Annotated in this window: 438 protein-coding genes, 7 tRNA genes, 1 pseudogene and 1 riboswitch (2 of these 447 cut by a window edge); of the genes and pseudogenes, 268 read left to right on the forward strand and 178 right to left on the reverse strand. The window is 64.4% G+C overall.

What is annotated here, in order from left to right:
* The 4 genes from glp to RX330_RS18510 form a co-directional block, all read right to left on the reverse strand.
* Positions 1-620 carry the 5' portion of a gephyrin-like molybdotransferase Glp gene (glp, locus tag RX330_RS18495; protein WP_317239354.1) on the reverse strand. 592 nt of this gene lie to the left of the window's left edge, so 620 of the gene's 1,212 nt are visible here — the first part of the coding sequence; it begins with the start codon at positions 618-620; the stop codon falls past the left edge of the window.
* 217 nt (positions 621-837) lie between these two features.
* Positions 838-1,044 carry a hypothetical protein gene (locus tag RX330_RS18500; protein WP_212090147.1) on the reverse strand — a complete coding sequence of 69 codons (207 nt, stop codon included), beginning with the start codon at positions 1,042-1,044 and terminating at the stop codon, positions 838-840.
* 160 nt (positions 1,045-1,204) lie between these two features.
* Complete coding sequence (locus RX330_RS18505; RefSeq protein ID WP_317239355.1) at positions 1,205-1,828, reverse strand: HAD family hydrolase; 624 nt, start codon at positions 1,826-1,828, stop codon at positions 1,205-1,207.
* 61 nt (positions 1,829-1,889) lie between these two features.
* Complete coding sequence (locus RX330_RS18510; RefSeq protein ID WP_317239356.1) at positions 1,890-3,023, reverse strand: alpha-hydroxy acid oxidase; 1,134 nt, start codon at positions 3,021-3,023, stop codon at positions 1,890-1,892.
* Between the two features lie 290 nt (positions 3,024-3,313).
* On the opposite strand from RX330_RS18510, the gene RX330_RS18515 reads away from it, so the two are divergent.
* On the forward strand, positions 3,314-4,651 hold the full coding sequence (locus tag RX330_RS18515) for a S41 family peptidase (RefSeq protein WP_212090156.1): 1,338 nt from the start codon (positions 3,314-3,316) through the stop codon (positions 4,649-4,651).
* A gap of 118 nt (positions 4,652-4,769) precedes the next feature.
* Here the strand turns inward: RX330_RS18515 and RX330_RS18520 are convergent, their stop codons facing one another.
* The gene (locus tag RX330_RS18520; protein WP_317239357.1) at positions 4,770-5,171 is read right to left on the reverse strand and encodes a hypothetical protein; all 402 of its coding nucleotides are present in this window, start codon (positions 5,169-5,171) and stop codon (positions 4,770-4,772) included.
* A gap of 325 nt (positions 5,172-5,496) precedes the next feature.
* Between RX330_RS18520 and opgC the strand changes: the two genes are divergently transcribed.
* The 3 genes from opgC to RX330_RS18535 all read left to right on the forward strand — a co-directional run bounded on the left by opgC (position 5,497) and on the right by RX330_RS18535 (position 7,598).
* Positions 5,497-6,048: an OpgC domain-containing protein gene (gene opgC, locus RX330_RS35785; protein ID WP_410706919.1), complete on the forward strand. Its 552-nt coding sequence runs from the start codon at positions 5,497-5,499 to the stop codon at positions 6,046-6,048.
* A gap of 235 nt (positions 6,049-6,283) precedes the next feature.
* Positions 6,284-6,673 carry a hypothetical protein gene (locus RX330_RS18530; RefSeq protein ID WP_317239358.1) on the forward strand — a complete coding sequence of 130 codons (390 nt, stop codon included), beginning with the start codon at positions 6,284-6,286 and terminating at the stop codon, positions 6,671-6,673.
* A 313-nt stretch (positions 6,674-6,986) separates the two neighbouring features.
* A complete protein-coding gene (locus tag RX330_RS18535; protein WP_212090174.1) occupies positions 6,987-7,598 on the forward strand; it encodes an RNA polymerase sigma factor in 612 nt (203 codons plus the stop codon).
* Here RX330_RS18535 and RX330_RS18540 read toward each other — a convergent pair.
* Entirely contained in the window at positions 7,595-10,327 is a 2,733-nt protein-coding gene (locus tag RX330_RS18540) for an EAL domain-containing protein (protein ID WP_212090178.1), read from the reverse strand. The genes RX330_RS18535 and RX330_RS18540 overlap by 4 nt on opposite strands.
* A 313-nt stretch (positions 10,328-10,640) precedes the next feature.
* Here RX330_RS18540 and RX330_RS18545 point away from each other — a divergent pair, with 313 nt between their 5' ends.
* Positions 10,641-10,805, forward strand: a complete 165-nt coding sequence (locus tag RX330_RS18545; RefSeq protein WP_212090181.1) for a Flp family type IVb pilin — start codon at positions 10,641-10,643, stop codon at positions 10,803-10,805.
* A gap of 3 nt (positions 10,806-10,808) precedes the next feature.
* Here the strand turns inward: RX330_RS18545 and moaC are convergent, their stop codons facing one another.
* The 4 genes from moaC to RX330_RS18565 are packed head-to-tail and all read right to left on the reverse strand — an operon-like array spanning position 10,809 to position 15,079.
* Positions 10,809-11,321 (reverse strand): cyclic pyranopterin monophosphate synthase MoaC, encoded by a 513-nt coding sequence (gene moaC / locus RX330_RS18550; RefSeq protein WP_212090185.1) that lies wholly within the window; start codon positions 11,319-11,321, stop codon positions 10,809-10,811.
* A 1-nt stretch (position 11,322) separates the two neighbouring features.
* A complete protein-coding gene (gene trpC, locus RX330_RS18555) occupies positions 11,323-12,144 on the reverse strand; it encodes an indole-3-glycerol phosphate synthase TrpC (RefSeq protein ID WP_212090188.1) in 822 nt (273 codons plus the stop codon).
* Positions 12,145-12,152: 8 nt separating this feature from the next.
* Positions 12,153-13,166, reverse strand: coding sequence for an anthranilate phosphoribosyltransferase (gene trpD / locus RX330_RS18560; protein WP_317239359.1), 1,014 nt, complete (start codon positions 13,164-13,166; stop codon positions 12,153-12,155).
* 14 nt (positions 13,167-13,180) lie between these two features.
* The gene (locus RX330_RS18565; protein ID WP_212090206.1) at positions 13,181-15,079 is read right to left on the reverse strand and encodes a SurA N-terminal domain-containing protein; all 1,899 of its coding nucleotides are present in this window, start codon (positions 15,077-15,079) and stop codon (positions 13,181-13,183) included.
* A gap of 224 nt (positions 15,080-15,303) precedes the next feature.
* On the opposite strand from RX330_RS18565, the gene tpiA reads away from it, so the two are divergent.
* The 3 genes from tpiA to RX330_RS18580 all read left to right on the forward strand — a co-directional run bounded on the left by tpiA (position 15,304) and on the right by RX330_RS18580 (position 18,383).
* A complete protein-coding gene (gene tpiA, locus RX330_RS18570; protein WP_317239360.1) occupies positions 15,304-16,059 on the forward strand; it encodes a triose-phosphate isomerase in 756 nt (251 codons plus the stop codon).
* A gap of 138 nt (positions 16,060-16,197) precedes the next feature.
* Positions 16,198-16,584 (forward strand): preprotein translocase subunit SecG, encoded by a 387-nt coding sequence (gene secG / locus RX330_RS18575; RefSeq protein ID WP_212090212.1) that lies wholly within the window; start codon positions 16,198-16,200, stop codon positions 16,582-16,584.
* 167 nt (positions 16,585-16,751) lie between these two features.
* Positions 16,752-18,383, forward strand: coding sequence for a CTP synthase (locus RX330_RS18580; protein ID WP_212090215.1), 1,632 nt, complete (start codon positions 16,752-16,754; stop codon positions 18,381-18,383).
* Between the two features lie 42 nt (positions 18,384-18,425).
* Here RX330_RS18580 and RX330_RS18585 read toward each other — a convergent pair whose 3' ends face one another.
* Positions 18,426-20,084, reverse strand: a complete 1,659-nt coding sequence (locus RX330_RS18585; protein WP_317239361.1) for a hypothetical protein — start codon at positions 20,082-20,084, stop codon at positions 18,426-18,428.
* Positions 20,085-20,297: 213 nt separating this feature from the next.
* Here RX330_RS18585 and RX330_RS18590 point away from each other — a divergent pair, with 213 nt between their 5' ends.
* The 4 genes from RX330_RS18590 (at position 20,298) to glsA (ending at position 24,788) form a co-directional block, all read left to right on the forward strand.
* Positions 20,298-20,624: an NIPSNAP family protein gene (locus RX330_RS18590; RefSeq protein WP_212090219.1), complete on the forward strand. Its 327-nt coding sequence runs from the start codon at positions 20,298-20,300 to the stop codon at positions 20,622-20,624.
* Between the two features lie 128 nt (positions 20,625-20,752).
* Entirely contained in the window at positions 20,753-21,601 is an 849-nt protein-coding gene (gene kdsA, locus RX330_RS18595; RefSeq protein WP_317239362.1) for a 3-deoxy-8-phosphooctulonate synthase, read from the forward strand.
* Positions 21,601-22,824: an MFS transporter gene (locus tag RX330_RS18600; RefSeq protein WP_317239363.1), complete on the forward strand. Its 1,224-nt coding sequence runs from the start codon at positions 21,601-21,603 to the stop codon at positions 22,822-22,824. The genes kdsA and RX330_RS18600 overlap by 1 nt, the downstream gene beginning before the upstream one ends.
* Positions 22,825-22,913: 89 nt before the next feature.
* The gene (glsA, locus tag RX330_RS18605; protein ID WP_317239364.1) at positions 22,914-24,788 is read left to right on the forward strand and encodes a glutaminase A; all 1,875 of its coding nucleotides are present in this window, start codon (positions 22,914-22,916) and stop codon (positions 24,786-24,788) included.
* Positions 24,789-24,853: 65 nt separating this feature from the next.
* Here glsA and queF read toward each other — a convergent pair whose 3' ends face one another.
* Positions 24,854-25,306: a preQ(1) synthase gene (queF, locus tag RX330_RS18610; RefSeq protein WP_212090232.1), complete on the reverse strand. Its 453-nt coding sequence runs from the start codon at positions 25,304-25,306 to the stop codon at positions 24,854-24,856.
* A gap of 50 nt (positions 25,307-25,356) precedes the next feature.
* Complete coding sequence (locus tag RX330_RS18615; RefSeq protein WP_317239365.1) at positions 25,357-26,334, reverse strand: lyase; 978 nt, start codon at positions 26,332-26,334, stop codon at positions 25,357-25,359.
* A gap of 176 nt (positions 26,335-26,510) precedes the next feature.
* Here RX330_RS18615 and eno point away from each other — a divergent pair, with 176 nt between their 5' ends.
* The 16 genes from eno to RX330_RS18695 all read left to right on the forward strand — a co-directional run bounded on the left by eno (position 26,511) and on the right by RX330_RS18695 (position 43,317).
* Positions 26,511-27,794: a phosphopyruvate hydratase gene (gene eno, locus RX330_RS18620; RefSeq protein ID WP_317239366.1), complete on the forward strand. Its 1,284-nt coding sequence runs from the start codon at positions 26,511-26,513 to the stop codon at positions 27,792-27,794.
* Positions 27,795-27,831: 37 nt separating this feature from the next.
* Positions 27,832-28,965 carry a zinc-binding dehydrogenase gene (locus tag RX330_RS18625; protein ID WP_212090241.1) on the forward strand — a complete coding sequence of 378 codons (1,134 nt, stop codon included), beginning with the start codon at positions 27,832-27,834 and terminating at the stop codon, positions 28,963-28,965.
* Positions 28,966-29,083: 118 nt separating this feature from the next.
* Entirely contained in the window at positions 29,084-30,082 is a 999-nt protein-coding gene (locus RX330_RS18630) for an MBL fold metallo-hydrolase (RefSeq protein ID WP_212090244.1), read from the forward strand.
* Between the two features lie 178 nt (positions 30,083-30,260).
* Positions 30,261-30,812 (forward strand): NADPH-dependent FMN reductase, encoded by a 552-nt coding sequence (locus tag RX330_RS18635; RefSeq protein WP_212090247.1) that lies wholly within the window; start codon positions 30,261-30,263, stop codon positions 30,810-30,812.
* 155 nt (positions 30,813-30,967) lie between these two features.
* Positions 30,968-31,285: an FtsB family cell division protein gene (locus tag RX330_RS18640; RefSeq protein ID WP_212090456.1), complete on the forward strand. Its 318-nt coding sequence runs from the start codon at positions 30,968-30,970 to the stop codon at positions 31,283-31,285.
* Between the two features lie 217 nt (positions 31,286-31,502).
* Positions 31,503-32,462, forward strand: a complete 960-nt coding sequence (locus tag RX330_RS18645; protein ID WP_317239367.1) for a helix-turn-helix domain-containing protein — start codon at positions 31,503-31,505, stop codon at positions 32,460-32,462.
* A 316-nt stretch (positions 32,463-32,778) separates the two neighbouring features.
* Entirely contained in the window at positions 32,779-34,296 is a 1,518-nt protein-coding gene (gene adh, locus RX330_RS18650) for an aldehyde dehydrogenase (RefSeq protein WP_317239368.1), read from the forward strand.
* 269 nt (positions 34,297-34,565) lie between these two features.
* Complete coding sequence (gene pdhA / locus RX330_RS18655) at positions 34,566-35,588, forward strand: pyruvate dehydrogenase (acetyl-transferring) E1 component subunit alpha (protein ID WP_317239369.1); 1,023 nt, start codon at positions 34,566-34,568, stop codon at positions 35,586-35,588.
* A gap of 29 nt (positions 35,589-35,617) precedes the next feature.
* Positions 35,618-37,006, forward strand: coding sequence for a pyruvate dehydrogenase complex E1 component subunit beta (locus RX330_RS18660; RefSeq protein ID WP_212090260.1), 1,389 nt, complete (start codon positions 35,618-35,620; stop codon positions 37,004-37,006).
* A 3-nt stretch (positions 37,007-37,009) separates the two neighbouring features.
* Positions 37,010-37,312, forward strand: a complete 303-nt coding sequence (locus RX330_RS18665; protein ID WP_212090262.1) for a DUF5076 domain-containing protein — start codon at positions 37,010-37,012, stop codon at positions 37,310-37,312.
* Positions 37,313-37,314: 2 nt separating this feature from the next.
* Positions 37,315-37,767, forward strand: a complete 453-nt coding sequence (locus RX330_RS18670) for a nucleoside deaminase (protein ID WP_212090264.1) — start codon at positions 37,315-37,317, stop codon at positions 37,765-37,767.
* Positions 37,768-37,829: 62 nt separating this feature from the next.
* Positions 37,830-39,194 carry a pyruvate dehydrogenase complex dihydrolipoamide acetyltransferase gene (locus tag RX330_RS18675; RefSeq protein WP_317239370.1) on the forward strand — a complete coding sequence of 455 codons (1,365 nt, stop codon included), beginning with the start codon at positions 37,830-37,832 and terminating at the stop codon, positions 39,192-39,194.
* Between the two features lie 49 nt (positions 39,195-39,243).
* The gene (locus tag RX330_RS18680) at positions 39,244-39,450 is read left to right on the forward strand and encodes a hypothetical protein (protein WP_212090269.1); all 207 of its coding nucleotides are present in this window, start codon (positions 39,244-39,246) and stop codon (positions 39,448-39,450) included.
* 17 nt (positions 39,451-39,467) lie between these two features.
* Positions 39,468-40,889 carry a dihydrolipoyl dehydrogenase gene (gene lpdA, locus RX330_RS18685; RefSeq protein ID WP_317239371.1) on the forward strand — a complete coding sequence of 474 codons (1,422 nt, stop codon included), beginning with the start codon at positions 39,468-39,470 and terminating at the stop codon, positions 40,887-40,889.
* Positions 40,890-41,021: 132 nt separating this feature from the next.
* The gene (locus tag RX330_RS18690) at positions 41,022-42,263 is read left to right on the forward strand and encodes a threonine synthase (RefSeq protein WP_317239372.1); all 1,242 of its coding nucleotides are present in this window, start codon (positions 41,022-41,024) and stop codon (positions 42,261-42,263) included.
* Positions 42,264-42,345: 82 nt separating this feature from the next.
* A complete protein-coding gene (locus RX330_RS18695; RefSeq protein ID WP_317239373.1) occupies positions 42,346-43,317 on the forward strand; it encodes a tripartite tricarboxylate transporter substrate binding protein BugD in 972 nt (323 codons plus the stop codon).
* 152 nt (positions 43,318-43,469) lie between these two features.
* Here RX330_RS18695 and RX330_RS18700 read toward each other — a convergent pair whose 3' ends face one another.
* The 3 genes from RX330_RS18700 to RX330_RS18710 form a co-directional block, all read right to left on the reverse strand.
* Positions 43,470-43,856 (reverse strand): response regulator transcription factor, encoded by a 387-nt coding sequence (locus RX330_RS18700; protein ID WP_212090302.1) that lies wholly within the window; start codon positions 43,854-43,856, stop codon positions 43,470-43,472.
* A 95-nt stretch (positions 43,857-43,951) separates the two neighbouring features.
* The gene (locus RX330_RS18705) at positions 43,952-44,620 is read right to left on the reverse strand and encodes a response regulator transcription factor (RefSeq protein ID WP_212090304.1); all 669 of its coding nucleotides are present in this window, start codon (positions 44,618-44,620) and stop codon (positions 43,952-43,954) included.
* Positions 44,617-46,599, reverse strand: coding sequence for a PAS domain S-box protein (locus RX330_RS18710; protein WP_317243927.1), 1,983 nt, complete (start codon positions 46,597-46,599; stop codon positions 44,617-44,619). The genes RX330_RS18705 and RX330_RS18710 overlap by 4 nt, the downstream gene beginning before the upstream one ends.
* Positions 46,600-47,792: 1,193 nt before the next feature.
* Between RX330_RS18710 and RX330_RS18715 the strand changes: the two genes are divergently transcribed.
* Both RX330_RS18715 and RX330_RS18720 read left to right on the forward strand, forming a co-directional pair.
* A complete protein-coding gene (locus RX330_RS18715) occupies positions 47,793-47,981 on the forward strand; it encodes a hypothetical protein (RefSeq protein ID WP_212090308.1) in 189 nt (62 codons plus the stop codon).
* Positions 47,978-48,340 (forward strand): hypothetical protein, encoded by a 363-nt coding sequence (locus RX330_RS18720; protein WP_317239374.1) that lies wholly within the window; start codon positions 47,978-47,980, stop codon positions 48,338-48,340. Before RX330_RS18715 ends, RX330_RS18720 begins: the two co-directional genes overlap by 4 nt.
* 76 nt (positions 48,341-48,416) lie before the next feature.
* On the opposite strand, the gene RX330_RS18725 is transcribed toward RX330_RS18720, so the two are convergent.
* On the reverse strand, positions 48,417-50,603 hold the full coding sequence (locus RX330_RS18725) for a lytic transglycosylase domain-containing protein (protein WP_212090312.1): 2,187 nt from the start codon (positions 50,601-50,603) through the stop codon (positions 48,417-48,419).
* A gap of 322 nt (positions 50,604-50,925) precedes the next feature.
* Here RX330_RS18725 and RX330_RS18730 point away from each other — a divergent pair, with 322 nt between their 5' ends.
* The 7 genes from RX330_RS18730 (at position 50,926) to RX330_RS18760 (ending at position 60,105) form a co-directional block, all read left to right on the forward strand.
* Positions 50,926-52,662: an adenylate/guanylate cyclase domain-containing protein gene (locus tag RX330_RS18730; protein WP_212090314.1), complete on the forward strand. Its 1,737-nt coding sequence runs from the start codon at positions 50,926-50,928 to the stop codon at positions 52,660-52,662.
* A 104-nt stretch (positions 52,663-52,766) separates the two neighbouring features.
* Positions 52,767-52,943, forward strand: a complete 177-nt coding sequence (locus tag RX330_RS18735; RefSeq protein WP_212090316.1) for a hypothetical protein — start codon at positions 52,767-52,769, stop codon at positions 52,941-52,943.
* A gap of 138 nt (positions 52,944-53,081) precedes the next feature.
* A complete protein-coding gene (locus tag RX330_RS18740; RefSeq protein WP_212090318.1) occupies positions 53,082-53,294 on the forward strand; it encodes a hypothetical protein in 213 nt (70 codons plus the stop codon).
* A gap of 82 nt (positions 53,295-53,376) precedes the next feature.
* A complete protein-coding gene (locus RX330_RS18745) occupies positions 53,377-53,634 on the forward strand; it encodes a hypothetical protein (protein WP_212090321.1) in 258 nt (85 codons plus the stop codon).
* 48 nt (positions 53,635-53,682) lie between these two features.
* A riboswitch (cobalamin riboswitch) is annotated at positions 53,683-53,894 on the forward strand.
* Between the two features lie 114 nt (positions 53,895-54,008).
* Positions 54,009-56,234 (forward strand): TonB-dependent receptor, encoded by a 2,226-nt coding sequence (locus tag RX330_RS18750; RefSeq protein WP_212090325.1) that lies wholly within the window; start codon positions 54,009-54,011, stop codon positions 56,232-56,234.
* Between the two features lie 1,335 nt (positions 56,235-57,569).
* On the forward strand, positions 57,570-59,291 hold the full coding sequence (ilvD, locus tag RX330_RS18755) for a dihydroxy-acid dehydratase (protein WP_212084640.1): 1,722 nt from the start codon (positions 57,570-57,572) through the stop codon (positions 59,289-59,291).
* On the forward strand, positions 59,278-60,105 hold the full coding sequence (locus RX330_RS18760) for a tetratricopeptide repeat protein (RefSeq protein ID WP_212084642.1): 828 nt from the start codon (positions 59,278-59,280) through the stop codon (positions 60,103-60,105). The genes ilvD (RX330_RS18755) and RX330_RS18760 overlap by 14 nt, the downstream gene beginning before the upstream one ends.
* Before the next feature lie 14 nt (positions 60,106-60,119).
* Here the strand turns inward: RX330_RS18760 and xth are convergent, their stop codons facing one another.
* On the reverse strand, positions 60,120-60,917 hold the full coding sequence (xth, locus tag RX330_RS18765; protein ID WP_317239375.1) for an exodeoxyribonuclease III: 798 nt from the start codon (positions 60,915-60,917) through the stop codon (positions 60,120-60,122).
* A 133-nt stretch (positions 60,918-61,050) separates the two neighbouring features.
* On the opposite strand from xth, the gene RX330_RS18770 reads away from it, so the two are divergent.
* Positions 61,051-63,381, forward strand: coding sequence for an ATP-binding protein (locus RX330_RS18770; RefSeq protein ID WP_317239376.1), 2,331 nt, complete (start codon positions 61,051-61,053; stop codon positions 63,379-63,381).
* A gap of 4 nt (positions 63,382-63,385) precedes the next feature.
* Here the strand turns inward: RX330_RS18770 and erpA are convergent, their stop codons facing one another.
* A complete protein-coding gene (erpA, locus tag RX330_RS18775; protein ID WP_212084647.1) occupies positions 63,386-63,715 on the reverse strand; it encodes an iron-sulfur cluster insertion protein ErpA in 330 nt (109 codons plus the stop codon).
* A gap of 117 nt (positions 63,716-63,832) precedes the next feature.
* On the opposite strand from erpA, the gene RX330_RS18780 reads away from it, so the two are divergent.
* The 12 genes from RX330_RS18780 to surE all read left to right on the forward strand — a co-directional run bounded on the left by RX330_RS18780 (position 63,833) and on the right by surE (position 75,877).
* Positions 63,833-65,041 carry a deoxyguanosinetriphosphate triphosphohydrolase gene (locus RX330_RS18780; protein WP_317239377.1) on the forward strand — a complete coding sequence of 403 codons (1,209 nt, stop codon included), beginning with the start codon at positions 63,833-63,835 and terminating at the stop codon, positions 65,039-65,041.
* 9 nt (positions 65,042-65,050) lie between these two features.
* Positions 65,051-66,841 (forward strand): arginine--tRNA ligase, encoded by a 1,791-nt coding sequence (gene argS / locus RX330_RS18785; RefSeq protein WP_317239378.1) that lies wholly within the window; start codon positions 65,051-65,053, stop codon positions 66,839-66,841.
* A gap of 140 nt (positions 66,842-66,981) precedes the next feature.
* Positions 66,982-68,547 carry an SPOR domain-containing protein gene (locus RX330_RS18790; protein WP_317243928.1) on the forward strand — a complete coding sequence of 522 codons (1,566 nt, stop codon included), beginning with the start codon at positions 66,982-66,984 and terminating at the stop codon, positions 68,545-68,547.
* Between the two features lie 46 nt (positions 68,548-68,593).
* Entirely contained in the window at positions 68,594-69,622 is a 1,029-nt protein-coding gene (gene nagZ, locus RX330_RS18795; protein WP_317239379.1) for a beta-N-acetylhexosaminidase, read from the forward strand.
* Positions 69,619-70,458: a segregation and condensation protein A gene (locus RX330_RS18800; RefSeq protein WP_317239380.1), complete on the forward strand. Its 840-nt coding sequence runs from the start codon at positions 69,619-69,621 to the stop codon at positions 70,456-70,458. The genes nagZ and RX330_RS18800 overlap by 4 nt, the downstream gene beginning before the upstream one ends.
* A gap of 21 nt (positions 70,459-70,479) precedes the next feature.
* Positions 70,480-71,244, forward strand: coding sequence for an SMC-Scp complex subunit ScpB (scpB, locus tag RX330_RS18805; RefSeq protein ID WP_317239381.1), 765 nt, complete (start codon positions 70,480-70,482; stop codon positions 71,242-71,244).
* Positions 71,245-71,411: 167 nt separating this feature from the next.
* Positions 71,412-71,648: a twin-arginine translocase TatA/TatE family subunit gene (locus RX330_RS18810; RefSeq protein WP_212084662.1), complete on the forward strand. Its 237-nt coding sequence runs from the start codon at positions 71,412-71,414 to the stop codon at positions 71,646-71,648.
* An 88-nt stretch (positions 71,649-71,736) separates the two neighbouring features.
* Entirely contained in the window at positions 71,737-72,231 is a 495-nt protein-coding gene (gene tatB / locus RX330_RS18815) for a Sec-independent protein translocase protein TatB (protein WP_317239382.1), read from the forward strand.
* Entirely contained in the window at positions 72,228-73,043 is an 816-nt protein-coding gene (gene tatC, locus RX330_RS18820; RefSeq protein ID WP_212084666.1) for a twin-arginine translocase subunit TatC, read from the forward strand. The genes tatB and tatC overlap by 4 nt, the downstream gene beginning before the upstream one ends.
* Before the next feature lie 192 nt (positions 73,044-73,235).
* Entirely contained in the window at positions 73,236-74,567 is a 1,332-nt protein-coding gene (gene serS / locus RX330_RS18825; RefSeq protein ID WP_317239383.1) for a serine--tRNA ligase, read from the forward strand.
* 73 nt (positions 74,568-74,640) lie between these two features.
* Positions 74,641-75,003, forward strand: coding sequence for a hypothetical protein (locus tag RX330_RS18830; RefSeq protein WP_212084670.1), 363 nt, complete (start codon positions 74,641-74,643; stop codon positions 75,001-75,003).
* A 106-nt stretch (positions 75,004-75,109) separates the two neighbouring features.
* On the forward strand, positions 75,110-75,877 hold the full coding sequence (surE, locus tag RX330_RS18835; RefSeq protein WP_317239384.1) for a 5'/3'-nucleotidase SurE: 768 nt from the start codon (positions 75,110-75,112) through the stop codon (positions 75,875-75,877).
* A gap of 21 nt (positions 75,878-75,898) precedes the next feature.
* Here surE and RX330_RS18840 read toward each other — a convergent pair whose 3' ends face one another.
* Positions 75,899-76,270: a response regulator gene (locus RX330_RS18840; protein WP_008547195.1), complete on the reverse strand. Its 372-nt coding sequence runs from the start codon at positions 76,268-76,270 to the stop codon at positions 75,899-75,901.
* 227 nt (positions 76,271-76,497) lie between these two features.
* Between RX330_RS18840 and RX330_RS18845 the strand changes: the two genes are divergently transcribed.
* Entirely contained in the window at positions 76,498-77,148 is a 651-nt protein-coding gene (locus RX330_RS18845; RefSeq protein WP_212084674.1) for a protein-L-isoaspartate(D-aspartate) O-methyltransferase, read from the forward strand.
* A 109-nt stretch (positions 77,149-77,257) separates the two neighbouring features.
* Positions 77,258-78,628 (forward strand): LysM peptidoglycan-binding domain-containing M23 family metallopeptidase, encoded by a 1,371-nt coding sequence (locus RX330_RS18850; protein ID WP_212084676.1) that lies wholly within the window; start codon positions 77,258-77,260, stop codon positions 78,626-78,628.
* A 154-nt stretch (positions 78,629-78,782) separates the two neighbouring features.
* Here the strand turns inward: RX330_RS18850 and RX330_RS18855 are convergent, their stop codons facing one another.
* Positions 78,783-79,775, reverse strand: coding sequence for an ATP-binding protein (locus RX330_RS18855; protein WP_317239385.1), 993 nt, complete (start codon positions 79,773-79,775; stop codon positions 78,783-78,785).
* Positions 79,776-79,956: 181 nt separating this feature from the next.
* On the opposite strand from RX330_RS18855, the gene yajC reads away from it, so the two are divergent.
* From yajC to RX330_RS18885, 6 genes are read left to right on the forward strand one after another with little or no spacing between them, the layout of a single operon-like run.
* Positions 79,957-80,334 carry a preprotein translocase subunit YajC gene (gene yajC, locus RX330_RS18860; protein ID WP_317239386.1) on the forward strand — a complete coding sequence of 126 codons (378 nt, stop codon included), beginning with the start codon at positions 79,957-79,959 and terminating at the stop codon, positions 80,332-80,334.
* A 47-nt stretch (positions 80,335-80,381) separates the two neighbouring features.
* On the forward strand, positions 80,382-81,986 hold the full coding sequence (gene secD, locus RX330_RS18865; RefSeq protein WP_212084689.1) for a protein translocase subunit SecD: 1,605 nt from the start codon (positions 80,382-80,384) through the stop codon (positions 81,984-81,986).
* A gap of 10 nt (positions 81,987-81,996) precedes the next feature.
* Positions 81,997-83,016, forward strand: a complete 1,020-nt coding sequence (gene secF, locus RX330_RS18870) for a protein translocase subunit SecF (protein WP_317239387.1) — start codon at positions 81,997-81,999, stop codon at positions 83,014-83,016.
* A gap of 60 nt (positions 83,017-83,076) precedes the next feature.
* Positions 83,077-83,460, forward strand: coding sequence for an Mth938-like domain-containing protein (locus tag RX330_RS18875; RefSeq protein WP_212084693.1), 384 nt, complete (start codon positions 83,077-83,079; stop codon positions 83,458-83,460).
* Between the two features lie 7 nt (positions 83,461-83,467).
* On the forward strand, positions 83,468-84,331 hold the full coding sequence (locus RX330_RS18880; protein ID WP_317239388.1) for a phytoene/squalene synthase family protein: 864 nt from the start codon (positions 83,468-83,470) through the stop codon (positions 84,329-84,331).
* A gap of 45 nt (positions 84,332-84,376) precedes the next feature.
* A complete protein-coding gene (locus RX330_RS18885) occupies positions 84,377-85,621 on the forward strand; it encodes a threonine ammonia-lyase (protein WP_317239389.1) in 1,245 nt (414 codons plus the stop codon).
* A gap of 9 nt (positions 85,622-85,630) precedes the next feature.
* Here RX330_RS18885 and RX330_RS18890 read toward each other — a convergent pair whose 3' ends face one another.
* Positions 85,631-86,809: an aminotransferase class V-fold PLP-dependent enzyme gene (locus tag RX330_RS18890; RefSeq protein WP_317239390.1), complete on the reverse strand. Its 1,179-nt coding sequence runs from the start codon at positions 86,807-86,809 to the stop codon at positions 85,631-85,633.
* A gap of 144 nt (positions 86,810-86,953) precedes the next feature.
* Here RX330_RS18890 and RX330_RS18895 point away from each other — a divergent pair, with 144 nt between their 5' ends.
* On the forward strand, positions 86,954-87,427 hold the full coding sequence (locus RX330_RS18895) for a VOC family protein (protein WP_317239391.1): 474 nt from the start codon (positions 86,954-86,956) through the stop codon (positions 87,425-87,427).
* Between the two features lie 12 nt (positions 87,428-87,439).
* On the opposite strand, the gene RX330_RS18900 is transcribed toward RX330_RS18895, so the two are convergent.
* From RX330_RS18900 to RX330_RS18915, 4 genes are all read right to left on the reverse strand, one after another.
* The gene (locus tag RX330_RS18900) at positions 87,440-87,994 is read right to left on the reverse strand and encodes a CAP domain-containing protein (RefSeq protein WP_317239392.1); all 555 of its coding nucleotides are present in this window, start codon (positions 87,992-87,994) and stop codon (positions 87,440-87,442) included.
* Between the two features lie 95 nt (positions 87,995-88,089).
* A complete protein-coding gene (locus RX330_RS18905) occupies positions 88,090-89,184 on the reverse strand; it encodes a serine/threonine protein kinase (RefSeq protein ID WP_317239393.1) in 1,095 nt (364 codons plus the stop codon).
* A gap of 7 nt (positions 89,185-89,191) precedes the next feature.
* Positions 89,192-90,619 carry a methylenetetrahydrofolate--tRNA-(uracil(54)-C(5))-methyltransferase (FADH(2)-oxidizing) TrmFO gene (gene trmFO / locus RX330_RS18910; RefSeq protein ID WP_317239394.1) on the reverse strand — a complete coding sequence of 476 codons (1,428 nt, stop codon included), beginning with the start codon at positions 90,617-90,619 and terminating at the stop codon, positions 89,192-89,194.
* 126 nt (positions 90,620-90,745) lie between these two features.
* Positions 90,746-90,898, reverse strand: a complete 153-nt coding sequence (locus tag RX330_RS18915) for a DUF1127 domain-containing protein (protein ID WP_007590701.1) — start codon at positions 90,896-90,898, stop codon at positions 90,746-90,748.
* A 617-nt stretch (positions 90,899-91,515) separates the two neighbouring features.
* Here RX330_RS18915 and RX330_RS18920 point away from each other — a divergent pair.
* A complete protein-coding gene (locus RX330_RS18920; protein WP_317239395.1) occupies positions 91,516-91,782 on the forward strand; it encodes a hypothetical protein in 267 nt (88 codons plus the stop codon).
* 159 nt (positions 91,783-91,941) lie between these two features.
* Here RX330_RS18920 and RX330_RS18925 read toward each other — a convergent pair whose 3' ends face one another.
* Entirely contained in the window at positions 91,942-92,766 is an 825-nt protein-coding gene (locus RX330_RS18925) for a lytic murein transglycosylase (protein ID WP_317239396.1), read from the reverse strand.
* A 130-nt stretch (positions 92,767-92,896) separates the two neighbouring features.
* Positions 92,897-93,805 (reverse strand): DUF2189 domain-containing protein, encoded by a 909-nt coding sequence (locus RX330_RS18930; protein ID WP_212084730.1) that lies wholly within the window; start codon positions 93,803-93,805, stop codon positions 92,897-92,899.
* A gap of 334 nt (positions 93,806-94,139) precedes the next feature.
* Here RX330_RS18930 and RX330_RS18935 point away from each other — a divergent pair, with 334 nt between their 5' ends.
* Entirely contained in the window at positions 94,140-94,535 is a 396-nt protein-coding gene (locus RX330_RS18935) for a DUF3597 domain-containing protein (RefSeq protein ID WP_212084732.1), read from the forward strand.
* Between the two features lie 52 nt (positions 94,536-94,587).
* Here the strand turns inward: RX330_RS18935 and RX330_RS18940 are convergent, their stop codons facing one another.
* Positions 94,588-94,863 (reverse strand): GNAT family N-acetyltransferase, encoded by a 276-nt coding sequence (locus RX330_RS18940; RefSeq protein WP_212084734.1) that lies wholly within the window; start codon positions 94,861-94,863, stop codon positions 94,588-94,590.
* Positions 94,864-95,179: 316 nt separating this feature from the next.
* Between RX330_RS18940 and RX330_RS18945 the strand changes: the two genes are divergently transcribed.
* Complete coding sequence (locus tag RX330_RS18945) at positions 95,180-95,575, forward strand: SPW repeat protein (RefSeq protein ID WP_212084736.1); 396 nt, start codon at positions 95,180-95,182, stop codon at positions 95,573-95,575.
* A 49-nt stretch (positions 95,576-95,624) separates the two neighbouring features.
* Here RX330_RS18945 and RX330_RS18950 read toward each other — a convergent pair whose 3' ends face one another.
* Both RX330_RS18950 and RX330_RS18955 read right to left on the reverse strand, forming a co-directional pair.
* Positions 95,625-95,882, reverse strand: a complete 258-nt coding sequence (locus RX330_RS18950) for a GNAT family N-acetyltransferase (RefSeq protein ID WP_317243929.1) — start codon at positions 95,880-95,882, stop codon at positions 95,625-95,627.
* 87 nt (positions 95,883-95,969) lie between these two features.
* Entirely contained in the window at positions 95,970-96,329 is a 360-nt protein-coding gene (locus tag RX330_RS18955) for a hypothetical protein (protein ID WP_317239397.1), read from the reverse strand.
* Between the two features lie 94 nt (positions 96,330-96,423).
* Here RX330_RS18955 and RX330_RS18960 point away from each other — a divergent pair, with 94 nt between their 5' ends.
* The 7 genes from RX330_RS18960 to RX330_RS18990 all read left to right on the forward strand — a co-directional run bounded on the left by RX330_RS18960 (position 96,424) and on the right by RX330_RS18990 (position 104,136).
* Complete coding sequence (locus tag RX330_RS18960) at positions 96,424-96,921, forward strand: hypothetical protein (protein WP_317239398.1); 498 nt, start codon at positions 96,424-96,426, stop codon at positions 96,919-96,921.
* Positions 96,922-97,026: 105 nt separating this feature from the next.
* Positions 97,027-98,634: an acyl-CoA synthetase gene (locus RX330_RS18965; RefSeq protein ID WP_317239399.1), complete on the forward strand. Its 1,608-nt coding sequence runs from the start codon at positions 97,027-97,029 to the stop codon at positions 98,632-98,634.
* A gap of 9 nt (positions 98,635-98,643) precedes the next feature.
* A complete protein-coding gene (locus tag RX330_RS18970) occupies positions 98,644-99,504 on the forward strand; it encodes a PCC domain-containing protein (RefSeq protein WP_317239400.1) in 861 nt (286 codons plus the stop codon).
* A gap of 105 nt (positions 99,505-99,609) precedes the next feature.
* The gene (locus RX330_RS18975; protein ID WP_317239401.1) at positions 99,610-100,377 is read left to right on the forward strand and encodes an AAA family ATPase; all 768 of its coding nucleotides are present in this window, start codon (positions 99,610-99,612) and stop codon (positions 100,375-100,377) included.
* A gap of 614 nt (positions 100,378-100,991) precedes the next feature.
* Positions 100,992-101,954 carry a transposase gene (locus RX330_RS18980; RefSeq protein WP_317239402.1) on the forward strand — a complete coding sequence of 321 codons (963 nt, stop codon included), beginning with the start codon at positions 100,992-100,994 and terminating at the stop codon, positions 101,952-101,954.
* A gap of 674 nt (positions 101,955-102,628) precedes the next feature.
* Positions 102,629-103,195 carry an SRPBCC family protein gene (locus RX330_RS18985; RefSeq protein ID WP_317239403.1) on the forward strand — a complete coding sequence of 189 codons (567 nt, stop codon included), beginning with the start codon at positions 102,629-102,631 and terminating at the stop codon, positions 103,193-103,195.
* Between the two features lie 2 nt (positions 103,196-103,197).
* Positions 103,198-104,136, forward strand: a complete 939-nt coding sequence (locus RX330_RS18990; RefSeq protein WP_317239404.1) for a YncE family protein — start codon at positions 103,198-103,200, stop codon at positions 104,134-104,136.
* A 158-nt stretch (positions 104,137-104,294) separates the two neighbouring features.
* Here the strand turns inward: RX330_RS18990 and RX330_RS18995 are convergent, their stop codons facing one another.
* A complete protein-coding gene (locus RX330_RS18995) occupies positions 104,295-105,323 on the reverse strand; it encodes an alpha/beta hydrolase family protein (RefSeq protein WP_317239405.1) in 1,029 nt (342 codons plus the stop codon).
* Between the two features lie 333 nt (positions 105,324-105,656).
* On the opposite strand from RX330_RS18995, the gene RX330_RS19000 reads away from it, so the two are divergent.
* Positions 105,657-105,881, forward strand: coding sequence for a hypothetical protein (locus RX330_RS19000; protein WP_317239406.1), 225 nt, complete (start codon positions 105,657-105,659; stop codon positions 105,879-105,881).
* On the opposite strand, the gene RX330_RS19005 is transcribed toward RX330_RS19000, so the two are convergent.
* From RX330_RS19005 to RX330_RS19035, 7 genes are all read right to left on the reverse strand, one after another.
* A complete protein-coding gene (locus tag RX330_RS19005) occupies positions 105,878-106,537 on the reverse strand; it encodes an HAD family hydrolase (RefSeq protein WP_317239407.1) in 660 nt (219 codons plus the stop codon). The genes RX330_RS19000 and RX330_RS19005 overlap by 4 nt on opposite strands.
* Positions 106,538-106,555: 18 nt before the next feature.
* A complete protein-coding gene (locus RX330_RS19010; RefSeq protein ID WP_317239408.1) occupies positions 106,556-107,119 on the reverse strand; it encodes a DinB family protein in 564 nt (187 codons plus the stop codon).
* A 48-nt stretch (positions 107,120-107,167) separates the two neighbouring features.
* Positions 107,168-107,554, reverse strand: a complete 387-nt coding sequence (locus RX330_RS19015) for a barstar family protein (RefSeq protein WP_317239409.1) — start codon at positions 107,552-107,554, stop codon at positions 107,168-107,170.
* 7 nt (positions 107,555-107,561) lie between these two features.
* Complete coding sequence (uvrA, locus tag RX330_RS19020) at positions 107,562-110,546, reverse strand: excinuclease ABC subunit UvrA (protein ID WP_317239410.1); 2,985 nt, start codon at positions 110,544-110,546, stop codon at positions 107,562-107,564.
* A 271-nt stretch (positions 110,547-110,817) separates the two neighbouring features.
* Positions 110,818-111,570, reverse strand: coding sequence for an outer membrane protein (locus RX330_RS19025; protein WP_317243930.1), 753 nt, complete (start codon positions 111,568-111,570; stop codon positions 110,818-110,820).
* 221 nt (positions 111,571-111,791) lie between these two features.
* The gene (locus RX330_RS19030; protein ID WP_212084799.1) at positions 111,792-112,484 is read right to left on the reverse strand and encodes an outer membrane protein; all 693 of its coding nucleotides are present in this window, start codon (positions 112,482-112,484) and stop codon (positions 111,792-111,794) included.
* 227 nt (positions 112,485-112,711) lie between these two features.
* On the reverse strand, positions 112,712-113,461 hold the full coding sequence (locus RX330_RS19035; RefSeq protein WP_212084801.1) for an outer membrane protein: 750 nt from the start codon (positions 113,459-113,461) through the stop codon (positions 112,712-112,714).
* A 448-nt stretch (positions 113,462-113,909) separates the two neighbouring features.
* Between RX330_RS19035 and RX330_RS19040 the strand changes: the two genes are divergently transcribed.
* Together RX330_RS19040 and gyrA are read left to right on the forward strand one after the other, a co-directional pair.
* On the forward strand, positions 113,910-114,404 hold the full coding sequence (locus tag RX330_RS19040) for a single-stranded DNA-binding protein (RefSeq protein ID WP_212084803.1): 495 nt from the start codon (positions 113,910-113,912) through the stop codon (positions 114,402-114,404).
* A gap of 356 nt (positions 114,405-114,760) precedes the next feature.
* The gene (gene gyrA, locus RX330_RS19045; RefSeq protein ID WP_212084805.1) at positions 114,761-117,493 is read left to right on the forward strand and encodes a DNA gyrase subunit A; all 2,733 of its coding nucleotides are present in this window, start codon (positions 114,761-114,763) and stop codon (positions 117,491-117,493) included.
* 76 nt (positions 117,494-117,569) lie between these two features.
* Here gyrA and RX330_RS19050 read toward each other — a convergent pair whose 3' ends face one another.
* Positions 117,570-117,827: a hypothetical protein gene (locus RX330_RS19050; RefSeq protein WP_317239411.1), complete on the reverse strand. Its 258-nt coding sequence runs from the start codon at positions 117,825-117,827 to the stop codon at positions 117,570-117,572.
* 257 nt (positions 117,828-118,084) lie between these two features.
* On the opposite strand from RX330_RS19050, the gene coaD reads away from it, so the two are divergent.
* From coaD to queA, 5 genes are all read left to right on the forward strand, one after another.
* Positions 118,085-118,582: a pantetheine-phosphate adenylyltransferase gene (coaD, locus tag RX330_RS19055; RefSeq protein ID WP_212084814.1), complete on the forward strand. Its 498-nt coding sequence runs from the start codon at positions 118,085-118,087 to the stop codon at positions 118,580-118,582.
* A gap of 35 nt (positions 118,583-118,617) precedes the next feature.
* On the forward strand, positions 118,618-119,181 hold the full coding sequence (locus tag RX330_RS19060) for a peptidylprolyl isomerase (protein ID WP_317239412.1): 564 nt from the start codon (positions 118,618-118,620) through the stop codon (positions 119,179-119,181).
* An 11-nt stretch (positions 119,182-119,192) separates the two neighbouring features.
* Complete coding sequence (locus tag RX330_RS19065; RefSeq protein ID WP_317239413.1) at positions 119,193-119,618, forward strand: hypothetical protein; 426 nt, start codon at positions 119,193-119,195, stop codon at positions 119,616-119,618.
* Entirely contained in the window at positions 119,615-120,079 is a 465-nt protein-coding gene (locus RX330_RS19070) for a peptidylprolyl isomerase (RefSeq protein WP_212084822.1), read from the forward strand. Before RX330_RS19065 ends, RX330_RS19070 begins: the two co-directional genes overlap by 4 nt.
* Positions 120,080-120,221: 142 nt before the next feature.
* Positions 120,222-121,295 carry a tRNA preQ1(34) S-adenosylmethionine ribosyltransferase-isomerase QueA gene (gene queA, locus RX330_RS19075; protein WP_317239414.1) on the forward strand — a complete coding sequence of 358 codons (1,074 nt, stop codon included), beginning with the start codon at positions 120,222-120,224 and terminating at the stop codon, positions 121,293-121,295.
* Between the two features lie 93 nt (positions 121,296-121,388).
* Here queA and RX330_RS19080 read toward each other — a convergent pair whose 3' ends face one another.
* From RX330_RS19080 to RX330_RS19095, 4 genes are all read right to left on the reverse strand, one after another.
* Entirely contained in the window at positions 121,389-122,426 is a 1,038-nt protein-coding gene (locus RX330_RS19080; protein ID WP_317239415.1) for an aspartate-semialdehyde dehydrogenase, read from the reverse strand.
* Between the two features lie 244 nt (positions 122,427-122,670).
* The gene (locus RX330_RS19085) at positions 122,671-123,270 is read right to left on the reverse strand and encodes a PepSY domain-containing protein (RefSeq protein WP_212084834.1); all 600 of its coding nucleotides are present in this window, start codon (positions 123,268-123,270) and stop codon (positions 122,671-122,673) included.
* 252 nt (positions 123,271-123,522) lie between these two features.
* Complete coding sequence (locus RX330_RS19090; protein WP_317239416.1) at positions 123,523-124,266, reverse strand: TetR/AcrR family transcriptional regulator; 744 nt, start codon at positions 124,264-124,266, stop codon at positions 123,523-123,525.
* A 136-nt stretch (positions 124,267-124,402) separates the two neighbouring features.
* Positions 124,403-125,587, reverse strand: coding sequence for a patatin-like phospholipase family protein (locus tag RX330_RS19095; RefSeq protein ID WP_317239417.1), 1,185 nt, complete (start codon positions 125,585-125,587; stop codon positions 124,403-124,405).
* 210 nt (positions 125,588-125,797) lie between these two features.
* Here RX330_RS19095 and tgt point away from each other — a divergent pair, with 210 nt between their 5' ends.
* Positions 125,798-126,943, forward strand: coding sequence for a tRNA guanosine(34) transglycosylase Tgt (gene tgt / locus RX330_RS19100; RefSeq protein ID WP_317239418.1), 1,146 nt, complete (start codon positions 125,798-125,800; stop codon positions 126,941-126,943).
* 1 nt (position 126,944) lies between these two features.
* On the opposite strand, the gene RX330_RS19105 is transcribed toward tgt, so the two are convergent.
* Positions 126,945-127,163, reverse strand: a complete 219-nt coding sequence (locus tag RX330_RS19105) for a hypothetical protein (RefSeq protein WP_247527218.1) — start codon at positions 127,161-127,163, stop codon at positions 126,945-126,947.
* Positions 127,164-127,366: 203 nt separating this feature from the next.
* The gene (locus RX330_RS19110) at positions 127,367-128,473 is read right to left on the reverse strand and encodes an acyltransferase family protein (RefSeq protein ID WP_317239419.1); all 1,107 of its coding nucleotides are present in this window, start codon (positions 128,471-128,473) and stop codon (positions 127,367-127,369) included.
* Between the two features lie 323 nt (positions 128,474-128,796).
* Between RX330_RS19110 and cysK the strand changes: the two genes are divergently transcribed.
* Entirely contained in the window at positions 128,797-129,774 is a 978-nt protein-coding gene (gene cysK / locus RX330_RS19115) for a cysteine synthase A (RefSeq protein WP_317239420.1), read from the forward strand.
* A gap of 3 nt (positions 129,775-129,777) precedes the next feature.
* A complete protein-coding gene (locus RX330_RS19120) occupies positions 129,778-130,020 on the forward strand; it encodes a BrnA antitoxin family protein (RefSeq protein ID WP_212084846.1) in 243 nt (80 codons plus the stop codon).
* 83 nt (positions 130,021-130,103) lie between these two features.
* Here RX330_RS19120 and RX330_RS19125 read toward each other — a convergent pair whose 3' ends face one another.
* Both RX330_RS19125 and RX330_RS19130 read right to left on the reverse strand, forming a co-directional pair.
* Positions 130,104-131,531, reverse strand: a complete 1,428-nt coding sequence (locus RX330_RS19125) for a caspase family protein (protein WP_317239421.1) — start codon at positions 131,529-131,531, stop codon at positions 130,104-130,106.
* Between the two features lie 208 nt (positions 131,532-131,739).
* Positions 131,740-132,612 (reverse strand): DMT family transporter, encoded by an 873-nt coding sequence (locus RX330_RS19130; RefSeq protein ID WP_317239422.1) that lies wholly within the window; start codon positions 132,610-132,612, stop codon positions 131,740-131,742.
* A 149-nt stretch (positions 132,613-132,761) separates the two neighbouring features.
* On the opposite strand from RX330_RS19130, the gene RX330_RS19135 reads away from it, so the two are divergent.
* Complete coding sequence (locus RX330_RS19135) at positions 132,762-133,160, forward strand: RidA family protein (RefSeq protein WP_212084853.1); 399 nt, start codon at positions 132,762-132,764, stop codon at positions 133,158-133,160.
* 50 nt (positions 133,161-133,210) lie between these two features.
* On the opposite strand, the gene RX330_RS19140 is transcribed toward RX330_RS19135, so the two are convergent.
* The 3 genes from RX330_RS19140 to RX330_RS19150 form a co-directional block, all read right to left on the reverse strand.
* Positions 133,211-133,756, reverse strand: coding sequence for a hypothetical protein (locus RX330_RS19140; RefSeq protein WP_212084855.1), 546 nt, complete (start codon positions 133,754-133,756; stop codon positions 133,211-133,213).
* Positions 133,701-134,051: a hypothetical protein gene (locus RX330_RS19145; RefSeq protein ID WP_249153255.1), complete on the reverse strand. Its 351-nt coding sequence runs from the start codon at positions 134,049-134,051 to the stop codon at positions 133,701-133,703. The genes RX330_RS19140 and RX330_RS19145 overlap by 56 nt, the downstream gene beginning before the upstream one ends.
* A gap of 184 nt (positions 134,052-134,235) precedes the next feature.
* On the reverse strand, positions 134,236-134,823 hold the full coding sequence (locus RX330_RS19150; protein WP_212084857.1) for a formyltransferase family protein: 588 nt from the start codon (positions 134,821-134,823) through the stop codon (positions 134,236-134,238).
* A 195-nt stretch (positions 134,824-135,018) separates the two neighbouring features.
* On the opposite strand from RX330_RS19150, the gene RX330_RS19155 reads away from it, so the two are divergent.
* From RX330_RS19155 to RX330_RS19165, 3 genes are all read left to right on the forward strand, one after another.
* Complete coding sequence (locus RX330_RS19155) at positions 135,019-135,303, forward strand: hypothetical protein (RefSeq protein ID WP_317239423.1); 285 nt, start codon at positions 135,019-135,021, stop codon at positions 135,301-135,303.
* A gap of 333 nt (positions 135,304-135,636) precedes the next feature.
* A complete protein-coding gene (locus tag RX330_RS19160; RefSeq protein WP_212084861.1) occupies positions 135,637-135,855 on the forward strand; it encodes a hypothetical protein in 219 nt (72 codons plus the stop codon).
* A gap of 143 nt (positions 135,856-135,998) precedes the next feature.
* The gene (locus tag RX330_RS19165; protein WP_212084863.1) at positions 135,999-136,418 is read left to right on the forward strand and encodes a hypothetical protein; all 420 of its coding nucleotides are present in this window, start codon (positions 135,999-136,001) and stop codon (positions 136,416-136,418) included.
* 27 nt (positions 136,419-136,445) lie between these two features.
* Here RX330_RS19165 and RX330_RS19170 read toward each other — a convergent pair whose 3' ends face one another.
* Together RX330_RS19170 and RX330_RS19175 are read right to left on the reverse strand one after the other, a co-directional pair.
* Complete coding sequence (locus RX330_RS19170; RefSeq protein WP_018317940.1) at positions 136,446-136,748, reverse strand: hypothetical protein; 303 nt, start codon at positions 136,746-136,748, stop codon at positions 136,446-136,448.
* A 129-nt stretch (positions 136,749-136,877) separates the two neighbouring features.
* A complete protein-coding gene (locus tag RX330_RS19175; RefSeq protein ID WP_212084865.1) occupies positions 136,878-137,105 on the reverse strand; it encodes a hypothetical protein in 228 nt (75 codons plus the stop codon).
* Positions 137,106-137,365: 260 nt separating this feature from the next.
* Between RX330_RS19175 and RX330_RS19180 the strand changes: the two genes are divergently transcribed.
* On the forward strand, positions 137,366-138,451 hold the full coding sequence (locus tag RX330_RS19180) for an AI-2E family transporter (protein ID WP_212084878.1): 1,086 nt from the start codon (positions 137,366-137,368) through the stop codon (positions 138,449-138,451).
* Between the two features lie 143 nt (positions 138,452-138,594).
* Positions 138,595-138,987, forward strand: coding sequence for an NUDIX hydrolase (locus RX330_RS19185; RefSeq protein ID WP_063203337.1), 393 nt, complete (start codon positions 138,595-138,597; stop codon positions 138,985-138,987).
* 436 nt (positions 138,988-139,423) lie between these two features.
* Here the strand turns inward: RX330_RS19185 and RX330_RS19190 are convergent, their stop codons facing one another.
* Positions 139,424-139,666 carry a hypothetical protein gene (locus RX330_RS19190; protein WP_317239424.1) on the reverse strand — a complete coding sequence of 81 codons (243 nt, stop codon included), beginning with the start codon at positions 139,664-139,666 and terminating at the stop codon, positions 139,424-139,426.
* 776 nt (positions 139,667-140,442) lie between these two features.
* Between RX330_RS19190 and RX330_RS19195 the strand changes: the two genes are divergently transcribed.
* On the forward strand, positions 140,443-143,547 hold the full coding sequence (locus RX330_RS19195) for a DEAD/DEAH box helicase (RefSeq protein WP_317243931.1): 3,105 nt from the start codon (positions 140,443-140,445) through the stop codon (positions 143,545-143,547).
* 434 nt (positions 143,548-143,981) lie between these two features.
* Positions 143,982-144,668 (forward strand): hypothetical protein, encoded by a 687-nt coding sequence (locus tag RX330_RS19200; RefSeq protein WP_317239425.1) that lies wholly within the window; start codon positions 143,982-143,984, stop codon positions 144,666-144,668.
* A 62-nt stretch (positions 144,669-144,730) separates the two neighbouring features.
* On the opposite strand, the gene RX330_RS19205 is transcribed toward RX330_RS19200, so the two are convergent.
* From RX330_RS19205 to RX330_RS19230, 6 genes are all read right to left on the reverse strand, one after another.
* Positions 144,731-144,973, reverse strand: a complete 243-nt coding sequence (locus tag RX330_RS19205; protein ID WP_212084884.1) for a hypothetical protein — start codon at positions 144,971-144,973, stop codon at positions 144,731-144,733.
* A gap of 359 nt (positions 144,974-145,332) precedes the next feature.
* Complete coding sequence (locus RX330_RS19210) at positions 145,333-145,503, reverse strand: hypothetical protein (protein WP_212084886.1); 171 nt, start codon at positions 145,501-145,503, stop codon at positions 145,333-145,335.
* 635 nt (positions 145,504-146,138) lie between these two features.
* Positions 146,139-146,663: a hypothetical protein gene (locus RX330_RS19215; protein ID WP_212084888.1), complete on the reverse strand. Its 525-nt coding sequence runs from the start codon at positions 146,661-146,663 to the stop codon at positions 146,139-146,141.
* Positions 146,664-147,072: 409 nt separating this feature from the next.
* Positions 147,073-147,148: transfer RNA gene (locus RX330_RS19220), tRNA-Lys, on the reverse strand.
* Positions 147,149-147,576: 428 nt separating this feature from the next.
* Positions 147,577-150,237: a glycosyltransferase gene (locus tag RX330_RS19225; RefSeq protein WP_317239426.1), complete on the reverse strand. Its 2,661-nt coding sequence runs from the start codon at positions 150,235-150,237 to the stop codon at positions 147,577-147,579.
* A 217-nt stretch (positions 150,238-150,454) separates the two neighbouring features.
* On the reverse strand, positions 150,455-151,039 hold the full coding sequence (locus RX330_RS19230) for a beta-1-3, beta-1-6-glucan biosynthesis protein (RefSeq protein ID WP_317239427.1): 585 nt from the start codon (positions 151,037-151,039) through the stop codon (positions 150,455-150,457).
* Between the two features lie 354 nt (positions 151,040-151,393).
* On the opposite strand from RX330_RS19230, the gene RX330_RS19235 reads away from it, so the two are divergent.
* Positions 151,394-152,953: a beta-(1-6) glucans synthase gene (locus tag RX330_RS19235; RefSeq protein ID WP_317239428.1), complete on the forward strand. Its 1,560-nt coding sequence runs from the start codon at positions 151,394-151,396 to the stop codon at positions 152,951-152,953.
* Here the strand turns inward: RX330_RS19235 and RX330_RS19240 are convergent.
* The 4 genes from RX330_RS19240 to RX330_RS19255 form a co-directional block, all read right to left on the reverse strand.
* Positions 152,913-153,293, reverse strand: a complete 381-nt coding sequence (locus RX330_RS19240; protein WP_212084900.1) for a hypothetical protein — start codon at positions 153,291-153,293, stop codon at positions 152,913-152,915. The two genes, RX330_RS19235 and RX330_RS19240, sit on opposite strands and share 41 nt — an antisense overlap.
* 183 nt (positions 153,294-153,476) lie before the next feature.
* Positions 153,477-153,635, reverse strand: coding sequence for a hypothetical protein (locus RX330_RS19245; RefSeq protein ID WP_317239429.1), 159 nt, complete (start codon positions 153,633-153,635; stop codon positions 153,477-153,479).
* Positions 153,636-153,751: 116 nt separating this feature from the next.
* Positions 153,752-154,192: an MgtC/SapB family protein gene (locus tag RX330_RS19250; protein WP_212084903.1), complete on the reverse strand. Its 441-nt coding sequence runs from the start codon at positions 154,190-154,192 to the stop codon at positions 153,752-153,754.
* Positions 154,193-154,328: 136 nt separating this feature from the next.
* The gene (locus tag RX330_RS19255; protein WP_317239430.1) at positions 154,329-155,666 is read right to left on the reverse strand and encodes a hypothetical protein; all 1,338 of its coding nucleotides are present in this window, start codon (positions 155,664-155,666) and stop codon (positions 154,329-154,331) included.
* 171 nt (positions 155,667-155,837) lie between these two features.
* Here RX330_RS19255 and glmU point away from each other — a divergent pair, with 171 nt between their 5' ends.
* The gene (gene glmU / locus RX330_RS19260) at positions 155,838-157,193 is read left to right on the forward strand and encodes a bifunctional UDP-N-acetylglucosamine diphosphorylase/glucosamine-1-phosphate N-acetyltransferase GlmU (protein ID WP_317239431.1); all 1,356 of its coding nucleotides are present in this window, start codon (positions 155,838-155,840) and stop codon (positions 157,191-157,193) included.
* A gap of 71 nt (positions 157,194-157,264) precedes the next feature.
* Here the strand turns inward: glmU and RX330_RS19265 are convergent, their stop codons facing one another.
* Positions 157,265-157,498 (reverse strand): hypothetical protein, encoded by a 234-nt coding sequence (locus RX330_RS19265; protein ID WP_212084909.1) that lies wholly within the window; start codon positions 157,496-157,498, stop codon positions 157,265-157,267.
* Positions 157,499-157,717: 219 nt separating this feature from the next.
* Between RX330_RS19265 and glmS the strand changes: the two genes are divergently transcribed.
* From glmS to panE, 4 genes are all read left to right on the forward strand, one after another.
* Positions 157,718-159,544 carry a glutamine--fructose-6-phosphate transaminase (isomerizing) gene (glmS, locus tag RX330_RS19270; RefSeq protein ID WP_317239432.1) on the forward strand — a complete coding sequence of 609 codons (1,827 nt, stop codon included), beginning with the start codon at positions 157,718-157,720 and terminating at the stop codon, positions 159,542-159,544.
* 84 nt (positions 159,545-159,628) lie between these two features.
* Positions 159,629-160,399 carry a DUF502 domain-containing protein gene (locus RX330_RS19275; RefSeq protein ID WP_317239433.1) on the forward strand — a complete coding sequence of 257 codons (771 nt, stop codon included), beginning with the start codon at positions 159,629-159,631 and terminating at the stop codon, positions 160,397-160,399.
* A gap of 104 nt (positions 160,400-160,503) precedes the next feature.
* Positions 160,504-161,361, forward strand: a complete 858-nt coding sequence (locus RX330_RS19280) for an NAD(P)-dependent oxidoreductase (protein WP_317239434.1) — start codon at positions 160,504-160,506, stop codon at positions 161,359-161,361.
* Positions 161,362-161,520: 159 nt separating this feature from the next.
* The gene (gene panE / locus RX330_RS19285) at positions 161,521-162,450 is read left to right on the forward strand and encodes a 2-dehydropantoate 2-reductase (RefSeq protein WP_317239435.1); all 930 of its coding nucleotides are present in this window, start codon (positions 161,521-161,523) and stop codon (positions 162,448-162,450) included.
* Here panE and recG read toward each other — a convergent pair.
* Entirely contained in the window at positions 162,447-164,555 is a 2,109-nt protein-coding gene (gene recG, locus RX330_RS19290) for an ATP-dependent DNA helicase RecG (RefSeq protein ID WP_317239436.1), read from the reverse strand. The genes panE and recG overlap by 4 nt on opposite strands.
* A 183-nt stretch (positions 164,556-164,738) precedes the next feature.
* Here recG and RX330_RS19295 point away from each other — a divergent pair, with 183 nt between their 5' ends.
* Positions 164,739-165,029: a succinate dehydrogenase assembly factor 2 gene (locus tag RX330_RS19295; protein WP_212084933.1), complete on the forward strand. Its 291-nt coding sequence runs from the start codon at positions 164,739-164,741 to the stop codon at positions 165,027-165,029.
* Positions 165,026-168,544 (forward strand): transcription-repair coupling factor, encoded by a 3,519-nt coding sequence (gene mfd / locus RX330_RS19300; protein WP_317239437.1) that lies wholly within the window; start codon positions 165,026-165,028, stop codon positions 168,542-168,544. Before RX330_RS19295 ends, mfd begins: the two co-directional genes overlap by 4 nt.
* 7 nt (positions 168,545-168,551) lie before the next feature.
* On the opposite strand, the gene RX330_RS19305 is transcribed toward mfd, so the two are convergent.
* From RX330_RS19305 to RX330_RS19315, 3 genes are all read right to left on the reverse strand, one after another.
* Complete coding sequence (locus RX330_RS19305) at positions 168,552-169,775, reverse strand: GGDEF domain-containing protein (RefSeq protein WP_317239438.1); 1,224 nt, start codon at positions 169,773-169,775, stop codon at positions 168,552-168,554.
* An 86-nt stretch (positions 169,776-169,861) separates the two neighbouring features.
* Complete coding sequence (locus RX330_RS19310) at positions 169,862-171,364, reverse strand: class I adenylate-forming enzyme family protein (protein WP_317239439.1); 1,503 nt, start codon at positions 171,362-171,364, stop codon at positions 169,862-169,864.
* Between the two features lie 4 nt (positions 171,365-171,368).
* The gene (locus RX330_RS19315; RefSeq protein WP_317239440.1) at positions 171,369-173,225 is read right to left on the reverse strand and encodes an extracellular solute-binding protein; all 1,857 of its coding nucleotides are present in this window, start codon (positions 173,223-173,225) and stop codon (positions 171,369-171,371) included.
* A gap of 261 nt (positions 173,226-173,486) precedes the next feature.
* On the opposite strand from RX330_RS19315, the gene RX330_RS19320 reads away from it, so the two are divergent.
* Entirely contained in the window at positions 173,487-174,305 is an 819-nt protein-coding gene (locus RX330_RS19320; protein WP_212084944.1) for an invasion associated locus B family protein, read from the forward strand.
* 74 nt (positions 174,306-174,379) lie between these two features.
* Here RX330_RS19320 and hspQ read toward each other — a convergent pair whose 3' ends face one another.
* Positions 174,380-174,712 carry a heat shock protein HspQ gene (gene hspQ, locus RX330_RS19325; RefSeq protein ID WP_212084946.1) on the reverse strand — a complete coding sequence of 111 codons (333 nt, stop codon included), beginning with the start codon at positions 174,710-174,712 and terminating at the stop codon, positions 174,380-174,382.
* A gap of 106 nt (positions 174,713-174,818) precedes the next feature.
* Here hspQ and RX330_RS19330 point away from each other — a divergent pair, with 106 nt between their 5' ends.
* Positions 174,819-175,772, forward strand: a complete 954-nt coding sequence (locus RX330_RS19330) for an AEC family transporter (RefSeq protein WP_317239441.1) — start codon at positions 174,819-174,821, stop codon at positions 175,770-175,772.
* Positions 175,773-175,778: 6 nt separating this feature from the next.
* On the opposite strand, the gene RX330_RS19335 is transcribed toward RX330_RS19330, so the two are convergent.
* Positions 175,779-176,963, reverse strand: coding sequence for a UbiH/UbiF family hydroxylase (locus tag RX330_RS19335; RefSeq protein ID WP_317239442.1), 1,185 nt, complete (start codon positions 176,961-176,963; stop codon positions 175,779-175,781).
* 86 nt (positions 176,964-177,049) lie between these two features.
* Between RX330_RS19335 and pcsA the strand changes: the two genes are divergently transcribed.
* The 3 genes from pcsA to RX330_RS19350 all read left to right on the forward strand — a co-directional run bounded on the left by pcsA (position 177,050) and on the right by RX330_RS19350 (position 179,603).
* Entirely contained in the window at positions 177,050-177,817 is a 768-nt protein-coding gene (pcsA, locus tag RX330_RS19340) for a phosphatidylcholine synthase (RefSeq protein ID WP_212084958.1), read from the forward strand.
* A complete protein-coding gene (locus RX330_RS19345) occupies positions 177,814-178,536 on the forward strand; it encodes a TerC family protein (RefSeq protein WP_317239443.1) in 723 nt (240 codons plus the stop codon). Before pcsA ends, RX330_RS19345 begins: the two co-directional genes overlap by 4 nt.
* 92 nt (positions 178,537-178,628) lie before the next feature.
* Entirely contained in the window at positions 178,629-179,603 is a 975-nt protein-coding gene (locus tag RX330_RS19350; protein ID WP_038970372.1) for a quinone oxidoreductase family protein, read from the forward strand.
* Positions 179,604-179,751: 148 nt separating this feature from the next.
* Here RX330_RS19350 and RX330_RS19355 read toward each other — a convergent pair whose 3' ends face one another.
* Positions 179,752-180,948 (reverse strand): acetylornithine transaminase, encoded by a 1,197-nt coding sequence (locus tag RX330_RS19355; protein WP_317239444.1) that lies wholly within the window; start codon positions 180,946-180,948, stop codon positions 179,752-179,754.
* 442 nt (positions 180,949-181,390) lie between these two features.
* Here RX330_RS19355 and RX330_RS19360 point away from each other — a divergent pair, with 442 nt between their 5' ends.
* Positions 181,391-182,332 carry a hypothetical protein gene (locus tag RX330_RS19360; protein WP_317239445.1) on the forward strand — a complete coding sequence of 314 codons (942 nt, stop codon included), beginning with the start codon at positions 181,391-181,393 and terminating at the stop codon, positions 182,330-182,332.
* A 93-nt stretch (positions 182,333-182,425) separates the two neighbouring features.
* Here the strand turns inward: RX330_RS19360 and rimO are convergent, their stop codons facing one another.
* On the reverse strand, positions 182,426-183,745 hold the full coding sequence (rimO, locus tag RX330_RS19365; protein WP_212084967.1) for a 30S ribosomal protein S12 methylthiotransferase RimO: 1,320 nt from the start codon (positions 183,743-183,745) through the stop codon (positions 182,426-182,428).
* 368 nt (positions 183,746-184,113) lie between these two features.
* On the opposite strand from rimO, the gene RX330_RS19370 reads away from it, so the two are divergent.
* The 6 genes from RX330_RS19370 (at position 184,114) to RX330_RS19395 (ending at position 190,833) form a co-directional block, all read left to right on the forward strand.
* Positions 184,114-184,677 carry a hypothetical protein gene (locus RX330_RS19370; RefSeq protein ID WP_317239446.1) on the forward strand — a complete coding sequence of 188 codons (564 nt, stop codon included), beginning with the start codon at positions 184,114-184,116 and terminating at the stop codon, positions 184,675-184,677.
* Positions 184,678-185,003: 326 nt separating this feature from the next.
* Positions 185,004-185,594, forward strand: a complete 591-nt coding sequence (locus RX330_RS19375; protein ID WP_317239447.1) for an ANTAR domain-containing response regulator — start codon at positions 185,004-185,006, stop codon at positions 185,592-185,594.
* On the forward strand, positions 185,591-186,754 hold the full coding sequence (locus RX330_RS19380) for a CmpA/NrtA family ABC transporter substrate-binding protein (RefSeq protein ID WP_317239448.1): 1,164 nt from the start codon (positions 185,591-185,593) through the stop codon (positions 186,752-186,754). The genes RX330_RS19375 and RX330_RS19380 overlap by 4 nt, the downstream gene beginning before the upstream one ends.
* A 334-nt stretch (positions 186,755-187,088) precedes the next feature.
* Entirely contained in the window at positions 187,089-188,870 is a 1,782-nt protein-coding gene (locus tag RX330_RS19385) for a NirA family protein (RefSeq protein ID WP_317239449.1), read from the forward strand.
* Entirely contained in the window at positions 188,867-190,477 is a 1,611-nt protein-coding gene (locus tag RX330_RS19390; RefSeq protein WP_212084976.1) for a sulfite reductase subunit alpha, read from the forward strand. Before RX330_RS19385 ends, RX330_RS19390 begins: the two co-directional genes overlap by 4 nt.
* A 203-nt stretch (positions 190,478-190,680) precedes the next feature.
* Positions 190,681-190,833, forward strand: coding sequence for a hypothetical protein (locus tag RX330_RS19395; RefSeq protein ID WP_035677849.1), 153 nt, complete (start codon positions 190,681-190,683; stop codon positions 190,831-190,833).
* Positions 190,834-190,944: 111 nt separating this feature from the next.
* Here RX330_RS19395 and RX330_RS19400 read toward each other — a convergent pair whose 3' ends face one another.
* Genes RX330_RS19400 through pxpB form a run of 3 tightly spaced genes read right to left on the reverse strand, consistent with a single transcriptional unit; the run spans position 190,945 to position 193,514 of the window.
* A complete protein-coding gene (locus RX330_RS19400; protein WP_317239450.1) occupies positions 190,945-191,715 on the reverse strand; it encodes a LamB/YcsF family protein in 771 nt (256 codons plus the stop codon).
* Between the two features lie 33 nt (positions 191,716-191,748).
* On the reverse strand, positions 191,749-192,786 hold the full coding sequence (locus tag RX330_RS19405; protein WP_212084981.1) for a biotin-dependent carboxyltransferase family protein: 1,038 nt from the start codon (positions 192,784-192,786) through the stop codon (positions 191,749-191,751).
* The gene (pxpB, locus tag RX330_RS19410; protein ID WP_317239451.1) at positions 192,783-193,514 is read right to left on the reverse strand and encodes a 5-oxoprolinase subunit PxpB; all 732 of its coding nucleotides are present in this window, start codon (positions 193,512-193,514) and stop codon (positions 192,783-192,785) included. Before pxpB ends, RX330_RS19405 begins: the two co-directional genes overlap by 4 nt.
* 258 nt (positions 193,515-193,772) lie before the next feature.
* Between pxpB and RX330_RS19415 the strand changes: the two genes are divergently transcribed.
* Both RX330_RS19415 and RX330_RS19420 read left to right on the forward strand, forming a co-directional pair.
* Positions 193,773-194,471, forward strand: coding sequence for a ribonuclease activity regulator RraA (locus RX330_RS19415; protein ID WP_011087336.1), 699 nt, complete (start codon positions 193,773-193,775; stop codon positions 194,469-194,471).
* 16 nt (positions 194,472-194,487) lie between these two features.
* The gene (locus RX330_RS19420; RefSeq protein WP_317239452.1) at positions 194,488-194,892 is read left to right on the forward strand and encodes a cupin domain-containing protein; all 405 of its coding nucleotides are present in this window, start codon (positions 194,488-194,490) and stop codon (positions 194,890-194,892) included.
* A 74-nt stretch (positions 194,893-194,966) separates the two neighbouring features.
* Here RX330_RS19420 and RX330_RS19425 read toward each other — a convergent pair whose 3' ends face one another.
* The 4 genes from RX330_RS19425 to RX330_RS19440 all read right to left on the reverse strand — a co-directional run bounded on the left by RX330_RS19425 (position 194,967) and on the right by RX330_RS19440 (position 197,836).
* Entirely contained in the window at positions 194,967-195,323 is a 357-nt protein-coding gene (locus RX330_RS19425) for a hypothetical protein (RefSeq protein ID WP_317239453.1), read from the reverse strand.
* A 178-nt stretch (positions 195,324-195,501) separates the two neighbouring features.
* Positions 195,502-196,359: a DUF2147 domain-containing protein gene (locus RX330_RS19430; RefSeq protein WP_317239454.1), complete on the reverse strand. Its 858-nt coding sequence runs from the start codon at positions 196,357-196,359 to the stop codon at positions 195,502-195,504.
* A 195-nt stretch (positions 196,360-196,554) separates the two neighbouring features.
* Entirely contained in the window at positions 196,555-197,055 is a 501-nt protein-coding gene (locus RX330_RS19435) for a hypothetical protein (RefSeq protein ID WP_317239455.1), read from the reverse strand.
* Between the two features lies 1 nt (position 197,056).
* Complete coding sequence (locus RX330_RS19440) at positions 197,057-197,836, reverse strand: transporter substrate-binding domain-containing protein (protein WP_317239456.1); 780 nt, start codon at positions 197,834-197,836, stop codon at positions 197,057-197,059.
* Positions 197,837-197,948: 112 nt separating this feature from the next.
* Between RX330_RS19440 and RX330_RS19445 the strand changes: the two genes are divergently transcribed.
* A complete protein-coding gene (locus RX330_RS19445) occupies positions 197,949-198,452 on the forward strand; it encodes a DUF1993 family protein (RefSeq protein ID WP_317243932.1) in 504 nt (167 codons plus the stop codon).
* Between the two features lie 89 nt (positions 198,453-198,541).
* Here RX330_RS19445 and RX330_RS19450 read toward each other — a convergent pair whose 3' ends face one another.
* From RX330_RS19450 to RX330_RS19475, 6 genes are all read right to left on the reverse strand, one after another.
* The gene (locus tag RX330_RS19450; protein ID WP_317239457.1) at positions 198,542-199,069 is read right to left on the reverse strand and encodes a hypothetical protein; all 528 of its coding nucleotides are present in this window, start codon (positions 199,067-199,069) and stop codon (positions 198,542-198,544) included.
* A 168-nt stretch (positions 199,070-199,237) separates the two neighbouring features.
* Positions 199,238-200,227 carry a hydroxyacid dehydrogenase gene (locus RX330_RS19455; protein ID WP_212085012.1) on the reverse strand — a complete coding sequence of 330 codons (990 nt, stop codon included), beginning with the start codon at positions 200,225-200,227 and terminating at the stop codon, positions 199,238-199,240.
* A 34-nt stretch (positions 200,228-200,261) separates the two neighbouring features.
* Positions 200,262-201,362 (reverse strand): ABC transporter ATP-binding protein, encoded by a 1,101-nt coding sequence (locus RX330_RS19460; protein ID WP_317239458.1) that lies wholly within the window; start codon positions 201,360-201,362, stop codon positions 200,262-200,264.
* A gap of 6 nt (positions 201,363-201,368) precedes the next feature.
* Positions 201,369-202,280 (reverse strand): carbohydrate ABC transporter permease, encoded by a 912-nt coding sequence (locus RX330_RS19465; protein WP_212085015.1) that lies wholly within the window; start codon positions 202,278-202,280, stop codon positions 201,369-201,371.
* The gene (locus RX330_RS19470; protein ID WP_212085017.1) at positions 202,280-203,218 is read right to left on the reverse strand and encodes a carbohydrate ABC transporter permease; all 939 of its coding nucleotides are present in this window, start codon (positions 203,216-203,218) and stop codon (positions 202,280-202,282) included. Before RX330_RS19470 ends, RX330_RS19465 begins: the two co-directional genes overlap by 1 nt.
* Positions 203,219-203,350: 132 nt before the next feature.
* Positions 203,351-204,691 carry an ABC transporter substrate-binding protein gene (locus tag RX330_RS19475; RefSeq protein WP_212085019.1) on the reverse strand — a complete coding sequence of 447 codons (1,341 nt, stop codon included), beginning with the start codon at positions 204,689-204,691 and terminating at the stop codon, positions 203,351-203,353.
* A gap of 454 nt (positions 204,692-205,145) precedes the next feature.
* Between RX330_RS19475 and RX330_RS19480 the strand changes: the two genes are divergently transcribed.
* Together RX330_RS19480 and RX330_RS19485 are read left to right on the forward strand one after the other, a co-directional pair.
* A complete protein-coding gene (locus tag RX330_RS19480; RefSeq protein WP_212085021.1) occupies positions 205,146-205,931 on the forward strand; it encodes a Spy/CpxP family protein refolding chaperone in 786 nt (261 codons plus the stop codon).
* 112 nt (positions 205,932-206,043) lie between these two features.
* Positions 206,044-206,421, forward strand: a complete 378-nt coding sequence (locus RX330_RS19485; RefSeq protein WP_212085023.1) for a response regulator — start codon at positions 206,044-206,046, stop codon at positions 206,419-206,421.
* A gap of 79 nt (positions 206,422-206,500) precedes the next feature.
* Here the strand turns inward: RX330_RS19485 and RX330_RS19490 are convergent, their stop codons facing one another.
* The gene (locus tag RX330_RS19490; RefSeq protein WP_212085025.1) at positions 206,501-206,704 is read right to left on the reverse strand and encodes a hypothetical protein; all 204 of its coding nucleotides are present in this window, start codon (positions 206,702-206,704) and stop codon (positions 206,501-206,503) included.
* A 137-nt stretch (positions 206,705-206,841) separates the two neighbouring features.
* A complete protein-coding gene (glk, locus tag RX330_RS19495) occupies positions 206,842-207,834 on the reverse strand; it encodes a glucokinase (protein WP_317243933.1) in 993 nt (330 codons plus the stop codon).
* A gap of 268 nt (positions 207,835-208,102) precedes the next feature.
* Between glk and pncA the strand changes: the two genes are divergently transcribed.
* From pncA to RX330_RS19530, 7 genes are all read left to right on the forward strand, one after another.
* Complete coding sequence (pncA, locus tag RX330_RS19500) at positions 208,103-208,729, forward strand: bifunctional nicotinamidase/pyrazinamidase (protein ID WP_317239459.1); 627 nt, start codon at positions 208,103-208,105, stop codon at positions 208,727-208,729.
* 17 nt (positions 208,730-208,746) lie between these two features.
* Positions 208,747-209,862, forward strand: a complete 1,116-nt coding sequence (locus RX330_RS19505; RefSeq protein ID WP_317239460.1) for an alpha/beta fold hydrolase — start codon at positions 208,747-208,749, stop codon at positions 209,860-209,862.
* 137 nt (positions 209,863-209,999) lie between these two features.
* Positions 210,000-212,033, forward strand: coding sequence for an NAD(+) synthase (locus tag RX330_RS19510; RefSeq protein ID WP_317239461.1), 2,034 nt, complete (start codon positions 210,000-210,002; stop codon positions 212,031-212,033).
* Between the two features lie 33 nt (positions 212,034-212,066).
* Positions 212,067-212,450, forward strand: coding sequence for a GrlR family regulatory protein (locus RX330_RS19515; protein ID WP_317239462.1), 384 nt, complete (start codon positions 212,067-212,069; stop codon positions 212,448-212,450).
* 92 nt (positions 212,451-212,542) lie between these two features.
* Entirely contained in the window at positions 212,543-213,805 is a 1,263-nt protein-coding gene (locus RX330_RS19520; RefSeq protein WP_317239463.1) for a DUF1236 domain-containing protein, read from the forward strand.
* 313 nt (positions 213,806-214,118) lie between these two features.
* On the forward strand, positions 214,119-214,271 hold the full coding sequence (locus RX330_RS19525) for a hypothetical protein (RefSeq protein ID WP_212085038.1): 153 nt from the start codon (positions 214,119-214,121) through the stop codon (positions 214,269-214,271).
* A gap of 12 nt (positions 214,272-214,283) precedes the next feature.
* Entirely contained in the window at positions 214,284-214,664 is a 381-nt protein-coding gene (locus tag RX330_RS19530) for a hypothetical protein (protein WP_317239464.1), read from the forward strand.
* 65 nt (positions 214,665-214,729) lie between these two features.
* Here the strand turns inward: RX330_RS19530 and RX330_RS19535 are convergent, their stop codons facing one another.
* Positions 214,730-215,032: a hypothetical protein gene (locus RX330_RS19535; RefSeq protein WP_212085042.1), complete on the reverse strand. Its 303-nt coding sequence runs from the start codon at positions 215,030-215,032 to the stop codon at positions 214,730-214,732.
* A gap of 112 nt (positions 215,033-215,144) precedes the next feature.
* Complete coding sequence (locus RX330_RS19540; protein ID WP_317239465.1) at positions 215,145-215,633, reverse strand: hypothetical protein; 489 nt, start codon at positions 215,631-215,633, stop codon at positions 215,145-215,147.
* Between the two features lie 351 nt (positions 215,634-215,984).
* On the opposite strand from RX330_RS19540, the gene RX330_RS19545 reads away from it, so the two are divergent.
* The 3 genes from RX330_RS19545 to RX330_RS19555 all read left to right on the forward strand — a co-directional run bounded on the left by RX330_RS19545 (position 215,985) and on the right by RX330_RS19555 (position 217,549).
* Positions 215,985-216,281, forward strand: coding sequence for an HU family DNA-binding protein (locus RX330_RS19545; protein WP_018323108.1), 297 nt, complete (start codon positions 215,985-215,987; stop codon positions 216,279-216,281).
* A gap of 327 nt (positions 216,282-216,608) precedes the next feature.
* A complete protein-coding gene (locus RX330_RS19550; protein WP_212085046.1) occupies positions 216,609-216,746 on the forward strand; it encodes a hypothetical protein in 138 nt (45 codons plus the stop codon).
* A 605-nt stretch (positions 216,747-217,351) separates the two neighbouring features.
* A complete protein-coding gene (locus RX330_RS19555; protein ID WP_317239466.1) occupies positions 217,352-217,549 on the forward strand; it encodes a hypothetical protein in 198 nt (65 codons plus the stop codon).
* Positions 217,550-217,561: 12 nt separating this feature from the next.
* Here RX330_RS19555 and RX330_RS19560 read toward each other — a convergent pair whose 3' ends face one another.
* Both RX330_RS19560 and RX330_RS19565 read right to left on the reverse strand, forming a co-directional pair.
* Complete coding sequence (locus RX330_RS19560; RefSeq protein WP_317239467.1) at positions 217,562-217,687, reverse strand: hypothetical protein; 126 nt, start codon at positions 217,685-217,687, stop codon at positions 217,562-217,564.
* A gap of 77 nt (positions 217,688-217,764) precedes the next feature.
* On the reverse strand, positions 217,765-218,013 hold the full coding sequence (locus tag RX330_RS19565) for a hypothetical protein (protein ID WP_249153257.1): 249 nt from the start codon (positions 218,011-218,013) through the stop codon (positions 217,765-217,767).
* A 264-nt stretch (positions 218,014-218,277) separates the two neighbouring features.
* On the opposite strand from RX330_RS19565, the gene RX330_RS19570 reads away from it, so the two are divergent.
* Positions 218,278-218,571: a hypothetical protein gene (locus RX330_RS19570; protein ID WP_317239468.1), complete on the forward strand. Its 294-nt coding sequence runs from the start codon at positions 218,278-218,280 to the stop codon at positions 218,569-218,571.
* A 67-nt stretch (positions 218,572-218,638) separates the two neighbouring features.
* Here the strand turns inward: RX330_RS19570 and RX330_RS19575 are convergent, their stop codons facing one another.
* On the reverse strand, positions 218,639-218,803 hold the full coding sequence (locus RX330_RS19575) for a hypothetical protein (RefSeq protein WP_162832225.1): 165 nt from the start codon (positions 218,801-218,803) through the stop codon (positions 218,639-218,641).
* Between the two features lie 242 nt (positions 218,804-219,045).
* Here RX330_RS19575 and RX330_RS19580 point away from each other — a divergent pair, with 242 nt between their 5' ends.
* The 5 genes from RX330_RS19580 to RX330_RS19600 all read left to right on the forward strand — a co-directional run bounded on the left by RX330_RS19580 (position 219,046) and on the right by RX330_RS19600 (position 222,387).
* On the forward strand, positions 219,046-219,807 hold the full coding sequence (locus tag RX330_RS19580; RefSeq protein WP_317239469.1) for a Sir2 family NAD-dependent protein deacetylase: 762 nt from the start codon (positions 219,046-219,048) through the stop codon (positions 219,805-219,807).
* Between the two features lie 198 nt (positions 219,808-220,005).
* Entirely contained in the window at positions 220,006-220,668 is a 663-nt protein-coding gene (locus RX330_RS19585) for a cold-shock protein (protein WP_246922528.1), read from the forward strand.
* A 133-nt stretch (positions 220,669-220,801) separates the two neighbouring features.
* Positions 220,802-221,287 carry a DUF192 domain-containing protein gene (locus RX330_RS19590; RefSeq protein ID WP_212085059.1) on the forward strand — a complete coding sequence of 162 codons (486 nt, stop codon included), beginning with the start codon at positions 220,802-220,804 and terminating at the stop codon, positions 221,285-221,287.
* Positions 221,288-221,383: 96 nt separating this feature from the next.
* Positions 221,384-221,460, forward strand: a tRNA-Pro gene (locus RX330_RS19595).
* A gap of 732 nt (positions 221,461-222,192) precedes the next feature.
* Positions 222,193-222,387 carry a hypothetical protein gene (locus RX330_RS19600; RefSeq protein WP_317239470.1) on the forward strand — a complete coding sequence of 65 codons (195 nt, stop codon included), beginning with the start codon at positions 222,193-222,195 and terminating at the stop codon, positions 222,385-222,387.
* A 79-nt stretch (positions 222,388-222,466) separates the two neighbouring features.
* On the opposite strand, the gene RX330_RS19605 is transcribed toward RX330_RS19600, so the two are convergent.
* Both RX330_RS19605 and RX330_RS19610 read right to left on the reverse strand, forming a co-directional pair.
* Positions 222,467-222,775: a translational machinery protein gene (locus RX330_RS19605; RefSeq protein WP_249153258.1), complete on the reverse strand. Its 309-nt coding sequence runs from the start codon at positions 222,773-222,775 to the stop codon at positions 222,467-222,469.
* A 272-nt stretch (positions 222,776-223,047) separates the two neighbouring features.
* Entirely contained in the window at positions 223,048-224,214 is a 1,167-nt protein-coding gene (locus RX330_RS19610) for an OpgC domain-containing protein (protein WP_212085069.1), read from the reverse strand.
* A 254-nt stretch (positions 224,215-224,468) separates the two neighbouring features.
* Here RX330_RS19610 and RX330_RS19615 point away from each other — a divergent pair, with 254 nt between their 5' ends.
* Both RX330_RS19615 and RX330_RS19620 read left to right on the forward strand, forming a co-directional pair.
* Positions 224,469-224,774: an ETC complex I subunit gene (locus tag RX330_RS19615; protein ID WP_212085072.1), complete on the forward strand. Its 306-nt coding sequence runs from the start codon at positions 224,469-224,471 to the stop codon at positions 224,772-224,774.
* Positions 224,775-225,104: 330 nt separating this feature from the next.
* Positions 225,105-225,599 (forward strand): Lrp/AsnC family transcriptional regulator, encoded by a 495-nt coding sequence (locus RX330_RS19620; protein ID WP_317239471.1) that lies wholly within the window; start codon positions 225,105-225,107, stop codon positions 225,597-225,599.
* A 42-nt stretch (positions 225,600-225,641) separates the two neighbouring features.
* Here RX330_RS19620 and RX330_RS19625 read toward each other — a convergent pair whose 3' ends face one another.
* The gene (locus RX330_RS19625) at positions 225,642-226,670 is read right to left on the reverse strand and encodes an AraC family transcriptional regulator (protein ID WP_317239472.1); all 1,029 of its coding nucleotides are present in this window, start codon (positions 226,668-226,670) and stop codon (positions 225,642-225,644) included.
* A 111-nt stretch (positions 226,671-226,781) separates the two neighbouring features.
* Here RX330_RS19625 and RX330_RS19630 point away from each other — a divergent pair, with 111 nt between their 5' ends.
* From RX330_RS19630 to RX330_RS19645, 4 genes are read left to right on the forward strand one after another with little or no spacing between them, the layout of a single operon-like run.
* Positions 226,782-227,954: an isovaleryl-CoA dehydrogenase gene (locus tag RX330_RS19630; RefSeq protein WP_375847778.1), complete on the forward strand. Its 1,173-nt coding sequence runs from the start codon at positions 226,782-226,784 to the stop codon at positions 227,952-227,954.
* 24 nt (positions 227,955-227,978) lie between these two features.
* Complete coding sequence (locus tag RX330_RS19635) at positions 227,979-229,583, forward strand: carboxyl transferase domain-containing protein (protein ID WP_317239473.1); 1,605 nt, start codon at positions 227,979-227,981, stop codon at positions 229,581-229,583.
* Between the two features lie 4 nt (positions 229,584-229,587).
* Positions 229,588-231,591: an acetyl/propionyl/methylcrotonyl-CoA carboxylase subunit alpha gene (locus tag RX330_RS19640; RefSeq protein WP_317239474.1), complete on the forward strand. Its 2,004-nt coding sequence runs from the start codon at positions 229,588-229,590 to the stop codon at positions 231,589-231,591.
* Between the two features lies 1 nt (position 231,592).
* Entirely contained in the window at positions 231,593-232,504 is a 912-nt protein-coding gene (locus RX330_RS19645) for a hydroxymethylglutaryl-CoA lyase (protein WP_317239475.1), read from the forward strand.
* 122 nt (positions 232,505-232,626) lie between these two features.
* Here the strand turns inward: RX330_RS19645 and RX330_RS19650 are convergent, their stop codons facing one another.
* The 4 genes from RX330_RS19650 to RX330_RS19665 form a co-directional block, all read right to left on the reverse strand.
* Positions 232,627-233,553, reverse strand: a complete 927-nt coding sequence (locus RX330_RS19650; protein WP_317239476.1) for a dihydrodipicolinate synthase family protein — start codon at positions 233,551-233,553, stop codon at positions 232,627-232,629.
* Between the two features lie 73 nt (positions 233,554-233,626).
* The gene (locus RX330_RS19655; RefSeq protein WP_212085089.1) at positions 233,627-234,610 is read right to left on the reverse strand and encodes a TRAP transporter substrate-binding protein; all 984 of its coding nucleotides are present in this window, start codon (positions 234,608-234,610) and stop codon (positions 233,627-233,629) included.
* Positions 234,611-234,634: 24 nt separating this feature from the next.
* The gene (locus RX330_RS19660) at positions 234,635-235,900 is read right to left on the reverse strand and encodes a TRAP transporter large permease (RefSeq protein WP_317239477.1); all 1,266 of its coding nucleotides are present in this window, start codon (positions 235,898-235,900) and stop codon (positions 234,635-234,637) included.
* Entirely contained in the window at positions 235,900-236,508 is a 609-nt protein-coding gene (locus RX330_RS19665; protein WP_317243935.1) for a TRAP transporter small permease, read from the reverse strand. Before RX330_RS19665 ends, RX330_RS19660 begins: the two co-directional genes overlap by 1 nt.
* A 228-nt stretch (positions 236,509-236,736) precedes the next feature.
* Here RX330_RS19665 and RX330_RS19670 point away from each other — a divergent pair, with 228 nt between their 5' ends.
* Positions 236,737-237,420 (forward strand): GntR family transcriptional regulator, encoded by a 684-nt coding sequence (locus RX330_RS19670; RefSeq protein ID WP_317239478.1) that lies wholly within the window; start codon positions 236,737-236,739, stop codon positions 237,418-237,420.
* 118 nt (positions 237,421-237,538) lie between these two features.
* Here the strand turns inward: RX330_RS19670 and RX330_RS19675 are convergent, their stop codons facing one another.
* Genes RX330_RS19675 through dctP form a run of 3 tightly spaced genes read right to left on the reverse strand, consistent with a single transcriptional unit; the run spans position 237,539 to position 240,467 of the window.
* A complete protein-coding gene (locus RX330_RS19675) occupies positions 237,539-238,897 on the reverse strand; it encodes a TRAP transporter large permease (RefSeq protein WP_317239479.1) in 1,359 nt (452 codons plus the stop codon).
* Positions 238,894-239,448 carry a TRAP transporter small permease gene (locus tag RX330_RS19680; RefSeq protein ID WP_212085106.1) on the reverse strand — a complete coding sequence of 185 codons (555 nt, stop codon included), beginning with the start codon at positions 239,446-239,448 and terminating at the stop codon, positions 238,894-238,896. The genes RX330_RS19675 and RX330_RS19680 overlap by 4 nt, the downstream gene beginning before the upstream one ends.
* Complete coding sequence (dctP, locus tag RX330_RS19685) at positions 239,445-240,467, reverse strand: TRAP transporter substrate-binding protein DctP (protein ID WP_212085114.1); 1,023 nt, start codon at positions 240,465-240,467, stop codon at positions 239,445-239,447. The genes RX330_RS19680 and dctP overlap by 4 nt, the downstream gene beginning before the upstream one ends.
* A 344-nt stretch (positions 240,468-240,811) precedes the next feature.
* On the opposite strand from dctP, the gene RX330_RS19690 reads away from it, so the two are divergent.
* A complete protein-coding gene (locus RX330_RS19690; RefSeq protein WP_028176436.1) occupies positions 240,812-241,057 on the forward strand; it encodes a pentapeptide MXKDX repeat protein in 246 nt (81 codons plus the stop codon).
* A gap of 116 nt (positions 241,058-241,173) precedes the next feature.
* Here the strand turns inward: RX330_RS19690 and RX330_RS19695 are convergent, their stop codons facing one another.
* On the reverse strand, positions 241,174-241,521 hold the full coding sequence (locus tag RX330_RS19695) for a DUF6481 family protein (RefSeq protein WP_317239480.1): 348 nt from the start codon (positions 241,519-241,521) through the stop codon (positions 241,174-241,176).
* Between the two features lie 267 nt (positions 241,522-241,788).
* Between RX330_RS19695 and RX330_RS19700 the strand changes: the two genes are divergently transcribed.
* The 3 genes from RX330_RS19700 (at position 241,789) to RX330_RS19710 (ending at position 243,303) form a co-directional block, all read left to right on the forward strand.
* On the forward strand, positions 241,789-242,025 hold the full coding sequence (locus RX330_RS19700; protein ID WP_212085120.1) for a hypothetical protein: 237 nt from the start codon (positions 241,789-241,791) through the stop codon (positions 242,023-242,025).
* 90 nt (positions 242,026-242,115) lie between these two features.
* Positions 242,116-242,334, forward strand: a complete 219-nt coding sequence (locus RX330_RS19705; protein ID WP_212085122.1) for a hypothetical protein — start codon at positions 242,116-242,118, stop codon at positions 242,332-242,334.
* A 174-nt stretch (positions 242,335-242,508) separates the two neighbouring features.
* Entirely contained in the window at positions 242,509-243,303 is a 795-nt protein-coding gene (locus RX330_RS19710) for a hypothetical protein (RefSeq protein WP_317239481.1), read from the forward strand.
* Between the two features lie 292 nt (positions 243,304-243,595).
* Here RX330_RS19710 and RX330_RS19715 read toward each other — a convergent pair whose 3' ends face one another.
* Entirely contained in the window at positions 243,596-243,754 is a 159-nt protein-coding gene (locus RX330_RS19715; protein WP_317239482.1) for a hypothetical protein, read from the reverse strand.
* A 787-nt stretch (positions 243,755-244,541) separates the two neighbouring features.
* On the opposite strand from RX330_RS19715, the gene RX330_RS19720 reads away from it, so the two are divergent.
* Both RX330_RS19720 and RX330_RS19725 read left to right on the forward strand, forming a co-directional pair.
* Positions 244,542-246,221, forward strand: a complete 1,680-nt coding sequence (locus RX330_RS19720; protein WP_317239483.1) for an autotransporter outer membrane beta-barrel domain-containing protein — start codon at positions 244,542-244,544, stop codon at positions 246,219-246,221.
* Between the two features lie 117 nt (positions 246,222-246,338).
* Positions 246,339-247,184: a tetratricopeptide repeat protein gene (locus RX330_RS19725; RefSeq protein WP_212085131.1), complete on the forward strand. Its 846-nt coding sequence runs from the start codon at positions 246,339-246,341 to the stop codon at positions 247,182-247,184.
* Between the two features lie 8 nt (positions 247,185-247,192).
* Here RX330_RS19725 and RX330_RS19730 read toward each other — a convergent pair whose 3' ends face one another.
* Positions 247,193-247,906 carry a hypothetical protein gene (locus RX330_RS19730; protein ID WP_317239484.1) on the reverse strand — a complete coding sequence of 238 codons (714 nt, stop codon included), beginning with the start codon at positions 247,904-247,906 and terminating at the stop codon, positions 247,193-247,195.
* 199 nt (positions 247,907-248,105) lie between these two features.
* Between RX330_RS19730 and RX330_RS19735 the strand changes: the two genes are divergently transcribed.
* The gene (locus tag RX330_RS19735) at positions 248,106-248,408 is read left to right on the forward strand and encodes a hypothetical protein (protein WP_375847773.1); all 303 of its coding nucleotides are present in this window, start codon (positions 248,106-248,108) and stop codon (positions 248,406-248,408) included.
* Between the two features lie 127 nt (positions 248,409-248,535).
* On the opposite strand, the gene RX330_RS19740 is transcribed toward RX330_RS19735, so the two are convergent.
* The gene (locus RX330_RS19740; protein WP_212085133.1) at positions 248,536-248,763 is read right to left on the reverse strand and encodes a DUF2171 domain-containing protein; all 228 of its coding nucleotides are present in this window, start codon (positions 248,761-248,763) and stop codon (positions 248,536-248,538) included.
* 118 nt (positions 248,764-248,881) lie between these two features.
* Between RX330_RS19740 and RX330_RS19745 the strand changes: the two genes are divergently transcribed.
* A complete protein-coding gene (locus RX330_RS19745) occupies positions 248,882-250,168 on the forward strand; it encodes a hypothetical protein (RefSeq protein ID WP_317239485.1) in 1,287 nt (428 codons plus the stop codon).
* Positions 250,169-250,203: 35 nt separating this feature from the next.
* Here the strand turns inward: RX330_RS19745 and RX330_RS19750 are convergent, their stop codons facing one another.
* The gene (locus tag RX330_RS19750; RefSeq protein ID WP_249153260.1) at positions 250,204-250,431 is read right to left on the reverse strand and encodes a hypothetical protein; all 228 of its coding nucleotides are present in this window, start codon (positions 250,429-250,431) and stop codon (positions 250,204-250,206) included.
* Positions 250,432-250,571: 140 nt separating this feature from the next.
* A tRNA-Arg gene (locus tag RX330_RS19755) sits at positions 250,572-250,648 on the reverse strand.
* Positions 250,649-250,810: 162 nt separating this feature from the next.
* Between RX330_RS19755 and RX330_RS19760 the strand changes: the two genes are divergently transcribed.
* The 9 genes from RX330_RS19760 to RX330_RS19800 all read left to right on the forward strand — a co-directional run bounded on the left by RX330_RS19760 (position 250,811) and on the right by RX330_RS19800 (position 263,897).
* A complete protein-coding gene (locus tag RX330_RS19760; protein WP_212085141.1) occupies positions 250,811-251,056 on the forward strand; it encodes a hypothetical protein in 246 nt (81 codons plus the stop codon).
* Positions 251,053-256,257 (forward strand): alpha-2-macroglobulin family protein, encoded by a 5,205-nt coding sequence (locus tag RX330_RS19765; protein ID WP_317239486.1) that lies wholly within the window; start codon positions 251,053-251,055, stop codon positions 256,255-256,257. The genes RX330_RS19760 and RX330_RS19765 overlap by 4 nt, the downstream gene beginning before the upstream one ends.
* A 76-nt stretch (positions 256,258-256,333) precedes the next feature.
* Positions 256,334-258,484: a penicillin-binding protein 1C gene (pbpC, locus tag RX330_RS19770; RefSeq protein ID WP_375847803.1), complete on the forward strand. Its 2,151-nt coding sequence runs from the start codon at positions 256,334-256,336 to the stop codon at positions 258,482-258,484.
* 50 nt (positions 258,485-258,534) lie between these two features.
* Complete coding sequence (locus RX330_RS19775) at positions 258,535-260,277, forward strand: ArnT family glycosyltransferase (protein WP_317239488.1); 1,743 nt, start codon at positions 258,535-258,537, stop codon at positions 260,275-260,277.
* A 1-nt stretch (position 260,278) separates the two neighbouring features.
* Positions 260,279-261,124, forward strand: a complete 846-nt coding sequence (locus RX330_RS19780) for a phosphatase PAP2 family protein (protein ID WP_317239489.1) — start codon at positions 260,279-260,281, stop codon at positions 261,122-261,124.
* A gap of 62 nt (positions 261,125-261,186) precedes the next feature.
* Positions 261,187-261,924 (forward strand): glycosyltransferase family 2 protein, encoded by a 738-nt coding sequence (locus tag RX330_RS19785; RefSeq protein WP_317239490.1) that lies wholly within the window; start codon positions 261,187-261,189, stop codon positions 261,922-261,924.
* Entirely contained in the window at positions 261,921-262,250 is a 330-nt protein-coding gene (locus RX330_RS19790) for a lipid-A-disaccharide synthase N-terminal domain-containing protein (RefSeq protein WP_212085157.1), read from the forward strand. Before RX330_RS19785 ends, RX330_RS19790 begins: the two co-directional genes overlap by 4 nt.
* Before the next feature lie 179 nt (positions 262,251-262,429).
* Complete coding sequence (locus RX330_RS19795) at positions 262,430-262,966, forward strand: TetR/AcrR family transcriptional regulator (protein ID WP_317239491.1); 537 nt, start codon at positions 262,430-262,432, stop codon at positions 262,964-262,966.
* Positions 262,967-263,036: 70 nt separating this feature from the next.
* Positions 263,037-263,897, forward strand: a complete 861-nt coding sequence (locus RX330_RS19800; RefSeq protein ID WP_212085167.1) for a DMT family transporter — start codon at positions 263,037-263,039, stop codon at positions 263,895-263,897.
* Between the two features lie 45 nt (positions 263,898-263,942).
* On the opposite strand, the gene RX330_RS19805 is transcribed toward RX330_RS19800, so the two are convergent.
* Both RX330_RS19805 and metC read right to left on the reverse strand, forming a co-directional pair.
* A complete protein-coding gene (locus tag RX330_RS19805; RefSeq protein ID WP_212085169.1) occupies positions 263,943-265,634 on the reverse strand; it encodes a Na/Pi cotransporter family protein in 1,692 nt (563 codons plus the stop codon).
* A gap of 154 nt (positions 265,635-265,788) precedes the next feature.
* A complete protein-coding gene (metC, locus tag RX330_RS19810; RefSeq protein ID WP_212085171.1) occupies positions 265,789-266,973 on the reverse strand; it encodes a cystathionine beta-lyase in 1,185 nt (394 codons plus the stop codon).
* A gap of 397 nt (positions 266,974-267,370) precedes the next feature.
* On the opposite strand from metC, the gene RX330_RS19815 reads away from it, so the two are divergent.
* The 7 genes from RX330_RS19815 (at position 267,371) to RX330_RS19845 (ending at position 278,965) form a co-directional block, all read left to right on the forward strand.
* Positions 267,371-268,387 (forward strand): amino acid ABC transporter substrate-binding protein, encoded by a 1,017-nt coding sequence (locus RX330_RS19815; RefSeq protein ID WP_317239492.1) that lies wholly within the window; start codon positions 267,371-267,373, stop codon positions 268,385-268,387.
* A gap of 25 nt (positions 268,388-268,412) precedes the next feature.
* Entirely contained in the window at positions 268,413-269,618 is a 1,206-nt protein-coding gene (locus RX330_RS19820) for an amino acid ABC transporter permease (protein WP_317239493.1), read from the forward strand.
* Entirely contained in the window at positions 269,615-271,135 is a 1,521-nt protein-coding gene (locus RX330_RS19825) for an amino acid ABC transporter permease (RefSeq protein ID WP_212085178.1), read from the forward strand. The genes RX330_RS19820 and RX330_RS19825 overlap by 4 nt, the downstream gene beginning before the upstream one ends.
* A gap of 11 nt (positions 271,136-271,146) precedes the next feature.
* Entirely contained in the window at positions 271,147-271,884 is a 738-nt protein-coding gene (locus RX330_RS19830; protein ID WP_249153263.1) for an amino acid ABC transporter ATP-binding protein, read from the forward strand.
* A 102-nt stretch (positions 271,885-271,986) separates the two neighbouring features.
* A complete protein-coding gene (locus tag RX330_RS19835; RefSeq protein WP_317239494.1) occupies positions 271,987-274,224 on the forward strand; it encodes a tetratricopeptide repeat protein in 2,238 nt (745 codons plus the stop codon).
* Positions 274,225-274,334: 110 nt separating this feature from the next.
* Positions 274,335-276,578 carry a tetratricopeptide repeat protein gene (locus RX330_RS19840; RefSeq protein ID WP_317239495.1) on the forward strand — a complete coding sequence of 748 codons (2,244 nt, stop codon included), beginning with the start codon at positions 274,335-274,337 and terminating at the stop codon, positions 276,576-276,578.
* Between the two features lie 146 nt (positions 276,579-276,724).
* Complete coding sequence (locus RX330_RS19845) at positions 276,725-278,965, forward strand: tetratricopeptide repeat protein (RefSeq protein WP_317239496.1); 2,241 nt, start codon at positions 276,725-276,727, stop codon at positions 278,963-278,965.
* Positions 278,966-279,026: 61 nt separating this feature from the next.
* On the opposite strand, the gene RX330_RS19850 is transcribed toward RX330_RS19845, so the two are convergent.
* Complete coding sequence (locus tag RX330_RS19850; protein ID WP_317239497.1) at positions 279,027-280,061, reverse strand: cysteine synthase A; 1,035 nt, start codon at positions 280,059-280,061, stop codon at positions 279,027-279,029.
* Positions 280,062-280,747: 686 nt separating this feature from the next.
* On the opposite strand from RX330_RS19850, the gene RX330_RS19855 reads away from it, so the two are divergent.
* From RX330_RS19855 to RX330_RS19895, 9 genes are all read left to right on the forward strand, one after another.
* A complete protein-coding gene (locus RX330_RS19855; protein WP_317239498.1) occupies positions 280,748-282,199 on the forward strand; it encodes an efflux transporter outer membrane subunit in 1,452 nt (483 codons plus the stop codon).
* Positions 282,189-283,616: an efflux RND transporter periplasmic adaptor subunit gene (locus RX330_RS19860; RefSeq protein WP_317239499.1), complete on the forward strand. Its 1,428-nt coding sequence runs from the start codon at positions 282,189-282,191 to the stop codon at positions 283,614-283,616. Before RX330_RS19855 ends, RX330_RS19860 begins: the two co-directional genes overlap by 11 nt.
* A 37-nt stretch (positions 283,617-283,653) precedes the next feature.
* Positions 283,654-286,803, forward strand: coding sequence for an efflux RND transporter permease subunit (locus RX330_RS19865; protein WP_317239500.1), 3,150 nt, complete (start codon positions 283,654-283,656; stop codon positions 286,801-286,803).
* Positions 286,803-289,907 (forward strand): efflux RND transporter permease subunit, encoded by a 3,105-nt coding sequence (locus tag RX330_RS19870; protein ID WP_317239501.1) that lies wholly within the window; start codon positions 286,803-286,805, stop codon positions 289,905-289,907. The genes RX330_RS19865 and RX330_RS19870 overlap by 1 nt, the downstream gene beginning before the upstream one ends.
* Positions 289,908-289,944: 37 nt before the next feature.
* Positions 289,945-290,676 carry a tRNA-uridine aminocarboxypropyltransferase gene (locus RX330_RS19875; RefSeq protein WP_317239502.1) on the forward strand — a complete coding sequence of 244 codons (732 nt, stop codon included), beginning with the start codon at positions 289,945-289,947 and terminating at the stop codon, positions 290,674-290,676.
* Positions 290,677-290,875: 199 nt separating this feature from the next.
* Positions 290,876-291,592, forward strand: a complete 717-nt coding sequence (locus tag RX330_RS19880) for an ABC transporter permease (RefSeq protein ID WP_249153265.1) — start codon at positions 290,876-290,878, stop codon at positions 291,590-291,592.
* 7 nt (positions 291,593-291,599) lie between these two features.
* On the forward strand, positions 291,600-292,352 hold the full coding sequence (locus RX330_RS19885; protein ID WP_317239503.1) for an ABC transporter ATP-binding protein: 753 nt from the start codon (positions 291,600-291,602) through the stop codon (positions 292,350-292,352).
* A 98-nt stretch (positions 292,353-292,450) separates the two neighbouring features.
* Positions 292,451-292,524, forward strand: a tRNA-Cys gene (locus RX330_RS19890).
* Between the two features lie 201 nt (positions 292,525-292,725).
* On the forward strand, positions 292,726-292,872 hold the full coding sequence (locus tag RX330_RS19895) for a hypothetical protein (protein ID WP_317239504.1): 147 nt from the start codon (positions 292,726-292,728) through the stop codon (positions 292,870-292,872).
* 80 nt (positions 292,873-292,952) lie between these two features.
* Here RX330_RS19895 and RX330_RS19900 read toward each other — a convergent pair whose 3' ends face one another.
* Complete coding sequence (locus RX330_RS19900) at positions 292,953-293,150, reverse strand: hypothetical protein (RefSeq protein ID WP_317239505.1); 198 nt, start codon at positions 293,148-293,150, stop codon at positions 292,953-292,955.
* 253 nt (positions 293,151-293,403) lie between these two features.
* Between RX330_RS19900 and RX330_RS19905 the strand changes: the two genes are divergently transcribed.
* The 16 genes and pseudogenes from RX330_RS19905 to RX330_RS19980 all read left to right on the forward strand — a co-directional run bounded on the left by RX330_RS19905 (position 293,404) and on the right by RX330_RS19980 (position 312,746).
* Complete coding sequence (locus RX330_RS19905) at positions 293,404-293,664, forward strand: hypothetical protein (protein WP_317239506.1); 261 nt, start codon at positions 293,404-293,406, stop codon at positions 293,662-293,664.
* A 273-nt stretch (positions 293,665-293,937) separates the two neighbouring features.
* Positions 293,938-294,856, forward strand: a pseudogene (locus RX330_RS19910) (ABC transporter substrate-binding protein).
* A complete protein-coding gene (locus tag RX330_RS19915) occupies positions 294,856-296,478 on the forward strand; it encodes an amino acid ABC transporter permease/ATP-binding protein (protein WP_317239507.1) in 1,623 nt (540 codons plus the stop codon). The pseudogene RX330_RS19910 and the gene RX330_RS19915 overlap by 1 nt, the downstream one beginning before the upstream one ends.
* A gap of 43 nt (positions 296,479-296,521) precedes the next feature.
* Positions 296,522-297,763 carry an acetamidase/formamidase family protein gene (locus RX330_RS19920; protein ID WP_317239508.1) on the forward strand — a complete coding sequence of 414 codons (1,242 nt, stop codon included), beginning with the start codon at positions 296,522-296,524 and terminating at the stop codon, positions 297,761-297,763.
* 134 nt (positions 297,764-297,897) lie between these two features.
* Positions 297,898-300,228: an acetamidase/formamidase family protein gene (locus RX330_RS19925; protein WP_317239509.1), complete on the forward strand. Its 2,331-nt coding sequence runs from the start codon at positions 297,898-297,900 to the stop codon at positions 300,226-300,228.
* A gap of 13 nt (positions 300,229-300,241) precedes the next feature.
* Positions 300,242-300,625: a RidA family protein gene (locus RX330_RS19930; protein WP_212085214.1), complete on the forward strand. Its 384-nt coding sequence runs from the start codon at positions 300,242-300,244 to the stop codon at positions 300,623-300,625.
* 930 nt (positions 300,626-301,555) lie between these two features.
* Positions 301,556-302,719, forward strand: coding sequence for a PspA/IM30 family protein (locus RX330_RS19935; RefSeq protein ID WP_317239510.1), 1,164 nt, complete (start codon positions 301,556-301,558; stop codon positions 302,717-302,719).
* 10 nt (positions 302,720-302,729) lie between these two features.
* Positions 302,730-303,392 carry an OB-fold-containig protein gene (locus RX330_RS19940; protein WP_317239511.1) on the forward strand — a complete coding sequence of 221 codons (663 nt, stop codon included), beginning with the start codon at positions 302,730-302,732 and terminating at the stop codon, positions 303,390-303,392.
* 20 nt (positions 303,393-303,412) lie between these two features.
* A complete protein-coding gene (locus RX330_RS19945; protein ID WP_212085226.1) occupies positions 303,413-305,107 on the forward strand; it encodes a flotillin family protein in 1,695 nt (564 codons plus the stop codon).
* Positions 305,108-305,315: 208 nt separating this feature from the next.
* Positions 305,316-305,684: a hypothetical protein gene (locus RX330_RS19950; protein ID WP_317239512.1), complete on the forward strand. Its 369-nt coding sequence runs from the start codon at positions 305,316-305,318 to the stop codon at positions 305,682-305,684.
* Between the two features lie 123 nt (positions 305,685-305,807).
* Positions 305,808-305,882: transfer RNA gene (locus tag RX330_RS19955), tRNA-Asn, on the forward strand.
* A 122-nt stretch (positions 305,883-306,004) separates the two neighbouring features.
* Complete coding sequence (locus RX330_RS19960) at positions 306,005-306,268, forward strand: hypothetical protein (protein ID WP_317239513.1); 264 nt, start codon at positions 306,005-306,007, stop codon at positions 306,266-306,268.
* Positions 306,269-306,407: 139 nt separating this feature from the next.
* Entirely contained in the window at positions 306,408-307,070 is a 663-nt protein-coding gene (locus RX330_RS19965) for a protein-L-isoaspartate O-methyltransferase family protein (RefSeq protein WP_212085230.1), read from the forward strand.
* Between the two features lie 204 nt (positions 307,071-307,274).
* Positions 307,275-308,660: a TolC family outer membrane protein gene (locus tag RX330_RS19970; protein ID WP_212087241.1), complete on the forward strand. Its 1,386-nt coding sequence runs from the start codon at positions 307,275-307,277 to the stop codon at positions 308,658-308,660.
* A 305-nt stretch (positions 308,661-308,965) separates the two neighbouring features.
* A complete protein-coding gene (locus RX330_RS19975; protein ID WP_317239514.1) occupies positions 308,966-309,742 on the forward strand; it encodes a PopZ family protein in 777 nt (258 codons plus the stop codon).
* 127 nt (positions 309,743-309,869) lie between these two features.
* The gene (locus RX330_RS19980; protein WP_317239515.1) at positions 309,870-312,746 is read left to right on the forward strand and encodes a valine--tRNA ligase; all 2,877 of its coding nucleotides are present in this window, start codon (positions 309,870-309,872) and stop codon (positions 312,744-312,746) included.
* 34 nt (positions 312,747-312,780) lie between these two features.
* Here RX330_RS19980 and RX330_RS19985 read toward each other — a convergent pair whose 3' ends face one another.
* A complete protein-coding gene (locus RX330_RS19985) occupies positions 312,781-313,383 on the reverse strand; it encodes a DNA-3-methyladenine glycosylase (protein ID WP_317239516.1) in 603 nt (200 codons plus the stop codon).
* A gap of 130 nt (positions 313,384-313,513) precedes the next feature.
* On the opposite strand from RX330_RS19985, the gene lipA reads away from it, so the two are divergent.
* The 3 genes from lipA (at position 313,514) to RX330_RS20000 (ending at position 315,841) form a co-directional block, all read left to right on the forward strand.
* A complete protein-coding gene (gene lipA / locus RX330_RS19990; protein ID WP_317239517.1) occupies positions 313,514-314,470 on the forward strand; it encodes a lipoyl synthase in 957 nt (318 codons plus the stop codon).
* Between the two features lie 6 nt (positions 314,471-314,476).
* Positions 314,477-314,959, forward strand: coding sequence for a type II toxin-antitoxin system RatA family toxin (locus RX330_RS19995; protein ID WP_212085255.1), 483 nt, complete (start codon positions 314,477-314,479; stop codon positions 314,957-314,959).
* Between the two features lie 102 nt (positions 314,960-315,061).
* Positions 315,062-315,841, forward strand: a complete 780-nt coding sequence (locus RX330_RS20000) for a mechanosensitive ion channel family protein (protein WP_317239518.1) — start codon at positions 315,062-315,064, stop codon at positions 315,839-315,841.
* A gap of 6 nt (positions 315,842-315,847) precedes the next feature.
* Here the strand turns inward: RX330_RS20000 and RX330_RS20005 are convergent, their stop codons facing one another.
* A complete protein-coding gene (locus RX330_RS20005; protein WP_317239519.1) occupies positions 315,848-316,453 on the reverse strand; it encodes a CinA family protein in 606 nt (201 codons plus the stop codon).
* 4 nt (positions 316,454-316,457) lie between these two features.
* Positions 316,458-317,639: a bifunctional 2-C-methyl-D-erythritol 4-phosphate cytidylyltransferase/2-C-methyl-D-erythritol 2,4-cyclodiphosphate synthase gene (locus tag RX330_RS20010; protein WP_317239520.1), complete on the reverse strand. Its 1,182-nt coding sequence runs from the start codon at positions 317,637-317,639 to the stop codon at positions 316,458-316,460.
* 280 nt (positions 317,640-317,919) lie between these two features.
* Here RX330_RS20010 and dusB point away from each other — a divergent pair, with 280 nt between their 5' ends.
* The 7 genes from dusB to hflX all read left to right on the forward strand — a co-directional run bounded on the left by dusB (position 317,920) and on the right by hflX (position 327,758).
* Positions 317,920-318,921: a tRNA dihydrouridine synthase DusB gene (gene dusB / locus RX330_RS20015; protein WP_317243936.1), complete on the forward strand. Its 1,002-nt coding sequence runs from the start codon at positions 317,920-317,922 to the stop codon at positions 318,919-318,921.
* A complete protein-coding gene (locus RX330_RS20020) occupies positions 318,918-320,087 on the forward strand; it encodes a two-component system sensor histidine kinase NtrB (RefSeq protein WP_212085270.1) in 1,170 nt (389 codons plus the stop codon). Before dusB ends, RX330_RS20020 begins: the two co-directional genes overlap by 4 nt.
* A 9-nt stretch (positions 320,088-320,096) precedes the next feature.
* Entirely contained in the window at positions 320,097-321,539 is a 1,443-nt protein-coding gene (gene ntrC / locus RX330_RS20025) for a nitrogen regulation protein NR(I) (protein WP_212085272.1), read from the forward strand.
* A gap of 508 nt (positions 321,540-322,047) precedes the next feature.
* Positions 322,048-324,417 (forward strand): sensor histidine kinase, encoded by a 2,370-nt coding sequence (locus tag RX330_RS20030; RefSeq protein ID WP_317239521.1) that lies wholly within the window; start codon positions 322,048-322,050, stop codon positions 324,415-324,417.
* A gap of 17 nt (positions 324,418-324,434) precedes the next feature.
* Positions 324,435-325,805 (forward strand): sigma-54-dependent transcriptional regulator, encoded by a 1,371-nt coding sequence (locus RX330_RS20035; protein ID WP_212085276.1) that lies wholly within the window; start codon positions 324,435-324,437, stop codon positions 325,803-325,805.
* 310 nt (positions 325,806-326,115) lie between these two features.
* Positions 326,116-326,364 (forward strand): RNA chaperone Hfq, encoded by a 249-nt coding sequence (hfq, locus tag RX330_RS20040; protein WP_007591126.1) that lies wholly within the window; start codon positions 326,116-326,118, stop codon positions 326,362-326,364.
* A gap of 11 nt (positions 326,365-326,375) precedes the next feature.
* Entirely contained in the window at positions 326,376-327,758 is a 1,383-nt protein-coding gene (gene hflX / locus RX330_RS20045; RefSeq protein ID WP_317239522.1) for a GTPase HflX, read from the forward strand.
* A 120-nt stretch (positions 327,759-327,878) separates the two neighbouring features.
* Here hflX and mazG read toward each other — a convergent pair whose 3' ends face one another.
* Positions 327,879-328,733 (reverse strand): nucleoside triphosphate pyrophosphohydrolase, encoded by an 855-nt coding sequence (mazG, locus tag RX330_RS20050; RefSeq protein WP_317239523.1) that lies wholly within the window; start codon positions 328,731-328,733, stop codon positions 327,879-327,881.
* Positions 328,734-328,859: 126 nt separating this feature from the next.
* On the opposite strand from mazG, the gene queC reads away from it, so the two are divergent.
* Positions 328,860-329,573 (forward strand): 7-cyano-7-deazaguanine synthase QueC, encoded by a 714-nt coding sequence (gene queC / locus RX330_RS20055; protein ID WP_317239524.1) that lies wholly within the window; start codon positions 328,860-328,862, stop codon positions 329,571-329,573.
* Between the two features lie 167 nt (positions 329,574-329,740).
* On the opposite strand, the gene RX330_RS20060 is transcribed toward queC, so the two are convergent.
* From RX330_RS20060 to nthA, 3 genes are read right to left on the reverse strand one after another with little or no spacing between them, the layout of a single operon-like run.
* The gene (locus tag RX330_RS20060; protein WP_317239525.1) at positions 329,741-330,118 is read right to left on the reverse strand and encodes a nitrile hydratase accessory protein; all 378 of its coding nucleotides are present in this window, start codon (positions 330,116-330,118) and stop codon (positions 329,741-329,743) included.
* Positions 330,118-330,777, reverse strand: a complete 660-nt coding sequence (gene nthB, locus RX330_RS20065; RefSeq protein WP_317239526.1) for a nitrile hydratase subunit beta — start codon at positions 330,775-330,777, stop codon at positions 330,118-330,120. The genes RX330_RS20060 and nthB overlap by 1 nt, the downstream gene beginning before the upstream one ends.
* Positions 330,774-331,397 (reverse strand): nitrile hydratase subunit alpha, encoded by a 624-nt coding sequence (gene nthA / locus RX330_RS20070; protein WP_212085305.1) that lies wholly within the window; start codon positions 331,395-331,397, stop codon positions 330,774-330,776. The genes nthB and nthA overlap by 4 nt, the downstream gene beginning before the upstream one ends.
* Before the next feature lie 124 nt (positions 331,398-331,521).
* Between nthA and RX330_RS20075 the strand changes: the two genes are divergently transcribed.
* The 3 genes from RX330_RS20075 to RX330_RS20085 all read left to right on the forward strand — a co-directional run bounded on the left by RX330_RS20075 (position 331,522) and on the right by RX330_RS20085 (position 334,347).
* Positions 331,522-332,328: an enoyl-CoA hydratase/isomerase family protein gene (locus RX330_RS20075; RefSeq protein ID WP_317239527.1), complete on the forward strand. Its 807-nt coding sequence runs from the start codon at positions 331,522-331,524 to the stop codon at positions 332,326-332,328.
* 212 nt (positions 332,329-332,540) lie between these two features.
* The gene (locus RX330_RS20080) at positions 332,541-333,692 is read left to right on the forward strand and encodes a methionine ABC transporter ATP-binding protein (RefSeq protein WP_317239528.1); all 1,152 of its coding nucleotides are present in this window, start codon (positions 332,541-332,543) and stop codon (positions 333,690-333,692) included.
* Complete coding sequence (locus tag RX330_RS20085) at positions 333,682-334,347, forward strand: methionine ABC transporter permease (RefSeq protein ID WP_317239529.1); 666 nt, start codon at positions 333,682-333,684, stop codon at positions 334,345-334,347. Before RX330_RS20080 ends, RX330_RS20085 begins: the two co-directional genes overlap by 11 nt.
* Before the next feature lie 6 nt (positions 334,348-334,353).
* On the opposite strand, the gene RX330_RS20090 is transcribed toward RX330_RS20085, so the two are convergent.
* On the reverse strand, positions 334,354-335,343 hold the full coding sequence (locus tag RX330_RS20090) for a helix-turn-helix domain-containing protein (protein WP_317239530.1): 990 nt from the start codon (positions 335,341-335,343) through the stop codon (positions 334,354-334,356).
* A gap of 178 nt (positions 335,344-335,521) precedes the next feature.
* Between RX330_RS20090 and RX330_RS20095 the strand changes: the two genes are divergently transcribed.
* From RX330_RS20095 to fsrB, 4 genes are all read left to right on the forward strand, one after another.
* Positions 335,522-336,718: a serine hydrolase domain-containing protein gene (locus tag RX330_RS20095; protein WP_317239531.1), complete on the forward strand. Its 1,197-nt coding sequence runs from the start codon at positions 335,522-335,524 to the stop codon at positions 336,716-336,718.
* 15 nt (positions 336,719-336,733) lie between these two features.
* Positions 336,734-338,734, forward strand: coding sequence for a primary-amine oxidase (locus RX330_RS20100; protein WP_317239532.1), 2,001 nt, complete (start codon positions 336,734-336,736; stop codon positions 338,732-338,734).
* A 196-nt stretch (positions 338,735-338,930) separates the two neighbouring features.
* Entirely contained in the window at positions 338,931-341,228 is a 2,298-nt protein-coding gene (locus RX330_RS20105; protein WP_317239533.1) for a TonB-dependent siderophore receptor, read from the forward strand.
* A gap of 57 nt (positions 341,229-341,285) precedes the next feature.
* A complete protein-coding gene (fsrB, locus tag RX330_RS20110; RefSeq protein WP_317239534.1) occupies positions 341,286-342,578 on the forward strand; it encodes a siderophore utilization protein FsrB in 1,293 nt (430 codons plus the stop codon).
* Between the two features lie 2 nt (positions 342,579-342,580).
* Here the strand turns inward: fsrB and RX330_RS20115 are convergent, their stop codons facing one another.
* Both RX330_RS20115 and RX330_RS20120 read right to left on the reverse strand, forming a co-directional pair.
* On the reverse strand, positions 342,581-343,471 hold the full coding sequence (locus RX330_RS20115) for an SMP-30/gluconolactonase/LRE family protein (RefSeq protein WP_317239535.1): 891 nt from the start codon (positions 343,469-343,471) through the stop codon (positions 342,581-342,583).
* Between the two features lie 51 nt (positions 343,472-343,522).
* On the reverse strand, positions 343,523-344,182 hold the full coding sequence (locus RX330_RS20120) for a GntR family transcriptional regulator (RefSeq protein WP_212085326.1): 660 nt from the start codon (positions 344,180-344,182) through the stop codon (positions 343,523-343,525).
* A gap of 230 nt (positions 344,183-344,412) precedes the next feature.
* Here RX330_RS20120 and RX330_RS20125 point away from each other — a divergent pair, with 230 nt between their 5' ends.
* The 6 genes from RX330_RS20125 (at position 344,413) to RX330_RS20150 (ending at position 349,643) form a co-directional block, all read left to right on the forward strand.
* Positions 344,413-345,432 carry a TRAP transporter substrate-binding protein gene (locus tag RX330_RS20125; RefSeq protein ID WP_212085328.1) on the forward strand — a complete coding sequence of 340 codons (1,020 nt, stop codon included), beginning with the start codon at positions 344,413-344,415 and terminating at the stop codon, positions 345,430-345,432.
* Between the two features lie 75 nt (positions 345,433-345,507).
* Positions 345,508-346,017, forward strand: coding sequence for a TRAP transporter small permease (locus RX330_RS20130; protein WP_212085331.1), 510 nt, complete (start codon positions 345,508-345,510; stop codon positions 346,015-346,017).
* A gap of 61 nt (positions 346,018-346,078) precedes the next feature.
* Complete coding sequence (locus tag RX330_RS20135; protein WP_317239536.1) at positions 346,079-347,359, forward strand: TRAP transporter large permease; 1,281 nt, start codon at positions 346,079-346,081, stop codon at positions 347,357-347,359.
* A 119-nt stretch (positions 347,360-347,478) separates the two neighbouring features.
* Entirely contained in the window at positions 347,479-347,973 is a 495-nt protein-coding gene (gene aroQ, locus RX330_RS20140) for a type II 3-dehydroquinate dehydratase (RefSeq protein ID WP_317239537.1), read from the forward strand.
* 13 nt (positions 347,974-347,986) lie between these two features.
* On the forward strand, positions 347,987-348,643 hold the full coding sequence (locus RX330_RS20145) for a hypothetical protein (protein WP_317239538.1): 657 nt from the start codon (positions 347,987-347,989) through the stop codon (positions 348,641-348,643).
* A gap of 184 nt (positions 348,644-348,827) precedes the next feature.
* Positions 348,828-349,643, forward strand: coding sequence for a hypothetical protein (locus RX330_RS20150; RefSeq protein ID WP_317239539.1), 816 nt, complete (start codon positions 348,828-348,830; stop codon positions 349,641-349,643).
* A gap of 12 nt (positions 349,644-349,655) precedes the next feature.
* Here RX330_RS20150 and RX330_RS20155 read toward each other — a convergent pair whose 3' ends face one another.
* From RX330_RS20155 to RX330_RS20175, 5 genes are all read right to left on the reverse strand, one after another.
* Entirely contained in the window at positions 349,656-351,107 is a 1,452-nt protein-coding gene (locus tag RX330_RS20155; protein ID WP_317239540.1) for an aldehyde dehydrogenase, read from the reverse strand.
* 27 nt (positions 351,108-351,134) lie between these two features.
* On the reverse strand, positions 351,135-351,866 hold the full coding sequence (locus RX330_RS20160) for an ABC transporter ATP-binding protein (protein WP_317239541.1): 732 nt from the start codon (positions 351,864-351,866) through the stop codon (positions 351,135-351,137).
* Positions 351,859-353,529: a branched-chain amino acid ABC transporter ATP-binding protein/permease gene (locus tag RX330_RS20165; RefSeq protein ID WP_317239542.1), complete on the reverse strand. Its 1,671-nt coding sequence runs from the start codon at positions 353,527-353,529 to the stop codon at positions 351,859-351,861. Before RX330_RS20165 ends, RX330_RS20160 begins: the two co-directional genes overlap by 8 nt.
* Positions 353,526-354,401, reverse strand: a complete 876-nt coding sequence (locus RX330_RS20170; RefSeq protein ID WP_317239543.1) for a branched-chain amino acid ABC transporter permease — start codon at positions 354,399-354,401, stop codon at positions 353,526-353,528. Before RX330_RS20170 ends, RX330_RS20165 begins: the two co-directional genes overlap by 4 nt.
* Before the next feature lie 64 nt (positions 354,402-354,465).
* Positions 354,466-355,680 (reverse strand): amino acid ABC transporter substrate-binding protein, encoded by a 1,215-nt coding sequence (locus RX330_RS20175; RefSeq protein WP_317239544.1) that lies wholly within the window; start codon positions 355,678-355,680, stop codon positions 354,466-354,468.
* Here RX330_RS20175 and RX330_RS20180 point away from each other — a divergent pair.
* The 4 genes from RX330_RS20180 to RX330_RS20195 all read left to right on the forward strand — a co-directional run bounded on the left by RX330_RS20180 (position 355,679) and on the right by RX330_RS20195 (position 361,913).
* Positions 355,679-356,800 carry a helix-turn-helix domain-containing protein gene (locus tag RX330_RS20180; protein WP_317239545.1) on the forward strand — a complete coding sequence of 374 codons (1,122 nt, stop codon included), beginning with the start codon at positions 355,679-355,681 and terminating at the stop codon, positions 356,798-356,800. The two genes, RX330_RS20175 and RX330_RS20180, sit on opposite strands and share 2 nt — an antisense overlap.
* A gap of 503 nt (positions 356,801-357,303) precedes the next feature.
* Positions 357,304-358,335, forward strand: a complete 1,032-nt coding sequence (locus RX330_RS20185) for a TRAP transporter substrate-binding protein (protein WP_212085349.1) — start codon at positions 357,304-357,306, stop codon at positions 358,333-358,335.
* A gap of 15 nt (positions 358,336-358,350) precedes the next feature.
* Entirely contained in the window at positions 358,351-360,240 is a 1,890-nt protein-coding gene (locus RX330_RS20190; protein ID WP_317239546.1) for a TRAP transporter large permease subunit, read from the forward strand.
* 23 nt (positions 360,241-360,263) lie between these two features.
* Positions 360,264-361,913 carry an acyl-CoA synthetase gene (locus RX330_RS20195; protein WP_317239547.1) on the forward strand — a complete coding sequence of 550 codons (1,650 nt, stop codon included), beginning with the start codon at positions 360,264-360,266 and terminating at the stop codon, positions 361,911-361,913.
* Between the two features lie 60 nt (positions 361,914-361,973).
* Here RX330_RS20195 and RX330_RS20200 read toward each other — a convergent pair whose 3' ends face one another.
* The 9 genes from RX330_RS20200 to RX330_RS20240 all read right to left on the reverse strand — a co-directional run bounded on the left by RX330_RS20200 (position 361,974) and on the right by RX330_RS20240 (position 371,728).
* The gene (locus RX330_RS20200) at positions 361,974-362,951 is read right to left on the reverse strand and encodes a TRAP transporter substrate-binding protein (protein ID WP_212085355.1); all 978 of its coding nucleotides are present in this window, start codon (positions 362,949-362,951) and stop codon (positions 361,974-361,976) included.
* A gap of 38 nt (positions 362,952-362,989) precedes the next feature.
* Positions 362,990-364,303 carry a TRAP transporter large permease gene (locus RX330_RS20205; protein ID WP_317239548.1) on the reverse strand — a complete coding sequence of 438 codons (1,314 nt, stop codon included), beginning with the start codon at positions 364,301-364,303 and terminating at the stop codon, positions 362,990-362,992.
* A gap of 2 nt (positions 364,304-364,305) precedes the next feature.
* Positions 364,306-364,854, reverse strand: coding sequence for a TRAP transporter small permease (locus tag RX330_RS20210; RefSeq protein ID WP_212085360.1), 549 nt, complete (start codon positions 364,852-364,854; stop codon positions 364,306-364,308).
* 208 nt (positions 364,855-365,062) lie between these two features.
* Entirely contained in the window at positions 365,063-365,860 is a 798-nt protein-coding gene (locus RX330_RS20215; protein WP_317239549.1) for an MBL fold metallo-hydrolase, read from the reverse strand.
* Positions 365,861-365,873: 13 nt separating this feature from the next.
* Positions 365,874-366,650, reverse strand: coding sequence for a TatD family hydrolase (locus RX330_RS20220; RefSeq protein WP_317239550.1), 777 nt, complete (start codon positions 366,648-366,650; stop codon positions 365,874-365,876).
* 13 nt (positions 366,651-366,663) lie between these two features.
* Entirely contained in the window at positions 366,664-368,625 is a 1,962-nt protein-coding gene (gene metG / locus RX330_RS20225; protein ID WP_317239551.1) for a methionine--tRNA ligase, read from the reverse strand.
* A 108-nt stretch (positions 368,626-368,733) separates the two neighbouring features.
* Complete coding sequence (locus tag RX330_RS20230; RefSeq protein WP_317239552.1) at positions 368,734-369,780, reverse strand: DNA polymerase III subunit delta'; 1,047 nt, start codon at positions 369,778-369,780, stop codon at positions 368,734-368,736.
* Complete coding sequence (gene tmk, locus RX330_RS20235) at positions 369,777-370,463, reverse strand: dTMP kinase (protein ID WP_317239553.1); 687 nt, start codon at positions 370,461-370,463, stop codon at positions 369,777-369,779. The genes RX330_RS20230 and tmk overlap by 4 nt, the downstream gene beginning before the upstream one ends.
* 2 nt (positions 370,464-370,465) lie before the next feature.
* Positions 370,466-371,728, reverse strand: coding sequence for a D-alanyl-D-alanine carboxypeptidase family protein (locus tag RX330_RS20240; RefSeq protein WP_317239554.1), 1,263 nt, complete (start codon positions 371,726-371,728; stop codon positions 370,466-370,468).
* A 152-nt stretch (positions 371,729-371,880) separates the two neighbouring features.
* Here RX330_RS20240 and RX330_RS20245 point away from each other — a divergent pair, with 152 nt between their 5' ends.
* Entirely contained in the window at positions 371,881-372,834 is a 954-nt protein-coding gene (locus RX330_RS20245) for an alpha/beta fold hydrolase (protein ID WP_317239555.1), read from the forward strand.
* Here the strand turns inward: RX330_RS20245 and RX330_RS20250 are convergent.
* Positions 372,831-373,757, reverse strand: a complete 927-nt coding sequence (locus RX330_RS20250) for a septal ring lytic transglycosylase RlpA family protein (protein WP_317239556.1) — start codon at positions 373,755-373,757, stop codon at positions 372,831-372,833. The two genes, RX330_RS20245 and RX330_RS20250, sit on opposite strands and share 4 nt — an antisense overlap.
* Before the next feature lie 959 nt (positions 373,758-374,716).
* A complete protein-coding gene (locus tag RX330_RS20255) occupies positions 374,717-375,007 on the reverse strand; it encodes a hypothetical protein (RefSeq protein WP_317239557.1) in 291 nt (96 codons plus the stop codon).
* Positions 375,008-375,201: 194 nt separating this feature from the next.
* Here RX330_RS20255 and RX330_RS20260 point away from each other — a divergent pair, with 194 nt between their 5' ends.
* A complete protein-coding gene (locus tag RX330_RS20260) occupies positions 375,202-375,426 on the forward strand; it encodes a hypothetical protein (protein WP_212085393.1) in 225 nt (74 codons plus the stop codon).
* A 46-nt stretch (positions 375,427-375,472) separates the two neighbouring features.
* Here RX330_RS20260 and RX330_RS20265 read toward each other — a convergent pair whose 3' ends face one another.
* Positions 375,473-375,664, reverse strand: coding sequence for a hypothetical protein (locus tag RX330_RS20265; RefSeq protein WP_317239558.1), 192 nt, complete (start codon positions 375,662-375,664; stop codon positions 375,473-375,475).
* A 592-nt stretch (positions 375,665-376,256) separates the two neighbouring features.
* On the opposite strand from RX330_RS20265, the gene RX330_RS20270 reads away from it, so the two are divergent.
* Complete coding sequence (locus tag RX330_RS20270; protein WP_317239559.1) at positions 376,257-377,420, forward strand: sensor histidine kinase; 1,164 nt, start codon at positions 376,257-376,259, stop codon at positions 377,418-377,420.
* A 279-nt stretch (positions 377,421-377,699) separates the two neighbouring features.
* Here the strand turns inward: RX330_RS20270 and RX330_RS20275 are convergent, their stop codons facing one another.
* From RX330_RS20275 to RX330_RS20285, 3 genes are all read right to left on the reverse strand, one after another.
* Positions 377,700-378,374 (reverse strand): endonuclease/exonuclease/phosphatase family protein, encoded by a 675-nt coding sequence (locus tag RX330_RS20275; RefSeq protein WP_212085405.1) that lies wholly within the window; start codon positions 378,372-378,374, stop codon positions 377,700-377,702.
* Positions 378,374-380,530, reverse strand: coding sequence for a VTT domain-containing protein (locus tag RX330_RS20280; RefSeq protein WP_317239560.1), 2,157 nt, complete (start codon positions 380,528-380,530; stop codon positions 378,374-378,376). The genes RX330_RS20275 and RX330_RS20280 overlap by 1 nt, the downstream gene beginning before the upstream one ends.
* Before the next feature lie 68 nt (positions 380,531-380,598).
* Positions 380,599-380,895, reverse strand: a complete 297-nt coding sequence (locus RX330_RS20285; RefSeq protein ID WP_317239561.1) for a hypothetical protein — start codon at positions 380,893-380,895, stop codon at positions 380,599-380,601.
* Between the two features lie 265 nt (positions 380,896-381,160).
* On the opposite strand from RX330_RS20285, the gene RX330_RS20290 reads away from it, so the two are divergent.
* On the forward strand, positions 381,161-381,769 hold the full coding sequence (locus RX330_RS20290; RefSeq protein WP_317239562.1) for a hypothetical protein: 609 nt from the start codon (positions 381,161-381,163) through the stop codon (positions 381,767-381,769).
* A gap of 98 nt (positions 381,770-381,867) precedes the next feature.
* On the opposite strand, the gene RX330_RS20295 is transcribed toward RX330_RS20290, so the two are convergent.
* A complete protein-coding gene (locus tag RX330_RS20295) occupies positions 381,868-382,605 on the reverse strand; it encodes a DUF2786 domain-containing protein (protein ID WP_317239563.1) in 738 nt (245 codons plus the stop codon).
* A gap of 722 nt (positions 382,606-383,327) precedes the next feature.
* Between RX330_RS20295 and RX330_RS20300 the strand changes: the two genes are divergently transcribed.
* Complete coding sequence (locus RX330_RS20300) at positions 383,328-383,519, forward strand: hypothetical protein (protein ID WP_317239564.1); 192 nt, start codon at positions 383,328-383,330, stop codon at positions 383,517-383,519.
* Positions 383,520-383,806: 287 nt separating this feature from the next.
* Here the strand turns inward: RX330_RS20300 and RX330_RS20305 are convergent, their stop codons facing one another.
* Positions 383,807-384,079 carry a hypothetical protein gene (locus RX330_RS20305; RefSeq protein WP_317239565.1) on the reverse strand — a complete coding sequence of 91 codons (273 nt, stop codon included), beginning with the start codon at positions 384,077-384,079 and terminating at the stop codon, positions 383,807-383,809.
* 1,053 nt (positions 384,080-385,132) lie between these two features.
* Positions 385,133-385,642, reverse strand: coding sequence for a hypothetical protein (locus tag RX330_RS20310; RefSeq protein WP_317239566.1), 510 nt, complete (start codon positions 385,640-385,642; stop codon positions 385,133-385,135).
* A gap of 405 nt (positions 385,643-386,047) precedes the next feature.
* On the opposite strand from RX330_RS20310, the gene RX330_RS20315 reads away from it, so the two are divergent.
* The 15 genes from RX330_RS20315 to RX330_RS20385 all read left to right on the forward strand — a co-directional run bounded on the left by RX330_RS20315 (position 386,048) and on the right by RX330_RS20385 (position 396,110).
* Positions 386,048-387,340, forward strand: coding sequence for a tyrosine-type recombinase/integrase (locus RX330_RS20315; protein ID WP_317239567.1), 1,293 nt, complete (start codon positions 386,048-386,050; stop codon positions 387,338-387,340).
* Positions 387,337-387,906, forward strand: a complete 570-nt coding sequence (locus RX330_RS20320; RefSeq protein ID WP_317239568.1) for a hypothetical protein — start codon at positions 387,337-387,339, stop codon at positions 387,904-387,906. Before RX330_RS20315 ends, RX330_RS20320 begins: the two co-directional genes overlap by 4 nt.
* 94 nt (positions 387,907-388,000) lie before the next feature.
* Positions 388,001-388,201, forward strand: coding sequence for a helix-turn-helix transcriptional regulator (locus tag RX330_RS20325; protein ID WP_317239569.1), 201 nt, complete (start codon positions 388,001-388,003; stop codon positions 388,199-388,201).
* Positions 388,202-388,397: 196 nt separating this feature from the next.
* Positions 388,398-388,610: a hypothetical protein gene (locus RX330_RS20330; protein WP_317239570.1), complete on the forward strand. Its 213-nt coding sequence runs from the start codon at positions 388,398-388,400 to the stop codon at positions 388,608-388,610.
* Positions 388,607-389,464: a bifunctional DNA primase/polymerase gene (locus tag RX330_RS20335; protein ID WP_317239571.1), complete on the forward strand. Its 858-nt coding sequence runs from the start codon at positions 388,607-388,609 to the stop codon at positions 389,462-389,464. Before RX330_RS20330 ends, RX330_RS20335 begins: the two co-directional genes overlap by 4 nt.
* The gene (locus tag RX330_RS20340) at positions 389,461-390,546 is read left to right on the forward strand and encodes an AAA family ATPase (protein WP_317239572.1); all 1,086 of its coding nucleotides are present in this window, start codon (positions 389,461-389,463) and stop codon (positions 390,544-390,546) included. The genes RX330_RS20335 and RX330_RS20340 overlap by 4 nt, the downstream gene beginning before the upstream one ends.
* Before the next feature lie 532 nt (positions 390,547-391,078).
* Positions 391,079-391,255, forward strand: a complete 177-nt coding sequence (locus RX330_RS20345; protein ID WP_317239573.1) for a hypothetical protein — start codon at positions 391,079-391,081, stop codon at positions 391,253-391,255.
* Positions 391,252-391,800, forward strand: coding sequence for a terminase small subunit (locus tag RX330_RS20350; protein ID WP_317239574.1), 549 nt, complete (start codon positions 391,252-391,254; stop codon positions 391,798-391,800). The genes RX330_RS20345 and RX330_RS20350 overlap by 4 nt, the downstream gene beginning before the upstream one ends.
* Positions 391,790-392,089: a hypothetical protein gene (locus RX330_RS20355; protein ID WP_317239575.1), complete on the forward strand. Its 300-nt coding sequence runs from the start codon at positions 391,790-391,792 to the stop codon at positions 392,087-392,089. Before RX330_RS20350 ends, RX330_RS20355 begins: the two co-directional genes overlap by 11 nt.
* Complete coding sequence (locus RX330_RS20360) at positions 392,086-392,727, forward strand: hypothetical protein (protein WP_317239576.1); 642 nt, start codon at positions 392,086-392,088, stop codon at positions 392,725-392,727. Before RX330_RS20355 ends, RX330_RS20360 begins: the two co-directional genes overlap by 4 nt.
* Positions 392,724-392,906 (forward strand): hypothetical protein, encoded by a 183-nt coding sequence (locus tag RX330_RS20365; protein ID WP_317239577.1) that lies wholly within the window; start codon positions 392,724-392,726, stop codon positions 392,904-392,906. The genes RX330_RS20360 and RX330_RS20365 overlap by 4 nt, the downstream gene beginning before the upstream one ends.
* A 2-nt stretch (positions 392,907-392,908) precedes the next feature.
* Positions 392,909-393,460, forward strand: coding sequence for a hypothetical protein (locus RX330_RS20370; RefSeq protein ID WP_317239578.1), 552 nt, complete (start codon positions 392,909-392,911; stop codon positions 393,458-393,460).
* 113 nt (positions 393,461-393,573) lie between these two features.
* The gene (locus RX330_RS20375; protein ID WP_317239579.1) at positions 393,574-394,548 is read left to right on the forward strand and encodes a hypothetical protein; all 975 of its coding nucleotides are present in this window, start codon (positions 393,574-393,576) and stop codon (positions 394,546-394,548) included.
* A gap of 172 nt (positions 394,549-394,720) precedes the next feature.
* Positions 394,721-395,188 (forward strand): hypothetical protein, encoded by a 468-nt coding sequence (locus tag RX330_RS20380; RefSeq protein WP_317239580.1) that lies wholly within the window; start codon positions 394,721-394,723, stop codon positions 395,186-395,188.
* Positions 395,189-395,240: 52 nt separating this feature from the next.
* Positions 395,241-396,110 (forward strand): hypothetical protein, encoded by an 870-nt coding sequence (locus RX330_RS20385; protein WP_317239581.1) that lies wholly within the window; start codon positions 395,241-395,243, stop codon positions 396,108-396,110.
* Between the two features lie 130 nt (positions 396,111-396,240).
* Here the strand turns inward: RX330_RS20385 and RX330_RS20390 are convergent, their stop codons facing one another.
* Positions 396,241-396,444: a hypothetical protein gene (locus RX330_RS20390; protein ID WP_317239582.1), complete on the reverse strand. Its 204-nt coding sequence runs from the start codon at positions 396,442-396,444 to the stop codon at positions 396,241-396,243.
* Positions 396,445-396,961: 517 nt separating this feature from the next.
* Between RX330_RS20390 and RX330_RS20395 the strand changes: the two genes are divergently transcribed.
* Complete coding sequence (locus RX330_RS20395) at positions 396,962-397,687, forward strand: hypothetical protein (RefSeq protein WP_317239583.1); 726 nt, start codon at positions 396,962-396,964, stop codon at positions 397,685-397,687.
* A gap of 20 nt (positions 397,688-397,707) precedes the next feature.
* Here RX330_RS20395 and RX330_RS20400 read toward each other — a convergent pair whose 3' ends face one another.
* The 4 genes from RX330_RS20400 to RX330_RS20415 form a co-directional block, all read right to left on the reverse strand.
* Positions 397,708-397,986: a hypothetical protein gene (locus RX330_RS20400; protein WP_317239584.1), complete on the reverse strand. Its 279-nt coding sequence runs from the start codon at positions 397,984-397,986 to the stop codon at positions 397,708-397,710.
* A 209-nt stretch (positions 397,987-398,195) separates the two neighbouring features.
* Positions 398,196-398,285: transfer RNA gene (locus tag RX330_RS20405), tRNA-Ser, on the reverse strand.
* A gap of 73 nt (positions 398,286-398,358) precedes the next feature.
* Entirely contained in the window at positions 398,359-399,489 is a 1,131-nt protein-coding gene (locus tag RX330_RS20410; RefSeq protein ID WP_317239585.1) for a site-specific integrase, read from the reverse strand.
* Positions 399,486-400,064, reverse strand: a complete 579-nt coding sequence (locus RX330_RS20415) for a hypothetical protein (protein WP_317239587.1) — start codon at positions 400,062-400,064, stop codon at positions 399,486-399,488. The genes RX330_RS20410 and RX330_RS20415 overlap by 4 nt, the downstream gene beginning before the upstream one ends.
* Before the next feature lie 211 nt (positions 400,065-400,275).
* On the opposite strand from RX330_RS20415, the gene RX330_RS20420 reads away from it, so the two are divergent.
* The 9 genes from RX330_RS20420 (at position 400,276) to RX330_RS20460 (ending at position 409,614) form a co-directional block, all read left to right on the forward strand.
* Positions 400,276-400,473: a DNA-binding protein gene (locus RX330_RS20420; RefSeq protein ID WP_317239588.1), complete on the forward strand. Its 198-nt coding sequence runs from the start codon at positions 400,276-400,278 to the stop codon at positions 400,471-400,473.
* A gap of 185 nt (positions 400,474-400,658) precedes the next feature.
* Positions 400,659-400,937, forward strand: coding sequence for a hypothetical protein (locus RX330_RS20425; RefSeq protein ID WP_317239589.1), 279 nt, complete (start codon positions 400,659-400,661; stop codon positions 400,935-400,937).
* Entirely contained in the window at positions 400,934-402,298 is a 1,365-nt protein-coding gene (locus RX330_RS20430; RefSeq protein ID WP_317239590.1) for an AAA family ATPase, read from the forward strand. Before RX330_RS20425 ends, RX330_RS20430 begins: the two co-directional genes overlap by 4 nt.
* A 290-nt stretch (positions 402,299-402,588) precedes the next feature.
* The gene (locus tag RX330_RS20435; RefSeq protein ID WP_317239591.1) at positions 402,589-402,933 is read left to right on the forward strand and encodes a hypothetical protein; all 345 of its coding nucleotides are present in this window, start codon (positions 402,589-402,591) and stop codon (positions 402,931-402,933) included.
* A gap of 47 nt (positions 402,934-402,980) precedes the next feature.
* Complete coding sequence (locus RX330_RS20440; RefSeq protein WP_317239592.1) at positions 402,981-404,291, forward strand: hypothetical protein; 1,311 nt, start codon at positions 402,981-402,983, stop codon at positions 404,289-404,291.
* Between the two features lie 257 nt (positions 404,292-404,548).
* Positions 404,549-404,959 (forward strand): hypothetical protein, encoded by a 411-nt coding sequence (locus RX330_RS20445; protein WP_317239593.1) that lies wholly within the window; start codon positions 404,549-404,551, stop codon positions 404,957-404,959.
* A gap of 5 nt (positions 404,960-404,964) precedes the next feature.
* Positions 404,965-407,610 carry a hypothetical protein gene (locus RX330_RS20450; protein ID WP_317239594.1) on the forward strand — a complete coding sequence of 882 codons (2,646 nt, stop codon included), beginning with the start codon at positions 404,965-404,967 and terminating at the stop codon, positions 407,608-407,610.
* Positions 407,607-407,975: a hypothetical protein gene (locus tag RX330_RS20455; protein ID WP_317239595.1), complete on the forward strand. Its 369-nt coding sequence runs from the start codon at positions 407,607-407,609 to the stop codon at positions 407,973-407,975. Before RX330_RS20450 ends, RX330_RS20455 begins: the two co-directional genes overlap by 4 nt.
* 130 nt (positions 407,976-408,105) lie before the next feature.
* Positions 408,106-409,614 (forward strand): P-loop ATPase, Sll1717 family, encoded by a 1,509-nt coding sequence (locus RX330_RS20460; protein WP_317239596.1) that lies wholly within the window; start codon positions 408,106-408,108, stop codon positions 409,612-409,614.
* Positions 409,615-409,665: 51 nt separating this feature from the next.
* Here RX330_RS20460 and RX330_RS20465 read toward each other — a convergent pair whose 3' ends face one another.
* A complete protein-coding gene (locus RX330_RS20465; protein ID WP_317239597.1) occupies positions 409,666-410,145 on the reverse strand; it encodes a thermonuclease family protein in 480 nt (159 codons plus the stop codon).
* Between the two features lie 79 nt (positions 410,146-410,224).
* The gene (locus RX330_RS20470) at positions 410,225-410,794 is read right to left on the reverse strand and encodes a pilus assembly protein N-terminal domain-containing protein (protein WP_317239598.1); all 570 of its coding nucleotides are present in this window, start codon (positions 410,792-410,794) and stop codon (positions 410,225-410,227) included.
* 595 nt (positions 410,795-411,389) lie between these two features.
* On the opposite strand from RX330_RS20470, the gene RX330_RS20475 reads away from it, so the two are divergent.
* Entirely contained in the window at positions 411,390-411,776 is a 387-nt protein-coding gene (locus RX330_RS20475) for a hypothetical protein (RefSeq protein WP_317239599.1), read from the forward strand.
* Positions 411,777-412,168: 392 nt separating this feature from the next.
* Here the strand turns inward: RX330_RS20475 and RX330_RS20480 are convergent, their stop codons facing one another.
* The 10 genes from RX330_RS20480 to RX330_RS20525 form a co-directional block, all read right to left on the reverse strand.
* Positions 412,169-412,513: a hypothetical protein gene (locus tag RX330_RS20480; RefSeq protein ID WP_317239600.1), complete on the reverse strand. Its 345-nt coding sequence runs from the start codon at positions 412,511-412,513 to the stop codon at positions 412,169-412,171.
* Positions 412,514-412,624: 111 nt separating this feature from the next.
* Complete coding sequence (locus tag RX330_RS20485; protein ID WP_212087263.1) at positions 412,625-412,948, reverse strand: hypothetical protein; 324 nt, start codon at positions 412,946-412,948, stop codon at positions 412,625-412,627.
* 218 nt (positions 412,949-413,166) lie between these two features.
* Entirely contained in the window at positions 413,167-415,017 is a 1,851-nt protein-coding gene (gene ilvD / locus RX330_RS20490; RefSeq protein ID WP_317239601.1) for a dihydroxy-acid dehydratase, read from the reverse strand.
* A 280-nt stretch (positions 415,018-415,297) separates the two neighbouring features.
* Positions 415,298-416,158 (reverse strand): ABC transporter permease, encoded by an 861-nt coding sequence (locus RX330_RS20495; protein ID WP_317239602.1) that lies wholly within the window; start codon positions 416,156-416,158, stop codon positions 415,298-415,300.
* Positions 416,155-417,084: an ABC transporter permease gene (locus RX330_RS20500; RefSeq protein WP_317239603.1), complete on the reverse strand. Its 930-nt coding sequence runs from the start codon at positions 417,082-417,084 to the stop codon at positions 416,155-416,157. The genes RX330_RS20495 and RX330_RS20500 overlap by 4 nt, the downstream gene beginning before the upstream one ends.
* Positions 417,084-418,070 carry an ABC transporter ATP-binding protein gene (locus RX330_RS20505; RefSeq protein ID WP_317239604.1) on the reverse strand — a complete coding sequence of 329 codons (987 nt, stop codon included), beginning with the start codon at positions 418,068-418,070 and terminating at the stop codon, positions 417,084-417,086. Before RX330_RS20505 ends, RX330_RS20500 begins: the two co-directional genes overlap by 1 nt.
* The gene (locus tag RX330_RS20510) at positions 418,067-419,050 is read right to left on the reverse strand and encodes an ABC transporter ATP-binding protein (RefSeq protein WP_317239605.1); all 984 of its coding nucleotides are present in this window, start codon (positions 419,048-419,050) and stop codon (positions 418,067-418,069) included. Before RX330_RS20510 ends, RX330_RS20505 begins: the two co-directional genes overlap by 4 nt.
* Before the next feature lie 3 nt (positions 419,051-419,053).
* Positions 419,054-420,691 carry an ABC transporter substrate-binding protein gene (locus RX330_RS20515; protein WP_212085415.1) on the reverse strand — a complete coding sequence of 546 codons (1,638 nt, stop codon included), beginning with the start codon at positions 420,689-420,691 and terminating at the stop codon, positions 419,054-419,056.
* Between the two features lie 30 nt (positions 420,692-420,721).
* The gene (locus tag RX330_RS20520) at positions 420,722-421,537 is read right to left on the reverse strand and encodes a sugar phosphate isomerase/epimerase family protein (protein ID WP_317239606.1); all 816 of its coding nucleotides are present in this window, start codon (positions 421,535-421,537) and stop codon (positions 420,722-420,724) included.
* A 478-nt stretch (positions 421,538-422,015) separates the two neighbouring features.
* On the reverse strand, positions 422,016-422,210 hold the full coding sequence (locus tag RX330_RS20525) for a hypothetical protein (RefSeq protein ID WP_317239607.1): 195 nt from the start codon (positions 422,208-422,210) through the stop codon (positions 422,016-422,018).
* 135 nt (positions 422,211-422,345) lie between these two features.
* Here RX330_RS20525 and RX330_RS20530 point away from each other — a divergent pair, with 135 nt between their 5' ends.
* Entirely contained in the window at positions 422,346-422,537 is a 192-nt protein-coding gene (locus RX330_RS20530; protein ID WP_317239608.1) for a DUF3072 domain-containing protein, read from the forward strand.
* Positions 422,538-422,595: 58 nt separating this feature from the next.
* Positions 422,596-422,748 (forward strand): hypothetical protein, encoded by a 153-nt coding sequence (locus tag RX330_RS20535; RefSeq protein ID WP_212085421.1) that lies wholly within the window; start codon positions 422,596-422,598, stop codon positions 422,746-422,748.
* A gap of 4 nt (positions 422,749-422,752) precedes the next feature.
* Here the strand turns inward: RX330_RS20535 and RX330_RS20540 are convergent, their stop codons facing one another.
* Entirely contained in the window at positions 422,753-423,016 is a 264-nt protein-coding gene (locus tag RX330_RS20540; RefSeq protein ID WP_317239609.1) for a hypothetical protein, read from the reverse strand.
* Positions 423,016-423,216, reverse strand: coding sequence for a hypothetical protein (locus tag RX330_RS20545; RefSeq protein ID WP_212085423.1), 201 nt, complete (start codon positions 423,214-423,216; stop codon positions 423,016-423,018). The genes RX330_RS20540 and RX330_RS20545 overlap by 1 nt, the downstream gene beginning before the upstream one ends.
* A 378-nt stretch (positions 423,217-423,594) precedes the next feature.
* On the opposite strand from RX330_RS20545, the gene RX330_RS20550 reads away from it, so the two are divergent.
* From RX330_RS20550 to RX330_RS20575, 6 genes are all read left to right on the forward strand, one after another.
* Positions 423,595-425,037, forward strand: a complete 1,443-nt coding sequence (locus tag RX330_RS20550; protein WP_410707554.1) for a tannase/feruloyl esterase family alpha/beta hydrolase — start codon at positions 423,595-423,597, stop codon at positions 425,035-425,037.
* A 171-nt stretch (positions 425,038-425,208) separates the two neighbouring features.
* Positions 425,209-425,868, forward strand: coding sequence for an oxidoreductase (locus RX330_RS20555; protein WP_317239611.1), 660 nt, complete (start codon positions 425,209-425,211; stop codon positions 425,866-425,868).
* Positions 425,865-426,473 carry a hypothetical protein gene (locus tag RX330_RS20560; RefSeq protein WP_317239612.1) on the forward strand — a complete coding sequence of 203 codons (609 nt, stop codon included), beginning with the start codon at positions 425,865-425,867 and terminating at the stop codon, positions 426,471-426,473. The genes RX330_RS20555 and RX330_RS20560 overlap by 4 nt, the downstream gene beginning before the upstream one ends.
* A 702-nt stretch (positions 426,474-427,175) precedes the next feature.
* Positions 427,176-427,628, forward strand: a complete 453-nt coding sequence (locus RX330_RS20565; protein WP_317239613.1) for a VOC family protein — start codon at positions 427,176-427,178, stop codon at positions 427,626-427,628.
* A gap of 23 nt (positions 427,629-427,651) precedes the next feature.
* Positions 427,652-427,777: a hypothetical protein gene (locus RX330_RS20570; protein WP_317239614.1), complete on the forward strand. Its 126-nt coding sequence runs from the start codon at positions 427,652-427,654 to the stop codon at positions 427,775-427,777.
* Between the two features lie 139 nt (positions 427,778-427,916).
* On the forward strand, positions 427,917-428,555 hold the full coding sequence (locus tag RX330_RS20575; protein ID WP_317239616.1) for a glutathione S-transferase family protein: 639 nt from the start codon (positions 427,917-427,919) through the stop codon (positions 428,553-428,555).
* Positions 428,556-428,681: 126 nt separating this feature from the next.
* Here the strand turns inward: RX330_RS20575 and RX330_RS20580 are convergent, their stop codons facing one another.
* The 3 genes from RX330_RS20580 to RX330_RS20590 are packed head-to-tail and all read right to left on the reverse strand — an operon-like array spanning position 428,682 to position 429,409.
* On the reverse strand, positions 428,682-428,849 hold the full coding sequence (locus RX330_RS20580; protein WP_097662679.1) for a hypothetical protein: 168 nt from the start codon (positions 428,847-428,849) through the stop codon (positions 428,682-428,684).
* A 5-nt stretch (positions 428,850-428,854) separates the two neighbouring features.
* Positions 428,855-429,097, reverse strand: a complete 243-nt coding sequence (locus RX330_RS20585; RefSeq protein WP_317239617.1) for a hypothetical protein — start codon at positions 429,095-429,097, stop codon at positions 428,855-428,857.
* Positions 429,098-429,154: 57 nt separating this feature from the next.
* Positions 429,155-429,409, reverse strand: a complete 255-nt coding sequence (locus tag RX330_RS20590) for a PilZ domain-containing protein (RefSeq protein ID WP_212085434.1) — start codon at positions 429,407-429,409, stop codon at positions 429,155-429,157.
* A 222-nt stretch (positions 429,410-429,631) separates the two neighbouring features.
* Between RX330_RS20590 and RX330_RS20595 the strand changes: the two genes are divergently transcribed.
* The 8 genes from RX330_RS20595 (at position 429,632) to RX330_RS20630 (ending at position 436,424) form a co-directional block, all read left to right on the forward strand.
* Positions 429,632-429,706 (forward strand) — tRNA-Glu (locus RX330_RS20595).
* Between the two features lie 281 nt (positions 429,707-429,987).
* Positions 429,988-430,236: a hypothetical protein gene (locus RX330_RS20600; protein WP_212085442.1), complete on the forward strand. Its 249-nt coding sequence runs from the start codon at positions 429,988-429,990 to the stop codon at positions 430,234-430,236.
* 907 nt (positions 430,237-431,143) lie between these two features.
* Complete coding sequence (locus RX330_RS20605; RefSeq protein WP_317239618.1) at positions 431,144-431,818, forward strand: hypothetical protein; 675 nt, start codon at positions 431,144-431,146, stop codon at positions 431,816-431,818.
* 215 nt (positions 431,819-432,033) lie between these two features.
* Positions 432,034-432,660: a PilZ domain-containing protein gene (locus RX330_RS20610; protein ID WP_317239619.1), complete on the forward strand. Its 627-nt coding sequence runs from the start codon at positions 432,034-432,036 to the stop codon at positions 432,658-432,660.
* A 202-nt stretch (positions 432,661-432,862) separates the two neighbouring features.
* The gene (locus RX330_RS20615; RefSeq protein WP_212085448.1) at positions 432,863-433,120 is read left to right on the forward strand and encodes a hypothetical protein; all 258 of its coding nucleotides are present in this window, start codon (positions 432,863-432,865) and stop codon (positions 433,118-433,120) included.
* A gap of 292 nt (positions 433,121-433,412) precedes the next feature.
* Positions 433,413-434,453: a PrsW family intramembrane metalloprotease gene (locus RX330_RS20620; protein WP_212085450.1), complete on the forward strand. Its 1,041-nt coding sequence runs from the start codon at positions 433,413-433,415 to the stop codon at positions 434,451-434,453.
* 73 nt (positions 434,454-434,526) lie between these two features.
* Positions 434,527-435,105 carry an HdeD family acid-resistance protein gene (locus RX330_RS20625; protein ID WP_317239620.1) on the forward strand — a complete coding sequence of 193 codons (579 nt, stop codon included), beginning with the start codon at positions 434,527-434,529 and terminating at the stop codon, positions 435,103-435,105.
* A gap of 233 nt (positions 435,106-435,338) precedes the next feature.
* A complete protein-coding gene (locus RX330_RS20630; RefSeq protein WP_317239621.1) occupies positions 435,339-436,424 on the forward strand; it encodes a 3-deoxy-7-phosphoheptulonate synthase in 1,086 nt (361 codons plus the stop codon).
* Between the two features lie 59 nt (positions 436,425-436,483).
* Here RX330_RS20630 and RX330_RS20635 read toward each other — a convergent pair whose 3' ends face one another.
* The 3 genes from RX330_RS20635 to epmA are packed head-to-tail and all read right to left on the reverse strand — an operon-like array spanning position 436,484 to position 438,936.
* Positions 436,484-436,738, reverse strand: coding sequence for a hypothetical protein (locus RX330_RS20635; protein WP_212085456.1), 255 nt, complete (start codon positions 436,736-436,738; stop codon positions 436,484-436,486).
* Between the two features lie 42 nt (positions 436,739-436,780).
* A complete protein-coding gene (locus RX330_RS20640; protein ID WP_317239622.1) occupies positions 436,781-437,875 on the reverse strand; it encodes a lysine-2,3-aminomutase-like protein in 1,095 nt (364 codons plus the stop codon).
* A 5-nt stretch (positions 437,876-437,880) separates the two neighbouring features.
* On the reverse strand, positions 437,881-438,936 hold the full coding sequence (gene epmA, locus RX330_RS20645; protein WP_317243937.1) for an EF-P lysine aminoacylase EpmA: 1,056 nt from the start codon (positions 438,934-438,936) through the stop codon (positions 437,881-437,883).
* A 162-nt stretch (positions 438,937-439,098) separates the two neighbouring features.
* Here epmA and efp point away from each other — a divergent pair, with 162 nt between their 5' ends.
* From efp to RX330_RS20660, 3 genes are all read left to right on the forward strand, one after another.
* Complete coding sequence (efp, locus tag RX330_RS20650; RefSeq protein WP_212085466.1) at positions 439,099-439,665, forward strand: elongation factor P; 567 nt, start codon at positions 439,099-439,101, stop codon at positions 439,663-439,665.
* 24 nt (positions 439,666-439,689) lie between these two features.
* Positions 439,690-441,309, forward strand: coding sequence for a M23 family peptidase (locus RX330_RS20655; RefSeq protein WP_317243938.1), 1,620 nt, complete (start codon positions 439,690-439,692; stop codon positions 441,307-441,309).
* Positions 441,310-441,391: 82 nt separating this feature from the next.
* On the forward strand, positions 441,392-442,378 hold the full coding sequence (locus RX330_RS20660; RefSeq protein ID WP_212085468.1) for a DUF808 domain-containing protein: 987 nt from the start codon (positions 441,392-441,394) through the stop codon (positions 442,376-442,378).
* Positions 442,379-442,410: 32 nt separating this feature from the next.
* Here RX330_RS20660 and RX330_RS20665 read toward each other — a convergent pair whose 3' ends face one another.
* The gene (locus RX330_RS20665; protein ID WP_212085470.1) at positions 442,411-442,911 is read right to left on the reverse strand and encodes a cupin domain-containing protein; all 501 of its coding nucleotides are present in this window, start codon (positions 442,909-442,911) and stop codon (positions 442,411-442,413) included.
* A gap of 21 nt (positions 442,912-442,932) precedes the next feature.
* On the reverse strand, positions 442,933-443,412 hold the full coding sequence (locus RX330_RS20670; protein WP_212085477.1) for a carboxymuconolactone decarboxylase family protein: 480 nt from the start codon (positions 443,410-443,412) through the stop codon (positions 442,933-442,935).
* A 54-nt stretch (positions 443,413-443,466) separates the two neighbouring features.
* Between RX330_RS20670 and RX330_RS20675 the strand changes: the two genes are divergently transcribed.
* Positions 443,467-444,000, forward strand: coding sequence for a MarR family winged helix-turn-helix transcriptional regulator (locus RX330_RS20675; RefSeq protein ID WP_317239623.1), 534 nt, complete (start codon positions 443,467-443,469; stop codon positions 443,998-444,000).
* A 20-nt stretch (positions 444,001-444,020) separates the two neighbouring features.
* Here the strand turns inward: RX330_RS20675 and RX330_RS20680 are convergent, their stop codons facing one another.
* Complete coding sequence (locus RX330_RS20680; RefSeq protein WP_317239624.1) at positions 444,021-444,272, reverse strand: hypothetical protein; 252 nt, start codon at positions 444,270-444,272, stop codon at positions 444,021-444,023.
* A 72-nt stretch (positions 444,273-444,344) separates the two neighbouring features.
* Positions 444,345-444,605: a hypothetical protein gene (locus RX330_RS20685; RefSeq protein WP_212085483.1), complete on the reverse strand. Its 261-nt coding sequence runs from the start codon at positions 444,603-444,605 to the stop codon at positions 444,345-444,347.
* 144 nt (positions 444,606-444,749) lie between these two features.
* On the opposite strand from RX330_RS20685, the gene RX330_RS20690 reads away from it, so the two are divergent.
* A complete protein-coding gene (locus RX330_RS20690; RefSeq protein ID WP_317239625.1) occupies positions 444,750-445,979 on the forward strand; it encodes a lytic murein transglycosylase in 1,230 nt (409 codons plus the stop codon).
* Positions 445,980-445,985: 6 nt separating this feature from the next.
* Here the strand turns inward: RX330_RS20690 and RX330_RS20695 are convergent, their stop codons facing one another.
* From RX330_RS20695 to recJ, 3 genes are all read right to left on the reverse strand, one after another.
* Positions 445,986-446,783 carry an aldolase gene (locus RX330_RS20695; RefSeq protein WP_317239626.1) on the reverse strand — a complete coding sequence of 266 codons (798 nt, stop codon included), beginning with the start codon at positions 446,781-446,783 and terminating at the stop codon, positions 445,986-445,988.
* Between the two features lie 97 nt (positions 446,784-446,880).
* On the reverse strand, positions 446,881-447,690 hold the full coding sequence (locus RX330_RS20700; RefSeq protein ID WP_317239627.1) for an SDR family NAD(P)-dependent oxidoreductase: 810 nt from the start codon (positions 447,688-447,690) through the stop codon (positions 446,881-446,883).
* 35 nt (positions 447,691-447,725) lie between these two features.
* Complete coding sequence (gene recJ, locus RX330_RS20705; RefSeq protein WP_317239628.1) at positions 447,726-449,567, reverse strand: single-stranded-DNA-specific exonuclease RecJ; 1,842 nt, start codon at positions 449,565-449,567, stop codon at positions 447,726-447,728.
* Between the two features lie 282 nt (positions 449,568-449,849).
* On the opposite strand from recJ, the gene RX330_RS20710 reads away from it, so the two are divergent.
* From RX330_RS20710 to RX330_RS20720, 3 genes are all read left to right on the forward strand, one after another.
* On the forward strand, positions 449,850-450,926 hold the full coding sequence (locus RX330_RS20710; RefSeq protein ID WP_212085493.1) for a methyl-accepting chemotaxis protein: 1,077 nt from the start codon (positions 449,850-449,852) through the stop codon (positions 450,924-450,926).
* Positions 450,927-451,272: 346 nt separating this feature from the next.
* Positions 451,273-451,710 (forward strand): hypothetical protein, encoded by a 438-nt coding sequence (locus tag RX330_RS20715; protein ID WP_249153272.1) that lies wholly within the window; start codon positions 451,273-451,275, stop codon positions 451,708-451,710.
* On the forward strand, positions 451,703-452,671 hold the 5' portion of the coding sequence (locus RX330_RS20720) for an HlyD family secretion protein (protein WP_212085495.1). The gene runs 264 nt beyond the window's last position; the window shows 969 of its 1,233 coding nt (coding positions 1-969); the start codon lies at positions 451,703-451,705; its stop codon lies off the right edge, out of view. Before RX330_RS20715 ends, RX330_RS20720 begins: the two co-directional genes overlap by 8 nt.

Genomic DNA, 452,671 nt, shown 5'->3' on the forward strand with positions numbered 1-452,671 from the left:
GCGTGCAGGGCGTAGCCATTGGAATAGACGATCTGGCCGTGCCCGGGCGTTGAGCCCGGCATCACCAGTTCGTCGCCGGTGGCGAGGATCGCGACCTTCGGACGGCGGCAGACGGCGAGGTGGGGGTAGTTCATGGCGGCGGCGAGCGCGAGATCGCGCTCCGTCAGCCGGGTTCCCTTGCGCAAGAGGACGTCGCCTTCACGGAAGTCGACGCCTACCGGGCGGATGTGCCGTCCGGCGATCGCGGCTTGCTTGATCGTGACGCAGCTGTCGTCCGCGACGGTGTCCTCCTGGATCACGACGGCGTCGGCGCCGTCGGGAATGACGCCGCCGGTGAAGATCCGTACGGCTTCGCCGGCGCCGACCGTTCTTGCGAAAGGACGGCCCGCCGCGACCTCGCCGATGACCGTCAGCCGGGAATCGATCGTTGCCGCATCGGCGGCGCGGACGGCATAGCCGTCCATCGCCGACATCGCCTGCGGCGGCTGCGTGCGCCGCGCCGCGACGTCGCGCGCGAGCACGCGATGGTAGGCATCGTCGAGCGGAGCCATCTGTTCAGCCAGCGGCTCCGCACCCGCCAGTACCGCGGCAAGCGCGTCAGAAACGGGCATCAAAGCCAAGGGCTAAACTCCTGCTGAGCACATCGATAAATGGCCGGCGAGAGTTCTATCCGAGTGCGGGCGCGAGGCAAAGCAGCACGCAGGGTGATTTAGCCTGCGTGGCCCCAGCGGAGGACGCAGCTCACGTCCGTCGCGGCATGATCCGGAAGGCGAGACAGACCGGGATGAGGATGGCCATGGCGAGCACGAGAAGGACGAGCACCACGGCCAGCATCGGTCAACTCCCGCTCGGTCGGTCCGAGCCGTCGTCCAGTGCGACGTCGGGAGCTTTGGGACCTTGATCCTTGTCCGGTAGCGGATCGGCCAAGGATTTCAGGTCGGCGGCCTTGCTGATCAGCTTGGCGGAAAGGTCAGAATCCGAGGTGGTTCTTGCGAATTCAAGCAGGAGAGAGGCTTGCTTGGTGAGATAGGTTTTGCCCAGCACGTCGATAAGTCCGATGTAGAAGTCCCAACGGACTCATGAGTCCTAAGGGCGGTATTCCGTTCCCGGAACTCTGTACAAAAATGCACAAAGGGAACTGGTTCCCCATTCTGTGCAAATTTTGCCTTCGGGAGGCCGGTTCCGCGGCGACGGCCGGCTGGCCTCAGATGCCCAGTGCCTTCAATGCGTTCCCGACATCGCGCGGCGAGGTGACATGCACGGCGGTCAGGCCGCGTGCCCGGGCTCCCTCGATGTTCTCGGCGAGATCGTCGAAAAACAGGATGCGCTCCGCCGGGACGCCGATCGCCGCGACGACATGGTCGAAAGCCGCCGCATCCGGTTTGCGCAGGCCGATGCTGGACGACAGATACAGCTCGCGGAAATGGCCGAGCAGGCCGGCATATTCCTTCGAGAAATAATCGACATGCGGCCGATTGGTGTTGGAGAATGCGTAGAGCGGCATCCGCTTTGCCGCACGCGGCAACAGCTCGGCGATATCAGGCATCTCGCCGGCGAAGATCGCGTTCCAGCCCTCGAGGAACTGCGCGTCCGAAATGCCGATTCCGAGCGAGCTGCGCAGCGAGGCGAAATAATCCTCGTCGCTGATCCTGCCGACCTCGTGCAGCCGGTAGGCCTCGTCACGCACATAGCGCGCGACGATCGCCTCGGGCCGGCAGCCGGCATGTCCCGCCCAGCAGGCGATCGCCTTGGAGAAGTCGATGTCGAGCACAACGCGCCCGAGATCGAACAGAAGCGCATCCGCGCTGCCGGGAGAGAGCGATGTCATTGCGTCCTTTTCAGTTCAGCATCGGTGGGCAAGTCACCTTCGACGGGTCGCTTTCGACAAGTCAGTATCGATAAGGCTCGTGGTCGAACAGCGGGAACGCGCTGAACACGCTCGGTGCGTTGGTGGCGGTGGCCGGACGCAGGCAGGATCTGTCGACTTCGGCAAACGAGGTGGCGCCCAACAGGCCGAGGCAGCGCAGCACCTCGTCCTCCAACAGCTCCAGCATCCGCGTGATGCCGGCTTCGCCGGCCGCCGCCAGCGCCCAGCATTGCAGCCGGCCGATGCCGACGAGGTCTGCGCCTGCCGCGATCGCCTTGACGATGTCGGTGCCGCGACAGACCCCGCCATCGACCATGATTTTGGCACGCCCCTTCACGGCCTCGACGATCTCGGGCAGCACATGCATGGCGCCGAGGCCATGGTCGAGTTGGCGTCCGCCATGATTGGAGACGTAGATCCATTCGACGCCGTGATCGACCGCGATCAGGGCGTCCTCGGCGGTGGCGATGCCCTTCAGGATTAGCGGGATCTTGAACTTGTCCTTGACCATTTTCACCGTCCGCCACTCCAGGCCCTTCTGGAAATCGCCGCCGGTGGCACGCAGGCGGCTCTCGCGAACGTAGCGCTTGGCGATGTCACGTTCGCGACGGCTGTAATGGGCGGTGTCGACGGTCAGGCAGAAGGCGGCATAGGCCTTCTTCTCGGCGCGGCTGACGACATCGGCGACGAAAGCGTCGTCGCCGCGGACATAGAGCTGATAGAGCCGGAGCGCATCGGGGGCTGCCTCGGCGGTCTTCTCCAGTCCCGGCTCGGAGACCGAGCTCAGCATGTGCGATGCGCCGAAGGCGCCGGCACCGCGCGCGACGCTCGCCGCGCCGTCCGGGTCGAAGATCTCGAGCGCGCCGACGGGGGCGAGCACCACCGGCAGACGCATCTTGCGGCCGAACTGCTGAACCGAGCCGTCCACCTTGCGGACGTCGCGCAGCACGCGCGGGCGAAAGGCGATCTCGTCCAGCGCCATGCGGTTGCGGCGCATCGTGGTTTCGGTCTCGGCGGCACCGATGATGTAGTCCCAGGCGTTCTGGTTGAGATTGGCCCGCGCTTTCCGGACGAATTCGTGCAGGTTCTGGAACGGCTCGTTGCTGGCGCCGAGCTCGACGTTCCGTTCCGCCCGGATGCGGGGTGCTTCGTTCATTGTTATCCTCCCGAGAATTTGAAGCCTTATGTCATCGCCTAACCCGTCCAGCCCTCCAAAACTATCCTAAAATCGCATAGCTGCGAGGCGTGACCGGCCGACCGATTTCCCTTGCGGGCGGACCAGTCCTGCAACGTTGCCAAAAGTTTAGGTCCGGACGAAGCAATTTCTGCGGCGGTCCCGTTGGCGCGGCGTCCCGGCCTTGAAGAAACCAGAATGGTATTGTGAGAAGCGGACTGGATCGCCAATTGCATGGCGCTCCAAAGCCCCAAGCGAGAAGGTCAGACTACATGCGGAAATCCCTGCTGTTCCCTCTGGGCGCGCTCACCGGAGCGTGTCTGACCCTTCTGGTAGCCAGCCCGCACGGCGGCGTATGGGCGGCACGGGCGGCAGTGGGCGCGAATGATGCCTATTCCCAGCTCAACCTGTTCGGCGAAGTGTTCGAGCGCGTGAAGGCGAGCTATGTCGAAAAACCCGACAATGCCAAGCTGGTCGAGGGCGCGATCACGGGCATGGTGACCTCGCTCGATCCGCATTCGCGCTACATGAATGCGAAGGCCTGGACGGAGATGCAGGAGACCACCTCCGGCGAGTTCGGCGGCCTCGGCATCGAAGTCACGATGGAAGACGGCCTCGTCAAGGTCGTCTCGCCGATCGACGATACCCCCGCCTCGAAGGCCGGCCTCATGTCCGGCGACCTCATCAGCAAGATCGACGGCGAGGCCGTGCAGGGCATGACGCTCGAGCAGGCCGTCAACAAGATGAAGGGCCCGGTCGATACGCAGACCAAGCTCACCATCCTGCGCAAGGGCGCCGACGCCCCGCTCGATGTCGCGATCAAGCGCGAGATCATTCATGTGCGTCCGGTCCGCTTCCATGTCGAGAACGGCGACATCGGCTATATCCGCATCACATCGTTCAACGAGCAGACCACCGACGGCCTGAAGAAGGCGATCGCCTCGATCTCCAGGGACGTCCCGCAGGACAAGCTCGTCGGCTATGTCGTGGATCTGCGCAACAATCCGGGCGGACTTCTCGACCAGGCCGTGTCGGTGTCGAGCGCGTTCCTGCAACGCGGCGAGGTCGTTTCGACCCGCGGCCGTACTGCCGAAGAGACCCAGCGCTTCACCGCGCATGGCGGCGACCTCACCAAGGGCAAGCCGCTGGTGGTCCTGGTCAATGGCGGCTCGGCCTCGGCCTCGGAGATCGTGGCCGGCGCACTGCATGACCACAAGCGTGCCACGATCATCGGCACGCGCTCTTTCGGCAAGGGCTCGGTGCAGACCATCATTCCGCTCGGCGCCGCCAACGGTGCGCTGGCGCTGACCACGGCGCGCTATTACACGCCGTCAGGACGCTCGATCCAGGCTCAGGGCATCGCCCCCGACATCGAGATCCTGCAGGACGTGCCGCCCGAGCTGAAGGGCCGGATGGACACCATGGCGGAGTCGCAGATGCGCGGGCATCTGTCGGCCGGTGAGGGCGGCGAGCAGACCGGATCGCAGTCCTACGTGCCGCCGAAGGCGGAGGACGACAAGGCCCTGCACGCGGCCTATGACTTCCTGCACGGCGTCACCGCGAATGCGGTTGCATCGAAGCGCGCGTCGAAGGCTGCGGTGCCGAACTAGACTCTTCGCGACGTCCAGACAATCGCCCGGCAGCGGATGACCGCTGCCGGGCGATTTCGTTTGGTCGTGTCTCAGTTCGGTGTGATGGCTCGCGGCGAGCCGCGGATCACTGCAATCGTCATTGCTGCTTTTTGGGACCCGTGTGGTGCGGGACTTCGGACTTCGGTCCGCCGCCGTAATGATGGCTGCCGCCCGAACCGCTGGTTGACCCGCCATCGTTTTCTTTCTTGCCCATGTGATGCGGGACCTCGGTTTTCGGTCCACCCGTGTAGTGGTGGCCGTTCTTCTCGTCGGAGGCGCGCGTCTGCGCCATGGCAGGCAGCGTGACAAAGGACATGATCGCGGCAACCACGATCAGCTTGCGGTGACTCATTTGGGATTCTCCTGTTCGATCTTTCAAGTTGGTGCCAATCAAGTCCCGGTGGCTTGATCGAGCCGCCAGCAAACCCGGAGCGTGATCATCCGGGTTGAGCAAGATCAACATGGTGATGTGCGTGCCTTCGCCGATCGATGCGAACATCGTCGAATTGCTGCAGGCGACGGGAAGCGGCGCGCTTCTTACAGAAAAAAATAGAACGAACCGCCGAAAATAATGAGGCGCGTGCAATGCCCTCGATCGTGCTGCTGGGCGGCCCAGCGCTGTCGTCGGCAAGTGCCCTCCGCTTGAGGACGAGATGCGTCTCGATTCATTACGCGAGTGAATCACAAAAAGATTTGGCTGGCGCGTCGACCGAGTTTGAGGTCGATCAAACTTGGGCCAGTGGCGCAACCTAGCGTGTCGGCGCGAATGAGCAGCGACGAGGTTGCGATCCCAAAGGCCGATCGTAAAGATGGAGAGCGCGCCGTTGACTGACGAAGCTATTCACGATCCTGGTCGGCCCCTGCAAATCGTACTTCAGTTGCGTCGTCGGCTCTGGGAGACGATCACGATCAGATCGATGCTGGTCGAGCCGCGGCGCGATGTCCGCCTGGATCTGTTTCGCGGGCTGGCGAACTGGCTGATTTTTCTCGGACACATTCCGGAGTCCGCGCTCGTCTGGTTTACGACGCGCAATTACGGCTTTAGCGAAAAGTCCGAGCGGACGGAAAGGGCTGCACTCGATTGCGCCGGCTGCCACAGCAACCGGGAGCCGCACAGCGGATTGTTTGGCCGGGAATGTGCAGCCTGCCACGCGCTCGCGTCCTGGAAAGTCGTGGGGTTCCTGCATCCCTCGCCAACCTCGAAGGACTGCGCCCAGTGCCATCAGGCGCCGCCGAGCCACTATATGGGCCACTTCATCATGATGGATCGCGTCATCGCGGGGCAGGAGCACGCATCGGTCGATCAGTGCTTTCTGTGCCACATGACGGATTCGTTCAACAACATCAAAAGCGTCGGCTGGATGAAGCATCATTGACCGGTGCGACGCAGATGGGTCTCGTAAATTACAGAGTCAGCGAAGAATATTTTGCGAGGTGTTCGCGCCGCACCGCCAGAGCTCGACGGCCTCGCGAGCTCCAGAATTCCGCCGGCCTAACGTGGCGTAAGGCGTGTCCTGGATTGTCGGGTTGGCATGCGCCGTTTTCTGTTGGCCGTCAGTACAACCAGGGTTATATGTTGCAGGACGGATCGCAGGTGCTGGAATGATTGGCTTGATGAAGCCAAGGCGAAGGTGGTGGGGATGGCTTGTCGCCACCGCCTATCTGCTTGCGTCGATGACGCCGTCTCTCGCGATCTCGATCTCTCCTGCCACGGCGAACCCGTGCGAGCATCAGTCCACGCATGGGCACGATCATGCCGATGCCGGATCGGCGCCGCATTCGCATGACGGTGCGATGGCCGGAGATTGTGACGGCGACCACGACCAGTCCGGCGATCGGCATGCAGCCTGCTGCGGCTCGGTGCTGTGCTTCACCGCAGTGTCGCCCCAAGCTCCCGCGATCGCGGGGTTCGTGGCGCCGCACGCGCGCTGCGAAGCGCGGCCGGACGTGATCTGCGACGAAGGCGCATCCCGCCGCCACTACCGGCCCCCCATCGCCTGAAATAGCTCCCGAAGATCGAACTGTGCCGCTCCTGGTCCGAGCGCGGATCGACACGTCTGTGACGGGTGCAACACCCGGCGGATGATGGCGGTGCGCCAGGTCTCGCGCGCGCGGCGCGTCGAGTGGAAGAACGTCGACGTGGCGATCATTGGCCTGCGGAAGGCGAGATCGGCCGCGCAGGCACCACCGTAGCGACGATCTCTCGCGAATATCGTTCGGGAGCTACTGCATCCGCGGATCGCAGCCGCGTGCGATCCGACCAATTTCGCTCCGATGAAGCGATCGGCCGAATGGCATGCAAGGACGATGAGTCATGAAATCGCCGAACAAGAGTCCATCGGTGCAGACACCAGCTTTCCTGGAATCGCAGGAAGCGGTCGTGCGTTCCGCCCTTGTCGGCAGCTACGATCGCCTGCGCGGTTATCTGCAGCGACGCTTTGGCGGTACGGCGGAAGCGGAGGAGGTGCTCCAGGCGTTCATGTTACGCGCACTGGAGCGGTCCGGCGACGTTCGCGATGCGGACTCGGTTCGAGGCTGGCTGAGCAGGGTTCTGGCGACGACCATCGCGGACTTCCACCGCCAGGCATCAAGGAGCAGGACGCGGGAGATGCCGTTCCCGCATGAACTCAACGATCGTCTTGCCGTCGACCAGGATGCCGCGGCCAATGCCGTAGTCTGCGAGTGTCTTCATATCCATCTGTCTCTGCTCAAGCCGGAGCATGCCGAGGTCATTAGAAGGGTCGATCTCGCCGGCGAGCCGCGGGAACTGGTTGCCGCCGATCTGGGCGTGACCGTGAACAACCTGACCGTTCGGCTTCATCGCGCACGACAAGCGTTGAAGGAGCGCCTCGAGCAGACCTGCGTTGTCTGTCTCGAGGAAAGCTTCTGGGAGTGCCGTTGCGCCGACAACCGAGGTCGGAGCTAACCGGCCTCGCGCCGGCGGCTCTTGCCGCCGTCGCGCTGTGCGAGCCGGCTGCGATGCAGCGCGAACAGCTCCAGCACCTTGTCGGCGGGCTTCGCGGCGCTGAAAAGATAGCCCTGCATCTCGGAACAGCCGAGCGCGCGGAGCAGGCGCTGCTGCTCCTCGGTCTCGACGCCCTCGGCCGTGGTGGTCATGCGGCGCGCGGCCGCCAGATTGACCACGGCCTGGACGATGCTGGCGGAGCCGTCGGGACCGGCGATGTCGTCAACGAAACAGCGATCAATCTTGATCTTGTCGAACGGGAAACGGTGCAGATAGCTCAGCGACGAGTAGCCGGTCCCGAAATCGTCGAGCGCGATGCGCACGCCGATGGCCCGGAGCTGGTGCAGGATTGCAAGCGCGGCATCGTCGTCGCGGATCAGCACCGCCTCGGTGATTTCGAGCTCCAGTCGGCTCGCCGGCAGATTCGAAGCGGCGAGCGCCGCCATGATCTTCAGCGCCAGCGTGCCGCTCTTGAATTGCACCGGCGAGACGTTGACGGCGAGGCGGATGTCGTCGGGCCAGCTTGCCGCGTCCCGGCAGGCGGTCGCCAGCACCCATTCGCCGATTTCGTTGATCAGGCCCGTATCTTCTGCGATCGGGATAAACTCCGCGGGCGAGACCATGCCGCGCTCGGGATGGCGCCAGCGCACCAGTGCCTCGCAGCCGGTGATGCGATCATCCTTCAGGCCGAGACAGGGCTGGTAGTGGACCTCGAGGCCGCCTTCGAGACCCCCTTGGGCGATGGCGTGGCGCAGATCGCTCTCGAGCTGCCGGCGTTCGCGGGCCTTGGCGTCCATCTCCGGCTCGAAGAAGCGATAGGTGCGGCGTCCGGCGGACTTGGCGGCGTACATCGCCATGTCCGCGTTCTTGAGGATCTGGTCGAGCGCGGTACCGTGTTCAGGCGCGAGCGCGATGCCGATGCTGGCGTCGGTGTTGAGATGATGGCCCAGGCAGTCGAACGGCGCGCGGATGGCCGCGAAGACCCGCGCGACGAGCTCGTTGACCTGGTCCCGCGACGTCACCGCGCTCTGGACGATGGCGAACTCGTCGCCGCCGAGCCGCGCCACGAAATTCTCTGGGCCCGCACAGTGGCGCAGGCTTGCGGCAACCGATTTCAACAGCTCGTCGCCGACAAGATGGCCGAGCGCGTCGTTGACGCCCTTGAACTCGTCGATGTCGATGTAGTGCACCGCGATCTCTTCGCCACGGCCGACAGCGGCGAGCTCTTCGCGCAGATGCTCGTGGAACATGGTGCGGTTGGGTAGATCGGTCAGCGCGTCGTAATGAGCGAGGTGAGTGATGCGCTCCTCGGTTCGCCGGCGCTCGGTGATGTCCTCGTGGGTTGCCACCCAGCCGCCGTCCGCGAGCGGTTCGTTGAGGATTTGGATCGAGCGGCCGTCGGAGGTCTCAACCACCATCGAGTTGCGCGCATGAACGTCGTTCAGCACGCGCGCGACATAATCGTCGACGTTGCCCGTGAACGAGCCGGTTACCTTGCGATGGGCGATGATGTCGCGGAAGCTGCATCCGGGCATCACGATCTCGGCCGACAATCCGTACATTTCGATGTAGCGCTGGTTGCAGACCACCAGCCGCCGCTCGGCGTCGAACAGCAGGAGGCCCTGCGTCATGTTGTTTACGGCGCGATCGAGCCGCTGCTTTTCCAGCGTCAACCGTTCCCGCGAGAGGCGGTGCTGCTCCAGCAGCTTGCGCACGACCGCAATCAGCACGCCTGCGATGGCGAGCGCGGACGAGGCGGCGACCGAGATCAGAATGCCGATCTGCTCGCGCCAGTCCCTCAGTGCAGCCGCACGCGTCGTGGTGGCCATCATCAGGATCGGGAAGTGGGGCAGGGCGCGCGATGAGATCAGCCGGTCTTCACCGTCGACCGGGCTCACGAAACGGCCGGCGAAGTGATCGAGGCCGAAAACCCGCTGCTGCTCGAATGCACCGTTCTTGAAGTTCCGACCCATCAATTCGCTGGAATGCGGATACCGGGCGAGCAGCGTACCATCGCGGTGCAGCATCGAGATCGTCGCGTCTTCGCCGAGCGCGAGGGAGGCGAAGAACTTCTCGAAATTGGCGGGCTCGATGCCGCGTCCGACGACACCCAGGAACTCGCCGTTCGGCCCGACGATCTTTCGGGCCACGAGGATGGTCCATGCTCCGGTGATGCGACTGTGCAAGGGTTCGATCAGGACGTCAGGCGAATAGGGATCGTATTTGAAGGTGCGAAAATAGCCGCGATCGGCAACGTTCACTTTCGGAGCCGGCCATGCCGTCGATGAATTGATCAGATCCCCGTCGGCATCGATGATGTTGACGCCGCCGATGTAGGGCAGCGCCTCGATCTTCGAGCGCAACATCCGGTGGACGTCCTGGCCCGAAAGGCGCCTGCGATAGTCCTCGGCATTGTTGATTCCGGTCGTGCGGACCTGGTCGACGAAATCCTTCTGGATGACCGCGAAGTCCTGCAGTTGCTGATCGAAATGGTGGGCGACCAGCAGCACCGTGTTCTCCAGCTCGCGGCCGGAGTTGCGCAGCGCCCGCTCGCGGAAATTCTGCGCCATCAGGACCGAACCTATGGCAATTGCTGCGATCAGCAACGTGCCGCCCACCACCAGCCAGCGGATTGGTCCGCCGCGCACGAAGGCCTGGTCAAAGAGGCGATTGCCGAAGCTCGTCATCATGCTGGATCATTGCCGTACACACGCCAGGATCAATTCTTGGCCTCGCAAACATCCGTCGGTTTACGGAAACGGTATGGAGGTGAAGTTAGGAAGCGCGGTTAATGCCAGGTGAACGATCGCGCAAGAAACCGATCGATGTGCGGGCGCAACACCGTGCAGGAATTGCCGCGGGGCTCCCGCGATGCCGGTCAATTCCTGCCGCCCGTGGCGTGATCAACTAGGGCTTAACCATCTAACATGTTGGCGTTCCTCGAAGGCGCATTGGCACGCGATTTGCGAATTCATCTGCCAACCACACCGCGAGGACATGATCATGACGAGCATTCTGAAGAGCTTCATCGACGACGAGAGTGGCGCGACCGCGATCGAATACGGCCTGATCGCCGCCGGCATCGCGCTTGCGATCATCACCGTCGTGAACGGCATGGGCACCAGGCTCAGCACGAAATTCGCGTCGATCAGCACGTCGCTGAAGTAACGATCACGCGCGATAGTGCCCTGACTTGCCGCCGAGCTTCTCGACCAGATGGATGCCTTCGATGCGCACGCCGCGCTCGACCGCCTTGATCATGTCGTAGATGGTGAGACAGGCGACCGACACCGCGGTGAGGGCCTCCATCTCGACACCGGTCGGGCCCGTCACCTTCACGCTGGCGCGAACCAGGCAGCCCGGCAGTTTCGCGTCGGGCTCGATGTCGAGCGTCACCTTCGACAGCGCGAGCGGATGGCAGAGCGGGATCAGCTCCGCGGTGCGCTTGGCGGCCATGATGCCGGCGATGCGGGCTGTGCCGAGCACGTCGCCCTTCTTGGCGTTGCCTGATACGATCAGGTCGAGCGTCGCCCTGGTCATGACGACGCGGCCCTCCGCGACGGCAAGCCGCTCGGTGGCCGGCTTGTCGGACACGTCGACCATTCGCGCCTCGCCGGAGGCGCCGATATGGGTGAGGGCGGGGCCGGCCTTGGGCGGTTTGGTCTTCGCGGGCTTGCGCGCCATGTCAGGTCGTGCCCGTCGCGCGCGCCGTTGTCTCGCGCGCGAGCAGAATGCGCGTCGCCGCGGTGACGTCGGCCTGTCGCATCAGGCTCTCGCCGACCAGGAAGGTCGACATGCCGACGCGCTCGAGCCGGGCGAGATCGGCCGGCGTGAAGATGCCGCTCTCGCCGACCATCAGCCGGTCCTGAGGAATCAGCGGCGCCAGCGTTTCGCTGGTCGCGAGCGTGGTTTCGAAGGTGCGAAGATTACGGTTGTTGACGCCGATCATCGGCGAACGGAGTTTCAGCGCCCGGTCGAGCTCGGCGCGGTCGTGGATCTCGATCAGCACGTCCATGCCGAAGGCAGTCGCGGCGTCCTCGAGATCCCGGGCGGCGGCATCGTCGAGTGCCGCCATGATGATCAGGATGCAATCTGCGCCGTGCGCACGGGCCTCGACCACCTGATAGGTGTCGAACATGAAATCCTTGCGCAGCACCGGCAGGGACGTCGCCGCCCGCGCCGTCACCATGAAGTCGAGATGGCCCTGGAACGAGGGCGTGTCGGTCAGCACCGACAGACAGGCCGCGCCGCCGGCTTCATAGGCCTTGGCAAGCTCCGGCGGGTCGAAATCGGCGCGGATCAGTCCCTTCGAAGGCGAGGCTTTCTTCACTTCCGCGATCAACGCGTAGTCGCCAGCGGCGTGCTTGGCCCTGATTGCGCGCAGGAAGCCGCGCGGCGCGGCTTGCGCGTTGGCCTTCGCCTCGACCGCCGAGAGCGGCTGCGCGCGCTTGGCCGCGGCGATCTCCTCGCGCTTGTAGGTTTCGATCTTGGCCAGGATATCCGACATGGGGGCGCTCAGCCGTTCGAGACCGTGATCAAGTGCTTCAGCTTCGCGTTCGCCGCGCCGCTGTCGATCGACTTGGTGCCGATTGCAACGCCCTCCTTGAGGTCCTTGGCGCGGCCGGCCACAACCAGCGCGGCAGCGGCATTCATTAGTGCCACGTCGCGGTAGGGGCTCGGCTTGCCGCTGAGCACGCTCTGCAAGGCGATTGCGTTGGCGTCGGCGTCGGCGCCCTTGAGTGCGCCGGCCTCGCAGCGCGGCAGGCCGGCCTCCTCGGGCGTCACCTCGAAATTGCGGATCTCGCCATTGTGGAGCGCGGAGACGAAGGTGGGGCCGGTGAGGGTGATCTCGTCGAGGCCATCGGAGCCGTGCACCACCCAGGCGGACTGGGAGCCGAGGTTCTTCAGCACCAGCGCCAACGGCTGCACCCATTGCCGCGAGAATACGCCGACCATCTGGCGCTTGACGCCGGCGGGGTTCGACAGGGGGCCGAGCAGGTTGAAGATCGTGCGCGTCGCGAGCTCGACCCGGGTCGGACCGACGTTCTTCATGGCGGGATGATGGGCGGGGGCGAACATGAAGCCGATGCCGCATTCGCGCACGCAGCGGCCGACCTGCTCGGGCTTGAGGTCGATCTTCACCCCGAGCGCGGCCAGCACGTCGGCCGCGCCCGAGCGCGACGACAGCGCGCGGTTGCCGTGCTTGGCCACCGGCACGCCGGCGCCCGCAACAATGAAGGAGGCGCAGGTCGAGACATTCACCGAGCCGGAGCCGTCGCCGCCGGTGCCGACGATATCGACGGCGTCAGCCGGCGCCGTCACGGTCAGCATCTTCGAGCGCATCGCCGCAACGGCGCCGGTGATTTCGTCCACGGTCTCGCCGCGCACCCTGAGCGCCATCAACAGGCCACCCATCTGCGAGGGCGTGGCCTCGCCGGACATCATGGCGTCGAAGGCGGCAGCGGCTTCGTCACGCGACAGGCTGGCGCCGGTCGCCACTTTTCCAATGATCGATTTCAGGTCGTCCATCGCGTGCTTTCAACTCACTGGTTCGCGCCGGTCACCTGCGCGAAGGCGGCCTGATTAATGGTGGTCCCGATGTCGGTTTCAAGCTTGTTGACGTAGGAAGCGACCTGCTCCTCGGTCTGGGCGCGGTCGAGGCTCTCCTTCAGCTTCTTGACCGCGTCGGAAGCGGCGTCGATCGCCGGCTCGACGATGTCCGTGACGCGGAAGACGACCACTTCGCTGCCGCCGCTGACGGCCGTCTGTCCGACGCCGTCCTTGGCGGTGCGGAAGGCGGCTGACACCACGGCTGCGGGCACGCCGGCGGGAGAATCGTCGCGCTTGAAGCCGGACGCGGTCTCGACCTTGGCGCCGATCGCCGCTGCTTCATCGGCGAGCTTGCCGCCCGCTTCGAGCTTCTGCACCATCTCGCTCGCCCTGGTCTTGAGCTTGGCCGCGATCTGGTCCTGGCGCCAGCGCGCCTCGACCTGGTCACGGACCTCGTCGAGATTGCGGTCGCGCGAGGGCGTGACGGCGAGCACGTCGTACCAGACATAGCCGCCCTTGAACGAGATCGAGTCGTTGTCGATGCCGACATCGGTGTTGAAGGCCTGTGACACCACGTCGAGCCCTTGCGGAATGTTGGCGACCGGCTGGCCGTTCGGGGCGCGGCCGGAGCGGTCGACGGCCTCGATGGTCACGGCGGTGAGGCCGAGCTTCTGCGCCGCGTCGATCACGCTGGAGCCGCCGCCACGCTCGTCTTCCATCTTGTCGCGGAGATCGGCGACCTTGACGCGCGCGCGCTCGGTGGCGATCTCTCGCTTGATGTCGCCGGCAAGACTGGCGTAGTCCGCCTCTTTGCCGGGCTCGATCTTGTCGACCCTGACGATCGCGACGCCAAGCCCACCCTGGATCGGCTGGCTGATCTCGCCGACGGGAAGCGCGAAGGCGGCATCGCCGACTGCGGCTGCGAGCGAAGACTTGGTCACGAGCCCGAGATCGACGTCGGAGGCGCTCAGTCCGCGCTCCTTGCCGAGGTCCTCGAACGATAGTCCGCCGACGAGGCGCTCGCGCGCGGCCTGCGCGTCGGCGACGTTCGGAAACACGATCTGCTGGATCTGGCGCTTCTCCGGCGTACCTAGCCGATCCTTGCGCTGGTCGAACATTTTCCTGGCGTCATCGTCCGACACCTCGGTCCACTTGCCGATTTCCTCGGGCGAGACCGCGACGAAGGCGATCTTGCGATATTCGGGTGCGCGGAACTGGACCTTGTGATCCTCGAAATAGGCGGCGAGCGTCTCGGGCGAGGGCGCGTCGATAGTACCCGCCTGGGCGGCGTCGAGCTTGACGAACTCGATGGAGCGCTGCTCGTTCTGGAAGCGCGTCAGCACGTCGAGCATGGTCTTTGGCGGCTCGACGCCTGCGCCGATCGTGCCGGTGATCTGCCGGCGCAGCGACACCTTCCGCTGTTCGGCGACGTAGCGCTGCTCGGTATAGCCGAAATTGCGGATCAGGGCCTGGAAACGGTTCGCATCGAAATTGCCGCCGATGCCCTTGAAGTTGGGATCGTTCATGATGACCTGGCGGATCTGCTCGTCGGACTGACCGAGGCCGAGACGGCGCGCCTCCTCGTCGAGGGCGGCTTCTGCGATTGCCTGCTGCAGCACCTGGCGGTCGAGGCCGAAGGCACGCGCCTGGTCGGGCGTCAGCGGACGGCCGAACTGGCGACTGATCTGTTGCAGGCGGTCGGTGTAGATCTGGCGGAACTCGTTGAGCGATATTTCGGTGCTGCCGATCTTGGCCACCGTGGACTGCCCGAAACCTTTGAAGATGTCGGCAATGCCCCAAACGCCGAAACTGATGATCAACACGCCCATCACCACGGCCATAATGATCTTGCCGAGCCAGTTTGATGAGGCCTTGCGCATTCCTCGAAGCATTTGGTCCAACTTGTTTGAGCAGGAGGGGAACGGGAGCGCGTCTTAATGCAAATTCAGCAAAAGCGCCTCACCAAATTGATCAATCATCATAAAGTGGTGGCTTTCCCCCCGCAACCTCAGGTCAATCGACGGCTCGAGGCTGCGGTTAAAAGCCTCTGGTGTCTGGAACTGCCGCGGGAGCTCTGCTAGCGCATGCACAAACCCTCAATCTGCTGGAAATTGACATGACCGACGCCATCCGCCCCCTGATCGCCGGCAATTGGAAAATGAACGGCCTGAAGGCCCAGGCTGCCGAGTTCGACGCCATGCTCAACGGCGCGGCAGACGTGGCTGGCAAGGCCGACCTGCTGGTCTGTCCGCCCGCGACCCTGATCGCCGCCTTCACCGAAAAGGCGCGCGGCAAGAAGGTCGCAGTAGGGGCCCAGGACTGCCACCCCAAGGCCTCCGGCGCGCATACCGGCGATATTGCCGCCGAAATGCTGGTGGACGCGGGGGCGACGGCCATCATCGTCGGCCATTCCGAGCGTCGCGCCGATCACGGCGAGGGCGATGCCCTGATCCGCCAGAAGGCTGAAGCCGCCTGGCGCGCCGGGGCGACGGCGATCGTCTGTGTCGGTGAGACGCAAGGTCAGCGCGACGCCGGCCAGACCCTGGACATCCTGCGCGGGCAGCTCGGCGGCTCTCTGCCTGACGGCTCGACCGCCGCGAATCTCATCGTGGCCTATGAGCCGGTCTGGGCGATCGGCACCGGGCTGACCCCCACGGCCCAGGATGTCGAGCAGATTCATGGGTTTATCCGGGAACTCCTGACCGTCAGGTTCAAGGCTGATGGTGCCAGGATGCGCATCCTCTATGGCGGCTCCGTCAAGCCCTCGAACGCCGCCGAGCTGATGGCGTTGAAGAACGTCAATGGCGCACTGGTCGGCGGCGCCAGCCTGAAGGCGGCCGATTTCCTTGCGATTGCGAAGGGCTGCCCCTAACTCATTCAAACCGTTGGTCCGGACCCGATCGGGGGTGGCAATACCCCCTCCGATCGTGTAACACCGCGCAACTTCAGGAAACCCGCGAAGCGCGATCGGCCGCCGTCAGGCGCCGCCCGCTTGTGACGGAAGGGCATTATGCAGACCGTTGTCATCGTCATCCACCTCATGATCGTCGCCGTCATGATCGGCGCCGTCCTGCTCCAGAAGTCGGAAGGCGGCGGCCTCGGCATGGGCGGGGGCGCGGGCTTCATGTCGAGCCGCGGTACCGCGAACCTCCTGACGCGAACCACCGCCATTTTGGCTGCGGGCTTCTTCCTCACGAGCATGTTCCTGTCCTGGCACGCGGGCTACAACCGTGCGCCGTCGTCGATCATCGGCGCGCCGGCGTCACAGACCCAGCCGGCCGGCGGATCGCCGATCGCGCCGCCGACCTCGGGCGGCATCCTGGATTCGCTGAAGAAGGCCGACGAGCAGCAGCAGGCCCCGGCCCCGAGCGGCCCGCAGGTGCCGCGCTCGCAATAAAGCAGGGGGGCCATGCAGGGCGGATCCTAGCGCCCTGCATCAACAATCCCCATCAAGGCACGGTCACCACTCTTCGTTTTGGTTCACCCACAGGCCCACAGAATCTTCGGGGGCGGAATACGAATCGCTTTGGCGAATCGAATTTTGGGGATTAGAGGTTAAGTCCCATGGCGCGGTACATATTCATCACCGGCGGCGTGGTTTCTTCGCTCGGCAAGGGTCTGGCTTCAGCGGCACTCGGTGCGCTGTTGCAGGCCCGGGGCTACAAGGTCCGCCTCCGCAAGCTCGACCCCTATCTCAATCTCGATCCCGGAACGATGTCGCCGTACCAGCATGGCGAAGTGTTCGTGACCGATGACGGCGCGGAGACCGATCTCGATCTCGGTCACTACGAGCGCTTCACCGGCCGGCCTGCGACCAAGCAGGACAACATCACCACGGGGCGGATCTACCAGGACATCATCTCCAAGGAGCGCCGCGGCGATTATCTCGGCGCGACCATCCAGGTGGTTCCGCACGTCACCAATGCGATCAAGGAATTCGTCCTCTCCGGCAACGACGATTACGATTTCGTGCTGGTGGAGATCGGCGGCACCGTCGGCGACATCGAAGGCCTGCCGTTCTTCGAGGCGATCCGCCAGCTCAAGAACGAGCTGCCGCGCGATCATGCCGTCTACATTCATCTCACGCTGCTGCCCTTTATTCCGAGCGCCGGCGAATTGAAGACCAAGCCGACGCAGCACTCGGTGAAGGAGCTGCGGTCGATCGGCATTCAGCCGGACATCCTGCTCTGCCGGACGGATCGCGAGATTCCGAAGGAGGAACGGCGCAAGCTCGGCCTGTTCTGCAACGTGCGCGAAAGCGCCGTGATCGAGGCACGCGACGTCGACAACATTTACGCGGTGCCCGAAGCCTATCACAACGCGGGCCTCGACGACGAAGTGCTGGCCGCTTTCGGCATCGGTTCGCGGATTCCGCCGGAGCTGCGAAGCTGGCAACAGATCAACGAGCGCGTGCGCAATCCCGAAGGCAACGTCACCATCGCCATCGTCGGCAAGTACACCGGCATGAAGGATGCGTACAAGTCGCTGATCGAGGCGCTCTCGCATGGCGGCATCGCCAACAAGGTGAAGGTCAATCTCGACTGGATCGAGAGCGAGATTTTCGAGAAGGAGGATCCCGCGCCGTTCCTCGAGCACGTCAACGGCATCCTGGTGCCGGGCGGATTCGGCCAGCGCGGCGCGGAAGGCAAGATCCGTGCGGCGCAGTTCGCGCGTGAACGCGACGTGCCGTATTTCGGCATCTGCTTCGGCATGCAGATGGCGGTGATCGAGGCGGCGCGAAACCTCGTCGGCATCGAGGACGCCAACTCCACCGAGTTCGGACCCACCAAGGAGCCGCTGGTCGGCCTGATGACGGAGTGGCTGCGCGGCAACGAACTCGAGAAACGTTCGCAGGCCGGCGATCTCGGCGGCACGATGCGGCTTGGCGCTTATCCCGCTGCGCTCAATCGTGGCAGCCGCGTCTCGCAGGTCTATGGCGGCGCCACCGAGATCTCCGAGCGCCACCGCCACCGCTACGAGGTCAACACCGCCTACAAGGACCGCCTCGAGCAGCATGGTTTGAAATTCTCGGGCCTGTCGCCGGACGGCGTGCTGCCTGAAATCGTCGAGTACGAGGATCATCCCTGGTTCATCGGCGTCCAGTTCCACCCCGAGCTGAAATCGCGGCCGTTCGAACCGCACCCGCTGTTCGCCTCGTTCATCCAGGCGGCGATGGTGCAGAGCCGGCTGGTGTAGCCGGCTCGGTCTTCCCTGACGAAGTCTTGCTCGCACGTCCGGCTACGCCGCCGCGATGTCCATCCTGCGGCAGAAGCAAGATGCCTTGATCGGCACCTCCGCCCGCGACTGGGCGAGGTCAAGTCGCTGTTTGATCAGCGGCCTCTCGGCCTTGTCGTCACGCCGCATGAGACATTCGTGCAAGCCGTGAAGCGACCACAGATTATCGGGATGCTGGCAGGCCCGGCTCAGCTTTCCATCGAGGCCGAGATCGGAACGGTACGCCGCCTCGGCTTCCTCGATCCGTCCCTGCTCCAGCAGCAGCGCGCCGAGTGCGTGACGCGGTGGCTGCATCCATCCCCACGGCTCGTCATAGGGCAGGGCGTCGCTGAGCGCGACGGATCTGCGCAGCTCAGCGAACGCAAGGTCGTAGTTGGCTTTGCGATATTCCAGTTCGCCATTCAGCATGGCTTCGGCCACGCCGAGCAGGGCTACGACCTTGTTGTTGTGCACGAGCCGGCTCTCCGGCACGCGCGTCTTCGCCTGTGCGAACAACGCTTTCTCAGTTTCGGCCTCAGTGACATGGCCAAGCGCCGAATGAGCCACCGCCTTGGCGTAGTGGATCATCGCCGTCACCGAGCAGTATAGCTCGCGATCCTCCGGCAGCTGTTGGGCAATGATGTCTTGCCATTTGCCGAAACGCACGAGAACGTGCTGCTTCATCGTCAAGTAGCCTTCCAGGAAGTCCGCCATGGGGGGCGATTGAATGCGCAGCACTGGCTCGGGCACGGTGGCAATGAGTTCCTCGGCCGCTGCGATGGCGGGGGTGTATTGACCCAGGAACATCGCGCCGTAGATGGCGAAGTGGAAGTTGTGGATGACATAGACCAAGTAGACCCCCGGATCGTCCGAATAAGCGAGGAACCGGCGGTCGGTCGTCAGCGCCTTCTGATTGTAGAGCAGGACGTCGTTGTACTGCCCGCAGAGCACGTCGAGATGCGTCGGCATGTGGATCAGATGGCCGCTATCGGGAACGATCGCGCGTAGTCGGTCGCCAGCCCGCATCGCCCGTTGCGGGAAGGGCGACATCTCCATGAGGTGGACGTAGAGATGAAGCAGTCCCGGATGATTCCACGCTGCCGGCCATCGATCGAAAGCTTGTTCGAGCACGGCCCTGCATTCCTCGGTGCCGGCGCCCTTGGTTGGTTCTCCAGACTCAAGGTCCCACATCAGCCACGGCGTCTCGTTCATGATCGATTCGGCAAAGATGGCTCTGACCTCGAGATCGTCGGTATATGTGGCTAAGACCTTTCGCATCTCTCGTGTGAAGGCCTTGTCCCACGGCGCCATGTCCTCGATCGCTTCACGCTGCGGATAGCGCGCAGATAAGGCGCGGATCAGGGCTCGCTCAACCGGGCTCGCCTTATCCGCTTGCGCGAGCGCGTCCTGCGTCGCATCGTATGATGCCGCGAGCGCCATTTGACGGCCTTGTGTGTCATAGCGGACCCAGGGCAGGTTGTAGTTGGGACCCGCGGCGTAGCCGATGCCCCAGTGCGCCATGGCGCAGCTGTTATCGAACTCGAGCGCCTTGCGAAAACATTTGATCGCCTCGCCGTGGTTGAATCCGAACACCCAGTTGAGCCCTCGGTCAAACCAGAGCTGCGCATCAGGCGAAGTCGTTGTGATTTTGCGGCTGTAGGATCCGAGATCAAAATAGGTCATTGCCTCTGCCTCCTCTGATCGCTTCGGTCGTTTCGCCGATTGCTCTCGGTTTGTCGGCGGCTGATACGCCGCACCGAGCCTGCACATTATCAAGAGCGCCGGCCCCCCGCTATCGAGCTATGCACGAAACGCCATGAGGGGCGCCCGGGCGAGGCTCAAGACAGAGTTGTAGCCAGCGGGTATAACCGCCGCTCCTGTCAGGGAGGACCATGAATGATCTACGAAATGCGCCAGTATCGTTGCCTGCCCGGCCGCCTGCCGGCACTGCTGAAGCGGTTCGAGACCGCCACGCTGAAGATCTGGGAAAAGCACGGCATCAAGCAGGCCGGGTTCTTCACCACCGTGATCGGCGAATCCAACCAGGAGCTGACCTATTTCCTGGCCTGGGACTCGCTTGCCGAGCGCGAGAAGAAGTGGGGCGCGTTCATGACGGATCCGGACTGGATGAAGGCGCGTGCCGAGAGCGAAGCCGACGGCCAGATCGTTGCCAACATCGTCAGCCAGATTCTGGCGCCGACCGCTTTCTCGGCGGTGAAGTGAGCGCCGGCCGGCGCTGCGCGGCCTCATTGGGGCCCCTGGCGCAACCCTGATATTCGAACGGCCCGGGCCGAATGGGGTTGATCCGACCCCCATGGCGGCTATGGTCGCGGCGAAACGAGGGATTTGCCTTGAGCTCTTCGCATTCAGCGGCACCGGTCGTTACCATTGGCACGGTCAAGTTCGGCAACGATCTGCCGATTGCGATCATTGCGGGACCCTGCCAGCTCGAAAGCCGCCAGCATGCGTTGGAGGTCGCCTCCGCGCTCAAGGAGATCGCCGCGCGGCTGAACATCGGCCTCGTCTACAAGACCTCCTTCGACAAGGCCAATCGCACCAGCGCATCCGCTGCGCGGGGGCTGGGCCTTTCGCAGTCGCTGCCGATCTTCGCGGAGATCCGATCCTCGCTCGGCCTGCCTGTCCTGACCGACGTGCACGATGCCACGCAATGCGCCGAGGTGGCGCAAGCCGTGGACATCCTGCAGATCCCGGCCTTCCTGTGCCGGCAGACTGATCTCCTGCTCGCTGCCGCTGCGACCGGCAGGGTTGTCAACGTCAAGAAGGGGCAGTTCCTGGCGCCATGGGACATGGCGAATGTCGTCACGAAGATCACCAGTGCCAACAATCCGAATGTACTCGTCACCGAGCGCGGGGCGTCCTTCGGCTACAACACGCTGGTCTCCGACATGCGCGCGCTGCCGATCCTGGCGCGCACCACCGGCGCGCCTGTCATCTTCGATGCCACCCATTCGGTGCAGCAGCCGGGCGGGAAGGGGACGTCCTCGGGCGGCGAGCGCGAATTCGTGCCGGTGCTGGCGCGCGCGGCCGTTGCGGTCGGCGTCGCCGGCGTCTTCATCGAGACCCATCCCGATCCTGATCGTGCGCCCTCCGATGGCCCCAACATGGTGCCGCTGCGTGAGTTCGAGGGCCTGATCGCCAGGCTGATGGCGTTCGACGCGCTGGCAAAGAACCCGCGCTGATGCAGCAAGGCGAGGCACGGCCGCAAGATCACGGCTTGCCGACAGCGCTTTACGTCATATCAGGCGCGAGCTTTGCCGCAGCGCTGTCGGCGCGCGCGCTCGATCCGGTGCTGCCGCATGTCGCCGAGGATTTTGGCGTCAGCATCGCGACCGCCGCGGGCTTTGCCGCGGTGTTCGCCTTCACCTTCTCGATCATCCAACCCATCGTCGGCGCCGCCGCCGATCTGTTCGGCAAGACGCGGCTGATGATCGGCTGTCTCGCGCTGCTCGGCCTTGCCAACATCCTCGGCGCCCTCTCGTCCTCGTTCTCGGTTCTGTTCGCGACCCGCATCCTTGCCGGCATCGGCTCGGGCGGCGTGTTTCCGGTGGCGCTGAGCCTGACCAGCGATCTCGTCGGGCCGGAGAAACGCCAGGTCGCGATCAGCCGTACGCTCGCCGGCGCCATGACCGGCAATCTGCTCGGCGCCTCGGCCTCCGGGCTGATCGGCGATTTCCTGGGCTGGCGCGGCGTGCTGGCGGTGCTGGGCGCGCTCGTCATCGTGGCGTCGATCGCGGTCGCGGCCGGCTTTCACGGCGCCAAGGTCCAGCATCCGCCGAAGACCAGCCTGTCGGCGCTCAAGGCCGGCTATCGCACCATCTTCACCAATCCGAACGCCTATGTCTGCTACTCGGCGGTGTTCATCGAAGGCTGCTGCGTGCTCGGCCTGTTTCCCTACATCGCCTCGTTCCTGTTCGAGCTCGGGCAGACCTCGCTGTCGATCGCCGGCATCGTCATCGCGGGCTTTGCGGTCGGCGGCCTGTTCTACACGCTGACCGTGTCGCGCCTGCTGCCCTGGCTGGGCGTGAAGGGCATGATGATCTCCGGCATGACGCTGGTGGCCTCGCAGCTCATTGCCGTCGCCTTTGGGCCACGCTGGGAAGTGCAGGCCCTGAATCTCGTCGTGATGGGGTGGGGCTTTTACATCGCCCATGGTTGTCTGCAGGTCTTCGCCAGCGAGCTTTCGGTCGAGGCGCGTGCGACTGCGCTGTCACTGCATTCGTTCTTCTTTTTCATGGGGCAGACGGTGGGGCCGCTCGCCTATGGCTTCGGGCTCCAGCACGCCGGCAAGATGCCGACGCTGTTCGCGAGCGCAGGGATCATGGTGGTGCTGGGCGTCGTCTGTGCCCGGCTGCTCAAGCAGCGCGCGCCGGCGGACGCGCGCGAAGGTCCAGGCAGCCCTTGAACGGGGCGTCGCCCCCACCAGGACACCGTCGATCGCGTATGCATGGCACACGAATTGCTTTTAATCTGGGCAAATCGAGGTGTGAGACCGTGGATGCGCAGCCCGACCGTTTGCCAAGCTCAGCAGGCACGCCTGGACCGACCGGGTATCCCACCAGGCCCCCGCTTAGCCGTTTCCTGACCAATTGCCACGAGGAGTTCAGGCTCGATCATTCCGGCCTGCTCGCCGACTATATCCCCGAGCTGACGCGCGCCAACCCCGATCATTTCGGCATCGCGCTCGTCACCATCGACGGCCATGTCTACGAGGTTGGCGACAGCGCGGTACCGTTCACGATCCAGTCGGTGTCGAAGGCGTTCGTCTTCGCTCTGGCGTTGGAGATGGTCGGCGAAGAGCGTGTCGCGGCCACCATCGGCGTCGAACCGAGCGGCGAAGCGTTCAATTCGATCCGGCTCACCAACGACAACCGGCCCTTCAACCCGATGGTCAATGCAGGCGCCATCGCCTGCTCGGGCCTCATCTACGGGATGGACGGGAAGGGCGCCTTCGAGCGCGTTCACGCCAAGCTCAGCGAGTTCGCTGGCCGCCAGCTCGGCGTCGATGATGCCGTTCATGCCTCGGAAACGGCGACCGGTAATCGCAACCGTGCCATTGCCTGGCTGCTCCGGAACTACGCGGTGCTGCCTGACGACGTCGACGCCGTGCTCGACGTCTATTTCCGCCAATGCGCCATTCTCGTCACCGCGCGCGATCTGGCGGTGATGGCGGCAACGCTCGCCAACCGCGGCATCAATCCGGTGACGGGCGTGCGGGTGATCACGCCGCACATTGTCGCGCGCACGCTGTCGGTGATGACGAGCTCGGGCATGTACGATTATGCCGGCGAGTGGACCTATCGCGTGGGCATTCCCGCCAAGAGCGGCGTCGGCGGCGGCATCGTCGCGGCGCTGCCCTCGCAGCTCGGGCTCGGCACCTTCTCGCCGCTGCTCGACGATCATTTCAACAGCGTGCGCGGCCTGAAGGTCTGCGAAGCGTTGTCGGCGCGCTACGATCTGCACATGCTGAACCGCAACGCCGACGTTCGTACCAGCATCATGGCGGACTACGACATCTACGGGATCTCCTCGCGCCGCAGCCGCCAGCCGCACGAGCAGCAGATTCTCGACGACCGCCACAGCGACGTGCGTGTGCTCGAACTGGTCGGCGCGATGAATTTCGCCACCATCGATTATGTGACGCGAAAGCTCAACAGCGATCCGCCGGACGCGCCGTTTCTGATCATCGATTTCCGCCGCGTGCCCGACATCACTGCGGCGGGTGCCGAACTGCTGGGCGAGACGCTGACCGCACTCGGTCATGGCGGCGTCTTTACGATTCTGTCGGGTCTGGAGGAGACCTCCGCGGTCTGGCGCGCGATCTCCGCCCGCGCCGCGGATTCGCGCCGGCTGCGGCACTTCACGCTGCTCGACGATGCCATCGAATGGGCCGAGGACCAGGTGATCTATCGCTTTGGCGGCTTCACCGACGTGAAGGAGAGTACGCATCTTCACGAGCAGGCGCTGCTCGCTGAGCTCGACGCCGACGAGATCGCCGCCATCGTCAAGCTCTCGACCGCGCGGCGTTACGCGGCTGGCCAGCGCATCATCGCGGCCGGGGAGCCCGCAAAGTCGCTGTTCTTCCTCGAGAGCGGCATGGTCAGCGTGAAACTGCCGAGCGGTGTGAGGCTCGCTTCCCTCGGCCCCGGCATGGAGTTCGGCGAGATGGCGATTCTGGAGGGACGCCGCAGCGCCGATGTCGTCGCCGATACGCCCGTCGCCTGCCTCGAACTGCCGCTGGACAGCTTTGCCGATTACCGCCGCCTGCACCCGGAGACGGCCTTGAAGATCATGCGCAATCTCGCCGCGATCCTGGCACGCAGGCTGGTGTTGGCGAATGCGAAGGTGGATTTGCTGAGCGCCTATTGATTGGCCATCGATGCTGATGCCTGTTCCCCGGATGCAGCGCCGCACCGTCGGGACACGAGAGAGGCTTAGCCGCGTCCGCGATAGGGCGCGACGCCTTGCTCGGGCACCCACAGGCCCTTCGGCACGCGGCCGGTCTGCCAGAATACGTCGATCGGAATGCCGCCGCGCGGATACCAGTAGCCGCCGATGCGCAGCCATTTCGGCTTGATCTCGGAAGCGATGCGCTTGCCGATCATCACGGTGCAGTCCTCGTGGAAGGCGCCGTGGTTGCGGAAGCTCGCGATGTAGAGTTTCAGCGATTTCGACTCCAGCAGCCACGGGCCCGGCGCGTAGTCGATCATCAGATGCGCGAAATCGGGCTGCCCCGTGACCGGACAGAGCGAGGTGAATTCCGGCACGGTGAAGCGCACCAGATAGTCGGTGCCCTTCTGCGGATTGGGCACGCGGTCGAGTTGGGCCTTCTCCGGTGTATCCGGCCACTCGACCGCGCGGCCGAGCTGGAGGGAGTTTTTCGCCATCGTCGTCACATCCTGTTTCAATGCCGGGATGGACGCAAATGCCGCTGTCGTCAACCGGCGGCGATGGTCTGGATCATGACGATCCGGTCGTTACCGGACTCGCAGCCCCAGAGCTCGCCCGGCCTGCCGTCGAGCTGGCGGACGGCGGCATTGGCCTTGTCGCTGGCGAACACGTCGAATTTCTCCGTGGCAGGATCAAAGCGAAGAATCGCGTTGGCGGAGAAGTCGGTCAGCCAGACCTTGTCCTTGTCGTCGACAAAGACGGCGTAGGCGCGGGGGCGTTCGCCCGGCAGCTTCCAGGTGTTCCACGAGCCATCGGCGGGATCGTGCACGGAGACGTGGCCGCTGTTCCATTCGCTGACCCAGATCCGGCTTTTCGAGTCCGACCACACCCGCCGCGCGCCCTGGTTGGACGTCGGCGGCTCGACCATTGCGACATCACCCGTCGCGCGATCGATCTTCGCGATGTAGCTGCCGGCGAGCGAGGCGTACCAGACATCGCCCTTGGGCGTCACGGTGATGCCGTAGGGGCCGACGCCCTTGGGCGCCCTGAACACAATCATTTCGCCGGACTTCGGCGCGAGGCGGCCGTAATAGCCGGACTGGCCGGTGAACCAATAGATGCCTTCCTTGTCGAACACGCCGGTATTGAGGTTGGCGTAGGCAAACTTCTCCGGCAGGCGGAACAGGGTGACCTTGAGATCGCCGGGATCGACACGCGCAATCGCGTTCTGGCCGCCCTCGGTGATCCAGGGCGCGCCGTCGGGGCCGATGGTCACGCCATGGGGAACTGCGCCCGGACCGAGGCCGACCGTCTTGAAACGGCCATCCCGGGGATCGAGCCTGCCGAGCAGGCCCTTGCCCTGCGCCGTGAACCAGACCGAACCGTCAGGGGCGGGCGCGAGATCGTGCAGGCCGATGCCGGCACTGATCGGGTAATATTTTGTCCGGAACGGGCCGTCCTGAGCAAAACCTGGGCGGGCCACCAACAGGGCGGTACTCGAAGCGAGAAACTGGCGGCGATTCATGGCGTTACCCCGGCAGGTTCAGATTGAGGTTGGACGCGCAAATCAGTCGCTTTCAAGCTTAGCCCCGGCCGCTTCACGCGTCAGTCGAAGCCCACCGTCCAAGCGTTCACATTTGCTTACGGCCCGTGTAAGACCCGCGGCGAACCGATCAAACCTAACGAACGGAAGTGCACATCATGACCGCCATCATCGACATCATCGGCCGCGAAATCCTCGATAGCCGGGGCAATCCCACCGTCGAGGTCGATGTCGTGCTGGAGGATGGCGCGCTCGGCCGCGCCGCCGTACCGTCGGGCGCATCGACGGGCGCCCATGAGGCGGTGGAACTGCGCGACGGCGACAAGGCCCGCTATCTCGGCAAGGGTGTCACCAAGGCGGTCGGTGCCGTCAACGGCGAGATCTTCGAGGCCCTGAGCGGCCTCGACGTCGAGCAGCAGGCCCAGGTCGACCAGATCATGATCGACCTCGACGGCACGCCGAACAAGAGCCGGCTGGGCGCCAACGCCATCCTCGGCGTCTCGCTCGCCTGCGCCAAGGCCGCGGCGAACTCGCTCGACATGCCGCTCTACCGTTACGTCGGCGGCACCTCGGCGCGCCTGTTGCCGGTGCCGATGATGAACATCATCAACGGCGGCGTTCATGCCGACAACCCGATCGACTTCCAGGAATTCATGATCCTGCCCGTCGGCGCGTCGTCCTTTGCCGAGGGTCTGCGCTACGGCGCTGAGGTCTTCCACACGCTGAAGTCCGAGCTGAAGAAGGCCGGCCATAACACCAATGTCGGCGACGAGGGCGGTTTCGCCCCGAACCTGCCATCGGCCGATGCCGCGCTGGAATTCGTCATGAACGCGATCGGCAAGGCCGGCTTCAAGGCGGGAAGCGACATCGTGCTCGGCCTCGACTGCGCCTCGACCGAGTTCTTCAAGGACGGAAAATATGTCTACGAAGGCGAGGGCAAGACCCGTTCGATCTCCGAGCAGGCCAAGTATCTTGCCGACCTGGTTGCGCGCTATCCGATCGTCACCATCGAGGACGGCATGTCGGAAGACGACATGGACGGCTGGAAGGAGCTCACCGACCTCGTCGGCAAGAAGTGCCAGCTCGTCGGCGACGATCTCTTCGTCACCAACGTCAAGCGCCTCGCCGAAGGCATCAAGGCGGGCCGGGCCAACTCGATCCTGATCAAGGTCAACCAGATCGGCACGCTGACCGAGACGCTCGCCGCCGTCGAGATGGCGCACAAGGCCGGCTACACCTCGGTGATGTCGCACCGCTCGGGCGAGACCGAGGATTCCACCATCGCCGACCTCGCGGTCGCCACCAATTGCGGCCAGATCAAGACCGGCTCCCTTGCGCGTTCCGATCGCACCGCCAAATACAACCAGCTCCTGCGCATCGAGCAGCAGCTCGGCAAGCAGGCGCTCTACGGCGGCAAGGCGGCACTGAAGGCGCTGGCATAAGCCGGCGCCGCGCAAAGACGGACAGGGGAGGATCGACATGAGCGACGGCAAGACCGGACTGCAATTGCGTTCGCTGTTGAAGAAGAGCGGCGAGCTGGAATTGTCCCTCGTGAATGTCCCGACACCCGAGCCCGCCGACGACGAGGTCGTGGTTCGCGTCGAGGCGACCCCGATCAACCCGTCCGACCTGGGCCTCCTGATCGGGCCCGCCGACATGTCGGCTGCCAAGGCCTCGGGCACGAAGGAGATGCCGGTCATCACCGCGACCATGCCTGAGGCCGCGATGCGGATGATGGGAGCCCGGCTCGATCAGTCGCTGCCGGTCGGCAACGAGGGCGCCGGCACGGTGATCGGGGCCGGATCCTCGGATGCGGCCAAAGCCCTGATGGGCAAGACGGTGTCGATGATCGGCGGCGCGATGTACACGCAGTACCGCGTGCTGAAGGTCCGCGACGTCATGGAGCTGCCGGCCGGCACCACGGCCGCCGACGGCGCATCCTGGTTCGTCAATCCGCTGACTGCGCTCGGCATGACCGAGACGATGCGGCGCGAGAACCACAAGGCGCTCGTGCACACCGCCGCTGCGTCCAATCTCGGCCAGATGCTCAACAAGATCTGCATCAAGGACGGCATCGGCCTCGTCAACATCGTCAGGAGCAAGGAGCAGGCCGAGATCCTGCACAAGATCGGCGCCAGGCACGTCGTGGATTCCAGCGCGCCAGGCTTCATGGACGATCTCACCAATGCGCTGGTCGAGACCGGCGCCACCATCGCCTTCGATGCCATCGGCGGCGGCAAGCTGGCGAGCCAGATTCTGACCGCCATGGAAGTCGCGGCCAACAAGACCGCGAAGGAATACAGCCGCTACGGCTCCAACGTGTACAAGCAGGTCTATATCTACGGTAGCCTCGACACGCGCCCGACCGAGCTGAACCGCTCGTTCGGCCTGAGCTGGGGCGTCGGTGGCTGGCTGCTCACCCCGTTCCTCCAGAAGATCGGCCCGGCCGAGATCGGTCGTCTGCGTCAGCGCGTCGCGTCCGAGCTCAAGACCACCTTCGCCAGCCATTACACCAAGGTGGTGTCGCTGCCCGAGGTGCTCGATCCCGCCAACATCGCGGTGTACGCCAAGCGCGCCACGGGCGAAAAATTCCTCATCAACCCGAATAAATAATCGTGATCTGCGACCGCAGGTCACCGAAGGAAGGTCTTGCCTTCTGAGCGAGGCGGGAGATTATTCCGCCGCCATTTGAACGCGGAAAAGCCGCGGGGCGCTCAGAAGGGACCTCTTCATGACTGATTTGAATCGCCGCCACCTGCTTGCAGGCGCCGCCGCGACGGGCGCGGCTGCCTTGACCGGGCTTGGGCCCATCACCGCCAGGGCCGCAGCGCCGCAAGCGGGGACGCAGGCGCCGGGCTTCTATCGCTACAAGGTCGGCAGCTACGAGTGCACCTCGATCAATGACGGTGCGCGCACCTTCCCGATGCCGGACAAGTTCGTCGTCAATCTGTCGAAGGACGAAGCGCTGGCCGCAGGCGAGGCGGCCTACATGCCGAAGGGCATGGTCACGATCCCGTTCAACCCACAGCTCATCAATACCGGCTCCAAGCTGGTGCTGATCGATACCGGCAACGGCATTGCCAATTTCGAGGCGAGCAAGGGCGCCGTCGGCCGCACATTGCAGAACCTCCAGGCTGCCGGCGTCGACCCCAAGAGCGTCGACGTCGTGCTGCTGTCGCATATGCACGGCGACCACATCAACGGCATCCGCCTGGCCGACGGCGCCCTGGCCTTTCCGAACGCGGAGGTCATGGTGCCCGGCAAGGAGTGGGAGTTCTGGACCAGTGAGGACAACGCCGCCAAAGCCGAGTCCAATCAGGGGCTGAAGAGCAATTTCGCCAACGTGAAGAAAACCTTCGCCGGTCTCGAGTCCAAGGTGACGAAGTACGAGTGGGGCAAGGAGGTCGCGCCGGGCATCACCTCCATCGCAACGCCGGGCCACACGCCCGGCCACACCTCGTTTGCGGTTGCATCGGGCAATTCCAAGGTGCTGATCCAGTCCGACGTCACCAACATCCCGGAATTCTTCCTGCGCAATCCGGACTGGCACGTCGCGTTCGACATGGATGCTGCGATGGCGCAGGAGACGCGTCACAAATTCTACGACATGGCGGCTGCGGAGAAGGCGACCGTGGTCGGCTTCCACTTCTCGTTCCCGTCGGTCGGCCATGTCGAGAAGGACGGCGCCAAGTATCGCCTGATCCGGGCGGCGTGGAATCCGACGCTCTGAGCGGGGTCAGTATCCGTGCGCAAGGATCGGGCCGCCCCTTGGCGGCCCGAATTGTCTGAACCATCTGCTTTCGCGAAACGCTACGTTTCTAAATCGGACCGGTACATGCACTTGCATCCATCGGTCCGGATCGCTTAAGTGCCATCGCGCATTTCCCTCAAGGTTTCAAGGACACCTCATGGCCTACAACGTCGTCACGATCGCCGGCAGCCTGCGCAAGGAGAGCTTTTCGCTGAAGATCGCCAACGCGCTCGCCAAGCTTGCGCCAAGCTCGCTCAAGCTCGAGGTCATCACACCTGCGGGCATCTCGTTCTTCAACCAGGACCTCGAAGGCGCGCCGCCCGCGGACTGGCTGGCCTTCCGCGACAAGCTCCAGAAATCGAACGGCGTCCTGTTCGTCACCCCCGAATATAATCGCTCGATCCCGGGCGTCCTCAAGAACGCCATCGACGTCGCCTCGCGCCCCTATGGCAAGAGCTCGCTCCTCGGGAAGCCGGTCGGCATCGTCTCGAACTCGCCGGGCCCGCTCGGCGGCGTCAGCGCTGCCAAGCATCTGCAGAACATCCTGCCGGGTATTTCCGGCTCGCTGCTCCAGCAGCCGGAAATCTATCTCAACGCCGTCGGCGATGCGTTCGACGCGAACGGAGAACTGACCAAGGACTCCCTGAAGACGGTGCTGCAGCAATACATCGACGCCTTCGCCGCGCACGTGGCGAAACATCAGGGCTGAGCCCGTACTCTCTCCGTCATGGCCGGGCTTGTCCCGGCCATCTACGTCTTTGCCCACGCACCGAAGAACGTGGATGCCCGGGACAAGCCCGGGCATGACGACGGGAGTGGCCTGGAATTAGCACTCCCTTAACCAACTTGTCCCATCTTCCCTAGATGGTCTCCCGCGCGCGTCTGAAATCGATTCTGACCGGCCTTGCCCTCTACGCGATGGCGATCGCCATCGTCGGCTATTTCGGCGTCAACGCCTATACCGGCAAATACGGCCTCAACGCCCGCCAGGAACTCGACCAGGAGATCATCGCGCTGACGAGCGAACTGGCCCAGCTCAAGCGCGAGCGCGCCAGGAGCGAGCAGCGGGTATCGCTGCTGCGCACGTCGAGGATTGATCCGGACATGCTGGACGAGCGGGCGCGCTATCAGCTCGACTATGTCAATCCGCATGACCTCGTTCGGATGATCCCGGCGAAGTAGCGTTTTCCGAAGCTTTCGAAAACTGAGACGAAAGCTGCTGCCGAAATCCGCCCCGCCGTGCCGTCTCGCTCCTGCGAAGGTCGTAGGTCCCCGAACCGGAGTCCGCCTTGACGGCAGCGCCGCAGCGGGCCCATGGCTACTGTCGCGGTCGCCAAGTTGACGCAGATCAATCAGGCCGCTCCCGCACGTTCTAGTCTGTCACCCGGAGGAGACTGTGATGAATGGGACAATGCCCCGGCATCACGCGGCCCGTGTCGAGGCCGCCATCGCGTCAGGCCAGGCGGCACGATCCGCGCTCGTGGCCTCGTGGCGCCGTTCCTCCCGATTGCATCATCTCGATCCCGGCGGCCGCAGCTCACCGATGCGGCTGACCGAGGCCGAGCTGCATCAGGCGCGCGAGCGTGACGCGCCGCTGTTGGCCGCCGCGCAAGGCGTGATGGACCGGCTCTATCAGGCCGTCGGTGCGAGCGGCTGCTGCGTGCTGCTCGCCGACGGGGAGGGCGTGCCGGTCGATCGCCGCGGCACGGCGGCGGACGACGCGACGTTTCAGTCCTGGGGCCTGTGGACCGGCGCGCTCTGGAGCGAGGAGTACGAGGGCACCAACGGCATCGGCACCTGCCTCGTCGAGCAGCGTCCGCTGACGATCGACCGTGATCAGCATTTCTTCACCCGCAACACGCTTCTGAGTTGCAGCGCCGTTCCGATCTACGACCATGAGGCGGCGCTCGCGGGCGTGCTCGACGTGTCCTCCTGCCGCGCTGACCGGACCGATGCATTCTCCAGCCTGATCGCGCTGGCGGCAGGCGAGGCGGCCAAGCGCATCGAGGCCGATCTGTTCCGCAGGGCCTTCGCCCATGCCCGCATCGTGCTGACGCAAGCTGCGGACGGCCAATGCGCAGGCCTCATCGCGGTCGATGCGGACGATCTCGTGATCGGCGCGACCCGCTCCGCCCGGGTGGCGCTCGGCATTGCCCCCGGCCGGGCGTTGCAGCCGGTGCCCGCGGCCGATCTGCTCGGCGGCGATACCGCGCGCGATCATCTGGCCGGCGGCCAACGCGCCGTGGTGCAGCGGGCGCTGCTCCGCGCCGGCGGCAATGTCTCGGCGGCCGCCAAGGCCCTCGGCGTCAGCCGTGCAACCCTGCACAGGAAGCTGAAGCGGTTCGAACTGAACCACTGAGCCCTGCTGCTTTCCTCGAACTCTGATCTCGTGCCCCGGACGCAGCGCAGCGCGTCGCCCTTGCGACGTGGTGCGCTGCTGAGCCGGGGCCCACGTCTCTGCATCCTCAGGCCTCGCCTTCTGGGTCCCGGCTCTGCGCGGCAACGCGAAAAGCGTTGCAGCGCGTCCGGGACACGATCACCTGTCGCAGAATTGCGACAGGTCGGCCTCGCCATCGTTCCCGCCAGGGCTGACAGAAAACGCCTCCCGCAGCATCGTCCGCGCAAGTCGCGACCACGCGACGAATTGCGCAAACAGCAAACATCGGGAGTGATCAATGAACAAGGTGGAATTCCTCAGCGTCACCAAAGTTCCCTTCGCCGAACGCTACGACAATTTCATCGGCGGCAAGTTCGTCGCGCCGATATCAGGCAAATATTTCGACAACGCCTCGCCCGTGAACGGCCAGATCGTCTGCAAGATCGCGCGGTCCGACGCGCAGGACGTCGAGGCCGCCCTCGACGCGGCGCATGCCGCCAAGGCCGCCTGGGGCCGCACCAGCGTCGCCGAGCGCGCCGCTGTCCTGAACCGGATCGCAGATCGCATGGAAGACAATCTCGAGCGTCTCGCCATCGCCGAGACCTGGGACAACGGCAAGCCGATCCGTGAGACCCGCGCCGCCGACATTCCGCTCGCCATCGATCACTTCCGCTACTTCGCCGGCGTCGTGCGCGCCCAGGAAGGCTCGATCGGCGAGATCGACCACGACACCATCGCCTATCATTTCCACGAACCTCTCGGCGTCGTCGGCCAGATCATCCCCTGGAACTTCCCGCTGCTGATGGCCTGCTGGAAGCTCGCGCCCGCGCTCGCCGCCGGCAATTGCGTCGTGCTCAAGCCCGCCGAGCAGACCCCGGCCTCGATCATGGTCTGGGCCGAACTCATTGCCGACATCCTGCCACCAGGCGTGCTCAACATCGTCAACGGCTTTGGCCTCGAGGCCGGCAAGCCGCTGGCCTCCAGCCCACGCATCGCCAAGATCGCCTTCACCGGCGAGACATCGACGGGCCGGCTGATCATGCAGTACGCCAGCCAGAACCTCATTCCCGTCACGCTGGAGCTGGGCGGCAAGTCGCCCAACATCTTCTTCAACGACGTCACCGCCGAGGACGACGATTTCTTCGACAAGGCAATCGAAGGCTTCGTCATGTTCGCGCTGAACCAGGGCGAGGTCTGCACCTGTCCGAGCCGGGCGCTGGTTCATGCCGACATCTATGACCGCTTCATGGAGCGGGCGCTGAAGCGCGTCGCGGCGATCAAGCAGGGCGACCCGCGTGCGGCCGATACAATGATCGGCGCCCAGGCATCCAGCGAGCAGCTGGCGAAGATCCTCTCCTACATCGACATCGGCAGGCAGGAGGGCGCCAAGGTGCTCGCTGGCGGCGGACGCGCCGAACTCGGCGGCGATCTCTCGGGTGGCTTCTACGTCCAGCCGACGGTGTTCGAGGGCCACAACAAGATGCGGATCTTCCAGGAGGAGATCTTTGGGCCCGTGGTTTCGGTCACGACCTTCAAGACCGACGAGGAAGCGCTCGAAATCGCCAACGACACGCTCTATGGCCTCGGGGCCGGCGTCTGGAGCCGCGACGCCAACCGCTGCTACCGCTTCGGCCGGGCAATTCAGGCCGGCCGCGTCTGGACCAACTGCTACCATGCCTATCCCGCGCATGCGGCGTTCGGCGGTTACAAGCAGTCTGGCGTCGGTCGCGAGACCCACAAAATGATGCTCGACCATTATCAGCAGACCAAGAACCTCCTGGTCAGCTACAGCCCGAAGAAGCTCGGCTTCTTCTGATCGGACGGTGCGGCGAGGGCGGCGCCATTTTGGCGCCGTCCGCTCTGAAGGCCGGGATTGGCGTGGCCCATCGTTCTTGATCCGATCACGAATCTGCGCACGTGCGTGAAGCGCATGGATTTGTTGCCCGATCGGCGCCAAAGATTTTGCAATATTTCGACAACGTTGCACTGCGGCATAATGAAAGTCGTGCCATGTCGCCGCGGTGCTTTCCAAGGGCGTTTGACTTGGGTTAGAGAGGGCGAAGTTTTCTCTGACCCGGAATTCCTATGGCCGCACCCAAGAAAGCCGCCGCAAGCACTCCACAGGACAAGCCCGACGGCGGTTCGCCCCCGGAATTCACCAGGGAGCAGGAGCTCAAGGCGCTCCGCGACATGCTCCTGATCCGGCGGTTCGAGGAAAAGGCCGGCCAGCTCTACGGCATGGGCGCGATCGGCGGCTTCTGCCATCTCTATATCGGCCAGGAGGCCGTGGTGGTCGGCATGCAGATGGCCCTGAAGCAGGGCGACCAGGTCATCACCGGCTATCGCGATCACGGTCACATGCTCGCCACCGGCATGGACGCCAACGGCGTCATGGCCGAGCTCACGGGTCGCCGCGGCGGCTATTCCAAGGGCAAGGGCGGCTCCATGCACATGTTCAGCAAGGAGAAGCACTTTTACGGCGGCCACGGCATCGTTGGCGCCCAGGTCTCCCTCGGCACCGGGCTCGCCTTCGCCAACAGCTATCGCGGCAACGACAATGTCAGCGTCACCTATTTCGGCGACGGTGCGGCGAACCAGGGCCAGGTCTACGAGAGCTTCAACATGGCGGAGCTCTGGAAGCTGCCGGTGGTCTACGTCATCGAGAACAACCGCTACGCCATGGGCACCTCGGTCTCGCGCGCCTCGGCGCAGCAGGATTTTTCCAAGCGCGGCGCGTCCTTCAACATCCCCGGCAAGCAGGTCGACGGCATGGACGTCCGCGCCGTGAAGGCTGCCGGCGAAGAGGCGGTGGCCTGGTGCCGCGCCGGCAAGGGCCCCTACATCCTCGAAATGCAGACCTACCGCTACCGCGGTCACTCGATGTCCGACCCTGCCAAATATCGCACACGCGAGGAGGTCGAGAAAGTCCGCCACGACCAGGATCCGATCGAGCAGGTGCGTAACCGCCTGCTCGCGGCAAAGGTCAGCGAGCAGGATCTGAAGGCGATCGACGCCGAGGTGCGTGACATCGTCAACGCCTCCGCCGATTTCGCCCAGCATGATCCCGAGCCGGATGCAGCCGAGCTCTGGACCGACATTTACCGCTGAACGCGCGCAAGCTTTCCCTTGGAGTCGATATGCCAATTCAAGTGCTGATGCCCGCGTTGTCGCCCACGATGGAGAAGGGCAACCTCGCCAAATGGCTGAAGAAAGAGGGCGAGACGATCAAATCAGGCGACGTCATCGCCGAGATCGAGACCGATAAGGCGACCATGGAGGTCGAGGCGACCGACGAGGGGACGCTCGGCAAGATCCTGATCCCCGAGGGCACCGCCGACGTCGCGGTGAACACGCCGATCGCGACCATCCTCGCCGACGGCGAGAGCGCCGCCGATCTTGCCAAGGCGTCCACGCCGGCGAAGCAGGAGAAGGCCGCGGAGTCCGCAGCCCCTGCCGCTGCAAAGGCCGAAGCGCCGGCACCGAAGGCTGCGCCCGCGCCGCAGGCCGTCGCCGAGCCCGATCCGGAAGTGCCTGAAGGCACCGAGATGGTGACGCAGACCATCCGCGAAGCCTTGCGCGATGCCATGGCCGAGGAAATGCGTCGCGATCCCGATGTCTTCGTGATGGGTGAGGAGGTCGCCGAATATCAGGGCGCCTACAAGGTGACGCAGGGGTTGCTCCAGGAGTTCGGCGCCAAGCGGGTCATCGATACCCCGATCACCGAACACGGCTTTGCCGGCGTCGGCGTCGGCGCTGCGATGACCGGCCTCAAGCCGATCGTCGAGTTCATGACCTTCAACTTCGCCATGCAGGCGATCGACCAGATCATCAACTCCGCGGCCAAGACGCTCTATATGTCCGGCGGCCAGATGGGCTGCTCGATCGTGTTCCGCGGGCCCAATGGCGCCGCCGCCCGCGTCGCCGCCCAGCACAGCCAGGACTATTCGGCCTGGTATTCGAACGTCCCGGGCCTCAAGGTCGTCGCGCCGTTCTCGGCAGCGGATTACAAGGGCCTGCTCAAGGCCGCGATCCGCGATCCCAATCCGGTGATCTTCCTCGAGAACGAGGTGCTCTACGGTCACACCGGCGAAGTGCCCAAGCTCGACGATTTCATCATCCCGATCGGCAAGGCTCGAATCGTGCGTTCGGGCAGCCACGTCACCATCATCTCCTGGTCGAACGGCATGACCTATGCCCTGAAGGCGGCCGACGAACTCGCCAAGGATGGCATCGAGGCCGAGGTAATCGACCTGCGCACGCTGCGCCCGATGGACACGGAGACCATCATCAACTCGGTCAAGAAGACCGGCCGCGCCGTCACGGTGGAAGAGGGCTGGGCCCAGAGCGGCGTCGGCGCCGAGATCGCCGCGCGCATCATGGAGAACGCCTTCGATTATCTGGACGCGCCGGTTGCGCGCGTCTCAGGCAAGGACGTGCCGATGCCCTATGCCGCCAATCTGGAGAAGCTCGCGCTGCCCTCGGCGGCGGAAGTCGTCGAGGCCGCCAAAGCCGTCTGCTACAGGTAGATCATGGCGGGCCCGAAGGAGCAGCCACTGCCGCCGGACGTCATGGCCCGCGACGACGCGGTCGAGATCCTGCGCGTGTTCGTGCTGGATGGCGGACTGTCGATGGCGTTCCAGCGCGCCTTCGAGGAGCCCGACATGTGGGGCTTGCTGCTCGTCGATCTCGCCCGCCACGCCGCGCGCGCCTATGCGCGCGAGAGCGATTATACCGAAGAGGACGCCCTGAACCGGATCCTGGAGATGTTCCAGGCCGAGATCGAGCGTCCGACCGACACCGGCACCACGACGCCGCGCGGCAAGGGACACTGACCATGGCAATCGAACCCCATCACTTCGATTTCATGCTGGAGGCGATCCGCGAGGCGGAGGCTTCGATCGCGCAGGGCGGCCTGCCGATCGGCGCCGTGCTGACGCGTGACAACAAGATCATCGCCCGCGGTCACAACAACCGCGTGCAGGAGAACAATCCGATTTTGCACGGCGAGATGAGCTGCCTGCGCGAGGCTGGTGCGATCTCGTTCCACGACACCGTCATGTACACGACGTTGTCGCCATGCTCGATGTGCGCGGGCGCGCTCGGGTTGTTCAAGGTGAAGCTGGTGGTGATCGGAGAGTCCGTCACCTTCGAGGGATCCAAGGACATCCTCGACAAGTTCGGCATCCCCTGGATCGACCTTGCCGACGACCGCTCCATCACCATGATGAAGAATTGGCGTTCCAATCCCGCCAATGAGCGCCTGTGGCAGGGCGACATCGGCAACTAAACCTGGTCTGTTCGTCTTCGCTTTTGGAGACGAGTTTTTGCAAAGTTCTTCTTGAGGTCAGCATGCCCATCAACATCCTGATGCCCGCTCTCTCGCCGACCATGGAGAAGGGCAACCTCGCCAAGTGGCTGAAGAAGGAAGGCGACAAGGTCAAATCCGGCGACGTCATCGCCGAGATCGAGACCGACAAGGCGACCATGGAGGTCGAGGCCATCGACGAGGGCACGATCGCCAAGATCCTGGTGCCCGAGGGCACGCAGGACGTCCCGGTCAACGATGTGATCGCGGTGCTGGCCGGCGAGGGCGAGGATGTGAAGGCGGCCGGCGCCGCCAAGCCCAGCGCTTCGGCCGCACCTCCGAAAGTTGCCGAAGCGCCGGCGCCTGCGCCTGCTGCGCCCAAATCTGCACCGCCCCAGTCTGCACCGCCCAAGTCTGCACCGGCCCCCGCCGCTGCACCGGCGCCGCAGGCCGCGCCGGCCGCGCAGGGCAACGGCCATGGCGGCCGCGTGTTCTCGTCGCCTTTGGCGCGGCGTCTCGCCAAGGAAGCCGGCATCGATGTCGGCATGGTCACCGGCACCGGTCCGCACGGCCGTGTGGTCGCGCGCGACGTGGAGCAGGCGAAGTCAGGCAAGGGCCTCAAGGCGCCTGCCGCGGCACCGTCCGGTGCGCCCTCGATCGCACCGACCATGTCGGACAAGCAGATCCTGTCGCTGTTCGAGCCGGGCTCTTACGACATCGTCCCGCATGACGGCATGCGCCGCACCATCGCGCAGCGCCTGACGGCGTCGATCCAGAACGTCCCGCACTTCTACCTCACCATCGACTGCGACATCGGCAAGCTGCTCGCCGCCCGCGAGGAGATCAACGCAGCCGCGCCGAAGGACAAGGAGAAGAAGCCGCTCTACAAGATCTCGGTCAACGACTTCGTCATCAAGGCGATGGCGGTCGCGCTGCAGAAGATCCCGAACTGCAATGTGAGCTGGACCGAAAGCGGCATGGTCAAGCACCACCATTCCGACGTCGGCGTTGCCGTGGCAATGCCCGGCGGCCTGATCACGCCGATCATCCGCAAGGCCGAGACCAAGACGCTCTCCACCATCTCCAACGAGATGAAGGATTTTGCCGCGCGCGCACGGTCCCGCAAATTGAAGCCGGAGGAATACCAGGGCGGCACCACCGCCGTGTCCAACCTCGGCATGTACGGCATCAGCCACTTCACCGCCGTGATCAACCCACCGCATGCGACCATCCTCGCGGTCGGCACCAGTGAGGAGCGTCCCGTCGTGCGCAGCGGCAAGATCGAGATCGCAAACATGATGAGCGTGACCTTGTCTTGCGATCACCGTGCCATCGACGGCGCGCTCGGCGCCGAGCTGATCGGCGCCTTCAAGCAGCTGATCGAAAATCCCGTGATGATGATGGTCTGACGCGGCGGCAGAGGGGGCAACCTTGCATGTCCGGACCCGCTGGCCATGGATGTCGCTGCTGCTCGCCGCCGCCGTCGCGCTCAACCCGATTGGGCTCGATTTTCTTCACTCTGCGTTCTTTGCCGGTGAGCAACTGGCACGGAACATCGCTCAGCCTATCGTGCTTACCGCGCTGGCCGTCATAGCCCTGGTGGTGGTGCTCGAATGGCTGGTGAGGTCTTTTCTGGTCAAGCGCCGCGCTCGCGGCGCCTCTTGAGTTGAACGGGAGCCGCCATGGCCGATACATCCTTCGACGTCATCATCATCGGCTCCGGCCCCGGCGGGTACGTCACCGCCATCCGCGCCGCCCAACTCGGCTTCAAGGTCGCGATCGTCGAAAAATCCTATCTCGGCGGCATCTGCCTGAACTGGGGCTGCATCCCGACCAAGGCGCTGCTGCGCTCGGCCGAGATCTATCACTACATGCAGCACGCAAAGGACTACGGCCTGTCGGCGGAGAAGGTCTCGTTCGATCCGAAGGCCGTCGTGCAGCGCTCGCGCGGTGTCTCCAAGCGCCTGAACGACGGCGTCGGCTTCCTGATGAAGAAGAACAAGGTCAGCGTGATCTGGGGCGCCGCCGCGATCGAGGCTCCGGGCAAAGTTGTCGTGAAGAAGTCCGACGTCGAGGGCCCGAAGGGCGCGCTCGGCGAGGGGACCTATCAGGCGAAACACATCATCGTCGCCACCGGCGCACGGCCGCGCGTGCTGCCGGGGCTCGAGCCCGACAAGAAGCTGATCTGGACCTATTTCGAGGCGATGGTGCCGGAGAAGATGCCGAAGTCGCTGCTGGTGGTCGGCTCGGGTGCGATCGGCATCGAGTTCGCCTCGTTCTTCCACACCATGGGCTCCGAGGTCACGGTGGTCGAGGTGTTGCCGCAGATCCTCCCGGTCGAGGACGCCGAAATCGCCGGCCTTGCGCGCAAGCGACTGGAAAAGCAGGGCATCAAGATCATGTCCTCCACCAAGGTGACCAAGCTGGAGAAGAAGGCCGACAGCGTCGTCGCCACCATCGACGATGGCAAGGGGAAGCCGGTCACATCAGAGTTCGAGCGCGTGATCTCGGCGGTCGGCGTCGTCGGCAACATCGAAAATCTCGGCCTGGAAAAGGTCGGCGTGAAGACCGACCGCGGCATCATCGTCGTCGACGGCTACGGCAAGACCAACGTCCCCGGCATCTACGCCATCGGCGACGTTGCGGGCCCGCCCATGCTGGCTCACAAGGCCGAGCATGAGGGTGTGATCTGCGTCGAGGCCATCAAGGGACTGCACCCGCATCCCATGGACAAGAACCTGATCCCGGGCTGCACCTATTGCCAGCCACAAGTGGCCTCCGTCGGCCTGACCGAAGCCAAGGCCAAGGAGAGCGGCCGCGAGATCCGCGTCGGCCGCTTCCCCTTCGTCGGCAACGGCAAGGCCATCGCGCTCGGCGAGGATCAGGGCCTGGTCAAGGTGATCTTCGACAAGAAGACCGGCCAGCTCCTCGGCGCCCACATGGTCGGCGCGGAAGTCACCGAGCTGATCCAGGGCTACGTCGTCGCGATGAACCTGGAGACCACGGAAGAAGAGCTGATGCATACGGTCTTCCCGCATCCGACGCTGTCGGAGATGATGAAGGAAGCCGTGCTGGATGCGTATGGAAGGGTGTTGAATATCTGACGGCCGCCGTCACGAGCGAAGTGAAGCAATCCAGAATGCCTCCGCGGAAAGAGTCTGGATGGCTTAGTCGCGAGAGTTCCTCGCAATGACGAGCAAAAAGAGCAGTTCAATAAGCAAGAAGAAAGAAGCAACATGCACGACAACGACAACCTCACCATCGAACGCCCGACCTTCGTCACCCATCTCGAATGCGCGATGGAGGGCGATCATTACGCCGCCGACCAGGTCCACAACCTCTCCAAGGCCGGCAAGCCGCTTCTCGTCCGCTACGACCTCGCCGGCGTGAAGAAGGCGCTGACCAAGGACGCGCTCGCCCAACGTCCCGGCGACATGTGGCGCTACCGCGAGCTGCTGCCGGTGCGCAAGTGCAAGGACATCGTCTCGCTCGGCGAGGTCACGACGCCGCTGATCCGGTTGCCCAAGCTCGGCAAAAAGCTCGGCGGCGGCGAGGTCATCGTCAAGGATGAGGGCCGTCTGCCGACCGGCTCGTTCAAGGCGCGCGGCCTCGTGATGGCGGTGTCGATGGGCAAGGCGCTCGGCATCAAGCACATGGCGATGCCGACCAACGGCAATGCCGGCGCGGCGCTGGCCGCTTACGCCACGAGTTGCGGCATCAAGACCACGATCTTCTGCCCGGCCGATACGCCGGAGGTGAACGTCAGCGAGATCGAGCTGCAGGGCGCGACCGTCTACCGCGTCAACGGCTATATCGACGATTGCGGCAAGATCGTCGGCGAGGGCAAGGCCAAGGTCGGCTGGTTCGACACCTCGACGCTGAAGGAGCCGTACCGCATCGAGGGCAAGAAGACGATGGGCCTCGAGCTCGCCGAGCAGCTCGGCTGGGACGTGCCCGACGTGATCTTCTATCCGACCGGCGGCGGCACCGGTCTGATCGGCATGTGGAAGGCGTTCGACGAGCTGGAGAAGATCGGCTTCATCGGCTCGAAGCGGCCGCGCATGGTCGCGGTGCAGGCCTCCGGTTGCGCGCCGATGGTGCGCGCCTACGAGGCCGGCACCGAGCACGCCACGCGCTGGGAGGACGCTCACACCATCGCCTCCGGCATCCGCGTGCCGCAGGCGATCGGCGATTTCCTGATCCTGCGCGCGGTGCGCGAGAGCAAGGGCTTTGCCATCGCGGTCGACGACGACAAGATCTCGGCGGCGCTCAGCGAGGTCGCGCGCGAGGAGGGGCTGCTGCTGTGCCCCGAGGGCGCCGCCACTTATGCCGCCTACAAGGAAAGCCTCGCCGACGGCCGCGTCTCGAAAAGCGACCGCGTGATGCTGTTCAACTGCGCGACCGGCCTGAAGTATCCGCTGCCGCCGGTCACCCGCACGCTCGACCGCCATAAGCCGATCGACTATTCGCAGTTCTAGCGCGCATTGCGCGACGAATGATTCCTCTTCCCGTACGCGGGAAGAGCAAAAAAATAACAACGACATCGCCGGGGAGAAGACAATGACGAAGGCCGTCTGGGCTGCGCTGTTTGCTGTTCTCGCTGTGACCGGCGCCGCGCGCGCCGATGACTATCCCTCCCATCCCATCACCATCATCGTGCCCTTCTCGGCCGGCGGACCGTCGGATGCGATGGCGCGTGTGCTGGCCGAGCGGATGCGGGTGTCGCTTGGCCAGGCCGTCGTGGTCGAGAACGTCACCGGCGCGGGCGGCTCGATCGGCGTCGGCCGCGCGGTGCAATCGCCGCCGGACGGCTACACCATCTCCTTCGGCCATCTCGGCACCCACGTCGCCAACGGTGCGGTCTACAAACTCAAATACGACCTCGTCACCGACCTCGAGCCGGTCGTGCTGCTGCCGAGCAATCCGATGATCATCGTCAGCAAGAACGCAGTGCCCGCGACCTCGCTGAAGGAGTTGATCGAGTGGCTGAAGTCGCGGCCCTCACCGCCGACAGCAGGCACCGCCGGCGCCGGCTCCGGCAGCCACATCGCCGGCGTCTATTTCGAAAGCGTCTCCGGCATCAAGCTGCAATACGTTCCGTATCGCGGCACCGCGCCCGCACTGAACGATCTCATCGCCGGTCAGATCGACCTCATCGTCGACCAGACCTCCAACTCCATCGGCCAGGTCCGCGCCAACACCATCCGCGCCTACGCCATCACCGACAGCAAGCGCCTGTCGTCGGCACCGGAGATCCCGACCGCGGAGGAGGCGGGTCTGAAGGGCTTCAACATGACGCTGTGGTCGGGCATGTGGGTGCCGAAGGGCACGCCGAAGGAGATCGTGACGAAGCTCAACGCCGCGGCCGTGGAGGCGCTGAACGATCCCGCTGTGAGGAAGCAGCTCGAAGGCCAGGGCCTGGAGATGACGCCGAAGGATCAGCTCACGCCCGAAGCGCTCGGCACCCGTCAGAAGGCCGAGATCGCCAAATGGTGGCCGATGATCAAGGCGGCGAACATCAAGGTGGATTAAGCCGGGCGGCGCCATGCCCCGCTGCATGTCGTCAGTTTCCGCGCCGCATTCCGAGCGGGCGGCGAACGCGGGGCATCTCGCGGGAGGCCCTCGCGAGATGCGGAATTGATCCTGGTCGCTGTCCACCCTCGCATTTGCTCGTCGCCGGTCGCTCACTGCGTGGTTTCGTGACCTGCTGCCAGCGCACGGTCCAGGCATTGCATCAGATCCGAGGCGGCGAACGGCTTTCCGAGAAAACAGGTTGCCCCGGCGTTGAGCGCACGTACACGTACGCTCTCATCCGGGAAAGCCGTGATGAAGATGAACGGCGTTGCCGAGCCATGCGCGCGCATCTGCGTCAACAGATCGATCCCGGTCATCAGCGGCATCTGCACGTCGGCGATCACGCACGAGGTGTCATTCGAATCGTCCGATCTCAAAAACTCCTCGGCTGAGGCGAATGTGTGAACGATATATCCACGCGATTCCAAGAGATTGTTGATTGCGGCCCGCACGTAAGGGTCGTCGTCAAGCACCGAAATCACCGAAGCCACTGACAAGACGTCCGCTCCTCGCCCGGGATTACGCTTGCCGTCGCCACGGCTATACATAAACGCGCAAGGTGGACCTGCCAGTCGTCATTGGAAACTCATACTTAGGTTTGTGCGCCGGGCTTGTTGGATCCAATCCCGAGCGCCTCGCTCATCCTCACCAGATCGGCCAGCGACTTCGCGCCCATTTTCCGCATGATCTGGCCGCGATAGATTTTGACGGTGATTTCCGCCAATCCGAGCTGGGCTGCCACTTGCTTGTTCATCAGGCCGGACGTCACCAGTGACAATACGTCTCGCTCCCGCGAGGATAGTGACTCGAAGCGTGATTTCACGGTCGAGACCGTCCTGTTGAGGTCGCGGCGCTTGCGGTCTCGTTCGATAGCGGCCTGAACCGCGTCCAGAATGTCCTGGTCGCGAACCGGCTTAGTCAAGAAGTCGATCGCGCCGCTCTTCATGGCCCGAACCGTCATGGGAATGTCACCATGACCGGTAATGAAGATGATTGGCGTGTGGATATTTGCCTTGGCAAGATCGGACTGCAGGTCGAGGCCGCTGGCTCCGGGCAGGCGAATGTCGAGCACCAGGCAACTGGGGACATCCGGCGGCTTCGCGTGGAGAAGTTGCGGTGCCGAGCCGAATGCTTCGACCTTGAGGCCGACCGACTCGAAGAGATTGGTGAGTGCGCGGCGCATCGATGCGTCGTCGTCGACGATGAAGACGATTGGCTGATCGCCGTCCGGCTGCGGCGAAGGCTCCGCGCGCTTGGTCACGATGTTTGCTCTCGATAGAGGGGCAGGGTGATCTGAAAGGTCGCGCCCCGCTCCTGGTTCGGTGCGGCCGAAAGCCGTCCGCCATGGGCCTCGATGATGGAGCGGCAGATCGACAGTCCCATGCCCATGCCTGCGGATTTCGTGGTAAAGAACGGCGTGAACAGGCGATCTATCGCCTCTTCACTAATGCCGACCCCGCAGTCGGAAACGCTCACCAGCATCGCGCCATCGCCACTCGCCCCTGAACGGATGGCCAGCTCGCGTGGGCGATCGTGGACGTCTTCCATGGCCTCGATCCCGTTCATGATCAGGTTGATCAGGACCTGCTGCAACTGGATTCGATCGCCAAAGATATTCGGCAGTGCCGACGACAACTCCATTCGCACCGATACGGCGTGGCTGGCCATCTCGCGCTGAACGAGTGCGACGGCCTCCCGCACGACCACGTTGGCGTCGAGTGGAACCATCTCGATGCCGGACCGCTTGGCGAGCGCCCGAACGTGACGGATCACGTCGCTGGCACGCGTGCCGTCCTCGATGATCCACTCTACGGAGCGGCGGGCCGCCTTGAGATCGGGCGGACTGCGCTGCAGCCAGGCGAGGCAGGCGTCGGCATTTGCGATGACTGCGGCAAGCGGCTGATTGATTTCGTGTGCAATGGAAGCGGTCAGCTCACCCAGTGTTGTGACGCGCGTCACATGTGCGAGCTCGGCCTGGGCCTTGCGCAGCGCGTCTTCGGCCTGATTGGTCCGGATCGCGGCGGTCACATCGGTGCAGACGCCGCGATAGCCGAGAAAAGCGCCGTCGGCGTCGAAGAACGGTTTGCCGCTGGTCCGGACGTAGATCGGCTGCCCGTTGCGGTCTTTGCTGCGATACACCAAGTCGCGGAACGGGACGTGGGCGTCCAGCGCCGCCCGATGTTGTTGCCATTTTTCCGGCTCGAGATCGGCATCCGGCGCGATATCCCAACGCGTAAGTCCGATCAGGCCTACGGGAGCAGAGATGGTATCTGAGTGTTCTGATATCTCGGTCACGCGATGGTCCGGCCCCGTCTCCCAGAACCAGTCGGAGGCGGTTTCGGCATAGTCGCGGAAGCGCTGCTCGCTATCGCGCAGTTTGCGCTCTGCCTCTTTGGTCGCCGTGATGTCAGTCACCGATCCGACGAATTCGACGTGACCGCTCGCATCCCGCATCGCCCGGGCTACCGCTCGGACGTACTTGATCGAGCCGTCGGGCATTATGAGCCGGTATTCATGATCGAAATCTCTTTCCTCGCGTGCCGCCCGACCCGTGGTCCGTTGCACCGCAAGCCGGTCCTCCGGATGGATGCGCTCGAGCATGAGCGGGATCTCGGGCTTCGTCCCCTCCTCGAATTGGAAGATGCGATAGGTCTCCTTGGACCAGGTGATCTCGCCGGTCGCGGCCTTCCAGCCGAAACTGCCGGTGTGGCTCAATTCCTGCGCCTGGGCGAGATAGGCCTCGCTCTGTCGCAGCGCATTCTCCGCTTCCTTGCGCTCGGTGATGTTCTCGCAGGCCACCAGCACGATCGGTCCGCCATTGGCCCGCAGCATGGTCTTGGCGTTCTCGCGCACCCATAGCACCGAGCCGTCCTTGCGAACCTTCCGGATTTCCCAGGTGTGTGATTGATCAATGGTCTTAAGGCACAGCGCGACGCACGTCCGGACGAAGTCACGATCTTCCTCGAAGAAGACATCCAGCACCGATCGGCCGATCAATTCCTTGGCCGTGTAGCCGAGCTGCGCCGCGCCGAACGTGTTCACGTTGATCACGGTTCCGGTCGGATCGACCATGAAGTACATGACCGGGTTGTGCTCGAAGACCTGCTGCCACTGCTTGACCGCCTCGTGCAAACCGGCGTCCGGCTCAGTGTGCGGCCCGGCAGTGACAACCTGCCTGACGCAGCCGACGAGGAATTGTGCGGCTGACTTCCCGAACGTTGCTGCCCGGCCCGGCTTCATCGCAGACGCTCCCGGCGCTCTCTGCGTGAACACGAGTAGAGCACGTTGCCGCGAGAGGAGCAATTCCGGCCAAAGTCGACGGGCGATCATGACGTGCGCCTCTGCATCGAGCGCTGCGCTGTCCATTGCGGCGCCCCGAGGACGCCATGCCGGCGGGATCTTCACGGTGACCGTGCGGCCGGAGCATCGTGCGCCGTCTCGTTGAACATGAGCCGGGGAGCCCCGGGGCGAGTACGGGACAAACCTAGGTATAGGGCCTCCATTCCTAATTATATTGGCCATTTACCTCCGTACAATTGAGCATCTCGTGCCCGGCGAACTAGCCTTATGACCAATCGGGAGTGTCGACCGGTAGATCGCAGCGAGCGCACGAGAACCGGTCTGAAGCTAGCGGCCGAGGTGTCTTACCGACAAACAACGACCAGGGACGAACCGCCGGAATACTGGTGATGCAGCCGCCGCCGCGGCAATTCACGACCCGCGCGAGCTCGAAGGGAATGAACTGGCAAAGCGCAACTAACCAAGCGACAGAGGAAGATAACAATGTGCGATACATCGGTACTTCCTGAGCGTGGCCTATCCCAGTCCGAACCTTGCCCTTCAGTCAATGGCTGTGGGGTGTGCGGCGGCAAGTTCGGTCTGATCCGCTACTATTCCTGGCGCACCGCGCTCTGCTCCAAGAAGTGTGTCGATCGCTTCCGCACCCGCCGCGAACGCGACCGCCGGTGGTTGTTTCGGGTTCAGGTTGCCTGAGGCCGAATTAGAGAACTGACTTCGTTCCGAAGGTCTGACCCGGGAGCCCGTGCGTTGAAGCGCTCATGCAAGCTCTTGTGCTCGCTGGTTCTCCTCGGCTCCGCTGCAGTCCAGGCACAGGAGACTGGACAGGGCACCGCTCATCGCCAGCATCCACTCCAGGACCAGGCGCTGCACGAGAAATTCTATTCGACCTGGCACATGCCGGACAATCCGAGCCTCAGTTGCTGCAACAGCGCTGACTGCTATCCGACCGATATCAAATACATCGACGGCCAGATCTATGCACGACGCCGGGAGGACGGGAGATACATTCTGATCCCACCCCAGAAGGTGGAGCGAAACAGGGATAATCCGGACGGCCGAAACCACCTTTGCGCTCCACCGCCCGCCCTGTCTCCGTTGGACAGCGTTTACTGCTTCGCCCTGGGAGGTGCCACATGAGATTCGCCTTCGTGCTCGTGAACGACCGGACCCCGTTCCGGCACACTTGGTGCATGCAGTGCTGCGAGGCCATCAGCGGCAGCTATCTCCGCGAGATCGCGACCCGTCTGCCTTACTGCGACTATCAGTGCTATGCGCTGTTCTGCGAGGCCCTCGCGACGGATGGCGTGAGGGTGGCGTCATGAAATTCGTGGTGGTCAACCACGAGCCTCCGTTGCGCGCGGCCACGTGCAGCACCTGCTCGCGGTCGCTCTGCTCCGGCTATGTCCGGCATGCGCGCACACAGCGCCGTTACTGTGACTACGATTGCTACCGGCGCGGCGAACTCGTCCCGTTCTTCGTACAATGGCCGATGCCTGGGTGCACAGAACCGGCCGCCGCGAACATCGAGCTCGCCGCTCGCAATATGATCGAGACGATGGCGGCCCTGGGTGCGGTCTGGTGCTGGAGCTGCACGATGCACGCTTGGACCTTCGCAAGAGCTTTGACCGGCGCATCCTTGGAAGGTCGCGATCCGATCACGCTGGAAGGAGGTGACATCTAGCTGCGCGACTGCACTCGCGTGGAAGCCGCAGCGACGTAACCTTGCAGGCGCCGGTGTTCAGCCCCGGCGGCGTCGACTAGGGAGCGGGCGCTGCGGCCGCCACGGGTGCCGTTGCTCCGGCCTCGTGCGTCACCACACGCTCGTTGCTCTTGCCGGCGATCATGCTGCTGCCCTCGAACCGCGCGCGGTACACCAGCACGTTCTCGATTACGCGCTGGACGTAGTTGCGTGTCTCCGACAGCGGGATGCGCTCGACCCAATCGACCGGATCGACCCTGGGATCCCGGGGGTCGCCGCGCGCCTGCACCCATTCGCGCACGCGGCCGCGGCCGGCATTGTAGCCGGCGAAGGTCATGATCTGGTTGCCGCGGTATTCCGAGAAAAGCGCGCTGAGCTCGGCCGCGCCCATCTGCGTGTTGTAGACGGGGTCGGAGACCATCTTGCCCCAGTCGTAAGTCAGTCCGAAACGTCTGGCGGTATCGCGTCCGGCCTCCGGCGTCACCTGCATCAGCCCGACCGCGTTGGCATGCGACTTGTCGCGCTGCTCGAAGGAGCTTTCGGTGCGCGCCACCGAATAGATCACGCTGGTCTCGATCGCGGGCGCGACCTGCTGGTGCTCGGGGATGCCGATGGTGGGGAAGGCGTAATGGTCGAGCGCGAGCCCGCGCGCCAGCGCCGACTTGCCGACCTCCAGCATCACGCGCGCATCGTTGCGCCGGCCGGCGAGCTCGCCGAGCGCTTCGAGCGCCGCGACGTCGGTGCTCTCCTTGGCGAAATCCTGGGCATAGTAGAACACCATGTCGCGCTCGCCGATGTCGTAGAGCATGTCGGCGGCACGCACGCGCTCGTCTGCGGGCGGCGTGTCGGCCGAGGCCAGCACGGGCGAGGGCGCACGCAGCTCGATGCGGTCGAGACCGAGCTTTGCGCGCGCAAGCTGGCCGTAATACGCGGTCGAATAGCGCGATGCCGCCCGATAGCTCATGCGCGCATCTGCGGTCGCGCCCATCGCCTCGGCGGCACGGCCGCGCCAGTAATGGGCACGCGACAGCGCGATCGGATTGGCCGAGCCTTCGTCGATGGCGGCGAAGTGCACCAGCGCCGCCTGGGGATCGTCGAGGAAGCGCAGCGCGATCCAGCCGCACATGAAATGATAGTCGACGCGGTAGACTTCCTTCTCGGGCACCGCGGCGGTGCGAACCACGTCATAGGCCGTCCTGGACTTGCCCTGGTCGAGCAGCTTGCGCGCCAGCATGCGGCGCTCGCGCCACCAGGCATCGGTATCTTGCGCGGCCATGGTGTCGGGCTGGGCGGCGAGGATCACCTCGGCCGCGTCGTCGATGCGGTCGTTCTGGAGATGCCACTGGGCGCGGCACAGCACATAGCCGAGATCGCGTCGCGCCTCGGTCGGGACGTCCTCCAGATAGTCCTTGGCCTTGCTCGACTTGCCGGTGACGGCGGCGCAGGCCTTGGCGATCGCGAGCGCATCCTCGCCGAGCCGTTTTGCGGCGCGCCGCGCGCCCGAATAGTCCTTGGCGCCGAGCCGCTTGTCCATGCGGGCGCGATGATCGTCCGCGGTCAGGAGGTCGCGGAACGCCTCGTAGGAATCCTCCTCGCTGCGCTCCGACAATTCGTCCGCGCGCCAGGCCTCGCGCACGAGTCGCGCGGCCCTGTCGGCGTCGCCTTCGGCAAACAGCACGCGGGCGAGCGCGAACTTGCCCTTGGCGCTGGTCGGCCGGTCCATGGTGAACTTGTGCACGGTGGCGGCGTCGGCCTTCTCCTGCCACAGCCGCGCCTCGGCGCGCCGGCGCAGCAACGCGCGGCTCGGCCAGTCCGGATTGGCCTCGAGGAAGGCGGCGTAACGCTTGAAATTCGCCGTGCTGTCGGAGTGGCGCAGCATGAACCAGTCCGCGAGCTTGCGTCCGGCGGGATCGGTGATGCGCTCGCGCGCTGCGCTCGCGTCATCGGTCTTGCCCTTGCGGGTGAGATCGATGGCGTCCTTCAGCGCGGCGAGGTCGCCGGTCAGCGGCGGTGTTGCGGGCTTGTCAGACGGCGCTTCGTCGGCCTTCTTCGATTTGTGTCTGGCCTCGGCATGCTTGCCGTGGCGCGACTTCACCGCCGTGTGGCGATGCTTGCCGCCCTTCGCCTCATGCGTCTTCTTCGGCGCGGACGATTTGTGGCTGCTCTTGGCCGCCATCTCGGTGGGAAGAAGGGCCATTGCGGCCACGGCAACGACACACGCGAGCGAGCGTAGGCACTGGTTCATTCCATGGTCCCCCTGCGAAACCACTACAAACCAAGGTCCGCGACGACATGCGGCTTGAGAATCAAGGCACCGACACGGTGCATCACTACCGTGTCGCATCCTCACGCTGTCGCAACAATGCGGCAAAATACGGATGTGATGAGGGAACTCCCGCGCTGGGGGAATGAAGGATGGCCTCTTAAGCCTTTGTTAACGAAACCGGACCCGCGCGACGGTTTGGCCGGGTCCAGGGCGTCAGCAGGGACAGATTGCGCGTGTTCCCGAATCCCGATCCGGTGTATGGAATCCCTCGCTTCGTCCTTTGAGCCTTTGCCCCGCGCCTATGCCGATTTTCAACCAGTCGATCCGGCGCAAGATCGTCGGCATCGCCCTCGGATTGATCGTCCTGATGCTGGTCACCTCGATCCTGTCGATGGTGATGTCGAGCCAGGTCGGTGTCCTCCTGGGCGAGCTGACCAACCGCTACATCCCGGCCTACAGCCATCTGGCCCGCGCCAATATCCGTTCGCTGGAGCGCGCCCTGGCGCTGCGGCAAATGGTCATGACCAAGATGGGGGCGTCGTCGGACGAGGAGACGTATGCGGCGCGGCTTCGCGACTTCGAGGCATTGGACCGCAAGTTCGAGGAAGAAGCCGAGGCAGCGCGCAAGCTCATCAACGCGATCATCGATGATCCCAGGACGTATTCCGACAATGCCGCGCTGGCACGGCTCGACGTCCGCATCGAGAGCGCCGTCACCGAGTTGCGGCGCAATCTGGACGAGGGCAATGCGAAACTGCTCAAGCAGATCGAGGCCAAGGACGTGGTCCAGGCCCGCGCCACGCTGGAACAGCTGGACACCCTGCGCGATGCGTTCAACCGGAAGGTCGACGCGATCAGGGCCGACATGCTGACGCAGGTCTTCTTCTCGACGTCGCAAGTGATTGGCCGCCAATACCAGGCCATCATCGTGTCGGGAGCCGTGACCTTGCTCGCGGCGGTGCTCGGATTTGCCTTTGCGCTCCTGGTGTCCAGCGGTATCACGCGCCCGGTGCGGCTGCTGCTCGCCGGCACCCGCGAGGTCGAAGCCGGTCGCTTCGACAAGACCATCACCGTCTCCACCCAGGACGAGATCGGCGAACTCGCCGCGGCGTTCAACCGCATGACCGAGCAGCTCAGGCACAACGAGCGCGTCCGCGAGACCTTTGGCCGCTACATCGATCCCAAGGTGGTGCAGGGGCTGATCGACCGGCCGGAGATCGCGATCGACGGCGAGCGCCGGGTCATGACCATCATGTTCTGCGACATGAGCGGCTTCACCGCGATGAGCGAGGGCATGACCCCGCGCGGGCTCGTGCGAGTGATGAACCATTATTTCACGGTGATGTCCGCCCCCATCAGGGGCAATCGCGGCATCATCGACAAATATATCGGCGATGCCATCATGTCCTATTGGGGCCCGCCCTTCATCGAGGACGACGAGCAGGCGTTGCTCGCGGGCCTCGCCGCCATCGAGATGACCGAGCAGGTGCCGGCGCTCCAGAAGCAGCTGCCCGACCTGCTCGGCATCCGCGCCATGCCGGCGCCGTGCGATTTGCGGGTCGGCATCGCCACCGGCGAGGTCCTGACCGGCAGCATCGGTTCCGAATTGATGATGAGCTTTACGGTGATGGGGGATGCCGTGAACCTCGCTTCCCGGCTGGAGGCCGTCAACAAGGTTTACGGCACCCGCATCCTGATCGCGCAGGCCACCGCTGATGCGGTCGGATCGCGGCTCGAACTGCGCGAGATCGATCGTCTCGCGGTCGCCGGCCAGAGCGCGCCGCAGGCGATCTTCGAAGTGATGGCGAGGGCGGGCGCGCTCACCGGCGCACAGGACAGCCTGCGCATGCACTATGCCGAAGCGCTCGCCGCCTATCGCGCCCGGCGCTTCGAGGAGGCGCGCGCTGCTTTCAACGCGGCGCTCGAAGCCGTCCCCGGCGACGGACCGTCGCGCGCGATGCTCGGCCGCATCGCGCAGTTCGAGGCGAGCCCGCCGGACGCCGGCTGGGACGGCGCCTGGCGGCTGGACAGCAAATAGCTGCCGCCCCGGAAAAATTGTTTCTACTCGATAACGATGTTCGCCGTGACCTATTTCCCGGGCTTAGGTTGGATGTCCTTGAGGCGTTTGACGGGGACACGCCGATGACGGAACTTCAGGACAGGCTGGAACGGTTCGAGACGCTGACCGCCGAATGCGAGCTGATTGCCAAGCTCGCGACCGACAGCACCAAGCGCGAGTTCTATCTGAAGCTTTCGGAGCAGTACCGTCAGTTGGCGACGGACATGCGGCAGGCGATCGCGACCAAGGCCGCGGCCTGAGGCCGGCTGCAATCCGTTCTTAAGGTTTGGCGCGCATCCTTGACGCAGCGAGCGATCGCTCGTGCTGGGAAGGCCGGGGTTCGCTGCAGTGCAGCGTGCCTCGCGAGTGTCATTTGCCATGCTCGACAGGGCAATCACATGCGCCTCGTTGCCGTGATCATATTTGCGCTCATGATGGCGTCCTGCAATCAGGATCAGGACATCACCGGCTCGACATCGGCCTGCCCGATGCGGAACTACAGCTCGTACAATCCCCGCGACATGAACCAGTGTGTCAATGCCTGCAGATCCTGCGATCGCGGCACCACGGTCACGTGCACGACCTCCTGCACCCTCAAGGGCGCGCGCTGAGAGCAACCGGCGGTGCTTGGGCACCGGAACGATTCACCTGGGTTAATCATTGAAGAAGCGGAAGGACGCGGAGTCCGATGAAATGGGTATGCTCGATCCCGGTCGATTTCTGGTGTCCTGCTCGCACTGCGATGCCTGGCCGATGGCGGTCAACGTGAAGCGATCGAGCTGGTGGGCGTCCCCGCATGAGGTCCGCTTTGTCTGCACGCGCTGCCGACGCGAGGAAACCGCGATCGTCTCGGCCTCCGGCGAATTGACTCCGATCAAGCGCGTCGATGTTCCGCCACGCGACGTCGCTGCCGCCTGGGCACAGGCCCAGCGTTTGCGAGGGCGGACCTGAGCGCGGTGACAACGGCCACCGGTCGATTGACTCCCCGGCGGAACGACACGTAAGTTGATCGGTGACGGTTCTCCTCAGGGAGATCAAAAGGGAATGTGGTGCGGGATTGTCCCAACGGGAATTGTCTCAACGCCACGGCTGCCCCCGCAACTGTAAGCGGTGAATCTTTCGTCCTATGCCACTGGGAACTCGGTCCTGGGAAGGCGACGTAAGGTAACGACCCGCGAGCCAGGAGACCTGCCGTCAGCCGTGGTCACACGCGAAGATGTCGGTCGGGGAGTGCAGACATCGGCTTCACCGGAGCAATCCATCGCTCCACCGTGAAACCTCGTTCGCTGTGACGTGCCACTGACGTCATACCGAGGTTTACAATTGTGTCCCGTCTTGTCTCTGCCGCCGGGCGCCTCAGCGCTGGCCTGTTCGCGTCCGTTGCCTTCCATTCGCTCGATCTCTCTCCGGCCTTCGCCCAGCAGGTCCTTGCCGAGCAGCTGCCACCGATTGAAGTGACCAAGCCCGACGACCAGAACCGCACGCGGGCCAGGGCGACCGGTGACGGCGCGACGAGGCCCCGCGCGACGGCCGATGTCGCGCCGTCGGGCAATGGCGCCGGCTCGGCCGTCGAGGCTGTCGCCGGCAACGGCGGTATCGTCGGTGCTGCCACGACCGTCGTCACGGCCGCGGATATCGCGCACGCGCCGTCGCAGACGCTGGCCGAGATCATCGCGACGCAGACGCCGGGGGCCCAGATCACGACGTTCTATGGCGGCCCGATCGGTGCCAAGACCGGCGTGGACCTGCGCGGCTTCGGCGCGTTTGCAACCGCCAACACGCTGGTGCTGGTCAACGGACGGCGGCTGAACGACGTCGACATGGCACAGGTGGACCTTTCCACCATCCCGCTCAATTCCATCGAGCGTATCGAGATCACGCGCGGCAATTCCGGAGCGGTGCTCTATGGCGACAACGCGGTCGGCGGCGTGATCAACATCGTCACCAAAAGCGGCGTCGGCGGACCGCCCGTGACCGCGCGCATCGAGGCCGGCTTCGGCTCGTTCAACACGGGGCTCGGCAACGTCTCGACCTCGCTCAATTCCGGTCCGTGGTCGACCTCGTTCTATGGCAATGCCGTCAGGACCGATGGCTACCGCGACAATAATCGCTATTCCCAGCAGAACGGCGTCGGCAATCTCAATTACGCGACACCGGGCCTGACCGCTTTTCTCACCGTCACGGGCGATCATCAGGAGTTGCGGCTGCCGGGCGGGCGCACCGTCGACCCATCGATCGGCCTCGACGAGGTCGCGACCGACCGGCGAGGGACCAGCACGCCGTTCAACTATGCCAACCAGCAGGGCTTCAGCGCGACCGCGGGCTTCACCAAGACCCTCGTCAACGGAGTCGATCTCATCGTCGACGGCGGCGTGCGCGACAAGAAACAGCAGAGTGCGTTCTTCTCCAGCCCGGTGCCGGTTCCGGGCTTCTTCACGTCGACCTATGCCGATTCCCATCTGACCACGTGGTCGATCACACCGCGGCTCAGCGTGAAGAGCCTGCTGCTCGGAATGCCATCGCAGCTCCTCACCGGCATCGACTATTACGATGCGAGCTTTCAGCAGAACCGCGGCGCCGGGCAGGGGCTCTCCCCCTGGCATAATTACGACCTCAGGCAGCAGACGGTTGCGGGCTATTTTCAGCACACATTGGGCGTGTCGCCTGCGACCGACATTTCCTATGGCGCGCGGGTGCAGACGATCAATCTTGCGGCGCGCGACAATTTCGACCCGGCGGCGCCGTTCAACGCCGACATCGGCGCCCTCCCGCTCCAGAGCGATGAAACCCAATATGCGCTGCATCTCGGGGCCGAGCATCGCCTCAATGAGGTGGTCTCGCTGTTCGGCCGCGCCGCGCGCGCGTTCCGCACGCCCGACGTGGACGAGCGCCTGTCCTCAGGGCCGTCCTTCGATCCCCTGACCTTCGCTGCGATCCCGCAAACGTTTCAACTCAAGACCCAGACCTCGCAGGACATCGAGGGCGGCCTGCGCATCAAGGGCGGCGGACTGCAGCTGCAGAGCAGCCTCTATCTGATGGACCTCACCAACGAGGTCCATTTCAACCCGGTGCTGTTCTACAACACCAACCTCGATCCGACCCGCCGCTACGGCTCGGAGACCAGCCTGTCCTATCGCGTCAACGACGCTCTGCTGCTGCGCTCCGGCATGGCCTATACCCGCGCCGTCTTCCGCGAAGGCATCTGGACCGGCAATGACGTGCCGCTGGTGTCGCGCTACACCGCGAGTGCGGGCGTCACCTGGAACATCTGGCAGAACTATTTGGTGCTCGACGCCACCGCGCGGTTCTGGAGCGAGCGGCGCATGGACAACGATCAGGCGGGCACACAGAAGCCGATTCCCGCCAACGGCACGATCGACCTCAAGCTCAGCGGCCAGGTTGACCGCTACTTCTGGTCGCTCAGCGTCAACAATGTGCTGAATGCGCTCTACTACGATTACGCCATCGCAAGCACCTTCACGGACGGCCGCTTCAGCGCTTATCCGCTGCCCGGCCGCACCTATCTGCTCAAGGCCGGCGCAACTTTCTGATCAGCACGCCAGTCAATGGACCAGAGCGTGATGGGACGATCGCGCCTGTGTCGGCCTCTGTCAACCCAGCGTCGCAAAAATATTCCACTTTACCGAAATTCGGTTTCGGCGTATGTGTCGTGCATCCCGGCTCACTCAAGAGGGGCGATCATGAGGTCGTCATTTTCGCGAGCCGGGTCTGCGGTGGACGCGGCAGCGTCGGCGCGAGAGGTGCGGGCAGGGCGGGTAGTCCCTGTGAGCCCGTAACCGCGTGCGGACGACGGCGCTGCCAGGCTTCGTCTCGCCTGTAAGTTCTCAGCTCCGTCGACAGGGCTGGGAATACTGCGGCGACATGGCGGGCCGTGCGTACGGCAAAACCGTGTGGTCCTGGCCGTCATTGCCACGGTCAAGCTGTCTGCGAAGGTGCGAGCGAGCCCGACCGGGCGGACTGCATCATCCAATTCGCAGGGCGAGGGAGGCCAGAGGAAAGTTCGGCTCCCGGGAGAGCACGGCATAAGCCGTCCGACCATCGCGCAGGGAAGGCCGAGTGATCGGCACCACCTGTATGCTGCTGTGCGGTTCTTTTTGCGCGTGCATTTCGCGCAGCGGACCGCGGGTGCCTGTCGGCACCCGGCCTTCCCTGCGCCCTCTTGGTTTTGAGGGTGGCGTGATCAAGCAAAGCTCGGGCGAATTGCGCCGCGAGGCCGAAGAAGCATGTCAGTCCCGCCACACTCACTGTCGTCGCCCGGCTTGACCGTGCGATCCAGTATTCCAGAGACGCTCGCGATTGAACCGAGAAGCCGCGGCGTACTGGATTCCCGCCTTCGCGGAGAATGACAGTGTCCCTTGGAGAACAGGCTGCCGCCTCACACTCAGTCATCGCGAGGAGATCACGACAATGGGCGTCGTTGGGAGAGCGTGCGCCACTCAGCTCCGGACGCAGCGCAGCGCCGCTTTGGCGGTGCGCTGCTGAGCCGGGGCCCATGTCACGGCCTTGGACCCTGTCGCCGACTCACCTGCGGGCATCTCCGTCATTCAGTGCGATGCTGGCGCGCTCTCCTGACCTTGAAATCAAAGGTTGCGGACTGTCTTGCCTTGTGAGGTATTGGAGTGTGCAAATCCGTGTCTTCCCGGTAACGATTGTGCTGTCTCCGCAACACTCATCTCGGATTTAACCGTCATCACCGGCGGTTCGCATCACCGCCGCTTTTTGGCCACACCCAAACATGAATAAAATCGCTCTAAGTTCTGGAGGTAGCAGGCAGTCCTCGACGTCACGAGAAATCCCAAGGTCGATTAAAATCTTGGCTCTGATTTTTCGGGTCTGAAAGGGTTGACCGGGGAAACTGGTTTGCGATGAGCGCGAAGATTGACAAGCAGAGGCTGCCGAGCCGTCACGTGACGGAAGGCCCTGCGCGCGCGCCCCATCGGTCCTATTTCTACGCCATGGGTCTGACCACCGACCAGATCCACCAGCCCTTCGTCGGCGTCGCCTCCTGCTGGAATGAAGCCGCTCCCTGCAACATCGCGCTGATGCGCCAGGCCCAGGCGGTGAAGAAGGGCGTGGCGTCGGCCGGCGGCACCCCGCGCGAGTTCTGCACCATCACCGTGACCGACGGGATCGCCATGGGGCACGACGGCATGCGCTCCTCGCTGCCGTCGCGCGAATGCATCGCCGATTCGGTCGAGCTGACCGTGCGCGGCCATGCCTATGACGCGCTCGTCGGGCTCGCCGGCTGCGACAAGTCGCTGCCGGGCATGATGATGGCGATGGTCCGTCTCAACGTGCCCTCGATTTTCATCTATGGCGGCTCGATCCTGCCCGGCAATTTCCGCGGCCAGCAGGTCACCGTGCAGGACATGTTCGAGGCCGTCGGCAAGCACTCGGTCGGCGCCATGTCGGACGAGGACCTCGACGAGATCGAGCGCGTGGCCTGCCCCTCGGCGGGCGCCTGCGGCGCGCAGTTCACCGCCAACACCATGGCGACCGTCTCCGAGGCGATTGGCCTTGCGCTGCCTTACTCGGCCGGTGCGCCGGCACCGTATGAAATCCGCGACGCCTTCTGCATGACCGCGGGCGAGAAGGTGATGGACCTGATCGCCCAGAACATCCGGCCGCGCGACATCGTCACCCGCAAGGCGCTGGAGAACGCGGCTGCCGTGGTTGCAGCCTCCGGCGGCTCGACCAATGCTGCGCTGCACCTGCCGGCGATCGCGCATGAGTGCGGCATCAAGTTCGACTTATTCGACGTCGCCGAAATCTTCAAAAAGACACCATATGTCGCGGATTTGAAGCCGGGTGGCCGTTATGTCGCCAAAGACATGTTTGAAGTAGGTGGCATACCGCTTCTGATGAAGACGCTGCTCGACAACGGCTTCCTGCACGGTGATTGCCTTACCGTCACGGGCCGCACGATCGCTGAAAACCTCAAGAGCGTGAAGTGGAATCCGCACCAGGACGTGGTGCACCCGGCAGACAAGCCCATCACCGTCACAGGCGGTGTGGTTGGCCTGAAGGGCAATTTGGCGCCAGAAGGTGCGATCGTGAAAGTCGCGGGAATGTCCAACCTCAGGTTTACCGGTCCGGCCAGGTGCTTCGACCGTGAGGAGGATGCTTTCGAGGCGGTCCAGAAGCGCACCTACCGCGAAGGCGAAGTCATCGTGATCCGCTACGAGGGGCCGAAGGGCGGCCCCGGCATGCGGGAAATGCTCCAGACCACCGCGGCGCTGACCGGCCAGGGTATGGGCGGCAAGATCGCGCTCATCACCGACGGCCGCTTCTCCGGCGCCACCCGCGGCTTCTGCATCGGCCATGTCGGGCCGGAAGCCGCCATTGGCGGCCCGATCGGGCTGCTCGAGGACGGCGACATCATCGAGATCGACGCCGTTGCCGGTACCCTTAACGTAAAATTGAGCGACGCCGAACTCGCCCAGCGCAAAACCAAATGGAGCGCTCGCGCGACTAACCACACGTCGGGTGCGCTCTGGAAATATGCTCAGCAGGTTGGACCAGCGGTCGGGGGGGCAGTGACCCATCCGGGCGGCGCGCACGAGAAACAGTGCTATGCGGACATCTAGGCGTGCCACAGTTGCGTTTGTGTTGGGGGCCATCGCGCTGGCCGCGCCGGCGCTTGCCTTCGACGGCGCTCCGGTCAACCCGAAGGACGCGGCTTTCCCGGTCGTGACCACCTTGCCGGGGACCGCGGCGGCCGTGCGCGGCAAGGTCGCGCCGGCGGCCGTGCCTCAGGAGACCTCGCTCAGTGCGCTGCAATATGCCGCCGAGGGCGGCCACCCCATCGCGCAGTGGAAGCTCGGCCGCATGTACGCCAATGGCGACGGCGTCGCCCAGGACGATCTGCGCGCCTTCGAATATTTCAGCCGGGTTGCCAATGCGCATGCCGAGGACAGCCCCTCGGCGCCGCAGGCGCAGATCGTGGCCAATGCCTTCGTCGCGCTCGGCCGCTACTATCTCAGCGGCATCCCGAACTCGAAGGTCAAGTCGGACCCGGAGCGGGCGCGGGAGATGTTCTCCTATGCGGCCTCCTATTTCGGCAATGCCGATGCGCAATACGATCTCGCCCGCCTGTACCTGAAGACGCCGGACGCCTCGCGTGAGGATTTCCGCTACGGCGCACGCTGGCTCGGCCTCGCCGCCCAGAAGGGCCAGCACCAGGCCCAGGCGCTGCTCGGTCAGATGCTGTTCAACGGCGACCGCCTGCCGCGGCAGGCCGCGCGCGGCCTGATGTGGCTCACCTTGGCGCGTGACAGCGCCGGTGCCGAAGAGAGCTGGATCAAGGAAAGCTACAACCGCGCCTTCGCCAAGGCCTCCGACGACGACCGCGCCATGGCCCTGCAGATGCTGGAGCAGTGGGTGCAGGGTCGTAGGGAATAGTTCTCTGAGGCGGCCTACGCCGCCTCCAGATCGAGATCCGCCCACACCGGCACGTGGTCCGACGGCTTCTCCCAAGCCCGCACATAGCTGTCGATCCCGACATTGGCGAGCCGGTCGCTGGCCTGCGGCGACAGCAGCAGATGGTCGATCCGCAGGCCATGGTTCTTCTGCCAGGCACCGGCCTGGTAATCCCAGAAGGTGTACAGCCCCGGTTCGTCGGTGACGGCGCGCAAGGCGTCGGTGAGGCCGAGGCCGAGCAGGGACTGAAAGCTCTCCCGGGTCTCGGTCTTGAACAGTGCGTCCTCGGTCCAGGCGGCGGGATTGTGCACGTCGCGGGCATGCGGGATGACGTTGAAGTCGCCGGCGAGGATCAGCGGCTCCTCGGTCTTGAGACGCTCCTTCGAATAGTCAAGAAGCCGCGACATCCACTTGAGCTTGTAGGGATATTTCTCGGTCCCGACCGGGTTGCCATTGGGCAGATAGAGGCAGGCGATGCGCAGGACCCCGCGCTTGAGCGTCACCACGCCTTCGAGGAAACGGGCATGCGCATCCTCGTCGTCGCCGGCGAGGCCCGACTTGGTCTCGTCGAAGCGGAGCTTGGAGAGCAGGGCGACGCCGTTGAATGTCTTCTGCCCGTGCGTGACCACGTTGTAGCCGAGCGCCTCGATCTCCAGCCGCGGGAAGGCCTCGTCGACGCATTTGATCTCCTGGAGGCAGACGATGTCCGGCTGGCACTCCTTCAGCCAGGTCAGCAGGAGGTCGATCCTCTGCCGGACCGAGTTCACGTTCCAGGTGGCAACTCTGATGGTCATGTCGGCGTGCTCCGGGCAGGGGCCATGGTTAGAACAAACTGCCAACGTGGCCGTCAAGGACGCGGCAAAATCTCCCACAAAATTAACCCGGCTTAAGCGCGCGCTGGGTCATTGATGCCAAAAAGGTTCTCGGATGGGATGGCCGGACAAATCGACAAAACGAACTGCGCCGCATGACCGCCTGATCGGCGCGTTCCTGTATTGGCTCGGCGGCTTCGAGATCGAGGACGGCCTGACCGCCGGTCTCAGCGAGCGCGAGATCCGCCGCATCCGCGCCAAGCAGGTCGATACGGTGACGCAGCTGATCCCGGTGACGATGGCGGTGACGATGCTGAGCGTCGTCATCGTGCTGATCCTGTTCTGGGGCCGGGGCTGGAACGACTTCCTCGCGATCTGGGGCCTGACGCTCGCCACCACCGCCTCGCTCGCGGTGCGCGCATGGCGCCGGTCGCATCGCAGCCCGCTGCAGGAGGCCTCGCCCCGCGCTGCGCGGCAAATGCTGCGGCAGGCGGTCTTCATCGCCGCGATCTGGGGCACGCTGCCGCTGGCGCTGTTCAGCCGCATCGAGCCGACCAGCCAGCTGCTCCTGGCCTGCCTGATGGTCGGCATGATGTCGGGCGGCGCCTTCACGCTCTCGACATTCCCGCGTGCCGGCCTCGTCTATCTCGCCACGATGACGATCGCCTGCGCCGGCGCGCTGCTGCTCTGCGGCACCGGGCACTATCTGATCACAGCGGTGTTCCTGCTGCTGTTCGCATTTTTCATGGCACGCAACATCGTCTCGCAAGGCAATCTGTTCCTCGGCAATCTCAAGGCCCAGCTCGAGCTCGAGCGCCAGACCGAGATCATCTCGCTGCTGCTGAAGGATTTTCAGGAGAACGCCAGCGACTGGCTGTGGCAGACCGACGCCGAGGGGCATCTGATCGACGTGCCCCAGCGCTTCGCCGACGTCGCCCAAGTGCCGCTGCCGCTGCTCAAGGGATCGCATTTCGCCGACGTGCTCGACATGCTGTGCCCGGAGGACAAGAGCGCGGCCTACAATGTCGTCGGCTTGATGGAGCAGAACGAGCCGCTGCACGAGATGAACCTCAAGGTCGTCGCCGGTGGCGAGGCGCGGCTGTGGTCGCTCACCGCCAAGCCGGCCTATGACCGCGAGGGACAGTTTCTCGGCTATCGCGGCTTTGGGCGCGACGTGACCGAGCGCTGGCGCGCGGAAAAGGCCGAGGCCGAAAGCCGTGCGAAATCCGACTTCCTGGCGGTGATGAGCCACGAGATCCGCACGCCGATGAACGGCGTGCTCGGGCTCGCCAGCATGCTGCTCGAGACCGAGCTCGATCCGGAGCAGCGCGAGGCCGTCACCACGATCCGCGAGTCCGGCGACAATCTCCAGCGCATCCTCAACGACATTCTCGACCTGTCCAAGCTCGAGGCCGGCCGCTTCGCGTTCGAGGCGGTCGACTTTGCCCCGCAGACGCTGGTCGAGACGGTCGCAAACGTCGCGCGCGCGAGTGCCAAGAGCAAGGGGCTGACGGTCAAGGTCGAGCTCGATCCGAACCTGCCGCCGACGCTGCGCGGCGATGTCGCGCGCATCCGCCAGGTGCTGCTCAACCTCGCCTCCAACGCGGTGAAGTTCACCGACGAAGGCGAGGTGACGATCTCCGCCACCTGCCGGGCGCGCCGCGACCTGCTCGCGACCGTCGAATGGACCGTGACCGACAGCGGCATCGGTATCGCCCCGGAAAAACTCGGTCAGCTCTTCAGCGACTTCGCGCAGGCCGATGCCTCGATCAGCCGCCGCTTCGGCGGCACCGGCCTCGGCCTTGCGATCAGCAGGCGCATCATCGAGCAGATGGGCGGCACCATCGGCGTCACCTCGACGCCGGGCGAGGGGTCGACCTTCCATTTCACGCTGGTGCTGCCCTGGAGCCCGACGCAGGCATCCGATCTGGTGCCCGGTCGCGACGAGGTCGATGAACTCAAGGCTCGCATTGCCGGCCTCGACCGGCCGCTGAAGGTGCTGGTCGCGGAGGACGATGCGGTCAACCGCATGGTCGTGAGCAAGATGTTAGGGGCCTTCGACGTCGATCTGCGGGTCGTCACAGATGGCGCCGAGGCCGTCACGGCCGCCGCCGAAGGCAATTACGATGTCGTGCTCATGGACGTGCGCATGCCCGACATGGACGGGCTCGCCGCCACCCGCGCGATCCGCGCGCAAGGCGGGCGCTTTGCGGCCTTGCCGATCGTCGCGCTGACCGCGAACGCTTTCCCCGAGGACGTCAGGATCTGCCGCGAGGCCGGCATGTCCGACTTCCTGGCCAAGCCGCTGCGCAAGCCGGCGCTGGTCGCGACATTGCTGCGTGCGCTGGACGGCCACGTGATATCGGAGGACGCGCCGCTCCAGCCGGAGCTGATGCCGTCGGTGGTGGAGTGGACGGACGAGGAAAGGCAGATCACGGGCGCCTAAGCGCTCAGATCGAAAAACTCGTCCCACAGCCGCAGGACGCCGTGGCGTTGGGATTGTTGACGCGGAACGAGGCGCCGATCAGATCATCGACGAAATCGACCTGGGACCCCTCCAGGAACGGTTGCGAGGCGGAATCGACCAGCACCACCGCATTGTCCTGCTCGATCACGAGATCGTCGTCGGTGCGGGCGCGGTCGATGTCGAACTTGTACTGGAAGCCCGAGCAGCCGCCGCCCTCGACCGAAATGCGCAGCATCGCGCCTGAGCCTTCGCCCTTGAGGATCTCCCCAATCCGGCGTGCGGCCCGGTCGCTGATGGTCACGGCAGTCGTCATTGCTGGTCTCCGATAGTCCCGTCGTCCGGCGTCATACCCATTTCATTTGGTATCCCGCGTTCGGCATAGTTAAGTGCCACCATACGCAGAATCAAATGGATAGGGACTAAATTCGCCGTGTCCGTCGGAATGGCAGCCCCCCGCGCGCCCTATGCCTGCGACCCCGACCGCAGCCGCGGCCGGCTGGTCGCCGAGCCGCCGAGCCGGACCCGCAGCCCGTTCCGGCGGGATTGCGACCGGGTGATCCACTCCACCGCGTTCCGCCGCCTGAAGTACAAGACCCAGGTGTTCGTGTTCCATGAGGGGGATCACTACCGCACCCGCCTGACCCATTCGCTGGAAGTGGCCCAGATCGCCCGCGCGCTGGCCCGGCAGCTCGGGCTCGACGAGGACCTCACCGAGACCCTGGCGCTGGCGCATGATCTCGGTCATCCCCCGTTCGGCCATGCCGGCGAACGGGCGCTGGATGCCTGCCTCAAGGATTTCGGCGGCTTCGATCACAACGCCCAGACGCTCCGCGTCGTCGCCTCGCTGGAGCACCGCTATCCCGAGTTCGACGGGTTGAACCTGACGTGGGAGTCGCTGGAGGGCATCGTCAAGCACAACGGCCCGCTGACCGACCGCAGCGGTGCCCCGGTCGGGCGCTATCGCGAGCACGGCATTCCCGTCGGGATCGCCGACTACATCAAGACCTACCACCTCGAATTGTGGAGCTTCGCCTCACTGGAGGCGCAGGTCGCCGCCATCGCCGACGACATCGCCTATGACGCCCACGATATCGACGACGGCCTGCGCGCCGGCCTGTTCCATCTCGACGATCTCAAGGTGATGCCGCTCACGGCGGAGATCATCGCCGAGACCTCCGCCCATTATCCTGAACTCGAAGACCTCAGGCGCGGCGCCGAACTGGTGCGCGAGCTGATCTCGCACCTGATCGGCGCGGTGTTCGCGCAGGCGCAGAAGAATCTCGCCGCGGTGAAGCCGCAGTCGGCCCAGGACGTGCGCCGGCAGAGCAGGGCCCTGATCGCGTTCCCGGCCGAGGTCGCGGAGGAGGAGGCCGCCATCAAGCGCTTCCTGTACCAGCATATGTACCGTCACAAGCGGGTGATGCGGGTGATGGGGGAGGCGGAGCAGATCCTGTTCGATCTGTTTGCGAAATACCTGCAATCTCCTGGCGAGCTGCCGCCGGAATGGCTGCTGGGGGCAGAGGCGGACAATGAGGGCGACCGGGCCCGCCGGATTGGCAATTTCATCGCCGGAATGACCGACCGTTTCGCCCTGACCGAGCACCAGCGGCTTTTTGACTCGACCCCGGATTTGCGTTAGGCGGCGGCCATGCCCGACACATCCTCATCCCTGCATCTGTTCGCCGATGTGCTCGCACGCGTGCACGGCGCCTGTCGCGCGCTTGCGGCGGACGCCAACTGGCCCGAGGGCATCGATTTCTCGCGCGTGGTGGTCGAGCCGCCGCGCGATGCCTCCCATGGCGACATGGCGACCAACGCCGCCATGGTGCTGGCGAAAGAGGCAAAGGCCAAGCCCCGCGATCTCGCCGAGCGGATTGCCGAGCGGCTGCGCACTGATGCACTGATCGCCAAGGTCGACGTCGCCGGTCCCGGCTTCATCAATCTGACCCTGAAGCCGGCCGCCTGGGCCGAAGCGCTGCGCACCGTGTTGCGCGAGGGGGCCGATTACGGCCGTATCCGCGGTGGTGCGAAGGTCAATGTCGAATACGTCTCGGCCAATCCGACCGGACCGATGCATGTCGGCCATTGCCGCGGCGCCGTGTTCGGCGACGCCCTGTCGAGCCTGCTCCAGTTCGCCGGCCACGACGTCACGCGCGAATATTACATCAATGACGCCGGCGCCCAGGTCGACGTGCTCGCCCGCTCCGCCTTCCTCAGATACCGCGAGGCGCTGGGAGCGGACATCGGTGCGATCCCGGAAGGGCTCTATCCCGGCGACTACCTCAAGCCAGTCGGCGCAGCACTGGCGAAGGAGCATGGCGACAAGCTCCTCGCGATGAGCGAGGCTCATTGGCTGCCCACCGTCCGGGTCAAGGCGATCGCGATGATGATGGACGAGATCAAGGACGATCTCGCGGCCCTCAATATCCGCCACGACGTGTTCTTCTCAGAGCGCTCGCTGATCGAGACCGGCAACAACAAGGTCGCCGAGACCATCGATTTCCTGAAGGCCAAGGGCGACATCTACGAAGGCCGCCTGCCGCCGCCGAAGGGCGCTCCGGTCGAGGATTGGGAAGACCGCGAGCAGCTTCTGTTCAAGGCGACCGCCTATGGCGACGATGTCGATCGTCCGCTGATCAAGTCGGATGGTTCCTACACCTACTTCGCCTCCGACATCGCCTATCACAAGAACAAGTTCGACCGCGGCTTTGCCGAGATGATCGACGTCTGGGGCGCCGACCATGGCGGCTACATCAAGCGGATGCAGGCGGCGGTGAAGGCGACCACGTCGGGCAAGGGATCGCTCGACGTCAAGATCGTCCAGCTCGTGAAGTTGCTGCGCAATGGCGAGCCGGTGAAAATGTCCAAGCGAAGCGGGGACTTCGTCACCTTGCGTGAGGTGGTGGATGAAGTCGGCCAGGACGCCGTCCGCTTCATGATGCTGTACCGCAAGAACGACGCGGTGCTCGACTTCGACCTCGCCAAGGTCATGGAGCAGTCGCGCGACAATCCGGTGTTCTACGTCCAGTACGGCCATGCCCGCGGCCACTCGATCTTCCGCAACGCGCGAGCCGAGGTGTTCCCGGAGCTGCCGGAGGATTCGGCCAAGCGCATCGCCTGGCTCAGTGAGTCGGCGGTGGAACGGTTGTCAGACCCGGTCGAGCTTGAACTTCTCAAGCGCCTCGCAATATATCCTCGCATGCTCGAAGCCGCCGCGGCGGCCCACGAGCCGCACCGAATTGCCTTTTATCTCTATGATTTAGCCAGCGAATTTCATGCACTTTGGACGAAGGGGCGCGATTTGCCCTATTTACGCTTCATTATCAATAATGATGCAGATCTAACGAAGGCGCGGCTGGCCATGGTCCAGGGCGTCGTCTCGGTTCTGGCATCGGGCCTCGCCATCCTCGGCGTCCATGCCCCGAACGAGATGCGGTAGTTTGGGGCGAACTACTTAAGGGAAATTCGGGGGTAACCGGCAGAAGCCGGATCGCTTAGACTTGGTTGAAAGCCTTGTGGGTCGAAAGCCGTGCCTTGGTCGAGGGGCGCGCGGCTTTCCCGAAGGGACGCATCATCACGATGGCCGAACGATATCAGGACAGACCGTTTCCTTCCGATGACTATGGTCGCGGTGGCGATCAGCATGGGAGGGCGGAAAGCGATCCCTTGGCTGAGCTGGCCCGCCTGATCGGACAGACCGATCCTTTCGCCGCGCAGTCGCGGCCGACTGCTCCACCGGCAGCGCCGGCCCTGAACTATCGGGACGACGATTACCGCCAGGATGACGACCAGCAGGACTATGCCGAGCCGGCCTCGCAGACTCCGCCCGGGCCGCCCTCATGGATGCGCCGCGCCAATGTGCAGCCGCAGCCGGCACCCGTGCCGGAGCCTGACTATCCCGTCTCCGTGAATCCGGTCCATCCTCTGCATCGCTATTCAGCCCAGCCCGCTGCGTCCGAGCCTGATCTTCATCAGCCGCATGCCTATCAGGATCACGCCTATCAGGGGCAGGCTTACCAGCCGCAGGATCACGCCCACCAGCAGCAAGCCGATCAGAGCCAATATCAGCAGCCCGATCCGTCGCGCTACGACGATGCGCTCTATGGTCGGCTCGAGGCAGGCGAGCAGGACTACCAGCGTGAGCCGGCCTATCCGGACGATCCCTACGCCTATCAGAGCGACTATCCCGAGCCCGAACTCGAGGAGCCGAAGAAGCAGCGCGGCGGCATGATGACGGTCGCGGCGATCCTGGCGCTTGCCGTCGTCGGCACGGGCGCAGCCTTTGCCTACAAGACCTATGTCGGTTCGCCCCGCAGCGGTGAGCCGCCGATCATCAAGGCCGACAATACCCCGACCAAGATCGTGCCTGCGCCGGCGGATTCGTCGGCCAAGGTGCCGGATCGCATGGCGAGCGGCGATGGCGCCGAGAAGATCGTGCCGCGCGAAGAGGCGCCGGTCGATGTCGCAGCCAAGGCGGGCGGCCCCCGCGTGGTGTTCCCGCCGCTGAACCAGAATGCGAACCCGCCGTCGGTCGCGAGCGTGTCGCCGTCCGCTGCGCCGCCGCCGGGCGCGGGGCTGGCTGCCAGCAATGGCACGCTGCCGAACAATTCGCCGCGCGCGATCAGGACCGTAGCCGTGAAGGGCGATCAGACCGATAGTGCCGCGCCGCAATCCGCCGCGGCCAGGCCCACGCCCACGACGGCTGCACCAAAGCCTGTTGCTGCACCCGTCGCACCGGCCGCGCCGCGCAATCCGCCGACCTCCGCCAATGCCAGCGCCAACCAGCCGATGTCGCTGGCACCGCAATCGGCGCCGGCGACTGAGCCACCGCAGCGCCTGGCTGCGACCGCCCCCACTCAGATCGCGCCCAGCAGCAGCAGCGGTGGTGGCGGCTACATCGTGCAAGTCTCCTCGCAGCAGAGCGAGGATAGCGCCGCCGCCTCGTATCGCGTGCTTCAGAGCAAGTATGGCAGCGTGCTCGGCTCCCGCTCGCCGGTGATCAAGCGCGTCGACCTCACCGACAAGGGCAAGGGGGTCGTCTATCGCGCCTTCGCCGGGCCATATGCTTCGGCTGAGGAGGCGACGCAGGCCTGCAACAGCCTGAAGTCGGCAGGCCTGTCCGCCTGCTTCGTCCAGAGGAATTAACGGCCGTTTCCTTGACCCCCTCGCGGGTCAGGGTTAATCGGCCGTTATGAGCACGCGGGCCTTCATTACCGGCGTATCCGGAACCGAACTGACCGCCGCCGAGCGGGAGTTCATCCGCGACCAGCGCCCATGGGGTTTCATCCTCTTCAAGCGCAATGTCTCTACGCCCGTCCAAGTCGCTGCATTGGTTGCGGAATTGCGGACGGCGGCAGGTCTCGCTGACGCGCCGGTCCTGATCGACCAGGAGGGCGGACGGGTGCAGCGGCTGGGTCCGCCGCACTGGCCGGTCTATCCGCCGGGCGCCGTATTCTCGAATTTGTACGACACTGATTCGGCCCTCGGGCTCACCGCGGCGCGCCTGAGCGCCCGCCTGATCGCAGCTGATCTCGTCGATCTCGGGATTACCGTGGATTGCCTGCCGCTGGCCGACGTGCCGGTGGCCGGCGCCGATGCCGTCATCGGGAACCGGGCCTATGGCACCGAGCCGGGCAAGGTCGCGGCGATCGCGCGTGCCGTCACCGAAGGGCTGGAGCAGGGCGGCGTGCTGCCGGTCCTCAAACACATTCCCGGCCATGGCCGGGCCACCGCGGACACCCATTTCCAGCTGCCGACGGTTGATACGCCGAGAGCCGAGCTGGAACAGACCGACTTCGCGGCGTTCAAACCGCTGGCGGATCTGCCGATGGCCATGACTGCACATGTTGTGTTTAGCGCGGTCGACCCCGCCCATCCGGCGACGACATCTGCGACAATGATTGCTGACGTGATTCGCGGCGCAATCGGGTTCCAGGGTTTGTTAATGAGTGATGACGTGTCGATGAACGCGCTGTCGGGGAATATCGCCGAACGGACCCGCGCCATCTTCGCGGCCGGTTGCGACGTGGCCCTGCATTGCAACGGCAACATCGAGGAGATGCGCGAGGTCGCCGGCCAGACACCTGAACTGTCCGGCAGGGCGCTCGAGCGGGCGAACGCCGCGCTCGCCGCACGCAGGCCGCCGCAGCCGTTCGACCGGGCGGCCGCGCGCACTGAGCTGGACGCATTGATCGCACGGGCAAACACGGCATCCGCATGACCGCAGAAATTCTATCCTTCGAAACCGGGCGGCCCGCAGAGCTTGCCGAGGGTGAGCCGGCGTTGGTGGTCGACGTCGAGGGCTATGAGGGCCCGCTCGACCTGCTGCTCGCGCTGGCGCGGCAGCAGAAGGTCGATCTCGCCAAGATCTCGATCCTGGCGCTCGCCGACCAGTATCTCCACTTCATCGAAGCCGCGCGAAAAATCCGGCTGGAGCTCGCCGCCGACTACCTCGTCATGGCGGCCTGGCTCGCCTTCCTGAAGTCGCGCCTGCTGCTGCCGGAGCCGCCGAGTGCGGAAGGCCCGAGCGCGGAGCAGATGGCGACGGCGCTTGCCAACCGTCTGCGCCGGCTGGAAGCCATTCGCGAGGCCGCCAACCGGCTGATGAACAGGCCGCAACTGCAGCGTGACATCTTCCCGCGCGGCGAGCCCGAGCAGATCGCCGAAATCAGGCACCCGAAATACACGGCGACGCTGTACGATTTGCTCACCGCCTATGCCTCGCAGCGCCAGTCGCGCGTGCTGGCGAGCGTGCATCTGGCCAAGCGCACGGTGTGGTCGCTCGCCGAGGCGCGCGCCACGCTGGAGCGGCTGGTCGGCAGCATCAGCGAGCAGGACGATTGGGGCGTGCTCGACGATTTCCTGGTCCGCCACGTCGCCGACCCGACGCAGCGCGCGACGGTGTTCGCCTCGAGCTTTGCCGCCGCGCTCGAACTCGTGCGCGAAGGTCAGCTGGAACTGAACCAGAAAGAGGCGTTTGCGCCGATCTATTTCCGGAAGGGGCGCCCGAAACCGGTCCCGGACGCAGTTCCTGCGTCTGATGCGCCGGTCGGTTAAGTGCAAGAAGGAGAAGCTACCATGGCAAGCCTGGCTGAAATGCGGGTAGACGAGGCCGAGCCGATGGAGAACGAAACCCAGGCACGTCCCGAGGAACTGCGGCTGCTGGAAGCGCTGCTGTTTGCTTCGAGTGAACCGCTGGATACCGCGACGCTGGCCAAGCGCATGCCCGAGGGTGTCGACGTCAAGGCCGCGCTCGAGCAGCTCCAGGCCGACTATTCCTTGCGCGGAGTGAATCTCGTTCGCGTCGCCAACAAATGGACCTTTCGCACCGCCGGCGATCTCGCCTGGCTGATGACGCGGGAGAGCACCGAGACCCGCCGCCTTTCGCGCGCGGCCATCGAGGTGCTGGCGATCATTGCCTATCACCAGCCGGTGACGCGCGCCGAGATCGAGGAGATCCGCGGCGTCGTCACCTCGAAGGGCACGCTGGACGTGCTGCTGGAGACCGGCTGGATCAAGCCGCGTGGACGGCGCAAGACGCCCGGCCGTCCGCTGACCTTCGGAACCACCGAGGACTTCCTGTCGCAGTTCACCCTGGAACAGCTCGGCGATCTGCCGGGTCTGGAGGAGCTGAAGGGTACGGGCCTGTTGGATTCGCGTCTGCCGACCGGGTTCAGCGTGCCGACGCCTTCTGACGATCCGCAGCTCCGCGAGGACGAGGATCCGCTGGAACCGGGCGACGACCTCGATCTGGCGCTGGCGCCCGCGGTCGAGCCCGAAACCCCGGAAGAGACGCCGGACGGCGGCAAAGAAGGCGGCGGCGAGGGTGGCACCGAGGAGTGAGCACCCGGCTGTTTGCGGGCTCCTGCGACCAGTTAACACTAGCAAGATTACGTAGTGCCGACAGCGAATTGGCACTGCCTTGGTCCTTGTTTTTGAGCCCTGCCAAGCCTACGTTCCGGTGAAGATCGGCCGGGTCCCCTGGCCATGCGCGTTTGGAGGGTTGCAGGATGGGTTCACTCAGCATTTGGCACTGGATCCTGGTGATCGCAGTGGTCCTGCTGCTGTTCGGCCGCGGCAAGATTTCGGATCTGATGGGCGACGTGGCGCAGGGCATCAAGGCATTCAAGAAGGGCATGCAGGACGACGACAAGTCCGGTGACAAGCCCGAGCCGGCCAAGTCCATCGAGCACAACAATGCCGCGCCGACCGCGGCACGGTCCGACGTCGGCAGCAAGGCCGTCTGAGCCGAAAGAAGCACGCGAGACGCGGCCAGCGCCCCGATCCTGCGCGCGAGGGTTGGGCCGGCTGCGGCTGGCGTGAACGGAAGACCTCATGTTCGACATCGGGTGGAGTGAACTGGTCCTCATCGGGGTCGTGGCCCTGATCGCCATCGGCCCGAAAGAGCTGCCGGGCGTGCTGCGCATGGTCGGACAGTGGATGAGCAAAGCGCGCAAGATGGCCGCCGAATTCCAGGGCCAGTTCCAGGAAGCGATGCGCGAGGCCGAAATGGCCGACCTCAAGAAGAGCTTCGACGAGGTCAAGGAAGCCGCGACGGGATTCAATCCGCTGACCTCGCTCCAGAAGGACGTCAGCGACGCGCTCCGCGTCGATGCGCTCGACAAGCCGGCCGAGACGTCCACGACGACTGCCGTTGAACCCCCGACGACTCCCACCACGCCGGAAGCGCCGACGCCGGCGACCTTCATGGAAGCCGAGGCGCATGCGGCCGCGAACGAGCCGCTCGCGATCACCCGCGAGGTCGAGCAAGCGGCCGTCGCGCAGGACACCGCGCCATCCGAAGCGATCAAGGACGCCAAAGCGTCATGACCGACGCCGATATCGAGGCCAGCAAAGCCCCGCTGATGGACCATCTGATCGAGCTGCGTTCGCGGCTGATCAAGGCGTTGCTCGGCTTCGGCCTTGCCTTCATCTTCTGCTTCTTCTTCGCCAAGCAGATCTACAACGTGCTGGTCTGGCCGTTCGTGTGGATCGCTGGCCCCGAGAACTCGAAATTCATCTACACGGCGCTGCTGGAATATTTCATCACCCAGCTCAAGCTCGCGCTGTTCGGCGCCGGCTTCATCTCGTTCCCGGTCATCGCGACGCAGATCTATGGATTTGTGGCGCCCGGACTGTACAAGCACGAGAAGCAGGCCTTCCTGCCATATCTGGTCGCGACTCCCTTCTTCTTCGTGCTGGGGTCCGCACTGGTCTATTTCGTCGTGCTGCCGATGCTGGTGCGGTTCTCGCTCGGCATGCAGCAGGCCGGCGGCGACGAGACCGCGCAGATCCAGCTCCTGCCCAAGGTCGGCGAATATCTGTCGCTGATGATGTCGCTGATCTTCGCCTTCGGCATCGCCTTCCAGCTTCCGGTGATCCTGACTCTGCTCGGCCGCATCGGCATCGTGACCTCGAAGATGCTGCGCGAGAAGCGCCGCTATTTCATCGTCATCGCCTTCGTCATCGCAGCCGTGCTGACCCCGCCCGACGTGCTCAGTCAGTGCTCCCTGGCGTTTCCCCTGATGGCGCTCTACGAGGGCTCGATCATCGCGGTCGGGATCGTGGAGAAGAAGGCGGCGGCAGCCGCGCAGGCGACCAGCGGCACCGATGTCTCGACGCCGGCCAATCCGGCAGAGTAGGGCGGTAAACCCTCCGGCGTCATTCCCCGCGCATGCGGGGAATCCAGTACGCTGCGGCCTATCGTGGAATCACTGCCGTCTCTGGAATACTGGATCATCCGCTTTCGCGGATGATGACAGCTGTGCTAGGGGAGGCGCGCTGGCGTACAACGTTTTCCGGTGTACGTTTACGCGCTTCCCGGGACCACAGCCATGCACGACATCAAATCGATCCGCGACAATCCGCAAGCCTTCGACGCCGGCCTCGCACGGCGGGGTCTGAAGCCGCTGTCGGCCTCGTTGCTCGCGATCGACGAGAAGCGGCGGGCGGCGATCCTGGCCTCCGAGCAGGCGCAGGCGCGGCGCAACGCGGCCTCCAAGGAGATCGGCGACGCCAAGAAGGCCAAGGACGAGGCACGCGCTGCGACGCTGATGGCCGAGGTCGCCGAGCTCAAGACTACGATGCCGGAGCTCGAAGCGGCTGCGAAGGCTGCCGACGACGAGCTGACGAAGGAGCTGTCGGCGATACCGAACATTCCGTTCGACGAGGTGCCCGATGGCGTCGACGAGCACGGCAATTTGCAGCGCCACGTGTACGGCAACAAGCGCAACTACGGTTTCACGCCGAAGCTCCACGACGATCTCGGCACCGCGCTCGGCTACATGGATTTCGAGGCAGCGGCAAAACTCTCCGGCGCGCGCTTCGTTGTGCTGAAGAAGGGGCTGGCGCGGCTCGAACGCGCGATCGGCCAGTTCATGCTGGACCTGCACACGACGGAGCACGGCTACACCGAGATCAATCCGCCGCTCCTGGTGCGCAACGAGGTGATGTTCGGCACCGGACAATTGCCGAAATTCGAGGACGATCAGTTCTGGGCGATCAAGGGCGAGTTGCTCGCTGCGCCTGACCATGAGCGGCTCAAGACTGAGCGCCTTGGCCTCATCCCGACCGCCGAGGTGTCGCTCACCAACCTCGCTCGGGAATCCATCCTGGACGAGAAGCAATTGCCGATGCGGCTCACCGCGCTGACGCCGTGCTTTCGCGCCGAAGCCGGGGCTGCGGGCCGCGACACCCGGGGCATGATCCGCCAGCACCAGTTCACCAAGGTCGAACTGGTGTCGATGACGACGCCGGAGGTGAGCAAGGACGAGCTGGAGCGGATGCTGTCCTGCGCCGAGCAGGTGCTGCAGCGGCTCGGGCTGCATTACCGCGTGATGACGCTCTGCGCAGGCGATATGGGTTTCTCGTCGCAAAAAACCTATGACATCGAGGTCTGGATGCCGGGCCAGGGCGAGGGCGGGGCGTTCCGCGAGATCTCCAGCTGCTCGGTCTGCGGCGACTTCCAGGCTCGGCGCATGGATGCGCGCTCGCGCGGCCCGGACGGCAAACCGCGTTTCGTGCACACCCTGAACGGCTCCGGCACCGCGGTCGGTCGCGCACTGATCGCCGTGATGGAAACCTATCAGCAGGAGGACGGCTCGATCGCGGTCCCCGACGTGCTGCAGCCCTATATGGGCGGTCTGAAGGTGATCGCGCGCGACTAACGCTAAAAACGATTGGTTGCGAAGATCGGACGGGCGGCTATCCTGCCGGCCCGTCCACGCGAACCCACCGTTCATGGCCTTGCACCGCGACATCTTCTGGGTCGGCAGACAATGGGCGGTGACGGCTGCCGGCATCCAGGCCGTGGACCAGCGCCTGCGCGGTGTGCTCGACATCGAGCTCGCGCGGCTGTGGGACGACGATCTCGTGCAGAGCCGGCGGGCCAAGCCCGGTGTGAATATAGCAGACTTCGACAAGGCGCTGACGGTGGCGCGCGAACGCTTTCCGCAGGCGCCCGAGTTGGACCCGTTCGTTGCGCAATTGGAGGCGCTCGGCGTGATCGAGGCTCCCGTGGTGAGCCCGGTCGTACCGGCGATGCAGCTGCGTGCGGAGGGCCGGCTGGCGCGCTTCCTGCCGCAATGGCGCATCCGCCGGTAACGGGCTCAAGCCGGAACCTGCCACCAGGGTCCCTGGCAGCCGGTTTGCCTGATCGGCCGGAGCCGGATAAGACGGCTCAGACCCCCTTCAGGAATCGACCTTTCGCATGCGCATTCTCTGCACCAATGACGACGGCATCCACGCCCCCGGCCTCAAGGTCGTGGAGGAGATCGCGCGCGCGCTGTCCGACGATGTCTGGGTGGTCGCGCCCGAGCTCGACCAGTCCGGCGTGTCGCATTCGCTGTCGCTGAACGATCCCTTGCGCCTGCGCGAGGTCGGGCCACGGCACTTTGCCGTGCGCGGCACGCCGACCGACTGCGTCATCATGGGGGCGCGCCATATCCTCGGGCCGAAACTGCCCGACATCGTGCTGTCCGGGGTCAACAAGGGCCGTAACGTCGCCGAGGACGTGGTCTATTCCGGCACCATCGCCGGCGCCTTGGAGGGCACCATCCTGGGCTTGCCGTCGTTCGCGCTGTCGCAGGAGTTCAGCGTCGAGACCCGCGAGCGCCCGCCCTGGGATACCGCGCGCAAGTTCGGGCCCGACATCCTGCGCAAGGTGATCGCCGCCGGCATCCCGAAGGACACCGTCATCAACGTCAACTTCCCGTCCTGCGCGCCGGAGGATGTGCTGGGCGTCCGCGTCACGCGCCAGGGCAAACGCAATCTCGGTTTCTTGCGGATCGACGAGCGCAAGGACGGCCGGGGCAATCCCTATTTCTGGATCGGCTTCGAGCGCGCCGCGATGATGGACACGCCGGCCGACGGCACTGATCTCGCGGCGCTTCGCGAGCGCTACGTCTCGGTCACGCCGCTCAGGCTCGACCGCACCAACGAGGCGTTCTCCGAAGAGCTCAGCGCGACGTTGAAGTAAGTGCCGGATCGGACATAGCGGCTATCCGCCGCGGAGCGCGGCTTCGATGGTCTTGCCGAGGGCGTCGAGCTGAAACGGCTTCTGCAGCGCCGGCCGGTCGCGGTACTGCTCGGGCAGGCCGGAGGAGCCGTAGCCGGTGGCAAAGATGAACGGGCAGCCCTTGGCCTTGATCACGTCGGCGACCGGCGAGATGACCTTGCCGTTGACGTTGACGTCGAGGATGGCGATGTCGAACTCGGTCGCCTGAGCGAGCCGCATGGCCTCGGTGATGTCGCCGGCCTCGGCAGCGACCTTGTAGCCGAGCTCTTCGAGCATGTCCGCGACCATCATCCTGATCATCACCTCGTCCTCGACGAGGAATACAGAGCGGCCGGAAAGCCCTGTCGCGGTCATGATTGAGTCCTTGCCCATTGCCAAAAACGTTCGCAGATAACACGAATTGACGCAATGCGCGTTTCGACCAAGGGATGGCTGAAAATGGTCATCGCGGCTCGCCTCTGGCAAGCCGGTCGGTGGTCAAATGCGCCATGCGAAGAGTATCATGGGTTCCCAGGCAGGAACACGATTCTGGCGTCCGGGCTTGGCGCCTCGTGGGGCCGGCAAGACAGCGTAATCAGGCAATGACCTCCAATCAGCACCCGCCGGAAAAGATGATGTTTCAGCTCACGCTGAGACGCCGGGGCATCAGCGATCAAGCGGTGCTGCGAACCATGGAGGAGGTGCCGCGCGAGCTTTTCGTCGACGAGGCCGATCGCGACGGCGCCTACCGCGACAGCGCGCTGCCGATCGCCTGTGGACAGACCATCAGCCAGCCCTTCGTCGTGGCCTATATGACCGAACAGCTCCAGCTCCGGAAGCAGCACCGCGTGCTCGAGATCGGCGCCGGCTCCGGCTACCAGGCGGCGGTGCTGTCGCGGCTCGCCGGCCAGGTGCTGACGGTCGAGCGCTATCGCAAGCTTGCGGACACGGCGCGCGCCCGGCTTGAAAAGCTGAATTGTCACAATGTCGAGGTGATGCTCGGCGACGGCCTCAATCTGCCGCCCAATATCGGCCCGTTCGATCGCATCATCGTCACCGCCGCGGTGGAGCGGCTTCCGGACAATCTGGTCGAGCGGCTCGAGGTCGGCGGCATCCTGATCGCGCCGGTCGGCCCGCATCAGGGCGTGCAGACGCTGATCCGCCTGACCCGCGGCGAAGCCGGGATCGAGCGCAAGGAACTCGTCGAGGTCCGCTTCGTGCCGGCGCTGCCCGGGGTGGCGCGGGAGCTGTAGATTTCCGGATCGGCTGTGCCGCCAACATGTTATTGGGAGGGTTAAGCCGTTATTTACTCGGCGCGTGTTTACTTAAAACACCAGTTCTGTTGCGTACGAGTGAGTAACCATGTCAGTTGTCGCCGAGTTGCTTTACTCGCGCCGCGTACCGCAGGTCGCGGTGCTGGCGCTGATTTCCTTCAGCTTCGCAGGGTGCAGCGCCGACATGTCGTCGCGGCTGTCCCAGTCGAACTTCTCCAATCCCTTTGCCTCAGACCAGACCGGTTCGGTGCAGCAGGCGCCGCCGCAGCAGCGTGAGCTGCCGCAATATTCGCGGCCGCAGACGCAGCCCGGTTATTATCAGTCGCAGCCTTTGCCGCCGCCGGCGGTCTCCGCGCCGCAATCCTATCCCGCTGCGTCAGGTGGAGGGGTGTCCGGAGGCGGGCGCGGCGTCAGCTCCTACGCACCTCCGGCGCAGCCGCATCTGGAGACCACGGCCACCGTGCCGCCGCGCTCCGTTGCCGCCGCTCAGCCGGCTGGCGGGACCAAGATCATCGTCGGTACCAGCGACACGCTCGACGTGCTCGCCAAGCGCTACCACGTCACGCCGCAAGCGATCCTCGCCGCCAACGGCTACAAGGGCCCGCGCGCGCTCTCGCCCGGCCAGCAGCTCATCATCCCGCATCCGGCCACGGCCGCTGCGCCCGCACCTGCGCCGGCCCCGGTCGCGGCGGCTCCCGCTGCGAAGCCGGTTGCTGCCATGGCTGCGCCACCGAGCACCCACTTCGTCAATCATGGCGACACGCTCGCCAGCATTGCCCGCAAGAACCGTATTTCGTCGGCCGAGCTTGCTCGTGCCAACGGCCTCGATCCCTCAGCCAAGCTCAAGCTCGGCACCAGGCTGACCGTGCCCGGTGCCAAGACCGCCGCCGTTGCGGCTCCGGTCGCGGCAGCGCCGGTTGCGGGGACGCTGCAGCCGGTGGCCGCAGCTCCTGCGCCGGCCACCAAGATGGCGGCCGTTGCCGCACCGGTGCAGAGCGCGCGCCTGGCCCAGGCCACGACGAACGTCGAAGAGAAGCCCGCCGAGACCCCGGCGAAGGCCGCGGAGACCACCAGCGCGCTGCCGACCTTCCGCTGGCCGGTGCGCGGCAAGGTGGTCACGAGCTACGGCGCCAAGACAAACGGCAAGTCCAATGACGGCATCAATCTCGCGGTGCCCGAGGGGACGCCGGTCAAGGCTGCCGAAGATGGTGTCGTCGCTTATTCCGGCAACGAGCTGAAGGGTTACGGCAATCTGGTCCTGGTTCGGCATTCCAACGGCTACGTCACCGCATATGCCCATGCGAGTGAGCTGCTGGTGAAGCGCGGCGATACCATCAAGCGCGGTCAGGTCATTGCCAAGTCGGGTCAATCCGGGGAAGTGGCGTCGCCGCAGCTCCACTTCGAGATCCGCAAGGGATCGAGCCCGGTTGACCCGCTTCAATTCCTGAACGGGGCGTGAGGCCGAAGTTGCCTCCGTATGAACAGTGTCGTCGCCCGGCTTGACCGGGCGACCCAGTATTCAAGAGACAGTTATTGTTGAGCCGATAAGCCGCGGCGTACTGGATTCCCCGCTTTCGCGGGGAATGACAGTTGGGGTCGCGCGTTCGCTTTGGCTACGTCGCCGTCAGCTTCACGCCCAGCCGGCCCGCCAGCTCTTGCACGAACTGCCAGGCGACACGGCCCGAGCGTGAGCCGCGGGTGGTCGACCATTCCAGCGCCTCGCGCTCTAGCGCCTCGTCGTCGACCTCAATGCCGAAATGGCTGCAATAGCCGCGTACCATGGCGAGATATTCGTCCTGGCTGCAGCGGTGGAAGCCGAGCCAGAGGCCGAAGCGATCCGACAGTGAGACCTTCTCCTCGACCGCTTCGCCGGGATTGATCGCGGTGGAGCGCTCGTTCTCGATCATCTCCCGTGCGAGCAGATGGCGGCGGTTCGAGGTGGCGTAGAGGATGACGTTCTCGGGCCGGCCCTCGATGCCGCCTTCGAGCACCGCCTTCAGCGACTTGTACGAGGCGTCGTTGCCGTCGAATGAGAGATCGTCGCAGAACACGATGAAGCGGAAGGCGGAGGCCCGAAGCTGCTCCATCAGCGCGGGCAGGCTTTCGATGTCCTCGCGATGGATCTCGATCAGCTTCAGCTTGTCGGCCGGCCTTCGCTCCGCGTTGATGCTGGCATGCGCGGCCTTCACCAGCGACGATTTGCCCATCCCGCGTGCGCCCCAGAGCAGCGCGTTGTTGGCGGGTAGGCCGTTGGCGAAGCGCTCGGTGTTCTCCATCAGGATGTCGCGCATCCGGTCGACGCCCTTCAGCAGGAACAACTCGACGCGGCTGACCCGCGGCACGGCCGCAAGGCGGCCGTCGGGATGCCAGACATAGGCATCCGCCTGTTTGAACGACTCCGCGGAGACGGCCGGCTTGCCCTGGGCGGACAGGTGCGCCGCAATGGTCTCCAGCGCGCGGACGATGCGCTCCTGGGAGAGGTCGGGCGCTGCCTCGAGGGCCCCACTGGTCGTCGCCTTGGGGCGATTTGCCGCGACGCGGGCGGGCTTTCTGGCAGGTGTACGGGGGCCTTTGCCGGCCGGGCTTTTGCTGAGGTTTTTGGGCATGTCCGAAGTTCCTGAGAACGCAGCCTTATCGGGCCTGAGGACTCGCCGCAAGGTGGCTAAAAGGGCGGTCTGGCAGCGTTGCAATTGGGGCAATGGCCGCTATAGTCCGCGCGAATTTGACCGAGCCGGTCGCCTTTGAGGGCCTGACCGGCTTTCCCCCGTTCTCACGAGGATCGTCCGAATGTTCATTACTCCTGCGTATGCCCAGGCCGCGGGCGCCGGCGACACCAACAGCATGTTGATGTCGCTGCTGCCGTTCGCCCTGATCTTCGTGATCATGTACTTCCTGATTCTGCGCCCGCAGCAGAAGAAGGTCCGCGACCACGCCGACCTGGTGAAGAACATCCGCCGCGGCGACACCGTCGTGACCTCGGGCGGCCTCGTCGGCAAGGTCACCAAGGTCGTCGATGACGACCAGATCGAGTTCGAGATTTCCGACGGCGTGCGGGTGCGGCAGATGCGCCAGATGATCTCCGGCGTGCGCGCCAAGGGCGAGCCGGCCAAGGAATCCAAGGAAAGCGCGAAGGACGCCGCCAAGGACGACGCTGCGTCGAAGTGAGCGCTTCCGCGAGCATCTCAAGTCTCCTGATCTGACAGGTCTAGTCGATGTTGTATTTCACGCGGTGGAAGGCGCTCGGGATCATCCTGACGGCGCTGATCGTGTGCCTCTGCGCGGTCCCGAACTTCTTTCCCGAGGCCCAGGTCAAGACCTGGCCAGCCTGGGCGCAGCGTCGGCTCGTGCTCGGCCTCGACCTTCAGGGCGGCTCCTATCTGCTGCTCGAGGTTGATTCCAACTACGTGAAGAAGGAGCGGCTCGATCAGGTCCGCGACGACGTTCGCCGGACGCTGCGCGATGCCAAGATCGGCTTCACCGGCGGTGTCACCGTGCGCAACGACGCGGTCGAGGTTCGCATCACCAAGGAATCCGACGTTCAGCCTGCGCTCGCCAAGCTGCGGGAGCTGTCGCAGCCGCTGGGCGGTCTGATGGGATCCAGCGGTCAGCGCGACCTCGAGGTCGCCGATGCCGGCGGCGGGGTGATCCGCCTGAACGTCCCGCAGGCCGCAACGCTCGATCGCCTGCGCAAGACCATCGAGCAGTCGATCCAGATCGTCGAGCGCCGCGTCAACGAGCTCGGCACCGTCGAGCCCGTGATCCAGCGCCAAGGCAACGACCGCATCCTGGTGCAGGTCCCCGGCCTGCAGGATCCGACCCGCCTGAAGGAACTGCTGGGCCGGACCGCGAAGATGGAATTCCGCATGGTCGATGCCTCCGTGCCGCCGGACCAGGCGCAAGCGGGCAGAGTGCCGCCGGAATCCGAACTGCTGATGAGCGCCTCGCCGCCACCGACCCCCTATGTGGTCAAGAAGCAGGTGCTGGTCGCCGGCGGCGACCTGACCGACGCCCAGGCGAGCTTCGACCAGCGTACGGGTGAGCCGGTCGTCAGCTTCAAGTTCAACACCTCGGGCGCGCGCAAGTTCTCGCAGGCGACGCAGGAGAACGTCGGGCTGCCGTTCGCCATCGTTCTGGACAACAAGGTGATCTCGGCGCCCGTCATCCGAGAGCCCATCACCGGCGGCCAGGGGCAGATCTCCGGTAGCTTCACCGTGCAATCTGCCAACGATCTTGCGATCCTCTTGCGCGCCGGCGCGCTGCCGGCGCCGCTGACCGTGGTCGAGGAGCGCACCGTCGGTCCAGGCCTCGGCCAGGACTCGATCGAGAAGGGCGAACTGGCGGCCTATGTCGGCTCGATCCTCGTCATCGTCTTCATGCTGTTGACCTACCGGCTGTTCGGGGTGTTCGCCAACATCGCGGTGGCCATCAACGTCGCCATGATCTTCGGCCTGTTGTCGCTACTCAATGCCACCCTGACGCTGCCCGGGATCGCCGGCATCGTGCTCACCGTCGGCATCGCGGTCGATTCCAACGTGCTGATCTACGAGCGCATCCGCGAGGAGCTGCGCGGCGGCCGCAATGCGATCTCGGCGATCGACGCCGGCTTCAAACGGGCGCTCGCGACCATCCTCGATTCCAACATCACCACCTTCATTGCTGCCGCGGTGCTGTTCTACATCGGCACCGGCCCGGTGCGCGGCTTTGCCGTGACGCTCGGCATCGGCATCATCACCACGGTGTTCACCGCTTTCACCCTGACCCGGCTGATCGTCGCCTGGTGGGTGCGGTGGAAGCGGCCGCAGAGCGTGCCGATCTAGGAGCCTGATCGTGACTCAGACCGTTCTCATCGGGCTCGGCGTCCTCATCGCCATCCTCACCGTGGTCTCGGCGTTCGGCTGGCTGCCGTCGCTGCGCATCGTTCCCGACGATACGCATTTCGACTTCACGCGCTTCCGTCGCATCAGTTTTCCGATCTCGGCCGCGCTGTCGATCGTCGCGATCGTGCTGTTCTTCACCCATGGCCTGAATTTCGGCATCGACTTCCGCGGCGGTACGCTGCTGGAAGTGAAGGCAAAGTCGGGCGCAGCCGACATCGCTGCGATGCGCACGACGCTCGATGCCTTGCGTCTCGGCGAAGTGCAGTTGCAGCAGTTCGGCGGACCCGAGAACGTCCTGATCCGCGTCGCGGAGCAGCCGGGTGGCGACGCCGCCCAGCAGGAGGCCGTGCAGAAGGTCCGCAACGCGCTTGGCGATTCCGTGGAATATCGCCGCGTCGAGGTGGTCGGCCCGCGCGTCTCCGGCGAATTGCTGGCCTTCGGCATGCTCGGCCTGATGCTCGCGATCTTCGGCATCCTGATCTATCTCTGGTTCCGGTTCGAATGGCAGTTCGCGCTGGGCGCCATGATCGCCAACGTCCACGACATCGTGCTGACGATCGGCTTCATGTCGATCAGTCAGGTCGATTTCGACCTGACCAGCATCGCGGCGCTGCTCACCATTCTCGGCTATTCGCTCAACGACACCGTCGTCATCTACGACCGTATCCGCGAGATGCTGCGCCGCTACAAGAAGATGCCGATGCCGCAGCTTCTCAACGAGTCCATCAACTCGACGCTGTCGCGCTCGATCATCACCCACGTCACCGTGACGCTGGCGCTGCTCGCGCTGCTCTTGTTCGGCGGTCACGCGATCCACAGCTTCACCGCGGTGATGATGTTCGGCGTGGTGCTGGTGGGCACCTATACGTCGATCTTCATTGCGGCCCCGATCCTGATCTATCTCGGCGTCGGCGAGCACCGCGAGGATGCGAAAGAAGAGACTCCGCCGGCGAAGAAAAGCAAGGCATGATCCGAACCGCATGCCCTCGCACGAGTTGGCGAGGGCAGTAAGCTCATTCGGACCAAGCTCATGGCCGGCGATCCCAACGCTCCCCATTTCCCGCGCTCGGCGCCGATCGAAGCCTATGGCAAGGGCGGCTTCGCCTTTGCCGGCATGTCGCATCGCGGCTCGCTGCTCTGCCTGCCGGAGGCGATCTGGGCCTGGGACGTAATGGATCCCCAGAAGATCGACCGCTATTCGCTGGATCGGGTCTTCACGGCCGCCAACAGCATCGACACGCTCCTGATCGGCACCGGAACCGGGGTTTGGCTGCCGCCGCCGGAGCTGCGCCAGGCGCTCAAGGCGGTGAGGGTGGTGCTGGACACGATGCAGACCGGTCCTGCCGTGCGCACCTACAACATCATGATCGGCGAACGGCGGCGGGTTGCCGCTGCGCTGATCGCGGTACCATGAACAGCACATGAGCAGCACCGCGCCGCCGCCCGATTCGGCTGCCTTCTGCGCCGATCTCGTGCGCAGCCATGACTTTCCGCGCTATGCTGCGACCCTGTTCGCGCCCGCCGCCGAGCGTCGCGCATTGCTGGCGCTCTACGCCTTCAATGTCGAGATCGTCCGTGTCCGCGACCAGGTGAGCCAACCCTTGCCCGGCGAAATCCGCTTTCAATGGTGGACCGACCTGTTTTCGGGCCTGGTCCACGGCAGTGCCGAGGGCAATCCGGTCGCAGCCGAGCTGCTGCGTGCGATCCGTGATTTCGACCTGCCGGTCGAGCCGCTGTCGCTGCTCGTCGACGAGCACCAGTTCGACCTCTACAACGACCCCATGCCGACGCTGGCGGCGCTGGAGGGCTATCTGGCCGCCACCTGTTCGGCGTTATTTGGTCTGGCGGCTCAGGTCCTGGGGCCGCCATCGGAGGCGGCCCAGCATCTCGCCCGTCATGCGGGACTGGCGCAGGGCATCGTGCAGGTCATCACGAACCTGCCGCGCGATGCATCGCACCGGCAGCTGTTCCTGCCGCAGCAGGTGCTGGCGAGCCACGGCTGCCAGATGGAGGATTTGTTTGCCGGCAAGGACACGCCGAACCTGCGCGCCGTGCTGGAGCAGCTCGCGGGCGAGGCCCAGCAGCATTTGACCACGGCCTTGTCGCTGCTGGCGCAAGTGCCGGTCGCGGTGCGTCCGGCGTTTCTGCCGCTGAGCCAGGTGAGGGCCGATCTCAAGCGCCTGGCGCACCCGGGCCGCAATCCGTTCGCGCCGCAGCCGACGTCGCGGCTGGGCACGCTCTGGACGCTGTGGCGGGCTTCACGTTCCCGGGAATTTACCAAATAGCGGCTGGCATATCGCCTCGCACCGTCGGATGCTCTATGCTGTCCCATGGCTGAGTTCTCCCAAAGCACGTCGCCCGACCTGAGCGGTTTTCAGGTCGCGCCAGGCGACATTCATGCCGCCGCCGACACCATCCGGGGTGCGGTCGTCGAGACGCCCTGCAGCTACAGCCGCACGCTGAGCAGCATCTGCGGCTGCGACATCTGGCTCAAATTCGAGAACCTTCAGTTCACCTCGTCCTTCAAGGAGCGAGGCGCGCTCAACCGCCTCACCGCGCTGTCGCCGGAGGAGCGTGCGCGCGGCGTCATCGCCATGTCGGCCGGAAACCACGCGCAGGGCGTTGCCTATCACGCCAAGCGGCTCGGCATTCCCGCCACCATCGTCATGCCGATCGGTACGCCGATGGTGAAGATCGAGAACACTAGGCATCACGGCGCGGAAGTCGTCGTGACGGGCACGACGCTGGAGGAGGCGGCCGCGTTCGCTCGTCACCACGGCGAAGCCCGCGGCATGATCTTCGTCCACCCTTACGACGATCCGCTCGTGATCGCAGGGCAGGGTACCGTCGGGCTGGAAATGATGAGGGCGGTGCCGGAGCTCGATACGCTGGTCGTCCCGATCGGCGGCGGCGGCTTGATCAGCGGCATCGGCATTGCCGCGAAATCGATCAAGCCGTCACTGCGCGTTCTGGGCGTCGAGGCCTGGCTCTATCCCTCGATGTACAACGCCATCCATGGCGGCAATCTGCCGGCGCGCGGCGATACGCTCGCCGAAGGCATCGCGGTGAAATCGCCCGGTAAGATCACCACCGAAATCGTCCGCCGCCTCGTCGACGACATCGCGCTCGTCAACGAGGCCGAGCTCGAGCGCGCCGTGGCGACCCTGATTTCGATCGAGAAGACGGTGGTCGAGGGCGCCGGCGCCGCCGGCCTCGCCGCGCTGATGTCCGATCCCTCCCGCTTTGCCGGCCAGAAGGTCGGTCTCGTGCTGAGCGGCGGCAACATCGACACGCGGCTGATCGCATCCGTCCTCACGCGTGAGCTGGCGCGCGAGGGGCGGCTGACGCAGCTCTCGCTCGATATTCCTGATCGCCCCGGGCAGCTCGCCGCCGTCGCGGCGCTGCTGGCTGAGGCCGGTGCCAACATCATCGAGGTCTCGCACCAGCGGACGTTCTCCGACCTGCCGGCCAAGGCGACGTTGCTGCAGCTCGTCATCGAGACCCGCGACAGCGCGCATCTCGACGAGGTCATGGCAAGGCTCAGCGCGTCCGGCTTGAGCGCGCGCTGCGCCTGACTCGCCCCACTACCGCCGCGCCAATCCCGCGATATGGTCGACCAGGCGGTCGACCTCGGCCTCCGTGTTGTAATAGTGCGGAGACGCGCGCACGACATGCGGCAACGCGCGAATTTCGGCATCGATGCGCGTGCTCGGCGGATCGGAAGCGCCGATCGTGATGGCGGCGGCAGCGGCACTGGCGACAATGGCGTCCGCCTCGTGCCCGTCCATCGTGAAGCTGACAATGGCACCCGGCGCGCGTCCGAGGTCACGAATGGTGATGCCGGGAAGGGCCGCCAGGCCGCTGCGAAGACGGCCGGCAAGCAGGCGGCAACGTCGTTCGATCGGAGCGATGCCGATCTCGAGGGCATAGTCGACGGCCGCGCCGAGTCCCAGCCGCGCCGCGTAATTGTTCTCCCAGGTCTCGAAACGGCGCGCATCGTCGCGCAGCCGATATTCATTGCGCGAGACCCAGGGCGCGGCGAAGTGATCGATCATCGGCGGCTCGAGCCGCTGCAGCATCGCCCTGCGGACGTAGAGAAAGCCGGTGCCGCGCGGACCGCGGAGGAATTTGCGTCCCGTGGCCGACAGCATGTCGCAGCCGATCGCCTCGACGTCCACCTCCATCTGGCCGACCGCCTGGCAGGCGTCGAGCAGGTAGGGAATGCCCCGCGCCCGGGCGATCTTGCCGATCGCCGCCGCGGGATTGACCAGTCCGCCGTTGGTCGGAACCCAAGTGATGGCGATCAGCTTGACGCGCTCATCGATCATGCGTTCGAGCGCGTGGACGCCGAGCTCGCCGCTGGCATCGCTTGGCACCACATCGATGACCGCGCCGGTGCGTTTGGCGACCTGAAGGAACGCCACGTAGTTGGCGGCGTATTCGGCTTCGGCGGTCAGGATGCGATCGCCTTTGCCAAACGAAAGCGAATAGAACGCCATCTGCCAGGCAACCGTCGCATTCTCCACGAGCGCGATCTCGTCGGGCGCAGCATTCAGCAGGCGCGCCACCGAGCCGTAGACCGCATCGAGCCGCGCTGCCTCCCGGTCTGCCGCGGCATAACCGCCGATCTCGCTTTCCAGATCGATATGCTGCTGCATCGCCGCGACAACCCGGGTCGGCATGAGTGCCGCGCCGGCGTTGTGGAGATATGCCAGCCGGGAGGTGGCAAGCGTGTCGGCGCGAATTCGGTCGATGTCGATCACGAGAGAGCCTCTGCCGTTGGATTCCGGGAATTGGACACCATGACGCACGCGAGCGCGACGGGCAAACGGAAGGTGCTGCTGGGCATTGCTTCCGGTGCCTGGGCTGATAGAGCGTAACGCGCGGGGGAATGGAAAGGACTTGCGATGGCGAAGAACACGATTTGCCTCTGGTTCGACAAGGACGCCGAGGCGGCTGCCCGCTTCTATGCTGAGACGTTCCCCGACAGCGTCGTGAGTGCCGTGCACCGTGCGCCCAGCGATTACCCGTCTGGCAAGGCTGGTGATGTGCTCACCGTCGAATTCACGGTGGCCGGCGTTGCCTGTCTCGGTCTCAACGGCGGTCCCGTCTTCAAGCACAATGAGGCCTTCTCGTTCCAGATCGCCACCGACGATCAGGAGGAGACCGACCGCTACTGGAGCGCAATCGTCGGCAATGGCGGGCAGGAAAGCGCCTGCGGTTGGTGCAAGGACAAATGGGGCATCTCCTGGCAGATCACGCCCCGCGTGCTGACCGAAGCACTGGCGGCCGGCGGGGCCGAGGCCAAGCGCGCCTTCGATGCGATGATGGGGATGACGAAGATCGACGTCGCGGCGATCGAGGCGGCACGGTGCGGCTGATGTTGGCTTGCCTCAGATGCAGAGGCTGAGCAGCTTGATGTGACAGGTGCTGGACTTCGGCTTGCTTGCCGGCGCGGCCTCGCGTTTCACGGCAACGACGGGCTCCTTGTCCTTCTTCTTGCCTTTGCCCTTCGGCTCGTAATCGCCCGCGATCACCATGGCCCAGTAGGTGCGCTTGCCGCTGGCGTTCCTGGCGCTGGCGATGCCGACGCGGGAGGCGTTGCGCAGCAACAGGTTCTTGCGGTGCCCGGACGAGTCGATCCACTGGCCCAGGGTCTTCTCGAAATTATCGTAGCCATAGGCGATGTTCTCGGCGGCGCGGCCGGCGCCGGCCGGTGCGACACGGCGGTTGAACGGGCCGAGCGCGTCGTGGCTGAGATCGTCCTTGGCGGCCATCGCGCGGGCTTGGTCCATGGCGATGCGGTCGAGGGTGGCGTCGCGGACGACGCGGACTTCACCGTGCTTGAGGCGGAAGCTGGAGATCAACTCGGCCGGGGAGTCAGCTCGTGCCGGCGCGACTGTCAGCAGCAGAAGGCCGGCGACCAGACCGCCAACCACACGATGCATCATCGTCCCCCGACCGCCCATGACCCCACCACGTCCGCCTTCGTTCGACCGCTTCTCTATCGCCAATGTGGACGCTTCAAGGCGCCGGCAGCCTGTCAGCTCGTGGGCAGGTCCGCTTCGAAGTTGAAGCGGTCGCGCAGGTTTTTTCTTTGTTCCAGGATGTCCTTGAGGAAGGCGCGATCCTGGTCGCTCTTCATCATGGGCTCGATCAGGTCGAGCTGGTTCATGGCGACCAGTTGCAGGATCTCGGTCCGCGGCTTGCCGCTGCTATCGCGCGGCAGCGCGTGCACGACCTGGATGTGTTCCGGCGGCTTCGGCCCCTTCGCTGCCGTGAGCTCGGTCCGCAACTGGCCTTCGAGCGTGGCTTGATCTGCCTCGACGAAGGCATAGAGCCCGACGCCGGAGCGGCGGTCGGCAAAAGCGACGATAGCGGTGTCGCGAACGGCCGGGTTCTTGCGGATCAACTCGGTCAGCACCGGCGCATCGTTGACCAGCCTGCGGCCGCCGCCCTCGCGGTCGGTGAAGTTGAACAGGCCGCGGGTGATGGCGCGGTAGACCTTCTTGCCGGTGGCGAGCCACAGGCTTGCCGCGAACGACTTCTTCGCGAGGATTTTTCGCTCACGCGGAGTCAACGCCTCGGGCGCGTAGGAGCGCTTGTGCTTGAGCAGGTGCCGAAGGTCTTCATAGGCGAGGATGCGATAGAGCCGGCCGCGCTGCGCAAAGCACGCCGCGAGCTGGAAGTCGGTCACATAGGCGCGGCCGTCGCGGCCGACCAGCCAGTTCTGCTCCTTGGCAAGATCGTTGTGGCAGATGCCGGCGCGGCGCAGCCGGCGCAGCGCCACCTTGGCCGAACGGAAATAGGCGAGGTCACCGTGCGGCTTTGCCAGATGCAACGCGGCGCCGTCGACGAAGCCGCGCACCAGCGCCCGGCGACCGGCCCAGAGCAGCTCGGGACCGACGTTGAGGCCTTTGGCGAGCGCGAGCGCATGCTTCTCGCGGGCGAACAGATGGCGCGCCAGCAGGAACGACCACCACGGCACTTCGTCCAGCCGGCGCAGCACCGCGTCGACCTCGCCGGTCTCGGCACGAAAGCGGCCGCGCTCGACCGTCGAGAACACGTCGCGCTTGAGCAGCACGCCGTCGGTCCAGCGCGCCGAGAGCTGTGCGGCGTCGTCTTTGGGGAGGCTCATTGCGAACTCACGCGGCTGCGGCCATGCGCAGATGATCGGCGATCCAGCGATCGAGGTCGGCGAGCGCGAGTGCGCTCATCGCCTGCTTCTTGGCCACCGTCTTCTCGTTGCCGCGCAGACGCGTGCCGTCGGGCTTCCTGGTCGGTGCGGTCGCAAGTGGCGGAAACAGGCCGAAATTGATGTTCATCGGCTGGAACGACCGTGTCCCCGGCTCGACGGTCTCGATATGGCCGCCGGTGATGTGGCCAAGCAGAGATCCGAGCGCAGTCGTGTTCGGTGGGCTCACCAGGGTTTCGCCGCGCGCGTCGGCCGCCGCATAGAGACCGGCGATCAGACCGACGCTGGCAGACTCCACATAGCCCTCGCAGCCCGTCATCTGGCCGGCAAAGCGCAGCCGTGGCTGCGCGCGCAGGCGCAACTGACTGTCGAGCAGCTTTGGCGAGTTCAGGAAGGTGTTGCGGTGCAGGCCACCGAGGCGGGCGAACTCGGCCTTCTCCAGACCGGGAATGGTGCGGAAGATGCGCTGCTGCTCGCCGTACTTCAATTTCGTCTGGAAGCCGACGATGTTGTAGAGCGTGCCGAGCTTGTTGTCCTGACGTAGCTGCACAATGGCATAGGCCTTCGTGGTGGGATCGTGGGGATTGGTGAGGCCGACCGGCTTCATCGGGCCGTGGCGCAACGTCTCCGGGCCACGCTCCGCCATCACTTCGATCGGCAGGCAGCCGTCGAAATAGGGCGTGTTGGTCTCCCATTCCTTGAACTCGGTCTTCTCACCAGCGATCAGCGCGGCGACGAAGCCGTCATACTGCTCCTTGGTCATCGGGCAGTTGATGTAGTCGGCGCCGGTGCCGCCGGGGCCGACCTTGTCGTAGCGTGACTGGAACCAGGCCACCGACATGTCGATGGATTCGCGGTGCACGATCGGTGCGATCGCGTCGAAGAAGGCGAGGGCGTTCTCGTCGGTCAGCTCTCGGATGGCATCAGCCAGCGGGGCGGAGGTGAGGGGGCCGGTGGCGACGATGACGTTGTTCCACTCGGCCGGTGGCAGGCCTGCGACCTCGCCGCGTGCGATCTCGATCAGGGGGTGGTCGTTCAGCGCCTTGGTGACGGCCGCTGAGAAGCCATCGCGATCGACCGCGAGGGCGCCGCCGGCGGGCACCTGGTTGGCGTCGGCTGCGCGCATGACCAGCGAATCGAGCCGGCGCATCTCCGCATGCAACAGGCCCACGGCGTTGTTGGCGGCATCGTCCGAGCGGAATGAATTGGAGCAGACGAGCTCGGCGAGCCCGTCGGTGCGGTGCGCCTCGGTCATGCGGGTCGGCCGCATCTCGTGCAGCACCACGGGCACGCCGGCTTTCGCGACCTGCCAGGCTGCCTCCGAGCCGGCAAGGCCTGCGCCGATCACGTGCACAATGTTGGATAGGGGTCCTGTCATGGGGCGGACAGGTAGCGCTTTTCGGCGATCAGTGGAATCGCCGAGATCGAGTTTTCTGCCACCAGATGCGACAACGCCCGCACGAGGCGGGCGCTATCGGTTCGTCTGGTGAAGGGCTGAACGATATCAGCCCTGATACTGACCGGCGGCAACGCGCGGGATGTCCGAGCGATCGAGGCCGATATCGGCCAGTTCGCGATCGCTGAGCTGGGACAGCTCGGCAACATTGCGCTGATAGTCCCGGAAGGCCTGGATCATGCGGATGAGCGAGAGCAGCATTGGTAGTCTCCTGTAGTTCGATTCAGCCCTTGCCCGGGCTGCATCGTTGAAATGAATATAGAGGAGAGTAGTGCAGTGCGAAAGTTCCTATGTTGCGATGCAGCTAAGCAATGAGCGCATAGCGACGGTAACGGACGATTAACTCGAAGGCGCTCCCGCCCACGCAACGGGCAAGGTGCGACCAAAGGTGCCATAAATAGACGTAAATCCACGGGGTTATGCAGGAGTGCGACCCCTTGTCTCTTGGGAAGTATGCTTTTCTGACCCGCTGACAAAGGACTCGATCCAGCGTCTAAACCCAAATCACCTATGCGCGAATCGCATGTATCGGAATCTGTTGAATTGAATATTGATTCAGATCATGTCTTTGCAGACAGTAGGATTCCGCCGCCATTTGGGGCGTGATCCGGGTGCAGGGCACACTCGCCAAGCGTGCAGTGTTCATTACCTGCAGGTAATGAAAATCAGAATTTCTGCATGACCCTCTGCGCGGTGCGCAACATCACGCAATTCTCGCGAGGAATTTATTGCGGCAAGTTGCCGCGCCCGGAGGAAGGTGTTGTCGCAGAGTCCGGCAATGTCGCTGGATCTGTCTCAAGAACAAGGAAAGTAACATCATGACGAAGTTACTAGGGGTTATCGCAATTGCCGCCGTCGCGTTCGCCGTTGCGCCGGCCCAGGCCGCCAAGCGCGCAGCGGTGGGCGGCTGCAGCTCGGCCAATCTGGAAAAGACGGAGACCGAGATCGAGAACATGGCTGACGGCGACGGCAAGCTCGTTGCGCAGAAGGAGATCGCGGCGGCGCAGGATTCGCTGCTCAACGGCAAGATGAGTGCGTGCGGCGCGCATCTGAACAAGGCGATGCAGGCCACCATGGTCAAGTAGTCGCGAGCAGAGGGCCGGTCGCCGGGCGATCGGCCCTACGCGTTTGTCTGAAGCGCGATGCGATCAGGATGAAGCGTCATCGCGCTTCAGGTGGTTGTTTGAGCGTGATCGCTTCCGAAAACCGCTGCGCGCGTTTCCGGATCATGCTTTGGCGAGTATTCAGGGCGCGCGCGCAAGCTGGCTGGCGAAATAGGCGACGGTCTTGGAATAGACCTCGCTCTTGTTCCACTGCTTGAGCACCTCGAAATTCGGACTGCCCGGCTGCCAATCCTTGCCCTTCTGCCAGCCATAGCCGACGAGGTAATTGGCGGTGGAGGCCAGCACGTCGGGAACATTGTGCAGGAGGTCGCGCTTGCCGTTGCCATCGAAGTCGATGGCGTATTTCATCCAGGACGACGGCATGAACTGGGTCTGGCCGAGTTCGCCGGCCCAGGCGCCCTTCATGTCGGCAGCCGCGAGATCGCCGCGCTGGACGATGCGCAGCGCGTCCAACAGCTCGGCGCGAAAGTACTCGGAGCGCCGGCAGTCATAGGCCAGCGTCGCCAGCGAGCGGATGGTTGCGAACTTGCCGGTGTTGACGCCGTAATCCGTCTCCAGACCCCAGATCGCGACCAGCACCTCGCCGGGTACGCCGTAGGCCTGCTCGATACGCGACAGCACTGAGCCGTATTGCTTCATCCTGTTGGAGCCGCGCTCCAAGCGGGGCGGCACCATCCGACCCGAAAACTCTTCGAAGGTCTGACTGAAGACCTTTTGCGAGCGGTCGCGGTTGATCACGTTCTGATCCAGCGTCACGCCGGCAAGCCCGGCCGTGATCGCCTGCTGCGAGATGCCCTTGGCGGCCGCATCGGTTTTGAAGTCCGCAAGCCAGGCCTCGAAATTGCCCGAGCCGCAGGCAACCGCGGCGAACGCTGGCTGGGCTGACAGGATTGAGGCGGAGAGAGCGAGGGCTGCGAGAGCGAGACGAGAAATCGTCGAGGTCATTCGAGTCAATGAATTCCGTGAAGCGGTATGACCGGCGGGTGCAATCTCGGTCGGAACAGCGGCCAAAGCAAGGCGTGCGACAGAGCGCGATCCTGCCCGAGCCGGGGCAGGATCGCATGTCACGATATCGTCAGAGCTCCGGCCGGTTACGCCAGGGGAAGAGGTTGGCGGGGAAGTCGGCCGCCGGCTTGCGCGGACGAGGCGGCGGGGGCGGCACCGGACGTGCACCGGGCTCCGAGACGATCACCTTGCGGTAGAGATGCCAGGTGGCATGGCCAAGCAGGGGGATCACCACGGCAAGGCCGAGGAAGGCCGGGATCGTGCCGAGCGCGAGCAGCACCGCCACGATCAGGCCCCAGGCCGCCATCGGCACCGGGTTCCTCGCGACCACGCGCAATGAGGTGCTCATCGCCTCGAATGCGCCGGCATGGCGGTCCAGCATCAAGGGGAACGACACGGCGCTGATGCAGAGCGCGGCGAGTGCGAACAGGAAGCCGGTGCCGCAGCCGACCACGATCAGCCACCAGCCCTGCTGTGTCGTCAGCACGCGCGTCATGAAGTCCGAGATCCCGGTCACGCCCTCATAGCCGAACGCCGCGACATAGATGGCCTGCGCAGTTGCAACCCAGGTCACGAATAGCGCGAGCAGCAATGTGCCGAGACCTAGCATCGCCCCGAACGAGGGCGAGCGCACCACCTCCATGGCATCCCATGCACTGGCTTCTTCATGGCGCTCGCGCCGGCTGGAGAGCTCGTAGAGACCGAGCGCTGCGAAGGGGCCGATCAGCGCGAAGCCGGCGGCGAGGGGAAACAACAATGGCAGCACCGAATAGCCCATCACCACGCGGGCGAGTACGAGGCCGAGCACCGGGTAGATCACGCAGAGAATGATGGCGTGGCTCGGAAAGGCCTTGAAATCATCCCAGCCGCGCCGGAGCGCATCGTGCAGATCGGTCAGCTGGATGGTTCGAATGACAGGTCCAGCCGCATCCGCGCTCTGGGCCATTGTGGGGACATTGCCCTGGTAGAGTGTGGCCATGGTCGCTAGCTCCCTTGCCGAGCGGCCGAATCCGGCGCCGGCAAACGGCGCGAGTAGCCGCCATTCTTGAGGTTCGCGAGTCCGACCAGACGCGAATTCCGGAAGGCATCGCGAGCTGAACGCGAAGCGTACGCCGATTTCCGAGTCCTGTCCCTCACGCTTGGGTGAGATTCGATGCCGCAGCGCAACCCTGACGACGTCATTCGGTCGTCATTTCGCCGCAGATAAGCTGATGCTGCTCGCTGGTTCGCAGAACTTCGCGGGCACAACGCAGTAACTTGGTCTATAAGTGCCACTCAAGGCCCTTCCAACGGATCCTTTTCGGGGAGCAGATATGAGCATTTTCGGGAAAATCATGGGCGCGATCTTCGGGAGCCAGCCGGCTTCCGCCGCGCCTGCCGGTGGCGCAGCTTCGCCCGCTGGAGCGGCGCCGGGAGCATCGTCGACGCCGGCCGGCGCGCCCATGGCCGCGGTCGATGTCGCGGCGATCGTCGACAAGGCGGTGGCCGCGCACAAGGGCGAGAAGCTGGAATGGCGAACCTCAATCGTCGACCTCATGAAGGCGCTCGACATCGATTCCAGCCTCGCTGCGCGCAAGGACCTTGCCAAGGAGCTCGGCTACAGCGGCGACATGAACGATTCCGCCAGCATGAACGTCTGGCTGCACAAGCAGGTGATGTCCAAGCTCGCCGCCAATGGCGGCAAGCTGCCGCCGGAGATCAAGCACTGACCGGCCACAGGTCGTGCCGCAAGGGCCCGCGATCTCGCGGGCCCTTTTGCTTTCAGGCGAGGAGATCCGCGTCCTCCGGATGCCTGTCGAGATAGTCGACGACGAAGCCGCAGCCGGCGATCACCTTTCGGCCGTCGCGCCGGATCAACTCCAGCGCGCCCTTGACCAGCTCGGATGCGATGCCGCGGCCGCGGAGCGCACGAGGCGTCTCGGTATGGGTGATGATGACCGCCGTCGGCGTCAGCCGGTAATTGGCGAAGGCGATATCGCTGCCGACATCGAGTTCGAAGCGGCTCCTGTCCTTGTTGTCTCGTACCGATGCGGCCATGCAAGATCCTTCCGGCGTGCGTCTTCCGCGTTGATCTATGAGCCCGCCTCCGTCCTTGGCAAGGCGCGGTTAAGGGGGCTTGCCGCACGGCAGATATCTGCAAACGCGCATGCCTTTGGCTGCAGTGCGGCATGAAAAACCTTCCTTGTGAACATCACGCCGGCTCGAATAATTGCCGACGCCGCTCTTGCAAGTTCCATGGCGGCTCCCACGTCCTCTCAAGGACATACGCCCGAATGCGGCCGGCAGGGTCGCTAGACATTCGGAGTGTCATGATTGCCAGCCGCAGACGTATGCCTCTTTGTAGGAGGGTACGATGTCGGACTTTGGTTTCTTGAAGACTCATCGAACATGGGAAGACTGGTGCGGGATGCTGCTCGGCGCGGCGATCGTGGCTTCGCCGTGGTTTCCCATCCATGATCCGGGGATTGCCGGACATCAGACGGCGATCCTGAATACGGTCGCAATCGGTCTGGTCGTATTTGGCATCAGCCAGCTCGAATATGTCGCCTTGCAGCGCTGGCAGGAGGTGATGACGATCCTGGTCGGACTGTGGCTCATCGCCTCGCCTTATGCGCTCGGCTATTCCGGTGACGGTTTTCTCCGCATCTATCACACGAGCCTCGGCGCGGTGGTGGTGCTGCTGGGCATACTCCAGCTATGGCAGGACTGGGATCTGAACGATCGTGACATGCTCAAGCACGGACAATAGTCCGTAGATGGCGGCAGGCCTGCTGACTACGGGCGGCGGGCCTGCCCCCTTATCTCGTGACGAGATCCGCATAGTCCGGGTGCTTTTCGATCCATGCTTTCACGAACGGGCATTGCGGGATCAGCTTCAATCCGGACGCACGGACCTGGTCGAGCGCGCCTTGTACCAGCTTCGAGCCGACGCCCTTGCCGCCGAGCTCCTTCGGCACATCGGTGTGCTCGAACGTGATGACGTCGCCGTCGAGCCTGTGGCCTTCCACCGCGAGCTCGAAGCGGCAATGGTCCTTGTTGTCGATGACGTCGCTCATGTTGTCGACCTTCCAGACGCCGGCCTCGTGCACCAATTCATAACGCACGGTCGGGCAGGCTGGTTTCCGATATTAAGGTCGTTCGGTTCAATCGGCCGCTTTGGCGAGCCTGGAGTCTTCGGGCTGCTGCTGCGGGCGCAGGCAACCCTGGCAGATGACCAGGGAGCGGTTGACCCTGGCATCCTGCTCGGCCTCGCTGCCGTCCTGCGCTTGCCACCACTCCTTCGAATAAGGCTGAAGACCGGCTTGCGAGCTGCTTCGCTCGCCTCCGGTCGCCGTCCGCGTTGGTCGTGAAGTAGCATGTGGACGATTGGGATCCTCGCCGGCGCCATCCCAGGCATAACGGGCTGGCTTGAAGGCGGGATCGGACGCCAGATGCGCCTGTGGCGCGACGGCACATCCGGCGAGCGCCAGCGACAACAGGAGGAAGGCAGGCGCTTTGACCATGATGCGGCACTCTGTACGCGAGAACTGAACGAAGGTGCGCCGATCATGTTTAAAATTCCCTGAACGATTGCGGCCGCGCCGGCGACCAACCCGCATGCGTTATCTGATCTTCATGCTCGCTCTGTTCACCTCTGCCGCGCGCGCCGAGGATGCAAAGACGTTCAATCCAGCCGACTATCCGCCCGGCGTGCAGAAGGCGCTGCGCTACGCCAATGAGGAATGCACCAGCCAGGATGGCGGCGAGGTGAGATTCGCGACTGATACGGTACGCAGGATCGACCTCACCGGCGACGGCCGCGACGACTACATCGTCGACTTCGGCGAGACCAAATGCGGGGATCGCGAGACCACCTATTGCGGAACCGGCGGTTGCGTCATGAAGATCCTCGTGACGCTGCCGGACGGCAGCATGCGCGAGGTGTTCGACGGCCATGTCCTTCGCTACAGGATCATAGCCCCGCCCACGAAGCGCGGTGCTGCGCGCAGCATCCGCTTCGATCTGCATGGCAGCTTCTGCGGCGGCTTTGGTCCGCAGGCCTGCGCCAAGCACAGGACCGTCACGACGACGCCGTTCGCATTCAAGCAACCGTAGGGGAGCCGTGCGTCCGGCGGCCTTGCAGGGGCGCTGGCGATGGCGATAAATGGGCTGAAATGAGCGGGCAGCTCGCGTGCCGTCCGCCCTCGAAGAGGAAGCCCGATGCAGCCCCTGCGCATGTCCCGCCGCGTCATGAATCTCGCCTACATGCTGACCCAGAACGCGCGGCGGCATGGGTCTCGTCCGGGCTTCGTCTGGGGGGACAGATCCTGGACCTGGCGCGAGATCGATGCGCAGGTCTCGGCGCTGGCCACGGCGCTCGCCGCGCGCGGCATTGCGAAGGGCGACCGCATCCTGGTCCATTCCAAGAATGGCGACGAGATGTTCTTGTCGATGTTCGCGGCATTCCGGCTCGGCGCGGTCTGGGTGCCCACCAATTTCCGCCTGATGCCGGACGAGGTCACCTATCTCGCGGAGGCCTCCGGGGCCAAGGCATTTCTTTGCCATGTCGATTTTCCTGAACATGCCGCGGCGGTGAAGGGCGGCGCGCTCGAGTTCATCTGGAGCATCGACGGCAAGGCCGGATTCGGCGAGCGCTCGGTCGCTGATGCCATCGCCGCGCAGGCCGGCGCCAGTATCGCGAATGCCGATGTCGAGCACGACGATCCCTGCTGGTTCTTCTTCACCTCCGGCACCACCGGGCGTTCCAAGGCGGCGGTGCTGACCCACGGCCAGATGGGATTTGTCGTCACCAACCATCTCGCCGATCTCACTCCCGGGGTGACCGAGGCGGACGCCTCGCTGGTGGTGGCGCCGCTCTCGCATGGCGCCGGCGTGCACCAGCTGGTGCAGACCGCGCGCGGCGTCTGCACCGTATTGTTGCCGACCGAGAAGTTCGACATCGACGAGGCCTTCCGTCTGATCGAAAAGCATCGGGTCGCCAATCTCTTCACCGTGCCGACGATCCTGAAGATGATGGTCGAGCACCCCGCCGTCGACAAATACGACCACGCCTCGCTGCGTCACGTGATCTATGCGGGCGCGCCGATGTATCGGGAGGATCAGAAGACCGCGCTGAAGAAGCTCGGCAAGGTCATCGTGCAATATTTCGGCCTTGGCGAGGTCACCGGCAACATCACCGTGCTGCCGGCGGCGCTGCACGATCCCGAGGACGGTCCGCACGCCAAGATCGGCACCTGCGGTTTCGAGCGCACCGGCATGCAGGTTTCGATCCAGGACGACGAGGGCCGCGAACTCGCGGCCAACCAGAGCGGCGAGATCTGCGTGATCGGGCCGGCGGTGCTCGCCGGCTATTACGACAACCCTGAAGCCAATGCGAAGGCATTCCGCAACGGCTGGTTCCGGACCGGCGATCTCGGCCATATGGACGAGGAGGGCTTCGTCTACATCACCGGCCGCGCGTCCGACATGTACATCTCCGGCGGCTCCAACATCTATCCGCGCGAGATCGAGGAGAAGATCTTGACGCATCCCGCGGTCGGGGAGGTCGCCGTGCTCGGCGTGCCAGATGCGACCTGGGGCGAGGTCGGCGTCGCCGTTTGCGTTGCGCGGGACGGCCAGAAGCCGGTGAGCGAGGCCGAGATGGCGGCATTCCTGTCGCCAAAGGTGCCGCGCTACAAGATGCCGAAGCGGTTCTTCTTCTGGGAGGCGCTGCCGAAATCCGGCTATGGCAAGATTCCAAAACGCATGGTGCGCGACGAGCTCGAGGCGCGCGGGCTGCTCGATCTCGACAAGACGAAAGCTGGCTGAGCGCAGCCGATGCGAAATATCAAGCAGCCGGGCACGCCCGTCGCCGAACGCATCCAATGGGTGGAGGCGAGGGGACGCGCCTTCTCATTCATGCTTCAAGCGGGCCTGCCGCTGCTGGAAGCCGCACGGCTCGGCTTTGCGGCCGAAGGTTTCACGAACGGCGTGCTCAGCTTCCGGCAGGGCGCGCTCGGGCCGTTCGCCTATGTCATGCCGGCGCTGTCGAAGACCGGTGAGAACGCTGCGTTTTACAGCGACACGTTCCGGCCCGGCGGCGTGACGCGTACGAGGCTCGGCAGCATGACGCTCGGCACGCGGGACGGCGCGCCGTTCTTTCACTGCCATGGGCTCTGGACGGAAGCCGACGGCAGGGACAGTGGTGGCCACATGCTGCCCGACCAGACTGTCGTCGCCGAACCGTTCGAGGTCGAGGCCTTCGGTATCGACGGTGCGACGTTCACCGCCGAGCCCGATCCCGAGACCAATTTCAAGCTGTTCGGGCCGGTGCCCGCGGAGCGTACGGGCGCGCGCACGACGAGCCGCGCGTTCGCGCTCCGGCTGCGCCCGAACCAGGATTTTGCCGGCGCGCTCGAAGCGTTCTGCCGCGCGCGTGGCATCGCGCGTGCGAAGATCCATGGCGGCGTCGGTTCGACCATCGGCGCGCGCTTCATCCATGGCGGCGTGACCGAGCCGTTTGCGACCGAGCTTGCGGTGACGGCCGGGCTGATCGCGCCCGGGCCCTCCGGCGCGCCCGAGGCTGCGCTCGACGTCGCGTTGGTCGACTACACCGGCGGCCTGGCGGAAGGGCGCCTGGTCAACGGCGACAATCCCGTGCTGATGACGATGGAGCTGGTGCTGGAGGCGCTGGATTAGCCGTGCAGTCGCGGCTTTCGCCGGGAATTCATGCCGATTGCCTAACGTCATTGTTCCCGTTATGTTCTTTCTTGGGTCTTTGGCGGAACGGACGGAGAGGCGGTTATGAGCCGGAGGGGTCATCGCACCATCAACTTGCCTGCGCCGTATCTGAAGCGGGTCTGGCTCGACCCGTTGCAGGTTGGGGATCGCGAGGCCTATCCGTTTTGCCTGCCGATCTTCCCGGATGATTTCGAGCTCAACTTCGACGCGGCCATCACCATCATCGTCGGAGAGAACGGCACCGGGAAGTCGACGATCCTCGAAGGCATCGCATCGCTCGCCGGCTACGACGATGCCGGAGGCGGCAAGGGCTACATGCCGGTCGACCACTCCGAGGCGCGCGAGAAGATGGGTGGTCAACTCTCCAGGGCGCTGCGCGCAAGCTGGCTGCCGAAGATCACCAATGGCTGGTTTTTTCGTGCCGAGAGCTTCTTCTCGGTGGCGCGATATCTCGACAAGGCCGCGCGTGACGCCGGCCAGGCCGGTCCCGATTTCCTCTCGCATTCCCACGGCGAGGGCTTCCTGCGCTTCTTCGAGGAGCGCTGTCAGCGCCAGGGCATCTTCATCTTCGACGAGCCGGAATCGGCATTATCGCCGGCACGTCAGCTCGAATTCCTGAAGCTGCTCCGGCGCATGGAGGAGTCCCGGATCTGCCAGGTGATCATGGCGACCCATTCGCCGATGCTGATGGCCTATCCGAACGCCCGGCTGCTGCGGCTCGGGAAATACGGCCTGGAGCCTGTGACCGTGGAAGAGACCGACCATTACCGCTTGATGCGGGAATTCTGCAACGACCCGCGCGGGTTCGTGCAGGCGACGCTGGGAGAGTAGGGGAGTGTGTCGGAGGGCGTTTCGCCGGAGTCGCTGTCGCGTCCCGGACAAGCTGCAATGCGCGAGCGTTGCGGCGCAGAGCCGGGACCCAGAGGCCGCGCATATCGCTGCTGCATGGGCCCCGGCTCTGCAGCGCATCGCCAAAGGGGGCGCTGCGCAGCGTCCGGGGCATGAGCGTCGAATCCATATCGTCATCCAATCCAGTTCACGCGCACACCTTCCCGTTCTCGCGGCGCATTACGCCCGAGCCTTGCGGCATTTGCCGCCCTCGAAAGTGCCGAGGGCGCAGGGAAGGCCGGGTGCCGGCTGGCACCCACGGTCCACTGTGCGAAAGCGTGTGCTTGAGAAAGCTGCACAGCGGCATACAGGTGTAGCCGAAACATCCGGCCTTCCCTGCGCAGTGGGTTTACGGCTTATGTCGTGCTCTTGTGTCCGCAAGATCTGCCAGGATGTGCGAACGGGCGGTTCTGACCAACCGCCCGTCGCTGGATCCGAGCCCGTTCGTGCTCAAAGGCCTAGAGCCTGTCGGGGAGCGTGGGACGGATTCGGCGTGTCTTCCTCAACCCGAACAGTTGCATGGGCTTCGAGCCCGAACCGAGCAAGGAAGGGAGTGGATGATGGCACAGAACGGTCGCGTTGTCGTCGGGATAGATGTGGCCAAGGACAAGGTGGATGCATGCATTCGCTCGCTGTCGCAACGGCAAGCGTTCCCGAGCGGTGCGAAGGGACGGCGCAAGCTGGTCGCCTGGCTGCGCAAGCACAAGGTCGACAGGGCGGTGATGGAGGCGTCCGGCGGCTACGAGCGGGACTGGGCCAAGGCGCTGCGCGAAGCCTGCTTCGCGGTGCGGATCATCGATCCACGGCGAGTGCGTAACTTCGCCCGATCGGCGGGGCGGCTCGCCAAGAACGATACGATCGACGCGGACACGACCGCCTGGTTCGCTGAGACGTTTGAAGATGCGCCGAGCCAAACCCACGATGCGGCGCGCGAGGAGCTGGCGGCACTGGTCAAAGCACGCAAAGCCGTGATCGATCTGAAGACCCGCTTGCAGAGCCAGAACGAGCACGCCGTGCCGGGAGCGGTGCAGAAAGCCCACGCCCGCGTCTTGAAGGGCCTGGATGCTGAGATTGCCAAGCTCGAAGATGCAATCGTTGTCACGGTCAAGGCCACACCGGCATTTGCCGCGCGCGCCGAGATCATCGAGAGCGTGCCGGGCCTCGCCGAAACGGCCTCTGCGGTCCTCATTGCGGGGCTCCCGGAACTCGGGACGGTTCGCGATGAGATCGCCGCCGCGTTGTTGGGCGCTGCGCCTTATGATGACGATAGTGGCAAGCGACGTGGCGAGCGCCACATCAAGGGCGGCCGCCGCTGGGTACGCAACGCTCTCTACATGCCCTGTCTCGGCGCAGCCACCCAGAACAACCCGGTGCTCAAGGCGTTCTATCAACGGCTGATTGCCAAGGGCAAGGAGCCGAAAGTTGCGCTCATTGCCTGCATGCGCAAGCTGATCGTCATCCTCAATACGATGATCGCCCGCGGCGAGAAATGGAATCCGGGCCGCTACGCGTTGCGGTGAGCTGATCGAGCGCGCCCTACCGCGCTCGGTCCTCGACCGAGCGCATGCCAAGCCGACAGACCGACGAGCGGACGGGGTCAAGGCCGTCAGCCGCCAAAGGCGGTGGCGCGTCCAGCGCCAGCCTTGAGGCCGGCCGATCGGCGGTCTACTTCAGCACAGTTGCTCCCCCGGGGAGCGTTGCACTATTGCCCCCGTCGCCTTGCGGCTGATCGATGTGCGCGCCGGTCGGCCGCCGCATCGCCGCAAACCTTGACGCCAGAACCCCGGGCGCCAGGACCACACGATTTTGCCGTACGCGGGCTGCACCTGTCGTGTGCGCGCGTTGCCTGCTCACGGTGTGACCCGCCCTGCAAACCGACTGCGCGCGACGCGGCCCGCGTCCACCACCTCCCATCCCGCGTTCGTGACGATCGCGATCCGCCCCTCGGCCCGGGTTGAGGTGGCCGAAACATGCGATATTTCCGAATTCTAGTAAAGCGAATTATTTGCGACGAAGGCATTGACCTTCTCGTTGGGTGTTTTGCCCGTCGGGCAGCGCAACAGGTTGTGGGCTCGGCCGAACGCCGCCGCAACGGTGCCATGAACCGGTCTCCCCTCGGCCCCAAAATGCGCTAGGATGACCGCAGCGCGCATTCCAAGTCGCGCGTGATCAACTGGACGTATGAGGAAACGAGATGAGGGTGACGATGGGACGGCGCGCAGCCGTGGCTGCGGCGCTGGCTGTAATTGGGGCGGCAGGCTTGACGGTGACGTTTGGCCCGGCCTGGGGGCACGGGCCGACCCGGCAGAAGGTGCGAGAATCCATCGAGATCAGCGCGCCACCGGCCAAGGTGTGGGCCGCGATCTCCAATTTCCAGGACATGAGCTGGCTTCCGATCGTCACCAAGACCGAAGGCCAGAAGGGCAACGAGATCGGCGCGACGCGGACGCTGACCCTGACAGGTGGCCCGACGGTCGAGGAGGAGCTCTACAAATACGAGCCCGACATGCAGAGCTATTCGTACCGGATCACCAAGGTCGACGTGAAGGTGCTGCCGGTTACCAATTATTCCTCGACCTTGACGGTGTCGCCGGCGCCCGACGGCAAGTCCAAGCTGGAATGGGCCGGCGCGTTCTACCGCGGCTTTCCCAACAACGATCCGCCGCCGGAACTGAGCGACGAGGCCGCGGTGAGGGCGGTGAGCGGTCTGTACAAGTCCGGCCTCGAGGCGCTCAAGAAGAAGATCGAGAGCGGTAGCTGATCGTGCGAATTCTGGTTCTGGCGGCGCTCGCCGCCAGCATCGCGCAGGCGTCCGCGGAAGAGGCGTTCGTCACCAACCAGCTCAGCGACGATCTGATGGTCGTGGACCTCGCTGGCGCGCGCGGTGTTGCGACCATCCCGATCGGCGGCAAGCCGGCGGGCGTGGCCGTCAGCGCCGACGGGCTCTTTGCCTATGTGACGAGCCCCGATGCCAAGGCGGTGACGGTGGTGGACGCAGCAAGGCGGCAGGTTGCCGGCCGCATCGAGGTTGGCGGCGGGCCGCTCGGCATTGCGGTCGCGCCCGATGGCAAGACGATCTATGTCGCCGACTGGTACGCCGCCGCGGTACGGGTGATTGATACGACCTCACGCAGCGTCGCCGCCAGCATCGCGGTCGGCGCCTCGCCCTCGGGGCTGGCAGTGACGCCGGATGGCAAGCTGCTGCTCTCGGCCGACCGCGACGATGACAGCGTCTCGGTGGTGGACACCGCGACGCGGCAGCGCAACGCGACCATCAAGGTCGGCACGCGTCCGTTCGGCGTCACCATCGATGCCGAGGGCAGGCGCGCCTACACCGCCAATGTCGGCTCCGACGACGTTTCGGTCATCGACATCGCACAAGGCCGCGAGATCGGCCGGGTGCCGGCGGGGATGCGGCCCTACGCAGTGGCGCTCGCGCAAGGGCGGGGTTTCGTCACTGACCAGTATGGCGGCACCGTCAGCGTGTTCGACCTGGCGAGCCTGAAGCCGATCAAGCGCATCAATGTCGGCGACTATCCCGAAGGCATCGCCGCAACCGCCGACGGCAAGCGCATCATCGTCGCCTGCTGGGAGAGCAACACGCTCAGCATCATCGACGCGATTGAGCTGAAGGTGATCGGCGAGATCAAGACCGGCGACGGCCCGCGCGCGTTCGGCGCGTTCTTGCGGAAGACGGAGTAGTTCGTCAAAAAACGGAAGGCGAGTCGGTTCGACCCCGAGCCTTTGCACCCAAGCCTTTGCACCCAAGCCGGCGGGTTCAGTGGGAGCTACGATCCGGAAGAGCGCTCCACGCAGCGTGGGGCATGTCGCTCTGCTCGAGGCAGCTACGACGACCTATCTCATTGCGACGGAACGAGGCCGGCCGCTGCCCGCACCATGCGCGGAGACGGGGGAGCCGAAAGCTGCGGCGGCGCCGCACCGGGAGCCAATGCCAGGATCGGCTGCCAATCCGCATTCCATCGCGTCAGCGTCTCCCGATTCCCGTCATAGGCCAGGTCGAGGAACGCCAAAGTGAGCTCAGCCGTCGCGGCCTTCACCTTCGGGTTCAGGGCCGGGCCTCCCGTGAACGAGCGATCTGTGAAGATGCTGTGCGAGCCGCCCTCGAACACGGCAAGCAGCTTGCGGGGCGTGGCTATGGCGTTGAAGACGGCCAGTCGGTCGGTGGTGGGCGAGTGATATCCGGGGATTTGAATGACGTCGTTCGTCGCCGTCACGTGCAGGTTCGGAACGGTGATCTTGCCCAGGACCGAGGCAAGATCGGTTTCGCCATAGAATGGCGGAGCAGAGATGACGATCGCGGCCGTAAAGCGCGGGTCGCGGGCCTCGACCCACCTTCCGTCGCGCATCACGCGGGCGCCAACGGCAACAAGGGCCGTGTTGGCGCCATAGGAATGCCCGGCCGCCACGATGCGCCGACGGTCGATCCGGGCGCCATAGGGGCCAGACAGCATGCGATCCAGGGCAAAGTGCAGGTCGCGCGCTCGCGCCAGCGCCTCGCTCTCGTGAGCCGCGCGCTGCAAGCGGTCGACGACGGCGAGGGGATTGCCTGCCCAGAGCGAGGAATCGCTGCCGGTATGCTGAACATGCAAGCTCGCAACGCCGCGGGACGACCAATATCGCCCCAGATAGCTGTAGCCTCTGCGTGAACCGCCGAGCCCATGGGAGAAGACGATGAGCGGCACGCGCGATCCGGGCGCAACATCCGTCGGCCAGTGCAAGCGGGCCGGCACGGGCCGCGCACGCGCGGGATCGACCCAGTCGAAGTCGATGTGAGCGGGCGGGGCGGATTGCGCTTGCGCCGGGTGTGCGGTGACTGCTGCCGTGACTGCGACCGCGAGCAGCATCGCACCGAGGCGGCGTCGCGTCATTTTCCCGGGGGCGGACGCGTCGCTGCCCAACCTGCTTGCACCCTGCATTTGATCGCACCAGATGTCATTGATAATTGCACTCAGTGTAATTTTGTAAGTTGGTCGATTCCATGGCAGGTCGCGATCACGACTTCGTTCGGAAGAATGGGAGGGCAGCGGCAAACGGACGCGGCGAATTGCTGCATCGTCGAGGCCCCAGCCCGATCGACAAGCTGCTCCCGGTCGCAATGATGTCGGTTGGAGCACGGCGTCGAACCGGATCTCCGGCTGAGCCGACAGATGGTCTCCATTGGCGCCGGGATCGTGCGCAGCGCAGGAAGCGGAGACATTTCGATGGATAAATGGGTCGAGTTCGCCGTGGCGTGGCTGCCGTTCCTGCTTCTGATCGGGTTCTGGTTCTGGTTCTCGCGACGGAACGGAATGCAGGCGCGCGGATCGTCCGGCGTGACTATGATCGAGCTCTACGAGCAGCAGGTCGCCGAGACCCGGCGCATGAACGGTTTTCTGGAGCGGATCGCGATCTCGATGGAGAAGCACGAAGCATCGCGGGGCAGCTAGGCCGGCGTCCGATCTCTCGGCTCGAGGGCACCGCTCAGCAGGATCGGCGCGATGTCGTCGATACGCTCGAAGACGTGGTCTGGCCCCAGCGCCCGCAGCGCCGCCGGCGCCGCATAACCCCAGCACACCGCACCGCAGCCGATCCCGACAGCCCGCGCCGCCTCGATGTCGCGCACCTCGTCGCCAACCGCGATCACGCGGGCCGGATCAGCTCCAGCACGGCGGATGACGCGGCGGAATTTCGCGGGCTTGCCGAACAGCGATGCGGCACAGTCGAAATGTGAAAACAGCGCCGCCGCTTCGCCGAGCTTCTCGCGCGCATTGGCTTCACTGTCGGAGGTCACCAGCGCAAGCTGCACGCCGCTATCGGCCAGCGTCCGCAGCATCGCCTCGACGCCCGCAAACAGCGGGATCTCGGAAGCAGCTTCCGCCTTTAGCCGCCGCGCATGCCGCGCGATCGCCGGCAGCTTCCACAGGGGCACTTCGAGGCGGGCGAGGATCTCGCGCGTCGAGGCATGCCTGAGCTCTTCGATGTCCTCGTCCGTCACGCGGCGAAAGCCGAAGCGATCGGCCACATCGTTGATGGTGCGCAGGAACCAAGGGAAGCTGTCGGCGAGGGTGCCGTCGAGGTCGAAGATGGCGAGGGTGTAGGGCATGGAGAGGAGATTAAACCGCTAGGCTTTCCACACCGTCGCCTCGGTCCATCCGAGATCGGAGAACTCTGCGGCCCTGAGCGGCGCCTCTCCTTCGGCGAAGAATTCGTCGAGTTGGGGCGGCGCGACGCTGGTTTCGGACAGCATGGCATGCGCCTGCCCGCGATGATGGATCTGATGCTGAAACAGGTGCATCAACAGCCGGTCGCAACGTTCGATCTGGACGCTCGTGTCTCTGTTGATCCGGACATGGCCATCGAGAAGCTCGGGCGTGAGCGCGTCGCAGATGGCGAGCAGGCGTCTGTCCATCGCGGCCTGGGCAGCCTTCAGCTCAGAAACCGAGGGGTGGGGCACCTCGTTCACCCAGGCCTGTGGCCCGAGCCAGCCGCCCTCGAGCGCATCAATGTAGAAGAGATCAATGACGTAGATGTGGTTCAGCGTGCGCTGGAGGCTCGGGAAGAAGCCGGTGCGGTGGGCTTCGAACTCGGGCTGAGACAGCGCGGCGCAGGCGGTGAGCAGCCGATGGTTCGCCCAGGCATTGTTGTGGGCAAAGGCGCCGTAGGTCTGAATGAGGCCGGCCGACATCTAGGTTTTCCTCCGAGATCAGCGCCAATCCGCCTGCACGTCTTTAACCTACGAGCTTTCGCTGGATCGAAGTAGCCACAAGACCTGGTCACGATATTGGGCGGGAAACACGATCGAAAGTGGATGTTGTTCCGATTTCGACATCTTGCGGGTGGCGCTGTTCAGTATGGTAACGTAGACAATTGCGTTCCGCACATCGTCAACGAGCGGCAGGTCGTCGTGCTTTACGAGTACCAGCCCGGTTGGCAGCCAGGATAGATCACAGATGCATTCCTCGAGCGCATCCCAATTTCCTCCAAAATAATTCGGAAATCTGAGCTGTGTCGCGATTGTGACTAGAAGCGCCGTCTTGTGCGCGATGTTCCGAGGGACGTTGGCACGTATGGTAGCGTCTGGAGATGCGCCATCATCTCCAAATTCAAAACCGTACGGCATCGCGTCGTCACTCCGCTGCCTCGCTCGTGCTCCTTCGCTTCGGCTTCCGCGCCTTCTTCAGCACCGGCTCCAGGAATTTGCCCGTGTAGCTCCGCGGCGCCTTGGCGATGTCCTCGGGCGGGCCCCAGGCAACGATCTCGCCGCCGCCGTCGCCGCCTTCGGGGCCGAGGTCGATGACCCAGTCGGCGGTCTTGATGACTTCGAGATTGTGCTCGATGACGACGACCGTGTTGCCCTGCGCGACCAGCTCGTGCAGCACCTCGAGCAGCTTCTTGACGTCGTGGAAGTGCAGGCCGGTGGTCGGCTCGTCCAGGATGTAGAGGGTGCGGCCGGTGGCGCGCTTCGATAATTCCTTCGCGAGCTTGACGCGCTGGGCTTCGCCGCCCGAGAGCGTGGTGGCCTGCTGGCCGACGTGGATGTAGTCGAGGCCGACGCGGTGGAGCGTCTGGAACGTCTCGCGGACGCGCGGCACGGCCTTGAAGAACTCGGCGGCCTCCTCGACGGTCATGTCGAGCACGTCGGCGATGCTCTTGCCCTTGAACAGCACCTCCAGCGTCTCGCGGTTGTAGCGCTTGCCCTTGCAGACGTCGCAGGTCACGTAGACGTCGGGAAGGAAATGCATCTCGATCTTGATGACGCCGTCGCCCTGGCAGGCCTCGCAGCGGCCGCCCTTGACGTTGAAGGAGAAGCGGCCGGGCTCGTAGCCGCGCGCTTTCGCCTCGGGCAGGCCGGCGAACCATTCGCGGATCGGCGTGAAGGCGCCGGTGTAGGTCGCCGGGTTCGAGCGCGGGGTGCGGCCGATCGGCGACTGGTCAATGTCGATGATCTTGTCGATGTGCTCGAGGCCCTCGATGCGGTCGTGCGGGGCAGCGCCTTCGCTGGCATTGTTCAGCTTGCGGGCGATGGCGCGGTAGAGCGTGTCGATGAGGAGCGTCGACTTGCCGCCGCCGGAGACGCCGGTGACCGCCGTGAACAGGCCCAGCGGAATTTCGGCCGTGACGTTCTTGAGGTTATTGCCGCGCGCGTTCACCACCTTGATGGTGCGGCGATGGTTCGGCGGGCGCCGCTCCGGCACCTCGACCTCGAGCTCGCCGGTCAGGTACTTGCCGGTCAGCGATTTCGGGTTGCGCATGATCTCGGCGGGCGTGCCTTCGGCGATGATGTTGCCGCCATGCATGCCGGCGCCGGGGCCGATGTCGAGCACGTGGTCGGCCAGGAGGATGGCGTCCTCGTCATGCTCGACCACGATCACGGTGTTGCCGAGGTCGCGCAGCCGCTTGAGGGTATCGAGCAGGCGTGCATTGTCGCGCTGGTGCAGGCCGATCGAGGGCTCGTCCAGCACGTAGAGCACGCCTGTGAGCCCGGAGCCGATCTGCGAGGCCAGACGAATGCGCTGGCTCTCGCCGCCGGACAGCGTGCCGGAGGAGCGGGACAGCGTCAGGTAGTTGAGGCCGACGTCGAGCAGGAAGGTGAGGCGCTCACGGATCTCTTTCAGGATACGTCCGGCAATCTCGTTCTGCTGCGCGTTGAGCGCACCGGGCACGGTCTCGAACCATTCGCCGGCCTTCCTGACCGACAGCTCCGAGATCTCGCCGATATGCTTGCCGCCGATCTTGACGCAGAGCGCCTCGGGCTTGAGCCGGAAGCCCTTGCAGCCTTCGCAGGGCACGTCGTGGAAATACTTTGCCAGCTCCTCGCGCGCCCACTCGCTTTCGGTTTCGCGGTAGCGGCGGTTGATGTTGGTGATGACGCCCTCGAACGGCTTCTTGGTGTCGTAGGAACGCACCCCGTCTTCGTAGGAGAACTTGATCTCGTCCTCGCCGGAGCCATGGAGGATGGCGTTCTGCGTCTTCTTAGGCAGGTCCTTCCACTTGGTGGTCAGCGTGAATTTGTAGTGCTTGCCGAGCGCCGTCAGCGTCTGCACGTAATAGGGCGAGGACGATTTGGCCCACGGCGCGATCGCGCCCTTGCCGATGGCGAGCTCCTTGTCGGGGATGACGAGGTCCTCGTCGACATGCTGCTCGACGCCGAGGCCGCCGCAGGCGGGGCAGGCGCCGTAGGGGTTGTTGAACGAGAACAGGCGCGGCTCGACCTCGGGGATGGTGAAGCCGGAGACCGGGCAGGCGAACTTTTCCGAGAACAGCATGCGCTCGGGTCCGCTCTTGTCGTGGATTTTTGCGGTCTTCTTCTTTTCCTTTTCCTCCGCAGGCGCAGCGCCCGCCGGCGCGTCGGCGAATTCGACGACGGCGAGGCCTTCGGCGAGCTTCAGCGCGGTCTCGAAACTCTCGGCGAGGCGCTGACCGATGTCGGCGCGCACCACGATGCGGTCGACCACGACGTCGATGTCGTGCGGGAACTTCTTGTCCAGCGCCGGGGCTTCCGCGAGCTCATGAAAGGTGCCGTCGATCTTGACGCGCTGAAAACCCTTCTTGAGCCATTCGGCGAGCTCCTTGCGGTACTCGCCCTTGCGGCCGCGCACGACGGGCGCGAGCAGGTAGAGGCGCGTCCCCTCGGGGAGGGCCAGCACGCGGTCGACCATCTGCGAGACGGTCTGGCTCTCGATCGGCAGGCCCGTGGCCGGCGAATAGGGCACGCCGACGCGCGCCCAGAGCAGGCGCATGTAGTCGTAGATCTCGGTGACGGTGCCGACGGTGGAGCGCGGGTTCTTCGAGGTCGTCTTCTGCTCGATCGAGATCGCCGGCGACAGGCCGTCGATCTGGTCGACATCAGGCTTCTGCATCATCTCCAGAAACTGGCGCGCATAGGCCGACAGCGATTCGACGTAGCGGCGCTGGCCCTCGGCGTAGATCGTGTCGAAGGCGAGCGAGGATTTTCCGGAGCCCGACAGGCCCGTGAACACCACCAGCTTGTCGCGGGGAATCTCGACGTCGATGTTCTTGAGGTTGTGCTCGCGCGCGCCGCGGATCGTAATTGCGCGCAGGTGTGCCCCCGCGTTCTGCTGTTGGCGCTTCGCCTTGATCACTTCATCCATCCGAGTTGCCCTCAAGGAATCCCATGGGTGCGCGACCGCGCCAGCAAAAGAGGCGCGCTTCGCCCGGAACCGGGATCGGCGCCGATGGGGTTGTCAGCGAACGTAGGAAGAACGCGCTCGGATTTCCAGAGGGAGTTGCGAATCGTCAACGGATTGTTGGGGCGCTGGCGGCATCTGGCAGCAGCGGGGCTGGGAACGTAGACCCGCCGAAACAAAAAGGCCGGCGCGAGGCCGGCCTTTCGTGACGTGGTGACGTCGGTCGATCGGGATTTCAGTACCGGGCGACGACGGGACCGCCGAAGGTGTAGTTGAGGCGGACGGTGCCCATGTCGACGTCCTGCTTGATACGGTCGGTACGGTCGTTGACGCCGAGGACCGTGAACCCGACGTTGCGGCCGCCCATGAACAGATGGTTGTATTCGACGGCAACAGACCAGCTCGGGGCGAAACCGAATTCGATGCCGGTGCCGACTGCGCCACCCCAGCGCGTCTCGCTCGCGCTGTCGAAGACGACGCCGCCCAGAAGACCATCGTATTTGGCATGGGTAACCGCGGCGCCGCCCTTCACGTACAAGAGCACGTTGTTCCAGGCATAGCCGACCTGGCCGGTGAAAAGGCCGATCGCATCGATTCGGGTCTGATTGACGATCGGCGCGAAGGCGAGGGGGGCGCTCGCGTTCGATCCCTTGAGATTGGCCCAGTCGCCTTGAGCTTCGAGGCCGAAGACCCAGTTGGTCGACTGCCAGCGATAGCCGACCTGACCACCGACGACGCCGCCCGTGGCGTTGTGACAGCCTTCGGAGACAACCGGAATTGCCGCGCCGAGGACAGCGTTGAGATCCCAGCAGTTGCGGCTCGAGGCGCCACCGCCGTTGACGCCGATGTAGAAACCGCTCCAGTTGTACATCGCGACCGGCGCGACCGGAGCCTTGGTGTAGGGGCGGGCCGCCAGATCGGCCGCTGAGGCCGGCGCCAACGCGCTGAGTGCGAACAAGCCGGCCGAAGCCAGCAAAAGCTTCTTTATATCGATTCCCCAGTTTCGTTTCGTTCTTGCCTTCCGGAAAGCGGAAGACAGCGGCCCCCTATGATCCGACCGATGCTATTGCTTACACCATTGAAGCCGAAGGTTGTGTCACCGGCGCGCCACATCTCGCCAAAAACGCCAGCACGAAGCGGGTTGCCGCGCACAAACAAAAAGGCCGGCACAAGGCCGGCCTTTCGTAACGCGAAGCGTTGGAGTGAAGCTTAGTACTTCGCAACCACCGGGGCGCCGAAGTGATAGTTCACGCCGACCTGCACGGTGTGGAAGTCGAGCGTGCCGGTGGGCAGGGTGCCCGAGAAGTAGGTCTCGCCGCCGAGGCTGCGGTAGAGGTACTCGCCCTTGACGGTCCAGTTCGGAGCGAAGTACGCCTCGACGCCTGCACCGACGGTCCAGCCGGAGTGGAACTTGCTGTCGGAGATGGTCACGCCGAGAGCGCTGGCGCTCAGCTTGTTGTCGATCCAGGCGTAACCACCCGTGCCGTAGAACAGGACGTTGTTGACGGCCCAGCCGATGCGGCCGCGAACGGTGCCCATCGCATCCGTCTTCGAGCTCAGAGTCGCCGTGGCAACACCGAAGCCGGGGACGAGGATCGGACCGGTGGCGGACGCGCTGACGTCAGCCCAGGCAGCATCAGCCTCGAGGCCGAACACGACGTTGCCGGTCTGCCAGTTGTAGCCGGCGGTGCCGCCGACGAAGCCACCCTTCATCTTCGGGTCGCCGGAGCTGTCTTCCCAGGCGCCGCCACCGACGATACCGAGGTAGAAGCCGGTCCAGTTGTAGACCGAAGCCAGCGGAGCGACCGGAGCCTTGGTGTAGGGGCGGGCTGCGAGATCAGCAGCCGAAGCGGGGGCCGCCAGAGCGAACAAACAGGCCGAAGCCAACAAAACCTTTTTCATTTTCAACTTAATCCCAGTCCCAGTTTCTATTGTTGCCTTCCGCGATCGAAAGGGCAGCGGACGTCGTGTCCAACTAACGCCGTACTTACACCAGCAAAGCCGCAAGTTGTGTCTCCAAAAAGCCACACGGCGCCCAAAACGTAAGCGTAGTTGACTCATTTGCTTTGCCGCCAAACGAAAAAGGCCGGCGCGAGGCCGGCCTTCGATTCAATGATTTCAGAGAGATATCAGTACCTGGTGGTGCCCATCCCGCCCCAATTGAAGTGATAGTTCACACCTGCCTTGACGGTGTGAACGGTATCGTTCCACTCGGAACGGTTGGCAGGCACGGCGGTGTACTGGATCGTGCTGCGGCCGAAGTCGATGTAGTTGTATTCGACCTTGGCCGACCAGTTCGGAGCGAACATGTATTCCGCGCCCGCGCCGACGGTCCAACCCCAGCGGGTGTTGTTCTGGATGAAGACGTTTCCGGGAACGCCATCATAGCGGTGCTGAATGTCGCCGACTGCAGCGCCGCCGCTGACGAACAAGAGAGCGGGGCCGGTCGAGTAGCCGAGACGGCCCTTGATGTCGCCGAAGCCGCGGATTCTCGTGAAATAGGTGTCGCCCAGGCCGGCATTGATCTCCGCAGAACGACCGTTGATGTCGGCCCAATGGTAGTCGCCTTCGATACCGAATACGACATTGTTGACTTGCCAGTTGTAGCCGAACACGCCACCGACGAACCCGCCGCTGGTATCGTAATCCTGCGATCCAGCGAAGCCCGGAGCGTTCGGAGCGCCGAAGAAGGTCTCGTCGCTGCGGCCCCAGCCGCCGCCGCCCTGCACACCGATGTAGAAGCCGGTCCAGGTATAGATCGGAGCGGGGGGTGCGACCGGCGCCTTTGTATAGGGACGGGCCCCGAGATCCGCAGCACCGGCCGGAGCCGAGAGGGCCAGCGCAACTGCGCCGGCGAAGCCAACGAGAATCTTCTTCATTGTAATCTCCCCAGTCGATCCGCCTCTCAGAGTTCCCCGAGGCGGACTATCAGGCGCGAGGCCCATTTGCATCAATTCGAGGCACAACGATAGCCCGATTAGGCGGCAGAGTCCGTGCCCGGCGCGCAACAGTTTGGAAGCAATAGGTCCGCGCTTAACTTAATGAATGTTAAGTGGTTTCGCCCATTCACGGGAACCGGATTTGGTTCCATTTCGTCCGCCATCGCAGCGCCATCTAAGCGCCATCCCGTCTCCACATTTTGGGGAGATTTATGCGAGAACAAATCTGGAACGAATTGCCCGTCGGTGCTATATGTGGGGATAACCTTGGGGTGACGGGCCGAGCGGCGCCTGCAAGCGTATAGGTTCGCCCCAACAGGGCGCAGAGGAACGCGGATGGCGCGCTCGGCCTTTTTCAAATTAGTGGCATTCGGAGTGGAGAGCGGCGATGGCGGGAAGCGTCAACAAGGTCATTCTGGTTGGAAATCTCGGCAAGGATCCTGAAATCCGCCGCACCCAGGACGGGCGGCCGATCGCGAATCTGAGCATCGCCACCTCGGAGACCTGGCGCGACAAGAATTCCGGCGAGCGCAAGGAGAAGACCGAGTGGCACCGCGTCGTGATCTTCAATGAAGGTCTCTGCAAGGTCGCCGAACAGTACCTGAAGAAGGGCGCCAAGGTTTACATCGAGGGCGCGCTCCAGACCCGCAAATGGACCGATCAGAGCGGCGTCGAGAAGTACTCGACGGAGGTGGTGCTGCAGGGCTTCAATTCGACGCTCACGATGCTCGACGGCCGCGGCGGCGGTGGAGGCGGCAGCTTCGGCGACGAGCCGGGCGGCGATTTCGGCTCCTCCGGCCCCGTCAGCAGCGCGCCGCGCCGTCCCGTTGCCGCCAGCGGCGGTGGCCGCAACAGCGACATGGACGACGACATCCCGTTCTGAGGACGATCGGGACAATGAGGGGGCGCTGGGCCGATAGAGCGGCACCTTCCACCTCGTGTCAGCAAACCCTGCTAATCGACAGGAAGGGCTCGGGATTTCCGGGCCCGTTTCATATTTGAGTCGAACTCGGACGGCGCCAGCGCAAAACAGGCTCGTCGACGTGCGGGCCGCGCGATCGCCGAGCTGCAGAGGCGATTTCGGAAGGCCTGTTCCAGGCCCCTCAGCGACTCCGCCCGTAGGGACGTAAGTGATTGGAAAAATGGGCGGAAAAAGCGCTTCCCTGGAGCCCGCAAGGGTGGTTATCAGGGGCTCGATGCGCTATATGATTCCCAGATAAAATCTCACCGGATTTCCCCTTGGCTGACGACGACGACAAGCCCGGCGACCAGCCGGCGCAACCCTCGGATATTCGCCCCGTCTCCATCTTCGAGGAGATGAAGAAGTCCTATCTCGACTACGCCATGAGCGTGATCGTGGCGCGGGCGCTGCCCGATGCGCGCGACGGTCTGAAGCCGGTGCACCGCCGCATCCTGTTCTCGATGAACGAGCAGGGGCACACGCCCGACAAGAAGTACGTCAAGTCCGCCCGCGTGGTCGGTGACGTCATCGGTAAGTATCATCCGCACGGCGACCAGTCGATCTACGACGCCATGGTCCGGATGGCGCAGGACTTCTCCATGCGCGTGCCGCTGATCGACGGCCAGGGCAATTTCGGCTCGGTCGACGGCGATCCCCCGGCCGCCTATCGTTACACCGAAGCCCGCCTGACCAAGGCGGCGCTGGCTCTGCTGGCCGACATCGACAAGGACACCGTCGACTTCCAGCCGAACTACGACAACAACGAGACCGAACCGTCGGTCTTGCCGGCCAAGTTCCCGAACCTTCTCGTCAACGGTGCGGGCGGTATCGCGGTCGGCATGGCGACCAACATCCCGCCGCACAATCTCGGCGAGGTCATCGACGCCTGTGTCGCGTTGATCGACAATCCCGCGCTCACCATCGACGAGCTCATCAACATCGTGCCGGGACCGGATTTCCCGACCGGCGGCGTCATCCTCGGACGGCAGGGCATCCGCTCAGCCTATCACCTCGGCCGCGGCTCGATCATGATGCGCGGCAAGGTCGCGATCGAGACCTTCCGCAAGGAGCGCGAGGCGATCATCATCACCGAGATTCCCTACCAGGTGAACAAGGCGACGATGGTCGAGCGCATCGCCGAGCTGGTCAAGGAAAAGAAGATCGAGGGCATCGGCGACCTGCGCGATGAATCGGACCGCGAAGGCTACCGCGTCGTCATCGAGTTGAAGCGCGATGCCGTGCCGGACGTGGTGCTGAACCAGCTGTACAGATTCACGCCGCTGCAAACCAGCTTCGGCGTCAACATGGTGGCGCTCGACAGCGGCCGTCCGCGGATCATGCATCTGAAGGACCTACTGACGATCTTCGTCGACTTCCGCGAGCGGGTCGTCACGCGGCGCACCAAATATCTCCTGGCCAAGGCGCGCGATCGCGCGCATATCCTCGTTGGCCTCGCGATCGCGGTCGCCAATATCGACGAAATGATCCGCGTGATCCGGACGTCGCCCGACCCGACCACCGCCCGCGACACCCTGATGTCGCGCGACTGGCCCGCACGGGACGTCGAGGACATGCTGACGCTGATCGACGATCCGCGCCATCGCATCAGCGCCGACGGCACGATCCGGCTGTCGATGGAGCAGGCGAGGGCCATCCTCGACCTGCGTCTGCAACGCCTCACCGCGCTCGGCCGCGACGAGATCCGCGACGAGCTCGACAAGCTCGCCGGCGAGATCGCCGATTATCTCGACATCCTGCGCTCGCGCGACCGCGTGCTGGGCATCATCAAGACCGAGCTCGCCGAGGTGAAGGCCGAGTTCGCCACGCCGCGGCGCACCGTCATCATCGAGCAGGAAGGCGAGGTCGAGGACGAGGACCTGATCCAGCGCGAGGACATGGTCGTCACCGTGTCCCATGCCGGCTACGTCAAGCGCGTGCCGCTGTCGGCCTACCGGGCGCAGCGCCGCGGCGGCAAGGGCCGTGCCGGCATGCAGACCCGCGACGAGGATTTCGTCTCGCGCCTGTTCGTGGCTTCCACGCACACGCCGGTGTTGTTCTTCTCCTCGCGTGGCCAGGTCTACAAGGAAAAGGTCTGGCGCCTGCCGATGGCGGCGCCGAACGCGCGCGGCAAGGCGCTGATCAACATCCTGCCGCTGGAGCAGGGCGAGCGCATCACCACCATCATGCCGCTGCCCGAGGACGAATCCACCTGGGGCAACCTCGACGTGATGTTCGCCACCACGGGCGGTAACGTCCGGCGCAACAAGCTGTCAGACTTCGTCGACGTCCGCCGCTCCGGCATCATCGCGATGAAGCTCGACGAGAACGAAGCGATCGTCGACGTGCAGATCTGCACCGAGCGCGACGACGTGCTGCTGACCGCCGCCGGCGGCCAGTGCATCCGGTTCCCCGTCACCGACGTGCGCGTGTTCACCGGGCGCACCTCGATGGGCGTGCGCGGTATCGCCCTCGGCGACGGCGACAAGGTGATTTCGCTGGCGATCCTGCGCCATGTCGAGACCGTCTCGGACGAGCGTTCGGCGTATCTGAAGATGCGTCGCGCGGTAGCCGGCGAAGCCGGAACCGAAGACACGGCAATGGACGGCGAGGCCGAGGAAACCTCCGGCAGCTTCCAGCTCGCGCAGGAGCGTTACGCCGAGATGTCGGCGCAGGAGCAGGTCGTGCTCACCGTCTCCGTCAACGGCTATGGCAAGCGGACCTCGTCCTACGAGTACCGCACCACCGGCCGCGGCGGTAAAGGCATCGTCGCCATGAGCGTCAACAACCGCAACGGCAATCTGGTGGCGTCATTCCCGGTCGAGGAGGCTGATCAGATCATGCTGGTCACCGACAAGGGCCAGCTGATCCGCTGCCCGGTCGAAGGCATCCGCATCGCCGGCCGCTCGACCCAGGGCGTGATCGTGTTCGACACCGCCGAGGACGAGCACGTGGTGTCGGTCGAGCACATCACGGAAGAGGCGGAGAGCGGCAACGGGGCGAATGGGGAATAGCGAGAGAGTAGCGAACAGGAGTTTCTGCTCCACATTCGCTATTCGCCTCTCACATTCGCCGGCCTGACAGACCCGACTACGGGGTGCGGTTTGCGGTCACAAGGCGCGCCTCGCGGACATTCGCCTTGGTGCCGGCCTTGCGCAGGCACGAGGCCTCGAAATTCGGCCAGGCCTGCTGCGAGCAGTCTTTGCCGATGGCGCGGATGTCGAGCCGGTCGCTCTTGGCCAGCGGCTGCGGCACGCTGGCTTCGACCGAGGGAGCGAAGCCGGGCAGGAGGGTGAGGGCGGCCGCAACAGACGCAGAGAGTGCGATCGCTGAAAGAGTCTTGATCATTGACAGTCCCCTGTGATGCGGCCGCCTACGCCCAGTGTGCGGCCCGTCATTCGTTGGCCGGATTAGTAACCATGGCCAGTTTCCGGACGTCTTCGCCGGCGCGGGAAATGGTTTCGTTCGCGCTCCGTTTTGTTTCGTGGCTGCCCCGCGGACGAAACAAACCGGCCCTTGCCGACAGGGCTGGCGGAGATTCGCCTGTGTCGGCCAGGGAACCGGTCCGGCTTGCCGGGCCGGGCCGGGCGCGGTAGGAGGGAGCCATGCCGCGTATCGCCTTCTATCCCGGTTCCTTCGACCCCATCACCAACGGCCACCTGGACGTGGTCCGGCACAGCGTTTCGCTGTGCGACCGGCTCGTGGTCGCGATCGGGGTACACCCCGGCAAGAAGCCGCTGTTCGCCACCGAGGAGCGGCTGCAGATGCTCCATGACGTCTGCGGGCCGTTGGCGGCCCAGGCCGGCTGCGTGCTCGAAGCGGTCACATTCGACGATCTCGCGGTGACCGCGGCGCGCAAGCACGGTGCCACCATCATGATCCGGGGTCTGCGTGACGGCACCGATCTCGACTACGAAATGCAGCTCGCCGGCATGAACGGGACCATGGCGCCCGAGGTGCACACGGTCTTCCTGCCGGCCTCTCCCATGGTTCGCCCGATCACCGCCACTTTGGTGCGCCAGATCGCCGGCATGGGCGGGGACGTCTCGGCCTTCGTCCCGCCGCAGGTTGCGGCACAGCTCAAGGCAAAATTCGCCGCTTAACGGCGCTTTCTCTTCATCTCTGATCCGGAGTCGTCATGATTCGAGTTCTCGCAGTTCTTGCCGCGCTTCTGTTCGCGGTGCCGGCGGTGGCGCAGCAATTGCCCGCCAATCTCGACAAGGCCAACGCCATCGTCATCGACAGCACCAAGGGCCGTATCGTCATCAAGCTCCGCACCGATATCGCGCCTCAGCATGCCGAGCGGATCAAGCAGCTCGCGCGCGAGGGCTATTACAACAACGTGCCGTTCCACCGCGTCATGGACGGCTTCATGGCGCAGACCGGCGACGGCGAGAAGTTCAACGGCACCGGCGGCTCGAAATATCCGAACCTGAAGCAGGAATTCTCCAAGGTGCATTTTGCACGCGGCATCGTCGGCATGGCCCGGCGCGGCGACAGCGTCGATAGCGCCAACTCGCAATTCTTCATCATGTTCGCCGACGGCGGCAGCCTCGACGGCCAGTACACCGTGATCGGCGAGGTCGTGCAGGGCATGGATGTCGTCGACAAGCTGAAGAAGGCACCTCCCGGCTCCGCCGGCGGCGCCGTGACCGATCCGGACAAGATGGTGAAGGTGCAGGTCGCCTCCGACATCAAATAGGAGATTGCGATATGGCGCGCTGTGGCGACAAGCTCCTGCTGGTTGCCGCATTGCTGCTGTTCGGCGTCTCCGGTGCGGCCGCCGAGGATGGGCAGGTCAACACCATCCAGGACATCTTCCGGCATCTACGGACCTGCTGGAAACCCCCGCCGCCTTCCAGGGCCCGCCCACTCGACATCACCGTCGTCGTGAGCTTTAACCGGTCCGGCGACATTCTGGGCCATCCGAGGATCTCCTACGAATCCGCGGAGGCCTCCGACAATGACCGGCTGCAATACCGGATCGCGGTGATGGAGGCGTTGCAACGCTGCACGCCGATGCCATTTACCGATGCAATGGCGGGCGCTGCCGCGGGACGTCCATTCGCGATCCAGTTCCGCAGCCGCAAAACGTCACCTGACAAGACTTCACCCTCAACGCAAGAGAGACGAGCATGAGCGCCACCGAAAACACCCTGATCCTCGAGACCACGCAGGGCCCCGTCACCATCGAGATGCGTCCCGACCTCGCGCCCGGCCATGTCGCGCGCATCAAGGAGCTCGTGCGCGAAGGCTTCTACGACGGTATCGTGTTCCACCGGGTGATCGACGGATTCATGGCGCAGACCGGCTGCCCGCAGGGCACCGGCACCGGCGGCTCCGGCAAGAAGCTGAAGGCCGAGTTCAACAAGGAGCCGCATGTGCGCGGCACCACCTCGATGGCGCGCGCCGCCAACCCCGATTCCGGCGACAGCCAGTTCTTCATCTGCTTCGACGACGCCCGCTTCCTCGACAACCAGTACACGGTGTGGGGCAAGGTCACCGAGGGCATGGAGAACGTCGACAAGATCAAGCGCGGCGAGCCGGTGCAGAATCCCGACAAGATCGTCAAGGCGCGGATGGCCGCGGACAAGGAATAGGCCCATCCCCTCATGGTGAGGAGGCGCGCAGCGCCGTCTCGAACCATGAAGGCCGAGCTGCCGCAGCGGGGCCTTCCTCCTTCGAGACGCGCGTTCCGCGCTCCTCAGGATGAGGAGTGACTGTGCGGCTCTGAGCCTGCTCATGCGCACCGACCTGTTCGATTTCGACCTGCCCGCCGAGCGTATCGCACTGCGCCCGGCGAGCCCGCGTGACTCCGCGAGGATGCTGGTCGTGGAGAACGGTGCGCTGCGCGACCAGACTATCGCCGACCTGCCGCAATGGCTGAAGGCGGGCGACCAGCTCGTCGTCAACGACACCAAGGTGATCGCAGCGCAGCTCAAGGGCCGCCGCATCGGCCGCGAGACCGAGCCCAGGATCGAGGCGACGCTGATCAAGCGGCTCGACGGCTCGCGCTGGCAGGCGCTGGTGAAGCCTGCGAAGAAACTTGTCGCCCGCGACCGCATCCGCTTCGGCAATGAAGGCAAGGTGTGCCTGCTCGGCCATCTCGACGCCGAGGTCGAGGCGAAGGGCAGCGAAGGCGAGGTCACGCTGTCGTTCTCGTTCCACGGGCCCGCGCTGGACCAGGCCATCGCCGATCTCGGCAGCCCGCCGCTGCCGCCCTACATCGCCTCCAAGCGCACGCCTGACGATCAGGATCTCGCCGACTACCAGACCATGTTCGCCGCGAACGAAGGCGCGGTCGCAGCTCCGACCGCCGGGCTGCATTTCACCCCGGAACTGGAGAGGGCGCTGCATGAGCGCGGTGTCGGCCTCAACCGCATCACGCTGCATGTCGGGGCAGGCACGTTCCTGCCTGTGAAGGTCGACGATACCGAAGGCCACAAGATGCATGCCGAGTGGGGCACGATCTCGGCCGAGACGGCGGAGCGCCTCAACAGCGCGCGAAGGAACGGCGGCCGCATCATCGCCGTCGGCACCACGTCATTGCGGCTGCTCGAGAGCGCCGCCCGCGAAGACGGCACCATCCAGCCGTTCGCGGCGGAGACTTCGATCTTCATTACGCCCGGCTATCGCTTCCGCGCCGTCGATGTCCTGATGACCAATTTCCATTTGCCGAAGTCGACGCTGTTCATGCTGGTGTCGGCGTTCTCCGGGCTGGAGACGATGAAGCGAGCCTATGCGCATGCGATCGCGAGCGGGTACCGGTTCTATTCGTATGGAGATGCGTGTCTGTTATTTCGGGCGGTGCCGTAGGGTGGGCAAAGGCGCACAGCGCCGTGCCCACCATCTTTCATGATCGAGACAGGTGGTGGGCACGCTTCGCTTTGCCACCCTACGCACCTTCCACTACGCCATCACCCGCTGCGGCAAGAGCTCGGCGATCTGCACCGCATTCAGCGCGGCGCCCTTCAAGAGCTGGTCCGCCGCCACGAACATCGAGATCGAATGCCCTGAGGGGTCGCTGAGATCCTTGCGGATGCGGCCGACCAGGACGTCGTCCTGGCCCGAAGCGTCGATCGGCATCGGGAAGTAGTTCTTGGCGCGGTCGTCCACCACCTTCACGCCCGGGGCCTGCGCCATGATGGCGCGGACCTGGTCCTCGCTGATCGGCTTCTCGCACTCGAACGTGATGGCCTCGCAATGGGCGCGCAACACCGGCACGCGCACGCAGGTGACGCCGACGGCGATCGTCTCGTCCTCGAAGATCTTGCGGGTCTCCTTGATGACCTTGGTCTCTTCGTCGTTGTAGCCGGTCTCGGGGTCGACGGCGGTGTTGTGGTTGAACAGGTTGAAGGCATAGGGGTGCGGCATCACCCTGGGCGTATAGACCTGCCCGTTGAGATTGGCGCGGGTGGATTCGACCAGTTCCTCCATCGCGGCCGCGCCGGCGCCGCTCGCCGCCTGGTAGGTCGAGATGATGACGCGCTTGATGCGGTTCTTCTGATGGATCGGCCACAGCGGCACCAGCGCCGTGATTGCCGCGCAGTTCGGGTTGGCAATGATGCCCTTGTGGTCGCGGATGCGGCTCGCATTGATCTCGGGGATCACCAGCGGCACGTTCGGATCCATGCGGAAGGCGGAGGAGTTGTCGACGACGACCGCGCCGGCCTTGACCGCGATCGGCGCGAACTTCTTGGAGATGCTGCCGCCGGCGGAGAACAGGGCGATATCGACACCGTCGAAAGACCGTTCGGTCAGCTCCTCGATCACGACCGGCTGGCCGCGGAACGATACCGTCCTGCCGGCGGAGCGGGCGCTCGCCAGCGCCTTGAGCTTACCGACGCGAAAGCCGCGCTTGTCCATGGTGGCGATGAATTCGGCGCCCACCGCACCGGTGACGCCGACAATCGCGACGACAGGATCGTTACTCACTTTGTCCTCCATTGAATTTGCGAATTAGACAACAAAAAAGCCCCGGACCATCGAGGGCGGGGCTTCGGTAGAGCAGATTGCGTTCTAGTCGACGACTACGCGCGCACGCCTCCCCGGGCCCCTGAGGCCGTGGTGGTTTTGGTCGTGCGTTTGGTGGTCGTGAACATGGCGGCGACTTATGCGGGAGAGTCTTGCGGCCGTCAATGGCTTTTCGCCCCGGCCGATGCCGGGGGCCGAAGCCGCTATTTGGCAGTCGCTATTTTCTGGCGCCCGGCGGCTGCAGGATGACCTCCTTGAGGTCGTCGCCGCTGATCACGACGATCGCGAAATTGAGCCGGCCGCGTTCGCGCACCAGCCCGCCGCTGATCGCCTTGCCCGAGGCCGCGCGTTCAGCGACCCGCACGGCATCGGCGAGGCGGTGCCTAATCGCGCCGAGCGCTGCGAGGTTGTCGCGGTCCTCGTGGTCGAGCTCGGCGAGGGGCAGGGCGGCTTCGCCGCCGACCAGCTCGCCGGTCGAAGCATTGATGGTGTGGCGCCAGATCCGGTCGTTGTGCAGCGTCTTGACGCGGTAGACCGGTACGCCGGAGGCTCCGTCGAAACTCACATCCGCCGTGGTGGCGCCGGCGTGGCGGCGTTCCGCGATCGCCATGGCCTGGCTGATCGAGATCGACGAGCCGCGAAAGCGCTCGATCTCGCGGCTGACGGCCTGGCGGTCCGCTTCGGCGTCACCATCCGTGTCGCTGCGAAGCGTGGTCGGCGTGCTCGTGGCCACGATTGCCCGAGCGGGTGCGGCGAGGAGGTGCGCGGACAAGGCGATCGCAAGCAGTCCTGAGGTCCATCGTTTGACTGTCGTCATGCTCGAAACCCTCGGGCCAGCGCGTGTGCCGGATGATCGTAAAGAATTCGCGGCCGGCCTTGGGCATCGGCCGGCCGCGGAGCGCCGCACCGGGCTGTACCCGGCACGGCGATCTCAGCGGTACGGGCCACCTTTGGGGCTGGTTAAAAAGCAGCCCGTATCGCTTATAACTAAACCATACCGTATCGTTTTATTTCGGTCAATGGAGCCGATGGCGTCCCCTGCGGGGAAAGCGTTCACCTCACGGAATTGTCAGCGGGTGGGACGGCGGCGTGGCGGGGCCTTGGTGTCCTGGACGCGGTCGGCCGGTCCCAGCGCCCCGGCCAGGAACAGCTTGATCGCGGCGCGCATGCGCTTTTCGGCGGCCTTCATCTCGAGGGCCGTTCCGAACGTCGCCATGCGGTGGGTGTGGCCGACGACCACGTCGAGAAACACCTCGGCCGCAATGGTGGTGTCCTCGACGTCGATCGCGCCCTGCGCAACCAGAAGGTCGAAGAAGCGTGCCGTGGTGGCGACGGCCTTGAGCCAGCCTTCTTCCTTGCCGAGCTTGGCGATGTCAGGGAAATTGATGGCCTGCGACGTCATCATGCGGCTGAAGGCGACGGCATCGGGACCGCAGGTGAAAGTCAGCATCTCGCGCCCGATCTCGACCAGCCGTTGTTCGACCGAGATGTCCGCAAGGCTGCTGAGCTGGGTCTCCGCCGCGGCGGAGAGGGGGGCAAGCCAGCGCGCGATCTCGCGCCTCAGCACGGCGGCAAACAGGCCGCGCTTGTCGCCGTAGCGGGAATAGACGGTGGGCTTGCTGACCCGGGCCGCTTCCGCCACCGCGTCGAGCGAGGTCGCGTCGAAGCCGCGGTCCAGGAACAGGCGGGTGGCGACCTCGATCAGCCGCTGGTCGCGTTCGATGGCGGCTGTCTTCGTCGGCCGGCCGCCGCGCGATTTCGGCAGCTCGCGGCGCGGCGCTGCCGGTCTCGTCTTGGTCGCAGTCAATCCCATGCCCAAATGATTCCTGCGCGTTTCTGACAATGGTCATTCGACCTATATCGCGCAGGAGCCGAGGCGTCATCGCGAATCTGGCCGAATTGGCCGTATCGTCAACGGTTTCGGCAGGGCCTCGTTCCGCCACCGGCGTTCACGGCACCGTCGAGCTCCAGGCCTGACCGGAAGCGGCCTTGTCGTACCCGTATTGATAGAGCGCCCGCATATAGGCGGTGTCGAACCCTTCCGATGGCGACGCCGGATATTCGCGCGCGATGTAGGAGAGGTGAAAGCCGAGACGGTTGCGCTTGGCGAAATCATAGGTCGAGAAGATGATCGAGCGCGTCTGCGACTGGGTGATCGCCGACAGGCTGCGCGAGGCGACGTCGATGGTGCCATTGGAGACGAGCTCGAAATTGCGTTCGATCTTCTTGTTGACGAGGATGTAGATGTCCAGCTTGACGCTACCCGGCAACCGGCTGCCCTGGAACAGCAGGGCCTCCGGCAGCGTCAGCACCGGCGCGGTCACGCCGCCGTCGACATGCATCTCCTGAAACTTGCGGCCCTCGCCCTCGGCGTCGATCATGATCGGCGGAAACACCAGGGGAATGCTGGCGGAGGCCGCCATCACCTCGCGAAACAGCTTGAGCGCCTCGGGTGTGCCGACCGCGGCGATCTTGCCCATGTCCCAGATCGCGGTGCGCTGGGTGTCGAGATCGGTCGTCACCACCAGCAGCTTCCGGCCCTTGGCATTCTCGCGCGCGACTTGCGCCATGACCTCCGGCCCGACATAGCGCGCCACCAGCTCACGCAGCCGCGTGTTGCCGAACAGGCCGGATCCGAACAGCACGCGCATGATGCTCGGATCGTTCAACAGGCTCTCGGCAATGCCGCTGGTATAGACCTCCTTCAGCGTGTCGTCGTATTGCGAGCCGAGGAAGGCGAACGGCGCGATCAGGCCGCCGGTGCTCACGCCCGAGACGACGGAAAAGGTGGGGCGGGTTCGGGCCGCGCTCCAGCCATTGAGAACGCCGACGCCGTAGGCGCCATCGGCGCCGCCGCCGGACAGCGCCAGATAGGACTTCGTTGCGGAGCCGGTGTCCTTCTCGAAGCTGAATTTGGTGACGGGGTCGTCGGCGTAGCGTCTGAGGCCGTCGATATCGAGCACCCGCGATGTGCTGGCTTCGGCGGCGGTATAAGGCGTGCGGGGCAGGGAGGTGCAACCGGCGAGCGCCAGGCTGCACGTCAGGACCAGAAGGCCGGTCAGACGGGCAATTGTGTGCCTGATCCAGTCGTGCGAGCGGCTGGAGACGTCGGTCGAGCATGACAGGAACGGCATTGTCGGAGGCTGTCGATCACAGTTTGACCGCCGCCGGCAAATTCGCCCACGGCATCTCGTTAAGCCCCAGTATGAAACTACACGGTATCGTTTTGTTTAACAAGGGTCCTGCGCGAATATCTGCTTTGTGTCCCAGCCTGAGGCACAGGTCGGCCACGGCGTGCGTTGGGCGGGTTGATCGGCTTGGTCCGACACGCAATAAGCACCGCCATGAATCCAGACAATGACCTTCCCAATCACTTTGAATTGCTCGCCACTGACGGCGCCGCGCGCACCGGACGTTTGACCACACCTCACGGCGTGGTGCGGACGCCGGCCTTCATGCCGGTCGGCACCGCCGGTGCCATGAAGGGCATGCACTGGCGCGAGGTGCGCGATGCCGGCGCCGACATCGTGCTCGGCAACACCTATCACCTGATGCTGCGTCCCAGCGCCGAGCGGATCGCGGCGCTCGGCGGCTTGCAGCGGTTCACGGGCTGGAACGGGCCCATGCTGACGGATTCCGGCGGTTTCCAGGTGATGTCGCTCGCGGACCTGCGCAAGATCAGCGAGCATGCCGTCACCTTCCGCTCGCATATCGACGGTGCCAAGGTCGAGTTGTCGCCGGAGCGCTCGATCGAGGTCCAGCGCCTGCTCGGCTCGGACATCGCCATGCAGATGGACGAGTGCGTGCGGCTGCCGGCCGAGCGCGCCGACATCGACCGGGCGATGCAATTGTCGCTGCGCTGGGCCGAGCGAAGCAAGCGCGCCTTCGAGAGCGCCCCCGACGGCTACATGCTGTTCGGCATCGTGCAAGGCGGCGACATTCCCCAGCTTCGTCATGCGAGTGCGGAAGGACTGATCGGGATCGGCTTCCACGGCTATGCGATCGGCGGCCTTGCCGTCGGCGAGCCGCAGGAGGTGATGCTGGCGATGATCGACGAGACTGCGCCGGTGCTGCCGAAAGAGCGTCCGCGCTATCTGATGGGCGTCGGCACGCCCGACGACATCCTCGAAGCCGTGAAACGCGGCATCGACATGTTCGATTGCGTGATGCCGACGCGCAATGGCCGGCATGGCGTCGCCTTCACGCGTTTTGGTCAGGTGAATCTTCGCAATGCGCGCCACGCCGACGATCCGCGTCCGTTGGATGAGGAAAGCCCATGGCCGTCAACGCGCGACTGCGCACGCGCCTATCTGCACCATCTCGTCAAGGCGGGCGAGACGTTGGGGGCGATGCTGCTGTCCGAGATCAATATCGCGTACTACCAGTTCCTGATGCAGGGCATCAGAGAGGCGATCGCACACGGACAATTCGACGAGTTCTATCGGCGTACGCGCGAGGGCTGGGCGAGGGGGGACATCGCCCCGCGCTAGATCAATTGCACACGAACCGTTGCTTGACGGCGTGCTTGGTCACGAAGCCATAGCCGCAATTGTCGCAGGTCCAGAGGTAGCTGATGACGTGGTCCGAGACGTAGGCGGATGCTTCGGCGGCGACCATGGAGTCGGCGCAGACGGGACAGGTAGGCAACTCGCTGCAACGCGGATCGCGGTTCGGCGCGACGGTCGGCAACACTTCAGCGACTGCTGACATCGTGGTGACCTCCCTGCTTTAAGACGTAAGTCTAACATAAGCAGAAGTCTTTGACGAGGTCGCAACACAAAAGCGCTGGCTTTTATAAAATTGCCGTCACCACGACGTGTTCGCTGGCCGTATTCGTCCTCGTTATCGCAGCGCAAACAATCCATGTGCGTTGCGATAATGCGCCCCGCCGCTTCACGCAAGATGACGCGCAATTACTGCGCCGCACTCTGCCGGCCGAGAGCTGGCCCGAGCGCGACCGCCTTGCTGCGGTCCGAGCGGAGCCTTCGTGCGAACGAAATCCAGGGTTTCTCGATGAGGGAGTATGTCACGCAGCTGACAAGGATTGACGAGGTCACGACCGCGGCGACGAAGACGAACCACGCCAGCGGTCCGTCGCCCGGCCAGGCGTAGTGGTGAATCCACTCCATGGCGAACGGCGACATCAGGTAAACCGAGTAACTGATGACGCCGACGAACGCGATCGGTCGCCAGGCCATCCTGTCTCCGAATGCGGCAAACGCGATGAAGACGACGGCCGCGCAGACATAGGCTGCCGCGATCGAATAGCTGTAGAAGAAATCGTCCTGGTAGATCCCGCCATAGCGTTTGCTGGACAGCGTGATGGCGAACTGGATGTAGAGGGCCGTGCAGAGAGCCACATGCCGCCATCGCAGCCTTCCGCCGATGACGGTGTCGCGAATGACCTTGCCGAGGAACATCGCCGACAGGTTCAGTCCGACCTCCATCACCACCCAGGCCGCTCTGTCCTCAACCAAGACAGCCACCGCCGTCCCGACAAGAGCGCTTGCAGCGACGATCGCGACCGCCGTGAGCCGCCGGTTCAGCAGTCCTGCCGCGAAGAGAACGATGCAGACGAGGTAGAACATTAGCTCGATGGTCAGTGTCCAGTAGAAGTCCCAGAGGTGAGGGACCTCCAGGAAGGACTGGAGCATCGTGAGGTTGGCGGCGATCTGCGACGGGGGATACGTATTGGACGCGACCGCCTGCATCGTGACCAGCCCGATCGCGATCGAGGCCCAGTAGGCCGGGTAGAGCCGGAAGAAGCGACTGATCGCGAAGTCGTTCACGGGCGACGCGCTGGCCGGAAAACTGAAGGGAATGACGAAGCCGCTGACGAAGAAGAACAGCACGACGCCGAACCGGCCGAAATTCATGTAGTAGCCGATCGCGTTGTGAAGGAACGCGTAATAGGCGCCGGTCGGGTGCTCCCGCACGATGAGTTCGAGCGCATGCTGGACCACCACCGCCAGGACGGCGATGCCGCGCAGGGTATCGATGAATGCCAGCCGTCTCTGCATCAGGCCTTCTCTGCGCTCCCGCCGGCCGTGATCGGCCGATCGCGGCGGACGCCGCCTGCCGGGACGACATTTGGCCAGGGCGCAAGCGGTGATCGGAAGGCTGCGCGCCGGCAGTTCAGCACGGCAATCGTGAACGGATTGACAACGAAACCGGTTGGACGCGAGGCTTGGGCCTCGCTCGGAAGCCAGATAGCCCGCTTGCCCACGCAATTTTGCCCTGCCACGAATTCCGGGCCGTCCGCATTGTCGCTTGCGCGTCGCCGCAAGCTGTCGGTAACTGCGCAACGTTCGCGACAGAAGCATGTCGCCTCAGGGAGTTCACCATGGACGCATCGTCCACCACGGGTGCAGCGCACCAACCCGGCCGCGGCCGGATCTACGACTCGATCGTCGAGGCCTTCGGCAATACCCCCATCGTGCGCTTGCGCCGGCTGCCCGGCATGCAGGGCGTGAATGCGACCATTTTGGCAAAACTTGAATATTTCAACCCCGCCGCAAGCGTGAAGGACCGCATCGGCGCGGCCATGATCATCGCGATGGAGAAGGCGGGCATCATCAAGCCCGACACCGTGCTGATCGAGCCGACCTCCGGCAATACCGGTATTGCGCTCGCCTTCGTGGCGGCTTCGCGCGGCTACCGCCTCAAACTGGTGATGCCGGAATCGATGTCGATCGAGCGGCGCAAGATGCTGGCTTTTCTCGGTGCCGAACTGGTGCTGACACCGGCGGCGCAAGGCATGAAGGGCGCGATCGCCGCCGCCGAGGAACTGTTGAAGACGACGCCGAACTCGGTGATGCCGCAGCAGTTCAAGAACCTCGCCAATCCGGAGGTGCACCGCCGCACCACCGCGGAGGAGATCTGGAACGACACCGGCGGCAACATCGATTTCTTCGTGGCCGGCGTCGGCACCGGCGGCACGATCACCGGCGTCGGCCAGGTGCTCAAGCCGCGCAAGGCCGGCTTGCGCGTCGTCGCGGTCGAGCCGGAGGAGAGCCCGGTGCTGTCAGGGGGCCAGCATACGCCGCACAAGATCCAGGGCATCGGCGCCGGCTTCGTGCCTGACATCCTCGACCGCGCCGTGATCGACGAGATCGTGAAGATCAACTCGACGAATGCGATCGAGACCGCGCGTGCGCTGGCGCGGCATGAGGGCATTCCGGGCGGCATCTCCTCGGGGGCGGCGATCGCGGCGGCGCTGCAGATCGGCAAGCGGCCGGACGCTGCGGGAAAAACCATCCTGGCTATCGTGCCGTCCTTCTCCGAGCGGTATCTTTCGACGGCTCTGTTTGAGGGAATCTAGCACATGGCGGACCAACCACCGAGGCGGCCGCGCACGCTTGGCGATGCCAGGACCGAGGCGGAGGCGGCGTTCAAGAAGGTGACGGCCAAGGTCGCCGTGGCGCCGCCCAAGCAGAACGCCGTTCCCGGTGTCAAGGAGCAGGTCACGCTGCGCCTCGACCAGGACGTGCTGGAGTATTTCCAGGCCGGCGGACCGGGCTGGCAGGACCGGATCAACGAGGCGTTGCGAAAGGCCGCGGGGAAGTAGCGCTAGCTCTCTTCTGCGGGAACGATCAACGAAAAAGCCCGGCGCGTGCCGGGCTTTTGTGTTCTGAGATGGGCGCCGCGTCTTTAGCGGCGGAACATGCCGCCCATCATGCCGCCGACGACGCCACCCACGAAGGCCGCACCGGCAGCATCGCCGGGGTTGCTGCGCTGGGGAGCCGGCGCCGGCGCGCTGCTGCCTGCGGGCGCAGCGGCGCGGCGGGCCGCCTTCTGGCTGCTATCGCTCGCGGTCGCCGGGGCCGCCACGATCTCGGAGAGCAGGGCCTTGTGCTGGTGCTTGTTGAAGTAGCCTGACGAGGGATAACCCCGCGCCGTCTGCCAGCGCTTGATCACCGATCGCGTCTCGTCGCTGAATGCACCTGTCTGCTGGGTGTCGAAGCCGAGGGCCGTGAGCCGACGCTGCACGTCGCGTCGCTTGCTCTTGTCGAGGCCGATCTGATCCTCGGTGACCTGGGTCGCCTCATCGGTGAAGGTTGCGGGATCGACGCCGGCGTTGAGAGCGCGGGTCGCGGTCGAGGGGCCGCTCTTGATCGCCGCGAGGCGCGCCAGCGCCAACGCCTTGAATTGTCCGTTCGGATAGGCGGAGAGATAGGCGTTGAGCTCTTCCGGTTTGTTGGACTCCTTCACTGAGCGCCAGTATTCGAGCTCGACGCCGTCCGAGCCGCCGGACGAAGCCGGCACCATGCCAGTAGCGGTCGGTGCTGCGTTGGCGACCTGCATCGTCGGGGCCTGGTTGAGATAGACAGAGCCGGTCAGATTGGTGTGGCCCCAGGGCAGCTGACCCTTGCGGGTCTCTTCATTGACCTGAGCGCGGACCGACGTCATCGCCTGCTGGATCTCGATGCCGGGCTTGGTGATGTTGTCGATCAACGCACGCGTGAACGGGCTGTTGTTGCCCTCCTGACCGTCGAGCGCGGTCTGGCCGGGACCGGTGGCGAATGCGATGAGGGTGCCTTCTCCGGATTTCATCTCGGCGAGACCGCTCTGCACGTTGACGCTGCGCGTCGCCGAGTTCGACTTGATCTTGGCGGCGAACGGATTGTCGCGGCAGGCATCGAGGAAGACCAGCTTGACCTTGGCATCGCCCATGGTCTGCTCGAGCGTCAGGTCGATGTTGATGGCGGCGCCCAGCTTGACGTCCATCTCCGACTTGATGTCGGCGTCGACGGGCAGCAGGTAGTTGGTGCCGCTGACGGCGATGCCATGGCCAGCATAATAGAACAGCGCGATGTCGGAGCCCTGCGCCTTGCGGCCGAAGTCGAGCAGCTTCTCCGTCATCTGGTCGCGGCTGAGATTGGATCCTTCGATCACCTCGAAGCCGACATTGCGCAGCGTCGCCGCCATCGACTTGGCGTCGATCGGCGGGTTCGGCAATTGGGCGACGTTCTTGTAGTTGCCGTTGCCTACGACAAAGGCGACGCGGCGGTCGGCCTTCGCGGCACCAACCGACAGGGCCATGCACATCAGCGAAGCGAGGAGGGTGAGATAGCGCATCTGAGATCCCCAACAGAATCGAATTGCAGGCAGCAACAAATTGGCAACGAACCTACACGAAGTGCCCGACTTCGTGCCACCAAAACGGCAGGTAGGTCGCATCCAAACCGCTGCTGTGTGGCAGAATGTGCACGATGGGAATGCTTCCCAACGTGATCCAAATCACACGGCCACTTTGTTTTTGTCGCCCAAGGCCGCTCCAGGTTCACTATGTGCGAACGGGAACCGCGGATGCCGGCTTCAGATTCAGGAGATTGCCGCACAGGATCAATGCAGCGCCGAGGACGGTCCAGGTGTCGAGCCGCTCGGAATAGAGCAGCCAGCCGGCCGCTGCGGTGAGTGGAACCCGTAGAAAGTCCATGGGAACCACGATGGTCGCATCTGCGTACCGGAGCGCGCTGGCGAGGCAATAATGTGAGAATGTGCCGCAGACCCCAATGACGAACAGCCAACCCCATAGGCGAGGCGACGGCCAGACCCACACAGCGAGCGTCGGCAGCAGGCCCACGACGGCCTGGACCACGATCATCCAGAACAGGATCGATAATGTGCTCTCGGTCCGCGTCAGCGACTTCGCCAGAATCATGGAAACGCTGAAGCCGATCGCGACCCCGAGCGCGATCAACTGGCCCGGATTGATCTCGCCGGTGGCGGGCCGCACGATCATGACGACGCCGACGATGCCGAGCACGATGGCGGCGATCTTCCAGATCGTCATGCGTTCGGACAGGAACGCTGCGGCCAGCACGGCGGTCCAGATCGGCATGGTGAACTCGATCGCGACGACTTGCCCGATTCCGATCAGCGTCAATGCGTAGAACCAGCCGAGCTGCGCGAAATAATGAACCCCGTTGCGTGCAAGGTGTTGCGGCAGGCGTTGGGTCGCGACTGCCTTGAAGCCGCCGGCGCGGTAGATGATCGGCAGGAGCAGCGTGAATCCGATGACGGAACGCACTTCCATGATCTGGAAAACGTTCAGCTCGCGCGTGGTCTCGCGCCCGGCAACCGCCATGACCAGCATCAGCGACAGCCAGCCGGCCATCCACAAGGCAGCCATCGTTTTGGACGGTGTCGCGCTCATTGGGGCAAATGCTGGAGGATGGAAGCCGGAAAGGACGGCCGGTATCGGCGACATCGCAGCCGTTTGCAATGGTCAATCTATGGATGCCGCGATGCGGCGTGTCGTGCTAGGCATCATCGAACAACGAGAAAACAGGGAGAGCTCCGCTCATGCAAATCCTGCAGCCGGCCGAATGGAAGAAACCTCGCGGCTTTTCCCATGGCGTCGTGGTCGAAGGACCGGGACGCTGGGTGGTTCTGGCCGGCCAGACCGGCGGCGACGAGGCCGGCAATTACGCACCCGACATGGCCTCGCAGGTCGCGACAGCGCTGAAGCGGATCATCCAGCTCCTGGGCGAGGCCGGCGCCGGTCCCGAGCATATCGTCCGCCTGACCTGGTACCTGACCAGCCGCAGCGAATATGAGGCTGCAGGCGCCGGCATCGGTGCCGCCTGGAAGGAAACGCTCGGACGCAATTTCCCGCCCTCGACGCTACTCTACGTCGGTGGCCTCGTGGACGAGCGGGCCAAGGTCGAGATCGAGGTCACAGCGTTCGTGCCGGCCGCATAAAAAATCGATCCGGCGGGGCCGCCGGATCGATTGTCAGATCGACTGCTGGCTTACTTCGACAACGAGATGTTCGCCCCGCGGAACTGGCTGTCCGCGCGTATCGCGACGTTCTGCTTGTTGCCGCTTGTCTTCAGCGAGAGGTTGGCATTGAAACCGGCGGTGGAGGCAACCAGCTCGTAATGGCCGCCGCCGCCACGTCCCTGCAGCGAACCGGAGATATTGCGGCTGACTTCGGACCAGCTCCCGGCGATGGCACTACCCTCAGCCTTGAGGTTGGCCGAAAAGTTGAACTTGTAGGCGTCGCTGGCGCAGGTCAGCGACAGCTCCATGGTGGGGCCGATCGGGGCGTACTTGGCCCGGCAGCGGATCCGCTCGGTCGAGCCGTCGTCCAGGGTCACAGTGCCAGAGCCGCTCCAGTTGCCCGCCAGCGGAGCGAACGGGCCGGACTGCGCATTAATTTCGGTGTTCGCGAACGCGGACACAAACAAAACGGCGGCCGCAATCAGCAGCCGCCGGTTCCGGGCGCCAGCCTCAATTGGTTTATAGGCGCGACGCTTCCCATCGCCCGCTGCACGGTATGCCTGCAGATGCTCCATTCCACTTCCCCGATCCGGCGTTGCCGCTGAGTTGACCGTTAGCATATGCACCATTGATCGAAACTTTCACAAGTCCCCCGCTACCGATGGTGCCGGAAACGTTAGCGCCGGGCGCTGTGATCTTGCCGTCGGCAACGGTCAGCATGGAACTCGCGGTGGGTTCGCAGGAGCCGCTCTTGGTCACGATCGTGACCTGCCAATTGCCGTCATAGGGGGTCTGGGCAAAGGCGGAAGCGGCGAGGGTGCCGGTGAAAACTGAAGCGGCACAGAACACCGCGATGCGAGCAAAACGCATAAATCCGTCCTTGAATCTGTCTGATATGCTGCCGCTTATCTGGACCAAATGTGACGGAAATTTGTTGCGATGCCAAATCGAAAATTGTTCCTGTGGGAACAATGGTTTATTTGGGTTTTTAGCGGCAATTTTCGAAGCCGAATCAACGCGCCTTCACGTTAAGGGTAAACGCCGGAAGAGGGGCCTAGGACAGGCTTGGTGCGGAGGTCGCGAACTGCTCGTCCTGAATCTTGGCGGGCAGCGCCTTGTGGACCTTGGCATAGTCGATCACATCGGCCAGCAATTTGAGGCCGAGCGGTGCCAATGCGCGCTCCCAGAGCTCGCGCGCCGTCTCGCCCTTCTTGACGAAGCACCAGTCCTGGGCGGCGATGGCGCCGGCGTCCATGCGGTCGGCGAGGTGGTAGATCGTGCCGCCGGCGATCGGATCGCCTTCCTTGATGGTCCATTCCACGGCGGCCTTGCCGCGATGGCGCGGCAGCAGCGAAGGATGATAGCCGATGCCGCCGAGCTTGGCGGCGGCGACCGCGTCCTTGCCGATCCGGGCGTGGCTGTGCGCCGTGATGATCAGGTCGGTATCGGGGGCAATCTCGGAGGCCACCACCAGCTTCGGGTTGGCCTGGACCACGACCTCGATGCCGGCCGCCGTGGCGGTCGCGGCAAGGCGATCCTCGGCATCGGCCACCACGACCCGGACGATCGAGACGCCGTGCTCCCGCAGCATGTTCAAGGTGGTCACGCCGAAATGGCGGGAGCCGACGAGGGTAATGCGCATGGGTGTCCGATCCGGTCTTTCGCAACTGCGTCATCCCCCGATAACACGTCCCGACGCCCTGTCACCACCCGGACGCCATTTGCGCGGGTTATCAACAATGCGCCGGGCCGTCGGCGCGCGATGAACGCCGTGATTGCGTTGCCGGCCGTTCCGGTGCTTCCATGGCGGGCATTGCACCGGTTGGGGAGCGAGGGCATGCGAAGCGCCTGGTTTTTCCTTTTCGCGACACTGCTTGCAGCCATCCCGGCCCATGCGGGCGGACCGTACCCGGCCGTGCCGCCCGAAACCGGGATCGCGCCATTCGTGGGGCCGACCTGGGACACCTATCGCTGCACACGGGGGCCGGTGACCAATTTCTATCACCGGGCCTATTACGGCGAGGAGCCGCCAGCGCTCTATCGCGGCTATGCTCACCGGCCGTACTACCGCTACAGCGCCTATCGCAGATTGCCGCGCACATACTTCTGCGTCACCGATTAGCGTTGCCGCGCGGTTCCGGTGAGACGGCAAGCGGCCGATAAGTTGGTTCCTGTGTTTCGTTTTTAACCGAGCGAGGCCGGGTGGGATGGTAAGAGTGTGCCCACCGGGGCTGGCGACATTTCAACCCGCATCCGTTTTTGAACCCGGCTTTGGCCGCTGGCGCAATCGTCAGCGGCCTTTTCATGGCCGCGTATCGCGAAATCATCGAATGGTAACACGATCTCAACCAGCCTGGCGTATCGACGAATCCGTCGCGGATTTGTATTGCGTACCGCGACAAATGTCCCGCCGGCGTGGGTGCGCCGCGCGGGCCTTTTCGCCGGGACAGACTTCATGCCGAGCGCAATTGAGCAGATCGTCGACAGCTATGTGCGGCTGAAGAACCGCCGCGGACTCGACGAGCTGATGATGCACCGGCAGCGGCTTGCGGTCGATCTGAAGAGCAAGTCCGGCTATGATTTCAGCCTGCCGATCGGCCAGATCGACGAGGAGATCGCGATCATCGAGGCTGGCCTCAGCCGGCTCAAGGCGGAGAATTCCACGGCGATCTAGCGGGGCTACACTCGGGGGACGGCGCGTCGTCGCAGTCCGAGACCGGTTCATGCATGGTTCAGGCCGGCCATGTCTCAATCCCTGGGTCGTTTCGTGGGACGCGAATCCTGCTAGGCTTGTCCACGTGATTTGGAGGAGACGTCATGATCGAGCTTGCGCTGGCTGGCCTGCTTGCATTTGCAACCGTGCCTGCGGCATCGCCGGGGCCCATGGTGGAGCAAGTTCAGTTCAGAGGGGGGCCAGGCGGACAATGTCCGCACGGCTATGATTACAACCACTCGAACGGCCGCTGCTATCCCAACGATCATCATGCACCGGGTGTCTATACCCGGGATACCGGACCGGGCTATGGGCGCCGTGGCGGCTTGTGCCCGCACGGTTACGACTACAATTACTCGACCGGCAGCTGTTATCCGAATGGTGCGCGTGCGCCCGGCGCCTATGGGCGACCCGAGTATCACGGCCAGCGCGGCGGGCTTTGTCCGCACGGCTACGATTACAATTATTCGCAGGGGCAGTGCTATCCGAACGGCGCACGCGCGCCCGGAATGTACGGGCGATAACCGATCGCCGTGCCAGGGCAGGCGCGCTCAGTCGCGCCGGCCGCCGTCGATCACGGTGAACAGCGGCCGAGCCGGGGTCGGCTCGACCAGCAACTCCTCCACCAGCGCCGTGGCTGCATCGACATATTTGCGCGTCGGCTTGTCCAGGGGGCGCTTGGCCTCATCGTCGAGCGCGATCTTTGCGGCTTCGACCAGCTTGCGCATGCGTGCCGCATGGTCGTCGCCCGCCGTCAGCGTGGCGCGCGCGAGCGAGCGCAGCACGAACAGCTCGCCCTCGAGGCGGAGCAGGCGGTCGTTGAGCCTGGTAAGGACGGCGTTGAGGTCGGCCATGATTGCTGTTCGGCGCGAGGGATCCATCCTGATCTAGCGGCGATCGGTGAATGGAGTCCAAACGCGGCCGGTGCAATTGGGCCGATCCTCCGGTCCGTCCCGGATGAGCCGCGGCAGGTGGTGGCAGGCCTACCACTCGACGTCCGCCCAGCGCCTCCCGAACACGGGCGGCCGTGTCTTCACGGCTTGCCAGCTGAAGAAATGATGCTTGCCGGACCAGGTGTGCACGACGCCGCTGCAGATGCTGCATTTGAAGCTGCCGGCGTGGGTTTCGCTGTGCTCCTCCCTGGTCGCGGTGTAGTCCATACCGCATCCCGCACAGGTGAATTGTTCGATCGTCCAGATGGTGTTGGCCATTGCGCCGCATGCTTTTTGGGATCTCGATCCACGGTAGTCACGCGGCGTTTGCAGCGGCGTAAACCGGCGCGGGGAAATCCGGTTAACCGGCGTTAGCCAAGCCGGCCGCGTTGTGGGCCCGTCTCGCCATGGGGAATGGTCCGAACTGCTCCCTACCGTGGCCCGGGCAGTTCCACTCGCCTTGACGCCGGATGCGTTGCTGGCAATAACGGCTAGGCCTCGCAAGCACCGGAAGTTGCGTTCATGCCGCAAGGAAGGCAGTGCCCGTGAAAAGTCTCCGTCAGCTCCTGACCGGAGAGGACGTCATCCAGCTCGTGATCCGGCTCGGCCTGCTCGCCCTGCTGATCATCTGGACCTTCCTGATCATCCGCCCGTTCGTGCCGATCCTGGCGTGGAGCGGCGTGCTCGCCGTCGCGTTCTATCCGGCCTTCAGCTGGGTCGCCAAGGTCCTCGGCGGCCGGCCCAAGACCGCAGCAGCAATCCTGACCCTGATCACGCTCGGCATCGTCATCGGCCCGGCGACCTGGCTCGGCATCAGCGCGGTGGACGGCGTGCGCGAGCTGGCACAGCAGCTCGGCACCGGCGATCTGGCGCTTCAGGCAGCGCCCGAGCAGCTGAAGACGTGGCCGCTCGTCGGTCCCTGGCTCTACGACCTCTGGGACCAGGCCTACACCAACATCCGTACGGTGGTGCGCGAGGTGGCGCCCTATCTCCAGCCGCTGGCGGGCCCGCTGCTTTCGTTTGCGGGCGATGCCGGCGTCGGTACGCTCCAGTTTCTGGTCTCGGTGTTCGTGGCGGGCTTCTTGTTTCCGCATGGGCCGAGGCTGGTCGCGGCCGGGCGCGGCTTCCTGTTTCGCATCGTGCCCGAGCAGACCGAGCATTTCCTGTCGCTTGCGGGCGCGACCATCCGCGCCGTGGCCCAGGGCGTGATTGGCGTCGCGATCGTGCAGGCGCTGCTCGCCGGCATCGGCTTCAAGCTTGCGGCGGTGCCGAGCGCCGGCCTTCTCGCTTTCATCGTGCTGCTGCTCTCGATCGTGCAGATCGGCGCCTTCCTCGTGCTGCTGCCGGTGATCATCTGGATCTGGACCGCCAAGGACGTCACCACGGCGCTTCTGCTCACCGTGTTTCTCGTCCTGGTCGGCTTCATCGACACCATGTTGAAGCCGCTCGTCATGGGTCGGGGCTTGACCACGCCGACGATCGTGATCTTCGTCGGTGTGATCGGCGGCACGCTCGCCCACGGCATCGTCGGCCTGTTCATCGGGCCGATCATCCTGTCGGTGGCCTGGGAGATGATGATGGCCTGGATCCGTACGGAGGATCGGGCAGGGGCGGGCGAGGGCTGATCTCGCCTGGAGTGGCGCGATCTGCCCGCGCTGTCTCGTCACGTCCCGACGGCGCGCGAGCCTGTGATCAAAGTCTGTCGCAAACTTGTCTGTTCGACTAGACAAGTTACGATTGGAACGATTCTGTTTCATTGACGGCAGCGATGGCGAAGTCTTCGAAGCTGGTTGCAGCGAGGCGCGGCAAGGTATTGTTGGTCAGGCGCCGGTCGGACGGCCTGTGGATGTTCCCGGGCGGCCGTAAGCGTGCGCGCGAGTCCGACAAGGATTGCCTGCGTCGGGAGATCAGGGAGGAACTGCCCAAGCTGAAGCTCGGCAGGATCAGCCTCTGGAAGGAAGTGAAGGCGAGGAACAAGCGCTCCGGCCGCAAGATGAGCGACGCGATCTTTATTGCGAAGACGGCCAAGGGCAGGTTGGCGATCGGCGACAAGAAGGAGATCGACCGTGCCGCCTGGCAGAAGCCGCGCGGCATCCGTCTGACGGCGACCTCGCGCTATATCCGCGACCGCCTGTTTCCGAGGAAGCAGAAGCGCAGGTGAGCTAGTCCTCGCGTTCCGCCGATCGCGTCCGTCCGGCGAACGACCTCGATCGAGCCACGCGCGGCTCCGGAGCAGCTAGTCTTGCCTCATCCGCCTCCCGCATCTCCTTGCGGGCCTTGCGCGCATTTCGCATCGCGCGCTTGATGAAGGGGTGTTGGGAGTCCTCGGCGACGAACAGCACCACTTCGCAACCCGGACATTGCCTGGAATAGCCGTCTTGCAACCGCCCGGCGCGATCGCGAAACACGTTCTTGCACCGCGTGCACTGGATCTGGACCGAACTCATGCGCGGACAACAATGACTTTTGAAATGGATCGTCAGGTGATCCCAAATGTCTGAAGAAAGCTTGAATACCTTCGGCGCGCGGCAAAGCGCCGTCGGCCGGCCGCGCGGCCGGCGGCGGAAGGGTCCCGGTTGAAAACAGGCTGTCGGCTGTTATTGCTTGGCCGCGATCGTCTCCAGGCAATGGTTCAGGAAAGCGGTGCGGTCTCTCGGCAGCACCTTCTCGAGATCCGCCTTCAGCGCGCATTCGCGCTGGCGCAACTGCTCGGCCCGGCGCTTCTCGGCCGCCTCGCGGAATTCGGGAGCGACCTTCTTGGGGTCGACCAGCGGCTGTGAGCGGGCGGGAGCGGTCGCAAGCAACGCGATGGCGGCGATGAAGAAAATGAATGGTTTCAAATGAGCCTCCGTGAAAGAGGCCATCGTAGCGCGCGATGCGTACGCACTCAAACCGGGGCGCGGTATCCCGCTCCGGCTTGATGGGCAGACGGAGCGTGCCGGCGGCGCGTTTGGAACGATTGCTTACGGCAGGCGTCGAATCCTGGCTCTCGGCCCAACCCCCAAGCCCCCTAAAGCCCCCGGGCCGCGAGAAAACCTTCCCCACAAAGGTTGGCGACCTCGGTCCCCCGAGGTCGTTTGTCTGTTGCAAGGCGTGTGAACCAGCTCACAAGCGCGCGGCGAATCCGCTGTTATGAAGAGGTCATTGCTTAACCGATCCATTTTGAACGAAACGCCCCAGCGTGGCTCCAAGCGCTGGGGCTTTTTCGTGGCCCCTGCGCGCAGAACGTCTACAATCGCGCCAGGCGTCGCATCGCGCGACGCAGATCCCACGCCGCGCCAGTTCCGATCCGTAGCCTGATCAAACAACCCGTATGTCGGGATCGCAGCGCCACGCCGAGCGTTGCGACCAGGCGTGCGTTCGTGGGGCAAATCCCATATGCAGGGCGAGAAGTCGCCGAATCGAAATATGGGCGGCTGGCGTTCAGTTGACGACGGTTTACGACCAGAAACGGATCCAAGTGAGGCTTACCAAAAAGGCGCGGGTGGCCAAGACGCTCCCGAAGAAGCCGCTCCCGAAGAAGACGCCGCCGAAGAGGGCGTTGCCTGGCAAGACGTCGCCGAGGAGGAGCAAAGCGGCGCAGCGCGGCACGATCTCGTCTGCGTCGCCGCTCGGCCTGCTGGCTCTCCATCTGCTTGCCCAATGGAAACAGTCTGGACGCAGCGGCATCGTTTTTCTCGCCGAGAGCGAGAACAGGGCGGAGCGGCTGGGCAGTGTCATTCACGCGCTCGACCCTGCTTGCGAGGTTTTGGTGTTTCCGCGATTGAACACCTTGCCGTTCGATCAGCTGGAGCCGTCGCACGAACTCGCAGGACGCAGGGCCTCCGTCCTGAGGCGCCTCGCAAAATCCAAGAAGCCGCTGTTTCTCGTCTCGACGGCGGAAGCCGTGATGGAGCGCCTGCCGCCGCCGGCGAGCCTGTCGCGCCTGAGCCTGAGCTTGAAGGTAGGCGGCGCCTTCTCGGAGAGCGACCTCGAGGCGCGCCTCGAAGCCTTGGGATACGACCTCGAGGACGAGCCGGATTATCCGGGCGGGGCGCTGTTCCACGGGCAGACCTTCGAGATATTCCCCGCGGGCGCGCTGGGGCCGTTCCGGATCGAGCATTCGGATCGCGCGATAAAGCGGATCGTGGCGTTCGATCCGAACGAGCACAGGATCATCTTCGAGACCAGGGAGCTTCTCGTCGATCCCATGTCGGAGCGACTTGGCCTCGCCGGCAAAGGCAGCAGGCGCGCGAGCCTGTTCGACTATTGCGGGCCTGCCAAATGGATCGCCGATGCGGGCGTCCCGGTGCACGCCGACGGCTGGTTCGATACCATCGAGGAGGCCGCGCCGCGTGCGGAGCGTGAGCGCGAATATCTCGGACGGCGCGACTGGAAGCAGCTCTCCAAGGGCATGAAGGTGCTGCCGCGCGCTTCGTCCTTCCAGACCATCCCGGAGTTTTCGAAGCTGACATCCGCTAGGAAGGCGCTGCGTGGTTTCGTCGAGGAGACGCGGCGCGCCGGCTCGCGACTGATCCTCGTCGCAGCGCAGGAGGACGATCTGCGCGTGATGGAGCGGATGAGCGGCCTCAAGGCGCAGCGCTGTGACGATTGGGACGAGGCGACGCGCGGGCGCAGCGGCGAGGTGGCACTGCTGGCCGATCTTGATGCGGGCTTCGTCGTGCCGGGGAAAAAGCCTCTCGTCGTGGTGACGGCCTCCGACGTGCTCGGCAGCCGGGCACATCATCCGCAGCCGATGGCGCGCGCCTGGAGCGCGGCGTTCGAGCATGCCGACGTGCCCGAGCAGGGCACGGTGGTCATCCATCTCCAGCGCGGCCTCGGCGTGCTCGACGGCCTGCAGACCGTGAACACGGGCGGCGGCGCGCTGCGCGAGATGATCCGCCTGAAGTTCGCCGGCGACAACGCCGTGCTCGTGCCGCCGCCTGATCTTGCCTTGATGTGGCCTTACGCGGCCGAGCTCGGCAAGCTTTCGCTCGACAAGGCGGACGGCAGCACATGGTGGGCCCGCCGCACCTCGGCCGAGCGCGAAATCCAGGCCGCCGGCAAGGCGCTTGCCAAGCACATCAGCCAGCGCCGCCGCCGGCGCGGCGAGAAGCTGGTGCCGCCGGGATCGGCCTACGAGAAGTTCGTCGCGCGGTTTCCCTATTTCACCACCAGCGACCAGGCCAAGGCGGTCGCCGATGTGCTCGACGATCTCGCATCCGGTCATCCCATGGACCGGGTGATCTGCGGCGACGTCGGCTTCGGCAAGACCGAGGTTGCGTTGCGCGCGGCCGCCGCCGTGGTGCTGTCGGGCAAGCAGGTGGCGATCGCGGTGCCGACGACGGTGCTCGCCCGCCAGCACGTCGCAACGTTCCAGAAGCGTTTTGCGCCATTCGGCATCGAGGTCGGCAATTTGTCGCGGGCGACCTCGGGCGCGGAGCTGCGCGAGACCAGGGAGGGCCTGCGCAGCGGCCGGATCAAGATCGTGATCGGCACCCAGGCGCTGACCGGCAAGGACGTCAAGTTCAGCGATCTCGGCCTCGTCATCATCGACGAAGAGCAGCATTTCGGCGCGGCCGAGAAGGCCAAGCTCGCCGGCCTTGCCAAGAACGTCCACGTGCTCATGATGAGCGCGACGCCGATCCCGCGCACGCTCGCCGCGGGCCTTGCCGGCTTCCGCGACCTCAGCGTGATCGCATCGCCCCCGGTGCACCGGCTGCCGGTGGCGACGCGGATCGCGCCGCTGTCGGACGCGGCGATTGCCTCCGCGTTGCTGCGCGAGCAGCGCCGCCACGGCCAGAGCTTCCTGATCTGCCCGCGCATCCAGGATCTCGATCCGATGCTGGCGCGGGTGCAGGCGGTGGCGCCTGATTTGCGCATCGTCTGCCTGCACGGCCGATTGGCGGCCGACGAGATCGACGATCGCATGATGAGCTTCGTCGAGGGCAGGGCCGACGTCCTGCTCGCGACCAACATTGTCGAGAGCGGGCTCGATATTCCGCGTGCGAACACCATCGTGGTCTGCTGGCCGGAGAAGTTCGGCCTCGCCCAGCTGCACCAGCTGCGCGGGCGCGTTGGCCGTGGCGGCATCCGCGCCTTCGCCCATCTCCTGACCGAGACGCAGTCCGGGCAGTCCGAGAAGCGGCTGGCCGTGCTCGAGGAGTTCAGCCGGCCCGGCGCGGGCTTTGCCATCAGCGAGCGCGACCTGGATCTGCGAGGCGCCGGCGATTTGTTTTCGGAGGAGCAATCCGGCCACGTCCAGGTGTTCGGGCCCGTGCTCTACAGCCACCTTCTGAAGATGGCTTCGGAGAAGCTCGACGAGGGACAGGCGGTATGGGTGCCCGACCTCAATCTTCCGGTCGCGGACATGCTGCCCGAGACCTACGTGCAGTCCGAGCCGGTGCGTCTCGAACTCTATGCGCGCGCGGCAAGATGCACCGACGAGGACGACCTCGAAGACCTCGAGGAGGAAACCGCCCGCCGCTTCGGACCTTTGCCGAAGGTTGCGCGCGACTTCTTCGCTGCAGCCAGGCTCAGGTTCGAATGCAAGCGACGCGGCATCATCCGCCTCGATGTCGGCCCCGAGGCGGCGGCCGCGACGTTCCTGCCGGGACGTTTGAAGAAATCGCGGGGCAAGTCGCTGCAACGCGACGGTGATCGCGTCGTCTATCACGCCAAGATGCAGGACGCGCCGTTCGAGCGGGTGGAGGAGCTGTTCGAGCTGCTGGACGAGGGGTAGGGCGGATCAAAAACTGCGAAAACAACCCCATGCACAGTAGCTAAGTGCTGCTGGCACAACGTGTTTTGAATCCGGAAAACAGGCTGGTCGCAACCACCTGAGTGCACGCCTCGTCCTTCGAGACGCCGCTTGCGCGGGCTCCTCAGGATGAGGCTAAGCAGCACCGGTGCTCGTTGAAACTGGTGCCGTCCACGCGGTCCTCATCCTGAGGAGCCCGCGCAAGCGGCGTCTCGAAGGATGGCCACAGGCGAAATCGCTTCCAGATGCGATGGCCTCCGTATTCAGCCGGGGTCAGCCGGCCACGTCGCTAACGTGGAATTAATTCAAAATGCTCACAATTTTGGGCAGTTGTGTATGGGTGCTGCGTAAACGGTGCGTCGCGAGGGCGTTCCAGGGGGCGGCTTCCTATTGCTCGCTCATTGGGGTCAACGCAGATGACCGCGGCATTCGAAACGGCAAGCTTCGCAGAAGAGCTCGACGCAGTCGCGCTGGCTGACGCCGCGTCAGCGCTTGAATCCGACACTCCCGAAGCTCCGGAGCCGGCCAAGCGGTCCAGTCGCAAATCGATCCTGGCCTTTTCGGTGTGTGCCCTGGCCATTAACGGCGCGGCGGCCATCTATACCTCGCCGTCTGATTTTTCCTCGCTGAACGTCAGCCGCCTGGCCGAACTGCTTCCGCGCCTCGAAGCATCCGAGCCAAAGCCGGATCCCGTTGTCGCTGCGCTAAAGGACATTCAGGCGGCCCAGCAGCAACACACTGCGTTGCTGCAACAGAGCAATCAGGCAGCCGACCAGAACTCGGTTCTGCTCCAGCAGGATTCGATGCTGCTGCTGTCGCTGCGACAGAGCATCACGGACGAGCGGGTCGATGTGAAGAAGATCTCATCGCAACTGTCGACGCTGATTGCGAAGGTCGATGCGCTGCAAAGCGCCACGATGATGTCGGACGTCACGTCCTCCATTCGAAGAGCGAATGCCCGCTATGGACTGTCCGCCGCGATGCGCAAGCGGCTGGTTCGGGAGCCCAAACCAGTTGGGCCCGTCGGTCCGGCCGGGCCTCTCGGGCCGGTTTCCGTTGGCGGCGCTCCGTTGACCGTGCCGGCCGCGGCTCCGGAAAGCTGACGACCGCAACGTCCCTGATCGACCAGGTCGCCCCGGGATTGGCCGTGAGGTCTGGCAGTTCGTCACTTCGCGGCGTGATCGATCTTGTGCGCCAAATGCCCGGTGTCGTGATCGCGACGCAACTGGCTCAGCGACGTCTCGTTCAGCTGGGCGAGGATCTCGCTGAGTGGCGTCGCATCGGGATACCCGGCCGCAAAACCCCTTCCGTAGATCTTGCGCAATGTGCCGACCAGCGTGTTGCCGTGCTTCTTGCTGATGCTGCCATCCTTGTCGCGATGGCGGCCGTCCAGGCCCGCTTCCTTCATGTCTCTCTCCCGTAAGGCGTCTTAAAGCGCCTGCAGAGAGCCTGCGCCCAAACCAGTGGACTGGCAATGGTGGTGCCCCGATCGGGACATCAGATAATGGAACGATTGCTCGATTGGAGCTGACCCGATGCGTGCTCTTCTTTCCGTAGGTCTCGTGGGGCTGTCGCTCGTATCATGCAGTGCCGTGGCGGCAGCAACAGCGCATCATCCTCGCGCGCCATGACAGGGTGCATCGGCCGCACGCGAACGCAAGTCCGCCGACACGCTTCGCGGTCCCCGTCTGGAGCGACGCGGCGCCGGCTGAGCAATGCCTCGTCGAAGGTCGGCCGAGGCGGATAACGGCAGGTGATCGCTCGGGGTTAGGCGGCCTGCTCTTCGAAGGAGGTGTAGACGCGGCCGTTGGGATCAACGATCTGAACGTCCCAGCAGCCGTCCTCAACCAGTTCCTTGGCCTTCTTGAGCGCCGCGGCGAGTGACGCCCGCTTCAGGCTGACGACGCCCGCCGTGTCGAAACCGTTGATCTCAAACATGCCGTTCCTCCGGTTTTGGGGAATCCTACACGTTTCCGGCCCGTTGTCTTCCGGCATTTTGGGCCCGGGCGGCCTGGAGCAGCCGCGGGTGCGACGCAATGGCAGGGCGCGGCAAGTCGACAGCATGATGCTCCCTGGCGCGCGCTCGGCCATTTCGGCCTCAAGCCAGCCGGATGGTGTCCACCCGCAGACACGGACGGCACTGGTAGGCATGCTCCGCGGGAAGCGTGAGGATTGCGGGCAGGGTCGCCAAAAACGTCATCGGCCGTCTGCACTTGGAGCAGATCAGAACGGGCGGACTGTCTTTCGCTGCGCAGATCATCGCCAAAATGCCTGGAGGGGTAGGGCACAATAGGCGCGTGCTGCGGGGAGTCATCTCGGGGTGACTACTGGAGTCTATCGGAAATTGGCGCGCGAGGAAGGGCTCGTTGCCATCGCGTCGACGAAACGAATTACGTTCAACTAGGGCGGGACACGCACATGGTTGAGTGCACTGGAGTACACCGCAACAGGAGAACAACGACGCATTGCAGCAGAACGCGACTCTGAATCAGCAGGATTCAATGATGCTTTCGCTGCGACAGAGCATCACGGACGAGCGGGTCGATGTGAAGAATATCTTTTCGCAGCTCCACTTATTCTTTCCTTTGGGGGGCTTGGCCAGAGCGAGCGATCGCTTCTAAGCCGGCGCCATAGTCTGAGGTTGGCTGACCTGCTCGCTGCGCCTTCATATACTGGTAAAAGTTCAAATAGATATCTATCGCTCGCGGCCTAAACAGGCGAACCGCGGTGTCATTGTCGCAGACGTCACTCGCAACACACACAGCCACTCCATCAAAAAAATCGAATAGTAAAAGCAGCTCCATTTCAACATCTTCGGACTTGACCAAGTCTACTTGAGTCGCAAGGAGTTGCTCGGTGCTTTGGGCTGCAACATTCAACTGCGCTCTATATTTCACGAGCGCTTTTGTTAGCTTCTCGCGATAGTCGGTGAACGGCTTTGAGTTATAAAGCTTGTAAAAGCCCAAGGTCTGTTCAACGCGAGCGTTGTCCCGGGCCTGCCAATATTGGACCAGCGCGTAAGGGGCGGCGATCAGAAATGAAATCGCGCCGCTCACCTTCCCGATCTGAATAAGTCGGCGATAGACCCTGGCGATCATCTCTGAACCGAATTGATGCTTTTGGCGTCTAACCCAGGCCCAAAAATGAATCTGCATTGTTCCAAGGACGGATTTTCTTTGCAGAGGTTTGTGATGTTTTGAGAGAGAGGCGGCGACTCGTCCCCTAATTGTCCGAGCTCGTCCGCCGGGCGGTGCAACCGGTCTACCGAGTTGCCAACGTTCGGTGCAATTTCCTTGAGAAAGTCGCCAATTAGACCACCTGAAAGCGCAGAGGTGGATGTCAATACGAGGAAACACGTCGCAAGCGTTGCGCGCATGGAAAAGTTTCTCTCTGAAATAAATTCATCAAAGCTAATAAGAAGTGGCTGCATTATTCCGCAACCAGAGGATGAGTGCAAGGCTTCGACAGCAGATTGGGGTGACTGGCCGAAGGCTGCGGTTCAGTAAGTGGTGAGCGCGCTGGGGCTCGAACCCAGGACCCCGTGATTAAAAGTCACGTGCTCTACCGGCTGAGCTACGCGCTCCCATGGCCGCTGATGGCTTCAAAGAGATCGCCATCGTGTTCGGACATTCGAGAAGCATGTCTTGCCGCTACGCTATGGGCGTCGCGAGGAAAAACCGGCTGTTTCCGGATCATGCTCTCGGCCTGCGCTGTGTAGGGGCAGCGGCTGCGCAGGTCAATAGTGCGGGGCGCTGCCGAAAGTCTCGGCAGGAGTGGGGATTTTCTTGCGGGCTCCACGGCTTAGGCCGGAAATCTCAACCCGATTGGCGGGTCGTCGTCCACGTTGAGCTGCGGGAGATTGCAGTAGGAGTTCGGCCTTTCATGGTTCGAGACGCCCGCTTCGGCGGGCTCCTCACCATGAGGGTCTGACAATCTCGCCGCAAAACGGGACCTCATCCTGAGGCCCGCCGCCGGCGGCGTCTCGAAGGATGCGCCGCGGGCGACGGCCCGTCAGTTCGTCTCCCGCCGCACCTCGTTCGGCACCGCCTGCGGCGCGCCCACCGGAGGCAGCGTCACCGGGCGGAGGCCGATCAGCTCGGCGGTGCGGATCGCGCTGTCGCGCCAGAACTGGAACGAATTGATGCGGCTGAGCTCGAGGACGGCGATGGCGACGGCGGCCAGGAACGGCAGGCTTTGCAGCATGAGGACGCCGGCGAAGATGTAGATCTCCGTGATCTGCTTGTAGCTGTTGGTCGCGATCAGGACGCCGGCGCCGATGATGAGGAGGGCGCCGATCACGGCCTCCCAGAACGCCTGGAACTCGATCGACATCCTGGACAGGCCGCCCTTCGAGGTGCGGGCGAAGGCGATGTGCTCGGTGATCAGGCCCTGCGCCACGGCGCGCGACACCGTCCATTGCACGCTCATCGCCGCGATCATGGCGCCCAGCATCTGGCCGGGCTTGATGGCGACGCGGGCGCGGTACATCGACAGGAAGTGCGCCAGCGAGACGATGAAGGCGCCGATGATCGGCAGCGTCAGAATCTTGTCGGGAATGGCGATGTCGGCGAAGGCGACGATCGGCACCCAGATGAGGTTGAGCAGCGCCACGACCACGCCGAGGCTTTCGGCGCCCAGCCAGTTCAGCCAGCCGAGGCCGTATTCGCGCTTCTGGTCGGGCGTCAGGCGGCTCTTGCCGGGCAGGAATTGGCGCCAGTGCTTCTTGACGATCTGGAGGCCGCCATAGGCCCAGCGGTGACGCTGCTTCTTGAAGGCCTCGTAGGTGTCCGGGAGCAGGCCCTGGCCGTAGCGGTGGTTGGTGTAGTGGGTGGTCCAGCCGAGCTCCTGGATCGCAAGCCCGAGGTCTGAATCCTCGCAGATCGTGTCGCTCGACCAGCCGCCGGCCATGTCCATCGCCGCGCGGCGGATCAGGCACATCGTGCCGTGCACGATGATGGCGTTGGCCTCGTTGCGCTGGACCATGCCGATGTCGAAGAAGCCGGCATATTCTCCGTTCATGATGTAGTGCATGATCGACAGGTCGCCGTCGCGATGCTCCTGCGGCGCTTGCACGAGGCCGACGCTCGGGTCGGCGAACGCGGGCACGAGGTCCTTCAGCCAGTCGGGATCGACGACGTAGTCGGCATCGAGGATACCGATGATCTCGGCATCCGCTGCAGTGCGGTCCATCGCGATGCGCAGCGCGCCGGCCTTGAAGCCCTGCACCTTCTCGGCGTTGATGAACTTGAAGCGTTCACCGAGCGCGCGGCAATGGTCCTGGATCGGCTGCCAGAAGGCGGGATCGGGCGTGTTGTTGATGATGACCACGCATTCGTAGTTCGGATAGTTCAGCCGCGACAGCGCATCCAGCGTCTGCTTCAGCATATCGACCGGCTCGAAATAGGCCGGGATATGGATCGAGACCTTGGGGCAGTAAGTCTCGGGCACGTTCTCGACCGGCTTGTCCTTGGCGATCAGGCGCTGCGGCGGCCGGCCGAAGGCGACCGCGGCGATCTCGTCGATGCGCGCCATCGCGATCAGGACCAGCGGAACGAGAAGGATCATGCCGAGCGTCAGCGCGAAGGCCGAGCCGAACAGGAAGTAGTGGCCGTTCCAGTAGGCGAACACGGTCGCGGCCCAGGCGCCGACGCCGTTGGCGGTCGCCGACAGCAGGAAGGCCTGCCTGGCGGTCGGCTTTTCGATCCGCAGAATCGGCAGCGACAGCAGCACGCCGACCAAGAGCGCGATGCCCATCAGCTTCCAGTAATCGGGATTCTCCACCGGGCCGGTCCAGGCGAATTTCGGCTCGCGGCTGGCATTGAGGATGCCCCAATAGGGACCGACGCCACCTTCGAAGAATTTCCAGGGCTGATCGATGGCTTCGACGATGTTGTAGTCCATGCCGAGCGCTTCGGCGCGGGTGACGAAGTTGCGCAAGGTCACCGCCTGCTGGAACGGACCGGGGTCTGCGTTGCGCAAATTATAGCCTGCGCTCGGCCAACCGAACTCGGCGATCACGATGCGCTTGCCCGGGAACTGATTGCGCAGGAGGTTGTAGCGGTCCACGGCCTGGTCGACGGCCTGATCCGAACGGAAGTTTTCCCAATAGGGCAGAACGTGCGCGGCGATGAAGTCGACGTTGGAGGCGAGGTCAGGGAAATCGCGCCAGATGTTCCAGATCTCGCCCGTCGTAACGGGAACGCGGACCGCGCTCTTGACCTTCTTGATCATCCGGATGAGGTCTTCGACCTTCTGCTCGCCGCGGTAGATCACCTCGTTGCCGACCACGACGCCGACGACGTTGCTGTTCTTGCGGGCGAGCTCGATCGCAGCCTTGATCTCGCGCTCGTTGCGATCCTCGTCCTTGTCGATCCACGCGCCGACCGTAACCTTGAGGCCGAACTCGGCCGCGATCGGCGGCACCAGCTCGTTGCCCTCCGTCGCGGAGTAGGAACGGATCGCTCGCGTGAGGGTCGAGAGCTTCTTCATGTCCGCGCGAATCTTGTCGGGGTCGACGTTGAGATCGACGACATGGCCCGGTTCGAACGGCGTATAGGACAGGCTCGGCACCAGGCCCTTGAAATCCGGCGCGGGTTCCCTGTCGCGCAGGACTCCCCATAACCCAGCGTGGAGCGCGGACACGAGCAACAGAACGGCGGCGACAACGCGCATCGCGGCTAAACCAAAAGGGGCTGAGGGGGCAGGGCAGCGGATCCGACCCCGAGATCCGACCAAGTCCACGGCAAAGGAAGCATATCTCCGCCGTGCGGTTCAACTGTCATGGCCTCATGTCCATATTATGAGGGCATGGCCTTTTTCGAACGACGCGCGGCAGTGCCAACCGCGTCTATGGCCGATCGTTCCTGAACGAGAGCTGAAACGATCGCGGCTATTTCGGGGGGGCCGGGGACGGGCTCGCCGCAGGCGAGGGGCTGGCGGCCGGCTGGGGTTGTGCATTGTTGGCGGCCGGCGCGGTCGGTTGGGCGGCGCTCGCCGCCTGCGGCTGGGAGGCCGGATTGATCCAGCAAGCGTGCACGCGGCTGTCCAGGGTCTCGGCGACCTTGGGATCGATCTGCCCGCCGAAGCGGGTCAGGCAGCGGAACGCAGCCTGGATGTGGCCGCCGGGGCAGCCAAAGCGATCGTAGAGGTCGAGATGGCGGAACGCGGTATCGAGGTCATCCCGCCACATCAGCCGAACCACGCGCCGGCCGAGCCAGACGCATTCGGGGTTGCCGGCCGGGCCGTTGATGACCTGGGCTGCTTCTGCGAACTCGTCGGTGCGGCGCTGGTTCTGGGCGGTATCCTTGGCGGCGTCGGCGGGCTGGGCGGCGGCCTTGCCCTGGTCCGGGGCGGGCGTGCCGCTCTGGGCGGAGGCGCCACCGAAACCGGCGAGAACGAGAAGGCAGGAGACGGCCAAGGTGGCGGCGAACTGCCGCAGGACCGCATTTCGTGACTCGAACACCCGTTGCCGCATGAATTCCCCAATGTATCCGCTGGCCGTCCGCGTCAGGATCCCGCGGACGCGCCGGTGATGGCGTCCAAATGGGTCTCCAATGCGGCGGAAAAGTCTTTCGGAGTCCATGACCTGTATTTGGAATTTTGTCCAGCAAAGTCACGATGCTAGGCCCCGGTCGAACGGCCGCAGCCGGTTTCCTTTGGAGCAGGCGCGGATCCACGGAGCGGATCCATGCGTCGGATCCACATTTGGGCCCCCCTTGGCAGACGGCTTGCAAGCAGGTAATCGACGGACCCTTCGCGGAGGACGGAACCGATTTCTCTTCGTACGCCACTGGCGCTGCTGCTCGTTTCACTGGGTGCGATTGCTGCCGTGTGGTGGTGGTTGGCGACGCCGATCACGCTCGCGCGCGCCCCGATCGATCCCGCCGAGAAGGTCCAATGCGTCTCCTACGCGCCGTTCCGCGGCGAGCAGACGCCGCTGGAGCCGTGGACTCATATCGAGGCCGAGCAGATCGAGCAGGATCTGCGCCAGCTCAAGGAGATCACCGACTGCGTCCGCACCTATTCCATGGAGAACGGGCTCGACCAGGTGCCGGCGATCGCGGCAAAGGTCGGCGGAATGAAAGTGCTGCAGGGCATCTGGCTCTCGAGCAATCGCACGAAGAATTACGAGCAGGCCGGCCTTGCGATCCGCCTCACCAAGCAGTTCCCCGAGATCATCACCACGGTCATCGTCGGCAACGAGGTGCTGCTGCGCGGCGAGATGACGACGGCCGACCTCGTCTCCATCATCCGCTTGGTGAAGGGGCAGGTCAGCGTGCCCGTCACCTATGCCGACGTCTGGGAATATTGGCTGAAGAACCGCGAGGTCTATGACGTCGTCGACTTCGTCACGATCCACATCCTGCCCTATTGGGAGGATTTGCCCGTCAAGGCCAAATTCGCTTCCGCCCATGTCGAGGCGATCCGCGAGCGCATGGCGGTGGCCTTCCCCGGCAAGGAGATCCTGATCGGCGAGACCGGCTGGCCGAGCGCGGGACGGATGCGCGACGGCGCGTTGCCCTCGCGCACCAATCAGGCGCGTGTGGTCTCGGAAATCCTCGGCCTTGCGAAGGCGAACAAGTTTCGCGTCAACCTGATCGAGTCCTACGACCAGCCGTGGAAGCGCAAGCTGGAAGGCACCGTCGGCGGCTATTGGGGCCTGTACGATTCGGTCCGCCGGAACCTGAAATATCCGCCGGGCCAGGCGATCAGCAACTTCCCGTACTGGAAATGGTACATGGGCACGGGCATGGGACTTTCCGTGCTGGTGTTCGCGGTCGCCCTCATCACGCTGCGCCGGCGGCCCTGGACGCCGCGCTTCTCGGCCTGGCTCGGCGTCGGTATCTCGGCGACGACGGCAGGGATCCTGCTCGGGATCGGCGTCGACAAGATGTATTACGAGAGCTACGGCATCGGCGGCTGGCTGCTCTGGGGCGCGCTGCTGCTGGCCGGCATCCTGTCGCCGATCTTCTGCGCGCAGGCGATGGTGATCGGCCGCAGCCTTCCGACCTTCCTCGATCTGCTCGGTCCGCGCGAGGGCCGCAAATGGTCGAAGCTCACCGCCGTGCTCGGCCTGACGCTCGCGGTGACGGCGGTGATCGCGGCCGCGACCGCGCTCGGCTTCGTGTTCGACCCGCGCTACAAGGATTTTCCCTACGCCGCGCTGACGATGGCGGTGGTACCGTTTGCGCTATTGATGCTGAACCGGCCGCAGATCGGCCAGCGCCCGATCGCCGAAGCGGTGTTCGCGGGGCTGCTGGCGCTGTCGGCGGTCTTCGTGCTCTTCAACGAAGGCCGCGACAACTGGCAGTCGCTGTGGACCTGCGCGATCTATCTGTTGTTCGCGCTCACGCTGTGGCGGGCGCGGGCCGAGCAAAGCCAAGAATGAACAGGCCGATCGCAAGGCCCGACAGCACGACATTGTAGAGCACGATGCCGAGGCCCGCTGCGATGATGCCGACGGTGAGCAGCACGATCGACGGGCGCATCAGGTTCAGCGTCGCAACCACCAGCGCGACGATGCCGAACACCGAATTCTTGAACAGCACGGTCGAGACCGACCGCGCCTTGCAGGTCAGCGTCTGAAGCCCGGCGTCACAGGCGAGAGCGACCTGCGAGAACTCGACCGCGAGATAGCGCACGTAGAGCGCACAGCCGACGGAAACGAAGCCGACGACGATCAGGAACTGCACCTGGTAGGGCGTGAGACGGAAGGGCTTTTTTGTCATGGGGGCAATATGGTCGGGATGGCGCGGGCAGGCAACAGGGCAGGCGATGTTTCTGTCGATCCGCCGCTTCAGGCTTCCGGAGGAACAGGCGAGCACGAGGGTTGTTCTGGGCGTGTGACGCCTCACGCATGTGCCGCCGAGGAGTGAGCATGGACAAGCCAACGCAAGAGCAGTTGAACCAGCTCATCGGAGCGGACCTTGCGCGTTCCGGCTCTGCTCCGCCAGCCGGCGCTCGTATTTCTCCGCCAATGCGATGAGCCGTTTCCTGATGTGGGGATCCGCCTGCTCGGCCAGCTCGCGGATGAAGGCGAGCTGCTCGCGCAGAAAATTTGCGTCCGTCATCTCCGCTCCGAATCAAATCCGTGGCGGATAGTGCAGTCCTACGCGAACCTCGTTCGTATCATTTGGTACGCTCGGAAGAGATGAAGTCGGTCACCTGCCGTGTGCGGCTGCCAGGCTCATTTCAACCCCAGGCGGCGTTCGAGCCAGCTGAGCCCGAACAGCACGAACAGCGTGACTGCGATGGCGGCGCCGACCAGCAGCCAGGCGCCCAGCGCGCAGGCGATGCCAAGACCAGCAGCGATCCAGACGGTGGCCGCCGTCGTGAGGCCATGAACCGTCTTGGCCCTGACGTCGTGCAGGATGACGCCCGCGCCGATGAACCCGACGCCGCTCAGCACGCCGGTAACAATGCCTTGGACCACCCTCGAGATCGCATCCGGGTGGTCGCGCAGATTCTGAAACTCGATCACAGAAATCGAAATCAGCGCAGAGCCCAGGGCCACCAGCGCCAGGGTACGCATGCCCACCGGCTTGTCGTTCATGTCGCGATCGATGCCGATCACCAGCCCTGTCGCCGCGGCAACGAGGAGTCTCAGCACATCATCCAGTTCGTTCATCAGGGCCCTTGAGTTGGGTGGTGACGCGAACGCCTTCGGGCGCGCCGGAATGAACTCGCACTTCGCGAGAAAAAACAGGCCGGTTCAAGCGGCCGATGGTCGCATGCTCGCCGCTCCACTGGCGGTGAGCGCAACACTATCGCCGGAAGAAAGAGGCCAGCCCTGATCCTGGAGATGCAGAGGCCTCCGGCTTCGCTGGCGCGGGCTGCGGCGCCGCAGGGGCGGGTGCTGGCTCCTCGCGCTTGGACGAGCGCTTCGAGGAAGAACTGCGGCGGCGCTTGTCCGGCTTGGCGCTGGGCGCGGGCGCGGTTTCGGCTTGCGGTGCCGCCTCCTGGCTCTTCTCGGAGGTCTTCTCCTGCACCCGGTCCTGATTCTTCTCGGGCTTCTCCGGTCCGCCGCGCATCGACAGGCGCTGGCCGTCGAACACGGCGGTCTCGCAGTGACGATCGTTCTCGGCGAGGCTCGCGCAGAATTTTGCGGCGGCGGCGGCGTTGACGAGGGGGCCGGCACCCAGGCGGAGCTGCATGCCGAGGCCCGTGGCGCCCTCCTTGATCATGATGATCGGACGCAGCGCTCCAACTTCCGGATTGGATTTCGTCACGCCGCGCCAGAGCGCACGCAGACCGTCGATCGAATTGGCGCCGCCGAGGTCGATCGCAAAGCGCGTCTGCTGGACTGCGATCGCGGGCGCCTCGGTCTCGGCTGCTTCCGGTGGCTTCGTTGCTGCTGCGACGACCTCGGCGGGGGCCGGCGCGGGCTCGGCGGCCTTCTCGGTTGTCTCGGGCTGAATCAATTTCGATGCGGCCGGATCGGGTGGCGCCATGATCGACTTGGACGGCACCAGCGGAATGGTCGGCAGCGCCGATGTCATGGCCGCCGATTGCTGCACGAGCGAGGCGGCCGCCGCGGTCTGCGGTGGCGGGCTCAGGAGCTCCTTCGAAGCTTCCTTCGGAGGATCCTTTTGAGCGTCCTTGGCGGCTTCGGTGCGCGGCTTCTCGGTCGCCGGAGTTGGCGTCGAGGCGACGGGTGCGACGCTGGGAGCTGCGGGTGCCGCCGCAGCATCCTGCGGCTTCGGCGGGGCGGTCGTCTGTTTGGCGATGGCGCCCGTGACGGAATCGAGGCCTTGCTCCAGCACCGTGACGCGTGAATAAAGCCGGTCGCGATCGCTGTTCAACGTCTCTACGGCGGCGGCGAGCCGGCGGGCCTCGTTCTGGCTCTCCCGGGTCAGCATCTGTAGCCGGTCAGCCTGGCGTGCGAGATCGGCGGAGGCGACCTGGTCGCGTCGCCAGCCGAGCCCGGCCTGGTTGGCCATCACCGCGATGGTGACGGCGCCCACGGCCGCCACGCCCCACGAGCCCAGTCGCCACATCAGGCGGCGGTCGAGCGCGCTCTCCTCGGCTATAAGTCCGGAGAACAGCCCGCCGGTCTCCTTGGTGCCGAAGGCATCCGCCAGTGGGTCGGAATCCTTTGCCATGAACGTTAAGTGCCCAACCCCGAAGGTTCCCCGAATCAATCAGGGAACATTAACAGGAAAACCCCGTCACACTTGAATTCCGGGCGTTTGCGGGGGTAGCAAGGCGAGAGCTTTTCGGGATGACCCGCCGCCGTCGCGCCAATTGATTCGGCCGTATCTGACAGGATTTCGATGACCGCCCGTTCCAGCCTCACGATCGTGCTCGCCGCCGGCGAAGGCACGCGCATGCGATCGAGCCTGCCCAAAGTCCTGCATCCGGTCGCAAGCCAGACCTTGCTTGCCCACGTGCTCGCTGCGGCACCCAAGGGAACCGGCACCTCGCTCGCGGTCGTGATCGGTCCCGATCACCAGGCGGTCGCGGACGAAGCGAAGCGCAGCAGGCCCGACGCGCTCACCTTCGTGCAGGCCGAGCGGCTCGGCACCGCGCATGCGGTGCTGGCGGCGCGCGAGGCGATCGAACGGGGCGTCGATGATCTCCTGATTGCCTTCGGCGACACGCCGCTGATCTCGGCCGAGACTTTGGCGCGGCTGCGCGCGCCGCTCGCCAGGGGCGCTGCGATCGCCGCGCTCGGCTTCCGTGCCGCCGACCCCACCGGCTATGGCCGCTTCATCGTCGAGGGCGAACGTCTGGTCGCGATCCGCGAGCAGGCCGATGCGAGCGCTGACGAGCGCAAAATCGATCTGTGCAATGCCGGCGTGATGGCGATCGACGGGCGCCGGGCGCTTCAAATCCTCGGCCAAATCGGCAATGCCAATTCCAAGGGCGAATATTATCTGACGGACGCGGTCGAAATCGTCCGCAAGCAGGGATGGGAGGCCGTGGTGATCGAGACCGGCGAGGACGAGGTGCGCGGCATCAACACCAAGGCACAGCTCGCCGAGGCAGAAGCCGTGATGCAGGCACGCTTGCGCAAAGCGGCGATGGAGGCCGGGGTCACGCTGATCGCTCCCGAGACGGTTTACCTCGCCGCCGACACCATGTTCGGCAAGGACGTGACCATCGAGCCGTTCGTGGTGATCGGCCCCGGCGTGTCGATCGCCGACGGCACCGTGATCCATTCCTTCTCCCACATCGTGCAGACGACGCTGGGCAAGAACGTTTCGATCGGCCCCTATGCGCGCTTAAGGCCCGGCACCTCGCTCGGCGACGGCGCGCGGATCGGCAATTTCGTGGAGACCAAGGCGGCGACGCTGGAGGCGGGCGTCAAGGTCAATCATCTCTCCTACATCGGCGATGCCACCGTCGGTGCCAACTCCAACATCGGCGCCGGCACCATCACCTGCAACTACGACGGCTTCAAGAAGCACAAGACGGTGATCGGGCAGGGTGCCTTCGTCGGCACCAACTCCTCGCTGGTTGCGCCGGTGAAAATCGGCAACGGCGCCTATATCGGCTCGGGCTCGGTGATTACGCGCGACGTGCCCGACGATGCGATGGCGCTCGAGCGCAACCAGCAGACCATCCGGGAAGGCGGCGCGGCGCGCTACCGCGAGCTGAAGACGGGCGTCAAGAAGCCGGAGAAGTGAGCGCCGCTTTAGGCTGTAGTTTGAGCATGATCTTTTTCGGAAAACCGCTGCACACTTTTCCCGATCATGCCCTAGTCGTCCTCGTCGAGTTTCGAAAACATCGCCCGCTGCAGACGCCATCCGCGCGGCCCGGCGCGTTTTGCCGGTTCGGCGGCGGCGGCCTGGCTGACGAGGGCAGGCTTGGATTCCTTGCCCCGCTCCTTGGCACGCAGGGGCGGCGGCCAGTGCGAAAGGTGCGTGCCCGTCGTCTCGCTGGCGCGCAGGTGGATCGGTGGCAGCCCTTTGCGGTCGGACGAGTCCTTCATGACCTCACTCCTAAACGGCAAGCGTTGGTCAGACTTGTTGACAACAGGTTAATGCGCGCGGTTTAAGGCCGGCCAATTCGACGCAGGTGAAGCAGGGTGACGGGTCCATGCTGTCTCAATCAGCAATAATTATTGAGTATCTGCTTCCTTGCGAACTTCGCTAAAAACCGAGTGCGTCGTTTAGGCGATTTTTCGACGATTTGGGGGATAGTGATCCGCATGTGCGGAATTGTCGGCATTCTCGGGCGCGAGCCGGTTGCAGAGCAATTGGTCGATTCGCTCAAACGTCTCGAATATCGCGGCTATGATTCCGCGGGGGTCGCCACACTCGAAGGCAAGCACCTGGAGCGCCGCCGCGCCGAGGGCAAGCTGAAGAATTTGGAGAAGCGGCTCGAAGCTGAGCCTCTGAAGGGCACCACCGGCATCGGCCACACCCGGTGGGCCACCCACGGCAAGCCGACCGTCAACAACGCCCATCCGCATGCGACCGAACGCGTCGCCGTGGTCCACAACGGCATCATCGAGAATTTCCGCGAGCTGCGCGGGGAGCTCGAGAAGAAGGGCGCGGTGTTCCACACCGAGACCGACACCGAGATCGTGCTGCATCTCGTCGACGATCTGCTCTCGCGCGGCAACAAGCCGGTCGAGGCCGTCAAGCTGGCGCTGGGGCGCCTGCGCGGCGCCTTCGCGCTCGGCTTCATCTTCGCCGGCAACAACGATCTCATGATCGGCGCCCGCAATGGCCCGCCGCTGGCGATCGGCTATGGCGAGGGCGAGATGTATCTCGGCTCGGACGCCATCGCGCTCGGCCCGTTCACCGACACGATCAGCTATCTCGAGGACGGCGACTGGGTCGTGCTGAGGCGCAAGAGCGCAACGATCTTCGACAAGGACGGCCACGCTGTCCAGCGCGACAAGATCAGGCACGCCGCCTCGACCTCGCTGGTCGACAAGGCCAACTACCGCCACTTCATGGCCAAGGAGATCCACGAGCAGCCGGAAGTGGTCGGCCACACGCTGGCGCGGTACGTCGACATGGCGACCGAGCGCGTCTCGCTGCCGGTCAAGCTGCCCTTCGACTTCAAGAATATCCAGCGCATCAACATCACCGCCTGCGGCACCGCGAGCTATGCCGGCTTCGTCGCAAAATACTGGTTCGAGCGCTTTGCGCGTCTTCCGGTCGAGGTCGATGTCGCCTCCGAGTTCCGTTACCGCGAGGCGCCCTTGCGCAAGGGCGATCTCGCCATCTTCATCTCGCAGTCCGGCGAGACCGCCGACACGTTGGCGGCACTGCGCTATGCCAAGGCCGAGGGCGTGCACACGGTCGCCGTCGTCAACGTGCCGACCTCGACGATCGCGCGTGAGAGCGAGACCGTGCTGCAAACGCTGGCCGGCCCCGAGATCGGCGTCGCCTCGACCAAGGCCTTCACGTGTCAGCTCATGGTGCTGGCGAATCTTGCAATTGCGGCCGGCAAGGCTCGCGGCGAATTGTCCGACGAGGACGAGACCAAGCTGGTTCACGGCCTGGTCGAGATCCCGCGCCTGATGGCGGATGCGCTCACCACCGAGAACCAGATCGAAAAGCTCGCGCACCGGATCGCCAAGTCCCGCGACGTGCTCTACCTCGGCCGCGGCACCAGCTTTCCGCTCGCGCTCGAAGGCGCGCTCAAGCTGAAGGAGATCTCCTATATCCACGCCGAGGGCTATGCCGCCGGCGAGCTCAAGCACGGGCCGATCGCGCTGATCGACGAGACCATGCCGGTGGTCGTCATCGCCCCTTACGACCGGGTGTTCGAGAAGACGGTCTCCAACATGCAGGAGGTCGCCGCCCGCGGCGGCAACATCATCCTGATGACGGACGCGAAGGGCGCGGAGGAGGCGACGGTGGAGTCCCTCGTCACCATCGTCATGCCCGACATGGCGGCCGCCTTCACGCCGATGGTCTATGCCATCCCCGTGCAGCTGCTCGCCTATCACACGGCTGTCGTGATGGGCACCGACGTCGACCAGCCGCGCAACCTCGCGAAATCGGTGACTGTGGAATAGGCAGAAGGGATATCAACCGGTCGCGGTCTTCCAAAACCTGCTAGAAGACCCTAGCTTGTGTGCTGCGACCGACTTGGAACCCGAATGACCCCCCGCGACGACGCGCCTGCGCCTCTAGATCCCCTTCCGGAACCGCATACCGGCCTGATGGGCCGCTTCCGCAATTATTTCCTGACCGGTCTCATCGTCACAGGACCGATCGCCATCACGCTGTATCTGGTCTGGTGGTTCGTCACCTGGGTCGATGGCGTGGTGCGGCCGTTCGTGCCGCTGGCCTACCGGCCGGAAACCTATCTGCCGTACGTCATTCCCGGCTGGGGACTGGTTGTCGCATTCTTCACGCTGACGCTGGTCGGCTTCCTCGCGGCCAACCTGATCGGCCGGACGCTGGTCGATGTCGGCGAAACGTTCCTCGGCCGGATCCCGGCCGTGCGCGCCATCTACCGCGGCCTGAAGCAGGTGTTCGAGACGCTGTTCTCGGGCAAGGGCTCGAGCTTCCGGAAAGTGGGCCTGGTCGAGTTTCCCTCGCCGGGCATGTGGTCGATCGTGCTGATCTCGCAATCGCCGAATGAAGAGGTCGCGCGCAGCCTGCCGGGGCAGGAGGAGCACGTCTCGGTGTTCCTGCCGTGCTCGCCGAACCCGACCACCGGGTTCTTCTTCTACGTGCCCAAGAGCAAGATCGTCGAAGTCGATATGAGCACGGAGGATGCCGCGACCCTGATCATGTCGGCCGGCGTGGTGCAGCCGGGTTCGGCGCCCGATTCGAAGAAGGCGGCGGCGCTTGCCGGCGTGGCGAATGCCGCGCGTATCGCCAATGCGTCGGCACGTCAGCCCGAGCCTGCGAAGGTGGAGTAGGGCCATTCCCTTGCGGGATGGCGCCGGTCACGCGCGCGCGGGCATCCTCTGCTAGTCTCCTGTCGAGCCGAGCGCCTCGCCCGGCGTTCGACCTGGAGTGCATGATGTCCAAAACCATTGCGATCCTCGCGCCAGGCGCCATGGGCAGCGCCGTCGCCCGCCGCCTCAGCGAGCATGGCGCGCGCGTGCTGACGTCCCTGGCGGGGCGGAGCGAGGCGACGCGCAAGCGCGCAGCAGACGCCGGCATGATCGGCGCCGATGACGACGCGATCGCAGGTGCCGACATCATTCTTTCGATCGTGCCGCCGGGCGAAGCCGTCGCACTGGCTGAACGGCTGGCGTCGCTGATCGTCAGACGCGAGAAGAAGCCGGTCGTGGTCGATTGCAACGCGGTCAACGTCGACACCGTATTGCGGATCGAGGAGATCATCGGCTCGGCGCAGGCCCCATTCATCGACGGCGGCATCATCGGATTTCCGCCGCAGCCCGGCGGCAAGAGCCCGGCCTTCTACATGTCCGGCGAATACGCCAAGGATGTCGTCGTGCTGAAGGATCTCGGCCTCGACGTGCGGATCGTCGAAGGCCCGGTCGGCGCGGCGTCCGCGCTGAAAATGTCCTACGCCGGGATCGTCAAGGGCCTCGCCGGCATCGGATCGGCCATGGTGATCGCGGCAACGAAAGCGGGCGCGGCCGACGCGCTGCGCGACGAACTGGCGCTGAGCCAACCCGCGATCCTGGCCCGGCTCGAAGTCGCGCTGCCGGACATGATTCCGAAAGCCTATCGCTGGGTCGCGGAGATGCGGGAGATCTCCGGTTTCCTCGGGCCCGACCATCCGGCCAGCCAGATCTACGAGGGCTTCGCGCGCTGGTTCGAGCATCTGGCGGAAGATGCGAAGGGCAACGCGGTGGATGCGGAGCTGATGAAGGCGTTCGCGGCGGGGATCGCGCGGAAGAAGGCCTGATCGCTTTGGGCTCACTCGCCGTTCGCTGAAGCAATCCAGACTGTCGCCGCGGAAGGATTCTGGATTGCTTCACTGCGCTCGCAATGACGGGGAGGAGACGCCGCGGAGCCCATCTGTTATTGTCTCTGCGGCAGCTGTTCGTGTGCAATGGGAGTTCGAATGAGAGTGCTCGTCATCGGCGCAGGGGCGCTTGGCGGCTATTACGGAGCTTGTCTCGCCCGTGCAGGCCGCGACGTGACCTTTTTCGTGCGCGAGACGCGGGCCGAGCAATTGCGGCAGAACGAATTGCAGGTCGTGAGCCCGCACGGCGATTTTGCCGTGCATCCGACGATCCTGCTGGCAAGCGATCTCAAGGAGCCATTCGATCTCGTGCTCGTCGGCGTCAAGGCCTACTCGCTCGATGACGCGATGAGCCAGTTTGCGCCCGCCGTCGGCACGAGCACGATGATCCTTCCGATCCTGAACGGGCTGAAGCATGTCGACGCTCTCACCACAAGGTTCGGCGCCGCTCGTGTCCTCGGCGGTCTCGCGAATGTCAGTGCCGGGCTGGATGCCGATGGCCGGGTCGTTCAGTTCATGGCCAACCAGACCATCATCTTCGGCGAGATCGAGGGCGCATTAAGTGAACGCGCGCTCGCGCTGGAGACGCTGCTCGGTGTTCCCGGTATCGACGTGCGCGCCAGCGAAGCGATCATGCAGGACATGTGGGAGAAGTTCGTGCAGCTCTCGACGCTCGCCGGCATCACCTGCCTGATGCGTGCAAGCATCGGAGACATCCTGGCCGTGCCCAACGGCGAGCAGTCCATCTTCCGCCTGTTCGCCGAATGCTGCGCCGTTGCGACGGCCTCGGGATACGAGCCGCGCGCGCCGTTCATCGAGTTCGACCGCAAGCTCTTCACGACGCTGGATTCGCCGCTGAAGGCCTCGATGCTGCGCGACATCGAGCGCGGTTCGGTCACCGAGTCCGAGCACATCCTTGGCGATATGGCCAATCGCGCCCGCGCGCTCGGCATCGAGACGCCGCTGCTGGATCTGGCCCGCGCGCATGTGGCGGCCTATGAAGTGGGGCGCCGAAGAGCCGCGAGCTAACCTGCTCCGATCAGCGGGATCGCCTCGTCGCGCTCGTAGAGATACAGCAGGCACCGCAGCGCCTCGCCGCGTTCGCCCTTCAGCTTCGGATCGTCCTTCAGGATCCGCAGCGCCTCGTCACGAGCCTGGGTAATGAGCTGGCCGTGAACTTCCGAGCGCGCGATGCGGTAGCCGGGCAGGCCGCTCTGGCGCACGCCGAGCACGTCGCCTTCGCCGCGCAGCTTCAAGTCCTCCTCGGCGATGCGAAAACCGTCGGTGGTCTCGCGGATCACCTTCAGCCGGGCCTTCGACATCTCGCCGAGCGGCTCCGAATAGAGCAGGATGCAGGTCGAGGCCTCCGAGCCGCGTCCGATGCGGCCACGGAGCTGGTGCAACTGGGCAAGTCCGAACCGCTCGGCGTTCTCGATCACCATGATCGTCGCGGCGGGCACGTCGACGCCGACCTCGACCACGGTGGTCGCGACCAGAAGGCCGATCTCGTGGGCGGCGAACTGGCCCATCACGCGGTCCTTCTCGATGCCCTTCATCTGGCCGTGGACGAGGCCGACACGCTCGCCGAAACGCTTTTGCAGGCTCTCGAAACGCTTGGTCGCGTTGGTGAGATGCTCGGTGCCTTCAGCCTCGGATTCCTCGACCAGAGGGCAGATCCAGTAGACCAGCTTGCCGGTTTCGAGGGCGCGCCCGACACCGTCCATCACCTCGCCGAGCCGGCTCATGGCGACGGCGCGGGTGTCGATGGGTTGCCGGCCGGCAGGCTTCTCGCGCAGCTCGCAGATGTCCATGTCGCCGAAATAGGTCAGCACCAGCGTGCGCGGGATCGGGGTCGCGCTCAGCACCAGCACGTCGACGGCTTCGCCCTTGGACGTCAGCGCAAGCCGTTCGCGCACGCCAAAGCGATGCTGCTCGTCGACGACGGCGAGCGCAAGATCATGGAAGATCACATCGTCCTGGATCAGCGCATGGGTACCGACGAGCAGGTCGATCTCGCCTGCGGCGAGCCGGGCGACGATCTCGCGCCGCTCCTTGCCTTTTTCGCGGCCAGTGAGGATGGCGACGCGCATGCCGGCGCGCTCGGCGAGCGGGGCGATGGTCTTGATGTGCTGGCGCGCCAGGATCTCGGTCGGGGCCATCAGCGCGGCCTGCTTGCCGACTTCGGCGACGGCGGCGGCAGCGAGCAGCGCCACGACCGTTTTGCCCGAGCCAACGTCGCCCTGGAGGAGCCGCAGCATGCGCACAGGCTGTTGCAGGTCTTCAGCGATGGCGGCGGCGGCGCTGCGCTGCGAAGGCGTCAGTGCGTAGGGCAGGGCGTCGATGATCTTGCTGCGGAGGTGACCGTCGCCGGCATTGCGGACGCCGGCGGGACGGCGGAGTTGCGCGCGGATCAGGGCGAGCGCGAGCTGGCCGGCCAGAAGCTCGTCGAAGGCGAGGCGCGACCAGAACGGCTGGTCGGGCAGGATGTCCGTGAGCTCGACCGGCTGGTGCACGCGATTGAACGCTTCTGCGATCGGCGGAAAATGACACCTACGCATCACTTCCGGGCTGATCCATTCCGGCAGGGCCGGCAGCTTCTGCAAGGCCTGCGCGATCGCGCGGCGGAGCGAGCCGAGCGCGAGGCCCTCGGTCAAGGGATAGACCGGATCGATGCCGGAGAGTTTCGAGATCGCTTCCTCGTCGAGCACGCGGTCGGGATGCACGATCTGCGGAATACCGTCGTACATCTGAAGCGTGCCGGAGACGTAGCGCTTCTCGCCGACCGGCAGCAGCTTCTCGACATAGCCGGGCTTGGCGCGGAAGAAGGTCAGCACGACGTCGCCGGTGTCGTCGCTGGCGTAGACCAGATACGGCGCGCGTGCGTTGCGCGGCGGGGGTGGGCGGTGGCGGTCGACCGTCACCTCCAGCGTCACCATGGTTCCCTGCACGGCGTCGCTGATTTTTGGCCGCGCGCGGCGGTCTATCACCTGGGTCGGCAAATGCAGCAGCAGATCGACCAGCCGCGGCGTCTCGCTCCGGCTGAGCAAATATTGCAGCAGCTTGTCCTGCTTCGGACCGACGCCGGGCAGGCTGGTCACGGCAGCAAACAGCGGATTGAGCAGGCTGGGGCGCATCAGGCGAATCTAGGATCGTTTCGGCCCGTCATGCCCGGCTTTATGCCGGGCATCCACGTCTTTTTTCAGCCTTCGTCCGGGCATCCGGTCATGCCAAATCGAGGGCTGACAGGGCCATCCCGAGTGGCTATATCAACCCCGCCCGGCACGTCCGGGCTTTCTGCGTTTGACTGGATTTGAGACATGACGGGAACGACACGATCGAGCAGCGGGCTGGACGACCGCCGCAAGCGGCTGCTGTTCCGCTGCTGGCACCGCGGCACGCGCGAGATGGACCTGATTCTCGGCCGCTTCGCGGATGCCGAGATCGGCAATTTGTCCGATGCCGAGCTCGCCGAGCTCGAGACGCTGCTCGAGGTCAACGATCCCGATCTCTATGCCGCCATCACCGGCGACAAGGTGCTGCCGGCTGATGTCACCGGCGCGCTGTTTGCCCGCATCAAGGCCTATCCGATCGCGGACGGCAGCGTATGAAACAGGGAATGAAGTCTCCGGCCGAGCTGCTTGCGCCCGGCCGTGCGCTGACGCTTGCCAATGTCGCGGAAGGTGCCGAAGGCCTCGTCGTCTCCGATCTCGCCCGGGCCATCGCGGCGCGGCCGAAGAAGCCGGCCGTCAGCCTTGCAGTGGTCTGCCGCGACGGTCCCCGCATGCAGCAGCTCGAACGCGCGCTGCAGTTCTTCGCCCCCGATCTGCCGGTGCTGACCTTCCCGGCCTGGGATTGCCAGCCTTATGACCGCGTCTCGCCGCATGGCGGCATCCTGGCGCAACGCCTGACGACGCTGGCGCGGCTTGCGTCCCTGACGGGCAGCGACAAGCCGCTGATCGTGCTGACAACGGTGAACGCGGTCGTGCAGCGCGTGCCCGCGCGCGAGCTCGTCGCGGCGCAGGCGCTGTCGGTCGCGCCCGGCAACGTCGTGCCGATGGACACCATCATCGCCTGGCTCGAGCATAACGGCTACAATCGCTCCTCGACCGTGCGCGAGCCCGGCGAATATGCCGTGCGCGGCGGCATCCTGGATTTGTTCCCGGCCGGCCTCGATCAGCCCGTGCGGTTCGACTTCTTCGGCGACAGCCTGGAATCGATCCGCACCTTCGACGCCGAGACCCAGCGTACGCTGCTCGACATGCGCGCGCTCGACCTGGTGCCGATCTCGGAATTCCAGCTCGTCACCGACACTATCCGCCGTTTCCGCATGGGCTATGTCGCCGAGTTCGGCGCGCCCGAGCGCGACGATGCGCTGTATGAGGCCGTCAGCGAAGGCCGCCGCCATCCCGGCATGGAGCACTGGCTGCCGCTGTTCCAGGACCGGATGGACACGCTGTTCGACTATCTGCAAGGCGCTCCGATCGCGATCGAGCCACAGGCAGAGGACGCGATCCGCGAACGCTTCAAGCAGATTCTGGACTATTACAAAGCCCGCCGCGACGCCATGGAGCATCCGGGCGGCGGCGCCATCTACAAGCCGCTGCCGCCGGATCGGCTGTATCTCACCGGCGAGGAGTGGACCAGGCGCGAGAGCGACATGCCGCTGGTGCGGCTGACGCAATTTTCGGTTCCCGCCGACGGGACGAGTGTCGTCGACGCAGGTGCGCGCAAGGGGCGCGACTTCGCGCCGGAGCGCAACGACACCACGGTCAACGTATTCGAGTCCGTGGTGAGCCATGTGATGGCGCTGCACGCCCAGCGCAAGAAGGTCGTGATCGCGCTCTGGAGCGAAGGCTCGCGCGACCGCATGACTTCGATGCTGCGCGACCACAAGCTGACCCACACCACCAGCGTGAACAGCTGGCGCACGGTGCAGGCCACCCCGCGCAATGAGACCATGCTCGCCGTGCTCGGCCTCGAGAGCGGGTTCGAGACCGACGAGATCGCTGTGATCAGCGAGCAGGATATTTTGGGCGACCGCCTGGTGCGGCCGCGCAAGGCCAGCCGCAAGCTCGACAATTTCATCTCGGAGGTGACGAGCCTTGCCGCCGGCGACATCGTGGTCCACGTCGATCATGGCATCGGCCGCTTCGTCGGCCTGCAAACGCTTGATGTCGCCGGCGCGCCGCATGACTGTCTCGAGCTGCACTATGCCGCCGAGACAAAACTGTTCCTGCCGGTCGAGAACATCGAGCTCTTGTCGCGCTACGGCTCCGACCAGACCGATGTCGAGCTGGATCGCCTGGGGGGCGGCGGCTGGCAGACCCGCAAGGCCAAACTCAAGAACCGCATCCGTGAGATCGCGGGCGAATTGATCAAGATTGCCGCCGCGCGCCATCTGCACGAGGCGCCCAAGCTTCTGGTGCAGCCTGGCCTCTACGACGAGTTCTGTGCCCGCTTCCCCTATGACGAAACCGAGGACCAGCTCGGGGCCATCGAGTCCACACTGAAGGACCTCGAACTCGGCCGTCCGATGGACCGGCTGATCTGCGGCGACGTCGGTTTTGGCAAGACCGAGGTGGCCTTGCGCGCCGCGTTTGCCGTGGCGCTCGAGGGCAAGCAGGTCGCGGTCGTGGTGCCGACCACGCTCCTGGCGCGCCAGCACGCAAGAACCTTCACGGAGCGCTTCAAGGGCTTTCCGGTGAACGTGGCGCAGGCTTCGCGCCTGGTTGCGGCCAAGGAGCTCAATCTGGTCAAGAAGGGCATTGCCGACGGCTCGGTCGACATCGTCGTCGGCACCCATGCGCTGCTCGGCAAGGCGATCAAATTCCGCGATCTCGGCCTCGTCATCGTCGACGAGGAGCAGCACTTTGGCGTTACCCACAAGGAGCGGCTGAAGGCGCTTCGCGCCGAGGTGCACGTGCTGACGCTGTCGGCGACGCCGATCCCGCGCACGTTGCAACTCGCGCTCACCGGCGTCCGCGAACTCTCGATCATTGCCTCGCCCCCGGTCGATCGCCTGGCGGTGCGCACCTTCGTCGCACCGCACGATCCCCTGATGATCCGCGAGGCGCTGCTGCGCGAGCGCTATCGCGGTGGGCAGGCGTTCTACGTGGTGCCGCGCATCGACGACCTCGCCGAGGTCAAGGACTTCCTCGACAAGAACGTGCCCGAGATGAAGGTCGCGGTCGCGCACGGCCAGATGCCGCCCGCCGTGATCGAGGACATCATGACCGCGTTCTACGACGGCAAGTTCGACATCCTGCTGTCGACCACGATCGTGGAATCCGGCCTCGACATTCCCAACGCCAACACGCTGATCGTGCATCGCGCCGACATGTTCGGCCTGGCCCAGCTCTATCAGCTCCGCGGCCGCGTCGGCCGTGCCAAGCTGCGCGCCTATGCGCTGTTCACGCTGCCGGCGCAGCAGAAGATCACGGCGCAGGCCGAGCGCCGGCTTACCGTGCTGCAATCGCTGGAGACGCTGGGCGCGGGCTTCCAGCTCGCCTCGCACGACCTCGACATCCGCGGCGCCGGCAATCTGCTCGGCGAGGAGCAGTCCGGCCATATCAAGGAGGTCGGCTTCGAGCTGTACCAGTCGATGCTGGAGGAGGCGATCGTCAACCTCAAGGCCGGCGTCTCCGAGCCCGCCGCCGACCGCTGGTCGCCGTCGATCACGATCGGCATGCCCGTGCTCATTCCGGAGGACTATGTCAGCGACCTCTCGGTGCGGCTGTCGCTGTACCGGCGCCTTGCGGATCTCGAGACCGAGGAGGAGATCGAGAATTTTGGCGCCGAGATGCGCGACCGCTTCGGCGTGCTGCCGGACGAGGTGCGATACCTGTTCAAGGTCGCCGCCATCAAGGCGTTCTGCCGAAGGGCCAATGTCGGCAAGATCGATGCCGGCCCGAAGGGCGCCGTCATCGCCTTCCGCGACAATTCCTTTGCCTATCCCGACCGCCTGGTGTCATTCATCCGCAGCTACGGCCAGGCCGCCAAGGTGCGGCCCGACATGAAGGTGGTGTTCCTGCAGGACTGGGAGACGCCGGAAGAGCGCCTCGCCGGCACGACAGAGATCATGCGGCAATTGGCGCAGCTCGCGGAGAGCAAGAAGGCGGCGTAGCCTGTAACTACGACGCCGCCCGTGACGCGTCCGCCGATAGCCGGGCCAGCAGCGATCTTGCCGTATCCGATGGCGAGAGCGAGTCCACGCTGACGACCGGCTCGCTGCGCATCTCGTGCTTGCCGTTGGAGGTGTGGCGCATCACCGCGGAGAGGCGACGGGCGATCATGTGGGCGGTGCGGAAGTCGGTTTCCGCGAACACGACGATGACCGAACCGTCCTTCTGTGCCGCGCCGAAATCCATCTGCCGCATCAGGCGGCTGAGGATGCGGGCGGCATCGAGCTGGGCGCGGGAATTGCCAGGGTCGAAAGCGAAGCGTGCGACCGACAGGCCGCCGCCGCGGGCCAGCGTCTGCTCGACCGCCTTGGCGAAATCGCGCGCGAAAGCTTCGACCGTCAGCAGGCCGCTGCGCGGATCGAGCCAGCCGCCGGCATCGATCGAGCGCAGCGTGCGGCTCAATTGAGCTTCCATCGCGTGCTGGCGGATCAGGGGCAGCGCGTTGGCCGCGACCTTCGCCGGCTCGCCCGGGATCAGCTCGAGATTGGGCAGGTCGTAAGTCTGCGTCAGCTGGTGCGCGGTGAGGACGACGGGCAGGCTGCGGAAGCGGGTGTCCTCGGCGAGCACGGTGAGGAAGGCGTCAGTGACACGCGCGGTAAAACCTTCGGCAAGCACGACGCCGTCGAGGTCGCGGGTGTTGAGATGTTTCGCGGCAGCCTCGATCGAGAGCGCGCCGACCACGCCGACGCGTTCACCGAACGCGACGGAGAGCGCGGGATAGGCCGCGCCCCTGCCGATCAGGAGCACGGTCGCATCACGTGCGGGATCGCCCTGCGGCAGGACCACCTTCACTTCCGGCAACCGGCGCAGCACCGTGGCATGGAGCGTGCGCACGCGCAGCGCGGCGCGAAGCCGTGCGATCAGGCGGTCAGGATTGCCGCCGCGCGAGGAGAAGGGAAGGGCGTTATGAGGCAGCATGCCCGCCGCATCCACGGCCACGAAGGGAAGGTAGGGCGATTGGTCGGCGATCTTCTTGGCGAGCGCGGCCATATGCGGCTCGTGTCCGCCATGCATCGCAGCGAGAATCGCGGCCGGCTGAACCTCTTCGACCGCGCGCGCCGCGCCGGCCCAGTCGATATCGACCACGGGAAACAGCCGGGCCTCGTCCAGCGCCCCGACGAAGGGCGGCCGTTCGGCATTGGACACAAACAGGATCGGGCCCGACTGGGACATTCGTCAAACTCTGATCACGCGACAGTTGCCGCGCAATCTAGTTTGGCCGCATTAATGCGGCGTCAACATACCCGGCGAAACTGCGCCTAGACCGGGCCGGAGCGATCGCGAAAAGCCTCGACCATCAGGGGGTTAAGGCCGAGCTCGCTGAGAGCCTCGCGGGCGCGGGCGTTGTCCTGGGCGCGTCCGGCCAGCCGGTGGCCGGAAAGCCGGTCGGGCAGCGCGGTGAGCAGCGCGCCCTGGCCGAGCCGGCGTGCCCATTCCTGCAGGTCGTTGGAGAGGAAGCGGTAGCCGCCGACGGCCATGATGCCGGAGGGCGGCGCGGTGATGCAGATCGCGCCGCTCGGGCGGTCGAGCCGGGCGGCATAGCCGGTGTCGACATAGTCGCGCGGCGGCTGCGCGATCAGGGTGTCGCCGGCTGGCTGCGGCGGGACATAGGCCGCGATCGGCACCATCGCGCCGCGCAGGCCGAGCGTGCCCTTCGGCGTCAGCAGGATCTCGCCGGCGATGGACGAGCCGGCCTGCTCGCGCGGGGCGCCGTGCGGCCCCGGCATCACCGGCACCGGCATGCCGTCCTCGCCGCGGCGGGCGCCGAACAGGCCGGCCTCGCCGAACAGATAGACGTCGGTCAGCCGCGCGTGCGGCGCGATCCAGGCATCGCTCGCCGCCACCTGCTCGGGCGCGCGCCACAAGCCGATGACGTTGCGCAAGGACGGCATCCGCGCCGCCAGATCGGCATCGCCGAGCCGCAAGGCAAGCTGCGCCGGCGCGATCAGCACCTCGCATTCGTGCTCGTTGATCTGTTGCTCCAGCACCTCGTTCTCGAAGGGATGATGCAGCGCAAGCGCGCCGCCGGAGAGCAGCCATACGGCGAGCGAGGAAGCAAGGCCGGCGAACGACATCGGCGCGAACGCGGCCATCAATGTCGCGCCCTGCCTGATGTCGGCTTCCAGCGACATCGCGAGCCCGCCGGCGATCAGGCTGAAATGCGGCCGCGGCACCGGGCGAAAGCCTTCCGCCGTAACGTCGAAAGAGATCATCGCCGCCTTGCGGCCGTCCTGGATCACGGCGCGTGTGGTGCCGGGCGGGCGGGCCAGCACCTCGTCGAGCGAAGCCATGCCTTCGGGCAGATCGGTGCCGAAGCCGCAGACGTGACGGATCGAGAAGGCTTCGGCGGCCGCGTGCATCGCGAGGTCGGCATAGCTGACGCCGTCGACCGTGCTCATGGTGACGATGGCGCGCGCCGCGGTGCGATTGAGCGCAGCGGTCAGTTCCGCATGTCGCCACAGCAGCGGCAACACCGCGACGACGAGGCCGGCGCGATGGGCGGCGAGCACGGTGAGCACGAACTCGACCGTCGCAGGCAACTGGATCGCAATGACGGAATTGGCCGGCAGGCCCGATTCGACGAAATAGGCCGACAGCGCCTCGATGGCGGTGTCGGCCTCGGCATAGGTCATCCGTCGCGGCTGGTGCCCGGTCACGCGGGCCTTGTTGAGGGGGTCGAGCAGTGCGGTCGCGTGCGGCTGCCGCATCAGCGTGCGCTGGAACAACGTGTCGAGCGTCGGCGATATGGCTGGCTGGTTCACGACGTCACTTTGCTTGATGAGCGGGAGGCTGCCCCTTCGACCACCAGGTCTCCGGCAAATAGCCTGAGAGCGAGGTGGCCTTGGGCCGTTCTATCCGATTCCAGCGCGCGATCCATTGCTCGGATACGTTAAACAGGGGGATTGTGTAGACGCCCGCGATCAAGGCGCGATCGAGCGCCCGCACCGTCGCGACGAAGTCCGTATGTTCACGGGCCTCGAGCAGGGCGGCGATCATGGCATCGACCGCAGGATCCCTGGCGCCCATGTAGTTGCGGGTCCCCGGATTGTCCGCGGCGGCGCTGCCCCAGTAGAAAGATTGCTCGTTGCCGGGTGATAGCGACTGATCCCAGCGGTTCTGGATCATGTCGAACTCGAATGCGAGCCGGCGCTGGTCGAACTGCACAGGATCGACCGATCGCACGCTCGGCTCGATGCCGGCGCGCTTGAGGTCGCGCTGGAACGCGAGCGCGATCCGCTCCTGGTCGCGGGTCGTGACCAGGATCTCGAATGTGAAGGGCGCCCTGGTCGCACGGTTGCGCAGCACCGTGCCGTCGAGATCGTAGCCGGCATCCGACAACAGTTTCAGCGCGGCGCGCAGCGTGGTGCGGTCCCGCCCCGAGCCGTCGGTGGCCGGCAGGCGGTAGCTGCCGTCCATGATGTCGGGTGGAATTCGAGCAGCGAACGGCTTGAGCAGTTCGCGCTCGCGCGCGTCCGCGGGGCGGCCATAGGCCGACAGGTCGGAGCCGGCGAAATAGCCGGCAACACGCGCATAGAGGCCGAAGAAATAGTTGCGGTTGACCAGCTCGAAATCGAACAGCAGCGTCAGCGCCTGGCGCACGCGGATGTCGGCGAAGAGCGGCCGGCGCGTGTTGAACACCAGGAATTCGGATGGCTGCGGCACGCCCGGCCTGACGGTGTCGCGGATCACCTCGCCGCTTTTCGCGGCCGGAAAATCGTAGCCGTCGTGCCAGCGCAACGGCTCGTGCTCGACGCGGAAATCGTAGAGGCCGCGCTTGAAAGCTTCGAACTGTCCGTTGGCCTCGCGAAAATAGTCGAGCCTGATCTCGTCGAAATTGTAGAGCCCGCGGTTGATGGCGAGGTCGCGGCCCCAATAGTCGGGATTGCGGGTGAGGGTCACGCTGGCGCCGGGCTTCACCGCCGTGACCCGATAGGGACCGGAGCCAATCGGGCTCGTCAGCGTCGTCTCCTCGAAGGTCGCGACGTCGACCGCATGCTTCGGCAGGATCGGCATCAGGCCGAGGATCAGCGGCAGCTCGCGGTCGTTGGCCCCTGCGAGGTCGAAGCGGACGGTGAGGGGGGCGGTCGCCTCGGCCTTGGTGACTTTGGCGTAGTACTGCCGGTGGTTCGGCCGGCCGTGGTCGCGCAGGAGCTGCCAGGAGAACAGCACGTCCTCGGCGGTGACCTGCTTGCCATCGGAGAAACGGGCGCGGGGATCGAGGCGGAACGTGACGAAGCTTCGCTCGTCGTCGGTCTCGACGCTCCTGGCGAGCAGGCCGTAGAGCGTGAACGGCTCGTCATTGCCCCGCGCGAGCAGGCTCTCGATCACGTAGCTCCGCATCTGCTGCACGGCCAATCCCCTCACGATGAAGGGATTGAGACTGTCGAAGGTTCCGAGAACACCCCAGGTCAACCGGCCGCCCTTGGGGGCATCGGGATTGGCGTAGGGCATGTGGGTGAAATCGGCCGGCATCGCCGGCTTGCCGTGCATGGCGATGGCATGCGTCTCCTCGGCCGAGGCGGCGCCAGTCGAGTGTCCCCCGCCGAGGGCCAAGACGAGGGTTGAGGCCAAGACGCAAAAGCGGACACCGGGGCCCTCGAAAAGGCGTTGGAACATGAACATCAGCACACGTTGATTCGAGGGCCGGGCAGGCTTGAATCCTATCACAGGGAATTTCACCGGACGCAGCCGCGGATGTGGTCAAAGGCGCTTGTCGGCATTGATCTTTTCGCCGGCCACGTTAAGAAGGCACCCAATCGCGCAAGAGCGCCGAGCCCGTCACTTATCCGCCTCATTTGACGGGGAGAGAGCCGCGCCCAAGGCGGCTAGGTTCGGCGCTTAGGAGCGGTTCGGGCACTTCCCGTTCAGAAAGGGTTTTCCGCAATGAATTTCCGTTACTTGGCCGCGTCCGTCCGGCCGCGCGGGCGACTTCTCGCCCTGTTGACGGCGACGGCGTTGGCCGTTCCGTTTGCCGCCGAGGCTCAGACCCCGGCGCCGGCTCCGGGTGCGCCCGCACCCAAAGCGACTCCAGCCCCGAAGGCTCCTCCGAAGGCCGCCCCCAAGGCTCCGGCGCCCGCGGCATCTCCGCAGGCCCAGCCGGCTCCTGCCCAAGGCGGCCAGCAGGGCGCGGCCCAGCCCGCTGACCAGCAGATCCAGCTGATCTACGCCCCCTGGACCAAGTTCTGCCTCAAGGGCCAGGACGCCAATGCCAAGCAGGTCTGCTTCACCGGCAAGGACGGCCGCATCGAATCGGGCCAGCCTGTCATCGCCGCCGTGATCATCGAGCCCGAAGGCGAGCCCAAGAAGATCCTGCGCGTGACGCTCCCGCTCGGCATGCAGCTCGTCCACGGCACCCGGATCATCGTCGACAGCAACCCGCCGCTGCAGCAACCCTATGTCATCTGCTTCCAGAACGGCTGCATGTCTGACTACGAGGCGACGCCTGAGCTCATCAACAACATGAAGAAGGGCCAGAATCTCGTTGTCCAGGCGATCAATGCCAACGGCGCGCCGCTGACCCTGCCGCTGCCGCTCACCGGTGAATTCCAGAAGGCCTATGACGGTCCGCCGACCGATCCGAAGGTGTTCGAGGAAACCCAGAAGAAGCTCCAGGAAGAGCTTCAGAAGAAGGCCGACGAGCAGCGCAAGAAGCTCGAGCAGCAGGGCACGCCTCCCGGCACACCTCCGGCTGGGCAGAAGTAATCGGGACCCGATCCCGGACATGAAAAAGGCGCTCACCTCGAGCGCCTTTTTTGTTGAGCGATTGTCGGAACGACTCAGTTCAGGGAGGGATTGCGCGGCCGGTAGCCGCCATCCTTGCTCTTGACGAAGATCTCGGCGACCTGGGAATGCCGGACCGGCTCGCCGGAATCGTCTGGCAACAGATTCTGCTCGGAGACATAGGCGACGTATTCGGACTCCGCGTTCTCCGCGAGCAGGTGGTAGAACGGCTGGTCCTTGTGGGGCCGCACCTCCTCGGGGATCGACAGCCACCACTCCTCGGTGTTGTTGAATTCCGGATCGATGTCGAAGATCACGCCCCGGAACGAGAAGATCCGGTGGCGCACGACCTGTCCGATCTGGAATTTGGCGGTCCGCGCTTTAATCATCCCCCGTCGATAGACCAGGATTGTGGCCGATGCTAGTGGCCTCATCCGGAATTAGCGTTCACTTAAGGGGCGCATAGCCCCCAACTCTTCAGAAAACACTTCATCAATGGTCGATATCCTCAATCTGGCGTTACCTTATTTCGGGCTGATCTTCGTCGGTTTCGCGTGCGGGAAGGCCAAGTCGCTGCCGGAATCAGGCCTCGCCTGGATGAACTTCTTCCTGCTCTACGTGTCGCTGCCGGCACTGCTGTTTGCGATCATGTCGAAGACGCCGTTCTCGGAATTGAACAACCCGCCGTTCCTCATCGCAACCACGCTCGCGACCGTCGCTGCGTTCAGCCTGGCGCTGGTCGTGGGCAAGGTGTTTGGCCGGCTGACATTGCGCGAGGCGACGCTCGCCGGTCTCTCCGGCGGTTACGGCAATATCGGCTACATGGGGCCTGGGCTGGCGCTCGCCGTGCTCGGGACCAAGGCTGCCGCGCCGACCGCGCTGATCTTCTGCTGCGACAGCATCTTCCTGTTCACCATCGTGCCGCTGCTGATCGAACTCTCCGACCGGGACCATCCCTCGATCGTGCACGCCTTCGGCGTCGTGCTGAAGCAGATCGTGCTCAACCCGCTGATCATGTCGGCCTGTTTCGGAGCGGCGGTCGCGGCGCTGCATATCGAGATGCCCGTCGCGATCGATCGTACCATCACCTTTCTGCAGAACGCCGCCGCGCCGACGGCGCTGTTCGTGCTCGGCGTCACCGTGGCGCTGCGGCCGTTCGACCGCGTCCCTTGGGAGGTGCCCGGCGTGATCGCAATCAAGCTTCTGTTTCATCCGCTCGCGGCGTTCGGCCTGATGCTCGCGTTCGGGCCGTTCGCGCAGCCCTGGGCCGCGACCGCCGTGCTGATGGCCTCGCTGCCGCCGGCACTGAACGTGTTCGTGATCGCCCGGCAGAACGATGCCTGGATCGAACCCGCCTCCGTCGCGGTGCTGCTCGGGACGTTTGCGTCCGTGGTCACGCTGACCACCGTGATGTGGGCGATCCAGACCGGACGTCTGGCGTTTCCGTGAGAAGCCCTACCGTCGCCAGGTCGGTGTCAGGCCTTCGCGCATGGCAAACCGGCGAAGCGGGCCGACGGCCCGGAGCAGGTGCATGCCGACGGCCCGGACCGGCTGCAGCGGCAGGAAGTCGTTCAGCAGAGAGCGATTGGCCATGTCGATCGCAAACGTGCGGCTCAGGATGTCCGGGCGCCGGGCACGGTCGTAGCGCTTGATCACCTCATCCGCGCCCGGATCCTGGCCAGCAGTGACAGCTTCGCCAGCTAGCCGCGCAATGTCGGCGGCATCGCGGAGGCCGAGATTGAGACCCTGGGCGCCGATCGGGGGAACGACATGGGCGGCTTCGCCGACTAGCGCGATGCGATCGCTGCCGAAGGATTTTGGACGCTCGATCGCCAGCGGGAACAGGTTGCGGCCGGGCTCCACACTCATCCGTCCGAGGATCGAGTGCGACTGCTTCTCGATCGCGGCAGAGAGGTCCTCATCGCTGAGGCCGCGCAGGCGATCCGCTTCCGCGGGTGCCGAAACCCAGACGATGCTGGATCGGTCGCCGGGCAGGGGCACGAACACGCAGGGGCCATGCGGCGTGTGGAACTCGGTGGAGACATTGCGATGCGGCCGTGCATGGCCGACGTTGAAGGTCAGCGCGGTCTGGTTCAGCTCCCGCCTTGTCACCGCAATGCCGGCCGCCTCGCGGCACAGCGAATGCCGACCGTCGGCGCCGACCACAAGCCGGGCCGACAGGAATTGCGCGGAGGCCGTGCGGATGGCGACATCGCCGGCCTCGATGACGACGCTTTCGGCCTCGTCGTCGAAACGGGCGAGATTGGGCAGCTCGGCCGCACGCTGTTCCAGCGCCAGCATCAGCGAGCGGTTGTCGATGTTGTAGCCGAAGGCGTCGAGCGCGATTTCGTGACAGGAGAACCGGACTTCCGGTGCGCGAAACAGCCGGCCGGTATCGTCGACGAGGCGCATGACCTCGAGCGCAGCCGCCTTGTCCCTGCAGCGCGGCCAGACGTCGAGCGTCTCCAGCAGATCGATGGAGGCTCCCAACAGCGCGGTGGTGCGATTGTCGGCATAGGGTAGGTGCCGCGCCACCAGCGCGGTCCGCGCACCCGCCTGCGCCAGCGCGATGGCCGCCGCAAGTCCGGCCGGTCCGCCACCGATCACGGCGGCGTCATGGAGTGTCGATGCGTCTGTCATGGAACGACACATGACACGCCCGGCGGCAAATTCAAGTCCACTGATTTTGCCTGATTTTTCGACGAATTGTGCAACCTGGCGACGCCATGGCGGATGTGCAAACCGGCCTCGTTCTGATAGCAGAAACCATGGACAGCCAAGAGGATTCCCTGAAGCCCACGCCCGCGATCCGCGTCGCGGCCTTCTCGGTGCACATCTTCACCGCGTTCGGCGCGGCGCTCGCGCTGCTCGCGATGCTGGAAGCCGTGCGCGAGCACTGGGCGGCGATGTTTCAATGGCTGGGCGTCGCCCTGATCATCGACGCCATCGACGGGCCGATCGCGCGCCGGCTCAACGTCAAGAACGTGCAGCCGAACTGGTCGGGCGACGTGCTCGATCTCGTGGTCGACTTCGTGACCTACGTCTTCGTGCCGGCCTACGCGATCGTGGCCAGCGGGCTGCTGCTGCCGGTCGCAGCGCCCTTGCTCGGCATCGCCATCATCGTCACCAGCGCGTTGTATTTCGCCGATCTGCGCATGAAGGCGGACGACAATCATTTCCGCGGCTTTCCGGCGCTGTGGAATGCGGCGGCGTTCTATCTGTTCCTGCTGCACTGGCCGCCGCTGTGGTCGACGCTGCTGGTGGCGGCACTCGTCGTGCTGACCTTCGTACCGTTCCACGTGCTGCATCCGGTTCGCGTCGTGCGGCTGCGCTGGCTGACGATGTCGCTGATCGCACTCTGGGCGGTGCTCGCTCTCTACGTGCTGGAAATGGATTTCCGCGTCGGCACCGGCGTCACCCTCGTGCTTTGCGCCATCGCGCTCTGGATCAGCTTCAGTGATGCCCTGATCCGTCTGGGAAAATCGTTTGGATGATGGACCTCCTCGTTAGCCCCGAAGCCTGGGCCGCGCTGCTCACTTTGACGGCGCTCGAGATCGTGCTCGGCATCGACAACGTCATCTTCATCTCGGTGCTTGTCTCGCGCCTTCCCGAGAAGCAGGCGCACCGTGCCCGGCAAATCGGGCTCTCGCTGGCCCTGGTCTTCCGCCTCATCCTGCTCAGCCTCCTGGTCTGGCTGATCGGCCTCACCGCGCCGGTGCTCTCGGTTGCGGGGCAGGATTTCTCCTGGCGCGACCTCATCCTGATCGGCGGCGGCCTGTTCCTGATCGCCAAGGCGACGCATGAGATTCACGGCGAGGTCGAATCCGATCACGGCCAGGGCGAGAAGCAAACCACGGGCAACGCCTTCTTCTGGGTGATCGTCCAGATCATCGTCGTTGACCTCGTGTTTTCTCTGGATTCGATCATCACCGCCATCGGCATGGCGGAGGACATCAAGATCATGGTCGCGGCGGTCGTGATCGCCTGCGCGGTCATGTATGTTTCGGCCGGGCCAGTCTCGCGCTTCGTCGCGGAACATCCGACCACGAAGATGCTGGCCTTGGCATTCCTCGTGCTGATCGGCGTCGCGCTGGTCGCGGACGGATTCCAGTTCCACATTCCCCGCGGCTATATCTACTTCGCGATTGCGTTCTCGGCGGCGGTCGAGTTGTTCAACGTGCTGGCCAGGCGCAACCGCAAGAAGTCGGGCTAGCCGTCGGTTTAGGCGTTCCGATGCCGTCGAGTTGACAAGGCAGGCGTGATGTCTTTCGCTTGTCCACGAGAAGAAAAAGAGGAGGTCAGGTGATGACCAAAGCCGTCCGTGTGCACAAGGTCGGAGGCCCCGAGGCCCTGGTCTATGAGAGCGTCGACGTGCCGGCGCCCGGGCCCGGCGAGGTGCGCATCCGCCAGCACGCGGTCGGCCTGAACTTCATCGACGTCTATTACCGCACCGGTCTCTACAAGGCGCCGGGGCTGCCCTTCATCGCCGGCAACGAGGCCTCCGGCGAGGTGGTCGCGGTCGGTCCGGGCGTGACGAATTTCCATCCGGGCGACCGCGTCGCCTACTACCACAATCTCGGCGCCTACACCGGCGAGCGCAACATCCCCTGGGAGAAGCTGGTCAAGCTGCCCGATCACATCACCCACGAGCAGGGCGCCGTGCTGATGCTGAAGGGACTGACCGTCTGGTATCTCCTGCACAAGACCTTCAAGGTCGAGCCGCATCACCGCGTGCTGATCCATGCCGCAGCCGGCGGCATCGGCCTGCTCGCCTGCCAGTGGGCGAGGGCGCTCGGCGCCCATGTCATCGGCACGGTCGGCTCACGCGAGAAGGCGGAGCTCGCGGAGGCCAATGGTTGCGACCACGTCATCCTCTACAACGAGGAGGATTTCGTCGCACGCGTCAAGCAGATCAGCCGCAACGAGGGCTGCGACGTCGTCTATGACGGCGTCGGCAAGGCGACCTTCCCGGGCTCGCTGTCGTGCCTGAAGCCGCGCGGCATGTTCGTCTCCTTCGGTAACGCTTCAGGTCCAGTGCCGCCGTTCTCGATCGCCGAGCTCAACAATCACGGCTCGTTGTTCGCGACCCGGCCGAAGCTCAACGATTATGTCGGCACGCGCAAGGAGCTGCTGGAAGGCGCCGACACGCTGTTTGCCGCCGTCATCAACGGCAAGCTGCACGTGCCGATCAACCACGCCTACGCGCTCAAGGACGCGGCCAAGGCGCATATCGACCTCGAGAGCCGCAAGACCACGGGCGCGTCGATCTTGAAGCCGTAGTATCGTGTCCCGGACAAGCTGCAACGCGCAAGCATTGCAGCGCAGAGCCGGGACCCAGGGGCGACACGGTACTCGCAGAGAGATGGGCCCCCGGCTCAGCAGCGCACCGCCGAAGAGGCGCTGCGCTGCGTCCGGGGCACAAGCGGCTCTATGCCACCCGCCTTGCTGCGCCGGCCCTGGTCAGGATCCCGTCGAGACAATCGATCATCTCGGCGATCTCTGCCTTCCCGACGTTCAGCGCCGGCATGAAACGCAGGGTGTCGACCTGCGGGGCGTTGAGCAGCACGCCTTGCTCGAACGCCTGCGCGACGATGCCGGGCGCGATCGGCAGCTTGAGGTCCAGCGCGAGCAGAAGGCCGCGTCCCCGCACGCCGCCGAGGCCGTGCCGGGCCGAGACCTTCTGCAACTCGCTTTCGAGCAGCAGGCCGGTCTCGGTGACCTGCTTCAGGAAGTCCGGCTTGCCGACCTCCTCGAGCACCGCCAGCCCCGCCGCACACACGATCGGGTTGCCGTTGAACGTGCCGCCCTGATCGCCATGCTCGAAGCACGAGGCACGTTCGGTCGCGAGCAGGGCGGCGAGCGGCACGCCGCCGCCGATGCCCTTGCCGAGCGTCATGACGTCGGGCGAAATCCCGGTGTGCTCGTAGTGGAAGAGCTTGCCGGTCCGGCCTATGCCGGTCTGGATCTCGTCGAAGATCAGCAGGAGGCCGTGCGCCTCAGTGAGTGCGCGCAGCTCCTGCAGGAACTGATCGCTCGCGGGCCACACGCCGGACTCGCCCTGGATCGGTTCGAGCATCACGGCAACCGTGTTGTCGTTGATCAGATTCTTCACCGAGGCGATGTCGTTGAGCTTCGCCTTCTTGAAGCCGGCGACCTTCGGCTCGAACAGCGGCTCGAACGCCTTCTTGCCCGAGGCCGACATCGTCGCCAGCGTCCGTCCGTGGAAGCCGCCCTCGAAGCTGATGATCTCGAACGCGCCGCCCTTGTGCAGGCTGCCATATTTCCGCGCGAGCTTGATCGCGCCTTCGTTGGCTTCCGCGCCGGAATTGGCGAAGAACACCTGGTCGAAGGCACTGTTCTCGACCAGTGCCTGCGCCAGCTTGAGGCTCGGCTCGTTGTAGAAGGCCGGGCTCGGCGTCAGCAGCCGCTTGGCCTGCGCGGTGAGCGCCTCGGCAATCGCCGGCGGCGAGTGGCCGAGACAATTCACGGCCCAGCCCTGCACGAAATCGAGATAGCGCTTGCGCCCGTCGTCCCAGAGGTAGGAGCCGGCGCCGCGGACGAACACGGCCTTTGGCCGTGCGGTGATGTCCATCAGCGCATCATACGGATGGGTGGCGGTGGTCATGTCGAACTCCTCTGGAGGCGGGTGGAAAGCGGGCGCAAAAGCAGAAAGGCCGCACCTTGCGGGTGCGGCCTTCTCGAAGACTTCAGCTGAATTTTAGTGGTTCAGCGGCGTCGTCGGACATGGCGCACCCTCTCATCGTCGCGGGAGCGACGACGGAGCATTTCGGTGCGCTGATGGGTCCGAGCGTTGAACATGGGGCGCGTCCCTACAGCCGAATGGCAGGGCTTGTCAAGCGGACTGTTCCGAACCACCCGTGCGTCGCGTGCCGTCACGTGCCGTCACGTGCGGTACCATGAGCCGGATGTCGCTCGTATTTCATCCTGGTCCGGCTAGAACCATCGCGCCTCTGGCGCGTTTGTGATCGAAGGGCGCGACTTGGTTCGAACCGGACGAACGGCGGCTCAGACCAAAGAGTCGCGGGACCAACGAGACAGTTTCAGCCTTGTCCGATACGCCTTATCCGATCGACCTCGACAGCATTCGCGGCGCGTTTCCGCCCGGCATCGAAGCGCCTCCGCTGCTGGTCGACTTTGCGGGTTGGCTCAAGGGGCGCCCGTGGGGCAGTGTCGGCTGTTTCTCTTTGCAGGGACAATTCTCCGATCACGCCCCGATTGTCGACGGCAGTTCCTTGCGCGACAGGTTTTCTCTGTTCATGCGGCTGCCGGACGGCTCCGCCATCGGCGGCTGGTACGGCGCAGGTCTCGACCGCGACAATCCGCCGATCGTGGGACTGGGGTCGGAAGGCGACTATGAATTGCTGGCGCCGAGCCTTGATGGTCTGCTCGCCAAACTGACCTCGCAACAATTCGACAATGCCTGGAGCGATCTCAATCCGCACGACGAGGTCGAGTGCCAGACGATCGAGCTCGCACAATGGCTTGCCGGACGGCCGCAGGGCGAGCCGACGACTCCGGACGAAGCTTCGTCGGAGCTGCCCGACTTCCGAGGCTTCGTGGAGAAATGGAGTCGGGATCGCGAGGACTATTGGGCCAATCACCGGCTGATGGCGGAGCTCGGCTGGCGGCTGGCCACGCATTTGCCCAAGGGCAAGAAGCCCTGGGACCGGACGCGCTTCGAGGTCGCGATCGTCGGCAAGCAATACGAGGCGCGCGTGCTCTCGCGCGGGCCCCAGCCGTTCGAGGAAGCTGGGTCAATCGAATCCCTGCTGCGCGATCTGCGCGAGGAGATGCGTCGTGCGCAGCCCGAGCTTGGGTTGTGGTACGCGATGAATTTTGGGCTCTATGCGGACGGTCGCGTCATGCCCAATTTCGAATACGATGTACGCCCGAACATTGACGGCGAGCCGGCAAAACTGTCCGAGGCGCAAGCCGATCTTGCGCGCGCCCCGCGCCCGGAGCGCTGGGTGCCGAAATGGCTGGCGTGACGAGCCGTATTCCTCATTGTCGCATTTGCCAGGGTTGGCGCTGCACCAGCGACTTACCGCAGCACTATCCCAACCAGGCAGAAGGACCGGGGTCTAAAACCCCGCGACGCTGCCGTGCAGATCGTACGCATCCGCGCGCTCGATCTTCGCGGTGACGATCTCGCCGACGCGCAAGGGGCGGCGGCTGGTGAGATACACCGCGCCGTCGATCTCCGGTGCATCGGCCTTGGAGCGGCCTTTCGCTACCGTCGGGCCGACCTCGTCGATGATGACCTGCTGGCGGGTGCCGACCTTGCGCTTGAGCCTGCGCGCGGAAATCTTCTGCTGTCGCGCCATCAGCGCGTTGTAGCGCTCCTGCTTGACTTCTTCCGGCACGGGGTTCTCGATCGCATTGGACGTGGCGCCGGCCACCGGCTCGTATTTGAAACAGCCGAGACGGTCGATCTCGGCTTCATCGAGCCAGTCGAGCAGATAGGCGAAATCGGCATCGGTCTCGCCGGGGAAGCCGACGATGAAGGTGGAGCGCAGAGCGAGATCGGGGCATTCCTCGCGCCAGCGCTTGATCCGCGCCAGCGTCTTGTCCTGCGCCGCCGGGCGCTTCATCGCCTTCAGCACCTCGGGGCTCGCATGCTGGAACGGGATGTCGAGATAGGGCAGCACCGTGCCTTGCGTCATCAGCGCGATGACCTCGTCGACATGCGGGTATGGGTAGACATATTGCAGCCGGACCCAGGCGCCGAGATCGCCGAGTTCGCGCGCGAGGTCGAGGAATCTGGCGCGGACCTGGCGGTCCTTCCACGGGCTCTCGGCATATTTGAGATCGACGCCGTAGGCCGAGGTGTCCTGCGAGATCACCAGCAGCTCTTTCACGCCGGCCCCGACCAGGCGCTCGGCCTCGCGCAGCACGTCGTTGGCGGGGCGCGAGACCAGGTCGCCGCGCAGCTTCGGAATGATGCAGAAGGTGCAGCGGTTGTTGCAACCCTCGGAGATCTTCAAATAGGCGTAGTGCCGCGGCGTCAGCTTGATGCCTTGCGGCGGCACCAGGTCGTGATGCGGATTGTGGGCGGGCGGCAGTGCGCGGTGCACGGCGTCGAGGACGCTTTCATATTGCTGCGGGCCGGTGATGGAGAGCACGCCGGGATAGGCCTGCTCGATCTGCTCGGGTTCCGCGCCCATACAGCCTGTGACGATCACCTTGCCGTTCTCGGCCATAGCCTCGCCGATCGCCGAGAGCGATTCCTGCTTGGCGCTGTCGAGGAAGCCGCAGGTGTTGACGATGACGATATCAGCCCCGTCATGCTTGCGGGCGAGCTCATAGCCCTCGGCGCGCAGGCGCGTGATGATGCGCTCGGAATCCACCAAGGCCTTGGGACAACCCAAGCTGTGGAAGCTAATGCGCGGCGCTCTTTCCATGAAACTTGCTTCTAGATCGTTGAGATTTGCGATCCAAGTAATTGATCTGACAGAAAAATTCAACCGTTTAGAATGCTTCCGTGATGATAAAGCGGTGCTCGTCCGTGACGGCTGGAGCTCATCGGTGCCCTGGACACAAGTCAACGCGACAGCGCACGTTCAACACACCCGACAGGTGGTCCCCGATGACGCGGACTTGTTGGTGGCGGGTCGCGTTGTGCTCCTTGAACGGGATAGAGCAATCAGACGACCAAGGCTTAGCGGGAGCCGCGAGTTTCCGCCTGACATGGACTTCTCGCCCTTTTTGAGAGTGAACCAACCGTCCTCACTCCCGACGAACTTGCTTGATTCCACGGAGCGTAACTGCGATGCGCCGTTTCATCTTCGGCATGGCTTTGATTATCGTTTCCTATGGAGCGATGTTTCCGGCGCGAGCTGAAGTCGACAAGATCGCCCATGTCTGCGGCCGGCAAGAAGGATTATGTCCGGAATTCAGGCCACGCGTGAAAGCACCTGATCGGTGGACGAGGGACGAGGCGGCTAGTCTGAAATACGGCGCCTCGATGTTCGTGCCTAACGGGAAGAGCTTCGGTAAAGCAGAGGCAATCATCTATGCCGAAGGCCGCTACAACAAGGACCGGACCGAATTGGTTCAATGGGTCGCAGCCAGCGATCGGGATTGGGCGACGACGTCCGGCAAGAATGCCAAGATCACCACGCTTCCTTCGGTCGACCCCAAGGTCATTATCAATCGTTACGACAATCCGTCCCTGAAGGACCAACCGGTCGAAGTGATCGCGCATTACGCCGATCTCGACAAGGACGGCAATTCCTACGTCGTGCGGCTAGTGGTCTCCGGCCTCAGCGAGGCAGCGGTGCTGGCTGCCGTACCACTTCTCGACAAGATGATCGCTGGCGCGAAGATTCCGTGAGAGCATGAGCCAGATGCTCGGTCCGGCTAGCGACCGATCGGGCTCCGATAGACCACATCGCTCTGCTTCGCGTCCGAAAGCCCAAATCTCGCCTGAGCGAGTGCGAGCCCGCCTGCGCGGTACGCTTTTTGGGAGCTGCAGCTCAAGCTTACATCCGTTCGTTCAGGCGCACCCGAGCGACACGAAGCTGACCTCGGGCGCAGCCGTCTGATCCATATCTGAACCGCCTGATTGAGGGGCCTGAGCTAGTTCCAATCGCTCACAATTACAACCCTTTGCAGGGCGTTCGGGCGTGCTATGGATGAATCACCTGCCGCGAGTGAGCCATGAGCGCCGAACAGTCGCCCAAAATCGTGATCGTCGACGAAAGCCCGATCCGGGCCGCGATCCTGGAGGAGGGGTTGCGGGAGGCCGGATTCACGCAGGTCGCCCATATCCGCGAGATGCAGAGCCTGCTTGCCCGTATTTATGCGGTGGACCCCGACATCATCCTGATCGATCTGGAGAACCCCAGCCGCGACGTGCTGGAGGCGATGTTCCAGGTCAGCCGCGCCGTGAAACGGCCGATTGCCATGTTCGTCGACCAGAGCGATTCCGCCTCGATCCAGGCCTCGGTCGAGGCGGGGGTCTCGGCCTATATCGTCGACGGGTTGAAGAAGGAGCGCATCAAGCCGATCCTCGACCTCTGCGTGTCCCGCTTCAACGCCTTCTCCAAGCTCCAGGAGGAACTGGAGCGCACCAAGTCGCAGCTCGAGGACCGCAAGATCATCGAACGCGCCAAGGGCATTCTGATGAAGGTGAAGGGCCTCACCGAGGACGAGGCCTATGTGCTGCTGCGCTCCACGGCGATGCGCGAGAAGAAGAAAATCGGCGAGATCGCGCAGTCGATCATCACCGCGTCGGAGATGCTGAAATGACTGCTCCCCTCCGTATCGGGTTCATTCCGCTGGTCGATGCCGCAGCCCTGATCGTTGCCGTCGACAAGGGGTTCACCGCCGCCGAGGGACTCGAAGTCGAACTGGTGCGCGAAGTCTCCTGGTCCAACGTCCGCGACAAGCTCAATATCGGCCTGTTCGACGCCGCGCATCTGCTCGCGCCCGTGGCGATCGCGTCCTCGCTCGGGCTCGGCCACGTCAAGGTGCCGATCGCCGCGCCTTTCAATCTGGGCGTCAACGGCAATGCAATCACGGTGTCGCCGGCGCTCCATGCTGCCCTGATGGAGGAGGTCGAGGGCGACCGTTTCGACCCGCTCGCCACCGCGAAAGCGCTGGCACGGGTGGTTGCCAAGCGCCGCAAGGCAGGGGCTGAGCCGCTGACCTTCGGCATGACCTTCCCGTTCTCGACCCACAATTACCAGCTACGGTTCTGGATGGCCGCGGCCGGCGTCGATCCCGACGAGGACGTGCGCCTCGTGGTGCTGCCGCCGCCTTACATGGTCGACAGCCTCGCCAATGGCCATGTCGACGCATTCTGCGTCGGTGCGCCCTGGAACTCGATTGCAGTCGATCTCGGCATTGGTCATATCCTGCACTTCGTCTCGGACATCCTGGACCGCGCAGCGGAGAAGGTGCTGGCGGTCCGCCAGGTCTGGGCCGACAAGAATCCGGATGTGGTCGCTCGCCTCGTGCGCGCGGCAGTGAAGGCCGGCGAGTTCATCGAGCATCCGGACAACCGGACCGAGGCGGCGCGCATCCTGGCGCAGCCCGAGCGGATCGGCGTCGACGCCGAAGTCATCCAGCGCACTCTGACAGGACGCCTGAAGATTTCCCCGGATGGCACCTTCCGCGAAAGCGGCCGCTACCTTCTGGTGGGGCGGGAAGGGGCAGGGCGCCCCGATCCGGTCCAGGCCGCCTGGCTCTATGCGCAGATGGTGCGTTGGGGGCAGACCGCGCTCAGCCCGGAGGGCGTCAAGACGGCGATGGCGGTGTTCAGGCCCGACCTTTACGATGCGGCTCTCGGCCGTCGGCCGCCCGAGCAGGCTCCGGCAGCGTTCGGTGCATTCGCCGGCCCGGTTTTTGATCCCGACAACATCCCCGGGCATCTTGAGGCCTTCGAGGTTGGGCGCTGGAAGGCCTGATTCGGGTTTGCATCGTTTTTGAGCGGTCGATTTGATCGCCCAAACATTGATCAGAGTGCCCGAATTTCGTGAACGTGCACACCCCGAGATTTTCCGGGTGGGCGCCTAATTAACTGAAAAGACAAAGCTTTCCATTTTCACCAAGCTGGCACGCAACTTGAATGTTGCAGTGCGGCCAGCTTGTCACAGGTGCCTGCTGAGCCGAGTCCTACAGCAACGAAGCTGATCGGACCGTTGGTGGCCAAGCGGGCTCTCGAGCCGGCAAGGTTGCTCGCGGGTCGCACAAATTTCCGTCGAAGCCACCGAGGTGGCCGCAGGAGCTTCGTTACCGACCATGAAAATCGATACGCTCGCAGTCGACTTTACCGACGAGCAGAAACGCTATCTCGAAGGCTTCACGACCGGTCTGCAGATCAGCCGGGTCGGACGCGGTCTTGGCGGCGGCGCCGGCAAGGCAAACGCGGAGCCGACCGGTCCCGATGCCGTGCATATCAAGGCACAGGACAAGGTCATCGCGTCAGGAAAGAAGCTCGCCGACCAGGAGAAGTTCAAGCGCGACGAGCACCCCTTCGACGCCTATCCGCGACTGCGCCAGCAAGCGCTCGACAACGCGCCGCCGAGCCCGGCGGACAATTTTCGCTGGCGCTATTACGGCATCTTCTATGTCGCGCCGACGCAGGACTCCTACATGAGCCGCCTGCGGATTCCGAACGGCATCATGAAGCACTGGCAGATGTCAGGGCTTGCCGATCTCGCCGAAGAGCTCTGCGGCCCCTACAGCCACGTCACGACGCGCGCCAACCTGCAGCTCCGCGAGATTCCGCCGAAGCACGCGATCAAGCTGCTCGAAGGCATTCAGGAACTCGGCCTGTGCTCGCGCGGCTCCGGCGCCGACAACATCCGCAACGTCACGGGCACGCCGACGGCGGGCATCGATCCGCAGGAAATCATCGACACGCGGCCCTATGCGCGCGAGTGGCATTACCACATCCTCAACGACCGCTCGCTCTACGGCCTGCCGCGCAAGTTCAACGTTGCCTTCGACGGCGCCGGCAGGATCGCCGTGCTGGAGGAGACCAACGACATCGCGTTTACGGCCTATGAGGTGAAGGACGGTTTCGGCGTCGAGCCCGGAATCTGGTTCCGGCTCGGCCTCGGCGGCATCACCGGCCACAAGGATTTTGCAAAGTATTCCGGCATCATCGTCAAGCCGGAGCAGGCGACCGCTGTTGCCGATGCCATCGTGCGCGTGTTCATCGACCATGGCGACCGCACCAACCGCAACAAGGCGCGGCTGAAATACGTGCTCGACGCGATGGGCCACGACGGCTTCCTCAAACTGGTCGAGGAACGGCTGAAGACGCCATTCGTGCGCGTGCCCGAAGAGGCGTTTCTCCCGCGCGCCGCAGCGGACCGCATGGCGCATGTCGGCGTGCACAAGCAGAAGCAGGACGGTCTCAACTGGCTCGGCGTGTCGCTGACGCTCGGCAAGCTCACCTGCGAGCAGATGCGGGGCCTTGCCAAGGTTTCGCGCGACCTCGGCGACGGCGAGATTCGGCTGACGGTCTGGCAGAACCTGCTGATTTCAGGAGTGCGCGACGAGAACGTCGAACTCGCCATCGCGGCCATCAAGCAGATCGGGCTCGCGGTCGAGGCCTCGCAAATCCGCGCGGGCCTGATCGCCTGCACCGGCAATGCCGGCTGTCGTTTTGCCGCGTCCAATACCAAGCGCCATGCCGCGGAGATCGGCGACTGGTGCGAACCGCGCGTTGCAATGGACAAGCCGGTCAACATCCACGTCACCGGCTGCCACCATTCCTGTGCGCAGCATTACATCAGCGACATCGGCCTGATCGGCGCGCGCGTGCCTGTCAACGAGGACGATACGGTCGAGGGTTATCACCTCTTCACCGGAGGCGGCTTCGGTCCCGACGCCGATGTCGGGCAGGAGGTCTATCACGACCTCAAGGCCGAGGACGCGCCGAAGACGGTCGAGGCACTGCTCAAGGCCTATATCGCCCATCGCGCGTCTCCCGACGAAACCTTCCTCTCCTTCGCGCGCCGCCATGACGGCGAAGCGCTGCGCAAGCTTGCCGATGCACAGGTGTCCGCATGAACCAGATCACCCCTCCGCCCAAGCTCGACATCATTCCCGCCAGCGCCCCGTTCTCCGATGCGCAGCGCTCCTGGCTGAACGGTTTCTTCGCAGGGCTGCTGTCGCCTGACGTCGCCGCGCCGCTGTCGGCGGAGCAGGGCGCTGCCGTCATGCAAGGCGGAGCCGGTGACGGTGACGACGGCGAAGCGCCTTGGCACGACCAGACCATGCCGATCACTGAGCGGATGAAGCTCGCCGAGGGCCGTCCCGTGCGCCGCAAGATGATGGCGGCGATGGCGCAGCAGGATTGCGGCCAGTGCGGCTACAATTGCCACGACTATTCGGAGGCGATCGCAGGCCGCAGCGAAGCGCGGCTCAATCTCTGCGTTCCCGGCGGCAAGGAAACCGCGCGGATGCTGAAGTCGCTGTACGAGGAGCTCGACAAGGCCCCGGCGGCCAAGGCAGGTGACAAGCCGGACGCTCCAGCGCCGGCGGTGACCGTCACGATCGCAGAGCCCGGCCGCTCGCGCGACAACCCTGTTACCGCGACCTTCCTGTCGCGCCGCCTGCTCAACAAGGGCAAATCGGAGAAGGAAACCTATCACGTCGAGTTCGATCTTTCCGAGAGCAGGCTCGACTACGTCGTCGGCGACTCTTTTGGCGTGTTCGCGCGCAACGATGTCGGCCTCGTCGACCAGATCATCGCGCTGCTCGGCGCCTCCCACACCACCAAGGTCAACGGCAAGACGCTGCGCGAGGTGCTGATCGACGACGTCTCGCTGTCGCCGGCACCCGACACGCTGTTCGAGTTGATCTCCTTCATCACCGGCGGCGGGGCGCGCGAGAAGGCGCGGGCGCTGGCACAGGGGGAGGATCCCGATGGCGATGCCGCAACTCTCGACGTGATGGCGGCGCTGCAGAAGTTTTCCGGCACGCGACCGCACCCGGAGGCCTTCGTCGAGGCGCTGGAGCCGCTCCAGCCGCGGCTCTATTCGATCTCCTCCTCGCACAATGCAACGCCCGGAAAGCTGTCGCTGACGGTCGATTCCGTGCGCTACGTCGTCGGCAAGCGCAGGCGTCTCGGCGTCGCCTCGACCTTCCTCGGCGAGCGCATCAATGAGGGCGAGAATCTCAAGGTCTATGTGCAGAAGGCGCACGCCTTCGGCCTGCCGCGAGACCCGAAGACGCCAATCATTATGATCGGTCCCGGCACCGGCATCGCGCCGTTCCGCGCCTTCCTGCTCGACCGCAAGGCGACCGGCGCACCCGGCAAGAACTGGCTGTTCTTTGGTCATCAGCGCAGCGATTGCGACTTCTTCTACCAGGAGGAGCTCAACGCGATGAAGACCTCGGGCCTGCTCACGCGCATGTCGCTGGCCTGGTCGCGCGACGGCGAGAAGAAGTTCTACGTACAGGACCGCATGCGTGAGGTCGGCCGCGAGGTCTGGACCTGGCTCGCCGAAGGCGCGCATCTCTACATCTGCGGCGATGCCAAGCGCATGGCCAAGGACGTCGAGCGCGCGCTGGTCGACATCGTCGCCCAGTTCGGCGCACGTTCGACCGATGAGGCCGTCAGTTTCGTCGCCGAACTCAAGAAGAGCGGCCGTTTCCAGGCTGACGTGTACTGAGGACTGTCACTCCACCATCATCCGAGCCGGTTCCAACTGGCTCGGATTTGAACGAATAAGATTCTCGGAACCCTCGTTTCGGAAGAATTTGGACCTGCAATCGGGCCCTTCCGAAGAACCATTATCGCTATTTGCGCGACTGTCTTGCCTCCCGCCCTGGTTGATCCTTCATAATCGCGCAAATGGGGCGTTGGAGATCGACCATGCGCGAACTATCGGCGGAAGCCAGACTGCACTTTTACGCGCGCTCGCTCTCGCGGCAGACCCGGGCGAACGCCCATCATCTGGCGCTCTACAGCGCGTTTGCGGTGATCGCGGCCATCGTGTTCGGCACGCTATCGGTGCATCCGTTCTGACGGTCTCGTAGGGTGGGCAAAGCGAAGCGTGCCCACCGCTTGTCTCAATCATGCGAAGATGGTGGGCACGGCGCGCTGCGCCTTTGCCTACCCTACGGCACCTCTCGTGCCTCAAGCCCCGCGCTTGAACGGCGCGACCTCGATCCCCGCAGCCTTCAACGCCTGACGCAAGCCGCGCGCTATGTCGACCGCGCCGGGCGTATCGCCGTGGATGCAGACCGTGTCGGTGCGCATCTTGATCACCTTGCCGGTGACCGAGACCACCGCGCCGTCCTGCACCATGCGCACCACGCGGTCGGCGATCGCCTTGGCATCGTGCAGCACCGCGCCGGGCTTCTTGCGCGAGACGAGATTGCCGTCGTCCTCATAGGCGCGGTCGGCGAATACCTCGTGGACCATGGGCAGGTTGGCCGCTTCGCCCGCCTGCACCAGCTTCGAATTGGCGAGCACGACGAAGATCAGGCTGGGATCGACCGCCTTGATGCCGGCGGCGATCGCCTTTGCCGTCATGTCGTCCTCGCAGGCGACGTTGGAGAGCGCACCATGCGCTTTCACATGGGTGACCTTGTGGCCGGCTGCGGTGGCGATCGCCTGAAGCGCGCCGATCTGGTAGGCGACGAGGTTCTCGATCTCGGAGGCTTTCAGCCCCGCGATCGGATGCCGGCCGAAGCCGTGCAGGTCGCGGTAGCCGGGATGTGCGCCGACCGAGACGCCGCGCGCCTTTGCAAGCTCCACCGTCCTTCGCATGATGTCGGGATCGCCGGCATGGAAGCCGCAGGCGACATTGACCGAGCTTGCGAGCTCAATCATTGCGGCGTCGTTGCCCATCTCCCACGCGCCAAAACCTTCGCCGAGGTCGCAATTGAGGTCGACTGTCTTCATGGGTGCTCTCCGCCTCTGGTCTTGTTGTTGCGTTTATGGCTCCGCGGTGACCTGCCAGGTCCCGGCGTCGACGGCGCTCACCGCATAGCCTGCAACGTTGGCATCGCTGAGCGCCTCGATGTTGAGCGCGACGGTGTCGGCAGAACGCAGCCGATCGGGCAGGGCCCGGATCAGTTGCGCGAATTTCTTTGCCTCGTCCTGCGCCTCGGCCATGCCGACCGCCTCGAAGCGAAACGCCGTTCCCGCCGAGGTCTGCGCGAGACGGCCGACATCGGCCGTGATGACAGTTGCGATCTTGGGATAGCCCCCGGAGGTACCGCGATCCATCATTAGCGCGATCGGCGAACCGTTGCCGGGGACCTGGATGCTGCCGTTGACCGTGCCGTCGGAAACGATGTTGTGGCCGTGCAGATGCTTGATGGCGGGGCCCTCAAGCCGATAACCCATGCGGTCGGACGTTGCCGAGATCTTCCACTCGCTGTCCAGGAAGAGTGCCTTGTTGGCATCGTCGAACTCGTCGTCCTGCGGCCCCAGCAGCACACGGATCGGGCCGCTCGCGGGCTTCGGCAGCTCGATCCGCAGTTCCGGTGCGCCGCTCGCCGCATCAACGTTGAACTCGTCGCCGGCCTGGAGCGGGCGCGGGTAGGGGCTGCCGAGGCCCGCGCGCGCATTGACCGCGAGACTGCCGAATACCGGCTCGCCCTTGATGGCGCCTTCGATGGCGAGATAGGTGAAGGCGCCGCCGCGGGCAAAGCCCAGCGTCAGCGTCTCGCCGTCCTTCAGCGTCACTGACGTGTCCATGGCGAGGGGGCTTCCGGCAACGTCAGCGTTACGCGGCGCGCCCGAGATCGCGACGCGTACGGCGCCGTCACGCGCGGTAAAGGAGGCGCCGAACGGCCCGATCTCGACGGCGGCCGCGAACGGCTCGTTGCCGACCAGCGTGTTCGCTGCAGCCAGCGACAACCGGTCCATCGCCCCGCTCACGGTCAGGCCATAGCGCTGCGCGCCATGGCGGCCGCCGTCCTGGACGGAGCTGGCAGGGCCGATGCTGGCGACGACGAGCCGGCTCATGCGTTCACCTGCTCGGCAACGATCTCGCCGGCTTCCGCCGCGCGGTCCAATTCGTCGAACCTCTTGTGGTCGATGGCGAAGAACGTCACGCGGTCACCGGGCTCGGTAAGGAAGGTCGGATTGCGGTGGAGCTGATAGGTTCGCACAGGCGTGCGGCCGAGCAGGTGCCAGCCGCTTGGCGCGGCCAGGCATTGGATGCCCGCCTGGATGCCGCCGATCGAGATGGTGCCGGCGGGCGTCAGCAGCCGCGGATTTTGCCGCCGCGACATGTGCAGCGATTTGTCGAGACCGCTGAGATAGGACCAGCCCGGCGTGAAGCCGATCATGGCAACCTTGTAGTCGCCGCCGGCATGGCGGGCGACGATGTCGTCTGGCGTGGTGCCGAGTGCCTTGGCGACATCCTCGAGATCGATGCCGTGCTCGCCGCCATAGGCGACGGGAATGCGCCAGCGGCGAGCCTTGGTCACCGGCGGCAGCGGCCGGGTGGCGAGCGCGAGCAGCTTGTCGCCGAGCGCGTCGAAGCCGATCTTGCTGGGATCGTAGTGCACCAGCAGCGAGCGATAGGTCGGCACGGTCTCAGTGATGCCGTCGATGGGGCTCGCAGCGAGCGCCTTGTCGAGCGCCAGCACGCGCTGGTTGGCGACGTCATCGATCGTGCGGCTGAACTCGACAGTGACGGCGCTGTCGCCACTGGGCAGAAGGCGGGGCGGGGGAAGCGTCGCGGCCATGAGCTGTCGAAGAGCTGTCGAAATCGGGCTTCTGAGGAATGCGGCCCCCGACGTGAGGGTTCCGCTTCGTCCTGCTTCGCGTAAATGCGGCCGCAAGTCCAATAAATTAATGCAAGTGGGCGCGATAAGACCTTGTTATCGCGTCGCATAACGGCTCAGCCGCCCTGCGTTATTGATGGCCTCTTGGCCCTTGACGCAAGAGCTGCGGCTCGCAAGATGCGCGCGTTCTTTCCCGCACCTCGGAGCTCGTTGTCGTCCATGTCGCTGTCCCCCGAAGCCCGCAAGACCCTCGCCGGCATCACCACCGCCACCATCACCACGGTCCTGCTGAAGAAGGGCCTGCGCAATGTGTGGATGCGGGGCGCGCGGCCGCTGCGCCCGGGCCTGCCGCGCCTGGTGGGACCGGCCTTCACGCTGCGCTTCGTGCCGGCGCGCGAGGATCTGGCGACGCCGGAATCCTGGTCGTCGCCGATCTCGACCCGTACCGCGATCGAGGCGATGCCGGAGGGATGCATCGCCGTGGTCGATGCCATGGGCATCACCGACGCCGGCATCTTCGGCGACATTCTCTGCGCCCGCATGATGAAGCGCGGCGTCACCGCGCTCGTCACTGACGGTGTCGTGCGTGACGTCGAGGGCGTGCTCGGCACCAATTTGCCGGTGTGGTGCGACGGCTATGCCGCGCCGCCCTCCGTGGCCGGCCTGACCTTCGTTGGCTGGGGCGAGCCGATCGGCTGCGGCGGGGTCGCTGTTTTCCCGAACGACATCGTGGTCGCCGACCAGGACGGCTGCGTGCTGATCCCGCAGGCGATGCTCGATCACGTCCTCAACGAGGGCGTCGAGCAGGAGCGGATGGAAGCCTGGATCGTCAACGAGGTGAACAACGGCGCGGTCTTGCCGGGGCTCTATCCCATGAACGCCGAGACCAAGGCGCGCTACGCCGCCAGCAAGAAGTAACAGGAGCGAGGACCCCATGGAGATCACTGTTGCAGGCACGCGGCCGACCCGCCGCGCGCCCAAGGAAAACTTCACCGGCACCGTGTGGCAGGACCCGGTCATCATGGCGCCCGCGCCGGCGCGGCTGAACTGCTCGCGCGTTGCCTTCGAGCCGGGCGCGCGCACCAACTGGCATCACCATCCGCTCGGGCAGACGCTCTACGTCATCTCCGGCGTCGGGCGGGTGCAGACCAAGGGCGGCCCCGTCAGGGACATCCGTCCCGGGGACACCGTCTGGATTCCGCCGGGCGAATTGCACTGGCACGGGGCCTCGCCGACCAACGGCATGTGCCACATCGCCATGCAGGAAGCGCTCGACGGCGTCTACTCGACCTGGCTGGAGCCGGTGACGGACGCGGAGTATGGGGCGGCGTTGGGCTAAGAAAGCCTTGTGCGTGTATCCCGGATTTGCGCAGCAACGCTGGCGCGTTGCAGCGCGTCCGGGACACGGCAAACCTACATCCGCTCCGCCGTCCAGGTGCCCTTGCACAGCGCGCCGCGCCAGGTGCCGGAGCCCGAGGTGCCGCTGAGCCGGCCGAAGCCTACGGCACGCTTGATACCGGTGCTCAGGGTGACGTTGATGCTGCCGGCATCGGCCACGCGGCCCGACGCCGACACGGCCGCGCTGCTCGAGGCGATCTGGCCGTTGTTGATGCCGATCGCAACGTTCGCGCCGTTGCCGCAGGTCTCGCTCGCTGACGAGATGCGAACATTCCAGGTGCCGTCGAAAGTGCTTGTCGCCGCATCAGCCTGTGCGAGCGGGAAGGCGATGGCGACGATGGTGGCGAAGAGACCCTTGCGAAATCCGTTCATGACACGCCCCTGTGGGTTGACCATGCGGGGACGGTGACATGCCTGTGGAACCGGCGATGTGAGGGCTGTCACGTGCGCGCGAGGCTGTGTGACGTTGCGCACCTCGCCACGGCACGCGCACAAAAGCAAAGGGGCCCGCATGACGGGCCCCTTGTCTCTCCCGGAACGACAGCCGGCCTCAGTTCACCCGCGTCCAGGTCTGGCCGCCGCAGAACATGCCGCCGAAGGCGCAGCCCTGCACGCGCAGCCGGTCCGTGCCCTTCATCGCGATGGTCGAATCGTAGGTCGAGCCCGAGTTGGGGTCGAGGATACGGCCTGACCATTTCTGGTCCTTGCCGGGCTTCATGTTGATCAGCACCTGCTCGCCGTTCTGGTTCGATTTGGAATCGACCGAATAGCCGCAGAGATTGCTGCCACATTGCTCGATGCGGACCTTGCCCTCCTTCTCCTCGGTGAGCCAGACGCCGAGTGGCGAGCTGAGATCGCGAGTGGCTGCGGCCGGAGCCGACGTGGCTGCGGCAGCCTGAACGGGAGCGGGAGCGGGCGCCGCGGCAGGTGGTGGAGGCGGTGCCGGTGGCGCTGCAGCCACGGTCGGCGCGGGCGGAGGCGCCACGGCGGGGGCTGCCTGCTGCTGCGGCGCAGGGGCGGATGGCGGCGCAGGCGGCGGCAGCACGGCCGTATCGGCCGGTGCGGTGGCGGCAGTAGTTGCCGGCGGCGCCGGCGGTGGCGGTGGCGGTGCAGGAGCCGGTGCTACGGCCGCAGCTGCAGGCGTCTGCGCGGTGGCGGGCGGCGCGGCAGGAGCTGGAGCTGGTGCCGCCAGCGCTTGCGGATCGACCGTCGCCTGCTGCGGCGCTTGCTCATTCTTCTTGGCTTTCTTGGCCTTGCCCTGGCCGGTGTTGTCGTACACGCCGGGAATCTGCACCGTGCCGCGGTCCGGATCGATCCGGATGGTGCGCCCGCCATATTCGAACGTGTACTGTGCTTGAGCAGCTGTACTCGCCAAAAGGAATGCGGCCGCGGCCAACAGCTTCCTCATTTCCATCTCCTGAGCAGATAGTCCCCGGACCGACGCTTACGCCCCGGCTTGATCCTCAAACGTGATCTAGATCACTGTTCTCGGTATGAGTCGTGCTCACGCCGGCCTTGGTTCAATAACGCCGAACTCTGCCTGGAGTTGGGCGGGCGATGCCCCCCGTCCGCGCCTGATCCGCGAGAATTCAGCGCGCCCCGCCTATTTCCGCGGACAACCCGCATTGGCCGCCTGTTGGGCGCGGGCAAGCGCTACGTCGTTCGCCTTGTCGGCATGAACATCGACGGAACCGACGAGGCAGGCCTTTGCGCCGCTGATCGCGAACACGGAGAGCTCCTGCAGCTCCTTTTCATCCTCGCCGACCCGTCGCCACGTGCGGATTACCGCGGCCCTCGGTACGCCGGCACGCATGATCCACTGCACCTTATCGCCAAACGATTTGCGGGCACCGCGCCATTGCGCAGTCGGCCCGGACACTTTCTCGATTGCGCTCCGAGGCGCAATCGTGACCGATACGATGTTGCCTTCGTCGGCAAAGCTCACCACGTAACCGGCCGGCCCAGGGCAGGTCCACACACCAAGCTCGTCTGTCGACTCGTCCTTGCAGGCCGGCCCGGTCGCCGGTGTGAACTTCGACTGTGCGAGCGCACCGTGGACGCCGCTGATCCCGAGCACAATTGCGACCACCAGTTCCCTTCGCATGTCAGTCGAACCACGTTGCGTAGATCTTCTTGTAGCTACCATCTTCCATGGAAATGTGCAGCCATTGGTCGACGAAGGCCTTCAGCGCCATGTCGCGCTGGAGCCAATAGGCCTTCTCCGAGAAGTCGAACGGCTTTTCGGGATGCACCGCGCAGAGCACGCCTGCGTGCTGCTTCTGCTGGTAGCGTGTCTCGGAAGCGTCCGTCATCATCAAATCGGCATTGCCCTTGGCGATCTCGTCGAAGATCATCGTGTTGTCGGGAAAGACGGTGATCTCGGCATCGCGGATGTTGGCGCGCGCGAAGCGCTCGTTGGTGCCGCCGGGATTGACGATCACGCGGGTGCCCTTCTTATCGATGTCGGCGATGCTCTGGTACTTGCCGACGTCGGCGCAGCGGGCGATCGGCGTCTTGCCCTCGCGCATGATCGGCGTGGAGAAGAAGCCCTTCTTCTGCCGGTCGAGCGTGACCGAGACGCCGCCCATCGCGATGTCGAACTGGTCGGCCTCGAAATCCTGCATCAGCTTCGGCCAGCCCGTCGGGACGAATTCGACCTTGACCCCGAGCGCCTTGCCGAGCGCCTGCGCCATGTCGACATCGAATCCGCTGAACTGCTGCGTCGGCTTGTCCAGATAGGTGAACGGCTTGTAGTCGCCGGTCATACCGACGCGCAACGTGCCGCGCTTGACGATCTCGTCGAGGCGTGAGGGCGTCTGCTGCGCCTGCGCCGAAAGGCTTGCCAACAGCGCCATGGCCAAAGCGGTTACGATTCGAACGATCATCTTCTCCACCCCTGCGCGAGCTGTCATTGTGCGGCTCTTGAGGTTGGGTTTAGATCAGATGCCCGTCGCTGACGAGGCGGAAATCGAAGGGAAATTTGAAATGACGATCTCGATGCACGAGGCCTCGGTCGGCCTGTTCGTGCCTTACCTGCGCAACTTGTCTGTCCTGCTCGACAAAGGTGTGGCCTATGCCGAGACCCGCAAGTTCAATCCGACGGTTTTGCTCGGTATGCGCATTGCGCCGGACATGTACGATCTGGCGCAGCAGGTCGGTGAGGCCTGCCGCCACGCCACCGTTGCGGCGGCCTTGCTGGCGCAGCGCGAGCCGGTGGCGATGCCGGTGCTCGAGCACGACATGGCCGGGCTTCAGGCCCGCATCGCGACGTCGATCGAGTTCATCGAGAGCTTGTCGCGCGCAGAGATCGACGCGGCGGCGGAGCGGAATGTCTTCTTCAAGCTGAAGAACGGGACCGAGCTGCCCTTCACCGGGCGGACGCTGCTGCTGACGTTCAGCGTCCCGCAGTTCTTCTTTCACGTGACGACGGCCTACGACCTGTTGCGGCACGCCGGCGTCGAGCTGGTGAAGCGGGACTTTCTCGGCCCGCGCGAGCGCTAGAGCATGATCCGGACCCGAAAGGCCGCGTTAGCGCAAGGTGCGAAGCGGCTTTTCGGGGAGATCATGCTCAGACGATATCTGATCGCGCTTTAGGCTTCGCCCTTGCGCTCGTAATCGGCGAGCGAGCTGCGGCCGGCGATCTCGCTGCGCAGCTCTTCGAAGCGGCGCTGGGCCTCGTCCTCCTGCTCGTCGACGAAGCGCACGGCGGCCTCGCTCGTCATCGGGCCGTTGACCACGGGCGCGGACTGCTCGCCGATGGTCTCGTGGACGTAGAATTGGCCGTCATCGCCGCGATGCACCGTCCATTTGAGGCGGATCGCGACCATCGGGCCGGGGCCGACCTTGCTGTAGCCGTCGGCATCGGTGTGCTCCGGCACCAGCGGTTGCTCTTCGACGACCGGATGCTCTTCGACTGACGGATGCTCCTCGATCGACGGATGCTCGTCGAGCACTGGATGTTCGTCGACGATCTGCTGCTCGTGGGAGTCCTTGTGATCGCGCTCGCCGGCGACCACGATTTCGGTCTCGGTCTTGCGAATGACGAGAACGGGCTCGGGATTCTCCAGGATGCTGGCAATGGTCGCCAGCGTTTGGTCGGTCGGATCGATCTCTGACAAGGGGCATCCTCCAGCTCGACACGGGCGGCCAGTCTGTCCCGCTACCGCCGTGCTTCCGCCTCCATTACGCGCGTTTGATTAAGGCTGAGTTGGGGCCCGATCTGCACCAAAATGGGACGCTTTCTGGCGTCCCGAAGGCGGGTGGACCGGACGGGCGCGTGATTTCGCTCAGCCCAGCACATCTTGATTGATGACGTTCTGCCTGATCGGATCGCCGTCGAGCACACTCAGGATGTTGCGCGCGGTCTGCTCGCTCATGCGCTGGACCGCCTCGACCGTGACGCCGGCGACATGCGGGGCAATGATGACGTTGGGCAGCGCGAACAGCGCGTTGCTGACCGGCGGCGGCTCCACCTCGAACACGTCGATCCCGGCGCCGGCCAGCTTGCCGGAGACCAGGGCGTCGTAAAGCGCGGCTTCCTTCACGATGCCGCCGCGCGCCGTGTTGATGAGATAGGATTTCGGCTTCATCCGACCGATCCGCGCCGCATCGAACAGGCCCACGGTTTGGGGCGTCTTCGGGCAGTGGATGGTGACGAAATCGGCCTGGGGCAGTGCGGCGTCGAGGTCGGCGACCGGCTCGCAACCGGCTGCCTTGATCTCGGAGGCAGGCTTGTAGGGATCGTAGACCTGCACGTTCATTTCCATCGCGAGGCACCGCTTGGCGGTACGGCTGCCGATGCGGCCGAAGCCGATGACCAGCACGGTCTTGCCGTAGAGATCGAACGGCAGCATGCCGAGCCGGTCGGCCCATTTGCCGTCCCTGACGCAGGCGTGCAGCTCCTGCGCGCGCTTGGCGAGCGTCAGCATCATGAACAGCGCCGCTTCTGCGACCGAAGGAGAGTTTGCACTGCCGGCCACCATCAGCGGCACCTTGCGGCGGGAGAGGGCGGGCACGTCGACGGCGTCATAGCCGACGCCGATGCGGGTCACCACCTGCATGCCGCGGGACGCCTCGAGCTCGGTCTCGCCGAAGGCGGTGGCGCCAAGTGCCACGCCGTGGACCGGCGCATGGCTCTTCAGCAACGCCTCGAAATCCCCGGCCGAGATCAGGTTCGGAAACTCGACGAGTTCGATATCATCGCGCTGGGTGAGGAGGGCGCGTGCCCCTTGCGACAAAGTTTGCGTAACGAAAATCTTCTTCTTGTTGGTCGCCATCGTCCCCTGCCTGCGCGAGTTTCTTGTCCGGTCGTCATAACACGGCGCCGGACGCCTCGTTTAGCAGGTGCATATTGTTGAGGTCCATCGCCAAACGCATGGGTGCCCCGTCCTTGGCGCCGGCATTGGGGTTGACGCGGCCACAGATCGGTGTGCCCTCGAGCCCGAAATAAACGAACGTTTCCATCCCCATCGGCTCGGTGACGTCGAGTACGGTTTCGAAAGTCTCGACGCCGGGCTCCAGATGCGCATGCGCCTCCGACAGATGCTCGGGCCGAAGGCCGAGCAGCAGCTTCTCCGTGCGCGGCAGCGCATTGTAGCGCGCGGCACGGGCCGGCGGCAGCGGGAAAGCGATCCGGTCGGTCAGGCGGATCTGAAGCGTGCCGCCGACATCCTCGAGCCGACACGGAATGAAGTTCATCGCGGGCGAGCCGATGAAGCCGGCGACGAAGCGCGTGGCCGGCTTGTGGTAGAGTTCGTTCGGCGTGCCGATCTGCTCGATCCGGCCCTTGTTCATGACAACGACGCGGTCGGCCAGCGTCATCGCCTCGACCTGGTCGTGGGTGACGTAGACGGTGGTGGTGCGCACCTTCTGGTGCACCTTCTTGATCTCGATCCGCATCTGCACGCGGAGTTTCGCGTCAAGATTGGACAGCGGCTCGTCGAACAGGAAGACCTTCGGATTGCGCACGATGGCCCGGCCCATCGCGACGCGCTGGCGCTGGCCGCCCGAGAGCTGCTTCGGCTTGCGGTCGATCAGATCGGTGATGTCGAGGAGGCGAGCAGCCTCCGTTACCCGCGCCTTGATCTCGGCCTTGGGATAGTGCTTCAGGCGCAGCCCGAACGACATGTTCTCCGCGACCGTCATGTGCGGGTAGAGCGCGTAGTTCTGGAACACCATCGCGATGTCGCGGTCCTTCGGCGGCACGTCGTTGACGACGTCGCCGCCGATCATGATGTCGCCGTCGCTGATGTCTTCGAGTCCCGCGATCATGCGCAGCGTCGTCGACTTGCCGCAGCCGGAGGGGCCGACCAGCACGATGAATTCATGGTCTGCGATGTCGAGATCGATGCCTCGCACGGCTTCGACATCGTCGTAACGCTTGACAACCTTCCGCAAAGCAACGTCAGCCATGAGACATCAACCCTTTGTCGCACCGGCGGTCAGGCCGGCAATGTAGTAGTCCATCAGGAACGCGTAGATGATCAGCGGCGGCGCGGCGCCGAGCAGCGCGCCGGTCATGATCTGCCCCCAGTTGAAGACGTCGCCCTTGATCAGCGTGGTGGTGATACCGACCGGCAGGACGAGCTGATCCACCGACGTCGTGAACACCAGGGGATAGAGGAACTGGGCCCAGGAGACGGTGAAGGCGAAGATGGTCGCCGCGATCAGCCCGGGCAGCGCCACGGGAATGAAGATTCGCGTCAGCGTCTGCAGCCAGGAGGCGCCGTCGATGAGGGCGGCCTCATCGAGCTCCTTGGGGATCGAGGCGAAATAGCCGATCATGATCCAGGTGCAGAACGGCACGGTCAGCGTCGGATAGATGAACAGCAGAACGTACCATCTGTTCAGCAGCGTGATGCCGGTCAGGTCCTGGACCATGGCCAGCATCTTGAACAGCGGAATGAACAACAGGCTGTCGGGAACCAGGTAGGTGAGGAATACGCCGGTCGCGAGCGTGGTGGAGCCCCAGAACTTCATCCTGGCCAGCGCGAACGCCGCGGGAATGCTGATCAGCATCGTGACCATCACGACCACGATGGAGACGATGGCGGAGTTCCAGAAGAAGCGCAAGAACTGGTTCGAGGTCAAAAGCTCGACGTAGTTCGACAGGGTAGGGTGAAACACCCACCACGGATTGGTCGCCGCCGAGATCTCCGCGCTGCTCTTCAGCGAGGTGATCAGCATGTAGATCGGCGGGGTGAGCGAGAAGATCGCAAACAGCACCAGGAAGAAGTAGGACCAGCGTAGCGCCCAGGTGCGATCCCGGCTCATGCTGCGGTACTTGACCTTGCGCGTGGGACCGCCCTTGTCGATTGCAATCGTGCTCATCAGGCTTCGTTCCCACGTTTGTTGACATCGCGCAGAATGAAGATCGCCGCGACGGCGAGGATCGGCACCATGAACAGCGAGACGCAGGCGCCGAGCGGAATGTCGCTGCTCTGGATTCCGACCTGGAACGCCCAGGTGGCGAAGATATGCGTGGAGTCCAGTGGGCCGCCCGAGGTCAGGATGCGCACGATGTCGAAATTGGCGAAGGTCACGATCAGCGAGAACAGCGTCGTGATGGCGATGATGTTGCGCATCATCGGCAGGGTCACGTACCAGATCCGCTGCCACCAATTGGCGCCGTCGATGGCGGCCGCCTCGTAGAGCTGGTCCGGCACCGATTTCAACGCTGCCAGGTACATGATCATGAAGAAGGGTGCGCCGTACCAGACGTTGACGAGGATGACGGAAAAGCGTGCCCAGAAGGTGTCGCCGAGCCAGGGGATCGGGCCGATGCCGAAGAACGAGAGCGTGTAGTTGAAGGCGCTATAGGACGGGTCGAACAGCCACAGCCAGGCCAGCGTGCTCATTGCGGGAGGGATCACCCACGGCACCAGCAGCATGCCGCGCCATTTGCGCTGGCCCTTGGCCGGAAGGTTGTGGACGAAATGAGCGACGATGAAGCCGAGCAGCGCCTTGAAGAACACGGCGGTGATGGCGAAGATGCAGGACTGCCTCACCACCATCCAGAACGTGTCACGCTTGAACAGGAACGTGAAGTTGGCGAAGCCGACGAACTTTTGCATCGACTTGTTCAGCGTCGCCAGATGCACTGAGTAGAAGGCGGGATACAGCACCAATAGCGCGATCAGGAGAATCAGGGGCAGCGTCAGGAAGAACGCCACCGTCGACTTCCGTCTGAGCGCATTGTGCAAGCTGGTGCGTTTGCGCGGGCTCGCGGCGCGTACGGAGCGAGCTTGCTCAACGACGACATCGGCCATGCTTGGACTTTCCTACGGAAGGTTCAATGGAAGCCGGCCATGACGGCCGGCCCCCTCTCGAAAGAGAATGGAACGATCGGACACAGTCGGCGGCTCACGTGCAAGCAGGTGAGCCGCCGTGGCGCACGGGCGTCAGCTCCGCATGAAGCCTTCGCACTCGCCCTCGGCCCAGGCGAGCGCCTGCTCCATCGTCTCGCCCCTCGCATAGCGCAGCGCCAGCTTGGTCAGCGTCGCCTGGCTGTAGATCTGCTGCGCGATCTTCGGCGGAGCCGGCGATGCTGCGATCGACATCGTCTGCCGGCCATGCGGGTCGGGATAGCTGTAAAGCGTGCCCTTCGGCGGCCCTTCCTCGGCCCACGTCTTCAGCTTCGTCATGTTCGCGAAAGCCGGGAGGTCGTAGCCGCCGCTCGCCGCAACGAATTTTTCGATCGACGACGGCTGCGACAGATGGGTCAGTAGGCTCTTGGCGGCTTCCTTGTTCTTGCCGAAGGCCCAGACGCCCCAGAAATAGGGCAGGAAGGGCGCGAAGCGGCCCTTTGGACCGGCCGGCATGCCGTGCGTCCAGCACTGCTCGGCGACCTGTGGCGCGTCGCGTTTGGCAACGGCCCATGAGCTCGGCGGATTCAGGATCAGTGCGCCGCGCCCCGAGATCAGCCATTTGTTGTTGGATGCGTCATCCCAGGAGGCCGCGTCCGCCGGCAGCACCGCTATCAGCCTCTTGTAGAACTCGAGAGCTTGACGCACGGCGTCGGTCTTCACGGTGACGTCGCCCTTGGCGTTCACGAGCTCGGCGCCGAATGACTGGAAGATCGCGCCGGCGGTGTCGACGCTGTCGGTGGTCTCGCCGAGGCCGATGCCGAACGGGAAGCCGGCCTTGCTGCAGGCTTCGGCGGCCTTGAGGAAGACGTCGGTCGTCCAGTTCTCGTCCTTGGGCGTGCTGCCTGCCGGATACATCTCCTGAACGTCGATGCCGGCATGCTTCTTCATCAGGTCGATGCGGGAGCAAGGGCCCTTGATCTGGCTGCCGACGGTCGCGGGGACGGCGAGCCATTTGCCGCCGGCCTGGCCGAGATATTTGGTCGTGCCGTTGACCTCGCCGTTCTGCTTGATGATCGGCCCCATGATGTCGGTGACCGGCTCGAGCTGGTCAGCATAGGCGTGCGGCCACCAGGTCGGCATCTGGAGAATGTCGTGACCGGATTTCGCCTGCGCCTCGGCGGCGACCGTCAGCTCGAGCTTCTTGTTGTTGCTGGTGATGTAGTCGATGGAGACTTCGACCTTCTCCTTCGCCGCCCATTCGTTGACGAGATCGGTAGAGGCCTTGTTGGCGCCTGGCACCCAATGGTCCCAGAAACCGATCGAAAGCTTGCCGGCGGCGTAAGCGCCCCGGACGTAGGGCGCCGTGATAAGCGCCGCGGAGGACATTGCAGTGGCAGCCACAAATTGACGTCGCGTCAGTGTCTTGCGTGACATCTCGTTTCCTCGCCTGGGTGTTGTTGTTGGAGTTTCCTCTGGGAGACTTTCTTATCGAGTTCTTGTTGTTGGATCTTCTTATTGGTGCTGTCGCCTGACGTGAGCATTCAGGCCACAGCAAATTGGTAGCGCGATCAGATCATGATTGATCGCGTCTGTCGAGAAAGCCGAACGGCTCCTCGTCTAGAACTAATGGTGTGCCCGCCACCCGCGTCGTCCGTCGACGCAGCCGTTCATTTTGCGACGCACACGTCGTGCAAGCGAGCCCGCGGACGATCCGTGCGCAATTACGCCGCAGTTTCGAATGAGCCTGCATAACCGCTTCGCGCGAAAGAGTTTTCGGGCGTGGACAGCAATCGGTTGCGTCTGGACCGCAAAGCGGGGGAAACGATAGAGTTGCGGTTTGTCGGGGCTCCGCCCCAACAGGCCAGTCAGATCGACGATGGAGACGAGAATGATCAACCCGGCGCCGTCAGCGCGGCTTCACATGCGGCGATGGTGCGTGCTGGGGGCCGTGCTCGCGCTGCTCTGCAACCCCGCGGCGGCCAATGCTCAAGGTCTGGTCAAAGGCGTTCAGGATGGTGCGGCGGCGGGGAACAAGGCGGCCGGTCCGGTCGGTGGCGTCCTTGGCGGCGCAATCGGCGGTGTGGTCGGCGTCTTCACCGGTGTGCTCGGCGTCGGCAACAACAATGGCAATCAGGCGCCACCCGCAAAGGACGCCGGCAAGGACACCGGGAAGGATGCCAAGCAGCAGGGCTCGGCCAAGGACAAGGATGCCAAGAACGCCAAAGGCAAGGGCGCCAAGGCGACCAAGGAGGCGAAGAACGCACCGCAGGGCAAGGATAAGGATGTCACCGTCCTCACCCAGCCCGGCGCGCCGCAGCAGACCGCCGAACAGATCGTCGCCAACAGCGATGCCTATATCGAGCGGATCAAGACCCAACTGAATCTCACGCCCGACCAGGAGAAGCACTGGTACGGCTTCTCAAGCGCCATGCACTACCTGGGGCATAATGGTGCGGAGCGGCTCAACTTGCGGGTTGCGCGCGCCAAGCGGGATCCGCCCGACGACATCATCGAGCAGATGCGCAACGAGTCGCAGTTCCTGATCGACCGGGCCGCCGACCAGCGCAATGTCGCAGACGCGGCGGAGCCGCTCTTTTCGAGCCTCGATGACAAGCAGAAGCAAGTCTTCATTCAGGAGATGGTGCGCCTGAGCCACGAGCGCGGACTGGATTGATCAAGTTGAATCGGATCGTGCGCGTCTGAATTAACGGCGCTGGCCACGAATTCGTGTATCCTCTCCGCAATTCGGTTATGGTTAGCTTCTTAAGGCTGACTGCGGGGTTGATATGGCGGACGGACTCTCCGTTTTCCTGGTCGAAGACGAGGCGTTGATCCGGATGATGATCGCCGACATGGTGGTGGAACTCGGCCACCACGTCGTCGCTGAAGCGGACAATGTCCGGGACGCCAGCGCGTTCGCCATGACCGCGCAATACGATCTGGCCATCCTCGACATCAATCTCATGGGCGTCTACGTCGATCCCGTCGCCGACTTGATCGAACGTCGCGGAAAGCCGTTTCTGTTCGCCACTGGTTACGGCCCCGAGCTGCTGCCGTCCTTGCTCCGGCGCAGGCCGATCCTGCGCAAGCCGATCGCTATGGATCAGCTCAAGGCGATGATCGATTCGATGTTTCCGGGAACTCCCGTTAAAGCGCAGCACTGAGAGCCGACTGGCGACGGCGAAGATGCCGCGTGCAACGGCGATGCGGCGTTAGCGTCACGACGAGATGAGATCGAGCGCCTCAGCTACGACCGTTCTTCAGCACCGTGGCAATGGTGTGGGCCGTCATGGCCGCACGGTCCGAAGCGCGCTGCGCGGCGAGCCGGTCTCGCGCCTTCTCCTCGATCAAGAGATCGATCAGCGCCTGCCGCTTGTCCTCGTCATCCGCCTCGCTCAGCAGGCGGTGATAGCGGTGATAGTCGAAACCCAGATCCTGCTTACGCATGTTACGCCCCCGCAACTACGCCACACACACCTTGATTGTTTCTCATTGGGAACATGCAGGCAAGCATGTTCGTGCGTGGAACCGCACGTGCGCTGAATCATCTGTGAATATTGGAACCCGCAAATAGCGAGAGTGCCTCAATCCACGTTGTGGTCCGCGAACATCTTCAGGCCCACGAAGCTCGCGTCGGGCTTGATCACGAGGCTGGTCGGAATGTTGCGCAGATAATCCTGGAACCGGCCCTTGGCTTCGAAGCGCGCCCGGAAGGCGGAGGCCATCAGGAATTCAGGAAAACGCGGCACGATTCCGCCGGCGATATAGACACCGCCGCGGGCGCCGAATGTCACCGCGAGATTGCCGGCGACGGAACCAAGGATGGCGCAGAACATCTCCAGCGTCGCGCGGCTGACGGGACAACTTCCCTCCAGGGCGGCCTTGGTGATGCCGGCAGCGTCGCGCTGGGGCACCTGCGCGCCGTCGACCTCCGCCAAGGCTCCGTAGAGATTTTGCAGCCCGGAACCCGAAAGCGCGCCACGCTCGATGGAGACGTGGCCAAGGCGTCGGCGCAAGCACGTGATCACACGCTCCTCGCGTTCGTTCTCCGCCGGTAGGGTCGCGTGTCCGGCCTCGGTGACGACGGCCAGCCGCGCACCATGGCGGTCGATCAGACAGGAGACGCCAAAGCCGGTTCCGGGTCCGACCACCAGCAGCGGCTCACCGAGCAGGCCATTTTGTCCGCCGAGAGGGATCAGATCGGCAGGCTGCAAGGCGGGCAGGGACCAGGCGACCACCTCGAAATCGTTCAGCACATGGACGCTGTCGAAGCCGAGCGCCGGCTGTAGCTCGTTGCCGTCGATGACCCAGGGACTGTTGGTCATGACGCAGCGGTTGTTGGTGACGGGACCCGCGACGGCCAGCACGGCTCTCTGGGGCGGCTCGCCGCCGGACCGGCGTGCCAGGACGTCCGAAATGGCTTCCCGGACGGTCGGGAAGTCGGCGACCTTCACGTAATCGATCGGTCCGATCCGATCGAAATCCCCGCGGCCCAATTCGAGCTGGCTCAGCGCGAAGCGCGCATTGGTGCCGCCGATATCGGCGAGAAGAATTTGTCCTGTCTTGCCGATATTCATGACCTCGCGGCTGCCACCGCCTTCCGGCCGCGCCAACCCTGTCCTCCACGCCTTTGACCCGATCCGCCTGACGCGGACAGCGCGAGAATCCGCCCTTGGGTGCGGCTAGTCAACACGTTCGAAGCCAAACCGTTGCATCCTGCCACTGGTCGGTGACCAATTCGCGCAGGCCTTGCACGGTGCCGCCGGTTGCGAAGTCGCGCGGGAAGACCGACACTGGGGGACGGGTCTGGCGCCGGCGCGCCGGGCACATCGAACGAGACCGGTCATGAAGATCTCCGACTGCGACGTGCTGCTGGCGATCGACGTGCAGAATGATTTCTGCACCGGCGGAGCGCTTGCCGTTCCCGGCGGCGAGAAGGTCGTGCCTGCGATCAATCGAATCGCCAAAAAATTCGCCAACGTGGTCCTGACCCAGGACTGGCATCCGCGTGACCACGTCTCGTTCGCGACGAACCATGCGGGCAAGCAGCCGTTCCAGACCATCGAGCTCGATTACGGCACCCAGGTGCTCTGGCCGGCGCATTGCGTGCAGGGCACGTCGGGCGCCGAATTCCATCGCGATCTCGACGTCGCCAAAGCGAGTCTCGTCGTGCGCAAGGGGTTTCGCCGCGGCATCGATTCCTATTCGGCCTTGTTCGAGAACGACCATCGGACGGCGACAGGGCTGCTCGGGTATTTGCGCGAACGTGAGCTGAAGACCGTTTTTTTCGCCGGTCTCGCGCTGGACTTCTGCGTCCGCTTCTCGGCGGAGGATGCGCGCAAGGCCGGGTTGGAAGTGGCCGTCATCGAGGACGCCTGCCGCGGCATCGATCTCGACGGCTCGGTGGCCGCGGCTCATCGAAGCTTGCGGGACCTCGGCATCTCCGTCGTCAGCCTCGAGGCGTTTCTGTAAGGACCTTGAGAAGAGTCATGGTGGAAAAGATCGGCAAACAGCCGGGCGGATCGGATCATGCCACTGATGAGCCGCTGCTGTGGCCGTTTGCGGCGGCCCGGCTCGCGATGGACGCTTGCTTCTGGTGGGTCGAGCGCGGCCGGGCAGAGCAGGAAGAGAGCAACCTGCCGTGGACGACGCCCAACAGCGTCGCGCTGGAACTCGCGACGATGCGTCTGCGTGATTGCACGCGGACGCGGTCCGGCCAGCCCGTGCTGGTCTGTGCGCCCTATGCGCTGCATCGGGCCCTGATCGCCGATTTCGCGCCCGGCCACAGCGTGGTGGGGTCCCTGCGAGACGGCGGGATTGACCGGATCTATCTCACCGATTGGCGGTCAGCGACGCCGGACATGCGCTATCTCTCGATCGACAGCTATCTCGGCGATCTCAACGTCGCCATCGACGAGATCGGCGCGCCGGTCGATCTGGTCGGCTTGTGCCAGGGCGGTTGGCTGTCGCTGCTCTATGCGGCACGCTTTCCCGCCAAGGTCCGGCGGCTGGTGCTGGTCGGTGCTCCCGTGGACCTGTCGATCGATTCCTCGTTGTGCCGGGTCACCCGCAACGCACCCGAGATGGTCTACGACCAGCTCGTCGCCCGCGGCGGCGGCAATGTCAGTGGCGGGGAGATGCTCCGCTTGTGGTCCAAGGCGCCAAGCCGCGACGATATCGCAGCGGCGTTGCAGAGAGACCTGTCGGACGAGGAGGGCGCGGCGCTGCTCGCGCGCTTCGACCGCTGGAACGCGGAGACGCTCGATCTGCCGGGCAGATATTACCTGGAGACCGTCAACCGGATCTTCCGGGAAAACCAGATCGCCGGCGGCAGTTTCACCGCTCTCGGCCGCAAAGTCGATCTGAAGGACGTCAAGGCGCCGGTCTTCCTGCTTGCCGGGCTCGACGACGACGTCGTGCCGGCCGCGCAGGCTCTCGCGACCGCCGCTCTCCTCGGCACGCCGCCCGCCTTCATTGCGGCGGCTTCCGAGCCGAGCAACCACCTTGGTCTGTTCATGGGCGCGCGCACTCACGCGCATGCCTGGCCACGGATCGCCGACTGGCTGCGCGACGACCTGTCCGGCGTGTTGGCCCGCAGCGCCTAACTCGCCGGGCGCAGCGGGCTATTCTGCAAATCCGTTATGCATGACGGCGGATGGCCTGCACGTGCCCCGGTCGATGGGCTACATATGGTCCGGAGCTGACGGCTTCGGCAGCGAAGAGATCAAGGGTACTGCGCTCGATGACTTTCCACTCGATCTACGCCCACGGATTTGCGCGCGTGGCGGCCTGTGTCACCACGTCCCATGTCGCCGATCCCTCGGCCAACGCGAAGGCGGTGCTGGCGGCGGCCGATGCCTGCCACGAGCAGTCGGTGGCGGTCGCCGTGTTTCCCGAGCTGTGCCTGTCCGGCTATGCGATCGAGGATCTGGTCAAGCAGGATCCGCTGCTCGATGCGGTCGAGCGCGGCCTTCTGGGCATCGTCGAGGCCTCGGCGGGATTGATGACCGTCCTGGTCGTCGGCGCGCCGCTGCGCTTCGGTCATCGCATCTACAACTGCGCCGTGGTCATTCATCGCGGCAACATTCTCGGCGTGGTGCCCAAAAGCTACCTGCCGACCTACCGCGAATTCTACGAAGGGCGGCATTTCGCTTCCGGCGCCGGCATTGCCGGAGAGACGATCTCCTTTGGTGGGGCGCATGCGCCGTTCGGCGTCGACCTCCTGTTTTCGGCCGAGGACGTCCCAGGCCTCACCATCGGCGTCGAAATCTGCGAGGACATGTGGATTCCGGTGACGCCAGCCTCGGAGCTCGCGCTCGCCGGCGCCAGCGTGCTGATCAATCTCTCAGGCAGTCCGATCACGATCGGCCGGGCCCGCTCACGCGCGCTGCTGTGTCAATCGACGTCGGCGCGCTGCCTTGCGGCCTACGTTTACTCCGCCGCAGGGGCAGGGGAATCGACTACCGATCTCTCCTGGGATGGCCAGACCTCGATCTACGAGAACGGCGTGCTGTTGGCCGAGGGCGAGCGGTTCCGCCAGGGCGGCCAGATCACCACGGCCGACATCGATCTCGACCTGCTCAGGCAGGAACGCGCGCTGATGGGCACCTTCGACGACAACCGCCGCCAGCGCGAGGCGTTTTTCCGCAAGGTGACATTTGCCCTGAAGCCGCCGGCCGCCGACATCGGCTTCCTGCGCAGGGTCGAGCGCTTCCCATTCGTGCCGAGCGACGAAAGCCTGCTCGAGCAGGATTGCTACGAGGCCTACAACATCCAGGTCGCAGGCCTCGTGCAGCGCATGCGCGCGACCGGCACCAAGCGCGTCGTGATCGGCGTCTCGGGCGGGCTCGATTCTACCCACGCATTGATCGTCGCCGCCAAAGCGGTCGATCTGCTCGGTCTGCCTCGCGAAAACATTCTGGCCTACACCATGCCGGGCTTTGCCACCGGCAGCGAGAGCAAGACGCATGCGCTGGCGCTGATGCAGGCGTTGCACACGAGCTGGCAGGAGCTCGACATCCGCACCACGGCGACGCAGATGCTGAAGGACATCGGCCATCCTTTCGGCCAGGGCCAGAAGGTCTACGACGTCACCTTCGAGAACGTGCAGGCGGGCCTGCGCACGGACTATTTGTTCCGGCTCGCCAACCATCATGGCGGCATCGTCATCGGAACCGGCGATCTCTCCGAGCTCGCGCTCGGCTGGTGTACCTATGGCGTCGGCGACCAGATGGCGCATTACAACGTCAATTCCGGCGTGCCGAAAACGCTGATTCAGCATCTGATCCGCTGGGTGATTTCCTCCAAGCAGTTCAGCGACGACGTCAACCGGACGCTTGGCTCGATCCTGGTGGCCGAAATCTCGCCCGAGCTCGTGCCGGTTGAGGCCGGCGAGAAGCCGCAGAGCACGGAAGCGGCCGTCGGGCCCTACGAGCTGCAGGATTTCAACCTGTTCTACACGCTGCGCTTCGGCATGCGTCCGTCCAAGATCGCCTTCATGGCGCAGCACGCCTGGAAGGACGTCGCCAAAGGCGAATGGCCGCCGGCGTTCCCGAGCGACCGGCGCAAGGCCTACGAGCTTCCCGAGATCCGGCGCTGGCTCGAAGTGTTCCTGCGCCGCTTCTTTGCCTTTAGCCAATTCAAGCGCTCGGCGATGCCGAACGGGCCGAAGGTCTCGGCCGGTGGGTCGCTGTCACCGCGCGGTGACTGGCGTGCGCCGTCGGATGCGAGCGCGGCGGCGTGGCTCGAGGATCTCGAACGGAACGTGCCCAGCTGATCGGGGCGCGGATCGACATGGGGAGATGATCGGATGTCGGCCGGGGATGGGGCAGAAGCGGGCGGAGAGGCCGGGGTCGTCAACGGCCTCTACATCTTCGACATCGAGATGCGTGACGGCAAGCGCGGGCAGGCCAGAGGCGTGGTCGTGCTCAGCGATGGCCACATCATGGGCGGCGACAGCTTCTTCTACTACACGGGGAGCTACACGTTCCGGAACGGCAAGTGGCGGGGCGACATGATCGTCAATCAGCACACCGAAGCCGTCGGCAGGACGCTCGCATTCGGCGGCCGGGAGGTCACCTGCGGTTTCTCGGGTGACTATTCCGCCGGTGGCGCCGAAGTCGAAGGCATGGCGCTGGTCGGCAAAACCACCGTGACATTCACGGCCCGCCTCACACTCAAGGACGCGATGTAAGTCCCGCGTGATCGGCCCTCGTTCCTGCTCAGGAACCTTCGCACCCACAGAACGTTCGCGTCTGTTGTTGCGAATTGTCGAGGAGAGGGACCATGCGTCAACACTTGATGTTATCGACCGCGGCCATCGGGCTCATGCTTGCGTCCGGCATTGCCTATGCCCAAGGGCCCGGTGAGCGCAGAGACGAGCCGAGACGGACCGAGGAGCCGGCGAAAGGCGCTGCGCCGCAGCGTGGCGGCGCCCAAGAACGGGTTCAAGAGCGTACACAAGGTGCCCAGGAGCGACTGCAGGGCGCGGGCCGCGAGGACAAGGGCGGCGGCGCGGCCAAGCAGCAGGCGAATGACGACAAGCGTCAGCCTGCCAGTTCTGCCGAGCGTAACCAGCCGAAGGCCGGGGATCAGGCACAAGAATCCCGTGAGCCTGCGCGCGATCGCAACCGTGAGGCGGAGAGCGCGAAACCGGGACGCGACAGCAAGAGCAGCGCTGACACGAAGCAGGACAAGTCAGCCCCGCAAAAATCGACGGCCGAGTCCGAGAAGTCCAAGGCGGGCCCGGCTGGCCAGCAGAACGAGCGGACCGGAGCTACGGCCAACCAGAACGGGCGTAACCAGGCCCAGCCGCCGCGCAATGCCGCCGAGCAGCAGCCGCCCGCGCAGCAAAACGACCGGCCGGCTACCGCGACGGACACTAACCGGGCGGCTCCGACCAACAATGCGCAGACCGCTCCTGGCACCTCTACCACGCAGACCAATCAAGCCAATCAGACGACGCAGACCAACACGCAGGTCAATCAGCAGACCCAGGTGACGTCCGAGAAGCAGGTGCGGATCTCCGAAACGGTGAGCCGTGCACGCCTCGCTCAGCCGGAGCGAAATCTGAACATTTCGATCCGGGTCGGCGAGACGATTCCCCCGCGCGTGCGTCTCCATCGGCTTCCGCCCGAGATCGTCTCGATCGAGCCTGCCTATCGGGACTATGAATATTTCGCGACGGAGGACGAGGTCATCATCGTCGAGCCGCGCTCGCATCGCATCGTCAGCCAGGTGCCTCGCGATCCGTCGCGGGCCCGCGCGCAGATGGGCGGTGGCGCCGGCCAGAGCCAGAGCATGGCGGCGACCGGGGCAAGCCCCGTTAACTGCCAGATCATGCGGCGAGATGCCTCCGGCAATGTCGCACAGGCGGAACCCTCAACCGTGGGCTCGACCGCACGCACGGATTCCCTCAGCGTGATCGTCCAGATGCCCGGCGGCGGCTCGTCCGCCCCGATCGCACTCGGCGCTCCCGCGGGCAATATCGTGGTCGCAACGCAAGGGCAGGCCGACTGCACGGTGACGCTCGAGCCGCAGGCGCGCTAGCCGAAGGACCACGCCGAAACGACAGCGCACCGCCCGGATGCCCACACGCGGAAGGGCGGTGCTATGTTCACGTCCAGGCCAACATCGTGGCCATCGACCCGTACGCCGAAGCCGCGACCGGCAACCGCAAGTACTTCCTGAACAGGTCTCGATTGGTGAGAGCGGGAAAGCCGGGGACAGTCCGTAAGCAGGGAGCGGGAGCTACTTAACGCGCCGGTGCCAACAACAACGGCGGCTCCAGCGCGGGACCAGCCACAGTCGCGGCGGTTGAACCCCGTCGACGACGGCGCGACCAATCCTTATGCGTCAAGTCTTGCTCAGCGAGATCGTGGATATTGTTCTGTCTGCCGCATGGAGCGCCGTCGTCAGGTTCTTGCGCCTGGAAGACGCCGTCGAAATCGCGACGGCAGTCTTTGGCCTCGGCTGTATCGTGATCGGCGCTGCCGTCCTATTGCTGGAGCACTGAGGAGGGAGCGTCGTGAAGACGATCACATTGCTTGCCGTAGCTGTGATGCTGCTGCTGGAGATCTTCGGCCCGACGTCGAGCGTCGGCGGCTCCATGACCTTCATGCTGGTCTTCGTCGTCGTGATACTGGCGGTCGCGATCTACGAGGCCTGGTTGAACAGGCGCGGGACGATCGGATGGATCGTCAATGTTCTTGTCTGCGCTTTTGGCGCTCTGGTTGCGATTGCCCTGGTCGGAATGGCGATGGACAGCGGGCTCCCGTACCTTCACCTCGAAGGATCGCTCGCCTCGTCGCAGCATCCCCTGAAGTATGCCGTGGTCGCAGCCGTTGCGCTTCTCATCGTGCTGGGATCCTGGATTCCGCTCCAGATCGTCAACCGGCTCCGGGACTAGAGCGGACACGTGCCGCGTCGTCGCGAGGAGAACCGCGGCGCACATTCTCTTGGAGCGCGTTGAGCTTACGCCGCAATCCGTTGTTCGACCGGGGCCGTCAGCAGCTTGAGCGCCTGGGCGTGCTGCAGGTCGGGGACCGCGATGGCGGTGTGGCTGTAGATCGCATGGCTGCGCGACTTTGCGATCGTGTCCAGGATCTGGCTGCCCTTGATGACGTGAAGGCCCATGCCCTCATCGGCGGGGAAGATCGCCAGCACCACGTCATAGGCCGCGATCACGGCTCTGAGCGCTTCGGCCTTGTCCTCGGCGACGTCGACAAAAACGCGAACATCCGCCGCGAGTTCACGCAGTTCGTTAAAATCCAGCACTGTCAGGATACTCCAACGCAACGATACTGAGCCGAGATTGGCGGCGTTAGGTTACTGAAGTGTCAACAATGCAAGCCGAGCCACAAGTTTCACGCCGAGGTGACGTCACGCGCTAGCGCTTTGGGGCCTCGTTGCGCCGGGCCTCTGCGGCCTCGTCCACGAGAGTCAAGGCAAGGCCGTCATAGCTCAGCTTGAGCCCGCGGCCGACGATCCATGTCCATCCCTCACGGTCCTTGATGGCTTGCGCGTTGAACTGGTCGGAGATCGATTTGACGGCAGCTTCCTGCGACCCCGGATTGTTCACCGTCGCATTGACGCGCCGGATCGGGTGCCTGGCGTCGGCCTCGTCGCTGTCGACCGTGACCTTGGCGCCGTTGATGTCGCATTCGAGGGTGTGGGAGCCGCGGCTCTGGCGGCAGAGATAGTGGCGTTGACTGACGAGCTTGCTGGTCTCCTCGAACGTCATCCCGGGCGAGAAGCCGAAGATATCGGACTTTTTCACGAGGGCGAGGGACGCAGGCTTCAGGAAGGCCGGCTGGATCGCGACGAGGGCTGCGACAACGACAACGATCAAACCTGCAACGACGATAGCGACCTTCATGAGCACCCCGCGAGAGAACTTCAGACCATTATATCAGCCGGGGCGTTTGGCCATGCCCCAAAAGCGAAAACCCCGCCTGGGGGAAGCGGGGCCTTCTGGTGGGGTGAAGCTTGGGGACTTCAATGATAAGACGCGCCAGCCGCCGAATGGTTCAAAAAGGCAGGCAGTATGCCCTGCGGTATCTTGCACAGGAAGCAGGGAACTCCGCAGAACCCCTGCTTGCGTTTTCGGCCTCGATGGGGTCTAAGCCCCGTCACTTCATGACCTCTGGCATGAAATCAGCAGCGCGCCTCCCGCGCTTCGAGCCGCGTCCACAGCAGAGTTGCTCGCGCGCACAAAAGGAATTCAGACATGGCGAAGATGACGAAGACTCAATTGATTGATGCAATTGCCGAGGGCACGCAGCTTTCGAAGAACGACGTGAAGTCTGTGATCGAGTACATGGCCACCGTCGGCTACAAGGAGCTCAACGAGTCCGGCGAGTTCGTCATTCCGGGCTTCGTGAAAATGTCCGTCGTGAACAAGCCGGCGACCGAAGCCCGCATGGGCGTAAATCCCTTCACCAAGGAGCCGATGCAGTTTGCGGCCAAGCCCGCGAGCAAGTCGGTCAAGGCCTCGCCGCTGAAGGTGGCCAAGGACGCCGTCTGAAAAGAAAAACCCCGCGCTTTCGCACGGGGCTCTTCTGGCTGACGGCGTTGGGATTTCAGCGCCTGGCCGCCAGCCGTAGGCCTAATTAAAGTTGAAAATACAAAAGGCAACAGCGCCGCGATGACGGAATATATTCGTCTACCGCGGCGCTGCCATAAGACTGGGCGCTGAAATCCCCAGCTCCCATGGGTCCGCGCGGCGCCGAAAAGGTTCAATGCGCCATGCCCAAATGCTGCATGCCTGGGGGAAATCGCCAGTAAGGGGCTGGACTTTTTGTTCCTATTTTGTTCTAGTGGGCCGCCTTAGGTTAGACCTTGGAGGTGACTCATGACCGTCGAAAAGCAGCGCGAAGTGATCAGACTCTGGAACGAGCTGAGGAAGCTCGAGGGTCCGGCTGCAGAAGAGCTCCGCATTCAAATCCTGGAATGCTTCTCGCAGAAGACTAACGCGAAGCGGGCGGCTTGATCGGGCAGCTTTTGCAGCGGGGCGCGACCACGCCCAGCTCGCCTTGGCAGGTTTCGCGGGTCGCCCGCGAACGTTCGCCTGTGATGGCTCAGGAACGAACATGTGCCAGCAGCGTTCGGCCTGCATGACATGCCCGCGCTGCGCCCAGCCCATGATTGCGATCTCCGCCAAGAGCTTTCGATGCGAACCTTGCCGCGAGATCGTCATCGTTTTCGCGGTCGTCTCGAGATTCCTCTCACCGGAGATCGCGCCGACGACCGCTGACGACGTTGCGCCGCGCGCCTTCATCGATCGTTAGGAATCGCTCCGCGCCGTTTTCTCCGACTCCGATTCGTTCTTCGAGAACGAAATGGAGTCGGATGCAGAACATGTTGCGCCTGCCGGCGCGATGCGGCGCTTCATCTCCTGACGTGACCGGGTCGTCACGGGCCTGGCCCGCCGCGATCGGACGCGCGTTCGGCAAACTCCTAACGAACGTTTGCGCGGAAGCAGATAACCCTATTCGGTTAGGTTAAAACCCCAATCGCGTTGCGCTTGCCGCTGCTTGGGATAGGTGTCTGGCAAAGACGAACAAGATACGACTTTGCCAAGAAGCCATTTTTGTCATGACACCTTTTTCAGAGCCGTCCTTTTACCAAGGCGACCGGCACACCTACCGGCGTGTCGCCATCGTCGGCACGCTGTTCTGCCTCGCTTTCGTGGTGGTCAGCTTCTCGCTGCGGCCGCAGGTCGAGGACACGCGCGTTGCGGTCAAGGCCGACCGGCTGGTGCGCACGGCGGGCCAGCCGGCGCAAGCCAACTAGACGGCGCGCCGATCAGCGCTTGTCGCCGCAAATGCGATCGTCGGTCGGCACCTGCGAGAAAGTGGTGCCGCGCGAGGCAAGCGCCACGAAGCCGGCATAGCCGGACAGGTTGAGCAAGACTTCGAGCCACGCGGGCATATCGGCCTCTTCCGGTCTGCCTGAGGAACAACTCAACGTCCGCGCGCAATCCTGGTTCCCTGCTCCCGCGAAGGAACCTAGATCGGGGAGGAGGGATCGAGCCGGCGTCCGAGGGTCGCAACGGATTTGCTCGAGGGCTGCTCTTTGAGGAACTCGGCGATCGCCCGTGCCAGCTCGCGGTCGCTCATCGGCGTCGCCGGCGGGCGCAGTGCGCCCACCCCGAAGCTGCGAACGATCTCGTCGTAATGCTGATCGTCGGATCTGGGAACCAGCTTGCGTATACGGGCCAGCAATGCAGATAAGGGCAAACTTTCCTCCTCGGTCATTCGCCCCGCTGGCAGCAATCGTCGTGTGCTGCCATCTGCTCCCGTGAAACTTAAAACCCCGCCAGCATCGCCGAGATGCTGACGGGGCTTCGTGCTGTTGCCTCAACCCGGATGGCGGAGGCTCCCGCACTTGAAAAGGCAATGCGCTCCCGGCGATTTGGTTCCGGCTCTCAGCGCCCTTTTTTGCTGCGGCGGTTCCGCACTCCTGCGCGCAACCATCGCAGGCGCATCTAGTTATCTTTGCAAGACGCGAAGGAGGAGAGCATGAAGAAGACACTGGCAGTCCTGGCCACCGTCGCAGCCGTCGGCGTTGCCGCGGTCGCAGCCCCGGCGCCTGCCGAGGCGCGCGGGCGCGGTGGTATCGGCCCGGGCCTCGCATTCGGCCTCGCCGCCGGCGCGATCACCGCGGGCGCGGTCGCAGCATCGCACCCGTACGGCTATTACGGTCCCCGCTACGGCTATTATGACGGGCCGGGCTACTATTACGGGGCCGGCCCCGTCGCCTACTATGGCGGCGGACCCTACTACCGGCACCATCACCACTGGCGCCATTGGTAACGACTAACAAGCGAAAAGCCCGGAGCAATGCTCCGGGCTTTTTTCGTGCGCATTGATCAGACGTGAATTACGGCCACAGCGAGGGCCGTTCGACCTTTCGGGCATTCTCCAGCGTCGACACGAAATACTCTTCGCGCTCACGCTTGAATTTTTCCTGCGTGGCACGGAAGGCGGCAACACGGGCGGCGATCTCATCGCGCTCACGGGCTTTGCGTTCTTCGTCTTCGGTCATGACCATCCCCTCGGGTTTACTACTGAGCTCAAGCACTGCCGCCGCATCATCTTGAGTCGCATTCACACATCCATTGATGCTTCCGAATGGGGCGTCAATGGGGAGGAGGCATTGCAGGATTGTGATATGCGAAGGCCGGAAAAAATTGCCGAGTGCGTCGTGTTGGCGCTTGATAAGAGCGTCAGCAATCTTGCCGCTTGCGCATGGTTGCTGCAGGACAAACCCGGATCGGGAGGCTGCGATTGATCGCATCGGATCTTCAAAGTGGCGTTGAGCGCCTCGGCGGGATGATCGCGGAGGCCAGGACCATCGTGCCGTTCACCGGCGCCGGCATTTCGACGGAGTGCGGCATTCCCGACTTCCGCTCGCCGGGCGGAATTTGGACGCGCAACCGCCCGATCCCGTTCGACGAATTCGTCGCGAGCCAGTCAGCGCGGGACGAATCCTGGCGCCGGCGATTTGCGATGGAGGAGGTGTTCGCGGCGGCGAAGCCCGGCCGCGGCCATCGCGCGCTGGCATCGCTCTACCGCGCCGGCAAGGTTCCCGCCGTCATCACCCAGAACATCGACAATCTGCATCAGGCCTCGGGCTTCGCCGGCGAGCACGTGATCGAGCTTCACGGCAACACCACCTATGCGCGCTGCATCGGATGCGGACAGGCCTATCCGCTCGACTGGGTGAAGCATCGCTTCGACGACGACGGCGCCGCGCCCAACTGCACGGCCTGCGCGGAGCCGGTGAAGACCGCCACGATCTCTTTCGGCCAGATGATGCCGGATGAAGAAATGCAGCGCGCGAGCGTGCTGTCGCGCGCCTGCGACCTCTTCATCGCGATCGGTTCCTCGCTCGTGGTGTGGCCGGCGGCGGGCTTTCCGATGATGGCGAAGAACGCCGGTGCGCGTCTGGTGATCATCAATCGCGAGCCGACCGAACAGGACGGTATCGCCGACCTCGTCATCCACCACGACATCGGCGACACACTCGGGCCCTTTGTTGGAAATTGAGGCAGGAGTTTGATTCGCGGCTGTGCAAGCTGTTCATAGGTTCCGGCGAATCTCTTTTTTGTCTATGCCTCGCAACCGGGAGTGTTATCTTTTGAGTCGAAAGATTCGCGTCGCGTCGAATTGAGAACATTCTCTTAAGACGCGTGATTCGGGCGCCGCCGATATGGCGGGTTGCATGGCAGTGTGGGGTCCGGGGTTATGGGGTCGTCGGACGGATTTGAGTCCAAGAAGCTCGGGGTTCCCGGGCAAGGGGTATCGTCCGGGCGGATCGCGCCGGGCGAACACGGCAGCGCCGGTCGCGACAGCGCGCTCAGTCCCTTCAGCGGGTTGGGCGAGGCCAGCGCCAATCTCGTCGAAGTCCATGGCGTCATCAAGTGGTTCGACGCTTCCAAAGGCTACGGCTTCATCGTTCCCGACAACGGCTGGCCGGACGTGCTCCTGCACGTTACCGTGCTTAGGCGCGACGGTTTCCAGACCGCCTATGAAGGCGCCCGCATCGTCGTCGAGTGCATCCAGCGCGCCAAGGGTTACCAGGCGTTTCGCGTGGTCTCGATGGACGAGTCGACGGCGATCCATCCGGCGCAGATGCTGCCGCCGCGCACCCATGTCACGGTCACCGCGACCAGCGGGCTGGAGCGGGCCCAGGTCAAATGGTTCAACCGGCTGCGCGGCTTCGGCTTCCTGACCTGCGGCGAGGGCACGCCCGATATCTTCGTGCACATGGAGACGCTGCGCCGCTTCGGCATGACCGAGCTCAGGCCCGGCCAGTATGTCCTGGTCCGCTTCGGGCCCGGCTCCAAGGGCATGATGGCGGCCGAGATCCATCCCGAGACCGGATCGCCGGGCTTGCAGTCGCACTAGGGGGCGCCACATCTTGCGGCGCAAGGTCCCGCAATCGTGAGCAATAGAGGCGCGCCGGCTGGCCGGCGCGCCTCTGGCTTTTCTGGCGATCGCCGCGTAAGGACTGATCCAGTCCCACGCCTCGAGTGCTCCCATGAATTCTGATCGCAAGGCCGTCTGGTCCGCTCTGAAGGGCTGGCTTGCCGCCATCCTCGTCATCGCCGGCTTTGCCGTCGCCAGCGCGCCCGCCGACGCCGCCAGCTTCCAGCCGCTGGAGATCGTCACCAAGAACGGCGTGCAGGTGTTCTCGGTGGAAATGGCGACGACCGCAGAGGAGAAGGAGACCGGCCTGATGTACCGCAAGGAATTGGCGGATGGCAAAGGTATGCTGTTCGACTTCAATCCCGAGCAGGAAATCTCGATGTGGATGAAGAATACCTATGTCTCGCTCGACATGATCTTCATCCGCGCCGACGGCCGCATCCTGCGCATTGCCGAAAACACCGAGCCGATGTCGACCAAGATCGTCTCGTCCCGGGGGCCCGCCCGGGCCGTGCTGGAGGTGGTGGCGGGAACGGCGCAGAAATACGGCATCCGTGTCGGCGACCGCGTCGGCCACCCGCTGTTCGGCAGCAAATAGGGCGGGCTGCGAAGGGTGTCGTCAGCCTTGCCGGCGCCAGTTTGTAAGCTTGCTGGCGCCTTTGGAAGCGTGTATCGACGGGGCTCGCCGGACATTCGGGGTATAGCGCAGCCTGGTAGCGCGGCAGTTTTGGGTACTGCAGGTCGTTGGTTCGAATCCAGCTGCCCCGACCAGTCCCGACGTCATCTCAGGACGATTGTCCTCGCGAATTGACACGCGGTTCTTGACCTCGTTTCTCGACTTCCGCGCGATGTTTCAACGAATTGGGTCGGCCGGCCGGGATAGAATCGGCGGCGTCCGATCGAACCTTTGGCCGTCGCCATAGACAAATGTGTGTTGGGGATTTCAGCGCCCAATGTCTAACGGACGCCGCCAAGCGATAATATTCCGCTTGCGCGGCGTTGCGCTTTTTCGGCCGTCATTTGTCAGATGCGACCGAGCAACCTGAAGCGTGCCAGTCCGGTGGAAACGGCACGAACGGCCAGACCATCTGGTTATCGTTGGCGGCCTGCGGCGGCTCTTGCGCCGGCGTCCTTGCGACCAGCGCCATTCGCAGCGCCAGGCGCAGGTGTGCGCATTGCAGATTCATTTTGGTCGTCCCGACGAATCGTCTCGAAATTCATTACGAAATCTGACGTCAGCTCAATCGAATTGCGACGCGCCCAAGTCGGCGCAGCCATCTCAAATCACGAACATTCTAAGAAACTCGACGCTCTCTTTCAACCGGTTCAGGCCCGAAGCCCATGAGAAGTAAGGTTGACCGGTTAGGTTAAGGATGAGCGGGTGTTGCGGCCGCTTTGGCCATCGTTATGAGATCGGGCTCGACCCGCGATGGGCTGCCTGCAATTCGTGCTCACACGAGGTCACAGTTCGTCGCAGCGCGCGTATCCTGTGAGTCTTGCGCCATGTCTTTCGATCGCAACTTCAAAGCCACCGGTCCGCAATCGAGCTGGAGCGAGATCTGGCACCTCTGGACGGTGATCGTGCCCCGCCGCTCGATCAACGGACAACTCGTGATCGGCAAGGTCTGGCGCCGTCATGATGGTCGCGATTGGATCTACAGGAAATTCACCGAGTTCGACGGCGAGGAAGCGGCCTGAAGCGCGATAGGCCCGTAGTGAGCCGTCATCGCCCCTTGCGTTAATGCTGAACCCGTTCGGCCGAGGGCCGTTGCCCGGCCTATCCCGGCGCCTGCACGCGCGGCAGCGGCAGTTTGAAGTGACGTTTCGCATAGGCGACGATTTCGGCGTCCGAAGGGTGATCGGCCGGTTCCACCGCAGCAATCCGTTTGCCGATATCGGGAGCGTTCGCGCGAATGTGGCTGGCAAGCTCCGTCTTTGCGCTCGCCGGGCCGATGATGAGGATCTCGCCGGCATCGGCGAGGGCTTTGCTCACGTCAGCGTAGAACGCCTTGTCGGGAGCTGCGTGGCCGCTGCCGACGACGTTGGCCTTGTGATGAAGATGACGCGTCGGCAGTTGCGGGTGCAACGTGATTTCGTCGGAGCCGCTCAGGCCGAGATGGAAGATCCTGGCCTGCGAATGGTCGATCCATATCACGGCATGAAAATGAGAGGGCATGTGCTTGGGCCTTGTCCGAGGGGAGGCCGCCGACGTCGATGCGGCGATGCGTGTCGCGACGACATTATGCCGGTCGGCGTCATCCCTGGTTGACCCAGGTCAATCGATCTCGGCCCGATCCGGCGGGGCGACCGAGCGCAGCGTTCCGCGAACGGTGCGCTCCGAACGGCAGCGTTCCCGGCTCAGGCCGCCTTCGCCGCGGGCTTGGGAGGCGGCGGCTTCAGCGGCTTGTCCTGCTTCTTCGACCACGAGATGTAATAGGCTACCGTGGTCATGATCGCGATGCCGGCGACGCTGACGAAGATCTGCGCGAGCAGCGAGCCCGAGCTCATCGACAGCTCGAAATGGCCGACGAAGGACAGGAACACGCCGACGCAGAACACGGCGAGCGACTGCTGGCCGCAGACGATCAACGGATCGAACACCTTCCACTCCAGGCCCGGCCATTCCTTCGGCACGAAGCGGATCACGAGAATCACGATCACGACGAAGTGGATGAAGCGATAGGGTGCGAGGTTGGTCTTGTCGTTCGGATTGAAGGCCGAGAACAGCCACTCGGGGAACATACCGCCGAAGGTCGGGAAGCGGCCGGCCATGGTCATGACCAGCGCGAACAGGAGATAGCCAACGCAGAGGTAGAGCGTGATCGGCGCGTTGATCAGCGTCATCGAGCGGCGTGCGCCGCCCATCGCGCACCAGGCTCCGAACACGAACAGCACCTGCCAGCAATACGGGTTGAAGTACCACTGACCGGCCGGATAGGCGTTCAGATTCCAGCCGAAGTGACGCGCGGCCAGCCACAGCACGATCGACAGCATCATCGTGAGATCGGGCTTGCGCAGCATGAACCACAGCACCGGCGGAAACAGTCCCATCAGCACGATGTAGAGCGGCAGCACGTCGAGATTGAGCGGCTTGAAGCGCAGGAACAGCCCCTGGCGCAGCGTCTCGGTGGCGTTGTCGACCAGGCCGGCGACGTTGAACTCGTTGATCATCTCGGAATCGCCGAAGCGCAGCGCCAGATAGCTGATCGAGGCGATATAGATCACGAACAGGATGATGTGGGCGACGTAGAGCTGCCAAACCCGCTTGGTCAGCCGGGTGGCGCCGACGATGAAGCCACGGTCCAGCATCATCCGCGCATAGACGAAGGAGGCGGTGTAGCCGGAGATGAAGACGAACAGGTCGGCGGCGTCGGAAAAGCCGTAATTGCGCGTCGTGATCCAATTCACGACGTTGTCGGGAATGTGGTCGAGGAAGATCGCCCAATTCGCGACGCCGCGAAACAGGTCGAGCCTGAGGTCACGGCCCTTGTCAGGGAGCGTGGCATTGATGTTCAGGAAGGCCATGCGACGGGAGCTCTCGGAGGGGCGGTTTACACTGACGTCAGCGAAGGAGTGCCGCCGGGCGGGGCCCCGGCGCGGAAGGCGGGTACGCAATTGTCACGGTGCAGCATAATGACTATACCGTTGGCGAGGGTGCCGGGGGCCGGAATCACCGATCAGTTCCCAATTGGTGTCTCTATACTATCCCTGAGGTTTCCACCAACTGCTACCGTGACGCATCGAAATCGAACGATAAAGACGAAGAGGCCGGACCGCAAATGACCGCACGGATTTTCAAGCCCGCCAAGAACGCGATGCAATCCGGACGCTCCAAGACCAGGGAATGGCAGCTCGACTACGAGCCGGAGCAGCCGCGTTCGGTCGAGCCCCTGATGGGCTGGACCTCGTCCGGCGACATGAAGCAGCAGATCACGCTGCGCTTTCACTCCAAGGAAGAGGCGATCGCTTATTGCGAGCGTAAGGGCATCGCCTACCAGGTGATCGAGCCGCAGGATTCGATCCGCCGGCCGGTCGCCTACGCCGATAATTTCTCATTCCGCCGCGGCGAGCCCTGGACGCATTGAGGGCGCGGGCGGCCAGGCCGCCCGTTGAGGTCATCGTGAACCGTTGTGCCCGGGATCGTCCCGGGCATACCCTTTTTCGGGGACGCGAACTCGGCCTGCATGGGTCACCCGGCGACGCAAAGCATCGTCCGGAGACGCCCGCTTTGGCCGGCTCCTCACCATGACGGTCTGCGCCCCGAAACGTGGCCTGATCCTGAGAGCCTGCCGCAGGCGGGCCCCAGGCAAACTTCCCGCCACGCTCTTGCAGCCCCGAGGAAGCCCAAGGTGGTTGGCACCCATTCCGCCCCGTGCTTCGCTGCCCCGCATGACACGACCATAACGAGGTGGGGTATGGTGGGGCGGGATCAGCTCGACGGCGTCGATCTGAAGATCTTATCCGAGCTGCAGCAGGACGGACGGGTGCGCAACAACGAGCTGGCGCTGCGCGTCGGTGTGTCCGCGCCCAACTGCCTGCGGCGCCTCAAATCGCTGTTCAGTCGCGGCGTGATCCGCGCGGTGCGCGCGGTCATCGACGAACGGCTGCTTGGCTATGAGGTGGTGTCGTTCGTCTCGATCCAACTCGGCAGCCAAGCCCAGCCGGTGCTCGAGGCGTTCGAGAACTCGATCGCTGCGATCCCGCGCATCCAGCAGTGCTGGCGGATTTCAGGCGACACCGACTATCTCCTCAAATGCGTGGCGCCGAACGTCGAGAGCATGCGCCAGCAACTGCTGCATTTCGCAGCAATGCCCGATGTGAAGAACGTTCGCAGCTTCCCGGTGTTGGGGGTCGCCAAGGATGTGCCGCTGCCGTTGCAGGAGAGTCCGCGGGGCGCTTCGGCAGGATAGGCACAACGCTGTAGACGATGGCCCGGCGCGCCGTTGCGCGCCTCACCGGTACCGGCCGCGGAATTCGCGCGGGCTTGCTCCGGTCCAGCTGCGGAAGGCGCGCGAAAAGCTCTTCTCGTTGCGAAAGCCTGCGATCTCCGCGATACGTTTGATCGGGGCGCGGCCACGCATCAGCTCCTGCTTGGCGAGCTCGAACTTTGCTTCTTCCTTGAGATCGCGCAATGAGGTTGCTTCCTCGCGCAGGCGCCGATGCATGGTGCGGGTGGAGAGCGCAAGCTCGCTCGCGACGTCCTCGGCGCCGAGGCTGCGTCCCCGCGCATTGCGGAGCACGCGGCGGACACGCTCGACCAGCAGGCGGTCGCGGCGATAGGGCAGCACGGTCAGCCTGAGCGCGCCCTTGAGCATGTTGTCGAGATCGGCTGCGCTGCGCGTGAGCGGCAGCGAGAGATAATGCTTGTCGAAGACGATGCGGGCGCGGGCGGCGTCGAAGCGGATGTTGCGGCAAAAGATGGTCGGGTAGACCGAGACATGACCGGGCTCTGGATAAGGGAATTCCGCCGCGCGGAGCGCGATCGCGGAATCCACCGCCCAACAGGAGAAGCCGAGCACGTAGCGAAGCAGGGTGACGAGGCAGAATTCGCGTAAGGCTCCGAGATCGTGCAGCTCCCGGATGGACACCACGGCAGTCTCGTCGCCAACCTCGAGATCAAGTTGCACGTCCTCGGTGAGCAGGCGGTGATGGCGGCACCAGCGCTTGAGCGCGACCTCCAGCGTCGGCGCCGTGATCGAGGCGCGGCACAGCATGCCATAGGAGCCCCAAGGCAGCCGCCGCGAGAACCAGCCGAGCGCCTCGTCATCCAGCTCGCGCATGGCATGGCCCGCCAGGGCCTCGAACTGGGCGGCGGTGACCCGCCCGTCCGGAGAATTGACAAGGTCTGGCGCTACCTGACCCCGGCTTAACGCCTCGGCCGGGTCGCGGCCGTAGCGCGCATAAGCCGCAACCACGCCGCGGACGAAGGCGGCGGGAGTCACGGCGCGGCGCGAGGTCGCGGTGGCGGCTTGAAAAGTCATCGGAACTCCTCCGGAAAATCCTCGCCAAGTTTGGCGGAAAATGCAACCTTTTCGACCGCACGAGGGCCGCGATACCGCTAGGTTCAGAGCCCAAAATACGGAGGAATCGCCTTGAACATCCCGAGCATCGACTTCGATCTTGGCGAAGACATCGGCATGCTGCGCGACACGCTTCGCGCCTTCGTGGAGGCGGAGATCACTCCGCGCGCGGCTGAGATCGAGAAGGCCAATCTGTTTCCCGCGGACCTTTGGAAGCGCTTCGGCGAGCTCGGCCTGCTTGGCATGACCGCGCCGGAGCAGTATGGCGGCTCCAGCATGGGCTATCTCGCCCATATCGTCGCCATGGAGGAGATTTCGCGCGGCTCGGCCGCGGTCGGGCTGTCCTACGGCGCGCATTCCAACCTCTGCGTCAACCAGATCCGCCGCAACGGCAACGACGCACAGCGCCAGCGCTATTTGCCGAAGCTGATCTCCGGCGAATATGTCGGCGCGCTCGCGATGTCCGAGCCGGGTGCCGGCTCCGACGTCGTCTCGATGAAGCTGCGCGCCGACAAGCGCGGCGACCGCTATGTGCTCAACGGCTCGAAGATGTGGATCACCAATGGCGGCGACGCCGACGTGCTGGTGGTCTACGCCAAGACCGATCCGGAGGCCGGCCCGCGCGGCATGACCGCGTTCCTCGTCGAGAAGGGATTTAAGGGCTTCACCCACGGCCAGCATCTCGACAAGCTCGGCATGCGCGGATCCAACACCTATCCCTTGTTCTTCGACGAGTGCGAGGTGCCGGAGGAGAACGTGATGGGCAAAGTGGGCGAGGGCGTCAAGGTGCTGATGTCCGGCCTCGACTATGAGCGCGCAGTGCTCTCGGGTGGGCCGCTTGGCATCATGGCGGCCTGCATGGACGCGGTCGTACCCTACATGCACGAGCGCAAGCAGTTCGGTCAGCCGATCGGCGACTTCCAGCTGATGCAGGGCAAGCTTGCCGACATGTATGCGACCTGGCAGGCGACGCGCGCCTATGTCTATGCGGTGGGCCGCGCTTGCGACCGTGCCGATCACGCGCGCAGCTTGCGCAAGGATGCGGCTGCTGCGATTCTCTATTCCGCGGAGAAGGCAACCTGGATGGCGGGCGAGGCGATCCAGGCGCTCGGCGGGGTTGGCTACACCAGCGAATTCCCCGTGGGGCGTCTCTGGCGTGACGCAAAACTCTACGAGATCGGTGCGGGCACCTCGGAGGTCCGCCGCATGCTGATCGGTCGCGAACTGATGGCCGAGACGGCTTAGAACCTTCACTTCATTGGAATCATCATGCCGCTCCATTCCAGCATCGATCCGTCATCATCAGACTTTGCGCGCAATTCAGAGGCTATGCGCACCCTCGTCGCGGACCTGCGCGAGAAGCTCAGTCAGGTCGCCGGCGGGGGCGGCGAGGTCTCGCGCAACCGCCACACCGCGCGCGGCAAGATGCTGGCCCGCCAGCGCGTCGATCTGCTGGTCGATCCCGGAACCTCGTTCCTGGAGCTGTCGCCGCTCGCGGCGTATGGCCTCTATGGCGGCGACGTGCATTCGGCGAGCGTCGTCACCGGCGTCGGGCGCATTGCGGGACGCGAATGCGTGATCGTCGCCAATGACGCCACCATCAAGGGCGGCACTTACTACCCGATGACCGTGAAGAAGCATCTACGGGCGCAGGACGTCGCGCGGCAGAACAATCTTCCTTGCGTCTACATGGTCGATTCCGGCGGCGCCTTCCTGCCGCTGCAGGACGAGATCTTTCCGGACGAGCGGCATTTCGGCCGCATCTTCTATAACCAGGCGCAGATGTCGTCACAGGGCATTCCGCAGATCGCGATCGTGATGGGCTCCTGCACGGCCGGCGGCGCCTATGTGCCCGCGATGTCGGACGAGAGCATCATCGTGCGCAACCAGGGCACCATCTTCCTCGGCGGCCCGCCGCTGGTGAAGGCGGCGACCGGCGAGGTGGTCAGCGCCGAGGAGCTCGGTGGCGCCGACGTGCATTCGCGGCAGTCCGGCGTGACCGACCATTACGCCCAGAACGATGCCCATGCGATCGGAATCGCGCGGCGCATCGTCGGCACGTTGAAACCGCCGGCGCGGCCGAACCTCAACATGCATCCACCGCGCGAGCCGCTGTTTGCGGCGGAGGAGATCTACGGCGTGGTGCCGGTCGACGGCAGAAAGCCGTTCGACGTGCGCGACATCATCGCGCGCGTGGTTGATGGTTCCGAATTCGACGAATTCAAGAAACTCTACGGCACGACGCTGGTGTGCGGCTTCGCCCATATCTGGGGCTATCCAGTCGGCATCATCGCCAACAACGGCATTCTCTTCAGTGAGAGTTCGCTGAAAGGTGCGCATTTCATCGAGCTGTGCTGCCAGCGCGGCATTCCCCTGGTGTTCCTGCAGAACATCACCGGCTTCATGGTCGGCAAGAAGTACGAGGCCGGCGGCATCGCGCGCGACGGCGCCAAGCTGGTGACGGCGGTCGCGACCGCCTCGGTGCCGAAATTCACCGTCGTGATCGGCGGCTCCTATGGCGCCGGCAATTACGGCATGTGCGGCCGTGCCTATTCACCGCGCTTCCTCTGGATGTGGCCGAATGCGCGCATCTCGGTGATGGGCGGCGAGCAGGCCTCGATGGTGCTGAGCCAGGTCCGGCGTGACAATATCGAGGCCAAGGGCGACAGCTGGTCGAAGGACGAGGAAGATAAATTCCGCGAGCCCATCCGCGCGCAATATGAGAGCCAGGGGCACCCATATTACGCGACCGCGCGCCTCTGGGACGACGGCGTGATCGACCCGGCCGATACGCGCCTCGTGCTCGGCCTCGGCCTCTCGGCGGCGTCGAATGCGCCGATCGAGCCGACGAAATTCGGCCTGTTCAGGATGTGATGCGATGGACCGCTCAAAGCTCTACCGGCGTTTTCGCACGCTCCTCATCGCGAACCGCGGCGAGATCGCCTGCCGCGTCATCCGCACCGCCCGCGCGATGGGCCTGCGCACGGTCGCAGTCTATTCCGAGGCCGACCGCGACGCGATGCATGTCGCGCTCGCCGACGAGGCCGTGCTGCTCGGGCCAGCGCGCGCCCGGGACAGCTATCTCAATGTCGAGCGGCTGATCGAGGCCGCGCGCAAGACCGGCGCGGAGGCCGTGCATCCGGGCTACGGCTTCCTGTCGGAAAATGCCGAGTTCGCGGGGGCTTGCTTCGATGCGGGCCTCGTCTTTGTCGGCCCGACCTCCGGGATGATGAATGCGATGGGTTCGAAGTCCGGCTCCAAGGCGCTGATGGAGAAGGCCGGCGTGCCGCTGGTGCCCGGCTATCACGGCGAGGCGCAGGACGATGCAACGCTGGCGAAGGCGGCCGAGAAGGTCGGCTTCCCGATCCTGGTGAAGGCGTCCGCGGGCGGCGGCGGCCGCGGCATGCGGATCGTGCGCTCGGCGGACGAACTCGGTCCCGCAATCGTCAGTGCCAAGCGGGAGGCAAAGGCCGCGTTCGGCGACGACCGCATGCTGATCGAGAAGTATGTCGACAATCCCCGGCATATCGAGGTGCAGGTGATCGGCGACAGCCACGGCAATCTCTTGTCCCTGTTCGAGCGCGAATGCACGTTGCAGCGGCGGCACCAGAAGGTGATCGAGGAGGCGCCGTCGCCGACGCTCAATCCTGCACAGCGCGAGACCGTCTGTGCGGCGGCGCGAAAGGCGGCGGGCGCGGTGAACTATGTCGGCGCCGGCACGATCGAGTTCGTGTCCGACGGCAAAGACGTGTTCTTCATCGAGATGAACACCCGTCTGCAGGTCGAGCATCCCGTGACCGAGCTGATATCAGGCATCGATCTGGTCGAATGGCAGTTGCGCGTCGCCTTCGGCGAGGCACTGCCGCTGAAGCAGGACGAGATCAGGCTCAACGGCCATGCCGTCGAGGCGCGCATCTACGCGGAAAACCCGACCAAGAACTTCATGCCGTCGGTCGGCCGGATTTCCACCTGGCGGCTGCCGGAGGAAACCGGGGGCCTCCGCATCGACGCCGGCTACCGCGAGGGCGACAGCGTCTCACCCTATTACGACGCCATGCTGGCAAAGATGATCGCCTGGGCGCCGACGCGGGATGTCGCGATCGAGCGGCTGAACCGCGGGCTGGAGGAGTCCGACGTCCGCGGCATCGTCACCAACATCCCGTTCCTGTCGGCGCTGATGACGCATCCGAAGGTGCGGACGAATGCGATCGACACCGGGTTCATCGAGCGCGAGCTGGCGGTGCTGACGTCCGCCTCGCCGGCGCCCGGGGAGCTCGAGCTCTGCGCCGCCGTGGCCGCCGTCGTCAACGACGAGCAGCAGGCCGCACGGGCCCAGGCGAATTCGCCCTGGCAGACGTTCGGCTGGCAGCCGGTCGGCCGGCGCCAGCGCAGCTTTGCCTTCCGCGTCGGCCACGGGCCCGAGCAGAAGATCATCCTGAACTACGGCAGCGGGCCGTCTACGCTGGTGATCGGCGAGCGCGAGCTGGCGTTTGCAATCGCGCCGAAGGACGGCGGTTTCGACCTGACGCTGGATGGCGTCAAGTCCTCCGTCGCGGCCGTGATCAACGGCCACGAGCTCTACTTGCGCACGCGCAACGGCCGCTTCGACCTGCACTGGGTCGATCCGTTCGGCGGCGAGAGCGAGGAGCAGACCGGCGAGGACAAGATCGCAGCGCCGCTGCCGGGAACGGTGGTCGCCGTATTGGCCGAGGAGGGCGCAACGCTCGAGAAGGGCGCGCCGATCCTGACGCTCGAAGTGATGAAGATGGAACAGACGCTGCGCGCGCCCTATGCCGGCGTGCTGAAATCCATCAAGTGCAAGGTCGGCGACATCGTGCAGGAGGGTGTCGAACTCGCCGTGGTCGAGCCGGCGGGAGAGTGACATGAGCGACCAGGTTCGCATCATTGAAATGGGGCCGCGTGACGGGCTTCAGAACGAGAAAACGCCCGTCAGCGTCGAGGCCCACATTGCCTTCATCGAGGCGCTGGTCGCGGCCGGCCTGAACACTGTCGAGGTCGGCGCCTTCGTCTCGCCCAAGGCGATCCCGCAAATGGCAAGCTCCGACGCCGTGCTGCGAGGCGTGAGCCACCTGTCCGGCGCCGAATTCCACGTGCTGGTGCCGAACGAGAAGGGTTATGACGCCGCGCGTGCTGCCGGCGCGCAAGTCGTCTCGGTGTTTGCCGCCGCTTCGGAGGGATTTTCGCGGGCCAACATCAACTGCACCGTCGCGGAGTCCATCGAGCGGTTCAAGCCGGTGCTCGCGCGCGCCAAGGCCGAGGGCGTCAAGGTGCGCGGCTATATTTCCTGCGTGCTGGGCTGCCCGTTCGACGGCGAGATCAAGCCGAAGGCGGTGGCCGACCTGGCGAGCACGCTGTTTGAACTGGGCTGCTACGAGATCTCGCTCGGCGACACCATCGGCGTCGGCACGCCAGCCAAGGCCAAGGAGATGCTGCGCGCGGTAGCCGCCAACGTTCCCTCAGCCAAGCTCGCGATGCATTTCCACGACACCTACGGCCAGGCGCTCGCCAACCTCTATGCGGGGATGGAGGAGGGCGTGCGCGTCGTCGACGCTGCCGCCGGCGGCCTCGGCGGCTGTCCCTATGCGCCGGGAGCAACGGGCAACGTCGCCACGGAGGATGTCGTCTACATGCTCGAAGGCATGGGCGTCAGGACGGGCATCGACATGGAGAAGCTGCTGGCGGCCACGAACGAGATGAGCGGCGTGCTGGGCAAGCCGCCGGTCAGCCGTGTGACGTCTGCGCTGAATGCGAAGAAGAAGCGGGCTGCTTCGTAGGGTCGCTAGCGCCGCCTTCAGGTGCCGTAGGGTGGGCAAAGGCGCAAAGCGCCGCGCCCACCATCTTTCCATGATCGAGACAGGTGGTGGGCGCGCTTCGCTTTGCCCACCGAGACCTGCGCTTAGGCCGCCTTCAGCCCCACATCCGGCAGGCGCGGCCGGTTCTTGAGCGCCTTGGCCATCATCGCCTCGACCTCGGCCTTCTCCTGCGGCAGCAACGCGAGGCGCGGCGGGCGGGTCAGCGCGGTGCCGCGGCCCATGATGTGCTCGCACAGCTTGATGCACTGGACGAGGTCCGGCCGCGCATCGAGATGCAACAGCGGCATGAACCATTCGTAGAGCGGCATGGCCTCGGCAAAGCGCCCGGCCCTGGCCAGACGGAACAGCGTTTCGCCCTCGCGCGGAAAAGCGTTCGACATGCCCGAGACCCAGCCCACGGCCCCCATCGCGACGCTCTCGACGATGACGTCGTCGAGCCCCGCGAACAGCACGAAGCGGTCGCCGACCATGTTGCGGGTGTCGATGAAACGGCGGGTATCGCCGGAGGAATCCTTGAAGCAGACGACGGTGTCGACGTCGGCGAGCGAGACCAGGATGTCCGGGGTGACATCGTTCTTGTAGATGGGCGGATTGTTGTAGAGCATCACCGGCAGGTCTGTTGCGCTGGCGACGGCACGGAAATGCGCAGCGGTCTCGTGCGGCTTCGACGAATAGACCAAAGCCGGCATCACCATCACGCCGTCAATGCCGACACGCGCGGCTTCCTTGGCCGTCTCGACCGCAAAGGCCGTGGTGAATTCGGCGATGCCGCACAGCACGGGCACGCGGCCCGCTGCGACCGACTTCGCGGTCTCCATGATCGCGATCTTCTCCTTGCGCTCCAGCGAGGTGTTCTCGCCGACCGAGCCGCAGACGATCAGGCCGGAGACGCCGTCGCGGATCAACCCGTCCATCACCTTGGCGGTTGCGTCGATATTGAGGGACAGGTCGTCGTTGAACTGGGTGGTGACAGCCGGGAAGACGCCTTCCCAGGAAATGCGTGGGCTCATTGTTTGCTCCGATTGGAATTGTGCCGGCGGATCGTTCAATCCGCCGGCATTGGACGTGAGGGGATGGATGGAATCAGAGCGTCGCGCCGACCTTGCGCAGCTCGGCGAGGACGGGGGCCTTGGGCAGCCAGATCTTGTCGAACTCGGCAATGACGGCCTCGGTATCCTTGGCGTCGACCTGGCGGATCGGGATCGGCGCCTTCTTGAAGTTCTCGATCAGTGCCGGCTCGTTGCCGGCAAGCTCGTCGATCTGCGCGTCCAGTGTCGACTTCACCAGCTTGGTGATCAGCTCGCGGTCGGCGGGCGGCAGCGACTGCCAGACCCGGCCCGATACGACGGCTGCCATCGGCATGAAGACGGCGTTCATCTGCAGGATCACCTTCGACACCTTGTCGAAGCGCTGGTTCCAGGAAAATTCGAGATCGGCCTCGAGGCCATCGACCTGGCCGTTGGCCATCGCGTCGAACACCTGCGGCGTCGGGATCGGGGTGGGCGCTGCGCCCAGCGAGGAATAGAAATCGCGATAGACCGGCGTCGGGTTGATCCGGAGCTTCATGCCCTTGATGTCGGCCAGCGTATTCAGATCCTTTGAGGAGAACACCGCGCGCATGCCTGTGATACCCCAGCCGAGCCCGATCGTGCCGGTCTCCTGCGGCAGTACTTCGAACAGCTTCACCGCCGCCGGATGCCGCACGAACTTCGCCACGGACGGCGTCGAGCGGACAATGTAGGGCGCGTTGATCGCGGCGATATGCGGCACGCGCGAGCCGAGCTCGGCGGCCTGGATGAAACCCATGTCGAGCGCGCCCGACTGCAATTGCTGCATCATCGCGGTTTCGTTGCCGAGCTGGCCGGAGTGAAACACGGTTAATGTCAGGCGGCCATTGGAGGCCGCCTTGAGATCGTCGCCGAATTTGAGCGCGGCCTTGTTCCAGGAATGACCGTTCGGCGTGATCAGGCCGAGGCGGAATTCCTTGGCCTGGGCGAGCGCCAGCGACGGCGCGAACACCGATGCGGCGGCACTGGCGGCGAGAAAGCGGCGGCGTGAGAGCGGCATGGTCGGGCTTCCTTCTAGATGGGTCTATTTGACGAGGATCAGAGAGAGCGACGGATAGAGTGAGAGCAGCACGAGGAGGACGCAGGAGATGACGAAGAACGGCAGCGTCACCATGAACATCTTGCCGGGCTTGGCGCCGGTGACGGCGGCCGCGACGAAGAAGCAGAGCCCGACCGGCGGCGACAGCAGACCGAGCACCAGATTGATCACCACCACCACGCCGAAATGCCTGGGATCGATGTGATAGACCTCAGTCGCGACCGGCAGCAGGATCGGCACGGTCATGATCAGGCCGGGAATGCCGTCGATCACGGTGCCGATGACCAGCAGGATCACGTTGCAGATCAGCATGAAGCTGACCGGATCCTTGGCGACCGTCTGGATCCAGGCGGCGGTCTCCTGCGGCACCTTGCCGAAGATCAGGACCCAGGAGAACACCGCCGCGGCCGCCACCAGAAACAGCACGATCGCCGAATAGATGGCGCTGCGCAGCATCATCTGCGGCAACTGGGAGAACTCGAATTCCCTGGTCCAGAACTTTCCGACCAGCGCGGCGGCGACGGCGCCGACGGCCGCGGATTCGGTCGCATTGGCGAGACCGCCGAGAATGGTGCCGACGATGACGATCGGGATCAGCAGCGTCGGTGACGTCCGCAGGATCGTCATGACGCGCTGGCGCGGCGTCTGATAGTCCGCGCGGGGATAGTTGTAGACGTAGCCCATCAGCGCGATGACGAGGCAGAACATCACGGTGAGGATGATGCCGGGCACGATGCCGGCGATCAGCATGTCGCTGACCGAGACCTGCGCCAGCACGCTGTAGACCACAAACATCACCGAAGGCGGGATGATCGGGCCGAGCATGCCGCCATAGGCGGTCAGCCCGGCTGCGAAAGTCTTGTCATAACCCTTCTTCTCCATCTCCGGCACCATGATCTGGGCCATGATCGCGACCTGCGCGGTTGCTGATCCCAGAATCGAGGAGATGAACATGTTGGCGAGGATATTGACGTAGGCGAGCCCGCCCTTGAGCGAGCCGACGAAGGCCATCGCCATGTCGACGATACGGCGCGTGATGCCGCCGCCGTTCATGATCTCGCCGATCAGGATGAAGAGCGGGATGGCGATCAGGCCGTAGCTGTCGACGCCGCCGAACAGCTGGAGCGGATAGGACTGGAACAGCACCGGGTTGCCGGAAGCCGCGATATAGACGAGGCCGGCGAGGCACAGGCAAAGCCCGATCGGCACGCCGACCAGCATGAATGCCATGAAGGCCGCGGACGTGACCATCAGTTGACCCCGTCCAGCTCGGAGAGCTGAAAGCCCGTCAGTGGCGTGCGCGGGACCAGCCCGAGATCTTCCAGGAGATTGGCGAGACCGTGAATGGTCATCGACACCGCGAAGATCGGCAGCGTCAGATAGAGCACCCAGGTCGGCCAGTTCAGCGTCTGAGTGCGTTCGGTGTAGAGAAAATTGAAGGTTTCGGCCGCGAGCCTGCGTCCGTCGAAGCCGGCGCGGGCCAGTCCGATCGGGTCCATCCACAGCACGCAGGTGACGATCAACGCGACGCCGAACACGACGACGAGGCCGGTCGAGATCACCTTGGCGAACTTCTGGCGCTGCGGCGAAAGACGCTCCGTCAGCATGGTCACTGCGAAATCGAGCCGCAGGCGCGTCATCGCGGACGCCCCGATGAAGGTCAACCAGACCACGCAATAGACTGCGGATTCGTCGATCCAATAAATCGGGAAACGCGAGTAGCGGGTGACGACGTTCACCAGGATCAGGCCGGTGAGCAGATACATCAGGCCTATCAGCGCCACGCGCTCGACGGCGAGCAGGGCGCTCGAGATCCGGACGATCGTACGTCGGACGCTAAGCGCGCGCGTGGCCGGCATCGTCTGCTCGATCATGAAAGGCCCCAACCCACGAAAGATTTGTCGTGCGATTGCCAAATGTATAATTTATACATTTTGGGAGTCAAACGGAGATTACGATCAATTCGGCGGCAGCGCGCGCTTTTGCTGGGCACCTCGTTTCTGGCGCCCGGCTTTTGCGGAGCATCTCGACATGCAAGACAGGGACCGCGTCGGCCGAACGAGTCGGGAAGGACAACAGAAGGTCAGATGAAGCAGCCTCTAAAGCATCGCACGCTGTCGGCCGCGATTGTCGATCAGCTTCGCCAGGCGATCCTCGACGGTACCTATCCGGCCGGATCGCAACTGCGCCAGGATGCGCTTGGTGAGGCCTACGGCGTCAGCCGGATTCCCGTTCGCGAAGCGCTGTTTCAGCTCGAGGCCGAAGGCCTGGTGCGCATCGTTCCGCAGAAGGGCGCCATCGTCTCGGAGCTGTCGCTGGACGAAATCAACGATGTCTTCGACCTGCGCCGTATTCTGGAGCCGCGATTGCTGGCGCAGTCGGCGCCGCGGTTCACGACAGCGGATTTCGAAGGGCTCGACGACATTCACAAGAGCTTCGAGAAGGCGATCAAGGCGCGCAATGTCAGTGAATGGGGGCAGCTCAACGCCGACTTTCACATGGCGCTCTACGTGCACGCCCCGCAGCCGCGCACCCGCGCAATCGTGCTGTCGCTGCTCCAGACCAGCGACCGCTACACGCGTCTGCAGCTCTCCAACACCAAAGCGATGGGGACAGCGGAAAAGGAGCACGCCCATCTGATCGCGCTCTGCCGCGCACAGAAGGTGGAGGAGGCTTCCCGCTTCCTGGAGCGGCACATCGAGGCGGTGCGCAAGGATCTGTTGCAGGTGGTGGCGAACGCGCCGACATCGCGGCGGAAGAACGCGCCATAATCACCGCACTCTCAGGTTGGGCAAAGCGGAGCGCGCCCACCACCTTTCGCTGACAACAAAGAGATCGTGGGCACGGCGCTGCGCGCCTTTGCCCACCCTACGGCAGCGGTGATGGCCTCTACCTGCTCCCGTCAGGCCCCATCACCAGGTCCGGCAACCCGGTCGAAATCGCCGGAAAGAAGCACAGCAGCAGCACCGCGAGCATCATCAGCAGCACGAAGGGCAGGGTGCCCCAGATCACCTCGCGCAAGGGAATGTCCGGCGCGACGTTGCGGATGACGAAGATGTTGAGGCCGACCGGCGGATGGATCAGGCCCATCTCCATCACGATGGTCATGACCACGCCGAACCAGATGATGTCGAAATTGGCGGCGCGGAGCGGCGGCAGGATGATCGGCGCCGTCATCAGGATGATCGAAACCGGCGGCAGGAAGAAGCCGAGCACGACGACCATGACGAGGATCGCGAACAGCAGCTCCCAGCGCGGCAGGTGCATCGCGACGATGGATTCGGCGACCGATTGCGAGATGTGCAGATAGCTCATCACGTAGGAGTAGAGCAGCGACATGCCGATGATCATCATCAGCATGGTCGATTCCCGGATCGTCGATTTCATGATCGGGGCGAGGTCGCTCGGCCGCCACACGCTGTAGATCGCCGCGATCAGCGCCAGCGCCAGCAGCCCGCCGAGGCCGGCGGTTTCCGACGGCGTGGCGTAGCCGCCATAGAGGGCGATCATGACGCCCGTCAGCAGTAGCACGAAGGGGATCACGCGCGGCAGCACGCTGAAGCGTTCGGCCAACGTGTACTCGTCGCGGGCGAGGATCGCGGCCTCCGGTCCGCCTTTCTTGTAGATCGCTTCGGCCGCTGCATATTCCTGGCGGAAGCGGACCACGGCATAGGCGCCGAACAGAAAGACCAGCAGCAGGCCGGGACCGATGCCGGCAAGGAACAGCCGCCCCAGCGACTTCTCGGCGGCGACGGCGAAAAGGATCATGGTGATCGAGGGCGGCAGCAGAATGCCGAGCGTGCCACCCGCTGCGATGATTCCGGCGGCGAAGCCCCCGGAATAGCCGCGCTTGCGCATCTCGGGGATGCCGGCCGAGCCGATCGCCGAGCAGGTGGCGGGCGAAGACCCCGCCATCGCCGCGAACAGTGCGCAGGCGAACACGTTGGCAACGCCGAGACCGCCGGGCACGCGGTGTAGCCAGGCATGGAGCGCCAAATAGAGATCCTGGCCGGCGCGGGACTTGCCGATCGCGGCGCCCTTCAGGATGAACAGCGGGATCGACAGCAGCGTGATCGAGGCCATTTCCTCATAGACGTTCTGCGTCACCGTATCGAGCGACGCGGCAGGCATGTAGATGGCCATGAACACGACTGCGACCGCGCCTAGCGCAAATGCAATCGGCATGCCCGAAAACATCACGAGCAGCGTCACGATCGCATAGGCAACGCCGATACCGAACACGCTCATGGACGCTTGGCTCCGGTGAAGGGCAGCGCAAGCTGCACGAGGATCTGGATGCAGAGCAGGCTCATGCCGAATGCCATCAGCGAATAGGGAATGGCGAGCGGCGGCGACCACATCGAGTTGGAGACCTGGCCGTCGACATAGGCTTCATGGGCCAGTGTCCAGGATTTCCAGGCGAAGAAGGTGCAGAACAGGAACGTGGCGGCGTCGACCAGCCAGAGCCGGACGCTGTTCGCGAACGGCGAGAGCAGCCCGACAAACGCCTCGATGCCGATATGGCCGCGGTTCTGCTGCACATAGGCCGCCGTCATGAAGGTTGCGCCGACCAGCAGGAACACGGCGGCTTCGTCCTGCCAGTAATTGGCCGCCTTGTAGAGAGCGCGGCTGAGCACGCTGTAGCTCAGGATGGCACAGGCCGCGACCAGCGCGATCGCGGCGAACACGACGATGATGCTGTGGAGGACGGCGAGACCGCGATCGATCGCCGCCGCAAGGCCGGTCCTTGCGGCAGCGTTCGCCTGATCGTCACGATCCGGAAGCGGACCGTGGCTCATGCGGCAACGTCGATTGCGAGCTTGAGCAGGTTCGCCGAGGTCGCGGTCTTGCCGCTGTAGTCCTTCCACGCGGTGTCGCGAGCGATGTCGCGCCACTTGCCGACCGTCGCCGCATCCAGCGCCGAGACCTTGGCGCCGGCCTTCTCATAGACCTTGGCGACCTCGATATCGTCGTCCTGCGCGCCCTTGCGGCCGAAGGCTTCGAGCTCGGTACCCACCGTGAGCAGGATGTCCTGCTGGTTCTTCGGCAGCTTGTCGAAGATCGCCTTGGACATCATCAGCGGCTCGAGCATGAACCAGTAGGAAGCGCCGGCCCCTGACGTCAGCGATTTCGCGACTTCTTCAAGGCGGAACGAGATCAGGCTGGTCGAGGAGGTGATGCCGGCATCGCACGCACCGGTCTGCATCGCCGCGTAGATTTCGTTCGAGGGCACCGACAGCACCGAGGCGCCCGCCGTCTGCAGCACCATGTCCATCTCGCGCGAGCCGCCGCGCACCTTGAGGCCCTTGGCATCTTCCGGCGCGACGATCGGCTTGGAGCGGCTGGCAACGCCGCCGGCCTGCCAGACCCAGGTGAGCAGAATGATGCCCTTGTCGGCGAGGAAGTCGGTCAGCGCCTTGCCGACGGGCTCCTTCTTCCAGCGCAGGCCCTGGTCGTAAGTGGTGACGAGGCCCGGCATCAGTCCGATATTGGTTTCCGGCACTTCGCCGCCGGCATAGGGCATCGGATAGAGGCTGATGTCGAGCGCGCCCTTGCGCATCGCGGAGAACTGCGCGTTGGTCTTGATGAGCGAGGAGTTCGGGTAGATCTCGGCGGCGATGTCGCCATTGCTGCGCTTGCTGACTTCGGCGGCGAACATGCGGCAGAGCCGGTCGCGGAAATCGCCCTTGTCGATGGTGCCGCCCGGAAACTGGTGCGAGATCTTCAGTGTGGTCGCGGCCTGCGCCGTACCGGTGCCGAAGCGGAGAATGGCGGGTGCGGCGACTGCGGTCGCGAGCAAATGGCGGCGCGTGAGCATGGCATGATCCCCTTGGGCGGTTTTTGAACGGTTCTTGTTTGGCGAGATTGGTCCGGGTTTTCGAGACCGGCGCGTGGGCCCATCCTAGCCGGTCTCTCACCTGATGATCCCTCATCTGATAGTTCGAGATCGAATGCCGCGGCAAGTGCCGGTTGTGCTGCGCTGCACACTTCCGATCCCCATAATTCCGATCCCATGACAGGCCCTCGCTCATCCGAATGACGGACCGCAGCGGGATCGCCAAAATTTGTCGGCGGCGGCGTAACAAGGCGGGCCGTCCATCCGTCGAAGTTGAGTAGCGGCCTCCGTCGCTGACCAACACCACCTCAAAGGGAAGATGATCCATGACCATTCGCACCCGTATCGTGCTCGGCCTCTCGGCTGCCGCTCTCTCGCTTGGCCTCGCGTTTGCGCCGGCCGCTTTTGCTCAGGACAAGATGGGCAAGGATGACGGGATGATGAAGAAAGATACGATGTCCAAGGACGGCATGATGAAGAAGGACACCATGTCCAAGGACGACGGCATGAAGAAGGACCACATGTCGAAGGACGGGATGAAGAAAGACGACGGGATGATGAAGAAGAACTGATCCCCGGCGCTGCAGCGTTTGCGATACGCAGACGCGCACTCAAACGTCCTGGGGCGGTCGTGGACCGCCCCGGAGGCAATTATCAGTTCAATTCAATTGAACGTGAATTATGATCGTTACTTGCGCTTGGCCTTGCGGGCGGCGTAGCGGGCGTCGCGCTTGGCCTTCTGCTCGGCCTCGAGCTCAGCCGCCTTAGCGGCCGCTTCCTCGGCTTCACGCGCAAGCCGTAGGGCTTCCGCGGCTGCGGCTTCTTCCGCGATACGCTTCTGTTCGGCCCTTTCAGCCTCGCGCGAGGCCTTTGCCTCGGCGCGCTTCGCCGCGAGGGCCTCGCGTTCGGCACGCTTCGCCGCAACCGTGGGATCATCGGGCCCCGGTTGGGACTTGAACTTGTTCAAAAGGTTCTTGCGTGCGTCTTGCGCCGCTTTTTGCCGGTCTGCGAAACCTGGTTCCCTGAATCCACTCATCGACGAGCCTTGTCTTCCTCGCTTTCGATCCTAAATCACTGCGTGTTGGTACGTCGGCTGGGCATAGCGGGCGCCACGCGACGCAGAAGCGTGTACATCGGCGCGCGTCGCGAAGCCACCCCATAATCGCAGCCGATCAGGTCAACGAAAAATCGCCCACCTCCCGACGATCTCTCGTAGCCCGGAAAAACTGCCGAATTGTGATGTCCCTCATAAGGGACCACGAGGCTGACGCCTAGCGTCCGCCCCCCGATACGGAGTACGGGCATGCCGATCTCTAGACTAAGCCTGAAGGCGCTCGCAATTGCCTTCGTCCTGGTAGCCGTGGCCGGTGCCATGCTGTTGCTCGGTCGTCCGCAGCCGGTCGAGAGCGCCGTCCTGGGAGCCGACTGGGAATGCACCCAGACCGCGTTCGTGCTCACGACCTGCGCTCCGCGTGTCCAGCAGGCGATTCCGGCGGTCGAAACCTCACGTAAGCATGCCGACCGGGCGACCCGAGGCTGAACCGGGGACACTGGACCGGGCTGGCTGACCGGAGATGTGACGGGACGCCGCAGAGGTGATAAGCCGACTTGCGCGCGCGATCTGGTAGCCATGTCCACATCCCAGCCCGAACCGGGCGAGAAGCCGAAATCCCAGCTGAAGCCTCCCTCCGGCGATAACCGCCGCGGCGCGATCGCCGGCTTGATTATCGCGATCTTGATCCTCGCTGTCGGCTGGTGGCTCGCTCGGGACCTCACGGCGGCCAGCAAGATGCAGGACTGCCTGATGTCGGGTCGCAGCAACTGCAACGTGATCGAGCCGGCCCGCTAGACGCTGTCCAGTTTGGATCTCGGGCGAAAAAATGCCCTGATCTTAATCATTTGTAACGGGACTTCGCCGACCAAAGCAGGTCAGCTATGTCAGCCGGCATCAAGCCCGGCGCGAGGCGAATCGGCTATCGCGCCAGGCACCACGGCATTCGAGAGAGCAGGGGGTCAAGCACGCATGAGTGCGTCCAGCCGCATGAAGATCATCATTCCCTTGGTTTCGGCCATGTCGCTGCTCGCGACGTCGGCGCAAGCCCAGGACGCGAGGCCGCCAAGGGGCCCCGGCCAGCCTCCGGCCGGCCCGGCCGCAGGGGCGCCGCCCCCGAACGATCAGAATTTGCGCATGGGCCCCACGCAGCAGCAGCCGGCGGCGCGACCCGCGCCGCAGCCCGGTGGCCAGCCCCATGCGGGTCACGGTCCGCGCGGCGCCCCGGGTCCGCACGGCGCCGGCGGCCCGCCGCCCGGCCGTTATGTCGCCCGCGGTCCCGCGCCGACGCGCGACTGGGGCGGACACACCTATCGTGGCAGCCGCGCCTGGGATGGTGGGCGTTGGCGCCACGCGGTCCACAACGGCCGCTCCGGCTGGTGGTGGGACGTTGGCGGTGTCTGGTATTATTATCCGCAGCGAATGGCGGGCCCGCCCGCCTACATCTCGGAGGAGTACTATGACGACGTGCCGGTGGCCTACGCTCCGCCGCCACCTCCGGTCGCCTATGCGCCGCCACCTCCGCCTCCGCCGGCTGATCCGGGCGCGAGCGCTCTTGGCGGCGCCATCGTCGGCGGCGTGCTCGGCGGACTGATCTCGGGCAACGCGACAGGGGCTGCCGCCGGCGCGGTTCTCGGCGGCGCAACCGGCGCCATCGCCGGCGCAACCGCTGCATCCCAGCCCGGTTACTACTGGGCGCAGGGCACCTGCTATTACCGCTACCCGAGCGGCCAATATGTGCAGGCCGATCCCCGCGCCTGCTACTGAGGTTTCCAAACCGGATTGAAGCGGAGAGGCGGGCCCCGGCCCGCCTCTTTCTTGCTCGGCAGCGGTTCTTCTAAATTGGCGCTGGCGCTCATTGCCGCCTCACGCAAGTCTCAAAACAAAAACGTCGGGATAAGTCGCGGGGACGTGGGACATGCTGGATGCGATCCAGATCAGCTTGGCGCTTTGGGCCATGATCGTTTGCGGCGGGATCAAGCTTGGGCAGGTGCTGCACTGCCTATTCTAGCGCACGATTCCGGCGGCGAGCCTTGCAAGGGACGGATCGCCCCTCGCGTCAAGACACGAGCCAGTTGAAGAACGCCATCGCGCCCCAGACCAGGCCGGCGATCCAGGCCAGCATCACGATCCCGATGATCCCGAGATAGCCGACGCCCGCCAGGTCGCTCCTGTGTCGTCGCCTCGGGACGTTGGCTGAGGCTGCTTCTCGTGTCATGACGGAAAACACCATCGATGCCTCGCGCGCCTTATGAAAGCGTCGAGGGCTTATTTAACCGAGATGTGGCGCCAGGACTGTGACGCCATTCACAGATCGCCCGAACGACGCCCATCTTCATGGCTTCGCGATCAGCGCATGCATTGCGGCGAGGCGAGCGTCCGGCGCTCGCCCAGCCCGCTAGTCCGGAACGCCACCCCGCAATCATACGGACGAAATTGCCACGCGCTTGTCCAGATGGCCGGCTAGAGTCGACCTCATGTGTACCAAGTACGACCCACAGCATGAAGCCGAGGCGGCGATGAAGCGGGCTGCGGCATCGGAAGGTGCCGACCGGCAACGCTTGATCCAGCTTGCCCTGGCTTGGCATGAACTCGCCCGCGACCGGCGCGACGAGCGGGCGGACTAGTCGCGTTCAGCCGACGACTGCCAGCCGAAGCCTTTAGCCTTCGACCCCGATGGCGCGTCGTCTTTCGCCATATCCTTCATTTCAACGTACAACCAGGACGGGAGACCCAAGGCGAGTCACTTGCGATCGGCTTCGCGTGACAAGTACGCCGAACCATGGTGATCAAAGCCGGTTGCTAGGAAAAAAAGCATAGATTCCAGGGCGTCACAAAGCATCATCCAAGGTATTCCAATGTTGTCTTTTGGCCACGCTTGTTTCCAATCGTGAATGGGAGCCCCGTCCGTTATTGCTTGTCCTCCTCCGTTCGACGTATTGCTTGGCGACTCGATATTGACTGCCGTTCATTTGTTTTCTCGAAAATTATAATTGGGGGTGGACATGAAGTCCTTTGTGACTCGCAAGGCCCTATGGCTCGGTAGCGCAGCCCTTCTTGCTCTGGGAACGTCTGCTCAGGCGCAAAACATCGACACGATGTCGCAATGGGACGGCACCCAGTTCATCTCGAGCTGGGGCGTGCCGAACACCGCGACCTACGGCCAGACCTTCACGCCGACGGGCGCCCAGTCGCGGTTGTCAGGCTTCACCTTCCAGCTATACCAGACCAGCGGCACGGCACCGCAATATCAGGCCTTCGTCTACGCCTTTGATCCAGGCACCCAGCGCATCACGGGTTCGGCGCTGTTCAGTTCCGGCATCTTCACCGCTCCGAGCGGTGCGTCGTTCCAGACGGTGTCGATCAACACGGGCAGCGTGGTGCTCTCTCCAGGTCAGCAATACGTGCTGTTCCTGACCACCTCGACCGTCACGGGGCAGGCGAACGGCAGCTACCGGTGGGGTTCGGTAGCCAACACGGCGATTCCCAATGGCCAGTTCGTGTTTCAGAACAACGGCACGAACTTCGCGCAGTTGAGCAGCGCCGGCTGGTCCAACATCGGCCAAGATCTTGCCATGCAGGCCTTCCTGTCGGCCGGCAATACCGGTGAGAACATCGCCCAGGCCCAGACCGGCGCGTTCCAGCTCGGCAACTCCTATCTCTCGCTGCTGACCGATCCGTTCGCGACCAACAAGGTCACGACGACGGGCGCGATGAACTACGCCGGCGAGAAGCCGGTGCCGCCCGCGGTACGTTCGGCCTTCGGCGCCTACATGAAGGCGCCGCCGCCGCAGGTCGCTTATGTCCCGCGTTGGGATGTCTGGGGCGCAGCGTTTGGCGGCGCGAACACCACGGGTGGCATCGCGGCTGCCGGCACGTCCGACATCTATACGCGCGTAGGCGGCGTCGCTGCCGGTGCGGACTACCGCTTCACCGCGGACTCGCTGATCGGTTTCTCGCTTGCCGGCGGCAACATCAACTGGTCGGTTTCGCCGGCGGTTGGTGGCGCTGGTGGCGCAGGCGGTGGCACCAGTGACACGTTCATGGCCGGTGTCTACGGCAAGTACGGCATCGGACCGGGCTACATCTCGGCGGCTGCGACCTACACTAATTACTGGGTGGGGACGACCCGTTCCACGTTCGTGGGCGTCGACCAGTTCAAGGCCGACTACAACGCTCAAGGCTGGGGTGGCCGTATCGAAGGCGGTTACAGGGTGGGGCAGTACTGGAACGTGAACTGGACGCCCTATGGCGCGATCCAGGGACAGGCCTACCGAACCGGCGACATCGCCGAAACCCAGACCCTGGGCGCTGGCGCGGGTGCACTGGCGCTCGCGGTCGCGGGCCGCACCGCAACGGCGTATCGCGGCGAAGTCGGTCTGCGCACCGATAGGATCTTGCCGATCGACAATGGCGGCCAGCTCAATCTGTTCGGCAAGATCGCCTACGCTCATGACGAGATCAGCAATCCCGCGGGCACGTTGGGCTTCGTCGGGCTCGGCGGCCTCGGCGGCGCGCCGTTCACGGTGTTCGGCACGGCGCCGGCGCGCGATTTGGCGCTGACCACGGGCGGCGCCGAATGGCGCACGTCGAACGGCATCTCGTTCCTGATGAAGTTCGATGGCGAATTCGGCGACCGATCGCAGACTTATTCGGGCACGGGCCGCATTCGATACACCTGGTAGGACACGATCAGCTCCCGGCTCGAATAGGCCGGCGGGCGTCGTTCAAGATCCGCAATGCGCGAGGTCGGACGGCCGCGAGGCGAACACCGTCATGATGCGTAGTCTTCGCAGCGTCTGATGCCCAAGCCACCAGCCTCGGGCCCTAGTGGCACTGTCGATCAGTCGCTCCAAAGCGCCATCCACGCCCTGCAGATCGGACGTCCCGACGAGGCCGAGCGGCTTGCCGCGGGCGTATTGAAGGCCAACCGCGCCAACTCGGCTGCAGCGACGGTTCTGGCTCGCGCCCTGATGACGCAGGGACGCGCGGCCGACGCGATCCCGATCCTGGAGCGGGTGGCGCGGCGCGGCGACGATGCCGCGATCGAAACCCTGCTCGCCGCATCGCTTGCGGCCGCGGGGCGACACGAGGAAGCGCTCGGGCAGTTGCGCCGAACCGTCGCGCGGCGGCCGCCCTTCATGCCGGCCTTTCTCGAATTGGCGAGTCAACTGGGACATCGCGGCCAGTACGGAGACGCGATCGGGCTGCTGGAGGAGGGCGCGGCGCTGCTGCCCGGCGCCGTCCAGATGCAGGTGGAGCTCGCATTCCTGCACGTCAAGCGAAACGAGCGCTCAATTGCGCGTGCCTTGCTCTCGCGGGCCACGGAGGCTGCCCCTCACAGGCCAGAGGTCTGGGCTGCGGTGGCGCAGATCGCGCAGCTCGATGGCGATTACGCCGCGGCGGCGGATTTTTATCGCCGTGCGCTCGCGTTGCGGCCGGACGACGCGATGACGCGAAAAAACCTTGGCACATGCCTGCTGGAAATGAACGAACGCGCCGGGGGCGAGATGACAATCCGTACCGCAGTTCGTGCGGCCCCGCAGCTTGCAGGCCTTGCCATGTTCTCGCTCGCGGCCGCCTCCCACGGCCGCTTCTTCCTGAGTATGGACAGAGCCCAAGCCTTCCTTCGTGGCGAGAAGAGCTGAGCGCGCCGTTACGCGCGGTACTGCCTGCGATAAACTCCCTGCTCGCGGCTGATCGCCGTCGTCAGATCGTGCGCCCGCTGCGTTTCTTCCTTGTCGAGCGTCGTCGTGCGCAACGTCCATTTCTCGCGCTTCACCGGAATGCACTGCGCCACCGGTGTGCCGCGTGGCAGCACGCCGTTGAAACTCATGTCGTGCCAGTGCGCCGGAAACTGAATCCAGTTGTCGTGGTAGCGGTCGCAATCCACCAGGCCCGTCAGCGTGGTGAAGGGAAGGTCGAAGCGGTTGACCGGATGGGTAAAATAGAGCGCGTAGCCGTCCGGTGCCTCGATGGTCCAGAGATTGTTGAACTTGAGCAAGAAACGGCCGGGCTCGAACAAGGGCGTGCCCGTGACCTGGCTGGAATCGTGGAATCCGATCGGCGAGCGCGTGAACGAGACCTCGCCCCCCGGTGGCAGATCGAAGTCCCAGGTGAATTCACCGTTCTGCACCCAGACGTCGCACACCAGCGGGATCAGGAAGCCCGACGTCATGGCATCGACGAACGGCGGACAGCGCTTCACCGTCGGTGTCGGCTGCTGCCCGATCGCGTTGAAGGCCTCTGCCGGCATCGTCCGTAGCCAGTCGGGCAATCCCTGGGCCGCCGGCACCGGCGGCGGGATCAAGCCGTCCAGCTCCGCGGGGCAGCGGAACGTCAGGGTCGTGTCGTCGTCGGGATTGGACATCACGGCCACCTGGGATTTGCCGCTGGAGCTTATTGCTCCAAATGTCCTAACGCGTCCGATTGCGTCTGACGAGGCCATGGGACGGCGCGCCCATGAGAAAAGCCCCGTGCTCGGGGGACAAGCACGGGGCCCTTCAAAGCCGACTGGGGCTGGAAAGTCGGCACCACTCTGTTTCGCTGCATCCAACGTGTCGACAGTGATGTCGTTCCAGCCCGCCGACACATTTTGTGGTATCGGTTGCCACGGCGTCAGAGCAGGAACATCCGTTCCCCGTCGACGTTGGTCGGTGATGACCGACACCGAATTGCGCGCACAGTCCTTCGAGATCGCCTGGAGATATCTCGATCGATCCGGCCTGCTCACAGGTGAGCACAGCGAGGCGGCGCGATTCATCCTGAACAGAATCGATCGCATGATGCTGCGCGGAGAGCGGCGCAGACTGCTGCTGTCGAACGCTGCGATCGATGCTTATCGGCTGCGGCCCGTGCTTGTGAGCGCATGATCGAGCTGGACGCAACCAGTCGTTAACGAACGCTCAGCGCCTCATTTGACGATCGCGATTCGTGCCTCGCGAACGAAGCGGAGTCGGATCGTGAACAAACGAAAAGCCCCCGAAGGGGCTTTAAGTCTCAGGCGGCTTCCGTCTTCGGTACGGCGTCGGCATTCACTGAAAGCTTGACGACATCGCCTTCGACGGCACCGACATATTTCGTGTCGATGTAGTGATGATGGTCCTTGTGACCTTCCGGGCTGTCCTTGCGCGTCAGCTTGATCCGGTTGCCCTCGATGCGGTCGACGGTGCCGACATGTGCGCCGTCCTTGCCGATGATTTTCATGTGCTCTCTGATGTCAGCCATGTTTGTCCTCCTTGCGTGGGTCTCAACGGCCAAGACCGAAGTTCGTTGCAGCAGATTGGCGTTGGACCCAAGGTCCTTTCCGCACGTTGAACGTTCGATCGGATCTGCCAAGACGCACATGGAGACGATTGGAGCCTATCTGGAGCGAAAGCAGGAGGAACTCAGGCTGTTGAACGAGTGCCTGAGAAACCGGCTCGATTTGGCGTGTCCGCGTTCCGTCGACGATATCGTCAGGTCCAAATTCCAGATCACCGCGGCGCTGAGGGCGGAGCAGGAGCTGCACGACTGGAAGGCGACGGAGACGGCCTGGTCGCATACGGCCGATCGCGTCAGCGGGCCCTTCGCGTTTAGTTACGACTACCAGCGGGCTGATCTGACGGTGCGCGGTCCTTCATTCTACGAATTTGACTGCGGCTGCACGATCACGGCGATCTATACGGCCTCGGGCATGGCCGCGATCTCCGCCGTGCTGCTGGCCTCCGCGCACATCGTCGAGAAGGCCGACATCCTGGTGCTTCCCGGCTCCTACGGCGAGACGCTGGAGCTGATCCGGGGCTTCGTTCCTCATTTGCGGCTCGTGGCCTTGAAGCTGCCGCTGGTCGACGCGCTCGCTTCGGGGAATTCGCCGCGAATTCTCTTGCTGGATTCCTGTTCCTTCGCCGGCGCTTTCGAGGCCGTGCTCCGAAGCGACGGCTCCGGTCTCGATCTCCTGGTTTTCGATACGACGTGCTTCGCCGGCCGTTCGGGCCGGATCCGGCGGGTCCTGAAATGGGCCCAGCGATACGGAATTCCACTGGTGCTGGTGCGCAGCCACAACAAGCTCGATTCGCTCGGAGCGGAATACGGCCGGCTCGGCTCGGCCGTTTTCGTGCACGGGAATGGGGCCCGGCAGCGGGCAGGACGCCCTGACTGGAGTGGTCTTGCGTCCGAAACCCGCAACGCGGTGCGACTGCTCGGCGGTGCGGCGTTGCCGGCGCATTTCCCGCCCTTCGTGGGCAGCGCCGCCTATTTGGCCCTCACCAAGCGGCGCGTCGCTGCGATCCTCCGCAACAGCCGAAGGATGGCTCGATATCTTGCCCCGAAGCTCCCGGCGCAATCGACCGAGCTCTATTTCACCCACGGTCTCTACGTCACCCTTCGGGGCAAGCGCCCGCTCGACGAGGCCGGCGCGCGGCAGGCTGCCGAGGAGATGAGCAACGAGCTTCGCGCCAAAGGCTTCCCGATCCGCCACGCCGGCAGCTTCGGATTCGACTTCGCCGCGACGGAATGGTTTCACGATGCGACCACGGATCAGTACAGCGTCCGGGTGACGGTCCCGGATTTGCCGACGGAGCTGTGGGACGATCTCACCGCGTCGGTTGCGCGGTGGTGGCAGGCCCATCACTGGGCGGGTGGAGAAGCTTGAATGTTTGGCGATAGGGCGAGGAGGGCGCCTCAATCTCAATCGACCGCCAGGCAATGCTCCAGGGTCGGCTTTTCGGTGTTGGCACGGCTGGGACGTGCCCATTCCTGAACGGCGAAGGCGAGGTGATGCTGGCCCATCGCAACGCCGACGATCGAGGCCTGGGCCACCTTGATGGGCTTGGTGACCACACTGGTATTCACCACACCTGCGTCGATTGCCAGATACGTCATCGCACCGATCGCCACCACAGATGCGATCGCCATTCTCGTCAATTCGGATTGCTGCATCAAAAAACCTGCCGGGCGCATCTCACCCGGCGCATAGATAGGGCTGATCGGCGTCGTTCAAAGGCCTGGGTATGGTTACCCACGCGTTCGTGAAGAGCGGACGATTGGCGATGAGATGGCGATCCCGGCAGGACTCGAACCTGCAACCCGCGGAGTAGAAATCCGCTACTCTATCCAGTTGAGCTACGGGACCGTCTTGGGCCGCCCCGTTTTGGGGGCTGGCTGTTCATCTAGCATGCCAATATGAAAAATATCGTCTTTCGCCAAGCCTGAACCGAACCGTTTTCCTTAATGCCGCGACAAAGCGGAACGGTGGCGTGTCAGGGTGCCGGGTTGAGCGGCAGCGGACTGGACGATGGATCACATCGCCGGAAACGCTGAGGAGCTTCCGGGATGCGGCCGCCGGTCGATCGATCTGGTATTGCTGCGCCATCTGGACGGCGTGCGCGACGGTATCTTGATCGGTCTCCTCTGGGCTTGCCTTGTCATGGCGAATGAGACGATTTGCAGCTTTGGTTCCATCGCCTTGAGTCCGTCACCTTTCCGCGCATTTCATGCTGCCCGCGGGCGGCTGTCCGCGATTTCCTGGAGTCCATCATGATCGGTCTTGTTCGCGCCGTCACACTCTGCGCCGCGCTGGCGCTCGGCCTTAGCGCCGCCCAGGCCGCCGACAAGGCGTTCAAGCGCGACGATCTCGCCGATTCCGCGATCAAGCTGGAGGCGCAGATCAAGAGCGAAGCGGGGCCGGTCGCCAAGACCAGCGCGACGCTGAAGACGGACGCCGACGCCGCCTTCCGGCGCAATGATTACCGCTCGGGGCTGTCGGTGCTCGGCCAGATCGCGGCGACCACGCCGGAAGACACCGGCAACTGGCTGCGGCTCGCCAAGGTCATCTTCCAGATATCGCCGAAAAGCTCGAGCGAGCAAACCTTCCTATTGGAGCGCGCCTCGACCGCCGCCTACATTGCCTATCAGCGGGCCGGCAACCCGGGCGAGGAGGCGGACGCGCTTGCCGTGCTCGGCAAGGCGCTGGCGGAACGGAAACTCTGGCGGCCGGCGCTGGATTCGCTGCGGCTCTCGCTCGACCTGCGCGAAGTCGCCGACGTCCGCGGCCAGTATGAGAAGATGCGCAATGAGCACGGCTTCCGGCTGCTCGACTACACGGTGGACTCGGATTCGGCGAGCCCGCGCGCCTGCTTCCAGTTCTCGGAGGAACTGGCAAAACGCACCGACTTTGCGCCGTTCCTGGCGCTCGCGGGCCAGGACAAGCCGGCGCTGTCGGCCGAGGGCAAGCAGCTCTGCGTTGACGGGCTGAAGCACGGTGAGCGCTACAACATCAATCTGCGCGCCGGCCTGCCGTCCACGGTGAAGGAAGGCCTGCCCAAATCGGCCGAGTTCAATGTCTATGTGCGCGACCGCAAGCCCTTCGTGCGCTTCACCAGCCGCGCCTACGTGCTGCCGAAGACCGGCCAGCGCGGCATTCCCGTGGTCAGCGTCAACACGCCCGCGGTCAATCTCAACGTGTTCCGGATCGGTGACCGCAACCTGATCAACACGGTGGTCGACAGCGACTTCCAGAAGACGCTGTCCAAGTACCAGCTCAGCGATCTCGGCGACGAGCGCGGCGTCAAGGTCTGGTCCGGCGAGCTCGCGACCGCGATGACGCTGAACCAGGACGTCACCACGGCATTCCCGGTCGATCAGGCCCTCGGCGAGCTCCAGCCGGGTGTCTACGTGATGACGGCCGCCGCCAAGGGCCCAGGCTCGGACGACGAGTACCAGCTCGCCACGCAATGGTTCATCGTCTCCGATCTCGGGGTCGCTGCCTATTCCGGCAATGACGGCATCCACGTGTTCGTCAACTCGCTGGCCTCGACCGATCCGGTCGGCAAGGCCGAGGTGCGGCTGGTTGCCCGCAACAATGAGATCCTGGCCACCCGCAAGACCGACGAGTCCGGCCACGTACTGTTCGAGGCCGGCCTTGCGCGCGGCGAGGGCGGCCTGTCGCCGGCGATGCTCACCGTGACTGGCGAGAAGGCCGATTATGCCTTCCTCAGCCTGAAGTCCTCCGCCTTCGACCTGTCCGACCGCGGCGTTTCGGGGCGCGCGGTGCCTGCCGGCGCCGACGCCTTCGTTTATGCCGAGCGCGGCGTCTACCGGTCCAGCGAGACCGTCTATCTCACCGCGCTCCTGCGCGATGGGCAGGGCAATGCAGTCGCCGGCGGGCCGCTGACGCTGGTGATCGAGCGCCCCGACGGCGTCGAATTCCGCCGCGCCGTGCTGTCCGACCAGGGCGCCGGCGGCCGTACGCTGGCCGTGACGCTCAATTCGGCGGTGCCGACCGGAACCTGGCGGGCGCGCGCCTTCACCGACCCCAAGGGCTCCTCGGTCGGCGAGACCACCTTCATGGTCGAGGATTACGTCCCCGATCGGATCGAATTCGACTTGTCCGCCAAGGAGAAGCTGATCAAGGCTAATGCTCCAGTGGAGCTCAAGGCGGACGGCCATTTCCTCTATGGCGCGCCGGCCTCCGGCCTTCAGCTCGAAGGCGACATGCTGGTCGCGCCCGCGGCCGAACGCCCGGGCTTTGCCGGCTATCAGTTCGGCGTCGCCGACGAGGAGACCACGTCGAACGAGCGCACGCCGCTGGAGAACCTGCCCGAGGCCGACGCCAATGGCGTTGCGACCTTCCCGGTGACACTGGACAAGCAGCCTGCCTCGACCCGTCCGCAGGAGGCGCAGATCTTCGTCCGCATGGTCGAGACCGGTGGCCGCGCCGTCGAGCGCAAGATCGTGCTGCCGGTCGCGCCCACCGCGGCGCAGATCGGCGTCAAGCCGCTGTTCGGCGAGAAGAACGTCGCCGAGGGCGACAAGGCCGAGTTCGACATCGTGTTCGTCTCGCCGGAGGGCGAGAGGCTGCGCCGCGACGGCCTGCGCTACGAGCTCCTGAAGATGGAGTCGCGCTACCAATGGTATCGCCAGAACAATTACTGGGAATACGAGCCGGTCAAATCGACCTCGCGCGTCGCTGACGGTGACGTGACCGTTGCCGCCGACAAGCCGACGCGGCTTTCGCTCAGCCCCCAGCCCGGCCGCTACCGGCTCGACGTGAAGTCGAACGAAGCCGATGGCCCGGTGACTTCGGTGCAGTTCGACGTCGGCTGGTATTCCGACGGCAGCGCCGACACGCCGGACCTCCTGGAGACCTCGATCGACAAGCCGCAATATTCCTCCGGCGACACCATGACGGTGTCGGTCAATGTCCGCAGTGCCGGCAAGCTGACCATCAACGTGCTCGGCGACCGCCTGCTGACGACGCAGACCATCGACGTCAAGGAGGGCACCGCCCAGGTGAAGCTTCCGGTCGGCAAGGATTGGGGCACCGGTGCCTACGTCGTGGCGACGCTGCGCCGTCCGCTCGATGCCGCTGCCCAGCGCATGCCGGGCCGGGCGATCGGCCTGAAATGGTTCGGCATCGACAAGCAGGCCCGCACGTTGCAGGTGAAGCTGACGCCACCTGCGCTGATCCGGCCGAATGCGACGTTGAAGATTCCGGTCAAGCTCGACGGGCTCAATCCGGGCGAGGACGCCAAGGTCGTGATCGCCGCCGTCGATGTCGGTATTCTCAACCTCACCAATTACAAGCCGCCGGCTCCGGACGATTACTATCTCGGCCAGCGCCGCCTGAGTGCCGAGATCCGCGATCTCTATGGGCAACTGATCGACGGCATGTCCGGCACGCGCGGCCAGATCAAGTCCGGCGGCGATGCCGGTGCGGGCGAATTGCAGGGCTCTCCACCCGCGCAAAAGCCGCTCGCGCTCTATTCGGGCATCGTGACCGTCGCCGCTGACGGTACCGCCGAAGTGAGCTTCGACATTCCGGAGTTCGCCGGCACGGCGCGCGTGATGGCGGTGGCGTGGACGGCGAGCAAGCTCGGCCGTGCCAACACGGATGTGGTGATCCGCGACCCCGTGGTGCTGACCACGACGCTGCCGCGCTTCCTGCTCAATGGCGACCGCGGCACGGTCAATCTCGAGATCGACAATGTCGAGGGCCAGGCCGGCGACTACGTCATCAACGTGAAGACCGGCGGCCCGGTGAAGATGACGGGCAATCCCGCCACCACGGTCAAGCTCGCCGCCAAGCAGCGCAACTCGTTCGCGCTCGCGATCGATGCGACGGCCGCGGGGCAGGCGACGCTCGACGTCGACATCAAGGGCCCGAACGGCCTGGCTCTGGCGCGCCACTATGCGCTCGACGTCAAGGCGGCGACCCAAGTGCTGGCGCGGCGTTCGATCCGGACCCTGGCGAAGGGCGAGAGCCTGACGCTGACCTCGGACATGTTCTCCGACCTCGTCCCGGGCACCGGCAGCGTCTCGGTCTCGGCGAGCCTGTCGACGGCGCTCGACGCCGCGACGATCCTCAAGGCGCTCGACCGTTACCCCTATGGCTGCTCGGAGCAGATCACGAGCCGTGCCATGCCGCTGCTGTATGTCAATGACCTCGCAGCCGGCGCGCACCTCGCCATGGACACCGAGGTCGACCAGCGCATCCGCGACGCGATCGAGCGGCTCCTGGCACGCCAAGGTTCAAACGGCTCGTTCGGGCTGTGGTCGGCCGGCGGCGACGATGAATGGCTGGACGCCTATGTGACGGACTTCCTGACCCGCGCCCGCGAGAAGGGCTTCGCGGTGCCTGACGTGCTGTTCAAGAACGCGCTCGACCGCATCCGCAACTCCGTCGTCAATGCCGACGAGCCGGAGAAGGACGGTGGGCGCGAGCTCGCCTACGGCCTCTACGTGCTCGCGCGCAATGGTGCGGCCCCCATTGGCGATCTCCGCTATCTCGCCGACACCAAGCTCGCCAACCTCGCAACGCCGATCGCGAAGTCGCAGCTTGCGGCGGCGCTGGCGCTGGTCGGCGATCGCAACCGCGCTGAGCGTGTGTACAGCGCTGCGCTCGACAGCCTCGCGCCGAAGCCCGCGCTGGAGTTCGGCCGTACCGACTACGGCTCGCAGCTTCGCGATGCCGCGGCTTTGGTGTCGCTTGCCAGCGAAGGCAATGCGCCGAAGGCGACGCTGACGCAGGCGGTCTCGCGGGTCGAGACCGCGCGCGGGCTGACGCCCTACACCTCCACGCAGGAGAATGCGTGGCTGGTGCTGGCCGCGCGTGCGCTAGCCAAGGAGAACCTGTCCATGGAGGTGGACGGCCAGCCGGTCAAGACCGCGCTCTATCGCAGCTACAAGTCCGCGACGGTGGAAGGCAAGCCGCTGAAGATCACCAACACCGGCGATGCGCCGGTGCAGGCGGTGGTCTCGGTGTCGGGCTCGCCGGTGACGCCGGAGCCGGCGGCGTCGAACGGCTTCAAGATCGAGCGCAATTACTTCACGCTCGACGGCAAGCCCGCCGACATCAGCAAGGTCAAGCAGAACCAGCGCTTCGCCGTGGTGCTGAAGATCACCGAGGCCAAGCCCGAATACGGCCACATCATGGTGTCCGACTATCTGCCTGCAGGCCTCGAGATCGACAATCCGAGGCTGGTTTCGTCCGGCGACAGCGGCACGCTGGACTGGATCGAGGACGGCGAAGAGCCGGAAGATACCGAGTTCCGCGACGACCGCTTCACCGCGGCGGTCGATCGCGCCTCGGATTCCAAATCCGTCTTCACCGTCGCCTATATCGTGCGCGCGGTCTCGCCGGGCAAATACGTGCTGCCGCAGGCCTATGTCGAGGACATGTACAACCCCTCGCGCTATGGCCGCACCGGCACCGGCAATGTCGAGGTGCGGGCCGCGAAGTGAGGGTGGGATGAGCGAGGTGATGCCGCCTACACAGTCGTCATGCCCGGGCAAAAGCGCGAAGCGCGTCTTCGCGCCGATGTCCCGCGCATTCACGAACTGCGTTTCGGCCGGCAAGACCGTGGATGGCCGGGACAAGCCCGGCCATGACCGAGCGAGGGGCAGGGGATTTCATATCCTCTCAGCCGCCGCACTCATCCTCATCCTCGCCATCACCGGCTTCGTCGGTTGGGTCTACTCCCTCGGGCCTCTCCCGCTCGACGAGGCCCGTCAGGTCTCCACCACCATCGTCGACCGCAACGGCAGGCTGCTGCGCGCCTATGCGATGCCCGACGGCCGCTGGCGGCTGCCGGTCGATGCCAGGTCCAACGTCGATCCGACCTATCTGAAACTGCTGTTGGCCTATGAGGATCAGCGCTTCTACGCCCATAACGGCATCGATCCGCTGGCGCTGGGGCGCGCCGCCTTGCAATTGGCAACCCGTGGCCACATCGTCTCGGGCGGCTCGACGATCAGCATGCAGCTCGCTCGCCTGATGGAGCCGCGGCGGCAACGCTCGCTCTATGCCAAGCTGCGGCAGATGGTGCGCGCGATCGAGATCGAGCGCAGCATGAGCAAGGAGCAGATTCTCGATCTCTATCTCGCTTTGGCGCCCTATGGCGGCAATCTCGAAGGCATTCGCTCCGCCTCGATCGGCTATCTCGGCAAGGAGCCGAAGCGCCTGTCGCTGGCGGAGGCCGCGCTGCTGGTCGCACTGCCGCAATCGCCTGAAACACGCCGGCTCGACCGCCATCCGGAGGCCGCGCGCAAGGCGCGCGACCGCGTGCTCGACCGCATGGTCGAGCAGCGCGTGGTCAGTGCCGACGATGCACGGCAGGCCAAGTCCGTGCCCGTGCCAAGACTACGCAAGCCGATGCCGATCCTGGCGCCGCACGCGTCCGACACCGCGCTGTCGACGGTCAAGGATACGCCGCTCGTCAAGCTCACACTCGACGCAAACTTGCAGAAGGTGCTGGAGCCGCTGGCGCGCGACCGCGCCCTCGCGCTCGGGCCGAACATCTCGGTTGGCATCATCGTGGTCGACAATGACAGCGGGGACGTGCTCGCCCGGGTGGGGTCCGCCGATTATTTCGACGAGAGCCGGGCGGGGCAGGTCGACATGACCCGCGCGATCCGCTCGCCAGGCTCGACGTTGAAGCCCTTCATCTACGGGCTCGCCTTCGAGGACGGCTTCATTCATCCGGAAAGCCTGATCGACGACCGGCCGGTGCGGTTCGGCTCCTACGCGCCGGAAAATTTCGACATGACCTTCCAGGGCACGGTGCCCGTGAAGAAGGCGCTGCAATTATCCCTGAACGTCCCGGCCATCGTGCTGCTGGACCGCGTCGGCTCCAACCGGCTGGCCTCGCGGCTGCGGCAGGCCGGCGGCAATCTGGTTTTGCCCAAGGACGAGGCCCCGGGGCTCGCCATGGGTCTCGGCGGCGTCGGCGTGACGCTGCAGGACCTGGCCCAGCTTTACGCGGGCTTCGCCCGCCTCGGCACCACCAAGCCGCTGCGCGAGGTCATGACGGACAGGGATGATCGCGAGCCGCTCCGGCTGTTGGATCAGGTCGCGGCCTGGCAGGTCGGCAACGTGCTGCTGGGAGCGCCGCCGCCGGAGAACGCCGCTCACAACCGCATCGCCTTCAAGACCGGGACCTCCTATGGCTATCGCGATGCGTGGTCGGTCGGGTTCGATGGCCGCATGACGATCGGCGTCTGGGTCGGCCGGCCCGATGGTGCCCCGGTCCCCGGCCTGATCGGGCGGGTGGCCGCCGCCCCGATCCTGTTCGATGCTTTCGCCCGTACCGGCAAGACGCTGGCCCCGTTGCCAAAGCCGCCGAGGGGAACCCTGGTTGCCAGCAACGCCAAGCTGCCGTTGCCGCTGAAGCGGTTCCGCCCCGTAGGCGAACTGGTGCGGACCGGCCGCGAACAGGCGCTGCACATCCAGTTTCCGCTGAACGGCTCGCGGATCGATGTCGATCGTTCCGGGGGACAGGAGAGCGCAGCACTACCGGTCAAGGTCGCGGGCGGCGTCCTGCCCATGACCATCATGGTTAACGGAACAGCACTTGGCGAGATCGACGGCCGCCGCCAACGCCTGATCGATCCGCCCGGTCCAGGCTTTGCGCGGCTCACCGTGATCGATGCCACGGGCGCGGCGGACACAGTCGTCATTCGAATTCAATGAGCCCGGCTTAAGCGGTTGTGGCGATGGCGGTTTCAGCGTAAGCGGAACCAATGGCCGACACCTATCCAGCCCCCCGTTTTGGAGCACCCCGCGAGTCGAAATCGCCTGCAAATCCGGGCAGCGGGCTCGTGCGCATGCTCGATATCGTCACGGCCAGTCATGCGCGCGCGGTCGGCTTCCTGGTGCTCTGCGCGCTGCTGCTGTTCCTGCCTGGTTTCTTCACCATCCCGCCGATCGATCGTGACGAAGCGCGCTTTGCCCAGGCCACCAAGCAGATGGTCGAGAGCGGCGACTATGTCGATATCCGCTTTCAGGAGGACGTCCGCTACAAGAAGCCGGTCGGCATCTACTGGCTGCAGTCGGCCGCGGTTGAGGCCGCATCGGCACTCAAGCTGCCGAAAGCCGAATTGCGCATCTGGGTCTACCGGCTGCCGTCGCTGATAGGAGCGATCGGCGCCGTGCTCATGACCTATTGGGCCGCGCTCGGCTTCATCACGCGGCGCGCCGCCGTGCTGGCGGCACTGATGATGTGCGCCTCCGTGCTGCTCGGCGTCGAGGCGCGGCTCGCCAAGACCGACGCGATGCTGCTGCTCTGCGTCGTCGCGACGATGGGGGCGATGGCGCGGGCCTATCTGTCCTGGCAGCGCGCCGAGGACGAGACGCGTCCGCCCTGGAGCTGGCCCGCGATCTTCTGGACCGCGCTGGCCGTCGGCATCCTCATCAAGGGGCCGTTGATCCTGATGTTCGCAGGGCTCACCATCGTGGCGCTGGCGATCCAGGACCGCGATGCGTCCTGGCTGTGGCGGCTGCGTCCGGTCTGGGGCCTGATGTGGACGCTGGTGCTGGTGCTGCCCTGGTTCGTGGCGATCTTCTGGCGTGCCGGTGAAACCTTCTTCACCGATTCCGTCGGCGGCGACATGCTGAGCAAGCTGGGGGCCCAGGAATCCCACGGCGCGCCCCCCGGTCTGTACCTGGCGCTGTTCTGGATCACCTTCTGGCCCGGTGCGCCGCTTGCGGCGATGGCAGCGCCCGCAGTGTGGCGGGCGCGGCGCGAGCCCGGAGCGCAGTTCCTGCTGGCCTGGCTGATCCCGTCCTGGATCGTGTTCGAGGCCGTGCTGACCAAGCTGCCGCACTACGTCATGCCGCTCTACCCCGCGATCGCGATCCTCACAGCGGGCGCGGTAGAGCGCCGGGTGCTGTCGCGGTCCTGGCTGATGCGCGGCTCGGCCTGGTGGTTCGCAATTCCTGCGGCCACCTCGATCATCGTGGTCGTCGGGGCGGTGATACTGACCCGCCAGCCTGCCTTCGTGGCCTGGCCATTCATCGCGGCCTCGCTGATCTTCGGCCTGTTCGCCTGGTGGCTCTACGACAACAATCGTGCCGAGCGCTCGCTGCTCAACGCGCTGGTCGCGGCCCTGATGCTGGCGGTGGTGGTTTACGGCATCGTGCTGCCGTCGTTGACCCCGCTGTTCCCGAGCATCGAGGTTGCGCGCGCGCTGCGAAACGTCACTTGTGTCGGACCGAAGGCTGCCGCTGCCGGCTATCACGAGCCCAGCCTCGTCTTCCTGACGGGCACCAAGACGCTGCTGACCGACGGCTCGGGTGCTGCCGACTTCCTCGGGCAAGGCAGCTGTCGCTTCGCGCTGATCGAACAGCGCTCGGAGCGCAGCTTCGTGCAGCGCGCCGAGGCGATCGGACTGCGCTACAAGGTCGGCACGCGCATCGACGGCTATAATTTCTCGCAAGGCCGCGCGATCTCGATCTCGATCTTCCGGTCGGAAGGCACCGAATAGGATGCCGGCCTCGACCAGCACCGCCCCGCGTCCGGGCTATGCCGCGCAATTGCTCGCCGTCTCCAGGCACGCGCTGGCGCAACTGGTTCGCACGCCCTCACATTCGCGCCGCGCTGAGGCCGCGCGAAGACTGGCGCGGCATTCGCTGTGGCTCAGCGCAGCAGGCGCGGCCCTGGTCATCGTTCTGATGGTCGCGTTCGACCAGACCGAGATCCAGCTGATGCCTGCGCGCGGCACACCGGCACTGTGGCCCATCCGCATCCTGACCGATTTCGGCAAGGACGAGTATTTGCTGTCGGTGCTGGGAGCTGCGCTGGTGGTTCTGGCGTTCGTTGCGGCGGGGCTGCACGGGACGCGCCGCGCGCTGCTGCTGGGACTGGGCACGCGGCTGCAATTTGTGTTTCTGTCGATTGCCGTGTCGGCATTCGTCGCCGAGATCCTGAAATTCCTCATCGGCCGCGGCCGTCCGTTCGTCGGCGGCAAGGCCAATCCGTTCAACTTCGTGCCGTTCGAGGGGACGGGGGCTTATGCGAGCCTGCCGTCGGGTCATGCCGTGGCGGCGTTCGCCCTGGCGTTTGCCGTCTCGGCATTGTGGCCGCGTCTGCGCGTGTTCATGTTCACTTACGCAATCGTGATCCTGCTGACGCGCCTGGTGCTGCTTGCCCATCATCCGAGCGACGTCGTGGCCGGCGCCTTGGTCGGCACGGTCGGCGCCATGGCGGTCCGCTACTGGTTTGCGGCCCGAAGGCTGGGCTTTGCCATCCGCGCGGACGGCACCATCGTGCCTCTTGCGGGGGCGGTCTCGGGACGCCTCAAAAGGGTTGCCCGCGGGGCATCCGCCCCATAAAAGCGGCTGCCTGTCGGGGTACTGGTTCCCCAAGAGGCCAATCCAACCCACGAGCCTTGATCTTGTCGACGTCCCAGCCATCGGTTTCCATCGTCGTTCCCGTGCGCAACGAAGCCGACAACATCGCGCCGCTGATCGCGGAGATCGGTGCCGCGCTCGACGGCCGCTGGGCCTATGAGATCATCTACGTCAACGACGGCTCCACCGATGCGACCGGCGAACGGCTCACGGCGCTCATGGCGCGGCGGGACAATCTGCGCCAGCTCCGCCATGCCAGATCAGGCGGCCAATCCGCGGCGGTGCGCAGCGGCGTGCGCGCGGCGCGCGGGATGATCGTGGCAACGCTCGATGGCGACGGCCAGAACAATCCGGCCTTCCTGCCCGATCTGATCGCTGCGGTCGAGAAGGGAGCAGGGCGCGTCGGCCTCGCCGCCGGGCAGCGGATCGGGCGCAAGGACACTGGCTTCAAAAAGCTTCAGTCGCGCGTGGCGAACGGCGTTCGCAACGCCATCCTGAAAGACGGCACGCGCGACACCGGCTGCGGGTTGAAGGCGTTCCGGCGCGACGTGTTTCTGATGCTGCCCTATTTCGACGGGCTGCATCGCTTCCTGCCGGCGCTGGTCCGCCGCGAAGGCTATGACATCGCCTATGTCGACGTGATCGACCGGCCGCGCCATTCCGGCGTGTCGAACTACGGATTCTTCGACCGGCTGTGGATCGGCATCATGGATCTCGCCGGCGTGTGGTGGCTGATCCGCCGCAAGAAGCCGACACCCGAAGTGACTGAGGTGAGCGCATGATCATCCAATACGGTCAGGCGCTGAGCAACTATCTCTACGACGTGTTCGTCGCCAAGTTCGATTTCTGGCTGGCCTTCGGCCTCGTCGCGCAGCTGTTCTTCACCGCGCGCTTTTTGGTGCAGTGGATCGCCAGCGAGCGCGCCGGCAACAGCGTGGTGCCGATGGCGTTCTGGTTCTGCTCGATGGGCGGCGGGCTGATGACGCTGGTTTACGGCGTCGTGAAGCGCGAGCCGGTCATCATCCTCGGACAATCGCTCGCGACCGTCATCTATATCCGCAACATCATGCTGATCTGGAAGAACCGCGGCAAAGCGTCGAAGACCTAGGCGCTGAATCCAAACCAGCCTTCGGGACTTCTCCTACGACAGAGCGATATGTGACCTAATCGACCCTTGCTATTTCAAGACCGATTGGTTTATATATTCCTATGCCTCGCCTCGCACCAGTGCAGCTGCCCCGTGGCCGCCCCAGGAGTTTCGACACGGAAGCCGCTGTCGAACGCGCGATGAATGTATTCTGGTCGCTCGGCTATCACGCCACGGCGCTGCCGGACCTGCTGCGTGCAACGAAACTCTCGCGTGGCAGCCTTTACGCCGCTTTTGGTGACAAGCACTCGCTTTTCTTGCGCGCGCTCGATCGCTACATTGCCATTGCCTTGACGCGGATGGATACCGAACTCGACCACCGCAGAGAGCCGGTCGAGGGCCTAAGGGCCTACCTTGCCGGCTACGTCGACCGCAACAGCGGTGCCAATGGTCGGCGCGGATGCCTGCTGGTAGCCACGGCCATGGAACTGGCTGGCCGTGACGTCGAGGTTGATCGTCGCATCGAGAGCTTTTTCAAAGCCATGGAGGCTCGGGTGACTGGTGCATTTTCCCGTGCGAAGGCAGCGGGCCAGCTGGCCGATGGTGTCGAGCCTTCGAGTGCCGCGCGAATTCTCGTCTGTTTCGTCGAGGGCTTGCGGGTGGTCGGTAAGACGGCGCCGACACGGATCGTTTCGCAAGCCACCGTCGACGCTCTTCTCGACCGCTTCATCAGGTAGACACACCATGGACGTTTCCCCCTTGCGCAGGCCTATATCTGGACCAAATGGTCGTGAAAATAGCGATGCCATGTCTGCCATGCAGATTGTCTGCGCGGTGGTCGTTCCTCTGCTCTGGGGTTATCAGTTCGTGGTTATCAAAGTGGGCGTGGGGGAGTTTCCGCCTCTCTTCTTCCTCGCGCTGCGCTTCCTCGCAATCGCGGTTTTGCTCGTTCCGTTCGTCGAACGGCCGAGGCGCAGGCAGCTCGGACCTGTCGCAGCCATTTCGCTTTTCCTTGGTGGATTGAACTTCGGCCTGTTCTACGTTGGTCTCGGGCTCGGGTCGGGAAGCATGTCAGCCGTCGCATATCAACTCGCCCCACCTTTCACCGTCTTGTTGGCTTGGCCGCTGCTCGCGGAGAGGCCGTCTCTAACTACGTCCGCTGGCGTGGTACTTGCCTTCATCGGTGTGGTCGTGCTGGCAACGGGCCCTGGCGTGTCGGCAAACGCGCTTCCGCTGCTGCTTGTGGTCGGGGCAGCTTTTGCATTTGCGGTGTCCAACGTCTTGACGAAGCGTTATGGCCCTTTTGATCCCCTGATGCTGATGGGCTGGTCGTCGCTGCTCACGGTGCCGCAGGTCATGCTGATGTCGTTGCTGCTCGAATCCGGACAAATGGCGAGTCTTGTCACGGCAGACGAACGTGGCTGGCTGGCGCTCGCCTACACAATCTTCATCGGCGGAATTGTTGGGTTTGGCCTTTGGTTCTGGCTCATCGCCCGTTGCTCGATGGTGCGCGTCGCGCCCTTCGGTCTGCTGCTGCCCGTGTTCGCATTGACTTCAAGCGTCATCTTCCTTGACGAGCGAATAAGCCCAAAGCTGATCGCCGGCGGGCTGCTCGCGATCTCGGGCGTGGCCATGACGCAGGTGCGCCCACGCGCCCAACCGGCCTGATCGTCGGGCACCCTGTCGTGCCGACTTCAGTCGACGCCTGGCCGCTTAGCGCGGCACTGCCGATGCCGCGCCTGAGGCGGGCAGGGCAGCCGCCTCCGCCTCGGTCCGGCGATAAGGCTCGCCGGCCGCATCCAGCACGGGATAGGCGACCGAGCAGATGTGCGAGTGGATGCGCCTGAGGTCGCGCAGCACATCCAGATGCAGCGACGTCGTTTCGATGGTTTCGGGGCGGCCCTCGCGCAGGCGGTCGAGATGCCGCTCGACCGCGGCAAGCTCGGTGTTGCGTAGCGCGGTTTTCTCCACCAGCAGCTTGCGCGCCTCGTTGGCGTCGCCCGACATGAAGACGCCGAAGGCGATCCGCAGGGAGTCCATCGTACGCTTGTGGAAGGCGGCAAGCTCGTCCGCCCCTTCCGCCGAGAACTGGAAGCGCCGCTTGATCTTCTTGGTGGCGAGTTCGCTCAGGCTCTTGTCGATGATGTCGCCAATATGTTCGAGATTGATGGCGAAGGAGATGATCTCCATCGCGCGCCGTCCTTCGCTCTCGTCGAGGCTGCCCCGCATCAGCTTGGTCACGTAGAGCTTGATGGCCTCGTCGAGACCGTCGACGAGATTATCCATCTTGGTGACCTGGTCGACCAGCGCACGGTCGCCCGTCATCATCGCCGCCATCACCTTGCGCAGCATGACCTCGACGAGGTCGCCCATCCGCAAGGTCTCGCGCGAGGCGTCGGCGAGCGCCAGTGACGGTGTCTCCAGCGCGGTCTCGTCGAGATAGCGCGGGCGGGCCGGGTCAGCCTCCTGCACACGATCGGGCAAGAAGCGCGTCAACAGGCGCGACATGGTGTCGAGCAGGCCGATGAAGATGACGGCGGTGCCGACGTTGAAGGCGATGTGGAATGCCGCCGTCATCCTGGCGAGATCGGGCTGCCAGGCGTGCATGTGCTCGGCGATCGCGCCCAGGAAGGGCAGGACCAGCGCAATGCCGATCACGCGGTTGACGAGATTGCCGACCGGCAGGCGATAGCTCGCGGGATCGTCACGCCTGGCGCCCTCGAACACGGGATTGATGGCACTGCCGAGATTGGCCCCGAGCACCAGCGCCAGCGCTGCATATGGAGTGATGAACTGCGAATAGGCCAGCGACATGATCAGCAGCACGCTGGCGACGCTCGAATGCACGGCCCAGGTGACGAGGGCCGCGATGACGATGCACAGGACTGGATCGCCCGTAATGGCCGACATCACGATCCGGACGCCCGGTGCGTTCTCCGCCGGCGCCAGCGTGTCGAGCAGGATGTGCAGCGAGAGCAGCATCAGGCCCAGGCCGATGCAGACGCGGCCGATGTCCTTGATCCGCGAGCGCGGGCCGGAGCGGAAGGCGACGAGGCCGAGCACGAACAGCACCGGCGCGACGGCTGCGATGTTGAACGACAGCACCTGCACGATCAGCGTCGTGCCGACATTGGCACCGAGCATGATGGCGAGCGCGGCGGCGAGGCTGACGAGACCCTCGGCTGCGAACGAAGACGTGATCAAGGCTGTCGCCGTGCTGCTCTGGAGTAGCGCGGTGAGGCCGAGGCCGGCAGCGAAAGCACTCATGCGGTTGCTCAGCGCCTTGCCGAGCAGACGCCTGAGGTCGGGACCGAAGGCGCGCAAAATCCCGCTGTGGACCATGTGCAGGCCCCACAACAACAGCGCAACGCCGCCCATCAGATCGAGCAGAACCAACGTTCCCATGCTCCGTGTCCGGATTGGAGTCGATTGGTGAGGCTAGCGCCAAATGCTTGAGCTTCAAACCCTTTGTTGGCGCATCGGCGTTAACGTTTGCGACACGGGCACGTTCCTAGGGGAGCGATGCCACATCCGTGGGCGCGGTGCTTCGCGCGCAGGCTCACATTGCCGCCTTGAGGGCAGCGAAGCCGCGATCGAGATCTGCCTTGAGATCGTCGACGCTTTCCAGTCCGATATGCAGCCGCAGGGTAGGGCCGCCCGGCGACCACTTGGTCGCGGTGCGATAGCCATCGCAGTCGAAGGGAATCGCAAGGCTCTCGAAGCCGCCCCATGAAAAGCCCATGCCGAACAGCTTGAGTGTGTTGAGCATGGTGTCGACGGCCTTCTGCGGCGCCGGCTTCAGCACGATACTGAACAGGCCTGAAGCGCCGGTGAAGTCGCGCTTCCAGATGGCGTGACCGGGATCGGTCTCCAAGCCCGGATGCAGCACGCGTGCGACCTCGGGCCGGCCTGCGAGCCAGCGCGCCATGTCGAGCCCGGAGCGATGATGCTGCGCCAACCGGACCGACAGGGTGCGCAGGCCGCGCAGCGCGAGGAAAACATCGTCGGGACCGGCACAGACGCCGAGCAGGCGGATGCCCTCGGCGACCATCGGCCAGGCCTTGGCATTGGCCGAGATGGTGCCGAACATGATGTCGGAATGGCCGCCGATATATTTGGTGGCCGCCTGCATGCTGATGTCGACACCTTGGTCGAGCGAGCGGTGATAGAGCGGGGTTGCCCAGGTGTTGTCGTCGATGACGAGCGCATCGCGCGCATGCGCAACCTCGGCGATGGCGCGGATGTCGGGCATCTCGAACGATTGCGAGCCCGGCGCTTCCACCAGCACCGCGCGGGTGTTCGGCTTGAACAGTTTTTCAATGCCGGCACCTATCATCGGGTCGAAATAGGTGGTTTCGACGCCATAGCGTGCGAGCATGCCGTTGCAGAAATTGCGTGACGGCCGATAGACGTTGTCGCAGACCAGGAGATGGTCCCCGGTCTTCAGCACCGAGAGCAGGGTGGTGGAGATCGCCGACAGCCCCGACGGGACGATGCCGACGCCGGCGCATTGCGGCCCCTCCAGCGCCATCAGCGTCTCCTGGAACGCCTTGGTGGTAGGGGAACCGTGGCGGCCATAGGTGAACTCGCCGCGATGGGCGTGAAGGTCCTCGGCGGTCGGGTAGAGCACGGTCGAGCCGTGAAAGACCGGCGGATTGACGAACCCCTTCTGCGCCTTGGTGTCGCGGCCGGAGGTGACCAGCCGGGTCTCGGCGTGCTGCTCTTGAGGGTGCGAGGAATCCATGCGTCTGCTTTCAAAACCGCGTTTCCGCTCGGGCTTGGCGCCTGATGGGCCGGCCGAAAGGCCGCTGTCGTTAATAACAGAACACAGAAGAGTCCCGTCAACCCCTTGACCCGGCACGCCAGCCGCTCTCCAATGCGCAGGTGCTATTCAGTCGCCGCATGTTGAGGGGCCTGCCGCGACCTTCGATCCATCGCCTGACCGGACTTTGCGTCACAGCCATCAGGGCGGGCGCCTGCGGCGGGGATTAAGGTGTTGGCCTCCCGGGATCGGCGGGTGTTCGGCAAGTTTTCCAGCATGACTCTTGCAAGGGCTGGTCTTGATACGCCTGGCCCCGGCAGGGATGATCCTGAGACAACGTTCCTTGATCCTTGATACGACTTTGAAAGGCCCAAAGCCCATGAAACGCGTAACCCTGGCTCTCACCCTTGCTCTCGCCGCCGGTCTGACCGCCCAATCCGCCGGCGCCCAAACGCTCAAGACCATCAAGGATCGGGGCATGTTGTCCTGCGGCGTCAGCCAGGGCCTGCCGGGATTCTCCTCGCCCGACGACAAGGGCAACTGGACCGGCCTCGACGTCGATGTTTGCCGTGCCATCGCCGGGGCGATCTTCAACGATGCGAGCAAGGTCAAATATGTGCCGCTGTCCGCCAAGGACCGCTTCACCGCGCTGCAATCCGGCGAAATCGACGTGCTCTCGCGCAACACGACCTGGACCATCTCGCGTGACACCTCACTCGGCGCCAACTTCACGGGCGTGACCTATTATGACGGGCAGGGCTTCATGGTGAAGAAGTCGCTCAAGGTGAATTCGGCGCTCGAGCTCAACAGCGCTTCGGTCTGTGTGCAGACCGGCACCACCACGGAGCAGAATCTCGCCGACTACTTCAAGGCCAACAACATGAAGTACGAGGTGATCGCGTTCGGCACCAACGACGAAACGGTCAAGGCCTATGAAGCCGGGCGCTGCGACGTCTTCACCACCGACCAGTCGGGCCTCTACGCCAATCGGCTGAAGCTCGCCAATCCCAACGACCACATGGTGCTCCCCGAGATCATCTCGAAGGAACCGCTCGGCCCGATGGTGCGCCACGGCGACGACCAGTGGTTTGACATCGTGAAGTGGACGCTGTTCGCGATGATCACCGCCGAGGAGCTCGGTGTGAGCTCGAAGAACGTCGACGAGAAAGCGAAGCTGGAAAACCCCGAAATGAAGCGCGTGCTCGGCAGCGACGGCAATTTCGGCGAACAGCTCGGCCTGACCAAGGACTGGGTGGTGCGGATCGTGAAAGCGGTCGGCAATTACGGCGAAGTGTTCGATCGCAATGTCGGCGCGGGCTCGCCGCTCGCCATCAATCGCGGTCTCAACAATCTCTGGAATAAGGGCGGTCTCCAATACGCGCCGCCGATCCGCTGATCGCTCCTGATCCGGTGGCAGCGGCATGAGCTCCGGGGCCCGAAAACCGCCGCCCCAGATCGCGCTGAAGATCAGGCGCATTCTGGGCGGCAAGGCAGGCTGGAACGGCGTCGCCGTCCAGTTTGCCTTCGCGGCGATCCTGGGCTGGATCGGCTACGAGATCGTCTCCAACGCCCGCGCCAATCTCGAGAACCAGCACATCGCCGCCGGCTTCGGCTTCCTCAGGAACAATGCCGGCTTCGACGTCAATCAGACGCTGATCTCCTATACCGGCTCGGACACGTTCCTGCGCGTCTTCGTGGTCGGTCTGCTCAACACGCTCGTGGTCTCGGCGGTGGGCATCGTCTTCGCCACGTTGATCGGCTTCATCGTCGCGCTCTGCCGGCTGTCGCCCAATTGGCTGTTGGCGCGCGTGGGCGAGATCTATGTCGAGATCATCCGCAACCTGCCGCTGCTGTTCCAGATCCTGTTCTGGTACCTCGCGGTGCTCGCGGCCTTGCCCAATCCGCGGCAGAGCATTTCACTGTTCGGCGTTGCCTTCATCAGCAATCGCGGCCTCGTCATTCCCAGCCCGATCGGCCAGAGCGGCCTCGAGCCGTTCATGGCGATGTTGGCGCTCGGCATCGTCGGGGCACTGGCCTTGCGCTTCTATGCCCGTCGCGCGCTGTTTCAGCGGGGGCAGGTGATCCGGATCTGGCCCTATGTCTTGGGCCTGCTGTTTGGTCTGCCGCTCGCCACGGTGCTGGTATCAGGTTTGCCGTTCACCTTCGAGCTGCCGCAGCTGAAGGGTTTCAATTTCGCCGGTGGATCTCGCATCATCCCGGAGTTCGTGGCGCTGACGCTGGCGCTGGCGACCTATACGGCCGCCTTCATCGCCGAGATCGTGCGCGCCGGCATCCTGTCCGTCCACAAGGGGCAGATGGAGGCGGGGGCCTCGCTGGGCCTCAGCCGCGGCACCACGCTCCGGCTGATCGTCGTGCCGCAGGCCATGCGCGTCATCGTGCCGCCGCTGACCAACCAGTACCTCAATCTCACCAAGAACTCGTCGCTGGCGGTCGCGATCGGCTATCCTGACCTCGTCTCCGTGTTCGCCGGCACGTCGCTGAGCCAGACCGGGCAGGCGATCGAGATCATCGCCATGACGATGGGCATCTATCTCCTGATCTCACTGCTCACCAGCGCTGTCATGAGCGTCTATGGATGGCGCGTCAGCCGGAGTCTGGGCGCATGAGTGATATCGCCTCGAGCAGCTTCGTCCGCCAGGACCTCCTCGCCGAGCGTCCGGCGCCGGTGAAGACCACGGGCTTCGTCGGGCTGATGCGGACGCGCCTGTTCAACTCGCCGACCAACATCCTGCTCACGATCGTGGGCGCCCTGCTGCTGTGGTTCACCATCGTTCCCTCCGTCAGGTTCCTGATGGTGGATGCGGTGTGGAGTGGCAAGGACCGCACGGCATGCCTCACGGAGAACGCCGGCTTTGTGGTCGGCGCCTGCTGGCCCTACATCCAGGCCAAGCTGCCGCAATTGATCTACGGTTTCTATCCCGAGGCCGAGCGCTGGCGGGTCAATCTCTCGTTCATCCTGGCTGCGGTTCTGCTGGTACCGCTGCTCGTGCCGCGCCTGCCGGCGAAGGGGCTGAATGCCAGCCTGTTCTTCATCGCGTTTCCGGTGGTCGCGTTCTTCCTGCTGCACGGCGGCGGCATCAAGGGCTTCGGCCTGAGCTGGACGGCCGACCTGCTGCAGCTGTTCGACGAGAGCATCGTCAACGCCGGACAGGCTCTCCTCAATCTCAGCAAGACCTCGGCCATCGCACCGCTCTTCTGGATCCTCGGCAATTTCATCGTGCTGGTCGGCACGGTGATCTATTGGCTGATCTTTCCGTTGACCCTGCTGCGTGACCAGCTCCAGGCAACGGGCCAATCGGTCTGGACTGATTTCACCATCACGGCCGCGGTCGTCTCGCTGATCGCCTTCGTTCTCGGCGGCGGCATTCGCACCGGATGGCGCGCGCTCGGATCGAGCGTCGCCACCTTCATCGCCATCGCCGCCGTCATCAAGTTGATGGGGCTCGATCACGGCGGATTGCCCATTGTGGCAACAAATCTGTGGGGCGGCCTCTTGGTGACGCTGGTGGTCTCCGTCACCGGCATCGTCACCTCGCTGCCGATCGGCATCGCGCTGGCGCTCGGCCGTCGCTCCACCATTCCGCTGATCCGGATCTTCTCGATCGCCTTCATCGAATTCTGGCGCGGCGTGCCGCTGATCACCGTGCTGTTCTTCGCCACCTACATGCTGCCGCTGTTCCTGCCGGGCAATTTCACCGTCGACGGTCTCGTCCGCGCGTTGATCGGCATTTCGCTGTTCACGGGCGCCTACCAGGCTGAGAACGTCCGCGGCGGGCTCGCCGCGATCCCGCGCGGGCAGGGCGAGGCGGCCGCAGCCCTGGGACTGTCCTGGTGGAAGACGACCTCGCTGATCGTGCTGCCGCAGGCGCTGCGTCACGTCATTCCGAACCTCGTCAACAGCTTCATCTCGCTGTTCAAGGACACTTCGCTGGTCTCGATCGTGGCGCTGTTCGACCTGTTGGGCTCGTTACGGGCTTCGTTCTCGGATCCGAAATGGTCGACGCCTTCGACCGCGTTCACCGGCTTCGCCTTTGCGGGGATCATCTACTTCATCTTCTGCTTTGGAATGTCGCGCTATTCGCTGTTCGTCGAGCATCGTCTCAATGCCCACCGCCGCAACTGATCGAGCCCATCATGTCTGACCCCATCGTCAGGATTTCCGGCCTCAACAAATGGTACGGCGATTTTCACGTGCTGCGCGACATCGACCTCGCCGTCGAGAAGGGCGAGCGCATCGTGATCTGCGGGCCCTCTGGCTCCGGCAAGTCGACGCTGATCCGCTGCATCAACGCGCTCGAGGAATTCCAGGAGGGCGAGATCGTCGTGGACGGGATCGAGCTCGGGCCCAACCTCAAGCACGTCGACGCCGTGCGCCGCGAAGTCGGCATGGTGTTCCAGAGCTTCAATCTATTCCCGCACCTGACCGTGCTGGACAATTGCACGCTGGCGCCGATCTGGGTGCGTAACATTCCGAAGAAGGACGCCGAGGAGACCGCGATGAAGTTCCTGGAGCGGGTCAAGATCCCGCACCAGGCCAACAAGTTTCCGGGGCAGATGTCCGGCGGCCAGCAGCAGCGCGTCGCGATCGCGCGGGCCTTGACGATGAACCCGAAGGTCATGCTGTTCGACGAGCCCACATCGGCACTCGACCCCGAGATGGTCAAGGAGGTGCTGGATACCATGGTGGACCTCGCCGGAGAGGGCATGACCATGCTGGTCGTCACCCACGAAATGGGCTTTGCCCGTGAGGTCGCCAATCGCGTGGTGTTCATGGACGCCGGGCAGATCATCGAGGCCAACACCCCGAACGAGTTCTTTGCTGCGCCTCGGCACGCCCGCACAAAACTGTTCCTGAGCCAGATTTTGCGGTGACCGCCCGCAACCCGGTGGCCTCGCCGGTCTGACCGGACCGCCAGCTTGGCACCATCCGAATCAGCTTTGCGTCTTTTCGGCCCATCCTCCGGAGGAGAGACCTTGCAGAGCAGTGTCGGCGCGCGCGCCTACCAGAATGCACGACTAGCGAAGAAATTGAGGAAGCAGGCGGACGCCGTCCTGTCTTTCGCGATCGAAGCGCTCGGCCAGGGCAGATTTGCGGAGGCCGAGACGCTCTGCCGCGAGATATTGAAAGAGGTTCCGGATCATTTCCATGCCACGCACCTGCTCGGCCTGCGCGCCTATGAGTGCGGCCGGCTCGAGGAGGCGCAACAGCTGTTCGAGCGCGCGATTGCGCTCGATCCGCGCTCGCCCGACGCCCATGGCAATCTCGGGGCCGTGTATTTCGATCTGCAGAAATTCCAGGACGCCCGCGCATGCCAGGAGAAGGCCATTGCGCTGAAGCCGAATTGTCCGATCACCCTGACCAATCTCGGCAATACGCTGCTGAACGTCGGTCTCGGCGAGCAGGCGATCGGGCTGCACGAACGCGCGATCAGGTTGCGACCGGACTATGCCGACGCATTCTGCAATCGTGGCATGGCGGAGCTGATGATCGGCCGGTTCGCGCCCGCCAAGGAGAGTTTCGATCGCGCCCTCCTGTTTCAGCCGCGGCACGCCGAAGCGCTGGCCGGCAAGGGCATGGTGTGTATCGAGCTCCGGCACTATTCGGAGGCTGAAGCCGCCCTCGCAGCGGGCCTCGCGATCAAGCCGGGTTCACCGAGGATCCTGGCGCAGCGCGGCCGGCTCAATTTCGATCTGTACCGGCTGGAGCAGGCGGCCGTGGACTTCGATGCGGCGCTGGTGCAAGCGCCTCGGCTCGAGCTTGCGTTGCGCGGGAAAGCGCAAGTCAATCTTCTGTTGGGGAACACGACCCAGGCGATTGCCGCCGTCAAGACCCTGCTCGAGGACAATCCGCGGTCCGATTACGCGATCGTGCTGCTCGGCGCCTGCTATGCGAACCAGGGAGACGTCGCGACGGCGCTCGCGCATCTCGACGCGGCGCTCGAGATCTCGCCGGATTATGCCGATGCCATCGCACGCAAGATCTTCATCCTGGATTATCTGCCGGAGGCCGGTTTCGCGGTCCAGCAGGCCGCGCGAAAATCCTGGTGGGATGCGATCGGTGCCAGACTGCCGCAACGGACATTGCCACCCCGGCAGCTCGATCCGGACAGGCGAATCGTGGTCGGCTATGTCGCGTCGGAGTTCAGGAACCATTCGGCAGCGTTCGCCCTGCTACCGGTGCTGCGCCGTCATGATCGCACGAGGTTCGAGATCGTCTGCTATTCCTGCTGGCCGTTGCAGGACGAGATCACCGAAAGATTCAAGCCTCTCGCCGACGTTTGGGTCGACGCCGCGCAGCTTTCGGACGACGAACTGGCCGATCGGATCCAGGCCGACAAGATCGATATTCTGATCGACGTGTCGGGGCACACGGCAGGCAACAGGCTCCCTGTCTTCGCCCGGAAGCCAGCCCCGATCCAGGTCACGGGTTTTGGGCACGCCACGGGGACCGGCCTTCAGACCATGGACTACGTGCTCGCGGATCCGATCTTCATTCCTCAATCGGAGCGCCATCTGCTGGCCGAAAAGGTTCATGATCTGCCGTGCCTGATCACGATCGATCCGATCCTGGATGTGCCGCCTTCGGAGCTTCCCATGCTCCGGAACGGCCATGTGACCTTCGGCGTGTTCAACCGCATCTACAAGATATCGGATGAGGCAATCCGGGTGTGGTCGAAAGTGATGCGTGAGGTCGCGGGCTCGAAGATCGTCGTCAAGCATGGCCTGCTCGACGATCCCTTGCTGCGCGACGGCCTCATCGCGCGGTTCCTGGCCCAGGGCATTGCCGAAGAGAATATCACCTGCCTCGGCTCGACCTCGCGCCACGAGCATCTGCTGGCTTTTGCGAAAGTCGACATATCCCTCGATACCTTCCCGCAAAATGGCGGCATCAGCACCTGGGAATCCCTCTATGCGGGCGTTCCGGTCGTCGCCAAGCTCGGCAACGGCGCCTCGTCGCGCGCCGGTGGCTCCATCGTGGCGGCCGTCGGCCTCGGCGAGTGGGTCGCCGACGATGATGAGGGGTATGCCGCGATCGCATGCAAATACGCGGCGCAGCCCGCCCATCTGGCGAAGTTGCGCGCCGGTCTGCCGGCTCGGATCGCAGCCTCGCCTGCCGGCAACGTCGAACTCTACACGCGTGAGGTCGAAGCGGCCTATCGCCGGTTCTGGCACGATCATTGTGCCGCCGCGGCAGGCGGCGAGGTGGCGTAGGCAGGTCCGGGGCCCCCGGGAGATCCCGGGGGTGATGCTGGTCCGGTGACCGGCCGGCCGGGCGCGCGAATCAGCTAGACTCTGCCCAGGGCATCCTCCGGAGAGACAGCTTGCAGAACAGCGGCGGCGGCGCGCGCGCATTCCAGAACGCGCGATTGCAGAAGAAATTGATGAAGCAGGCCGACGCCGTCATCGCCGCTGCGGCGAACGCCTATGGTCAGGGCCGGTATGCCGAGACCGAGGCGCTGTGCCGCGAGATCCTGAAGGCCCTTCCGGATCATGTCGATGCCACGCACCTGCTCGGCATGTGTGCCCACGACGGCCGCCGCCTCGAAGAGGCGCAGCAGCTGCTCGAGCGCGTGATCGCACTCGATCCGCGCTCGCACGATGCCCATAACAACCTCGCGACCGTGCATTTCGACCTCGGCAATTACCAGGAGGCGCGGCGGTGCCAGGAGAGGGCGATCGCGCTGAAGCCGAATTTCGTGGTCGCGCTGACCAATCTCGGCAACACGCTGATGCATCTCGGGCTATACGGGCAGGCGATCGAGCTGCACGAGCGCGCCATCAAATTGAAGCCGGACTACGCCGATGCGTTCTGCAATCGCGGCATGGTCGAGATATTGCTTGGACAGGTCGAGCGCGCCAAGGAAAGTTTCGATCGCGCCCTGCTGTTCCAGCCGCGTCACGCGGAGGCCGTCGTCGGCAGCGGCATGGTCAGCATGGAGCTCCGGCACCACGAAGAAGCCGCAGCCAAGTTTGCCATGGCGCTGGCGATCAAGCCCGGCGCGCCGAGGATTTTGGCCCAGCGGGGACGGCTCAGCTACGAGCTGCAGCGCCTGGAGCCGGCGCTTGCGGATTTCGAGGCGGCGCTCGCGGTTTCGCCCAAGCTCGAACTCGCCCTACGAGGGAAGGCGCAGGTCTGCCTCGTCATGGGAAAGACCGCGCCGGCGATCGCGGCCGCAACGGCCTTGATCGAGCAAAATCCGCGCTCCGAAATCGGATTGGCGCTGATGGGCTTCGCCTTCTCGACCCAGGGAGAGATGGACACTGCGATCGAATATCTCGATCGCGCGTTGGCGGTCCGGCCGGACTACGGGGATGCAATCAGGGGGAAAATCTTCTTGCAGGACTACCGGCCCGAGGCCGATTTCACGGTCCAGCAGGCGGTGCGAAAATCCTGGTGGGATGCGATCGGCTCCAAGCTGCCGCAACGGACGCTGCCGAAGCGACCGCTCGATCCGGAAAAGCGGATCGTGGTCGGCTATGTCGCTGCCGAATTCCGGCAGCACTCGGCGGGACTCACGCTGCTTCCGGTGCTACGCAATCATGATCACGCCAAGTTTGAGATCATCTGCTACTATTCCTGGCCCGGAGCGGATGAGTACACGGCCAAGTTCAAGGAGCTGGCGGACGTCTGGGTTGACGCCTGGGGGCTTTCGGACGACGAACTCGCCGACCGCATTCAGGCAGACAATGTCGACATCCTCATCGACGTTTCGGGCCACACGACCGGCAACAGGCTGCAGTGTTTCGCGCGGAAGCCGGCCCCGATCCAGGCCACCGGCTTCGGACACGCGACCGGCACGGGCATGCAGACCATGGACTACGTGCTCGCCGATCCCATTTTCATTCCGCCATCGGTCCGGCATTTGTTTGCCGAGAAGATCTACGATCTACCGTGTCTGATCACGATGGAGCCCGTCACCAATCTGCAACCCTCCGAGCTGCCGATGCTCCGCAACGGCTACGTCACCTTCGGCGTGTTCAACCGAATCTACAAGATCTCGGACGATGCGATCCGTGTGTGGTCGCGCATCATGCGGGAGGTGCCGGGATCGAAGATCGTCCTCAAGCACGGTTTGCTCGATGACGCCCTGCTGCGCGATAGCCTGGTCGCACGGTTCATCGCGCAGGGCATTGCGGAGGAGGACATCACGTGCCTCGGCACCACCTCGCGCGACGATCACCTGAAGGCCTTTGACAAGATCGACATTTCCCTCGACACGTTCCCGCAGAATGGCGGCATCAGTACCTGGGAATCCCTCTACAAGGGCGTTCCCGTCGTCGCCAAGCTCGGTATCGGCGCTTCCTCGCGTGCCGGCGCCTCGATCGTGGCTGCCGTCGGCCTGGGTGACTGGGTCGCCGAGGACGACGACGGCTATGTCGAGATCGCCCGCAAGTTTGCCTCACAGCCAGAGCATCTGGCGAAGTTGCGCGCGGGTTTGCCGGCGCAGATCGCAGCCTCGCCCGCCGGCAATGTCGAGATCTACACGCGCGAGCTCGAAGCAGGTTACCGCCAGTTCTGGCGCGACTATTGCGCTGCCGCCGCGGAATGCGGCGAGGTCGCGTAGGCGGGGCAAGCGCACCAAGCGATTCCTCGGCCGGATATTGCGGTGAGCCCCGGAATATCCCGGAGGGAACTCCGGCCCCGCCGAGCGGCCGGCTTGACGCACGAATCAGCTAGACTCGCCCCCAGACCATCTTCCGGAGAGACACCTTGCAGAGCAGCGCCGGCGCGCGCGCATTCAAGAATGCGCGATTGCAGAAGAAGTTGAAGAAGCAGGCCGACGCCATCATCTCCGCCGCGGCGAGCGCCTATGGCCAGGGCAGATATGCGGAGAGCGAGGCGCTCTGCCGCCAGATCGTGCAAGCCGTTCCGGATCATTTTGACGCCACGCATTTCCTCGGCCTTAGCGTGCAACAGCTCGGGCGCCTCGATGAGGCGCAACAGCTGCTCGAGCGCGCGGTCGCGATCGATCCGCGTTCGCACGAGGCCCATAACAATCTCGCCGCCGTGCACTTCGTGCTTCAGAAATTCGAGGCCGCCCGCGCGTGTCAGGAGAAGGCGATCGCGCTGAAGCCGAACTTTGCGCCGGCTCTCGCCGGCCTCGGCAATACCTTGCTCCAGATGAACCTGCCGGGGCAGGCCATCGAACTCTACGATCGCGCGATCAAGCTGAAGCCCGATTATGCCGATGCGCTCTGCAATCGTGGCCTCGCCGAGCTGGCGCTGGGCCAGTTCGACCGGGCCAGGCAGAGCTTCGAGCGCGCCCTGTTGTTTCAGCCGCGTCACGCAGAGGCGCTCGTCGGCAAAGGCGTGGTGAACATCGAGCTGAAGCACTACGACGAGGCGGAAGCCGCGCTCGCAGCGGCGCTCGCGATCAGGCCCGGTTCGGCCAAGGCCCACGCGCACCGCGGCCGGCTCAATTTTGCGCTGTCGCGGCCGGAGCAGGCGGCCGCGAATTTTGATGCGGCACTTGCGCTTTCGCCCAGGCTCGAAGTGGCCTTGCGGGGGAAGGCGGAAGTCTCGCTGAGCATGGGGAATACCGCGCAGGCGATCCTGGCCTGCACGGCACTGCTCGAGGAAAATCCGCGCTCGGCGATCGCGCTCGCGCTGCTGAGTGCCTGTTTTGCGAACCAGGGAGAGATCGCAGCCGCGATCGAGCATCTCGACGCCGCCCTGGCGATCGCGCCGGGCGAGCCGGACCTGATCGCGCGGAAGATCTACTTTCTGGACTTTCTCTCCGACGCGGATTTCGCGGTCCAGCAGGCGGCGCGCAAATCCTGGTGGGATGCGATCGGCGCCAGATTGCCGCAAAGGAAGCTCGCACCCCGGCAGTTCGATCCCGACAGGCGGATCGTGGTCGGTTATGTGTCCGCCGAGTTCTGGTATCACTCGGCGGCGTTCGGTCTGTTACCGGTGCTGCGTCATCACGATCGCGCCCAATTCGAGATCGTATGCTATTCGTGCTCGCCGACGCGAGACGAGATGACCGTCAAATTCAAATCGTTGGCGGACGTCTGGGTCGACGCCTCGCAACTCTCGGACGAGGAGCTGGCCGATCGCATTGAAGCCGACAAGGTCGATATCCTGATCGACGTATCAGGGCATACCACCGGCAACAGGCTTCCTGTGTTCGCCCGCAAGCCGGCTCCGATCCAGGTCACGGGTTTTGGGCACGCCACGGGGACCGGCCTGCAGACCATGGACTACGTGCTCGCGGACCCGATCTTCATTCCGGAATCCGCCCGCCACCTGCTGGCCGAAAAGGTTCATGATCTGCCGTGCCTGATCACGACTGATCCCATCCTTGATGTGCCCGCTTCGGAGCTTCCGATGCTCCGCAACGGCCATGTGACCTTCGGCGTCTTCAATCGCATCTCCAAGATCTCGGATGATGCCATCCTGGTGTGGGCGAAGGTGATGCGCGAGGTCAGCGGATCGAAGATCGTCATCAAGCATACGCTGCTTGACGATCCGCTGGTGCGGGACGGTCTTCTGGCACGTTTCGTGGCGCAGGGGATCGCCGAGCAGAACGTCACGTGCCTCGGCTCGTCCCAGCGCGCCGAGCATCTGCGGGCCTTTGCTAACGTCGACATCTCCCTCGACACCTTCCCGCAAAACGGCGGCGTCAGTACCTGGGAATCCCTCTATGCGGGCGTTCCGGTCGTCGCCAAGCTCGGCCACGGCGCCTCGTCGCGCGCCGGCGGCTCCATCGTGGCTGCAATCGGTCTCGGTGACTGGGTCGCCGACGATGACGAGGGGTATGTCGCCATCGCATGCAAATACGCGGCGCAGCCCGCGCATCTGGCAAAGTTGCGCGCAGATCTGCCGGCTCGGATCGCAGCTTCGCCGGCCGGCAACGTCGAGACTTACACGCGCAAGGTCGAGGAAGGTTATCGACGGTTCTGGCGCGACCGTTGTGCCGCAGCCTCGGAACGCGGCGAGGGTGCGTAGACAGGCCGGACCACGCGGTCCTTGTGGACGCGCGTCCTTGACGCCAGGGGGCGTGTGACGATCACACGAACGGTGGCTTGATGTTGCTGCGCTTCTCCAGCCACTCCGGCACCGGCAGGTTCTTGGCGCGCATGAAATCCGCGTTGAACAGCTTCGACTGATAGCGGCTGCCGGAATCGCACAGCACGGTGACGACCGTCTTGCCGGGCCCGAGCTGCTTGGCGAGACGCATCGCGCCCACGATGTTGATGCCGGTCGAGCCGCCGAGGCACAGGCCCTCGTGCTGGAGCAGCTCGTAGATGGCGCTGACGGCTTCGGCATCGGGAATGAGATAAGAGTCGTCGACCTTGGCCGTCTCGACGATCGCGGTCGCGCGGTTGAGGCCGATGCCTTCCGTGATCGAGCCGCCCGGCGTTGCCTTGGCATCACCGGTCCTGAAATATTCGTACATACCGGCGCCGTGCGGATCGGCGCAGGCGATGCGGATGTTCTTGTTCTTCTCTTTCAGATAGCGGCTGGTGCCGGCGAGCGTGCCGCCGCTGCCGACCGAGCAGACGAAGCCGTCGACCTTGCCGCCGGTCTGCTCCCAGATCTCGGGCCCCGTGGACTCATAGTGCGCCTTGGCGTTGTCGAGGTTGTTCCACTGGTCCGCGAACAGCACGCCATTGGGCTCGGTCTTGCGCAGCTCGTCCGCAAGTCGGCGGCCGACATGCTGGTAGTTGTTGGGGTTGGCGTAGGGCAGGGCGGGCACTTCGATCAGCTCGGCGCCGCACAGCTTCAAGAAATCCTTCTTTTCCTGGCTTTGCGTCTCCGGGATCACGATCAGCGTGCGGTAGCCGCGAGCACTCGCCACGACCGCGAGCCCGATGCCGGTATTGCCGGCGGTTGCCTCCACCACGAGACCACCGGGCTTGAGCTCGCCGCGTTTCTCGGCCTCCAGGATCATCCATTTGCCGGCGCGGTCTTTGACCGATTGGCCGGGATTCATGAACTCGGCCTTGCCGAGAATGCTGCAGCCGGTCAGTTCCGAGGCGCGCTTCAGCTTGATCAGCGGGGTGTTGCCGATGGCTTCGACAACGTCGTTTCGAATGGTCATGTCAGGAAAATCGCTATCAAGGGGTTGATCTGGTTGGCCAGAACCTAGTGCTTGGGAGGGCAAAGGGGAAGGCTTTTGCGCTGCGGCGAAACCGGCTGAAGCACCTGTCCAAACAGGGATATTATCGTGTAGCGTGGCCGGCGATTGATGCGCTTGGCTGCGCGGCGGAACATCACTAGGAGGAAATGACTGAACGCCGTCACGACACGGAAGATAAGGGTCGTCACCAGCCACTTCACGAGCGCATTTTTCCAGGAGCTAGTCTGGACGATATCTGGGGACGTGGATGTTGGGGGCGCGACCGAGCCGAGGCCTCACGGAGCGCCGCCGCCAGATCGGAAAGCCCCGATGCCGGTGTGGCAGCATTATCACATGAAATCTTGGTAAGCTTGTTCACGCCTCCCGATGTTTTGGGAATGAAAGAAGTCTCTGCGAGACAGGGACATTCGGCATTTTGATCGATCCGCTCGAGGTTCGTTGGCGCGGCCATCTCGCAACTGCGGGACTGTCGCGCTGTTCCGCGCCCAGCTAGTATCGATATCGAGGTTCCGTAGAAAGCATCACGTTGTGAATGAGTTGTCCAAAGCCCCCCGATTGTCCCGCCGCGAATCGGTTAATCCGGTTGCGCGGCGGCTTGATCTGCCCGGCGGGGGGTGGATGTGACACAGGATGTTCCGGCGATCGCCATGCGGCGGTCCGTAGGTTCTGCATCCAGGACGCTGCGCGCGGCGCGCTGGCTCGCGGTAGTGTGCCTCGCCGCCGGCTCGGGCGCGTGCGTGCTGACCCAGGACCTTCCCGATCCCGCCCTCGACGTTCCCTCGCACTACAAATACGCGGGCAAGGGCGATGCGCCGCCGTCCTTGGATTGGTGGCGTGGCTTCCGCTCTGCGGAGCTGACGCAGCTGATGGAAGAGGCGCAGACCGTCAATCTCGACATCGCCGCCGCCGTCTCGCGCATCGTCCAGGCTGACGCCCAGGCGCGGCAGGCGGGCGCCGCGCTGCTGCCCAGCGTATCGACGGGCGGATCGGAAACCTATTCGCGCACCTCGGGCGCAAGCTCCTCGGGTCTGTCCATCGGCGGACGCGAGGTCGTCAACTATTCGGCTTCGTTGAGCGCGAGCTATCAGCTCGACTTCTGGGGCCAGAACCGCGCCGCGCTGCAAACGGCCGAGGAAACGGCCAACGCCAACCGCTTCGATCGCGACACCGTCGCACTGACGACGCTGGCCGCCGTTGCCAACGCCTATTTCCAGGTTCTGGCCTCTCAGGATCGCATCAGGACGTCACAGCGCAACATCGCCAGCGCCCAGCGCATCCTCGACGCCGTCAGGGAGCGGCGCAAGGCCGGCACCGGCACGGATCTCGACGTCGCCCAGCAGGAAAGCGTGCTTGCCAACCAGAAGGCCCTGGTGCCGCCGCTGCGCCAGACGCTGGACCAGAACGTCAACGCGCTCGCGGTGCTGGTCTCGCGCCCGCCGGAGAGCGTGCGCGTGCACGGCGGCTCGCTCGACCGGGTCGCGATCCCGCGCGTGACGCCCGGCCTGCCGTCGGAGCTGCTGACGCAGCGGCCGGACATCCGCCGGCAGGAGGCGCAGCTTGCGTCCGCGACCGCCAACATCGGTAACGCCCGCGCGCAGTTCTTTCCGACCATCCAGCTCACCGGCAATGGCGGCTACCAGAGCGCGGCGCTGGTCTCGCTGTTCCAGCCGCACGCCGCCTTCTTCCAACTCGTCGGCAGCGCCACGCAGCCGATCTTCGACGGTGGCAGGATCCTCGGCAATTTCGAGCTTGCTAAGGCGCGGCAGGACGAGTTGCTCCAGACTTACCGCAAGACCATCGTCCAGGCTTTTGCCGACGTCGACAACGCACTGTTCTCGATCAAGCAGACCACGATCAGGCTGCAATTGCAGCGCGACGTCGTTGTCGCCTCGCGACGCGCCTTCGATCTCTCAGAGCAGCAACTGCGCGCCGGCACCGCCGACATCGTGACCGTGCTCAACACCCAACTGACCCTGTTCCAGGCGGAAGACGCGCTGTGGCAGGCCCAACTCGCACGGCTTCTCGCCGTCGTCAGCCTGTACCAGGCGCTCGGCGGCGGCTGGGAGCCGCGAATGGAGAAACCGGTCAATGCTCTTTAAGCCGGATACGAAGCAGGGCGCGGAAGAGGGGACGGCGAAAAAATCGCGCGGCCGCGGCTTCGTCATGACCTTGGTCACGCTCGCCATCCTTGGTGGCCTCGGCTATCTCGGCTGGATCGCCACGCACCAGCAGCAGGCCAACAACCGCAACCAGCGGCCCGATCTGCCGGTACCCGTGCTGGCGGCGAGCCCGCGGGTCCAGGATGTTCCGGTCTATCTCGACGGCGTCGGCGCGATCCGCGCACTCAACACCGTGACCGTGCGCTCGCAGGTCGACGGCAAGCTGATCGCGGTCAACTTCACCGAGGGACAGGACGTCAAGAAGGGTGACGTGCTCGGCGAGATCGATCCCGCGATCTATCAGGCCCAGTACGACCAAGCCGTGGCCAAGAAGGCCCAGGATCAGGCCCAGCTCGCCAACCAGCGCATCGACCTTGCGCGCTATGAGCAGCTCGCCGCCTCCAATGCCGGCTCCAAGCAGCAGGCCGATACCCAGCGTGCCCTGGTCGCGCAGACCGAGGCGCTGGTCAAGGCCGACCAGGCCGCGATCGACAATGCGGCGGCAACGCTGAGCTACACCAAGATCGTGGCGCCGATTTCGGGCCGCGCCGGCCTGCGCCAGGTGGACCAGGGCAACATCGTCCACGCCTCCGACATCACGGGCCTCGTCGTGATCACGCAGCTACAGCCGATCGCGGTGTGGTTCAGCCTGCCGCAGCAACAGATCATGCGCGTCAATGCGGCCGCGGCGAAGGGTACGCTCGCCGTCGACGTGTTCGGCAATGACGGCATCACCGTGATCGACACCGGCAAGCTCACCGGCATCGACAACCAGGTCGACCAGACCACCGGCACGCTCAAGCTCAAGGCGGAATTTCCCAACGCCAACTACCAGCTTTGGCCGGGCCAGTTCGTCAACGTCCGCCTCAAGGTCGAAACCCTGATGCAGGCACTGGTGGTGCCGACGTCAGCCGTGCAGCGCGGTCCGATGGGCACTTTCAGCTACGTCATCGGGGAGGGCAACGTCGCCTCGGCCAAGCCCGTCACGGTGACCCAGCAGAACGAACATGACGCCGTGATCGCCAGCGGCCTGTCACCCGGCGACAAGGTCGTCACAACGGGCTTTGCCAATCTGTCCGATGGCTCCAAGGTGATCATCGGCCGCGACGACCAGACCCCGTCCGCGGATCTCGCGCCGCGCAAGCGCTCGCGGGGGCCTGACGCTCAGAAGAAGGACGGTGCCAAGGAAGGGCAGAAGGAAGACCAGAAGGACGGACGGGGCAGGGACGGCGAGTTCCGGGCCAAGCGGAGCAACAGCGAAGGCGACCAGAAGGGACAGACCGGACCGGCTCCAGGACCTGCACCAGGACCTGCACCAAGCCCGGGGGCATCGGGATCTGGAGCCAAGCAGCCATGATCCCGACAACAGCCGCTTGACGCGGCAGGCAGATCCCATGGGTGTTTCCGAACCCTTCATCCGACGGCCCATCGCAACCTCGCTGCTCGGCATCGCGCTCTTGATCGGCGGGCTGCTCGGTTATTTCGCGCTGCCGGTCTCGGCGCTGCCGCAGGTCGATTTCCCGACCGTACAGGTGACGACGCAGCTTCCGGGCGCCAGCCCCGACGTGATCGCCTCGCTGATCACCGCACCGCTCGAGCGGCAGCTCGGGCAGATCCCGTCGCTCTCGGCGATGAACTCGACGAGCTCGTTCGGCGTCAGCCAGATCTCACTGCAGTTCGATCTCAATCGCGACATCGACGGCGCCACCCAGGATGTGCAGGCTGCGATCAACGCGGCGGCCGGCGTCTTGCCAAAGACGCTGCCGTATCCTCCGATCTACGCCAAGGTGAATCCGGCGGACGCGCCGGTGATGACGCTGGCGCTGCGCTCCGAAACCATTTCGCTGCGGGCGATGAGCGACATCGCCGACACGCTTCTGGCGCAACGGCTGAGCCAGATATCCGGCGTCGGGCGCGTCTCGGTGCTCGGCGGGCTGAAGCCGGCCGTGCGCATCCAGGCTGATCTGGCGCGGCTCGCCGCCTACGGCATCGCCATGGAAGATCTGCGCGCCGCGATTGCCAGTGCCAATGTCTCCGGGCCGAAGGGCTCGCTCGACGGCGCGCAGCAATCCTACATCATCGCGGCCAACGACCAGATCGCCGCGGCCGACGCCTACAAGCCCGTCATCATCGCCTACCGCAACGGCTCCCCGGTCACCATCGCCGATGTCGCGCAGATCGTCGACGGCCTGGAGAACGATCGCACCGGCGGCTGGTACCAGGGCACGCCGGCCGTCATCATCGACATCCAGCGCCAGCCCGGCGCCAACGTCATCGACGTCGTCAGCCAGATCCGCGCGGAAATCCCAAAAGTTCAGCGCGCGATCCCGGCCGGCGTGAACCTCACGATCGTCTCCGACCGTACCGTCACCATCCGCGCCTCGGTGCGCGACGTGCAGTTCACGCTGGTCCTTGCCGTCGTGCTGGTGACGCTGGTGGTGCTGCTGTTCCTGCGCTCGCTACGCGCCACCCTGATCGCGGGCGTAGCGCTGCCGCTGTCGTTGATCACAAGCTTCGGCGTCATGTATTTTGCCGGCTTCAGCCTCGACAATCTGTCGCTGATGGCGCTCACGATCGGGACCGGCTTCGTCGTCGACGATGCCATCGTCATGATCGAGAACATCGTCCGACACATGGAGAACGGCGATGGTCCGATGGAGGCATCGCTCAAGGGCGCCAGCGAAATCGGCTTCACCGTGATCTCGCTGACGGTCTCGCTGATCGCGGTGTTCATCCCGCTGCTGTTCATGTCGGGTCTCGTCGGCCGCATGTTCCGCGAATTCGCGCTGACCTTGACCATCGCCGTCGTCACGTCGGCCGTGGTCTCGCTGACGTTGACGCCGATGATGTGCTCGCGGCTGCTCAAGCACACCCATGAGGAGCTGGCGGTGCCGGGCCTCGCGGCGATCAGCCGCTTCATCGACCGCACCGTCGAGGCGTATCATCGGACGCTGCTATGGGTGCTGGAACGCCAGCGCGCCACCTTGGTCGTGACTTTCGCCACGCTGGTAGCGACTCTGGTGCTCTATGTCGTCGCGCCAAAAGGCTTCCTGCCGCTGCAGGACACCGCCTCGATCACGGCGGTGACGGAGGCGGGGCCCGACGTGTCGTTCGCGGAGATGCAGAAGCGGCAGGCCGAGGTTTCCGACGCCATCCAGGCCGACCCTGATGTGACTGGCGTGGTCTCGGTCATTGGCGCGGGCTCGGTCAACCCGACCACCAATGTCGGGCGTCTTGTCATGACGCTGAAACCGCGCGGGGAACGGCGCGACGATGTGAGCGTGGTGATCACCCGGCTGAAGCAGCGGGTATCAGGCATCCCCGGCATGGCCGTCTATTTCCAGCCGGTGCAGGACGTGCAGATCTCGACCCAGTCGAGCCGCTCGCAATACCAGTACACGCTGACCGGCACCGATGCGACGCTGGTGTCGGAATGGGCGCGCAAGCTCGTCGCGGAGATGCGGCGCGATCCCCTGTTCCGCGACGTCTCCTCCGAGGCGCAGGAGGGCGGTCTGCGGGCGCAACTCGACGTCGATCGCACCCGCGCGGGCCAGCTCGGCGTCAGCCTCCAGGCCATCACCGACACGCTCAACGACGCCTTCGCGCAGCGGCAGATCTCGACCATCTACGGCCAGGCCAACCAGTACCGCGTGGTGCTGGAAGCGCTGCCGATGTACCAGCGCGATCCCTCGATCCTGTCCAAGCTCTATCTGCCGGGCGCTGCGAGCACCACCGCCGGCGCGCCCAACGCCCAGGTGCCGCTATCGGCCGTGGCGACGCTGAAGCGCACCACTGCGCCGCTCGCGATTTCGCACCAGGCGCAGTTCCCCTCGGTGTCGCTCAGCTTCAACCTCGCGCCGGGCGCGGCGCTCGGCGATGCCGTCGAGGCCGTGAAGACGATCGAGACCAGGATCGGCATGCCCAACAGCATCGTCGGCGTCTATGCCGGCGATGCTGCCGAATTCGCCAAGGCGCTCGCCGGCCAGCCCTGGCTGCTGCTTGCCGCCGTGATCACGATCTACATCGTGCTCGGCGTGCTCTATGAAAGCTACATCCACCCGATCACGATCCTGTCGACGCTGCCCTCGGCCGGCGTCGGCGCCATCCTGGCGCTGGTCCTGTGCGGGCAGGACCTCTCGGTGATAGGTCTGATCGGCATCATCCTGCTGATGGGCATCGTCAAGAAGAACGCGATCATGATGATCGACTTCGCGCTCGAGGCCGAGCGCGGGCGGGGGATGTCGCCGCACGAGGCGATCGTGCAGGCATGCCTGCTGCGTTTCCGCCCGATCATGATGACGACGCTGGCGGCGCTGTTCGGTGCGCTGCCGCTGGCGATCGAGAGTGGCACCGGCGCCGAGCTGCGCTTTCCGCTCGGCATCTCCATCATCGGCGGCCTGCTGCTGAGCCAGCTCCTGACGCTCTACACCACGCCCGTGATCTACCTCGCGCTCGACCGCATCAACCGCCGGCTCGAGCAGGCGCTGCCGCCGGCAGAATCCGGCGGTCCGCCCGTTGCGGGCGCGACCGAGGGGATGCAGTGATGGTATCGATCTCGGAGCCCTTCATCCGGCGCCCGGTCGCAACCACGCTGCTGTCGATCGGGCTGTTCCTTCTGGGTGTGGTCGCCTACAAGTTCCTGCCAGTTGCCTCGGTCCCGAACGTCGATTTTCCCGCCATCTTCGTCTCGGCCAGCCGGCCCGGCGCCGACCCGTCGGTGATGGCGGCGACGGTGGCCTCGCCATTGGAGCGGCGGCTGGGCGAGATCGCCGGCGTCAACCAGATCACTTCGACCTCGACGCTCGGCACGACCAGCATCCAGCTCCAGTTCGACATCGGGCGCAACATCGACAAGGCCGCGCGCGACGTGCAGGCGGCGATCAACGCCGCGATGATCGACTTGCCGAGCGACCTGCCGACGCTGCCGCGCTTCCGCAAGGCCAATCCCGCCGGCGCGCCCGTCTTCGTGCTGGCGCTGACCTCGAAGACGCTGTCCGCCAGCGCAATTTACGACGTCGCCGACACGGTGCTGGCGCAGCGCATCTCGCAGGTGCCCGGTGTCGGCGATGTCACGGTGTCAGGCGCCGACCAGCCGGCCGTGCGGGTCCAGCTCAACCCCGTCGCGCTGTCGAACGCCGGTATCGCCACCGACGACGTCAGGACCGCGATCGTCAACGCCAACCCGCTCGGTCCCGTCGGCATCTTCAACGGCGAGCGCCAGAGCGAGACGCTGGCGCTCAACAAGCAGATGCGCACGGCGAAAGAGTTCCGCGACATCGTCATCAAGAGCTCTGGTGGCAATTTCGTGCGCCTGTCCGACGTCGCCGACATCGAGGATTCGGTCCGCAACGCGCGCTCGATTGCCTGGTTCAACAAGCAGCCGGCGGTGCTGATCCAGATCACCAAGCAGGGTGATGCCAACGTCATCGACACCGTCGACAGGGTGAAAGCGCTGATCCCCGAGCTCAGGCAATGGATTCCGGCCGGCGTCGAGATCTCGACCCTGGTCGACCGCACCGGCACGATCCGCGCCAGCGTGATGGACATGCAATGGACATTGCTGGCGACCGCGGTCCTGGTGATGGTCGTGGTGTTCGTGTTCCTGCGCAGGCTGACGCCGACGATCGCGGCCGGCATATCGGTGCCGCTGGCGCTGGCCGGCACCTGCGCCGGCATGTGGCTCGCGGGCTTCTCGATCGACAATCTCTCGCTGATGGCGCTCGCGATCTCGGTCGGCTTCGTGGTCGACGACGCCATCGTCATGATCGAGAACATGTACCGCAATCTCGAGCAAGGCATGCGGCCGTTCCGGGCCGCGCAGGAGGGCGCCAAGCAGATCGGATTCACGGTGGTCTCGATCAGCCTGTCGCTGATCGCGGCGTTCACGCCGCTGATCTTCATGGACGGCATCGTCGGCCGCCTCTTGCGCGAATTCTCGCTGACGCTGACCTTCGCCATCCTGGTTTCGACGCTGGTGTCGCTCACGGTGACGCCGATGATTTGCGCCCATTACATCCGCCAGACCACGTCCAGCACGGCGACCCTGTTCGATCGGCTGATCGAGGGCTCGCTGTCGCGCATCGTCGCGCTCTACACCCGTAGTTTGCGCACCGTGCTGGAGTTCCCGCTGCTGACGCTGCTGGTGTTCTTCGCCACCATCGGCCTCACCGTGACGCTCTACATCAAGGTCCCCAAGGGCTATTTCCCGACCGACGATTCCGGGTTCATCATCGGTGCGACGCGCGCCTCGGCAGATATTTCGTTCCAGTCGATGCTCGGCCTCCAGCAGCGTCTCGCCGACATCGTGATGCAGGATCCGGCGGTCGCCGGCATCGGCTCGACGGTTGGCACCGGCGGCGGGCCGGGAGGTGCGACCTCGAACCGCGGCACCATGTTCATCAGTCTGAAGCCGCCTGAGGAGCGCCAGCACGTTTCGACCCAGGTCGTGATCGACCGGCTCAGGCGCGCGTTGTACCCCGTGCCCGGCATCCGTCTCTTCATGTTCGCAGCCCAGGACGTCCGCGCCGGCGGGCGCCAGAGCGATTCCGATTACCAGTACACGCTGACCAGCACCGACCTCAGTCTGTTGCAGAAATGGGCGCCGATCGTCGCCAAGCGCATGGAGAGCGTCGAGGGGATCACCGACATCTCCAGCGACCGCGATCCCGGCGGGCTTCAACTGACCTTGGCGATCGACCGCCAGAAGGCCTCGGCCCTCGGCGTCAGGGTGCAGGACATCGACAACGCGCTGAACAACGCCTTCTCGCAGAGGCAGATCTCGATCATCTACACCCAGCGCAACCAGTACATGACCGTGCTGGAGATCGATCCGAAATTCCAGGTCGATCCCTCCAACCTCGAGCGCATCTATGTCGCGGGCGCGGGCGATGCCCAGGTGCCGCTGTCGGCCGTGGTGCGCGCGACGCGTGGCCTTGCCGCGCTCGCGGTCTATCACTCGCAGTCGTTCCCCTCGACGACGGTGTCGTTCAACCTGCTGCCGGACGTGCAGCTCCAGGCGGCGACGCAGAACATCCAGCGGGCGGTGGAGGAGCTGCACATGCCGGAGGGCATCCGCGGCAGCTTCGACGGCAATGCCGGCGACTTCGCCAAGACCAGCGGCCGCCAACCGCTTCTGATCCTCGGTGCGCTGGTGGCGATGTATATCGTGCTCGGGGTACTCTACGAAAGTCTTGCCCATCCACTCACGATCATCTCAACGTTGCCCTCCGCCGGGCTCGGTGCGCTGCTCGCCCTGCAGCTCACCAACACGCCGCTGACCGTGATCGCCTTCGTCGGCATCATCCTCTTGATCGGCATCGTCAAGAAGAACGGCATCATGATGGTCGATTTCGCGCTCGACGCCGAACGCCAGCGCGGCCTGTCCTCGGCTGAGGCGATCTTCGAGGCCTGCCAGGCGCGCTTCCGCCCGATCCTGATGACGACCATGGCGGCGTTGTTCGCCGGCATTCCGCTCGTGGTGGCGACCGGCCCCGGCACGGAGCTGCGCCGTCCGCTCGGTATCACCATCATCGGCGGCCTGTTCGTCTCGCAGATCCTGACGCTCTACACCACGCCCGTGATCTACCTCCTGATCGACCGCCTGCGGCGGCGGTCCGCGCCGCGGCCGATGGCTGCACCCGCGGAATAGGTTGTTGAAGCGCCGCATCAAGCGTATAGCGGCGCCCATGTCGAACCCGCCAGATACGGCCGCCGCCGAACAGATCCCCGAATGCCCGCATTGCCAGAAGCCGATGCCGCTGTGCATCTGCGACAGCGTCACGCCGATTGAAAATCGGCTGTCGCTCCTGATCCTCCAGCATCCGCAGGAGCAGGACAGGGCGCTCGGCACCGCGCGCCTGCTCGCCAGGCATTTCCCCGATGCCACGGTGCGGGTCGGCCTGTCCTGGCCGAGCCTGTCCAAGGCGTTGGGGCGGCCGGTCGAGAATGCCTCACACTGGGCCGTGCTCTATCTCGGCTCGGCACGCGCCGCCGATCTCGAAGCCGAGGGCGAGATCGTCGCGCTCAACCGCAAGGGCCAGGTTGCGGACAACCAACGCGCGATCCTCGGCAAGCTCGAAGGCGTGGTGCTGCTCGACGGCACATGGAGCCAGGCGAAGGCGCTGTGGTGGCGCAATCCCTGGATGCTGAAGTGTCAGCGCGTGATCCTCAACCCGGCGCACCCCTCTCGCTATGGGCGCCTGCGCCGCGAGCCGCGCAGCGACGGGCTCTCGACCATCGAGGCCGCGGCGACGATACTCGCCGGCCTCGAGCGGCGTCCCGACATCGCCGACACGCTGCATGCGAGTTTTGAACGGCTGTTGACACGCTACCGCGAGGTCCAGGCCGAGATGCCGGAACTGGCGCCCAAACCCGCCCCGAAGGGTCGGCGCGACTTCCGGCGGCGCAAACGAGCCTGACTTCGCCCCGCTTGATCTGTACGGTTGATTGCCCCGCGAAGCGCGGGCATTTTGAGGCCATCCGTCGAAACGGGTCGCGATCCGCTTTCCTGCTGCGGCATCGGAGAGCGGCAACCGAAGGGGCAGTCGAATTCAGCTCGCGGCGAAGGAAATCCTGACACAGGCAGCGCGGCCCGATCGCTGGGGCACACTCGCGCTGATGGACATTTCGCTGCGCTACCGGCGGACCGTGATCGGCCCGCTCTGGATCACGCTGACTCTCGCTGCGACGATCGCAAGCGTCGGCACGGTCTATGCGGCGCTGTTCAAGCAGGACATCGCTGCCTTCCTGCCGTCCTTCGCGATCGGCCTCATCGTCTGGACGCTGATCGCCACGACGCTCCAGGAGGGCTCCAACATCTTCGTGGTATCAGGTCATCTCATCAAGGCGGTGCCGGCGCCTCTGATCGTTCATGTCCTCCAGATGATCGCGCGCAACGTCCTCATCTTCGCGCATCATCTGGTGATCGTCGTGCTGCTCTATGTCGTGATGCCCTGGCCGCTGCACTGGAACATGCTGCTCGCGGTGCCCGGCTTTGCGATCCTGTTTCTCGTGCTGCTCGGCGGGGCGGTCGCGCTCGGCATGCTCTGCGCGCGTTTTCGCGACATCGGTTCGGCGATCGTCAGCGGCCTGCAGTTCATCTTCTTTCTCACGCCGATCATCTGGACCGAGGAAAGCGCGCGGGGCACCAACTTTCACTGGCTGACCTGGGTCAATCCGTTTGCGACGCTGCTAGATCTCGTGCGCCGACCGCTGTTGTCGCAGCCGACCGATGCGGGGCAATGGCTGCTCGGGGCAGTCTATGCGATCGCCGTGGCCGCCATCGGCCTCGGCTGTTACGCAAAATACCGCAATCGCGTGGCGTATTGGCTGTGATGCGCGCATGACCACCACGGCCCACATCGTGCTTCGCGACGTCTCGGTCACGTTTCCGGTGCTGTCGTTTCGGGACCGCTCGCTGCGCAGCCGGTTCGTCAACGCCGTGACGCTGCGGCGGAAGGCGGCGGTCTCGCACCTCATCACGGCGCTGAGCGGGGTCAACCTCGACATCCGCGCTGGCGACCGCCTCGCCATCATCGGCGCCAATGGCGCCGGCAAGACCACGCTGCTGCGGGTTCTCGCCGGCATCTACCATCCGACGGCGGGGAGCATCGACGTGCTCGGCCGCCGCCTGTCGCTGTTCGATCTGTCGGCCGGCTTCGACGAGGAAGCCACCGGCTACGAGAACATCATGCGGCGCGGGCTCGTGATCGGCGCGCGGCGGGCCGAGATCGATGCGCGGCGCGCCGAGATCGCCGAGTTCACCGAACTCGGCGACCGGCTCGATCTGCCGCTGCGCACCTATTCGAGCGGCATGATGCTGCGCCTGATCTTCGCGGTCGCAACCGCGGTCGAGGGCGAGATCGTGCTGCTCGACGAATGGATCGGCGTCGGCGACCAGCAATTCCGCAAGAAGGCGCGGCAGCGGCTAGATGAGATCGTCGCCCGCGCCGGCATCCTGGTGCTCGCCTCGCACGACGTCGAAATGATCAAGAGCACCTGCAACCGGGCGATCCTGCTGGAGCAGGGGCAGATCACGGCGGCCGGCACGACCGAGGAGATTCTCGGCCGCTACCTCCGCGCGGCCAAGGCCTAGCGCTTCAATTCGGCATCAAGCCGCTGAAACGCGTCGGGAAAGTGGGACGAAGGCGGTTGCCTAAACCCTGCATCCCCTATATTGCTCCGCCCTTACGGGGCCACGTGGCGGAGTGGTTACGCAACGGTCTGCAAAACCGTGTACACCAGTTCAATTCTGGTCGTGGCCTCCATTCCAAATCTCTGATTTTTCAGCAAAATTCGATCTCGGCGCGGGTTCCGCCGACGCTGTGCGCGGCTGTCCGCCGAGGAGAGGGCGGCTCGATCACCGGGATTGCCCGGGACGTGCTGGAAACCCCCGATTCACGCCCGCTGGCATAGAGTTCGCATCTGCGAAGTGATGCGACTTTCATCAACGAGCGCTGGAGCACCCCGTGGGCGATATCGTCCGATTTGTCCCGAAAACCGAGCTTGAGCGGGCTCGCCTCATCCGCGAGGCCCGCGCGATCTATGACAGCATCTTTCCATCGGCCACATCCGAGCGGGCGACGCAGGATGGCGAGGATCGCGTCAAGTCCTGACGTTGCGGCGCCGGGTTTCCGGGCGCTGCCCTCAAGCAAGACGCCCGCGAGGCGGGCGCTTCGGCACGGAGAAGGCGACTTCAGCAGGCCGCGTACCAGCCGTCGGGAAACGGCAGGAGGGGCCAGGCGCCGTCATTGTCATTGGCCGCATTGGGCGTTGCGTCAAAACTCCACGAGCGGGACACGAATTCCTCCTCCCGCGCGGCAACGAAATCTTCAATGACCATGGCGTCCCGGACGGCTTCCAGCAGCAAGTTGAATTCGGCTTCGCTTCTCATCGCACCCTCGCAGAACGCGGACGGCGCAATGTCGCAAAGCCGGCTTGTTACCCGATTGACCCGATCGTTCGCATTTTAGCGATCCTGCGATCGGGTTCGGAATGGTTAGCGAATTCTAAAAGTCCCTTGAGGACCCTAGGTTCCTCCGCTGTGCCGGCCGTGTGAAAGAGATCACATCCTGGGCGCTTTATTTCTCCTACCCCTTCGCACACCGACCGATGCAGGCCGGAGCGGAGCAGACAGGAGACTGGTCATGAAGGCGAGGTTCTTGCGGTTCGCGGGCGTGAAGAGCCGGGCGCGGCGCGCCTCGACGGTTGGCCTGTTCCTGACCCTGTTCGCCTCGGCCGCGCACGCGCAGGGGACGGCCCAACAGCGCCGGGCCTGCGCGTCGGACGTCTACCGGCTCTGCGCCGGCGAAATCCCCAACGTCCGTGCCATCACATCGTGCTTGCGGCGCAACCGCTCGAGCCTGAGCGAGGCCTGCCGCAGCGTGTTCGATCAGGCCGGCGGCTGAACGCAGCAGCTTGTGGATTTGTGCGCAGCAAGTCGCCCGGCCGGCTTGCGATTCCCCGATATCGGCTCTGTGGATATGCTGCGGACAGGCTGTGGAGGGGCCGACCTGTGCCGCGGCGAATAGTTTTTGTGCAGCCGTTTGCCCAAATGCCGGGCGCAGTCCATCCAATTTTTTGTACGCCCGCGGACAAGCTTTTCATGGCGCGCTCCCGCACGCTTCCTCCCGATCATTGGGCCATGGCAGGCGCCATGGCATTTCGGAGGAACTGGCGAGATGGACAAATCGGTTTGGCCCCGGGCGCGGCGGGGATCGGCGCGCGCACCATTGCCGCGGCGCAAGTTTGTGCTCGGTGCCGCCATCGCGTTCGGTCTTGTCGTTGCCGCACCGCTGAGTGCGCAGGCCGCAGCACCCGCCGCCTGCACCGCGCTGCAGGAGAAATACCCGGACTGGAAGGGCAAGACGCTCGTCAACGCCATCAACCCTCACACGCCGGGTTATGAGACCATCGATCCCAAGAATCCCAAAGTACATCGGCTTCGATATCGATCTCGGTGAGGCCATCGGCGAATGCCTCGGCTTCAAGCTGACGTACAAGGCGGTGACGTTCGCAGCGCTGCTGACCACGCTCGCGGCCGGCCAGGCCGACATCGTCATCTCCGACATCTATGCCACCAAGGAGCGCGCCAAGGCGGCCGACTTCATCACCTACTCGAAAGTGTTCGACGGCGTGCTCGTCGCCAAGGGCAACCCCAAGGGCATCAACGGCATCAACTTGTCGCTGTGCGGTGCCGCCGCCGCCGAAAACACCGGCTATGTCGAGGTGCCCTTGATCCAGGCGTTGATCCCGGAGTGCAAGAAGGCCGGCAAGCCCGAGCCGACCATCCAGCTCTACGACAACAACGCCAATTGCATCCAGGCGATCCTTGCCGGCCGTGCCGACACCTACATCAACGACGTCAATACCGTCGACAGCGCGGTAAAAGCCTATCCGGACAAGCTCGAGAAGGCGGTCGCGGTGACGATCCCGTATTCGGTCGGCATCGCCGTGCCCAAGGGCAAGCCGAAATTCCGCGATGCCGTGCTCGCCGCGCTGATCGAAGTCCAGAAGGCCGGCACGCACATGGAGCTTCTGAAGAAGCATGGGCTCGATGTGAACAACTTCATGGAGCCCGGAATTCTCACGGCCGACTGATGTCGCTGTTCCTCCACTATTTGAGCATGCCGTATCTGCTCGAGGGCATCGAGCTCACCCTCGAGGTGACCGCCCTCGGGCTCGGCGGCGGATTGATCCTCGGATTGATCCTCGCCGGGATGCAGCTCTCTCGCTTCTGGCTACTCTCGGCAATCGCCAGGGCCTACACCGTGATCTTCCGCGGCACGCCGCTGATCCTTCAGATGGTGTTCGCCTACGACGCGCTGCCGCATATCGGCATCAAGCTGCCGGCGGTGCTGGCCGCCGGCCTCGCGCTGGCCTGCAACGAAGCGCCGTTCATCGCCGAGATGCTGCGTGCCGGCGTGCTCGGCGTCGACCGCGGGCAGGTCACTGCAGGGCAAGCACTCGGCATGACGCCGCGGATCCTGATGTGGCGTGTGATCGCGCCGCAGGCGATCCGCACCATGATTCCGGCCTTCGGCAACGAGGCCGTCAGCGCGCTGAAGAATTCCTCACTCGCCTCCGTGGTCGCGGTGCAGGAGCTGACCTTGCGTTCGACGCAGCTGGCGTCCTCGACCTTCGACTTCTTTTCGATCTTCTTCGCTTCGGGCCTGTTGTACCTGGTGCTGACCTTTGCCATCAGTGTGATCCAGCTCTTCGTCGAATGGCTGCTCGATCTCGACCGTGCCAAGGGTCGCCAGCGCAAGCTGGCGGATTATCTGCCCTGGCGCCGCGTCGATCTCGGTACCAGGCGCGAACTTGCGGAAGCGACAGCCGATGCGCCTGAGCCGGCGAAGGCCGAGCTTGTGGATACGCCGGCGCTCGCCCTGACGCGCGAGGAGCGCGCCCGCCGCGCCGCCACGATCGCGCGCAACAACATCGCGGTCGAGACGAGGGATCTCGGCAAGAGCTACGGCTCACAAAAGGTGCTGGACGGTCTCGACCTCACCGTGCGCGTCGGCGAGGTGGTCGCGCTGCTCGGTCCCAGCGGCTCCGGCAAGAGTACGCTGCTCCGCTGCATCAACCATCTCGAAAGCTGGGAGTCCGGCACCGTCCGGGTCGGCGGACGACGCCTCGGCTTTGGCGAGAACGGCAAGCCGCTATCGCCCCGCGACCTCGCCAATGAGCGCGCCAGTGTCGGCGTCGGCATGGTGTTCCAGCAGTTCAATCTGTTCGCCCATCTCTCGGCCAAGGAGAACATCGCCGGTCCCCTGCGTTGGGTCCACGGCATGACCAGGGTCGACGCCGATCGCCGTGCCGCCGAGCTGCTCGATCGCGTTGGTCTCTCGCATCGCGCCGATGCGCTGCCGCGGCATCTGTCCGGCGGTCAGCAGCAGCGTGTTGCCATCGCCCGCGCGCTCGCACCCAATCCGAGTGTGCTGCTGCTGGACGAGCCGACCTCCGCGCTCGATCCCGAATTGGTCAACGAGGTGCTGGAGGTGATCCGGCGTCTCGCCATCGACGACGGCCTCACCATGATCATCTCGACACACCAGATCCGCTTTGCCGACGAAGTGGCCGACCGCGTCGCTTTCCTGAGTGGTGGGACGATCATCGAGGAGGGGCCCGCGCACGAGGTGCTCTCCAACCCCCGCAATCCGCTGACGGCGCGATTCCTCAGTGTGATGGAGGCCGACAAGACTTCGGAGGCGGTGCGATGAGTGGCGCCTCCACAATGTTCAAGACTCCCGAAGAGGCCAGCTCATGAAGCATGTCACCCTGCCGGTTTCGCCGAAAACCGTTCACTGGGGCTATTTCTCCAAGATCGTCGCGCCAGCCCTGACGCTGCGCTCCGGGGATCGCGCCACCATCGAGACCCTGACCCATCACGCCAATGACGATTACGAGCGCATGATCCAGGGGGACCCCGGCGCCGAAAGCGTGTTCCAGTGGACTCGTGAGCACAAGGCCGTGGCGCGCCGCGGCTCCGGCCCGGTCGAGGGTCCCTTCGTCCGCGGCGCAGGCGAGGGGATCGGCGTGCACCTGCTCACCGGACCCGTGGCGATCGAAGGCGCCGAGCCCGGCGACATCCTGGAAGTGCGCATTCTCGACGTCCGGCCACGGCCGAGCTGCAGCGCCTGCCACGCCGGCCGCTGCTTCGGCTCCAATGTCGCGGCGAACTGGGGCTTTCACTATCACGACCTGATCGAGGAGCCGAAGCCGCGCGAGGTCGTCACCATCTTCGAGCTCGACACCTCCGGCGAGCCCCACGCAAAGGCCGTCTACAATTACATCTGGACGCCGCAGACCGACCCAGACGGCATCGTGCATCCGACCATCGACTATCCCGGGGTGCGCGTGGACCACGCCACCATCAGGAAGTGCGAGAACATCCTCTCGAGCGTGAAGGTGCCGGCGCGGCTGCATTTCGGCACGATGGGCCTCGCGCCGTCTGAGGCCGATTTCGTCAGCTCGATTCCGCCGAGCTACACCGGCGGCAACATCGACGATTGGCGCATCGGCAAGGGCGCGCGGATGTTCTATCCGGTCGCCGTCCCTGGCGCCTATTTCTCGGTCGGCGATCCCCATGCCGCCCAGGGCGACAGCGAGCTCGGCGGCACCGCGATCGAGACCTCGCTCACCGGCGATTTCGAGTTTATCCTGCACAAGAAGGCCGACCTTGCCGGCACCAGCCTCGAAGGCCTCGACCATCCCATGCTGGAGACCGACCACGCCTGGTCGTTCTACGGCTTCACCTATCCGAACTATCTCGCCGCGCTCGGCACCGATGCGCAAACCGAGATTGCCAACCACTCCAGTCTCGACCGTGCGATGCGCGACGCGTTCAGGAAACTCCGCCGGTTTCTGATGACCGTGCATGGCCTCAGCGAGGACGAGGCGATCTCGCTGATGTCGGTCGGCGCGGATTTCGGCGTGACTCAGGTTGTCGACGCCAATTGGGGTGTCCACGGCACGATCCGCAAGAACGTCTTCCGGTGCGAGTAATGCATTGAGACGCGGTCTGTTTTCAGGATGAGCGGGTGACAGGCAGAGATCGTTTGCGGCCCGTCGCGGCGACGGACGACGGCGTGCGTTTGGCACAGAGGTTGCTTCGATCGACCGCAATCTGGGTCGATCCGATGAGCTTTCGCCCGTTCACGAGCGAGTCCTACGCGCAAGACGACCGCCCCGAAGCCTGGCGGGACGTGCTGGCGGCGGTCGGCCTGCAGCCGGCAGGCGGGCATTCCTTCTTCGACGGGCACGCGACCGCCTGTCATCGTCACGTCGCAGGTGTCGCGCTGACGCGCATGGCCGCGGGCGCGCAGAGCGTTGGTCCCCTCCCGCAGGCGAATGAAGACCTTCCGATCGCGCTGATGCCGGTTGAGGACGGCATGGTGCTGAAGAGCGCCGGTGGACACCGCATCGTTCCTGTCGGTCATCTCGTGCTCCTGCCGCGCAGCGGGGACTGGAGCATCGTGTTTCAGCGCGACATGCGCGCCATCGTGCTGTCGCTGACGTCGGAGGCGCTGCGCGGACGCCTCTCGGGCAAGCCACGGCTCGGCGAGCCGCGCGTCGTTCCACCCGGCGGCTTCGCCGACGTGTTCGCGCGCTTGCTGGACGCGACCGCGCGCACGCTCGACACGTTGAGCGATGCCGAATGGAGTTCGCTCGCGCAGTCGCTTGCCGATCTTCTCCTGACGCTCGCGCATCAGCTGGTGGCGTCGAGTTCCGATGCTGGATCCAGTGCGACGCAGACTGCGCTGCTGCACCGGATCTGCCAGACCATCGAGCGTCGCCTCGACGATCCCGACCTGGTGCCGGCGCGTGTCGCGCAAGCCGAGGGCATTTCCGAACGTTACTTGCAGAAGCTGTTCGAAACCGTCGGCGACAATTTCACCCACTACGTTCGCGAGCGACGTCTTCAGCGCGCCTGGGCCGACCTGTCCAATCCGACCGAGGCGCATCGCTCGATCTCGGAGATCGCGTACGCCTATGGCTTTGGCGACTCCGCGCATTTCAGCCGCGTCTTCCGCCATCGCTTCGGTCTGCCACCGCGCGAGTTTCGCCAGCAGGAGGCGGAACGAGCGACTGCACAGCACGGGGTCGCCGGTCAGCGCGGCTGGCCGCAAGAGGCACTGGCGCAACCGCGGGCGCATCAGAGCGTGCAGGCGCGCACCAGTGTCGCCTGTCCCGGCGCCGAGGAGCGGACGCCCGCGGGGCGTAAGCATCACCATCTCCCGGTCGAAGCCAACCGCGTTCATTGGGGTTATTTCAGCCGCTCGCTGCCGCCGCAGATCGAGATCGCCTCGGGCGACATCATCACCATCGAGACGCTGACGCAGCACGCCTCCGACGATCCTGCGTTGATGATCGCCGGCGATGCCGCCGCAGAAAGCGTGTTCGGCTGGACGCGGGACAAGAAGAACGTCGACCGCCGCGGCGCAGGGCCCATGGATGCGAGCGTGTTCGGCCGCGGTGCCGGCGAGGGATTTGGCGTGCACATCTGCACCGGGCCCGTCGCGGTGAAGGACGCCCGGCCCGGCGACGTCCTGGAGGTGCGCATCCTCGACATCGTGCCGCGCGCGAGCCGCAATCCGAGCCATGCGGGCCGTGTATTCGGCTCCTCGGTCGCGGCGTGGTGGGGCTATCACTACAACGAGTTTCTCGGCGGTCCCAAGCCGCGCGAAGTCGTCACCATCTATGAGATCTTCGATGACGCCGAGCTGCCGCACGCCCGCGCGCTCTATTCCTACCGCTGGGAGCCGCAGACCGATCCCTTCGGCGTCGTGCACACCACCTACGACTATCCCGGCGTTCCCGTCGCACCCGCCACGATCAAGCGCCGCCATGCCGTGCTCGACGGCGTCAAAATTCCCCTGCGTCCGCACTTCGGCGTGATCGCAGTGGCGCCGCGCGAGGTCGATTTCGTCGATGCCGTCCCGCCATCCTATTTCGGCGGCAATCTGGACAATTGGCGGCTCGGGAAGGGGGCGGCCGTCTATCTTCCGGTCTCCGTTCCCGGCGCGTTGCTGTCGGTCGGGGATCCTCACGCCGCACAGGGCGACGGCGAATTGAGCGGCACCGCGATCGAATGCTCGATGACCGGTACCTTCGAGGTGATCCTGCACAAGAAGGCCGATCTCGCCGGCCGTCCCTTCGCCGATCTCTCTTATCCCCTGATCGAGACCGAGACCGACTGGGTGCTGACCGGATTCAGCCATCCCAACTACCTCGCGGAATTCGGCGCGCAGGGGCAGAGCGAGGTCTACGCCAAGTCCTCGCTCGACCTCGCCATGAAAGACGCTTTTCGCAAGATGCGGCGCTTCCTGATGAACGTCAAAGGCCTCAGCGAAGACGAGGCGATCGCGCTGATGTCGGCGGCCGTCGATTTCGGCGTCACGCAGGTGGTCGACGGCAATTGGGGCGTACATGCCATCATCAGCAAGCGCCTGTTTCAGAACGAACCTTGACAAGGACACCCAGGTGAAATTCCACATGATCAGCGGCGGACCGAAGCCGGTCGCACCCTTCAGCCACGCGGTGGAAACCGACGGCTTCGTCTTCGTCACCGGCCAGATGCCGGATACGCCGCAAGCGCCGGGCGCCTTGCCCGACGGCATCGTCGCGCAGACCCGAGCGGTGATGGAAAATTTGAAGTTGGTCTTGGCCGGCCTCGATCTCGGCCTCGAGCATGTCGTCATGACGCGGATTTATCTGACGCGCTTCAAGGACGATTATGCCGCGATGAACGAGACCTATCGCATGTACTTCGCGCCCGGTCGGCTGCCGGCCCGCACCTGTGTCGGCGTCACCGGGCTGGCCTATGACGCGCTGATAGAGATCGACCTCGTGTGCCGGCGGCCGTGAGAGTCCTTGGAGTGGATTAGACCTGCAACTGCGCGCGGCAGACGGTGGCTGCAATCCACCCACGCACCTACAAGCCCTTGCGTTGCCCGACAGGCAAAACACCCTATCCCTGGGGCAATGCACGCGCGCGAAAATATTCGCCTTTACAGAATTTCTGATTTGTCGCAATGTCTCGCCACCTCACCCCAGTCAGAGGGGCGTATCGCGATCGTCACGAAACGCGGGGTGAGCCGTGGTGGACGCTGGCAGCATCGGCGCGAGAGGCATCGCAGGGCGGGCAACCGTGAGCGACGGCCCGCGCGCACACGACCGGTGCAATCAGCGTACGGCAAAACCGTGTCGTCCTGACGCCCGGGGTCTGTGCGTCAAGTCTTGCGGTGATGTGGCGGCCCGACCGGGTGCGCGCGTCAGCCATCTGCAAGGCGACGGGGGCAATAGTGCATCGCTCCCCGGGGAGAGCTCGGCATAAGCCGTCAAACCACTGCGCAGGGAAGGCCGGTTGTTTGGCTTCACCTGTATGCCGCTGTGCAGCTTGTTCAGCACGCGCTTCGCACAGTGGACCGCGGGTGCCAGCCGGCATCCGGTCTTCCCTGCGCCCTCTGACAAAGAGGGTGATGAGATGAAGCAAAACTCGGGCGAGATGAGCCGCGAGGACGCGGACCTATGTTCTCGTGCCCCTACAGCACGAAGTGATCCGCTGCAAAGCCTTTGGCATGGCAGCTTGTCCGGGACTGCGAGCAGACGGGTGTCGTTGCCGAATGCTACCGCATTATATCAAATTGCAACCTACGCGTGCAAGAAGTCTTGATCGACCGGTGATAGGCCGGCTTGAACGCGCGCCCGGGCCACGACGACCAATCGATAGAGTGCATAAGGATCAGCGGAACGTGATCGCATCCGTCCTTTCTAAAGCACCAAAATGGTGCTTTAGTGCTTATCATGAGCCAATCCCCCCGAAACGCGCCGGCCGCGCTGCGTTACAGGCTTGCCCCCGATCCGGCCGCCAAGGCCGCGCTGGAGGCGACGTTCAGGGCCTATGACCGCATGATGGAGATTCTCGATGAGGTGGCGCGGAGCCACAATGTCGGTTCCAACGTCGTGCTCCTGCACGCCCACGCCTATGACCAGATCCGCAAACAGACCGCGCTGCCGTCGCGCCTGGTGACGCTAGGTCTGCGTGACCGCACCGAATATCGCGCGGCGCAGGGCCGCCGTCTGCCGCTCGACGACAAGCTCGCCAAGATCAAGGGGCCGGCCACCATTTCGATTGCGACCGTGCAAGGGCGCTTCAGCGTGCCGTTCGACTATGCGGGCTACGTCGAAGGCTGGGGGCATAGCGTGCCGGCGCGCCTGATCCGCACCGATGACGGTTTCGAAGTTCACTACGGCGTCACGCCGAACAGTCTGCCAGAGGAGGAGAACGCCATGGATAGCATCGCTGCCGCTCCCGAGAATTTCCTGTCCCGGGTCGGGCGCCTGATCGCCGGAATCGCCTATGACGCGATCGAGCAGGCGGAAGGCAAGAACAAGCTGAAGGTGGTCGGACAGGCCATCCGCGAGATCGAGCGCGCCGAGAGCGAGGCGCGCGATGCGCTCGCGGCCGCGCGGGCCGAGGAATACCGTCTCAACGCGCGTCGCAGCGAGATCGAGCGCGCGATGACCGATCTTGCCGCCAAGATCGAGGGCGCGATCGCTGATGGCCGCGACGATCTCGCCCGCGCCGGGATTGCACGGCAGATGGACCTGGAGGCGCAATTCGAGGTGCTCTCGCGGGCGATCGACGAGAACAACGAGAAGATCGAGCAGTCCGTCACGTCCCTCCGTGCCGTGCTATCGGCCCTCCAGGACGCCGAGCAGCGCCGCGCCGACCTCGAAAAGAGCGAGGCGGTCGCAAGCCAGCAGGCTTCGACGTCGCCCCGCAAACCGGGCGGCAGCGCTGCGGCGGCGAAGGCGTTGCGGGCGGGCAGGGCGGTGGCGCGGGCCACCGGTGTGCCGCCGGGCATCCCGTATTCGAGCGACATCGACGAGCTCAGCACGTTGCATCGCGACAGGGAAATTGCAGCGAGGCTGGCCCGGTTGAAGTCGGGCTCCTGAGTGCCGTGTCATGAGCGCTCTGCTCGAACACGTCATGTCCCCGGAGGTCAGGCCGTTCGCGATCGCAGCGGCCATGATCGTCATTGTCGGCTCGATCGAGGCAATCTCGATGCTGGTCGGAGCTTCGCTGAGCGAAATGCTCGGCACCAACATCGATTTCGCTCACCCCAGCGACAATGGCGTGATCAGCGCCATCTCCTGGATCAATGCCGGCGGCGTGCCGCTCTTGATCTTCCTGCTGCTGCTGCTCGGCGCCTTCTCCATTACCGGCTTCCTGATCCAGGACATCGCGCGGATGGTGGCCGGCCCCTTGCCGGCGACGCTCGCCTCCGTCGGGGCCGTCGTGGTCTCGGTTCCGCTGGTCCGTGCCGCCAGCAGGGTCATCGCGCGGGTCATTCCCAAGGACGAGACCTACGCCGTCGGCTTGGGGGATCTCGTCGGCCGCATCGGTGAGGTCGTCATCGGCCCGCTGGACCAGGGTCCGCCCGGACGCGTCAGCGTCGCCGACATCCACGGCAACCGTCACTTCGTCTCGGCGGTCGCAGCACCTTCATCATCACCGTTGCCGCAGGGAACCTTGGTTCTCCTGGTCGATCGCGACGGCACCCGCTTCGTGGCGGTGAAGGCCGACGATGAACTCAAGCCGTCCAAGCCACCTCTAAGCAGCAGCTAGATCATTCATTGGAGAAAGTCATGTTCGACATCGCAGTCCCGGCCATGATCGGCGTCGCGCTGATCGTCGTCCTCGGGATCGTCTTCACCATCCTCTACAAGCGCGCCACGCGTGACGAAGCCTTCGTGCGCACCGGACTCGGCGGCAAAAGGGTCGTGCTCGACGGCGGAGCCATGATCCTGCCGATCTTCCACTCCTATGCCAGCGTCAATCTGAAGACGCTGCGGCTCACCGTGGAACGCAAGGAGCGGGAATCCCTGATCACCAAGGACCGCCTGCGCGTCGATATCGTTGCCGAATTCTATGTGCGCGTCCGCCCCGACGATGAGAGTATCGCGCTTGCGAGCCAGACGCTGGGTGCGCTGACCAACGACGCCGAGGCCCTGCGCAACCAGGTCGAGGCGAAATTCGTCGACGGCCTGCGCTCGGTGGCGGCGACCATGAGCATCCTCGAGCTCCAGGAGAAGCGCTCGGACTTCGTCAAGCACGTGCAGGCGACAGTCGAGTCCGACGTCAAATCCAACGGCCTCGAGCTCGAATCCGTGTCGCTCACGAAGCTCGACCAGACCGACGTCAAGTTCTTCAACCCGGAAAACTTCTTCGACGCTGAAGGTCTCACCCAACTCAAGACGGTCACCGAGACCCGGCGGCGCGACCGCAATGCCATCGTGCGCGACAACGAGGTGGCGATCGCGCAAAAGGACCTCGAGGCGCGCCAGCAGACCCTCGGCATCGAGCGGACCAAGAAGGAAGCCGAGCTCTCCCAGGAGCGCGACATCGCCAACAAGACCGCGAGCACCCGGGCCGAGGTCGCGACCGCGACGCAGACGGCGCGCCTCACCGAGGAAAATGCCCGGATCGACACCGACCGTGCCGTTGCCGAGAAGGAGGCGGGCGCCAAGCAGGTCAAGGAAACCGCGGTGATCGAGTCGGATCTGGCGATCAACAAGCGCAAGACCGACGCGCAGCGCGAGATCCAGATCGCTACCCAGGAGAACGAGATCCAGATCGCGGCCAAGAGCAAAGAGACCTCGGAAGCCGTCACCGAAGCCAAGACCGCCGAAGCGCTCGCAGTCTCGGCGGAGGAAAAGGTCGTCACCGCGCGGGCCGTCGAGGTCGCCGATCGCGCCCGTCTCACTCAGGTGCTCGCCGCGCGGACCGAGGCCGAGCGCAAATCGACCGAGCTGATCGTCGCGGCCGAGGCCGAGAAGAAGGCCTCGCTCGATCGCGCCGAGGCCGTCAAGACGCTGGCCACCGCCGAAGCCGAATCCAACAAGATCAAGGCCGTGGGCGTCCGCAACATCGGTGAGGCCGAGGCCGCCGTCATCACCATGAAAAACGAGGCGCAGAACAAGCTCGGCAGCAACGTCATCGACTTCGAGATCGCCAAGAAGCGGATCGAGACGATGCCGGCGGCGCTGGCCGAGATGGTCAAGCCCATCGCCAACCTCAAGGACGTCCGTATCCTGCACACCGGCGGCGCATTCGGGGGCAACGGGGCCGGCGGAGGCAATGTCGGCTTCGGTGAAGGGCTCGCCGGCGAGCTGCTCAAGGTGCACGCGCTGCGTCCGATGATCGACGAGATCCTGCGCCAGAGCGGCTTTGCGCCCGGCGACGATCCCGTGCAGGCGCTGGTCGGCGCCGTGACCGGGAAGAGCAACGGCGCCGCCGTACCGGCGCGGGCGCCGGGAAAGACAGACGCCGCCGACCTATGAATGCCCGTTCATTGCTGCGGAGAATTCGAAACGATAAACAGGCTGGGCGCGTCTCGCGTCGCGCAAACGTCCCGGAGTGCAGATCGGTCGTGTCCTGAACCTTTCGATCGCGCTCCGGGCGTGTCTGGAGGCAACGCATCGGGTTGCCGCGGCGCCTGCGCCGATCGACGCCAGGCGCCGAGGCCTGTTTCGATCGGAGGATTTTCACATGAAGTATTTTCTGTCTGGATTGATCGCGATTGGTCTTTCGATCGCCGCCATGCCGTCATTCGCGGCTGACGCCCGCAACGTCACCGTCGTCAACGAGACCGGCTATGCCATCAAATTCCTGGGCTTCAACGCGCCGGATGACGGCCTGGACGAGTGGGACAACGAGCTCGAGAAGGTGCTCCAGAACCAGGCCAGCACCTATGTCGAGTTCGACGAGGACGACGAGGGCTGTGTCTGGAACATCCGCGTCGACTGGCAGAGCTACGACGAGGCAGTGCTCTGGAAGAACGTCAACCTCTGCAAGATGACCGCGCTTCGGCTGCGCTACGATCCCGGCACCAAGACCACCTCGTTCCTCGCGGAATAGCGCCGGCTGGCATCGCCCCGTTCGGTCCTTCCTCAAGTACGTTCGGACGATGACGAATTCGTCCTTTGCAAGCGCAAGCGGCTTTGTTATACGCAGCCGCGCGCGAACGACTGGTTCGCCTTTTCCTCGGTAGCTCAGCGGTAGAGCATCCGACTGTTAATCGGATGGTCGCTGGTTCGAATCCAGCCCGGGGAGCCAAATCCTGCTGCAAATTCAATGAGATATGGTCGCGCCCTCATGCGGCACACAACCTCGTTGGACTGATTTCTAAGCAGCGCCCCTCGATCCCCGACTGGAATCGCGTTCAAGCGGATGTGTGCATGGGCGTCGTCGCGCCATGTGGGCGGCGCCAAATCGACTCAATTGAAATCGAGCTTCGCAAGTGCCGGGTTTTTACGGAGCTGATTCCCATGCGAGACATCCAGGTCGACCACATGGCCCCCTCGATTCTGCCGGCCGACATTCCCGAACTCAGCGATGACGAATGCCTCGCCTGCCTGGCGCGCGCGGTCGAGACACCCGACTCGGCGCGGCTGGACGAGGTCGCGGCTCTGATCGGGCGCCTTGCGGTCGCAATCGAATAATCGTTCCGGCCCCGGGGCTGCGGTAAGATGCGGAAGCCTTGGTCTCGAAGGCCAATGGCCGTGTTGCGTTTTGGCCGGGCATGTTCCAAAGATGCCGCCAACTTTGGTTCGCGGCATTGCCGCATTGCAGGGTCCGCAAATGTCCGGTTTCTCGACCGCGCGCCTCAAAATGGTCGATGGCCAGGTGCGCACCAGTGACGTCACCGATCGTCGTGTTCTCGATGCCATGCTCACGGTTCCGCGCGAGGCCTTCGTGCCCGCCGGCCGGCAGGCGTTGGCCTATCTCGACCTCGACCTCGACGTGAGCGAGGGCGCAGCCAAGCGCTTCCTGATCAAGCCGCAACTGACCGGCAAGCTGCTTCAGGCCGCCGAAATCGGCGAGGGTGACAACGTGCTGGTGGTCGGCTGCGCCACGGGATATCTCGCCGCGCTGACGGCCAGGCTGGCACGGCAGGTGACCGCAACGGAATGCGATTCGGCTCTGGCCGCGAAGGCCAAGGATGCCTTTGCAGCCCTCGGGCTCGCCAATGTGACCTGCAAGGCCGCAGCCTGCACCGAAGGCGATCCTACCGCCGCTCCCTATGACGTGATCATCCTCAATGGCGCTGCCGAGGTTATGCCGGGGGCGCTGCTCGGGCAGCTCAAGGAGGGCGGGCGTCTGGTGGGGGTTTCGGCCGAATCTCGGCCCCCTCGGGCCATGATCGTGACCCGTACCCACGGTGAATTCGGCCATCGAACCCTGTTCGACGCTGCCGCTCCGGTCCTTCCCGGCCTGGCGCGGGCGGCCGCCTTCGTCTTCTGACAGCCCAAAACCAGCTAAAATCCCGTTCTGAATCAGAAGTGTGGCCGGGATGCTGCACGTGAAGAGTTTCCACCGAGAACTACCCTCAGGTGGTTCCGTCGCGCTTGACCGCGTCCTATGTTGCGGCGGGGCAGCGACTCCACTCGTAGACGGTACTCAGCTCGCGGGCACGAGCCGGGCGTTAGAATGAACGGAATTTTTGGGATGCATGGGGTGAAGCTCTTCACCGGAGCTGCGGTTTCGGTCCTGTTGCTCGCACTTGCCGGGCCGACGCCTGCCTTGGCGGATACGATCGAGTCTGCGCTGGTACGCGCCTATCAGAACAATCCGCAGCTCAACGCACAGCGTGCCCAGGTGCGCTCGACTGACGAAAACGTGCCGCAGGCCTTGTCCGGTTATCGCCCCAGGGTCTCGCTGACGGCGAGCGGCGGTTACCAGTACTCGGACTTCAAGAGTGCCTCTACCAGCGATCCCGTTAACGGCACGGGCATTCCCCGAAGCGTCGGACTGACTGCCTCCCAGACGCTGTACAACGGCAACCAGACCGCCAACAGGACGCGCGCGGCGGAGAGTCAGGTTTCCGGCGCTCGCGAGGCGTTGCGCAGTCTCGATCAAAGCGTGCTGCTCCAGGCCGCCACGACCTACATGGATTATCTGCGCGACGCGGCGACGCTCGAAGTCCAGCGCAGCAACGTGCGGGTGCTCGAGCAGACGCTCAAGCAGACCCGTGACCGCTTCAACGTCGGCGAAGTCACGCGCACCGACGTAGCGCAATCGGAAGCACAGCTGGCGGCCGGCAGAACGCAGGCTCTGACTGCCGAATCGAACCTCAATACGACCCGTGCGAACTTCCGCCGCATCATCGGCAACGAGCCGACGAACTTGGCGCCCGGCTCGCCTGTCGATCGTTTCCTGCCCGCGACGCTCGCCACGGCGGTCCAGCTCGGCCTTGTCGAGCATCCCAACGTCACGGCCGCCATGTTCGGCATCGACGTCAACTTCCTGCAGGTCAAGGTCGCCGAGGGCGCTCTGCTGCCGACGGTCACCCTGCAGGCGAGCGCGAGCCAAGCCTACGAGCAATCCTTGATCCAGTATCGGGCATTCACCGCGTCCGCGGTGGCGCAGATCTCGGTTCCGATCTATCAGGGCGGCGGCGAATATTCGCTGATCCGCCAGTCCAAGGAAAACCTGGCGCAGCAACGTCTCAACCTTGAAAACACGCGGGATCAGACCCGCGCCACCATCGTCCAGTGGTGGGGTTCGTTGCAGGCCGGCAAGGCGCAGGTGCAATCCGCCCAAGCGCAAGTGACGGCGTCAGAGATCGCGCTGAACGGCGTGCGCGAAGAAGCCAAGGCCGGCCAGCGTACCACGCTCGACGTGCTCAACGCGCAGCAGGCGCTGGTCAACGCGCGCGTGGCGCTGGTGACCGCGCAGCACGACCGTGTCGTCGCATCCTACAACGTCCTCGCCGCCGTCGGCCGTCTCACGCCGCAGGTCCTCGGCCTTTCGACCACGGTTTATGATGCGAGCGTTCACTACCATCAGGTCCGCGACAGCTGGGCCGGCGTGCGTACGCCTGACGGGCGCTGATTCCCCGTAGTCATCCGGTCGGCCTCGCGAATAGCCGAGGCCGATCGGTGCTTTGCTTGCAATCATCAAAATCCCTGACATAGCCTTGCCGAGACAATGCGGGTCGATTCGCCCCGCGTTGATGCCGTATGCGTAAAGCTCGAGTGCCGGGGGCAGGGGCGCACCGCTGCACGTTGAGCCGTGATCTGGGGACAAGTCGGGCTGCCGCGACGAAAATGTCGGGGCTCCCGTTGCGGAACCGGCCAATCCTGTCGTGCTTGGTGTAAAACAGCGCATGCGAGGGCGTTGATGATGTGGAGTCGGAGATGACGCAGCCTGCAAAGGTCACAGAACCCTCGATGGAGGAGATTCTGGCCTCGATCCGGCGCATCATTGCCGACGATGAGGCCAAGCCGCCGCCGGCTGAGACCGCCAAGCCCGAGAAAGCCGCGGCACCGGCCGCGCAGCCGAAGCCGCAGGCGATGAACGACATTCCGCCATCCAAGGTCGCTCCCGCCGCCGCCAAGCCTGTCGCCGAGAAGCCCGTGCCGCCACCGGCTGCAAAGCCCGCTCCAGCGCCGCCACCCGCGCCTGCGGCGGATGCGTCCAACAACCAGGACGACATCGACGCGCTGCTGGCAGGGCTCGATGCGGCCACGCCTGCGCCCGAGGTCCGTGCGCCAGAACCCGAACCTGAGCCCGAACCCGACGTGCTCGAATTGACCGACGAGATGGCGATGGATCCGACACCGCCTCCGCCGCCACCGAGCTTCCGGAAGGTCGAGCCGCGCGACGATCTCGAATTCGCCGAATCGCCTCCGCCGCGTCCAACGCCGCCGCCGTCCTATGCGCCGGTGGATTTCGACGCCCCGCCGCTGCCGCCGCAGCAGCCCATGCTCGCGCAGTCGACGGTCTCGGCGGTCGAATCCGCCTTCAACTCCCTGGCCCATACGGTGCTCAGCAGCAATGCGCGGACGCTGGAGGATCTGGTCAAGGAGATGCTGCGTCCGATGCTGAAATCCTGGCTCGACGACAATTTGCCGGGCCTGGTTGAACGCATCGTGAAGGCCGAAATCGAGCGGGTCTCGCGCGGCGGCCGCTGAGACCGGCGGTTCGGCCCCGATATAGCCCTGCTCCCGTTGCATATTCGGCCTGCGGACCGGGCCGAATGCCCTTTGCCGCTGAGCTTCCCGTTGACTTGATCCGCCCACGCGGCTTTCTAACGACCCCATGATCGAAAAAAATTACCAGCCCGCCGATATCGAAGCCCGCATGTCCGTGGTGTGGGAGGACAGCCTTGCCTTCAAGGCCGGCCGTCCCGACCGCCGCGACGCCGTGCCGTTTACCATCGTGATCCCGCCGCCGAACGTGACGGGCTCGCTGCACATGGGCCATGCCCTCAACAACACGCTGCAGGACATCCTGTGCCGGTTCGAGCGCATGCGCGGCCGTGACGTGCTGTGGCAGCCCGGCACCGACCATGCCGGCATCGCGACCCAGATGGTGGTCGAGCGGCAGTTGATGGAACGCCAGCAGCCCAGCCGGCGCGAGATGGGGCGCGAGAAATTCCTGGAGCGGGTCTGGCAGTGGAAAGCCGAGAGCGGCGACACCATCATCAACCAGCTCAAGCGGCTCGGCGCGTCCTGCGACTGGTCGCGCGAGCGCTTCACCATGGACGAGGGCCTGTCGAAAGCCGTCGTCAAGGTGTTCGTCGAACTGCACCGCGAGGGGCTGATCTACAAGGACAAGCGGCTGGTGAACTGGGACACCAAGCTTCTGACCGCGATCTCGGATCTCGAAGTGCAGCAGACCGAGGTCAAGGGCCATCTCTGGTATCTGCGCTACCCGATCGAGGGCAGGAATTTCAATCCCGAGGATCTCTCGACCTTCATCGTCGTCGCCACCACGCGCCCCGAGACCATGCTCGGCGACACCGGCGTTGCCGTGCATCCCGAGGATGAGCGCTATCAGAAGCTCGTCGGCAAGAACGTGATCCTGCCGCTGGTCGGCCGCAAGATCGCGATCGTTGCCGACGACTATTCCGATCCGGAAAAGGGCTCGGGCGCGGTGAAGATCACCCCGGCGCACGATTTCAACGACTTCGAGGTCGGCAATCGCCACGGCCTGCGCCGCATCAGCGTGATCGACAGGGAAGGCTGCCTCGATCTCGTCGACAACGAGGACTATCTGCGCGACCTGCCCGAAGGCGCATCGCAGTTCGCTGAGGAGTTCCACAAGGTCGATCGCTTCGTCGCGCGCAAGCGCATCGTCGAGCGGCTGGAATCGTTCGGCTTCGTCGAGCGGATCGAGCCGCACACCCACATGGTGCCGCACGGCGACCGCTCGAACAGCGTGATCGAGCCGTACCTGACTGACCAGTGGTACGTCGACGCGAAGACACTCGCGAAACCCGCGATCGCGGCGGTCCGCTCGGGTGAGACCTCCTTCGTGCCGAAGAACTGGGAAAAGACCTATTTCGAATGGATGGAGAACATCCAGCCCTGGTGCATCTCGCGCCAGCTCTGGTGGGGCCATCAGATTCCGGCCTGGTACGGCCCTGACGGCAAGGTGTTCGTCGCCGAAACCGAGGAGGAGGCCGTCAGCCACGCGCTCGGCTACTACGTCGAGCAGGAGGTCATCACGGTCGAGCAGGGCCGCGAGATGGCGCTCGACCGCAACAAGCGCGAAGGCTTCATCACGCGCGACGAGGACGTGCTCGACACCTGGTTCTCCTCGGCGCTGTGGCCGTTCTCGACGCTCGGCTGGCCCGAAGACGCCCCCGAGGTGCAGCGCTACTATCCGACCAACGCGCTGGTGACCGGCTTCGACATCATCTTCTTCTGGGTCGCCCGCATGATGATGATGGGCCTGCACTTCATGAAGGAGGTGCCGTTCTCGACCATCTACATCCACGCCCTCGTCCGCGACGAGAAGGGCGCCAAGATGTCGAAGTCGAAGGGCAACGTCATCGATCCCCTCAGCCTGATCGACGAATACGGCGCGGACGCGCTGCGCTTCACGCTGGCCGCGATGGCGGCGCAAGGGCGCGATATCAAGCTCGCCACCAGCCGCGTCGAGGGCTATCGCAATTTCGCGACCAAGCTCTGGAATGCGTCCCGCTTCGCCGAGATGAACCACTGCGCCGTGCCGGATGGTTTCGAGCCTGCGAAAGCGAAGGAGACGCTGAACCGCTGGATCGCGCATGAGAGCGCGCACACCACGCGCGAGGTGACCGAGGCGATCGAAGCCTATCGCTTCAACGATGCCGCGGGGGCGATCTATCGCTTCGTCTGGAACGTCTATTGCGACTGGTATGTCGAGCTCGCCAAGCCCGTGCTGCTTGGCCCGGACAGTCCCGCCAAGGACGAGACCCGCGCCATGGTCGCCTGGGCGCGCGACGAGATCCTGAAGCTGCTGCACCCCTTCATGCCCTTCATCACCGAAGAGTTGTGGGAGGTGACGGCGAAGCGCGACGGCCTGCTCGCACTGGCGCCGTGGCCGCTGAAGCGGGACGAGCCGACACCGGAGCAGCTTGCGATGCTTGCGGCGACGACAGGGCCGATCGATCCGCTCATCTCGCCGGCCTGGGTGCTGCCGATCTTCGACCATGCCGACTTCACTGACCCTGCGGCCGAGGCCGAGATCGGCTGGGTCATCGACCTCGTCACTCAGATCCGCTCGGTGCGCGCCGAGATGAACATCCCGCCGGCGACGCTGACGGCGCTGGTGCTCGCCGGCGCATCGACTGAAACGAAGGAGCGCGCGCCGCGCTGGACCGATGTCATCAAGCGCATGGCGCGGCTGTCGGACATCTCCTTCGCCGACCGTGCGCCCGACGGTGCGGTTCAGTTGCTCGTGCGCGGCGAGGTGGCCGCGCTGCCGCTCAAGGGCGTGATCGACGTCGCCGCCGAACGCACGCGTCTCGACAAGGAGATCGGCAAGGCCGACGCCGACATCAAGCGCGCCGAATCCAAGCTGGCGAACGAGAAATTCGTCGCCAACGCGGCCGAGGAGGTCGTCGAGGAGGAGCGCGAAAAGCGCGAGGCCGCGCTGGCACGCAAGACCAAGCTGCTCGAAGCCATGGAACGGCTGAAGCAGGCGTCCTGAAGCGTTTTCCAGCGAAGTGGAATGGGCTCTGTCCCTATTTCGGAAACGGCTTGCTGAGAAACTTCGAGCCCCTGACTCCGTAGCGCCAGGGCAGTTCGACCGCCTTGGTAATGCCGATCCGGATGCCGGTCACGACCTCGACGTCCTCCGTCCGCGCATGCAGTGCGATCGGCGGCCGGTCCAACGGCAGGGCGTTGTGCGCTATGGTGATGCCGAGCGCCTCGGTCAGCTTGCCCGGGCCCGAGCAGAGCGCCTGCAAATCCTGGAGATGACGGCGGCGGCGCATCGCAGCCAAGCCATGCGTCGGCTCCAGCGCGCGGATCAGCACGGCGCTCGCCGAGCCTTCCTCCTCGCAGACAAAATTGACGCACCAGTGGATGCCGTAGGAACGGTAGACATAGGCATAGCCGGGAGGGCCGAACATCACCTGGTTCCGCGCCGTCGGCCCGTGATAAGAATGCGCCGCCGGGTCGGTATGATGATAGGCCTCGACCTCGACGATGATGCCGCCGACGCCGTCGACCAGCATCGTCGCGCCGATCAGGTCGGGCGCGACCTCGTGGACGCTGCGGCCGAAAAAGGCACGCTTGAGCGGCTTGCCGAGCCGCGGTGTTGATGTCTTCGGAGTTGGAGCCATTCGAGGTGAGAATCGCTTGAGAACAGAGCAGGATATTGCCCATATCTGCCATGTTCCCTGAAGCGGTGCGAGCCGGGTTGCGATGCCTGTCCAGACCGACTAGGTAGGACCTGAACAGACCGGACACCCCATGGTCGTTATTGTCGATACCATCTCGAACCCGCTGCGCCCGCGCCACCCCGAAAAGGTGAACCGGCCTGACTCCGCTTCCCCGCCGAAGCCGGACTGGATCCGCGTGCGCGCCCCCAATACCCGCGGCTATGCCGACACCCGCAACATCGTGCGGTCCAACGGCCTGCACACGGTATGCGAGGAGGCGGGCTGCCCGAACATCGGTGAGTGCTGGGACAAGAAGCACGCCACCTTCATGATCATGGGTGACACCTGCACCCGTGCCTGCGCCTTCTGCAACGTCAAGACCGGCCTGCCGAATGCGCTGGACGCGGCGGAGCCGCAGAACGTCGCCGAGGCCGTCGCCAAGCTCGGCCTTGCCCATGTCGTCATCACCTCGGTCGACCGCGACGACCTCGCTGATGGCGGCGCCCAGCATTTCGCGGAGACCATCCGCGCCATCCGCGCGGCATGCCCCTCGACCACGATCGAGATCCTCACGCCCGACTTCCTGCGCAAACAAGGCGCGCTCGAAGTGGTCGTTGCCGCCAAGCCCGACGTCTTCAACCACAATCTCGAGACCGTGCCGTCGCGCTATCTCACGGTGCGGCCCGGCGCGCGCTATTTCCACTCGATCCGGCTGTTGCAGCGGGTCAAGGAACTCGATCCCACCATCTTCACCAAGTCCGGCATCATGGTCGGCCTCGGCGAGGAGCGCCACGAGGTGCAGCAGGTGATGGACGATCTGCGCTCGGCCGAGGTCGATTTCCTGACCATCGGCCAGTATCTCCAGCCGACCCGCAAGCACCACGCCGTGATGCGCTTTGTGCCGCCGGACGAGTTCGCCTCCTACGAGAAGGTTGCCTATACCAAGGGCTTCCTGATGGTGTCGGCGAGCCCGCTCACCCGCTCGTCGCATCATGCCGGCGAGGATTTCGCGAGACTGAAGGCCGCGCGGGCCGCGACCGCCCGCTGAACCGCCATGCCCAAATTTTCGAGCAAGCGCCGTGTCAATCACAGCGCCTCCGAGATGTTCGATCTGGTCGCCGACGTCGAGCGCTATCCGGAGTTCGTGCCGCTGTGCAGCGCGTTGAAGGTGCGCCAACGGATGGCCAAGCCCGACGGCACCGAGGTGCTGGTCGCTGACATGACGGTGTCGTTCAAGCTGGTCAAGGAATCCTTCACCAGCCGGGTGAGCCTCGACCGCGCCAATTTGAAAATTCTCGTCGAGTATCTGCAAGGCCCTTTCAGCAATCTCGAAAACCGCTGGACGTTCGAGCCCAAAGGCCAAGAGCAGGGCGATGGCGTCTGCGACGTCGGGTTCTTCCTGTCCTACGAGTTCAGGAGCCGCATGCTTGCACTGTTGATGGGCTCGATGTTCGATGCCGCCTTCGCGCGATTCTCCACCGCCTTCGAGAAGCGGGCGGATGCGATCTACGGGCGACCGAAGCTGGCCTCGTCGTAGTCCTTAAGATCGGGAGTGTCGGGCCGTGTTCCCCTCGGCCGCCACGAGGGATCAATTCGCACTGCCGCGAGTTCAGTACGGATTGTCCGGGTTGGAGCTGCCATGACGATCAATTTCGACACGCTGAAGGCCTCGCTCGTCCTGTATGGCTTGAACGCGATCTATGCGGTGCTGTTGCTCGCGATCGGCTGGTATCTGTCCGGCGCGATGCAGCGGTTCGTCACACGCCTGTTGAACGTCACGCACCGCGTCGACCCGCTGGTGACCTTGTTCGTGGGCAGTCTTGCGCGCTACGGCGTGCTCGCGGTGGTCGGCATCGCCGTGCTCCAGCTCTTCGGCATCCAGACCGCGAGCCTTGTCGCCGTGCTGGGCGCGACATCACTCGCCATCGGCCTCGCGCTTCAAGGCACGCTCTCCAATCTTGCGGCCGGCGTGATGCTGCTGCTGTTCCGGCCCTTTCACATCGGCGACGACGTCGAGGTGGCCGGAAAGGCGGGCAAGGTGAAGTCGCTGTCGCTGTTCATGACCGAGCTGGTCGCGCCCGACAACACGCAGATCCTGTTGCCCAACGGGCAGGTGTGGGGCGCGGCCATCATCAACCACAGCGCCTACCCCGGCACGGGAGAGGTCAAGGTGGCTTTTCCGGTCCCGGCCGGCGTGGCCAATACGCTTGCGGATCGCATCCTCGAGGAGCTTCGCAACGACTCTCGCATCGACGACCAGGCGCAACCGACGGTCTCGGTCACAAAGGTGCTCGACGTCGGCAATCCCGCGGCACCGATCCTGGAATTGACGGTCAGCGCGAAGGCGAAACCCTCGGAGGTCGGAGCGGTCAAGCAGTGCGTGCTCGACCATGCCAGCGCGCTGCTCGCGGTGGCGTGAGGCGCGTCAGCTCCGTGGCGACCGCGTCGGCCTGCGCTTCACCGCGTGCCGCCGCGGCGAGCGGGTGACGCGCGGGCGCAGGCGGGTTGCGGCGGCGCGCGGCTTGGTCGCGGCCTGCGGGCCGCGGGCGAGGTCCATCAGCATGCGCAGCGCCTCGACGACGGAGCGCTGACGCACGGCGGTGCGGCCGATCGCGCCGAAACGATGCTCGCGGTGGATGATCCGGCCATCGCGCGCGGCTGCTGCGAAGTGCACGAGACCGACCGGCTTGCCGGGCGTTGCACCGCCGGGACCGGCAATGCCGGTGATGGCGACGGCGAGATCGACGCCGGCACGCTCCAGCGCGCCGACGGCCATCGCGGTTGCGGTCTCCTTGCTGACGGCGCCGAAATTGGTGAGCGTGCTCGCCTCGATCCCGAGCATCGCGCGCTTGGCATCGTTGGAATAGGTGACGAAGCCGCGATCGATGACATCAGAGGAGCCGGGGATGTCGGTCAGCGCGCCGGCGACAAGGCCGCCGGTGCAGGACTCAGCGGTCGCGATCGTCAGCTTGCGCATCCGGCACAGATCGAGCAGCGAGCGGGAGAGGGCGCGTGCGTCGCTGCCGCCCATGATCCTACATGCTCCAGGGAAGACGGATGGTGGCGCTCGCGGTGGCCGCGATGCCTTCCTCGCGGCCGGTGAAGCCGAGCCGCTCGCTGGTGGTCGCCTTCACCGCGACGCGCGAGACGTCGATGCCGGAGATCTCGGCGATGCGTGCGCGCATGGTGTCGCGCAACGGGCCAATCTTCGGCCGCTCGCAGATCATGGTGACCTCGAGATTGGCGATGCGGCCGCCGCGCTGGGTGACGCGCTCGATGGCGTATTTCAGGAACTGGTCGGAGGAGGCGCCCTTCCACTTCGCATCGCTCGGCGGAAAGTGCGAGCCGATGTCGCCGTCGGCGAGCGCGCCGAGGATGGCGTCGACCAGCGCATGCAGGCCGACATCGCCATCGGAATGGGCGAGAAAGCCTCTAGTATGCGGCACGCGCACGCCGCAGAGCATGAGGTGGTCGCCCTCGCCGAAGGCGTGCACGTCGTAGCCGGTGCCGGTCCTGATATCGCCAAGCTGGGCAGCCAGGCGCGCTTCCTCGCGCACGAAATCCTCGGGAGTGGTGAGCTTCATGTTGGCAACATCGCCTTCAAAGGTTGCAACCGTCAATCCCGCCCATTCGGCAATCGCGGCATCGTCGGTGAAATCGCTGCGGCCGTCCTTCGCCGCGCGACGATGCGCCTCGAGGATGACGTCGAAACGAAAGGATTGCGGCGTCTGCGCGATTCGCAGCCGCGCGCGATCCGGCGTGCCCTCGACATGGCCGCCATCGCCCGTGAGCTTGATCGTGTCGGTGACGGCAATGGCGGGGATCGCAGCGCCGGTGCGGCTCGCCGCCTCGATCGCACGCGAGATCAATCCTTCCGAGACGAAGGGGCGGGCGGCGTCATGGATCAGCACGATATCGGGCCGGTGCTTGACCAGGGCCTCGAGGCCGGCAAGCACGGACGCCTGCCGCGTCGCCCCGCCATTGGTCGGCGGCTCGTGCCGGAGCCCCGCGACCGCGGCCGTGAACATCGCGCTGTCATCGGGATTCACCACCGGCTGCACCGCGAACACGTCGGCGTGGCGGCTGAAGGCTTCCATGGCGCGATAGATCACGGGCACGCCGCCGATCTCGCGATATTGCTTCGGCCCGCCGGCGCCAGCGCGCAAGCCCCGACCGGCCGCGACAAGGACGACTGCGGTGCGCTGTGATTTCGCCATAGGACTCAAATACTCAATTGATGATGAAGAGTCGGGGGAGTGGGGTGATTGCCGCATGCCTCTAGCACGGCAGGCCCGCAAAAAAAGGGGGTTTCCCCGGATTGTTGGAAACAGCATTTTGCTGCACTGCACTTGCAAGATTTGCAGAATTGTCTAAACTGTAGGCATGACGCTTGACTGCACAAGAATTGTGCGCAAGATAGGTCATGGCAGGCGCGATGAGGCGCCGCCCAGTGACGAGACCCCTGTGACCGGTTCAGCAATATCCGGCTCTAAGCCGCTGAAAATAGGCGATATTGATGTCGCCACCCCGGTCTTCCTGGCGCCGATGTCGGGGGTGACGGACTCGCCCGTCCGCAAGCTGGCCGCCGAGCTTGGGGCCGGTCTCGTCGTGTCCGAAATGACCGCGAGCGATGAGCTCGCCAACGGGCACCGGAGGTCCCGGTTGCGTTGCGAAGCCACCGAAATCGGCCCGCACGTGGTCCAGCTCGCCGGGTGCGAGACGCACTGGATGGCCGAGGGGGCCCGGATCGCCGAAGCCGAAGGCGCCGATATCATCGACATCAACATGGGCTGTCCGGCCCGCCACGTCACCGGCGGCCAGTCCGGCTCGGCCCTGATGCGCGACCTCGACCATGCCGTCAGCCTGATCGAGGCGACCATCGCGGCGGTGAAGGTGCCGGTGACGCTGAAGATGCGGCTCGGCTGGGACGATCGGACGCGCAACGCACCGGAGCTGGCGCTGCGCGCGGAAGCCGCCGGAATCAAGCTCGTCACGGTGCATGGCCGCACCCGCAGCCAGTTCTACAAGGGCGAGGCCGATTGGGATGCGATCCGCGCCGTGCGCGAAGCCATCGCCATTCCGCTCGTGGTCAACGGCGACATCACCACTTATGACAAGGCGCTCGCCGCCCTCGAGGCCTCCGGCGCCGATGCCGTGATGATCGGCCGCGGCGCGCAAGGCCAGCCCTGGCTTCCGGGCCAGATCGGCCGCCGCCTGAAGGGTGGGGCGGAGGAACTAGCGCCCTCGCTCGCGACCCAGCTGCATTATGTCCGCACGCTCTATGAGGGCGTCTGTGCCCTCTATGGTTTCCGCATCGGCCTCAGGCACGCCCGCAAGCATCTGGGCTGGGCGCTCGACGTCGCGGCAGAGGCGAGCCGGGCGCCGGCCGAGACGCTGAAATCCTGGCGCCAGAAGATCCTGACCTCCGAAGATCCGCGCCTCGTTCATCAATCGCTGCAAGACGCCTTCGACGATTTCGCGTGGAGGGCTGCAGCATGACCTCGGCCGCCGAACATCGCCGCCCGTCCGACAGCGACGCGATCCTGGATGCGCTTCCCAATCCCGTGTTGATGATCGGGCCGGACGGCAAGATCGTCGCCGCCAACATCGCGACCGAAGCCTTCTTCGAGATCTCGACGCAATTCCTGAAGCGGCAGTCACTGAAGGAGCTGGTCCCGTTCGGCAGCCCTCTGCTGGCGCTGATCGACCAGGTGCGCTCGTCGAACTCGCCGGTCAACGAATACAAGGTCGATCTCGGCACGCCGCGCATGGGCGGCGACCGCCAGGTCGATCTGCACGTCGCCCCGCTCACCGAGCGGCCCGGCCATATCGTGGTAATGCTGCAGGAGCGCTCCATCGCCGACAAGATGGACCGCCAGCTTACCCATCGCAGCGCGGCGCGCTCGGTGATCGCGCTGGCCGCCATGCTGGCGCACGAGATCAAGAACCCGCTCTCCGGCATCCGCGGCGCGGCGCAGCTCCTGGAGCAGCAGGCCTCGTCGGAAGACCGCATGCTGACACGCCTGATCTGCGACGAGGCCGACCGCATCGTGACGCTGGTCGACCGCATGGAGGTGTTCGGCGACGAGCGCCCCGTGGTGCGCGGCCCCGTCAACATCCACTCCGTGCTCGACCACGTGAAGCGGCTGGCGCAGTCCGGCTTTGCCCGCAACATCCGCTTCATCGAGGATTACGATCCATCGCTGCCGCCGGTGCTGGCGAACCAGGACCAGTTGATCCAGGTGTTCCTCAACCTCGTGAAGAACGCCGCGGAAGCCCTGATCGATGTGCCCGACGCCGAGATCCAGCTCACCACCGCCTTCCGCCCCGGCGTGCGCCTGTCAGTCCCCGGTCAAAAATCCCGGGTATCCTTGCCGCTCGAATTCTGCGTGAAGGACAACGGACCGGGCGTGCCGGACGATCTCCTGCCCAACCTGTTCGACCCCTTCGTGACCACCAAGCAGACCGGCTCGGGGCTGGGACTTGCGCTGGTCGCCAAGATCGTCGGCGATCACGGGGGCATCATCGAATGCGAATCTCAGCCGCGCAAAACCACCTTCCGCGTGCTGATGCCGATGTATTCCACATCGGTGAAACATGCCGATCAAAGCAGTCGCGCCGACTCTGCCGGGAAGTCGTCGCCTGTGTCACAGGGGGCGAAATGAGGATTTACGATGCCCGCAGGTAGCATTCTCGTAGCTGATGACGATACCGCCATCCGCACCGTACTCAATCAGGCACTGTCCCGGGCCGGTTATGAGGTCAGACTCACCGGCAATGCCGCAACACTGTGGCGCTGGGTCAGCCAGGGGGAAGGCGATCTCGTCATCACCGACGTGGTGATGCCGGATGAAAACGCCTTCGATCTGTTGCCGCGGATCAAGAAGATGCGGCCCAATCTGCCTGTCATCGTCATGAGCGCGCAGAACACGTTCATGACGGCGATCCGCGCTTCCGAGCGCGGGGCCTACGAATATCTGCCGAAACCCTTCGACCTGAAAGAACTGATCGCCATCGTCGGCCGGGCGCTGGCCGAGCCGAAGGAGCGCGTCTCGACGCCGGACGAGGACGCCGAGATGGAGGCGATCCCGCTGGTCGGCCGTTCGCCGGCGATGCAGGAAATCTACCGCGTGCTCGCGCGCCTGATGCAGACCGACCTCACCGTGATGATCACGGGCGAGTCCGGAACCGGCAAGGAGCTGGTGGCGCGCGCGCTGCACGATTACGGCAAGCGCCGCAACGGCCCGTTCGTCGCGGTCAACATGGCGGCGATCCCGCGCGACCTCATCGAATCCGAATTGTTCGGCCATGAGCGCGGCGCCTTCACCGGCGCCAACACCCGCGCCTCCGGCCGGTTCGAGCAGGCCGAGGGCGGCACGCTGTTCCTCGACGAGATCGGCGACATGCCGATGGAGGCGCAGACCCGTCTGTTACGCGTGCTGCAGCAGGGCGAATACACCACCGTGGGCGGCCGCACCCCGATCAAGACCGACGTGCGTATCGTCGCGGCCTCCAACAAGGATCTGCGCGTGCTGATCCAGCAGGGCATGTTCCGCGAGGATCTGTTCTTCCGCCTCAACGTCGTGCCATTGCGGCTGCCGCCGCTCCGCGAACGCATCGAGGATCTGCCGGATCTCGTGCGGCACTTCTTCACGCTGGCCGAGAAGGACGGGCTGCCGCCGAAGAAGCTGGATACCCTGGCGCTGGAACGGATGAAGCAGCACCGCTGGCCGGGCAACGTGCGCGAACTGGAGAATTTGGCACGGCGTCTCGCGGCGCTCTATCCGCAGGACGTGATCACCGGCTCCGTCATCGACGGGGAACTCGCCCCACCCACGGTCAGTCCGGGTGCGGCGGTCCAGCAGGGCGTCGACAATCTCGGCGGCGCGGTGGAGGCGTATCTGTCCTCGCACTTCCAGGGCTTCCCGAACGGCGTGCCGCCGCCCGGCCTCTATCATCGCATCCTCAAGGAGATCGAGGTGCCGCTGCTCACGGCCGCGCTCGCGGCCACCCGCGGCAACCAGATCCGCGCCGCGGACCTGCTCGGCCTCAACCGCAACACGCTGCGCAAGAAGATCCGGGATCTCGATATTCAGGTGTATCGGAGCGGAGGATAGCTCGCTTGCGACAAACGCCACACGCGTTTGCGCGGAGGTGGCTCAGCTCCCCCTACCAAAGCGGAGCTGAGCCTGTCCGGATCGCGCTGGCCGTTGTGGCTGACGCGGTGAGCAGAAGTCCGAGACGGACCTAATTGTTCCGCTGAAAAGGGACGATCCCGGCATTTGGCCGCAGGGCGCGCTGCCGCCCCTTATCTGACCAGGCGAGTTGATGTCGGCAGCATGGCAAAATCAGCTCGCTCCTGCAGACCTTGGCCATTGACCAGCAGGTCCGAGGCCACGATCAGCAGCAGCACAGCCGAAGCCATTATCGCGAGAAAGATCTGTCCATACCGGGTCAAGCCGGAATAGCCGGCTTCCGTTCCCGATGGTTTGGCATTGCGCTGTGGATGGGCCGCATCGCCCCGCTGAGGACGCCGCGGAATTGTCGCAATTCGGCAACAATGTGGTACGAATACATCAGTATCCGCCCCGTCGCGGACCCGTTTTCAGCACCGCCATTGCCGGAATGACCAGCGCAGACACCTCGGCCGCACACTTTGACACGGCCCCAGCAGATGAGCCCCGGCGTTGGTCGGCGAGGCGCTGGCTGGCACCCTTTGCCGTGGCACTGGCGTTGCTGTCGGCTTTCCTGACTTTCCTGGTCCTGACCGGCCTCACCACGATAGATCCGACGCCCGAGATCGTCCGCTCGCTCTACCTGATCAATGCGGCGACGATCCTGCTGCTGGTCGGCATCATCGTCCGCGAGCTCTGGCAGCTGATCCTGGCGCGGCGGCGGGGCAGGGCGGCGGCGCGCCTCCATGTCCAGATCGTCAGCCTGTTCTCGATCGTGGCGGTGCTGCCGGCGGTGCTGGTCGCCGTCGTTGCCAACGTCACCATCGAGCGCGGCCTCGACCGGTTGTTCTCCGGTCCCACCAAGCAGGTGATCCAGAACTCGCTGACGATCGCGCGCGCCTACATGCAGGACCATGCGCAGCTGATCCGAGGTGACATTCTCGGCATGGCCAACGACATCGCGCACGCCCGGCCGCTCTTCGACCAGGATCGCCGCTCATTCCGCGAGATGCTCACCGCCAGCGCCGGCTCCCGCAACCTGCCGGGCGCGATGATCATCGACAAGAACACCAACATCCTGGAATCCGCCGACACCGGCATGCGGCTCGCTTATTCGCCGCCGGCGCCCGACTTCCTCAGCAACGTCAACGAGAACGAACCCGAGATCGCGGTGCTGCCGGACGCGAGCTACGTTGCCGCGGTGATCCGGTTGCGCGCCTTCAACGACACCTTTCTCTATGTCGCCCGACCGCTTGATCCGAATGTTGTCGCTCAGCTCAAGCAGACCGAGGTCAGCGTCGCCGAATACGCCCAGATCGAGTCGCGCCGCCTCGGCATCCAGGTCGCCTTTGCGCTGATGTTCGCGGTGATTGCGCTCACCATCCTGATGGCTTCGGTGCTGATCGGCCTCAACTTCGCCAATTCGCTGGTCTCGCCGATCCGGCGGCTGATGAATGCGGCTCACACGGTCTCGACCGGCGATCTCCACGTCCAGGTGCCGGTGCACCAGTCGGAAGGCGATCTCGCGCAACTCGGCGAGACCTTCAACAAGATGACGCAGGAATTGCGCAGCCAGCGCGACGAGCTCGTCAACGCCAGTGACCTCATCGACAGCCGCCGCCGCTTCATCGAGGCCGTGCTGTCCTCGGCGAGCGCGGGCATCATCGGCGTCGATACCTCCGGCAGCGTCGGCATCCTCAACCGCTCCGCCGAGAAGCTGATCGGGCACTCCGAAGCCGAGACGCTCGGCCACCCGCTCTCCGACGTGCTGCCCGAGCTCGACGAGATGATGAAGGCGGCGCGGGAGGGGACCCAGCGTCTGGTGCAGGGCCAGATCACGATCACCCGCGACGGGCAGGAACGCAATCTGTCGGTTCGGGTCAGCGCCGAGAAGAACCAGCCGCACGACAGTTACATCATCACACTCGACGACATCACCGAGCTGGTCTCGGCACAGCGCACCTCGGCCTGGGGCGACGTGGCGCGCCGCATCGCGCATGAGATCAAGAATCCCCTGACGCCGATCCAGCTCTCCGCCGAGCGCATCCGCCGCAAGTTCGGCAAGGACATCACCGAGACCAAGGACAAGCAGATCTTCGACCAGTGCACCGATACCATCGTGCGCCAGGTCGACGATATCCGCCGCATGGTCGACGAGTTCTCGCGTTTCGCGCGGATGCCGAAACCGGTGATGGAAGGCGAGGACGTCGCCGACGCCGTGCGGCAGGCGGTGTTCCTGATGAAGGTCGCCCATCCCGAGATCGATATCGAGGCCGAGTTCAAGCAGGATCCGCTGCGCGCTCAGTTCGACCGGCGGCTGATCTCCCAGGCGGTCACCAACATCGTCAAGAACGCCACCGAGGCGATCGAGCAGGTCCCGCCGGAGGAACTCGGCCGGGAAAACGGAAAAGGCCGCATCGATGTCGTGGTGTCGCGCGAAGGCGGGGACGTGCTGATCGACGTGGTCGACAACGGCATCGGCCTGCCCAAGGTCGCGCGCTCGCGTCTGCTCGAGCCGTATGTTACCACACGCGCCAAAGGCACCGGACTTGGCCTTGCCATCGTCGGCCGCGTGCTGGAGGACCATGGCGGGCGCATTGAGCTGAAGGATGCTTCCGACTTTCGCGAAGGCCAGCGCGGCGCCTGGATGCGGATGCGCTTTGCGATCTCCGGGCAACCCGCGAAGGCCGAGCGAGCAGAGCAGGCCGGCGCTGCTGTCAAGGGTCAGGCGCAGGAAACAAAAGAGCCGGCGGCCGAAACCAAAGAGCCGGCTGAAAAGACCAATGATTCAACGAAAATCGAAGCCTCAACAGGTAGCTGACAAGGCGGGCGCGACCCATGGCAAGTGAAATTCTGATTGTCGATGATGAGGCCGATATTCGGGATCTCGTTGCGGGCATCCTCGAGGACGAGGGCTTCGTGACCCGGACCGCGCGCGACAGCGATTCGGCGCTCGCCGAGATCGCCAACCGCAGGCCGCATCTGGTGTTCCTCGACATCTGGCTGCAGGGCTCCAAGCTCGACGGCTTGCAGCTCCTGGAGCAGGTCAAGAAGGACAATGCCGACCTGCCGGTGGTGATGATCTCCGGGCACGGCAACATCGAGACCGCGGTCGCGGCGATCAAGCGCGGCGCCTACGACTTCATCGAGAAGCCGTTCAAGGCAGACCGGCTGATCCTGGTCGCGACCAGAGCGCTGGAGAACTCGCGGCTCAAGCGCGAGGTCAAGGAGCTCAAGCAGCTCGCACCCAGCGCCAGCCAGCTCGTCGGCCGCTCGCCCAGCATGAACCAGCTGCGTCAGACCATCGAGCGCGCGGCCAAGGCCAACAGCCGCATCCTGATCGTCGGCCCCGCCGGCGCCGGCAAGGAGCTGACCGCGCGCACGCTGCACACGGCCTCGGGCCGTGCCGACGGTCCCTTCGTCGTCATCAACGCCGCCGCGATCACGCCCGAGCGCATGGAGCACGAGCTGTTCGGCATCGAGCAGTCCAATGGCGAGCAGGCACGCAAGCCCGGCGCGCTCGAGGAAGCCCATGGCGGCACGCTGTTCATCGACGAGATCGCCGACATGCCGCGCGAGACGCAGAACAAGATCCTGCGCGTGCTGGTGGAGCAATCGTTCCAGCGCGTCGGCGGCACAGCCAAGGTGCAGGTCGATGTGCGAATCATCTCCTCGACCGCGCGTAATCTCGAAGAGGAAATCGCGGCCGGCCATTTCCGCGAGGATCTCTATCATCGGCTCTCGGTGGTGCCGATCCGGGTGCCCGCGCTGTCGGAACGGCGCGAGGACATTCCGGAATTGATCGACTACTTCATGGAGCAGATTTCGGCCGGCAGCGGCCTGCCCAAGCGCCAGATCGGGCAGGATGCGATGGCGGTGCTCCAATCGCATGTCTGGCCGGGCAATGTGCGCCAGCTCCGCAACAACGTTGAGAGAGTCATGATTCTAGCTGCGGGTGGCCCCGAGGTCATCATTACCGCCGACATGCTGCCGCAGGACGTCGGCTCCATGGTGCCGGCGATGCCGACCAGCAACAACGGCGAGCACATCATGGGCCTGCCGCTGCGCGAAGCGCGCGAAGTATTCGAGCGCGACTATTTGATTGCACAGATCAGCCGTTTTTCAGGAAATATTTCTCGAACAGCCGAGTTCGTTGGCATGGAACGTTCGGCGCTGCACCGGAAGCTGAAGGCGCTCGGTGTCGGCTAGAGCGTTTTCGGGCGAAGTGGATACCGGTTCGCGTAAAGAAAACGCGTCAAAACAAGAGTCTAACGCCGCGAGCCTGCGGTGACATCTCGGGGATAGGTCAGGAAAATCATCGATTTCCGTAGTCTTTCGGGGCAATAGGGCGTGCCCTGCCGCGTGAAGCGGCTTGCCTAAAAGGTCCACCTGTCCTCTAATCGCACAGCTGTTCCTTCCGAGGGGGATCTCATGAGGAACGGCAACCGGGAGAGGCCCCGAACATCACAAAGAGGGCCGCAACCGGCGCAATAAAAAGAAACTCAAAGCGAGAAAAAAAATGGCGGCAGACCGCGCACAAAACCTACAGGACACCTTCCTCAATCACGTTCGCAAAACCAAGACGCCACTGACGATCTTTCTGGTCAACGGAGTGAAGCTCCAGGGCATTGTGACCTGGTTCGACAATTTCTGTTTGCTGCTTCGGCGCGACGGTCACTCGCAGCTTGTCTACAAGCACGCGATCTCGACCATCATGCCGGGCGCACCGATTCAGTTGTTCGAAGGCGGCGAGGATCAGCCGGCTTGAGAGTGATCTGATTGGAACCCCGGAATTTCGACGGGGATGCCGACCGTCCGCGGCCGGCAGGGGCTAAACAGACGGGGCGGGTGCTGGTCATCGGCCCCTATCTGCGGGTGCGCGCGGGAAGCTCCGACGCGCAATCGGAGGGTCATGTTCAGCGTGACGCCGAAGCCCGGCTCGATGAAGCCGCCGGTCTCGCGCGCGCGATCGATCTCGTCATTGCAGATGCCATCATCGCGCCGATCAGCCAGATCCGACCCGCCACCTATATCGGCAAGGGCAAGGTCGAGGAGATTGCCGGGCTGATCAAGAGCCTCGATGTCGAGCTTGTGGTGATGGATTGCGCGCTGGCGCCGATCCAACAGCGCAATCTCGAAAAGGAACTGCACGCCAAGGTGCTCGACCGAACTGGGCTAATCCTGGAGATCTTCGGCCGCCGCGCCAAGACCAGGGAAGGCTCACTCCAGGTCGAGCTGGCGCATCTCAACTACCAGCGCTCGCGCCTCGTGCGCTCATGGACCCATCTGGAGCGCCAGCGCGGCGGCTTCGGATTCATGGGCGGTCCCGGCGAGACCCAGATCGAGGCCGACCGCCGCCTGATCCAGGAGCGCATCTCCAAGCTCGAGAGCGAGCTGAAGAAGGTGCACGCGACGCGCCGGCTGCATCGTGCCGGACGCCAACGCGTGCCGTATCGCGTGGTCGCGCTGGTCGGTTACACCAATGCCGGCAAGTCGACGCTATTCAACCGCCTGACGCGCGCCGACGTGCAGGCCGCGGACATGCTGTTTGCCACGCTCGATCCCACCTTGCGCGCGCTGAGCCTGCCGCATGGCGGCAAGGCGATGCTGTCGGACACGGTCGGTTTCATCTCCAATCTGCCGACGCAACTCGTTGCCGCCTTCCGTGCCACGCTGGAAGAGGTGCTGGAGGCCGACGTCATCCTGCATGTGCGCGACATCTCGCATGAGGATGCCGAGGCGCAGCAGAGCGACGTCGACGCCGTGCTGCGCCAGCTCGGCATCAATCCCGACGATTCGGGCCGCATCATCGAGGTCTGGAACAAGATCGACCGCTACGATGCCGAGCAGCGCGAAGAGCTCTTGAATATCGCGGCGCGCAGGCCTGAGGATCACCCGGCGATGCTGGTCTCGGCCGTGTCGGGTGAGGGCGTCGATGCGCTTCTGGCCGCGATCGAGGAGCGTCTGGCCGCCAAACGTACCACGCTCGATCTCTCCATCGACGCCGCCGACGGTGCCGGCATCAGCTGGCTGCATCGCAATTCCGAGGTGCTCTCGAAAGAGCTGCACGATGGCCGCTTCGACATGACCGTGCGGGTCGACGAGACCAAGCGGGATATCGTGGTGTCGAGGTTCGATGCGGTGCCGCATCTATCCGGGTAACCGGTGTTGTCCAGGCAAACGAGTTGAACGGCGGACGCCCCGACAACGTTGTCGTCCCGGACAAGCATAGCTCCCGACAACGCGGAGCTGTCTAGAGCGCTGATCCGGGACGACAGCGAATTAGCGGCGCGCTTCCTTGTAGGCCTCTGAAGGCGGCTTCGTCTCGCCCTTTGCTTCATTCCACAGCGCATCCATCTCTGCCAGCGAGGCCTGCTCCAGCGTCCGGCCCTGCGCCGCAAGCGCCCGTTCGATATAGGCAAAGCGCCGCTCGAATTTCGCGTTCGTCGCACGCAATGCGGCGTCCGGATCGGCATCGACATGGCGGGCAAGGTTGACGAGCGCGAACATGAGATCGCCGGTCTCTTCCGCCAGTTCCTGCTTGTCGTTGCGGTCGAGCGCGGCCTCGATCTCATCGGCTTCCTCGCGGATCTTTGCCAGCACCGCGCGCGGGTCGTTCCAGTCGAAGCCGACGGTGGAAGCCTTGCGTTGCAGCTCCATGGCACGCGTCAGCGCGGGCTGGCCGGCTTTCACGCCTGACAGCAGCGATTTGTGCGTCGGAGCCTCCTCCGGCGACCGGCGCGCGGCGCGCTCGGCCTTCTCCTCCGCCTTGATGCGGTCCCAGACTTCCTTGACGTGGGAGGAGGCGAGGTTGCCGTCTTTGTCCGCAAAGACATGGGGATGGCGCCGGATCATCTTGCGGGTGATGGCCTCGACGACATCTCCGAACGCGAAGGCATTCTGCTCCGAGGCCATCTGGGCGTGGAACACGACTTGCAGCAGCAGGTCGCCAAGTTCCTCGCGGAGATCATCGAGATCACCGCGATCGATCGCATCGACGACCTCATATGCCTCCTCGATCGTATAGGGCGCGATCGTCGCGAAATTCTGCTCGAGGTCCCAGGGGCAGCCGGTCACCGGCGTGCGCAGTGCCGCCATGATCTCGATCAGGCGGGAAATGTCGCGGGAAGGGGTCATTGCGGGGCGCTCTCCTGGGTCCCAGCCTTATGCCAAAAGCGGGCCGCCGTTCCCAGCGGGGGCGGGCGGAACGGGCCGATTTCCACCGATTGGCTGATACGTTCCGCGGTGCTAAAGCGCGGGGCCATGAGTGACGCATTTTCATCACAAACCGCGCTAGTCCTGTTCTCCGGCGGCCAGGATTCCACCACATGCCTCGCCTGGGCGCTCAGCCGCTTCGCGCGCGTGGAGACACTGGGCTTCGACTACGGCCAGCGCCACGCCATCGAGCTCGATTGCCGCGGCCGCCTGTTCGCCGGCGTCAAGGCGCTACGCGCGGACTGGGCCGCAAAGCTCGGCGAGAGCCACACGCTGTCGATCCCGACGCTGGCGGCGGTGTCCGAGACCGCGCTGACGCGCGACGTCGCGATCGCAATGGGCGCCGACGGGCTGCCCAACACCTTCGTGCCCGGCCGCAACCTGATGTTCCTGACCTTTGCGGCGGCGCTGGCCTACCGGCGCGGCATCACCCACATCGTCGGCGGCATGTGCGAGACCGACTATTCCGGCTATCCCGATTGCCGCGACGAGACCATCCGCGCCATGCAGGCCGCGCTCTCGCTCGGCATGGCCCGGACGTTCGAGCTGCACACGCCGCTGATGTGGATCGACAAAGCCGCGACGTGGCAGCTCGCGCAGGATCTCGGCGGCGAGGGGCTGGTCGATCTCATCCGCGAACACTCCCACACCTGCTACCTCGGGATGCGCGGCGCGCAGCATGATTGGGGCTATGGCTGCGGAGAATGCCCGGCATGCGACCTTCGGGCGAAGGGGTGGCGGGAGTTCGTGGCGGCGAAGTAGGTTCGCCGCGTTACGCGCTCGTACCCCGGACGCAGCGCAGCGCTCCTTCAGCGGTGCGCTGCAGAGCCGGGGCCCATGCCGCATTGGGGTTCGTTGCCTCTGGATCCCGGCTCTGCGCCGCAACGCTTGCGCGTTGCAGCTTGTCCGGGACACAAGAGTGGCGCGACCTACCGAAAATCCTCGGCCTTCAGCTCGATCGGCTTGCCATGCGGCGTGCGATCGGCCGCGTGGTCCCAGGCGGCCTGGTAGCGTTGCAGCGTGTCCAATGACGCAACGCCCTTGCGCGCAACCAGGCTTTCCAGCGTGGCGAGCCAGTGCAGGTAGTAGGTCTCGCCGGTGTCGGGATCGCCGGCCGCCTGTGCGCGCTTGATCTCGTCTGCAAGGCTAGCTGCCCATTCGGGCCAGGTGAACACGCCGCGCTCGTGCAGCGTCAACGCCATCGCGAAGGCATGCGCCTCCCAGGGCGCGCGGAATACCGGACCGTCGTCGTCGCGCGGAATGCTCGGGATCGCCGCTGTCGCGGCGGCTGCAAGCGCACCGCACATCACGCCAGATCCAGATAGGGCTCGAAGGCGTCGATCGAGACCTTCAGCTTGGGATCGCCATCCTCGCCCCAGAGATCGCGGCCCTCGAACACGACGGTGTAGAGCCACTGCGGATGTTCGCCGAGCTCCATCGCCGCCGTATCAGGAAACACGTGGCAGCCATGGTTGAGCTCGACGACCCCGACATGACCGCGCACATAGCGCGGCAGCCGGGTGTGCGTGGCCGGGTGTATGTTCTTGGCACGCACGCGGTCGCCAATGTTAAATTTGGCGGGAGCCGGGGCAGGGCGGCCGAACTTGCCGCGCACCATGATGCGCTCGACCTGGCCGAGATCGAACTTTCCATGCTTGAGCGCCTTCCCCGGTTGCATCGCATGGCCGGCGGCGACTTCCTCTCGCGTGAGATAGCCCTTCTCGATCAGCATTTCCTCGAGGCCGAGGAACCATTTCTTGTAATAGGAGCTCGACAGATACACATGCGGCGGCAGGGTCTCGCGATAGAAGCGAGACGTGTCGATGTTGAAGGCTCCGGCAGCGCCCATCGCGCGCACCATCGCCAGCACGCGCGATTCCCATTCTTCGTGAAACATCGGCTCGTTCGGCTCGGGCTCGACCTTGCCGAACCCGTCCATGCCGCCCATGTCGTGCACGCCGTTCACGAGGGCGCTCCCGGTGTCCTGGGAAAGCCGGTGCCGATCATGGAGTCGCGGGTCACGAGCTCGGCGAGCTGCTCCTCGCTCCAGCCTTCCGTGCCTGCGGGGCGCATCGGCAGCACCAGGAAGCGCGTTTCGGCGGTCGAATCCCACACCCGGATTTCGATGTCCTTCGGCAAGGTGACGTCGAAATCGGCGAGGACGCCGCGCGGGTCCTTCACGGCCCGCGAGCGATAGGGCGCGGCCTTGTACCAGACCGGCGGAAGACCGAGCATCTCCCAGGGGTAACAGGAGCACAGCGTGCACACGACCATGTTGTGGCGCTCAGGCGTGTTCTCGACCACGACGAGATGGTCGCCCACGCGGCTGACATGGCCGAGCGTGCCGACCGCCTTGGAGCCATCCTCCAGCAGCGCCTTTTTGAAGGCCGGATCGGTCCAGGCCTTGGCGACGACGCGCGCTCCATTGTGGGGGCCGATCTTGGTCTCATAGGCCTGGATGATGGCGTCGAGCGCGGCGGGCTCGACATAGCCTTTTTCAGTCAGGATCGTCTCGAGCGCGCGCACGCGCAGCTCAGTCTCCGACAGTTCGGAATGGTCGTGATCGTGATGATGATCGTGGCTCATGAGGCGAAGAATAAAGGCAATGAGGCCCGCCTGTCGAGTACGCGCTGCGGCGCAACCGGGTCCCATATTCGTGAGGCCGGATGTGGGCTAGCATTGCCGCAAGAGACAGATTGGGGAGACGTCAGTGACGGACTACGTGAAGATCGAAAAGGGCCGCGGCCCCGAGGGACGGATCGCGGTGGTGCGTTTCGACCGCGGCGACGGCATCAATGCGCTATCCCCCGAGGCGCTGCGCCAGCTCACTGCGGCGGCGCGTAGCTTCGAGGATGATGCTGCGACCTCCGTCGTGGTACTGACAGGCAGCGCGAGCGCATTCAGCGCCGGATTCGACCTGAAGGATGCCGAGGGACGTGCGCGCAAGGACATGAATCTCGGCACGCTGCGGCGGCACCTCAAGCTCGGCCCCCGTCTAACCCGGGCCTGGCAGGAGATGGAGCAGATCACGATTGCCGCGATCGAGGGCTTTTGCATCGGCGGTGGCGTGGCGCTGGCCGTCGCGCTCGACTTCCGTGTCATGGGCAGCGATGCCCATCTGCGTGTGCCGGAGATCGGGCTCGGCATGAACATGAGCTGGCAGAGTATCCCGCGCATGCTGCACCTGATCGGACCCGCCCGCACCAAGCAGGCGGTCATTCTGGCCGATCAGCGCATCACTGCGGAGGAAGCCTATGAATGGGGTCTGGTCGAGCACGTCGTCGATCCCGGCCATGCGTTCGATGCCGCCATGGATCTCGCCCGGAAGGTCGCCGTACAGCCGCCGCTCTCGGTGGCGATGACGAAACTCACCGTCAACCGTCTCGCGCACGCGCTGGACGATCTCGCCAGCCACATGGACGTGGACCAGTTCGCGCTCGCAGGCTTCAGCGAGGATCACAAGGAGGGCGTCGAGGCGTTCCTGGGCCGGCGCAAGCCGCACTTTAAGGGGCGGTAGTCTGCGGCGGCAGATGGATTTTCTTCGCCAAGGGACGATTGGGAAAACTTCGCCCAACCTCCGGCAAAATTCTGACATTGCAAGAATGACCTGAACGGGCGATGGTGCGTGCTGCGGTGCAGCGCGCTTCCGAGCCCTCATCGCGGTTCCAACCCCGTCGCATGATGCGACCAGGCTTCCCGCGCACTGGGCGGGCAAGCGAACCATTGTGCATGAAGGCCGCCTCCATGAATGCCCACCAATCGCTCGCGATCGGACAGCCGATCGAGAAGTTCGATGCGATTTCACTTGCCGCAGCCGGACCGGATGTGATGGTCCGTTTCGCGGGGATATCGAAGACCTATCCGGCTTACCGCGGCAAGCCCGGTGTCAACGCACTGCAAGGAATCGATTTCGCAATACCGCGCGGCTCGATCACCGGGGTGATCGGTCGCTCCGGCGCCGGCAAGTCGAGCCTGGTTCGGCTGATCAACGGGTTGGAGAAGCCGACCACCGGCCGCGTCATCGTCGATGGCCGCGATATTTCGGCGCTCGCCGGCCGCGAGCTGCGGCTGGCGCAGCGCTCGATCGGCATGATCTTCCAGCATTTCAACCTGCTGTCCTCGCGCACGGCAGCCGATAACATCGCGCTGCCGCTCGAGATTGCCGGCTGGGCCAAGGCTGAAATCAAGACCCGGGTCTCCGAGCTGCTCGCGCTGGTCGGCATTGCCGACAAGCACGACCGCTATCCGTCCGAACTCTCCGGCGGCCAGAAGCAGCGCGTGGGGATCGCCCGCGCGCTGGCGACGCGGCCGAGCGTGCTGCTGTCGGACGAGGCGACCTCCGCGCTCGATCCGCAGACCACGCGCGCGATCCTCGATCTGCTGGCGAGCATCAACCGCGAGCTCGGCGTGACCATCGTGCTGATCACCCACGAGATGTCGGTGGTGCGGCAGCTTGCCAATGAAGTCGTGGTGCTCGATGCCGGCCATGTGGTCGAAAGCGGCGATGTCGCCGACATCTTCACACAGCCCACGCATCCCATCACGCAATCCTTCCTGGCCGAGGTCATCGGCGATAGCTTGCCGGTCTCGCTGGCGAGCCGGATCGTGGCGGAGCCGCCGGCCGGCGGGCAAGCCGTGATCCGCCTTCAGGTGCGCGGGGCAGGGGCCGGCGACACCCTGGTGGCGCGGCTCGCCCGCGAGCTCGGCCTGGACGTGTCGCTGCTGTCGGCCCGCATCGACGAGATCGGCGGCCAGCATGTGGGCTCGCTCGTTCTCGGCATTCCCCTGGGTATTTCCGGCGGCGAAGACGCGGTGACGCGGACGCTGGCCTTTCTGGCTCAACATCAATTCCCGGCGGAGCGTCTCGGCTATGTCGCCTGAACTCATCAACCTGATCATCCGGGCGACTTTCGAAAGCCTCTACATGGTCGGCATCGCGGCGCTGCTCGGCACCGCCTTCGGCCTGCCGCTCGGCGTCTTCCTGGCAACCAGCCGGAAAGGCGAGCTGTTCGCGGCCCCCTTCATCAATCGCGCGCTCGGCATCGTCGTCAATGCGACGCGGTCCACGCCGTTCATCATCCTGGTCGTCGCCATCATCCCGTTCACGCGCCTCATTGCCGGCACCTCGATCGGATCGAGTGCGGCGATCGTGCCGTTGACGATTGCGTCGGCACCGTTCATCGCGCGTCTGGTCGAAGCCGCCATCCGCGAGGTCGATGGCGGCCTGATCGAGACCGCGTCCTCGTTCGGCGCCTCGCCGCTCCAGATCGTGTTCAAGGTGCTGATCCCCGAGGCGCTGCCGGGCCTGTTACTGGCGCTGACGCTCGCAGTGGTCAGTCTGCTCGGCTACTCCGCGATGGTCGGCGCCGTCGGCGGCGGGGGCCTCGGCGATCTCGGCATCCGCTACGGCTATCAGCGCTTCATGCCGGAGATGATGCTGGCCGTCGTCGTCGTGCTGATTGCGCTGGTGCAGCTCGTCCAGAGCGCCGGCGACTATCTGGCGCGCCGCGTCAACCGCCGACTGCGGCATCACTGAGCCGGATCACGCCGCACGCCTCGCCCGCCGCAGCGTCTCCGAGGGCAGCTCGGAGAAGTGGCGCTTATAGTCGAGCGAGAACTGGCTGAAGTGCCAGAAGCCGTGCTGCACGGCGATGTCGTAGATGGATGTCCCGGCGCCGCCGGCGCGCTTCAGGGCGCGCCGGACCCGGTTTAGCCGCATCGCGCGCCAATAGTGCATCGGACTCGTGCCCAAGACCTCCTGGAAGCAATAGCCGAGCTTGCGCGGGCTGGCGCCGACCGCCGAGCAGACCTCCAACAACGACAGCGAGCGATCGCCGCTGCCGTGCATCAGGTCGCGGGCGCGATCGACGGTGCGCCTGCGCGCCACGGCACTGCGGCCGGGATCGCTCGGCCGTGCCGTCGGCAGCATGTCCATGATCTCGACGAGAAGGGCATCCTCCAGTGCCTGCCGTGCCGCCGCATCGTCAAACTGCCCCGGTGCGGTCGTGATGGTCTCGTGAATTGTGGTGAGATGCGCGCGCAGCCGTGCGACCGGCGCCTCCGCCATCTCGATCACCTGCAACCGATGCCAGGCGCGGCGCGGCAGCGCGATGTCAAGGGTGGCGGCCAGTTGCTCGATCAGCGCCGCACTGGCGACGACGCCGCGCAGCTCGAAGGCCTTCGGCGTGCACATGTCGACCTCGGCATCGATGCAGGCAATCACCTGCGCGCCCGTGGCATTCGCTCCGTTGCAATTGACCTCGCCGTCGCCGTGCCAAGGCAGGCCAATGCCAAAGCTGCCGGCACCCAATTGGCCGTATTGGCGGACCTGCTGGCTGGTGATCTCGCGAAACACCTCGAGCCGGGGCAGGGAGAGCTGGGTGAAGCTGCCCTTGAACGCGCCGGCGCTGATCTGGTCGTAGCTCAGGCGCCAGCGGCCGAGCGCGGCGCAGTGCTCGTCAACGTCCGTGCTGCTGGCCTGGAACAGGCTGGCAGCCGAGTCCTGGATCGGAGGGGTTGCGCTTAAGACCATGACAGCACGTTGCAATTTGCCCGGCGAGATCTAGCGAGGCCTGCCAAGACTGGCATGGTCGTCGCCCGTGTCCAGCAAAATATTGCCGGATCTCGATAACTCCCGGTGGCGCCCGGGTGCAGTCTTGCTCGCTCACCGTTGCGGCATCGCCGCTGGTGGCGCTTCGCGGAGGATCAAGATGCGGCCGACCGAAATCATGCGTGGCAGCCCACCGGCGTCCGAGGCCCTGGTGACCCGCGCCAACTGGCGCAGCTATCCCGCGATCCGCTGGGGCTTCACACACACCCGCGAAGTGCTGCCAACTGCCGAGGTTCGACGGTCGGCCCACCCCAGCGCCATCACCAGCGCGCCGCGTGAGCTGGCAAAGCTCGGCTTCACGGCGCCCGACGGTACGCCCACCACAATCGAGGCTACCTTGCGCGAAACCTTCGCAGACACGTTGCTCGTGATGCACCGGGGCACGCTGATCCACGAATGGTATGACGACGGCATGAGTGCCGCCACGCCCCATCTGATCTGCTCCATCAGCAAGGCGATCGCCGGCACCCTGGGCGGCGTGCTGGCGGCACGTCGACTGGTCGATCCCGAGGCAAGCGTGGTGCGCTACGTGCCTGAGCTCGAGACCTCGGTCTACGGCGGCTGCACCGTCCGCAATCTCCTCGACATGGCCGTCGCCATCAAGTTCGAGGAGGATTACGAGGATCCCGCAGGCGATGTCGCGCGCTATCGCTTTTCCTCGGGATGGGACGTGCCGCCGCCAGGCATCGAGGCCGGTCACCAGCGCGCTTATCTCACCACGCTGCGCGGGACAGGGAAACCGCATGGCAAAGTGTTTCACTACGTCTCGCCCAACACCGAAGTGCTCGGCTGGGTCTATGAGCGCGCCTGCGGCATGCCATACCAACATATTCTGTCCGAACATCTCTGGCGGCCGATGGGCGCAGAGGAAGACGGCTCCCTGACACTCGACAGCCACGGCATGGGCCGCGTTGCCGGCGGCCTCTCCGTCACCGCGCGCGATCTGATCCGCTTCGGCGAGATGATCCGTTGCCGTGGCGTGGTCCAGGGACGGCAGGTGGTGCCCGGCTGGTGGATCGACGACATCCGTGAAAACGGCGATCCCAAGGCTTGGGCCGACGGCGACCTCGCCGAATTCTTCCCGGGCGCCCGCTACCGCAGCAAATGGTTCACGATCGATCCGTCGCGCAACGCGCTCACGGCGATCGGCATCCATGGTCAGCTCCTCTATGTCGACCTCGACTCGGACACCGTCATCGTCAAGCTCGCGACGCAGCCGAAGGCGATGGACGTACCGATCGACCTGCGCTGGTTCGCCGCCTTCCGCACCATCACCGCGCATCTCGCGCCGCGCTGACATCCGGACTCCATCATGCTCGAAACCGTCGCATCCAACTCGTCCGCGCAAGCTGCCGCACCGCATCCGCTTGACCCGTTGACCGCCGCAGAGATCACGACCGCCTGCACGATGGTGCGCGCCGCTGTGGCTTCACCCGAGAACTGCCGCTTCCCGACGGTGCGGCTGGAGGAGCCTACCAAGCAGGAGCTGGCCGCGGGCGGAGCAGGGCTTCCGCGCCGGGCCTTCGTGCTGACTCTGGATGTCGTCACCGGAGAAGCGATCGAGCACATCGTCGATCTCGGCCGCGGCGAGATCGTCGATCGCAAGCTCGTCCCCAACCGCGAGGCGCCCTATGGGCAGCCGCCGGTGATGCTGGAAGAGTTCTTCAAATGCGAGGCCGTGGTGAAGGCCGATCCCGGCTGGCGCGCGGCGATGCAGCGGCGCGGGCTCAGCGACAAGGACATCGAGCTGGTTCAGGTCGACCCGTTCTCCTCGGGCTTCTTCGACAATGAGTTCGAGCGCGGCGCGCGCATCGTGCGCGCCGTCAGCTATTTCCGCGAGCATCTCCAGGACAACGGCTACGCCCATCCGATCGAGGGCGTTGTCGCGGTTGTCGATCTGATCGGCGGCAAGGTCATCGACCTCACGGATGAGGATCCGATCGTGCCGATCCCGCGCAAGAAGCGAAATTACGGGGCGCATGAGGTCACTGACCCGCGCACCGACATCAAGCCGCTGCACATCGAGCAGCCCGAGGGCGCGAGCTTTCGCATCGATGGCTGGAAGGTCGATTGGCAGAAGTGGAGTTTTCGCGTCGGCTTCACGCCTCGCGAGGGCCTCGTGCTGCATCAACTCGCCTACCAGGACGGCGCACGCAAGCGCGCGCTGATTTATCGCGCCAGCGTCACCGAAATGGTGGTGCCTTACGCCGACCCGACCGCCAATCATTTCTGGAAGTCGGCGTTCGATGCCGGTGAATACGGCCTCGGCATGCTCGCCAACGCGCTCGAACTCGGCTGCGACTGCCTCGGCAACATCCACTATTTCGATGTGCCGGCCGCCGACAGCAGGGGCGAACCCTTCGTCATGCGGAACGCCGTCTGCATGCATGAAGAGGACTACGGAATTGCCTGGAAGCACTATGAATTCCGCAACGGCCTGTTCGAGGTTCGCCGATCCCGGCGGCTCGTGATCTCGTTTTTCGCGACCGTCGGCAATTACGATTACGGCTTCTACTGGTATCTCTACCAGGATGGCACGATCCAGCTGGAGACCAAGCTCACCGGCATCATTCAGACTACCGCCGTGCGGTCGGGCGAGACGTACAAATGGGGCGGCATGGTCGACGACAATCTGGGCGGACCGACGCATCAGCACTTCTTCAACGCTCGCCTGCACATGGACCTCGACGGCGGCGGCAATACCGTCACTGAGCACGACTTCGTGCCAAGGCCCTGGGGTAACGACAATCCGCACGGCAACGTGTTCGACACCACCACGCGCGTGCTGTCGCGCGAGCGCGATGCAGCGGCGATCGCCAACGGCGAGACCGGCCGGTTCTGGAAGATCAGCAATCCCAACGAGACCAATTCGGTCGGCAATGCTCCCGCCTACAAGCTCGTAGTCAATCCGAGCCCGCTGATGCTGGCGCAAGAGGGCAGCACCGTGCGCAGCCGCGGCGGCTTTGCCACCAAGCACGTCTGGGTGACCGCGTTCGATCCGGGCGAAAAATACGCCAGCGGCAACTATCCCAACGTCCATGCGGGCGGCGACGGCCTGCCGCGCTATGCCGCGCAGAATCGAAACATCGAGAATGCCGACATCGTGGTGTGGCACTCGTTCGGTCATACCCACGTCTGCAAGCCCGAGGACTTTCCGATCATGCCGGTCGAGTATGCCGGCTTCATGCTGAAGCCAACCGGCTTCTTTGCGGCCAATGCGGCCGGCGATATTCCGCCGGACCGCAACAGCCGCAGCGTGCTGGCGGGCGAAAAGAGCGCCGCGGCAACCTGTTGTCACGCGGACCGCGGGTAACGTCCAACGGTTGTGCCGTTAACTTCAGCCGCAACGCTGATACGGCGTCGAGGCACGAGCGCATTCGTCGCACGCGCTGCGCACATGTCTGGAGGGATTCTAAGCCTGTTCCTATCGCGCTCCCAAACCGTCTGAGTTAGGGCGAGGCATCAAAACGATACCGGCAAAGCCGGCAGTGCGTGGGGCCTCGAAAGACGTGACCGACTTCCAACTTTCTTCGCGTGGAGAAACGCGTCGCCGACAGATTCAGATATTCTTCCTCGGGGCGGTCAGCGCATTCCCTTTCGTCATTCCCTTCGCTTCCGCGGAGGCCCAGACGCAGATTCCCGCTGTCACCGTCGATGCGCCGGCTGACCGCGTCCGCCCTGCGTCGATCGCTCCGACGCGACGGGCGGCAACGCGGACCTCGCGAGCCAATCGCCGCTCTGCCGCGCAGCAGGCCGCGCCGACCCAGTCGGCCGCATCGAACGTCGGTGCGGGCGATCGCGCCAATGGTCCGGTACGCGGATTCGTCGCCACAAGGAGCGGCACCGCCACCAAGACGGATACTCCGCTGATCGAGACCCCGCAGTCGGTGTCCGTCGTCACCACCGATCAGGTCAGAAACCAGGGCGCAGTCTCGATCGGCGAGGCACTGCGCTACACCGCCGGCGTCAGCGGCGACGTCAATGGCGGTTCGGACACCCGATTCGGCGCGCTCCAGATCCGCGGCTTCGACACCACCATGTCGGGCCTCTATGTCGACGGCCTGCGGATTCCCTCCAGCAACTACGTGCACTTCAACGGCCTCGATCCCTACGGCGCCGAGCGCATCGAGGTCCTCAAGGGACCGTCCTCGGCGATGTATGGCGGCAGCGGCACCGGCGGCATCCTCAACTACGTGACCAAGCTGCCGACCGCGCAGCAGTTCGGCGAAGTCTCGATCTCCGGCGGCAGCTTCAACCGCTATCAGGGCCAGTTCGACATGGGCGGTGCCGCCAACAAGGAAGGCACCGTGCTGTGGCGCCTGACCGGCGTCGTCCGCGACGGTGAAACCCAGGTCGACTTCACCAAGGACAACCGCGTTTTCATCGCGCCCGCCGTCACCTTCAAGCCGAACGAGGACACCACCATCACGATCCTGGCCAACTACCAGCGGGATCGGGCAGGGTGGGGCCTGCAGTTCCTGCCGGCATCGGGCACGGTGTGGCCGAACAACGGCCGCACCATCCCGGTCTCGTTCTTCGCAGGCGTGCCGGGCTTCAACGCGTTCAACACCGAGATCGCGACCGCGGGCTACCAGCTCTCGCACAATTTCACCGACAACATCACGTTCCGGCAGAACCTGCGCTACGCCTATCAGCACAACGAAGAGAAGGTGTTTTACGGCGCCGGCTACACCGACGAGCCCGCGGGGCAGCTCGCACGGTTCGGCAGTTATAGCAACTCCTATATCAACTCCTTCGCGGTGGACAACCAGCTGCAAGGCAAGTTCGTCACCGGCATCTTCAGCCATACCACGCTGGTTGGCGTCGACTACCGCAACACGCAATTCCGCGACACCGCCTTTGGCGTCACCACCTCGGCACCCGAGATCAACGTGTTCAATCCGGTCTACAGCTACGACTGGACCATTGGCGGGATGAGCGATAACACCGGCGTCAAGCAGTCGCAGGTCGGCCTCTATGCGCAGGATCAAATCAAGCTCGGCCGGCTGTCGTTCCAGCTCGGCGGCCGCCAGGACTTCGTGACGACGCAGCTCGACAGCGATCTGCCCGCCGCGAGTACGTCAGTATCGAAGGACGCGTCGGCCTTCACCGGTCGCGCAGCCGTGATGTACAATTTCGACAACGGCATAGCGCCGTATTTTAGCTACTCGGAATCGTTCCTGCCGGTGCTCGCAAGGGGACTGGGCGGCCAGATGCTCAATCCCGAGACCGGCGTCCAGTACGAGGTCGGTGTCAAGTACCAGCCGATCGGCTGGAATGCGCTGTTCACGTTCGCCGCCTTCGACCTGACGCGCGACAACGTCGTGACCTATGCGCCGCCGAGCTATCTCGCCGAGCAGACCGGTCAGGTGAAGTCGCGCGGCCTCGAGCTCGAGGGCACCATGTCGCTCGCCGACGGCTGGAATCTGCGCGCGGCTTATGCCTATGTCGATGCCGTGGTCACGCAGGATCCGGTCAATGTCGGCAAGGCGCCGGTCACCGTGCCGCTCAACCGTGCTTCACTGTGGAACGATTACACGCTTCAGACCGGGCCGCTCGCCGGCCTCCAGTTCGGCGGCGGCATCCGCTATGTCGGCGCGACCTGGGGTGACGATGCCAACACGTTCAAGGTGGGATCCGCGACCGTGCTGGACGCGCTGCTCGCCTACACCCGTGACAATTGGCGCCTGTCTTTGAACGTGACCAACCTTGCCGATACACGCTATGTCGCTGCGTGTTACAGCCTGTCCGGGTGCTTCTACGCGGAGGGGCGCAAGGCGATCGGCAAGCTGAGCTACCGCTGGTGAATGGAACTGGGGTTCGGCGCTGGGGAGCCGGACCTGACGGAATGAGAGTGGAAGACGATGAGAGCGATATTCGGCAAGCTGCATCGCTGGGCGGGACTGCTCACGGCAGGCTTCCTGTTCTTCTCCGGCATCACCGGCGCGATCATCTCCTGGGATCACGAGATCGACGACGTCCTGAACAGCCATCTGTTCGACGTCACCAGCAAGGGCCCGGCGATTCCGTCGATCGAGCTCGCCAAGATGATCGAGCAGCGCGATCCCCGTGCCCGCGTGGTCTACCTCTTCATGACGCCGGAGGAGGGCCACTCGCTGTGGTTCTTCGTCATGCCGCGGATCGATCCGGCTACCGGCAAGCGCTATGCGCTCGACTACAATCAGATCTTTCTCGATCCCAATACCGGCGTGGAGCTGGGCCGGCGCTATTGGGGCGCCGTGTGGCCTGTCACAAGAGAGAACCTCGTCTCGTTCCTCTACAAGCTGCACTACACGATGCACATCCCGGAGTTCTGGGGCAGCGACCGCTGGGGCATGCGCGTGCTCGGCATCATCGCCATCATCTGGACCATCGATTGCTTCGTCGGCTTCTATCTGACGCTGCCCTCGCGCCGGCGCACCAAGGCGGCGCGGGCACCTGCCGTCACGCGCCAGCTCGAGCGCGGCTTCTGGGCGCGATGGGCGCCGGCCTGGACCATCAAGACCTCGGGCAGCGCCTACCGGATCAATTTCGACATCCACCGCGCGTTCAGCCTGTGGACCTGGAGCCTGCTGTTCGTGATCGCCTTCACCGCGTTCTCGCTGAATCTCTATTTCGAGGTGTTCTCGCCGCTGATGAAGATGGTGTCGAATTACACGCCGACGCCCTATGAGCAGCGGCCCTACCGCGATCTCGACGACCCCATCGAACCCAAGATGACCTTCGCCGAAATCGCTGCCCGCGCGGCCGCCGATGGCAAAGCACGTGGCTGGACCATCCCGGTCGGCGCAATCAGCTACGGACCCGCCCATGGCGTCTATGCCGCCGCCTTCTTCCACCCCGGCGACGATCACGGCGCCGGCGGCGTCGGCCCGGCGCAGCTCTATTACGACAGCGAGGATGGCAGCCCCATCGGCGAACGGCTGCCCTGGGTCGGCACCGCCGCCGACATCTTCGTGCAAGCGCAGTTTCCGCTGCACTCGGGACGCATCGTCGGCCTGTTCGGGCGCATCCTGATCTCGATCATGGGGCTCGTGGTGGCCGCACTCTCGGTCACGGGTGTCGTCATCTGGTGGCGCAAGCGACGCGCCCGGGTCCGCGTTCGCGAGACCGCGACAATGCGCTTGAGTGAGCGGCAACTGACGCCGGCGGAGTAGGGCTAGACCAAACGATGTTCCGGCAGGCCCTGCGCGACGCCGTGAATGGCAAGAACATGACCGGCCTGCGGCTCGATGCTCAACTGGCGCGGATCCAGGAACTTTCTCGCCGTCGTGACGTACAGCGTTTCTAGATCGCGCCCTCCGAAGCACAGGCAGGTCGGATTGGTCACAGGCATCGGGATAATGGTATCGATCTGCCCGTCCGGCCGGTACCGCACGACCCGGCCGCCCGAGAAGAACGCCGTCCATAGCCCGCCGGCAGCATCGACGCATGCACCGTCAGGTCTTTCCTGAGAAGCGCTATAGTCTGCGAACAAGCGCCTGTTTCGGATCACGCCGTCATCGACGTCAAAGTCGAACATCCAGGTGCGGTATCGCCGCGTGTCCGTGAAATAGAACGTTCGATTGTCGGGCGAGAACGCAATTCCGTTTGTGACGATGACGTCCTCGAAGATGCGCGCCACCTCACCGTCCCCGGTCACGCGATACAGCGCGCCGTTCGGACGATGCAGCTGGTTGTCCATGGTGCCGATCCACAGGCGGCCGCGGGCGTCCACGCGGCCGTCATTGAAGCGGTTGTCCAGGCCGCACTCGACCTCGCAGAAGTCGGCGGGAGGAGCTTCGTCGGAAACGCGACGACAGAGGCGCAGATCCCTCGCAAGGAGATGCGGGCCGTCGGTCGTCAGGGCCTGGCTGCCCAGGAATTGGCAATCGCAGGAGGAAACGTGATGGGCGCCCGTCGCCGGATCGAAGGATTGATGACGCCTGCCGTCGATGTCGATCCACCACAGCTTGCGGGACCGGTCGCACCACAATGGCGTTTCGCCGAGAATATCCGCGCTGGCGACCGCGGTCTCAACCCGATGCGCGGGGATCGTAGCCGTGGTCATCCAGGATTCCCGCTCCAGCCGTCGATAACTTGATTTCCAGGGGAGAGGCGGTCAGCCGCTCTTCCAGGAGGACAGCGCGTGCGCGACGCAGCCATTGATGTGGTCGGTGAGGACGGCCTTGGCCGTCTTGATGTCCCGCTTCAGGGCGCAGTCCAACAGGGCCTTGTGCTGGTTGATCGTCTCGGTGCCGCGATAGCGCAGCGCATAGCGGAAGTATTTGTCGAACACGACCGAATGGGTGTGCATCAACTCGCGAGAGCCGCAAGCAGAGATCAGCGCCTGGTGAAATTCGCCGTCGTAGCGCTTGCGGAGCTCGGGATCGTCGCCCTCGGTGCGGACGGTGCGCTCGGTGGCGGCCAGCTTGTGGTGCGCTGAAACTACACGGCCCTCCCACTCGACGTCGCCGGCGCGGAACGACTCGGCCATCGCATGATGCTCCAGCAGGATGCGCAGATCGGCGAGCTCCCGCAGATTCTGGATCGAGACAGGCGCCACCTCGAATCCACGTTGACCTTCGGCAACCACAAAACCTTCGGAGGTCAGACGATTGAGGATCTCACGCAGCGTACTGATGCTGACGCCGTAATCTTCCTTCATGGCATCGAGCCTGAGACGCCCGGATGGCGTAAGCACGCCGAAAATGATGTCGGACCGAATGCGCTGATAGCCGCTGTCGCCTGCGGATAGGGGCCGCTCATCAACTGCCGTCATGCTTTCCCGATCCCGCTTGTCCCGATTGCCGCCCCTCCGGGAGGAGGCCGAACATCAATGTTGACAACAATATAGCAGATCGACGATCCATGACGTATAGCAAAATATCATAGGAAACCGCGATCATCATTTGACATGAAAATTCATGTATGATCTCTAAATAGACGGAGGGCACGAAAGATAATGGCTTAAGCCGCGGTTCGTGCTCGCTTGCAATAGGGGAGGAAGCGATGAGCTTGTTGGTACGGGCGCTGTCTGCGACGGCGATCTGCGTGGCGCTGACGGTCGGCGCATCTGCTGCCGACGATATTCAGGAGCGCACGATCAGGTGGGGCCACCTGAACAATACCGATCACCCCGTCAGCCAGGGCGTGCAGAAATTTGCCGAGATCCTGCTCGCCAAGAGCGGAGGCAAGATGAAGGTCCGAGAGTTCGCGGCCTCGCAGCTCGGCAATGAGCTTCAGCAGCAATCCGCGCTGCGTGGCGGCACTCAGGAGATGTTGTCGGCCTCGACGACGTCGCTCGCGACCGTCATTCCCGAGTTCGGCCTCATAGATTTCCCGTTCCTGTTCAACTCGACCGAGCAGGCCGATGCGCTCGGCACTGGCAAGTTCGGCAAGGCGATGCTCGACACGCTGCCGGCGAAGGGGCTGACCGGGCTGGGTTATTGGGGCCTGGGCTTCCGCAATGTCACCAACAGCACCCGCCCGATCACCAAGCTCGAGGATTTCGCCGGGCTCAAGCTTCGCGTCATTCCGAATCCGGTTTACCTCGAAAGCTTCAGCGCCTTTAAGGCCAACCCGGTCCCGATGGCCTTCGGTGAGCTGTATTCGGCCCTGGAGACGCGCACCGTCGACGGCCAGGAGAATCCCTATACAGTCATTCTCTCGAACAAATTCTACGAAGTGCAGAAATACGTCTCCGCCACAAATCACACCTTCACCCTGAACATCATCCTGGTGAGTAAGGCATTCTGGGACAAGCTCTCGCCGACCGAACAGCGCCTGATGCGCGAGGCCTATGACGAAAGCCGCGGTTACCAGAAGGAGCAGACGCGCCTTCAGACCGAGAAGGCGTTGGCGGAGCTGCAGGCCAAGGGCATGCAGTACAATGCGATCGCACCCGAAGAGAGCGACCGCATGCGCAAGGCGGTTCACCCCGTCGTCGAAAAGATCTCGGCCAACCTTCGTACCGAGACGGTGAAGCTCTTCAACGAAGAGGTCGAGCGCATCCGCAAGGACGTGAAGTAGCGGCCTTCTTCGTCACGCAGGCACTGGAGCCGGCGATTGGCCGGCTCCAGCCCTTGATTTGCCCGGACGTTACGCATGGCGCGAGCTCTCGACCTCTATTGCACGTTCCTGAAGGCCGTCATCGCCGCCTGTCTTGCGGTCATGGTGGTGCTGGTGTTCGGCAACGTCGTGCTGCGCTACGGCTTCAACTCCGGCATTGCTATTTCCGAGGAACTGTCGCGGTGGCTGCTGGTCTGGTTGACCTTCCTCGGCGCCATCGTTGCGCTGCGTGAACACGCCCATCTCGGCGTCGATAGTCTGGTCCGGATGCTGCCGGCTTACGCCAAGCGCATCTGCTTCGTCATCAATTATTGCCTGATGCTGTTTGCGGACTGGCTTCTGCTCTCGGGCAGCTGGCGCCAGACCATCATCAACATCGACGATCGGGCGCCGGCGACCGGCCTGTCGCTCGGGATCTTCTACGCCGTTGGCGTCGTCTTCGGCGTGTCCGCCGGCGTGATCCTTCTCTACGACCTCTTCCGCGTGCTCAGCGGGCAGGCCAGTGAAGCCGACATGGTGGCCGTCAAGGAATCGGAAGAGCGCTGATGTTGTCGAACGGAGCTTTGCCGGCCAGCGCTCGCATCCTGCAAACCGGCGGGACCACGCCATGACGATCGCCGTCTTCGCCCTTTCGCTGCTCGGCGCCATGGCGCTCGGCATGCCAATCGCCTTCGCGTTGATCGTCTGCGGTGTAGCCTTGATGAGCACGATCGACATGTTCGACGCCCAGATCGTGGCGCAGAACATCATCAACGGCGCGGACAGCTTTCCACTGATGGCGATTCCGTTCTTCATGCTCGCGGGCGAGATCATGAACAAGGGCGGTCTGGCCAAGCGCATCGTCAATGTCGCGCTGGTCGCCGTCGGGCATTTCCGCGGCGGCCTCGGCTATGTCACCATCCTCGCGTCGTGCATGCTTGCCTCGGTGTCGGGCTCGGCCGTGGCCGATGCCGCCGCGCTGGCGGCGCTGCTGGTGCCGATGATGGTGGCGGCGGGGCACAACAAATCCTATGCAGCGGGTCTGGTGGCGGCCGGCGGCATCATCGCCCCCGTGATCCCGCCCAGCATCGGCTTCGTTATCTTCGGCGTCACCGCCGGCGTGTCGATTTCCAAGCTGTTTCTGGCCGGGATCGTGCCCGGCCTGCTGCTCGGAGCGGGACTTTGCCTCGCTTGGGCGTGGGTGGTGCGGCAGGAGAACCTGACGCCGCCGCCCCGGGCCTCGTTGTCCGAAATCGTGAAGGCCGTCGTCGATGGCTTCTGGGCGCTGATGCTGCCCGTCATCATCATCGCCGGCCTGCGTTTCGGGATCTTCACGCCTACGGAAGCTGCGGTGGTGGTCGCCGTCTATTCGCTCTTCGTGGCAACCTGCATCTATCGCGAGCTGAAGCTGTCCCAGCTCTACCAGGTGTTCGTCTCCTCCGCGGTGACGACGAGCATCGTGATGTTTCTGATCGCAGCGGCGCTCGTGTCGTCCTGGCTCATCACGGTATCGGAGATCTCGACACAGATCGTTCATCTCCTGAAGCCATTCATGGGCAACACCACGCTTCTGATGCTGGCGATCATGGTCGTGGTGGTGATCGTGGGAACGGCCCTCGACATGACGCCAACGATCCTCATCCTCACGCCAATCTTGATGCCTATCATCAAGGCGGCCGGCATCGACCCCGTCTATTTTGGCGTCCTCTTCATCATCAACAACGCCATTGGCCTCATCACCCCGCCGGTCGGCGTCGTGCTGAATGTCGTCTGTGGTGTCTCCAGGATCAGCATGGAGGAGATCGTCAGGGGCGTATGGCCCTTCATGATCGCGCAGCTGGTCGTGCTGTTCGCGATGGTGCTATTCCCTGGACTGGTGACGATCCCGGCCAAGTGGTTTGGAGGCTAGGGCATGATCCGGAAAGCGTGCAGCGGCTTTCCGCAAAGATCATGCGCAAACAATGACTTGAAGAGCGATGATCTCATCGCGCTTCAGGCGCGTGGCGTTGGCAAGGAGAAACGGGAAAAATGACTGCACGGATCATGATCCTCAATGGACCCAATCTCAACTACCTCGGCATCCGGGAGCCTCACATCTACGGCTCGACGACGCTGAAGGAGATCGAAGCCAGCTGTCAGGCCTTGGCCGATCAGCTTGGGGTCTCGATCTCGTTCCACCAGTCCAACATGGAAGGCGAGCTCGTCAACCTCATCCAGTCCGCCCATGGCGAGGCGGATGCGATCATCATGAACCCCGCGGCCTATTCCTTCACGTCGATCGCGCTGATCGATGCGCTGAAGATCTTCGAAGGGCCGAAGATCGAGGTGCACATCTCGAACATCCATGCACGCGACGAGCTTCACCGCCACTCGATCACCTCGAGTGCCTGCACGGCGGTCATTTGCGGGCTGGGCCCATCCGGCTATCTCGCCGCACTGCTCGCGGCTGTCCAGCGGATCGGACAATTGCCCGAGACGATCCCGGCTGCTCTTCACGGGCTCGCGGCGGCCGGCAAGGCCTAGGCAGGAGGGCGGAATGCGCGGAGCAGGGTTTCTCGCCATCTGGAGCGACATCGAGGCGCACGATCTGACTGATTACCGGCACTGGCTGACGCGCGAGCACACCACCGAGCGCGTGACGACCAGGGGCTTCCTGGCCGCGCGCGTCTTTCGCGCTGTAAGGGCCGACATCAACCGCTTCTTCATCCTGTACGAGCTGGACGCGCCCGAGGTTCTCGACGGCGAGGCCTATCTGGCGCGCCTGAACGCGCCGACGCCGTGGTCGCAGCGCATCATGCCAAAGCTCGGCAACTTCATGAGGGGCGGGGGCGTGATGGTCACCCGTGCGGGGAGGGGCGAGGGGGCAACGATCATGGCCTTGCGGATCGAAAAGCTGCCTGGAGATCCGCAAGCATTGGCCAGGGCGATCGTTGCTTGCGACGGGGTCGCCGCTGTGCAGATCGGCGCGACCGACCAGGCGCGGACCTCAGTGCCAACGGCGGAGAAGGGCATGCGGAAGAACGAAGGTTTCTTCGCAGGGCTCTTGCTGATCGAAGCGCTGGACGTGACGTCTTTGCAGGACGCTCTTCACAAGGCGAGTGAGATTGCGCCTGACGTCATGAACCACGCCAGTGAGCCGGAGATTTATCAGACCATGTTCGCGCTCGACGCCCGCATCGCCGACTTCAGCTGATAGCAAACTGTTGCGCCGACGTGCTCGAGCCTGCGCTGGCGACAAGGTCGGTTTGGGGCGGCGCTGCGGGGAGGATAAGCGCGCTCAGGACGAGCGGCGGGGGAGTGCGTGCGTATGCCAGATGAACCTTCGCCGCCGGCACCGGCACAAAGACTGAGATCGCTCCCAGTCTTCCGGACGTTGAATGAAACTCCTTGCCTTGATCTGCCTGCTCGCCTCCGTACCGTCCGCATCTGCGGCCACGCCCGAGCAGGGCTATCTCGACCTGCGGGATCGCTACATCGCAAAGTTCTCCAAGGCCAAGGAGAGCGAGGCGATCTACAAGCAGCACGAGGCCGCGCTGAAGGAGCTCGCAGGTGTGCTGCGGGGCCTGCTGGGTCCGGTCACGGTCAAAGGATTGCCAACAAGCGGCAAGTCGAACGCCGACACGCTGTTCAAGGGTGACATCGGATTTGGTCACCTCGACGGGCTCAGTTTCGTTTCGGAAGACCACAAGACGCAAGCCGTGGTGACCACGACGACGCTGCTCAAGCACTGGCTGCGCGAGCATCGCGAGGACCGCATGCCGCAGGACATCGGCGCTGCCCTCGAGTCGGACCGCTTCTACTACTATGCGATCCAGGACGCGGCCTTTGCCATCTATGCGAAGCTGCCGATCACCAAGCCCGCGGGGGCAAGCGCCGCGATCGCCGTGCTTGGCGTGCGCGGCAATGGCGGCCTGAAGGGGCTGCCGGATGAAATCGGCGTGGTCGCGATCCAGGGCGACAAGGTTTACTTCGTCGCCACTTCAGACGCAGTGAAAACGGCAGAGATCCCGGCGTGCGAAAAGGTCTGGAAGCAAATGATGGCCAGGAAGGTTCCCCGGGACGACATGGCCCGCGAAGACCAGGCCATGGACGCCTATACCAAATGCTTCGCAAAGGAGGCGCCGAGCCAGAGCTGGTTCGGCGCGGCGGTGAAGAAGGCGCAGGGCCAGCTCGAGTTACTGCCGCTGCGCTAGGCAGCTTGCGGCTCAGAACGGATAGTGCCGCGGTCCGGTCTGCACGGTGATCCAGCGCAGCTCGGTGAACTCGTCGATGGCCGCCTTGCCGCCGAAGCGCCCATAGCCTGACGCCTTGGTGCCGCCAAACGGCATCTGGGGCTCGTCGTGCACGGTCGGCGCGTTGACGTGGCAGATGCCTGCCTCGATCCGCTTGGCGACGCCGAGGGCACGCGCGATGTCGCGGCCGAACACGGCGGAGGAGAGGCCGTATTCCGTGTCGTTGGCGACGCGTACCGCCTCGTCCACGCCGCTGACCCTCACAACGGTCACGACCGGACCGAAGCTTTCCTCGCCATAGATGCGCATCGCCGGCGTGACATGATCGACGATGGTGGCAGGCATGATCGTGCCGCTGCCGTGTCCACCTGCCATAACCACCGCGCCCTTGGCGACGGCGTCGTCGATCAGACCCCTGACCCGATCGCAAGCCGCGTTGCCGATGAGCGAGCCGAGCACGACATTGCCCTTGCGGGGATCGCCGTGGGGCAGGCTGCTCGCCTTGGCGGAAAACTTGGCGATGAAGGCATCCGCCACCTTGTCGTCGACGACGATCCGTTCCGTCGACATGCAGATCTGCCCCTGATTCATGAAGGCGCCGAACGCCGCGGCGTTCACGGCGGCATCGAGGTCGGCATCGTCGAGGATGACGAGCGGGGCCTTGCCGCCGAGCTCCAGCAGTGCTCGCTTGAGATGCTTGGCGCAAGCGAGTGCGATCAGACGACCGACGCGGGTCGAGCCGGTGAAATTGACGCGGCGGATCGCGGGATGGGCGATCAGCGCCTCGACGACCGCCTGCGCATCCTCCGGCGCATTGGTCACGACGTTGACGACGCCGTCACCGAGCCCGGCCTCGGCGAGGCAGCTTCCGATCAAGCGGTGGACGCCGGGGCTCATCTCGGAGGCCTTCAGCACCACCGTGTTGCCGCAGGCAAGCGGCATCGCGACGGAGCGCACGCCGAGGATCACCGGCGCGTTCCACGGTGCAATGCCAAGCACGACGCCGACCGGCTGGCGGAAGGCCATGGCAAGATTGTCGGGCTTGTCCGTCGGAATGACCTCGCCAGATATCTGCGTCGTCATGGCCGCAGCTTCGCGCAGCATGCCTTCGGCGAGATGCACGTTGAAGCCGGCCCAGCCCGGGGTTGCGCCGGTCTCGGCCACCATCAGCGCGGTGAATTCCGGTGCCCGGCGCGCCAGGATGTCGGCGGCCGCGCTCAGCCGTTTGCGGCGCTCGGTGGGTCCAAGCTGCGACCAGGCCGGAAAGGCGGCGGCCGCCGCATCGGCGGCGCGCATCGCATCCTCGATCGAAGCCGCCGCCACAATGGTCGCGACCTCGCCGGAAATCGGGTTATGGCGCTGGAAGGTGCGCTGGTGGCTGGCCGACTGGTCCTTTCCGCCGATGAGAAGGTCGATTGCGTTCATGGGATTCTCCATGGGGTGCTGGGAGGATTACGTTGGTGTCGGGGCGAGGCGCGCCTTGCCGAGATAGGCGCGCTGGATCTCGGGGTCGTTCTTCATGGCGCTCGCAGGTCCACTGCCGGCGTTGCGACCGGACTCGATCAGGTAGACCCGGTCGGCGATGTCGAGGCTCGCGCGTGCGTTCTGCTCGACCAGCAGAACACCGACGCCGCTGGCGCGGATCTGCGTTAGTGCGCGAAACATCTCGCGGCTGAGCAGAGGCGACAGGCCGAGCGAGGGTTCATCGAGCAGGAGGAGCCGCGGGTTCGACATCAGCGCGCGGCCGATCGCCACCATCTGCTGCTCGCCGCCGCTCATGGTGCGGACGGCCTGGGCCATGCGCTCGGCCAGGCGAGGGAATAGCTGCAGGATGTTTGCAAGCCGGGCGGCCTCGCCGGCCCGGGCGCGGGCTGGGTAGGCGCCGAGCTGCAAATTCTCGGCGACCGTCAGATCGCCGAAGACGCCGCGGCCTTCCGGCACCAAAGCGATGCCGCGCTCCACGATCAAATGGGCGGGCAGTTCGACGATGCTCTGTCCTTCGAATGTGATCCTCGCGCCCGGTGCGGGCCTGACCAGCCCGGCGATGCTCTTGAGCAAGGTGGACTTGCCAGCGCCGTTGGCGCCGAGGATCGCGACGATCTCGCCCTGTTCGATGCGCAGGGCGATGTCGGCCAAAGCCCGGTGCTTGCCGTAGAAGTGGGAGAGGGCGGTGACCTCAAGCATCGTCGACTCCGAGATAGGCGGCGACGACTTTTGGATCGGCCAAAACCTCGTCCGGAGTCCCGCGCGCGATCACGCTGCCGGCACTCATGACGATGCAATGGCCGCACAAGGCGCGGATCGCATCCATGACATGCTCGACCATGATGATGGTGAGACCGCGCTCGCGCAGCTTCGCGATCAGTGCGATGCCGGTTTCGAGCTCGCTCGGGTTGAGCCCCGCCAGCCATTCGTCGAGCAGCACGAGGCGAGGCTGCAGCGCCAGTGCGCGGGCAAGCTCCAGCCGCTTCTGGTCGATATAGGTCAGATCACCTGCGGGCGCTTCGTGCATGGTGCCGAGCCCGACCAGATCCAGCAGCTCGCCTGCGGTTGCGTCCGAGCCGTTCGACGTGGAGAACAGCCGCGCCGCGGCGACGTTCTCGGCGACGGTCAGGTCTGGCATCACGCGTACCAGCTGGAAGGTACGGGCAAGGCCCAGGCGCGCGATCCGGTGCGCGCGCAGACCATTGAGCACGGTGCCACAGAAGCGGATCGTGCCCGATGAGGGATTCAAGGCGCCGGACAGCGTATTGAGAAGCGTGGTCTTGCCGGAGCCGTTCGGGCCGATGATGCCGACGATCTCGCCGGCGGCGACCTTGAAGCTGACGTCGTCGACCGCGCGCAGCCCGCTGAACGACTTGCTGACGCCGTCGACCGCGAGAAGCGGTGTAGCCGTTGTGCGGGTGGAAGCGACCGCGGGGCCTCCTGCCGGGACGCGCCAGCGCCCGACCCCGAACAGTCCGATCACCCCGTTCGGCAGCACCACGACAATGAGCACGAAGATGAGGCCGAGCACGATGCTGAAATGATTGGGCAGCGTCGCGGTCAGAACCTCGAACAGCAGGACCAGCGGAATGACGCCCAGCACAGGCCCGAACAGCGAGCCGGCGCCGCCCAGCAAGGCCATGATCACGACTTGGAACGAGATGGTCGGATTGAACGCGATGGCCGGATCGATATAGGTCCAGCGCGGCGCCATCACCGCGCCGGTCACGGCCATGAAGGTCGCGCTCAAGATGAAGACGCCGAGCTTGACCCGAGTCGCATCGATGCCGGAATGGCTGGCCGCAGTCTCGTCGGCACCGATGGCGCGCAGGGCCAGCCCGTATCGCGACCGCCCGAGCAGCCAGCCCACCGGGAAGACGATCGCGGTCAAGCCCAGGAGCTGCCAATAGAGGATGTCCTGCGTCACGGCGCTGAAGAGATAGCGGCCGACCGATTTGTGGATGTTGACCTCGTACCAGATCACCAGCTGCCGGATCAGCTCCGCAAGCCCGAAGGAGAAGATCACGAAATAGATGCCTGATAGTCGCAGCGTCGAGAGTCCGGTGATTGCGGCGGTGAGTGCGCCGACGCCGGCCGCGGCAAACAGCACGACCGGCCAGGGCATTGCTTCGCCCAGTACCGCGGCGGTGTAGGCGCCGAGGCCGAAGAAGGCGACGGTCGCGAGCGAGATGTAGCGGGTGGGGCCTGAGAACATCGCCCAAGCGGTTGCCAGAATCGTGAAGTAAAGGACGCTGATGCCGAGCGCGAGATAATAGCCGTTGGCATAGACAGGGTAGGTGACGACAGCCGCAGCCACGGCGAGGCCAGCGCTCCACAGCAATGCGCGCATGAGCCCGGTCATGACGCAACTCTCCCGAACAGGCCGGTGGGTCTGATCAGCAGCACGGCGAGAAACAGCGCATAGGTCGCCGCCAGCGTCAGGCCCGGATCGACCAGCCGCGCCACCGCGGTTTCGACCACGCCGAGCAGCAGTCCCGCAACCAACGCGCCCATCACGTTGCCGACGCCGCCCATTATGACGACGACCAGCGCCTTCATGGTGAAGACCACGCCCATGGCGGCGTTGAAGGTGAGGAACATGCTGACCAACACGCCGCCGACGGCCACAAGGCCGCCACCGAACGCAAAGGCCAGCCCCGACAGCGCCGCCACGTCGATCCCGACGAGCCGCGCGGCATTCGGATCCACCGCGATGGCGCGGACGGCAGTCCCGATCCGGGTGCGGGTGAGGGCGAGATACACAGCGCCGCCGACCAGGGCCGCGAACAGCAGCGCGACCAGGCGGTTGACCGCAAGCGTCGAGCCCATGATCGTCAGCGGAATTGAGAGGTAGCTGTAGCTGTAATACTGGCCGCCGAAGGCGACCAGCATGGCGCCCTGGACCACGAACAGGACGCCGAAGGTGACGAGGATGCTGTCGATCTCCTGCGCGCCTCTGTCCTTGCCCCGCCGCGCCAGGCGCTCCAGCAGGAAGCGATAGAGCAGCCAGTTCAGCAGCATCGCAACCGGGACGGCCAACAGCAGCGCCGCCAGCGGGCTGAGGCCGAGGCCGCTGTAGAGCGAGAACGCGCCGAAGGCGGCGGCGACGAGCGACTCCCCGTAGGAGAGATTCATGATCCTGGCTACGCCATATTGCAGCGTCAGCCCGAGCGCGATCAGCGCGTACATGCCGCCGAGCACGAGGCCCGGCAGGACGATGTCGACAAGCAGCATGAAAGGGTGTCCCTGGTGGACGGCGCCAGGCCTCGCAGCGCAAGGCCTGGCCGCCAAGCTTGTCCTATTGCCACTGCGCCTTCGGCACGACCGGCGCACGCGCGCCGGAAAGCGAGGCAGGCGCGAGGGCGTAGAATTCGCCGTTCTGCCACTGGCCGACGCTCCAGATCTCCTGAAGCAGCCCATCCTTCAGCTTGACCTTGCCGATGATGGTGTCGAACGTGCCCGAACGGATCTCCGCTGCGACCGCAGCGCGATCGATCTTGCCGACCTTCTCGATCGCCTGCTGGAGCACTTGCAGGCTCGCATAGGTGATCGAGCTCGCCCAGCGATCAGGCTCCTTGCCGGTCGCAGCCTTGTGGCGCGCGAGATAGTCCTTCAGCTGCGGCGAGTCTGCGTTCCAGCCGCCGATCCCCATCACGCCGTCGCTGTTGGCTGCGAACTTGCCCTTGTACAGCGGGAAGGCGGTACCGACGCCGACGTAAAAGACTTTGGGGTTGAACTTCAGGAGCTGCGCCTGCTCCGTCAGCGCGATCGTATCCGGCGGATAGCTGAAGGCGACGAACGCGTCCGGGTTGGCCGCGATGGCGTCTTTCAGCAGCGGCTGGAGATCCTGCGTTCCCATCGGATAAGTCTTGTCATAGGCGAGCGTGAAGCCTTGCTTCTTGAAAGCTTCGCGGCCCGCAGCGGAGAGCTCGATGCCGAACTGATCGGCGATGCTGACCATCGCGATGTTGGGCCCGATCTTGCCTTCGCTCTTCAGCTTGCCGAGCAGGTCGGCAAGCGCCGCGGAAATCTGCGCCGACGTCCCCAGCCAGAATGTCGCGTTCGACCAGCGCTTGGCAAGCTCCGGCGCCTTGTCGGTGACCGACGTGACCGCGAGGTGAGGGTAGCCGAGACGGTTCAGCGTCGGTCCGACCGCAAGGTTGAGGCCCGTGCCCCAGGGCGAAAGAATGAAATCGACCTTGTCCTGGTTGGCGAGGCGCTCGATCGCCTTGACGGCTTCCTCAGAGCTGCTGCGGTCGTCGTATTCGACCACTTCGATCGGCAGCTTCTTGTCGCCCAGCTTGATGCCGCCGGCGGCATTCACGTCCTTCACCCACAGCTCGTAATTGGGCAGGGTGGTGATACCGGCGCCGCCGGCATAAGGACCCGTCTTGGAAATGGCATAGCCCATCCGGATCTTCTCCTGCGCCTCGGCCGTCAAGACTCCCAGCGCCGTCACGACCGCCACCAAACCAGTGACGCGCAGCAACGTTCGACGGTTCGCGGAAAACATGTCGATCCTCCCTCGTGTTTCACTCAAGCGATTGTTCGCTAGCGATGCGAATGGTCGTTCCTCTTGGCCTGATTTCTTCGGCGCAGCTTCGTTGAGCCGGCCGCGACCAGGACTTGACCTAGCAAGCACCGCGCGGTTTGTTCGCACAATGGACAATCCCGGTGAAAGATTGGACGTTTCTGGTCTGAGCGGGCAGCTGCGTCGAGACGTCGCGGGGACCCCAACGACGGCCGCAAGCGGCGCCGCGCCCATCAGGGCGGAGCTGATCCGCTCGCATTATGTTGCGCGCCGCTGGATGTTGGCTTCGAAAACCGCCCGGCCGTTCATCCACCTGCTCTGTCTGCACGGCGCCGCAATTGTCGAGGTCGGGAGCCCCGGCAGGCCGATGTCCCTGAGCGGACCCGCCATCGTCTGGCTCCCGGCAGGATCAGCCGAATGGCTGGAAGTGCCGGCTGGGGCGGCCGCCGAACTACTGCAATTACGGGCGGGCGTGTGGCATCGCTATCTGCCGCCCTCGGCCGAACCTGCTTATCTCGCGCTCGAAGCAGCCCGAGGCATCATGGCGCTGCCGGTCGAGCCTGAGCTCGTGACTACGATGTCTCGGTCCATCGCGTCGATTGCGGCCGAGATAGCCGCGCCGGCGCGTAGCGCTGCGGCATCGATCATGTCGGCCGAGCTGACGCTATGCGTGCTGCGCTTCTGGCGGCTGTTCGCGGGCGACAACGAGCGGGAGGAGGAGGGCACCAGCACTGAGATATTGAGCCGCTTCCGCCGGCTGCTCGAAGAGCGATACCAGCAGCATCTGCGCGTCAGCGATTACGCCAATCTTCTCGGCGTGACGCCGGATCGCCTGCACGCGCTGTGCAGCCGCGAGCTGAAGCGTTCGCCGAGCGAGCTGATCCAGCAACGCGTCCTCAAGGAAGCCGCCACGCGGCTCGAGGCCGGAACCACGGCGGTCAAGCAGATCGCGTTCGCGCTCGGCTTCAAGGACACCGCATACTTCAGCCGGTTCTTCCGCAAGCACACCGGCGAGGCACCGGGCGTCTGGCGCCGGCGCGTCGCGGCGCGCGAGAGAGCCGGACGATCGAGGCCGACGCTGAATTTTGCCGACTGGCCGTGAGCACCGCACGTGACGGAGCGATCGCCTCGGAGCCCAACCTCAATGCGGGATTTCGAATCCTGGCCGCCTGCAAAGCACTGGCTGAATCCACGCCGTTGGCCCGCCGGACGCTGCCTTCGGAGGAGGTCGGACGCCGCCCTGAGCGGCCTGGGTTCGACTTGCAGGAACAACCATGCCCATATCCGTAATTCGCATAAGGTATATTATGGAATATATTTATATACAATCAGATCAGTCATTTAGGCGGAGTTCTTTCCATCACACCTTCGCCCAGCCCGATTTTGGGTCTGCGCTCCCACCGTCACTCAGCTCTTGACGGCTCCTGTGCATGGGGTTGTTTTTCAGATTTTGAATCGGATCGATCTCTTCGAAAGCCGATATTGCGGTGACCTTGTCCGGCTGCAATAAGCGAGGCCTCGCGAGATCGCTGATGACCTTCTGACCTCCCGTCCGTATAGGTTTGCATCTCAGAACAACAACAAACCTTCCGAGGAAGCAGACCCATGGTCTTTTCAACGCGCTTTTCCCGACGCACGCTTCTCAAGGCCTCCGCCGCGACCGCGGTCCTGGGCGGCATCGGTGCGCCCCATGTGGCCCGCGCGCAGAGCGCCGAGTTCACCTACAAATATGCCAACAACCTGCCCGACACCCATCCGCTGAACGTCCGCGCCAAGGAGATGGCGGCGGCGATCAAGTCCGAGACCAACGGCAAGTTCGACCTCCAGATCTTCCCGAACAACCAGCTCGGGTCGGACACCGACATGCTGAGCCAGATCCGCTCCGGCGGCGTCGAGTTCTTCACGCTGTCCGGCCTGATCCTGTCGACCCTGGTGCCGGCCGCATCCATCAACGGCATCGGCTTCGCGTTCCCGGACTACGACACGGTCTGGAAGGCCATGGACGGCGACCTCGGCGCCCATGTCCGCGGCGAGATCAAGAAGGCCGGCCTCGAGGTCATGGACAAGATCTGGGACAACGGCTTCCGCCAGACCACCTCGTCGAGCAAGCCGATCACCGGTCCCGACGACCTCAAGGGCTTCAAGATCCGCGTGCCGGTGTCGCCGCTGTGGACCTCGATGTTCAAGGCGTTCGACGCGGCGCCCGCCTCGATCAATTTCAGCGAGGTCTATTCGGCGCTCCAGACCAAGATCGTCGAAGGCCAGGAAAACCCGCTGGCGATTATCTCGACCGCCAAGCTCTACGAGGTGCAGAAGTACTGCTCGCTGACCAACCACATGTGGGATGGCTTCTGGTTCCTCGCCAACCGCAGAGCCTGGGAAAAGCTGCCGCAGGACGTGCGCACCATCGTCGCCAAGAACATCAACGGCGCCGCCATCAAGGAGCGCGAGGATACCGCCAAGCTCAACGCCAACCTGCAGCAGGAGCTCGCGTCCAAGGGCCTGACTTTCAATCAGCCGGCCGTGGCGCCGTTCCGCGACAAGCTGCGCACCGCCGGCTTCTATGCCGAGTGGAAGGGCAAATATGGCGACCAGGCCTGGGACCTGCTGGAAAAGGCCGTGGGCAAGCTGTCGTAACGCATCGGGGCCGTTATGGCTCATCTCGAGGCCGAGGTGATCGAAGTGGCGGGCGAGGCGACTGTTCAGTCCCCTCGCCGACCTTCGTTGCTAGCATCGCTCGAGCGCGTTCTCGGTCTGATCGTCGAAATTCCGACGGCCGCCCTCGTCGTCGCCGAGATCGTGATCCTGTTTGCCGGCGTGGTGGCGCGCTACGGTCTGCACCGGCCGCTGATATGGTCGGACGAGCTGGCCTCGATCCTGTTCCTGTGGCTTGCCATGCTGGGCGCGGCGGTTGCGTTCCGCCGCTCCGAGCACATGCGCATGACGGCCATCGTGGCCAGCGCAAGGCCGGCGATGCGGGCCTATCTCGATCTGGTCGCGACCGCAGCGGCGCTGGCATTCCTGGCGCTGATCGTCTGGCCGTCCGGCGATTATGCCTATGAGGAAAGCTACATCACCACGCCCGCGCTGCAGATCTCCAATATGTGGCGCGCTGCCGCGCTGCCGGCCGGCATCGGCCTGATGGCGGCCTTTGCCTTGCTGCGGCTGCTGCGCGCGGCCGATTACCGGATGGTCGCGGCTGCCGTGCTGTCGGTCACCGTCCTCATCGGCCTGTTCTGGCTGGCGGAGCCGTTGCTGCGGCCGCTCGGCAATCTCAACCTCGTCATCTTCTTCGTCGGCGTCGCCGGCTTCTGCGTCTTCGCCGGCGTTCCCATTGCGTTCGGCTTTGGTCTTGCCATCTTCGGCTATCTGGCGCTGACCACGCACACACCTGTGATGGTGCTGGTCGGGCGGATGGACGAGGGCATGAGCCATCTCATCCTGCTCTCCGTGCCGCTGTTCGTGTTCCTGGGGCTCCTGATCGAGATGACCGGCATGGCACGCGCCATGGTGGCGTTCCTGGCGAGCCTGCTCGGACATGTCCGCGGCGGGCTGCATTATGTGCTGGTCGGCGCCATGTACCTGGTCTCCGGCATCTCCGGCGCAAAGGCTGCCGACATGGCGGCTGTCGCGCCCGTGCTGTTCCCGGAGATGAAACAGCGTGGCGCCAAGCCCGGCGATCTCGTCGCGCTTCTGGCAGCGACGGGAGCCCAGACCGAGACCATTCCGCCGAGCCTGGTGCTGATCACGATCGGCTCGGTGACAGGCGTTTCGATCGCGGCGCTGTTCACCGGCGGCCTGCTCCCTGGCGTCGTGCTCGCGATCACGCTCTGCATGCTGGTGTGGTGGCGCTATCGCCATGAGGACATGAGCCACGTGCGCCGCGCCACGGGGGGTGAGATCGGCAAGACCTTCATCGTCGCCCTGCCCGCGCTCGCACTGCCCTTCGTGATCCGCTACGCCGTGGTCGAGGGCATCGCGACCGCGACCGAGGTCTCCACCATCGGCATCGTCTATGGCGCTCTCGTCGGCCTCCTCGTCTACCGCCGGTTCGACTGGTCGCGGCTGTTTCCGATGCTGGTCGAAACTGCGGCGCTGTCGGGTGCGATCCTCCTCATCATCGGCACGGCGACCGGCATGGCCTGGGGCCTGACGCAATCCGGCTTCTCGCGCTCGCTGGCCGCGGCCATGACCGGATTGCCCGGGGGAGCGGCGACCTTCATCGCCGTCTCGATCCTGGCCTTCGTCATCCTCGGCAGCGTGCTGGAGGGCATCCCGGCGATCGTGCTGTTCGGGCCGCTGCTGTTCCCGATCGCCCGCGCTGTCGGCGTGCACGAGGTGCACTATGCCATGGTGATCATTCTGGCGATGGGTATCGGGCTATTCGCCCCGCCGTTCGGTGTCGGCTATTATGCCGCCTGCGCCATCGGACGCGTCGATCCGGCCGAAGGCATCAGGCCGATTTGGGGCTATCTGTTGGCGTTGCTGGTGGGATTGATCATCGTTGCGATCTTCCCCTGGATCTCGATCGGATTCCTTTGAGGCGCGGTTTAAGGAGGGTGTCGATGAGTGAGCGGCAGAACCAGTACAATATCGGCCTCGACAAGACCCCCGCCAACTACGTGCCGTTGAGCCCGCTGAGCTTCCTGGCGCGTAGCGCCGCGGTCTATCCCGATCACGTCAGCACGGTCTATGAAGGCTGCAGCTTCACATGGGCGCAGACCCATGAGCGCTGCAAGCGCTTTGCGTCCTGGCTCGCCAGCAAAGGCATCGGCGTCGGCGACACCGTGGCGGCGATGCTGCCGAACATCCCGGCGATGAACGAGGCGCATTTCGCCGTGCCCATGACGGGCGCCGTGCTCAACGCCCTCAACATCCGTCTCGATGCACCTTCGATCGGATTTCAGCTCGAGCATGGCGGCGCCAGGATCATCCTGGTCGATCCGGAATTCTCGGGCGTCATCACCGACGCGCTGGCGCAGATGAAGGGGCCCAAGCCGCTCGTCGTCGACGTCGACGACGCATCGTTCAAGGGCGGCAAGCGCATCGGCGAGATCGAGTACGAGGCAGCCGTCGCCCAGGGCGATCCAGGCTTCGCGGCGATCACGCCGGGCGACGAATGGGACGCGATCGCGCTGAGCTACACCTCGGGCACGACAGGCAATCCCAAGGGCGTCGTGACCCATCATCGCGGCGCCTATCTCAACGCCGTCAGCAATATCCTCGCCGGCAATCTCGGCCAGCATCCGGTCTATCTCTGGACGCTGCCCATGTTTCACTGCAACGGCTGGTGCTTCCCCTGGACCATCGCAGCCTCAGCCGGCATCAACGTCTGCCTGCGCAAGGTCGAGCCAACCAGGATCTTCGAGCTGATCAGGCAGCACGGCGTCACCCACATGTGCGGCGCGCCGATCGTCTACAACACGCTGATCAATGCTCCGGATGCGCCCAAAGGCAGTACGGCGCGCCGCGTTGTCGGCCTGATCGCGGGCGCAGCGCCGCCGGTCGCGGTGCTCGAAGGCGCCGAAAGCATCGGCATCAAGCTCACCCACGTCTACGGCCTGACCGAGGTCTACGGCCCCGCCTCCGTCTGTGCCGAGCAGCCCGGCTGGGACGAGCTTCCCGCGCCCGAGCGCGCGCGCATGAAGCGCCGGCAGGGCGTGCCCTACCCGCTCCAGGAAGCCGTCACCGTCATCAATCCGCAGACCATGCAAGAGGTGCCGCGTGACGGCGAGACCATCGGCGAGGTCATGTTCCGCGGCAACATCGTGATGAAGGGGTATCTCAAGAACGAGAAGGCGACCAAGGAAGCCTTCGAAGGCGGCTGGTTTCACACCGGCGATCTCGGCGTGCTCGACGAGCACGGCTACGTCATCATCAAGGACCGATCCAAGGACATCATCATTTCCGGCGGCGAGAACATCTCCTCGGTCGAGGTCGAGGACATCCTCTACAAGCACCCGGCGGTGCTGTTCGCCGCCGTGGTCGCAAAGCCCGATCCGAAATGGGGCGAAGTGCCCTGCGCCTTCGTCGAGCTGAAGGACGGCGCCAGCGCCAGCGAAGCCGATATCATCGCGTTCTGCCGCAGCCACATGTCGGGCTTCAAAACGCCGAAGGCGATCGTGTTCGGGCCCATCCCGAAGACGTCCACGGGCAAGATCCAGAAATTCCTGCTGCGCAACGAGGTGGGATCAGTGAACGCGATCTCGACCTGAGCGCGCTGCAAAGGATGGTCCGCCCGCACACCAGAAGGCGGCGGGCGGACGGCATCGTCCTCACATCTTCTTGTAGGCGTCGACTATGGCCTGACCGTCGGCCCCTGCCTTCTTGAGCCAGTCGGCCGTGAGCTGTTCGCCGATCTTCTGGAAGCCGGCCTTGAGTGCGGCGCTCGGCGGCTCGACATTCATGCCCTTGGCCTTGAGTTGATCGAGGTACCAGGTGCTCTTGTCCTGCCATGCCTTCCAGCCGCGGGTCTCCGCCGTTGCCGCCGCCTTGAGGATGGCCTCCTGGGTCGGCTTGTCGAGCGCGTCGAACGCGGCCTTGTTGACGAAGGTGTAGTTCTTCGGAATCCACGCCTGCACGTCGTAGAAGTACTTCAACGACTCCCAGGCCTTGGAGTCGTAGCCCGTGCCGCCAGACGACATGAAGGAATTCACCACGCCGGTCGCGAGCGCCTGCGGTAGCTCCGCAGCCTGGATCGTGACCGACTGCGCGCCGACCAGCTCGCCGATACGCGCGGTTCCGACATTGTAGGCGCGCCACTTCAGGCCCTTCATGTCTTCGATCGAGGCGAGCGGCTTGTTGACGTAGACGCCTTGCGGCGCCCACGGCACGACGAACAGCAGCTTGAGACCCTGTGCATCGAGCTTCTTGGCAATCGCGGGCTTGGAGGCCTGGTACAGCTTCGTCGCGTCCGGGAAGCTGGTCGCGAGGAACGGCACGACGTCGATGCCGAACAGCGGATCCTCGTTCTCGTGGATCGAGAGCAGCACCTCGCCCATCTGCGCCTGCCCGGTCACCACCGCGCGTTTGATGTCCGGAGCCTTGAACAGCGAGGCTCCGGGATGAACCGTGATCAATAGCTTGCCGGACGTGGCGGCATCGACGTCCTTGGCGAAGGCAACCAGGTTTTCGGAGTGCGGATTATCTGCTGGATAGGCTGCCGGCAGATTCCACTTGGTCTGGGCCAAAGCGGGTGTCGCAGCTGCCATGGCGCCAGCGATCAATGCTGCGCGATATAAACGAGACATCATCGGACTTCTCCTCACTGTATTCTGAAAACCGGGTACGATCAGTCTGGGAAAGCGAGCTTCGGCAGGAACATCACGATTTGCGGGTACTCCGTGATGATGAACACGGAGACGAGCAGCAGGACGAAGAACGGAAACGCTGCCCGCGCGACGGTGAAGGTGTCGCGCCCGCTCATGTTCTGTAGCACAAACAGATTGAATCCGACCGGCGGCGTGATCTGGGCCATCTCGACGTGAATGATGAGGTAGACGCCGAACCAGACCAGATCGAGACCGGCCTGCCTGACCATCGGCAGTACGATGACCGCAGTCAGAACGATCATTGAGATGCCGTCGATCAAGCAGCCGAGGATAATGTACATGACGCTCAGATACAGCGCGAGCATGCCCGGCGTGAGCTGCTGCCCCTCGACCCAGGTGGCGAGCGCGGCCGGAATGCCCGTATAGGCCATCGCGGCCGTGGTGTAGGCCGCGCCCGCCAGGATCAGCATGATCATGCAGGTCAGGCGCGTCGCGCTCATGATGCTCTCGAGGAAGTTCTTGCGCGTCAGCGTGCCGCTCCACCACGCCAGCAGCAGCGCGCCTGAGACGCCCCATGCGGCGCATTCGGTGGCGGTCGCGAAGCCCAGCACGAGCGAGAGGAAGACCGCCAGGATCAGCAGCAGGCAGGGCGCAAGCTTCGACGACTCGCGCAGCTTCTGCCGGAACGGCATCGGCGGATCGCGCGGCGGAACCTTCTTCGGGTTGAGCAGCGACCAGATGATGATGTAGCCCGAATAGAGCGCGATGACGAGCAATCCCGGCAGGAAACCGGCGAGAAACACTTGAAGCACGGAGACGTTCGCCGTGACCGCATACACCACCATCGGGATCGAGGGCGGAATCAACAGGCCGAGCGTGCCGGAGCCCGCGAGCGATCCGAGGCTCAGCTCCTTGTCATAGCCTCGCTTGTCGAGTTCCGGCAGCGCGATCTTGCCGATCGTCGCGCAGGTCGCGGCCGACGAGCCCGACACCGCTGCAAAGATGCCGCAGCCGATCACGTTCACATGCGTGAGCCGCCCCGGCAACCACTGCACCCAGGGCGACAGGCCGCGGAACATCTCCTCCGACAATTTGGTGCGGAACAGAATCTCGCCCATCCAGATGAACAGCGGCAGCGCGGCCAGCGTCCACGACGAGCTGGCGCTCCAGGTGGTTGTGGCGAGCACCGAGCCGAGCGGCAGGCTCGTCGTCAGCGCCATCGCCACGAAGCCGACCAGCCCGAGCGAGACCGCAATCCAGACGCCGCTTCCGAGCAGCAGGATCATGACGCCGAGCAGGATGAACGACAGCTCGATCATGCCGAGATTGGCCATGGTCAACCTCCGCCGCCCTGCGAGATGCGCTCGATGAATTCGTCAGGCGTCTCGTCCGGCGAGCCCTTCTCGTAGCTCGGCCGGTCGCCGCCGACGACCCTCACCATTTCATCGATCATCGCAATCGAAAGGATCGCAAGCCCGCCGGCGAAGCCGAGCTGCGGAATCCAGAGCGGAAGTGCGACGACTCCCTGCGCAACGTCGTTGAACCGCCAGGAATCGTACGTCATCTGCACCGCATGACGCGTGAAATAGAGGATGAAGGCGGTGGCAATGCCGAGCGCAACGATCTCGGCGATCTGCTTGGTCCGCCCATGCAGATGCTCCAGCAGCAGGCCGACGCGGATCATCTCTCCGCGCTTGAAGGTGTGAGCGAGGCCGAGGAACGCCATCGCGGCCATGCACCATGACGCGAAATCGTCGCCGGCGGGAATGTTGATCGCAAATTGGCGCCCGACCGACATGGCCATCATGATTGCAAAGATGGCAACCAGGAAGACGCCCGCGGCGTAGCCGGCGCCGAGATAAAGGAGATCAAGCGCGCGTCGCACGAATCCCCCGGTCGTTACGTCGTCCCCTGTCACACCAACCCCATCATCGCACGAGGCTATCCCGGCCGGCCCGGCAATCAAGTATCGCCCGCCGCCGATCTGCCTCATCGTCCCTGGCTAACGCCTGCCTTTCAGACGTTAGATCAACATGATGGAGCCGATGCAAGCAAGGACTATGCCTGGGAGCGGCGGAATTTCTACCGCAAGTTCAGCGCGTCTCCAGCCGCAGCCCGTCGAAAGCGGGCACGACGCCGGCGGGCAGCGATTGCCGGATCACCTCGTAATCCACGTCGGCGGTCATATTGGTGATGACCGCCCGCTTCGGCTTGAACCGTTCGATCCAGGACAACGCGTCGTTGATGCTGAAATGGCTGACATGACTGGTGTAGCGCAAGCCGTCGACGATCCAGAGGTCCAGATTTTCCAGTGCACCCCAGCTCTCGCGCGGGATGTCGTTGAGGTCGGGCGTGTAGGCCGCATCCCCGATGCGATAGCCGAGCGCGGGAATGTTGCCATGCTGGACCAGAAAGGCGGTCATCGTTACGGCGCCCCCCTTTCCCAGGATGGTCTGGCTTTCGCCCGCTTCGATCGAATGCCGCGTCAGGATCGGCGGATAGTCGCTGCCCTCCGGCGAGATGAAGCAATAGGAGAACCGCGACAGGATGTCCTTAGCGGTCGACTGGTTGAAGTAGGTCGGAATACGACGGCGCATGTGCATCACGACCGAGCGCAGATCGTCCATGCCGTGGGTCTGGTCGGCGTGCTCGTGCGTCAGGAACACCGCGTCGATGTGATCGACATTGGTCGAGAGCAATTGCTCGCGCAGGTCCGGCGAGGTGTCGATCACGATGCGCGTGGTGCCGTGCTCAGAGGTCCGTTCGACCAGCAGCGAGCAGCGGCGACGGCGGTTCTTGGGATTGTTGGGATCGCAGGCGCCCCAGCCGAGCGCCGGGCGCGGCACACCGGCGGAGGAGCCGCAGCCCAGGATCGTCAGCGTTAGCGTCATGCGGCGTCCGATTTCAAGCTTTCACCTTCGAGAACAGGCGGAAGAAGTTTTCGCTGGTCTGGCGCGAGATCTCGTCAAGCGAAACGCCGCGCGTCTCGGCCAGCACTTTGGCGACCTCGACGACATAAGCCGGTTCGTTCCGTTTGCCCCGGAACTTGCCCGGCGCAAGATAGGGCGAGTCGGTTTCGACCAGGATACGATCGGACGGCAGTTCGGCCGCGAGCGCACGCAAGGTCTCCGATTTCTTGAAGGTCAGGATTCCCGTGAAACCGATATAGAGCCCGAGCGACACCGCCTTCAGCGCCAGCTCGCGTCCGCCCGTGTAACAATGCAGCACGGCGCGAAACGGTCCCTTTGCCGCCTCGTCTTCCAGGATGCGCGCGCAGTCTTCGTCGGCTTCGCGGGTGTGGATCACCAGCGGCAGGCCGGTCGCGCGGGCGGCGGCGATGTGAGCGCGAAAGCCCCTCGCCTGCGCGTCGGGTGAGCCGTTGTCGTAGAAATAGTCTAGCCCGGCCTCGCCGAGCGCGACGACCTTGGGATGCTCCGTCAACGCAACCAGCTCGTCCGGAGCGATGCCGTCTTCCTCGTCCGCGTTGTGGGGATGGGTGCCGACCGAGCAATAGACGTCGTCGTAGCGTTCGGCGATCGCGAGCAAGCCCTTCAGTCGCCGCACCCGCGTCGAGATCGTGACCATGCGCCCGATGCCGGCCGCTCGCGCCCGCGACACGATCCCGTCGAGATCTTCCGCAAAGTCCGGAAAGTCCAGATGGCAGTGGCTGTCGACCAGCATCGCGCGAGCGCCTTCAGGCCGCCGGCTCGATATAGCGCGGGAACGCCGGCGTCGGCGCCGGCAGCGTCGAACCGGGCGCGATCCGCGATGTGCCGCCCAGCGCGGCGAAGCTGCGCTCGTCCGCGGGAATGCCGAGGCTGTCGAGCAGCAGGCTAGATGCGGTCGGCATCGCCGGCTGAGCCAGGATCGCGATCTGGCGCACGACTTCGGCGGTGACGTAGAGCACCGTCTTCTGCCTGGCCGGATCGGTCTTGGCGAGCGCCCACGGCGCCTCGCCCGCGAAATAGCGGTTGGCTTCGGCGACCACGGCCCACACGGCGTTCAGCCAGTGATGGATCTGCTGCGTCGCCATGGCCTCGCGTGACGTCGCGATCATGCCGTCGGCCATCGCCAGGATCGCCTTGTCGCTGTCGCTGAACTCGCCGGGCTCGGGCAATACGCCGCCGAGCTGCTTGGCGATCATCGACAGTGAGCGCTGCGCCAGATTGCCGAGATCGTTGGCGAGGTCGGCGTTGATGCGCGCCACGATGGCCTCGTGGTTGTAATTGCCGTCCTGTCCGAACGGCACTTCGCGCAGGAAGAAATAGCGCACCTGGTCGACGCCGTACTGGTCGGCCAGATTGAAGGGATCGACGACGTTGCCGACCGACTTCGACATCTTCTCGCCCCTGCTGAACAGGAAGCCATGGGCATAGACCCGCTTCGGCAACGGAATCCCGGCCGACAGCAGGAATGCCGGCCAATATACCGCGTGGAAACGGATGATGTCCTTGCCGATGATGTGCACGTCGGCCGGCCAATAGCGCCAGTTCTTGTCGGTCTCGTCGGGGAAGCCGACGCCGGTGATGTAGTTGGTCAGCGCATCGACCCAGACATACATCACGTGCTCTTCGTCGCCGGGCACCTTCACGCCCCAGTCGAACGTCGTACGCGAGATCGAGAGGTCGCGCAGGCCGCCCTTGACGAAGCTCACCACCTCGTTGCGGCGCGAGTCCGGGCCGATGAAATCGGGGTGATCCGCGTAGAGCTTCAGCAGCTTGTCCTGGTACGCCGACAGGCGGAAGAAATAGCTCTTCTCCTCTACCCATTCGACCGGCGTGCCCTGCGGTCCGAGCCGGACGCCATCATCGTTCACGCGCGTCTCGTCCTCGGCGTAATAGGCTTCATCGCGCACCGAGTACCAGCCGGCATAGGTGTCGGCATAGATGTCCCCGTTCGCCTCCATGCGCCGCCAGATCTCCTGGCTGGAGCGATGATGCTGCTCCTCGGTCGTGCGGATGAAGCGGTCGAACGACACGTTCAGACGCTCGTCCATCTCCTTGAAGCGACCGGCATTGCGGGCGGCGAGCGCGGACACGGACATGTTCTCGCCGGCCGCCGTCTGCACCATTTTCTGGCCGTGCTCGTCGGTGCCGGTCAGGAAGAACACGTCCTTGCCGTCGAGCCGCGCAAAACGCGCGAGCACATCGGTCGCGATCGCCTCATAGGCGTGACCGATATGCGGGCTGCCGTTGGGATAGGCGATCGCGGTCGTGATGTAGAAGACGTTGTCGCGCGCGGGGGCGGCGACGGGTGCTGCGGCTCGCGGAGCTGCGACGGGCTTCGGCGCAGGTGGCGCCTTGGGTTTCGACACCCTGGGCTTCACAGCCTTCGGCGGCGTGACGACGGGAGCCGGCGCAGCGGTCACCCCGGCCTTCTTCGCCGGAGCCACCTTCTTCGCCGGCGCCTTGGCCGGCTTTCCGGCGGCCTTTTTCTTCGCGGCTTTCTTGACGGCGATCTGCTTCTTCGCAGCTTTCTTGCCGGGCTTCTTTGCCGTCTTGGCGGCGGTCTTCTTCACACCCTTCCTGGCGGCAGCCTTCTTGTTCGTCTTGGCAGTTTTGCGCGCAGGCGCCTTCTTCGCGGCTTTTTTTACGGCCTTCTTTGCAGCCTTCTTGCCGCTCTTGCGCTTGAGGGTCTTCTTAGCTCGCGTTGCCACCACGAATTCCTTTACCGGCTTCTCGAAATCTGGAAACGAACCTGCGTTCGGTTAATGTTTGAGCATGATCCTTTCGGAAAACCGCTGCACACTTGCCCGGATCATGCTCTAGCGCGTTGCATCCGCAAGCCAGCCGAACACCGAGAAAACCAAGGGCTTTCGCTCCAGATTGTAGGTTTCGGTGTCACGCGCGGCGCGGACGATCTTTTCCCATACCTCGGCTAGGCGCGCAAGGCGCGGCAGATTCTGGTTGGCATTGGCCTCGTCCGCATGCAGGCGTTCCGCGATCCAGCGATCGATGCCGTCGATGAAGGCGGCGAGCGCGACGCGGTCGCTGGTGCCAAGCGAATCGCCGAGCGTGTGCAATTCGCGCGGATCGACCTGAGGCAGGCGCGCGAGCAGCGCGGCCGTGCGCTGCTGAAGCTTCAGCGCGTCGCCGCCCAGCAACGTCAGGGCCCGTGCAACGCTGCCCTCGGAGGCCTCCGCCGCCTCGCGCAGCGCAGGATCGTTCGGATCGAGCTCGGCCGCCGAAGCTGCGGCCGCGATCACATCATCCGTGGCAAGCGGGCGCAGGCGAAGCTTGCGGCAGCGCGACTGGATCGTGGCCAGCACGCGCGCCGGCGCGTGGCTCACCAGAAGGAACAGCGACCGCTGCGGCGGTTCCTCGAGAATCTTCAGAAGCGCGTTGGCCGCGTTCGGATTGAGTTCGTCGACGGTGTCGACGATGCAGACACGCCAGCCTTCGGCGGCGGCCGTCGAGCCGAAGAAGCCGATGGTCTCACGCGTCTCGTCGACGGTGATCACGGTGCGCATCACGCCGCGGTCGTTGGCGGTACGCTCCAGCGTCAGCAGCCCGCCATGCGAGCCGGCCGCCACCTGCCGCGCGACGGCGTCATCGGGACCGATTGCAAGGCTCTCGGCGCGCTGCACGGACGCTAGCAGCGGCTGGGCATGGGCGAGCACGAAGCGCGCCATGCGATAAGCCAGGGTTGCCTTGCCGATGCCTTGCGGACCGCCAATCAACCAGGCATGCGGAATCCGCCCGCTGCGATAGGCCGTCAGCAGCGCCGTCTCGGCCTCGCGATGTCCGAACAGACGGCTGGTCTCGCGCGGATGCGGAATGGTGCTTTCCCGCTCGGTCTGACGCGGGCTCATGCGGAAACCACCGAGGCCGGTGTGGGCAGCAGACGATCGCGCAGCGCCGTCCAGACTCGGGCCGCAACAGTATCCGGGTCTGAATTGGCGTCGATCAGCACGCAGCGCGCGGGCTCGTCCGCGGCGATTCTGCGATAGGCCTCGCGCAGGCCCTGATGAAAACTGAGCTGCTCGCTCTCGAACCGGTCGGCCGTGCCGCTGCCGCGGCGCGTGGCGGCGCGCTGGAGACCGATCTCGACCGGAAGGTCGAGGATGATGGTGAGATCCGGCTTGAGGTCGCCGATGGTGACCCGCTGCATCGCGTTGATGAGGCCGGCGGGCACACGGCCGAGGCTGCCCTGATAGGCCCGCGTGGAATCGGCGAAGCGGTCGCACAGCACCCAGGTGCCCTGGTTGAGCGCAGGCAGGATCACGGTGCGGACATGGTCATCACGTGCCGCGGCAAACAACAGCGTTTCGGCTTCGGGCCCGAGCAGCTTGCCCATGCCGGACAGCACCAGATGACGCATGATCTCGGCGCCCGGCGAGCCGCCCGGCTCGCGCGTGACCCGGATGCGCAACTTCGCCGCCTTGAGGCGGTCGGCGAGCCTCTTGATCTGGGTCGACTTGCCGGTGCCCTCGCCGCCTTCAAAGGTGATGAAGCGTCCGCGTCCGGACGGCCGCTGTGCCGCGCTCTCACTCATGATCAGAGCTTCTCGGCGCCTGCGCGGAACATGCCGATCACGAGCTCGCTGGCGCCGTCGATCGCGCGCCGCACGGTCGAGCCGGTCCCGATCGCTTCGGCGGCATAGACCGGCGTCTCCACCGCGATGTTGCCACTGCGCCAGACCCTGACCACACCGACCCGCTGGCCCGCCTCGACCGGCGCCCGCACCGGGCCGCTATAGACGATGCGCGCAATCAGCTTGTCGTTGCCGTTCTTGTGCACCATCACCTTCACCGGAGTCTTGGCGACGAGCTTGACCGAGCGGCTCTCGCCGCCGAACACCTTGGCGTAGCCGACGGTCTGCTCGGCCGCGATCAGCGTACGGGTCTCGAAATTGCGAAAACCCCATTCCAGCATCTTCTTGGCTTCGGTGGCACGATCATCGGGATCGTCGAGCCCGTTGACGACGACGATCAGTCGCGTGCCGTTCTGCACCGCTGAGCCGACCATGCCGTAGCCGCCTTCCTTGGTGTAGCCGGTCTTGAGGCCGTCGGCGCCCTCCATCGAATTGAGCAGCGGGTTGCGGTTGGGCTGGCGGATCTTGTTCCAGGTGAACTCCTTCTCGCCGAACAGTTTGTAGAATTCCGGGAAGTCGAGAATGATATGCCGGGCCAGGATGCCGAGTTCGCGCACCGTCATCTTGTTGGCGGGGTCTGGCAACCCGCTGGCATTGCCGAAGGTCGACCGCGTCATGCCGAGCTCGCGGGCGCGCTTGGTCATGAAATCCGCCGCGAAGATCTTCTCGTTACCAGCCATGGCCTCCGCAAGCGCGATGCAGGCGTCGTTGCCGCTCTGGATGATCGCCCCGCGCAGCAGATCGTCGACCGAGACCTTGCTGTTGATCGCAGCGAACATGGTCGAGCCGCCCGAGGGCGCGCCGCCCCGGCGCCAGGCGTTCTCGCTGATCCGGTACTCGTCGGTCAGCTTGATGTCGCCCTTCTTGATGGCATTGAAGACCACCTCCGCGGTCATCAGCTTCATCATGCTGGAGGGCGCGCGCAGCTCGTCGGCGTTCTTCTCGAACAGCACGCTGCCGCTGGAGGCTTCGATCAGGATGGCGGTCGGAGCATCGCCGTCGAATCCGGCATCGTCCGTCTTCTTGGCGCCCTGGACGCTCTGATTGGCGGCCAGAACCGCCCCACCCCAGCTTATGCCCACAGCCAGGACCGTCGCGATCAGCCCGCGCACCAGCGCTCCAGCGGTGAAGCGGGTGCGACGAAGCGAAGAGGGACGTAATGCCATGGCCAAGCCCTGAGAGCGGCGTTCTAACAGTTGGAACCGGTGCGAACAACACGAGGTTGGACGCTTGCCGCGAGATTGCACGATTCTCGCCGCGCCCCTATCGTGGCGCCTCATGTTTCTCGACCAAACCCCTGAAACAAGGCGGAAAAGCGATGTCTTCCACCCGCGTGATCAAGACCAACGGCATCGATCTCTTTGTCCGCGAGGCCGGCCAGGGTCAGCTGGTGGTACTGTGCCATGGATGGCCTGAGCTGTCTTACTCCTGGCGGCACCAGATCCCTGCGCTGGTGGAAGCAGGCTTTCACGTCGTCGCCCCCGACATGCGCGGCTTTGGCCAAAGCGCCGCGCCGCCTGACGTTGCCGCCTATTCGATCTTCGACACGGTCGGCGATGTCGTCGGCCTCGTTCAGGCACTCGGCGAGACCAAGGCGATGGTGGTCGGCCACGATTGGGGCGCACCGGTCGCCTGGCACGCGGCGTTGTTCCGGCCCGACATCTTCACGGCGGTCGCCGGCCTGAGCGTGCCGCCGCCGTTCCGCGGCCGCGGCAAGCCGCTCGATTTGTTGCGCCAGGGCGGCGTGACCAATTTCTACTGGCAGTACTTCCAGACGCCCGGCGTCGCCGAGGCCGAGCTGGAACGCGACGTCGCCCGCACCATGCGCATCGTGCTCGGCGGCCGGGGTCTGGCCGACCCCTCCGCCGCCATGTTCGTGCAGGAGGGCAAGGGCTTTCTCAGCCATGCCACCGCCGAGGAGCCGCTGCCCGGCTGGCTCAGCGAGGCCGACCTCGCCTACTTCACCGAGAGCTTCCGCAAATCCGGCTTTCGCGGCGGGCTGAACTGGTACCGCAACATCGACCGCAATTGGGAGCTGACGGCGCCCTGGCAGGATGCGCAGATCCGACAGCCGTCACTGTTCATCGCTGGCTCGAAGGACGCCGTCATCACCGGCCTGATCGGCGCCAAGCGCGTCAATGAGCTCGAGCGCGTGCTGCCCAATCTGAAGCAAAAGCTGATCATCGAGGGCGCCGGCCATTGGGTGCAGCAGGAACGGCCCGACGAAGTGAACGCGGCGCTGGTGAGGTTCTTGAGGGAGAGCGCGGCCTAATAGAGGCCGCGGCCGCTCAGGATGTTGCGGGCCTCGGCGGCGCCGTCGGCTGATGAGGACACGTTCTCGGCGGCGTAGCGCCCCTCCCCGTCGTAGGACACCGCACGGGTGTTCTGGACCGCCCGGCCGCGGCCGCGGCTCGAGGCGGACATTTCCGAGGTGGCGTTGAGCGAAGCCATATCGGCGGAGGTGTTGCCGAGATTATAGGGCCGCCCCTCCGGCATCGGCACGTCGCCGCGAATGGCACCACGGCTCGATCCCGGCAATTCCGGCACGAAGGGCTTTGCCGAGGCAACGCGGACCATCGAGGGCGATGGCGCCGGAACGCCGGTACGCAGGGTTGCCAGAAGCTGGCGGTCGTCGGAGCCTTCAAGCGGTGCCCGGCCGACATATTCGACGCGGACCTTGGCGACGCCATGGCCTTTGAATTCAAGCAGTTCGGCGGCCTTGTTCGAGACGTCGATGAGGCGGTTGCCGTGATAGGGCCCGCGGTCATTGACGCGGACGATCAGCGACTTGCCGTTCGAGACATTGGTCACCCGCGCATAGGACGGCATCGGCAGGGTCGGATGCGCCGCCGTCAGCGACGTCATGTCGAACACTTCGCCATTTGCGGTCAGGCGGCCGTGGAAGTCGTCGCCATACCAGGAGGCCATGCCCTCGGCGCGATAGTTGACGTCCTCCTCCGGCACATAGGTCTTGCCCGCCACGACATAGGGCTTGCCGACGCGGTAGGCGCCGCCGCCCTTCGGGACCGGGTCCCCGAAAGCCACAACCCGGGGGCTCGAGGACACGCCGTATTTCGGATCGACGCGGCTGGCGAATTTGTTCGAGGAAGCGCAATTGGCAAGCGCAAGGCAGGTCGCGGCCGCCGCAACGCCGCGCGCCGCCCGCAAAACCGAATCTGACCGTCGGATCCCCATGCGCCCCAAATACCACTTTGCCGGAGGTCTACCCAACCCGTGATGGCTACGGGGAGTGCAGTCCGGTCCTTCAATCCGAAGCGGCCCACCACCGCATCGGAAGCAGTAACGATAACGCAACCCGAACACGGCGGAAATGGGGAGCCCGCAGCGATCCCGCCGGCATGGTAAACGGGACGTTCGCATTTTTCCGTTGTTCTACGGGGCAACGGCGCCTGCGCTGTGCCACGGCTGGACATTCTGTTGCGCCAAATCCTCACTCCATCCCCATTGTCGCGCCGCTCTCCGAAATTCTTTTGACTGTGCAAGGCCGCACGCGTTTTCTCGCATGCAAGGGCGGGATTTGGAATTTAACGATGATCGAGACGGTTTCGGCACTGATGGGTCTGGTAAGCGCGGGGATCTTCCTGGCCCATGCGTTTGAAGGCTATCGCACGAGGGCCTGAGGCACTCACGCGAACGGCAAGCATCACCTCTTTCAAGACGGCGCGTTCGGCGAATTTTTTGATCGATCCGGTCGAGCATCGAAGACAAGAGCGACAGGTGTCCCATGCGCAACCATGACCTGGTATCCGACGGCTTCCTGGCATTGACCGCCAGCGGCCTGGTCCTGCTCTGCTCGAGCCTCGTGGCACTGGCTTTCGCCTGAACACAGCCACGCTTTCCCGTTTTTCAACGGCAACTACACCGCGATGCAGCATCGCGATCACCTCGGGATTGCCCTGCTCCCGTTCAGTTGATTGAATTTCCGCTTTCGACGCCTCGACTCATTTCAAAAGGCCATCACCACCCAAGGTGACGCAAATGCTTGCTGAGAAATTTTTCCTGGTTCTGGAATCCCTGATCCGCGGCGACCGCACCTACCCTCGACGGAAGTCCCCGGGTCATCAGCACTTCGCCGCACATACCGGTGAAGCTGGCCGGTCAGAAATAGCCGCACCGCCGGGCGCACGTGCCGTTCAGCGCACGCCCAGCAGGGAGCGGCGATAGAAGTTTTCGCGGGCCTCGTTCTGGCAGACGAAGCTGCCGTCGAACCCCCGGCCGTACCGCTTCTGACCCTTGCGGTAGTAAAGCGCTTTCCTGAAATCGAGCCAGACCACCTTGTCGTGCGGACAATGACGCTGCGCCTGCTCCTCGTAACGGAACGGCGTCAGCGGTGTCGCCGAAGCCTCCACGGTGCCGGAGCCAACCATGATGGCGCCGCCGAGCGCGATCCCTCTGGCCCATCGACCGAAGCCGCCCCTGCTCACTCCCCGCCTCCCGTTCCCGGCCGTCGCATGATGGCCGCGAAGCACGCTAGCACGAAAGGCCGCGAGCTGCCGAAGGCCCGCGCGCGTGCAGCCGCACAAGCTCGGCGCCAGCCAAGCCGGCTAGGTGGAGACCGTTAACCACTCGTTAAGCAGACTCAGCGCCGCATGACTGCGGACACACCGAGAGCTGACGCATGAACAAAGAGCTGCGGGAGTTTCGACGGCTTGAACGGGTCTGCCTAGAGCAGGCCGCCCTCTCCACCATGGACCTGACCCGAAGCGGGCTGCTCAAGGTCGCCGAGGACTGCCGCATCGCAGCCGAAGCGATCGAGGCGCGATCGCCCCGCGGACCCTTCGTGGGGGCGGTCCAGGCGCTCGTCCTGGCCCTGAGCGCAACGCGGATGTCGAACCGGCACTAGCCGGTCAGATCGCCTCAGGAGACTGGCTGGCGCAAGGCCTGGGAAGTCACCCTTTTGCCGCCGCGGCTTCGCGTGCGAGGCGCTCGGCTCGCAGCCGCTCTTTGTTGTCGTAAAACGCCTTCTGCGCAACTTCATGGTCGCGCATGGCCTTTTCGGCCTCGATCCGGCGTGCGACATCGCGCGCCTGGCGCTGCTCGGGGGTCAAGGGTTTGCGTCGGAAGGAAAGGTCTTCAGTCATGCCAGGAGAACGCGGTGGCGAGGAAAAAGTTCCGCGTGCCCGCTAAGCGGCATGGCGCCCCGCCCTCAAATTTTGCCAAAACAACCCCATGCACAGTAGCCAAGCCCTTCTGCAACAAGGGTTTTTCCATCGCCTCCGCGCTCGCTGGCCCGTCAGGGCAAAGCGGCGGCGTTCCACTCAATTCGGACATTCGGTCGGCGTCGTCAGCGCGCGACGTTGCTGGTCAGTCGCAGAAGCGAACAGCAGGAAAGGTCTTCATCGAGGAGCCGTTGATCCCGCGGACCGGCGCTCGAGCTCGTCTGCGGTGAACCAGAGCCAGCAAGTGAATACCCGAGTTCGCATCGGCGCCTTCCTTCCCGCCCTGAGACGACCTGACGGTCGTCGGATCTCCAAGACCAAACTCGGAGTTCCAGCCAACGGTCAGCATAGCAACAAAGTCATCGCAGGCGCTCTGCCGTTGCTTAAGCAGAAACTGAAGCTTCAGCTGTACACGGCTTCATGCGCTCACTAAGCTGGCAAAGGCTTAGCGCGATAAAGGATGCTCCGAACGTTGGCGTAGCACAGAAGAGCGCAATGAAGTCAGAGGGCCGGCTTGAGTAAACCCAACGACATCGCCAAAGAGCGCGATCACGCCCGTCTGGCAGATTTCATTCGGCAGAACCAGGCCGCGATCATCGACGAGTGGATCCAGTTTGCGGGTACGCGCTCGCCTGCCAGCGACGGCATGTCGAAGCTCGCTTTGAAAGACCACATTGTTGATATTCTCAACTTCGTCGCTGCGGACTTGGCGTCCGCGCAAACGCCACACGAACAGGTCGATAAATCTCACGGCCTGAGCGACGGTGCCGGGCCTTTTCGTCATACCGCAGCGGAGGTGCACGCCGCTCTGCGTCTCGCGGACGGCTTTGACATCGATCAAATGGTTTCGGAATACCGAGCATTACGAGCAAGTGTCGTCAAGCAATGGGTGGCTGGCCACAAAACTCTTGCCACCACCGATATCGATGATCTCACCCGCTTCAACGAGTCTATAGATCAGGCGGTAACGGAATCGGTCGCTCACTATACGAAAACGATCGATAATTCGCGAAACCTGTTCCTAGGCATCTTAGGTCACGATTTGCGCAATCCGATAGGGGCTGCTTCCATGGCCGCTCAACGGATGGAACGATGGGGAACGAGCGATCCCAAGCAGGCGAAAGTGGTGTCTGAGCTGGTCCGGACCACCGAGCGTGCGACGCGCATTCTGAATGATCTGCTTGATCTCACCCGATCGTCTTTCGGAACTGATATCCCGATTACGAAAGCAAAGAGCGATATCGCGAAGCTCTGCCAGACGATTGCAGATGAGCTGCGGAGCATCAATGAAGCCCAGGTCGTAAAGGTCGAACTCGAAGGCGATCCAGTTGGTTTTTGGGACGCGGCTCGGATGGGACAGGTGCTATCCAACCTGATGGGCAACGCGATCCAGTACAGCGATTCATGCAGTCCTGTCACAGTGGCGATCGCGGGCAACGATCCCGACGCGGTCACCTTGAATGTTCACAATTTTGGCCCGACCATTCCTGTTGAAAACCAGAGGGCTATTTTCGAGTCGGGGGTACGTGGGCAGGTCAATGACCCCGGCGGGCATACCCATCTCGGGCTGGGCCTTTATATCGCGAGGCTGATTATCGAAGCTCATGGTGGCAAGATCTCTGTCACCTCGGATGAGAAGAAGGGCACAACCTTCACTGTTCAGCTGCCGCGCGCGTAGCTTTGAGCCAGCGAAATTACGCTGCGCAGATCGCTGCCTGGTTAATTCATGTCGCATTCTCCCATCGTGATCTCTCCGAGAGAGACGATCGGGACGAACTCTATTCCAATGTCTTGAAGGCGCCGGCGCGAGATGCACCCGAGTGGCCTGTAAACAAGAGCCGAACTCTGCCCTCCATCGGCGTCCAAGTAGACCCCACGGATGACGACCCGGTGATAGTTCAAAAGGGCCGCAGAGCTGCGCTTACTCTCGGCGGTCGACATGGATGATGTACGCAACCTAGATCTCGATGTCTGCAATGACAGGCAGATGGTCTGAATAGGCCCTCGCCTCTGCGTCGGTCCAGACTTTCCCGATCCGGCTGTCGGACGTTGCGTAGATGCGGTCGAGCCGCATCAGCGGCAAGCGCGACGGGAAAGTTCGAAGCCGCGTACGGTTTGGACAGACCTGCGCCAGCACCCGCCGCACCGATCTGACCCAGAACCAGTCGTTGAAGTCGCCGAGGACGACGGTCCTTGCCGGCCTCACTAGGCTCACCAGAGCCCCGGCTTGCGCATAGCGTTCGTGGATGCTCAGGCCGAGATGCGTGGCCACCACGCGCACGTCGCCGGCAGGCGTCAGCAAATCCGTGGCAATCGCTCTGCGCGGCTCCCGCTCGCGATACGACACGTCGACGATCTCGGGCACGCCGGAGAATGGAAAGCGGCTCAGCAGCATCTGACCGTAATCGCCGTCCTCGGTGACGATCGACTTGGCGTGCACCCGGTGATCGCCGACGACGCTCGCCAGCTTCGCAAACGGATCGTCTGTCCGCGATCGCGAATCCACCTCCTGGAGCGCGACGACATCGGGGGTCCATTTGCGCAGGATGGAGCAGACACCTTCCAGATCGAACTTCGGATTGAGATTGAACGTGCCATGCACGTTCCACGTCATGAAGCGCACCGACGCCATCAGCGTCTCCCGGCAAGCCAGGTCGCCACGAACTGTGCGCCCGCGCAGATCCCGAGCCAGCCCAGGAACGCCAGGACGAGCAGCACCATGTTGGTCCAGGACGCATTCCTGGCGAGATCCGCGATCTGGGCGCCTAGAACGGCCATGGCGAGAATCCCTGGCGTCATGCCCAGCAACGTGCCAACCATGAAGTCACGCAGGGGCAACGTGCTCGCGCCGGCCACGACGTTCACCACCGAGAACGGTGCTATCGGAATCATCCGGATGACGACGACGGCCAGAATGCCCTTGCCGACCACACGTTCCTGGATGCGCGCGGCACGTCGCCCCAGCAAGCGCTGAAGGCGCTCTCGGCCGAGCACCCGTCCGATCGCAAAAAGGACGAGAGCGCTGAGGAATACGCCCACCATGGCGCTGACGAAGCCCAGCCACGGCCCGAGTGCGGCAGCCGTTGCGGCAATGAGCACGAGGACCGGAAACACGACCAGCCCGCCGACGACAAACGCCGCGATGGCAAAGAGTGGCCCCCAGACCGACTGCGCGTAGGCAGACAGGAACGCCGAAATATGGCCCGTGTCGGCGTAGTCGCTCAAGGACGTGTAGGACCAGGCCATCCCCAATCCCAAAAGACCCACGGCGATCGCGACGATCCCGATGATCGTCTTCGTAGTCCACATGCGCGACGCAGCGCGCTCCAGATGAAGCGGCAGTTCGGGGTCCGCCACCGGCTGAACCATGTTGGCCAGTGTGCTGGTTAGCACGGACGACTCTACTTTCCGCAACGTCTTTGCCCCATCGGCCTTGGAAACGTCGTCGAGCAGAGCGAACAGCCGCGGCTCGTTATGCGCGATAGTCTCCTCGTCGAGACCGCAGAAGTGGGCGATCAGGCGACGGCGCACCGAAATGATGAAATCCCGGTGCTCATCGGTGGCGGCTTCAAAGATGAGGTCGCATTCGCTGTCGGCTCCCATCGACCGATTGTTCAGATTGGCCGAACCGATCCTCAATATCCGGTCGTCGACGACCAGAAGCTTGCTGTGCACCATCACGGCGGCTTCCTTGTTGCCGCTGCGCGAGACCGGGTAGACAAAGCGGATGCGATCGGCCACGCCAACCTCGCTGAAGCAGTCGATGAAGGCGCCCCGGCCGTTTTGCATGGCTTGGGATTCCAGCCACGAGGAATGCAGTTTCGGCGCGACGATCAGGACCCGAAGCGAGGGCACGCGACGCATCTGCTCCGCCAATACGCGCGCCATCGTGGTGGCGCTGGTGAACTGATTTTCGACGTAGACGAAGCTCGTCGCCGACCGGATCGCCGCGATGAACGAGCGTTCGACCTCCCTGATGGTCGAGCCGGCGGGACAGACCACCTCGGTTCTGGCGATCCCCACCGGCATGTGCTCGGCCTCGACCGGCACATTCGCCGGCCAGCGATTGCTCTTCAGCGCGCGCCGATCATCGACCTGTTGGCCGGCCGCACGCCAGCGTTGCTCCGCGAGCTCGAACAGCTGCTCTGCGGCGTCCCCGTCAACCATGCATTGAACATCATGAAACGGCGGGTACGGCTTGCCCTGTGGGTCGCAGCGCAATGCGTGATCTGCGCGATGGTCACTCGTGTCCCAGCGCCTGATGGTCAGATCAAGCCCGCCGACGAACGCCAGTGAACCGTCGACACAGACGATTTTCTGGTGTTGGGCGGAGCCAAACGGAAGTGTGGAATCCAGATGAAAACGGACGCGGCCATCCGTGTCGGCCGTGAATTTTGCCGCGGAATTCCATTCCCTTTCGGAGGCATAAAACGAGACGAAGTCCCAGGCGAGGATGTTGATCTGCAAGGCGGGATGCCTTTGAACCAGCGCGCGCAGGAACGGGCCAAGCTGTTCCGGCAAGCCGTCGTCCGCATGTCCGGCAGCTCCGACCAGCCTGGTCTCGCTATGGATATCCCATCCGATGATGTAGACGAGATCCTGCGCGTGTAGCAGCGCCTCCCGCAGGGCCGAGAAATAAGCGGCGGCATCGTTCAGAACCGCGACACGCCGCGCCTTGCACCGCCGCCAGACGGTGTCGCCGGGGATCAGGGTCGATGAACTCTGAAGCAGATGGACCTCGCAATTTGCATTCACGTCTAAACGCGGTGGATGCTCAAGGGGTTCCACGGCTTCAGGAACGGAGGCGGCTGTTCGGCGGACGCATGGCGCTCGCTCGGCGCAGTCGCCGAGTGCCGCTATTTTGTTCGGATATTCTGTGCACCGGCGTCCCTCAGGACGTCTGCGATCTTCTCAGGGGCCTCGCCGTGAAAGTCCACGGAGACCTCGATCAGACCCTCCAGCTTCTGCCGGCCCTCCGGCGCCGGCGCGGATTTGGCGTCGCTACCTGCCGGACGCGTCCCCACGGTGTTGGCGCCGCCGGCGGGCTGAACGAAGACATCGCTCCGCGGCACGCCGCATTCCTGCACAACATGCTCAACCGCAAGCTCGGCGCCGCGGCGCGTGTCGAATTCTCCGATGATCGTGCTTTCCAAGGGCGCGCTCCGTGGGTGGACGAGATTGCGAACAACGGGCGAGCCAAGGGCCAGGTTCCTGTAGGCCTGGGACCTCCAGCCCGCAGTGCATAGGCTCGCCCTCGGCGCTGGAAGTCAGAACGGAAGCTTGGCCCGCGATCAGTTTCGAACGCGCCGTGCGGCACGGCAATCGCAATTTCGTGAGACCACCAACATCATTGAGACAGGTCAATACGAGCCAGCCGAAGCTCTGGGAACCTTGCGCCGGCAGCAGATGGAGACGGCCATGTCACAGCAGAGCAGCATGCATTTCTACCTCAATTGGGCCAAGGAGCGGATCGACGAAATGGATGCAGCCTTGGCTTCGTTCGAGGTCAAGGCCGGTCAGGCCAAAGCCGAATCCAAGGTCAAGACCGATCAGCTCCTGTCCGATCTGACGAAGCGCCGCGACGAGTTTCAGGCGGCGCTCAAGACCCAGGCGGCAGCAGGCGAAGCCGCCTGGACGGACGCCAAGGCCGACCTAGAAAAGCAATGGGCTGGATTTGAAGCCCAGGTGAAGACCTACTTCGAAGGCGCAGGCAAGCAGCTCGAGCAGCAGCAGGCCACGTTCAAGGACGTTGCCGCCGCACAAGCCAAGGCCTGGCGCGAAGCCGCGGACAAATTCCGCGAGGCCGCAGGCAAAGTCGCCGCAGCCCGCACCGTCGATGTCGACGCGGCGCTCAAGCAGATGAAATCCGATGCGTCCGAAGCAGAAGCGCGTCTACAGAAGCTGAAGCAGGCCGGCAGCGAATCCTGGTCGGTCCTGAGCGCCGCGCTCGCCGAATCCCGCAAGGCGTTCGATGAGGCGAACAAGGCGGCGTGGGAGGCGCTGAAGGGCGGCAATGTGAAGAGTTGAGGTTGTGTGGTGAACCTGCCCGGATGATGCAGGAGTGCGCTTGGCGCGGCTGTGGCTCATACGCCCTTTCCTGCCGCCACACGCGGGCGGCGGCACGATCAGGGCTGACGCCAACCTGACCCCGTCCCGCCAACTCCGGGATTGATGGCCAGCGACGCTCCAGCAGCGCCGCCGGCTTCATAGGCCGTCATCGACACCATCCGGCCCGTGCTGCGCTGGCTCCGGAGCTTGAGGTCGAGCTTGTCGAATTCTGTGTCGACCACCGAGGTCTTGAGGACGACCAGCCCGCGGCCAGTGCTTTCGTTGACCTGATCGCGACCGGCCTTGATCGCCACTAGCCTGTCCGCGATGGACGCCACCATCCCGAGCGTGAAGGAGGCATTGGCCAGATGCCGCTCCTGGTGCCGAAACCTGCTGTAATCGACCGAGGTCTTGAAGCGTCCGAGTTCGGCGCGCACGGCGCCGTCGATCAATTCGGCCAGATAATGCGCGACCTCGACATCCGCGCCGAGACCGAAGAATACGTAGATGTTCTCACCGGCGGCGTTCTTCTCGCGCCAGACCCGGCAATCGCAGAAATGAGCGATCGCGCCGATGCAGTCGTCCAGGGGAATTCGCTTCTTGCGACGGGTCTCGAAGACCCTCCGTTCGCACGGCGAGGCGCGCAGCTCGACGTCGGAGAGTGACAGATCGTGCCGATCCAGCAGCTCGGCGACCTTGGCGGCGGCCGACAGCGCCTCGTCCTCGGTGCAGCCATTGGCAATCGTCTTGGCGCGCAACGCCTGGATGCGGAGCTTGAGCTTGTCGAGCGCGGCCGGAGTGGACGTCTGATTCACTGGTCACCTGTCTGGGAAAGCCTGACCAACGGATCGCGGTTGGATTGAGTGGCCGAAGGGCACCACATCTTCTCCTTGCCTTCACGATCGGGATATCGGACAGCGGTTGGCAGAAGGCTGTCATCACAGAAGGTCATGGAATGTCGAATAGGCGGTGGATGATCATCGTGCTGGTTACCGTGCTGGCCGTTTGCGCGATCGTGGCGGGCGCTCGGTACTATCTAAGCAGGTGCCATGGCATGGACGCGTGCGCAGCCGCGGAAGCCGAAAGCCATGAGCGCGATAAGCCAGCCGAGCCACAATAGTTTTTGGATGCTTCGCGTCTCCGACGTTGCGAATGTTGTCATGCCCAGCGCACTTTACATTCAAACCTTGGAACACCACTGACAAACTAGGCTCTTATCGGCACCACGTTGCCGCCCTGCCCCACCGGCGCGCCGGTAGTGGGCCGCCTCGACCTTGTCGGACCCGGTATGCGCCGGCGCCATCTCCGACATCTCGTTCGGGTAACTGATCTGCTCGATGCGCCAGTCCTTGAAGGTCGACTGGAGCCATGGACGGTCAGGTTCTTCCTCTAAGGCTCACAGAGTGGAGGCGGCTATAGTGCTGGCGGAAGGGGTGTCCTCGCGCATCAAATCTAATTACTTGAATTATCTAAGTTTTTAGATCTGAGGTCTTTCCTACCTACAATCCTGACCACAACATGAATCCGGAGCGAGACCATGAGTGAAAAAGCTTGTGCGCTTTGTCGCGCAGATCGCCCCGGCCCTCAAGAGCCCTGGACGCGCGGAATCTTTCAGGAAGAGCAGATGGAGAAAATTTGCCGGGATTTGGCTGCTGCGACAACCGATCCCGTCGAGCGCGCCGCGCTGCTCGAGCTGGCGGAGAACTACGGGCAGAGCTCGCGAAGCTGAGTCTTCCACATCCACGACCCGCAGTAGCTCGCACTCGTCCCGGACCGCTAGGAATCGATAATTTGACTCTCGCGAGCGGCGCGTTTCGATGGCGCTATGCCTCGCCGAAAACGCCACACGCCTACGCACCCTGATGGCCGTCCGCTCAAGATCACCTTCGGCACGATGCGCGGGATGGGCGTGCGCGGTGTGCTGGTTTATTGCCATTGTGGTCACCACATCGCTCTAGATGCCGATCGCTGGCCAGATGAGGTGCGGCTATCAGATGTCGAGCCAAAGTTTGTCTGTCAGGGATGCAGTAGCCGCGGCGCAGACGTGCGACCCGATTTCGAGCGCGGCAATCCGCGACTTGCGATCATAGGTGTGAAAGAGGACGGCAACTGAACCTGTCTCAAGTCCGCGACGGCTATCACCTTGCGCCGCAGCTTGACTGCAAGCGAGCGAAACTTGTCAGCAACTAGTCGGTTGCGCGCTCGCGTGTCTGGATCTGACGCGAGCAGCAGTTCTGCGTCATTGCCTTGCTGTTCCAGCAGCTCAATTTGCTCTTGCAGGTTGGTCATGAGACTTTCCCCTGTTGATGGGGGAACAGTGTTCCACGCCCTACCGTAACGTCCTGATCAATACAGACCACGTCTCGGAGAAACTAACGGACACGAGAACCGACCCACCGCCAAACGCGCGTTCGGACGATGGGCCGTCCCGGGTGGATGTCGCAACACCTGGAGTGTCGCGCCACAGACCGAAATCTCAATTCTCTCGGCTGGAGAGTCGTTCCTGTCGCCACGAGGCGGCCTTAGCTCATGTGTTCCCCGTATAAATACACACAGAAAGAACAAAGCGGGTGCGCTATTTCAAAATCTGTTCTGGGTCGGAGAACTACGGGCTTCCTCTTGCCCGACAAAAGGCCCGCCAGCGCGAACCGGCGGACCATTGATGCGGCTTAATGGCGAGCCTTGTCTTCTCGGTTGAGCAGCTCCAGTCGCCTTTCTAGCTCTTCTTTCTTTGCCAGGAGCCTCTCGGTGAGAATGTCATTGACGACGGCGTGGAGCTGCCAAAGCTCTTCGAGAGACATGCTCTCAAACGGCTTCCATACCATGGATCCCCCCGACTCACGAATTGCCCATAGCTTGAGGTCACGAGGGGCAGATGGCAACATCGGGATTGGTTGCGCGGAAAGTTACTACCTACGGCGCCGACCTAGTTTGTTGGAGGCTGAACGCCGCGACCTTGGCCGCGAGCGGCGCAACTGAGCTTGCGCTAATCGGCTTCGCAAGACGCTCAATTCAGCAATTTGAGATTCGAGAAATACTGTACGTTGGTGCAGAGCAACAGCGATTTCCAAGGTTCGATCGTAAATACTCATCACGACCTCAATACAATAGGACTGAAAAAAATCTCTACAATCTCAGCATTACGACAGTACACGGGCTCAGTTGCAAGGCGAATTCTTGAGCAGCGCAGTGTAGATAATGGACGGCCCCGGCCATGGGCTTCTAGGGGTGGGCGGCCGGGGCCGTTGGGATGCTTGGACCTGGGGAAGTTCAAGCGACTACGAGCTTACTCACAGCTTGAAGCGCCGTTCTGTTCGCTTCCGAACGCTGTCAGTACTCGCATCAGACATACCCATCCAGTTGCCAGCTTTGCGAGCCCACCTGCTCAAGCAGGCCTTCCATGTCGCCTATGCCGCTCTCGTCCGGTTCGGCGCCGTCGTGCTCGTCCTCCAGATCCTTCGTCCCGCTGGCGTCCCACGCGGTCTGATCGCCGGTCCAGTTGCGTCCATCAGGCCCGTAGAGGCTGGGATGCCGCTCCAGGCTGCCGAGGGAGGGCTCGTAGTCGCTTCGATCCGCCCCCTCGTCCTCGCAGCCCTCCTCGCCGCCCCCGCCCTCGCATTGGGCGCCTTCGTCATCGCACTCCTCCTCGAGCTCGTTCATGACGAAGGGATCTGATGCGTCGAGGAAGGCTATCAGCCGATCGATCTCCGCGGCCGCCCTCCTCCTGAGTCTGGCAAGCCGCCTGAGGGCCTTTTCTCTCGCCCGCTCTTGTGCAGCCAGGCGCTTGCAAAGCTCTCCGGTGGACGGCCAAAGCTCGGCTATGGCGTTTGGGTGTCGTATGACGATGGTCATGGTGGTTCTCTGGATTGACGGCTTCTCAGGGCCGGTTGCCAGTGGACAGCACTGGCGCCGGGAGTCTGAGAACATGGCCAGAGACCATGCGCGACGGCCTTCCCCTTTCGGGTCTTGTATAGCCGCCGCTCTCCCGGCATATCGGACTATTCCGAATTGGCAAGGATTGATTGACCGCAGGAAACACCTATTTTGAAAGGGTATTTCCGGGTTTTATCGGGTGATCTCGGAGGGATTTTTGGCGGAAGGGGTGGGATCATTTGACTGGTCCTGCATGGTCTTCTGCGGTCCAGAAATCATGCTTTTTTGTAGGGTTTTTTGCAAGTTATGCCTCTAGACAGGTCTCCTTAAGTCCAGTACGGTCCGGCTCTGATTTGTACGTAGGTTTGTACAAAAGGAGCTGACATGGCGCGCGGGACCAACAAGCTGTCCGTCAAGTTCGTCGAAAAGAACGACCTTACACCCGGTCTCTACGGCGATGGCAACGGCCTTTATCTCCAAGTCAGCCCGTCAACAACCGACGACAAGCGGCCCACGAAGTCATGGGTATTTCGTTTCATGATGGCCGGCCGAGCTCGCAAGATGGGCCTGGGCGACGCCGATCAGATCAAGCTCGGTGATGCGCGTAAGAAGGCCAGCGCTGCCCGCCTCCTGGTGGTAGATGGTGTTGACCCGATCGAGGAACGGAGCGCCAGAAAGGCCGCTCTTGCCGTTGAGGAGGCCAAGGCGCTGAGCTTTAAGGAATGTGCCGAACGATACATCGAGGCTCATCAGTCGGGCTGGAAGAGCGCGAAGCACGGCAGCCAGTGGGCTGCGACGCTCGAGACGTACGCCTATCCCAAGATCGGCCGCCTCCCGGTCGCTGCGATCGATACTGCCCTGGTGTTGGAGGTGCTCGAGCAGAAGATCGACGGCGAGCGGTTCTGGAACAGCAAGACCGAAACCGCCTCCCGCGTGCGTGGCAGGATCGAGACCATCCTCTCGTGGGCGAAGGCCCGCGGCTACCGGCAAGGTGAGAATCCCGCGCAATGGCGAGGCCATCTGGATCAATTGCTGCCGGCGAAGTCTCAGGTTTCCCCGGTCGAGCACCACGCCGCCCTGCCCTATAGCCAGCTCCCGGCCTTTATGGCGAAGCTTCGGCAGCGGGACGGCGTGAGCGCCAAGGCGCTGGAGTTCACGATCCTAACCCTGGCCCGGACTGGGGACACCATCGGCGGCAAGTGGTCCGAGATCGACGACGCCGATAAGCTCTGGATTGTCCCCAAGGATCGCGTGAAGGGCAAGAAGGGTGCGCGCAAGCGGGACCACGTTGTGCCGCTCACGAAGCCCGCGCTGGCCATCCTCAAGGATCTGCCGCGGGATGGCGAATACCTCTTCCCGGGCGACAAGCCGGGCAAGGGCCTGTCCAACATGGCTATGGCCGAACTGCTCAAAGAGATGGGCTATACCGGCGATGAGGCCACCGTTCACGGCTTCCGCTCCAGCTTCAAGGACTGGTGCAGCGAACAGACCTCCTACCCGAACGAAATGTCTGAAATGGCGCTGGCGCATACGGTCAGCGACAAGGTCGAGGCCGCCTATCGCCGCGGCGACATGCGAGAGAAGCGCCGCCGGCTCATGGCCGACTGGGCTGCGTTCTGTGCAGGCAAGGCTGTGGGTGGGGATAACGTTGTGAGCATTGCGGGGGCACGGGCATGAAGCCGAATGAAGACCAAGCCCTTCTCACGGCGGTAGGCTACCTAGCGCGCCAGCCGCTCACCCCCGAGGCAAACAGGGCTGAAGCCGTTTCCCTCAACAGACGAGGCAACGAGGGGGTGTTGCGCATCTTCGATGAAATGCTGTCTCGTGAAGATGGCGCGGAACAGGTCACAGCGTGGATGGCAAATCTAGTCGCCGCTGCTGAAAGGGGCGAGATTGAAGCCTCCACTATGAAGGCCCTCACCGAAGAGATGTTCGCCCAAGACGAAGATCCTCCAAAGCCACTCTTGGACTACTGGAACAGGATACGTCACCAGCAACCTCCCAAATCGTCCGGACGGCCTGGCCCTAAGCCGGTGGATCGCGCCGCCCGCGATCGGGCGATTGTCAGAACAGTGGCCTGGATAGCGCGGGAATCCAATCTCGAAGAAACCAGAAACTATTCTGCTCGTGATGTGACAGGCGCCCCCCACTCTGCGTGCTCGATAGTGGCCATGGCACTGGGCATACTCGGAGTCAGCATGACCGAGGATCGAGTGAACCAGATATGGTCGGCGAGGCCGTAGTAATAATTCGCCCCGAACTACTCCTATGACCGTCAGATAGCTCCCGCCCTACACCGGCCTCTACAGGACCAATCAAGGTTCTATGGAGTGAATGATGGTTAGGAAGGTTATGCGGTTGCCGGCGGTTCTCGACGCTACGGGTTGGGCGAAGCCGACGCTGTACGACAAGATTGCCAAGGGTAAATTCCCCAAGGGCACGAAACTGGACCCGGATGCGCGCGCCGTCGTCTGGTTCGAGGACGAGGTCGAGGCCTTCCAGAAGGCGGCTGTGGCCGTTGCCGGGGTTGCCGCCTGATGCAGTTCCAAAAGCAAAGCCCCGCAACGCTGGCGGCGTGCGGGGCTCCGAATTCTGATCTGGCTGGCGCTTCGATCAATTCGGAATCTACATCGCCGCTTCGAAGACTTCAAGCATCTCGTCTCGCGCGTCGCTACGCTGTCAACGCCGCGATGGCTGAGACGATCGCGCCTCTCGTATTCATGGAGGCGATGCGATGATGCTGAGCAGCAAATTCAGTGTGGGCCGATACGTCTGCGAGATGAGCTGGTCTCAATTCGGCTACATCAAATGCGAGTGGTCGCCGGAAGTCCCGACGGCTCTCGGCAAGCAAGAAATCCGCGAATATCGCGCCGGCCGAGATTCCTTCGTTCAAAACGTCGCAGAAAGCGTTGGCGGCAACGTGCTGGTCGTGGAGGCGCGCACATGATGGGCGAATTTGCACTCAGCTACGCCGCCCGCGGCTGGCATGTCTTTCCTTGCAACGTTCTCAACAAGAGGCCCCTTGTCCGTCGCGACCTTGATGCTGAAGGCAAGGAGACCCCCGGTACTGGCGGCGTGAAGAAGGCCACTGCCGATGTTGATCAAATTCGGGAGTGGTGGCAACGGTGGCCCACTGCCATGATTGGCGTTGCCTGCGGTCCCGCCTCCGGCGTCTGGGCGATTGATCCCGACGCTCCGAAAAAGCCGGGCGAGCCCGACGGCAGAGCAAATTGGGCTGCGCTGTGCCTCAAGCACGGCTGTGCCGCTACTCATACCCATCTCACGCCTGGCGGCGGCAAGCACCTTCTGTTCAGGTGGAGGCCTGACAGGCCCATCACCAACAGCGAAGGCACCATTACCGGCACCGGGATCAACGTGCGAGGTGATGGCGGCTATGTCATCGCACCGCCGTCCAAGCGACACGACGGCAAGGCTTACGAGATTGCGGAGCCGCTCGACTTCTTCAGCTTCGCAGAGGCCCCGGACTGGCTGTACGCGATGCTTCGGCCCAAGGCACGCGAGCAGGCGCGGACGGACTATCGGCCGTCGTCGCGGTCGTCTGCGCATCCCATTGGGCGCATCCAGGGCATCCTAAACCGGGTTGCCTCGACTACTGAGGGAGACCGCAACAAGGTTCTCTTCTGGGGCGCTATGCGCGTCGTCGAGATGGTCGTGGAGAAGGAAGTGCCGCCCTCCGAAGGAGATCGGGCCTTTGCCGCGCTCTGCGACGCGGGGCGGCACGCTGGCCTACCGGAGAACGAAATTATCAGGACGCTCCAGAGTGCGAGGGCTCGAGCATGACCATAAGATGGGACAAGTTCGAGCCCGCGGCGGAGGAGCCGCTGGAGCCGCTCGACTTCATCAATATGAGCTTCTGGGACGTTAAGCCTGTCCCGCCCCGGCAATGGGCTGTGCGCGACCGTGTGCCGGCGCATCAAGTCACGCTCTTCAGCGGTGAAGGCGGTAGCGGTAAGTCTATCGTCGAGCTCCAGCTTGCCTGTGCTCACGTCCTGGGGCGGGACTGGTTCGGCTCCCTACCCGAGCCCGGTCCGGTCATCTACCAAGGCTGCGAGGACACGCGAGACGAGTTGCATCGGCGCGTGGCTAGCATCTGCGAGCACTATGACGTGAAGTTCTCCGACTTGATCAGCGGCGGCCTAAACATGTTCTCCTGTGTCGAGGGCGACGGCCTGCTTGGCGTCCCTGACCGGGGTGGGCAGATCGAACCTACGCGCATGTACAAGCGCCTGCTGGAGGCCGCGAACGACATCAAGCCGAAGCACATTGGCATCGATACCTCGGCCGACGTGTTCGGCGGCAACGAGATCGACCGCAGTCAGGTTCGGCAGTTCGTCAGCCTTCTCCGCAAGCTCGCTATCGCGGCAAACGGCTCGGTGGTGCTGCTGAGCCATCCCAGCCTGACCGGCATCACTTCCGGCACCGGGCTCTCAGGGTCGACCGCCTGGCACAACTCGGTGCGCTCGCGCATCTACCTGACTTCAGACGGCGACATGCGCACCATCGAGTTCAAGAAGAACCAGTATGGCCCGCTCGGTGAGAAGGTCGTGGTGCGATACGAGGATGGCGTGTTTGTGCCGGATGGCGGCAAGACTGATGTTGAGCTCACCTTGATACACAGGATCGCAGACGATTCCTTTCTTGAGCTGCTGGACATCACCGCCAAGCAACAGCGGTACTTTGGCTCTAAGCCGGGCACCAACTATGCGCCCAAGCAACTGGCGGGGCTGCCTCAAGCGAAGGGGCACAACGCAAGGATGCTCGGGCAAGCGATGGAAAGGCTGCTGGCTGCGGACAGGATCAAGCTCGTGCTCGACCCCTCTAAGAAGCCGTCGAAGGCTACTCTGGTGCTTGTGCGTGCGTAAAGCCGAGGGGGCCGACCTCCCGTCCGACCATCGGTCAACCTCCGTCCGACCTACGTTCGAGCGGGGGTGCTCCTCTCTCCCCCATACCCCCTAGGCTGGTCGCCCCTAGGGCGGCCTCCCTTGAGGTCGGCCCCGGGGCTGGAAGTCGGGTGCTGCCAATCGATGCCAAGCAGTGCGGCGGTGTCCGTGCACAAAGCTAAACGTCGGTGAGCTTGAGGCGTGAAAGATTGCCAAGAGAGGGCCACAAAGCCGCCGGCTGCGAAATCGGGCAAAAACGGAGACGGCGAATCTCGTTTCAGGTTGAAACGATCCCTGCGTCAAGTTGACTCAGTGAGCCGTGCCTGGGTCGAGCGTCGATGAAGTCTGAGGCGGAAATAGTATCCGCCCTGCCATCACGATTTCGCGATAAAAACAGACTGTTAGTCTCTCTTCGTCTCGTAACGTACAATCCTACGTACAAAGTAAGTTGGCGATCTCGGCGAAGCAGATTACATTGATGTCAACCGTTGCAACGTGCAGCGAAGGGAACGAGATGAGCATTGAAGAGAACGAACGCGAGGAGCAGGCGGGCAAGCCGATCAGCTTCCGTGCGGCCCCTGCCCTTGCGGAGGCCATTGAGCGCGCTGCCGGCAAAGAGCTGCTGAGCACCGCCTCGTTCTGCCGGCGCGCTGTGTGGCGCGCTGTGCAGGCGGAGGCGGCCACTCAGTGAGCGACGAGCTAACCCCCAAGCGTCGGGCCTTCGCCCGCGAATACATCATCGACAGCAACGGCACGCAGGCTGCCATCCGTGCGGGCTACAGCGAACGGTCGGCCACCTCTCAGGCTTCCCAGCTGCTCGACCTACCCAGCGTGCAGGCTGAGATAGCCCTACTCCAGAAGGACGCGGCACAGGCCCAGGACGTGAGCCTTAGCCGGCTGTACACGCTGCTCAACGAGGCGTGCCAGATCGCACGGCGCAAAGAGAGCGCTACGGGCATGGTTGCTGCCGTGACCGCCATCGCCAAGCTCGCTGGCCTTTGGGTCGAGAAGCACGAGGACCTGGCCGCCCGCGACAAGCTGGCAGCGGAGGCACAGAAGACCGAGCTTAAGACGGCAGCAAGGCTCCTGGGAGAGGCAGCGGAGAGCGTTGGCCTGCCGAGGGCCGCAACGCCTGCCCAGATCGTCGGGGCGCTCGCAGAGCGTCCTGTGGCGACGCCGGAGGCCTATCGGCTGCTAAGGCAGCACGCGACTGAGGAGCCGGCAAATGCAACGTGAGGCCGGTCCGCTCTCTGAGGAAGCCATGGCCGCTCGCAGGATCGCCTTCACGCTTGCGAAGGCTGAAGACGCGCTCGGCATTCGATATGCGATCAGTCTCCCCCTCAAGGCTCGCACGGACATGATCCTGGCCGGCGCCATGGAAAACCCCAGCGCCATTGATGAGGCAACCTACAGCCTCGCCTACATGCTTTCGCAGCCTAGCCAAGCGAACGTCGGCCACGAAGCCGCAAAGCAGCAGCCCGGCGGCCCGCTGCACAAACCCAAGCAGGAGCCGACGAAGCAATGAACCTGCATCAGATCCTCAAGACCGTTCCGAAGGAATGGCACTCCGTGGCCACGCACTACGTCAAGGGGCTTCAGCGTGCCGGCGTGCCAGCGGACAAGCTCGATTCGCTCGTGCAGTGGGGTGTGGCGTACCAGGGCCCAGGCGATGAGGAGGCGTTGCTTTCTTCCTTTCGTGCGCAAGCCTCGCGCCTGGGCCTGGAAAGCCACGTGACATCCCTGGCGGCCGATTGGGGTCTTGAAGCTCGCGAGGAGATCAACTCCGGCAAGTGGCAGCCTGAGCCGGCGCCGCCATCCGACAACGCAAGTCTGCTCGCGGACATCCGCGCGTATCGCCAGCAGTGGCCTGACGAATACGGGCAGGACAAGGCGATGCAGGAAGCCGAGCTCGCGCTGATCGCTGCCGATCTCGGTGAGAAGCCGCCGAAGGTATCGGGACAACTTCCGACCACGCCTGGCGCTCAGCGCATGATGGAGATTCGGCAGATCATGCGAGACGAACCGGATCGATACAACGCTGACAAGGCGCTCCAAGCCGAGCAGCTTGGTCTGATCGAAGCTGACCTTGCGAGCCGGTCGGCTCAGCAACCCACCTCTCAACCCGCGCCAGCGGCTTCTGGCGATACAGGAGAACCCACTTGAGCACAGCATTTGACGCGGCCAGCGAATACGTCGCGGCTCTGGAGGCGGAGGCGAAGGCCTCGCCGAAAAACTTCTACGGCAACGCCAACCATCGCGCCGACGGCAAGGAGCGTGTGGCGTCTGCGCTGCGCGTTTCGCGCAACCTGACGCAGCGTCTTCAAGAACTGGTTCGGGGCTGAGCATGACCGCAGCTGAAGTGAAGTTTCGCGACGAGCAGAACGCGGCGGCAAAGGGCAGATTCCACGCCGAGATGGTGGCCTTATCGGCCGGCGGCCCTCCGTCGCCTGTCAAGAAGCCGCTGGCTGATCCCAAGCGCTTCATTGGTGCGTCATACGCTCGATGCGAATGGTCCTATACGATGCGTTCCGAGGAGACGATCGCGGACGTAAAGAGCGATGGCTTCTTCAAGGGCGTCGCCAACAAGTTCACGATGGGCGACCTGGTCGAGGTTCGGTCGGCAAACCTCACGTTCTGGAGCCTCCTCATGGCCGTGGCCTCGGATCATGTCGCCGGCCGCGTCGAGCTCAGGACCCTGATCGAGACCGAAGTGGAAGCCGCGGAGACGAAGGACTTCGAGGCCGACGGCTACACGATCGAGAACACGGGGGATGTGCTGCGGCGCCTGGCTGTGGTTCGCAAGGCCGACGGCAAGCTGATGAAGGACGGCTTCAAGACCAAGCCGGACGCGGCGCACTACATCAGCACCGAGCTGCACGCGCGGGCGGCTTCCTGATGGCGATCATCGACCGACGATACTCCGTGGCCGAAGGGACCGCGGTCAAGGCGCCATGCCGCGTTGCGACCACGGCCAACGTCACGCTATCCGGCTTGCAGACGATCGACGGCGTGACGCTGGTCGAGCATGACCGCGTTCTGGTGAGGGCTCAATCGACCGGGTCTGAAAACGGTATCTATGAGGCTTCGTCGGGCAACTGGCTGCGCACCAAGGATTTCGATGGCGCCTACGACATCGTTTCCGGGTCTCGGGTCTATGTCGTTTCCGGCGCCGTCAATGCGCAATACGAGTACGCGGTCTCGACGGCGGGCGAGATCGTCATCGACAGCACGGCGATCACTTTCGTAGCGCTGGGCGCGCAGTCCGCCACTGCCGCTGCCGCTGAAGCCGTCGACGCAGCCGCTACCGCGGTTGCTGCCGCAGCCACGGCAACCAGCGCCACTTTCACCACGGGCGATATCAAGCTAACCCTGAAAGCGACGCCAGACATCGGCTGGCGCATGTTCGATGACGGCACGATCGGCGATGGGAGCTCGGGCGCGACCTATGCCAACGTCGCCGCTCAGGCGCTGTTCACGTTGATGTACGACAATTTCGTGGATGCCAACGCGGCGATCACGACCAGCGCAGGTGCTGGGACGACCCGCGCGGCGCAGGTGAACGCCGCAACAGCATGGGCGAACCATTGCCGGATCGCGCTGCCGAAGGTGCTTGGGCGTGCGCTGGCTATCGCAGGCGCTGGTTCTGGGCTGACGTCACGAGATCTGGGTGTGACGGCGGGCGCGGAGACGCATCAGCTGCAAACGACGGAAATCCCATCGCACCAGCATAGCGTCTATCTCAAAGATCCGGGCCACACTCACACTTATTCGGTTGCAAACAACACCGAGCAAAAGCCGATGTCGGGTGGCGTCCCGGCTTACGTCAGCACGACGCCGTCGACCACTTCATCCAATGCCACCGGAATCACGATCGGCTCCGTCAGCGGCACTGCCAACGACAATAAGACCGCAACGGCCGGCGGCGGCGGCTCGCACAACAACATGCAGCCGTCGTCGTTCTTGAACGCGATGGTCAAGTTGTGAGTTCGGCGTCAGCTGCGGAGCCTGCGGCCGGCCTCGATCGGGGCTGCACGCTCCTGGACGACTACTCGATCCGCCTCCAGCTCGAGCACCTGTGGAATGCCGACAGGTGCCCGGCGCTGAGCCGTGAGCAGCGGGTGGGGAGGATCAGGGAGTTGAGTCCGGAGCTCGCACGATGACGGCAGCCTGGGAGCCGTTGGAGCGCATCGAGACCCCGCCTCCTTCCGAGGAGGATATCGCTCTGCTGATGACGCGTGGCTCGCGTGAGGACGCCCTCAAATTGCTCGCGGTGGAATCCACGGCCGAGTACTGGCAAAACGCGGTCTTCCTGGTCCTGAAAATCCAGCTTGGTTCTGGCTGGTTTAAGCTCCGCATCGAGAGGCGCGACGGTGAGCCGATCAGCCGGGAATGGCGGCTATTTCAGAACATCAAAAACCAGCTGCTCGGGCCTGAGTGCGAGGCGTTGGAGTTGTACCCGGCGGAGTCGCGCAAGATCGACAGCGCCAACATGTATCACCTCTATGGCGTTGCAGATCCTGAAGTAAAATTCAGCTTCGGGATGACGCCGGTGGATGAGCTTGGCGGAAAGACTTACGACGTGGCGCGCGGCCGATCGAAGCCGGCGAGCTATTCTCATGACTAACGTCGAAGGCCGCCGCCCTTTCATCGGTTGTAGGGTCGTGTAGTATCGCCTCATGATCGCACCCGCCCCAGCCACCGTTGAAGATACAGCAGACCGGATGATAATCCAGCTTGATCCTGGCGGTCCTATTGATCTTGAGGGCCTCGGCGCAAGCTTCGCAGCCCTTGCGCGTCTTTACGCGCGGCATCACGGGGAGACCAAAGATGCTGACACGACTCCGCGCCTCTTCATCTCCAAGCTGGAAAATGGAAGCGTCATCGCGGAAATCGTTCCGTATGTCGTGATGCTCGGCCAAGCCGTGCCATTCATGCAGCAAGCCGTAGTGATTGCGAACTTCACTGATCGCGTAGCCAAAACTATTCGAGCTTTTTCAGGCGCAGAAATCCCAGCAAAAGCGGATCTTCCGTCGACTGACGACGCACGAGATATCAAAGAATTCATCAAGCCGCTTGTCGGCCGCCGCGGATCTGACTTGAAAATCTCGCACGCCCGATTTGAGCGCCGCGATGGAGAAAAATCGACAATCCTCGAATATCGCTTTGATGAAACAGAACTCAACCGCGCGGCGCTCACCATAGATGCGGAGCTAGTCAACCCGGCGCTGCCTCCCCCGCAGCCCGACGAGCCCTCGTCTACGAAGTCAATTCGCGAGGCCATGCTTTTCTTCCAGCAGGCTAGCAGATCTGCCGGCAAGAGCGCCGGCCGCACGAGCGACAAAGCGATAATTCCGTCGGTCACGGAGAAGGCTCTGCCAGTGTACTTTGTGGAAGACGCCGGCCTCAAAGAGCAGATGGTGCAGGGCCAGACAAATCCGCTCAACGACACCACTTACATCATTGATGCCGACGTTCAGTTGGTTGATGGCGTACCCAAGGGGTACGTCGTTACTCGTGTCCACCGCGTCATCGAGGGCGATGAGTGAGTGCCTGGCGTCGGTCCCACTCTCTCAGAGTCCCGTTAGCGCGGCACCTACTAAGAAGTGAGCCAGCGATAGGTAGCCCAACCAGCCAAGAGACCTGCGGCAGGCAAAAGCTCGATGGGTCTTGGGCGAGCTAGCAAGAGAGCATACTACCGTTCAGGCTGCAGCCCTCCACAATGGACTGTACAGCTCGCCGGAAATCGCGATCTCGCTTCAGCTCCATATAATCCATCCCGGCCACATCGGCGCGAGCTTTACTCGCAAAATTGACAAGCGCAGCCCCTACATTCACGGCTGTCAGTGCAACCAACAAGACCACGACAACTGCTGATTTCATGAATTCCCCCTCTGGTTGCGTCGGACACTACACGCGCCGAAGCGCCCCCGAAAGGGGTGGATTTTTAACCAAATCAGGAGCAGGCTGTCCGTGGGCTTGATAACCCGGACGAAGCTATAGACCGCATTCCCTGGCAGGAATTGCCCTGACGCCTGGCAGCGTCGGGCGGCGGTTCGAATTCTGGTGGCGCATTGGCGTGCGCCCCAACCTGGCCATTATGGCCGGGAGGGCCGCGCCATGTCCAGAGGGGAAACCCTTAAAAGCGCCGCCGCCTGTCGCTTCGCAGGTTATCAACTCCCGGCTGCCGGTCTGACACCGGCTACGGCCTTGATAAGCCGAAGGAAGCACAGCCATGACCAGCCTACACACCAGCGCCCCAGGCGCCGGTCAATTTTCGTCACCTCCATTGATTCTGACAAATTCCGCCAGCGCGGATCAGGGAGTCAAAAACGAACGCGAACCTTCCAGCGTCAGAGAGATTCCTTTGCCCGGGGCTGCAATCAACAGGAGGACACTGATGAATATGCTCGTTGGAGCCACCGCACTTACCGCAACTGCAACCCCCGTCCACGCTGCACCAGACACTACGCTGATCACGGCGCTGGAGAAGCTTCGCGAGCTCAAGCCCGTCTATGACGCCGCGCAGGCCCGTTGGGATGAGACCTTTCCCGTGTACCATAAGAGCCGCCCCGCCTGGCCCGAAGCGTTGCGCTGGTGTCCTATGGACGGTCTGAACATCCGCCCATGGAAAACCAAAGATGGCACCATCTTGGACCCGACTGACTTGGCGAAAATGCGGGGCGTGCCGCAGCTCGCTTGGGAATACATCGGACCCGATGTTGCCGGCCCGAGCAGCATGGAGTGGGATATCGAGCTTGCTCAGCCGAAAGAGCAGTTCGTACATCTGTTCAAGAGTGTACCAGATGAATGGAAGCAACGCCGGCTGGATGAGGCCCTGAAGGCTGCAGACGAGCACAAGGCCATCTGCGATGAACTGAAGATAAAAACCGGCTTCCGCGCCGCGGAGGACCACTTGAACGACGTCTATTTCAATCAAGTGGTGCCGACACAGAAAATCATCATCGATGCCGATCCCGCGACACCCGGGGCTATCCAGGCGAAGGCGGCGCTAATGGTGGAATGGTTCTTCGAGGATGTCCCAGAGGGGGGCGCGGAAATGACCGACTACGACCGCATGGTGGTCGACGTGGTGTGCGGCGTTGCTACTGCTTCCTCGGTCTGAAGGTGCACAGGCCCGCCGGTTCACGCTGGCGGGCCAATGCCTGCGGCGATTGCCTGGAGAAGCACAACAATACCCGTTGCAATGGCCGCGTAAGCGCTCCAACGAGACTGGTTCGCGGTTGTGCCTACGAGATCGATCTTGCGACCATTCCTGGTGAAGATCATTCGATCCGAACGTGTCTCTTTCTGGTCATCGGCGTACTCGTTCATCCATTTTGAGGCTGAGATGAACCACAGGATTGCCGATGCTCCGGCCACGATGACCGATGCCCAAGTGAGGCAAGTGAGAAATGCTTTCATGGGTTAGGTCTCGCCTTGGCGAGTTGCCTTTTCCTGTAGTTGTCGGCGATCTCCAGAAGCGCGGCGCGCTCGACGGGGTCTTCAGTCTGGAGCGCCAACGTGCGACATATTGACTCGATGTCGAGCCGGCGAGGATTGCAACCCATTGTACGTTTGATTGTGCGCTGAAACCAGGATATGCACTTAAGTATTTGATTTTTCTGATCTTTTGGCGGAAGGGGTGGGATTCGAACCCACGGTACCCTTGCGGGCACGCCGGTTTTCAAGACCGGTGCCTTAAACCACTCGGCCACCCTTCCGAAGCAATTATTTCAAGGGCTTAGCACCCCTCGCGGATAGAACAGACAGCGAAACTGCCACCCGATTGCCACCCTATCCGCTCAAGGCCGCGTTGATCGCCGCCGCTGCCTTGCTGTCGTCGTTCCTAAACAAGTGCGAGTAGACGCGCAAGGTGATGTCCGGCTTTGCGTGGCCGAGCCGCTTCGAGATGGTGACGATGTCCACGCCAGCGTCGATGAGCTGGGACGCGTGCGTGTGGCGCAGGTTGTGAAAGCCCATCTCCGGCTGAAAGTCGCTCCACGCCTTGCTATGGCGCTTCTGGGACGGCAAGGCTCCGTCGAGGCCGGCGAACAGCAGTGCATCATCAGGAAGCCGTCCGGCGCCGAGTTTGAGCCGCAGCTCCAGTTGTTCCTTGCGGAAGTCGCGAAGCGTCTCGACGAGCAAATCGGGCAACGTGATGTCGCGCCGTCCGGCTTTGGTTTTCGGCGCCTTCAGCCGGATGCCGTGTGCCTTGGTCTCTTCGATCGCCTCCCGCACCTGGATGATCTTCTTGTCGAGATCCAGGCGGCCCCAACGGATGCCAAGCACTTCGCCAAGGCGCATGCCGGTGAACAGCGAAATCATCGCAGGGACAAAGAGCCGATGGCCGCGCAGCGTCTCGATGAACGCCGGGACATCCTTGACGATGACCATTTCCTCGTCGTCGACCTTCGGCGCGGATTCGTCGGCGACCACATTTTTGATCACCAACTCGTTCTTTGTGGCATCGCGGAGCGCCTTGCCAAGTACGCGGTGAGCGTGACCGATGGTTCGTGGTGCGAGACCACCCTTCCCGTCAGCCCTGCCCCCGTTGCGCAACGTCGTATGCCAACTTTCGATGTCGAGAGTTCGCAGTTTTTGAAGAGGCCTTGCGCCGAGGTGCGGGACGATCTGATTTTCCACGAGCTCGCGATACCGTTCGGCGGTCCTAGCGCTGATAACTCCGGCAGCTTCCCAGTGGTCGACGCGGCCGCGCACCCACTCGGCCACCGTCACCTTGTTCGGCTCGACGTACTTGGCTTGGCTGACCGACGCGATCAACTCGGCGAGCTTAACCTGGGCCTCGCGCTTGGTGCCGCGGAAGGAATGGTATTGGACTTTTCGCTTGCCCGTGGCGGGATCGCGGCCGGCATCAAACTTCAGCTCGAACGATCGTTTGCCACGTTGGCGAATGTGCCCCTTCATTGTTTATCTCCCGGCAACGGACGACTCGTCGCGATCTTGCGCTTAAATTCGTTCAAGCTGCTCGCGCGGTCGGCTGCCTGATATTCTGGGTCCTTGTCGGGTCTCGGATATGGCGAGGCAATGCCGCTTAGCTCCGCAAATACTTGTGCGAGCTGCTCATCAGTTTTCGCTTCAGCAAACCAATTTCCGTGACGCCTCTCCTCCTGGGAGTAGTTGCGAAGCACTAAGTCGCGGTAGTTTTTCGCCAGTTGGAGCAGCGTCATGCTGAACAAGTTGAATGTGCGCTCATCTTCTACCCACCGCTTGTTGGTAAAACGCTCGATGCTCGCCAGCGCCTTCGCCGTGCTCAAGGCAATATTAAAAACGTCCGTTCCCCATTCCGACGAGAGGTAGTCGCGGAGATCCGCCAGACGTTCCTCACGAAGCTTTTCGATTTCAATTGATCTTTCCAGCCGGCTCACGATTTCGGCATTGAGGGAAAGATTACTCTTCGAGGCGCGCTTCTCGAGCATCGCTCTCAATCCCTCGTCGAACCGCAGGTTCAACTTCACCAATTCAGTCGGTTTCTTGGCCATCGCCTGCCCTTCATTGTGAGACTTAATGGGACAATCTGGCACGGACAAGATGGGGCCGCAAGTGGCCCTACAAATTTTGTTGGGGCCAACCATGGCTCAAGGTTGACTATTTGGGACGAAGCACCTCTCCTACGCCGAGGCCAACTATGGCCCCACTTTCCAGCGCCCCGTCGAGAAGGCGCCGGAGCAGCTTCAGGGAAAGGAGAAGCCAATGCTAAAGAACGAAGAGCTTGAGGCGCTGCTATCGAAGCCTACGGCTGAGGTGCCCGACGTGGGCCGCATCTGCTACGGGCTCAGCCGCAACTCGAGCTACGAAGCCGCAAAGCGCGGCGAGATAGAAACCATCCGGGTAGGCCGGCTCCTGAAGGTACCCACCGCACCGCTTCGCAAGAAACTCGGGATGGCATAAATGACAAGCCCCGCCGCAAAGGACGGGGCTTCTCCGAAGATGGATCCGATGCTCCCCAGCTCGGTCGGCTCGGAATGTAGCCCTCCCCTCGCCCAACTACAAGCAGCGCGCCTGGTTCGGCAGTGCGCAATGACCCGCTCAATGGCCGCAGTGGTGGCCCCGATGATTTACGGGGAGATCACCGCATGAAGCGCGAAATGCTCCCCAACAAGCGTCCTTCCATCGCATTCAATTTCGAGCACGAGGGACACCGTTACCGCGCCACCGCCAGTCGCTATGCCGACGGCCGATTAGCCGAAATCTTTCTCGATACCGACAAGCTCAACACACCATTGCAGGCCAGCGCTGAGACCGCCGCGGTTCTCGTCTCGCTGTTGCTGCAGCATGGCGTCGACGTCGAGAGGATCAAGCACAGTGTCCGCGGACCTATCGCGATTGCGCTTGAGCTGGCGGAGGCGCCGTGAACGCGATCTCCTTCCCGCCTCTGGCGGAGATGACACCGATCAGGGCGCGCACCGAGTTCGCCAAGCGCCAGCACTACCTTCGCAGCCTCGAGGGCGACCGCGCGCTGATCGGGCTTGTCGATCTGGCAAAGCGCTACACGCGCCTGCAACATCACGGCCTTCTTGACGACGAGGACATTCCCGGGGGCCTCTGGGAGGCCGCGGAAAACGCCGACTTAGTGAAGGCGCACGGGCCGGACACCATCGAAAACGTGATGGCCGCGGCGATTGAAACGGCGCACGCGTCGCCGAACGACGACACTGGCAAATCATCATCCGGCTTGCTCATCCTCACCCCAGCAGCATGGAAAGGCACTGAGCCGACGAAACAGCGGTGGCTTGCTCATGCCCGAATCCCATCGGGCGACCTGACCATTGGCGCCGGCAACGGCGGAAGCGGCAAAACCGAGATCTACACGCAGTTGCTGATCGCCGTGACAGCGGGCCTGGCCGATTGGCTAGGGTGCACGATCGAAAACGGCGTGGCGCTGTTTCTGAGCTGCGAGGAGCCGCAGGAGAACATCCGCGACCGCATTGAACGCATCGCAAAACACCGCAGCATCGATCCTTACGATTTGCCCAATCTGCATCTTGTTTTTCCTGACCTTGAGAACACATGGCTCGTTCACGCCCTTAAGGATGGCAGGCTCACCAAAGCCCCTTTGCTGGACTGGCTCGAAGCGTGGATCCGGGAGCACCGCCCTCGCCTTGTTGTAATCGACAGCATTGCTGCGGTCTTCGACGGCGACGCGATCGCGCGCCGTCAGGTTCGGGCGTTCCTCGCAATGCTGCGCAAGATCGCGCGAGAGCACGACACCGCAATCGTCTTGCTAGATCACCCGAGCGTGCGCGGTATGGCCGACGGCAGTGGCACCGCGAACTCGGTCGATTGGCGCAACTCGGTCAGGTCAATGTTGAGCCTGACCGAGGACAAAGACGACCAGGATGCCCGCGTGCTCGAGGTGACGAAGAGCAACCGCGGCCCGAAGGGTGAGAAGGTTACCCTGCGCTGGGATGGCCTCACGTTCGTTCCGGAAGGCATTGGCGGCGCGCCGTCGCACCATCTGGCCGCTGCAGAGCGGGACGTCGAGGAGCTCTTCCTGCGGATCCTCGACAGGCGAAACGCGCAAGGCCGGCCGGTGCGCCCCCACCCAGGCCGCGGCTACGCGCCGGCGGAGTTCGTCAACGATCCCGAGGCGGTGGGCGTGACCGACAAGGCCTTCGTAGCCGCGATGGAGCGCCTGTACACCAGCGGCAAGATCACCACCGTCATCACCGGGCCCCAGAGCCGCACCGTGAGCCACATCGAGAGGGTGCGGTGATGGTATCCCGCTGCACTTCGATCCCCCCTTCGATCGCCCTTCAGCCGGTTCGATCCCCCCTTCGATCGGGTATTGCATCCCCCGTTCAATCGCCTTCGATCCCCCCTTCGATCGGCTGTGTTCAATCCCCCCACACCCCTAGGGGCGATCGAAGCGCCCCCCGCGGCCCTTCGGGGGCCGCTGGCGCTCCTCCGCCCGAGCAGGCGACAACCGACCTTCGCCACCTCGCCGCAGCACTCGAGGCTGGCGCCGAGCTGACAGACCACGAGCGCCAAGCGGCCGCCTCAGCGTTGCGTATCGCCACGTTGCTGCTTAGTCCGACGCTGCCCGGTCAGCGCAGTCCGGCCGCCCGGGCGGCACAGGAGCGCCGCGATCGGCTGATCTGCGTCACCATCGCGGAATTCTTTCCCGCGCTGCTGGCCGCCACTGCCGCCGAGCAGCTCGCCGAGCGCCTGGCCAGGTACCGTTCCGGGCCCGACTGGAAGCGCGACCGCACAGCCACCAGCATCAACTACCGGCAATCGCTGCGCGGGCGCTGCTGGGAAATCCTGAAGGCAGTCGACCGGCCGCTTTCAGGCCGACGCATTCGAGAGATTTTGGCGACCAGCTCGGTGAGCTCGTCGCCACGGGATTGAGGCATGTTCGGTACGAATCAAGGTCCTCACCTCAAGGAGCTTTCTGAATGACCATCGAATTTCCCCCGCGGCGCCAACCCAGCATGGCGGGTTCGCTCGACATGGCGCGCCTGGCCGATGAAGCCGCCGCCTCGGCGGCAACCGCAGATGCCAGGGCGACTTTCACCCGCATCGCTTTCGCGGCCCGCCGCGCTGATGCGGTCGCCATGTCGCCACAGGCTGATGCCGCATTCCAACGCGCGGTGCAGGCCTTCGAGCACCACGACGCCACAACGGCTGCTCGAACCACCGAGCTTCAGGGCGCACTGAATCGCAGCCTTGAATCCGTTCAACCCTCATCGGCCATGGGCCCGATCAACGCGAGCTTTAGCCTCATTCGCGGGCGGTTGCCGGAAGCCGTGCAGGCGACAATCGACCGCATCGAGGAGGATCTCGACGAGGTTCGCGCGGCGCGGCGAAACTTGGTCGACGACCAGCAAGACCTGATCCAGCAGCGCGGCGCCATTGTCAGCCAGATTCGGATGAACACCGAACCGGCGGTGGCCGAACGCTACAGCGTCACCAACCTCATGTCGGAGGATCATCCGACGCTGAAGAAACTTCGTGCGGATCAGGCGCGCATCGACAAGCAGCTCGCCAAGATCAGCGACAAGTTGGCTGCATCGCAGCCGCGCTTTGAAGCGCTGGATCGGCTCTTTGATCGCTGCCGGGAGTACGCTCGCTTTGCGCTCAACAACGGCGCCGGGTTCGCCTTCCACGATGGCAAAGCCGCCGGCAAGAAGCCCGGCGACCTCAAGCAGGCGATTGCGGATGCCCGACAAAGCGTCGCTGAAATCCTTGCTGATCTGCGAGAGCATCGCGCCCGCCCGCGCCGCTCTGCCGACGTGAAGCTCGCGGCCAGGCAGCTCGTCGAGGCCACGGCCAAAGCCCCGCAGGTTGCCCAGGCTATCGACCACGGTGACGCGATCCTGTGGCCTCAGGCCGGCATCACCGCTGAGGTCGTGGGCGGCGTAACCGTGGATGGCAAAAAGGTCCCGATCCCGAACGCGGGCGCCGCGGCATTTGGCGGCATCAATGACGCCCTCGGCATCATGATGTGGGCCTTCAAGGACAGCATCGTCGCCGCCATCGATCGCGAAATCGACTTGTACGCGGACGACGCAAACGCATTGTCGGCGGAGGACCGCGCGAGCGGAGAAGCCGAGCTGCTCACAAAGCTGCTCGCGGCAGAGCGCGTTGAGGAAGCCCTGATCCGGCAGGCCGAACAGGCTGACATGCCCGTCTATCGGCGCGGTGATGCCGACGTGCGCGTCGTGCTCGGCTTGGATGCCACCATGCCGCCCTTGGCGGAGATTTGAACCGTGTTGCGCGGCAGGCAGGGACAGCGGCCGCAGGAAAAAGGGGCATTCTCCCCCGTGACCGCCTGCGGAACATCGCCGAGTTCGTCGCGCATCACTCGGGAGGGGGCGTCGTGCTCAAGCATGCGGCGCTCCCTCCCTCCGGCCTTTCCCGGGGGCGCACCCAAATCAAAAGCTACCTTCCAGCGATTAGGACAATGCGGGGAAACGAAGCGCCCGACTTCGCTAGCGCCAGAAGCCCGAATTGATCGAACACCATGAGCAACAGCACGGCTTCGTCGGTCTCTCTAAACGCCTTGGCGAAGATCCTTGGGCGATCGAAGTCGGGGCTCCACTATCTGGAGAAGGCGGGCCATATCCGTCGGAATTCGCTTGGAAAATTTGACATTGCGGACGTTCAGCGCGCGATTGCCGAGACGGTCGATCAATCGATGGCCCACCGGCGGAAACCGCCGTCGCCCATCGTTCGAACGGCAGTCGTTCGAACGGCGCACGATGATTGTTCGAACGGGGATCGCGAACGGGTGTTCGTCGATGGGAAGTGGATTCCGGTCGAGCAGGCTGAGGCCATGCGCGATCGATACCTGCGCCTGTTGGCTGAGCTGAACCAACTGAAGGGCGCCGCTCGAAAGGCGGGCAAGCCTTTCCTGCCGGAACAAGGAGGTTAGCCCCCATGGCTAAGAAGAACGAGATCCTGCTCTCGATCGCGCTGGAAGGCGATCAGGAGATCAAGGGCAAGCTGGCCGCCGTCGGCGAGGCCGGGAAGAAGTCGCTGGCGGACATCGAGAAGCAGGTCGGCGCCGCCGGCTCACGGCTGGAGAAGCTCGCCAAACCGCTGGAGGGCGTGCGAGGGGGCCTCGCGCCGCTGCTCGAGCAGGCCGGGCTGGCGCGGCTCAGCGGGCTGTTTGGAGGGAGCGGAGGCCTACTCTCCGGTCTCTCCGGTGCTGCAGGGCCGGCCGCCCTTGGCACGGTACTTTCGGGTATCGCCCTGCACCTCGCCAAGGTGCGCGAGGAAAGCGAGAAAACAGAGGCGCGGCTAAAGTCGCTCGGCGGTGGCAGCAAGGCGGTGGCCGCTCTGAATGAAAGCGCAAAAAAGCTCGGCACCAGTCCATCTCAATTGCAGGAAGGATTCGAGAATTTTCTCGGTGCCAATCGAAAACAACGCGCAGAAGAGGATGTTCAGGCCGGCCTGATTCATCCTCCAGGTTACGTGCCCCCCGAGAATGAAAAACCGCATCCGCGCGTCTTTCAGGGCGGCAAGCAGGTGTTCGGTCCGGCGGCGACCGTCGAGGAGTTCGCGGCGGCCCAGCGTGCTCTGCTTGCCGGCACCCGTCTCGACAAGACCAAACCGGAAGACGCCAAGCGCGCGGTTGATCAGCTTCTCGGGAGCATTTTTCAGCCTCATGATGTCGGGCAGGGCCAGGCGGCCCCGGGCCTCACCGCCGACGCGGTGCGAGCATTCGACCGGACGTCACCATCGGCCGCCAATCGACTAGCCCGAGCTCTCGGAGGCACCGTTGGTCGAGGGTTCGGCAACGCCGAGGAGCTCGCGCTGTTCCTCGATCGGAAGGACAAGCTTGGCCGCACTGAGCCGATCCCGCCGAACAAGTTTTTCGATGCCGTGGCAAAGGATGAGCCTCAGGCGCTCAAGGATGCGCAAGCCGCGCGGGGCGTCAGCGATGCTCTCGATGGCCTGAAGTCCAGTGCCGAACGCCTGGACAAGTCGTTTGGCGACACCGCCGGCAAGCAAATCAACCAGAGTCTGACCGAGCAGATCGACCAATTCTCCGGCGGCATCTCCAAGGCCACCGATCTGATCAATCGGAATGGGGCCAGCATTGAGAAGGGATCGGAGATCGGCCGCGCGATCGGCGACAAGACGCCGATCCCCTTCGCCGGTGCCATCGGCTCGACCCTCGGCAGCATCACCGGCGGGACGATCGGCATCGGCGGCGACCTGATCAGGCAAGGGCTCGGATCCACGGTCGGCGGCTTCCTCGGCAAGGCGCTGACGGATCCGGGGGCCCTGCAGGAGAAGGCGCGGCCCACGGAAGGCCCGAGCGCGCTCGCGCCGCCGTCCTCTTTCCTCGACAGCGTCTCGCCCAAGGCGCTCCTGGGCCCTGCAGATGACAGCGCGGCGCTGTTCGAGCGACGCCAGCAGGAACTGAAATCGTTCCAGGACCGAGGCCTCTCCCCCGAACGCGAGGGCGGCGGCTTCCTGATCGCGCCGGAGCGGCCGTCGCCGGTGTTCACGCCGGAGCAGACGCAGCCGACCCAGCCGCCGCAGCAATTCGGTGCCGTCGACAGCGCTCAGCAGCTCGCGAGCCTCGGCACGGCGCTGCAGGACGCGCTGCGCGGCCTGGTGCAGGGCATCACCGACAAGGCGGGCAGCCTCGGCCCGCAGCAGGACAACCGGATCCAGGGGCCGGTGGACGGCATCGGCATTCGCGGCGAGGGCAGCGGCACGATCGGCAGCGACGTTGCCGATGCCAGTGGCGCGCTGAAGCAGTTCGCATCGGCGCTGCTCGACAGCATCAGCAGCATCAAGGCAGCCAGTGCGGCGGCGCCCCAGACCGTTCAGGCCGCCGCCGGCGGCGGCCTGATCCGCCATCTCGACGGCGGTGGGCACCTCTCCGGGCCCGGCACGTCAACCTCCGACAGCATTCCAGCGATGTTGTCGGATGGCGAATACGTCATCAAGGCGAGTTCGGCGCGCAAGATTGGGCGCAGTCGGCTGGATTGGCTCAACGCCGGCAATTATGCGGGTGGTGGTTTCATTTCGCGGATGGTTTCGCGCGTGAGAGGGTTCGCCTCTGGCGGCCAAGTTGACGGGTTTGACCTAGTGGCGGCCATGAGGCGGGTGCGGGCGGAGGAAGAGGAGGAGCGGGAAAGGAAGCGGAAAGCGGAGCAGCTTCGGAAAGACCAGGATTGGGTTTATCGGTTGTTCAATCCTCAAGGGCCGGAGATCGCGACCGGCGGTCTGATCACGTCGGCCGGGGTGGTTCGTCCTGCACATTTCGCCCGCGGTGGCGCGGTCGGCAACCTATCCGCCTTTGCCGGCATGACGGCCAGCTTCCCGCATTTCGCCGAGGGCGGAATGCTCGATGTGCCCTCGCTGAGCGGACCTGCGCCGCAGCTCGACAACATCGCACCCGCCGCCGGCGGCGCGGCCGGTCACTACGACGTCGACCTGCGCACTAACCACGGCGACTTCCGCATGATGACGACCGAGGACGTCGCGCGGAAGATGAGCGCCGCGGCGCGCGATGCCGCCAACGCCAGCGCCGGCGCGGCGCCAAGCTGGGAATATGGGCGGTGAGACACGGCGACAGTGGCGAGCTGACCGATCTCGCTCTTGCGATTTGCAGCGCAGCCGTGGAGAAAGCCGCGGCGGGCCTGATCTTGCTGCGCGATGACGTCACCGCAGACTTGGCGGCGTTCGTCGCTACATACGACTTTTATGTCGCCGCATGGCCCCAGGGAGACGCGCTTCGCTTTCTCGTCATTCGATATGCGATGAAGGAAGGCGAAGACTTCCGCGGCAACGCCGCTTTTGTGCAGGACCGGGCCACCGCGATTGCGCTGCACGAGGCCTGCCGGGCCAATGACAACATCGCGCCAGCGGTGGCGGATGCCGACGCCATGGTTGCGCTTTACAAGGCCGTGCCTGCAGGATGCGCTTGACTGCCATGGCGCGGAGGCCATCGACCGAGACCGCAAGTAGACCAGGCGCAACCTGACAGCGAATTATTTCATGGACTCTTCCCGTTCAATAGGTGTGAAATGCCCCGGGCGATACAGGGGGAGCGGCGAGGTGAAGAAAGTCGATCTGTTGAAGCAGCTGACCTTTGGACTCCAAGTAGCTGAAGATGAAATTGGCGAGCTCGAACGATATTTCGTGGAAACTCATCAATGGGCTCGCATGGAGAAGGGGCAGATCGATATTGTCAGAGGCGAAAAGGGTTCTGGCAAGAGCGCTATCTATTCGTTGCTTCTAAGCAGGACGGGTCCTTTCTTCGATAACGGCATCCTTCTAATTCCGGCAGAAAACCCTAGAGGGGGAACGGTTTTCAAGGATCTGTCGACCGAGCCTCCAACGAGCGAACAAGAATTCGTCGCGCTCTGGAAGTTGTACATAATTACATTGATCGCCCAGCAGATCCGAGATTTTGGGATTTCTGGATCCGGCGCCAACCGAATCTATGGTATTTTGGAAGCTGCCGGGCTGCTTGAGGCAAAATTAAACCTGAGAAGTATCCTCCGCGCTGCTCATGATTACGCTCGGAAGCTTTCTGCCGCGGAATCTCTAGAAGGCGGCATGAAGATTGACCCTCATACTTTGTTGCCCGTAGGCGTAACTGGCAAGATAGTGTTGCGCGAGCCAAACCAAGATTTACGCAAAGCCGGCGTAGTATCGATCGACGGCCTATTTTCTGACCTAGACGAAGTCCTAGAATCCAACAACCTCACAGTTTGGGTGCTGCTTGATCGCCTCGACGTCGCATTCGTGGACAATCACGAACTTGAGGCGAATGCACTGCGTGCACTGATGCGCGCATACTCCGATCTAAAGAATACTGGCCGCCTAGCGCTCAAGATCTTCCTGAGAGAAGACATTTGGAAGCGAATCATGGACGGCGGTATGAGGGAAGCCAGCCACTTGATCCGCTATGTGGTGCTTGAGTGGGCGGAGCCCACCTTGCTCAATTTGATTATGAAGCGATTACTAAAAAACGAAGCTCTGGTGCAGGAATTTGGCTTGGACGTGAACGCAATTCTTGGAAATGCAAGAGCCCAAGAAGATACCTTCTATAGGTTCTTCCCGAAGCAGGTAGATCAGGGACCACAGAAAGCATCTACATTCAAATGGCTGGTCACCCGCTGTGCTGACGGCACTAGGAAGACCGCGCCTCGCGAGTTGATCCATTTGCTGAATGTCATATTGGAACAAGAAATTCGAAGGCTGGAAAATGGCGGCGAGGCGCCGGCGGACGATCTGCTGTTCGACCGGTCGGTTTTCAAGATGGCCTTACCGACTGTATCGAATGCTCGCCTGAACCAATATCTTTACGCTGAATATCCAAATGAAAAGCCTTTCGTATCCAGACTTGAGGGCCAAAAAACAGCTCAAACGGCGCAAAGCCTCGCTGACCTTTGGGGCATCTCCCAAGAGGAAGCTCTCACCAAGGCAAGGAGACTTGTCGATCTCGGCTTTTTCGAAGAGCGCGGTACGCGTGAAGATCCCACATTCTGGACGCCATTTCTCTACAGGGGCGCCCTGAACTTAATCCAAGGCCGCGCCGAGACTGATGATGATGATTGATACTGCGCGCACTGGATCGCATTGCATCTACTTCGCATTCAGCCAGATCTCTCAGCACCAGCGCTGTCGCGGCGGACATCGCGTGCCGCTGCAGACATATCGGTGCGCCAGCCCCTCACCGATGAGGATCTCGCCGACGTCACGTCCGCCGATCGTCAATGCCCCGCACAGCCTGCCGTAGTTGCAGCGATTTGTGCCCTCCTCCCCCGGCCGACACGCGCAGGCAACGCGCTGCAGCCGGGTATCGCCACCAGCGATCAGCTGCCGCAGACGATCCGTCGCAGCCTCGGCGCGACGGCGCTCGTCTTCGCACCTCGCCTTGTTGCCGCGCTCGGGCGTGTCGAAGCCGACCAGGCGATAAATCTGACCCTGGTGCCGCACTGTATCGCCGTCGACTGGAAAGATTGCGATCGGCGAACTCGGAGAGCTCCAGAGGTGCGCCACTCCGAGCAGGATCGCCGCCACTATGATGGCAGCGGACGCCCAGCTTGCAGCCTTCGGTTTGCCTCGGAACTGGATTGCCGTCGACATGGTGTGTGTCGCTGAGTTGACAAACCTTAAGCGCCGGCGCGAAACCTACAGCCGCTCCGGAGTTCAAACTTGGCGCTTACTAATTTTTCGCCGCTGGGGGGCCACCCAGACTTGCCGGTCCCTCGCCGGGATAGTTTCGCTGGATGGTCACGCTATGGCCGTCCTGCTGCTGCCGGGTTTCAGAAACCGTCGTTCCCAGCGGTTGCTCGGGACTAGGCCGGGTCGGAACCTTGTCCGGATCGACGCGCCCGCAACCGGTATCGGTGCAGTAGTAGCCGAAGAAGTCCTTGGCGAGCGCGCCAGTGGCCTGATCCTTCGTCCCGTAGATTTTGACGTAGCCCTGCGTTTGCTCGATAATCACCACCGCGCGATGGATCACGCGGCCATCAGGCGCATAGGCGGTCAGCAAGGTGCGCCCAGGCCTGAGGCCGCGCAACGTGAAGGCTCGGTCTGTCTCCGGCACGATCTGCGCAACGCCCTCGACGGTGAGCGACAGCCGCCCGAACGGTTCCTCGAAGGCGAAGGTGCGCGCGTCCTCTGCGCGCAGCTTGATCTCGTTGTTGGTGACAATTTCCTTCGGCGGCTCAGCAACCGCTCTGCCCGCAATAATCGACAGCAGAACCGCAAAACTCAAGAACACAGCGCGCATTGGAAATCCCTCTGGCCTGCAATATGCACCGATGCTAGTGCAACCTTGGCTTGTTTGGAAGCCTTTAGGCGAGACCGTAGATTTCGGCGCGATAGCTTGAGATCGCGGACGGCGCTCTCTTGGGGGTGTGCAAACGCGCCGGTCAGCCCTTTTTGAGCCCGATCTCTACCAGCCGGCGGATAGCCTCAGAGCGCCCGGGGGTGTCGCCCTGCTTCGCAGCCCATGCGTCAACGTCAGCGCGCAGTTCCTTCGACAGGCGGATAGCCGTCACCGGATCGCGCCCTGTCGCCGGGCGTCCTCGTTTTTTAGGTATTACCTTAATTGACTTCGCCATAAATATGTATTACCAAAAATGCAAGCCGAGGGGAAGGGTTCAGCTTCCGCCCCGGCTCTAACCCGGGACACGGAGCGACCCATGCCACAGGCTTTAAACATCATAGCGCCCAGCGCCGCCGGCGCTGATCGATTTTCAACGCGTTCGGAGGATTCGGCCAGCGGCCGGCAAGCAACCCAGCTAGGCGGCTCGCCGCGTGAACCGATCCCGTCTCCCGAAAGTTCTTGGCCGCGGGCGCTGGGAAGCAATCGGAGATCGTTTATGACCATGATCGTCAGCGCTAGCACGCTCGCCCTCGCACAACCTGCAGGGAGTGTCTATCAGACCCCTGACGCAGAGCTGATCGCGCTCGGGCAGCAGCTGGATGCGTTCGCCCATCGGCTCGCGACTTCGGAGGCAAAATGGGCCGAAGACACGGCGCCGAATTGGGAGCATCCCGACGACATTCTGACTGAGGCTGGTCCAGTGTGTCGCGCCATTCTCGCTGCTCCCGCCCGAACGGTTGCCGGTCTCGCGGTGAAGGCCCGCCTCGCCGCTTTCGGCGCCCCAACCTATTGGCAGAAAAGCGATGAGGATGCCGATTGGGATATTCTCGTGATGCGCCAATTGGTCGAGTCGGTGATCCACACTGCCTCAGCGGGAGTCTAATCAGTTTCTCGTTCAATAGTGCGATCCAGGTGCCCGGGCCAGTCCCGGGCATTTCAACTTTAGCCGGCCATGCGTTTTGCCACCGCGATTGCCACCCAACAGGTGGGTACAAGGCGGAATCGCTCGGTACGTGGCGGGACGTTGGAGCACCATAAGTGCTGATTAGATAGGCCTATTCGGCACCAGCGGGGATCAGTCGAAACGGCCGTCTAAGGTTTTCAAGACCGGTGCCTTAAACCACTCGGCCACCCTTCCAAAACCCGTAATGGCTGTCGCTTAACGCAGTCGACCGCGCAAGGCAACGCCAAGTTCGCCTCGGGTCCAAACCTGTGCGGGCGGGGGCGCAGCAACGGCAGCTGACGAGGTGCGTCCAACTCGCATTTCAGCCTGCCCTAGCCAGTCGGGCAATCAACCAGCACGGCGCTTCGGATGTATTTGGTTCTCTGGCGGTCGCTGACATGGCGGCCGAATTGAGGGCTGAAATTGAGGTCATAGCGGCACCCTGCCCGCATGGCCTGGTAGATCGCGCCCCGCTCGATCACATAGCTTCCTTCCGGCAGCGTCTTAAGGCGAACCTGCGCGATCGTCTGTTCCTGGCCGTGGTCCGGGCCGAGATAGGTGACGCGGTCGGTCGAACCGACCGACCAGGCAATTGCAAACACGCAGGCGATCGAGGCAACGAGACCGGCGACCAGACCGAGTTGCGGTTGCGGAATGGATTCCGAAGGCAAGCTCATCTCGTTTCGTGTCGATCCACGCTTACCGGTTCAAACACCTCCTCATCACGCAAGAGAAAACGGCGCCCCGCAAGGGAGCGCCGCGTGAATGGTCTTCGACCTGCGCCGGACTCAGTAACCGCAGGACGCGCAGTTCATCTGCACCGGGGCGTAATAGGAATAGCCCGGCGAGACCATCTCGACGCGCTGGCGCGTGGCGTATTGCGGCGGGATGCGCTGGTACTGGACGCTGGGCGGCGCGACCATCACGGTCTGCGGCACCATCACGGTGCGGTACTGCGCCGGCGTGCGATGCGCGACGACGGAGCCCGGCGAGACCATCACGGTCTCGTCGACGGTGCGGTATTGCGGCTGCACGTATTGCTGCTGATAGCAGGTCGTGCACGGCGGCGGCGTGTAGCAATTGTAGCAGCCGGCGGAGGCTGCGCCCGTCATGGAAATCGCGGCGACGGCGGTCGAGAAAACAACGGCGAGAGTGCGAGACATTGTGGTGGTGCCCCAGTTGCCCGAAATGGATTTGCGAAGGTCGCCGCAGTATACGCAGCAAAACGCTGCTTTGCCGAAGTTCGTGGAGGCATCCTTAATGCGAACGGCCGGCTTTCGCCGGCCGTTCAGATCTTGTTGACCATGCGCGCGAGGCGAACGGCGCGTACTCAGTTCGAACGCCGCTTCACCTCACGCACCGCGCCGCGCGCGGCGCTGGTGGTGAGCGCAGCGTAAGCCTGCAGCGCGGTCGAGACGTTGCGCTTGCGGCCTTGCGCCTGCCAGGCGGCATCGCCCTTGGCCTCTTCGGCCGCGCGGCGCTTGGCGAGCTCCTCGTCGGAGACCTCCAGCGTGATGCTGCGGTTGGGGATGTCGATGGCGATGATGTCGCCGGTCTGTACCAGTCCGATGTTGCCGCCTTCCGCCGCTTCCGGCGACAGATGGCCGATCGAGAGGCCCGAGGAGCCACCCGAGAAGCGTCCGTCGGTGACGAGCGCGCAGGCTTTGCCGAGGCCCATCGATTTCAGATAGCTCGTCGGATACAGCATCTCCTGCATGCCGGGGCCGCCGCGCGGGCCCTCATAGATGATGACCACGACCTCGCCGGCGACGACCTTGCCGCCCAGGATACCCTCGACCGCCGCGTCCTGGCTTTCGAACACGCGCGCGGGACCGGAGAATTTCAGGATCGAGGCGTCGACGCCCGCGGTCTTCACGATGCAGCCGTCCTGCGCGAGGTTGCCGTAGAGCACGGCGAGGCCACCGTCCTTGCTGAAGGCGTGTTCGAGGTCACGCACGACGCCCTTCTCGCGGTCGGCGTCGAGCTCGTCGTAGCGGCGCTCCTGGCTGAAGGCGACTTGCGTCGGGATGCCGCCGGGCGAGGCGCGGAAGAAGGTGCGGACCGCCTCGCTTTTGGAGCGCTTGATGTCCCAGCGCTCCAGCGAGTCCTTCATAGTCGGCGCATGCACGGTCGAGACCGAGGTGTCGATCAGCCCGGCGCGGTCGAGCTCGCCGAGAATGCCCATGATGCCGCCGGCGCGATGCACGTCCTCGACATGCACGTCGGCGACCGACGGCGCGACCTTGCACAGCACGGGCACGCGGCGCGACAAGCGGTCAATGTCCTGCATGGTGAACTTGACCTCACCTTCATGGGCGGCGGCGAGCAGATGCAGCACGGTGTTGGTCGAGCCGCCCATGGCGATGTCGAGCGTCATGGCGTTCTCGAACGCCTTGAAATTCGCGACGTTGCGCGGCAGCACGCTCGCGTCCTCCTGCTCGTAATAGCGGCGGACCAGGTCGACGATGGTGTGGCCGGCCTCGACGAACAGGCGCTTGCGGTCGGCATGGGTCGCGACCACGGTGCCGTTGCCGGGCAGCGCCAGGCCAAGCGCCTCGGTCAGGCAGTTCATCGAATTGGCGGTGAACATGCCCGAGCAGGAGCCGCAGGTCGGGCACGCCGAGCGCTCGATCACCTTGACGTCCTCGTCGCTGACCTTGCTGTCGGCCGCCGCGACCATGGCGTCGATGAGGTCGACGGCCTTGGTCTTGCCGGCCAGCTTGACCTTGCCGGCCTCCATCGGCCCGCCCGAGACGAACACGGCGGGGATGTTGAGCCGCAGCGCGGCCATCAGCATGCCGGGCGTGATCTTGTCGCAATTGGAGATGCAGACGAGGCCGTCGGCGCAGTGCGCGTTGGCCATGTACTCGACGCTGTCGGCGATCAGCTCGCGTGACGGCAGGCTGTAGAGCATGCCGTCATGGCCCATGGCGATGCCGTCATCGACCGCGATGGTGTTGAACTCCTTGGCGACGCCGCCGGCCTGCTCAATCTCGCGGGCGACGAGCTGGCCAAGGTCCTTCAGATGGACGTGGCCGGGCACGAACTGGGTGAAGGAGTTGACGACGGCGATGATCGGCTTGCCGAAATCGGCATCCTTCATGCCGGTCGCGCGCCAGAGGCCGCGGGCGCCCGCCATGTTGCGGCCGTGGGTGGTGGTGCGGGAGCGATAGGCTGGCATGGCGGTTTCCGTCCTCGGTTTTGGCCGGGCGGGCGAAAAAATATGAAGCCGCCTCAGACCTTTGTGGCCGGATAGCGCACGCCGGGAACGCGCGCAACGGGAACTTGGGCCGGACAGGGCTCCCCTGCTCCCGGCGCGGGGTTTGCGTCGCTGCCTATCTCTCCCGTCATTCCGGGGCGATGCGGAGCATCGAACCCGGAATCCATCAGGCGGCACGCACGCGGCCAGATGGATTCCGGGTTCACGCCTTTCGGCGCGCCCCGGAATGACGGCGGAGGGCCTATTGCAGCGTCGGTTCCAGCCGGTCACGCAGCCAATCCCCGATCACGGAGACCGCCAGCGTGGTGATCACGATGGTGGTAGCCGGCGCCAGCATGATCCAGGGCGCCCGCGTCAGGTATTCCCGGCCATAGCCGACCATGTTGCCGAGGCTGGTCATCGGCGGCTGCACGCCGAGGCCGAGGAAGGACAGGCCCGACTCCATCAGGATCACCTCGGGGAACACCAGCGTGGTCGAGACGATCAGGGTCGAGGCGATGTTGGGCAGGATGTGCCGGACGTAGATCCGCGGCGGCGTCGCTCCGAGTTGGCGGACGGCGGCGGCGTAGCCTTGCGCGTTGGCGGAGACGGCAAGTCCCCGCGCGATGCGGGCATAGCGCTCCCAGCCGAACAGTCCCATCAGGCCGATCAGAAGCGGCAGCGAATTGCCGAAGAAGGCGAGCACGGCGAGCGCCATGATCAGGAAGGGCATGCTGGCCTGGAAGTCGGTCAGCATCAGCACGAACTGCTCGACGGCCCCACGGAAATGCGCGGCCAGGAAGCCGAGCGTGGTGCCGACCACGGCCGAGATCGCGGTGGCGCCGAAGGCGATCAGCAGCGAGATGCGGATCGAGACGAGCAGCCGCGACAGCACGTCCCGGCCGAGCTCGTCGGTGCCGAGCCAGTGCGCGGCATTGCCGGGCGCGGCCAGGCGGTTGCGCAGGTCGAGCTGGGTGAAGCCGTAAGGCGCGATCTTCTCCGCGAAGGCCGCGATCACCAGCATGGCGACGATCCAGGTCACCGCGAGCGCGACCGAGACCGGGATTGCGGGCAGGCTGATGCGGCGGCGAACCGTCGTATCCTTCAGCGTCGCGTCGGTCATGCGTGGGCTCCCTTGGCGCGCAACCGCGGATCGAGAAAGCCGTAGAGAAAGTCGACGATCAAATTGGACGTGACCATGGTCATCGCCACCAGCAAGAGGATGCACTGCACGACGGCGAGGTCGCGGTTGGCGACGGCGACGACGAGCAGGCGCCCTACTCCCGGCCAGGAAAATACGCTTTCGACCACGACCGCGCCCGCGATCAGCGTGCCCACCATGAAGCCCAGAATGGTGACGGTCGGGATCGCTGCATTCGGCAGCGCATGGGACGTCACCACCTTGCGCCACGGAACACCCTTGGCGGAGGCGGTGCGGATATAGGGCTGGCCAAGCACCTCCAGCATCGCGCTTCGGGTGAAGCGCGCCAGCACGGCGGCACCGCCGAGGCTGAGCGTGACGATGGGCAGGATCGCGTGGCGCCAGCTGTCCTGGCCGCCCGACGGAAGCCAGCCGAGCTGCACGGCGAAGACGAGCACGAGCAGCAGCGCCAGCACGAAGCTCGGCACGGTGAAGCCGGCAACCGCCGTCATCATCACGGCGCGGTCGATCCCCGAACCCCGATGCAGTGCGGCATAGATGCCGGCGGGAACGCCGAGCGCGACCTTGAAGAAGAAGGCCGGCAACGTCAGCGCCAGCGTCGCCGGGATCCGCTCCAGCACGAGCTCGATCGCGGGCCGCCCGTCGCGCATGGAGCGGCCGAGCTCGCCCTTGGCGATGGCGCCGAAATAATCGAAATACTGGAACCAGATGGGATCATCGAGACCCCAAGCCTTGCGGAACGCCGCCAGTACCTCCGGCGGCGCCTCCGGTCCGAGGATCATCAGCGCCGGATCGCCTGACAACCGCAGCACGACAAAGGCGAAGGTGACGACGAGCACGATCGTGAGCGCCGCACGCCCGATGCGGATGGCGAAATAACGTCCCATCAGGCCGCGTCCCGCGTCTCGGCGCCGGTGACGAGGTGACAGGCGACTTGCCTGTTGCCGCCGACGGCCGCAAGCGCCGGTACCTCGCTCGCACAGCGCGCAATCGCACGTGGACAGCGCGGATGGAACGCACAGCCTTGGGGGCGCGCCGCCGGGTTCGGCGGGTCGCCTGCGAGCACGATGCGGCCGGCGCTGCGGCGCCCCGGCGCGGGCGAGGCCGAGACTAGCGCCTGGGTATAGGGATGCTCGGGTCGCGCGAACAGATCGTCCGCGCTGCCGATCTCGACGATGCGGCCGAGATACATCACGGCGACGACATTGCTGATCTGCCTGACGACGCGCAGATCATGGCTGATGAACAGCAGCGTCAGCGACAATTGGGCCTGGAGATCGCAAAGCAGGTTCACGACCTGCGCCTGGATCGAGACGTCGAGCGCACTGACCGGTTCGTCGCAGACCAGAAAGTCGGGTTTCGTGGCGAGCGCGCGTGCCAGCACGATGCGCTGACGCTGACCGCCCGAGAGCGCGCCGGGATAGCGCACGCCATGCGCGGGGGTCAGCTCGACCGCGCGCAGGAGTTCGCGAACACGGTCTTCGCGCTCGGCAGGCGTGCCGATGCCATGAATGTCGAGGGGCTCGCGGATCTGGGCGGCGACCGGCAAACGCCGGTCCAGCGCGCCGAGCGGGTCCTGAAAGATCATCTGCATGCGCGCCCGCTGCGCGCGCCATGCCGGCGTGGCCGGCGCAGCCATCGGCTTGCCATCGAACCGCACCTCGCCGCGATCGGGCGGCTCGAGACCGAGCACGATACGCCCTGTCGTCGACTTGCCCGAGCCGGACTCGCCGACGAGGCCGAGCGTCTCGCCCTTGGCAATCGCCAGCGACACGCCGTCGACGGCATGAACGGCGGTGCTGCGCCCGAACATTCCGGAGCGCATCGCGTAGCTGCGCGAGACCGCGGACACTTCGACGAGCGACACACTCATTCGGCGGCGATCCCGAGCAGCGCGCGGCGCGACGCCTCGGCGCGGATGCAGGCGACGTTGCGGTCATGCGCGATCGGCGCCAAGGTCGGCGCGGCAAGGCCGCACGGCTCCGCCGCCAGCGTGCAGCGTGGCGCGAAGGCGCAACCGCTTGGCATGTGCACGGGATCGGGAACGGTCCCGGGAATGGCCGTCAGGCGCCGCCGCGGCCCCTCGAGCGGCGGCAGCGCGCCGATCAGGCCCTGGGCATAGGGATGCACGGGATCGGCAAACAGCTGGTTGCTGGGTGCCTCCTCGACGATGCGGCCGGCATACATGACGGCGACGCGATCGCAATTCTCGGCGACGACGCCGAGATCGTGGCTGATCAGCACCATGGCCATGCCGAACTCGCGGCGAATGGTCGAGAGCAATTCCAGGATCTGCGCCTGGATGGTGGCATCGAGCGCGGTGGTCGGCTCGTCCGCGATCAGCAGGTCGGGATTTCCGGCAAGCGCCATCGCGATCATGATGCGCTGGACCTGGCCGCCGGAGAATTCGTGCGGATAGGCCTCCAGCCGCCGGCCCGCGTCGGGAATGCCGACGAGATCGAGCAGCCGTCGCGCTTCCGTCTTCACGGCGTTGCCCTGGAGATCGCGGTGCAGCGCCAGCGCTTCGCAGAGCTGCTTGCGGATGGTCAGCACCGGATTGAGCGCACTCGCCGGATCCTGGAAGATCATCGCGACCCGCCCGCCCCGCACCTGATCAAGCTCGGCGGCAGGAGCTCCGAGGATCTCGCGGCCATCGAGCTGTACCGAGCCCGTGACCTGCGCATGCCGCGGCAACAGGCCGAGGGCCGCGAGCCACGTCACGGACTTGCCCGATCCGGACTCGCCGACGAGGCCGAGGGCCTCGCCCTTCTGCAAGCCGATGTCGACGCCACGCAGGACCGGCACGCCACCAAAGGCGACGCGCAGGTTCTTGATGCTGACCAGCGGTGTCACGGCTTACGCCTCGAAATTGCCGGCGCGGAAATCCATCGCAAAGGCCGGCGACGCCTTCCACTTGATCGATTTCGGCTTGGCCGTGAAGGTCGCGTTCTGGTGCAGCACCGTATAGGCGGGATCCTCGCGCTCGGCGATCTCCAGCATGCGGCGGAACGCCTTCTTGCGCGCGGCGCGGTCGGTCGAGGTTTCCAGGAACTCCGAGAGCTTGTTCAGCTCGACATTGGTCCACTCCCCGATCTGCTGCTGCTGGCCGTTCGGCCCGTGCTGGGCGACCAGCGAGGAGACCGGATCGTTGAAGGCGGCCGAGTTCGACCAGTCGCGCACGGCGCGCGCGGGTCCACGCTCCATGATCTGCGACCAGTTCTCCTTGGTCTCGATCTGGACGTTGAGGCCGACCGACTTCCACATCTCGACCAGCACCTGCGCGGTCGCGACCTGGTTGGTGTAGTAATTGTTGAGCAGACGATAAGGGATCGGATCACCCTTGTAGTTGGCCTGCTTCAACAGATCCTGCGCGAGCTTGGGATCATACGCCGGCACGTTCCAATCGGCGTTGAACATGTCACCGTAGAATTCCCATTGCAGGCCCTTCGGCACGCGGGTGCGGCCGGCCCACAGGCTGTCGACGATCGCCTGGCGGTCGATCGCATGGGTGAAAGCGCGCCGCACAAGCGGATTTGCGAGCACGGCGTGGTTCTTGTCGAACACGGTCAGGCGGTGATTGAGGATGGTGCCGCCCTGCACCTCGAACGCGGAATTCTTCTCGATGCCGGCGACCTGATCCGGTGGGATGTCGCAGGCGAACTGATACTCCCCCGAGAGCAGCCCGTTGATGCGGCTCGCGACCTCCGGGACTTCCAGAAAGCGGATGCGTTTGAGCGGCGGCCGCCCGCCCCAATATTCGTCGTGAGCTTCCAGCGTCAGCGACACGTCGGGCTTGAGCTCGACCACCTTGTAGGGACCGGTGGTGATCGGCTTGCGCGCCCAGTCGAGATAGCTTGCGGATTCCTCCCAGGCGCGGCGGTTCATGATGTCGGAGCCGTAGCGCATCAGGCGGCCCTCGATCGTGACGTCGGGCGTCGCGTTGTAGAAGCGCACCGTGTACTTGTCGACGGCGTCGACGCGGACGAGGTCGGGCCAGATGCGGCGAGCGACCGCGGGGACATCAGGCGGCAATTCCTTGCCCGGACGCGGCGTCGGGATCTTCTCGAACGCCTGGATGGTCGAGCGGCTCTTAGCCTCGGTCTCGCCGAACATGCGCTGGCGGCTGAAGGTGAAGACGACGTCCTCGGCCGTGAGCTCGTCGCCATTGTGGAATTTGACGCCCTGCCGCAGCTTCAGCTCGACGGTCTGATCGTCGATGCGGCGCCATTCGGTGGCGAGACCCGGCACGGCCTCGAGATTGCCGCGCCAGTTCTTGGAGATCAGACCTTCCCAGATCGAGGAGAAGAACACGCGCTCGCCGACATTGGACTGCTCGCGCAGCACGTCGAGCACGTTGGCATTCGTCACCTTCTGCACGGCGATCGTCACCGACGGACGGTTGTCGCTCTGCCCGATCGCAAAGCGCGGCAGCAGCAATGTGCCCGCGGCAGCGCCGCCGGATTTCAGGATGGTGCGACGGGTAAATCTGCTCATGATGGGGACCCCTGCCCTTTGTGGTGTCGTTTATTCGGCGAGTCCGAGCGCGGCGAGATGGGCGGCGCCGGCGCGGACGTCGTCGTGGTTGCGGAGTTCGAGGATTAGCCGCGGGTTGGAATTCAGCCGTCCCAGTGCGCGGAACACGACAACCCACGGGATGTTGCCTTCGCCCGGCGCCCAGTGTCGGTCGGCGAAGCCGTCGGTGTCCTGCAGATGGACGTGTGTCAGCATGTCACCCGCGGTCTCGACGTAATAGTCGACCGGCGGTGCGCCGGTGGAGATGTGGGCATAGTTGGCGTGCCCGGTGTCGAGCGAGACGCGGACCCTGCTGCTTTCGAGCGCCTTGGCGAGGCGCACCCGGTCGCGCGGATCCTTGTCCTCGATGTTCTCGATCACGATCTCGCAGCCGATGGTCTCCGCGCGCGCGATCACCTCGGCGAGCGTCGCCTTGACGCGCTCGACGATATTGGCGCGGTTGTCGGGATAGAGATCGAGATTGTTGTGGTCCCAGGTCGTGAACGGCGAATGGATCACCATCTGTGTCGCGCCGAGGAACTCGGCGGCCTCGAGGCCCTGAAGCAGGCGCTTGGTCACCGCCTGGCGGATCATGGGATCGTGGCTGTCGATCTTGAAGCCCCAGAACGGGCCGTGGATGCCGAGCCGACCCGTATGGCCCGAGAGCATCTGCTTGATCTCGCCGGCCGTGCTGCGCCAATCGCTATCGAGAAGATCCGCGCGGAAGAAATCCTGGATTTCGAGATCGCGCTGCCTTTCGAGAAGCCAATCGCGATGCGCGGGGATCGATTTGATGGACAACGCGGCGCCCAGCACCGGTTTCGACATGGCTTGCTCCTTCGCCGTCGGCAATGACGGGAGCAGCGCTAGACCAGTTCAATGACAGGCCGGTGAAATGGAGATCCGGCGGCGCGGAGGAGATGTGGACATCCTGTCGATCGCGTGCCGCGGATCAAGCAACAGCGACTGGACCACCGATGCCGAACGGGCACATTGCAAGCGGTATCTGTGTCCGTAGTGATCCGGAATGGAATCCTATCGTGATGTCGCGTACATCGCGGGACGTCGATCGGCGGCCACTTCCACGGGCATCACCCTCTGATCGCGCAACATGGGGTTGGGGGACCACATGGGGCGGGGGATTGAAGGCTGGGGCAAGGTGACGAGGTCCGGACTCCTAGGCACTCCGGACCTCGAAACTTTTTGATGGAACGAAGCAACGCGCCGTCCGGTCGCTCTTCGGCGACGTCCTCGAGCGCGGTCAACAAGGACGACGGCTCCCTCTCGTCGCCGAACCATCGCCTGCTCACCACGTGCTTCCGCCGAGCACCCTGCTCCTGGCCCCGCGCGGCTGTGCCGCCTTCAGCGCGTCACGCTGCGCGCAAAGACCTTCGACCTTCGCCTCCATCCGCGACAGCAGCGCTTCGGCCGAGGCCGTTCCGAGACCCGCCCGCTGGAGCTGGAGGATCTCTTTCCTCTGCCTGCCCATCTGGACGCGCATCCGTTCGATCTCCCTCCTGACAGTTTCCAGGTCCGGCATGTTCCGCCTCGCGATTTTGAATACAGCACCAAGAGAACAAAAACGGAACGAAGGGTCGAGTCCGACGTTGGACGAACAGAACAAGGGGAGACAGCGATGGCCGACAACACCCGGAAGGACCCGAAAGACTGGGTTTCCGGCGACGATCCGATGACGGGAGCCCAGGAATCCTATCTCAAGACCCTCGCCGAGCAGGCGCACGTGAGCCCGCCGGAGGACGAGTTGACCAAGGCCGAGGCCTCCGAGCTGATCGACAAGATGCGGCAAAAGGCCGGGCTGGAGGACTGACCCGCATGATTGCGGCGCCCGGCCGCCATGTGTATGCAAACGAAATTGGGAATCGAAAATGCCTTATTTCGTTTGCGCCCGCGACGGAGCGGGCCAGATCATCTTGAAGCGAGACACCAGGGAAGCGGCCGAGAAGAAAGCCGCCGAGCTCCGCGACCTCGGCTATTTCGAAGTCGAGGTCATCGCGAAGGGCGAAGAGAAGGCGGCGTGAGGGATCATGCTTCCCTCAGCACCTTGATGACGCTGAGAATGACGAAAGCACCCAGACCGTAGGTCAGCGCATTCACGACCCAGGAAATGGCGATGCCGAGGAGGGTGGATCCTCCGACCGCTCCCCAGAAAAAATACGCTGCGGTGATGCCCGGCCACTCCAACCAAAGAAGCGCGAAGTCGGTCAGCGGCTCCAGGACGAGGAGCACCGTCGAGACGAGCGCCCCGACGGCCAACGCGATGACGAGGTGTGTCCTCAGCCAGGGCATCAAAGACCCAGCAGGTCAGCGATAACAGGAATGAGGAAGAAAGCGGCAATCCCGAGCAGCCCGCCCACGACAAAGCGTGCCGCGCGGCCGTGAATCTTTGTATCGAGCCACGCACACGTGGCGACCACAACCTGCCTCAGCCAGTTGCCCACGAGGGTTCTGACGAGATCGAACAGGAGTTCTGCAACGAGTGCGGCCATGCCGTTTGGTCGGCGCGACCTCTGGCGGGGTTCAAGTGCGGAGGCAATGACGAGAGCGGTTGAAAGCCTGCGCCGCTGGACTGCACCTCCCGAATACCACAAGATAGTTTCAGTGTCGGTGAGCAGATCGGCCGGCAGCCAGCGTGAGTTAAGTGCCGCAAAAAAATTCAGAAGGCGCAGGGAGGAACGATGCAGCGAAAAAGAAACGTGGCGCTTGATGATGCGATGGCTGGCCTGGGTCTCATAGCGGCCATCACGGTCATTGCGATCTCGCCGGCAAGCGCCGACAATTCGGCCAACATACCGCCCGCGCTCAAATGCGCTGACCTGACCGGCTGGAAGATGCCGAGAACGACGGCAACGATCACCAAGGCCGAGATGGTGCCGGAGGCGGCGCCGGGGACCGTGCAGCCGTCGCCGCCGGCGCCGGCCACCGTATCGGTGGCGCTGCCGCCGAACTGCCGCGCGGATGGCGTGATCGATCAGCGCGTCGGCGTCGAGGGCAAGTCCTACGCGATCGGCTTTGCCGTTGCCCTGCCCGATCGCTGGAACGGCCGGTTCTTGTTTCAGGGCGGCGGCGGTTTGAACGGCTCGATCCGGCCGCCGCTGGGTTATCATGCGGCCGGCGAGGTGCCGGCGCTGGCGCGCGGCTTTGCCGTGGTCTCCACCGATAGCGGTCATCAGGGCGCGGTGTTCGATGCCTCGTTCCTGAAGGATCAGGAAGCCGCGCTCAACTTCGCCAATTCATCCGTCGGCAAGGTGACGATGGCCGCCAAGGCGATCGTCGCGCATTACTATGGCCAGCCCGCAAAGCGTTCCTATTTCACGGGGTGCTCGACCGGGGGACGCGAGGGCATGCTGGCGTCGGCGCGCTATCCCGAGCAATTCGACGGCATCGTCGCGGGCGCGCCTGCGATGCGCACCGGCAACTCCAATATCGGTCTCGCCTGGGCCAACGCTGCCTTCAGCCAGATCGCGCCGAAAGATCCCTCCGGGAAGCCGGAGCCCGCCAAGACGTTTTCCGCGGCCGAGCGAAACCTGATCACGAATGCGATCCTCGATGCCTGCGACGCCAAGGACGGCGTCAAGGATGGCCTGATCTTCGACGGCAAGGCCTGTCAATTCGATCCCGCGGTCCTCACTTGCAAGGGCGACAAGACGGATGACAAGACGGATTCTTGCCTTGCGCCGCCGCAGGTCGATGCCTTGAAGAAGGCTTTTGCCGGACCGAAGAATTCACGCGGCACGCAGGTCTACCCGCCGTTCCCGTGGGACAGCGGCGTGGCAGCCGAAGGCGTTGCCATTCCCGGCATCCTGACCACGGGCGCGCGCAGTCCGGTCGGACCGCCTGTCTGGGAAAACATCAACGTCGATCAACTCGAAGACCGGGTCAACGCGAGCGGGATGGATCGCCTCACCAACACCGCCTACTGGACCAATCTTTCGAGCTACTTCGGCCATGGCGGCAAGCTGCTGTTTTACCACGGTGTGAGCGATCCCTGGTTCTCGGCGAACGACACCGTGAACTATTACGAGCGCATGGCAGCGGATTCAGGCGGCATGGAATTGGTGCGGGAGAAATCGAGCCGGGCCTTCCTGGTGCCCGGCATGGGCCACTGCTCGAGCGGCGCAACGCTCGATCGTTTCGATCTCCTCACCGCGGTCGTGAACTGGGTGGAAGACGGCAAGGCGCCCGATGCGGTGGTCGCGACGGGACCAGCCTTTCCCGGCCGCACTCGGCCGCTTTGCGCCTATCCGCAACATGCGCACTACAAGGGGAAAGGCGATCCGGAGAGCGCGGAGAGTTTTGAGTGCAAGTAGCGGAGATCGGCAGCTCGTAGGATGGGTAGAGCGAAGCGAAACCCATCGGCCTTGTTGCGTGACGAAGCATGATGGGTTTCGCAAGTGCTCTACCCATCCTACGCCTTCGGCGACGACCTTCGGGCGCCACTCGCCCTGACTTTTGACAAGCGATCAGGCAAGATAACTTAAATGAAAACCGCACTTGTCTTCGGCGCCACCGGCTTCATCGGCTCGCATTTGCTGCGCGACCTCTTGGACAGTCCCGACTATTCGCGGGTTGTGGCGGTGGCCCGCAAGCCGCTGGCGGTGAGCCATCCGAAGCTCACGGTGCTGATCGGCGATCTCGCGTCCCTGCCCGCACTCAAGCCGCAATTGGTTGCGAACGAGATCTTCATCGCGCTGGGGACAACGCGCAAGCACACCCCTGACGAGGCCGAGTACTACAAGATCGATCACGATTATCCGGTGGTGGCGGCCGAGATCGCCAGGGCGAATGGCGCGCGGTCGGTGTTTCTGGTCACGGCCGTCGGCGCCAACGCCGCTTCCAACGTGTTCTATCTCAGGACCAAGGGCGAGGTGGAGCGGGACATTCTCTCGCTCGATTTCGAGCACACGCATATTTTCCGCCCGTCGATGATCCTCGGCGCGCGCGACGAAAACCGCCCGCGCGAACGCCTCATCATCGCGATATGGGGCCTGCTCAATCCGCTGCTCGTCGGCCCGGCCGACCGCTATCGCGGGCTCACCGGCAACGACATCGCGCACGCCATCGCCAAAGCCGCGCGGCATCAAACCGAGAAGGTGCGAATCTATCATTGGAAGGAGATGGCGGCGCTTGTTCGAACGTGATGCAGCTCGAAGGATGGGTAGAGCGAAGCGAAACCGATCGAGGGCCTTGTTGCGACGGTATGCCTATATCGAAGCTCGAAGCCGCCCAGCGCCAGCTAGATTGCGCAATCCGGCTCTACATCAACGGCGAAGAGCTGTTGGCCGTTCATACCTTATCACGAGCAGCTCTTCGTGTGCTCTACGACATCTACCCGTCCTATAGGGACGATGGCTTCTCGACCGACCTCGGTAAGTTTATCGAGGTTGGCGGCTGGAAGCGGTTTAACGACGCTGCAAGCTTCCTGAAGCATGCCGATCGAGATCCCACGACGCAGGGCGAGGTAAGCGAGCCCGACACGCAGATGGGCATCGGTTTCGGTATCGTACTCCATCACCGACTGACCGGAACACATACTCCCGAGATGAAGGCCTTCGATGCCTGGATGAAAGCCCTGCATCCAGACGAGTTCAAGGTCCCGCCGGATCCGGACCCGGATATCGAGAAGCTGAGCCGCGACGCGATTGAGGTCGTTAGAGCCGCACCGAGAAACGTGCAGCTTCGGCTGGCTAAAGCGCCACTGACGGTTATGAAAGAGAACCCCGACTGGCCTACGCTGAAGGCGTGAACCTACCGCCGCCTACTTGTGCATGATGACCGTCAGGATGTTGACGCCCACCTGGACCAAGAATTTCCAGTTGCGGGCAAAAAAACGTCGGACTTTCGAAAGGGTCTTCACAGGCAAGCTCCATCGTGGCGAGAACCGATATCTCGCGGGATTGACAGGGCGCCTGGGTGGAGCGAGAACCTCGGTTGTTCAGGCGGAGAGTCCTTCGGGATCTCCACCCCAGGCGTCAGGCGATTCACCTCGCCTGGCGCCATTTTAATGTTTTCGGATTCGGTACGAAGCCGGGCCTATACGGATGCCGGTCACGTCCCGGTGAGACAGCGCAAACTCACGGCCAACCAATATCACTGGGTTCGCGTGCGCGCGTAGCTGCGTCTGAGTTATCCGGGATATTCGTCCTATCCACAGCTAAGGAATGCGGGTTGTTATCCCCGCTCATTCTCGACCACTCTCTTGACAGCTACCTAACGCCCCACCTTCGGCGCTATGCCCACCCCTCCCGAGGGCTCAAGAGGGTGCTGCACAGACGCGGGCTCGACTGAAGTATCGGGCCACGATCTGCGCTTGGCCCATCAGGACAAAGTGAGTCTGACCCGCACGTCACCGGCACGTATGGCAGTGCCCCCACTGCATTTTCCTGCTATCTCTCCCTCCGCCGGCCCCGCCGACCCAAAAACCCTCCACCCCCAGGGAGCAACAACCATGCGATACCTCCACACCATGCTGCGCGTGCGCAATCTCGATGTCGCGCTGAAGTTCTACCAGGATGCGCTGGGGCTGAAGGAGGTGCGGCGGATCGAGAACGACAAGGGGCGGTTCACGCTCGTCTTCCTCTGCTCGGCGGACGATCTCGAGGCGCTGAAGAAGCAGCCGTCGAGCCGCGGTGCGCCGCTGGTCGAGCTCACCTGGAATTGGGACGAGGAGACATACGGCGAGGATCGCTTCTTCGGCCATCTCGCCTACGAGGTCGACGACATCTACGCCACTTGCGAGAAGCTGCAGAAGGCCGGCGTCACCATCAACCGTCCGCCGCGCGACGGCAACATGGCCTTCGTGCGCTCGCCGGACCTGCACTCGATCGAGCTGCTGCAGAAGGGCGATCCGAAGCCGCCACAGGAGCCCTGGGCCTCGATGCCGAATACCGGCCATTGGTGAGGCGGCGGACGGAACAAGCTGTCTTGCCCGACGTTCTCCTTTCACGAAAACGATTGGAGGAGGATGCGATGGCGAGAGGCCTTTTGCTGTGGATGGTCGGCGTGCCGATCCCGGTGATCATTCTGTTGTGGCTGTTCTTCGGCCGCTGAACGTCAGGTTCGAATTTGCAAATGAAAGCTCCGCCGACGGCGGAGCTTTTTGCATGAGAGCGCCGCAACCGCCGCATCGCTCGACCCAGGAATTTCCGCTATCACCCGCGCAAAGCGACAACGCCGCGGGAGACGCCTCATGCCTGACACCAAGCTGACGATCTGGGGCCGCGCCAATTCGGTCAACGTGCAGAAGGTGCTTTGGTGCCTGACCGAGCTCGCTTTGCCCTATGAGCGCATCGACGCCGGCATGAGTTACGGCAAAACGCGCGAGGCCGAGTATCTGGCGATGAACCCCAATGCGCGGATCCCGACGCTGGTCGAGGGCGACTTCGTGTTGTGGGAATCCAATTCGATCCTGCGCTATCTCTGCCTCGCGCATGGGCGCGGCACGCCGATCTATCCGGAAGCGCCGAAGCAGCGCGCCAGCGTCGATCGCTGGCTCGACTGGACGCTGTCGACCGTTCAACCGGTCGACCGCCCGGTGTTCTGGGGCATCGTGCGCACGGCACCCGCCGAGCGCGACATGATCCAGGTGCAGCGCGATGCCGACGCCGCCGCCGAAATCTGGGCGATCGCCGACCGCCTGCTCTCCTCGCGCCGCTTCTTCGAGGGCGACCAGTTCACGCTCGCCGACATCGCGCTCGGCTCCTATGCGCGGCGCTGGCTCGGCGTCGAGGGCATCTCCAGGCCGGCGCAGCCGCATCTGACGCGCTGGCTCGCCGAGCTCGGCAAGCGGCCCGGATTTGCGCAATTCGTCGCGCCGCCGATGTCCTGAGCCGGTGGCGCGGCACAAGCTGCGGTGAGAGCGCGACGAATCCGTGCTTCAGCGCAAGCCACGGGCGTCAGCTCAGCACTTGACGGCTACTGTGCATGGGGTTGTTTTCGCGTTTTTGCTTTGGGCTCAGCGCCAGCCGCGCTCGACCAGCAGCACGCAGACGATCAGCACCAGCGTCACCGCCGCGGTTGCCAGCCGCGCCGTCCAGCTCAGGCCGCGGCCGACCCACCACAGCAGCGCGCAGTACATCAGCACGGGAACGATGAGGTCGAGCCGCAGCAGATCCGCCGGCATGGCCTTCAGCGCCTCCCGGTCGTGTCGATGCTCATCGAGCCGCCGATCTGCACGCAAGTCCCGGTGCCCTCGACCATGACGAAGCGCGGTCCGTAAGCCGCGCAGGAGCCCGCGCGCGCCTTCCCGGGCGCGCCCTTCAGCGGACCCGTCGTGCCCGCCTGGGGCCGCTCGGCAGGCGGCAGACGAAGGGGCTCCGCGACGGCGGACGTGGTCAGCAGCGAGATCAGGATGAGGAGCGGCATGCGCATGGCGGCGTTCTAGCCCGGGCCGGCGCCGCGCGCCATCGGGGAGGCCGATGCCAGCGATCAGATGAACTTGATGCCGGCCGATTTGCCGCGGCGCCACACCACCTGGCAGCTCCGCCCCGTGCGCGCATCGCGGGCGAAGGCGAGCCGGATCACGCCCGGCAGCTGGCTGGCGTCCTCATCCAGCGTGATCTTGGCACCCGAATCCGAGATGTCCTGGACCAGGCAGTGCCGCGCGGCGAAGCCGCCGTCGAGCGTGATCCAGGCGTGCCGCGACAGCAGCTTGCGGGCTGCGCGCTTTTTCGGAGGTGGCATCGGAAAATCTCCCCCTCCAGCGCTACGCAGGGAACCCTAAGAAACCGTTGAAATCGCCTCCCGATCATCCCGGGGCCGGCGCTATCCACCGGGGCCAAAAGACCGGTCCGAACGGCTTGCCGGGAGCCGGAAAGGCCACTATACGTTCGCCCGCTGCAAGCCGCCGGGCCCTGTTCGGCCGGCCAGTGGCCATGCCGGGAACAACGGCGGGGCCCTGCGTTTGCTCCCTTCGTCTATCGGTTAGGACGCCACCCTTTCACGGTGGAGAGAGCGGTTCGATTCCGCTAGGGAGCGCCAAAAAGGTCAAATCACTTGGCTGCGCCCTTCTCCGCCGCGTCCAACGCATGGCCAATTTCTCCTGTGCGCACACATGCGGACTTGAGGCGATCTGCCGCGAGCTAGCCGCGGCGTCGACCGACCCGGTCGAGCGCGCCGCGCTGCTCGAGCTGGCGGAGAACTACGGGCAGAGCTCGCGAAGCTGAGTCTTCCACATCCACGACCCGCAGTAGCTCGCGCTCGTCCCGGACCGCTAGGAATCGATAATTTGACTCTCGCTGGCGCCGCGCTTCGATGGCGCCATGACCAAGGCCGAGAACAGAGCAGCTGCTAGGGCGTGGCAAGCAGAGCGCCAGCGCCAAATGAACGAGGCCATTCAAGCAGAGCGCGTCAGGACCGATCTGGCGGAACTCGATCGGCTTCGCACCTATCTCATCAAGAGCAGGACCGCGGGCTACGCGCGGCCTCTGATTGACGCAATCGACGATTACGTCGAGGCCATCACCGGAGATCGCACGAAGCTGCACGCCCAGAACCACAAATGCGGATGAGGCCCGCCAGCCTGAATCGGCGGGCTGATAACAAAGCGGGGCCCTGTGTGCCTAGGAGCCCGGGTCCATAACCTCGGCAATTCGTGCGGCGAACCGCTCGGCTACGGTTCGACTTTAGAAGACGTGAGCACGTCCGCTTTGCCGAAAGTCAATGTCGTCCTCCATGAGGGTAGATGCGTGAGGCCGACCCTACGGACAGGGCTCCGCGATACTGTCCTATAGAGCAATTCAAAGTTGCCTTGGGTCCTGTCAAAACGAGCTGTGGACGGGCCGTGGATATTCGCGGCTTTGTGCTCGGGGTAGAGGGCCCGCCAGCTAGCCAGCCCTCGGCGGCGCCTTCCCTCGCGCTGACGGTTCCGTTTTCGGAACTGACGAAATGATTCGCATTGCCAGTTTTTCCCGATTAGACTTCGGTTACCGGGGCTGGCTTCATATTTCACCTAGATCTTTCCACCCGGATTTTTTGACTCCCGCGGGCCGCAGCGAATGAACCTCCGCTGCGGCCTTCGTGTGTCCGTGCACCCTGCGGAGTGAACCGGCAGCAGACCACCCTTAAATTTACCAGGTGTGCAAAAACCCGCCGGCCTGGGGAGCCGACGGGTTCTTAATGCCCATGCGTTCTCGCGGTACTCATCACCAATCCGCGAGAGAGCAACGCTACTAGCGCGGGGTTGACGCCGGGTTAGTTGGCCAGCCGCTTTTCGGCGCGCCAACCTAAGCCGCTGGAGCGCCATAGGGTTCGGATCAGTCGCATCAAAGGATGATCGCTAGGGAGCGCCAATGCATATGGCGATGCTCGACTCCCGATGAAGCGCCACGACAGCTGGGCCGCAATCTCTTTACTGGCGGCATGAACCTCCCCGCCTCTCGCCGCCGACCAATGTCACGTTGGAACAGGTCGAGACCCATGGAGCAGCGTCACCCCGAGATTGAAGGTTCGTCCGGCGCATCGGCAACGGCGCCGGGCCTCCCACCGTGGCTGGGCCAACCCCGCCGGTATCCATCGGACCGGCGCGCCAAGATGCTGGAGCACATGGCGCGCGCCAGATCGCTTCCGCAACGGCAGGCGGATTCTGCGCCGGCTGTGCCTGTGCCGCAGGGCAGAAGCACCCAGGACATTCTCGGCGATGTCGTCGGCTACGCCATCCTGTTCGGTATCCTCGCCCTACTCTTCCAGTCGCGCATTCCGCTCTATCTCGGCGCGTTCATCGTCCTGACCGACGGGGAGCGCATTGAAGGGGCGCTGGCAAGGATCGGTATCCGCCTCGAGCCCGAAACGATCGGCCCAGACATCGTCAAACGCTCCGCATTCTGGTTCGGATGGTTCGCCTTGCTCGCCGCCTTGAAAGGCTCCGTCCCCGACTGGCTCGCACAGTGGATGCCGCCGGCGGAGTCATGGTCCGTCCTCGCCGGCATCGCTCTTCTGCTCGCCATCGTCGAAGCACTGACGGCGCGCACGCTGCGCACATTGCCGGCGTTGGGATTGCGGATCAGCCTGAACGGCCGGACGTGGACGACGATCCAGTTCATCATGGCCGCCAGCGCGCTGGCCTTGCTAGTGCTGTTGTTCGGATCTCCCTAAGGCGGCGCGCCACGCCGTCGCTTCACGGCGCTTCAATGACGACGTTGTGAGATTGCCTGCAGCGTAATGGGTCCTTATGCCGCGCTTTCCGCAGCGCCACGGAGAAGCGCGTTTACCGGAAATTTACCCCTGCTCTTGGGCGACGGTATCATTTGCTTAGAATTTGCCCGCTACCGTGGAATTACGGAAACGATCCCAAACCACGATTGGCGCGCATGTCCGTCACAGAGTTCCTCCGGCAACGAGCAGTGGACGTCACCGTGGCCGGCAGCTACTCGCTGCCGCGCTGGTACGATTGCGAGGGCAAGTTGCGCACCTTCGCGTGCCGGACCAAGCGCGTCTCGCCGTTCCGGATGATCGTGGACGTGCCGGTGGTCGGCAAAATCGGCGAGCGCGTGACCTCCTACTTCCAGGATTTCGGCGAATTCCAGTGCACCATCAGCGCGACGCTGAAGTCAGGCTTCCTGATGGAGCTCGACATGACGCGGGCGCGGCGCGCCTGGATGTCGGAAAAGCTGACCTGGCTGGAGAAAAAGCAGAGGGATGAAAGCGTCCAGGAGCTGCGGCGCGACGCGCGTTTCGTTCCCCAGGTCTCGCACACCTTCCTGACCCTCGCCGACGGCAGCACCCATTCCTGCTTCATCATCGACGTCTCCACGGCGGGCGTCGCGATATCCTGCGAGTACGACCCACCGGTGGGAACCCCGCTTGCGGTCGGCGCCTGTGTGGGGCGGGTCATCCGCAAATTCGATAACGGCTTCGCGGTCAAATTCGCCGAAAAACAGTCGCGGGATGACCTGGTCCGCCTCGTCGTGCGCTCGCCTCTGCAGCAGTCGGCCTGAGCCGGATCGGTCCATTTCAACTCTAGCCAAATACTGCGGATGGAGCCCCTCGCGCGACAGGATGTGACCCAGCACGGTCGCAATCCGCCGGGCCGCCTCGCCTCCGCATCGCTGCCCTATCGTGGCCCCATTGCAGGATCAGCCTTTGTCGGTCCGAGCCTCATGCCGGACGTCATTTGCGGACTTGCGATCGGGGGACCGAATGGCAGTCAACAAGGTCACGGTTGATAAGATTACGTGGGACAGGGTCGGCCGGGTCACCGAGCCCGGACGTTACATATACACCTTCGGCTGGCTCACCATCACCGCCGGCGATCTGGAGATCTGGAAGCTCTACCCCCAGGCCGCGTTCACGCTGCTGGCGCAGCCAGGCGGGCCGGACGCATCCCCCGGCGAGGAATTCCATCTCGGCGCCTTCGACATCGCCCCCGGCGCGCCGCCGCCGTTCACCACCCACTGAGTCCCGGCTTCGAACTCGCACCGGACTATGTGGGCAGTGAATCGAATAAGCCTGTCCATTTCCTTGATCTGGCTTGCCAATTGCGTTCCAGCATCAATCACGCGGGCCTTCCCACGGACGACGAACAGGTGCTGTCATGCAATTGATTGCGCTCATGTTCTACACCTCCGCGGGCGACGGCACATGAACGAAAGCTGTCGCGCTCGTTAAGCGAGCCGACAGCGGGCACATGACACATGGTCGCATCGGAGAATGTAGATAAGCGGACCAAGGGAACCTATTTTCGGCGCCGATGTACCTGATTGAAGCGTTGCCCACCGTCATCGGAACTGCCGCCATCGCCCCGGCGCTGCTGATACTGTGGCTCGTCATCGCCGCTGAAGAGCGCCCGGGCCCGCCCGCCCAGGTCTGGACCGCGTTCCTGTTAGGGGCCGCCAGCATCTCGCTGCTGGGCCTCGCCCGCGCCCCCTTCGCCAAGATGGTCGCAGCCCCCGACGACCCCTGGGCAGCGCTCGCCATGCATTCGGTCTTCGGCGTCGCGCTGCCCGAGGAAGCCGTCAAGGTGATCGCCATCGTGCTGGTGTCCTCGACCAAGCGGCGGACTTTTGCCAATCCGATGGACACCGTGGTCTATGGCGCTGCGGTCGGCCTCGGCTTCGCGGCTTACGAGAACCTGGCCTATCTGGTTCAGCACGCCGAGATGTGGCGCTCGCTGGCCGCGTTGCGCAGCGTGCTGACGGTGCCGTTTCACGGCGCACTCGGCATCATCGCGGGCGCCTACCTGACCATCGCGCGCGCCGGCACCGCGCTGGGCGCGAACCGCCACCATCGCGACTGGGCCCGCCTCTCCAGCCGCCTCTTGATCTTCGCAGGCCCGGTTGCGCTGCATTCGGCGTTCGATTTCCCGCTGCTGACCCTCCAGCGCATGCCGGATCTGGACCCGACCCTCCGGATGTGGCTGGGCGCAACGAGCCTGTTGATCGGCTTCAGCTCGATTGCCTTCGCCATCCGCCTGGTCCGGCGCGTCGCCCGCCACCACGCGCCGCGGACGGACGTCGCTCGCGAGCGGCTCAGCCAGCTTCGCCGGATGTGGGCGCTGCTGCTTGCCGGCGGCGGCGTCGGCTTTCTCGGGCTCGCCTTCGTGCTGACCTCGATTCATCACTGGCTCATCAACCCCGAACGCAATCTGACGCTGGCCCTGATCCCGATCGGCTTCGTCTCGATCCTGCTCGGCCTTGCGCTTCTGATTGTCACAACGGCAATCTACATTCTCAGCCGCAACCGCATCCGCACCAGCGCGGAAGGTTTTTCCTCGGCCCCCGGCGGCAGTTGATCCATCGCATGGCAAACGTGTGATGGGCCGACTAGATGATGGGACGCACTACCTCTCGTTCCGGAGCTAGACGATGACATCGCCCGAAGATTTTTCACGGCTGCAATCCGCGATGAGCCAGACGGCCAAGGCACATTGGAAGGCCTTCCTGTTCGAAGGCATCCTGCTCGTCGTTCTCGGCGTCGCGGCTCTGATCCTGCCGCCGCTCGCGAGCCTTGCGACCGCGATCTTCCTCGGCTGGATGTTCCTGATCAGCGGCATCGGCGGGCTGATCGTCACCTATTGGGCGCGCAGCACGCCGGGCTTCTGGTGGTCGCTGATCTCGGCTGCGCTCGCCGTGCTCACCGGCCTGTTGCTGCTGGCCCGGCCGATACAGGCCGTACTGACCCTGACGATCGTGCTTGGCGCCTACTTCCTCGCCGAGGGCGTCGCCACCATCATGTACGCGCTGGAGCACCGCCGCGACGCGAGCAGTCGCTGGTCGTGGCTCCTGATCTCGGGCCTCATCGACATCGCGATCTCGTTCTTGGTGATCACGGGACTGCCGAGCTCGGCGGAATGGGCCATCGGCGTTCTCGTCGGTATCAATTTGCTGTTCGGCGGCGCCAGCCTGATCGGCATGGCGCTCGCTGCGCGCAACAGCAACACCTGAGGCGCCTCGTCGCCTGCCGCGCCGATTTGGGGGTGACAAAGCGCCAATGGAGCGCTATATGCCCTGCCATGATCACCGTCGCCACCAGCTATTTTTGGTACTTTAGCTACGACAGCTCGCTGGCGGCAGGAGGATCGCGCTCAATCTGAAACATTGCAGCAAACGTCCGAACAAGCCGCCAGACCTGGCGGCTTTTTTATTGCCGGCAGGTTCGAAACAAACAGGAGCCCGCCGTGCTGAGCACGACCGACGATCTGCGCATCCGCGAACTGAAAGAACTGAGCACCCCGGACGAGGTGATGCGGGAGGTCCCGCGCACGCTCACCGCCACCCGTGTGGTGATGGCCGCGCGCAACGCCATCCATGCCATCCTGAGCAGCCAGGACGACCGCCTTCTGGTCGTCGTCGGCCCCTGCTCCGTGCATGATCCCAGGGCCGCGCTCGATTACGCAGAGCGCCTCGCAAAGCTGCGCGAGGATCTCGCCGATCAGCTCGAGATCGTGATGCGGGTCTATTTCGAGAAGCCGCGCACCACGGTGGGCTGGAAGGGCCTGATAAACGATCCCGATCTCGACGGCAGCTTTGACATCAACAAGGGCCTGCGGCTGGCGCGCAACGTGCTGTCGGCCGTGAACAATCTCGGCCTGCCCGCCGGCACGGAATTCCTGGACATGACGACGCCGCAATACATCGCCGACCTCGTGTCCTGGGCTGCGATCGGCGCCCGCACGACCGAGAGCCAGATCCACCGCGAGCTGGCTTCCGGGTTGTCGTGCCCGGTCGGCTTCAAGAACGGCACCGACGGCAATGTTCGCATTGCCGCCGATGCGGTGAAATCAGCCTCGCACCCGCATCATTTCATGGCCGTCACGAAACTCGGCCGCTCGGCGATCGCCTCGACCGCCGGCAACGAGGATTGCCACATCATCCTGCGTGGCGGCAGCAAGCCGAATTATGACGCGGCAAGCATTGCGGCAGCCTGCAACGAGCTGACGAAATCCGGCGTCGCGCCGCTGGTGATGGTGGATGCGAGTCACGCCAATTCGAGCAAGAAGCCGGAGAACCAGCCCCTGGTGATGGCGGACATCGCCAGCCAGATCTCAGGCGGCGAGAACCGCATCATCGGCGTGATGATCGAGAGCAATCTCGTTGCCGGCCGCCAGGACGTGGTGCCGGGCAAACCGCTCGCCTACGGCCAGAGCATCACCGACGGCTGCATCGATTGGCCGGCCACGGCGACCGTGCTCGAGCAGCTCGCCGACGCGGTCGAGGTCCGCCGCAACTCGAGCCGTGCCGGATTGCACGAGCGGTCGGCATAGCCCGTCACAAAATCGCGGTCGTCTCCTTCACCTCTCCCCGTTGGGGAGAGGTGAGTCCATCAGCAGCCGCGGCAGATGCTCTTGATCTTCTTGTCGAGCGCCTGGTTTTCCTTGCTGAGCGGATCGTTCGGATCGCTCACATTCTTCTCGCTCGGCACGTCAGCCGCGCGGGGCTGGCGGTGACCGACCGGTGCCGGCAACACCGAGCCGGAGGATGCTCCGCCGGATGTCGCCCCTTTGGAGCCGCCGGTCTGTGCGACCGCCGCGCCGCCAAGCAAGACCACGAGCGATGCTGCCACCATGATCTTCTTCATTTCCGCTTCTCCATTCTCAAGCAGCGCGCGCCCCGTCACCGCTCAGGTCTCGGGCGGATAGAGATGAACGTCGCCGCAATAGTCGACGATACGATAGCGCGTTTCGGCTCCCGCTTCACGTGCATCCGTTGCGGTATTTTGTTCCGCCAACACATAGTTGGGTCCCACCGGCGATTTCCCGGCGCCGCCGGGAATGTCGATGACATAGTCTGGCTGGCATAGACCTGACACCCGCCCGCGCAACTGCCGCATCAGGTCCTGCCCCTGCGCCAGCGTCGTCCGCAGATGCGCCGTGCCCGGCGCGAGATCGCCGTGATGCAGATAGTACGGCTTGATTCGGCATTCGACGAAAGCTCGCATCAAATCCGACAGAGCGGCGATGGTGTCATTGACCCCGCGCAAAAGCACGGACTGGCTCACCAGCGGAACTCCGGAATCGACCAGCCGCGCGCAGGCGGTGCGCGCCGGCCCCGTCAGTTCGCGCGCGTGGTTGGCATGCACGGCCACCCAGGTGGTCGCCCCCTCGACCTTGAGCGCCGCAACCATCTCGTCGCTGATGCGCGCGGGATCGGCCACCGGCACGCGGGTATGAAGGCGGATGATCTTGACGTGATCGATGCCGGCAAGATCGGTCATGATCTCGCTCATCCGCCGCGGCGACAGCATGAGCGGATCGCCGCCCGTCAGGATCACTTCCCAGATCTCGCCATGCGAACGGATGTATTCGATCGCCGCGCGATAGGCCCCGTCCGACAGCGCGTTGTCCTTGCCGGGCCCTACCATCTCGCGGCGGAAGCAGAAGCGGCAATAGACCGCGCAGACATGAACGAGCTTGAACAGAACGCGATCGGGATAGCGGTGCACGATCCCCGGAACCGGCGAGTGCGGATGATCTCCGATCGGATCGGCGCTTTCGCCCGGCTGCATCTCCAACTCGTTTGCACTCGGAACGAATTGCCGCGCGATGGGATCGTCCGGGTCGGACGTATCGATCAGTTCGACCAGCGCCGGCGTGATGGCCACCGCATAGCGCACGGCAACACGTTCGAGCGCGGGGAGCGCTGCTGCGGGCGACAGACCTTCGGCGACGAGCTCGGCCGGCTCGCGCAAAGTGCGTGCAAGGTTCGTTTTCGTCATGCCTCTCAAGACGCTTCATTTGCCGGTGGCGTCCAAACCACCTGATCAATTCGCGATGCACCGCTCGCCAGCATCACCAGCCGGTCGAAGCCGAGTGCGACGCCGCTCGCCTCCGGCATTGCGGCGACCGCGGCCAAAAAGTCCTCGTCCAGCGGATAGGCTTCGCCGTAGCGGCGCTGCTTCTCCGCCATCGATTCCGTGAAGCGCTTACGCTGCTCCTCGGCATCGGTCAGTTCGCCAAAGCCGTTGGCGAGCTCGACGCCGCACGCATAGACCTCGAAGCGCTCCGCAACCCTGGGATCTTCAGCCTTCACTCGTGCCAGGGCAGCCTCTGGAGATGGGTATTCGAACAGAATCGTCAAACGCCCCTGCCCCAGATGCGGCTCGACATGCTCGACCAGAACCTTGCTGAAGATGTCCGACCAGGTGTCGTCCTCGGCCACACGGATCTTGCTGGCTGCCGCCTCGGCGAGTGCGGCACGGTTACCCCTGTTGCCCGAGATTGTCGACAGCAGGTCGATGCCGGCAAACCGTTCGAAGGCGCCCGAGACCGTCAGCAGTTCCGGCTCGGAGAAGGGATCAGCGGTCCGGCCGCGGAAGGAAAAGGTCCCGATCCCGGTCGCCTGCGCCGCACGGGCGATCACGACGACGCAATCGGCCATGACGGCGTCATACGGGGCGCCTGCCCGATACCACTCCAGCATGGTGAATTCAGGCAGATGCAGATCACCGCGCTCACGGTCGCGGAACACCCGGGCGAGCTCGAAAATCCGCGTTTCGCCCGCCGCTAGCAGCTTCTTGCAGGCGAATTCCGGCGAGGTCCGCAAATATCGGCTGGCTCGGCTGCCGTCCGGCCGCATGATCTCGGTCCGGGGGGCATGCAGATGGGTCTCATTGCCCGGGGAGACCTGCAGGACGGAGGTTTCGACCTCTACAAACCCCTGCTCCGCGAAAAACCCCCGAAGCGCCCCGGTAATGGCCCCTCTGGCCTGAAGGAAAGGCCGCCGGTCGAGGTGGCGGCTTGGCGACCAGAACGGTGAGATGGGCTTGTCCCCAGCCATTAGCCGGCCGCCCCCGCCCTGAGCAAAAGGCTGGCATCCAACGGCAAAATCAGTATGTTGCGGCCCGAAACGGGTGCCGAGGTCCGATTTGAGGCCCCAACTCCCCCATCGATTTGACCACGTCCTGGCCCCAGCCGGGCCAAGCAAGCAGGAAATATAGCTTTGAGAGTCATCGCCAGTTCTATTCGCAAGGGCAACGTGATCGAGCAAGACGGCAAGCTTTACGTCGTCGTGAGCGCCGAGAACATCCATCCCGGCAAGGGCACCCCGGTCAGTCAGATCGAAATGCGCCGAATCTCGGACGGGGTAAAGATCTCCGAGCGCTACAAGACCACCGACCAGGTCGAAAAGGCCACGATCGAAGAGCGCAACTACACCTTCCTGTATGAAGATGGCGACGGCTTCCACTTCATGAACCCCGAGACCTACGACCAGGTCCAGGTCTCCAAGGACGTCGTTGGCGACGCGGCCTCCTATCTTCAACCGGACATGACCGTCAAGCTGTCGATGCATGACGTCAACGTGGTGTCGATTGCGCTGCCGCAGCGCGTGACCCTGGAAGTGGTCGAGACCGAACCCGTGACCAAGGGCCAGACCGCCTCCTCGTCCTACAAGCCCGCGATCTTGTCCAACGGCGTGCGCACCACGGTGCCGCCGCACATCGCCGTCGGCACCCGCATCGTGGTGATGACCGAAGACGGCTCCTACTCAGAGCGCGCCAAGGACTAGCAGAGCGCGGTGCAATCGGAACAGGTGCCGCCGGGGGGCGAGACAGTGGTTGGGAAGGGTTTCCGCTTCGTCTCGCTGCTTCTGGCGTCGCTTTCGCTGCCCATTGCCGCTCCGCTCGCCGCGGACGAATTCCGCAGCCCCTCGCTCACGGCCCTGCGCGTCGATTGGCGCGCAGCGCTGGACCAGCTCCGCACCGAGATCAACAGCCGCCCCCGCGTCGCAGACGATTTCATCTTCGCGCCACGCCGTACGGTGCCGCGCTATGATCCCCGCGCCACCCCCGCCCTGGTGCAGCTCAACGCGGTTTCCTCACGATTCTTCGCCGGCATCACCCGCAGTCCCGTGCCTGTGCTGCTGCCGTTCGATGCCGCCGCGTACCTCGATGCGCAACGCAACGGTGCGCCGGCGACGCTCGCGTTGTCGCGCTACCAGGCGGACTTCAATCCCGTCGACATGTTCGATGCCGGCCCCGCCGGCTACAGTGCAACCTTTTCGTTGGATTCCGGCGCCGGTGACGGCATGCCGGGCCGCGTGTTCGCGAGGCCGGTCGAGGTCCAGATCACGGGTTCGGCGCTGGTCTACGACATCGCCGATCCAGCCGGCGGCAAGGGCGAGCCAGTCAAGCCGCTCGCGACGATCTTTCCGGACCTCCGCAGATTCATCCGGGAGGGCTATGTACGCTACGCTTTCACCCGTTTCGGCGCCGCCTATGTCGTGTCGATCCAGTGCCTCGACAGCGTCGCCAAGCCGAGACGGCTCGCCTGCAAGGAAGCCTATCCAGTCGCCGAGCGCTTCCTGAAGGCCCTGCGTGTCGCCGGCGGGCAACGGATGCGGCCGCTAATGGACGTCGCCTCCAACGTCATCGATCGCCCCACGGCTCGCTCGCCCGACTTCAGCTATCGGCCGAGCGGCGATATCATCCCGAATACGGGCTACCGCAAGCAAGGCGGCCATGCCGACGTGATGGCCTATGCACAGATCCGCTTTCCGCTCGAGAAGGCGCCCGCCTTTGTGCGTTCGCAATCCTACAGCAAGCGCGACAAGAGCGAGGGCCCGACCGCCTATCCCTGGCGCGACAATTTTTGCGAGTCCCGCAGCTTCGAGGTCTGGCAGTGCGCCGGCGGCTACGGCCATCAGGGCGAGGACATTCGCGCCGCCAACTGCCCGCCCGGCGAGGACGCCGAATCCTGCGACCCCAAGCGGCGCGCCGTCGTTGCCGTGCGCGATGCCATCGTGATCCGCGCGGCCAAGGACCAGGCCGCGACGCTTCAAGTCAACAGCCGCACCGAGCACATCCGTTTCCGCTACATGCACATGAACCCGCATGCGATGAACGCCGACGGTCTCGTCAACGGCCGCATCGTCACCGAAGGCGAGAAGATCGGCGTCGTCTCGAACTATCTCGACCGTCCCGCCGGCACCTCGATGCACCTGCATTTCGACGTACAGGTGTTCACCCGCGATGGCTGGATCTGGGTCAGCCCCTACGTCACCCTGGTCTCGGCCTATGAGCGCCTGATCCGCGCCCGTGGCCGCGAGATCGGTCCGGAGATGGCAGTCACGGCGCAGCCGGTGGCACACGCGCTGCCGAACGACGTTGTCAAGCCGGACCTGCGCGAGGGATCGAGCGGCGACGACAATTGACGGCTTGCTCGTTCCGAGGCTGAACGGTGCAAGAGCTGCTGTCGCCCACGCCGCCGGATCGAACGAACAAAGGACAGGGTTGATGAGCCTCGGACTGATCGGTCTTTTCGACGACATCGCGGCGATCGCAAAGGTGGCAGCAGCCTCGCTCGACGATGTGGCGAGCCAGGCTGCCAAGGCGGGCACAAAGGCGGCTGGCGTGGTCATCGATGACGCGGCCGTCACGCCGAACTACGTCATCGGTTTTGCCTCGAAACGCGAACTGCCGATCGTCGGCAAGATTGCGGCCGGATCGCTGCGCAATAAGTTGCTGATCCTGCTCCCCGTTGCTCTGTTGCTTGGATATTTCCTTCCCGCCGCAGTCACCCCGCTGCTCATGCTGGGGGGAGCGTTTCTTTGCTACGAGGGTGCCGAGAAGGTGCTCGAAGCCGTGATGCCGCATCATGCGCACCACCACGAAGCTCAGCTCCAGCCGATCGCGTTGAATGCCCGGTCGGTGGAGGACGAGAAGGTCGCGAGCGCCATCAAGACCGACTTCATCCTGTCGGCGGAGATCATGGCGATCACACTGGCGGCCCTCCCGGCGGGCAGCATCTGGACGCAGGCAATGGTGCTGGCGTTGGTCGGCATATTCATCACAGTCGGAGTCTACGGCGTGGTGGCCCTGATCGTGAAGGCGGACGATGTCGGCATGGCCCTCGCCCGCTATGACAGCGCCTCGATCATCGGCGGCGCGATCCGCTTGCTTGGACGCGCGCTCGTCCGCGGTATGCCCGTCTTCCTTGCGGTGCTGAGCACCATCGGCACCGCCGCCATGATCTGGGTCGGCGGCGGCATCATTCTGCATGGCATCGAAAAATACGGCCCACCCGTGGTCGGCCGCATGGTCCATGCCGCAACCGAGGCCGCGGCACATGCCCTTCCATCCGTTGCCGGCATCATCGAGTGGTCGGTCGAGGCGGCCATCTCAGGCTTGCTTGGACTGCTTGTCGGCGCGCTTGCGATTCCGGTCGTCCAATACGGTCTCTCTCCGGCCTGGAAACGGTTGAGGCGATCGCCGCAGGCCTGAAAACGGCCGTCGTCGCGGATTGCGCGTACCAGCTAATCCAGGAGCGTCGTGAGCTGGGCGCCCTCATCCGCCACGAACACGGCGATCAGCTCTGCCGGCTCGGTCGCGCTGGCGTTGGCGGAGACCAGATGCGTCGAGCCCGGCGGCTCGAAGAAGGACTGGCCGACCCCAAACGTCTGGACCGGACCGCCGCCGAGCTGGGACCGGATCTCGCCCTTGGTGATGTAGGCGGTAACGGATCCCGAGTGACGATGCGGACGCGAAAATCCGCCCGGACCGTAGAACACGCGCACGATGGTGACGCGCTTGCCCGGCACGTTCGGCAATGGGTAGGAGCCGATCGGCTCGACCTTGTCGAGGGGCGAACTCTCCGCAGCCGTGGCGCACAGCGGCGCCAGTACGCCTGAGACGGTGTCCATCGTCACCGGCAATACTTTGCCAATCGCCAGCGCGCAGGCGAGCCCTGCGACGACCGCGAGTGCCGTCGAACGTGACACCGGGCGCTGCGCAACGGCCAAACTCATTGTTGTCATGCTGACCTCCCCGCGTTGCAATCAGGATGCCGCAGCATTCGCCGCGGCCGGCCGCTTGGCCGGCGTCCAGCGATACGCCGCGCCGAACCGGTTCCAGACATTGATCGAGGCGACCGCCGAGGTCAGGTAGGTCAGCTCGGTTTCAGAGAACTCGCGCGTCGCCTCCGAATAGACCTCCTCGCTGACGCCACCAGGCAGCAGCGTCAAGGCCTCCGCCCAGGCCAGCGCCGCGCGCTCGCGCGCGGAAAAGACCGGCGCCTCGCGCCAGACCGCGACCAGATGGAGCTTGTCGGCGGGAACGCCGATCCGCTCCGACAGCAGGACGTGGTGCTGCACGCAGAAGGCGCAGCCGTTGATTTGCGAAGCGCGCAGCTTGACGAGTTCGATGAGCTGCTTGTCGAGGCCGGCCTTGGTTGCAAGCTGACCGAACGCCAGCACCAGATCATAGACGTCCGGCGCGATCTTCTTGAAATCCTCGTATTCGCTGCGGGCGTGTGACATTGCCGTTCACCTCGTCTTATTGTATGAATGCTTACATCTTATAAGAGCTCTTATATGTCACGCAAGTCCGCAACCGCCGCAAGACCCAAAACCGAATACAAGGCGACCGCATCCGTCGGCGACGTGCGTGTACCCGCGCCCGGAGAAGGCAAGCGTGGCGAGCAAGGTTATCTCGGCTATCTCCTGCGCCAGGCCCATGCCGCGGTCCGCCTGACGATGGAACGGGCGCTCGGCGATCTCGGCGTGACATCGCCGCAATTCGCGGTGCTGACCATGCTCAACGCATATCCGGGCCTGTCAGGCGCCGACGTCGCCCGCCTCACCTTCCTGACGCCCCAGACCGTCGGCGTCATCATCCGCAATCTCGAACGCGATGGCGCAATTCTGATGACGCCCCATCCGGTCCACGGCCGCATCCAGCAATGGACGTTGACGCCACGCGGCGCGACGCTGCTGAAAGCCTGCCGCGAGCGTGTGATCGCGCTCGAGAAGCGACTTGCGAGGGGGTTGGATGGCAAAGCGGAAACAACAATCCGGCGCTGGCTCGCCGGAATTGCGACTGATTTACAGCAGGACCAGGTGGATTGACCTTCGTCTTGAGCGAAGGCCTACCCGTCCTTCAACGCGTCCTTGACGTCGCCGGCAGGCCAGGTCTCGCCCGCGGCGATCACCCGTACGCGGGTTCGATCCGTGGCATTGACGAGCACGTGCGACGTCACCCGGTCGCGGCTCGGCTCCAGGTGCAGATCGGTTTCGGGCTTCCAGCTCAGCGTGGTCGCCAGATCGCCCGGAAAAATCTGCCAGCGCGTTCCGTCGTCGAGCTCGACGACATGGCTTTCCGCATGCGCTCGTATCTTCATTCCACCTCGAATTCTCGATGAAGGGAGCTGCGCGCGGAAGGGCCCCGGCGCTCCGGCCGGGACCCTGCTCGCTCAGTCGTTGTCGTGATGAATCACGGTCTTTTCGCGATTGCCGAATTCATCTTCCTTCTTGATCACCGTGGTGCGGTCGGCGGGCTCGCGCTCCCGAATGACCGTGGTGCGATCCCGATCGCGGTCTCGCTCGCGATATTCATGGGACTGACCAACCGTCACGCCCGCACCCACCGGGCCGACGTGAACTCCGACCTCGTCCGCGAACGCAGGCGCGGCGATGGCCGTCACCATGGCAGCGGCAAACAGATATTTCCTCATCACTCCTCCTTCCTGATGCGAGGGGAATGCGGGACTGCGACAGTTTGTTCCGACGAATTGGCCGATCCATGCGCCCGGAAATTCGACGCGCGGTTGTTCCGGGAACCGACTCACACGGGCCATGTTTCGGGCTAGAATGTGCCCATGAAGCAAACTGATTCCTCACTCTGTTGCACGCGCCGCACCCTGCTCCAATCGACGTTCGGTGCGGCTGCCGTACTCACGCTTCCGACACACGTCCTCGCCGCACCTCCGGGCTTCGACGAATGGCGCGAAGCCTTTCGCTCACGCGCCCTGGCCAAAGGCATTTCCGCCGCGACCTGGCAGCGCGCGATGGCGCGGGTCGAACCCGACATGAGCGTGTTCAAGCAGATGCGCAGCCAGCCGGAATTTCACGAGCAGGTCTGGCAGTACATCAACCGCCGCGTCTCCGACTGGCGCATCATCAACGGCAAGATTGCCCTGAAGAACAACGAGGCGCTGCTCGCGCGCATCGAGCGCGAGTTCGGCGTCGAGCGCGGCACGCTGCTGGCGCTGTGGGGCGTCGAGTCCGCCTATGGCGATCCGCTGGTGCAGCAGAACCACATGAGGCCCATATTTCCATCACTGGCCGCACTTGCCTGGAACGAGCCGCGCCGCAAGGCCTATTGGGAGACCGAGCTGATCAACGCGCTGCGCATCGTCGACAAGGGCTGGAGCACGCCCGAGCAGATGCAGGGATCCTGGGCCGGCGCGATGGGGCATTCGCAATGGATGCCGGAAGTCTGGCTCAATGTCGGCATCGACTATGACGGCGACGGCAAAGTGTCCCCATTCGGCAAGCCCGACGATGCGCTGGGCTCGACAGCCAAATATCTCGTCAATCGTGGCAAATGGCATCGCGGCGAGCATTGGGGCTATGAGGTGCGCGCGGCCGGCAACATCAGCGGCAGCCGAACCTATGCGGCATGGCAGGCGGCCGGCGTCACCCGCGCCGACGGCCAGCCGTTTCCCCAGCCGAACGCCTCCGCGCAGATGTGGACGCCGGTCGCGGGCGGGCCGACCTTCTTGTTGGGACCGAACTTCTACTCGGTGAAGAGCTACAATCCCTCGATGAACTATGCGCTAGCGATCTGCCATCTCGGCGACCGCTGCCTCGGCGCGCCGCCTTTCATTCAGCCCTTCCCCGGCTCCGAGCGCGCGCTGACGCTCGCCGAGGTGCAGGAAATGCAGACGCGCCTGACGAAGGCCGGCTTCGACACCGGCGGCACCGATGGCCGCGTCGGCAACGACACCATGAAGGCGGTCAAGGATTTTCAGCAGCGCGCCGGGATCACGCCGGCGGACGGCTATGGCGGGTTGAAGGTGCTGGCCAAGCTGCGACAGGGGTCGTAGGCGACCTCAATGCCGGTACTGCGGCTCCTCCGCATCGAGCTGCCTGCGGATCGCGGCGAGATGCAGCCGTGCGGATTCGCTATCGCCCTCACGCATCTGCCTGTAGGTTTCGGCCGCAACGGCGGGATCGACCGGCAGCACCTTTCGTCCCGTCGACATCGCCAACACCTGCACCTCGGCGGCACGTTCGAGATAGTAGAGATCGTCCCAGGCCTCCGCGATGGTCGGTGCCAGCACCATCACGCCGTGATGCTTCATGAAGATGATGTCGGCATCGCCGACGGCGGACGCGATGCGCGCCCCTTCCTGGTTGTCCAGCGCGAGGCCGTTGTAGTCGCGGTCGACGGCGGTGCGGCCATAGAACTTCAGCGCGGTCTGGCCGGCCCAGATCAGGGGCTCGCCTTCGGTCATCGACAGCGCGGTGGCATAGGGCATGTGGGTGTGGAAGGCGACTCTCGCGCGCGGCAGGCGCTTGTGCATCTCGGCATGAATGTAGAAGGCGGTCGCCTCGGGCACACCCTCGCCGTCGAGCACGTTGCCGTGGAAGTCGCAGATCAGGAGCCTGGACGCGGTCAGCTCGCGAAAGGCGTAGCCGTAGGGGTTGACGAGGAACAGATCGTCATGGCCGGGCACGACGGCCGAGAAGTGGTTGCAGATGCCTTCTTCAAAGCCATTGCGCGCCGCCATGCGGAAACAGGCGGCGAGGTCCTCGCGTGCAGTGCGGATCGCATCGGTAGCGAGATCCGGCCGGTTCGACCGGAATGGCGCTGATGCGGGTGAGGAAGCGTGAAGGCTGTGCGCCATGGCGAAGGACACCTCTGTTGGTCGAGAGCTGCCCCTCGTTGTACAGGCGCTGCGCCTGCACGTCAGCCCCTGCGCGTGCCGCCCTGCCCTGCGCGGCTCAGGCCCGCCGCAGCACGCCGCCCGCGTTCATGCCACCGTCGATGACGAGTTCGCTGCCGGTGAGGTAGCGCGAGGCATCGGAGGCCAGATACAGCACGCCGGAGGCGATCTCCGCCGCCTGGCCGGCGCGGCCGAGCGGCGTGACGACCTTCGCACGCTCCTCCGGATCGATCGGCGCGTTCTGGCCGGCGCCGGTCGCGCCCGTCGGGATCTTGCCCCAGATCGGCGTGTCGATGATGCCGGGATGAACCGAGTTGACGCGGATGCCGTCGCCCGCCGCAGCGCATTCCATCGCGATCGACTTGGCGAACAACCGCACGCCGCCCTTGGTCGCTGAATAGGCCGACAACCCGGGCGAACCGCGCAGGCCCGCCAGCGACGACATCATGATGATCGAACCGCCACCATGCTTGCGCATCAGGGGCAGGCAATGCTTGACCGAGAGAAACACGCCGTCGAGGTTGATCGCGTTCTGCTTGCGCCAGTCGGCAAGCGTCATGTCCACGATCGAAGGCACGGCAATGCCGATGCCGGCGTTGGAGACCATGATGTCGAGCCGGCCGTAGCGCTTGGCGACTTCGGTGACGATCTCGATCCAGCGCTCCTCGCTGGTGACGTCCTGCTCAAGGAAGATCGCCTTGCCGCCGGCTTTCGTCACGCGCTTGGCGAGTTCGGGGCCGCGCAACTCATCGATGTCGGTGATGACGACGGTCGCGCCCTCGCGCGCGAACAGCTCGACGATGGCTTCACCGATACCTGAGGCCCCGCCCGTCACCAGCGCGACCTTGCCCTCAACCTGCCCTGCCATGTTTCACTCCCTTTTTTTGTTGTTTGAAGCAGCGGCTATCTAATCACGGATGGCCCCTGGTCCGGTAGCGCGACGTCGATGACGCGGAACTGCACGCGTTCTGTGCCCTGATAGCGATCGACCGCGAGCGAGCCCGCGACATGCAGTTGCTGGCCGCGATTGGCGAGCAGCGCGTTTCCGAGCTTCTGGCCGACCGAGCGGAATGCGATGCCGTTGACGATGGCGCCGTCGCCCGACTTGAAACGCAGACGCAGATGCGCCTGCCCGACTTCGTCGGCAAAGACCAGCTGGTGCGCCGGCAGCGCCAGCACGGCTTCCGGATTGCCGCTCCCGAAAGGACCGGCGCGGTTCAGCGTCGCCGCAAGCTCGGTCGTCACCGCGCGTGCGGAGACCGCGCCGTCGATATAGAGCTCGTTGACGTGGCGGGCCTCGGCGACGTCCTGCGCCAGCGCGTTCTCGAGATAAGCGCGGAATTCGGCGAGCTTTTCTTTCCGCAGCGTCACGCCGGCGGCCATCGCGTGGCCGCCGCCCTTGAGCAGAATCCCGTCGGCCACCGCCTGCCGCACCGCCTTGCCGAGATCGACGCCGGCGATCGAGCGCCCCGAGCCGGTGCCGATGCCACCAGGCTCGAGAGCAATGGCGAAAGCCGGTCGCGAGAACTTCTCCTTGAGCCGGGAGGCCACGAGGCCGACGACGCCGGGATGCCAGCCTTCGGACGCCGTGACGATGACGCCGAGCTTGTCCTCGAGCCCGATCGAGGCCAGCGCTTCGGCTTCGGCCTGGGCTTCGGCGGCCTGCTCGATGACGCGGCGCTCGCTGTTGAGACGGTCGAGCTCGGCCGCGATCCGCGCGGCCTCGACGCTATCGCCCTCCAACAGCAGCCGCACGCCGAGATCGGCGCGGCCGATGCGGCCGCCGGCATTGATGCGCGGCCCCAGCATAAAGCCGAGATGCCAGGCCTCCGGCGGGCCGTTGAGTCGTGCCACGTCCATCAGCGCGGTATGGCCGACATGGTCGCGACGCCGCATCGCGATCAGCCCCTTGGCAACGAAGGCGCGGTTGAGGCCAACCAGCGGGGCAACATCGGCAACGGTGCCGAGCGCGACGTGATGCAGCATGCCGAGCAGATCGGGCTCAGGCATCTCCGCGCTCCAGAACCCGCGCTGGCGCAACTCGCGATTGACCGCCACCAGCGTAACCAGCACGAGGCCGACGGCGGCGAGATGGCCAAGGCCGGAGAGATCGTCGAGCCGGTTCGGATTGACCAGCGCATCGACCTCCGGCAGCTCCGTGCCGGCCTGGTGGTGGTCGATCACGACCACGGACATGCCGAGCCGTTTCGCTTCAGCCAGCGGCTCGATGCTGGTGGTACCGCAATCGACGGTGACGAGCAGCGTCGCACCCTTGGCCGCGAGCCCGCGCACCGCGTCGACGTTGGGGCCATAGCCCTCGAAGATGCGGTCGGGAATGTGGATCAGCGGATCGAGTCCGCAATGGCGCAGGTGCCAGGCCAGCAACGCCGCAGAGGTCGCGCCGTCGACGTCGTAGTCGCCGAAGATCGCGACCTTCTCCCCCTTTGTCGCGGCATCCGCGATCCGTTTGGCCGCCGCTTCCATCTCCGTGACCGTGAACGGGTCCGGCAGAAGCTTGCGGATGGTCGGATCGAGGAAGTCGGCAACAGCGTCGATATCGACGCCGCGGCCCGCCAGCACGCGCGCCAGCAGCTCCGGGAGCTGGTGCCGTTGCACGATGGCAAGCGCCTTGGCCGCCCCGCGCGCGTCGAGCCGGTCGAGCCAGAGCTTGTCGGTGAGCGAGCGCGCGACACCCAGGAACGCTCGGGGCGCTTCGACGGGCAAGGCGGTGGCGGGCGGCGTCATGATTCGAGAGCGATCTTTGGGAACTCGGGACCCCGGACGAACACGCAGGGCGTCCGGTCACTGGCCGATTGGCCGGGAATCCGCCGAGCTTTGCAACGGCGGCGGTCCACAAAGCGGTGGATGGCTGCCCGGCAGGGCTCAGTGACTATCATTTGGGCACCCGGCCGAACAGCAAATTAAGCAGGCGTTAGGCGGAATCTTCGAAAAAGACTCGTATTCGATCTGTAATTTGTCAGTTCCGGGTTCGTTGCAGATCAACCTCATTGCCAAGGGAAGTCCCCGATGTCTGCTGCGCTGGGTCTGAAAGCCAAGCCGATCGCCACAGAACCCGCCGACGATGATTCCGACATCTCCGCGCTGATCAACCGCCTGACCGCGGAGGTCAACCAGATCGCGGTCGACAAGACCAAGTCGATCCAGCAGATCACCAACCAGATGAAGATGCTGGCGCTGAACGCGCTGATCGAGAGCTCGCGCGCCGGCGCGCAAGGCGCCGGCTTTGCGGTGGTGGCCCAGGAGGTGCGCGGCGTCGGACAGCAGGTCGAGACCATCGCACGCGAGCTCGAAAGCCAGCTGACGAAGCGCACCGGCGATCTCGTCTCCTCGATCGAGCGCATGAGCCAGCGTTCGCGCGGCGAGCGCATGATGGACCTGTCGCTGAACGCGATCGAGCTGATCGACCGCAACCTCTATGAACGCACCTGCGACGTGCGCTGGTGGGCGACCGATTCCGCCGTGGTCGATTGCGCGGCCTCCCCCAGTGCGGCGGCCGTCTCGCACGCCTCGCAGCGCCTCGGCGTGATCCTCGGAGCCTACACCGTTTATCTCGACCTCTGGCTCTGCGACCTCGACGGCAACGTCATCGCCAACGGCCGTGCCGACCGCTTTCGCGTCGTCGGTCAGAACATCGCCCACACAAAATGGTTTCGCGACGCGCACAGCCTGCGCTCCGGTGACGACTACGTCGCCGGCGACGTCGAGAACCAGCCGCTGCTCGGCAACGCGCAGGTCGCGACCTATTGCGCCAGCGTCCGCGCCGGCGGCCAGGCCAACGGCGCCCCGATCGGCGTGCTCGCCATCCATTTCGACTGGGAGCCGCAGGCCCGTGCCATCGTGCAGGGCGTGCGCATCGGCGACAGCGACAGGGCCCGCGTGCTGCTGGTCGATTCCAACCTGCGCGTCATCGCAGCGTCCGACGGCCAGGGCATCCTCAGCGAACGCCTCTCGATCTCGCTGAACGGCCAGCGCTCCGGCTTCTATCACGACCGCAACGGCTCGCTGGTCGCCTTTCATGCAACGCCGGGTTACGAGACCTATCGGGGCCTCGGCTGGTACGGGGTGATCATCTGCGGTGCCTGAGGCGCCTCGCAAGATCGGACGGGTAGCCCGCTCTCAACAAGATTCGCGAAAACAACCCCATGCACAGTAGCCAAGGGGTTGTCTTCCCTGGTTGTTTTTGCACGCGCCAAAATTCTTGGACACGTCGGGCAAAACAGGAGCAACCTGCCAAGGGCGCCATCGCGGCACATTTGTTCTTGCAACGACCGTCTCGATAAAAATGCCTTCGGGCGCGGCGATCTAGCACACACTCTCCACAACGGCAGCCCGACACATCCTTGCTCTCGCTCTTGTGTTGGGGAACAATGCCCGGCAATGAAAGAGCCCTACCGTGGGCTCTCGAGCTTTTTCTTGCGGGGCAACGAGCTTGAGCGAACAAATGCATCCGGCAGCGCCCCATCACCTGCCGTTCTTCGTGCCTGGACCTGACGGCTCGGACGCCCTGATGGTCGTCATGGCCATTTTCCTCATTGCCGTCGTGTTGTGGGTGGGTACGCTCTATTGGAAGCTGCACAGCCTTCCGGAGCGGATGGCGCACAAATCGCAGAAGCTGCAATTCGAGCTTGTCGCCGTGCTCGGACTCATCTCGCTGTTCACACACATGCACATCTTCTGGATCGCAGGCCTCCTTCTCGCGATGATCGATCTGCCGGACTTCTCCACGCCGCTGCGCACCATCGCCGGCTCGGTGGAGCGGATCGCCGATGCAGCGCCGCAGACCCGGCAACCGGCAACCGAAGCCGAGCTGTCCGGCAATTCCGGCACCAAGAATGCGCCGCACGAGGGAGTTCAAGGTCATGCTTGAACTCCTGCTCTGCTCGCTCGTGACGATCCTCCCGGACTACCTCTATCGGCGCTATCGGCAGGGTAAGCGGTTCGGCAAGGAGATAACGCTCTTCTCGGTCTGGTACGAGCTGAGGTGGGGCATCACCAGTTGCCTGATGCTGACCATCGCGCTGATCACCATGATCTTCTACTATCATCCTTCGACCAGTTCGGCGACGCTCTACTTCCGCACCGTGCCGATCCTGCCCGAAGTCGCCGGCCGCGTCGCCGAGGTCAACGTCGATTACAGCGCGCCCGTCAAGAAAGGCGACGTGCTCTTCCGGCTGGACAGCGCCAAGCAGCAGGCGGCACTCGAGACGGCAAAACGAAAGGTCGCCGAGGTCGATGCCTCACTGATCAGCGCGCGGGCCGATGTGGTCAAGGCGGACGCCCAAATCGGAGAAGCGAAGGCGGCCTGGCAGCAAGCGAGGGACGAGCTCGACACCAAGAGCGAATTGCAGCGGCGCAATCCCGGAATCGTGCCGCAGCGCGACATCGAAAAACTCCAGGTCATCGTCGATCAGCGGCAGGCGGGCGTCGATGCCGCCAGTGCCGCCAGGGAGGCTTCGACCCTGCGAATCTCGACGCTTCTGCCCGCCGAGAAGGCGAGTGCCGAGGCGGCCATGGCAGAGGCGCAAGTGGACCTCGACAAGACCTCAATTCGAGCCGGCATCGATGGACGCGTGGAGCAATTCCTTCTGCGTACCGGCGATGTCGTCAATCAGATGATGCGGCCGGCTGGCGTCTTGATTCCGGATGGCGCTGGCCGGCGCTCATTGCAGGCTGGCTTCGGCCAGATCGAAGCCCAGGTCATACGACCTGGCATGCTTGCGGAGGCGACTTGCATCTCGAAGCCGTGGGTCATCATTCCGCTCGTGGTCACTGGCGTGCAGGACTACATCGCCGCAGGACAATTCCGCTCGGGCGAACAGCTCATTGAT

Source organism: Bradyrhizobium sp. NDS-1, from assembly GCF_032918005.1.
GTDB lineage: Bacteria > Pseudomonadota > Alphaproteobacteria > Rhizobiales > Xanthobacteraceae > Bradyrhizobium > Bradyrhizobium tunisiense.

Excerpts from the sequence above, each read along its gene's own strand:
- RX330_RS20605 (WP_317239618.1), top strand. The coding sequence starts at position 431,144 with ATGGAGCAGCGTCACCCCGAGATTGAAGGTTCGTCCGGCGCATCGGCA.
- RX330_RS18695 (WP_317239373.1), top strand. The coding sequence starts at position 42,346 with ATGACGAAGGCCGTCTGGGCTGCGCTGTTTGCTGTTCTCGCTGTGACC.
- RX330_RS20500 (WP_317239603.1), bottom strand. The coding sequence starts at position 417,084 with ATGGGACGTTATTTCGCCATCCGCATCGGGCGTGCGGCGCTCACGATC.
- RX330_RS18740 (WP_212090318.1), top strand. The coding sequence starts at position 53,082 with ATGCGCCTCGTTGCCGTGATCATATTTGCGCTCATGATGGCGTCCTGC.
- RX330_RS20335 (WP_317239571.1), top strand. The coding sequence starts at position 388,607 with ATGATGGGCGAATTTGCACTCAGCTACGCCGCCCGCGGCTGGCATGTC.
- lpdA (WP_317239371.1), top strand. The coding sequence starts at position 39,468 with ATGGCCGATACATCCTTCGACGTCATCATCATCGGCTCCGGCCCCGGC.
- RX330_RS18930 (WP_212084730.1), bottom strand. The coding sequence starts at position 93,805 with ATGGCCACACTCTACCAGGGCAATGTCCCCACAATGGCCCAGAGCGCG.
- RX330_RS19210 (WP_212084886.1), bottom strand. The coding sequence starts at position 145,503 with ATGTTTGAGATCAACGGTTTCGACACGGCGGGCGTCGTCAGCCTGAAG.
- RX330_RS19725 (WP_212085131.1), top strand. The coding sequence starts at position 246,339 with ATGCCCAAGCCACCAGCCTCGGGCCCTAGTGGCACTGTCGATCAGTCG.
- RX330_RS19385 (WP_317239449.1), top strand. The coding sequence starts at position 187,089 with ATGAAAATCGATACGCTCGCAGTCGACTTTACCGACGAGCAGAAACGC.
- recJ (WP_317239628.1), bottom strand. The coding sequence starts at position 449,567 with ATGACGCCGCCCGCCACCGCCTTGCCCGTCGAAGCGCCCCGAGCGTTC.
- RX330_RS20695 (WP_317239626.1), bottom strand. The coding sequence starts at position 446,783 with ATGGCGCACAGCCTTCACGCTTCCTCACCCGCATCAGCGCCATTCCGG.
- RX330_RS19615 (WP_212085072.1), top strand. The coding sequence starts at position 224,469 with ATGACCGCACGGATTTTCAAGCCCGCCAAGAACGCGATGCAATCCGGA.
- RX330_RS20465 (WP_317239597.1), bottom strand. The coding sequence starts at position 410,145 with ATGTCGACGGCAATCCAGTTCCGAGGCAAACCGAAGGCTGCAAGCTGG.
- RX330_RS18630 (WP_212090244.1), top strand. The coding sequence starts at position 29,084 with ATGACTGATTTGAATCGCCGCCACCTGCTTGCAGGCGCCGCCGCGACG.
- RX330_RS19090 (WP_317239416.1), bottom strand. The coding sequence starts at position 124,266 with ATGGGATTGACTGCGACCAAGACGAGACCGGCAGCGCCGCGCCGCGAG.
- RX330_RS20310 (WP_317239566.1), bottom strand. The coding sequence starts at position 385,642 with ATGACCATCGTCATACGACACCCAAACGCCATAGCCGAGCTTTGGCCG.
- RX330_RS20010 (WP_317239520.1), bottom strand. The coding sequence starts at position 317,639 with ATGGCGAAATCACAGCGCACCGCAGTCGTCCTTGTCGCGGCCGGTCGG.
- erpA (WP_212084647.1), bottom strand. The coding sequence starts at position 63,715 with ATGACGACTGCCGTGACCATCAGCGACCGGGCCGCACGCCGGATTGGG.
- RX330_RS19240 (WP_212084900.1), bottom strand. The coding sequence starts at position 153,293 with ATGACAAAAAAGCCCTTCCGTCTCACGCCCTACCAGGTGCAGTTCCTG.
- RX330_RS20260 (WP_212085393.1), top strand. The coding sequence starts at position 375,202 with ATGAACAAAGAGCTGCGGGAGTTTCGACGGCTTGAACGGGTCTGCCTA.
- RX330_RS20410 (WP_317239585.1), bottom strand. The coding sequence starts at position 399,489 with ATGAAGGGGCACATTCGCCAACGTGGCAAACGATCGTTCGAGCTGAAG.
- RX330_RS19000 (WP_317239406.1), top strand. The coding sequence starts at position 105,657 with ATGGATAAATGGGTCGAGTTCGCCGTGGCGTGGCTGCCGTTCCTGCTT.
- RX330_RS19675 (WP_317239479.1), bottom strand. The coding sequence starts at position 238,897 with ATGAGCGTGTTCGGTATCGGCGTTGCCTATGCGATCGTGACGCTGCTC.
- RX330_RS20175 (WP_317239544.1), bottom strand. The coding sequence starts at position 355,680 with ATGTTTTCCGCGAACCGTCGAACGTTGCTGCGCGTCACTGGTTTGGTG.
- pcsA (WP_212084958.1), top strand. The coding sequence starts at position 177,050 with ATGGCGGATGTGCAAACCGGCCTCGTTCTGATAGCAGAAACCATGGAC.
- RX330_RS18675 (WP_317239370.1), top strand. The coding sequence starts at position 37,830 with ATGCCCATCAACATCCTGATGCCCGCTCTCTCGCCGACCATGGAGAAG.
- RX330_RS19250 (WP_212084903.1), bottom strand. The coding sequence starts at position 154,192 with ATGAACGAACTGGATGATGTGCTGAGACTCCTCGTTGCCGCGGCGACA.
- RX330_RS20670 (WP_212085477.1), bottom strand. The coding sequence starts at position 443,412 with ATGTCACACGCCCGCAGCGAATACGAGGATTTCAAGAAGATCGCGCCG.
- RX330_RS18565 (WP_212090206.1), bottom strand. The coding sequence starts at position 15,079 with ATGCTTCGAGGAATGCGCAAGGCCTCATCAAACTGGCTCGGCAAGATC.
- RX330_RS18710 (WP_317243927.1), bottom strand. The coding sequence starts at position 46,599 with ATGAAGCCGGGCCGGGCAGCAACGTTCGGGAAGTCAGCCGCACAATTC.
- RX330_RS19570 (WP_317239468.1), top strand. The coding sequence starts at position 218,278 with ATGAAGAAGACACTGGCAGTCCTGGCCACCGTCGCAGCCGTCGGCGTT.
- RX330_RS19790 (WP_212085157.1), top strand. The coding sequence starts at position 261,921 with ATGATCATCCAATACGGTCAGGCGCTGAGCAACTATCTCTACGACGTG.
- RX330_RS18720 (WP_317239374.1), top strand. The coding sequence starts at position 47,978 with ATGAAATTCGTGGTGGTCAACCACGAGCCTCCGTTGCGCGCGGCCACG.
- RX330_RS19400 (WP_317239450.1), bottom strand. The coding sequence starts at position 191,715 with ATGAAGACAGTCGACCTCAATTGCGACCTCGGCGAAGGTTTTGGCGCG.
- RX330_RS19795 (WP_317239491.1), top strand. The coding sequence starts at position 262,430 with ATGAATGTATTCTGGTCGCTCGGCTATCACGCCACGGCGCTGCCGGAC.
- yajC (WP_317239386.1), top strand. The coding sequence starts at position 79,957 with ATGTTCATTACTCCTGCGTATGCCCAGGCCGCGGGCGCCGGCGACACC.
- RX330_RS19095 (WP_317239417.1), bottom strand. The coding sequence starts at position 125,587 with ATGCCGTTCCTGTCATGCTCGACCGACGTCTCCAGCCGCTCGCACGAC.
- RX330_RS20400 (WP_317239584.1), bottom strand. The coding sequence starts at position 397,986 with ATGAAAGCATTTCTCACTTGCCTCACTTGGGCATCGGTCATCGTGGCC.
- RX330_RS20320 (WP_317239568.1), top strand. The coding sequence starts at position 387,337 with ATGAAGCCGAATGAAGACCAAGCCCTTCTCACGGCGGTAGGCTACCTA.
- RX330_RS20590 (WP_212085434.1), bottom strand. The coding sequence starts at position 429,409 with ATGCCACCTCCGAAAAAGCGCGCAGCCCGCAAGCTGCTGTCGCGGCAC.
- RX330_RS18935 (WP_212084732.1), top strand. The coding sequence starts at position 94,140 with ATGAGCATTTTCGGGAAAATCATGGGCGCGATCTTCGGGAGCCAGCCG.
- queC (WP_317239524.1), top strand. The coding sequence starts at position 328,860 with ATGAGTGACGCATTTTCATCACAAACCGCGCTAGTCCTGTTCTCCGGC.
- RX330_RS20000 (WP_317239518.1), top strand. The coding sequence starts at position 315,062 with ATGACGATCAATTTCGACACGCTGAAGGCCTCGCTCGTCCTGTATGGC.
- RX330_RS20660 (WP_212085468.1), top strand. The coding sequence starts at position 441,392 with ATGAGCCTCGGACTGATCGGTCTTTTCGACGACATCGCGGCGATCGCA.
- RX330_RS18745 (WP_212090321.1), top strand. The coding sequence starts at position 53,377 with ATGGGTATGCTCGATCCCGGTCGATTTCTGGTGTCCTGCTCGCACTGC.
- RX330_RS20150 (WP_317239539.1), top strand. The coding sequence starts at position 348,828 with ATGAAACTCCTTGCCTTGATCTGCCTGCTCGCCTCCGTACCGTCCGCA.
- panE (WP_317239435.1), top strand. The coding sequence starts at position 161,521 with ATGAGAGTGCTCGTCATCGGCGCAGGGGCGCTTGGCGGCTATTACGGA.
- RX330_RS20540 (WP_317239609.1), bottom strand. The coding sequence starts at position 423,016 with ATGCCCTGGCTGAGGACACACCTCGTCATCGCGTTGGCCGTCGGGGCG.
- RX330_RS20145 (WP_317239538.1), top strand. The coding sequence starts at position 347,987 with ATGCGCGGAGCAGGGTTTCTCGCCATCTGGAGCGACATCGAGGCGCAC.
- RX330_RS20130 (WP_212085331.1), top strand. The coding sequence starts at position 345,508 with ATGGCGCGAGCTCTCGACCTCTATTGCACGTTCCTGAAGGCCGTCATC.
- RX330_RS20385 (WP_317239581.1), top strand. The coding sequence starts at position 395,241 with ATGATCGCACCCGCCCCAGCCACCGTTGAAGATACAGCAGACCGGATG.
- RX330_RS19265 (WP_212084909.1), bottom strand. The coding sequence starts at position 157,498 with ATGAAGGACTCGTCCGACCGCAAAGGGCTGCCACCGATCCACCTGCGC.
- RX330_RS20415 (WP_317239587.1), bottom strand. The coding sequence starts at position 400,064 with ATGGCCAAGAAACCGACTGAATTGGTGAAGTTGAACCTGCGGTTCGAC.
- RX330_RS18760 (WP_212084642.1), top strand. The coding sequence starts at position 59,278 with ATGCGGACATCTAGGCGTGCCACAGTTGCGTTTGTGTTGGGGGCCATC.
- RX330_RS19995 (WP_212085255.1), top strand. The coding sequence starts at position 314,477 with ATGCCCAAATTTTCGAGCAAGCGCCGTGTCAATCACAGCGCCTCCGAG.
- RX330_RS18510 (WP_317239356.1), bottom strand. The coding sequence starts at position 3,023 with ATGAACGAAGCACCCCGCATCCGGGCGGAACGGAACGTCGAGCTCGGC.
- RX330_RS19200 (WP_317239425.1), top strand. The coding sequence starts at position 143,982 with ATGACCGCGGCATTCGAAACGGCAAGCTTCGCAGAAGAGCTCGACGCA.
- RX330_RS19280 (WP_317239434.1), top strand. The coding sequence starts at position 160,504 with ATGTCCAAAACCATTGCGATCCTCGCGCCAGGCGCCATGGGCAGCGCC.
- lipA (WP_317239517.1), top strand. The coding sequence starts at position 313,514 with ATGGTCGTTATTGTCGATACCATCTCGAACCCGCTGCGCCCGCGCCAC.
- RX330_RS18715 (WP_212090308.1), top strand. The coding sequence starts at position 47,793 with ATGAGATTCGCCTTCGTGCTCGTGAACGACCGGACCCCGTTCCGGCAC.
- scpB (WP_317239381.1), top strand. The coding sequence starts at position 70,480 with ATGGCAAGCCTGGCTGAAATGCGGGTAGACGAGGCCGAGCCGATGGAG.
- RX330_RS20480 (WP_317239600.1), bottom strand. The coding sequence starts at position 412,513 with ATGAGCTTGCCTTCGGAATCCATTCCGCAACCGCAACTCGGTCTGGTC.
- RX330_RS20215 (WP_317239549.1), bottom strand. The coding sequence starts at position 365,860 with ATGACGCTAACGCTGACGATCCTGGGCTGCGGCTCCTCCGCCGGTGTG.
- RX330_RS20120 (WP_212085326.1), bottom strand. The coding sequence starts at position 344,182 with ATGACGGCAGTTGATGAGCGGCCCCTATCCGCAGGCGACAGCGGCTAT.
- queA (WP_317239414.1), top strand. The coding sequence starts at position 120,222 with ATGCGCACCGACCTGTTCGATTTCGACCTGCCCGCCGAGCGTATCGCA.
- RX330_RS20170 (WP_317239543.1), bottom strand. The coding sequence starts at position 354,401 with ATGCTGCTTGTCGACATCGTCCTGCCGGGCCTCGTGCTCGGCGGCATG.
- RX330_RS20530 (WP_317239608.1), top strand. The coding sequence starts at position 422,346 with ATGGCCGACAACACCCGGAAGGACCCGAAAGACTGGGTTTCCGGCGAC.
- RX330_RS18920 (WP_317239395.1), top strand. The coding sequence starts at position 91,516 with ATGACGAAGTTACTAGGGGTTATCGCAATTGCCGCCGTCGCGTTCGCC.
- RX330_RS20640 (WP_317239622.1), bottom strand. The coding sequence starts at position 437,875 with ATGACGAAAACGAACCTTGCACGCACTTTGCGCGAGCCGGCCGAGCTC.
- RX330_RS20230 (WP_317239552.1), bottom strand. The coding sequence starts at position 369,780 with ATGAGCCCGCGTCAGACCGAGCGGGAAAGCACCATTCCGCATCCGCGC.
- RX330_RS19145 (WP_249153255.1), bottom strand. The coding sequence starts at position 134,051 with ATGCGTTTTGCTCGCATCGCGGTGTTCTGTGCCGCTTCAGTTTTCACC.
- trpD (WP_317239359.1), bottom strand. The coding sequence starts at position 13,166 with ATGGACGACCTGAAATCGATCATTGGAAAAGTGGCGACCGGCGCCAGC.
- RX330_RS20380 (WP_317239580.1), top strand. The coding sequence starts at position 394,721 with ATGACGGCAGCCTGGGAGCCGTTGGAGCGCATCGAGACCCCGCCTCCT.
- RX330_RS20425 (WP_317239589.1), top strand. The coding sequence starts at position 400,659 with ATGAAGCGCGAAATGCTCCCCAACAAGCGTCCTTCCATCGCATTCAAT.
- RX330_RS20700 (WP_317239627.1), bottom strand. The coding sequence starts at position 447,690 with ATGGCAGGGCAGGTTGAGGGCAAGGTCGCGCTGGTGACGGGCGGGGCC.
- tatB (WP_317239382.1), top strand. The coding sequence starts at position 71,737 with ATGTTCGACATCGGGTGGAGTGAACTGGTCCTCATCGGGGTCGTGGCC.
- RX330_RS20565 (WP_317239613.1), top strand. The coding sequence starts at position 427,176 with ATGCGATACCTCCACACCATGCTGCGCGTGCGCAATCTCGATGTCGCG.
- tmk (WP_317239553.1), bottom strand. The coding sequence starts at position 370,463 with ATGAGTGAGAGCGCGGCACAGCGGCCGTCCGGACGCGGACGCTTCATC.
- RX330_RS20440 (WP_317239592.1), top strand. The coding sequence starts at position 402,981 with ATGACCATCGAATTTCCCCCGCGGCGCCAACCCAGCATGGCGGGTTCG.
- RX330_RS19695 (WP_317239480.1), bottom strand. The coding sequence starts at position 241,521 with ATGAGTGGATTCAGGGAACCAGGTTTCGCAGACCGGCAAAAAGCGGCG.
- RX330_RS19330 (WP_317239441.1), top strand. The coding sequence starts at position 174,819 with ATGGTCGATATCCTCAATCTGGCGTTACCTTATTTCGGGCTGATCTTC.
- RX330_RS19155 (WP_317239423.1), top strand. The coding sequence starts at position 135,019 with ATGCGAAGCGCCTGGTTTTTCCTTTTCGCGACACTGCTTGCAGCCATC.
- RX330_RS18520 (WP_317239357.1), bottom strand. The coding sequence starts at position 5,171 with ATGTTCGCATCGATCGGCGAAGGCACGCACATCACCATGTTGATCTTG.
- tatC (WP_212084666.1), top strand. The coding sequence starts at position 72,228 with ATGACCGACGCCGATATCGAGGCCAGCAAAGCCCCGCTGATGGACCAT.
- RX330_RS19550 (WP_212085046.1), top strand. The coding sequence starts at position 216,609 with ATGACCGTCGAAAAGCAGCGCGAAGTGATCAGACTCTGGAACGAGCTG.
- RX330_RS19160 (WP_212084861.1), top strand. The coding sequence starts at position 135,637 with ATGCCGAGCGCAATTGAGCAGATCGTCGACAGCTATGTGCGGCTGAAG.
- RX330_RS18505 (WP_317239355.1), bottom strand. The coding sequence starts at position 1,828 with ATGACATCGCTCTCTCCCGGCAGCGCGGATGCGCTTCTGTTCGATCTC.
- RX330_RS19460 (WP_317239458.1), bottom strand. The coding sequence starts at position 201,362 with ATGGCTGACGTTGCTTTGCGGAAGGTTGTCAAGCGTTACGACGATGTC.
- RX330_RS20575 (WP_317239616.1), top strand. The coding sequence starts at position 427,917 with ATGCCTGACACCAAGCTGACGATCTGGGGCCGCGCCAATTCGGTCAAC.
- RX330_RS19205 (WP_212084884.1), bottom strand. The coding sequence starts at position 144,973 with ATGAAGGAAGCGGGCCTGGACGGCCGCCATCGCGACAAGGATGGCAGC.
- RX330_RS19060 (WP_317239412.1), top strand. The coding sequence starts at position 118,618 with ATGATTCGAGTTCTCGCAGTTCTTGCCGCGCTTCTGTTCGCGGTGCCG.
- RX330_RS18545 (WP_212090181.1), top strand. The coding sequence starts at position 10,641 with ATGACGAGCATTCTGAAGAGCTTCATCGACGACGAGAGTGGCGCGACC.
- RX330_RS20665 (WP_212085470.1), bottom strand. The coding sequence starts at position 442,911 with ATGACAACAATGAGTTTGGCCGTTGCGCAGCGCCCGGTGTCACGTTCG.
- RX330_RS19690 (WP_028176436.1), top strand. The coding sequence starts at position 240,812 with ATGACCATTCGCACCCGTATCGTGCTCGGCCTCTCGGCTGCCGCTCTC.
- RX330_RS18635 (WP_212090247.1), top strand. The coding sequence starts at position 30,261 with ATGGCCTACAACGTCGTCACGATCGCCGGCAGCCTGCGCAAGGAGAGC.
- nthA (WP_212085305.1), bottom strand. The coding sequence starts at position 331,397 with ATGAGCCACGATCATCATCACGATCACGACCATTCCGAACTGTCGGAG.
- RX330_RS18900 (WP_317239392.1), bottom strand. The coding sequence starts at position 87,994 with ATGCATCGTGTGGTTGGCGGTCTGGTCGCCGGCCTTCTGCTGCTGACA.
- tgt (WP_317239418.1), top strand. The coding sequence starts at position 125,798 with ATGAATCCAGACAATGACCTTCCCAATCACTTTGAATTGCTCGCCACT.
- RX330_RS19395 (WP_035677849.1), top strand. The coding sequence starts at position 190,681 with ATGCGCGAACTATCGGCGGAAGCCAGACTGCACTTTTACGCGCGCTCG.
- RX330_RS20190 (WP_317239546.1), top strand. The coding sequence starts at position 358,351 with ATGGCTCATCTCGAGGCCGAGGTGATCGAAGTGGCGGGCGAGGCGACT.
- RX330_RS18995 (WP_317239405.1), bottom strand. The coding sequence starts at position 105,323 with ATGACGCGACGCCGCCTCGGTGCGATGCTGCTCGCGGTCGCAGTCACG.
- RX330_RS19425 (WP_317239453.1), bottom strand. The coding sequence starts at position 195,323 with ATGAACGGATTTCGCAAGGGTCTCTTCGCCACCATCGTCGCCATCGCC.
- RX330_RS20195 (WP_317239547.1), top strand. The coding sequence starts at position 360,264 with ATGAGTGAGCGGCAGAACCAGTACAATATCGGCCTCGACAAGACCCCC.
- RX330_RS20610 (WP_317239619.1), top strand. The coding sequence starts at position 432,034 with ATGTCCGTCACAGAGTTCCTCCGGCAACGAGCAGTGGACGTCACCGTG.
- RX330_RS19440 (WP_317239456.1), bottom strand. The coding sequence starts at position 197,836 with ATGATCGTTCGAATCGTAACCGCTTTGGCCATGGCGCTGTTGGCAAGC.
- RX330_RS20200 (WP_212085355.1), bottom strand. The coding sequence starts at position 362,951 with ATGATGTCTCGTTTATATCGCGCAGCATTGATCGCTGGCGCCATGGCA.
- RX330_RS20625 (WP_317239620.1), top strand. The coding sequence starts at position 434,527 with ATGACATCGCCCGAAGATTTTTCACGGCTGCAATCCGCGATGAGCCAG.
- RX330_RS19520 (WP_317239463.1), top strand. The coding sequence starts at position 212,543 with ATGCGTCAACACTTGATGTTATCGACCGCGGCCATCGGGCTCATGCTT.
- RX330_RS19275 (WP_317239433.1), top strand. The coding sequence starts at position 159,629 with ATGACCCCCCGCGACGACGCGCCTGCGCCTCTAGATCCCCTTCCGGAA.
- RX330_RS19780 (WP_317239489.1), top strand. The coding sequence starts at position 260,279 with ATGCCGGCCTCGACCAGCACCGCCCCGCGTCCGGGCTATGCCGCGCAA.
- RX330_RS20185 (WP_212085349.1), top strand. The coding sequence starts at position 357,304 with ATGGTCTTTTCAACGCGCTTTTCCCGACGCACGCTTCTCAAGGCCTCC.
- RX330_RS19655 (WP_212085089.1), bottom strand. The coding sequence starts at position 234,610 with ATGCCGCTCTCACGCCGCCGCTTTCTCGCCGCCAGTGCCGCCGCATCG.
- RX330_RS20020 (WP_212085270.1), top strand. The coding sequence starts at position 318,918 with ATGACCTCGGCCGCCGAACATCGCCGCCCGTCCGACAGCGACGCGATC.
- RX330_RS19540 (WP_317239465.1), bottom strand. The coding sequence starts at position 215,633 with ATGAAGGTCGCTATCGTCGTTGCAGGTTTGATCGTTGTCGTTGTCGCA.
- RX330_RS20445 (WP_317239593.1), top strand. The coding sequence starts at position 404,549 with ATGAGCAACAGCACGGCTTCGTCGGTCTCTCTAAACGCCTTGGCGAAG.
- glmU (WP_317239431.1), top strand. The coding sequence starts at position 155,838 with ATGACCGCCCGTTCCAGCCTCACGATCGTGCTCGCCGCCGGCGAAGGC.
- RX330_RS20635 (WP_212085456.1), bottom strand. The coding sequence starts at position 436,738 with ATGAAGAAGATCATGGTGGCAGCATCGCTCGTGGTCTTGCTTGGCGGC.
- RX330_RS20360 (WP_317239576.1), top strand. The coding sequence starts at position 392,086 with ATGAACCTGCATCAGATCCTCAAGACCGTTCCGAAGGAATGGCACTCC.
- RX330_RS19980 (WP_317239515.1), top strand. The coding sequence starts at position 309,870 with ATGATCGAAAAAAATTACCAGCCCGCCGATATCGAAGCCCGCATGTCC.
- pncA (WP_317239459.1), top strand. The coding sequence starts at position 208,103 with ATGAAGATCTCCGACTGCGACGTGCTGCTGGCGATCGACGTGCAGAAT.
- queF (WP_212090232.1), bottom strand. The coding sequence starts at position 25,306 with ATGGCGAAAAACTCCCTCCAGCTCGGCCGCGCGGTCGAGTGGCCGGAT.
- RX330_RS19295 (WP_212084933.1), top strand. The coding sequence starts at position 164,739 with ATGACGGGAACGACACGATCGAGCAGCGGGCTGGACGACCGCCGCAAG.
- RX330_RS19665 (WP_317243935.1), bottom strand. The coding sequence starts at position 236,508 with ATGCCGGCCACGCGCGCGCTTAGCGTCCGACGTACGATCGTCCGGATC.
- RX330_RS19435 (WP_317239455.1), bottom strand. The coding sequence starts at position 197,055 with ATGCGAAGGGAACTGGTGGTCGCAATTGTGCTCGGGATCAGCGGCGTC.
- secD (WP_212084689.1), top strand. The coding sequence starts at position 80,382 with ATGTTGTATTTCACGCGGTGGAAGGCGCTCGGGATCATCCTGACGGCG.
- RX330_RS19350 (WP_038970372.1), top strand. The coding sequence starts at position 178,629 with ATGACCAAAGCCGTCCGTGTGCACAAGGTCGGAGGCCCCGAGGCCCTG.
- RX330_RS20420 (WP_317239588.1), top strand. The coding sequence starts at position 400,276 with ATGCTAAAGAACGAAGAGCTTGAGGCGCTGCTATCGAAGCCTACGGCT.
- RX330_RS20125 (WP_212085328.1), top strand. The coding sequence starts at position 344,413 with ATGAGCTTGTTGGTACGGGCGCTGTCTGCGACGGCGATCTGCGTGGCG.
- RX330_RS19475 (WP_212085019.1), bottom strand. The coding sequence starts at position 204,691 with ATGTCACGCAAGACACTGACGCGACGTCAATTTGTGGCTGCCACTGCA.
- RX330_RS19455 (WP_212085012.1), bottom strand. The coding sequence starts at position 200,227 with ATGGCGACCAACAAGAAGAAGATTTTCGTTACGCAAACTTTGTCGCAA.
- RX330_RS20300 (WP_317239564.1), top strand. The coding sequence starts at position 383,328 with ATGAGTGAAAAAGCTTGTGCGCTTTGTCGCGCAGATCGCCCCGGCCCT.
- RX330_RS19970 (WP_212087241.1), top strand. The coding sequence starts at position 307,275 with ATGCATGGGGTGAAGCTCTTCACCGGAGCTGCGGTTTCGGTCCTGTTG.
- RX330_RS18845 (WP_212084674.1), top strand. The coding sequence starts at position 76,498 with ATGACCTCCAATCAGCACCCGCCGGAAAAGATGATGTTTCAGCTCACG.
- RX330_RS19130 (WP_317239422.1), bottom strand. The coding sequence starts at position 132,612 with ATGAGCGCGACACCGTCCAAAACGATGGCTGCCTTGTGGATGGCCGGC.
- RX330_RS19030 (WP_212084799.1), bottom strand. The coding sequence starts at position 112,484 with ATGAAAAAGGTTTTGTTGGCTTCGGCCTGTTTGTTCGCTCTGGCGGCC.
- eno (WP_317239366.1), top strand. The coding sequence starts at position 26,511 with ATGACCGCCATCATCGACATCATCGGCCGCGAAATCCTCGATAGCCGG.
- RX330_RS19640 (WP_317239474.1), top strand. The coding sequence starts at position 229,588 with ATGGACCGCTCAAAGCTCTACCGGCGTTTTCGCACGCTCCTCATCGCG.
- RX330_RS19110 (WP_317239419.1), bottom strand. The coding sequence starts at position 128,473 with ATGCAGAGACGGCTGGCATTCATCGATACCCTGCGCGGCATCGCCGTC.
- RX330_RS20690 (WP_317239625.1), top strand. The coding sequence starts at position 444,750 with ATGAAGCAAACTGATTCCTCACTCTGTTGCACGCGCCGCACCCTGCTC.
- RX330_RS19515 (WP_317239462.1), top strand. The coding sequence starts at position 212,067 with ATGTCGGCCGGGGATGGGGCAGAAGCGGGCGGAGAGGCCGGGGTCGTC.
- trpC (WP_212090188.1), bottom strand. The coding sequence starts at position 12,144 with ATGTCGGATATCCTGGCCAAGATCGAAACCTACAAGCGCGAGGAGATC.
- RX330_RS20240 (WP_317239554.1), bottom strand. The coding sequence starts at position 371,728 with ATGGCATTACGTCCCTCTTCGCTTCGTCGCACCCGCTTCACCGCTGGA.
- RX330_RS18590 (WP_212090219.1), top strand. The coding sequence starts at position 20,298 with ATGATCTACGAAATGCGCCAGTATCGTTGCCTGCCCGGCCGCCTGCCG.
- xth (WP_317239375.1), bottom strand. The coding sequence starts at position 60,917 with ATGACCATCAGAGTTGCCACCTGGAACGTGAACTCGGTCCGGCAGAGG.
- RX330_RS20085 (WP_317239529.1), top strand. The coding sequence starts at position 333,682 with ATGTCGCCTGAACTCATCAACCTGATCATCCGGGCGACTTTCGAAAGC.
- RX330_RS19485 (WP_212085023.1), top strand. The coding sequence starts at position 206,044 with ATGGCGGACGGACTCTCCGTTTTCCTGGTCGAAGACGAGGCGTTGATC.
- RX330_RS19945 (WP_212085226.1), top strand. The coding sequence starts at position 303,413 with ATGTTCGACATCGCAGTCCCGGCCATGATCGGCGTCGCGCTGATCGTC.
- RX330_RS19555 (WP_317239466.1), top strand. The coding sequence starts at position 217,352 with ATGACACCTTTTTCAGAGCCGTCCTTTTACCAAGGCGACCGGCACACC.
- RX330_RS19635 (WP_317239473.1), top strand. The coding sequence starts at position 227,979 with ATGCCGCTCCATTCCAGCATCGATCCGTCATCATCAGACTTTGCGCGC.
- RX330_RS19760 (WP_212085141.1), top strand. The coding sequence starts at position 250,811 with ATGGATCACATCGCCGGAAACGCTGAGGAGCTTCCGGGATGCGGCCGC.
- RX330_RS19585 (WP_246922528.1), top strand. The coding sequence starts at position 220,006 with ATGGGGTCGTCGGACGGATTTGAGTCCAAGAAGCTCGGGGTTCCCGGG.
- RX330_RS19510 (WP_317239461.1), top strand. The coding sequence starts at position 210,000 with ATGACTTTCCACTCGATCTACGCCCACGGATTTGCGCGCGTGGCGGCC.
- RX330_RS19740 (WP_212085133.1), bottom strand. The coding sequence starts at position 248,763 with ATGGCTGACATCAGAGAGCACATGAAAATCATCGGCAAGGACGGCGCA.
- uvrA (WP_317239410.1), bottom strand. The coding sequence starts at position 110,546 with ATGGATGAAGTGATCAAGGCGAAGCGCCAACAGCAGAACGCGGGGGCA.
- RX330_RS20485 (WP_212087263.1), bottom strand. The coding sequence starts at position 412,948 with ATGACGGGCGCAGCCTCCGCCGGCTGCTACAATTGCTACACGCCGCCG.
- RX330_RS18895 (WP_317239391.1), top strand. The coding sequence starts at position 86,954 with ATGGCGAAGAACACGATTTGCCTCTGGTTCGACAAGGACGCCGAGGCG.
- ilvD (WP_212084640.1), top strand. The coding sequence starts at position 57,570 with ATGAGCGCGAAGATTGACAAGCAGAGGCTGCCGAGCCGTCACGTGACG.
- RX330_RS19745 (WP_317239485.1), top strand. The coding sequence starts at position 248,882 with ATGGAGACGATTGGAGCCTATCTGGAGCGAAAGCAGGAGGAACTCAGG.
- RX330_RS19390 (WP_212084976.1), top strand. The coding sequence starts at position 188,867 with ATGAACCAGATCACCCCTCCGCCCAAGCTCGACATCATTCCCGCCAGC.
- RX330_RS19135 (WP_212084853.1), top strand. The coding sequence starts at position 132,762 with ATGCAAATCCTGCAGCCGGCCGAATGGAAGAAACCTCGCGGCTTTTCC.
- recG (WP_317239436.1), bottom strand. The coding sequence starts at position 164,555 with ATGCGCCCCAGCCTGCTCAATCCGCTGTTTGCTGCCGTGACCAGCCTG.
- RX330_RS19800 (WP_212085167.1), top strand. The coding sequence starts at position 263,037 with ATGTCTGCCATGCAGATTGTCTGCGCGGTGGTCGTTCCTCTGCTCTGG.
- RX330_RS18945 (WP_212084736.1), top strand. The coding sequence starts at position 95,180 with ATGTCGGACTTTGGTTTCTTGAAGACTCATCGAACATGGGAAGACTGG.
- RX330_RS18660 (WP_212090260.1), top strand. The coding sequence starts at position 35,618 with ATGCCAATTCAAGTGCTGATGCCCGCGTTGTCGCCCACGATGGAGAAG.
- RX330_RS19140 (WP_212084855.1), bottom strand. The coding sequence starts at position 133,756 with ATGGAGCATCTGCAGGCATACCGTGCAGCGGGCGATGGGAAGCGTCGC.
- RX330_RS19650 (WP_317239476.1), bottom strand. The coding sequence starts at position 233,553 with ATGAGCCCACGCATTTCCTGGGAAGGCGTCTTCCCGGCTGTCACCACC.
- RX330_RS20355 (WP_317239575.1), top strand. The coding sequence starts at position 391,790 with ATGCAACGTGAGGCCGGTCCGCTCTCTGAGGAAGCCATGGCCGCTCGC.
- RX330_RS19590 (WP_212085059.1), top strand. The coding sequence starts at position 220,802 with ATGAATTCTGATCGCAAGGCCGTCTGGTCCGCTCTGAAGGGCTGGCTT.
- RX330_RS20515 (WP_212085415.1), bottom strand. The coding sequence starts at position 420,691 with ATGAGCAGATTTACCCGTCGCACCATCCTGAAATCCGGCGGCGCTGCC.
- mazG (WP_317239523.1), bottom strand. The coding sequence starts at position 328,733 with ATGACCCCTTCCCGCGACATTTCCCGCCTGATCGAGATCATGGCGGCA.
- RX330_RS18725 (WP_212090312.1), bottom strand. The coding sequence starts at position 50,603 with ATGAACCAGTGCCTACGCTCGCTCGCGTGTGTCGTTGCCGTGGCCGCA.
- RX330_RS19865 (WP_317239500.1), top strand. The coding sequence starts at position 283,654 with ATGGGTGTTTCCGAACCCTTCATCCGACGGCCCATCGCAACCTCGCTG.
- RX330_RS20305 (WP_317239565.1), bottom strand. The coding sequence starts at position 384,079 with ATGACCAACCTGCAAGAGCAAATTGAGCTGCTGGAACAGCAAGGCAAT.
- RX330_RS20030 (WP_317239521.1), top strand. The coding sequence starts at position 322,048 with ATGACCAGCGCAGACACCTCGGCCGCACACTTTGACACGGCCCCAGCA.
- RX330_RS19305 (WP_317239438.1), bottom strand. The coding sequence starts at position 169,775 with ATGTCCCAGTCGGGCCCGATCCTGTTTGTGTCCAATGCCGAACGGCCG.
- RX330_RS19370 (WP_317239446.1), top strand. The coding sequence starts at position 184,114 with ATGCGCCGTTTCATCTTCGGCATGGCTTTGATTATCGTTTCCTATGGA.
- aroQ (WP_317239537.1), top strand. The coding sequence starts at position 347,479 with ATGACTGCACGGATCATGATCCTCAATGGACCCAATCTCAACTACCTC.
- RX330_RS19830 (WP_249153263.1), top strand. The coding sequence starts at position 271,147 with ATGTCTGACCCCATCGTCAGGATTTCCGGCCTCAACAAATGGTACGGC.
- RX330_RS20330 (WP_317239570.1), top strand. The coding sequence starts at position 388,398 with ATGATGCTGAGCAGCAAATTCAGTGTGGGCCGATACGTCTGCGAGATG.
- RX330_RS18585 (WP_317239361.1), bottom strand. The coding sequence starts at position 20,084 with ATGACCTATTTTGATCTCGGATCCTACAGCCGCAAAATCACAACGACT.
- RX330_RS18905 (WP_317239393.1), bottom strand. The coding sequence starts at position 89,184 with ATGAGCCTCCCCAAAGACGACGCCGCACAGCTCTCGGCGCGCTGGACC.
- RX330_RS19735 (WP_375847773.1), top strand. The coding sequence starts at position 248,106 with ATGTCGTTCCAGCCCGCCGACACATTTTGTGGTATCGGTTGCCACGGC.
- RX330_RS20340 (WP_317239572.1), top strand. The coding sequence starts at position 389,461 with ATGACCATAAGATGGGACAAGTTCGAGCCCGCGGCGGAGGAGCCGCTG.
- ntrC (WP_212085272.1), top strand. The coding sequence starts at position 320,097 with ATGCCCGCAGGTAGCATTCTCGTAGCTGATGACGATACCGCCATCCGC.
- RX330_RS18885 (WP_317239389.1), top strand. The coding sequence starts at position 84,377 with ATGGCTGAGTTCTCCCAAAGCACGTCGCCCGACCTGAGCGGTTTTCAG.
- RX330_RS19165 (WP_212084863.1), top strand. The coding sequence starts at position 135,999 with ATGATCGAGCTTGCGCTGGCTGGCCTGCTTGCATTTGCAACCGTGCCT.
- RX330_RS20495 (WP_317239602.1), bottom strand. The coding sequence starts at position 416,158 with ATGACCGACGCGACGCTGAAGGATACGACGGTTCGCCGCCGCATCAGC.
- RX330_RS19560 (WP_317239467.1), bottom strand. The coding sequence starts at position 217,687 with ATGCCCGCGTGGCTCGAAGTCTTGCTCAACCTGTCCGGCTATGCCGGC.
- RX330_RS19175 (WP_212084865.1), bottom strand. The coding sequence starts at position 137,105 with ATGGCCAACACCATCTGGACGATCGAACAATTCACCTGTGCGGGATGC.
- RX330_RS19645 (WP_317239475.1), top strand. The coding sequence starts at position 231,593 with ATGAGCGACCAGGTTCGCATCATTGAAATGGGGCCGCGTGACGGGCTT.
- RX330_RS19820 (WP_317239493.1), top strand. The coding sequence starts at position 268,413 with ATGAGCTCCGGGGCCCGAAAACCGCCGCCCCAGATCGCGCTGAAGATC.
- RX330_RS20155 (WP_317239540.1), bottom strand. The coding sequence starts at position 351,107 with ATGAACGCAATCGACCTTCTCATCGGCGGAAAGGACCAGTCGGCCAGC.
- RX330_RS18810 (WP_212084662.1), top strand. The coding sequence starts at position 71,412 with ATGGGTTCACTCAGCATTTGGCACTGGATCCTGGTGATCGCAGTGGTC.
- moaC (WP_212090185.1), bottom strand. The coding sequence starts at position 11,321 with ATGGCGCGCAAGCCCGCGAAGACCAAACCGCCCAAGGCCGGCCCCGCC.
- RX330_RS19900 (WP_317239505.1), bottom strand. The coding sequence starts at position 293,150 with ATGAGAAGCGAAGCCGAATTCAACTTGCTGCTGGAAGCCGTCCGGGAC.
- RX330_RS18850 (WP_212084676.1), top strand. The coding sequence starts at position 77,258 with ATGTCAGTTGTCGCCGAGTTGCTTTACTCGCGCCGCGTACCGCAGGTC.
- RX330_RS18960 (WP_317239398.1), top strand. The coding sequence starts at position 96,424 with ATGCGTTATCTGATCTTCATGCTCGCTCTGTTCACCTCTGCCGCGCGC.
- RX330_RS20115 (WP_317239535.1), bottom strand. The coding sequence starts at position 343,471 with ATGACCACGGCTACGATCCCCGCGCATCGGGTTGAGACCGCGGTCGCC.
- RX330_RS20615 (WP_212085448.1), top strand. The coding sequence starts at position 432,863 with ATGGCAGTCAACAAGGTCACGGTTGATAAGATTACGTGGGACAGGGTC.
- RX330_RS19860 (WP_317239499.1), top strand. The coding sequence starts at position 282,189 with ATGCTCTTTAAGCCGGATACGAAGCAGGGCGCGGAAGAGGGGACGGCG.
- RX330_RS20275 (WP_212085405.1), bottom strand. The coding sequence starts at position 378,374 with ATGGCGTCGGTGCGCTTCATGACGTGGAACGTGCATGGCACGTTCAAT.
- hfq (WP_007591126.1), top strand. The coding sequence starts at position 326,116 with ATGGCGGCAGACCGCGCACAAAACCTACAGGACACCTTCCTCAATCAC.
- RX330_RS19080 (WP_317239415.1), bottom strand. The coding sequence starts at position 122,426 with ATGGAGGACAAAGTGAGTAACGATCCTGTCGTCGCGATTGTCGGCGTC.
- adh (WP_317239368.1), top strand. The coding sequence starts at position 32,779 with ATGAACAAGGTGGAATTCCTCAGCGTCACCAAAGTTCCCTTCGCCGAA.
- RX330_RS19850 (WP_317239497.1), bottom strand. The coding sequence starts at position 280,061 with ATGACCATTCGAAACGACGTTGTCGAAGCCATCGGCAACACCCCGCTG.
- dctP (WP_212085114.1), bottom strand. The coding sequence starts at position 240,467 with ATGCTCACGCGCCGCCATTTGCTCGCGACCGCAGTCGCCGCACCCGCC.
- RX330_RS20680 (WP_317239624.1), bottom strand. The coding sequence starts at position 444,272 with ATGAAGATACGAGCGCATGCGGAAAGCCATGTCGTCGAGCTCGACGAC.
- RX330_RS19480 (WP_212085021.1), top strand. The coding sequence starts at position 205,146 with ATGATCAACCCGGCGCCGTCAGCGCGGCTTCACATGCGGCGATGGTGC.
- fsrB (WP_317239534.1), top strand. The coding sequence starts at position 341,286 with ATGAGAGCGATATTCGGCAAGCTGCATCGCTGGGCGGGACTGCTCACG.
- RX330_RS20250 (WP_317239556.1), bottom strand. The coding sequence starts at position 373,757 with ATGGGGATCCGACGGTCAGATTCGGTTTTGCGGGCGGCGCGCGGCGTT.
- RX330_RS19505 (WP_317239460.1), top strand. The coding sequence starts at position 208,747 with ATGGTGGAAAAGATCGGCAAACAGCCGGGCGGATCGGATCATGCCACT.
- RX330_RS20550 (WP_410707554.1), top strand. The coding sequence starts at position 423,595 with ATGGTGCCGGAGGCGGCGCCGGGGACCGTGCAGCCGTCGCCGCCGGCG.
- RX330_RS19805 (WP_212085169.1), bottom strand. The coding sequence starts at position 265,634 with ATGGGAACGTTGGTTCTGCTCGATCTGATGGGCGGCGTTGCGCTGTTG.
- RX330_RS19070 (WP_212084822.1), top strand. The coding sequence starts at position 119,615 with ATGAGCGCCACCGAAAACACCCTGATCCTCGAGACCACGCAGGGCCCC.
- nagZ (WP_317239379.1), top strand. The coding sequence starts at position 68,594 with ATGAGCACGCGGGCCTTCATTACCGGCGTATCCGGAACCGAACTGACC.
- glmS (WP_317239432.1), top strand. The coding sequence starts at position 157,718 with ATGTGCGGAATTGTCGGCATTCTCGGGCGCGAGCCGGTTGCAGAGCAA.
- RX330_RS18770 (WP_317239376.1), top strand. The coding sequence starts at position 61,051 with ATGGGATGGCCGGACAAATCGACAAAACGAACTGCGCCGCATGACCGC.
- cysK (WP_317239420.1), top strand. The coding sequence starts at position 128,797 with ATGGACGCATCGTCCACCACGGGTGCAGCGCACCAACCCGGCCGCGGC.
- RX330_RS18735 (WP_212090316.1), top strand. The coding sequence starts at position 52,767 with ATGACGGAACTTCAGGACAGGCTGGAACGGTTCGAGACGCTGACCGCC.
- pdhA (WP_317239369.1), top strand. The coding sequence starts at position 34,566 with ATGGCCGCACCCAAGAAAGCCGCCGCAAGCACTCCACAGGACAAGCCC.
- RX330_RS19775 (WP_317239488.1), top strand. The coding sequence starts at position 258,535 with ATGGCCGACACCTATCCAGCCCCCCGTTTTGGAGCACCCCGCGAGTCG.
- RX330_RS19915 (WP_317239507.1), top strand. The coding sequence starts at position 294,856 with ATGTCGCTGTTCCTCCACTATTTGAGCATGCCGTATCTGCTCGAGGGC.
- rimO (WP_212084967.1), bottom strand. The coding sequence starts at position 183,745 with ATGGAAAGAGCGCCGCGCATTAGCTTCCACAGCTTGGGTTGTCCCAAG.
- RX330_RS18965 (WP_317239399.1), top strand. The coding sequence starts at position 97,027 with ATGCAGCCCCTGCGCATGTCCCGCCGCGTCATGAATCTCGCCTACATG.
- RX330_RS19125 (WP_317239421.1), bottom strand. The coding sequence starts at position 131,531 with ATGCGCTATCTCACCCTCCTCGCTTCGCTGATGTGCATGGCCCTGTCG.
- RX330_RS19730 (WP_317239484.1), bottom strand. The coding sequence starts at position 247,906 with ATGTCCAATCCCGACGACGACACGACCCTGACGTTCCGCTGCCCCGCG.
- RX330_RS20315 (WP_317239567.1), top strand. The coding sequence starts at position 386,048 with ATGGCGCGCGGGACCAACAAGCTGTCCGTCAAGTTCGTCGAAAAGAAC.
- RX330_RS19600 (WP_317239470.1), top strand. The coding sequence starts at position 222,193 with ATGTCTTTCGATCGCAACTTCAAAGCCACCGGTCCGCAATCGAGCTGG.
- hspQ (WP_212084946.1), bottom strand. The coding sequence starts at position 174,712 with ATGATTAAAGCGCGGACCGCCAAATTCCAGATCGGACAGGTCGTGCGC.
- RX330_RS19660 (WP_317239477.1), bottom strand. The coding sequence starts at position 235,900 with ATGGTCACGTCCGCGGCCTTCATGGCATTCATGCTGGTCGGCGTGCCG.
- RX330_RS19940 (WP_317239511.1), top strand. The coding sequence starts at position 302,730 with ATGAGCGCTCTGCTCGAACACGTCATGTCCCCGGAGGTCAGGCCGTTC.
- RX330_RS20675 (WP_317239623.1), top strand. The coding sequence starts at position 443,467 with ATGTCACGCAAGTCCGCAACCGCCGCAAGACCCAAAACCGAATACAAG.
- RX330_RS20095 (WP_317239531.1), top strand. The coding sequence starts at position 335,522 with ATGCGGCCGACCGAAATCATGCGTGGCAGCCCACCGGCGTCCGAGGCC.
- RX330_RS19010 (WP_317239408.1), bottom strand. The coding sequence starts at position 107,119 with ATGTCGGCCGGCCTCATTCAGACCTACGGCGCCTTTGCCCACAACAAT.
- RX330_RS20585 (WP_317239617.1), bottom strand. The coding sequence starts at position 429,097 with ATGCGCATGCCGCTCCTCATCCTGATCTCGCTGCTGACCACGTCCGCC.
- RX330_RS19950 (WP_317239512.1), top strand. The coding sequence starts at position 305,316 with ATGAAGTATTTTCTGTCTGGATTGATCGCGATTGGTCTTTCGATCGCC.
- RX330_RS20520 (WP_317239606.1), bottom strand. The coding sequence starts at position 421,537 with ATGTCGAAACCGGTGCTGGGCGCCGCGTTGTCCATCAAATCGATCCCC.
- secG (WP_212090212.1), top strand. The coding sequence starts at position 16,198 with ATGCAGACCGTTGTCATCGTCATCCACCTCATGATCGTCGCCGTCATG.
- RX330_RS19960 (WP_317239513.1), top strand. The coding sequence starts at position 306,005 with ATGGGCGTCGTCGCGCCATGTGGGCGGCGCCAAATCGACTCAATTGAA.
- RX330_RS18985 (WP_317239403.1), top strand. The coding sequence starts at position 102,629 with ATGAGGGTGACGATGGGACGGCGCGCAGCCGTGGCTGCGGCGCTGGCT.
- RX330_RS19825 (WP_212085178.1), top strand. The coding sequence starts at position 269,615 with ATGAGTGATATCGCCTCGAGCAGCTTCGTCCGCCAGGACCTCCTCGCC.
- RX330_RS18645 (WP_317239367.1), top strand. The coding sequence starts at position 31,503 with ATGAATGGGACAATGCCCCGGCATCACGCGGCCCGTGTCGAGGCCGCC.
- serS (WP_317239383.1), top strand. The coding sequence starts at position 73,236 with ATGCACGACATCAAATCGATCCGCGACAATCCGCAAGCCTTCGACGCC.
- RX330_RS19670 (WP_317239478.1), top strand. The coding sequence starts at position 236,737 with ATGAAGCAGCCTCTAAAGCATCGCACGCTGTCGGCCGCGATTGTCGAT.
- RX330_RS20035 (WP_212085276.1), top strand. The coding sequence starts at position 324,435 with ATGGCAAGTGAAATTCTGATTGTCGATGATGAGGCCGATATTCGGGAT.
- RX330_RS19065 (WP_317239413.1), top strand. The coding sequence starts at position 119,193 with ATGGCGCGCTGTGGCGACAAGCTCCTGCTGGTTGCCGCATTGCTGCTG.
- RX330_RS20265 (WP_317239558.1), bottom strand. The coding sequence starts at position 375,664 with ATGACTGAAGACCTTTCCTTCCGACGCAAACCCTTGACCCCCGAGCAG.
- RX330_RS18580 (WP_212090215.1), top strand. The coding sequence starts at position 16,752 with ATGGCGCGGTACATATTCATCACCGGCGGCGTGGTTTCTTCGCTCGGC.
- RX330_RS19885 (WP_317239503.1), top strand. The coding sequence starts at position 291,600 with ATGACCACCACGGCCCACATCGTGCTTCGCGACGTCTCGGTCACGTTT.
- RX330_RS19445 (WP_317243932.1), top strand. The coding sequence starts at position 197,949 with ATGCACGAGGCCTCGGTCGGCCTGTTCGTGCCTTACCTGCGCAACTTG.
- RX330_RS18665 (WP_212090262.1), top strand. The coding sequence starts at position 37,010 with ATGGCGGGCCCGAAGGAGCAGCCACTGCCGCCGGACGTCATGGCCCGC.
- RX330_RS20005 (WP_317239519.1), bottom strand. The coding sequence starts at position 316,453 with ATGGGCGGCAGCGACGCACGCGCCCTCTCCCGCTCGCTGCTCGATCTG.
- RX330_RS18980 (WP_317239402.1), top strand. The coding sequence starts at position 100,992 with ATGATGGCACAGAACGGTCGCGTTGTCGTCGGGATAGATGTGGCCAAG.
- RX330_RS18840 (WP_008547195.1), bottom strand. The coding sequence starts at position 76,270 with ATGACCGCGACAGGGCTTTCCGGCCGCTCTGTATTCCTCGTCGAGGAC.
- coaD (WP_212084814.1), top strand. The coding sequence starts at position 118,085 with ATGCCGCGTATCGCCTTCTATCCCGGTTCCTTCGACCCCATCACCAAC.
- RX330_RS19765 (WP_317239486.1), top strand. The coding sequence starts at position 251,053 with ATGATCGGTCTTGTTCGCGCCGTCACACTCTGCGCCGCGCTGGCGCTC.
- RX330_RS19815 (WP_317239492.1), top strand. The coding sequence starts at position 267,371 with ATGAAACGCGTAACCCTGGCTCTCACCCTTGCTCTCGCCGCCGGTCTG.
- glk (WP_317243933.1), bottom strand. The coding sequence starts at position 207,834 with ATGAATATCGGCAAGACAGGACAAATTCTTCTCGCCGATATCGGCGGC.
- RX330_RS19575 (WP_162832225.1), bottom strand. The coding sequence starts at position 218,803 with ATGACCGAAGACGAAGAACGCAAAGCCCGTGAGCGCGATGAGATCGCC.
- RX330_RS19420 (WP_317239452.1), top strand. The coding sequence starts at position 194,488 with ATGGAGATCACTGTTGCAGGCACGCGGCCGACCCGCCGCGCGCCCAAG.
- RX330_RS20555 (WP_317239611.1), top strand. The coding sequence starts at position 425,209 with ATGAAAACCGCACTTGTCTTCGGCGCCACCGGCTTCATCGGCTCGCAT.
- RX330_RS18880 (WP_317239388.1), top strand. The coding sequence starts at position 83,468 with ATGAGCAGCACCGCGCCGCCGCCCGATTCGGCTGCCTTCTGCGCCGAT.
- RX330_RS19545 (WP_018323108.1), top strand. The coding sequence starts at position 215,985 with ATGGCGAAGATGACGAAGACTCAATTGATTGATGCAATTGCCGAGGGC.
- RX330_RS19085 (WP_212084834.1), bottom strand. The coding sequence starts at position 123,270 with ATGACGACAGTCAAACGATGGACCTCAGGACTGCTTGCGATCGCCTTG.
- metC (WP_212085171.1), bottom strand. The coding sequence starts at position 266,973 with ATGGATTCCTCGCACCCTCAAGAGCAGCACGCCGAGACCCGGCTGGTC.
- RX330_RS18625 (WP_212090241.1), top strand. The coding sequence starts at position 27,832 with ATGAGCGACGGCAAGACCGGACTGCAATTGCGTTCGCTGTTGAAGAAG.
- RX330_RS20620 (WP_212085450.1), top strand. The coding sequence starts at position 433,413 with ATGTACCTGATTGAAGCGTTGCCCACCGTCATCGGAACTGCCGCCATC.
- RX330_RS19975 (WP_317239514.1), top strand. The coding sequence starts at position 308,966 with ATGACGCAGCCTGCAAAGGTCACAGAACCCTCGATGGAGGAGATTCTG.
- RX330_RS18615 (WP_317239365.1), bottom strand. The coding sequence starts at position 26,334 with ATGAATCGCCGCCAGTTTCTCGCTTCGAGTACCGCCCTGTTGGTGGCC.
- RX330_RS18975 (WP_317239401.1), top strand. The coding sequence starts at position 99,610 with ATGAGCCGGAGGGGTCATCGCACCATCAACTTGCCTGCGCCGTATCTG.
- RX330_RS19245 (WP_317239429.1), bottom strand. The coding sequence starts at position 153,635 with ATGACGGACGCAAATTTTCTGCGCGAGCAGCTCGCCTTCATCCGCGAG.
- RX330_RS19870 (WP_317239501.1), top strand. The coding sequence starts at position 286,803 with ATGGTATCGATCTCGGAGCCCTTCATCCGGCGCCCGGTCGCAACCACG.
- RX330_RS20600 (WP_212085442.1), top strand. The coding sequence starts at position 429,988 with ATGACCAAGGCCGAGAACAGAGCAGCTGCTAGGGCGTGGCAAGCAGAG.
- RX330_RS20205 (WP_317239548.1), bottom strand. The coding sequence starts at position 364,303 with ATGGCCAATCTCGGCATGATCGAGCTGTCGTTCATCCTGCTCGGCGTC.
- RX330_RS19680 (WP_212085106.1), bottom strand. The coding sequence starts at position 239,448 with ATGAGCCACGGTCCGCTTCCGGATCGTGACGATCAGGCGAACGCTGCC.
- RX330_RS18790 (WP_317243928.1), top strand. The coding sequence starts at position 66,982 with ATGGCCGAACGATATCAGGACAGACCGTTTCCTTCCGATGACTATGGT.
- RX330_RS19710 (WP_317239481.1), top strand. The coding sequence starts at position 242,509 with ATGAGTGCGTCCAGCCGCATGAAGATCATCATTCCCTTGGTTTCGGCC.
- RX330_RS20395 (WP_317239583.1), top strand. The coding sequence starts at position 396,962 with ATGAATATGCTCGTTGGAGCCACCGCACTTACCGCAACTGCAACCCCC.
- RX330_RS19035 (WP_212084801.1), bottom strand. The coding sequence starts at position 113,461 with ATGAAGAAGATTCTCGTTGGCTTCGCCGGCGCAGTTGCGCTGGCCCTC.
- surE (WP_317239384.1), top strand. The coding sequence starts at position 75,110 with ATGCGCATTCTCTGCACCAATGACGACGGCATCCACGCCCCCGGCCTC.
- RX330_RS19335 (WP_317239442.1), bottom strand. The coding sequence starts at position 176,963 with ATGACAGACGCATCGACACTCCATGACGCCGCCGTGATCGGTGGCGGA.
- RX330_RS19925 (WP_317239509.1), top strand. The coding sequence starts at position 297,898 with ATGAGCTTTCGCCCGTTCACGAGCGAGTCCTACGCGCAAGACGACCGC.
- RX330_RS20370 (WP_317239578.1), top strand. The coding sequence starts at position 392,909 with ATGACCGCAGCTGAAGTGAAGTTTCGCGACGAGCAGAACGCGGCGGCA.
- RX330_RS19150 (WP_212084857.1), bottom strand. The coding sequence starts at position 134,823 with ATGCGCATTACCCTCGTCGGCTCCCGCCATTTCGGCGTGACCACCTTG.
- RX330_RS19120 (WP_212084846.1), top strand. The coding sequence starts at position 129,778 with ATGGCGGACCAACCACCGAGGCGGCCGCGCACGCTTGGCGATGCCAGG.
- RX330_RS19490 (WP_212085025.1), bottom strand. The coding sequence starts at position 206,704 with ATGCGTAAGCAGGATCTGGGTTTCGACTATCACCGCTATCACCGCCTG.
- RX330_RS19720 (WP_317239483.1), top strand. The coding sequence starts at position 244,542 with ATGAAGTCCTTTGTGACTCGCAAGGCCCTATGGCTCGGTAGCGCAGCC.
- RX330_RS18600 (WP_317239363.1), top strand. The coding sequence starts at position 21,601 with ATGCAGCAAGGCGAGGCACGGCCGCAAGATCACGGCTTGCCGACAGCG.
- RX330_RS18800 (WP_317239380.1), top strand. The coding sequence starts at position 69,619 with ATGACCGCAGAAATTCTATCCTTCGAAACCGGGCGGCCCGCAGAGCTT.
- RX330_RS20505 (WP_317239604.1), bottom strand. The coding sequence starts at position 418,070 with ATGAGTGTGTCGCTCGTCGAAGTGTCCGCGGTCTCGCGCAGCTACGCG.
- RX330_RS18940 (WP_212084734.1), bottom strand. The coding sequence starts at position 94,863 with ATGGCCGCATCGGTACGAGACAACAAGGACAGGAGCCGCTTCGAACTC.
- RX330_RS20545 (WP_212085423.1), bottom strand. The coding sequence starts at position 423,216 with ATGGCCGCACTCGTTGCAGAACTCCTGTTCGATCTCGTCAGAACCCTC.
- RX330_RS20390 (WP_317239582.1), bottom strand. The coding sequence starts at position 396,444 with ATGAAATCAGCAGTTGTCGTGGTCTTGTTGGTTGCACTGACAGCCGTG.
- RX330_RS19565 (WP_249153257.1), bottom strand. The coding sequence starts at position 218,013 with ATGACCGAGGAGGAAAGTTTGCCCTTATCTGCATTGCTGGCCCGTATA.
- argS (WP_317239378.1), top strand. The coding sequence starts at position 65,051 with ATGCCCGACACATCCTCATCCCTGCATCTGTTCGCCGATGTGCTCGCA.
- RX330_RS20470 (WP_317239598.1), bottom strand. The coding sequence starts at position 410,794 with ATGCGCGCTGTGTTCTTGAGTTTTGCGGTTCTGCTGTCGATTATTGCG.
- RX330_RS19015 (WP_317239409.1), bottom strand. The coding sequence starts at position 107,554 with ATGCCGTACGGTTTTGAATTTGGAGATGATGGCGCATCTCCAGACGCT.
- RX330_RS18640 (WP_212090456.1), top strand. The coding sequence starts at position 30,968 with ATGGTCTCCCGCGCGCGTCTGAAATCGATTCTGACCGGCCTTGCCCTC.
- RX330_RS20135 (WP_317239536.1), top strand. The coding sequence starts at position 346,079 with ATGACGATCGCCGTCTTCGCCCTTTCGCTGCTCGGCGCCATGGCGCTC.
- RX330_RS19040 (WP_212084803.1), top strand. The coding sequence starts at position 113,910 with ATGGCGGGAAGCGTCAACAAGGTCATTCTGGTTGGAAATCTCGGCAAG.
- RX330_RS18970 (WP_317239400.1), top strand. The coding sequence starts at position 98,644 with ATGCGAAATATCAAGCAGCCGGGCACGCCCGTCGCCGAACGCATCCAA.
- RX330_RS19465 (WP_212085015.1), bottom strand. The coding sequence starts at position 202,280 with ATGAGCACGATTGCAATCGACAAGGGCGGTCCCACGCGCAAGGTCAAG.
- RX330_RS19320 (WP_212084944.1), top strand. The coding sequence starts at position 173,487 with ATGAATTTCCGTTACTTGGCCGCGTCCGTCCGGCCGCGCGGGCGACTT.
- RX330_RS18535 (WP_212090174.1), top strand. The coding sequence starts at position 6,987 with ATGAAATCGCCGAACAAGAGTCCATCGGTGCAGACACCAGCTTTCCTG.
- RX330_RS19610 (WP_212085069.1), bottom strand. The coding sequence starts at position 224,214 with ATGGCCTTCCTGAACATCAATGCCACGCTCCCTGACAAGGGCCGTGAC.
- RX330_RS19620 (WP_317239471.1), top strand. The coding sequence starts at position 225,105 with ATGGTGGGGCGGGATCAGCTCGACGGCGTCGATCTGAAGATCTTATCC.
- RX330_RS19255 (WP_317239430.1), bottom strand. The coding sequence starts at position 155,666 with ATGGCAAAGGATTCCGACCCACTGGCGGATGCCTTCGGCACCAAGGAG.
- RX330_RS19375 (WP_317239447.1), top strand. The coding sequence starts at position 185,004 with ATGAGCGCCGAACAGTCGCCCAAAATCGTGATCGTCGACGAAAGCCCG.
- RX330_RS19005 (WP_317239407.1), bottom strand. The coding sequence starts at position 106,537 with ATGCCCTACACCCTCGCCATCTTCGACCTCGACGGCACCCTCGCCGAC.
- RX330_RS20345 (WP_317239573.1), top strand. The coding sequence starts at position 391,079 with ATGAGCATTGAAGAGAACGAACGCGAGGAGCAGGCGGGCAAGCCGATC.
- RX330_RS19405 (WP_212084981.1), bottom strand. The coding sequence starts at position 192,786 with ATGAGCCGGCTCGTCGTCGCCAGCATCGGCCCTGCCAGCTCCGTCCAG.
- RX330_RS19855 (WP_317239498.1), top strand. The coding sequence starts at position 280,748 with ATGCGGCGGTCCGTAGGTTCTGCATCCAGGACGCTGCGCGCGGCGCGC.
- RX330_RS19750 (WP_249153260.1), bottom strand. The coding sequence starts at position 250,431 with ATGGCGATCGCATCTGTGGTGGCGATCGGTGCGATGACGTATCTGGCA.
- RX330_RS20290 (WP_317239562.1), top strand. The coding sequence starts at position 381,161 with ATGTCACAGCAGAGCAGCATGCATTTCTACCTCAATTGGGCCAAGGAG.
- RX330_RS20535 (WP_212085421.1), top strand. The coding sequence starts at position 422,596 with ATGCCTTATTTCGTTTGCGCCCGCGACGGAGCGGGCCAGATCATCTTG.
- mfd (WP_317239437.1), top strand. The coding sequence starts at position 165,026 with ATGAAACAGGGAATGAAGTCTCCGGCCGAGCTGCTTGCGCCCGGCCGT.
- RX330_RS19905 (WP_317239506.1), top strand. The coding sequence starts at position 293,404 with ATGAAGGCGAGGTTCTTGCGGTTCGCGGGCGTGAAGAGCCGGGCGCGG.
- RX330_RS20180 (WP_317239545.1), top strand. The coding sequence starts at position 355,679 with ATGTCGATCCTCCCTCGTGTTTCACTCAAGCGATTGTTCGCTAGCGAT.
- RX330_RS19185 (WP_063203337.1), top strand. The coding sequence starts at position 138,595 with ATGGCGAAGTCTTCGAAGCTGGTTGCAGCGAGGCGCGGCAAGGTATTG.
- RX330_RS18680 (WP_212090269.1), top strand. The coding sequence starts at position 39,244 with ATGTCGCTGCTGCTCGCCGCCGCCGTCGCGCTCAACCCGATTGGGCTC.
- RX330_RS19880 (WP_249153265.1), top strand. The coding sequence starts at position 290,876 with ATGGACATTTCGCTGCGCTACCGGCGGACCGTGATCGGCCCGCTCTGG.
- RX330_RS18515 (WP_212090156.1), top strand. The coding sequence starts at position 3,314 with ATGCGGAAATCCCTGCTGTTCCCTCTGGGCGCGCTCACCGGAGCGTGT.
- pbpC (WP_375847803.1), top strand. The coding sequence starts at position 256,334 with ATGTCCCGCGCATTCACGAACTGCGTTTCGGCCGGCAAGACCGTGGAT.
- RX330_RS18690 (WP_317239372.1), top strand. The coding sequence starts at position 41,022 with ATGCACGACAACGACAACCTCACCATCGAACGCCCGACCTTCGTCACC.
- RX330_RS20080 (WP_317239528.1), top strand. The coding sequence starts at position 332,541 with ATGAAGGCCGCCTCCATGAATGCCCACCAATCGCTCGCGATCGGACAG.
- epmA (WP_317243937.1), bottom strand. The coding sequence starts at position 438,936 with ATGGCTGGGGACAAGCCCATCTCACCGTTCTGGTCGCCAAGCCGCCAC.
- RX330_RS20475 (WP_317239599.1), top strand. The coding sequence starts at position 411,390 with ATGACCATGATCGTCAGCGCTAGCACGCTCGCCCTCGCACAACCTGCA.
- RX330_RS19170 (WP_018317940.1), bottom strand. The coding sequence starts at position 136,748 with ATGGCCGACCTCAACGCCGTCCTTACCAGGCTCAACGACCGCCTGCTC.
- RX330_RS19380 (WP_317239448.1), top strand. The coding sequence starts at position 185,591 with ATGACTGCTCCCCTCCGTATCGGGTTCATTCCGCTGGTCGATGCCGCA.
- ilvD (WP_317239601.1), bottom strand. The coding sequence starts at position 415,017 with ATGCCAGCCTATCGCTCCCGCACCACCACCCACGGCCGCAACATGGCG.
- RX330_RS20525 (WP_317239607.1), bottom strand. The coding sequence starts at position 422,210 with ATGCGCGTCCAGATGGGCAGGCAGAGGAAAGAGATCCTCCAGCTCCAG.
- RX330_RS19985 (WP_317239516.1), bottom strand. The coding sequence starts at position 313,383 with ATGGCTCCAACTCCGAAGACATCAACACCGCGGCTCGGCAAGCCGCTC.
- RX330_RS20090 (WP_317239530.1), bottom strand. The coding sequence starts at position 335,343 with ATGGTCTTAAGCGCAACCCCTCCGATCCAGGACTCGGCTGCCAGCCTG.
- tpiA (WP_317239360.1), top strand. The coding sequence starts at position 15,304 with ATGACCGACGCCATCCGCCCCCTGATCGCCGGCAATTGGAAAATGAAC.
- RX330_RS19230 (WP_317239427.1), bottom strand. The coding sequence starts at position 151,039 with ATGCGGCAACGGGTGTTCGAGTCACGAAATGCGGTCCTGCGGCAGTTC.
- RX330_RS19355 (WP_317239444.1), bottom strand. The coding sequence starts at position 180,948 with ATGACCACCGCCACCCATCCGTATGATGCGCTGATGGACATCACCGCA.
- RX330_RS18950 (WP_317243929.1), bottom strand. The coding sequence starts at position 95,882 with ATGAGCGACGTCATCGACAACAAGGACCATTGCCGCTTCGAGCTCGCG.
- RX330_RS20710 (WP_212085493.1), top strand. The coding sequence starts at position 449,850 with ATGTCTGCTGCGCTGGGTCTGAAAGCCAAGCCGATCGCCACAGAACCC.
- RX330_RS19625 (WP_317239472.1), bottom strand. The coding sequence starts at position 226,670 with ATGACTTTTCAAGCCGCCACCGCGACCTCGCGCCGCGCCGTGACTCCC.
- RX330_RS20060 (WP_317239525.1), bottom strand. The coding sequence starts at position 330,118 with ATGTGCGGTGCGCTTGCAGCCGCCGCGACAGCGGCGATCCCGAGCATT.
- RX330_RS19345 (WP_317239443.1), top strand. The coding sequence starts at position 177,814 with ATGATGGACCTCCTCGTTAGCCCCGAAGCCTGGGCCGCGCTGCTCACT.
- RX330_RS20165 (WP_317239542.1), bottom strand. The coding sequence starts at position 353,529 with ATGACCGGGCTCATGCGCGCATTGCTGTGGAGCGCTGGCCTCGCCGTG.
- RX330_RS20100 (WP_317239532.1), top strand. The coding sequence starts at position 336,734 with ATGCTCGAAACCGTCGCATCCAACTCGTCCGCGCAAGCTGCCGCACCG.
- RX330_RS18925 (WP_317239396.1), bottom strand. The coding sequence starts at position 92,766 with ATGACCTCGACGATTTCTCGTCTCGCTCTCGCAGCCCTCGCTCTCTCC.
- RX330_RS19315 (WP_317239440.1), bottom strand. The coding sequence starts at position 173,225 with ATGTTCATGTTCCAACGCCTTTTCGAGGGCCCCGGTGTCCGCTTTTGC.
- RX330_RS19225 (WP_317239426.1), bottom strand. The coding sequence starts at position 150,237 with ATGCGCGTTGTCGCCGCCGTTCTGTTGCTCGTGTCCGCGCTCCACGCT.
- RX330_RS20685 (WP_212085483.1), bottom strand. The coding sequence starts at position 444,605 with ATGAGGAAATATCTGTTTGCCGCTGCCATGGTGACGGCCATCGCCGCG.
- pxpB (WP_317239451.1), bottom strand. The coding sequence starts at position 193,514 with ATGGCCGCGACGCTTCCCCCGCCCCGCCTTCTGCCCAGTGGCGACAGC.
- RX330_RS18540 (WP_212090178.1), bottom strand. The coding sequence starts at position 10,327 with ATGATGACGAGCTTCGGCAATCGCCTCTTTGACCAGGCCTTCGTGCGC.
- RX330_RS18855 (WP_317239385.1), bottom strand. The coding sequence starts at position 79,775 with ATGCCCAAAAACCTCAGCAAAAGCCCGGCCGGCAAAGGCCCCCGTACA.
- RX330_RS19715 (WP_317239482.1), bottom strand. The coding sequence starts at position 243,754 with ATGACACGAGAAGCAGCCTCAGCCAACGTCCCGAGGCGACGACACAGG.
- RX330_RS19215 (WP_212084888.1), bottom strand. The coding sequence starts at position 146,663 with ATGATCGCCAGGGTCTATCGCCGACTTATTCAGATCGGGAAGGTGAGC.
- RX330_RS20160 (WP_317239541.1), bottom strand. The coding sequence starts at position 351,866 with ATGCTTGAGGTCACCGCCCTCTCCCACTTCTACGGCAAGCACCGGGCT.
- RX330_RS18670 (WP_212090264.1), top strand. The coding sequence starts at position 37,315 with ATGGCAATCGAACCCCATCACTTCGATTTCATGCTGGAGGCGATCCGC.
- RX330_RS19875 (WP_317239502.1), top strand. The coding sequence starts at position 289,945 with ATGTCGAACCCGCCAGATACGGCCGCCGCCGAACAGATCCCCGAATGC.
- trmFO (WP_317239394.1), bottom strand. The coding sequence starts at position 90,619 with ATGACAGGACCCCTATCCAACATTGTGCACGTGATCGGCGCAGGCCTT.
- RX330_RS19415 (WP_011087336.1), top strand. The coding sequence starts at position 193,773 with ATGTCGCTGTCCCCCGAAGCCCGCAAGACCCTCGCCGGCATCACCACC.
- RX330_RS19920 (WP_317239508.1), top strand. The coding sequence starts at position 296,522 with ATGAAGCATGTCACCCTGCCGGTTTCGCCGAAAACCGTTCACTGGGGC.
- RX330_RS18875 (WP_212084693.1), top strand. The coding sequence starts at position 83,077 with ATGGCCGGCGATCCCAACGCTCCCCATTTCCCGCGCTCGGCGCCGATC.
- RX330_RS18830 (WP_212084670.1), top strand. The coding sequence starts at position 74,641 with ATGGCCTTGCACCGCGACATCTTCTGGGTCGGCAGACAATGGGCGGTG.
- RX330_RS20245 (WP_317239555.1), top strand. The coding sequence starts at position 371,881 with ATGTCTTCCACCCGCGTGATCAAGACCAACGGCATCGATCTCTTTGTC.
- RX330_RS19705 (WP_212085122.1), top strand. The coding sequence starts at position 242,116 with ATGTCCACATCCCAGCCCGAACCGGGCGAGAAGCCGAAATCCCAGCTG.
- RX330_RS20325 (WP_317239569.1), top strand. The coding sequence starts at position 388,001 with ATGGTTAGGAAGGTTATGCGGTTGCCGGCGGTTCTCGACGCTACGGGT.
- RX330_RS20450 (WP_317239594.1), top strand. The coding sequence starts at position 404,965 with ATGGCTAAGAAGAACGAGATCCTGCTCTCGATCGCGCTGGAAGGCGAT.
- RX330_RS19050 (WP_317239411.1), bottom strand. The coding sequence starts at position 117,827 with ATGATCAAGACTCTTTCAGCGATCGCACTCTCTGCGTCTGTTGCGGCC.
- RX330_RS19105 (WP_247527218.1), bottom strand. The coding sequence starts at position 127,163 with ATGTCAGCAGTCGCTGAAGTGTTGCCGACCGTCGCGCCGAACCGCGAT.
- RX330_RS19965 (WP_212085230.1), top strand. The coding sequence starts at position 306,408 with ATGTCCGGTTTCTCGACCGCGCGCCTCAAAATGGTCGATGGCCAGGTG.
- RX330_RS18955 (WP_317239397.1), bottom strand. The coding sequence starts at position 96,329 with ATGGTCAAAGCGCCTGCCTTCCTCCTGTTGTCGCTGGCGCTCGCCGGA.
- RX330_RS19430 (WP_317239454.1), bottom strand. The coding sequence starts at position 196,359 with ATGAGGAAGCTGTTGGCCGCGGCCGCATTCCTTTTGGCGAGTACAGCT.
- RX330_RS18915 (WP_007590701.1), bottom strand. The coding sequence starts at position 90,898 with ATGCTGCTCTCGCTCATCCGCATGATCCAGGCCTTCCGGGACTATCAG.
- RX330_RS19470 (WP_212085017.1), bottom strand. The coding sequence starts at position 203,218 with ATGGCCGATGTCGTCGTTGAGCAAGCTCGCTCCGTACGCGCCGCGAGC.
- RX330_RS20580 (WP_097662679.1), bottom strand. The coding sequence starts at position 428,849 with ATGCCGGCGGATCTGCTGCGGCTCGACCTCATCGTTCCCGTGCTGATG.
- RX330_RS19700 (WP_212085120.1), top strand. The coding sequence starts at position 241,789 with ATGCCGATCTCTAGACTAAGCCTGAAGGCGCTCGCAATTGCCTTCGTC.
- RX330_RS20220 (WP_317239550.1), bottom strand. The coding sequence starts at position 366,650 with ATGCTGGTCGACAGCCACTGCCATCTGGACTTTCCGGACTTTGCGGAA.
- RX330_RS18730 (WP_212090314.1), top strand. The coding sequence starts at position 50,926 with ATGCCGATTTTCAACCAGTCGATCCGGCGCAAGATCGTCGGCATCGCC.